Source organism: Pseudomonas sp. M2 (genome assembly GCF_015751845.1).
GTDB classification, from domain to species: domain Bacteria; phylum Pseudomonadota; class Gammaproteobacteria; order Pseudomonadales; family Pseudomonadaceae; genus Aquipseudomonas; species Aquipseudomonas putida_E.
Map to the genome: position 1 here is coordinate 3042209 of NZ_JADOUD010000001.1, position 458787 is coordinate 3500995.

Consider the following 458787-nt stretch of genomic DNA (forward strand, 5'->3'; position numbering starts at 1 on the left):
AAACTGACGTTGATGCGCCCGCGCAGGGCACGGAAGATCTGCAGCGCGCGGGTCAGGTTGAGGCCGTCGGAGAACACCAGGGTCTTGGTCATCGGGTCGATCCCCAACCTCTGGTAATGGGCGATGGCCTTTTCCGCCCAGGCCACCGGCTCACCCGAGTCGTGGCGCAGGCCGTCGAACAGCTTGGCGAAGTACAGGTCGAAATCGCTGAGGAAGGCATCCATGGTGATGCAGTCGGTCAGGGCGATGCCGAGCAGGCCGCGGTACTCCCGGACCCAGCAGTCCAGGGCGGCGATCTGGCTGTCGATCAGCCGCGGGCCGAGCTGCTGGTGGGCCATGATCCATTCGTGGGCCATGGTGCCCAGCGGCTTGATATCCAGTTTCCATGCCAAATCGACGTTGCTGGTACCGACGAAGCGGGCCGGGAAGTCATTGCGCAGTACCCGCACCACCTCCTCCTGCACGCGGCTGGAAAAACGCCGGCGGGTGCCGAAGTCGGCCACTTGCAGCTCGGCCAGTTCGTCGGCGCTGGCATGCGCCTGTAGCCAGTCGAACTTGCGGTAGAGCTGGTCACGGGCCTCGGTCAGGCGCATGCGCGGGTGCAGGTGGCGGTTGCGCACTTCGCTGATGATGGCCAGCAGCGGGACTTCGAAGAGGATCACATGCAGCCAGGGCCCTTTGAGCCGCAGGTACAGCTGGTCGCCCTCGATACCAACCTGCACATAGCGCAGGTTGAAACGGAACAGGCGCAGAAAGCGCAGGAAATCGGGCTTGAGGAAGCTGATGCGTTCGAGGAAGGCCAGCTGGCCATCATCGAGGGTAAGTTCGCTCAGCCGTTCGAGCTGGTTGCGGATCTCGCCCAGATAGGGGCGCAAGTCTTCGCCATTGCGGCAGCGGAATTCCCACTCCACGTCGGCATCCGGGTAATTGTGCAGCACGCCCTGCATCATGGTGAGCTTGTAGAAGTCGGTGTCGAGCAGGTTGTGCACGATGCGCTCAGCGAATGCGCTCTCGCTCATCAGGGTGGGCTCCAAAGCGGCGAATGGCGGTCATTGTGCCACAGGAAACGCGCCGAACTTGCCGGCAACGCGTTACCGGCGGGAGCGGGTGCGTGTGTGAAGAGGCCGAAACAGACAAATCAGGTGTTTTTCCGTGCACCAGCTAGCCTTGAAACGGTGCCGCCTGTAGCAGTTGCGCACCAGTGGTGTGCACTTCGGTGACGTCTGCTGTTACAGGGTGGTTGCACGTAAACACTTGTCAGGGTTGCAATGATGGCACTCGGTGGTTGCTCCTTGTTTGCGCGCATGGTGGCGCTTGTCGCGTGGCAGACGGTTGCACACTCAGTAAAGAAAAGGCCGTCGGTCGCCTCGACGCGGCCCCAACAGTGTGATTTCCCGGAAGACAAAACCGATGGCACGGCCCTTGCTCTGAGCACAGGGCTGAGAAGTTGTAGTGCCAACCAAAAAAAACTCTAGGAGCACCACCTCATGTCGCAGACGTTTTACAAGAAAGGTTTCCTGGCACTGGCCGTGGCTACGGCACTGGGTGTTTCTTCGTATGTTCAGGCCGACGTCAAGATCGGTGTCGCGGGCCCGATGACCGGGGCTAACGCAGCGTTTGGCGAGCAATACATGAAAGGTGCCCAGGCGGCAGCTGACAAGATCAACGCTGCCGGTGGCGTCAACGGCGAAAAAATCATCCTGGTCAAAGGCGATGACGCCTGTGAGCCGAAACAGGCTGTATCGGTTGCCAACCGTCTGGTCGATCAGGACAAGGTAATCGGTGTGGTAGGCCACTTCTGCTCCTCCAACACCATTCCAGCTTCCGAGGTGTATGACGAAGCAGGCGTGATCGCCATCACCCCTGGCTCCACCAACCCACAAGTCACCGAGCGCGGGCTGAGCGCCATGTTCCGCATGTGCGGCCGTGACGACCAGCAGGGCATCGTTGCCGGTGACTACATCGTCGATGTGCTCAAGGGCAAGAAGGTGGCGGTGCTGCACGACAAGGACACCTACGGCCAGGGCCTGGCCGATGCAACCAAGGCGCAGCTGGAGAAGCGTGGCGTCAAGCCGGTGCTGTATGAAGGCCTGACCCGTGGCGAGAAAGACTTCAGCGCCGTGGTGACCAAGATCCGTTCCACCGGTGCCGACGTGGTCTACTTTGGCGGCCTTCACCCCGAAGCCGGTCCGCTGGTGCGTCAGCTGCGCGAGCAAGGCCTGAAGGACGTCAAGTTCATGTCCGATGACGGTATCGTCACCGACGAACTGGTCGCAACTGCGGGCGGCGCCCAGTACGTGGACGGCGTGTACATGACCTTCGGCGCCGACCCGCGCATGCTGCCAGACAGCAAGGCGGTGGTGGAAGAATTCCGCAAAGCCGGCACCGAGCCTGAAGGCTACACCCTCTACGCCTACGCTTCGCTGCAAGCCCTGGCCGCTGCCTTCAACGGCGCCAAGTCGAACAAGGGCGAAGACGCTGCCAAGTGGCTCAAGGCCAACTCGGTGCAGACCGTCATGGGCGAGAAGAAGTGGGACAGCAAAGGCGACCTGACTGTCTCTGACTACGTGGTCTATCAGTGGGACAAGGACGGCAAGTACCACCAGCTGGAAAAACAAAAATAACAACGGCAGCCAGCCCGGGCCTGCGCCCGGGCCGATGCCCCTGCGGTACCTGTCTTTATTCGGAGATCTGCACGGTTCTGCGCTGCGAGGGCCGCTTTATCCGTGGCCTGGCGTGCTCGGCGCTTGTGCAGTCTCGCTCAGGTGAGATTGCGTTATGGATGGTATTTTCCTGCAGCAACTGGTCAACGGCCTGACCCTCGGGTCGGTCTATGGCCTGATCGCCATCGGCTACACAATGGTCTATGGCATCATCGGCATGATCAACTTCGCGCACGGCGAGGTGTATATGATTTCCGCGTACCTCGCGGCAATCAGCCTGGCATTGCTGGCTTATTTCGGCATCGAGTCGTTCCCCCTGCTGATGTTGGGCACCTTGTTGTTCACCATCGTCGTCACGGGTGTGTATGGCTTCACCATTGAACGCATCGCCTACAAACCCCTGCGCAACTCCACCCGCCTGGCACCGCTGATCAGTGCCATCGGCATCTCGCTGATCCTGCAAAACTATGCGCAGATCAGCCAGGGCGCCCGCCAGCAAGGCGTGCCGACCCTGCTCGAAGGCGCCTGGCGCGTCGAAGTGGGCACTGGCTTCGTGCAACTGACCTACACCAAGATCTTCATCCTGATTGCCGCATTCGTCGGCATGGGGCTGCTCACCTATGTGATCAAGTACACCAAGCTCGGCCGCATGTGCCGCGCTACCCAGCAAGACCGCAAGATGGCCTCGATCCTTGGCATCAACACCGACCGGGTGATCTCCTACGTGTTCGTCATCGGCGCGGTGATGGCTGCGCTTGCCGGTGTGCTGATCACCATGAACTACGGCACCTTCGACTTCTACGCCGGCTTCATCATCGGCATCAAGGCATTCACCGCTGCGGTGCTCGGCGGCATCGGCTCGCTGCCCGGCGCCATGTTGGGCGGGATTATCCTGGGTATTTCCGAGTCGTTGTTCTCTGGCCTGATCAACTCCGACTACAAGGACGTGTTCAGCTTCTCGCTGCTGGTGCTGATCCTTATCTTCCGCCCACAAGGCCTGTTGGGTCGCCCGCTCGTGGCTAAGGTGTGAACATGTCCACTGCCAAAACTGCCTCCGTTGCCGAAACCCAAGGTTTCGATCTCAAACGCAGCTTGCTCGAGACCATCGTCGCCGGCCTGCTCGCGCTCATTGTCTTTGGTCCGGTCGTCGGCGTGGTGCTCGACGGCTATAGCTTCAATGCCGAACCCCGCCGCGTGGCCTGGCTGGTCGGTGGCGTGATGGTCGGGCGCTTCCTGCTCAGCCTGTACCTGCAGACCGCCGCAGGCAAACGCATGTTGCAAGGCTTCGACAGCGGCGGCTCGGGGGTGCACGTCAATGCACCGAACTACAAGTCGCGTCTGCGTTACATCATTCCGGCGCTGATCGTGATCGCCATCGTCTTCCCCATCTTCGCCAACAAGTACCTGCTGACCGTGGTCATCCTGGGCCTGATCTACGTGCTGCTGGGCCTTGGCCTGAACATCGTGGTAGGCCTGGCGGGCCTGCTCGACCTGGGCTACGTGGCGTTCTACGCCATTGGCGCCTATGGCCTGGCGCTGGGCTATCAGTACCTGGGGCTGGGGTTCTGGAGTGTGCTGCCACTGGCGGCCATCGCCGCGGCGTTGGCAGGGTGCATACTGGGCTTTCCGGTGTTGCGCATGCACGGTGACTACCTGGCGATCGTGACCCTGGGCTTTGGCGAGATCATCCGCCTGGTGCTGAACAACTGGCTGTCGTTCACCGGTGGCCCGAACGGCATGCCGGCCCCGGCGCCGACTTTCTTTGGCCTGGAGTTCGGCCGTCGAGCCAAGGATGGCGGGGTGCCGATCCACGAGTACTTCGGCTTCGATTACAACGCCAATCTGAAGTTCGTGTTCATCTATGCCGTGCTGTTCCTGGTCGTGCTGGCGGTGCTGTACATCAAGCATCGGCTGACCCGCATGCCGGTTGGCCGCGCTTGGGAAGCGCTGCGTGAGGACGAAATCGCCTGCCGCTCGATGGGCCTGAACCATGTGCTGGTCAAGCTTTCGGCCTTCACCCTGGGGGCCTCCACTGCGGGCCTCGCCGGGGTGTTCTTCGCCACCTACCAAGGCTTCGTCAACCCGTCCTCGTTCACCTTCTTCGAGTCGGCGCTGATTCTGGCCATTGTCGTACTGGGCGGCATGGGCTCGACCGTGGGCGTGGTGATCGCTGCGTTCGTACTGACCGTAGCGCCGGAGCTGCTGCGCAGCTTCTCCGAATACCGGGTGCTGCTGTTCGGTGTGCTGATGGTGCTGATGATGATCTGGCGACCGCGTGGGCTGATCCGCATCAGCCGCGCCGGTGTGGTCCCGCGTAAAGGAGTGGCGCCATGAGCGACGAAATCATTCTCTCGGTCGACAACCTGATGATGCAGTTCGGTGGCATCAAGGCGCTCAGCGACGTCAGCCTCAAGGTCAAGCGTAACCAGATCTTCGCCCTGATCGGCCCCAACGGCGCCGGCAAGACCACGGTGTTCAACTGCCTGACCGGTTTTTACAAGGCCAGCGGCGGGCGCATCGAGCTGAACGTGCGCGGCAGCCATACCAACGTCATCCAGTTGCTTGGTGAGCGCTTCCAGGCGGCGGACTTCGTTTCGCCGGCACGTTTTGGTTCGCGCCTGTACTACAAGATGTTCGGTGGCACCCACCTGGTCAACCGCGCGGGGCTGGCGCGCACCTTCCAGAACATTCGCCTGTTCAAGGAAATGTCGGTGGTGGAAAACCTGCTGGTCGCCCAGCACATGTGGGTCAACCGCAACCTGCTGGCCGGCGTGCTCAACACCAAGGCCTACCGCAAGGCCGAGAGTGATGCCCTGGACCACGCATTCTACTGGCTGGAGGTAGTCGATCTGGTCGACTGTGCCAACCGCCTGGCCGGGGAGCTGTCGTATGGCCAGCAACGCCGCCTGGAAATCGCCCGGGCCATGTGCACGCGGCCGAAGATCATCTGCCTGGACGAACCGGCGGCCGGCCTCAACCCGCAGGAGACCGAAGCACTTAGCCGTATGATCCGCGTGCTGCGTGACGAGCACGACATCACCGTGGTGCTGATCGAACACGACATGGGCATGGTCATGAGCATTTCCGACCATATCGTCGTGCTCGACCACGGCAACGTGATCGCCGAAGGCGCGCCGCAGGATATCCGCCACAACCCGACGGTGATCGCCGCCTACCTGGGTGCCGACGAAGAGGAGCTGGTATGAGTGCACCCATTCTGGAACTGAAGGACCTGGACGTGTTCTACGGGCCGATTCAGGCGTTGAAAAAGGTCTCGATGCACATCGATGAAGGTGAGACCGTGAGCCTGATCGGCGCCAACGGTGCCGGCAAGTCGACCCTGCTGATGTCCATCTTCGGCCAGCCGCGCGCAGCCTCGGGGCAGATTGTCTACCGTGGCACCGACATTACCCGCAAGTCGTCGCACTACATCGCATCCAATGGCATCGCCCAGTCGCCGGAAGGGCGCCGGGTGTTCCCCGACATGAGCGTCGAGGAAAACCTGATGATGGGTACCATCCCTATCGGTGACAAATATGCCAGTGAGGACATGCAACGCATGTTCGAGCTGTTCCCTCGGTTGAAGGAGCGGCGCAACCAGCGTGCGATGACCATGTCCGGTGGCGAGCAGCAGATGCTGGCCATTGCCCGTGCGCTGATGAGTCGGCCCAAATTGCTGTTGCTCGACGAGCCGTCGCTGGGGCTGGCGCCGATCGTGGTCAAGCAGATCTTTTCGACCCTGCGCGAACTGGCCAAGACCGGGATGACCATCTTTCTGGTGGAGCAAAACGCCAACCATGCCTTGAAGTTGTCCGACCGGGCCTATGTCATGGTGAACGGCGAGATTCGCATGACCGGCACCGGGCAGGAGTTGTTGGTCAACGAAGAGGTTCGCAGCGCCTATCTTGGCGGGCACTAAGCTGAATCCGGGGCTGCTGTGCGGCCCCGATCGGCATCACCTGGCGAATGTGGACAACTTGTCGCATATCTTTCTTGAGCTTTGCCACAACCCCTACGCAAGCCATTGTTTCCACAGGCTCATTGTTGTCCACGGATAATGTGGAGGCGCCTGTGGAAAACATGGTGGCATCTAGCTGCAACCCAATGAGATCAAGGCCTTCAATGTTCTGTTCATATTTTGATCAGTTGCTGTTATGAGTCATTCAGCGCGGGTTTTCGCAGACGCCTTAGAGCGCTAACGATAGGCTACCAGCCTGTGGATAACTCTGTGCGAAACCCTTGGACAGACTGCTGTAAGCGGCATGTTTGAAAGGGTGCGCCATTACCGCAACGCGTGATCCTGACCGTAGGTGGCTGAAAGGGTTCCGCCTGATGGTCAAGTTGCCCCCAATCCGTGGGGAAAGCCTTGTGGATAACATGCGCATAGCTCGCGCTGGACCCTCTGCCATGCGGCTTTGCGGGTAATGTACAAAAAATGACCAAGTGCCGCGATGGCTTGCTGACTACGCCCGTCGCGGGCATGCTGCAAAGCTTGCCGAAAATAATCCACAGCGAGGAACAGAGCATGACGTCCACCGTATTCATCACTGGCGCGACTTCCGGTTTTGGCGAGGCCACGGCTCGCCGCTTCGCCGACGCCGGCTGGAAGCTGATCCTCACCGGCCGGCGCAAGGATCGCCTGGATGCCCTGTGCGCCGAACTGTCGGCCAAGACCGAAGTGCACGGCCTGGTGCTCGATGTACGTGACCGCAAGGCCATGGAACACGCCATAGCCAACCTGCCAGCGGGCTTTGACAAGCTGCGCGGGCTGGTCAATAACGCAGGCCTTGCGCTGGGCGTCGATGCGGCGCAGAACTGCAGCCTGGACGACTGGGAAACCATGGTCGATACCAACATCAAGGGCCTGATGTACACCACCCGCTTGCTGCTGCCACGCCTGATCGCCCACGGCCGGGGGGCGTCGATCCTCAACGTGGGGTCGGTGGCGGGCAACTATCCGTACCCTGGCAGCAACGTCTATGGCGGTACCAAGGCGTTCGTCGGCCAGTTCTCGCTCAGCCTGCGTTGTGACCTGCGTGGCACGGGCGTGCGTGTCAGCAACCTTGAGCCAGGGCTGTGCGAAAGCGAGTTTTCGCTGGTGCGGTTCGGTGGGGACCAGGCCAAGTATGATGCCACCTACGCCGGTGCCGAGCCTATTCAGCCGCAGGATATCGCCGAGACTATCTTCTGGATCCTCAATCAGCCGGCTCACATCAACATCAACAGCCTGGAGGTGATGCCGGTGAGCCAGGACTGGGCTGGGTTATCGATCGACCGTTCGGTGAAAGGCTGATGCAGTAAGGGCGCTTCGCCGCCCAATCGGCGGCAAGCCGGCTGCCACAGGTGTTGCGGCTCTGCTTGCTCTGTGGAAGCCAGTTTGCCGGCAATTGCGTCAGTTCAGCCGGTGCAAGCCTTCCAGGCAAGTCGCCAGGTGATAGGGCGTAGTCGAAGGCATGTCATGGCGGCTGACCGCACCTTCACCATCGCGGCACTCATACCAGCCACCATCGTGCAGGAAGCGCTGTTCCATTGCCTGCAACTGTTCAGCCACCTTCACTTCACTCCCTGACCGCAAGGCCAGCGCCCGCAGGTACTCCGCCTGTGCCCAGATGCGCTGGGTCGCATCGATCACCTGGCCATCCACAGCCAGCATCGCCAGCACGGCAGCATCCTTCACTCCGCACTGCTCGGCGTAAGCGAATGCGCGGTCGATGGACGCATGCAGCGGCGTACCGCGCAGCAGTGCCGAGGTATGCAGCAGGTAGAACCACTCGAACTGGTGCCCCGGCTCGAACCAGTTATCCACAGCACCGCGGGGTTTTTCCAGCATCAGGCCATGTTGCGGTTCGATGAAGTGCGTCTGCAGGGCTTGGCACAGTTGCAGCAGTGCCTGTTGCACACCTTGATCTGCACGCACGGCGAGAACCTGCAGGAAGGCTTCGGCCAGGTGCATCTGTGGGTTTTGCAGCGGGCCGCTGCCGAGGTCGGACCAGTCTTCACCGAGGCTCGCTTCGTAAAGGCCGTCATCGCGGGCAAACTGCTCGCTGACGATCTCGAGGGCAGCATTGAGCGCCGATTCCACCAGGCTTTCGCGGACTTTTCCCCAGTAATGAGCGCAGGCAAACACGATGAATGCGTGGGTGTAGAGGTCTTTGCGCCGGTCCAGCGGTTTGCCTTGGGCATCGATGCTGTAGAACCAGCCACCATGTTCGGCGTCGTGGAAATGCCGCTGCAGCGAGCGAAACAGGGCTGCGGCCCGCTCTGCCGCTCCCGGTTGCTCGATACGGCTGCTGAACAGGTACAACTGACGCGCGCAGGCCATCGCCCGGTAGCGCTGCACTGGCAGCGGGCGGTGCGTAGCATCCAGGGCCTCGTAGGGCAGGGCCATTTCGGGATTCCAGCCGGGGCCCAGCCACACTGGCACGATGCGTTCGGCGAAGTGCTGGTTGAAGCGGGCCAGTTCGGCTGGAGTGGGGCGGGGGTCGGACATGAATGCGCTCGTCACAATCGGCAGTGCGCCATGGTAGCAGAAGTGCGCTTCAGCCCGGATTACCCAAACCCTGCCAATGCCGCGCACCGACGAAGATGAAGCGCAACTGCTGGGTGATCTTGTCCCGTGCACTCAGCGCCTGTGGATAACCTTGTTCAGGGTTGTCGATCAGTTCCGGCAGGGTGGCGAACACGGTCTTCACCACCAGGTCGGCAATCACCGCCAGCGCTGCTCCGTTCAGGTGCTGCCAGCGTTTCATTCGCGCAAGGTCGGTAGCCAGGTCGTTGCTGATACCTTGGCGCAGGCGGCCGATAGCCTGGCGCACCGCCTGCGAGCCGCCGTACTGCTCGCGGGCCAGGAACAGGAACTGGGCCCGGTGGGCGGCTACCACGTCGAGGAAGATGCGTACCGAGGCGTCGGTGATACCGCCCAGTTCGAACTCGTTCTGCCGCACCAGGCGGATGGTCTGGCGGAAGGTGTCATCGACCTCGGCCACCAGGGCCAGGCCCAGGGCGTCCATGTCGGTGAAGTGCCGATAGAACCCGGTGGGCACGATGCCGGCGGCCTTGGCCACTTCGCGCAGGCTGATGCTGCCGAAACCACGGCCACTTTCCATGAGCTGGCAGGCCGCGTCGAGCAGGGCCTGGCGAGTCTGTAGCTTCTGTTCGGCGCGCGGCAGCATGTCAGGCCATTGATCGCGAAGGAAACCTGCACTTTATTGGCTCATGGACAAAAGTCAAAAAAAGGTTTCACGCGGCCTGCCCGTCGTGGTGGCGGGAAGCGTAATGCTCGATGTAGCTGTCGCTGCTGATCGGCACCTCCAACATTCTCATGTCCATGCGTTTCAACCGCTCCAGAATCAAGGGTGCATGCTGCACCAGCAGTGCCTGTTTGCGGTTTGCCCAGCTCCTGATCTGCCTGGAGGATGCTGCCTGGGTCCGTACCAGCGCCACAGCGTGTTGCTCTAACTGGCTGAGCAGAAACACATCGAGGATAACGCCATCCAGTGGGCTTTCATCGATATGGGCCAGGTAGCGCACACTGGCCATGCGTACCCCCAGCAGCTTGGCCAGCAGCAGCATGTCCTCGCTTTGCAAGAACCGGTCACGCTTGTCGGCAATGCCTGAGCGGATGAGGTCGATACAGGTGTCGAGGTGTTCGAGCAGACGCTGGCGCTTTTTGCCCTTCACTGCGTGCGCGCTGGCTGGGGCCGCGTGTTTCATGAAGTAGGCAGCGGCCTTGAGCATGATCACCAGGTTTTCGCCTTCGGCAGTGATCGCGCCGTTATTGTTCAACAGGTAACCGATGATCTTGTTCGCAGCGAACATGCCTTGTGCGCCACAACGTTCACGGCAGCGCACCAGAATGTCCTGGCTGGCCCAGGTTGAAACTGCCTTGAGAATTGCCACTTCGTTGAGTACGTCAGGCGCTAAAGGCTTGAGCGCATCCTTGCCGTGCCCGGCGACGATCTGTTCAAGCCACGGGGCATGAACTAGGTTGGTCACGACATCAATGGCCAGGGGGTGGCGATAGGTGGGATGGGCAAGCAAGTTGACCGGACCGCCCGGGCTGAAAGTCTGGCGTTTCTGTGCGTAGGTGTAATTGATATGCAAGCCGGCCATCGCCACCGCCAGGGCGCAACTGGCCATGCACAGCTTGCCGGACTGGACACGTTCGATGGAGCGCATGAAGCGTTGGCTGCGTGTAGTGGCCAGCGTGCGCAGTTGCCCATCGCGGTCCAGTTCGATGGTGCCTCGTTGCAAGAGCGCCTCGTAAGGGAGTTCAACGTTTTCGAACGAGGTCATGGCATTGTCCAGGTGCATCCCTGGTTTGTGGCCCAGTGCAGTAATACGAACACCGGGGAAGGCCGTGTCGCCCGCATGCAGTGGCACAAGAAACGGCAAGATACCGATGAACTTGTCGTTGACCATCAGGCGCGCCATCACCACTGCAATCTTGGGCAAGGGGCTATGCGTGCTGTTTGGCATGAACTTGTAGGATTGGCGGCTGGGCGAATCAAGCACGAATATCTGTCGCTCGGGGCAATAGCGTGCTTCTGTTTCCAGTGAGAAAAGATTGCTGCCATACCCCAGTTCCGTGGCGAGGTATACACCGATTGCCGTGCCTTCGTTCAACTGTTTGTACAGGCTGCGCACATAGTCACTGTCATTGCCCATCGATTTGATCGAGCCCATGCACAAGTTGTAGTGAATCGAGATCATCGATGCCAGAGCACCGTCATGCATGGCACAGGTTGTATGAAACCGAAGCAACTTAGGCAGATCGGCAAGCAATGCATCGCCCTGCAGGCTTGGCTGCGCCAACAGTTCAATGAAGGTTCGTTTGGCCTCTTCGCTGTTCTCGATCGGCCGGGCGATGAGCGCCAGCAGTCTTTCGTCCAGCCAGTCAGGCCTGAGTGCTATCAGATCGGTTGCCGGGTTTCTCATTTGAACGCTCCGTAGCCATACCTTCAGTAACCTAGCAATGGCGATGGGCGGTGTGGAACTAGCAGAATTACCAGTTGCGCGGGGCGGTGTTACCTGAAAACAAAGCCCGGTCAATTGACCGGGCTGGGAGGTGGGTAGGCACTTTGATGCAGGTTGTTGTTTTCGGCCATGGAGATCAGCTCACACGGCTGATTTCGATCAGGCGATCCGAACCGCCTTCGGCAACGCGGCCGGTGCGCTCGATCAGGCGATCCGAACCACCCTCGGCAACGCGGCCGGTGCGCTCGATCAGACGATCCGAACCACCCTCGGCAACGCGGCCGGTGCGCTCGATCAGACGATCCGAACCACCCTCGGCAACACGGCCAGTGCGCTCGATCAGGCGATCCGAACCGCCTTCGGCAACACGGCCACTGCGTTCGATCAGACGCTCGGCACCACCTTCGGCAACGGTTTTCAGCGGTTGGGCCATTTCAACAGCGCTGGAGCGCGATTCGGCGGTCAGGTGCTGATCGGCAGCTGGAACGGCGAAGGCGTTGGCAGCAAGAATGGACAGCGTCAGGGTCAGCAATTGGCGTTTCATGATTTCGGTGCTCCTCTCGGGGGCTGGAAAGTGGGTACGAAGCCAATGCTACGCTCGGCAACGCCAGAGAGAAGTTCATACGGGTAATGGTAACAATCGATGGTATTGATAGCGCGGTGTCAAGGCTCTAACGCAGGTGTTTCAAGGCATCATGTGATAAAAAGCTGAGCAGGTAGGCAAGAAAACTTCACCGTCATGGGCTTCATGGATAAAACCCTGGGGGCTTTCATCAGTCGGAGATATTGAGTGCGATCGTTGCGCCCGTTTTGCCCCAAGCCGTCAGGAGAATAACGCAATGACGCGTCCCGCCAGAATCCTCGTCTGGACCCTTACCAGCCTGCTGACCTTGCTGGCGATACTGGTGGTTGTGATCGCCACCTTCGACTGGAACCGGGTCAAGCCATTGCTTAACGAGAAAGTCTCCGAAGCGTTGCACCGGCCGTTCGCGATCAACGGTAACCTGTCGGTGCACTGGCGCACTGAGCCGGAAGAAGGCGGGTGGCGCGCCTGGGTACCGTGGCCGCACTTCATTGCCGAGGACCTGACCCTAGGCAATCCCGAGTGGCTGAAGGAGCCGAAGATGGTCGGCCTGGAGCGTGTGGAATTTCGACTGGCGCCGCTGCCGCTGGTATTCCAGCAGATCGTCATCCCGCGCATCGACCTGGTCAAACCCACCGCCAGCCTTACTCGCCTGGCCGATGGCCGCGCCAACTGGACCTTCGATTTCGGCCCCAAGGATGAGAATGCACAGCCCTCCAAGTGGCAGCTGGATATCGGTGCCATCGGTTTTGACCAAGGTAATGTCAGCTTCGACGACCAGACCCTGAAAACCAGCATGAAGGTACAGATAGATCCGCTGGGCAAACCCATACCGTTCAGCGAGATCGTGGGTAAGGCAAGTGCCGACAAGGCCGGCGGCGCTCAGGACTATGCCTTCGGGCTCAAGGCCCAGGGCCGTTACAAGGGGCAGCCAGTCTCCGGTACTGGCAAGATTGGTGGCCTGCTGGCGCTGCAGGACGCCAGCCAGCCATTTCCGTTGCAGGCCGACGTGCGCGTTGCCGATACCCACGTAGTGCTTGCAGGCACCCTGACCGACCCACGCAACCTGGGGGCGCTGGATCTTCGCCTGCGCTTGTCAGGCGCCAGTTTGGGTAACCTTTATCCGCTGACGGGGGTGACCCTGCCAGACACACCAGCCTACGAAACCGATGGTCACCTGAAGGCCAACCTGCAGGCGGCCGAAGGTGCGACGTTCAACTACGAAGGATTCAACGGCAAGATCGGCAACAGTGACATCCACGGCGACCTGGCGTTCGTCGCCAGCCAGCCGCGGCCTAAGCTATCTGGCAAGCTGGTCTCCAACCAGTTGTTGTTCAAAGACTTGGCACCGCTGATCGGTGCCGACTCCAACGCCGAGCAGAAAGCCCGCGGGGGCGCCAGCAAGCAGCCTGCCGGCAAGGTGCTGCCGGTGGAGGAGTTCCGCACTGATCGCTGGCGCACCATGGACGCCGACGTCGAGTTTGCCGGCAAACGAATCGTCCACAGTGAGCAATTGCCGTTCAAAGACCTCTCTGCCCATGTAATCCTCGAGGACGGCCTGCTGCGCCTGGAGCCGCTGCGCTTTGGGGTGGCCGGTGGCAACCTGGCCTCCAGGATACGCCTGGATGGCCGCAGCGTACCGCTGCAGGGGCGCGCTCGGCTGACCGCACGTGGCTTCAAGCTCAAGCAGCTGTTCCCCACCTTTGCGCCGATGCAGACCAGCTTCGGTGAGCTCAACGGCGATGCCGATATCAGCGGCCGCGGCAACTCGGTGGCAGCCCTGCTGGGCACGGCCAATGGTGACCTGCGCATGCTGATCAACGATGGTGCGATCAGCCGCAGCCTGATGGAGATTGCAGGGTTGAACGTGGGCAACTACGTGATCGGCAAGCTGTTTGGCGATGAGGATGTGCAGATCAACTGCGCAGCAGCTGATGTTGGTATCAAGGACGGGCTGGCGAGCACGCGCCTGTTCATATTCGATACCGAGAACGCGATCATCTACGTCAACGGCACGGCCAACTTCGCCAGCGAGCAGCTGGACCTTGAGATCACTCCTGAATCGAAAGGCTTGCGGCTGTTCTCGCTGCGTTCGCCGCTGTATGTCCGCGGGCCGTTCGCCAAGCCCGGTGCGGGCGTGCAGGCGGTGCCGCTGGCATTGCGCGGCGTGGGCATGGTGGCACTGGGGGTAGTTGCAGGGCCTGCGGCGGGGCTGCTGGCGCTGGTGGCGCCAAGCAGTGGCGATGAGCCCAACCAGTGCACGCCGTTGCTGCAGCAGATGAAAGCCGGCAAGGCGCCGGCTGAGGTGAAGGGCAAGCAATAAGTGAACCGGGGCCGCGAAGCGGCCCCTGGCGATTACAAGCCTTGCAGCAGATCGGACATGTCGTCTGCGTGTTCTTCTTCCTGAGCCAGGATGTCCTCGAAGATGCGACGCGTAGTCGGGTCTTTGTCGCCAATGTACTGAATGATCTCGCGGTAGCTGTCGATCGCGATGCGTTCGGCCACCAAGTCCTCCAGCACCATCTCCTTCAACGAGTTGCCTGCTACGTACTGGGCATGGGAATTCTTGGTCAGGTTGTCCGGGTTGAAGTCCGGCTCGCCACCCAGTTGCACGATGCGCTCGGCAAGCTTGTCGGCGTGTTCGGCTTCCTGGTTGGCATGCTCGAGAAACTCCTCGGCAGCCACGCTCGCCTTGATCCCGCTGGCCATGAAGTAATGACGCTTGTAGCGCAGTACGCAGACAAGCTCGGTGGCCAGCGACTCATTGAGCAGGCGCAGGATTTCCTGGCGGTCGGCGTGGTAACCCTCGGTCACCGCGCCTTGCTCGACGTGCTCACGGGCACGCTTGCGCAGGGTTTGCACATCGGTCAGTTCAACGTTGCTCATGGTTTTCTCCAGACAAATCAGGACGGGTGGTCAAGGTGTTGCGCAGGCTCACGCGCCGTGTACGGCTTCGCTGTCCTCTTCTCGTTGTTTGCACGTCTTGAAGCCCTTGGCATCGACATGGCCGGTGGCATCGAAGCGCACGTAGTAAGGCTGCTGATGGCCATCGCGGTTGAGGATGTAGTCGTTGCAGGTGCCTCCGTGCGGCAGGTCGATCGCATTCGATGGGCTGCCGCCGATGGCGATGACTTTCTGCATGGTCATGCCGTTTTCGACTTGCTTGACCAGCGGCTCGTCGCGGTAGGTGACGTAGTCCACCGGGTTTTCCGGGCGGCTGCCACAGGCGGCCAGGGTCGCACTTGCCAGAAGGATTGCCAGGGTCTGTTTGTACATGGTCCCGCTCCTTGCTCAAGGGTCTGTTCTGGTTTGGAACCGCGCGGCGCGTCAGGAGTTCGATTGCGATGGTCATTCAGGCCGCTGTAGTGTTGGCCGGTCGACCACGCAAAGGGTTGGTTCCCATGCAGCAGGAATTGGCTACGCGATATCCATTGGTGCTGGTGCCGGGCATGCTCGGCTTTGTCAGGGCGTTGCTCTATCCCTATTGGTTCGGCATCGTGCCGGCCTTGCGCAAGGGCGGGGCGCAGGTGTTCCCCGTGCAGGTGTCGCCCTTGCACTCCAGCGAAGTGCGCGGTGAGCAGTTGCTGGCAATCATCGAAGACATCTGCCAGCGTACCGGCGCTGACAAGGTCAACCTCATCGGCCATAGCCAAGGCGCCTTGAGCGCGCGTTATGCCGCAGCCAAGCGGCCTGACCGGGTGGCATCGGTGACTTCGGTGGCCGGGCCCAACCATGGTTCGGAACTGGCCGATCACCTGGCTCGCACAGCTCCGGGCGATTCTCCTCAAGGGCGCATTCTCAGGGCTGTTTTGCATGGCCTGGCGGTGCTGCTGGGGTGGTTGGAAACCGGCTGGCGCCGCGACTCATTGCCTATCGACGTGCACGCCTCGCACCAATCGCTGACTAGCGCCGGCGTAGCGCTGTTCAATCAGGTTTATCCACAGGGCCTGCCCGACACCTGGGGTGGTGAGGGGGCGGGAGAGGTCAACGGCGTGCGTTACTATTCGTGGTCAGGCACCCTGCAGCCAGGCGTCACTGACCAGGGGCGTAACCGCTTTGACGGCAGCAACCGCTTCTGCCGCCTGTTCGCCCGCAGCTTCGTCAAGGAAAAGGGGCAGTGTGACGGCATGGTCGGGCGCTTCAGTTCGCACCTGGGGCAGGTGATCGGTGATGACTACCCGCTCGATCACCTGGACATCGTCAACCAGTCGCTCGGCGCCGTGGGCAAGGGCGCCGAGCCGGTGCGGCTGTTCACCGAGCACGCCGCCCGTCTCAAGGCTGCGGGGCTGTAGCACTGCGGCGCACGGGGGTGGTCCAGCGTTCGGCGAGGACCACCCCGGCCAGGGTCAGCAAGCCGCCGATCAGGTGGTAGCTCGCCAGTTGCTCGTCGAGCACTGCGGCTGCGATCAGCGCGGTCACCAGTGGCAGCAGGTTGAAGAACAGCGTGGTGCGGCTAGGCCCCAGGCGTTGCACGGCCTGCATCCACACCAGCGGCGCGACCATCGAGGCCAGCACACAGGCGTACAGCACCAGGCCCGCGTTATGCACGTTCAGGCCGGTTTTGTCTGAAAGCAGGAACAGTGGCAGCAAGACGATGATTGCCACCAGCACCTGCAGGTACAGCAGCTGCAAGGGCGGCAGGCGCAGCTGCCATTTCTTCAGCAGGAAGCTGTACACCGCGTAGGCCAGGGTGGCCACCAGCATCAGCAGGTCACCGCGGTTCAGGCCTTGCTCCAGCAAGATGCCGGGATGGCCGGCGGAGACGACTTCCAGCACACCGATGAAGGACACCGCCGCGCCCGTCAGCGCACCGTAGCTCAGCCGCTGGCCGAGCCATGCGATGGACAGGGCCAGCGACATCAAGGGCATCAGCGAGAGAATGATGCCCATGTTGGTAGCGCTGGTGATGCTGGCCGCGAAGTAGGCGAGGCTTTGGTACAGGGCCATGCCGAGCACGCCAAGGACGAAGATTCTGGGCAGGTGCGGACGGATGGCCGCGCGGTTGCGCCACACGGCCGGCAGCAGGAACGGGGTGAACAGCAGCCCTGCGAGCAGCCAGCGGTAGAAGCCGATCTCGGCAGGGTGAATGGCACCTGCGGACAGCTTGGTGACTACAGTGTTGCCGGCCCAAATGAGGATGGCGGTGAGGGGGTACAGATAATTCATGACGCAAAGGCTCTTGGATGCTCATAAGCCTCCGTGGCGCGTGCCCGCTTTCACAGAGGTTGTATGATGGCCCCGTATTATCGTTTGTCTGTCAGCAAGCCTATACTCCTATCCAGACAACCTGCCCCTTGAAGCAGACAGCATGCGCCGCAAATACCTCGATATCCCCCAGTTCGACCAGCTTCCCGCGCCCGTCTACCTGCGCCACGACGAATTTGGCGCCGACACTCACAGCCCGCCCCATCGCCACACCTGGGGCCAGCTCAACTACACCGCCCACGGCGTCATGCACCTGGATGTCAATGGCCAGCGTTTTCTGTCACCCCCGCATTACGCGGTCTGGGTGCCGCCGGATACCGAACATGGTTGCTACAACCCTCAGGCCATCGTTTACCGCTCGGTCTATCTCGACCGCAGCCTGTGCGCCGGCCTACCGCAGCAGCCGTGCAGCCTGGTGATCAGCGATATCCTCAAGGCCATCCTCGGCGACTTCGCCCGCCGGGACGTCAAGGTGGCCAAGGACGAACGCGACCAGCGCCTGGTGCAGGTGCTGCTCGATCAGTTGCTGCTGGCACCCACCCAGACCTGCTACTTGCCCTTCGCTCGGAGCGAGGGCCTGCGCCAGGTGCTCGATGCCCTCGGCGCCGAACCTGGTGACAACCGCCCGTTGGCGGACTGGGCGGCGCGGGTGCATGTCAGCGAGCGCACCCTGGCGCGGCAATTTCTGCGCGAGCTGGGCATCAGCTTTGGTGAGTGGCGCCTGCGCCTGAGGTTCTTGCGGGCCATCGAAGCGCTGGAGGCCGGCTTGCCGATACAGGCCATCGCCTTCGACCTGGGCTACAGCAGCGCCTCGGCATTCATCGCCATGTTCCAGCGTCAGGCCCATTGCACGCCGGAGCAGTACCGGCGGCAAGCGCGGACGGGTGTGTAAAATGTGTTGTCTACACTCACATGCGACACCGTGCATCGGGCGCGGGAGACAAGGAGACCACTCCATGAAGATGCTGCACATGCCATTGCTGGCGTTGGCTGTTATGTTCAGTGCGCAGGGATTCGCTGCCACCGCTCAACAGGAAAAGATGACCTCGTGCAATGCCGACGCTTCTGCCAAGGCGCTCAAGGGCGATGAGCGCAAAGCCTTCATGAGCACCTGCCTGAAGAAAAGCGTACCGCCCACCCAGCAGGAAAAGATGAAGATCTGCAACGCTGACGCCAGCGCCCAGGCGCTCAAGGGCGACGAGCGCAAGGCCTACATGAGTGACTGCCTCAAGAAGAAATGACCTGCGCCTATGCCTGTAGGACGAAGGCTGGCAGACTGCGGTTCTTTTCCGTTGTCTGCCGTTGAGGCTGTATGACTTTCACCCCCCGCCAGGTCACCCTGGCCAGCTGGATCATCGTATTTGCCGGCCTGCTGCTGGCGCTCCCCCTGAAATTGTTACCCAGCCTGCTGGCCGGGCTGCTGGTGTTCGAGCTGGTCAACATGCTCACGCCACGCCTGCAGCCGATCATTGCCGGGCAACGCGCACGTTGGCTGGCGGTGGCGCTGCTGGGTACCCTGGTGGTCAGTACTCTGACCTTGCTGATCGCCGGCGCGTTCAGCTTCTTGCTGCACGAGGCAGAGAACCCCGGCGCCTCGCTGGACAAGTTCATGGCCCTGTTCGAGCGTGCCCGTGGCCAGTTGCCGCCGTTCATCGAGGCCTACCTGCCGGCCAGTGCCGCAGAGTTCAAGGTGGCCATCGGGGACTGGGTCAAGAGCCACCTCAGCGACCTGCAGCTTGTAGGCAAGGGCATGGCGCACATGTTCGTGACGCTGCTGATCGGCATGATACTCGGCGCTATCATTGCCCTGCAGCGCATCCCCGACATCTCGCGGCGCAAACCGCTGGCTGCCGCCTTGTTCGAGCGCCTGAGCCTGCTGGTGCAGGCGTTTCGCAACATCGTCTTCGCGCAGATCAAGATCTCGCTGCTCAACACCGTGTTCACCGGTATTTTCCTTGCCGTGGTGCTGCCACTGTTCGGTGTGCACCTGCCGCTGACCAAGACGCTGATCGTGCTGACCTTCCTGCTCGGGCTGTTGCCGGTGATCGGCAACCTGATGTCCAACACGCTGATCACGATTGTTGGCATGTCGCTGTCGATCTGGGTGGCTGCGGCCGCGCTGGGGTATCTGATCGTTATCCACAAGGTCGAGTACTTCCTCAACGCGCGGATCGTGGGGGGGCAGATCAGTGCCAAGGCCTGGGAGCTTTTGCTGGCGATGCTGGTGTTCGAGGCGGCGTTCGGGTTGCCGGGAGTGGTAGCGGGGCCGGTGTACTATGCGTACATGAAGAGCGAGCTGAAGCGGGCTGAGCTGGTTTGAGAGCTGCAAGCTGCAAGATAAAGCCGAACGCGGTGGGCCTTCCATCGCCAATCGGCTTGTAGCTCGCAGCTTGTAGCTCGCAGCTCACCCGTAACGCTTGCGCGCCTCGATTGCCAGCCCGCTGCCGATGCTGCCGAAGATATTGCCCTCCACATGCCGCGCATTCGGCAGCATTGCCGCCACACTGTTGCGCAGCGCCGGAATGCCGCTGGAACCACCGGTGAAGAACACCGTGTCCACCTGACCTTCGCTTACACCGGCCTTGGCCAGCAGTTCGGTGACGCTGCCACGCACTCGCTCCAGCAGCCCTTCGATCGCGCCTTCGAACACCGCACGGGTCAGGTCCACGCCCAATTCGCGCTCCACGCGGCCGAGGTCGATACGGCGGCTTTCGTGGTCGGTCAGCTCAATCTTGCTGGCCTCGACCTCCATCGCCAGCCAGTGCCCGGCCCGTTGCTCGATCAGCTTGAACAGACGGTCGATGCCCAGGGTGTCCTCGATGTCATAGCGCATGCTGCCCAACGCCAGTTGCGACTTCTGCGAGTACAGGGCGTTGATGGTGTGCCAGGTGGCCAGGTTGAGGTGGTAGCTGGTAGGCATCAGCGCACCGCTCTTCATCCGGCTGCCGTAACCGAACAGCGGCATCACGCCCTGCAGGCTCAACTGCTTGTCGAAGTCGGTACCGCCGATGTGCACGCCGCCAGTGGCGAGGATGTCGCTCTGGCGCTCGGCCACCTGGTGACGCTCGGGTGACAGGCGTATCAGGGTAAAGTCCGAGGTACCCCCGCCGATATCCACGATCAGTACCAGCTCTTCACGGCTGATACCTGACTCGTAGTCGAACGCGGCGGCAATCGGTTCGTACTGGAACGACACGTCCTTGAAGCCGATCTTGCGGGCCACGTCGGCCAGGGTATCTTCGGCCTCCTGGTCGGCAGCCGGGTCCTCGTCGACGAAAAACACCGGGCGGCCCAGTACCACCTGATCGAAGCTGCGGTCGGCGGCGGTTTCGGCACGCTTTTTCAGTTCGCCGATGAACATGCCCAGCAGGTCCTTGAATGGCAAGGCGCTGCCCAGCACGCTGGTGTCGTGCTTGATCAGCTTGGAGCCCAGCAGGCTCTTGAGCGAGCGCATCAGGCGGCCTTCGTAGCCTTCCAGGTACTCGTGCAGTGCCAGCCGGCCATACACAGGGCGGCGCTCTTCGATATTGAAGAAAACCACCGAGGGCAGGGTGATCTTGCCGTCTTCCAGGGCTATCAGCGACTCGACCCCGGGGCGGTGCCAGCCGACCGTGGAGTTGGAGGTGCCGAAGTCGATGCCAAGGGCACGGGCCGGGGATACGTCAGACATGGGAAAAGGGCTTCCGGAGGCAAAACGGCCGCGCAGTTTATGCCACTTGGCCAGAGAATCAAGACCGGTCGTCTGCCTTGAAGCAAAGCCAAGCGCACCTTGAAAGGCTATGCTTGACCCTTATCTTCAGATGCAACACGAAAATTCACATTGGTGATCCATAGATGGACTTCAAAGACTACTACAAGATACTCGGCGTAGAGCCCACGGCGGACGAGAAGGCGATCAAGGCCGCGTACCGCAAGCTGGCGCGCAAGTATCACCCTGACGTCAGCAAGGAGCGCGACGCCGAGGAGAAATTCAAGGAGGCCAATGAGGCCTACGAGGTACTTGGCGACGCCCAGAAACGCGCCGAGTTCGACGAGATCCGCAAGTACGGCGGCCAGCATGGTCGGCCATTCCAGGCCCCACCGGGCTGGGAGAACCGTGGCGGTGCGGGCGGTGGTTTCGAGGGTGGTGATTTCTCCGACTTCTTCAGCTCGATCTTCGGCGCACGGGGCCCCAACCCCTTTGGCGGCGCTCGGCAACAACGCAGTGCCGGCAGGCGAGGGCAGGATGTGGAACTGGAACTGGCGATCTTCCTTGAGGAAACCCTGAGCAAGGAGTCCAAGCAGATCAGCTTCCAGGTGCCGCAGACCAACGCCGCCGGCCAGCGTACCGGGTTCACCACCAAGACCCTGAATGTGAAGATCCCGGCCGGCGTGAGCGACGGTGAGCGCATCCGCCTCAAGGGCCAAGGTGCACCGGGCAGCGCTGGTGGTGCCAATGGCGACCTGTTCCTGACCATCCGCATGGCACCGCACCCGCTGTTCGATGTCGAGGGCCAGGACCTGATCATCACTGTGCCACTGGCACCGTGGGAGGCCGCATTGGGCACCAAGGTGGCGGTGCCGACCCTGGACGGCAAGATCAACCTGACCATCCGCCCCGACAGCCAGAGCGGCCAGCGCCTGCGTGTGCCTGGCAAAGGCCTGGCGAACAAGCAGGGTGAGCGCGGCAACCTCTACGCCCAGCTCAAGGTAGTCATGCCGCCGGCATCCGACGCCTCTACCCGCCAATTGTGGACCCAGCTTTCCGAGAAGGCGGCGTTCAATCCGAGGACACAATGGAGTAAGTGATCATGAGCAGCACCCTGATCGTTCAACTGGACATGCGCACGCTTTGCCAGGAGGCCGATATCACGGCCGACTACGTGGTCGAGATCGTCGAGCACGGCATCGTTGAACCTTCGGGGCGAACGCCGGAGGAATGGTTGTTCGATGATCAGGCGCCGCTGCTGGCCAGGCGTGCGGCAAAGCTGCACCAGGAGCTGGAACTGGAGTGGGAAGGGGTGGCGCTGGCGCTGGAGCTGTTGCAGGAAGTGCAGCAGTTGCGCAGTGAGAACAGCATGCTGAAACAGCGGCTGGGCAGGTTTACCCAGATGTGATGTCGACTGCAGTGGCCCCAGCGCCGGCTTGCTGGCGATGGGGCCACTGCAATCAGCAAAAAACTCAGGCTGGCTCTGCCCCCGGGTCGAGCACCAGCTGCATGAAAGTCAAATCCTGCCAGCGCCCGAACTTCACCCCCACCTGGGGCATCTGCCCGGTCACCACGAAGCCCAGACGCTCATGCAGGCGTACCGACGCGGCATTGCCACTCTCGATGGCCGCGACCATCACATGCTTGCCACACCCCCGCGCGCGCGCGATCAGTGCTGCCATCAATTGCGGCCCCAGGCCCTTGCCGCGCTGATCGCCACGGATATACACCGAATGCTCCACGGTATTGCGAAAACCCTCGAACGGCCGCCAATCGCCAAAAGACGCATAGCCCAGCACACCGCTGTGATCCACTGCCACCAGAATCGGATAGCCCTGTTGCGCCCGGGCCTCGAACCAGGCCTCTCGGTTGCCCAGGTCCACCGGCGTATCGTTCCAGATCGCCGTGGTGTTGCGCACCGCGTCGTTATAAATGTCGAGGATGCCCGGCACGTCGGCGGGCAGGGCATCGCGAATTTCGTGGCTCATTGCTGCGTCTCACAAGGTCTAGGGCTGCAGATTAAATGGTTACCAGCCCACGCACACCTTCGGCCTGCATGTTTTCACCGCGCCCGCGCTGGATGATTTCGCCACGGGCCATGACCAGATACTGGTCGGCCAGCTCCTCGGCAAAGTCATAGAACTGCTCCACCAGCAGGATGGCCATGTCGCCACGCTCTGCCAGGCGGCGGATGACCGCACCGATCTCCTTGATGACCGATGGCTGAATGCCTTCGGTGGGTTCGTCGAGGATCAGCAGGCGTGGCCGGCTGGCCAGGGCGCGGCCGATGGCCAGCTGTTGCTGCTGGCCGCCGGACAGGTCACCGCCGCGGCGTTGCTTCATCTGTTCCAGCACCGGGAACAGTTCGTAGATGAACGCAGGCACCTCACGGGCCTCGTGCGCCGGGAAGCGCGACAGGCCCATCAGCAGGTTTTCCTCGACGCTGAGCCGCGCGAATATCTCACGCCCCTGGGGCACATAGGCGATGCCTGCGTGTACCCGTTGCTGTGGCTTGAGCGTGGTGATCGGCTTGCCTTCCCATTCGACGCGGCCTTCGCGTGGCGGCACCAGGCCCATCAGGCAGCGCAGCAGGGTGGTCTTGCCCACGCCGTTGCGCCCGAGCAGGCAGGTGACTTCACCGACCTTGGCTTCGAAGGACAGGCCGCGCAGGATGTGGCTACCGCCGTAGTACTGGTGCAATTCACTGACTTCAAGCACTTTCAATTCCTCGTTCTTGTCAGCTACAAGCTTCAAGCTTCAAGCGGCAAGAGGGAGCGCACGGCTACTGCTTGCGGCTTGAGGCATGCCACTTGAGGCGCGTCAGCGCCCTAGATAAACCTCGACCACCCGCTCATCCGCTTGCACCTGCTCCAGCGATCCCTCTGCCAGTACGCTGCCCTGGTGCAGCACGGTCACATGGTCGGCAATGCTGCCGACAAACCCCATGTCGTGCTCCACCACCATCAGCGAATGCTTGCCGGCCAAGCCTTTGAACAGCTCAGCGGTGAACTCGGTTTCGGCATCGGTCATGCCGGCCACCGGCTCGTCGAGCAGTAGCAGTTGCGGCTCCTGTACCAGCAACATGCCGATCTCGAGGAACTGTTTCTGCCCATGTGACAGCAGGCCTGCCTGGCGCTGGGCCAGGGGTAGCAGGCGCAAGGTGGTCAGCACTTCTTCGATGCGTTGCTGTTGCTCACCGCTCAAGCGTGCCGTCAGGCAGGCCCAGACTGACTTATCGGTTTTCAGTGCCAGCTCAAGGTTCTCGAACACGGTCAGTGCTTCGAACACCGTGGGCTTCTGGAACTTGCGGCCAATGCCGGCCTGGGCGATCTGGTATTCGCTCATGCGGGTCAGGTCCAGGGTATCGCCGAAGAAGGCACTGCCGGTGTCGGGGCGCGTCTTGCCGGTAATCACGTCCATCATGGTGGTCTTGCCGGCACCGTTGGGGCCGATGATGCAGCGCAACTCCCCCACACCGATGTACAGGTTCAGGGCATTGAGTGCCTTGAAACCATCGAAGCTAACGCTGATGCCTTCCAGACTCAGCACCGTGCCGTGACGGGTATCCAGCCCCGCTTCACGGCGGCTGCCCAGGCCGATGGCGTCACGGCCGCTGCCAAGGTTGTCGAATACCGGTTCGAGCATGAATTCCGGATGCACTGGGGGCACGCCTTTCATGGCTGGCTCCTTTTCTTCAGCAGGCCGACCACGCCCTTGGGCAGGTACAGAGTGACGAGGATGAACAATGCGCCGAGGAAGAACAGCCAGAACTCGGGGAAGGCCACGGTGAACCAGCTTTTCATGCCGTTGACCAGGCCCGCGCCCAGCAGCGGGCCGATCAGTGTGCCGCGCCCGCCCAAGGCTACCCAGACAGCAGCCTCGATGGAGTTGGTCGGCGACATCTCGCTGGGGTTGATGATGCCCACCTGTGGCACATACAGCGCACCTGCCAGGCCGCACAGCACGGCGCTCAATACCCACACCAGCAGCTTGAAGCCCCGTGGATCATAGCCACAGAACATCATGCGGTTTTCTGCATCGCGTACGGCGGTGAGCAGGCGGCCGAACTTGCTCTGGGTCAGGCGCCAGCACAGGTACAGGCTTGCCAGCAGCAAACCTACAGTCAGCAGGAACAGCACGGCGCGGGTGCCTTGGGAGGCAATGTCGAAGCCCAGAATCGTGCGGAAACTGGTGAAACCATTGTTGCCGCCAAACCCTGTCTCGTTGCGGAAGAACAGCAGCATGCCGGCGAAGGTCAGGGCCTGGGTCATGATCGAGAAATACACGCCCTTGATCCGCGAGCGGAAGGCGAAGAAGCCAAACACCAGTGCCAGCAGGCCAGGTGCCAGCACCACCAGGCACAGGGCCCAGGCAAAGTGCTGGGTACCGGCCCAGTACCACGGCAGTTCGCTCCACGACAGGAATGTCATGAACCCCGGCAGGCCGTCACCGGCGGCCTGGCGCATCAGGTACATGCCCATGGCGTAACCACCGAGGGCGAAGAACAGCCCGTGGCCGAGCGACAGCAGCCCTGCGTAGCCCCAGACCAGGTCCAGGGCCAGGGCGACGATGGCGTAGCAGAGGATCTTGCCGACCAATGTGAGGGTGTAGGCCGAGACCTGCAAGGCATGGTCGGGCGGCAGCAACGACAGCAGCGCCATGGCCAGCAACAGCAGCACGACGACGGTGCCGATGGCTAGCGACAGGCGCGGCCCGGCTTTTTGCGAAGCGGTGACAAGCAGTGGCTGGTTCATCAGTCGATAACCCGTCCCTTGAGGGCGAACAGGCCTTGCGGGCGCTTCTGGATGAACAGAATGATCAACGCAAGGATGAGGATCTTGCCAAGCACCGCGCCGATTTGCGGTTCTAGCAGCTTGTTGGCTATCCCTAGGCCGAAGGCGGCCCAGAGGCTACCGGCCAGTTGCCCGACACCGCCGAGCACCACCACCAGGAAAGAGTCGATGATGTAGCTCTGGCCAAGGTCCGGGCCGACGTTGCCGACCTGGCTCAGCGCTACACCACCAAGCCCGGCAATGCCCGAGCCCAGGCCGAAGGCGAGCATGTCCACGCGCCCGGTGGACACGCCACAGCAGGCAGCCATGTTGCGATTCTGGGTGACCGCACGTACGTTCAGGCCCAGCCGCGTGCGGTTGAGCAGCAGCCAGGTCAGCAGTACCACGGCCAAGGCGAAGGCAATGATCACCAGGCGGTTGTAGGGCAGCACCAGGTTGGGTAGCAGCTGGATGCCACCAGACAGCCAGGCCGGGTTGCTGACCTCGACGTTCTGCGCGCCGAACAGCAAGCGGATGGCCTGGATCAGCATCAGGCTGATGCCCCAGGTCGCCAGCAGGGTTTCCAGCGGGCGGCCGTAGAGGTGGCGGATTACCGTGCGCTCCAGGGCCATGCCCACCCCGGCGCTTACGGCGAAGGCCACTGGCAGCGCAATCAGCGGGTAGAACTCGATTGCGCCTGGCGCGTAGCGCTGCAGCAGCACCTGGACCATGTAGGTGCTGTAAGCACCGAGCATGAGCATCTCACCGTGGGCCATGTTGATCACGCCCAGCAGCCCGAAGGTGATCGCCAGGCCAAGGGCCGCCAGCAGCAGGATCGAACCCAGCGACAGGCCGCTGAAAGCCTGGCCGAGCAGCTCACCGAACAGCAGTTTGCGTTTGACCTGCGCCAGGCTTGTTTCAGCGGCAGTGCGCACGCCTGCGTCGGTTTCCACATCGGGTTGCAGCAAGGCCTCCAGGCGGGTGCGGGCCAGCGGGTCGCCGGTTTCGCCGAGCAGGCGTACCGCCGCCAGGCGCACGGCTGGCTCGCTGGCGCCCAGTTGCAGGTTGGCCAGTGCCAGGCCAAGCGCTGCGTGCACGGTAGTGTCGGGTTCGCTGGCAAAGCGCCGGTCGAGGAATGCCATTTGCGCCGGTTGTGCACTTTTTTGCAGTTGCTGGGCGGCGGTCAGGCGAGTGTCGCTGTTGTCGCTGAGCAACTGGTGGCTGGCCAGGGCGTTATCGATCAGGCCGCGCAGGCGGTTGTTAAGGCGCACCTTGCGGGTGTCATCGGCTGCGATGCGGCCCTGGCGCAGGTTTTCCAGCAGCGGCAGGCGCGCGGCTTCGGGTTGCGCCGCCCAGCCTTCGAGCAGGCGAGCCTGCTCGGCGGGCTTGGCGGTGAGGAAGAATTCGCCCTCGCTGGCCTGGGTTGCCAGGGGCAGCAGGAGCAGCAGGGTGAGGAGGAGTCTGAGCATGCGGGCAATCCTGGAAATCGGCGGTGGATTCATCGCCGGCAAGCCGGCTCCCACAGGGTGGTGCTGTTCTCAGGGCCCTGTGGAAGCTGGCTTGCCAACGAAGGGGCTGCAGCGCAGCCCCAGTGCACTCAGTTGCCTTTCACTGCATAGTCAGGGCGCTTGTCGTTGCCCGGAATGAACGGGCTCCACGGCTGCGCGCGCAGCGGCTGTTCGGTTTCCCAGACCACGCTGAACTGCCCGTCATCCTGGATTTCGCCGATCATCACCGGCTTGTGCAGGTGGTGGTTGGTCTTGTCCATGGTCAGGGTGAAGCCGGACGGTGCCTTGAAGGTTTGCCCACCCAGGGCTTCGCGTACCTTGTCGACATCGGTGGACTTGGCTTTTTCCGCCGCTTGCGCCCACATGTGGATGCCCACGTAAGTGGCTTCCATCGGGTCGTTGGTCACGGCCTTGTCGGCACCCGGCAGGTTCTTGGCTTTGGCGTAGGCTTTCCAGTCGGCGACGAACTTCTGGTTGACCGGGTTATCCACCGATTCGAAGTAGTTCCAGGCGGCGAGGTGGCCTACCAGTGGCTTGGTGTCGATGCCGCGCAGTTCCTCTTCACCCACCGAGAACGCCACCACCGGTACGTCGGTGGCTTTCAGGCCCTGGTTGGCCAGTTCCTTGTAGAACGGTACGTTGGAGTCGCCGTTGACGGTGGAGATAACGGCGGTTTTGCCGCCTGCCGAGAACTTCTTGATGTTGGCGACAATGGTCTGGTAATCGGCGTGGCCGAACGGCGTGTAGACCTCTTCGATATCCTTGTCGGCCACGCCTTTGCTGTGCAGGAAGGCGCGCAGGATCTTGTTGGTGGTGCGCGGGTAGACGTAGTCGGTGCCGAGCAGGAAGAAACGCTTGGCGCTGCCGCCGTCTTCGCTCATCAGGTATTCCACGGCCGGGATCGCTTGCTGGTTGGGCGCGGCGCCGGTGTAGAAGACGTTCGGCGACATCTCTTCACCTTCGTACTGCACCGGGTAGAACAGCAAGCCGTTGAGCTCTTCGAACACGGGCAGCACCGACTTGCGTGACACCGAGGTCCAGCAGCCGAACACCACCGCGACCTTGTCCTGGGTCAGCAACTGGCGGCTCTTTTCGGCGAACAGTGGCCAGTTGGATGCAGGGTCGACCACCACCGGTTCGAGCATCTTGCCGTTGACCCCGCCCTTGGCGTTGATCTCGTCGATGGTCATCAGCGCCATGTCCTTGAGCGATGTTTCGGAAATCGCCATGGTCCCGGACAGCGAATGCAGGATGCCGACCTTGATGGTCTCGGCGGCCTGGATGCTCCAGCTAAGGCCCATCGCCGCAATCGATGCGCTGAGGGTAAAGGCCTTGATCAGACTGCGACGCTTCATGTGCTCTCTCCGCTGAGTTTTTTTGTGTTGGCCAAGCGGAGGGGGCTGTTGCAAGGGGTGTGCCGAACGGCAAAAGGTGCGTAATAGAAGGGCTGTGCGAGGTGTTGGGGCGTTTGCAAGGTCCAGGTTGGTGCTTGAGATGTTTGTGTGCACAGGATTGGGGCTGCAAGGCAGCCCCGGAGTGCATCAGCTGTTGCGTACAGCTGTCCGCGGATGGCGCTTGCTACGCACACCCTGGTAGGTGACGGCCAGCAACACGAACCAGATCGGCGTGACGATCAGCGCAGAGCGGGTGTCCGCTTCCAGGCTCAGCAGCACCAGGATAAAGGCAAAGAACGCCAGGCACACGTAGCACATGAAGCGCCCGCCCGGCATCTTGTAGGTCGATGCCTGGTGTAGCGCCGCACGGGTTTTGCGGTACTTCAGGTACGACAGCAGGATCAGCGTCCAGACAAACATGAACAGCACTGCCGAAACCGTGGTGACCAGGGTGAATGCTTCGATCACGTTCGGCACCATGTAGATCAGCACCGCGCCAAGCAGCAGGCAGGTGCACGAGAAGTACAGGCCGTTGGCCGGTACGGCGCGGCTCGACAGTTTTTCGAATGCGCGCGGTGCGTCGCCTTCCTGGGCCAGGCCGAAGAGCATGCGGCTGGTGGAAAACACGCCGCTGTTGGCCGACGAGGCCGCCGAGGTCAGCACCACGAAGTTGATGATGCTCGCCGCCGCTGGCAGGCCGGCCAGCACGAACAGCTCGACGAACGGGCTCTTGCCCGGCACCACATCGCGCCATGGGGTCACAGCCATGATCGCGATCAGTGCCAGCACGTAGAACACGATGATACGGATCGGGATCGAGTTGATCGCCCTTGGCAGGGTGCGTTCAGGGTTCTTGGCTTCGGCGGCGGTAGTGCCGACCAGCTCGATGCCGACGAAGGCGAACACGGCAATCTGGAAGCCGGCGAAAAAGCCCATCAGGCCGTTGGGGAACATGCCGCCGTCGTTCCACAGGTTGGCCAGCTGCGCGGTGCGCCCGCTCGGCGACTCGAAACCGGTGAAGACCATGTACAGGCCGGTGGCGACCAGGCCGAGGATGGCGACGATCTTGATCAGGGCGAACCAGAACTCCATTTCGCCGAACATCTTCACGGTAACCAGGTTAAGCGACAGCAGTACTGCAACGCAGGTCAGGGCGGGTATCCACTGTGGCAGGTCCGGGAACCAGAACTGCGTGTAGGCGGCAATGGCAACCACGTCGGCAATGCCGGTGACCACCCAGCAGAACCAGTAGGTCCAGCCGGTGAAGTAGCCGGCCCAGGGGCCGAGCAGGTCGGCCGAGAAATCGATGAACGACTTGTAGTTGAGGTTCGACAGCAGCAGTTCGCCCATGGCGCGCATGACGAAGAACAGCATGAAGCCGATGATCATGTAGACGAAGATGATCGACGGCCCCGCCAGGCTGATGGTCTTGCCCGAGCCCATGAACAGGCCGGTGCCGATGGCGCCACCGATGGCGATCAGCTGGATGTGGCGGTTGGTCAGGTTACGCTGCAGGTGCTGCGCTTGAGCAGGAGGGGAAGAGGTCCGGGTCATTGGCTGCATTCCATTGAGGGTCAGTCTTTTTGTGAAAGCCGCGTAGGCTAACACGCGCGTCCCAAATCGGGGCGCGACAGATCGACTCGACTTTTCAGTAGCAGATGGCCGCTGTGCGGCCCTTTCGCGACACAAGGCCAACGCGGTCGTCTGTAGGAGCGGCCTTGTGTCGCGAAAGGGCTGCGCAGCAGCCCCAATGGCCTCAAGTGCTGGCCAGCACCCTGCGCCTTACCACCAGGCTGTCCACCACCCACATCACGACCATCGACACCCCCACCAGCGGGAACATCACCCCAAGTACCAGCATCACCCCGACAGCCGCCTTCCAGCGCGGCAGGTCATGGCGCAGCGCCGGCACCCCCAGGCCTCCGGCCGGCCGGCGTTTCCACCACATCATCAGCCCACTCACCGAGCCCAGCAAAATCATCAGGCACACCAGCAGAATGATGATCTGGTTCAGCACGCCGAACATCTTGCCCTCGTGCAGCATGACGCCCAGCTCGGTCGCCCTGGCCACCGGGCTGTAGTCCTGCCAGCGCACGTCGGCCAGCACCTTGCCGGTGTACTGATCGACATGCAGGGTGGCATCGTTGCGCGGGTCGTCGGCGAACACGGCGATGGTGAATACGCCATCGGCAGTGGTCGGCACGGTGATGCTGTAGCCGGGTTCCACCTCGCGCGCGGTGGCGAGGTCCTGTACCTGCTGCAGGCTCACCTGAGGGGCCGCTGGCCTGTTCGACATCATGTGGTGCCCGGCATGTTCGGCATGCGCACCGGACTGCGGCATCGGCGTGTTTTCCATGGCCCAGGGCACCGTTTGGCGGTGGGCGCTGTTCAGTTCACCGGCCTGTTGATCGGACTTGGGCACGTCATTCCACATGGCCGCCGGGAAGCGGTTCCACAGGTCGGCGTACTGTTTGCCCCACAGGCCGGTCCAGGTCATGCCGCTGAGCAGCATCAGCAGCAGCAGGGCCGAGCCCCAGAAGCCGCTGACCGCGTGCAGGTCGCGCCAGAGCAGCCGGCCACGCGCCGACAGCCGTGGCCACAGCACGCCACTGCCGCTGCGCCCGCGCGGCCACCACAGGTACAGGCCGGACACCACCAGCACGATGCCCCAGCCGGCTGCCAGTTCCACCAGTCGGTCACCGAGCGTACCGACCATCAGCTCGCCATGCAGGGCGCGGGCGACCGCCTGCAGGTTCTGCTTGGCATCCTGTTCGCCCAGGATCTTGCCGCTATACGGGTTGACGAACACATTCAGTTCGCGCCCACCGTCATGCACCACGAACTGCGCGCTGCGCTCGGCATTGATGGGTGGCAGATATTGGCCCACATGGCCTTTGGGGTAGGCCTGGCGCACTTCGGCCAGCATCACGTCGGCGCCCTGGCGGTGATGGCTGGCCTCGACCACCATCAGGTCACGGTACAGCAGTGGGTCCAGCTGCGGTTTGAACAGGTAGATGATCCCGGTAATCGCCAGCAGGATCATGAACGGAGCGACGAACAGCCCCGCATAGAAATGCCAGCGCCAGGCCAGGTTGTAGAATGAAACGCGTGTTCCGCTCATGGGAACCTCCTGTTTGACCAGCTGAGGGGCGCAACCAGCGGCTGCGCCCGTTGTTGTTGTCAGAAGCTGAAATCGACCTTGGTCCAGAACGTCCTGCCCGGCTCGTTGACCGGCTGTGGATCGGAAGCCGGGTAGCCGAACCCGGCGTTCCCGGCCAGGTTCAGGTGCTCGGCGTAAGCCTTGTCGAACAGGTTGTCGACGCCTGCGCTGAGCTTGAGGTTGTTGTTCACCTTGTAGGCGCCATTGAGCGAGAACACGCCGAACCCGGCGCTTTTTTCGTAGTCCTTGCCGACCACATTGCCCTGGTTTTCGGCGATGCGGTTCTGTGCAGCCACCAGCCGCCACAAGGCCCCGGCGCTCCAGGTGTCGCGGCTGTAGGTCAGGCCCATGCGGCTTTCCAGTGGTGGCATCTGCGGCAGTGCCTTGCCGTCACTGCTGTTCTTGCCCCAGGCGTAGGCCAGGGTCGCATCGGCCTTCCAGGTTTCCGTCAGCTTGTAGGCGGCGCCCAGTTCGCCACCCATGATGCGGGCGTCGATGTTCTGCGCCTGGGAGGTGCTCATGCCCATCATGCCGGTACGGTAGTCGAACAGGATGTAGTCGCGGATCTGCCCGACATAACCCGAAGCCCAGGCTTCAAGGCGCTCGTCGCGGTACTGGATACCGAAGTCGAGCTGGGTGGTCTTTTCTGGCTTGATGCCGTCGAAGGCGTTGGCGGCGCCAGAGGGCGCCAGCTTGGGCGAGAACAGCTCCCAATAGTCGGGGAAACGCTGGGCATGGCCAAGGCCGATGTAAGTGGTGGCCGGCACCGCCGCAAGGTCGTGCTCATAACGCACGAAACCGCTGGGTAGGGTATCGGCGCGGGTATCACCCTCGGTAGCGCTGCCAGCCCGGAAGTCGCGGGCGGAGGCGCGATCGAGACGGGCGCCGGTGATCAGCCGGTCAACCCCTGTGGCGTACCAGGTCAGTTCACCAAAGGCCCCATAGTTATGGAAGTCGGCATCCTTGGTCCAGGGCTGGCCCTTGTGCGCATCAACGCCCATGCCGCCACGCTGGCGATGTTCGTTGGTCTGTGCGTCGATGCCACTGATCAGTTGCACGTCGGCCCAGCGCCAGGTGGCCTTGATGCGTGCGCCCATTGTGCGGCGGTCGACATTGCTGACCATGGGCATGCCCATCATGCCGCTGCCCGATGGGGTGCGCAGGCTGTAGTTGTCCATCACGTGGTCGGCGTAGTTGTAATAGACCTGTGCCTCGACCTTGTCGAGCACCTCGCCTAGGTTGGACTTTTCAAAGCGCAGGCCTAGGCTTTCGCGCTTGAACTGCGAGCCGTCCATGCCACGGCCGGCATAGCGGGCCTCGCCGTCACCCTTACCGGCGGTGAGTTCGAGCAAGGTGTCCTGGTCGGGCGTCCAGCCCAGGGTCACATCGCCGTTCCATTTGTCCCAGCGCGAAGGCACGGTGTCGCCGTTGCCGTCGTGGTAGTCGTCCGAGCGCGACTGGTTGCCGACGAAGCGCGCATAAGCCTGGCTATTGCCTGCGGCGGCGTCGAGCACCTGGTCGAAGCGGCCGTTGGAGCCGGCCAGCAGGCTGGCGTTGATCCGGCTGCCGAGGGTGCCGAATTTTTCCGGTTCACGTTCGAAAAGGATGGTCCCGGCCGAGCCGCCGGGGCCCCAGATCACGCTTTGCGGGCCTTTGATAACGGTGAGGCGGTCATAGGTTTCCGGCGCGATGTAAGAGGTCGGTGCGTCCATGCGGTTGGGGCAGGCACCGAGCATCACACCACCGTTGGTGAGGATGTTCAGGCGCGAACCGAACATGCCGCGCAGCACCGGGTCACCGTTGGTGCCACCGGCGCGGATGGCTGAAAAGCCAGGGATGGTCTTGAGGTAATCGGCACCATCGCTGGCCGGCACGGGCTGGCGCGGGTCTTTGGGGTTGGTGACGACCGTCAGGGGCGAGCTGGGTGCGATGGCGGTGATCACCGTCGGGCTCAGCTCGGGCGGCGCTTGCTCGTGCGTTTCATGGCCAGGTTCGGCGGCCAGGGCCATGGGTGCGAGCAGCGACCCGCACAACACGGCGAATGTCCCTCGCAGAGAGGGGGCGAATACAGGGGTGCAGCCGGACATAGTGATTCCAGTCGATCAGTCATGGGTGGGCACGGAGCCTTCAGGCTCCGTGCGGCAGCAGGGATTCAGACGCTGATCGAAGGCGGTGGCGCGCGGCTGCGCGCACCGGGGAATATGGCCTGTCGGGCATGGCCCTGAAGGGTTGCCGCAGGGATGAGGGTGACGGGCAGGGCGTGCCCGGCAACGAGTGGGCTGAAGGTCTGCGGTAATGCAGGGCAGTTGAACAGCAGGCTGCAGTAGCCGCATTTTTCCCACATCACATGCAGTTGGCCATCGTCGCCGTGGCCGTGATGCGAGTCGCTGGCGTGCCCGTGTTCCGAGGACAGAGCCATGCCCATCGGCATGCTCATGCCCGCGTGATGATCCATCGGCATCGACTGGGAAATCAGCGGGCCGATAAAGATCATCCACATGGCGAACAGGCTCAGCCAGCCGCCACCGACGCGCCTGCGTTCAGGGCGGGTGGTACGGCTGCGTCTGTTGCATGGCAGGCTCATGAAGGCGAGCGCCAGTCAGCGAATGTCAGTGTGCGTGTTCGTGCGGCTGGTCCGCCGGGGCCTGCCTCTGCACAGCCACGTCGACCGTGATGTCGCCTGCCTTCTCAAAATGCAGGGTCAGCGGGAAGCGCTTGCCGTCGCTGAGCAGGCTACGGTCCTTGGGCTGCATCAGCATCACATGATAGGCGCTGGGGGCGAAGACCACGTCCTTGCCGGCGGGCACTACTACATTGGGCACCTGCTGCATCTTCATGGCGCCGTTGGCACTCATCACGTGTTCGTGCAGTTGTGCGTCAGCAGTGATGGGGCTGTCCACGCTGAGCAGGCGGTCATCGACCTTGCCGTTGTTGTGCACGATGAAATAGGCGGCCACATTGGGCGCGTTCGGCGGCAGTTGCAGCGACCAGGGGTGGGCGATATGCAGGTCGCCCACGGTGTATTCATGGGCGTTGGCGAAGGCGCTGGGCAGCAGCAGTGCGGCCACTACGAGAGCTTGCTTGAGCATGGTGTAAGTCTCCGTTCTGTTCAGGTTCAGGCAGACAGCGTGATGAACTCAGACCAGGGGAGAGGCGCGGGGGTTGAGCGCGGGCCAGAGTTGGCGCGGCGTCATTTGGTAATCGGCTGGCGGTGGAACATGCGCGGCCAGCAACGTGGGCGGGTTGTGCAGTTGTGGCGGATAACCTGGCAGGGCCAGCAGCGGCGAGGCTCCCGAACAGCACCAGCAGTGCTGCATGTTGGAATGCTCGTCGTTTTGCGTGCCGAGGTCGATCTTGGCCAGTGCCTGGACGTCGACCTTGGCCTTGCCTGCCATGCTGGAACAGAAAGCCCCCCACAGCAGCTGCTCGGCCGGGCCCTTGGGCGCGGCAGAGGACAGCGGCATGGCCAGCAGGTTGAACAGCACTGCGAGGCAGGCTATCCAGGCGATGTGCCGACGTGGGGGCATGGAGAGATCCGGTCAGGAATCGTGGCGGGTATTGTACGGCGCAGTATAGGTAAAAATGATGGGGTGCGGTGAAGTGACGCAGGCGGGTCGATGGGGCTGCTGTGCAGCCCATGGCCGGCAAGCCGGCCATGAAGCTACAGCAGCATCAAGCCTTGTTACGGCCCATCAAGCCACGCACGGTCTCTTGCAAATCAGCCGGCAGCACCACCACCTTGGCATTGTTGCTGCTGGCCAGGTTCTCCATGGCGCCGACATAGCGCTCACCCAGCAGGTACATGGCTGGCACCGTCTCGTTTCCCACCGCGTCCTTGACCAGCGAAATCGCCTTTGCCGAAGCCTCGGCAAGGTTGATTTGCGCCTCGGCATCGAGCTTGGCCGACTGCAGGCGGGCTTCGGCCTCGAGAATGGCGGCCTGCTTGGCACCTTCGGCACGGGTCACGTCGGCTTTACGTTCACGTTCGGCCGCCGCCTGACGTTCCATGGCCAGCTGCATGTTTTCCGATGGCTTGATGTCCTGGATTTCTACCGAGCGCACGGTCACGCCCCAGTCTTCGGTCTGTTCGGACATCGCCTCTCGCAGGCGTGCCTTGATCTGCTCGCGGCTGGACAACGCTTCGTCCAGGTCCATGGCGCCGACGATGGCGCGCAGCGATGTCATGGTCAGGCTGGTGACGGCAAACGAGAAATTCTGCACGCCATAGGAGGCCTTCTGTGGGTCGACCACTTTGGCGAAACACAGTGCATTGGCGACGATCACCGCATTGTCGCGAGTGATGATTTCCTGCTCCTGCACATCGAGGATGATGTCCTTGGTCGGCAGGCGATAGGCGACCACGTCCATGTACGGGATGACGATGTTCAGGCCGGGCTTGAGTGTGCTGTGGTAGCGGCCCAGGCGCTCGACGATCCACTCCTCCCCCTGGGGTACGATGCGTACACCCTTGAAGACAGTGATCAGGACGAAAACGGCGAGGGTGCCGACGACGATAAGGCTGGTCATGATGCGAACTTCCTTTTAATGCGGTCAGGCCCGGATGACCCGGGCAGTATTGCCTTCGATGGCGACGAGACGTACACGCTCGCCTGACGGGATGTCGCTGTCAGCGACGCAGATCCATTCCTCATTGCCCAGGATCGGTTTCTGGAACCGCACACGGCCTTTCTGGAATTGCGAAACGCTGCTGATCAGCAGCCCGACTTCGCCGATCACGCTGTCGGCGGTCCAGCGCACATCCGGCTGCTTGCGCCGGAACAGCTTGAACCAGAGTGCCGTGGTGACCGACGAGAACAGCACCCACGACAGTACCTGCATGTCCAGTTGCAGGCTGGGGGCGGCGAGCGAGATGAGCGACACCAGCACGGCACCGATGCCGAACCAGATGATGAAGAACGTGGGCAGGACCAGTTCGAGCAGGATCAGCGCGATGCCGAAGACCAGCCAGATCCACCATTGCATTTCCATATGGTTGACGCTTTCCGGAGGGGAGGGGGGTTGAGTTTAAGACTGACGACGGGCCAACGGCCATATGAATGTATCTGGTCACAGCGCAGCGATGGTCGATAGCCACTGTCGGAATATGGAAAGGGCTACGTCTTTTACCCTGGCGTGGCCAGCCAATCCTCAACCCGCAACCCCGGAACGCGCATGAACTCTCGCAGGTTGTTGGTTACCAAGGTAAGCCCCCGCGCGCGGGCATGCCCGGCAATCAACTGATCGAAAGGGCCGATGGGCGTACCGGCCTTCGCCAGTTCTGAGCGAAGCTGCCCGCTGTGTTCTGCTGCATGGCTGTCATAGTCGAGTACTTCAAGACGCGCTACGAAACCCTCCACAATCGAGAGATTTCGTGCAGGAGCGGCCGATTTCTCTGCACCGTAAACCAGCTCCATCAGTGTGACGGTGCTGATTGCCAGCTGACCATGGTGGCGGTTGAACGCTTCACGAACTACCTGGGGTTTGTTCTTGATCGTGAAGATGCAGATATTCGTATCGAGCATGTACTTGAGCATTAAAACCCTTCACGTTCCTGGTCGGCAGGTTGGTCGCGGCTGGCCATGAAGTCCGGGCTCGCATCTTCGCCGTCAAACCAGCTATCCCATGATTCACCAGCGGGGGTGATGATGCGTGTTCGACCCACTGCAACAATATCCACGCGGGTCACCTCTTCGGGAAATGCGACAGATTTCGGCAAGCGGATGGCCTGGCTACGATTGCTTTTGAAGACAGCACCTTGCTCCATGATGGGCCTCCCTGGAAGCGGCAAACTGTGACTGAAGTTTAAATTCCGCAAGGTATATGTCAATGGGATATACGTTGCCAAAGGCTGCCCGTCATAGATGCAGGGCGCTGAGCAACAGGCAGTACCGGGTGAACTCAGCATCGACCTGTGGAAGTGTGGGGCGCTTCAGAATGAGTACTGGAACCCCCAGCTCCCGCGCCACCTCAAGCTTGGGCTCGGTCGCCACGCTGCCGCTGTTCTTGCTGACCAGCACATCGATATCGCGCCGTGCGAACAGCACCCGCTCATCGTCAAGGTGAAACGGCCCCCGCGCACCGATCACTTCGCAGCGATCATTACCAGGGCAGGCCTGCAACGCCCTGAGGGTCCAGAACTGCTCTGGCGGAATCTCGTCCAGATGCTGCAGCGGCTCGCGCCCCAAGGTGAACAAAGGCCGACGGAACGGCTTGAGTGCATGGATCAGCCCCGCCCAATCCTCCACTTCGCGCCAGTCGTCACCGGGCTGGGCCTGCCATGCCGGGCGCCGCAAGGCCCAGCACGGGATGCCCACGGCCCGTGCGGCGGCGGCGGCATTGTGGCTGATCTGCGCGGCATAGGGGTGGGTGGCGTCTATCAGCAGGGTGATACCCGCCTCGCGCAGGTAGGCGGCCAGGCCTTCGGCCCCGCCATAGCCGCCGACCCGCACCTGGCAGGCCAGGCCCTGCGGCACCCGGCCGATGCCAGCCAGGCTGTAGACATGCTCCGGGCCAAGCTGACGGGCGATGGCCAGTGCCTCGGTGACACCGCCCAGCAGCAGGATGCGCCGGTTCATTGCACACCTGCCTTGCCGACGATGCCGCCCTGGCGGTCGATGGCGAACACTTCCACCTGCACCTGTGCGGGCACCACGCTGCGGGCGAACGCCAGGGCGTGGGCGCAGACCGCGTCGCCCAGGGCGATGCCGGCGGCGTGTGCCAGGGCCAGGGCTTGCTGGCTGGTGTTGGCGGCCATGATCGCTGCCTGCAGGTCGGCATCGGCGCCGATGTCCGCGGCCCACCCGGCCAGTTGCGGCAGGTCGATGCTCGAGTGGCGGCTGTGCAGGTCCATGTGCCCGGCGGCCAGCTTGCTGATCTTGCCAAAGCCACCGCACAGTGACAGGCGTGGCACCGGCACCTTGCGCAGGTGCTTGAGCACCGCGCCGACAAAGTCGCCCATCTCGATCAGGGCAATTTCCGGCAGGCCGTACACGCGGCGCATGGTGTCTTCGCTGGCATTGCCGGTGCAGGCGGCGATATGGGTATAGCCATTGGTGTGGGCCACATCGATGCCCTGGTGGATGGAGGCGATGTAGGCTGCGCAGGAGAAGGGCCGCACGATGCCGCTGGTACCGAGAATCGACAGCCCGCCGAGGATGCCCAGGCGCGGGTTCATGGTCTTGAGCGCCAACTGCTCGCCGCCCTGTACGTTGACCGTGACTTCGAAGCCGCCGCGGTAGGCGCAGTCGTCGGCCAGTTGCTGCAGGTGTTCACTGATCATGCGCCGCGGTACCGGGTTGATCGCCGGCTCGCCCACGGCGAGCACCAGCCCGGGGCGGGTGACGGTACCGACACCCACGCCTGCGACAAAGCGTATGCCCGGTTCTTCCTGCAGGCGCACCTGGCTGTAGAGCAACGCGCCATGGGTGACATCGGGGTCGTCGCCGGCATCCTTGAGTGTGCCGGCTTCGGCGCGCTCGCCCTCGCGGCGGCAGAACTCCAGGCGCATCTGCACCACCTTGCCCTTGGGCAAGGTGATGCTCACGGCGTCAGCGCACACACCGGTGAGCAGCAGGCGCGCTGCCGCCAGGCTGGTGGCAGTGGCGCAGCTGCCAGTGGTCAGGCCGCTGCGCAGTGGCGCAGGTTGTTCGCGGGTTTCTTCACGCATCGTGGGGCTTCACCACGTCGAGCAAGGTGATCGGCAATGCCTGGCGCCACGTGTCGAAGGCGCCCAATGGCTGGGCCTGGGCGACATGGATGCGCGTCAGTTCACCGCCATGCTGTTGGCGAAAGTGCGCCAGTGCCAGTTCGCTTTGCAGTGTCACGGCATTGGCCACCAGGCGCCCCCCGGGGCGCAGCCGCTCCCAGCACAACGGCAGCACGCCTTCGCGGGTGACGCCGCCGCCGATGAAGATCGCATCCGGGCGCTCCAGCCCGGCCAAGGCCTGCGGTGCCGTGCCGCGCACCAGTTGCAGGCCGGGAACGCCAAGGGCATCACGGTTGTACTCGATGAAGCCCTGACGGCCCTCGTCAGCTTCGATTGCCAGTGTTCGGCAGGCGGGGTGGGCGCGCATCCACTCGATGCCGATCGAGCCACAGCCTGCGCCCACGTCCCACAGCAACTCGCCTGGTTGTGGGGCCAGGCGGGCCAGGGTGATGGCCCGTACGTCACGTTTGGTCAGCTGGCCGTCATGACGGAAAGCATCGTCCGGCAGGCCGGCTGCGCGTGACAGCCGCGGAGCGTCGGCAGCAGCCTGGCACTCGATGGCAACCAGGTTCAGCGCGGCGACCTGAGGCTGGGCCCAGTCATCGGCGATGCCCACCAAGTGGCGTTCGGCAGGGCCGCCGAGGTGCTCGAACACCTGCAGGCGGCTTGGCCCGAAACCGCGCTCGCGCAGCAGGGCGGCGATGGCTGCCGGGCTATCCCCGTCGTTGCTCAGCACCAGCAGGCGCATGCCGCTGTAAAGGTGGGCGTTGAGAGAGGCCAGGGGGCGCGCGACCAGAGACACCACCTGCACATCCTGCAGCGGCCAGCCAAGGCGGGCAGCGGCCAGGGCGCAAGAGGAGGGCATCGACAGTACCTGCAGCTCTTGGGCCGGCACCTGCCGCGCCAGGCTGGCGCCGACGCCGTAGAACATTGGGTCACCGCTTGCCAGCACGCACACCTGCTCACCGCGCCGAGCCAGTACCGGGGCGAGCGAGAACGGGCTCGGCCAATGTTCGCGGGCGGCGCTTACGCAGCGCGGCAGCAGGGCCAGCTGACGTGGGCTGCCGATGATCCGCGAAGCGCCGAGCAGGGCGCGTCGGGCCTGCTTGCCCAGGCCGCTGAAGCCGTCTTCGCCGATGCCTACTACTGTCAGCCAGGGTGTCATGTGTTTCTGATCCGCCATTTTTGGGGGCGCATCGCCCCCCTAAGCCGGCAAAGGGGGCGACGCGGTGATGAATTTCTGTTCAATCGCCAGCGATGCTCGACCACCGGCTTTTCATGCCGCCGGACAAAGCAGGCATAATACCGCGCCTTCTACACTCAAGCGCATTTTCAGCGATTGCCGGACGTCCCTTTGAAGCAGGTCCATACCCCACCCGTATCGCCCCGTCCCTCGGCTTGCCCGGGGTTGTGGCGCATCGTCAGTGCCCTTGATGGCGGGATCTGCCGGATCAAGCTGCCCGGTGGGCTGTTGCTGGCCGATCAGGCCGATGCCGTGGCGGCGGCTGCCGAGCGTTTCGCCGGTGGCGTGATCGAGGCGACCAACCGCGGCAACCTGCAGGTCCGTGGCATTGGCGACGATCACGCCGGCCTGATCGAAAGCCTGCTGGCAGCAGGCCTGGGCCCACGCGATGCTGCCAGTGACGATGTGCGCAACCTGATGCTCAGCCCCTTGGCCGGGCATGACCCCTTGATGGTGCTGGATGTTCGTCCCCTGGCCGAACACATCCTCGACATGCTGCAAGGCACACCGCGCTTTCACCAGTTATCGGCCAAGTTCGCGGTGCAACTGGACGGCGGCGAAGGCCTGGCGATGCTTGAGCACCCACACGATCTGTGGCTTTCAGCATTACGACTCGAGCAACGCACCTGGCTGGCTTTCGGCCTGGCCGGTTGCCCGGCTGACGGCCAGGTGCTGGGTGCGGTGCCGGTGGAACAGGGGCTGGCGCTGGTGCGCGCAGTGCTTGAGCGCTTCCTCGACCTGGCCAGCCCGGACCAGGCGCGCATGCGCCAGTTGCTTGAAAACTGCTCAGTGGAGCGATTCATCGAGGGGCTAGGGCTGGCGATCCGCCGGGATGATGCCGTGCTCGATTGGCGCCGCAAAGCGGGCAACAGCCCATGGCTGGGTGCCGTTGAGCAGCTGCAGGGCATGGCCCTGGGCGTTGCCCCGCCGCTTGGCAGGCTCAGCGCCGACATGCTGCGCGGTGCGGCGCGAATCGCGCGTGAACACGGTGATGGCAGCCTGCGCCTGAGCCCCTGGCAGAGCCTGATGCTGACCTCTGTAGCTGGCGCGAGCATCGCCCCGGCGCAACGTGAGTTGTCGGCCCTGGGCCTGCTCTGCCACAGCCATGAACCCTTGGCCCGCCTGGTTGCCTGCACCGGCGCCAGCGGCTGCGCCAAGGCGCACGGCGAAACCAAGGCCGATGCCCTGGCCCTGGCGGCCCTGTTGCCCGCTGGCGCCCCTGCCAGTGTGCACCTGTCTGGTTGCCCCCGATCCTGCGCCGTGGCCCATGTCGCCCCGGCCACACTGCTGGCCCGCTCGCCGGGCCGCTATGACCTCTATTTGCGTGACGCGCGCCTGCCGGGCTTCGGTGCCCTGCGCGCCGCCAACCTCACCTTGAACGAAGCAGGCGCCATGCTCGACCTGCCGACGGAGCACCTTGATGATTGATTACATCCGCGATGGTCAGGAGATCTATCGCAATTCCTTCCGGATCATCCGTGAGGAGGCCCGGCTCGAGCGGATCCCCGCAGACCTCGAGAAACTCGCCGTACGTGTGATCCATGCCTGTGGCATGGTCGAGGCCATCGACGGCCTGCAGTTCTCCGAAGGTGCCGGCCGCGCCGGGCGCCAGGCCCTGGCCAACGGCGCGCCGATCCTCTGCGATGCGCACATGGTCGCCGAAGGCATCACCCGTGCACGCCTGCCCGCCGACAACAAGGTGATCTGCACCCTGCGCGACCCGAGTGTCCCGGCCCTGGCCAAAGATGCCGGCAATACCCGCTCGGCGGTGGCTCTGGAGCTGTGGCGGCCTTACCTGGAGGGCAGCGTGGTGGTGATCGGCAACGCGCCGACCGCACTGTTCTACTTGCTGGAAATGATCGATGCAGGTGCACCAAAGCCTGCGCTTATCCTCGGTTTCCCGGTTGGCTTCGTCGGTGCGGCGGAGTCCAAGGCCATGCTCGCCGCCGACAGCCGGGGCGTCCCGTTCGTGATCATGCAGGGCCGCCTGGGCGGTAGCGCGATGGCTGCTGCCGCGGTCAATGCCCTCGCCACGGAGGTGGAATGATGGCGCCGCGTGGACGTCTGCTGGGCCTGGGCGTAGGCCCTGGCGACCCTGAGCTGATCACCCTCAAGGCCCTGCGCTTGCTGCGCGAGGCCCCAGTGGTCGCCTACTTCGTGGCCAAGGGCAAGCGTGGCAATGCCTTCGGCATCATCGAGGCGCACCTGCAGCCAGCGCAAACGCTGCTGCCGCTGGTCTATCCGGTGACCACCGAGGCGTTGCCGGCACCGTTGTCGTACGAGCAGGTCATCAGCGATTTTTATGACGAGGCCAGCGTGCAGGTGGCCGAGCACCTCGATGCCGGCCGCGATGTCGCGGTGATCTGCGAGGGCGACCCGTTCTTTTACGGCTCCTACATGTACCTGCATGACCGTCTGGCGCAGCGTTATGACGCGCAAGTGATCCCTGGTGTCTGCTCGATGCTGGGAGGCGCGTCGGTACTGGGAGCACCCCTGGTTTACCGCAACCAGAGCCTGTCGGTGCTGTCGGGCGTGCTGCCGGCCGAAGAACTCACGCGGCGCCTGGCCGATGCCGATGCGGCAGTGATCATGAAGCTGGGCCGCAACTTCCCCAAGGTGCGCCAGGTGCTGGGCGAACTGGGCCTGGACGGGCGAGCGCTGTACGTCGAGCGGGCGACCATGGCAAATCAGAAAATCGTCGCGCTGGACCAGGTGGACCCACAGTCATCACCGTACTTCTCGCTGATCATCGTGCCGGGTGAAAAATGGCAGGGATGAGCATGCACAAGGCACCGGCAATCATCGTGCTCGGCGCTGGCAGCGTGGCCACCGCGCGGCGCATTCAGCAGCATTATCCACAGGCGACGATCCATGGCCTGAGCGGCCGGGTCGAGCTGGCCGACCAGTATTACGAAGCATTTGGCGACACGCTGCGCGCCCTGTATCTACAAGACACGCCGATCATAGCCCTGTGTGCGGCGGGTATCGTCATCCGTAGCCTGGCCAGCCTGCTCAGCGAGAAAGGTGCGGAGCCGCCGGTGCTGGCGGTGGCCGAGGACGGCAGTGCGGTAGTGCCGCTGCTTGGCGGGCTGAGCGGCGTCAATGTCATGGCCCGCGAGATCGGTGAGGCGCTGGGCGTAGCGGCGGCGATCACCACCAGTGGCGAGCTGCGTTTCGGCACCTGCCTGTTGAACCCACCCGAGGGCTACGCCCTGGCGGATATCGAACAGGGCAAGCGTTTCGTCTCCGATCTGTTGGCGGGGGAGGCCGTACGTATCGAGGGCGATGCGCCTTGGCTGGCTCACGCCCAATTGCCGGCCAGTGAAGCCGCCCAGCGCACCATTCATGTGGGATGCACTGCGCGCCCGGCCAGCCGTGACGAGTTGCTGATCCACCCACGTTCGGTGGTGGTTGCGGTGGATGCGGGCGGTCCTGATCTGGTTGAACGCGTCAGCGATGCCCTGCGTGAGGCGGGCATCGCCGAGCAGTCACTGGCGTGCCTGCTGGTTGCCGAACAGGCCATGGCCGAACCGTCCTTGCAGGCAGCGGCCAAGGTGCTGGGTGTCGCACTGCGTTTTGCTGCCAAAGAAAGCACGCTTGTCAGCATGGCCGCCGAAGCACTGCCGGATGCGCGCCTGATCGAACAAGGGGGCCTGGTCATTGCGCTGGCATCGGTGCCTGTCAAGGTCAACCAACTGGGCCACAGGCGTGGTCGCCTGGCCGTCATCGGCCTTGGCCCTGGCGCCGCCGAGCTGATGGTGCCGGCGGTCAAAGCCGAGCTGGCACGCGCCGAAGATATTCTCGGTTACGAAACCTACGTACGCATGGCCGGGCCGTTCCGCGATGACCAGGTGCAACATTGCACCGACAATCGCGAAGAAATGCAGCGCGCGCGTCATGCTTTCGAGCTCGCCGCACAAGGGCGCTCGGTGGTGGTGGTGTCGTCGGGTGACCCGGGGGTATTCGCCATGGCTGCCGCCGTGCTGGAAGCGCTGCACGGGTCCACTGACCCCGCCTGGCATCGTGTCGATCTGGAAATCCTGCCGGGGGTTTCGGCCTCGCTGGCCACTGCCGCTCAGGCGGGCGCGCCGCTGGGGCATGACTTCTGCGTGATGTCGCTATCGGACAACCTCAAACCGTGGCCGACCATCGAGCATCGGCTGGCCCTGGCGGCCCAGGCCGACCTGGTGCTGGCCTTCTACAACCCGATCTCGCGTTCGCGCCCTTGGCAGCTTGGGCGCGCGCTGGAAATCGTGCGCCAGCACCGGGATGGTAATACACCCGTGGTGCTGGGGCGTGACATCGGCAGGCCGGGGCAGACGCTCAGGGTGGTCACCCTCGCCGAGCTGACGCCAGAGATGGTCGACATGCGCACCATGGTCCTGGTCGGTTCTTCCACGACCTGTACCTTTGCCCGTGCCGACGGTGGGCAGTGGGTCTATACCCCGCGCTGGTACCCTGTTGCGCCCTGAGTGGCAGGGCTAGCCGACCAGGTAGCCCCTGATGCCGGTGAAGATGATCTGCGCCGCCAAGGCGCAGACGAACAGCCCCATCAGGCGGCTGACGATCTGCAGGCCTTGATCGCCGAGAATGCGCTCGATCCCGTGTGACAGATACAGCACCAGGCCCACGGTGAAGCTGGCCAGCGCGATACTGACGATGGCCAGCAACTTGTCGTCCCAGTGCGGCTGGCTGACGCCCATCACCAGCAGGGCGCCGATGGTGCCCGGGCCTACGGTGAGCGGGATCGTCAGCGGTACGATGGTCACGTCCTGCTGCACGTTGTCGGCCTGCACGGCCGGTTTGCCCTGGGCCATGCCCAAGGCAGAGATGAACAGCACGCTGCCGGCGCCGATGCGGAAGGCATCGGCCGTTATGCCGAAAATGCCGAAGATCGCCCGCCCGAACAGGTACAGCAACACGCTGGCGACCAGGGCGGCGAAGGCAACCTTCCAGGCCAGCTGTTTGCGCTCCTTGCTGGAGTGGCCACGGGTCAGGCTGATGAAGCACGACAGCACGAAGAACGGGCTGTAGAGCACCAGCATCTTCAGGTAGACACTGAACAACTCATGAAGCATGAGGGTGAGTCCTTTGTAGGAGCGGCCTTGTGTCGCGAAAGGGCTGCGCAGCAGCCCCAGAATTTCAGCAGCGCCACACGGAATTGGGGCTGCTGCGCACCCCTTTCGCGACACAAGGCCGCTCCTACAGCGCTTTATCGGTTACGAAGTATGCAGCGGATCGGTCTTGGCTTCCCGCTGGTTTGCCCAATACTGGATCAACTCGCGCAATTGCGACAGCTCCACCGGCTTGGCCATGTGCCCATCCATGCCGGCCAGCCGCGCGCGCTCTTTGTGTTCGGCCAGGATGTGCGCGGTCAGCGCCACCACCGGGGTGCGCTGGCGCTGGTTGGCGACTTCCCAGGCGCGCAGTTGCTGGGTGGCAGAGAAGCCGTCCAGTACCGGCATTTCACAATCCATCAGCACCAGGTCATAACGCTGGGCCTTCATGGCTTGCAGGGCTTCCTCGCCATTGCTAGCGGTGTCTGGTTCGAGGTTGAGTTTGCCCAGCATGCCGCGTATCACCTTGGTCGAGATGCTGTTGTCCTCGGCGACCAGCACGCGGAAGTCGCCCGGCAGCTCGTGGGTGGGCGGTGTGCCGGGCAACGGCATCGGCACGGTTTGTTCGCGGCCGCGCTGGGCCAGCTCCTCGGCCAGAGTTGTCTTGAGCGTGTAGCCGGCCACCGGTTTGGCCAGGATGCGCTTGACCCCGGCATTACGGGCAATGACTTTGCTCGGTGCATTGCTGATACCGGTGAGCATCACCACGAGGATGTCGTGGTTCAGGCTTGGGTCTTCCTTGATCTTGGCCGCCAGCTGCATGCCGGTCATGCCCGGCATGTTCTGGTCGAGCAAGACCGCGTCGAAGTAGTCGCGCAGGTGCGCCTTGGTCCGTAGCAGGGCCAAGGCCTCCTTGCCCGAGGGTACGGCACTCACGTTCATGCCCCAGGCGCTGCACTGCTGCACCAGCACCTTGCGGCAGGTGTCGTTGTCGTCCACCACCAGCACCCGGGCGTCGCGCAATGGGCTGTCGAGGTCGGCCAAGGGTTGCTCCAGGCGAGAGGGGTCGAGCGGCAGGGTCAGCCACAGGGTGTTGCCCATGCTGGTGCTGCTCTTGATGCCGAACTCGCCTTGCATCAGGCCGATCAACTGCTTGGCGATGATCAGCCCAAGGTGGCCGCCAAGCTTGTTGCTGGAAAGGAAGTGATGGCTGTGCAGCTCTGCCTGCAGCAGGGCTTCACGTTCGGCCGCAGGCAGTGGCTCGCCGCTGTCCTGCACGGCGATACGCAGGCGCGGCACCTCGCCGCGCTGGTCCAGTGCAACGACCAGGAGGATTTCGCCCTGGTCGGTATTTTTCAGGGCGTTTTCCAGCAGGCTGGAGAGGGCCTGGCGCAGGCGCGTCGGGTCACCGCTGATGACCCGTGGTACCTGCGGCTGGGTGAAGCTGATCAGCTCGATGTTCTGTTGTTCGGCCTTGGCGCGGAAGATGTTCAGGCAGTCTTCGATCAGGGCATTGAGGTCGAACTGCACATCGTCCAGTTCGATCTGTCGCGACTCGAGTTTGGAAATGTCGAGAATTTCGTTGATCAGTGTGAGCAGTTCGTTGCCGGCGCTGTGGATGGTCTGCACGTAGTCACGTTGTTTGACCGACAGTGGCGTGCCCAGCAGCAGTTCGGTCATGCCCAGCACGCCGTTCATGGGCGTGCGGATTTCATGGCTGATCTTGGCCAGGAACTCGGCCTTGGCATTGATTTCGGCATCGCTGGCCGCCAGTGCGCGGCTGGCGCTGAAGCGCTCTTCGCTCATCCGCCGCAGGCGCTCGCTGACCGCCAGGTTGAGCAGCAGGCCGCTGGCCACCGTCAACCCGAGCAGAATGCACAGCAGCCAGGGCGTCGAGGTGCGGGTCAGGCCAAGCAGGGCCGGCAGCAGCACCAGCCCGCCCAGGTTGAACACCACCATGGCCAGGCTGAACAGGCGTGCCGGCGCATAACCTTTGTACCAGTGGTAGCTGCTGACCAGCAGCATGCTCACACTGCCCAGGGCCAGCAGGGCGTAGGTCATCAGGTTGAGCGGCAGGGTATCCACGAACAGCAGGATCAGGCCGCTGACCCCGGCCACCAGCATTTCGCCCTGCAGCAAGCGATTGAGCTGCGGTGAGTTGCAGCGCGAGAAAAAGTGCTGGGTGAAATACAGCCCCGCGAGGCCCGCCAGTACCAGGGTCAGGTAGGCGGCCGGGGTTTGCGCGCTGTGCCACAGGTGCCACCAGGGGCCGCTGAGGTTGAGCAGGATCAGGCCGCTGAGCAGCATCAGCCCGTGGTACAGCGCAAGGATCAGGGTGGTGCTGGAGCGGGTGTACAGAAAGCGGATCAGGTTGTGCAGTATGAGCATGACCAGGCCGCCGAAGAGCATGCCGAACAGCAACGGCTGGCCATGGTTTGAAGCGGCGACTGCCGCAGGCTCCAGGCTGATGGCCGGGCGCAGCTGATGCTCGGAAACCAGGCGCAGGTAGATGTCCACCGCTTTGCGGCTGTTTGGCAAGGGCAATACGTGATCGCTGCCGCGCAGGGTCGTGCTGGCGTTGCCGGCCTGGCGCCCGTGGTGCAGTTGGCGTAATAGCCTGTCGCCGTCGAGGGCGTAGAGGTCCAGGCGTGAAAGGTCCGGGGCAAAGACCCGCAGCAGTTGCTCCTGGTCACCCGGTTCGAGGCGATAGTGCAGCCACAGGGCCTGTTGCGCCGGTGCGGCATCGAGGTCGCTCAGCGTAGTAGGGCTGAACTGGTTGCGATAGCGATCCGAGCGGACGTCGCTCAATTGCAGGTTGGCTTGTTCGTCGAGCAAAACGGACCAGCCTCCGCCTTGGTCAGCCGAAGCCGGGAGCAGGCAGAGCAGGGTCAGCAAGCTGACGATCAGAGCTGTGGCAATCCGAAGCCGACGCACTACGAGATCCCTTCCTAGCTGATGTGCCGTGTAGTAACTATGCGCGGCGCGCCAAGTCGAAGGCAAGGCCCGCGATGGGGCCCTGTCGACGAGCCGAAGGCCGCATGCGCAAGACGCTGCGGCTATCCGGTAAAGGTTATTGCTGGTGTTCACCGCGCTCGCGGGCGATAGCCCGGTAGCCGATGTCGGTACGGTAGAAGCTACCGTTCCAGGTGACTTCCTTGGCCAGGCGGTAAGCCTGCTGCTGGGCATCGGCAACCGTGCTGCCCATGGCCGTGGCGCAGAGCACGCGGCCACCGTTGGTCACTACCTGGCCGTCCTTGAGCGAAGTACCGGCATGGAACACCTTGCCTTCGATCTTGGCTGCGGCCTCCAGGCCGCTGATCGCGTCGCCCTTGGCGTAGTCGCCCGGGTAACCGCCGGCAGCCAGCACCACACCCAGGCTTGGGCGGGGGTCCCACTGCGCTTCGACCTTGTCCAGCGCCTTGGCGAAAGCGGCTTCGATCAGCAGCACCAGGCTCGACTCCAGGCGCAGCATGACCGGCTGGGTTTCCGGGTCGCCAAAGCGGCAGTTGAACTCGATGACCTTGGGGTTGCCCGCCTTGTCGATCATCAGGCCGGCATACAGGAAGCCGGTGTACACGTTGCCTTCTTCGGCCATGCCGCGCACGGTCGGCCAGATCACCTGGTCCATCACGCGCTGGTGTACATCGGCGGTAACGACCGGGGCAGGGGAGTAGGCACCCATACCGCCCGTGTTCGGGCCGGTGTCCTGGTCACCGACGCGCTTGTGGTCCTGGCTGGTGGCCATTGGCAGCACGTTGTGGCCGTCGACCATCACGATGAAGCTGGCTTCCTCGCCGTCGAGGAACTCTTCGATCACCACGCGCGAACCGGCGTCGCCAAAGGCGTTGCCCGCGAGCATGTCACGCACCGCGGCTTCGGCTTCTTCCAGGGTCATGGCGACGATCACGCCTTTGCCTGCGGCCAGGCCGTCGGCCTTGATCACGATCGGCGCGCCTTTTTCCTGCAGGTAGGCCAGGGCCGGCTCGATCTCGGTGAAGTTCTGGTAGTCGGCGGTCGGGATCTTGTGGCGAGCCAGGAAGTCCTTGGTGAAGGCCTTGGAACCTTCCAGCTGGGCCGCGCCCTTGGTCGGGCCGAAGCAGTCCAGGCCGCGGCTGCGGAACAGGTCGACCACACCGATGACCAGCGGCGCCTCGGGGCCCACGATGGTCAGGTCGACGTTCTTCTCGGCGAACTCTGCCAGTTGCTCAAGGGCGGTGACGTCGATGGCGACGTTCTCGCACTTGGCTTCAATGGCGGTACCGGCGTTGCCGGGGGCGACGAATACTTTCTCGACGCGTGGGTCCTGGGCGACTTTCCAGGCCAGGGCGTGCTCACGGCCGCCGCTGCCGATGATCAAAACTTTCATTACAGGCTCCTTCGGAGAAGCTGCAAGCTGCAAGCGTCAAGCAAAAGCGGTTCGCGCTGATCCTTTCAAATGCTCACAACTCAGGGATTCAAGGGGCTGTGGCTGCAAGCAGGAGCGACTGGGCCTGCTCTTGCTTGCAGCTTGCAGCTTAAAGCTTGCCGCTGCTATCAGTGGCGGAAGTGGCGCATACCGGTGAATACCATCGCGATGCCAGCTTCGTCGGCAGCGGCGATGACTTCAGCATCGCGCATCGAACCACCTGGCTGGATCACGGCGCTGATACCCACTTTAGCTGCATTGTCGATGCCATCACGGAACGGGAAGAACGCGTCCGACGCCATGACCGCACCTTGCACCTGCAGGCCGGCATGCTCTGCCTTGATGGCCGCGATGCGCGCGGAGTTGACGCGGCTCATCTGGCCGGCGCCCACGCCGATGGTCTGGCGCTGCTTGGCGTAGACGATGGCGTTGGACTTGACGAACTTGGCCACTTTCCAGGCGAACACCAGGTCGTGGATTTCCTGCTCGGTCGGTGCACGCTTGGTGACGATCTTCAGGTCTTCGGCGGTGATCATGCCGTTGTCGCGGCTCTGCACCAGCAGGCCACCGTTGACGCGCTTGAAGTCCCAACCGGCGGCGCGCTCGGCTGGCCACTCGCCGCACTCCAGCAGACGTACGTTTTGCTTGGCAGCCACCACGTCGCGGGCAGCTTGGGAGATTTTCGGGGCGATGATCACTTCGACGAACTGGCGCTCGACGATGGCCTGGGCGGTTTCGCCATCCAGTTCGCGGTTGAAGGCGATGATCCCGCCGAAGGCCGATTCGGTGTCGGTAGCGTAGGCCAGGTCATAGGCCTTGCGGATACCGCCCTCGTCTTCAGGCACCACGGCGACGCCGCATGGGTTGGCGTGCTTGACGATGACGCAGGCCGGCTTGACGAAGCTCTTCACGCACTCGAGCGCGGCGTCGGTGTCGGCCACGTTGTTGAACGACAGCTCCTTGCCCTGCAGCTGGATGGCGGTAGAAACGCTGGCTTCGCCTTTCTTGGCTTCAACGTAGAACGCCGCGCTCTGGTGCGGGTTCTCGCCGTAGCGCATTTCCTGAGCCTTGACGAACTGGCTGTTGAAGGTGCGCGGGAACTCGCTGCGCGCTTCGGTGGACAGCGTGTCCTTGGCCTGGTCGATGGTGCCCATGTAGTTGGCGATCATGCCGTCGTAAGCGGCAGTGTGCTCGAAGGCCTTGAGCATCAGGTCGAAACGCTGGGCGTAGGTCAGGCCGCCGGCCTTGAGGCCCTCGAGGACGCTGGCGTAGTCACCGGCGTTGACCACGATAGCGACGTCCTTGTGGTTCTTGGCAGCCGAACGGACCATGGTCGGGCCACCGATGTCGATGTTCTCGATGGCGGTCGGCAGGTCACAGCCAGGTTTTGCGATGGTGGCTTCGAATGGGTAAAGGTTGACGGCGACCAGGTCGATCGGCTTGATGCCGTGCTCGTTCATGATGGCGTCGTCGACACCGCGACGGCCGAGGATGCCGCCGTGGATCTTCGGGTGCAGGGTCTTGACCCGGCCGTCCATCATTTCGGCGAAGCCGGTGTAGTCGGCCACTTCCACCGCGTTCACGCCGTTGTCCTTGAGCAGCTTATAGGTGCCGCCGGTGGACAGGATCTCGACACCGAGCTGCTGCAGCTCACGAGCGAATTCGAGGATACCGGTCTTGTCGGAGACGCTGATCAGGGCGCGGCGGACTGGCAGGCGGGTAGTCTGGTCGGTCATTTCGGATTCCAATAACGCGGTGGAGTCAGCAAAAAAGGCGCCTCTGTTCAGGGAGCCGCCTTTTCTGATTGGGATTCTGGCTTACAACAAGTCGTACTGCTTGAGTTTCTTGCGCAGGGTGCCTCGGTTGAGCCCGAGCATCTCGCTGGCCTTGGTCTGGTTGCCCTTGACGTAATTCATCACGCTTTCGAGCAGGGGCGCCTCGACTTCGGAGAGCACCAGGTTGTACACGTCAGTGACGGTAGCGCCTTCCAGGTGTGCGAAGTAGTTGTGCAGCGCCTTCTCGACGCTGTCACGAAGGGTCTGGCCCTCTTCGCTCGGCGTGTTGAGGTGCTGTTTGAGGTTGGCGTTGTCGCTCACGGGCGTTGTTCCACTCACTAATGTCTCGGTCATCATCGTCATGCGGCCACCCCTTGTCCGTCCTCTGTCTCAAGGCTCTGTCGACGTTCGCTGAAATACGCTCGAACGTTGGCGCACTGCGCTTGTGTGTCTTCCAAAGCGTTGAACCGGGAGCGAAACTCCTTGCCGCCGGGTCGTGTTGCCAGGTACCAGCCAACGTGCTTGCGGGCGATACGTACGCCCATCACATCGCCATAGAAGGCGTGCAGCGCGGCAAGGTGCTCCAGCAGGATACGTTCCACTTCGTCCAGCTGCGGGGCCGGCAAATACTGGCCAGTCCCCAGGTAATGCTCGATCTCGCGAAAGATCCAGGGCCGCCCCTGGGCGGCCCTGCCAATCAGCAGACCGTCGACGCCGGTGGCGTCCAGCACCGCCCGGGCCTTTTCTGGCGAAGTGATATCGCCGTTGGCAAAAACCGGGATGGACACCGCCTGCTTGATGGCAGCGATGGTGTCGTATTCGGCTTCGCCGGTGTACAGGTCGGCGCGTGTGCGGCCATGCACCGCCAGCGCCTGGATGCCAGCCTGCTCGGCGATCCTCGCCACGTTCAGGCCGTTCTTGTTCGCCCGGTCCCAACCGGTGCGGATCTTCAGGGTCACCGGGACGTCCACCGCGCCGACGACGGCGTGGAGAATCTCGCTGACCAAGGCTTCATCTCTCAATAAAGCAGAGCCTGCAGCTTTGTTGCAGACTTTTTTCGCCGGGCAACCCATGTTGATGTCGATGATCTGGGCGCCAGCTTCGACGTTGGCCCTGGCCGCCGCCGCCATCATCTGCGCATCGCCACCGGCGATCTGTACCGAGCGCGGCTCGGGATCGCCTTCGTGAATGCGGCGCAGGCTCGACTTGCGGCTGTTCCACAGGCTCATGTCGCTGCTGACCATCTCCGACACCACCATGCCCGCGCCCAGGCGCTTGCAAAGTGTACGGAAAGGCTGGTCCGTGACCCCGGCCATGGGCGCGAGGATCAGGTTGTTGCGTAGTGTGTATGGGCCGATGCGTACCGCCGACATAGGTGTTCCCTGTTGTGGGGCCGAATCATTGGAGTCGAAAAAGGGTTGGCATAATACCCGCTCTCGGTGACCGGATAAAGATGGATTTGGATAAATTCTGAACAGTTGTAGGCTTATGCCTTTGAGCTTCAAGCTTCACGCTTCACGCGGCAAGAAGAAGCCAGACCGGTTGTCGGCTCGCTTCTCTTGCAGCTTGCCGCTCGGCGTTTATTCGGGGGAGCGGAAGCTGAGGCTGTAGTTCACTGCTTTCGGGCCAGGGTCGAGGATGTCCAGGGCAATGTGGATCGGCGTCTGGCTGGGCATTTCGCCCCGGCCGGCCAATTCACCCGAGAGATACTCGCTCGGCTTGAAGCGCCGGCTGGCGATCAATTGGCCATTGAGGTCGGCAAAACGCAGTTCCAGCAGCGGGAACGGCTGGGCGAAGGGCGCGCGGTTGTAGATGATCGCATCGACGATCAGCGCGCCCTTGAAGTCAGGGTGGCTGCGCACCACCAGGTTGCTGCTCTTGATTCGGCCGATGTCGACACGGGTGGGCACCTCGCAGCCAAGCATCGGGCACAGTTGCTGGAAGAGCGGGCGGTACTGGTCCTGGCGTGCCATTTCGTCGAAATGGAACCACACGTACTGGAATGCCAGCAGGCCGGCGGCCAGCAGGGTGAGCAAGCCCCAGAGCACGCGTTTGCCCCAGTGGGGGCGCGGCTTCTCCCAGCCCAGTTGCAAAGGGTCGTCGACCACGTCGATGAGCGGCTCCTTGCGTGACGGGCGCTGGGGCCTGGCAGCGAAGCCAGGTTCAAGGCGCTCGCCAGTCAGCGCCGGGGCAGGGGTGTCATCGTGCGCCGCCAGATGCAGATCCGTATCGTCATCATCGCGGGCGCTCAGGCCTTTTTCGTGAACGGGTTCGTCATCTGGCGACAGCCGCTCGGAGAAGTCGTCCGCGTTATCGCGCTCGGCAGTCCGATGCGTGGCAGGTTCATCATCGAAGTCCAGGTCCAGGTTACCGTCCAGTGTGGGCTCGGTGCGATCGCCTGGGGCAGGCTCCAGGTCCAGTGGCTCCTGCTCCAGCAGTACCGGGGCGGGATCGACGGTTTCCAGCGGCTCATGGTGATCGTCGGTTGCATTACCGAACAGTGCGTCGCCATGGGGCTCGGCGGCGGGCTCGTCACGCCGTGCCTGCAGTGCATCGGCAGGCGCGGCAGGGCGCGGCTCGTCTGGCTTGCCACGGCGTTCGAGGCGGGCCAGTTCCTGGTCCAGGTCGAGTTCGTCGAGGGCTTGCGCTGTGGCTGCCCAGTCTTGCGGCTCGGCGGCTGAGCGCTCGCTGACCGGGGGCTCGGGCGCGGTGACGGGCGCGACCACCGGTATCGGCGGCACGGCCGGGGCGGCGCTGGCGCGGTTCTGCTCCAGCAGTTGCTTCGCCGCGTTGAACACCTGCAGGCAATGGCCGCAGCGCACTACGCCGCGCGCCACGCTCAACTGGTGATGGGTGACGCGAAAGCTGGTCTGGCAATGCGGGCACTGGGTGACGAAACTGTCGGTCATGCGGCGATCCGGGAGCTGTGCAGAGAAGTATTTTAGGCCCGCTTAGCGGCGGCGACCACTGATGCGCACCCAGCCGTCGCGCACGACGATCGGGTCCAGCTCGAAGTCGGCGGCGTAGGCCGCGGCGACCTCCTCACCCTGTTCGGCAAGGATGCCAGACAACGCGAGCAGGCCACCTGGGCGTACCAGGCCGGACAGCTGCGGCGCCAGCGAGACCAAAGGGCCAGCCAGGATATTGGCGACCAGCACGTCGGCCTGCATGGCCGGCATATGCTCGGGCAGGTACAGCGCCAGCTTCTCGTCGGCGACGCCGTTGCGCTGGGCGTTGTCACGCGAGGCTTCGATGGCCTGCACGTCGATGTCGGTACCGACCGCTTCGCGTGCGCCCAACAACAATGCGGCGATGGCCAGGATGCCCGAGCCGCAGCCGAAGTCCAGGACCTGGGTGCCTTCGAGCTGTTGGCCGTCGAGCCATTCCAGGCACAGGGCGGTGGTCGGGTGGGTGCCGGTGCCGAAGGCCAGGCCAGGGTCAAGCAGCAGGTTGACTGCGTCCTTTTCCGGCGCTTCGTGCCAGCTTGGCACGATCCACAGGCGGCGGCCGAAGCGCATTGGCTGGAAATTGTCCATCCAGCTGCGTTCCCAATCCTGATCTTCGATCACTTCGGCCTGGTGTTCCGGCAGCTCGGCGCCGGTCAGCAGGCGCAGGTGAGCGAATACCTGTTCAGGGTCGGCGTCCGCCTCGAACAGTGCCAGCAGGTGCGTATGCGACCACAGCGGCGTGGTGTTGAGGTCGGGTTCGAAGATGGGCTGGTCTTCGGCGTCCATGAACGTGACCGATACGGCGCCGACTTCGAGCAGGGCGTCTTCGTAGGTTTCGGCTTGTTCCGGGCTGATGGCCAGGCGTACTTGCAGCCAAGGCATGGCGGGCACCTTTGGTAAATCGAGAGGGGCAGCCCGAGGCTGCGCGAAGGCTGGCAGTTTACGCGAGTGCGGTGTGTTTGTGGATGACTTGAGGGGCTGCCTTGCAGGCCAATCGCCGGCAAGCCGGGTCCCACGGGCCCTTCACTGTTTTTCAGTGCACTGATCTGACCGTAGATGCAGGTTTGCCAGCGATCGGGCCGGTAAACGTGGTAGCGCATAAGCGATGGCCTGAGAACAACCCCACAAAAAAACCCGGCACAAGGCCGGGTTTTTTGCTGCATCACGCTAACGCGATCACTCCTGGTTGGCCAGTTTGTGCTCGAGGTAGTGGATGTTCACGCCGCCTTTGCAGAAACCTTCATCACGCACCAGGTCGCGGTGCAGCGGGATGTTGGTCTTGATGCCGTCGACGACGATTTCGTCCAGGGCATTGCGCATGCGCGCCATGGCTTCGTCGCGGTCCTTGCCGTAGGTGATCAGCTTGCCGATCAGCGAGTCGTAGTTCGGCGGAACCGAATAACCGCTGTACAGGTGCGAATCGACGCGAACGCCGTTGCCACCTGGGGCGTGGAAGTGCTTGACCTTGCCTGGGCTCGGGATGAACTTCTTCGGGTCTTCGGCGTTGATCCGGCACTCCAGCGAGTGGCCGCGGATCACCACGTCTTCCTGACGGATCGACAGCTTGTTGCCAGCGGCGATGCTGAGCATCTCCTTGACGATGTCGATACCGGTGACCATCTCCGAAACCGGGTGCTCAACCTGCACACGGGTGTTCATTTCGATGAAGTAGAAACGGCCGTTTTCGTACAGGAACTCGAAAGTACCGGCGCCACGGTAGCCGATCTCGACGCACGCATCGACGCAACGCTTGAAGACTTCCTGGCGGGCCTTCTCATCGATGCCCGGCGCAGGTGCTTCTTCAAGTACCTTCTGGTGACGACGCTGCAGCGAGCAGTCGCGGTCGCCCAGGTGGATGGCGTTGCCTTGGCCGTCGGACAGCACCTGAACTTCCACGTGGCGTGGGTTGGTCAGGAACTTCTCCAGATAGACCATCGGGTTGCCGAAGGCTGCACCGGCTTCGGTACGGGTGAGCTTGGCCGAGGCGATCAGGTCCTCTTCCTTGTGCACCACGCGCATACCGCGACCACCGCCACCACCGGCGGCCTTGATGATCACCGGGTAGCCGACGTCACGCGCGATCGCCAGGGCGACCTCTTCGTCTTCCGGCAGCGGGCCATCGGAGCCCGGTACGGTCGGTACGCCGGTCTTGATCATCGCGTCCTTGGCCGAAACCTTGTCGCCCATCAGGCGAATGGTGTCGGCGCGCGGGCCGATGAAGGCGAAACCGGACTTCTCCACCTGCTCGGCGAAGTCGGCGTTTTCCGCGAGGAAGCCGTAACCCGGGTGGATGGCGGTAGCGCCTGTCACTTCAGCGGCGGCGATGATCGCCGGGATGTGCAGGTACGAATCTTTGGACGAAGCAGGACCAATGCAGACCGACTCGTCTGCCAGGCCCAGGTGCATCAGTTCGCGGTCGGCCGTGGAGTGCACGGCGACGGTCTTGATGCCCAGTTCTTTGCAGGCACGCAGGATCCGCAGGGCAATTTCCCCGCGGTTGGCGATCAGGACTTTTTCCAGCTTCCCAGACATCGTTGGCTCTCCGCGAATCAAACGATGGTGAACAGCGGCTGGTCGAACTCAACCGGCTGACCGTCTTCCACCAGGATGGCGTCGATAACGCCGCCGACATCGGCTTCGATGTGGTTCATCATCTTCATCGCTTCGACGATGCACAGGGTGTCGCCTTTCTTCACGCTCTGGCCAACTTCAGCGAAGTTCGGCGAGGTCGGCGAAGGTTTGCGGTAGAAGGTACCGACCATTGGCGAACGGATCACGGTGCCTTTCAGGGCCGGAGCAGCGGCGGCAGCTTCGGCAACCGGGGCAGCAGCAGCGGCCGGAGCAGCTACAGGCGCGGCAGCCATTGGCGCAGGTGCGTAGAACTGTTGAGCGGCTGGGGTCTTGCTGTGACGGCTGATACGGACCGACTCTTCGCCTTCCTTGATCTCCAGTTCGTCGATGCCAGACTCTTCCAGCAGCTCGATCAGTTTCTTGACTTTACGGATATCCATTAATCATCAACTCCCAAAGGTTCGGTCAGGGGGCATTAAGTTAAAAACGTATCTGAAACGTTTTTCTCGAACCCCGGCCCACTCAGGCCAGGGCTTCTATCATCAGGGCTGTGCGTTGGCAGCCAGTTGTTCCAGTGCGGCCTCCAGGGCCAGGCGATACCCGCTGGCGCCCAGGCCGCAGATCACCCCTACGGCTACATCGGAGAAGTAGGAGTGGTGACGGAACGGTTCGCGTTTGTGCACGTTGGACAGGTGCACTTCGATGAATGGGATGCTCACCGAAAGCAATGCGTCACGTAATGCGACGCTTGTGTGGGTGAAAGCAGCCGGATTGATCAGGATGAAGTCCACACCCTCGTTGCGTGCGGCGTGAATACGGTCGATCAGCTCGTACTCGGCATTGCTCTGCAGGTACTGCAGGTGATGGCCTGCGGCGCGGGCGCGCTGTTCCAGGTCCTGGTTGATCTGGGCCAGGGTCACGGCGCCGTAGTGGCCCGGTTCGCGGAGCCCGAGCATGTTCAGGTTGGGGCCGTGAAGCACCAGTAGCGTTGCCATCTGCAGATTCCTTGGATTTGTAGGGCAATTCGACACAGCGCGGCGAGTGTGCCGTAAAGCGACGGCAAGTGTCCAGTTCCCGGCAATAGCCAGCACGATGTCCGAGGTTCGCGCGAAGTATGTGACCAAATATTAAAATCTGGTCACTCGTTCGCAGAAATATGCCAGCACGCGGGAAGTTATAGACCGAGTTTGCCGCGCACGCGCGCCAGAACACCCGCAAATTCGGCGGCGTTTATCTCGCCAATGACCCGATCGGTGGTCATTTCGCTGCCGTTCGCGGCAAAGAACAACAGTGCAGGCGGGCCGAACAGCTGGTAGCGGTCGAGCAGGGTACGTTGCTCGGCGTTGCTTTCGGTGATGTCGAAACGCAGCAACTTGAATGCGCCCAGTTGCGGTTGGACCTGCGCTGCGTTGAGTACTTCATGCTCGATGACTTTGCAGCTGATGCACCAGTCGGCGTACCAGTCGAGCAAGACCGGCTGCCCCGCAGCTTTCGCCTCGGCCAGGGCCGCGTCAAGTGCGGCCGGCGTAGTGACGGTTTGCCAGGCATCCACCGAAGCTGCCGGGCCACTGCCGACGGTTGTCGGCGTTGGCGCAGGCAATGGGCGCAGCGGGTCGCCCTGGCCATTGAGGGCGCCGTACCAGCAGGCCAGGCCGTAGACCAGCAGGGCCAGGCCCAGCAGTTGCGCCAGGCGTTGGCGTGGCGCCTTGACCACGAACTCCAGCGCACCGAGGAAAACGGCTACGCCCACGCTCAGGAAACCGACCAGCAACAAGGTTGCCGGCCCCGGCAGCACGCGGCTGAGCAGGCCGATGGCGAGGCCCAGCAGCAACACACCAATAGCGTTTTTCACGGTGTTCAGCCAAGGCCCGCTCTTTGGCAGCCAGGCCGCGCCCCCAGTAGCTACCAGCAACAATGGCGCGCCCATGCCCAGGCCGAGGGCAAACAACTTGAGTGCGCCACCCAGGGCGTCACCGCTGGCACTGATATACAGCAAGGCGCCGGCCAATGGTGCCGAGACGCACGGCGAAACCAGCAGGCTGGACAGCACGCCCAGCACTGCTGCACCCAGCAGCGAGCCGCCCTTGGTGCGGTGGGCGAGCGTGTCCAGGCGATTGTTCAAGGCCTGTGGCAGTTTGAGTTCGAACAGGCCGAACATGGCCAGTGCGAACAGCACGAAGAACAGCGCGAAAGGCACCAGTACCCAAGCCGATTGCAGCCGCGCCTGCAGGTTCAGGCCTGCACCGAACAGGCCCATCAGCGCCCCCAGCAGGGCGAAACTGGCGGCCATGGCCAGCACATAGGCCAGCGACAGGGCCAGGCCGCGCAGGCCGGCGACCTGGCCGCGCAGGACCACTCCAGAGAGGATCGGCAGCATTGGCAGCACGCAGGGCGTGAAGGTCAGGCCGACCCCGGCGAGGAAGAACAGCAGCAACGATTTCCAGCTCCAGCCTTGCTCGCTGGCCGTCGCCGGGGCGTCGGCCGTGCTCCCCCCTGCGCCGTCGATGCTCAGGCGTGCCGTCTCTGGTGGGTAGCACAGGCCCTTGTCGGCACAGCCCTGGTAGCCGACCAGCAGGGTGAATGCGCGGGCGTCGGTGCGCGGCAGTTCGATGTCGAGCACCCCGTGGTAGACCTCGACGTCGCCGAAGAACTCATCGTGCTTGGCCTCGCCCTTGGGAATGTTCGGCGAACCCAGGGTGATGTCTGCCGGTTCGCTGCGGAACTGGAAGCGATGGCGGTAGAGGTAATAGCCGTCGGTGGCGACGAAGCGCAGTTTGATGGTGTGCGCATCGGCCTGGACCAGGCTGAGCTTGAAGGCTTCATGTACGGGCAAAAAGTCTGCGCTGTTGCTCAGCGAGGCGGCGCCGAGGGTGGCGCTGGGGCGGTTGTCGAGCAGGCCCGTGGCGAAGGCAGGGCTGGCCAGCAGCAGGAACAGCAGGAAAAACAGGCGGCGCATGGCGGACTCGCGAGGTGGAACGTGCCCGGCATGATAGCGGAGTTGGCCTTGGTTGGGGGGCAGTGCAGGCAAACGATCACAGCCTGAAGGCCCGCACCGCACGGTTCAGCTCGCCGCCAAGGGTCAGCAATTGCTCGCCCTGCTCGCGCCCTTCACCGATGCGCTGCAGGTTGTCTTCACCCAGCTCATGAATCCGCTCGCTGTGCCCTCGAATCTCGCTCACCGCATCACTCTGCTGCGCCGTGACGTCGGCAATGCGCACTGCAGTATCGGCGATGGTGCGGATCGCGTTGACGATCTCGTCCAGCGCGCCATCGGCAGCCTGAGCCTGGTCAGCTGTGGCTTGCGCATGTTCCAGTTGCGCCCGCATACCTGTCACCGACTCCCGTGCCGCCTGTTGCAGCCGGTCGATCAAGGCCTGGATCTCGCCAGTGGCGCCTGTGGTGCGTTGTGCCAGCGAGCGTACTTCGTCTGCAACCACGGCAAAGCCGCGGCCCATTTCCCCCGCGCGGGCGGCCTCGATGGCGGCGTTCAATGCCAGCAGGTTGGTCTGCTCGGCGATCGATCTGATCACGGTGAGCACACCGCCGATGGTGGCCGACTCCTCGGCCAGCTGTTCGATCATGCGTGCATTGCCCTGCACCTCATCGACCAGCGTACGCAGCCCGCCGAGGCTCTGGCCGATCACCGTCTGGCCTTGCTCAACGGCGCGGCCAGCATCGCGGCTGGCATCAGCCGCGGAGCTGGCATCACCGGCCACCTGCAAAATGGTGGCTTCCAGTTCGCCCAGCGCATCGCGTATCTGTCCGGTGTCACCGGCCTGGCGCTCTGCGCCGTCATGCAGGGCGGCGCTCATGCCGGCCAGTGCGTGGCTGCTGCCGGCCACCAGTTCGGCGTTGTGGCGGATGGTGCCGACCAGCTCCACCAAGTACTGGCGCAGGCGGTTGAGCGATTCCTGGATGTCGTGCAGCTCGCGGTTGGTCTTGCCCAGGGCGATGGGGGCGGCGAAATCACCTTCGGCCCATTGCGACAGGGCCGGGGCCAGACCGGTCAGGGTGCGCGTCAGCCGCCGCTGCAATGTGTCGATGAGCAGGGCGATCAGCAGGATCAGGCCGATCATCAGGCCCTGGATAAGGCGCACTTCGCTGGCGATACGCGCGTGCTGGCCGCGCACTTCAGGCTCAAGGCTGGCGATGGCTTTTTGCACGGCGTCGAGCCGTTCGTTGGTGCTGGCGGCCAGCGCTGTGCGCCGCTCGATCTGTTCGCGGGTGCGTTGCAGTTCGCCAGGGTAGCGGTTGAGCAGGCTCTGCAGTTCGCGCTTGAGGCCAACGGCAACGTCTTCCTGTTGCCCGGCGGCCTGCGTTTCCAGGCCCATCATGGCGGCGAAATCATCAGCGTTGGATTCGGCGGCGCGGGTCACGCCCAGCAACGGCAGGTTGTCGATGACCTGAGCCTGGGCGCGGATCAGTTGCAGCTCGCGTTCCACCTCGTCGGCCAGCTCGGCGCGGCCGCTGCTGACCAGTTTGTCACGGGCCAGCGACAGGCGGCCCAGGTGTACGCTGGCGTCGAGCAACGGCAGCAGGTAACGGCTCGCCTCGCTGCTGGCACTGTCGCGGGCATAGCCGGCCAGTTGTTCGAAATTGGCGCCTAGTTCACGTTCGGCCTGCAACAGCAAGGCTTGAGGGTCGCCGGCCAGTTTGCCGGCCGCGAGCAGCTCGTTGGCGGTGAAGGCTTGCAGGGTATCAAGGCTTGGGCGCAATTGGCCGGCCAGCTCCTCAGGCCAGTCGGCCAGTGCCTGCCCAAGCTGTTGGTTGGCCTCCAGCGCCGCCGCATGGCGCAGGGCGTCGCCGCTGCCCAGATAAGCCTGGATGTTGCGCGCGGCCTGGTTCTGGAACTGCTGCGACAGGCCCAGATAGCGTTCCATCAATTGATAGGGGCGCTCCAGGGCGCGCTGCGACCACCAAAGGGTCGCGCCCAGAGCGATACACACGGTCACCAGCAACAGGGTGTTGAAATTGGTCAGCCACTTCAGGCGCATAGCCGCGAACTTCCTGCGGGGGTGGAGGGGTAGGTGCCTGAAGTTATTGCTATTTTGTGACGGGGTGATGACGATGGTGGCTTAACGCTATCTAATGGGCGCGGGCCGGCCGGCTAAGGCTCGACCCGCACCACACAGTTGCGCCCCGCATGCTTGGCCCGATACAGCGCCTCGTCAGCGGTGCTGGCCATGCTCAATGCATCGAGCTCATCGTCCAGCTGCACCACCCCGGCACTGAAAGTGCACCGCAGGTCGCAAGGCTGTGCCGGGTAGAGGATTTCGGCGAAGCGCCGGCGAATCTCGTCGAGCACCTTGTGCGCGGCATCCAGTGCGGTGTTGGGCATGACGATGGCGAACTCCTCGCCGCCATAGCGGCCGATGAAGTCGGTCTTGCGCAGCCGTTGCTTGAGAAAAAGCGCCAGGCTTTTGATAACCCGATCACCCATGGGGTGGCCATGGCGGTCGTTGATCTTCTTGAAGTGGTCGATGTCGAGCATGGCAAAGCTGAGCGGCTGGCCCTCGCGACGGGCGCGAAAGCTGCAATCTTCCAGCAATTGCAGGATGTGCGTGTGGTTGTACAGGCCGGTAAGGCTGTCGCGGACCATGCGCGACTTGAGGTGGCGCGCTCGGGCAGCACGGTTGCGCACAGTGGTGATCAGGTGGCGCGAGCGGATCGGTTTGGTCAGAAAGTCGTCGCCGCCCTCGCTCATGGCGTCGAGCTGTTTGTCCAGGTCGTCCTCGGCGGACAGGTAGATGATGGGTACGCTGACGTAGCGGTCGTTGTGGCGGATCACTTTGGCCAGTTCCGGGCCCGAGCAGGCTGGCATGTACAGGTCGAGAATGATCAGGTCGGGCTGGAACTCGGCCAACTCGGCCATGGCGCGGATCGGGTCGGTCAGGCTGCGGGTGATCATGCCGGCGCTGCCCAGCACGCGTTCGGTGTGCAGTGCCTGGGTGCGCGAGTCGTCGATGATCAGCACGCGCAGCGGTTCAAGAGGCGCGGTGCTGGTCATGATCTCGAGCTTCTCAAGCAGGCTGGAGGCTTCCAGTGTGCCGGTGAGAAATGCTTGACCACCTGCGCGTACTGCGGCCAGGCGCGTTGGCGTGTCGGCTTCGTGCAGGCTGAAGAACAGCAGCGGGATCGGCTGCTCCAGACCCGACTGCGCCTGTGCCGCCAGTTGCATGCCGCAACCTGGCCCGCTGAAGTCGACATCCATCACGATGGCAGAGGGTGCCTGCTCGGCCACTGACGCCAGCAAAGCGTCGACGCTGAACAGCGCTTGCACGCTCAGGCCGAAGAACTCCAGTTGCTGGGCCAGACGCTCGGCGCGCTCATGGTCGCGCAGCAGCAGATACACCGGCCTGCGGGCAGGTGGCAACGTCAGCTGATCAAGTTGGTCGCCCTGGCGCAAACGAGTGCGCGACAGGCGTTGCAACAGGTGATCGAGCTCCTGCTTGAGGCGCTCTTGGCTCGGCTCCGCGGCTTGGGTCATGTCCTGACTACTTATTAGTGGGATATGCAGGTGCGATGATGGCTCTATGCTAGCAGCTCTTTCCAGGCATGCGAGTGCGCGGGATCAACAAAGCGTTGATGACGAATATTCAGTTGCTGACCGATTGGTCGCTTATGCGTACGGTGGTGTCTGCTTTATAGTGCAGCAACGTGGGCTTGCCGTGGCACCCTGGCACTGGCCTGTGGTCAAAAGCCCTGAACCGTCGTGACTGATAAGGACAAAGCCATGCTGGACTGGAAAAACCGCGAGGCCAAGGCCGAGCCCCGTGAGCGTGTCGATGGCCGCGGTGCTGCCGCCCGTAGCTATGTGGGTGGCCTCTGGAGCCGAGCCCTGGGGACCCTGATCGGGTTGTACCTGCTGGTCTGCATCGGGCTGGGCTGGTACTGGAGCCAGGAACCGGAGCTGTTCCCGGTGCAGCAGAATGCCCAGGCAGCAGCCGAGCGCAACGGCCAGCAGATGGTGATTGGTTACACCACCATCGAAACGCTCAAGACTGTGGCCGAAACCCTGCTGAACAAGCCGGGCGGCTACATTTCCAACGATCGCTTCCCGCCGGGGCTGTGGATGGACAACATGCCGAGCTGGGAATACGGCGTGCTGGTCCAGGTGCGTGACCTGTCCCGCGCTTTGCGCAAAGACTTCGCCCGCTCGCAGTCGCAGTCCACCGAGGACGCCGACCTTGCCAAGGCCGAGCCGCGCTTCAACTTCGACAACAAGAGCTGGATCCTGCCATCGAGCGAATCGGAGTTCGAAGAGGGCATCAAATCGCTCGCCCGCTACCAGACCCGCCTGGCGGCTGGCGACAAGGGTGCGATCTTCTATACCCGTGCCGACAACCTGAACAACTGGCTGGGCGATGTCGCCACGCGCCTGGGTTCGCTGTCGCAGCGCCTGTCGGCAAGTGTTGGCCGGGTCAAGCTCAATACCACCCTGAAGACCGAATCGGTGGTTGCTGGCCAAGCGCCGCAGGTGGACGAGGAGGTGGTGGAAACGCCTTGGCTGCAGATCGACAACGTGTTCTACGAAGCCCGCGGCCAGGCTTGGGCGCTGTCGCACCTGCTGCGTGCCATCGAAGTGGACTTCGCTGACGTGCTGGCGAAGAAGAATGCCACCGTCAGCGTGCGCCAGATCATTCGTGAACTGGAGGCGTCGCAGGAAGCGTTGTGGAGCCCGATGGTGCTCAACGGCAGCGGCTTCGGCATGTGGGCCAACCACTCGCTGGTCATGGCCAACTATATTTCGCGGGCCAACGCGGCGGTCATCGACCTGCGTCAACTGTTGTCGCAGGGTTGAACATGGCTATAAGCCCCAACGAGGCCGCCCACCGGGCGGCTTCCGACCGCGAACTGGTCGCCTGGGTGGACGAAGCCGACCAGGTGCTTGGTGCGCTGCCCAGGGCGGAGCTTCGCGAGCGTGGTCTGATTGGCCGCTGTACCTTCATTCTGCTGTTCAATGGCGCCGGTGAGTTGTGCGTACACCGGCGCACCTTGAGCAAGGCGCTGTATCCGGGCTATTGGGATGTGGCCGCAGGCGGCATGGTGGCGGCGGGGGAGGCGTATGCCGACTCGGCGGCCCGTGAACTGGCCGAGGAGTTGGGCATCGAGGGCGCCGAGTTGCGTTTCCACGAACGGTTCTACTTCGACCAGCCCGACAACCGGTTATGGTGCGCGGTGTATTCGGCAGTGTCGGACGCGCCGCTGCGGTTGCAGCCTGAAGAGGTGAGCGAGGCGAGGTTCATCAGCCTCGCCCAGGCTGAGGCAGAAAGCCTCAGCAAGCCCTACTGTCCGGACTCGTTGGCGGCGCTGCAGCGGTACAAGGTCAGTCTGGGCTAAGGCTGGGGCCGCTTTGCGGTCCCAGGTCCCATGAGTCGCAAATCTTTCGCAAAATGGCGCATTCCGGTACTTAGCAATCACCTGATTTATCGTTACACTGCGCGCCCTTTTCGGGCTGTTGCAGGATCTTGCGGCAGTAGCGCCGCCCCTGCCAGAGTGGGGCTTCGCGGTCGGCTCCTGCCGACCAGTTTTTGTCCTCAGCACAGAGGAACAAAAGTGGCCAAGAAAGCTTCTTCCTTTTCCGCCCTTGGCGGTCTCGTGTTTTCCACCGACGCCGGTCGGCACTGCCCCGACTGTAGCCAGCCGGTGGATGCCTGCATCTGCAAGCAGCAAACCATCCCCGAAGGCGACGGCATCGCCCGTGTTCGCCGTGAGAGCAAAGGCCGTGGCGGCAAGACCGTGACCACTGTCACCGGCGTGCCGCTGCCGCCAGACCAGCTCAAGGAGCTGGCCACCACCCTCAAGCGCCGCTGCGGTACCGGCGGTGCCCTGAAGGACGGGGTTATCGAGATCCAGGGCGACCATGTCGAGCTGTTGATCGGCGAGCTGACCAAACAGGGTTTCAAGGCGAAAAAGTCCGGGGGCTGAGGCCATCACGCGATTTTTTGCCCAGCGCTTTCTAAACTCGTTCCCGTGACCAGGGTCTATTGCTGGGCACGGATGAATCGTCATTTCCAGCTTTTACACTGCGCCCGCCACCATGTGGGGCAGTGTTTTCGACTTTATAGGGGACTTGAATGTCCGTACGACGCACACGCAAAGACGATGGTAGCCAATGGACCGTGGCCGACAGCCGCAGTGTTTATGGTATCCGCCATTGGGGCGCTGGTTATTTCGCCATCAATGAAGCCGGGCGCGTCGAAGTGCGCCCCAACGGCCCTCAGAGCGCGCCGATCGACTTGTTCGAGCAGGTCGATGAGCTGCGCCAGAGCGGCTTGTCGCTGCCGCTGCTGGTACGCTTCCCCGACATTCTGCAGGACCGCGTGCGCCAGTTGACTGGTGCCTTCGACGCCAACATCGCGCGCCTTGAGTACCAGAGCCAGTACACCGCGCTGTATCCGATCAAGGTCAACCAGCAGGAAGCGGTGGTAGAGAACATCATCGCCACGCAGAACGTTTCCATCGGCCTGGAGGCAGGTTCCAAGCCTGAACTGCTGGCGGTGCTGGCGCTGGCGCCGAAGGGCGGCACCATCGTCTGCAACGGCTACAAGGACCGCGAGTTCATCCGCCTGGCGCTGATGGGCCAGAAGCTCGGCCACAATGTGTTCATCGTCATCGAGAAAGAGTCCGAAGTGGCGCTGGTGATCGAAGAGGCCGCCGAGCTCAAGGTCAAGCCGCAGGTTGGGCTGCGCGTTCGCCTGTCGTCGCTGGCTTCGAGCAAGTGGGCAGACACCGGTGGCGAGAAGTCCAAGTTCGGCCTGTCGGCTGCCCAGTTGATTTCGGTCGTGCAGCGCTTCCGCGATGCCGGGCTGGACCAGGGCATCCGCCTGCTGCACTTCCACATGGGTTCGCAGATCGCCAACCTGGCCGACTACCAGCATGGCTTCAAGGAAGCCATCCGCTACTACGGCGAGCTGCGTGCCCTGGGCCTGCCGGTCGACCATATCGACGTGGGCGGTGGCCTGGGTGTGGACTACGACGGCACCCACTCGCGCAACGCCAGTTCGATCAACTACGACATGGACGACTATGCCGGCGTGGTGGTGGGCATGCTCAAGGAGTTCTGCGACGCGCAGGGCTTGCCGCATCCGCACATTTTCTCTGAGAGTGGCCGTTCGCTGACTGCGCACCACGCCATGCTGGTGATCCAGGTGACCGACGTCGAGAAACACAACGACGACGTGCCGACCATCGAAAACAAGGAAAGCCTGCCCGAGACCGTGCAGTGGCTGGCCGACCTGCTCGGCCCGACCGACATCGAGATGGTCACCGAGACCTACTGGCGCGCCACGCACTACATGGGAGACGTGGCAGCGCAATATGCCGATGGCAAGATCAGCCTGGCCGAAAAGGCCCTGGCCGAGCAGTGCTACTTCGCCGTGTGCCGTCGCCTGCACAACTCGCTCAAGGCCCGCCAGCGCTCGCACCGCCAGGTGCTGGACGAACTGAACGACAAGCTGGCCGACAAGTACATCTGCAACTTCTCGGTGTTCCAGAGCCTGCCGGACACCTGGGCCATCGGCCAGGTGCTGCCGATCATCCCGTTGCACCGCCTGGACGAAGAGCCGCTGCGCCGTGCAGTGCTGCAGGACCTGACCTGCGACTCCGACGGCAAGATCAACCAGTACGTCGACGAGCAGAGCATCGAGACCAGCATGCCGGTGCACTCGCTCAAGGACGGTGAGGACTACCTGCTGGGCGTGTTCCTGGTCGGTGCCTACCAGGAAATTCTCGGTGACATGCACAACCTGTTCGGTGATACCGACTCGGTGAACATTTACCAGAACGCCGATGGCAGCGTGTTCCACGCCGGTATCGAGACCCACGACACCATCGAAGACATGTTGCGCTATGTGCACCTGTCGCCGGAGGAGTTGATGACCCACTACCGCGACAAGGTGGCCAGCGCCAAGATCAGCGCCCGAGAGCGTACCCAGTTCCTCGATGCACTGCGCCTGGGGCTGACCCGGTCTTCCTACCTGTCGTCGTGATTGTCACGGCCGCTCCTGCTACCCCCGTAGGAGCGGCCTTGCGTCGCGAATGAGGGCGCAGCCCTCACCGGTGTCACATCAGGAAAAGGAACAAACGTACCCGGCTGCATGGGGCTGACTACCGTTGAACGCAATGTTCAAGGGATACCGACATGGACCGTCAAGGCAATCACCGTTTGCGCAAAGGCCGCCACGCGGAGCAGGGGAGGCTGTATCTATTAACAACGGTTACCCGCAATCGCGCTCCAATCTTCAAGAATCTTCCTTTCGCCCGAGCCGCCATTCAACAGTTGCGGCTAAGCGATCAGGAAGCGTGCTGTCGAACGCTGGCGTGGGTCTTGATGCCAGATCATCTGCACTGGCTGATCGAGCTAGGCCACGGAACGCTTGGCGAATTGATGTGCGCATTCAAATCTCGAAGCAGTTGCGCGCTTTATCGAGCCGGAGCTGATAGGCGCCGTATCTGGCAACCTGGCTTCCATGACCGAGCGTTACGGCGTGAGCAGGACATCAGGGCCGTTGCTCGATACATCATCGCCAACCCAATCCGTGCCGGACTGGTACAGCGTGCTGGCGAGTATTCTCACTGGGATTGTGTGTGGCTGTGAGTATGCAGGTGAGGGCTGCGCCCTCATTTCGCGACACAAGGCCGCTCCTACAGCGGTCGCTCGTAGAGCGGCCTTGCGTCGCGAAAGGGCTGCAAGGCAGCCCCAGCATCAGTGAATCCACAGTCCTTTTCGTTGCAGGCGCCAGCCCACCCATCCCAACGTCACCGCCCGCAACGCCATGAACCCGAGAAACGCCAACCACAAACCGTGGTTGCCAAAGCCACTCATGGCCCACGCCAGCGGCAATGCAACCAGCACCGAAACCAGCATTGCATTGCGCATCTCCCGCGCCCGCGTGGCACCGATGAACAGGCCGTCCAGCAAGTAACTCCACACCGCTACCAATGGCAGTACCGCCAGGTACGGCAGGTACGGATAGGCGGCCGCGCGTACACTCTCGATATCGGTCTGCAGGTCGATGAACAAATGCCCGGCCAGCAGGAACAGCCCGGCAAAACCCAGACTGGTAATCAATGACCATCCACAGGCCACCACCAGCGAGCGGCGCAGGGTGTCGCGATCGCGGGCGCCAATGGCATGGCCGCACAGGGCTTCCACCGCATGCGCCAGGCCGTCGAGGGCGTAGGCGGTGAGCAGCAGGCCGTTGAGCAGCAGTGCATTGGCCGCCACCGTGGCCTCGCCCAGTCGCGCGCCTTGCACGGTGATCAGCAGGAACACCAGCTGCAAGGCCAGGCTGCGCAGGAAGATATCGCGGTTGACCGATAGCAACGGCCGCCAGGCTTGCCAGCGCCTGAGTGCCGCCCAGGCGATATGCCCGGGGTAGGCGCGCAGGGCAGGGCGGGTCAGGGCCAGGCCAAGCAGTGCCGCCGCCCACTCGGCGATCACCGACGCCCGCGCCGACCCCAGCACACCCCAATCCAGGCCAAGAACGAACCATAGGTTGAGGCCGATGTTCAGCAGGTTGGTGGTCAGCAATATGGCAAGCGGTGCTCGGGCGTTCTGGGTGCCGAGGAACCAGCCGACCAGCGCGTAGCTGGCCAGCGCCGCCGGCAGGCCGAGCAGGCGGGTATGGAAGAAGGCCTCGGTTGATTGCTGCAAGGCCTGACTAGGTTGCATCGCGTGCAGCGCCAGTTGACTGAAGGGCAGAGCGAGCAGGCCGATGAGCAGGGCAAAGCCCACCGCCAGCAGCAGGCCTTGCACCAGGACCTGGCGCAGCGCAGCACCGTCGGCACGCCCCGCGGCCTGGGCAGCGAAGCCGGTGGAGCCCATGCGCAGGAAGCCCATCAGGCCGACCATGAAAGTGAACAGCGTGGCACCCACCGCCACCGCGCCAAGCTGATGGGCGTGGGGCAGGTGACCGATGACCGTGCTGTCTACCAGGGCCACCAAGGGCACCGAGATGTTGGACAAAATCATCGGTGCGGCCAGGGCCCAGACTTTGCGGTGGGTGAGGCGGTGCTGCCAGTCGGTGGCAATTTGCGACATTTGAGTTCCTGGGAAAACAGGCCCGCATAGCGGCCCTTCTGGATCGATAGGCCGCATTCTAACGGCCAGCCACCTGCCGTTGCGCTATAGTTGCTGCCTTCACGCATACGCTGCCGATTAGAGTCCCCACTCCATGTTCAACAAAGGATTGTTGCTGGCCTGCGCGCTGGCCCTGCTCAGTGCCTGTGATTCCTCCACGCCAGACACACCTGCCGCCACCGAAAAACCGGCGGCAAGCACCCCGGCCGAATCTGCTGCGCCCAAGCGCCAGGACCCTGCCGAACTCGCCAAACGCTACGAAGGCCGTGAGCTCAGCGTACTGGATGTTTCGGAAGTGCAGCTCGACGGCGCCAGTGCCCTCTCGGTCAGTTTTTCCGCACCGCTGGACGCCAAGCAGAACTTCGCTGCCAAGCTGCATCTGGTCGATACCGTCAAAGGCAAGGTCGACGGTGCCTGGGAGCTTGCCGACAACCAGATGGAACTGCGCCTGCGTCACCTCGAGCCGCAGCGCAAGCTTGTGTTGACCGTCGACAAGGGCCTGCTGGCTGTCAACGGCAAGCAGCTGGAAAGCGAGTCGGTGACCCGCCTGGAAACCCGCGACATGCAGCCGACCATCGGCTTCGCCAGCCGTGGCTCGCTGCTGCCTACGCGGCTGGCCGAGGGCCTGCCGGTGATTGCCCTGAACGTCGACAAGGTCGATGTCGAGTTTTTCCGGGTCAAGCCGGACATGCTCTCGACCTTCCTGGTCAACTGGGGCCGCAACAGCAGCCTCTACTACTACCAGTCCAAGGAAACCCTGGCCCTGGCCGACCTGGTCTACAGCGGCCGGTTCGACCTCAACCCGGCGCGCAATACCCGTGAGACCGTGTTGCTGCCGATCGCCGGGATCAAGCCGCTGCAGGAGCCGGGCGTATACCTGGCAGTGATGCGCGCGTCAGGAACCTACGATTATTCGCAGCCGGCGACGCTGTTCACCCTCAGCGATATCGGCGTCTCGGCCCACCGCTATCGCGACCGTCTTGACGTGTTTGCCCAGGCCCTGGAGGGCGGCAAGGCGCTCAACCAGGTAAACCTCGAACTTCATGACGACAAGGGCAAGCTGCTGGCCCAGGCCAAGACCGATGGCCAAGGCCATGCCCAGCTGCCGCTCACGGCCAAGGCCGATACCCTGATCGCGACCCAGGGTGTGCATACCACACTGCTACGCCTGAACACTGCAGCGCTGGACCTGGCCGAATTCGACATCACCGGCCCGCAGGCAAACCCGCTGCAGTTTTTCATCTTTGGCCCGCGCGACCTGTATCGCCCGGGTGAGACGGTGCTGCTCAACGGCCTGTTGCGCGACCAGGATGGCAAGCCGGTGAAGGCCCAGCCAGTCGGTGTTGAGGTACGCCGCCCGGATGAGCAGGTCAGCCGCAGGTTTGTCTGGGAGGCCGATGCCAACGGCCTTTATCAGTACCAGTTGCAACTGGCTACAGAAGCGCCGACCGGTCGTTGGCAACTGCTGCTCGACCTTGGCGGGGGGCGCAAGCAGGTCTATGAGTTCCTCGTCGAAGACTTCCTTCCTGAACGCCTGGCGCTTGAACTGAAGGGCAGCAGCACACCGCTCTCGCCCGAAGAAACGGCGCAGGTCCAGGTCCATGGCCGGTACCTCTACGGTGCGCCGGCGGTGGGCAATCGCCTGAGCGGCCAGGCGTACGTGCGCCCCTTGCGCGAAGCGGTACCTGCTTTGCCGGGTTATCAGTTTGGTTCGGTCACCGAAACCGAGCTGAACCAAGACCTGGAGCTGGATGAAGTGACCCTCGATCAGGCTGGCAAGGCCGTGGTCGATATCGAAAGCCGCTGGGCCGAAGCGCGCTCGCCGCTGCAGTTGACCGTGCAGGCCAGCTTGCAGGAGTCCGGTGGCCGACCGATCACCCGTCGTCTCGAACAACCGATCTGGCCCGCCGACCGCCTGCCTGGCCTGCGTGGCGTGTTCGAGGGCGAGGAAACCGACAGCGACGGCCCGGTGGAATTCGAGTTCCTGGTGGCCGACCGTGACGGCAACAAGCTCGCTGCCAGCGACCTCAAGGTACGGCTGATCCGAGAGCGCCGCGATTACTACTGGAACTACTCGCAAAGCGACGGCTGGAGCTACAACTACAACGAAAAATTCCTCACTCAGAGTGAGCAAAGCGTCAATGTACAAGCGGGCTCTACTGCCAAGCTGACCTTCCAGGTCGAGTGGGGGCCTTACCGCGTCGAGGTGGAAGACCCACAGACTGGCCTGGTATCCAGCGAACGCTTCTGGGCGGGGTATCGCGCCCAGGACAATGCCGAAGGCGGCGCAGTGCGCCCCGACCAGGTCAAGCTGGCGCTGGACAAGCCGGCTTACGCTGATGGCGCTACTGCCAAGGTCACGGTAACCCCGCCAGCTGCCGGCAATGGCTACCTGATGATCGAATCCAGCGATGGCCCGCTGTGGTGGCAGGAGATCGACGTCCCCGCCGAAGGCAAGACCTTCGAGGTGCAGCTGGACAAGCAGTGGGCTCGCCACGACCTTTACATCAGTGCCCTGGTGATCCGCCCGGGTGAGCGCAAGGCCAATGCCACGCCCAAGCGTGCCGTCGGTGTGCTACACCTGCCGCTGGGCCGCGCCGAGCGCAAGCTGGCGGTCAGCCTGCAGGCACCGGAAAAAATGCGCCCCAAGCAACCCCTGACGGTCAGGATCAAGGCCACCAATGCCGATGGCAGTATTCCTAAACAGGCCCATGTGCTGTTGTCTGCTGTGGATGTGGGCATCCTCAACATCACCGACTTCAAGACCCCTGACCCATACGCCAGCCTGTTCGGCCGCAAGGCCTATGGCGCCGACCAGCTGGACATCTATGGCCAACTGATCGAAGCCGGTCAGGGGCGCCTGGCCAGCCTGGCCTTCGGCGGTGACGCAGCCATGGCCAAGGGTGGCAAGCGCCCCAACACCACGGTCACCATCGTTGCCCGGCAGAGTGTGCCGGTGACCCTGAACGAGCAGGGCGAGGGCGAGGCGAGCGTCGATATTCCCGACTTCAATGGCGAACTGCGGCTGATGGCCCAGGCCTGGACCGAGGACCACTTCGGCATGGCCGAGGGCAAGACCGTGGTGGCGGCCCCGCTGATTGCCGAACTCTCGGCGCCGCGCTTCCTTGCCGGTGGCGACCGCACCAGCCTGGCGCTGGACCTGGCCAACCTTTCCGGCCTGGCCCAGCAGCTGACTGTCGATATCAGCACCGAGGGGCAGGTGAGCCTGGCAATGAGCGCCCAGCAGCGTGTTGCCCTGGCCGAGGGCCAGCACACCACCCTGATGATCCCGGTGCAGGCGCAGGGTGGCTTGGGCCAGGGCAAGGTGCATGTACGGGTCAATGGCCTGCAGTTGCCGGGCGAGCCGCTGAACACCTTCGAGCGTGAATGGACGCTGGGCGTACGCCCCGCGTACCCGGCCGTGCTCAAGCATTACCGCGTGGCTCTCAAGGACCAGCCCTGGACGCTGCCTGAAGCCGACCTGGCAGCATTCGAACCGGCCGGGCTGGAAGCCAGCCTGGCGTTGTCGAGCCGCCCGCCACTGAACCTGGCCGAGCAGATCCGTGCCCTCGAAGCCTACCCCTACGGTTGCCTGGAACAGACCACCAGCGGCCTGTACCCCTCGCTGTACGCCGATGCGCAGAGCCTCAAGCGCCTGGGGATCAAAGGCGAGCCGGCCGAGGTGCGCAAGCGCAAGATCGAAATGGGCATCGAACACCTGCTGGGGATGCAGCGCTACAACGGCAGCTTCGGCCTGTGGAGTTCTGACAGCGAGGAGGAGTACTGGCTGACCGCCTATGTCACCGACTTCCTGCTCAGGGCCCGGGACCAAGGCTATGGTGTGCCGGCCGAGGCGCTGAAGAAAGCCAATGAACGCCTGCTGCGCTACTTGCAGGAGCGTAACCTGATCGAGGTCGACTACAGCGAGAACGCCGCACACACCCGCTTTGCCGTGCAGGCCTACGCTGCGCTGGTACTTTCGCGCAGCCAGCAGGCTCCGCTGGGGGCCTTGCGCAGCCTGTTCGAACGGCGCGCCGATGCGCGCTCCGGCCTGCCGCTGGTACAACTGGCCGTGGCGCTGGACAAGATGGGCGACAAGCCGCGTTCGCAGGAGGCATTGCAAGCAGGCCTGGGTATCAGCCGCAGCAAAGACTGGATGGCCGATTACGGCAGTAGCCTGCGTGACCAGGCATTGATCCTGGCGTTGCTGCAGGAGAGTGATCTGGCCAGCAACCAGGTCGATCAGCGGTTGTTCGCGCTGTCTGATGAGCTGGCCGCCAACCGTTGGCTGTCGACGCAGGAGCGTAATGCGCTGTACCTGGCCGGGCGTGGCTTGCTCGATAAGCCTGAGAGCCCGTGGAAGGCGCGCCTGGACAGTGCCGGTGAGGTGCGGGAGTTCAGCAATGGCGACGCCGGCATGAAGCTCGAAGGCCCACTGTTGGCCTCGCCGCTGAGTGTGCAGAACGAAGGTAGTGAAACTGTCTACCAGCAACTGACCCTCTCGGGCTATCCACGTCAGGCGCCTGCCGCGGGCGGCAACGGCATGGAGATCCGCCGTGAATACCTGGGCATGAACGGCCAGGTACTGGACCTGCACAACGTGCGCAGCGGCGACCTGGTGCTGGTGCATCTGGCGCTCAAGGCCACGGACCGGGTTCCGGATGCGCTGGTGGTCGACCTGTTGCCGGCGGGCCTGGAGCTGGAGAACCAGAACCTGGCGCAGAGCGCTGCCAGCCTGAACAATGCCAGCAGCGCAGTGAAGCAGTGGCGTGAGTCGATGCAAAACGCCAGCGTGGTGCATCAGGAATACCGTGATGACCGGTATGTGGCGGCGCTCAAGCTCGACGGCTATGGCACCACTCACCTGTTGTATCTGGCGCGAGCGGTGACCCCGGGCACCTACCGTATACCGCCGCCGCAAGTGGAGTCGATGTACCGGCCGAACCTGCAGGCGGTGGGCGATGGGCAGGGTGAGATGACGGTCAAATCAAGGTAGGGCATGCTGCTCTTTTGTAGGAGCGGCCTTGCGTCGCGAAAGGGCCTCATAGAGGCCCCAGACCAGCAACTGTGGTGAACAACGTTTTTGCGGCCGCTGCGCGCCCGATCGCGACGCAAGGCCGCTCCTACAATTGACGGTGCACGCTCAATGGATCACCCAGCTCATCACCCACAACCCCAGCACCAGCCAGATGATCCCGAGGATGATCGAGGCGCGCATGAAGGCGCGGATTGCCGAGTACAGCAGCAGCAGGCCGACGATCAGGGCAAGGATGCTGACCAGTGAGGTGTCCATGCCCAGTGTGCGCGCAAGGCCATCAATGAAGTTGCCCCCGGCGTTGGCCAGCAGGTTGAACAGGCCGCTCAAGGCGTCGACGATGAAGCGGATCAACGAACCCAGTGCCTGGCCAAGCCACTCGAAAAAACCTTCTACATGCATAGTTGCTTCCTGATGTACGAATCGGCGAGGTTGCCGTCCCCAAGCCTTTGGCCATTACCTGGCCCGGTCGGTTCCCGATGCCTAGCTTAGCGCGACCGCGCACGCGTGCGGCAAGGATCCTGCGCGCCAGCGTGGTGGCGCTGGTGGGCATCGCCGGCCTGTTGTGGCTGGCTGACCGTATCTGGCCATTGCCCATGCCGGCAGATGATCTGGCGCGGGTCGTGCTGGCCGAAGACGGCACGCCCTTGTGGCGCTTCGCCGATGCCGAGGGCGTGTGGCGCTACCCGGTCAGCCCCAAAGAGGTTTCGCCTTTGTACCTGCAGGCGCTGCTGACCTATGAGGACCGCTGGTTCTACCACCACCCAGGGGTCAACCCGCTGGCGCTGGTGCGCGCGGCATGGCTGAACGTGCGCGGCGGGCGGGTTGTTTCAGGTGGCAGCACGCTGTCGATGCAGGTGGCGCGTTTACTCGACCCGCACGAACGCACGCTGGCAGGCAAGCTGCGGCAACTGTGGCGTACGGCGCAGCTGGAATGGCACCTGTCCAAGCACGAGATTCTGCAGATCTACCTCAATCGCGCACCCTTCGGTGGCACCTTGCAGGGCGTGGCGGCGGCCAGTTGGGCCTACCTCGGCAAATCGCCGATGCACCTCACGCCTGCCGAAGCGGCGCTGCTGGCAGTGCTGCCCCAGGCACCCAGCCGGTTGCGCCCGGACCGTCACCCCGCACGCGCCCAGCGTGCGCGGGACAAGGTGCTGCAGCGCCTGGACGAGTATCAGGTGTGGCCTGCCTGGCAGATCAAGGAAGCTGCCGAAGAGCCGTTATTGCTGGCCCCGCGTAAGGAGCCAGCCTTGGCACCGCTGCTGGCGCGCCGCCTGAACACTCCCGGCAGCCCGCCGTTGATCCGCACCACGCTCGATGCCTCGTTGCAGCGGCGCCTCGAGGACCTGCTGCTGGGCTGGCGTGCCCGCTTGCCGGAACGTACCTCCGCGGCCGTGCTGGTGGTGGATGCGCAGAGCATGGCCGTGCGTGCCTACCTGGGTTCGATCGACCTTGCCGATGAGCGCCGTTTCGGCCACGTCGACATGGTCCACTCGCTGCGTTCACCGGGCTCGACCCTCAAGCCGTTCCTCTATGGCATGGCCCTGGACGACGGCCTGATCCATTCCGAATCGCTGCTGCAGGATGTACCGCGCCGCTATGGCGATTACCGGCCTGGCAACTTCTCGATGGGTTTCAGCGGCCCGGTCTCGGCCAGTTCGGCGCTGGCCTTGTCGCTCAACCTGCCGGCGGTGCAGTTGCTCGAAGCGTATGGGCCCAAGCGCTTTGCTGCGCAACTGCGCATGGCCGGCATGCCGCTGGCGCTGCCGCCATTGGCCGAGCCTAATCTGTCGTTGATCCTCGGTGGCGCAGGCAGCCGCCTGGAGGAGCTGGTGGGTGGTTATGCGGCATTGGCCCGTGGCGGCAACCGTGCGCGGGTGCGTCTGCAACCGCAGGATCCGCTGCTGGAGCGGCGTCTGCTGTCACCGGGGGCGGCGTGGATCATCCGGCGTATTCTCAGCGGCCAGGCGCGGCCGGACCGTGACCCGCACGCGCAGTTGGTGCAACGCCCGCATTTGGCCTGGAAAACGGGTACCAGCTATGGCTTTCGTGATGCCTGGTCGATCGGCGTCGGGCCGCGTTATCTGATTGGCGTGTGGATTGGCCGGCCCGACGGCACCCCAGTGCCCGGCCAGTTCGGCCTGGCTTCGGCGGCGCCGCTGATGCTGCAGATTCACGACCTGCTGACCAACCGTGACAGCCAGCGGGGCCTTGGCGTGCCGGTCGAACAGGTGCCCGCCAGCATTGGCGTGGCCGCGATCTGCTGGCCGCTGGGCCAGCCCATGAACCGGCAAGACCCCAACTGCAGGCGCCAGCGCTTTGCCTGGACACTCGACGGCACCACCCCGCCGACCCTGCAGGCAGCCGATCAACCGCTTGGGCTGGGTTTGCGTGAGCAGGTCTGGGTCAACGCGCGGGGGCTGCGGGTGGATGGCTCGTGCCCAGGTGCCCACGCGCGTGATGTCGCCCTTTGGCCGGCCCCGCTCGAGCCTTGGCTGGCGCGGGTCGAGCGGCGTGCGGCGCGGCTGCCGGCGGTGGACCCAAGCTGCCCGCCGCAGGTACCTGCCACGGCACCGCCCCTGTCTATCGTCGGTGTACGCCCAGGCGACAACCTGCGCCGCCCGGCCACCAGCAGCGAGCCGTTGCAACTGCAGGTTTCGGCCCTGGGTGGGGGTGGGCGGCGCTGGTGGTTCCTCAACGGCCAGCCCCTTGGCCAGACCGAGGGCCAGGGCAGCATGCGGGTGCGCTTTGAGCAGGCCGGGCAGATCGAGCTCAGCGCACTCGATGAGAGCGGTGAAACCGCGCGGGTGGCGTTCCAGGTCAGCGATTAGCCGTTCGACGTTTGCCGGGGCAGCACCTACGCTTGCTGGTGATGGGTGTGGCCGGCCGACGCCCCGGCGCCCAAGGGATCGTGGAGCGTCCTATGCGTCTTGCGGTCGTGCCCCTGTTACTGCTGACCTGGGCCAGCCTGGCCCTTGCCGAGCCGTTGCCGGCTTTTCTCGATACCCATGAATACGAGCGCCGCCTGCCCACCGCCAACCTGCCGGTAGATACCTATCGCCCCGTTACCCCGGCGCTGCATGTCGTGTTACCTGCTGCACCCGAGAGCTTGCCGTCAGATGCCCGATTCGTACTGCACAAGGTGCGCTTCGAGGGCGGTACGGTTTACCCGCTGAGTGAATTGCGTGAGCACTATCAAGCATTGATTGGGCACGAGATCTCCTTGGGTGATCTGCAGCAATTCACTGAGCGACTGACCCAGCGTTACCAGCATGATGGCTACCCGCTGTCGTATGCCTACCTGCCACCTCAGGACTTTGCCGATGGCCGTGTGCATGTGGTGCTGGTGGAAGGGTACATCCAGGGCTATGAACTGCTGGGTGATATCGGCCCGCCCGCGCTCTACCTCAAGCAGGTGACAGGACGCCTGCTGGCCGAGCGGCCACTGACCCAGGAAACGCTCGAGCGCTATGTCGGCGCGGTGCAGCGGCTACCGGGTATCAATGTGAAGGCTGAAGTGGCGGTGGGGCCCGCCCCTGAAGACGCGAACCGTCTGAAAATACGTGCGTGGCGCAGGCCAGTTGATGCTGGCGTGACCCTGAGTGACGGCAGCCGCGGGGACCTGCAGGCGCTGTTCAAAATCTCCAGCAATGGCCAGACACGCTTTGCCGAGCAACTGACTGCGAGCTTTCTGCTGCCGGCCGGTGACGAACACGTTGATTACCAGCGCCTGGATTACAGCCAGCCTCTGGACGCTCACGGCAACCAATTGCTGCTAGGCGCTGCACGGTACCGCAGTGAGCCGCGTACTCGTGTCCGGCTGGATGGCGGTGCCGACATCAATCAGCGCCTTGAGAGCGAGCGTTATTCTATTGGCCTCGGCCAGCCCCTGATGATTGCACCGAACGAATGGGTGAACGTGGCCGGGCGTTTTTATTCGGTCGGCGAGCACATTGAGTATCGGGCGGGCGGCTTACCCGAGTACGACACCTATGTTCGCGCGCTGTCATTCGAAGGCGACTGGCGCAAGGCAGATCCCGGTCGCCTGCGCATCGCCAGCGCCGGGGTCTATCAGGGTATGGATTATCTGGGGGCGCGTAGCGATGCGGACTACGACATGGACTTTCTGCGCTTTCGGATCGCCGGGCTGCAGAGCGACCAACTGTCTGAACAGTGGCAGGGCGTCGTGTCGGCCGCAGTGCACTGGAGTGACTACAGGCTGCCCGACAGTGAGCGAGCGGTGTTTGGCGGGCAGCGTTTCGGCCGCGGCTACCCGAGCGACCAGGCCTCAGGTGACAAGGGCTGGGGTGTGGCTTACGAGCTCAACTACAGCATTATGGCTGGCCGTGCCTGGTTGCAACGGGTGCAGCCCTATGCGGTGCTCGATGCGGCGCACGCCTGGTACAACGGCGGGCCTTTCGAGGATGCGCACCTTAGTTCGGCAGCGCTGGGCGTTCGCCTGGCAGGCGGGCGATATGGCAATGTGGCGCTGGAGGTGGCCAAGCCGCTGGCGGATGTGGCACTGGACAGCCTGAACCGCCGGCCTCGGCTGATGCTGAGCGTCAGCTATCAGCTGGATTGAGCGTCGGGTCTTCAGGCCCTATCGGCGGCTGCCGGTGACAGGGCCTGTGAAGACCGTTTCACTCAATGGGTGGTGAACCGCTGGTGCACCGGCGACGAACTGGGTGTCAACGCAAGCGCCAGTTGCGTGCGGTTGTGCATATGGGTCAGTCGCAACACCTGCGAAACGTACAGTTTCACGGTGTTTTCGGTGATCCCGAGCTCGCAGGCAATCTGGTAGTTGGTCTTGCCTTTGCTCACCAGCCGGGCCACTTCCAGCTGGCGTGGTGAGAGCTTCTCGAACGCGGCGGGCAGATCGCTCTCGCCCTCTTCGACATCGCTGGCGCGGCGGTGGACGCCCTGGCCCCGCGCTTTCTCCAGGTCCTGGTAAAGCTCATCGATGCAGCCCGCCAGGTCTTGCAACCGTTTGTTGAGACTGCCCAGGTTCTGGAAGTTGGATTTGCGCTCCAGCAAAACCTGCTCCTGGCGACGCACGCCTTCCAGCAGTTCGTCGAGGTCAACGGGTTTCTGGTAGTAATCAGCGAAGCCTTCGCGCAGCGCACGAATCACGTCCTGCTTGTCGGCCCGGCCAGTGAGCATGATCGCTTCGAACACGCGCTGGCGCCCGGCAATTTCCTTCAACGCCCTCACCAGTTCAATGCCATCGCGCTCGGGCATGTGCAGGTCGCACAGCACCAGGCCAATGGATTCATCTGCCACATAGCGCTCGATGGCTTCGTCTGTTGAATGCGCGGCCACGCAATGGTGGCCCTGATTTTCGAGATACTCACACAACTGTTCGACGATCAGGGGCTGGTCATCGACCACCAGAACCTTCACCTCGCTGAATGACTTGTTCACGATCAACTCCCTGTTCCTAAGCGGCCCTGCTCCCGGGCCAGACGCTCTGGCAGCTTAACCATAGACGCTGCTTGCGAACCTGTACAACGCATGTACAAGTTATCGGACAACGGGACTGATTATTGGATCCATACCGCTGTGAGCAGAAAGCCGGCCAGCACATAAGGCACGAAGGCTTGTTTGTCGCCCATTTGTTCGGTGAGCGCCTGCAGCCGCTTCTTTACCTTGGGGTTGAACAGGGTCCACAGGCGGCGGCGAGTCACCAGCCACACCAACACGCTGACGCCGGCACCGATAAAGGTCCCCAGCACATACTGATGACTGGTCGCCAACGCCAGTGCGCCCATCAGCTTGACGTCGTCAGCGCCGAAGTGGCCGAGCATGTAGCCGGGCAAGGTCAATAGCATGACGATGGCCAATGCCCAGCCGGCATCGCTGGCGTCGGCGCCAATCCAGGTGTGGCCGGTGAAGAACAGCCAGATCAGCGCACAGGCTGCTACGCCCAAGGTCAGGACATCGGCGATCTGGCGTTCGCGAATATCCTGTTCAGTGCACAAGGCAAGCCACATCAGCAGAACAATGCTTTGCATTGGCAGGTCGATCCTTATTCGTTGAACACGTCTACCCGTTCAGCAGGTTTATCAACAGGGTAGACGCGATCTGACGAACGGGCTATGCCATGCTCATCTGGCCCTGCCTGGCGGGTAATTGCCCAGTACCTGGCCAACGGTCTTCTGGATGGCGCTGTTGCGTTCCTCAGGGCTGGGCGGGTAGTTGTTCATGATCTGCTCTGCACTGCCGCGCCAGACCAGCTTGCCGTCGCGGCCATCGAACATGTCGACCTGGATGGTCGCTACCTTGTAATCGACGCTACGGGTTTCGTTGTACATCGGCCCGCCCCAATAGCCACCCCAATAACCACCCCAGCCACCACCGTAGTTGGTGGTGATCTGCTGCTGGCGTTGTTCGACGATCAGGTAGGCACGCACAGTGACATCAGGTTGGGCATTGCCTTGTGCCGGGCGCAGGCCGCGCTGGTCGAGCTGGTCGGCGACGGCCTGGCGGATCCGCTGTTCGGTGAGGTCGCTCTTGATACGCGGGTCATCCGGGCGGTAGTGCAGGGCCGGCTCTTGCCATGCCCAGCTGCGGTACGCGGCAAAGTCTCGGCTGGCGTCGAAATCCTGCTGGACGTTGTTGCTGGAGCAGGCGGCAAGCAACAGCACGAATGACAGTAGAACGAAGCGACGCAACATGATGGTTCTCCGTTAGGCATTAACTGGGAGGATAGCCGCTGAGTGCCTTGTGTACCGATTCGCGCAATGCGCTTTCGCGGTCACGCGGCGAGCTTTTGTCACCGCCGCTTTCAGCGCTCGCGCTCCACACCGGCTGGCCGTTGCGGGCGTCGAACAGGTCGATGCGCACCACCATCACTTCAACTTCGTAAGTGCGTACGATCGGCACGCTGCCATAGGCGCCGTAACCGTTGCGGTAACCGCCGAAACCGACACCGCCGTAGGGGGACGGGCCGTAGTAGGGGTCGTAGTAGTCATAGTCGCGTACCTGGCGCAAACGCCGCTCCAGGCGCATGTCGGCACTGACCAGCAAGTCGCCGGTCGCGCCCCTGGCCGGGCGCAGTCCATGCTGGTCGAGGGCGCCACTGACGGCATCGGCTAGTTGCCCCGGGGCGGCGTCAGCAGTGCCGCTTGGCAACTGGCCGTCGCGCCAGCTCCAACTGCGGTAACGGCCATAGTCACGCGGTGGGGCCGGGTAGGCACTGGCGTCGAAGGTGCTGGCCGCCTGCGCGGGGGCCGGCGGCAAGGGGCGGCTGCTGGCAACGTACGGGTTGCTGCCCTGACAGGCGCTGAGGGCAAGCGGGAGCAAGGCCAGGCACAGCAGGCGGTACGGCATGAAATCCTCCTGGCGGGTGGTTCAGCGAGGGCGGCACATCCAGTGCAGGTAGCGGCCAAGCCCGGCAAAGCTCGGGTGGCGGCGGTGGGCCAGTTCCATTTCCAGCAGGTCGAGCATCTCGGCCTTGGCCTGGAATTCCCTGGGCATGTAGTCGTGGAAAACTCGCACGCCACTCTCGGTTTCGACCTGCCACAGAGGATCAAGTTGCACCTTGAGCTCACGTGGATCAAGCGGTTTCTGCGGGGTGAGGCTCTGTTTTTCACCTTCCAGGCGGTTGCTGCGCAACTTGCGGAAATGGCCCTTGAGCAGGTTGCGATAAACCAGCGCATCCCGGTTGTAGAAGGCCAGGGACAACCACCCGCCAGGTGCGGTCAGTTGGTGCAGCACTGGCAGGATGCTCTCTGGCTCGGCCAGCCATTCGAGCACGGCGTGGCACAGCACCAGATCGTAGGGCTCGGTGAGCTGACCGAGCAGGTCCTGCCATGGCGCCTGGATGAACGTGGCGGTCTGGCCGGCATCGGCAAAGCGCGTGCGGGCACCTTCGAGCATGGGTGCGGCCGGCTCGGCCAGGGTCAGTTGGTGACCGCGCTCGGCCAGCCATAAAGCCATGTGGCCGAGCCCGGCTCCGATGTCGAGTACCCGCAGCGGGCGGTCGGGGAGGGCGTCGGCCAGGTCGGCCTGCAGCACGGCCAGGCGGATCGCGCCTTTGGCGCCGCCGTAGATCTTCTCGGCGAAGCGAGTGGCCAGCTCATCGAAGTGACGGTCGTTCATCGGGCGAAGCGCCTTTCGGTGTCGGCCAGCTTGGCCCGTACCACCTGCTCCATGTCCAGGCCCAGTTCGCTGCACAGCAGCAGCAGGTAGAGAATGACGTCACCTACCTCTTGGCCGGCGTGGGCGAGCTTGTCCGCAGGCAGTTGGCGCGATTCGTCTTCGCTGAGCCATTGGAAGATTTCCACCAGCTCGGCCATTTCCACGCTGGCGGCCATGGCCAGGTTCTTCGGGCTGTGGAAGCCGCGCCAGTCGTTGTTGTCACGGATCTGGTGCAGGCGTTGAGTGAGTTCTTGCAGGTTCATTGCGGTTCTCCTAGTGCCGCATAGCTTCCGTGCAGCCCCAATGCAAAGCAAGAGGATTCAAGGGGCCAAAGCAGCCTGCGGCCTTCAGAGCGAACCCCAGCGCCCGACCATGTGCAGCAGCTCACCGTGCCCATCCAGGCGCAGCTCACCGGCAGGGCCGGCGGCGCTGGCACTCAATACCACCTCCGAGGGCAACCGCACTGGCTTGCGGAAATCCACTTCGAAGGCATACCCGCTGCCTGGCAGGTGCCCACGCAGCGCTGCCAGCGCCATGGCCTTGCTCCACATGCCATGGGCGATCGCCCTGGGGAAGCCAAACAACCGGGCACTTGTGGCGCTCAGATGAATCGGGTTGTAGTCGCCACAGACTTTGGCGTAGCGCCGGCCAATATCGCTGTCGGCGTACCAGCGGGTCGTCTCAGGCAAAGGCTGCGGTTCGCTTTCCTCGCTTTCTTCGGGCTGCCCTTCAAGTTTCAAGCCGCGCACCAGCATGCGGCTGGTTTCGCGCCACAAAAGGCCAAGGCCATCTTCGGCTTCGGTGATCAGGTCGAATGTGCCGCCTTTGGCATGTGGCTGCAGGTTGTCGGCAAACACCGCAAAGTGCAGCCCGTCGATACCACCCAGGGGGCGCAGCACCTCGATGCGGTTGTGCAGGTGTACCAGGCCCAGCAGTGGGAAAGGGAAGCCGTGGGCGGTCAGCAACTGCAACTGCAGGTTAAACGCCATGATATGGGGGTAGGTGCCCGGCAAGCGGCCGTCATCGGTGAAGTGGCACAGATTGCGGTACGCCGCGAGATTGCCGGGCTGCATAGGGATGAAGCAGCGCAGGCCATCGGCTGGCAGGGCGTGGCCGCTGATCTTGCGTTTGCTGGCCGCGCGCAGATAAAGGCTTGCGCGTGAGTCGGGGCTGTTCAGGTCATGCCAGTGCCGGTTCATGCTCAAGCTCCCATCAATGCCTGGCCACAGACCCGCAGCGCTTGGCCATTCACCGCGCCGGAACCGGGCTGGCTGAGCCAGGCGATGGCCTCGGCGACATCCTGCGGGCGCCCGCCCTGGCCCAGCGAGCTCAGGCGCCGCCCGGCTTCACGCAGGCCCATGGGCATGGCGGCGGTCATGTGCGTCTCGATAAAACCGGGAGCCACGGCATTGATGCTGCCACCTTGGCCGGCGAGCTTGGGTGCCCAGGCCTGGGCAAAACCGATCAGCCCGGCCTTGCTTGCGGCATAGTTGGCCTGGCCGCGGTTGCCGGCGATGCCGCTGACCGAGGCCAGCAGAGTGATGCGTGCATCTGCGCCCAGGGCGCCGCCTTCATACAGCGCCTGGGTCAGTACCTGGGGTGCTTTGAGGTTGACCGCCATGACGGCGTCCCAGTAATCGGGGGTCATGTTGGCGAGGGTCTTGTCCCGGGTGATGCCGGCGTTGTGCACGACGATATCGATGCCATCAGGCAAGGCCTGGAGCAGTTGCGCGGCTGCGTCACTGGCACAGATGTCCAGCCCCAGCGCCTTGCCGCCCAGGCGGGCAGCGAGGGCATCGAGATCTTGCTGGGCCTGCGGCACGTCCAGCAGCATCACCTCGGCACCATCACGTGCCAAGGTTTCGGCAATGGCGGCGCCTATCCCGCGTGCAGCGCCAGTGACCAATGCCCGGCGCCCGGCGAGCGGCCGCGTCCAGTCTTCGACCTGGCTGGCACAGGCCTGCAAACGCAGCACCTGGCCGGAAATGAATGCGCTCTTGGGTGACAGGAAGAAGCGCAAGGCGCCTTCGAGCTGGCCATCGGCAGCTTCATCCACGTACAACAGCTGCGCCGTCGCACCGTTACGCAATTCCTTGGCCAGCGAGCGGCTGAAACCCTCCAGGGCACGCTGGGCGACGCTGGCCAGCGGGTCGTCGATGCCTTCCGGTGCGCGCCCGAGTATGACCACATGGGCGCAGGGTGCCAGGCTGCGCAGCAACGGCTGGAAGAATTCGCGCAACTGCTTCAGCTCATCGCTGTCGGACAGATGACTGGCATCGAACACCACGGCCTTGAGCTTGGGCCCCAGGCCAGCCACCCAGGCGGGAGCCTGCAGGCTTACACCATTGAAGCTGTAGCATTCGTCGGTCAGGCGTGGAGCGATAGCTTCGACCTGATTTGCCAGAGGCCCACCGCCGATGACCAGTGCGCCCTCCACCGGGCGCAGGCGCCCGGCCTGCCAGCGTTCCAGCGGTGCCGGGCGTGGCAGCCCGAGGGCATCGACGAAGCGGCGGCCGAGGTTGGAGTTGGCAAAGCCGAGATAGCGGTCGCTCATGTGCGGGTCTCCCTGAAGGCAAGCATTGAAGTGTGGACCAACTTTGTGAAGAGGTCGTTCGAATGCGGCAAAAACACCTAGGCTGTTCGGATCGAATTGTTTCAGGAGGAATTTACGCATGCGTTCACTTCGCCGGGTCGCGATTCTGGGCGGCAACCGAATCCCTTTCGCCCGCTCCAACGGTGCCTACGCCACTGTCAGCAACCAGGCGATGCTCACGGTCACGCTGGAGGGCCTGACAGAACGCTACCGCCTGCACGGTTTGCGCCTGGGTGAAGTAGTGGCCGGTGCGGTGCTCAAGCATTCGCGCGACATGAGCCTGACCCGCGAATGCGTGCTCGGTTCGCGGCTGTCGCCGCAGACACCGGCCTACGATATTCAGCAGGCTTGCGGTACCGGGCTGGAGGCTGCCCTGCTGGTGGCCAACAAGATTGCCCTCGGGCAGATCGACAGCGGTATCGCCGGTGGCGTCGACACCACATCCGATGCCCCGATCGGGGTCAATGAGGGGTTGCGGCGCATCTTGCTGCAGGCCAACCGCGGCAGGACTCTGGGCGAGCGTTTGAAGCCCTTCCTACAGTTGCGCCCGGGCCACCTCAAGCCCGAGCTGCCACACAATGGCGAGCCGCGTACCGGGTTGTCGATGGGCGAACACTGCGAGCGCATGGCCCAGGCCTGGCAGATCGGTCGCGCCGAGCAGGATGAGCTGGCTCTGCTTAGCCATCAGCATCTGGCAGCGGCCTACGCCGAGGGTTGGCAGGATGACCTGCTGACACCGTTTCTGGGCCTTACGCGCGACAACAACCTGCGGCCGGACTTGACCCTTGCGCAGTTGAGCAAGCTCAAGCCCGCGTTCGACCGCAGTGGCTTGGGCACACTCACAGCAGGCAATTCCACACCGCTGACCGATGGTGCGTCGCTGGTGCTGCTGGGCACAGAGGAGTGGGCGCAGGCACAGGGCCTGCCGGTGCTGGCCTATCTGGTCGATGGCGAGACTGCTGCGGTGGACTTCGTCAAGGGCCAGGAAGGGCTGCTGATGGCGCCGGCCTATGCGGTGCCGCGGCTTCTGGCGCGCAATGGCCTTACCCTGCAAGACTTCGATTACTACGAGATCCATGAGGCATTTGCTGCCCAGGTGCTGTGCACGCTCAAGGCCTGGGAGAGTGCCGAGTTCTGCCGCGAGCGGCTGGGGCTGGATGCCCCCCTGGGTGCGATCGATCGGAGCAAGCTCAACGTCAAAGGCAGCTCATTGGCGGCAGGGCACCCGTTTGCGGCGACCGGGGGGCGGATCCTGGCAAACCTCGCCAAACTGCTGGCGACGGCAGGGAAGGGGCGAGGCTTGATTTCGATCTGCGCGGCGGGCGGGCAAGGGGTGACAGTGATCGTCGAGCGGTAACTGCCTGAAGGGCTGCAGGGTCGCGATGGCGGGTGTTAGGCTTGTCTGGTCAGAACTACAAGAACTCACCATGCCGATTATAGGACACCCCCGCGCCATCCCTGCCCTGGTCCATTTGCCCAGGCCGCTCTATGCCCGTGCTGAAAGCTTGGGGGCCGGCTCCTGGACCACCCGCCACAGCCACGACTGGGTGCAGTTTTCCTATGCGATCAGCGGCGTGCTGGGTGTCTACACGCGTGATGGCAGCTATTTCGCGCCGCCGCAGTGGGGCGTGTGGATCCCTGCCGACGCCGAACATGAAGTGGTGACGTCCGGGCGGGCGGAAATGCGCAGCCTGTACATTCGCCGCGACGCTTGCCCGTGGGCTTCGGCGCAGTGCCGGGTATTGGAAGTGACCCCGCTGGCGCGTGAGTTGATAAAGCAGTTTTGCGTGTTCCCGCCGCACTATCCCGAAGGCGACAGCGTGGAAGGCCGCTTGGTCTCGGTGCTGCTCGACCAGCTTCGTACGTTGCCTGAAGTGGGGTTTTCCCTGCCACTGCCACGGCATACAGGCTTGCTGGCGCTGTGCAACAGCCTGATAGCCGCGCCGGATCAGGTGCAGACCCTGCAGCAGTGGGCCCGCCAACTGCAGTGCTCGGAGAAGACCCTCATGCGCCTTTTTCAGCGAGAGACGGGGTTGAGTTTTCGCAACTGGCGTCAACGCATGCGGCTATTGTCGTCGCTGGCGCTGCTGGAGACGGGGGCGAGCGTGACCGAAGCGGCGCTGGGCTGTGGCTATGACTCGACGTCGGCCTATATCGCCGCCTTCAAGCAATTGTTTGGCTCGACACCGGGTGAGTTGACGTTGTAGCAGGGGTACCGGCCTCTTCCCGATAACTCGCGAAGAGGCCGGTGCAGACAACCGGTCAGGTACGGAAGCGTCGTACCAGCGAATCCAGCTCATTGGATAACCCGGCCAGGCTTTCCGAGTCCTGCCGCGCCGCCTGAGCCAGGTCGGCCACCAGCTGCGCATCACCGTGAATCTGGCTGATATGGCGGTTGATGTCTTCGGCAACCTGGTGCTGTTCTTCCGCTGCGGTGGCGATCTGCGTGTTCATGTCGCGGATGATGTCCACCGACTCGCGTATCTGGCCAAAGCTGTCGCGGGCCAGGCCAATGCGGCTGACCGACTGCTGCGACACTTCCAGGCTGGCATGCATCTGCTCGGCCACTTCGGCGGTACGGCTGGCCAGGTTGCCAAGCAGCCCGTCGATTTCAGCAGTGGAATCGGCGGTGCGCTTGGCCAGCGCCCGGACCTCGTCGGCAACTACCGCAAACCCACGGCCCTGTTCGCCGGCGCGGGCGGCTTCGATCGCAGCATTGAGCGCCAGCAGGTTGGTCTGTTCGGCAATCGAGCGAATGGTACCGAGGATCGACTGAATGGCATTGCTGTCGCGCTCCAACTGCTGAATCGACTGCGCCGATTGCTCGATCTCCTGGCTCAGCCGGTCGACACTGCTGACGGCCGCATCGATCTGCTGTTGGCCTTCGCGGGCCTGTTGCTGGCCGCTGTCGGCCGATTGCGCGGCCTGGCTGCAGGAGCGGGCAACCTCGTTGGCGGTGGCGACCATTTCGTGGAATGCGGTGGACACCATGTCCACCGCTTCGCGCTGGCGCCCGGCGGCCTCGGCCATGTCGCTGGAGACCTGAGTAGAGCTGGTGGACGTGCTGAGGATCTTGCTCGCCGCCGCGCCGATGTGCTGGATCAGGCTGCGGATGGCACTGAGGAACTGGTTGAACCAGCCTGCCAGTTGCGCGGTTTCATCACGCCCACGCACCTCCAGGTTGCGGGTCAGGTCGCCTTCGCCCTGGGCGATGTCTTCCAGGCCACTGGAAACACTGTTGATGGGGCGCACGATGAGTTTGGCGAAAGTGGCACCGACCACGGCGAACAGCGCGGCCAGCACCAGCGCGACGCCGCCGATGAGCCAGGTCAGGCGGGTAGTGGTTTGCATCACTTCGCTTTGTTGGATCAGGCCTATGAAGGTCCAGCCGAGTTTTTCGTCGGGGTAGACGTTGGCCATGTAGCGCACGCCGCCAATGTCGACTTCAGCCAAACCCTTGCCGGCCTTGGCCAGCTCGGCATAACCGTCGCCGAAGCTGGCCAGCTGTTTGAAGTTGTGACTGGCATCGCGCGGGTCGACCATCACGTTACCGTTGTTTTCCATGAGGATCAGGTAGCCGCTTTCGCCCAGCTTGATCTGCTGGACGATCTCGGTCAGGCCCTTGAGCGATACGTCGATGTTGACCACGCCACCGGGGCTGCCCAGCTGGTTGGCAACGGTACGCACGGTGCTGACCAATACGGCATCGTCGCCGGCCCAGTAGTAAGGGGCGGTGCGCAGGGTCTTGCCAGGGTTGGCCATGGCCGCCTGGTACCAGGGGCGGGTGCGCGGGTCATAGTTGCTCATGTTCGGGTCGCCTGGCCAGAAGGCGTAGCCGCCGTCTTGCAGGCCATAGGACACGTAGGCGTAGTCCGGGTGGCTCTTGGCCAGGCGCGTGAACAGCTCGAACAGTGTCTTGTCCTGTTCGCTCGGGGTGATTTGCGCGGCGTCGGCGCCTATGTGTTTCTTGACGTTGTCGCTGCTACCGGTGACCTGCGGGAGGCTGGCCAGGTAGTCGACGTTCTGGGTGATGCCCTGGAAAAACAGGTTCATCGCGTTACTGACCTGGCGGATTTCCCGGCTGCTGCCGTCAAGAAAATCCTCGCGGGCTTCGCCGCGCAGGTTGATGACCACCAAGGTGGCTACGAGGACGATGGGCAGTGCGGCGATGACCGCGAATGCCCAGGTCAGTTTCTGTTTGATGTTCATCGACGCTCCCGGAATTTATTTTTTTCGACACGCGAGGCAGGTAGAAACTGTATCGGCAGCGTCCGGGGTTTTTTGAATGAAAATGCCCGTATTTATTGGGCCTAGGCGCATTTGGCGACTATTCGGTCGGCTTCAGGCTAATATGGCATACCAAGGGTGTGGGCGTGGGGGCCAAATGCGTCAGTGACAGCACTCGCCCCCTTTTGCGAGATCTTTGAGTATCGGGCAGTCAGGCCGGTCATTGCCTTTGCAGTGGGCTACCAGTTCGCTCAAGGTGTCACGCAGGCTGGCCAACTCCTCAATGCGCCGGTTCAGTTCATCGATGTGTTGCAGAGCCAGAGCCTTCACATCAGCGCTGGCGCGTTGCCGGTCCTGCCACAGGGTCAGCAGCTTGCCCACCTCTTCCAGGGAAAACCCCAGGTCGCGTGAGCGCTTGATGAAGGCCAGGCTGTGCAGGTCCTCTGGCTGGTACAGGCGGTAGCCGCTGTCGCTGCGGGTGGCCGGTTTGAGCAGGCCTATGGCTTCGTAATAGCGGATCATCTTGGTGCTGAGCCCGCTGCGGCGGGCGGCCTGGCCGATATTCATGGGGCCTCCTGCGAGGTGCTGGTGGGTTTCCAGGTCTTGAGCCACAAGGCATTGCTCACCACGCTGACGCTGGACAGCGCCATGGCGGCACCGGCCAGTACCGGGTTCAGGTAACCCAGTGCGGCCAGTGGGATGCCGATGAGGTTATAGATGAATGCCCAGAACAGGTTCTGGCGAATTTTCGCATAGGTCTTGCGGCTGATTTCCAGGGCGGCAGGCACCAGGCGTGGGTCGCCACGCATCAGTGTGATGCCGGCTGCCTGCATGGCCACGTCGGTGCCCCCGCCCATGGCGATGCCGATATCGGCGGCGGCAAGCGCTGGGGCATCGTTGATACCGTCGCCGACCATCGCCACCACACCGTGCTTTTTCAGTTCGGCTACCGTGGCGGCCTTGTCGGCTGGCAGCACTTCGGCGTGCACGTCATCGATGCCTAGGGTATCGGCTACCACCTTGGCGCTGCCGCGATTGTCACCGGTCAGCAGGTGGCTGCTGATATGGCGCTTGCGCAGGGCTGCGATGGCCTGGTCGGCACCGGGCTTGATGCTGTCGCCGAAGGCGAACAGCCCCAGCACGCGAGGTTGTGCGCCTCGTTCAATCAGCCAGGACAGGGTACGGCCTTCGGCTTCCCAGGCCTGTGCTTCTGTGGCGAGGGCGCCGGGTTGCAGGTTGCACTCGTCGAGCAGGCGCCGATTGCCCAGCGCCAGTTCGCGGCCTTCCACCCGGCCAGCGATGCCGCGGCCGGTAAGCGACTGGCTGTCGGCTACCGTGGGAACCTTTAGGCCTTGCTCGGTGCAGGCGTCGAGTACCGCCTTGGCCAAGGGGTGTTCGCTGCCACGTTGCAGGGCCCCCGCCAGGCGGTGCAACTCGGCACTATCACCGACCAGGGCCTGGCTGTGGACAACGCGCGGGCTGCCGGAGGTGAGCGTTCCGGTTTTGTCGAACACCACGCGGTTCACCGCATGTGCGCGCTCCAGCGCCTCGGCGTCCTTGATCAGGATGCCGTGGCGCGCGGCAACGCCTGTACCCGCCATGATCGCTGCAGGTGTGGCCAGGCCAAGGGCGCAAGGGCAGGCAATCACCAGCACGGCGACGGCATTGATCAGCGCGGTCTCCAGGGGGGCGCCGGCCAGCGACCAACCGATCAGGGGCAGCAGTGCGATGACCAGCACGGCCGGGACGAAGATCTGGCTGACCCGGTCCACCAGTTTCTGGATGGGCGCCTTGGCCGCCTGGGCGTCTTCGACCAGGCGGATGATGCGGGCCAGCACGGTTTCTGTGCCCAATGCCCTGGTGCGCACCAGCAGCCGGCCCTCGCCGTTGATCGCGCCGCCGGTAACGCTATCGCCGGGTTGCTTGGGCACTGGCAGGCTCTCGCCGCTGATCAGGGCTTCGTCGGCGTGGCTGCTGCCTTCTTCCACTTCACCATCGACCGGGAAGCGCTCCCCTGGCTTGACCAGCACCAGGTCACCGAGCCGCAATTGGGCAATTGCAACGTCTTCTTCATGGCCATTGACCACCCTCACTGCATGCTCTGGGCGCAGCGCTTCGAGGGCCCGTATGGCGCTGGCGGTCTGGCGTTTGGCCCGGCTTTCCAGGTACTTGCCCAGCAACACCAGGGCGATCACCACCGCCGATGCCTCGAAGTACAGGTGCGGGGCCATCCCGGCAGAGGCCTTGGCCCATTGGTACAGGCTAAGACCGTAACCGGCACTGGTGCCCAGCGCGACCAGCAGGTCCATGTTGCCGGTGCCGGCGCGCACAGCCTTGTAGGCCGCCACATAAAAGCGTGCGCCAAGGATGAACTGCACGGGGGTGGCCAGCGCGAATTGCGCCCAGGCCGGCAGCATCCAGTGCAGACCAAACGGTTGAAGCAGCATCGGCAACACCAGGGGCAGGGCCAGCAAAAGGGCAGCGCCGACGGCCAGACGTTCGTTGCGCAGGCGGCGCTGGACGGCTTCCTGGTCATTGTTGACCGACAGCGGCAGGCTGGCACTGTAGCCGGCCTTTTCGACCGCGCCGAGCAGCAGGTTGTCATCAACGCCCTGCAGCACCTGAAGGTGGGCACGTTCGTTGGCAAGGTTGACACTGACCTGCTCAACGCCCGGTAGTTTACCGAGCGCGCGCTCGACACGGCCGACGCAACTGGCGCAGGTCATGCCATCGATCTGTAGCTCTACGGTGCGGGTCGGTACCTCGTATCCGGCGCCGCGCACAGCCTCGACCAGGGCGGGCAGGCTGCCGGCCGGGGCCTGGACCCTGGCCTGTTCGTTGGCGAGGTTGACGCTGACCTGTTCAGCGCCGCTGACCTTGCGCAAAGCGCGCTCGACACGGCCAGCACAGCTGGCGCAGGTCATGCCGGCGATCGGCAGGTCGAATACAGTGGATGCGGGCATGGCTCTCCTCCTTGGACAGGCCACCAGCATCAACCTTGCCATGTGGGGAAGGTCAATAGTCCAGGTTGGCTCGCCTCAATACCAGCCCATTGTGGCCCATGGCAATGCGGTACTTGTTGATCTGGCCCGCCTGCAGGGTCAGTCGCGTGCTGCGCTGGTCTTCCAGGCCGGGCGCGCAGCCGGGCATCTGCCCCGGCAGCAGGCGCAAGCGTACGTCAACAGGGCCGGGCGGCAGGTTGAAAGAGGTCGACTGTTCCTGGAACACGCGCCCGGAAAGCTGGTCGTTGAGGTAGACACCGATTTCGCAGCTGGTGGCCACTTCCAGGCGTTCGCGTGAAATGATCAGCACGCTGTAGTCCGAGTTGCCTTCGGCGCTTGCCGGTGGCACCGCGGCCAGCGTGCCCAATAGCCCGACAACGCCCAGTGCTGTCCTGAACATGAAGAATCTCCTGCTTGCCGAATCGTCAAAGGCGCAGCTTGGCCGAGGTTGGTGCGGATTTCCAGCCCGGCCGTTGGATGCAGAACTTGACCTTGCCCCGATGGCAAGCTTGAAACTGAGTTAAACCCTGAAGGAGGCAACACCCATGCAAGTGTTCAACGTACAAGGCATGACTTGTGGCCACTGCGTTAAGGCGGTGACCCGCGCGGTGCAGGAACAGGATGCAAACGCCCAGGTCGAGGTCGACCTGGCCGGCAAGCAGGTGCGTGTGCAGAGCGCTCTGGGTGCTGAGCAGTTGCTGGCTGCGATTCGTGAAGAGGGCTACCAGGCTGAGGTGGCTTGAGTTGGAAGGGGCCGTGTTTGCGGCCCTGTTTTGTTGCAAATGTTTTCATGCTGATACTGTCCACTGCAGGTAGACTTACGCACTTGCTTAGCCTGCTATGGATTCCTGATGAACCTGCGAATGGTGCTTATCCTGGGCGCACTCAGTGCGTTCGGGCCGCTGGCGATCGACTTCTACCTGCCCGCCTTCCCGGCCATGGCGCAGGCGTTCGCCACCGACGAAAAACATGTCCAGACCACTCTGGCTGCCTACTTCCTCGGCTTGTCGCTGGGGCAACTGGCCTATGGGCCGATGGCCGACCGCTTTGGCCGGCGCAAACCGCTGCTGTTCGGCGTAGCGCTGTTTACCCTGGCGTCGCTGGCCTGTGCCTACGCGCCTAACCTCGACACGCTGATCCTGGCACGCTTCGTCCAGGCGTTGGGCGGCTGCGCCGGCATGGTGTTGTCACGGGCCATCGTCAGCGACAAGTGCGACCCGGTGGCGTCGGCCAAAGTGTTCTCACAACTGATGCTGGTGATGGGGTTGGCGCCCATTCTGGCGCCGATGCTCGGCGGCGTACTGGTTAACCTGGCTGGTTGGCAGTCGATTTTCCTGACATTGAGCCTGTTCAGCGCTGCTTGCCTGGTGGCGGTCGGCCTGGGGTTGCCCGAGAGCTTACCCGCGCATATGCCACGCCAGCCTTTATCCGGCGCATTGCGCCAGTACGTGCGGTTGTTGGCTGACCGCACGTTCTTTGGCCATGCCCTTACAGGGGGGATCGCCATCGCAGGTATGTTTGCCTACATCGCGGGTTCACCTTTCGTGTTCATCAAGCTCTACGGTGTGCCGGCCGAACACTACGGCTGGCTGTTCGGTACCAATGCGGCAGGTTTCATCCTGGTGGCGCAGATCAACGCGCGCATGCTGGCTAAGCGTGGTCCGGCCTTCCTGCTGGTGCGTGCCGTCTGGCTGTACCTGGTCGCGGCCCTGGCGTTGCTCGCTGTAGCAGCGCTGCGCCCGGCTGAACTATGGCCATTGCTGGTGCCGCTGTTCATCTGCATCGCCAGCCTGGGCTGCATCATCCCCAATGCTTCGGCGTGCGCCATGAGCGGCCAGGGCGCACGCGCCGGCAGCGCCTCGGCCTTGATGGGGTGCCTGCAATTCAGCGTCGCCGCAGGCGCGGCAGCTTTGGTCAGCCTGCTGCATGACGGCAGTGCAGTGCCCATGGCGTTGGTAATCAGCCTGTGCGGGGCACTGGTGGTCAGTGTTGCGCTGTTGACCCGGCGCTTGCAGGCCACGCGTCCGGCTTGAGCGGGTGAGGCGCGCGCAAACGGGCTTCCAGCGTGACGACGAAGGCACGTGCTTCTGCTTCGCTGCGGAAGCTCACCACATGCTGGTCGAGCCTGACCTCCCAGGGGCAGTTGGGGTTGCGGTTGGACGCACTGACGATAATCTCCATCGCGGCATACCTCCGAATGGTGGGGAGAGCGGGTCAAGTGTAGCGCTGCGGTTACGTGGTGCCAGGGCATGAATGGGTGTCCTGACTGGCGGTCAGGGCATTTTCCGGCAGGGGCGTCAGACGCTTCCAGATGCAATTTCTGGAGGGTGTCGAACCTTCGCTTTTATTTGCGCTATTTATGGAACGGCGCTGTCGGCAGAGTCGCTACCCGCACGGGGCCATTCTTCCTCGTGCGTTGTTTCTTCCCTTTTATTTCGCGGTCTGATGCCTGACACCTAAAACTGAGGCGGGGCCCGTTCGCCTATCTCAATCGATCAAGGGTTGCCCTACCCATCCCCCTTTGACCCACAGGTCTGTCTGCACGGCTGCTAGAGCGGGCTTTCATGCGGCTTATACTGACCCCGGTGCCAGGCCGGTAGCAGCTAGGGGGCAATCGGCGTTGCCAATGTTGGCCACTGGAATTCAGATGTGATCTTGCAGGGAGTTAAAGGGACATGAATACAGTCAGCAGTATCAGTCAGATTGCCGGCCTGATGGCCGACCCCAAGCGGAGCGCCATGTTGTGGGCGCTGATTGATGGCACGCCGCGACCGACCGATGAGCTGGCGATGATGGCTGGGTTGACCTCCTCCTCGGCCTGCGCCCATTTGTCATTGCTGTCTTCGGCAGGCCTGCTCAGGCTTGAGGCGCGCGGTCGCAAGCGTTACTTCCGGCTGGCGACGCCCCAGGTGGGCGCAGCCGTAGAAGCCTTGGCCAGTGTGCAACTGGGTAATGACAGAGGCGCGCAGGCCAAGCCGCTGCCGATGCCAATGTCGATGCGCCGGGCGCGTCGCTGCGCTGATCACCTGGGCGGCGAGCTGGCCGGTGAGCTCTATCACCGATTGGTGGTAGCAGGCTGGCTGGAGGGCAGCGTGCATCAGATGATGGTCAGTGAGAAGGGCCGGGCGCAGTTGGCAAGCATTGGCGTCTATATCGATGCACTGGCACCTCAGCAGCAGCGCGGTTGCGTGATCTGCCACTGTAATGAGTGGAGCGACCAGGGGCCTCATCTTGGCGGTAGCCTGGGGCAGGCCTTGCTCACCTTGTTCCTGCAATCGGGATGGATACGTGAGGCCGAGAATACGCGGGCATTGCAGATCTCGGCCCTGGGGATTCAGCAGATCAATCGCATTGCCCGCGTTCCGACGTTGCAGGTGGGGTAACTGCAACGCCGTGTCCGGTCAGACCAACCGTGCGTCCAGGCTGTTCTGCGCGAGGCGGCGAGCCTGGTCTTCGGTCATGCCCAGGTGAATGTGCAAGGCATGGAAGTTTTCGGTGACGTAGCCGCCGAAGTAGGCGGGGTCATCCGAGTTCACGGTCACTTTCACGCCGCGCTCGAGCATGTCGAGGATGTTGTGCTGGCTCATGTGGTCGAACACACAGAGTTTGGTATTGGACAGTGGGCACACGGTGAGCGGGATCTGCTCGTCGATGATGCGTTGCATCAGGCGCTCGTCTTCCATGGCGCGCACGCCATGGTCGATGCGCTTGATCTTGAGCAGGTCGAGGGCTTCCCAGATGTATTCGGGTGGGCCTTCCTCGCCAGCGTGGGCCACGGCCTCGAAGCCTTCGTTGCGGGCGCGGTCGAAGACGCGCTGGAACTTGCTCGGCGGGTGGCCTTTCTCGGAGCTGTCCAGGCCTACCGCGATGAACGCGTCGCGGAAGGGTAGGGCCTGGTCCAAGGTTTTCTGTGCTTCATCTTCGCTCAGGTGGCGCAGGAAGCTCAGGATAAGGCCGCTGCTGATACCCAGCTGCTCACGACCATCCTTGAGTGCCTGGTTGATACCATTGAGCACCACTTCGAACGGGATGCCGCGGTCAGTGTGGGTCTGCGGGTCGAAGAACGGTTCGGTGTGGATGACATTCTGCGCCTTGCAGCGCTGCAGGTAGGCCCAGGTCAGGTCGTAGAAGTCCTGCTCGGTGCGCAGCACGTCCGCACCTTGGTAATAAAGGTCGAGGAACTCCTGCAGATTGTTGAAGGCGTAAGCGCTACGCAGGGCTTCGACGTCGTTCCAGGGCAGGGCGATCTTGTTGCGCTCGGCCAGGGCAAACAGCAGCTCGGGTTCCAGTGAGCCTTCCAGGTGCAGGTGCAGTTCAGCCTTGGGCAGGGCGTTCAACCATTCATACATAGTGGGTGTTCTCAAATCAGGTACGGTTGCCGCCATTCTACAGGGCAAGGCCGGGCATTGCGCCCGGCCTTGCATTGTTTCAACCACTGATCAGGTTCAACTCACCAGACGAGCGATTCGCCCTTGTAATTGATGAAGCGCAGCCCGCCGTTGCCGCTTTGCGCCTTGATCTGTTCGAGCATGCCTTGGGTACTGGTGAGCACGTCGATTTCGGCGTTCTCGCCACCCATGTCGGTCTTTACCCAACCCGGATGCATGGCCAATACGCAAAGGTCAGGTCGCTGCAGATCGACCACGAAGCTGTTGATCATCGAGTTCAGGGCGGCCTTGCTGGCCTTGTACAGGCAGACCTCGCCACCGTCGGGGATGGTCACGCTACCCAGGATCGAGCTCATGAACGCCAACACGCCCGAGCCTTCACGCACCTGGCCGGCCAGGCGTCGGGCGACGCGGATCGGCGCCACGGCGTTGGTCATGAACAGGTCGCCGATTTCATTGCGCTGCACGGTTTCCAGGTCCTGCGGCAGCGGCCCCATGACGCCGGCATTGATGAACACCAGGTCGAAGACTTCGCCATGCAGGCGCTGCTTCAGGCCATCGAGCTGTGCGGTGTCGTTCATTTCCAGCTGCTCGACGCGCACCCCAGGCACTTCGCCGAGTGCGCCGGTTTTTTGCGGGTCACGCACCGTGGCTGTAATGTTCCAGCCATCTTCGTGAAGGCGCTGCACCAGGCCAAGGCCAAGCCCGCGGGAGGCGCCGATGATGAGGGCAGTTCGTGGAGTGGTCATAGGAGCATTCCTGTCGCGGTAGAAGAAAAGGATTTGAGCATACTTCAGCCTGGCGTCATGCGCCGCATCAACACTGGTCAAGAAATGAGCAACGGCGTTTGGCTGTGTGCGCCCGGGTGCTTCGCTTGTTGGCTAACGGGTTATCCACAGGCTATTCCACAGTTAATGTGTGCAAACTACCAAGCGGCCGTAGTGTTATACGCTTGACGATTGGGGATAACTCTTGACAGCTCAGCGGGTCGAGCTTTTCATCATGCAGTGATCAAAAAACGCTCAATGCTCTGCAGGCCTTGATGGGCGTGGCCTGCATCAGAGTGCCCCAAGCTTATCCACAGGCAGGCCCACAGTTGTTGTGGGCAAAGGTCAGCAGGCTTCCAAGAGGATGCGCCCGCGGCTGAGGTCGGCCAGTTGCTGTTGCAGCGCGCCGATGTGTGCTTCGCCTACCGCAATGTGCAGATCCACCCCGTTGGCGGTGAATCGTTCTTCCAGCACCAACGCGTCGACTTCTGCCAGGCGCAGTTTGACCAGGGCCAGTTCGCTGAAGCTGCAGCTGCAGCGGTACTCGCTGCGTTGCACCAGCAGCCTTTTCGGCGCCTGCTGCAGGCACTTGTTGGCACCGCCACCATAAGCCCGGGCCAGGCCGCCGGTGCCTAGCTGGATGCCGCCGTACCAGCGGATCACCAATACCACGACCTGGTCACAGTCCTGGGCTTCGATAGCAGCCAGGATTGGCCTGCCGGCCGTGCCGCCGGGTTCGCCGTCATCGCTGCTGCGGTATTGCCCGCCCAGCTTCCAGGCCCAGCAGTTGTGCGTGGCAGCCGGGTCGCTATGGCGTTCAATGAAACCCATCGCCTCGGCGGCACTGGATATCGGGCCGGCGAGGGTAATGAAGCGGCTTTTGCGGATTTCCTCGCGAAACTCGCAGAGGTCGAGCAGGGTAGAAGGCATAAGTCGATGTCAGGCACTCGGCGCGATGCCGCACCCCTTGAGGATGATGTGGATAAGGTTGTTGCTCGCATCTTCCATGTCTTGCTTGGTCAGGCGGCTGCGGCCGGTCACCTGGCAGATCTGGGTGGCGAAGTCGGCATAGTGCTGGGTGCTGCCCCATAGCAGGAATATCAGGTGAACCGGGTCTACCGGGTCCATCTTGCCTGCCGCGATCCAGGCCTCGAACACCGCCGCCCGGCCCCGGAACCACTCGCGGTAGTCGGCGCTGAAGTACTCGGTCAGGCAAGTGCCTCCGCTGATCACCTCCATGGCGAAGATCCGCGAGGCTTGCGGATTGCGCCGGGAGAATTCCATCTTGGTGCGGATGTAATGGCTCAACGCAGCACCGGGGTCGTCATCAACGCTCAAGGCGTTGAAGGTGCTGTCCCAGAGCTCGATGATGTTGCTCAACACGGCAATGTACAGGCCGAGCTTGTTGGTGAAGTAGTAATGCAGGTTGGCCTTGGGCAAACCGGCCTTCAGCGCAATGGTGTTCATGCTGGTGCCCTTGAAGCCATGGCGGGCGAACTCGTCTTCGGCGGCCTGGATGATGGCCTGTTCGTTCTTCTGGCGGATGCGGCCAGCGGGCTTGCCCGAGGCGGATAGGCGATGCGCAGGGACTTCTAGGGTCATGGACGATTCCGTACAGGTCTGTGGCAACGGATGTCGGACAAGATTACCTTCCTGCGCTCAAGTAACAAGCATTAGCGTCACAAGCAGGCATCAGCGTGTCGCAGCCAGGCTTTCAAGGAAGCTTTCCAGTACCAGGTTCGGCCGCCGGCCCTTGCGCGTTACCCAGCTCAGGCTCAGGTCATAGAAGCGCTGCGAGGGCTTGAGGGCGCGCAGGCGACCTTGCTGAACCCAGAACGTGGCGTAGTGGTCGGGCAGGTAGCCGATGTAGCGGCCGGTAAGGATCAGAAATGCCATGCCCTCACGGTCCGAGGCGCTGGCGGTGCAGTTCAGGGCCTGATAATGGGCCTGAATTTCGGCGGGCAAGCGGAAGGTCGGAGCGATCGCCTCCTGGCTGTTGAGGCGGGCTTCGTCGATCTGTTGATCGTCGGCATAGAACAGCGGATGGCCAACCGCGCAATAGAGCAGCGAGCGTTCGCTGTACAGCGGTTGGTACTCAAGGCCGGATAGCGGGCTGGTCTGCGGCACCACGCCGACATGCAGGCTGCCATCGAGCACACCCTGCTCGACCTGGCTTGGGGCGATCATGCGGATCTGGATGCGCACCTCGGGGCCGCGATCCTTGAGTTCGGCCAATGCATGGGTGATGCGCATGTGCGGCAGGGTCACCAGGTTATCGGTCAGGCCGATGTTCAGCTCCCCGCGCAGATGCTGGTGCAGGCCGTTGACTTCGGTACGGAAGGTTTCCAGCGCGCTGAGCAGTTGCAGCGCCGAATGGTAGACCTCGCGGCCTTCCTCGGTCAGCGAAAAACCGGCGCGGCCACGCTGGCAGAGGCGCAGGCCCAAGCGTTGCTCCAGGTCATTCATCTGCTGGCTGATGGCAGAGCGGCCAATGCCCAGCACGTTTTCGGCAGCCGAGAAGCCGCCGCACTCGACCACGCTGCGGTAGATCTTCAGCAGGCGGATGTCGAAATCGCTGACTTGGGCGAGTGGGTCGGGACGTCGGCTCATAAGTTTAGTCTTGCGCTACCTGAAGATTAGAAATGTAGTCTTTTTCAGACTTTATCCACGTGCGAATTTAGCTGCAACAACATCCATCGTTGCCTATTCGTTTTTCGAGGAACCGCCGATGAACATGCCCGAAACCGCTCCTGCCGGTATCGCAAGCCAGCTCAAGCTGGATGCGCACTGGATGCCTTACACCGCCAACCGCAATTTCCATCGCGACCCACGGCTGATCGTGGCGGCCGAAGGCAATTACCTGGTCGATGACAAAGGGCGCAGGATCTTCGATGCCTTGTCGGGCCTGTGGACCTGCGGTGCCGGGCATACCCGCAAGGAAATTACCGAGGCGGTTGCACGTCAGCTCGGCACCCTGGATTACTCCCCTGCCTTCCAGTTCGGTCACCCGCTTTCGTTCCAGTTGGCCGAGAAGATCACCGCGCTGACCCCTGGTGACCTGAATCACGTCTTCTATACCAACTCCGGTTCCGAGTGCGCCGATACCGCGCTGAAGATGGTCCGCGCCTACTGGCGCCTGAAGGGCCAGGCCACCAAGACCAAAATCATTGGCCGTGCCCGTGGTTACCACGGTGTGAACATCGCTGGTACCAGCCTGGGTGGCGTAAACGGCAACCGCAAGATGTTTGGCCAGCTACTGGACGTCGACCATTTGCCGCACACTGTGCTGCCGGTCAATGCCTTCTCCAAAGGCCTGCCGGAAGAGGGCGGCATCGCCCTGGCTGATGAAATGCTCAAGCTGATCGAACTGCACGATGCGTCGAACATCGCAGCTGTGATTGTCGAGCCGCTTGCGGGTTCGGCTGGTGTACTGCCGCCGCCTAAGGGCTACCTGAAGCGCCTGCGTGAAATCTGCACCCAGCACAATATCCTGCTGATCTTCGACGAAGTGATCACCGGCTTCGGTCGCATGGGCGCCATGACGGGTTCTGAGGCCTTTGGCGTGACCCCTGACCTTATGTGCATCGCCAAGCAGGTCACCAACGGCGCCATTCCGATGGGCGCGGTGATCGCCAGCAGCGAGATCTACCAGACCTTCATGAACCAGCCGACCCCGGAATACGCTGTGGAATTCCCGCACGGCTATACCTACTCGGCCCACCCGGTAGCCTGTGCCGCCGGTATCGCCGCGCTGGACCTGCTGCAGAAGGAAAATCTGGTGCAGTCCGCCGCCGAGCTGGCGCCGCACTTCGAGAAGCTGTTGCACGGCGTGAAGGGCACCAAGAACGTCGTCGATATCCGTAACTACGGCCTGGCCGGCGCGATCCAGATCGCTGCCCGCGATGGCGATGCCATTGTCCGTCCGTATGAAGCCGCGATGAAGCTGTGGCAAGCCGGCTTCTACGTGCGCTTCGGCGGCGACACCTTGCAGTTTGGCCCAACGTTCAATACACAGCCGCAGGAACTGGACCGTCTGTTCGACGCGGTCGGTGAAGCGCTGAACAAGATCGACTGATCTTTCCGATTCTGACGTAAGGCGCGTGAGCTGTTTGCGCGCCAGCATCAACCTTCTTTATCTGGAGTTTTGCATGAGCATTGTTCAGCACCTGATCCACGGCGAGCTGGTTTCCAAGGGTGAGCGCACCGCCGATGTCTTCAACCCGTCCACTGGCCAGGCAGTACGCAAGGTCGAGCTGGCCAGCCGCGCGACCGTTCAGGAAGCGATCGACTCTGCCAAGGCTGCATTCCCGGCCTGGCGCAACACCCCGCCGGCCAAGCGTGCCCAGGTGATGTTCCGCTTCAAGCAACTGCTGGAGCAGAACGAAGCACGCATCTCGCAGATGATCAGCGAAGAGCATGGCAAGACGCTGGAAGACGCGGCTGGCGAACTCAAGCGCGGTATCGAGAACGTCGAGTTCGCCTGCGCAGCGCCTGAGGTGCTCAAGGGTGAATACAGCCGTAACGTCGGCCCGAACATCGATGCCTGGTCCGACTTCCAGCCGCTGGGCGTGGTCGCCGGTATTACGCCGTTCAACTTCCCGGCCATGGTCCCCCTGTGGATGTACCCGTTGGCCATCGCTTGCGGTAACGCCTTTATCCTCAAGCCGTCCGAGCGTGACCCGAGTTCGACCTTGTACATTGCCCAGTTGCTGCTGGAGGCCGGCCTGCCCAAGGGTATCCTCAACGTGGTGCACGGTGACAAGGAAGCTGTGGACGCGCTGATCGAGGCGCCGGAAGTGAAAGCGCTGAGCTTTGTTGGCTCGACCCCGATCGCCGAGTACATTTATGCCGAAGGCACCAAGCGCGGCAAGCGCGTGCAAGCCTTGGGTGGCGCGAAGAACCACGCAGTGCTGATGCCGGATGCCGACCTGGACAACGCCGTCAGCGCACTGATGGGCGCTGCCTACGGTTCGTGCGGCGAGCGTTGCATGGCTATTTCGGTGGCGGTGTGTGTGGGCGACCAGGTTGCCGATGCGCTGATCGCCAAGCTGGAGCCGCAGATCAAGGCGCTCAAGATCGGTGCCGGCACCTCGTGCGGCCTGGACATGGGGCCGCTGGTGACTGCTGCTGCCCGTGACAAGGTAGTGGGGTACATCGATGACGGTGTTGCTGCTGGCGCCAAGCTGGTGGTGGATGGCCGTGGTTTCCGTGTGGCGGGTAATGAAGACGGCTACTTCGTGGGTGGCACCCTGTTCGACAAGGTGACGCCAGAGATGCGCATCTATAAAGAAGAGATCTTCGGCCCTGTGCTGTGCGTGGTGCGTGTGAACAGCCTGGAGCAGGCCATGCAGCTGATCAATGATCACGAGTATGGTAACGGGACCTGTATCTTTACCCGTGATGGTGAGGCGGCACGCCTGTTCTGTGACGAGATCGAAGTGGGCATGGTTGGTGTGAACGTGCCGCTGCCGGTGCCTGTGGCGTACCACAGCTTTGGTGGCTGGAAGCGCTCGCTGTTTGGCGACCTGCATGCTTATGGCCCGGATGGGGTACGGTTCTATACCCGTCGCAAGGCGATTACCCAGCGCTGGCCGCAGCGTGCGAGCCATGAGGCGTCGCAATTTGCCTTCCCTAGCCTTTAAAGCGTGAGAAGCGAAGCGGGGAGGCCGACAGGCCTCCCCGCTTTGTTTTAGGCGATATCAAGGTTTATTGAAATTAATCCTTGACGGGCGTTCGAATCCCCTTATAATGCGCCCCACTTCCAGCGTAGTCGGAACGAGAAACTCCTTGAAATTCAAAGAGTTGCTTAATCCAGGTGGTGCTGGTGGTGCTTCGATCGCCTGATCGATAGCGGTGAAATGGTGGTTGACAGCGCTTCTAAACGCTGTATGATTCGCCTCCCGCTACGAGAGATCGCAGCGAGCCAAGTGTTTGAAGTTGAACGAGTTTCTCGCAAAAAACTTCAAAATAAACGCTTGACAGGCTCTGAGGAAAGCGTAGAATGCGCGCCTCGGTTGAGACGAAAAGCTCTTAACCAAACGCTCTTTAACAAATCGAATCAAGCAATTCGTGTGGGTGCTTGTGAGTATGGACTGATAGTCAGAAAGATTATCAGCATCACAAGTGACCATGCGAGAAATCACATAGTCATTTGAGATTGCTGAGCCAAGTTTAGGGTTTCTTAAAAACCCAATCAGTATTGAACTGAAGAGTTTGATCATGGCTCAGATTGAACGCTGGCGGCAGGCCTAACACATGCAAGTCGAGCGGATGACGGGAGCTTGCTCCTTGATTCAGCGGCGGACGGGTGAGTAATGCCTAGGAATCTGCCTGGTAGTGGGGGACAACGTTTCGAAAGGAACGCTAATACCGCATACGTCCTACGGGAGAAAGCAGGGGACCTTCGGGCCTTGCGCTATCAGATGAGCCTAGGTCGGATTAGCTAGTTGGTGAGGTAATGGCTCACCAAGGCAACGATCCGTAACTGGTCTGAGAGGATGATCAGTCACACTGGAACTGAGACACGGTCCAGACTCCTACGGGAGGCAGCAGTGGGGAATATTGGACAATGGGCGAAAGCCTGATCCAGCCATGCCGCGTGTGTGAAGAAGGTCTTCGGATTGTAAAGCACTTTAAGTTGGGAGGAAGGGCATTAACCTAATACGTTAGTGTTTTGACGTTACCGACAGAATAAGCACCGGCTAACTCTGTGCCAGCAGCCGCGGTAATACAGAGGGTGCAAGCGTTAATCGGAATTACTGGGCGTAAAGCGCGCGTAGGTGGTTTGTTAAGTTGGATGTGAAAGCCCCGGGCTCAACCTGGGAACTGCATCCAAAACTGGCAAGCTAGAGTACGGTAGAGGGTGGTGGAATTTCCTGTGTAGCGGTGAAATGCGTAGATATAGGAAGGAACACCAGTGGCGAAGGCGACCACCTGGACTGATACTGACACTGAGGTGCGAAAGCGTGGGGAGCAAACAGGATTAGATACCCTGGTAGTCCACGCCGTAAACGATGTCAACTAGCCGTTGGAATCCTTGAGATTTTAGTGGCGCAGCTAACGCATTAAGTTGACCGCCTGGGGAGTACGGCCGCAAGGTTAAAACTCAAATGAATTGACGGGGGCCCGCACAAGCGGTGGAGCATGTGGTTTAATTCGAAGCAACGCGAAGAACCTTACCAGGCCTTGACATGCAGAGAACTTTCCAGAGATGGATTGGTGCCTTCGGGAACTCTGACACAGGTGCTGCATGGCTGTCGTCAGCTCGTGTCGTGAGATGTTGGGTTAAGTCCCGTAACGAGCGCAACCCTTGTCCTTAGTTACCAGCACGTTATGGTGGGCACTCTAAGGAGACTGCCGGTGACAAACCGGAGGAAGGTGGGGATGACGTCAAGTCATCATGGCCCTTACGGCCTGGGCTACACACGTGCTACAATGGTCGGTACAGAGGGTTGCCAAGCCGCGAGGTGGAGCTAATCTCACAAAACCGATCGTAGTCCGGATCGCAGTCTGCAACTCGACTGCGTGAAGTCGGAATCGCTAGTAATCGCGAATCAGAATGTCGCGGTGAATACGTTCCCGGGCCTTGTACACACCGCCCGTCACACCATGGGAGTGGGTTGCACCAGAAGTAGCTAGTCTAACCTTCGGGAGGACGGTTACCACGGTGTGATTCATGACTGGGGTGAAGTCGTAACAAGGTAGCCGTAGGGGAACCTGCGGCTGGATCACCTCCTTAATCGACGACATCAGCCTGCTGATGAGCTCCCACACGAATTGCTTGATTCATTGTCGAAGACGATCAAGACCCTATATAGGTCTGTAGCTCAGTTGGTTAGAGCGCACCCCTGATAAGGGTGAGGTCGGCAGTTCAAATCTGCCCAGACCTACCAATATGCGGGGCCATAGCTCAGCTGGGAGAGCGCCTGCCTTGCACGCAGGAGGTCAGCGGTTCGATCCCGCTTGGCTCCACCACTTCTGCTGTACCTTGATCAAACTCAGAAATGAGCATTCGCATCGAATGTTGATTTCTGGCTTTTGTCAGATCGTTCTTTAAAAATTCGGATATGTGATAGAAATAGACTGACATGCACTTTCACTGGTGTGTGATCAGGCTAAGGTAAAATTTGTGAGTTCTGCTCGAAAGAGCAACATGCGAATTTTCGGCGAATGTCGTCTTCACAGTATAACCAGATTGCTTGGGGTTATATGGTCAAGTGAAGAAGCGCATACGGTGGATGCCTTGGCAGTCAGAGGCGATGAAAGACGTGGTAGCCTGCGATAAGCTTTGGGGAGTCGGCAAACAGACTGTGATCCAGAGATCTCTGAATGGGGGAACCCACTCAGCACAAGCTGAGTATCTTGTACTGAATACATAGGTGCAAGAGGCGAACCAGGGGAACTGAAACATCTAAGTACCCTGAGGAAAAGAAATCAACCGAGATTCCCTTAGTAGTGGCGAGCGAACGGGGACCAGCCCTTAAGTTGGTTTGAGATTAGTGGAACGCTCTGGAAAGTGCGGCCATAGTGGGTGATAGCCCCGTACACGAAAATCTCTTATCAATGAAATCGAGTAGGACGGAGCACGAGAAACTTTGTCTGAATATGGGGGGACCATCCTCCAAGGCTAAATACTACTGACTGACCGATAGTGAACCAGTACCGTGAGGGAAAGGCGAAAAGAACCCCGGAGAGGGGAGTGAAATAGAACCTGAAACCGTATGCGTACAAGCAGTGGGAGCCTACTTTGTTAGGTGACTGCGTACCTTTTGTATAATGGGTCAGCGACTTATATTCAGTGGCGAGCTTAACCGAATAGGGGAGGCGTAGCGAAAGCGAGTCTTAATAGGGCGTTTAGTCGCTGGGTATAGACCCGAAACCGGGCGATCTATCCATGGGCAGGTTGAAGGTTAGGTAACACTGACTGGAGGACCGAACCGACTACCGTTGAAAAGTTAGCGGATGACCTGTGGATCGGAGTGAAAGGCTAATCAAGCTCGGAGATAGCTGGTTCTCCTCGAAAGCTATTTAGGTAGCGCCTCATGTATCACTGTAGGGGGTAGAGCACTGTTTCGGCTAGGGGGTCATCCCGACTTACCAAACCGATGCAAACTCCGAATACCTACAAGTGCCGAGCATGGGAGACACACGGCGGGTGCTAACGTCCGTCGTGAAAAGGGAAACAACCCAGACCGTCAGCTAAGGTCCCAAAGTCATGGTTAAGTGGGAAACGATGTGGGAAGGCTTAGACAGCTAGGAGGTTGGCTTAGAAGCAGCCACCCTTTAAAGAAAGCGTAATAGCTCACTAGTCGAGTCGGCCTGCGCGGAAGATGTAACGGGGCTCAAACCATGCACCGAAGCTACGGGTATCACCTTTGGTGATGCGGTAGAGGAGCGTTCTGTAAGCCTGTGAAGGTGAGTTGAGAAGCTTGCTGGAGGTATCAGAAGTGCGAATGCTGACATGAGTAACGACAATGCGAGTGAAAAACTCGCACGCCGAAAGACCAAGGTTTCCTGCGCAACGTTAATCGACGCAGGGTTAGTCGGTCCCTAAGGCGAGGCTGAAAAGCGTAGTCGATGGAAAACAGGTTAATATTCCTGTACTTCCAGTTATTGCGATGGAGGGACGGAGAAGGCTAGGCCAGCTTGGCGTTGGTTGTCCAAGTTTAAGGTGGTAGGCTGAGATCTTAGGCAAATCCGGGATCTCAAAGCCGAGAGCTGATGACGAGTTGCCTTTAGGCGACGAAGTGGTTGATGCCATGCTTCCAAGAAAAGCTCCTAAGCTTCAGATAACTGGGAACCGTACCCCAAACCGACACAGGTGGTTAGGTAGAGAATACCAAGGCGCTTGAGAGAACTCGGGTGAAGGAACTAGGCAAAATGGCACCGTAACTTCGGGAGAAGGTGCGCCGGTGAGGGTGAAGGACTTGCTCCGTAAGCTCATGCCGGTCGAAGATACCAGGCCGCTGCGACTGTTTATTAAAAACACAGCACTCTGCAAACACGAAAGTGGACGTATAGGGTGTGACGCCTGCCCGGTGCCGGAAGGTTAATTGATGGGGTTAGCGCAAGCGAAGCTCTTGATCGAAGCCCCGGTAAACGGCGGCCGTAACTATAACGGTCCTAAGGTAGCGAAATTCCTTGTCGGGTAAGTTCCGACCTGCACGAATGGCGTAACGATGGCGGCGCTGTCTCCACCCGAGACTCAGTGAAATTGAAATCGCTGTGAAGATGCAGTGTATCCGCGGCTAGACGGAAAGACCCCGTGAACCTTTACTATAGCTTTGCACTGGACTTTGAATTTGCTTGTGTAGGATAGGTGGGAGGCTTTGAAGTGGGGACGCCAGTTCTCATGGAGCCATCCTTGAAATACCACCCTGGCAACTTTGAGGTTCTAACTCAGGTCCGTTATCCGGATCGAGGACAGTGTATGGTGGGTAGTTTGACTGGGGCGGTCTCCTCCCAAAGAGTAACGGAGGAGTACGAAGGTGCGCTCAGACCGGTCGGAAATCGGTCGTAGAGTATAAAGGCAAAAGCGCGCTTGACTGCGAGACAAACACGTCGAGCAGGTACGAAAGTAGGTCTTAGTGATCCGGTGGTTCTGTATGGAAGGGCCATCGCTCAACGGATAAAAGGTACTCCGGGGATAACAGGCTGATACCGCCCAAGAGTTCATATCGACGGCGGTGTTTGGCACCTCGATGTCGGCTCATCACATCCTGGGGCTGAAGCCGGTCCCAAGGGTATGGCTGTTCGCCATTTAAAGTGGTACGCGAGCTGGGTTTAGAACGTCGTGAGACAGTTCGGTCCCTATCTGCCGTGGACGTTTGAGATTTGAGAGGGGCTGCTCCTAGTACGAGAGGACCGGAGTGGACGAACCTCTGGTGTTCCGGTTGTCACGCCAGTGGCATTGCCGGGTAGCTATGTTCGGAAGAGATAACCGCTGAAAGCATCTAAGCGGGAAACTTGCCTCAAGATGAGATCTCACTGGGATCTTGAATCCCCTAAAGGGCCGTCGAAGACTACGACGTTGATAGGTTGGGTGTGTAAGCGCTGTGAGGCGTTGAGCTAACCAATACTAATTGCCCGTGAGGCTTGACCATATAACACCCAAGCAATTTGCTTCTGCAGATTGTGGTGGTGAAGACGAAAGAACCGAAAGTTCGCAGCATCACAACTATCGCATATCCGAATTCGCTGGGCTGTCCATCTGGACATTCTGGCTACAGAATTTCTTGACGACCATAGAGCATTGGAACCACCTGATCCCATCCCGAACTCAGTAGTGAAACGATGCATCGCCGATGGTAGTGTGGGGTTTCCCCATGTGAGAGTAGGTCATCGTCAAGATTCATTTCGCAAAACCCCTATCTGCGCGAGCAGGTAGGGGTTTTGTCTTTCCAGCTCCGTTTCCCGAAAGTCGGCTCCCACATTTCGAGCTGTATCACTAGAATAGAGCCGACCTACCTATTCAGAACCTCGAGATGCCCAACCCAGTCGAAACCCAAGCGCTAGAGCAGTTGCCGCTTGACGAGCTGGTCGCGTGCCATGAATGCGACCTGCTGATGCGCAAGCCCCAACTGCAACACGATGAAAAGGCGCAGTGCCCCCGCTGTGGTTATGAGCTATACGCTCACCGGCACAATGTGGTCAATCGCAGCCTGGCACTGGTGCTGACCGCGCTGCTGCTCTTCGTGCCTGCCAACTTCCTGCCGATCATGCAGCTGCACCTGCTTGGCCAGACTTCAGACGATACGGTGTGGAGTGGCGTGCTGGGCTTGTACAACTCCGAAATGCGCGGTGTCGCTGTCGTGGTGTTCCTGTGCAGCATGGCGGTTCCGTTTCTCAAGCTGATGTGCCAGCTCATGGTGCTATTGAGCATCCGCCTTAACGTCGGGCGTAGCTACGGGCTGTTGTTCTATCGCATTTATCACCATTTGCGTGACTGGGGCATGCTCGAGGTCTACTTCATGGGCGTACTGGTCGCAATCGTGAAACTGGTCGACCTTGCCGAGCTGACCGTAGGGCTAGGGTTGTTTTGCTTCATAAGCCTGTTGCTGATTCAGGTTTGGCTTGAAGTGGTGATGTCTCCACACCAGATCTGGAGTGCGCTGTCAGGGGAGGATCTGCATGCGGGCGATTGATGCGGGCATTATGGTCTGCAATGAGTGTCATGAACTGAATCGACAGGATTCCGAGAGCAAGTCGCAGACCTGCACGCGCTGTGGCGCGATTGTGCATGCACGTCGGCCCAACAGTATCGTCCGTACCTGGGCGCTACTCATCGCTGCCTCGATCCTGTACATACCTGCCAACGTGCTGCCGATCATGACTGTCAGTACATTGGGGCAGGGCAGCCCGGACACGATCATGTCCGGCGTCATTACCCTGCTCAAGCATGGCATGTTGCCCATTGCCGCAGTGGTGTTCATTGCCAGTATTCTGGTGCCCACCTTCAAACTGGTGGGCATCGGTTTGTTGTTGTATTCGGTGCAGCGCCGCCAACCCTTGTCAGCGCGGCAACGCATCTTGATGTATCGGTTCATCGAGTTCATAGGACGCTGGTCCATGCTGGACATCTTCGTCATCGCCATCTTGGTGGCGGTGGTGAATTTCGGCCGTATCGCCAGTGTCGAAGCCAACCTGGGCGCTGTCGCCTTCGCTACTGTGGTGATTCTCACGATGCTCGCTGCTTTAACTTTCGATCCCCGACTGATTTGGGATAACACGGAGTCGGATGACGACCATGAGTGACATGCCAACGGCTAAAACCCGGCCCGCCTCCAACTGGTCGGCCATCTGGATTCTGCCGCTGATCGCTTTGATGATTGGAGGGTGGCTGGCCTGGCAGGCCTACCGTGATGCGGGTGTGGAAATCGAGGTTCGTTTCGAGAGCGGTGAGGGCATCGTCGCCAACAAAACCGAAGTCATCTACAAAGGCATGCCCGTCGGCAAGGTAAAAAGCCTGGTGCTCGATGCCGAGGGCGAAAACCAAGGTGTCATTGCCACTATCGAGATGAACAAAGACGCAGAGCCTCACCTTACCAAAGGGACACGGTTCTGGCTGGTCAAGCCCAGTGTCACGCTGGCGGGTATCTCGGGTCTCGAGACATTGGTGTCAGGTAATTACATTGCCGTCAGCCCTGGCGAGGGTGAGCGAACCAAGCGCTTCAAGGCATTGAAGGTGGCGCCACCGCTTTCGGACAGCGAACCGGGCCTGCACCTTACGCTCAAGGCCGATCGCTTGGGCTCGCTCAACCGCGATAGCCCTGTGTTCTACAAGCAGATCCAGGTTGGCCGGGTAAAGAGCTATCGCCTTTCCGAGGATCAGAGCACGGTTGAGGTCAAAGTGTTCATCGAGCCGGCTTATGCCAGCCTGGTGCGCAAACACACGCGCTTCTGGAATGCCAGCGGCATCAGCATCGATGCCGGGCTGTCCGGGGTAAAAGTACGCAGCGAATCCCTCTCCAGCATCGTTGCCGGTGGTATCGCCTTTGCTACACCGGAATACCGCAAGGATAGCCCGCCCACCGACCCGAGCCTGCCATTCCGCTTGTACGAAGATTTCGATGCCGCCCAGGCGGGTATCCGTGTGAAGGTCAAGCTGAGCGACTATGAGGGACTGCAGGCGGGGCGCACCCCGGTCATGTACAAAGGCATTCAAGTCGGTTCGCTGAAAGCCCTGAAGATGGAAAACAACCTTGGCAGCGCCATGGCTGAGCTGACCCTGGACCCCCTGACCGAAGACTATCTGGTCGATGGCACGCAGTTCTGGGTGGTCAAACCTTCCATTTCTCTGGCGGGTATCACAGGCCTGGAGGCCTTGGTTAAGGGTAACTACATTGCCATCCGCCCGGGTGAGAAGGGGGCCACGCCGCAGCGCGAGTTCGAAGCAAGGGCCAAGGCACCGCCGCTGGACCTCAAGGCGCCTGGCCTGCACATGGTGCTGTTCGCCGATACGCTGGGCTCGTTGGAGGTCGGTAGCCCGGTGATGTATCGCCAGGTCAAGGTTGGTAGCGTGCAGAGCTACCAGTTCGCCCGCAACAGCAATCGTATCCTGATCGGTGTGCACATCGAAAAGGAATACGAAAACCTGGTCAATGGCTCTTCCCGCTTCTGGAACGTCAGCGGCATTACCCTCACCGGTGGTCTGTCGGGCATCAAGATAAAGAGTGAGTCGCTGCAGACCCTGATGGCCGGTGGCATCGCCTTCGACACGCCAACGCCGAACGTAGCCCTCAAGCGCCATATTCCAAGGTTCCGGCTGCACGACAGCCAGGAGGCGGTAAACCGTGCCGGCACGCTGATAACCATCCGTGTAGACCGTGCAGATGGCCTCAAGCCGGGAACGCCCATCCGTTTCCGTGGCCTGGATGTTGGTAGTGTCGAGAGTGTCGACCTGACCAAAGACCTGCAGGCTGTGCTGCTGCGCGCGCGTATCACCGAAGCGGCAGACCGCATCGCCCGTGCAGGGACGCAGTTCTGGGTGGTCAAGCCGGCCCTTGGCCTTGTGCGTACAGAAAACCTCGATACCCTGATTGGCGGCCAGTACCTGGAGGTGCAGCCCGCTGTTAAGGACAAAGGCCCGCAGCGTGATTTCATAGCCTTGGCTGACGCGCCTGAGGTAACCGGGGTGGAAGTCGGCCTGCCATTGACCCTCAGCGCCCCGCGCAGGGGGTCGATCAAGCCGGGCGTGCCGGTGACCTACCGTGAGGTCGAGGTGGGTAAGGTAACGGGCTTCGAGTTGGGCCAGACGGCAGACCGCGTGCTGATTCACATCCTGATCGAGCCACGCTATGCCGCGCTGGTGCGCGGTGGCAGCCGGTTCTGGAACAGCAGCGGTTTCGGTTTCGACTGGGGCTTGTTCAAGGGCGCCACTGTGCGTACCGAGTCGCTGGAGACCCTCATCGACGGTGGTATTGCATTCGCCACGCCTGATGGCGAGCAGATGGGTAACCCGGCGCGGCCGCAGCAAACCTTTGCCTTGTTCGACAAGCCTGAGGACGCCTGGCTGCAGTGGGCACCGAAGATCCAGATCGCCAAGTAATGCAGGGGCCGCTATGCGGCCCTATCGCTTTTGTGGGGCCCGGCTTGCCGGCGATGAGGCCGTAACTGGCAACACAAGCATCATCAAATCGCAGGCAATAAAAAACCGACCCTAGGGTCGGTTTTTCGACAAGCGTCGCTTAGGCAGCTGCAGCTTCTTTCAGCGCCTTGATGTGGCCATTCAGACGGCCTTTGTGGCGAGCAGCTTTGTTCTTGTGGATGATACCCTTGTCGGCCATACGGTCGATTACAGGTACAGCCAGAACGTAAGCGGCTTGCGCTTTTTCGGCGTCTTTTGCGTCGATGGCTTTGACTACATTCTTGATGTAGGTGCGGACCATGGAACGCAGGCTGGCGTTGTGGCTGCGACGCTTCTCAGCCTGTTTTGCACGTTTCTTGGCGGAAGGTGTGTTGGCCACCGTCGAGCTCCTCGAAAGACTTTAGGTAAATAGCAAACAAAATAGGCCGCGAATCATGCCGATCAGTTGACCGGATGTCAAGGCCACCTGCAGGGTTCCGCCGAGCGGTGTACCAACAGGAGGGAAATATTCCTTTCTGCTGCACGACCTGTAAACTCGGGAATTTTTGGCTCCCCTGCGAAGGCGCGGGAGTATCGCACATTCGGACGCTGTCTGGCAGCGTCCTCTGCCCTTGGCGTGAATCTTTTCGATGAACCTGCTCAAATCCCTGGCTGCAGTCAGCTCCATCACCATGATTTCCCGGGTGCTGGGGTTCGTGCGTGACACCATCCTGGCCCGTGTTTTCGGCGCCGGCATCGCTACCGACGCCTTTTTCATCGCCTTCAAGTTGCCCAACCTGCTGCGGCGGATTTTTGCCGAGGGGGCCTTCTCCCAAGCGTTCGTGCCGATCCTTGCCGAATACAAGACCCAGCAGGGCGAGGAGGCGACGCGCACTTTCATCGCCTATATCAGCGGCCTGCTGACGCTGGTCCTGGCCCTGGTCACGGTGATTGGCGTGCTTGCGGCACCCTGGGTGGTCTGGGCCACGGCGCCCGGTTTTGCGGACGATGCCGAGAAATACCAGCTGACCACCGACCTGCTGCGGGTGACCTTTCCTTATATATTACTGATCTCACTGTCATCCCTGGCCGGGGCGATCCTCAATACCTGGAACCGTTTCTCGGTCCCGGCCTTCACGCCGACCCTGCTCAACGTGGCGATGATCATCTTCGCCCTGCTGCTCACGCCGTATTTCGACCCGCCCATCATGGCGCTGGCCTGGGGCGTGCTGGCCGGAGGCCTGGCGCAGTTGCTGTACCAGCTGCCGGCGCTGAAAAAAATCGGCATGCTCGTGCTGCCGCGCCTGAACCTGCGTGACACCGGCGTGTGGCGCGTGCTCAAACAGATGTTGCCGGCCATTCTCGGCGTTTCGGTCAGCCAGATTTCGCTGATCATCAACACCATCTTCGCCTCCTTCCTGGTGGCCGGCTCGGTGTCCTGGATGTACTACGCCGACCGTCTGATGGAGTTGCCCTCGGGCGTGCTTGGCGTTGCCCTGGGTACCATCCTGCTGCCGACGTTGGCCAAGACCTACGCCAACAAGGACCGCGAGGAGTATTCGCGGATCCTCGACTGGGGCCTGCGCCTGTGCTTCCTGCTGGTGCTGCCCTGCACGCTGGCCCTGGCGATACTCGCCGAGCCGCTGACCGTTGCATTGTTTCAGTACGGCAAGTTCAGCGCCTTCGATGCGGCGATGACCCAGCAGGCACTGATCGCCTATTCGGTAGGCCTGTTGGCGATCATTCTGGTCAAGGTACTGGCACCGGGCTTCTATGCGCAGCAGAATATTCGTACGCCCGTGCGGATCGCGATCTTCACCCTCATCTGCACTCAGCTGTTCAACCTGGCCCTGGTCGGCCCACTGCAGCACGCCGGCCTGGCCTTGGCGATCAGCCTGGGTGCCTGCCTGAATGCGGGCCTGCTGTTCTGGAAGCTGCGCAGCCAGCAGCTGTTCCAGCCGCAGCCGGGCTGGACGCTGTTCCTGCTCAAGCTGGTGCTGGCAGTAGCGCTGATGGTGGCCGTACTGCTGGTGGGCATGCACTACCTGCCGGCGTGGGAGCAAGGCAACATGTTCGAGCGTTTCGTGCGCCTTGGGGCGTTGATCGCGGCCGGTATCGTGACCTATTTCGGTTGCCTTTACCTGTGCGGCTTCAGGCCCCGGCACTTCGCCCGCAAGGCCCTGCACTGAGCTGGAAGGCGGGTCAGGCGTCGGTTTTTCGTTTTCCACGCTGCACCCGGGCGCTGCTGCCTGTCACCAGCGCCCGGGTGTGGTTATAATCGGCCACTTTATGAGCAAGAAGCGCGTTATGCAGCTGGTTCGAGGTCTTCACAACCTGCGCCCCGAGCACCGGGGCTGTGTCGCCACCATTGGCAACTTCGACGGGGTTCACCGCGGCCACCAGGCAATCCTGGCGCGCCTGCGCGAGCGCGGCCAGGCACTTGGCCTGCCTACGTGCGTGGTGATCTTCGAGCCGCAGCCGCGCGAGTACTTCGCTCCGGACACTGCGCCGGCCCGCCTGGCGCGCCTGCGTGACAAGGTCGAGCTGCTGGCTGGCGAAGGTATCGATAGGGTCTTGTGCCTGGCGTTCAACCAGCGCCTGAGCAACCTGAGCGCCGATGAATTCGTCGAGGCGATCCTGGTCGATGGCCTGGGCGTGCGCCACCTTGAAGTGGGCGACGACTTCCGCTTTGGCTGCGACCGCGCTGGCGATTTCACCTTCCTGATCGAAGCCGGCAAGCAGTACGGCTTCACCGTCGAGGCCGCCAACACGGTGATCCAGGACGGTTTGCGGGTCAGCAGCACCGAGGTGCGCCAGGCGCTGTCCGCAGGCAACTTCGAGCTCGCCGAGCACTTGCTGGGCCGCCCCTACAGCATTACCGGGCGCGTATTGCACGGCCAGAAGCTGGCCCGCCAGCTCGGCACGCCCACCGCCAACATCCAGCTCAAGCGTCGTCGCGTACCGTTGTCCGGGGTCTACCTGGCCAGCATCGAAATCGACGGCAAGGCCTGGCCGGGTGTCGGCAACATCGGGGTGCGCCCCACAGTGGCCGGCGACGGCCGCCCGCACCTTGAAATTCATCTACTGGATTATGCCGGCGATCTGTATGGCCGGCGCCTGACGGTGGAATTCCACCACAAGCTGCGTGAAGAGCAGCGATTCGCCTCCCTGGAGGCGCTGAAGTCGGCGATCGATGCGGATATCGCCGCCGCACGTGCACATTGGCACGCTCAACCGCTAACCAAGAGCCTGAAATGACCGACTACAAAGCCACGCTAAACCTTCCGGACACCGCCTTCCCCATGAAGGCCGGCCTGCCTCAGCGCGAACCGCAGATCCTGCAGCGCTGGGACAGCATTGGCCTGTACCAGAAGCTGCGCGAAATTGGCAAGGATCGTCCGAAGTTCGTCCTGCACGACGGCCCGCCCTATGCCAACGGCAAGATTCACATCGGTCATGCGCTGAACAAGATTCTCAAGGACATGATCGTCCGCTCCAAGACGCTGTCGGGCTTCGACGCGCCTTACGTACCCGGTTGGGACTGCCACGGCCTGCCGATCGAGCACAAGGTCGAAGTCACCCATGGCAAGCACCTGACGGCCGACCGCACTCGTGAGCTGTGCCGCGAATACGCTGCCGAGCAGATCGAAGGGCAGAAGACCGAGTTCATCCGCCTGGGTGTGCTGGGTGACTGGGACAACCCTTACAAGACCATGAACTTCGCCAACGAGGCCGGTGAAATCCGTGCCCTGGCCGAAATGGTCAAGCAGGGCTTCGTGTTCAAGGGCCTCAAGCCTGTTAACTGGTGCTTCGATTGCGGCTCCGCGCTCGCAGAAGCCGAGGTCGAGTACGCCGACAAGAAGTCGCAGACCATCGATGTGGCCTTCCCGGTCGCCGACGCTGACAAACTGGCTGCCGCGTTCGGCCTGCCGGCGCTGGCCAAGCCCGCTGCCATCGTGATCTGGACCACCACCCCGTGGACCATCCCCGCCAACCAGGCGCTGAACATCCACCCGGAGTTCAAGTACGCTCTGGTCGATACCGGCGAGCGTCTGCTGGTGCTGGCCGAAGAACTGGTCGAGTCGTGCCTCAAGCGCTACAACCTGGAAGGCTCGGTCATCGCCACCGCCCAAGGCTCGGCCCTGGAGCTGGTCAATTTCCGTCACCCCTTCTACGACCGCCTGTCGCCTGTCTACCTGGCCGACTACGTCGAGCTGGGCGCAGGTACCGGTGTGGTCCACTCCGCGCCAGCCTACGGTGAAGACGACTTTGTCACCTGCAAGCGCTACGGCATGGTCAACGACGATATCCTCACGCCGGTGCAGAGCAACGGTGTGTACGTCGAGTCGCTGGAGTTCTTTGGCGGCCAGTTCATCTGGAAGGCCAACCCGGCCATCGTCGAAAAGCTGAGCGAAGTCGGTGCGCTGATGCACACCGAGACCATCAGCCACAGCTACATGCACTGCTGGCGCCACAAGACCCCGCTGATCTACCGCGCTACCGCGCAGTGGTTCGTCGGCATGGACAAGCAGCCAAGCACTGGCGAGCCGCTGCGTGAGCGCGCGCTCAAAGCCATCGAAGACACCCAGTTCGTCCCGGCCTGGGGCCAGGCGCGCCTGCACTCGATGATCGCCAATCGCCCGGACTGGTGCATCTCGCGTCAGCGCAACTGGGGTGTGCCGATCCCGTTCTTCCTGCACAAGCAGACCGGCGAACTGCACCCGCGCACCGTCGAGCTGATGGAAGCCGTGGCCAAACGCGTCGAACAGGAAGGCATCGAGGCCTGGTTCAAGCTGGACGCCGCCGAACTGCTCGGTGATGAAGCCGGCCAGTACGACAAGATCACCGACACCTTGGACGTGTGGTTCGACTCCGGCACCACCCACTGGCACGTACTGCGCGGCTCGCACGACATCGGCCACGCCACCGGCCCGCGTGCGGACCTGTACCTGGAAGGCTCCGACCAGCACCGTGGCTGGTTCCATTCCTCGTTGCTGACCGGTTGCGCCATCGACAACCACGCGCCGTACCGCGAGCTGCTGACCCATGGCTTCACCGTGGACGAAAGCGGCCGCAAGATGTCCAAATCGCTGGGCAACACCATCGAGCCGGAAAAGGTCAACAACACCCTGGGTGCCGACATCCTGCGCCTGTGGGTATCGGCCACCGACTATTCGGGTGAGATGGCCGTTTCCGAGCAGATCCTGCAGCGCAGCGCCGACGCTTACCGTCGTATCCGCAACACCGCACGTTTCCTGCTTTCCAACCTGTCCGGCTTCGACCCGGCCCGCGACCTGCTGGCCCCAGAGGACATGCTGGCCCTGGACCGCTGGGCAGTGGACCGTACCCTGCTGCTGCAACGCGAGCTGGAAGAGCACTACAGCGAGTACCGTTTCTGGAATGTCTACTCGAAGATCCACAACTTCTGCGTGCAGGAACTGGGCGGCTTCTACCTCGACATCATCAAGGACCGCCAGTACACCACTGGCGCCAACAGTGTCGCCCGTCGTTCCTGCCAGACCGCGCTGTACCACATCAGCGAAGCGCTGGTGCGTTGGATCGCGCCGATCCTGGCCTTCACCGCCGATGAAATCTGGCAGTACCTGCCGGGCGAGCGCAACGAGTCGGTCATGCTCAACGGCTGGTACCAGGGCCTGAGCGAGCTGCCGGAAGGCACCGAGCTGGATCGCGCCTACTGGGACCGCGTGATGGCGGTCAAGGCTGCGGTCAACAAGGAGCTGGAAAACCAGCGTACCGCCAAGGTCATCGGCGGCAACCTGCAGGCCGAAGTTACCCTGTTCGCCGAAGAGGGCCTCAGCGCCGACCTGAGCAAGCTGGGCGATGAGCTGCGCTTCGTACTCATCACCTCCGCTGCCAGCGTGGTGCCGTTCGCCCAGGCGCCGGCCGATGCCGTGGCCACCGAAGTCGAAGGCCTCAAGCTGAAAGTGGTCAAGTCTGGTCACGCCAAGTGCGGCCGCTGCTGGCACTTCCGCGCCGACGTCGGCAGCCATCCGGAGCACCCGGAAATCTGCAGCCGTTGCGTCGACAACCTGAGCGGTTCCGGTGAGGTGCGCCACTATGCCTAACCCTGCAGCGGGGCGCTTCGGGCGCCTTGCATGGCTCTGGCTCAGCCTGCTGGTCCTGGTCGTTGACCAGGCCACCAAGCTGTATTTCAACAACGCCCTGAGCATGTATCAGCAGATCGTGGTCATCCCTGACTACTTCAGCTGGACCCTGGCCTACAACACCGGCGCGGCGTTCAGCTTCCTTGCCGACAGCTCCGGCTGGCAGCGCTGGTTGTTCGCCCTGATCGCCGTGGTGGTCAGCGCCGTGCTGGTGGTCTGGCTCAAGCGCCTGGGGCGCAACGAGACCTGGCTGGCCGTGGCGCTGGCGCTGGTGCTCGGTGGAGCGCTGGGCAACCTGTACGATCGAATCGTGCTGGGCCATGTGGTGGATTTCATCCTGGTGCACTGGAAGAACGTTCATCACTTCCCGGCCTTCAATGTGGCCGACAGCGCCATCACCGTTGGTGCGGTGATGCTGGCGCTGGATATGTTCAAGAGCAAGAAGTCCGAGGATCCGGTCCATGACTGACACCCGTATCGGCCAGAACACCGAAGTTACCCTGCACTTCGCGCTGCACCTGGAAAACGGCGACACCGTCGACAGCACGTTCGACAAGGCTCCAGCCACCTTCAAGGTCGGCGATGGCAACCTGCTGCCGGGTTTCGAGGCCGCGCTGTTCGGCTTCAAGGCCGGTGACAAGCGCACGGTCGTGGTTGCCCCGGAGAATGCCTTCGGCCAGCCTAACCCGCAGAACGTACAGGTCATGCCACGGTCCCAGTTCGAGGGCATGGAATTGTCCGAAGGGCTGCTGATCATCTTCAACGATGCCGCCAACACCGAATTACCCGGTGTGGTCAAAGCGTTCGATGACAACCAGGTGACCATCGACTTCAATCACCCACTGGCAGGCAAGACCCTTACCTTCGAGGTGGAGATCCTCGAGGTGAAGGCCCTGTAAGCCTGGAGCCGAGCATGCAAATCAAACTCGCCAACCCTCGCGGTTTCTGTGCAGGGGTCGACCGGGCGATCGAGATCGTCAACCGTGCGCTGGAAGTCTTCGGCCCGCCGATCTATGTGCGCCATGAAGTGGTGCACAACAAGTTCGTGGTGGAAGACCTGCGCAGCCGTGGCGCCATCTTCGTCGAAGAACTGGATCAGGTACCGGACGACGTCATCGTCATTTTCAGCGCCCATGGTGTTTCCCAGGCCGTGCGCCAGGAAGCCGCCGGCCGCGGCCTGAAAGTGTTCGACGCCACCTGCCCGCTGGTGACCAAGGTGCATATCGAGGTCGCCAAATACAGCCGTGACGGCCGTGAGTGCATCCTGATCGGCCACGAAGGGCACCCGGAAGTCGAAGGCACCATGGGGCAATACGACGCCAGCAACGGCGGTGCCATCTACCTGGTCGAAGACGAGGAGGATGTTGCCCGGCTGCAGGTGCGCGACCCGGACAACCTGGCGTTCGTCACCCAGACCACGCTGTCGATGGACGACACCAGCCGTGTCATCGATGCCCTGCGTACGCGCTTCCCGAACATCGGCGGCCCGCGCAAGGACGACATCTGCTACGCCACCCAGAACCGCCAGGACGCCGTCAAGCAACTGGCCGGTGAGTGTGATGTGGTACTGGTGGTGGGCAGCCCCAACAGTTCCAACTCCAACCGCTTGCGTGAGCTGGCCGAGCGCATGGGTACCCCGGCCTACCTGATCGATGGCGCCGAGGACATGCAACGCGGCTGGTTCGACCAGGCTGCGCGGATTGGTATCACTGCTGGCGCTTCGGCCCCCGAAGTGCTGGTGCGTGGCGTGATCGACCAGCTCAAGGCCTGGGGTGCCACGGGCGCCGAAGAGCTTGACGGGCGCCCGGAGAACATCACGTTCTCCATGCCCAAAGAGCTTCGGGTTCGTTCACTGATCTGATCAGCGGCCTGCGCACAGGGACTTTTTCAGTTCGTCAGTGCGCAGGCTGACCCTACCGCTGGTCGCCAGCACAACACGGTGCCGGCTGGTTGCAGACGAGCGCTCACAGACCTCCAGCCGCCCCCCTGACAAGTTGTTGTTCTTCCCCAATGGCACACCCAGTGCGCTGAATTTTACCTGGTTCCCGATATTGGCTTTCACCCTTTGGGGCCGAGCCAGTCGGTACTCGCGCAGCAACTGCTGGTTATGTTCCAACAGCACGCGCCAGCCCTTGCCCCAATCATTGTCCAAAGACTGCACCACTACCGCCTGGCCTTGCAGGGCCGCGTGGCTGCGTGCGCTACGCAGCGCCTGGGCCAAGTCGCGGGCTGCTGCTGCCCTGTGCAGGTCATCGCTCAATTTCGCGTAGGCCGGCATGCCAAGCTGCGTCAGCAGCGCCGCCATAGCCAGCCCGAACATCATTTGTATCAGTGTTACGCCCTGTTGCTTCACCGTGCATTCCTCCCTGGAAGTGCTTGGCTGTAGCTTCACGGTCGTTGGGCAAGAGGTCCAGTCGGCGAGGTGCAAGGCAATTGCGGGAAAGATCGCAGGAGGTGCAGGGATGCACACGAAACAACGGGGCATGACGCTTCTGGAGGTACTGTTGGCCGTAGCGGTGGTGGCACTGGGCATGTTCGCTGCCGCAGCGTTGCAGCTGCAGGCATTGCAGGCCACTGACAGTGCGCGTCGTGATATGCAGGATGCGCTGGGCGCCCATACGCTGCTTGAGCGGGGCAAGGCCGCTGGCAAGCTGACGGTGCCGCGGCCATGAAGCGTGAGCAGGGTGGTTTCGGCCTGGTCGAGGCAATGCTTGCGCTTGCCATCGGCCTGATGCTGCTGACTGCCGCCAGCCAGCTTTTCATCTCGGCCCACCAGAGCTCACTCCTTCAATCTGCTGCGTTGCGCATGCAGGCGGACGCCCGTCTGGCATTGTTGCGTATGGCCCAGGATATCCGTATGGCCGGCATGTTCGGTTGCCTGCGCCTTGAGCCTGGCGACTTCAGGGACCCATCTGCGCGAGAAGCGTTTGCGCGGCCTTTGCAGATTGGCCCGGCAAGCCTGAGCCTGATAGTGGCAGAGCTGCCTGGGTACCCCGGGGCTCCGGACTGGACCTTGCACACCGATTGTATCAGCGAGGCCGAGGTGCACGCGGGGCGTGCTCAAAGCCCCGGTTTGCCCTTGGCATTTCCCATCAGCCGGCACCACTACCAACTTCGCGGCAGCACACTGAGGTTCATGCGGCGCAACAGCTCTCAGCCCTTGGTCGACCACGTGCGCGAAATGCGCGTTGAACCTGTCGACACCGCCGAAGGGCAGCGGGTGGATGTGCAACTGACCTTGTTCGATCCTGGTCTGGGCATCGAGCAGCGTTACGACATGAGTGTGGCGATCCGCAACCCGGTTGCCAGGCCATGAAGCGCCAGCGTGGCATGGTACTGCTGCTGGCGCTGGTCCTCAGCCTTTTGCTTGGCCTGCTGGCGGCTTCGGCGTTGCGTGATGCCTTGGTGGAAACGCGCATGGCCGGCTACCTGCGCGAGGGTTTGCAGGCATTCGATCAGGCCGAAGCCACGCTGCTGGTCGCAGAGGCCGAACTGCAGCGCGCGCCGCCTGGGTTGTGCCAAGCGTGCCTGCCACCCCCGCGCGCGCATGATTTGCTGGGGCAATGGCAAGCCAGCGAGAGCGGTTACTTCCAGCTGCAGAACCTTGGCCTAACTACCCGGGCCGCGCATGGGCCGAGGGATGAACCCGTCATGCTTTACCGGGTGACCGCAGTCAGCCGGCAACTCGCGGCCAGGCAAGTGCTGGAGGCGGTGTATGCCATGCCAGCGGCTCAAACACAGGCGCCGCAGCGGATTCTCTGGCGGCAGAGACTGAGGGAAGACTGACATGCAGCAAGGCCTGAGCCTGATCGAGTTGTTGATTGTCGTGGCTGTCACCGGCATTCTGGCAGCCATTGCCTACCCCAGTTACAGCGACCAGCTCAGGCGAGCCGCACGCAGCGAAGTGGTTGGCCTGCTGCATGACGCTGCCCTGCGCCTGGAACACCACCGTGTACGCACCGGCCAGTACGCCGAGGGCGAACCGGCATTGCCCGCTGGCAACCGCCATTACAGCCTGCATGCCGAACGCGGCAGCGATACCTTCACGCTGCGTGCACGGCGGCTGCCGCATGGTTTGATGGCGGACGATCGCTGCGGTGATTTCCAGCTCGACCAGGCCGGTGTACAGAGCAACCCGGATGGCACCGGGGCCATTGAGCGCTGCTGGGGGAGCTGAAGGTTGAATGATGCCCGTGCATCGCGGTTTTACTTCAGGTGTTGGATCGACAGATGAACAAGCAAGTAGTGGTGGTTGGCGGCGGGGTGATCGGCCTGCTGACGGCGTTCAACCTGGCGGCGAAGGTCGGCCAGGTAGTGGTATGTGACCAGGCCGAGGTCGGGCGTGAGTCGTCCTGGGCGGGCGGCGGTATCGTCTCGCCGCTTTACCCGTGGCGCTACAGCCAGGCAGTCACTGCCCTGGCGCACTGGTCGCAGGACTTTTATCCACAGCTGGGTGAGCATCTGTTCTCCAGCACCGGTATTGATCCGCAAGTCCACACCACCGGCTTGTACTGGCTTGACCTGGACGACGAGGCCGAGGCGCTGGCCTGGGCAGAACGCGAGCGGCGGCCGCTCAGCCCTGTGGATATTTCGGCGGCCTATGACGCGGTCCCCGTACTGGGCCCAGGCTTCAAGCGCGCCATCTACATGGCAGGCGTGGCCAATGTGCGCAACCCGCGGCTGGTCAAGGCACTGAAGGCTGCGCTGCTGGCAATGCCCAACGTGACCTTGCGTGAGCACTGCCAGATCACCGGCTTTGTTCAGGACGGTGAGCGCGTGACTGGCGTGCAGACCGCAGACGGCGTGCTGCAGGCTGATGATGTCGTGCTCAGCGCTGGCGCCTGGAGCGGCGACCTGCTGCGCACGCTGGGCATTGAGCTGCCGGTGGAACCGGTGAAAGGCCAGATGATCCTGTTCAAGTGCGCCGAAGACTTCTTGCCGAGCATGGTGCTGGCCAAGGGACGCTATGCGATTCCGCGCCGTGACGGGCACATTTTGGTGGGCAGCACGCTGGAGCATGCCGGGTACGACAAGACCCCGACCGAGGATGCACTGGCGAGCCTCAAGGCTTCAGCGGCAGAGTTGTTGCCGGAGCTTGCGGATGCCACGGTGGTGGCGCACTGGGCAGGGCTGCGGCCAGGTTCGCCTGAAGGCATTCCGTATATCGGCCGAGTGCCGGGGCATGACGGGTTGTGGTTGAACTGCGGGCATTACCGCAATGGGTTGGTGCTGGCGCCAGCTTCGTGTCAGTTGTTTACTGATTTGCTGACAGGGGTGGAGCCGATCATTGACCCGGCACCTTATGCCCCGGCCGGGCGTCTGGGCTGAGATCGCTGGGGCCGCTTAGCGGCCCAATCGCCGGCAAGCCGGCTCCCACAGGGTACAGCGTGCGAGCCGGCTTGCCGGCGATGAGGCCCGTGAGGTATTGGCTCAGTCTTGCTGGCCAGGCCCTTGCTGAAGGTGCGCCTGGCTGCAATACCACTGACTGCCTTGCTGCAGCGCCCGATCATTGGGCAGGTGCACGCCGCAGTGGGCGCAGCGCACCATCTTCAGCGGGTCGTCGAGTTTCGGCTCGGACGGCGACTGCTGGCTGATCTTGAATTTGCGCCACAGCCAGAACGCGGCGGCGATCAGGGCGATCCAGAAAAGTAGGCGAACCATGGTGTCCAGCTTGTCTATTGATTGAGGCGACAGTCTAGGACGAGGCCAATAAAAAAGGGAGACCTCAGTCTCCCTTTCTCGCACCCCGTTGAATCAGTCGAACAGACCAAAGGTCATGTAGCTGAACCAGGAGCGGTCTTTCTCGGCTTCTTTCGGCCCTTCCGGCAGGATCGGGTCGCCGTTTTCATCTTTGGGCAGCAAGTCCTGCGGCATCTCGGCGCGGGCATCCTGGAACTGGCGGACCACGTCCTGGTTGGCGCGGGTTTCACCCGGTGGCAGTGGCGCGTCGGTCTCGATCAGGCCCAGGGTGGCCTTGGACAGCCAGCCGCGGCCGTCAGACTCGGTCTGCTTGGGCTGGAACTCGCCATCGACCAGGCTCGGGTGGTCAGGGTAGTTGAGCTTGAGGGTTTCCAGGCTGGTGGCGGCCAGATCGTCCAGGTGCATCTTCTGGTACGCCTCGACCATCACGGCCAGGCCGTCGCCGACCGATGGGGTTTCCTGGAAGTTTTCCACCACGTAGCGGCCACGGTTGGCGGCGGCCACGTAAGCCTGGCGGCTCAGGTAGTAGTCGGCCACGTGGATTTCATAAGACGCCAGCAGGTTGCGCAGGTAGATCATGCGCTGCTTGGCGTCCGGGGCGTAGCGGCTGTTGGGGAAGCGGCTGGTCAGCTGGGCGAATTCGTTGTACGAGTCGCGGGCGGCACCCGGGTCACGCTTGGTCATGTCCAGCGGCAGGAAGCGCGCCACCAGGCCGCGGTCCTGGTCGAACGAGGTCAGGCCCTTGAGGTAGTAGGCGTAGTCGACGTTCGGGTGCTGCGGGTGCAGGCGGATGAAGCGCTCGGCAGCCGACTTGGCAGCCTCGGGCTCGGAATTCTTGTAGTTGGCGTAGATCAGCTCGAGCTGCGCCTGGTCGGCGTAACGGCCGAACGGGTAGCGCGACTCCAGGGCCTTGAGCTTGTTCACGGCGCTGTTGTAGCTGGAGTTGTCCAGATCAGCCTGGGCCTGCTGATACAGCTCGGCCTCGCTGAGGTTCTCGTCAATGACCTCTTTATTAGAGGAACAGGCCGCGGTAAGCCCGAGGATGGCGATCAGCAGCAGGTGTTTCACTTGCATAGCGGCTTGCGTCCCTTTGACGGCCGCTGTCTTGGGCGGTGCCGTCCTGTTATGATGAGCGCCCCGGCCAACCCCGGGACAAAAGAAGCCGTATTTAACCACAAGCTCGCAGCCGAAACCAAAGGCTGTGCGCCCGCCGAATCGAGCATGTCCGAGATCATTCAACTTAGCGCAGAGGTACCGTCCGAACTGGGCGGTCAACGCCTCGACCAGGTCGCCGCCCAATTGTTCGCCGAGTACTCGCGTTCGCGGCTTACTTCGTGGATCAAAGAGGGCCGCCTGACGGTCGATGGTGCCGTCGTGCGCCCTCGAGACACCGTCCATGGTGGCTCCATGCTTGCACTTGAGGCCGAGCAAGAGGCCCAGGGCGAGTGGATCGCCGAAGACATCGAGCTGGACATCGTCTACGAAGACGACCAGATCATGGTGATCAACAAGCCGGCCGGGCTGGTCGTGCACCCGGCTGCCGGGCACGCCAGTGGCACATTGCTCAACGCCTTGCTGCACCATGTGCCGGATATCGTCAACGTACCGCGCGCTGGCATTGTCCATCGCCTGGACAAAGACACCACCGGCCTGATGGTCGTGGCCAAGACCCTGCAGGCGCAGACCAAGCTGGTCGAGCAGCTGCAGAGCCGTACGGTCAGCCGGATCTACGAGTGCATCGTGATCGGCGTGGTAACTGCCGGCGGCAAGATCAACGCCCCGATCGGCCGTCACGGTGGCGCACGCCAGCGCATGGCAGTGACCGAAGGCGGCAAGCCGGCGGTCAGCCACTACCGTGTGCTCAAGCGCTTCCGTTCGCACACCCACGTGCGGGTCAAGCTGGAAACCGGCCGTACTCACCAGATCCGTGTGCACATGGCCCATGTCGGTTTCCCGCTGGTCGGCGACCAGACCTACGGCGGCCGCTTCCGCATCCCGCCGGCAGCCAGCCCGACCATGGTCGAGGCGGTCAAGACCTTCCCGCGCCAGGCCCTGCACGCACGCTTCCTGGCGCTGGACCACCCCACTACCGGTGAGCGCATGGAGTGGGCGTCGGAACTGCCGGATGACTTCGTCTGGTTGCTGTCGCTGCTGAACCAGGACCGCGAGGCGTTTATCGGATGAGTGGCCTGACGCAGGCGCTGCTGTTCCCCGACTGGCCCGCCCCGGCCTCGGTTCGCGCCTGTGTCACCACCCGCCAGGGTGGCATTAGCCTGCCGCCCTATGCATCCTTCAACCTCGGTGACCACGTGGGCGACGACCCGCTTGCGGTCGCCGAGAACCGCCGCCGCCTGAGCGACGAATATGCCATTCAGCCCGCCTGGCTCAAGCAGGTGCATGGCCTGATCGTGGCGGATGCCGACCCATCGGTGGTCGCCGAAGCCGACGCCAGCTGGACCGACCAGCCAGGCATTGCCTGTACCGTAATGACTGCCGACTGCCTGCCCGTGCTGTTTTGCGACCGCGCGGGCACCCGTGTAGCTGCCGCACATGCGGGCTGGCGCGGGCTGGCCGGTGGCGTGCTGGAAGCCACGCTGGAGCGCCTGGCATTGCCGCCTGAAGAGGTGCTGGTGTGGTTGGGGCCTGCCATCGGCCCGCAGGCATTCGAAGTGGGCCTGGAAGTGCGGGATGCCTTCACCGCTGTGCACCCGGAGGCTGCCAAGGCCTTTGTCGAGGGTGAGCGGCCGGGCAAGCTGATGGCCGACATCTATGCGCTGGCGCGCATTCGCCTGGCGGCGCGCGGCGTTACTGCGGTCTATGGCGGCGGTTTTTGCACCGTCAGCGATGAGCGGTTTTTCTCCTATCGCCGCACCCCGCAGGGTGGGCGGTTTGCTTCTTTGGTCTGGCTAGATCCTCGCTGACAGGCCCGGCCTCATCGCCGGCAAGCCGGCTCCCACAAGTACCCACCTTTCTTGAAGTTTGCGCATTCCTGTGGCCGGCTTGCCGGCGATTGGGGCACCGCTAATCCATTAGGCTGACTTTAGTCAACCCCGCTACGCTTGAAACTTCCAGAATCACCCTTATCTATAAGGTCATCTCAGGCAGGTTTCTTCATCAAAGGCGCTGTCCATCGCTCCGACCTGCCCTTACAGGAAGGTATCCCCATGCGAATAGACCGTTTGACCAGCAAGCTTCAATTAGCGATATCCGATGCCCAGTCCCTGGCCGTTGGCATGGACCACCCTGCCATCGAACCCCTGCACCTGTTGCAGGCGTTGATCGAGCAGCAAGGTGGTTCGATCAAGCCACTGCTCATGCAGGTCGGCTTCGACATCAACAACCTGCGCCAGGCACTGGTAAAAGAACTCGACCAGCTGCCGAAAATCCAGAACCCCACCGGCGATGTGAACATGTCGCAGGACTTGGCGCGCCTGCTCAACCAGGCCGACCGCCTGGCCCAGCAGAAGGGCGACCAGTTCATTTCCAGCGAGCTGGTGCTGCTCGCCGCCATGGATGAGAACAGCAAGCTCGGCAAGCTGCTGCTTAGCCAAGGCGTGAGCAAGAAGGCCCTGGAAAACGCCATCAACAACCTGCGCGGCGGCGCGGCGGTGAACGACGCCAATGCCGAAGAGTCGCGCCAGGCGCTGGACAAGTACACCGTCGACCTGACCAAGCGTGCCGAAGAGGGCAAGCTGGACCCGGTCATTGGCCGTGACGACGAGATCCGCCGCACCGTGCAGGTGCTGCAGCGCCGTACCAAGAACAACCCCGTGCTGATCGGCGAACCCGGCGTGGGCAAGACGGCCATCGCCGAAGGCCTGGCCCAGCGCATCATCAACGGTGAAGTCCCGGACGGCCTCAAGGGCAAGCGCCTGCTGGCGCTGGACATGGGCGCGCTGATCGCCGGTGCCAAGTACCGCGGTGAGTTCGAAGAGCGCCTCAAGTCGTTGCTCAACGAGCTGTCCAAGCAGGAAGGCCAGATCATCCTGTTCATCGACGAGCTGCACACCATGGTCGGTGCCGGTAAAGGCGAAGGCGCCATGGACGCCGGCAACATGCTCAAGCCGGCGCTGGCCCGTGGTGAACTGCATTGCGTCGGTGCCACCACGCTCAACGAATACCGCCAGTTCATCGAGAAGGACGCCGCCCTGGAGCGGCGCTTCCAGAAGGTACTGGTGGAGGAGCCGAGCGAGGAAGACACCATCGCCATCCTGCGTGGCCTCAAAGAGCGCTATGAAGTGCACCACAAGGTGGCCATCACCGACGGCGCGATCATTGCCGCGGCCAAGCTCAGCCACCGCTACATCACCGACCGCCAGCTGCCGGACAAGGCCATCGACCTGATCGACGAAGCGGCCAGTCGTATCCGCATGGAGATCGACTCCAAGCCGGAAGTGCTCGACCGCCTCGACCGTCGCCTGATCCAGCTGAAGGTGGAATCCCAGGCGCTGAAGAAAGAAGAAGACGAAGCAGCCAAGAAGCGCCTGGAGAAGCTGACCGAGGAAATCGAGCGCCTGGAGCGTGAGTATTCCGACCTGGAAGAAATCTGGGCGTCCGAGAAGGCAGAAGTGCAGGGCTCGGCGCAGATCCAGCAAAAGATCGAGCAAGCCCGCCAGGAGCTGGAAGCGGCTCGTCGCAAAGGCGACCTGAACCGCATGGCCGAACTGCAGTACGGGGTGATCCCGGACCTGGAGCGCAGCCTGCAGATGGTCGACCAGCATGGCAAGACCGAAAACCAGCTGCTGCGCAACAAGGTGACCGAGGAAGAGATTGCCGAAGTAGTGTCCAAGTGGACCGGCATCCCGGTGGCCAAGATGCTGGAAGGCGAGCGCGAAAAACTGCTGAAAATGGAAGACCTGCTGCACCAGCGCGTGATCGGCCAGCACGAGGCGGTGACCGCCGTGGCCAACGCCGTACGCCGTTCGCGTGCAGGCCTTTCCGACCCGAACCGGCCAAGTGGTTCGTTCATGTTCCTCGGCCCGACCGGTGTGGGCAAGACCGAGCTGTGCAAGGCCCTGGCCGAATTCCTGTTCGACACCGAAGAGGCTATGGTGCGGATCGACATGTCCGAGTTCATGGAGAAACACTCCGTGGCTCGCCTGATCGGCGCCCCACCAGGCTATGTAGGTTATGAAGAGGGCGGTTACCTGACCGAAGCGGTACGGCGCAAGCCTTACTCGGTGGTGCTGCTGGATGAAGTGGAGAAAGCCCACCCGGATGTGTTCAACGTGCTGCTGCAGGTGCTCGAGGATGGCCGCCTGACCGACAGCCATGGCCGTACGGTGGACTTCCGCAACACGGTGATCGTGATGACTTCCAACCTGGGCTCGGCGCAGATCCAGGAGCTGGCCGGTGATCGCGAAGCGCAGCGTGCGGCAGTGATGGATGCGGTGGGTGCGCACTTCCGTCCGGAGTTCGTCAACCGGATCGACGAAGTGGTGGTGTTCGAGCCCTTGGGCCGCGAGCAGATCGCCGGCATCACCGAGATCCAGCTTGGCCGCCTGCGCAGCCGCCTGAGCGAGCGCGAGCTGGCCTTGAGCCTGAGCCCGGAGGCGTTGGACAAGCTGATCGCGGTGGGTTACGACCCGGTGTATGGCGCCCGGCCGCTGAAGCGGGCGATCCAGCGCTGGATCGAGAACCCGCTGGCGCAAATGATCCTGGCCGGCAAATTCATGCCGGGTTCGGCGATCACTGCCAAGGTGGAAGGCGAAGAAATCGTGTTCGCCTGATCCCTACGCTGCAAAAACTAGCCCCGCACCTGCGGGGCTTTTTTAAGGCCGCAGCGTTTCGGCAGCCCACGGGGAACCCTGTGGGGGGCGGCTTGCCGGCGAACAGCCCCGGCCAAACCCAGCAAAATCGGGGCCTCGCCAGTTTTTTCCATAACTTGCTGAAATTTTTGAAAAAAACGCTTGCACAGAAATTAGAGTGCCCCTAATATACGCCGCGTTGTCAGGCACTAAGCGAATCACCAGCAACATCGGTGACCGCAAAACAACTTAGAAATCAGTAAGTTGAATGAAAAAAAGTGGTTGACAAGCAAAACGAAGAATGTAGAATAGCCGGCCTCAGCAGCGACAACGCGAAAGCGGATAGCCAAAGAGATCGAAGCTAACACAGGCTTCGAAGCTGTAAAGATGTACCGAAGTTCAGTTCCGCGATAGCTCAGTCGGTAGAGCAAATGACTGTTAATCATTGGGTCCCTGGTTCGAGTCCAGGTCGCGGAGCCAATCTCGGGGTGTAGCGCAGTCCGGTAGCGCGCCTGCTTTGGGAGCAGGATGTCAGGAGTTCGAATCCCCTCACCCCGACCATTTTCAGGGTCGTTAGCTCAGTTGGTAGAGCAGTTGGCTTTTAACCAATTGGTCGTAGGTTCGAATCCTACACGACCCACCATGTAAAAAGGGCATCTCAACTGAGATGCCCTTTTTCTTTTGTCTCGATTTTATCTCGCGCAAAAAAATGCACCGAGCGGTGCAAATCTTCTTTATTCATTCGTCATCGCACAGGCCATGCCTGGTATGTGGGCATCTGGCCCAATCGCCGGCAAGCCACAGGTGTTTCACAAGCCTTGAGAGCTGTGCATCCCCTGTGGGAGCCGGCTTGCCGGCGATGAGGTCAGTGCAGACAACCTGAACCCCAAGCCTCTAGCGCGCAGGTCAGTGCAGCTTCAGTCGCGGCTCAGTGCCCCGCCCAATTTTGCTTCCCAGCATCATCATCGCCGTGCGGAAGAACCCGTACAGCGCCATCTGGTGCATGCGATACAGCGACACATAAAACATCCGCGCCAGCCAGCCTTCCAGCTTCACGCTACCCATCAGGTTGCCCATCAGGTTACCCACCGCCGAGAAGCGCGACAGCGACACCAGCGAACCGTAATCCTTGTAGGCATAGGTCGGCAGCGGCTTGTTCTCCAGGCGCGCTTTCAGGCTCTTGGCCAGCATCTCGGCCTGCTGGTGCGCTGCCTGGGCGCGTGGCGGCACGTTGCGGTCGCTGCCCGGTTGCGGGCAGGCTGCACAGTCACCGAAGGCGAAGATGTCATCGTCGCGGGTGGTTTGCAGGGTAGGGCGCACCACCAGTTGGTTGATACGGTTGGTTTCCAGGCCGTCGATATCCTTGAGGAAGCCCGGCGCACGAATACCGGCCGCCCACACCTTGAGGCTGGCCTGGATCACTTCACCGTTGGCGGTCTTCAAGCCATCGGCGGTCACTTCGCTGACGGCAGCGTTGGTCATCACCGTCACGCCGAGCTTTTCCAGGGTCTTGTGCACCGGCACGCTGATGCGCTCTGGCAGCGCCGGCAGCACGCGCGGGCCCGCCTCGATCACGGTGATGTGCATGTCTTTTGGCTGGATACGGTCCAGGCCATAAGCCGCCAGTTCATGCGCTGCGTGGTGCAGTTCGGCCGCCAGTTCCACACCGGTGGCACCGGCGCCGACGATCGCCACGCTGATTTTCTCGCTGGCCTGGTCACCCGCATGGGCACGCAGGTAGTGGTTGAGCAGTTGCTGGTGGAAACGCTCGGCCTGCTTGCGGGTGTCCAGGAACAGGCAGTGCTGCGCCGCGCCCAGGGTACCGAAGTCGTTGGTGTTGCTGCCCACGGCAATGACCAGGGTGTCATAGCGCAAGGTGCGCGCAGGCACCAGTTCGCGGCCCTCTTCATCGAGGGTGGCGGCCAGCTGGATCTGTTTGCCTTCACGGTCCAGGCCGCTCATGCGCCCCAGCTGGAAGTTGAAGTGGTTCCACTTGGCCTGGGCCACGTAGTTCAGTTCGTCTTCCGAGGAGTTGAGCGAGCCGGCGGCCACTTCGTGCAGCAGCGGCTTCCAGATGTGCGTGAGGTTGGCGTCGACCAGGGTGATCTCGGCCTGCTTGCGCTTGCCGAGGGTTTTACCCAGGCGGGTCGCCAGTTCCAGGCCGCCGGCGCCGCCGCCGACAATCACGATGCGATGAGTCATGGGGATATCTCATAAGGTTTACGGAATTCGTGGCCCCAGGGGCCGGCCGCAAACTGCACGAGGGGAGGGCGAGCGCGAGGCAGCTCATAGCACCAGTCCACTCAACAGGCGGCTGATGAGGCCCAGCCCGATGGTCACGGCCACCACCAGCACAAGGAGCAGCCACGGCCGGAATGGCTTGCGCTCGACTTGGTGCTGAGGGGCTCGCAGATACTCATCGACACGACGCTGATCTTCCGGATTCAGTCGGCTGGTCATGGTGGGCCTCGTCAGGTAGACGTATGTGACTGCCTGAACGCTACAGCGTTCCGGCAAGTACTTGAGACAAATAATAAAGCTTTCTATCCCTGGCGCCGAGTGTACGCCATCGCAAAGACTCTCGGCACTGGATCAAAGACTGATGCCCACGTCGAACACGATGCTGCGCCCCAGGTTGCCGCGCAGAAAGTCCGGGGCATCGGGGTGGGCGAACAGCACCCGGGCAAAGGTCGGCCCCACCAGCGACAGCGAGCGCCAACCCTGGCGCAGGTACTCGGTGGGCGGCGGAAAGTGGGTGTTGAGGTCGAGCACTTCACGCTTGAGGCTGGCGAAGGCGATGATGTCCAGCTCGCTCAGGTCCAGCCCGCGTTCGCGATAGTTGTGCGCCTTTTTGCGCAAGGTGGGCGCCAGCCGCGCCAGCAGCTCGGTGGCGGCTATACGCCTGGGCCTCGCCTCGCGCCGCACCAGCTGGGCCAGTGAAAAGGCGCTGCGCCTTCGCTGCAGCTCTTCGCGCCACTCATCATTGAGCCGGCGGCCTTCGTCGAGCACAAAAAACACCTCGAACGACGCATCGCGGAACAGCACGTCGGGCGGCTCCTGGCCGGCCGGGGTGAAATCTTCACTGCGATAGGGGATGTTCAGCCCCTGCAGCAGGCGCTGGCATACCCAACGCTCCCGCTCCCATTTGCGAGCATTGGAGAGAAAGGCATTGGCTTGTTCGGCCTGGATGGTGAGCAGGCGCAGGTAGTCTGAGTCATCCATGCTCACAGCTTAGACGCTAAACCATGACGATAAGATGCTGTTTTTGAATGGGTGTAGACTCAGGTATGTCCACAGTCTCGACAGGGGCATTCGTCAAGTGATCAGCGCGCAAGTGTTGTCCAGCACCAGCCTCACGCTCGGTTGGGTAGGGTTCGTCCCTTTGCTGCTGTGGGCGGCCAGCCGCACTCGCTGGCTGGAACTGTTCGCCGACAGCCGCCGGCAGCACCTGCTGTTCGGTACGGTGTTCTGCCTGTTTGCACTTTGGCTGGTCCGGCGCGACTTCGACACCGGTGTGTCGTACCACTTCATCGGCATGACCGCCGTGACGTTGTTGCTGGACTGGCCGCTGGCGGTGCTTGGCGGGTTTCTGGCCCAGCTCGGCTTGTTGGCGCTGGGGCGCCAGGACCTGGCAGCGCTTGGTATCAACGGCCTGCTGCTGATCGGGCTGCCGGTGCTGATCACCGAGGTGTGCGCCATCCTAGTCGAGCGGGCGCAGCCGCGTAACCTCTTCGTTTACATCTTCTGCTCGGGGTTCTTTCCCGCAGCACTGACCGTGCTGGTGTGCCTGCTGGCCGGGTTGGGGCTGCTGTGGCTGGACGGGCGTTTCGCCATGCCGGAGTGGCTCAGCGACTTTGTCGGCTACCTGTGGCTGATGATGTTCCCGGAGGCGTTCATCAACGGCATGGTGGTCAGTGCGCTGGTGGTGTTCTGCCCGGAGTGGCTGGAGACATTCAACCGCACGCGGTACCTGCAGGCACCGTGGAAGGACGAGTAGCAGCGGCCTTGTGTCGCGAAAGGGCCGCAGAGCGGCCCCAGCAATTGTTGCATCAATGCCGAAACATCGAGGGCCGCTGCGCAGCCCTTTCGCGACACAAGGCCGCGCCTACCGGTCCCGATGCGGCGCCTTAGTGCCGCGGCTCCAGGTCGCCCGAATACAACTCATCCTCGGACTCTTGCGACCCCGCAATCTTGTGCTCCTCAGCCGCCCAGGCGCCCAGGTCGATCAACTTGCAACGGTCAGAGCAGAACGGCCGGAACGCGTTCTTCGCGTCCCATTCCACAGGTGCGCCACAGGTAGGGCAATCGACGGTCAATGGCTGGCTCATGGCTGGCCTCCTCGTAGAGTCAGGTAAAAGTGGTGCAGATGGTCGATCTGCGCATGCAGCGCGGCAAGGTCACTGTCGTTGACCACCACATCATCGGCATGGCGCAAGCGCTCTTCGCGGGCCAACTGAGCCTTGAGGATGGCTTGCACCTGCTCGGGGCTGGTGTTGTCCCGCTGCAAGGTGCGCGCAACCTGCAGCGCTTGCGGTGCATCGATCACCAGCACTCGCTGGGTTTTCTGGTACTGGCCAGACTCGATCAGCAGCGGCGACACATACACCGCATACGGCGACTCAGCCTTGGCCAGGTAGCTGAATATCTCCTGCCCGATCAGTGGGTGCAGCAGCTGTTCAAGCCATTTGCGCTGGGCCGGGTCGGCGAAGATCAACTGGCGCAACGCTGTGCGATCGAGCTGGCCGTCCTCCAGCAGCACGCCCGGGCCAAAGCGCTCGACAATGCTGGCCAGGGCCGGGCGGCCGGGCTCCACGACCCAACGCGCTGCCTGGTCGGCATCGACCAGGTGCACACCAAGCTCGACGAAGCGCTCGGCGGCAGCGCTCTTGCCGCTGCCAATGCCGCCGGTGAGGCCGAGAATCCAGGGGGTGAACGGCGCAGTGGTCATCAGAATCCAAGCAGTTGCAGGTATGAGGCGTATATTTCATCACCCCAGAGCACGGCAATCCACCCCGCAATGGCCAGATAAGGACCAAAAGGTATCGCCGTACCCATCGAATGGCTGCGCAGGCGCAACATGCATAGCCCCACCACCGCCCCGACCAGCGACGACAGCATCAAGGTCAGCGGCACTACCTGCCAGCCGCCCCAGGCCCCGATCAGCGCCAGCAGCTTGAAGTCGCCGTAACCCATGCCTTCCTTGCCGGTGATCAGTTTGAACAACCAATACACTGTCCACAGGCTGAGATAACCGGCCACCGCGCCCCAGACGGCATCGGACAATGGCACCACGGTATCGAAAACATTGACGATCAGCCCCAGCCACAGCGTTGGCAGCACCAGCACATCCGGCAGGATCTGCTTGTCGTGGTCGATAAGGCTCAGCGCCAGCAGGCTCCAGGTAAAGGCCAGCAAGGCCAGTGCCTCCATCCCGGCACCGGAATGCCAGGCCACCGTCAGCGACAGCAAAGCGCAGGCCAGCTCCACCAGCGGGTACCGTGAGCCGATAGGCTGTTTGCACGCAGAGCAGCGCCCGCGCAAGGCCAGGTAACTGAGCACCGGAATATTTTCCCAGGCACGGATCGCATGCCCACAGTGCGGGCAACGTGAAGCGGGCAGGCACAGGTCGAAGCGCTCATGCTCATCGGTCGGCAGCCCCAGCGCCTCCTGCGCTTCACGCTGCCATTGGCGCTCCAGCATGATCGGCAGCCGATACGCCACCACATTGATGAAGCTGCCGACCAACAGGCCAAGCACTGTCGCAAGGGTGAAGAAGTACGCCGGCTGTTCGGCCAGTAAAGTCCATAAAGTCATGTTCAGATCAAACTACCCAACTGGAAGATCGGCAGGTACATCGCCACCACCAGGCCACCGACCAGCAGGCCCAGGACCAGCACGATGGCTGGCTCCAGCAGGCTGGTCAACTGGTCCAGCGCCTGGCTGACCTGTTCCTCGTAAAGGCTGGCGGCTTTTTCCAGCATCTGGTCCAGGGTGCCGCTTGATTCACCGATGGCCGTCAGCTGCACCAGCAGCGGCGGGAACAACGGCTCAGCCGCCATCGCCTGATGCAGCCCTTGCCCTTTGGCCATGCCCTGGCGCAGCCGCAAAATGGCCCGCTCGTGCAGCTCGCCCCCACAGGCCCTGGCCACGGTGCCCAGCCCGTCCAGCAGCGGTACCCCAGCGGCGTACGCCGTAGCCAGGCTGCGTGCAAAGCGGGCTAGCGCCGCTTGCCCCAGCAGCCGACCGAACACCGGCAGGCGCAGTACCTGGCAAGATATCCACAGGCGTGCTGGCGCATGCTGCCGATACAGCTGGCGCATACCCAATACCACCACAAGCAGGGTTATCAACAGCAGCGGCCCATGGCGGCCCAGCCCTGTGGACAAGCCGATGACCCATTGCGTGAACGCCGGCAACGCAGCATCAAAGCCGGCAAACAGACTTTCAAAGCGCGGAATCACTTCCAGCAACAGCACCGCCGACACGCCCAGGCCGGTGAGCAACAGCAGCAGCGGATACCGCATCGCCTTGCGCACCCGTTTGAGCAGTGCCTGGCGCTGCTCCAGCATGCCCGCCAGTTGCTCAAGCTGCCGGTCGAGGGTCCCGGATTGCTCGCCCACGCGTACCAGGTTGCAGTAAAGCCCGTCGAACCACTGCGGGTGACGCTGCAACGCATCCGCCAGCCCCAACCCCGTCGCCACATCCTGTTTCAAACGTTCCAGCAACGCCGCCTGCCCCGCGCTGCACCCACTGCGGCCCATCACCTGGAAGGCCTGCAGCAGCGGTACACCCGCCCTCAGCAACGTTGCCAACTGCCGGCTGAAACCCGCCGGGTCGCTCTTTACCCTACGTGCAGGCCAGCGCCATACCAGCCCGCTAGCGGGGCGCAAACTAGCCACGCGAATGCCCTGGCGCTGCAGCCCGGCCCGCACATAGGCCGGGCTGCGCCCAGCCATCTGCCCGCGCACTTCTGCGCCATTGGCATCGATGCCCTGCCAGGCGTAGAGCTGTGTTGAATGGTTCATGCAAAGGTCCTTTTCTGCCCGTGTGACAAGCCTGGAAACAGCTTGTCGTGTCCATGAAGGGGCGCGCATTGGCGATGCTCACTAGAGTAGTTCAGCGAAGATGACGCCCCGGCCGGCAGGGGTGACAAAAGGTGTCTGTTCAGGCCTACTGCGCCGCTGCCAGCCGGGGTCGAGCCTGACCTCAACGAACACGCGTATCAAAAAGGAAACCGTTCATGAAAGGGCAACGCGGTATCACCCTGATCGAACTGATGATCGTCGTCGCGATCATCGGCATCCTGGCGACCATCGCCATCCCGATGTACACCAACCACCAGTCACGCACCAAGGCGGCTGCCGGTTTGCTGGAGATCAGCGCGCTGAAGACAGCGATGGACCTGCGCTTGAATGAAGGGAAGGATGTGGCCGATGTTGCTGCACTGGGCGGCCAGCCCGCGACCGCGCATTGCGCGATCACCGCTGCCGGCAAGGCTGGCGACGGCAACGGGAGCATCGTCTGCACCCTGGTGGACGCGCCGGCCAATGTGGTGGGCAAGGCCCTCACCCTGACGCGCTCGGCTACCGGCTGGCGCTGCACCACCAACATCGAGGAAGACCTGGCGCCCAGTGGCTGCAAAGGGGCCTGAGGGCAGGGGAATAAGTCAGCGGAAACAGGCGTTTGCGTAACGGCTGCGGCAGTGGTACGTTGCGCTACACGCCGGTGTAGCTCAGTCGGTAGAGCAGCGCACTCGTAACGCGAAGGTCGCAGGTTCGATTCCTGTCTCCGGCACCACATCCAGCTCCACTGCATTCCGCTGAATGCTTTGTAAGCCCTCTAAACCGGCCTTCTGAGCGGTTTTTCGTTTCCACGACCCTCCGTCGGGAACCAACAAAATCCCCAATAACCGGGGGTATTTTTGGGGTACAGCGTCTTTCCTGAATGGAGAACGTACCCCTATGCCACGCCTAGCCATTCCGCTCAGCGACCTCAAATGCCGCACGGCAAAACCGCGTGATCGCGCCTACAAACTGTTCGACGGCGGGGGTATGTACCTGTACGTCGCGCCCAGTGGCTCGAAGACTTGGCGGCTGCGGTATTTCAAACCCAACGGCAAGGAAGGCACGCTGATTATCGGCAAGTACCCAATCGTTTCGTTGGCCGTTGCGAGGACCAAGCGCGATGAGGCCAAAGCACTGTTGCTCGACAACCTTGATCCGATGGAAGAAAAGCAGAAGGCCAAGATCGCAGCCCAGCGGGCGAGCCTTCTCTTTGAAACCGTTGCCCTGGAGTGGCACATCGAAATGTCTCGGCGTTGGACTGAGGGGCACGCCAAGACGGTGCTGAGCAGGTTACGCACCCACGTGTTTCCACTGATTGGCCAGCGGCCTATTGCTGAACTCGACACCCATGATCTCCTTGAGGTCACACAGCGGATCAAGGATCGCGGCACGATGGATGTTGCGCTGCGTGTGCAGAACTATCTATCCACGATCATGCGGGGAGCGAAGCGGGCGCGGCAGATCACTCAAAATCCAGCGCTCGATCTGGCCGGCTCGATTCAAGCGCCGCGTACCGTGCACCGTCCTGCGCTCTCGCTTAACCGCCTTCCTGAATTATTGAGCCGAATCGACAACTACACCGGTCGCGAGCTGACCCGGCTCGCAGTGCTACTGACGCTGCATGTGTTCGTGCGCTCCAGCGAACTGCGCTTTGCACGGTGGGATGAATTCGATCTGCAACGGGCAATGTGGGAGATCCCCGATACCCGCAAGCCGATTGAAGGCGTCCGCTATTCCACACGCGGGACCAAGATGAGTGGGGACATTCAGATAGTGCCGCTGTCGTCTCAAGTCATCGAGATCCTTGAACGGCTGCGCAGCTTGAATCGCTTCTCTGAACTCGTGTTGCCCGGTGACCACAGGTACTGGAAACCCTTGTCGGAGAATACGGTTAACCAGGTGCTGCGCAATATGGGGTACGACACCACCAAGGACGTGTGCGGGCATGGTTTCAGGACCATGGCTTGTAGCGCCTTGCTCGAATCAGGGCTGTGGACGGACGCGGCGATTGAGCGGCAGATGAGCCATCAGGAGCGTAACCGCGTGCGCGCCGCGTATATCCACAAGGCCCAATTTTTGGAGCAGCGTCGGTTGATCATGGCTTGGTGGAGTAATTACATCGATGCCAACAGATCGGGCCATGTCACTCCGCATGAGTTTGCCCATCCGGTAGGCGACAACATCACAGCCTTGCTAAATGGTCATGGCGCATTTAATCGCGGGTGAGTCTGCAAGATCGGCGCTGGCTGCTCTTTCACGCGGGTCCATCCAAACAGGGCTGCAAAGCCGCCCTGTTTGGATGGACCTCACTTTGAAAAGCTAAAAGCCAAGACGTTGTCTGGGGTTTACCACGGAATTCCACCGGTGGATAACCGCTTTTCACGTCCCAAGTAACGGTGAATTACGACCCTTGACCGGGTTTATCCACAGGCGTAGAACTGGCCGTGCAAGCGCTGTCGATGACAGCACCCCAGGTGACCCGAACCTTCAAGGTCACGCCGCTCCCGCGGTGGTTCTCCCCCCAAATGGCGATTCGCGTCCGGCAGCTCGCCCGGTCACCTCCCCGGTGATGGATGCCTACTTCAGAACATGGCCCTCGTGCGCCAGACAACACCTCCTACTTCGCTGCCCTGCAGCAATTTATTCGCTTGGCCGAATCTTGCGCCAACCTGCGCCCGTCTCTTTCTACTGGAAAGAGACGGGCGTTCCTGACACTGCTGCAGCCCCGGTCGCACATGGCTCAGCGGCAATTCCCCTCGTGACAATTGGCGTGACAAACGCCGATGTCACCAGCAACAGCCCTGTAGATGATGGTGCCGCAGACCTAGAAATGGACTGCACCTGACTGACAGTCAGGCATGCCCCGGTCATCGCATTGCAGCTTGCACCCGGCTCAGGATCTCGCGGCACTGGTCTCGTCAGCCAATGCAGCCTCCACCCGCCCACCGGTAACGGTGCTCAGGAGGCCAGATCATGAGATGCCCTTGCTCCCGGACGTAAGGAGCCGCCAGTCCCGCGTTAGAGGACATCCCCACAGGTCGCAGGGGCCTTGATCCCTGATAACACTCAGCATTCTTGGCGGGATGACGTGGGCGAGGATCGGAGAACGGGCGATGAGGTGATCAACATGGCATTGGTGGGTAGGCGTGACGGTCGTAATTTTGGCTACGGCAGACAATTGAGCTACGCAGGTCCGCAGGCACTGAAAGACATGTTCGGCGGCGGTCATTACGGCACGGTCAAAGCGCACTGTGATCGGTGGCAGGCATTCGTCAAATGGTGCCGTTCCGAACAGGGGCCAGGTATCAATGATGCGCGGCATATTGATCGGAAGGTGTTGGCCGACTATGCGGCGTATCTACGCGACGTGGTTGGGCGCGGCGACCTCGCCATTAGTACCGCACAAAACCGGCTATCCAGCGTTAACAGGACCATGGCTGCGCTTCGCGGTGATCAGCATGTGAAACTGCCAAGTCCGAGCAAGGCGTTGAGTATGCAGCGCAGCGGAGTTCGACAGTCGGTGCCGCAGGGCCAAGACCGCGAACAGGTTAAACAGATCGTCGATGTGCTTTACCGCCATCATCAACTGCGGGCCGCCGCGATTATTCTGTTGGCGCGAGCCACCGGCATGCGCTTGCGTGAAGCCATCCTAGCCGACTTGCCACGGCTGAGCCGTGAGGCTAACGGCCAAGGCAGGATCAACATCCAGGATGGCACCAAAGGCGGCCGAGCTGGCGCCTCAGCGCCACGATGGATTGCGGTGGACCACCATGTTCAAGACGCAATTGGGTTTGCACGGCAGGTGTCGCCTGGAGGTAGCCGTAACCTGATTGCGCCAGACGAAAGCTATCTGAATGTTCTGCAGGAAATCATCCGCCCAGCGCGGGACGTCCTGCATGCACATAAGCTCAAAGGCTTCCATGAGCTGCGAGCGGCATACGCATGCGAGCGATACGAGCAAATCACCCGACACCGCGCGCCTATCAACGGCGGCCAATGTTGCCAGGTAGATCGGAACCTTGATCGTGAGGCCCGGAGGCAAATCAGCTATGAGCTGGGGCACGGTCGAATCGATGTGGTCGCGGCCTACATTGGCGGACGGACATGAACAAGCCATTCGATATGGAGTTGTTCTTGGCTGGCGTGCTGACCGGATCGCACGCGACGCGGCAGCGACATTTGCGGCAGGCAAAGGTTATCCAAGCCGCAATCGCAGAACGTTGGCAGATAGAGACGCCTTGGGGGTGGAAACGGAAGCATCTTGCTTGGTTTCTCAAACATCGCGTGAAACACCGCGGTGAGGGCACGCGATATTACTATCTACTAACTGTCCGACTGATCACCCGGCGGTTGGGAACTTCATGGGTTTTCGATCATTAAGTGAAAATAGGACCTCCACTGCAACCTACAGCACATTTTTGCAGAGAACTACTACCAACCTCCAGAAGACATTAACGACCGGTAGTTTTCAGAAAAAAAACCATAACAGACCTATGCAACTTCTTCACTAAACCGCCTGAAAGTAACCCAGGGTTCAAATCACTCATCCACATCATCAAAAATGCTACGACTGATATAAAAATTTGCACCAACCCTATCAACTTCAATATTTCGTGAAGCAGAACTATCTACCTCTATTGGATTTTCCTCAATCCACTCTTGAACCTGCAGGCGTTCTCTTTTAACGATCCCTCTAATACGCCAGCTTTGTGGGTATTCATTCTCTATCGAAGAAAGCAACTGAGTGAAGCGCCGCATATGCCATTCAGGGTCGTCCTCTGGGTCTCGGTTTGCTTGATGTTCAAGACGAACCTCCTCGATGCGCGGCAGCACTTTAATACGCATACCTTCCCGCAATCTAATTCGCTCCTTGTCCTTCAACAGTGAGCGCAGATCAGAATCGAATAGTATACGAGCATCGTCGCCATTGAGAGCGTATTGGCTAACAGTTTCGATAAATGACTTGCGAGTGTATTCAGGTAGTAAGCCGAATTTAAAAAGACGAATAGCGAGATCGACTTCTGCAGAAAATTCTAAGTACAATTTAGGCTTCGCGATGGACTCAATCAATCCGATATCCGCCGAGAGATACGCTTCTAAAAACTTCTTGCTACACCGCCCGGCTAAGAATTCTATCAACTCCCTTCGAGCCCCCCAGCTTGACATCCAGTCAGTCTTGTAGGCAGTAGTGCTTTTATGCGCCAAAAGGCGCTCAATGATCAGATCAAATAATGAACTTGGAACTATTACGGCACCCTCAACACCAGTGTCCCCACAGGTTATCTGCCGCATCAGCTTTTCAGTATCGCTGCCACGCACATATATACCTAGTAGCTCTGGGCTTGCCCGAAGCATCGCGGAGTATGCATCTCCGATGGTGGGGTGTTTGTAGGTCCAGTATGACTCTCCGTCGGAGATGACATGCACTGCTAAACTACCGCGCAATGCTTCGAGTGCTGCTGTGCAAGCACCCAGATCGCTATTCAATCTCTTCAGGGCTTCTTCTTCAGCAACTGTCAATGAGATCGGACTTGACAAGTGCCCATTGGACATATAAATCAAGGCCAATGCCGCTTTACTATCTTTATCTAGCTCCTTACAGATGTCTATGAGCAATTGTTCGCGCTTTTCGACAAACGTCGATAAACTCCACTCAGACAAATAAATACTCTTAGTAAAGAATGGATCTGCAAGTCGCCTGGCAATTTCCGGAATGAATCTTTTGTGTTGAGCTACTGATTCCAGATGTGGCTTCACAGCAGAACGAAACTCACGAGACTGTCCTCCCAATTTCATATGATTGTAAAGAATCTGCCGCCGTTCATCTTCTGTGAGATCATGGACATCAATCACAACCTGGCTTTCTTGAAATAAGGGAAAGGCCCCCTCCTTCAAGTCCTGCCGCGCTCGATTGTAAATATAGTCGCGTGAAGTCATTACTACACGATTTCCCTGGCGAATTATCGTTTTGACCTCATTCAGTATGTGGTTCCAGTTAGAGACAAGATCTCGTTCGTACTGGGTCACTCCAAACGCGTCATCGATCCAAAAAAGCTGGGATTTCTCATGTGGATTCCAATGCTCCACTACGGACCTTGGTGTCGCCAGCTTAACCACGGATGCGCCCCACTGGTCAGCCGATGACATAGCAAGTAATGAAGCTATAGTTGTCTTCCCTGACGCTGGCTCGCCGACCAGAAGTACAAAACCATGTGTATCGAGTGCTCTTGCTGCCCTCTGATAGGACTCCGTCAGAACAATTTTGGCAAGTTCTTCGCGCATGGACTCGAGTACAGATGTGGCCTGAGCATATGCCCGTTCATCCAATATTTGGCTTAAGTCTCCGAGCCCATAAACACGTGGAACCATCATTCTGAGATGCTTACTTTCTCGAATTTGATCCTCAAGCCAAGTAACACCACACACCAGAATGCTCTTGACGCCAATACCTTTCAACGCATCCTTTATTTTTAATTCGGTTTCCCCGGAAATTCCGGCATTTGTCATCAAAACATAAACGTCGCACTCTCCCTTGTCGACCAATCGTTCGATCTTACTAATTTCATCTTTGATATCTGATAGTGCAAGAGCATATCCAGCGCGACTTGTAAACTTGCACTGAATGACAAACTGTCCCGATAACAGTTCATTATTCTGGGAACTCCAGACACCTGAAAATGCGCCGTCTCGACCGCCGTCGTTGGTATCTAAAAATGACACGACAGTTTGCCCGAGAACTTCTCTCGACACGGATAAGCATAATTGTTGAAAGCTTCGCCAACCCAATGTATGAAGATTAAACATTAAAACCTCAAGCCTAAAATCTCAAACTCATTTGACATGTCTACCAATCAAATTCGGCGCAATTGAACGGCCATGTCATACACAAACAACTTATCAGATCGAAGGAAAATTTTCGGTTAACCTATTGCACATACTCAGCGAAATCCAAGCAAAAAAGCAAATCCTGTGACCATAATTAATCTTCATGGCAGCGCCTTGACTTTTCCGTACAAATCATAAAGATGAAGTGCCGACATATCCAGTATGGGCTCATACATGAAAGAGTTAAGATGAATGTTTTCAGGAGTCATCAAATTTACTTGCGAGAGCACCATAATCCCATCATTTTCAGATGAAAACTTTGATGAGTATTTGCTAAACAATTCAAATGTTTGATTGCTGCTGATAGAATCTACGAAAGCAGCGTCGTTGATTTTTGCGATCATATATTCTTCAGCTTTAAGTCTTATGGCGATAGACAAAATAACCTTTGATTCTAGTTCGACATCGTCAGCAGCATTGGCGGCAAGTTTTTCTGCCTCATCGTAGATCAGCTGAAGAGCGCTAAATGTGGGGTTTGGAAGGGACAGAGCTGTTTGATCTGATAGTGTGGCTTTAACGATGGACTCAAGATCGGCAATTGTTAATGCCTGACTATCTGATTTAATATGTAAAAGAGAGGTAAGCCTCAGATAGTGCTGGCTATTAGTCCCATGACAGTACTCTGCCAAGTTTCGCACAAAAGGAATGCTTGCCACTAGAAAAGCAGAGTTTTGGGCTAGTCCTTTTTTCCAAATCAGAAACGGATTTTTTTGATATTTTTCCTGTACAAAGCTCAGGGCATGCTGATCTTTTCTTGCGAAAAATCTTCGCTCCCTGGCAATCTGAAGGCGGCTGCTGATTGTTCGATGAAAATCAAAATTATGAGTTAGGAATATTAGCCTGAAAAATGTGACCTTGGAGATTTCGTTAAAATACTCAATAATTGCGTACTTATTTTTATAATCAAAAGAGTCGGCAATATCATCGACCACAAATAGGGTGGCCTGATTAGATTCTCGGCGCGCGTGCACCTCGAAAAGGACATTCAATATATAAAGTGCTCGCTTTTCCCCTTGGCTGAGGACCTGGAGCAATTTATCTTCCTCGACACCACAGGTTTCTTGGCCATCATGAAATTCAAAAGTTACTTTCGGACTTTCGCCTTTTAGGATGACGTCTTGTTGATTCTGAACAACTAGCTTAAATGGAACGTAAAACCGCTCGTTGAACTGAGCAACAACGGCAGCCCACTTGGTTTTTTCTTCCTGAGCCTGCTTTGCTGTCTGCGCAATTACATCCTTTGCTGACGTATACGCCATGGCAAAAACACTCATAGCTGATTGAGCTATGTTGAAATAGCTGAACCATAGTTTTTTTCTGAAGCCTTCAAAGTCACTAAGCTCGGATAGGATTTCCGGATGGAGTGTCAAATACTCTCTAAACTTTTTTAATTCAGCATTTTTTTGAAGCTGCTTATCAACCGCTTCGAATCTTGCAGATAGCTCTTTGTCGCCTAATATGCGTTGTTTCTCTGCCTGAACTAATCCCTCCAATTCTTTGGCAGATGAAACTTCAGTCCTTTCCCCTCCATTAGAAATATTCAGGGTGTGATTCGCCTCAAAGAAACCGTTGGTTTGAAGATTTTTAGAGACATCACTTGCCCCAGCATGGTTAAACTTCTTACTGAGGAGAGGGGAGCCTTCCACTAGCTCTTGATATTTAGACATGTACTCTTGAAGCTGTTGATGTAGCGTACCTGCCTTAAACGCAGCTATAGTTTTGTCGTTGAATATCTCTATATAAGATAAATCGGCGAACCTGGTATCACCATCGAGTTCACCTGCTACCTCTGTAAAGAAGTCATACGGATTAGAAAATTTGAAGACCTCTTTTATTTCAGATGCAGGAGAAGCCTTTCCTGGCCACCCAGAAGCTTCCTTCAGCGCTTTCAGCAAGGCTTCCTGAGTAGACTCGATATTTTTTACCGCCTCCTCATATGCCTCTCTAAGCCTGGGATTGACTAGTAGTGTCGAAGTTCCAGAGCCGGAGTAACGCTCCACATATGGCTTGACGACGAACACGGAGTCCGGGGTGATCGAAGCCGCGGGCTCGGCTGTGATTGCGCGGTTGGTAGTACGTGTAGGGAAAATTAGATCTTGGCTGTCGCGTCCTTCTTGGAAGTCTAAGAAAGTCCGAGCAAGTGATGTCTTCATGAAACCGTTTGGAGCATAGATCGAGAAGGCTGAGCCATCTGGTGTTTTTTGCATCCCCTTAAAAATTAACTTTGTATCAAGCCTTTGAATTCCATAACAATTTTCTAATTTAATATCTAAGAAATCCATGTCTATTGCTCCGATCTAAAGGCCTCGTTGTGGAAAGTATCGTTTTGCCATCACCTTGTCCAGATGGCAATGCCGCCTCCCATCGGGGCGGATCTGGATAGGTAACGAATATGTCGAGTACACCAAGAGGGCGCGCTTTTATCGGCAACGCCTAGCTCCTGCCCTCGAACGCCCAGGCCATGCAGGTTCCGTCTCATGCCTGCCTCACACCAGATTGCAAAATCAGGGACTTCACTTGACCAATGTTTTTCTTTACCCCCAACATGTAAGCGATAGACTACGACAACCAAATATCAGGGCCAATTCTGAAAACGATAGCCGCTGACACAAGCTGACTTGGAGGCTGTACATGAATAAGGATGAAGAACTTAAAATTTTCAGACAGGTATTCGGACAGTCTTTTGATAGTTGTTTAGAACATTCTGAGTCACCTGACTTCATCATCAAAAGCGACCAAATACACGGAGTCGAAATCACTGAAGTTTACTGTGACGCTACTGAAGCAAGGCTACGGCACGCCGACGGATACCTTGAAAACCTTCTGAGCGGAACTGGAAAAGTATTCAGATCGGACAAAAACACAATAACCGTTGATACGATAAAGATCTACCATGAAGATGGTGAGTTGTACTCGGAAGATATAGCAGTAATACGCGAAGTCATCAGCTTCGATGACGCTCTAAAGCTAATCGAACACGCCATAAAAGAAAAAAGCAAAAAAAGCTCAACATATCTTAGCTCATGCCATACCGTCGACCTCATAATAAATGACTCTTCCGGTCTATTCCACGTACAGGATGACGAAAAATTCCATCAATTCTTTGTCCACCACCTTGATAGAAGTGCGTTGCGCGAATCATCCTTCCGAGAAATTTTCTTCGTGTGCGACCTCTGGAGTGGTCAACGAATCTACCTGCCTATCAAGCTTAATTTATTCCTTAGCGACTTCCTTGGCGTATTAGAGATCGCGGAGTCAGAAGCCATTGAAGATTGGACTGAATCTACAGAACAAATAGAGGCTGTTCTGATAGCACTACATGAGCTTGGCCACACTAGCTTTTCATTCGAATACGTGGATGGAGAACTACATGTAGATCTTGGAGGAGCGGTGATTGAATTCACTGACACCGGAACCAAAATCAAAGACCATACCACGCTTCTGATAGAGCACGAGCTAGCGCATAAAGTAGGCGACCTCCAATCATACGCACTAACTGAAACAATCAATCTAGCGAACCGATTGAAGATTCGACGCTGGGAGAACTCCGTCTATGTTCGTATTTCCTACCCAGTAATGGCTCCGTCCCCGAGAGATTACGATCAGCAAAGGGTAATTAAATCCTGCTAGGCTCGCGTCATAGGGGTTGTGAACCCGTGTGCGAACCACCTGTGAGAACTGGCCCAACATCAACGCCAGAGGCATTCCAGCAGCGCGCATCTGGCTGCATACCTCGGTAGGTCTTGCAAGACAAGAAACAAGTGACAGATTTATTTTTCGGCGCTCGTTGATGTGCCATTAAATAACTCTGTCCCCGTTTTTCGCTGTGCGCAGAGATTTACGTCCTAATTAGTACCACGGCGCGCGGAGTCGAGGATCCACCGCTGAGCAGTGAACCATGCTCATCGCCGTCCCGAACTAGAAGCTCAAGTCCCTCTAACAACTCGCTTGGGAGCGTTGATTATAGTTACTAGTTGAGGTGCGCCAAATTTTCCATAGCTTTCCAGACCCGCATAACACGTGGCCTCGCGGACCATTACCGTTCGTCTGTCTCCGCACCACATCCAGCTCCACTGTATTCCGCTGAATGCTTTGGAAGCTCCATAAACCGGCCTTCTGGCCGGTTTTTCGTTTCCACGTCCCTCCGTCGGGAACCAACAAAATCCGCAATAACCGGGGGTATTTGGAGTGCAGTGTGTTTCCTGAATGAAGTACGTACCCCTATGCTGGGCGACTCCGCTCAGCGACCTCAGATGCCGCACGGCCGAACCGCGTAATCGCGCCTACAAACTGTTGTACGGCGCGGAGCATGTACCTGTACGTCACATCCAGCGGCCCGAAGGCTGGTGGTCTCGAAGCACCGTACGCCTGTAGCTACCCCAGCCATAAGAAATCGTCTGGAGATTACATAAATGGTATTGTCAATCAGGTATTAAGTTAGGGCTAAATTCCATGCTGCCCTTTAATTTTCCAGAGCTTTCAGTTAGTGCAAGATGTGCATATTCAGATTTTTTCTTATCGAAAAATCCGCCTGCGAGGTATCGCTTGCCATCGTATTCAACTGGTTTTGGGTTGAGCTCTCTATAGTTTGATGAATAGCTCATGCGGATATGGAGTTTTTCTGGTTGAATGCGCACGCCATTACGATCCTCAAAGGTATGGTTGTTGCCTAGTTCTACTGTGATCTCGGCCCAGGGGTTTTGGGCGCCGCCCAATTCATTTTCTCTTAGTTCCTTAAAGTGAGATTGGGCAACGTTGCTTTCACTCCAAATTTTTGTAGCGAAACTCCCCACGTCCATCAGTGCTCCGTTTATAATCACTTTCGTGTCTACGCCGAACTGAAATCCGGAGTTGGCATACTCAGCGCTGCAGTCCATGGCAAGTTTGGTTAGTTTATAAGTGCGTCCATACATTGCCAGGTTTTTGAGTGGTGCGAAGTATTTTGACCAGTTTTCTGATCGGGCCGAATTAAATGTTAGAATTTTAATATCATTTGCAATGGCATACTCTTTCGCGGGCTTGGAAAAGCCTGAGTGGCTCACCACGACAGTTTTGTTGATCCCAAGTTTTCTGTGCTTTTCTTTAAAGCTTTCGAGTGTTCTAATTCCAACTGGTTTGGAAAGCTCAGTGCATTCCACTGCTATCTTGATTGCGCAGCCGGAAATTTCGCTTTCTATTAGAATGTCTACTTCACGCTCGCACTTGCCTTCATAATCATAAAGCATTGCAGACTCCGTCAAGTTCGCATCTGCTGAGGCCAACTCTCTATTAATTATTTTAACTAGCTTTTGGTAGTGATTAGTTCTGGCTGGCATACGTTGTACTTGATCCTTTTTGTACTGGTTGATACGTTAAGTCCCTTAGTACCCCGCGTTTGACACCTAAGGAAAGCCCGGATGCAGGAGCTGGAAGCACATTACATGGACTGTTCGCTGGCAACGGAAGCCCGGCTATCGCTGAGCGAGAACGAACTCCCACCTGGTACCGAGCCCATGCTACAGCACGTCCGCCAGGGTACCCTGCGTGAGATCGTGCAGGGCGAACAGCGTACACCAAGTAGCGATGAGGTCGTCAGCTGGGTGCGCAACTGTTATCGCGAGAACCCCCTTGTCGGCGATATTGCCCGTGCGGTGTTCGTGATCAACGAAGACCTAGTGGTGGCCTACACCGAGTTGCCTATCCCCGACGAAGTACGGCTCGATCTTCAACGCCTGACGAAATTGAAGTTGGACCGCGATTTCTTTGTTTCCTCCACCTTCGAGGGTCAACCCTGTGGCGTACTCTTTAGGGGCTCGGAGATGGAGGAGGGCGGTGTTCTGTTTGAAATCACGGTTTTTGGGCGAGAAGGGCTAGCTGGTGAGGTGTGGCATTTGAACCTGCAGCTATCTAGTACTCGACCAGAACCCTTCATTTCCGTGTGTACGGCAGAGGGATGGATCTATTTTGAGCGAGAGCGCGCCCTGCAGGAGGCGCGTATCATGTTCTTGCTTCAATGTCTGTACCAGTACAAGAAATACCTATACCCAGTACTGCCGGTGAAGTCGATCATCGATGCCCGTAGTGACCGCCCCCGTGACAACCCGTTTCTCGTGAAGCTCATCACCAAGGCGTACTGTGGCCAGGTCGCCTGCACGAGAGTACGGGTAGACCCGGCCTTGATGCATCCTAGGGACATCGATTACGCACTGCGTACCCCGGATGAGGAGATCAGTCGGTTCATCACCCATGCCAGAACCACCGACATCCTCTTGTACGAAGAGGACGGCGTGCTTGTCATGGATGACGACTATCTGGTCTACATGGCGTGCAGGACGCTCGGCCTCACGCGGGTGAACGCTGTGATAGTCGGCGCCTTTGATCAGCCCCTTGTTGAAGTACTAGAGGTAGGAGGGCGTGAGCTTATCCCGCCCGTGGGAGTCACGCGCCAGCAATATCGTTCGCGCCGGGGCAGTGTTGACAAGCAGCACCTGCTGCAACGTAAGGTATCGGCGCTGCGCCCGAAACTCTCTCAGTCGGCCAGGTTTGAGCGCAATTTCATTGAGCTGTGCCATCTACTGGGACGGGTCGGCACGCGTGAAAGAGATCTGCACAACTTCCTTAAGCGGCACACCCAAGTGCTTGATTCCCATGTGGCAGCGGTCCTCAGCGAAGTTCGAATCGGCAAATACCGCGCGGACCTCGTGCTGAAATACCACCAGTCGGACAAGCGTGTGGTGCTGGTTGAGCTCGAGCCCCACAGCGCTCAGATCTTCACCAAGCGCAATAGCCTAAGGCATAAGGTGATCCACGCCGTGCAGCAGGTGCAGGACTGGATTAGGGAAATCCATAACAACGCAAGCAACCTACCCAAGTGGCTGGAAGGCAACTACACCGCAGAAGGGATGGTGGTGATCGGGCGGTCCAAGGACCTGACACAGGAACAGAAAGACACCTTGATGATCCACAACGCCAAGTCCGACATCAAGATTCTCACCTACGATGACCTTTTGGAACGTTTTCAGCGCTTGATCGAGGTGCTCGACAAACAGAGGGATAGAACTTGTGAGTAAGTTTCCTAACATCCCCACTGAGGCGCCGATTTAAAAACTAAAAGTGACCATTTACAGCGGCAGCTACGGATCCAGGCTGTGTGAAAACGCCTGCGATTGTCTAACCTTCTGATCGTCGAGATCGCGGCGGGGACGATCATGAAGCGATTCATTAAAGGTGAGTCTCGGACGCAAGTCACGTTGCTGCCGGAGTGCCTGGACGACTACATCACCGAAGAAAACCCAGTTCGGGTAGTCGACGTTTTTGTCGATGAACTCGACCTTGGAACACTCGGGTTCGAGGGTGTCGATCCTGCGGCAACGGGTCGTCCGGCTTACCATCCAGCAGTGCTGCTAAAAATCTACATCTACGGCTATCTCAACCGAATTCAGTCCAGCCGCCGGCTTGAGCGTGAGGCCGAGCGTAATGTCGAGCTGATGTGGCTGACAGGCCGATTGGCGCCTGACTTCAAAACGATTGCCGACTTTCGCCGAGACAATGGTAAAGCCATTCGCAGTGTCTGCCGGCAGTTCGTTGTACTTTGCCGCAACCTCAATCTCTTCTCCCAATCGATCATCGCCATCGACGGCAGCAAATTCAAAGCCGTGAATAACCGCGACCGCAATTTCACTCAAGGCAAAGTGAAGGCGCGCATGCAGCAGATCGAGCAGAGCATCGACCGCTATCTAGCGGCAATGGATTCAGCGGATCGGGCAGCGCCGGAAGTGGCCGAGGCCAAGACTGAGCGGTTGAAAGACAAAGTCGAAAAACTGAAACAGCAGATGCAAAAACTCAAGGACATCGAGGCGCAGCTTCAAGCCAGTCCCGATCAGCAAATCTCGCTTACCGATCCAGATGCCCGTTCAATGGCCACAAGCGGCCGAGGCTCCGGCACAGTTGGGTACAACGTACAAACAGCAGTCGACGACAAACACCATCTGATCATTGCCCATGAGGTGACCAACGTTGGTAATGATCGCGGGCAACTGAGCAATATGGCTAACCAGGCACGGGAAGAAATCGGTGTTGAGGCGCTGACGGTGGTTGCTGATAGAGGCTATTACAAAGGCCCGGAAATCCTTGCTTGCGAGCAAGCTGGCATCACCACCTTTGTACCTAAACCACTGACATCGAGCAGCAAAGCGGAAGGCCGATTCGGCAAGCAGGACTTCATCTACATGGCTGCTTCGGACGAATATCGATGCCCTGCGGGTCAGTTGCTGACGCGCCGGCATTCCTCAGTGGAAGACGGCATGCTACTGCACTGCTACTGGTTTTCAGGATGCCAGAGCTGCTCGATGCAGAAGCAGTGTACGACCGGTAAAGAGCGGCGATTAAAGCGCTGGGAGCATGAAGCCGTAGTCGAAGGAGTGCAGATTCGATTGGAGCATGATCCGGGGAAGATGAAGGTTCGCCGGCAGACGGTGGAGCATCCCTTTGGCACGCTCAAATTCTGGATGGGAAGTACCCACTTCCTGACCAAAACCCTGCCGAGGGTAAGCACCGAAATGAGCCTTCACGTGCTCGCCTACAACCTCAAACGAATGATGAGCATCTTCGGCATCGCAGGGTTACTTGAGGCGATCAGGGCGTAAACCCCGCTGTTTGCTGGCCCGCAAACAGCTATATGGGCCGCTGACGCGGCCCATATAGCGCTGCAAACGTCTTTTTCGCTGGGTGAGGCTATTCGCGCTCTCGCGTGCTGATTCCACAGGCAGTCAGCTCGACTCTGAGTTTTCGATGTATTTACTGCGTTTTCACACAGCCTGGATCCGTTGCTGCCGTTTTTGAATGGACAATCGGGGGTGGAAAATCACGGTGCGGACAGCCCTACAAAATTCCAGCTCATCAGGATTTGCTAAGCTTTTACAGGCAGATTTCAGATTCGATTCCAATGAAATCCATAACTAGCTGAATCGTTTATAGATACCCTAAGAGGTACGTCAAAAATCCACTAAATGATCGTGTCCCGGGAAGTGGTGTAACTGAACCAGCCGAAGGCGCCCTGCGGGCGAAAGAGGATGGTCATCGTGGTTCTTGGCTAACGTTGAGTTTGCGAAGACCAAACACTCACCAGAGAAACCACGATGACCAAGCCCACTATCGCATTGACCGAGTTGGTTGAGAAAGGGGCAGACGCTGATCTGCTCAAGCAAATGATCCAGTTCGTTGCCCAGCGCATGATGGAGTTCGATGTCGAAGGCCTGTGCGGCGCGGGCTTCGATGTCAAAAGCCCAGACCGGACAAATAGCCGTAATGGCTACCGTGATCGCCTTTGGCAAACCCGCGCCGGCGACGTTGACCTGAAGATCCCGAAGCTGCGCCAAGGCAGCTACTTTCCTGGCTTCCTCGAACCCCGACGTACCGCCGAGAAGGCCATGGCGGCGGTGATCCAGGAAGCCTACATCCAAGGCGTTTCAACGCGTTCGGTGGACGAGCTGGTCAAGGCCATGGGCATGACCGGTATCTCCAAAAGCCAGGTTTCACGGCTAGCTGGTGAGATCGATGAGCGCGTTCACGCTTTCCTTGATCGCCCGCTTGAAGGCGACTGGCCCTATCTCTGGATCGATGCCACCTACGTCAAGGTGCGGGAGGCCGGGCGCATCGTCTCGGTCGCCGTAATAATCGCCGTGGCCGTGAACACCGACGGTGGCCGCGAAGTCCTGGGCATGCGGGTTGGGCCGTCAGAGGCTGAGCCGTTCTGGACAGACTTCCTGCGCAGCCTCATGCGACGTGGCTTGCGGGGCGTGAAGCTTGTCATCTCCGACGCCCACGAAGGGCTCAAGGCGGCTGTTTCCAAGGTATTCAACGCGACCTGGCAGCGCTGCCGTGTGCATTTCATGCGCAATGCCATGGCCCACGTCGGCAAAGGTCAGCGCACCATGGTAGCGGCGCTGCTGCGCACGGTCTTCGCCCAGGACAGCCGTGCCGAATGCCATCAGCAATGGCGGTTTGTCGCCGATCAACTGCGCGAAAAGTACCCGAAGATCGCGACGCTCATGGACGGCTGTGAGGATGAAGTGCTGGCTCACATGGCGTTTCCCAAGGCACACCGGCAGCAGTTACACAGCACCAACCCGCTTGAACGGCTCAACGCTGAAATCAAACGCCGCACCGATGTCGTGGGGATTTTCCCCAACGATCCGGCCATCACACGGCTGGTAGGCGCGATGCTGCTGGAGCAGAACGACGAGTGGTGCCTGCAAAGACGTTACATGCAGTTGGAGGCCTTCGAAGCGGTCAGCGATAATCCACAAGCCAAGCTGTCAGCTGTGATCAACTAAACGGCGAACTCAATGGCCAGAGCCATGATGAGTTACACCACTTCCTGGGACACGATCCACTAAATTCCAGTCCCCCGAAAATCGGGACCTTACGGCCAACAACCGTCCGTCTGTCTCCGCACCACATCTAGCTCCACTGCATTCCGCTGAATGCTTTGGAAGCCCTCTAAACCGGCCTTATGGCCGGTTTTTCGTTTCCACGACCCTCCGTCGTGAACCAACTACCTCTAGCATCCTCCTGCGCGCTGTGAATGCGTAATCGGTAGTTTGGTACCGGTTTTGCCCGTCCTTAAGCTTTTAATCAGCATAGTATTGCCGGTTTCTGCCATGCAAACTATGATAATCAGCACTCAAATACTGATTAATGGTGTGGCGATGCCGCTCAAACTCACGATCCAGGCTTTCTCCGATGGTGCATGGGGCGATGCAGCGACACTCACGGTCGAGAACCCCGAGCGTGTTGCTGATGGACGGTGCCTTGTCGCATACGACAGCGACTACATCATCGCGAACTTTGATCGCATGGAAGATCGTTGCGAACTGGCCCTAAGCGTTAACCTTCCGTTGAACTGGGACCACCATGACGTCACAGGGTATCCAGCATTCCTCTACGACATCATTCCCTCTGGTGCTGCCAAGGACTCTCTTGAATCCCGCTACGGGCGTCTTAAGCCCGAAGGCGTGGAAATGGGGCTGTACCTTCTGGAGCGCTTCACGCCGGCCCCTATTGGGCATCTGCGCATCAAGGAGTCGGTGGAAGGCCTTCAGCCGGATCGGAACGAGGCTTTCGCGCATGCTGAAGTCGTGGATAGGACGAACGAATTTCTTGAGTACGCCTATGAAAGCGGCGCGGCGTTGGGCGGTGCTACCGGTGCCAACGGGCAAGCCCCCAAGCTGGTCATGACCCAAGCCCACGACGGTGCTCTGTATGCTGATGCGATGCTCCCCGATGACCAGGCGTGCCGTCACTGGCTGATCAAGTTCGCGCGTAATCGAGGCGGCGAGCGCGACCAAGACATCCTGCGAACAGAGTTTCATTACTACAAGGCGGTTGCTGCCCTCGGCCTTGATACGGTTCCCACTGATGGTTTGGCGCTTGAAGAGGCAGTGAAGCCAAGCCTCTGGATGCCACGGTTTGATCGCCGAGTAGTGGATGGCGGGGTGGAGCGGATACCGCTGGAGTCGGTGTACTCGATCTGCGGCATTACCGGCTACGCGCATCCGATGGCGCATGCCGAAGTGGTTCACCGACTGGTAGGTCTATGGATCGATAACGGCCAGCAGGATGAGGTGGACGACCTGGTGTTCGAGTACGTGCGGCGCGATCTGCTGAACCGCATTCTAGGGAACACCGATAACCACGGCCGCAACACCTCCATCATGCGTGTGGGTGGGAGGTTTCGTTTGGCGCCAATCTATGACCTTGCGCCAATGATTCTGGATGAAGAGGGCATCACACGGACGACGAAGTGGGCGGCGGAGCGCAAGGGGTCTTCCAATTGGAGCGACAACTGCGCTGAGCTCGTTGGTTACACTGATCCCGATGTTCTGCTGCAACGGTTGAGGAATGCGGCTGAGGAATTCAGGGCGTTGCCCGATCTGCTGACCGATGCTCCTGAATCGATGCGCAATGCAGCCTCTCTACCGGTGAATAACCTGGATAAGCGACTCGTGGAGTGGGGACTGCGATGAAAAAACTACAGCCTGAAGAGCGCGCTCAGCTCGTAGAGGATATCGTCAAGCGCAACGCGGCGGGGCTCGATCCAATCGGCACATCCATTCGCCGTCTGCGGCTCGAAGTCACCGGGCTTGACCAAGAGACATTCGCGGCCATGTGCAGGATGTCCACGAAAAGCCTGTACGAACTGGAAAGCGGGAAGTCGAATCCGAAGCTCAGCACTTTGGAGGCTGTGCTGCGTCTCTTTGGTGTGCGGATGGGTATGGTGATGACTGCCAAAGACAAGCCCATCGCAACGGTCGTCGGCAACAGTTTCGGCCAATTGAAGGCCGGTGGGCCAATCGCTGTGGCCGCGCCGCTGGCCAGTTCCTACGTGGTGGCCGGACCCAAGCGAGGGAAAAGCCCTGCGGCAGCCAAAGCGAAGAAGGCAGTGTCGAGGCCGGCATCGCCACGGGCACGGAAAAGCAGTCAGGAACAGTGAGATTGATGTGGGATGCAAATAAAATCTCATCCCATTTTTCTCTAACTGATCGGTTGCGGCATTAAGTCTGGTTGCTCGCAGTAGTTCCAAACCACGACGGCTTCATACTTGTAACGGTAACCATGGGTAATCGGGGGTTGAGTTTTTCCGCAGAACGTTGCAAGGTCCTCTAGATAGCGGTTATCTGTGTTTTCGGTTTTGGCGTGTCTCGTGTAATGGCGGCTGTGTGTGGGCAGGCTTCGGCCTGGCCGGGTTTCCAAGTTCCCCGGTATTCCTACCCCATACAAAGCTGCCACCCCCCAATCCTGCCGGAAGTAGCGATTAGGCTGCTGGGTAACAATCCCAAGCCTGATCCTTACGGGCGAACGTGACAGTTCAGCATGATTGTCGCGCCACTGCGCGCTATGGCGTGCTGTCGTGACAACTCCTACGGCTCATGATGCACTTTCGGACCACACTGAACCTTGCGGAAGCTGGCCTGGAGGGATAAATTCATCGGGTCGCAACCAATTGTGCGACCGGGTTTGGCGACCCGTATGAAAAGGCGCAACGGCGCCCCGATCACGATTGCAGGCGCTTTTTTTGCGTCCGCTGTCTCGTGTAATGGCGGCTGTGCGTGGGAGACCCTCGGGTCTGCCGGGTTCCTTTTCCTCGGTTCGCCAACCTGCGTACAGCTGCCACCCTAACCGTTTGGCGACGGTCAGCGTGGTGCTCCAACCGAAAAGGACCTCATGCATGCTCACCGTAAGTCTATCCAGGATCCTCGCATTCGTTCTCCGCCGCCGTCGCCCTTCGCCGGCTCCCGAACCCCACCGTTTCTACCCCATCTACGACCCATCCCGTCCGCACAGCGCACCCAAGCAGGTGCCCCATGACTGACCAGGAACGCTTGTCCACAATCCAGAGCTACGCCTGGACCCTCGAACTGCTCGGCGAAGCCCTGGTGCAGCATGACGAGATGCTCGAGTGTGAACACAACCCTCACTTGAGCTTCCGGAACACCGCAGGTATCCACCAGGCGATACGGATCATCAGCCAGTTGGCCAGTGAGCAGTGTGCGAAAGTTAGCCTGTTGAAGGGCGAAGCCTGCTAAGGAGGGGCATATCCGGTTACAGGGCACGTTCAGGTACCTCCTGATCATGCGTTTTGGCCTGTAAACCGTCCCTGCCTTGAACCGCGAACGCGGCCTCCGGTTCGTACCGGAGGCCCGCCCACACAGGGTGCCCTTCGATTGAAACCTCACCCGCTCACGCTTCGCGCACCGCCCCCGGCAACTGCACGGCCTTCGGTCGCAACAGCGTGCTCAACCCCAGCAACAACACCGCACCGATGGCCATTATCCCCCAGGCCCAGTGCAACGAACTGAGCTGGTCACGGACGATGCCGGCAATCAGTGGCATGGTCGCTGCGATCAGGTAGCCACCGCCCTGTACGAACGCCAGCAGGGCGCCGGCTTCGGTTGGCGAGTGGGTGTGGTCGAGGGTGACGATGAGCGACAACGGGAACAATGCGCCGATGCCAAGCCCCAGGCACAAGGTGGCCACCACCGCGAGCTGCACGGGGGCGAGCATCAGGCAGGCCAGGCCGGCAAGCAACAGCAGTATCACCACGGTCAGCGGCTGTCTGCGGTCTGGGTAGCGGTGAATGAGGGCTGAAACCAGTAGGCCGGCGATGACCTCGGTGACGGTGAGGGCGCCAAGCAGGTAACCCGCCTGGGTGGCCGTCCAGCCCAATTCAACATAGAACGGCGGCAACCAGGCCAGCACCAGGGTGTAGGCACCCGTGCCAATGCCGAAGAACAACAACAGCAACCAGGCTCGCCCGCTGCGGTACGGCAAGGTGGCATCGCTGTGGCTACCGGGGTCGCTGCCGGCGGCAAGCAACCAGGCGATCAAGCCGACCAGCGCCGGCAAGGCTGCAACCCCCAACGTCAGTTGCCAGCCGAAGGTGCTGGCACCCGGCGCCGCAAAGGCAGCGGCCAGCGCGGCGCCGCCCATGATGCCGGTGGTGAACAGCCCCATCAGCATGCCGGCGCTTTGCGGGTGGCTGCGCTTGATGAACGCGGGCATCAAAGCCTGGATGACCGCAATGCCGACCCCGCCCAACGCGGCTGTTGCGATCAGCGCCGTGCCGGACGTGATATAGGCCCGTGCGGCGCAGCTGATGACGATCAGCGTGATACCCATCGCCACACCTCGCACTTCACCTACCAGGCGCAGCAGCCAGGGGCCGGACAGCGCGAACAACCCCATCATCATCACTGGCAGGGTGGTCAGCAGGCCGCCTTGGGCGTTGCTCAGGCCCAGGTCTTGTTGCAGGGTGCCGAGCAAGGGGCCGATGGCCGCCATGATGGGGCGTAGGTTCAAGCCGATCAGCATGGCCAGTAGGCCGATGCACGCTTTGCTTGGCAGATCACGCATGTTGGAGTGGCTCCTGCAGGAAGGTGCATATCGCCTGGTTGAAGGCCTGGGCGTACGGAATGTTGAATACGTGGCCGTCACCCGGGAGGGTGATCTGGCGGGCATGGTCGATACGTTGGGTGATGTCTTCGGCTTCCGAGCGTGGGCTGATGAGGTCGCCTTCGGCGGCGAGCACCAGGGTTGCCGCTTGGATTGCTGGCAATTGATTGCTCAGGTCGTAGCGCTTCATGCCATTGCACCAGTGGATCTGGCTTTGCGCTGACAGTTGAGCGGCCTGGGCGTGCCAGGCCTGGTAAAGGCATTGGCCTTCGGCCGAGGCGGCATAATCAGCGCCAACCAACGCCGGCCATGTGGCCTTGAACCGCTTCAGGCAGCCGTCCGCTTGCGCAAGGTTTGCGGCCCAGTCGTTCAGCAGCCCCTGGCGGTACGTGCTGTTCATGCTGGCGAATGTGCCGGCGACCACCAGTTGCTGTACGGCCTCAGGTGCATGGCAGGCCATTTCGAGCGCCACCATGCCGCCCAGGGAGAGGCCGATCAGGTGGGTGCTTTCCAGCCCCAGGTGGTCGAGCAGTGCCAGCATTTCCAGTGCCTGGGCATGGGCCGTGATACCTTCGGGCGCTTCGCTGGACGCGCCGTGGCCCAGCAGGTCGGATACGATAACGCGGTGGCCCAGGCTGAGCAGTGCACTGGCCTGGGGCGCCCAGGCACGCCCGCTGTTGCCCAGGCCATGCAGCAGCAGCACCGGGCTGCCAGCGCTTGAGTCGTAGTAGTAGTGCCGATGCGGTCCGTGTATGAAAAATGCCATGTGTTCTCCTGATCCTTCAGTCGTATCGTCAGCAAGATAACTTAACGTTAAGATAGTTTAAAGGCGTCGGAGTTCAGGAGTTTGCGCGGGTTAACAATTGATCAATTGCCCGGTGAAGGGGAGCTATGAACGATCATGTGGATTTCGTCGTCGCGCAGTGGGCGCAGGCGATGCCCTCGGTGGACGTCACATCCATGGAGATTTTCGGGCGCATGGCGCGCATCCAGAAGCATCTGGAGCGCATGCGTGCCGAAGCGCTGGCACAGTACGGCTTCAAGGAAGGCGAGTTCGATGTGCTGGCGACGCTGCGAAGGGCAGGGGCGCCGTACCGCCTGACGCCAACCGAGCTTTACCGCTCGCTGCTGATCACATCCGGGGCGATGACCAACCGGCTGGCCCGGCTGGAAAGCGCCGGCATGGTCGAACGTATTGCCGACGACCACGACAAGCGCAGCTACCAGGTTGCACTGACGGCGGCAGGTAAGGTGTTGATTGAGAAGGCTCTGCTTACACATACTGAGATTCAGGAGCTGGTACTGGCCCCTTTGAGTGCGAAGCAGCGCGCAGGGTTTGCGCAGCTGTTGAAGCAGATGCTCGCGTGTCTGCCTGGCGAAGGGGCGCCCAGCCAATGAACTGGAAAATTCAGGAGGAATTTTCATGCTGCACAGCAACTACCTCAAGCAGTTGGATCTGCAGGACATCGTGGTGTTTCTCAACCTGCTCGAGTTGCGCAGCGCCAAGCGCACCGCCGAGTTGATGAGCGTCAGCCAGCCTACCGTGAGTTATTGCCTCAAGCGCCTGCGTGGCTGCTTCGATGACACGTTGTTCGCTTCTTCCCAGGGCGTGCTGCTGCCCACCACCAAGGCCGAGAAAATCGCGCCCTACCTGCGTATGGTGATGACTGCCAAAGACAAGCCCATCGCAACGGTCGTCGGCAACAATGTCGGCCAGTTGAAGGCTGGTGCGCCAATCGCTGTGGCCGTGCCGCTGGCCAGCTCCTACGTGGTGGCCGGACCCAAGCGAGGGTAAAGCCCTGCGGCAGCCAAAGCGAAGAAGGCAGTGTCGAGGCCGGCATCGCCACGGGCACGGAAAAGCAGTCAGGAAAAGTAAGATTGATGTGGGATGCAAATCGGGTCACGTTTGCGTAGCTATAAGCGGGGCAGCCTGACGTACTGCTGGCCGAAGGCACTTGCGAAAGCGGTGGCATGGGGATAAATTGCCTCAGTCGCCGAAGCATCGGTGATGCGACCTTGGCCGGTCGGATTCGAAAGGCGCATCAGCGCTCAGTCTTCATCGCAGGCGCTTTTTTTGTGCCCGCGATGTCGTGTTTTGGCGGTGGTGCGCGGGACACCTTCGGGTGTGCCGGGCTCCTTTCGTCCCGGTCGGCCAACCCGCGTACTGCTGCCACCTTAACTTGCTTGGCCGCGAGCGGTGGCAGTTCCACAACGAAAGGAACTCATGCATGACCACCCGAAATCCGTTACTGATCCTCGCATTCGTTCTCCGCCGCCGTCGCCCTTCGCCGGCTCCCGAACCCCACCGTTTCTACCCCATCTACGACCCATCACGTCCGCACAGCGCACCCAAGCAGGTGCCCCATGACTGACCAAGAACGCTTGTCCACAATCCAGAGCTACGCCTGGACCCTCGAACTGCTCGGCGAAGCCTTGGTGCAGCATGACGAGATGCTCGAGTGTGAACACAACCCTCACTTGAGCTTCCGGAACACCGCAGGTATCCACCAAGCAATACGGATCATCAGCCAGTTGGCCAGTGAGCAGTGTGCGAAAACGAGCCTTTTGCAGGGCGAAGCTGGCGAGGCGGGGGAGGGAAGTCGGTGAGGTAGGTTGTATAAACGGCAAGTTACTGAACCGTTAACCAGGGCGGTTAGCAGTTCAGTAATTTGCCTGTGGGATTTTGGGGCTGCTTTGCAGCCCTTTCGCGACACAAGGCCGCTCCTACAGGGGTTGCGGGTATCAGGCTCGAATTAGTGCTGGTACCACTCGCACGTAAATCAACTCACTGACCAACTCCACCATCGTCTGGGTGATCACCGCCGCAGCCGCCAGCCCACGTATGTCCTCCGGCAGCGCCAGCGCCAGGGGCAACACCACCAGGGAGTTGCGTGTCGCGGCGCTGAAGGTCACCGAGCGTACTTCTTCCACCGGCAACTGGAACAGCCGCGCCGAGGCAAACCCGAGCACCGGGGCCAGCAGCATGAAGCCGATGTACACCGGGATCACCGGCAGCAGGCGGTCGAAATCGCGCACTACAACGGCAATCTGCGAGCCGATCACTGCCACCAGCACCAGTGCCATCGCCGGCACCGGCATCCACGCCCAGGCCTCATTCCACACAGAAACGCTACGTGACCGGCGTGCTCCGGCCGAGGTGAGCACCGCCAGGATCAGCGGCAGCACAATCAGCAGCACGAACGCCTCCATGAATGGCGTGATGGAAATCGCCACTTCGCTGCTGTCACCCAGCATCAGCGCCAGGTACACCGGCAACAGCACCAGTTGCACCAGCAACAGCACGGGGGTGGCGGCGAGGGTAAGGCGCGAGTCGCCTTTGCCGATGTGGGTGAACACCACCACGTAGTCGATGCAGGGCGTCAGCAGCACCATCAGGGCGCCGATGAGGATGGCCGGGTGCTCGACCAAGCCTCGGGTGGCGGCCCACACCAGTAACGGGACGAAGATGAAGTTGGCCAGCAGCAGCGCGGCCATGAAGCGGCGGTTGCCCAGGCTTTGGCGCAGGTCGAGGAAGGGGATTTGCAGGAACATCGCGTACATCAGTACGGCGATGGCGGGGGTGACCAGTGCTTCCAGGTGGCGCGCGGTGTCGGTGGCCAGCAGGCCGAAGCCAGCGGCGGCGAGCACGGCGGCGAAATACAACGCAATCTGATGGGTTTCGAGTTGCTCTCTGGTCAAGGCGGCGTCCTGGCGTTCGCGGTGGGCATGAGGGTGCACAGGGTAATACGCTGCGCCGCAATTGTGGTCGCCCGCTTGTTGTGGCTTGCAATGGCAAGGCTTGCCCGCAGGCATGAAAAAGCCCGGCACAAGGGCCGGGCTTTTCACATCAGGCTATCGCCAATCAGTTGCCGTACACCGGCAGCTTCTTGCAGATGGCCTTGACCTTTTCACGTACGGCGTCGATGACGGCGTCGTTGTTCAGGTCGGCGAGGATGTCGCAGATCCAGCCGGCCAGTTCTTTACACTCGGCTTCTTTGAAGCCGCGGGTGGTGACGGCCGGGGTGCCGAAACGCAGGCCCGAGGTCACGAACGGCGAACGTGGGTCGTTAGGTACCGAGTTCTTGTTGACGGTGATGAAGGCTTTGCCCAGGGCGGCGTCAGCATCCTTACCGGAGATTTCCTGCTTGATCAGCGACAGCAGGAACAGGTGGTTCTGGGTGCCGCCGGAAACGACGTCGAAACCACGCTCGATGAACACGCTGGCCATGGCCTGGGCGTTCTTCACCACCTGCTGCTGGTAAGCCTTGAACTCAGGCTGCAGGGCTTCCTTGAAGCAGATGGCCTTGGCCGCGATGACGTGCTCCAGCGGGCCGCCCTGGGCGCCCGGGAAGACGGCGGAGTTCAGCTTCTTCTCGATGTCGGCGTTGGCACGGGCCAGGATCAGGCCGCCACGCGGGCCGCGCAGGGTCTTGTGGGTGGTGGTGGTGACCACGTCGGCGAACGGCACCGGGTTCGGGTACACGCCAGCGGCAACCAGGCCGGCAACGTGGGCCATGTCGACGAACAGGTAGGCACCTACTTTGTCGGCGATGGCGCGGAAGCGCGGGAAGTCCAGGACCTGCGAGTAGGCCGAGAAGCCGGCAACGATCATTTTCGGCTTGTGCTCGACGGCCAGGCGCTCGACTTCGTCGTAGTCGATCAGGCCGTTGGCATCGATGCCGTACTGGATGGCGTTGTACAGCTTGCCCGAGGAGCTTACCGAAGCACCGTGGGTCAGGTGGCCACCGTGGGCCAGGCTCATGCCCAGGATGGTGTCACCGGCCGACAGCAGGGCCAGGTAGACAGCGGCGTTGGCCTGGGAGCCGGCGTGCGGCTGAACGTTGGCGTAGTCGGCACCGAACAGCTCCTTGGCGCGGTCGATGGCCAGTTGCTCGACCACGTCGACGTACTCGCAACCACCGTAGTAACGCTTGCCCGGGTAGCCTTCGGCGTACTTGTTGGTCAGGACCGAACCCTGGGCTTCCATGACGGCTGGGCTGGTGTAGTTTTCCGAAGCGATCAGCTCGATATGCTCTTCCTGGCGCAGAGCTTCTTGCTGCATGGCTTCGAAGAGCTCGGCGTCGTACTTGGCAATGGTCAAATCACGGCTGAACATAACGGTCCTCAAGGATCGGGCTGAATTGGGGGGGCATTCTAACCGATTGATTCGCGCCTGGCATATGAAGTGGCATCAAGTCGCGGACCAATGGCTTTCATGTTGCATCCCGCGCCCTGCCTGGGCTGGATGGGGGCGGGAGTTGACTTTGAAGTCCGCTTTCAGCAGGCCAGGGCCGCGCCAGCGGGCACCGGATCACTGGAACATGAACAGCGTCTCGTTGCTGAACTGCGCCTCGAACTGGCTGGCCGGCATCGGCCGCCCGAACAGGTAGCCTTGCACCTCATCACAGCCATGCTCACGCAGGAACTCCAGCTGCTCGTGGGTTTCGACGCCCTCGGCGATCACCGCCAGGTTCAGGCTGTGCGCCATGGCGATGATCGCCCGGGCAATCTGCGCGTCCTGCTCGCCCTCGGGCAGGCCGTCGACGAAGGTGCGGTCGATCTTCAGCACGTCGATGGGGAACTGCTTGAGGTAGTTGAGCGACGAGTAGCCGGTGCCGAAGTCGTCCACCGCAATGCTCAGGCCCAGCACCTTCAGGCTGTCGAGTATCTGCATCGCTTCGTTCACATCGCGCATCAGGATGCTTTCGGTCAGCTCCAGCTCCAGGCACGCAGGCGGCAGGCCGGTTTCTTCGAGCACGGTAGCGATGCGCTTGCCCAGCTGGCCGTCGGAGAACTGCCGGGCCGAGATGTTCACTGACACCTTCGGCACGCGCACCTTGGCCTTGTGCCAGGCCTTGAGCTGGCGGCTGGCCTCGCGCAGCACCCAGTCGCCGACATCCACCACCAGCCCCAACTCCTCGATCACCGGGATGAAGTCGCCCGGCGGCACCAGGCCGCGCGTGGGGTGGCGCCAGCGCAGCAGCGCCTCGGCACCGGTCAGGCGCTTGCCGTCGCCGCTGAACTGCGGCTGGTAGTAGAGGATGAATTCGTTCTGCTCCAGGGCATGGCGCAGGTCGCTTTCCAGCTCCAGGCGCTCCAGGGCGCTGGCGTTCATCTCGGCCTGGTAGAACTGGAAGTTGTTCTTGCCGCGCTCCTTGGCGTGGTACATGGCGGTGTCGGCGTTCTTCATCAGTTGGCTCAGTTCGCCGCCGTCCTGCGGGCTGAGGGCGATGCCGATACTGGCGGTGACGAAGAACTCGCGGCCTTCGAGCACGAATGGCCGCACCAGGCTGGCGAGGATGTTCTCGGCCACATGGATGGCGCGGTTGAGCGCCATTTCGCGGGTGGCGCGCGATTGCAGCAGCAGGGTGAACTCATCACCGCCCATGCGCGCCACGGTGTCGTCATCGTCGACACAGGCCAGCAGGCGCAGGGCCATGTCCTTGAGCATGCGATCGCCCGCGGCGTGGCCCAGGGAGTCGTTGATCGGCTTGAAACGGTCCAGGTCGAGGAACATCAGTACCACCCACGACTTCTGCCGCTCAGCTTGTTGCAGGGCGGTGTGCAGGCGGTCCTGGAACAGCGTGCGGTTGGGCAGGTGGGTCAGGGCATCGTAGTAGGCCAGGCGATGAATGCGCTGTTCGCTGGCCTTGCGCTCACTGATGTCAGTGAAGAAACACACGTAGCTGGCCAGGTCGCCCTCGTCATCGAGCACCGCGGTTATACCGACCCAGGCTGGGTAGTGCTCGCCACTGCGGCGCTTGAGCCACACTTCGCCTTCCCAGCTGCCGCGCAGGTGCAGCTGTTTGAGTACGTAGCGCAGGTGGCCCTCCTGCTGGTCGTCCACAGTCAGCATGCTTGGCAGCTGGTCGAGCACATCGCTGACCGAATACCCGCTGACCCGGCTGAACGCTTCGTTGGCCTGCACGATGTAGCCGGCCGGGTCGGTGATGAGGATGGCCGAGGTTGAGTGTTCGAAGACCGTGGCGGCCATGCGCAGGTCTTTTTCCGCACGGCGTTGCTGGCTGATGTCCCGGCCCACGCCCAGCACACCCTCGAAGCGCTCGCGGTCGTCCCACACCAGCACCAGGCGCAGCTCGATAGGGATCTTGCGGCCATCGGCGCGCAGGCAGTCGAACAAAAACAGCTGGTTGGGCAGGTGCTGGCGCAGTTGTGCCAGCTGTTCCCGGTCGCCCATGGCCTTGCTGACCCGTTCCATCAGGCTGTAGATGCCGGTGAGCTGGGACGGGTTGGCGACGATCGACTGCCAGCCGTTTTCAAAGATCCAGTCGGTGTTGTAGCCCAGCACTGCCTGCACCGAGGGGCTGACGTAGTTGAGCTGCAGCTTGCTGTCGGTGGAGAAGATCACATCGCTGATGCTTTCGGCGAGCATGCGGTAGCGCTGCTCGCTGTCGCGTAGCGACTGGCTGGCCTCGATCTGCACGGTGACGTCCTTGCCCACACCGATGATGCGGGTAACCTGGCCATCGCTGTCGCGGGTCAGCACTTGTTCACGGATGTCGTAGCAGCGCCAGCCGCCGTCACGGTGGCGGAAGCGCAGTTGGCAATGCAGGGACTGGCCGTGGCCGTTGACGCGTTGCTGCTGGCGCAGGGCCTGGTAGTGCGCCGCATCCTCGGGGTGCAGCAGCAGCTCCCAGAAGCGCTCGCCCATCTGCGCAAGCTCGGTGCGGTCGTAGCCCAGGGTCTGGCCGAGGTGGCGGTTGCTGAAGATCATCCGCTGGCTGAGCACGTCCTGCACGTACAACTGGTCGGGCACGGTACGCACCACGTCCGACCAGAAGCTTTCGCGCTCCAGCAGCGACAGCTCCACCTGCTTGCGGCTGGTGATGTCGCTGATGCTCAGGATCACCGCCTGGTAGTCGCGGCGCTGTTCCGGCAGCCGCGCCATCAGCCACAGGTGCAGCTCACCGCCCAGGGGGGCGGGCAGGCGCACTTCCAGTTCCAGCAGCGGGCGCTGCTCGATCAGCGCATCGATCAGTTGCATGCCGACGCTGTCACGGCCGTCGCCGCTGCCGTCGATCAGCCGTTGCCAGGCGCCTGCGTGGCAGTCGACGTTGAGCAGCTGGCGCGCCACTTGGTTGATTTCGGTGATCTTCAGTTCCAGCAGCAGCGAGCGGCGCAGGCTGGAGTCGAGTGCCAGGCTCTGCTTGAGCGCGGCGAGGTTGCGCAGGTGGTAGCGGTCAAGCTGGCCGGGCAGGCTGGAGAGGTCGAGCACGCACAGGGCTACGCCGGTGCCCTCGAAGATTTCCTGGTAGCGCCGGCGGTCCTCCTGCAGGGCGCGCTGGCGGCGGCGCATGTTGATCAGCGCCAGTACCGGCAGCAGGGCACAGAACAGCGCCAGCAGGCACTTGCCCAGCAGTGCCGGCAACAGTTTCTGCTGGGCAAGGCCGGCATCGAACAGGCCCCGCAGCTGCCAGACACTGTTGTCGATGAAGACCAGCATCACGCTTTGCAACGGCTGGTTGCTGGTCTGCGCTGGGGCGTGGCGTTCCAGCACCTCGCCGCTGCGGCTGTTCTCCAGCAGCCACAGGGGGTGCCCGGGGCCGTCCAGGTGCTGGGTCAGGGTGCGGTAAAAATCGTTGGACAGGCGCAGCAGCCAGTAGCCGCGCCCCTGCTCGGTGGCCTGGCGCAACAACAGGTAGACGGTGCGGTTGTCCGCCGAGTTGGCGAAGAAATAAGGCCGGCCCTGGTTCAAGCCGAACAGCTCGTCAATCAGCGGGCGGTCGGGGCTGCCGGCCAGGCTGTCGCCCTGTAGCCGCCCACTGTGGTCCAGCCAGGCCAAGTCGCGCAGGTTTGGCAGGCGCTCGCGCAGCGTGTCGAGCAGGCTGGGCAAGGCGGCAGGCGACGGCGCTTTGACATACGGCTGCACCACATTCAGCGCCTGCTGGGCCTTGAGCGCCATGTTCAGGCCCAAGTGGTCTGCCAGTTCGACGCTTGCGTCCAGGTGCTGCTGGCGCTGCTCGGCCTGGGTGTGACGGAACTGCGAGAACAGTTGCCAAAGCAGCAAACCCAGCAGCAGCAAAGCCAGCAGGGCCAGCGCACCTTTGACCGAGCCGCGCACCGGAGCGGCTGGGGCCGGCGTGACAGTGCGCGGCGAGGACGGATGATTGAGATTGGTCAAACCTTGGTCCTGCTATTGGGCTGGCGACGGCAGGGATTGATATGCACGGTGTATGCCGGTGCCTGGGCGACCGCACCGCGGTTGCGCACTATAAGGCCGTATACCCGAAACGGGCTAGCATGCCTGTCATTATGGCAAAGTGCCAGCCCTGCTATCGGGTGCCGATGGTCGCGATGAAACCTGCCCGTTCGGCAATGCCTTGCTTGCTGTGCGAGAATGCCGCCCGCTTCAATGACAACGCATCGGAGATGTTCGGTTTTGGTTACTCACTTTTCCACCAATGGCCTCGATTCCGCCTGTGGGCGCAGCAGTCAGACCCTTGTCAGCACTGCCGTGACCGAGGATGTATCCTGCAAGTCGTGCCAGCGTTCGCTGGTCAAACCTGAGGCCTCGGCCTCGAAAGCCAAGGCGCCGTCGCTGGCCGAGCTGCGCAAGACCGCCAAGGCGGCAGTAGCCCCGGTCGAAGCTGGGGCTGAGGCTGCAGTGAAACCGGCCAGCAAGGCCGTGAACAAACCTGCCGCCAAGCCGGCCAAGGCTGCCGAGCAGCCTGCCCGCCAGGGTGGTTTCAGCGTGAAATCTGCCTGGGCCGCGCGCCTGGCCGGGCAGGGCGACCGTTGCCGGTTGCCGCGGGGCAAGGCAAAGCAGCGTCACGTCTGATCTGTGTGGGGCCAGCACCGGCCTCACCGCCGCCAATGGGCCGCACAGCGGCCCTGTTGACCCCACCATCCGACCACCCTGTGCAACGCGGCGCGTTGGCGTAGAATGGTCGACTTTGTTCAATGACACCCCGTAAACACATCCGCCTGGCCACCTGGCCGGGGCGATCGTCGATGTCTTTACCTATCTGATTAGAGGGCTTGGTTTTGGCTCAATACGTCTACACCATGCATCGGCTGAGCAAGGTCGTGCCGCCGAAGCGGGAAATTCTCAAGAACATTTCCCTGTCGTTCTTCCCGGGCGCCAAGATCGGCGTACTCGGCCTGAACGGCGCGGGTAAATCGACCCTGCTGCGGATCATGGCGGGCGTCGACAAGGAATTCGACGGCGAAGCCCGTCCGATGCCCGACATCAACGTCGGCTACCTGCCCCAGGAGCCGCAGCTGGACCCGAGCAAGACCGTACGCGAAGTGGTCGAAGAAGCGGTCAGCGTGATCAAGGACGCCCAGGCCCGCCTGGACGAGGTCTACGCTGCCTACGCCGAACCCGACGCCGACTTCGACAAGCTGGCCGCCGAGCAGGCCAAGCTCGAATCCATCCTGCAGGCTGCCGACGGCCACAACCTCGAGCGCCAGCTCGACGTCGCCGCCGACGCCCTGCGCCTGCCGGCCTGGGATGCCCGCATCGAACACCTGTCCGGTGGTGAGAAGCGCCGTGTGGCCCTGTGCCGTCTGCTGCTGTCGGCACCCGACATGCTGCTGCTCGACGAACCCACCAACCACCTGGACGCCGACTCGGTGGCCTGGCTGGAGCGCTTCCTGCACGACTTCCCGGGCACCGTGGTAGCGATTACCCACGACCGTTACTTCCTCGATAACGTCGCAGGCTGGATCCTCGAACTGGACCGCGGCGCCGGCATCCCATACGAAGGCAACTACTCGGGCTGGCTGGAGGCCAAGTCGGACCGTCTGGCGCAGGAATCCAAGCAGCAGAGCGCCCACGAGAAGGCCATGAAAGAGGAACTGGAGTGGGTGCGCAAAGGCGCCAAGGCCCGCCAGTCCAAATCCAAGGCCCGTCTGCAGCGCTTTGAAGAGATGCAGTCGCAGGAATTCCAGAAGCGCAGCGAAACCAACGAGATCTACATCCCGGCTGGCCCGCGCCTGGGCGACAAGGTCATCGAGTTCAAGAACGTCTCCAAAGGCTATGGCGACCGCGTGCTGATCGACAACCTGTCGTTCGCCATGCCTAAAGGTGCCATCGTCGGCGTGATCGGTGGTAACGGTGCCGGTAAGTCGACCCTGTTCCGCATGCTGATGGGCAAGGAACAGCCGGACTCGGGCAGCATCGAGATCGGCGAAACCGTGCAACTGGCCTGTGTGGACCAGAGCCGCGAAGACCTGGACGGTGCCAAGACCGTGTTCCAGCAGATCTCCGATGGCTCCGACATGATCCGCATCGGCAACTACGAGATCCCGTCGCGCACCTACGTTGGCCGGTTCAACTTCAAGGGCGGCGACCAGCAGAAGTTCGTCAAGGACCTCTCCGGTGGTGAACGTGGCCGTCTGCACCTGGCCCTGACCCTGAAAGAGGGCGGCAACGTGCTGCTGCTCGACGAACCGTCCAACGACCTGGACGTCGAAACCCTGCGTTCGCTGGAGGAAGCCCTGCTGGACTTCCCGGGCGCCGCGATCGTGATTTCCCACGACCGTTGGTTCCTGGACCGTGTGGCTACCCACATCCTGGCGTACGAAGACGACTCGAACGTGGTGTTCTTCGAAGGTAACTACACCGAGTACGAAGCCGACCGCAAGAAGCGCCTGGGCGACGCCGCTGCCCAGCCGCACCGGGTACGGCACAAGAAGCTGGCCCAGTAAGCCGGTTTCCGATGCACAAGAATGGGGCCCTCAGGGGCCCCATTTTTGTGCCTGGCATGAAGTGGCCTGTCCCGCCAGGCGGGCTGATCGGCCATCGGAAGGCACCTTGTTTTGTATACACTTATATAAAACGCACCAAATAATTTCATAAAAACGACATTTCGCCCTATTCCAGTGCGATTGCTTCTTGGTACATTCCAGAAAAAACCAATAAGTCCAATCCCTCTTGGTGAGATGTCTACCCATGATCGAATCTGTCGACCATTTCCTCGAGCGCCTGAAGCAGCGCGACCCGGCCCAGCCCGAATTCCACCAGGCGGTGGAAGAAGTGCTGCGCAGCCTTTGGCCGTTCCTCGAAGCCAACCCACACTACCTGCAGGCCGGCATTCTCGAGCGCATGGTCGAACCCGAGCGCGCGGTGCTGTTCCGCGTGTCGTGGGTCGATGACCAGGGCAAGGTTCAGGTCAACCGCGGCTACCGCATCCAGATGAGCAGTGCCATCGGCCCCTACAAGGGCGGCCTGCGTTTCCACCCCTCGGTAAACCTGGGTGTGCTCAAGTTCCTGGCCTTCGAACAGGTATTCAAGAACTCCCTCACCTCGTTGCCCATGGGCGGCGGCAAGGGCGGCTCGGACTTCGACCCCAAGGGCAAGAGCGACGCCGAAGTGATGCGCTTCTGCCAGGCCTTCATGAGCGAGCTGTACCGCCACATCGGCGCCGACCTGGACGTGCCTGCCGGTGACATCGGTGTGGGCGCCCGCGAGATCGGCTTCATGTTCGGCCAATACAAGCGCCTGGCCAACCAGTTCACTTCGGTGCTGACCGGCAAGGGCATGACCTACGGCGGCAGTCTGATCCGCCCTGAAGCCACCGGCTATGGCTGTGTGTACTTCGCCGAAGAAATGCTCAAGCGTCAGGGCCTGCGCATCGACGGTCGTCGGGTGGCAATTTCCGGTTCCGGCAACGTTGCCCAGTACGCTGCGCGCAAGGTCATGGACCTGGGCGGCAAGGTGATCTCGCTGTCCGACTCCGAAGGCACCCTTTACGCCGAAGCCGGCCTGACCGACGCCCAGTGGGACGCCGTGATGGCGCTGAAGAACGTCAAGCGTGGCCGCATCAGCGAACTGGCCGATCAGTTCGGCCTGGAGTTCCGCAAGGGGCAGACGCCATGGAGCCTGCCGTGCGACATCGCCCTGCCGTGTGCCACGCAGAACGAACTGGGCAGCGAAGACGCCCGCACCCTGCTGCGCAATGGCTGCATCTGCGTAGCGGAAGGTGCCAACATGCCGACCACGCTGGAGGCTGTGGATATCTTCCTGGAGGCTGGCATCCTGTACGCACCGGGCAAGGCATCCAACGCCGGCGGCGTGGCCGTTTCGGGCCTGGAGATGTCACAGAACGCCATGCGCCTGCTGTGGACCGCCGGTGAAGTGGACAGCAAGCTGCACCACATCATGCAGTCGATCCACCATGCTTGCGTGCACTACGGTGAAGAGGCCGATGGCAAGATCAACTACGTGAAAGGCGCCAACATCGCCGGCTTCGTCAAAGTCGCGGACGCGATGCTGGCCCAGGGCGTGGTCTGATTCGAAAGATTGGGGCTGCATTGCAGCCCATTCGCCGGCAAGCCGACTCCCACACCTAATGCATTGTTCTTGAGAACAACGCGGTACCTGTGGGAGCCGGCTTGCCGGCGAATGGGTCGCGCAGCGGCCCCTTTGTTTCAGGCCTCACCCACGATATCCATCACCTCGATCACCTGGTCCCCCGCCGGCCGCCGCCAAATCACTTCATCCCCAGGCCCTGCGCCCAGCAATGCCCGCCCCAATGGCGACCCCCAATTGATCAGCCCCCGGCTGGCATCGGCTTCATCCTCCCCAACCAGTTGCACGGTCTGTTCCTGCCCCTGCTCATCGGCAAACCGCACCCGGCTGCCAATCTGCACCTTGCTGGTCGAGGTGGCAGCTGGCACCACCTGCGCGCTCTGCACCCTGGCGCTGAAATAACGCAAGTCACGCTCGGCATCGGCCAGGCGTTGCTTGTCGCCCTGTTCGCCCAGGGCCTGCAGCTCGGCACGCAAGGCATTGAGTTCGGCCACGCGCTGCTGCAGCTGGCGCAGGCCATTGGTGGTGACGTAGTTGGGCTGGTCGCTGACGTGCCGCTCCACCGGCTGGTCGGCCTGGGCGGCGGCTTGGTCCTCGTTGACGAATGCGCGGCTCATAGGGACCTCCTTTTGCTCAAAACAGCGTGAAAGAGCCGGTGGGTTCACACTCGCCGGCCTTGATGCGGCCGTCGTAGGAGCGGCCTTGTGTCGCGAAAGGGCTGCGCAGCGGCCCCGGCATTACTTGCCACGCCATAGGCCTTGGGGCCGCTGCGCGCCCCTTTCGCGACACAAGGCCCCTCCTACGAAGAGCAGGGCGCGTCAGTAGTGATACCACTTCAGCTCCAGCATCACCTCATTCTGGGCAGTAGCCAGGTGGCTGAACTCCCGTGAGGCACTCAGCCTCAGCCCCAGGTTCTGGCTGATCTCCCACTGCTGGTTCAGGCTCACACTGCGCCGCACTTCGCCATTGGTGAAGTAATCGCCTTTGGCTTCCAGTGTCATGTTGCCCAGCCCGTTGCGCCACAGCAGCCCGCCATTGAACCCCGCCGCCGGGGCGATGAACTGGGCGAAGTCGTTATGGTGCTCGACCCGCACCGTGCCCAAGGCAAAGCCCAGCAGCCCATCGGCCAACTGCCAGGTGCCGCCGGCACCGCCGTTGACATGGCTCACCAGCACTTCGTCGTCATGCTTGCCCGGCACCCGCTCCAGGCCACCGGCGACCTGCCACGACCAAGGCTTGAGCAGTTCGTTGCGAGGGGTCAGCGAGCGAATGGTGGCCAAGTCCAGGCGTTGCACTTGCCAGTCGTTGCCTTCGTACTGGCGCACTTTGAGCTGCAGGATCTCGATCTGCGCGCCGAGCGGGAAGCCGTAGGCATTGTCGTTCAGGTCGTGATACGCCATGCGCAGCCCGTATTCGGCATAGGCGCGGTCTTCCCGGGTGCCGACGCCTAGCTGCCAGGTGCGTGAGTCGTGCCCGTCCTCGGGCAGGCCGGGGCGTTCAATTTGCAGGGGCGGTGGCGGGTTGCGGTTGATCGCCCGCAACAGCTCGAAGCTGCGCCGTGCCTGGCCGGGGTCGCGCTCCTGGCCGTTGGCTCGGTAACGTTCCAGGCGGTAGGCGGCATCCTGCACCAAGGCCTGGCGCTCGCGGGGCAGGGCGGTGAATGCCGGGCTCTGCAACTGCGCAGTGTCGGCACTGACGGCCAGCACCTGGCGCTTCTCATCGAGGTCCAGCGGTTCGGCCCGGGCCAACAACTCCCGTTCACGCGAGGGCCGGTAGGTCTCGCTGGCGACCATGCCCGACTGTTTCACGGCCTTGACCGTGTCGGTGGGGATCGCGGTCAGCGGGAACTGCGAGGTCAGGTCCAGGCTCGGCCGCGCCACCTGCAGCAGTTCCAGCAGGCGGTAGGAGCAGTTTTCGTCGAAGAAGAAGTAATCGAACTGGACCTGCTTGAGTTCCCACACATGCTCGACCATGCGCCCGGTTTCTTCCGGCGTGAGGTCCAGCTGGTACTCCCACAGGTCGCGGTTTTCCAGGCTGCGGTATTCCGACAGTTTTTCCTGGTAGGGCATCAGGGCAAACAGCCCGGGATAGCCGCCCATCAGGCCCTTCCAGGCGTATAGGATGCTGTTGTCGCTACCTTCGATATAGGCGCCGAAGTTGATGGCGTAACTCAGCAGCGTGGTGTCGTCGCTGCGCGTGTTGGACTGGTCGATGCGCAGCAGGGTATGGCCGAACATCGATGACGGGCTGTTCAGGTAGGCCGCCGGGAAGATCAGTGCCGCGCTGTGCGGGTCGACCGATTTGTACCAGGCCTTGAACTCCTGGCAGTCCGGCTGCGGCAAACCTTGCAGGCCCAGTTGCTCGGTCAGCCAGCGGGTGCGTGCGGGGAACACGCATTGGGCATGCTTGTCGCCCAGGCTGGCCGGGGCATACAGCGCTTGCACCGTAGCCCGCAGTTCCTGGTCCGGGTGGTGCGCACCGTCCTCGGCGAGGAAGAATTTGCGGTCGTCTACATAGCTGCGCCAGCCGCCGAGCTTGGCGGTTTCGTAATGGCCCAGGGCAATCCAGTAGGGGGTATTGGCCAGTTGCTGGAGACGGCCTTCATCCAGCGCAGGCGCGGCATGAACAGGGGCGCAGGCACACAGCGCCAGGTAAGCGAGGCGTTTGAGCATGTCGGGCAACTACTTCTTAACGATGCCGATAAAAAGGCGAAAACCCGCCCCGAGCGGGGCGGGAGCAGCTGCGCTTAGGCCTCGGTAGCGTACTTGGCCAGGCGTGGGTCGTTCTTCAGAACGGCCAGGGTGTTGCTGTGGACAGTTTCGGCATTCACGTCAGCGCTGCTGAAGATCTGGTTGAAGTGCTGGTGGGTGACCGAGTTGAAGTAGCCGCGGTCTTCCGGCGCCACACCCAGTACCACCGCGTAGGTGGTGAGTGCTTCGCCCTGGCCCATGGCCATGTCTTCGGACAGTTCGTTCATCATGCCATTCATGGCGAACCAGGACTTGCCGCCATAGGTCAGCGAGGCCTTGGTGGAGCAGCCGTTGGTGCCGGAGGTCATGCCGAAGGTGGCGTTACCGGACGTACCGTTGGTGGTGGATGCCAGGAAGTGAGCCGGCGTGCCGCGCTGGCCTTCGAACAGCATGTTGCCCCAGCCGCAGTTCGGGCCGCCTGGCGCTTCGGCCATGGCATTGAGTGAGACTACGGTGAACAGAGTACCCAGAAGAATCCGTTTCATAGCATTTGTTCTCTATTTGTCTTAACCAAGGGTCAGGGTTGCTGGCAACTCGGTTGCCAGGTCGGGAAAGCTTTTCACCCACCCGCGCAGCTTGGAGTTTAGGCACGATCTAAAGGTTGCGTCGTTGATTGCGAAAAATTTGCTTGAGTCGCTAATCGATACTGCGACATAAAGTCCCGCTGAGCCTTGCAAGGCGCGCGCGGGCAGCGCCAGAATGCTGCGTATCTGCCCCGCCGAAGTAAGGAAACCCAATGCCCGATCCCGTCGCTGCGCGCCTGCGTCTCGCGCCTGAAGCTTTGACCAGGCGTTTTTCCCCCGAGCAGTTTGCCTTTGCCAATACCGACGATCTGGAGCCGTTTCGCGGAGTCCTGGGCCAGGAACGTGCTGTCGAGGCCCTGCAGTTCGGCGTGGCCATGCCACGCCCTGGTTACAACGTGTATGTGATGGGCGAGCCCGGCACCGGGCGCTTCTCGTTCGTCAAGCGCTACCTCAAGGCCGAGGGCAAGCGCCAGCAGACCCCGGCCGACTGGGTCTACGTCAACCACTTCGATGACACCCGCGAGCCACGGGCACTGGAGCTGCCGTCGGGCAGCGCCGCAGAATTCATCAGCGACATGGGCGGCCTGATCGACAACCTGCTGGCGACCTTCCCGGCGGTGTTCGAGCACCCGTCCTACCAGCAGAAGAAGGGCGCCATCGACCGCGCCTTCAACCAGCGTTACGACCGCGCCCTGGATGTCATCGAGCGCGCCTCGCTGGAAAAGGACGTGGCCCTGTACCGCGACGCCAGCAATGTCGCCTTCACCCCGATGGCCGACGGCAAGGCCCTGGACGAAGCCGAATTCGCCCAGCTGCCGGAAGAAGTCCGCGAGCAGTTCCACGAGGACATCGCCTTCCTTGAAGAGCGCCTCAATGAAGAACTGGCAAGCCTGCCACAGTGGAAGCGCGAGTCGAACAACCACCTGCGCCAGCTCAACGAAGAAACCATTACCCTGGCGCTGCAGCCATTGCTGGCGCCGCTGTCGGAAAAGTACGCCGAGAACGCAGCGGTGTGCGCCTACCTGCAATCGGTGCAGTTGAACCTGCTGCGTACCGTGGTCGAGCAACTGGTCGATGACAGCAAGACCGACGCCGTGGCGCGCAAGCTGCTCGAAGAGCAATACGCCCCAAGCCTGGTGGTCGGCCACCACGCCGTCGGTGGCGCACCTGTGGTGTTCGAACCGCACCCGACTTACGACAACCTGTTCGGGCGGATCGAATACAGCACCGACCAAGGGGCGCTGTACACCTCCTACCGCCAACTGCGCCCAGGCGCGCTGCACCGTGCCAACGGTGGCTTCCTGATCCTTGAAGCGGAGAAGATGCTCGGCGAGCCGTTCGTCTGGGATGCGCTCAAGCGCGCCCTGCAGTCGCGCAAGTTGAAGATGGAGTCGCCGATCGGTGAGCTGGGTCGTGTCGCCAGCGTCAGCCTGACGCCGCAGATGATCCCGCTCAACGTCAAGCTGGTGATCATCGGCTCGCGTCAGCTGTACTACGCGTTGCAGGACCATGACCCGGACTTCCAGGAGATGTTCCGGGTGCTGGTGGATTTCGACGAAGACATGCCGATGGTCGACGAGAACCTCGAGCAGTTCGCCCAGCTGTTGCGCACCCGCACCAACGAGGAGGGCATGGCGCCGCTGACCAGCGATGCGGTGGCGCGCCTGGCCACCTACAGCGCGCGCCTGGCGGAAAACCAGTCGCGCCTGTCGGCGCGTATCGGTGACCTGTTCCAGCTGGTCAGCGAGGCCGATTTCATCCGCCAGCTGGCCAGTGACGAGATGACTGACGCCGGGCATATCGAGCGTGCGCTCAAGGCCAAGGCCACCCGCACCGGGCGCGTTTCGCAGCGCGTGCTCGACGACATGCTCGCCGGCATCATTCTGATCGACACCGAAGGCGCCGCTATCGGCAAGTGCAACGGCCTGACCGTGCTGGAGGTCGGCGACTCGGCGTTCGGCATGCCAGCGCGCATTTCCGCCACCGTCTACCCGGGCGGCAGCGGCATCGTCGACATCGAGCGCGAGGTCAACCTGGGCCAGCCGATCCACTCCAAGGGGGTGATGATCCTCACCGGTTACCTGGGCAGCCGCTATGCCCAGGAATTCCCCTTGGCGATTTCCGCGAGCATCGCCCTGGAGCAGTCCTACGGCTATGTGGACGGTGACAGTGCCTCGCTGGGTGAGGCGTGCACGCTGATCTCGGCATTGTCGCGCACCCCGCTCAAACAGTGCTTCGCGATCACCGGCTCGATCAACCAGTTTGGTGAAGTGCAGGCGGTGGGTGGGGTCAACGAGAAGATCGAAGGCTTCTTCCGCCTGTGTGAGGCCCGTGGCCTGACGGGCGAGCAGGGTGTGATCATCCCGCGCGCCAACGTGGCCACACTGATGCTCGATGAGCGTGTGCTGCAGGCGGTCGAGAACGGCGTGTTCCACGTCTATGCGGTCAGCCAGGCTGACGAGGCGCTGAGCCTGCTGGTGGGTGAGGACGCCGGGGAGCAGGACGAGCAGGGCCAGTTCACCGAAGGCAGCGTCAACGCCCGGGTGGTCGAGCGCTTGCGCGAGATCGCCGAGATGATCAGCGAGGAAGACATCGAGAAGGCGGAAAAGGAACGCCTGGAAGAGGTGATTGCCCAGGCCAAGCCAGCCTGAGTCAATAAATCGGCGCTAGCGGCCATGTGCTACCGTTCAGCGCCGGTTTTCCATCTTTTTGCGCCGCTATTCTATGCTGGAACTTAGGACGGTATCAGGGTTCAGGATGGAAACAGCCCGAACGTTTCGAGCTGAATACGGCTTATTGGAGGGGGACGCGGCCATGCGCAACCTCTGCCTCACTCGCCAGTGCCTGGGCCTGGTGACGCGTATCGAATGCAGCATTCGCCCGCTGGCCGGTGATAACGGCATGTGGACCTTGCTGTTCGCTGCCGGCATGGCCGGTGAACAACCCTCAGCCATCAAGGCCCAAGGGCCGTTCCATGGGCCGTTGGTGGCCGAGTCGGTGCTCAACGCCATTGTCGACAGCCTGACCCTGCATGGGTACCAGGTGGCCGAGGATCCGCAGATCTGGTGCCTGCACCTGCAGGCGCAGTTGCGCCGGATCAACGGTGAACGTTGTCGCAACCTGGGGGATTACCAGTTCCATCCTGAAACCTGAGCGCCTCTTCTGGCCCAATCGCCGGCAAGCCGGCTCGCACTGGGGCCTCACTGCTTACCAAGGCAGTGGTGTACCTGAGGTAGCCGGCTTGTCGGCGGTTGCGCTGCACGGCAGCCCCCTTCAGGCCGGGCTTTTGCTGTAACAGGTGGCTGGCTATACTCGGCGTCGCTTTTTTAGTCACCTGACGAGTCCCAACCCTCCATGGAACGTATTCTCGAAAACGCGATGTATGCCTCGCGCTGGCTGCTCGCCCCCATCTACTTCGGCCTGTCCCTCGGCCTGTTGGCCTTGGCGCTGAAGTTTTTCCAGGAAGTAATCCACGTCCTGCCCAACGTCTTTGCCCTGAGCGAAGCCGACCTGATCCTGGTGATCCTGTCGCTGATCGACATGTCGCTGGTGGGCGGCCTGCTGGTCATGGTGATGATCTCCGGCTACGAGAACTTCGTCTCGCAGCTGGACATCGACGACAGCAAGGAGAAGCTCAACTGGCTGGGCAAGATGGACTCTTCGTCGCTGAAGATGAAGGTCGCCGCCTCGATCGTGGCCATTTCCTCCATCCACCTGCTGCGGGTGTTCATGGACGCGCAGAACATTTCTACCGACTACCTGATGTGGTACGTGATCATCCACATGACCTTCGTGGTGTCGGCGTTCTGCATGGGCTACCTGGACAAAGTCACCAAGCACTGAGTGCTTTCGGGCCCCATCGCCGGCGTACCGGTGCTGGGGCCAGCGCGGCCCAACTGACGAGCGGCGTCAGCAATGCCTTGTGTATTCCCTGGTCCTGTACGAAAAATGAGCACTCATGCCTGGTTCCAGCAGCGAGGTGCTCTCATGAACCTGCATCAGCTCAATACCGAGGCCAGGGCCGGCCATGTCGACGAAGTGAACCTGATCGCCATCGAAGGTGGTGATTATCTGCTCGAGGCCCGCATCAAGGGCCACGCCCACCCCCTTGCCGATACCCGCGGTGAACGCCTGCGCGTGCACTCGGTGGAAGACGCCCGCAAGTTGCTGCAAGCCATCCCGATGGTCTCGATGAACCTGGTGCACTGGTCTGTGCAGGACGAAATGTGCGGCATGGGTTCGCACCCCGAAGAAGACCTCAAGGTACCCATTTCCCAGCGTTCGGCCTGGTAGCTGCTCGCAGCTTCCCAGTGTGCTAGGCTGCTCGCCCTTTTCATCAAGGGCGCGGCTGCACTGCGCCCTGCAGTGGAGCACGACAATGTCCGAACTCAACCTGTCCACCGACGAAACCCGCGTAAGCTACGGCATCGGCCGTCAGCTGGGCGGCCAGCTGCGCGACAACCCGCCACCGGGCGTCAACCTGGAAGCGATCGTGGCCGGCCTGACCGACGCCTTCAACGGTGCCGACAGCCGCGTCAGCGAAGCCGACCTGTCGGCCAGCTTCAAGGTCATCCGTGACGTGATGCAAGCAGAAGCTGCTGCCAAGGCTGAAGCTGCGGCTGCCACCGGCAAGGAATTCCTGGCCGAGAACGCCAAGCGTGAAGGCATCACCACCCTCGCTTCGGGCCTGCAGTTCGAAGTGCTGACCGCTGGCGAAGGCGCCAAGCCGACCCGCGAAAGCAACGTGCGTACCCACTACCACGGCACGCTGATCGACGGCACCGTGTTCGACAGCTCCTACGAGCGTGGCCAGCCGGCTGAATTCCCGGTCGGTGGCGTGATCGCTGGCTGGACCGAAGCCCTGCAGCTGATGAACGCTGGCAGCAAATGGCGCCTGTATGTGCCGAGCGAGCTTGCCTACGGCGCCCAAGGCGTTGGCAGCATCCCGCCGCACAGCGTGCTGGTATTCGACGTCGAGCTGCTCGACGTTCTGTAATGCCTCTGGGGCCGCTTTGCGGCCCATTCGCGACACAAGGCCGCTCCTACAGGCCCATGATGCTCTTGTAGGGGCGGCCTTGTGTCGCGAACGAGGGCAAAGCCCTCGCTATGCCGATCAATTCCAGTCTGTTCCCACCGGGCGCAATGCTCGCGCATAGCAAAACAGGAACAGATTGCGCACCAGCTCCTTGAGCACCACCGGCTCACTCGAATTCAGCCCGCTCATGTCCAGGTCGCCCTGGTCACGCAGCTCGTCGAGCGCTTCTTCTTCGAGCATGGCGCACACTTCGCCGGTTTCGCGATGCAGGATGCGCAGGTAAGGGTGGGGGCGGTCCAGCCAGGCGTCGATCAGATAAGTCATGGCTATTCTCCTTGGATAGCAGTCCAATGAGAATAATTCTTATTATCAAAATAGCAAGAGACTATTGGCTGTTTTTTATGTAATCAGACCTTGCGCACGAATTCCGACTTCAGCTTCATGGCGCCAATGCCGTCGATCTTGCAGTCGATGTCGTGGTCGCCGTCGCACAGGCGGATGTTCTTGACCTTGGTGCCGACCTTGACCACCAGGGAGGAGCCTTTGACCTTGAGGTCCTTGATCACGGTGACGGTGTCGCCGTCCTGCAGCACGTTGCCCACCGAATCCTTTTTCACCACGTCATCGCTGCCGGCATCGGCTTCGCCGTTGGCCGACCACTCGTGGGCGCATTCGGGGCAGATCAGCTGGGTGCCATCCTCGTAGGTGTATTCAGAATTGCATTTGGGGCAGGGCGGCAAAGTGCTCACTTCGGTTCCTTAAACAGACAGACGGTTAAAGGCCCATATTGTATAAGGTTTTAACGGGGAAGTGTTTTTGTCCGTACAAATGCATCGCGGGCAAGCCTGCTCCTCTGGAACCACGCGGATCCTGTGGAGCGGGCTTGCCCGCGAAGAGGGTGGCGCGATCTTAGTGTGTGCGCGCTACCGCAAACTCACTCAGCTCGACCAGTGCATCCCGGTATTGGCTGGCCGGCAGCACTTCCAGGCACTCAATGGCCCGCTTCACGTAATCACGTGCCAGCTGCGCGGTGTAGTCCAGCGCACCCGAAGCTTCGACCGCCACGCGGATCTGCTCCAGGTCTTCCAGGCCACCCTTCTGGATCGCCTTGCGCACCAGTGCAGCCTGCTCTGGCGTGCCTTCACGCATGGTGTAGATCAGCGGCAGGGTTGGCTTGCCTTCGGCCAGGTCGTCGCCGACGTTCTTGCCTAGGGTCTGCGAATCGCCTTTGTAGTCCAGCAGGTCGTCGACCAGCTGGAAGGCCACGCCCAGGTGGTCGCCGAAGGTGCGCAGGGCCTCGCGCTGCTCGTCGGTGGCACCGGCCAGCGCGGCTGCGCTGTGGGTCGAAGCCTCGAACAGCATGGCGGTCTTGCCGCGGATGACCTCCATGTACACCTCTTCGGTGGTGCTGGCATCGCGCACGCGCGACAGCTGCAGCACTTCGCCTTCGGCGATCACCCGGGTGGCCTTGGAGAGGATCTGCATGACCGGCATGGAGCCCAGCTCGACCATCATTTCGAACGAGCGCGAATAAAGGAAGTCGCCCACCAGCACGCTCGGTGCGTTGCCCCACAGGGCATTGGCGGTGGAGCGGCCGCGGCGCATGCCGGACATGTCGACCACATCGTCGTGCAGCAGGGTGGCGGTGTGCAGGAACTCGATGGTTGCGGCGAGCAGGCGCAGGTCGTCACCCTCGCGGCCCAGGGCCTTGCCACACAGCAGCACCAGCAGGGGGCGCAGGCGCTTGCCGCCGGCCGACGTGATATAGTCGCCGATCTTCGATACCAGCGGCACGCGCGAGGTCAGCTGCTTCTTGATGATCTCGTCGACGGCGCTGAAATCGTCAGCTACCGCGCGGTAGAAGGTTTGGGGTTGCATCGGCTGCTCCAGTGAGGTTGCGCGGCATGCTAGGTCGCGGGTCCCGGTGTGTCAAGGCGCGCCGCCCGGTGAGCGGGGCCGGTACTTGCAAGCAAAACCCGGGTTGCGTACAATCGCGCACCCTAACTTCCTGGGCAGCACCTGCCTTACGCAATTGCGCCGGGCCGTTCCAGCCCTGTGCAGCCATGCCAGCCAATACTCATCATATAAAGCGCTGGGTGAGCAGGATTATCGGAGAAATACCCATGTCTTACGCAGTAATCGTTACCGGCGGCAAGCAGTACAAAGTCGCTGAAGGTGAATTCCTCAAAATCGAAAAGCTGGAAATCGCCACTGGCGAATCCGTGACTTTCGATCGCGTTCTGCTGGTTGCCAACGGTGAAGAAGTCACCATCGGCGCTCCAGTCGTCGCTGGCGCTAAAGTTGTTGCCGAAGTCGTTTCGCAAGGCCGTCACGATAAAGTACGCATCATCAAGTTCCGTCGTCGTAAGCACCACATGAAGCGTATGGGCCACCGCCAGTGGTTCACCGAGATCAAAATCACCGGTATCCAGGCTTAATCGCTCAGATCCCCTGAATTTATTTGGAGAATTGAACCATGGCTCACAAGAAGGCTGGTGGTAGTACTCGTAACGGTCGCGACTCAGAATCGAAACGCCTTGGCGTGAAGATGTATGGCAGCCAGGTCGTCAAGGCCGGCAACATCATCGTCCGTCAGCGCGGCACCCAGTTCCACGCCGGCTACGGCGTTGGCATGGGCAAGGATCACACCCTGTTCGCCAAGATCGAAGGCGTGATCAAGTTCGAGAAGAAAGGCGAGTTCAACCGCCGTTACGTGAGCATCGTCGCCGCTTAATCGCGACGTCGCTCCAGAAGCCCCGTCATGCGACGGGGCTTTTTCGTTTGTGGTGAGCCTCTTGCAAAGCTGTTTGTATGGGCTGCCGGCGTGGGTTTCTTCGGTCGTACGGGGCCGCCGCGCTCATTTTTGCAAGAGCCTCAGGTTTTTTAGTATTCAGCTCGTCGGAAGGCGAGAGGCGGTTTTTGAATGAAGTTTGTTGACGAAGTATCCATCCGGGTCAAGGCCGGTGATGGCGGTAACGGTTGCATGAGCTTCCGCCGCGAGAAGTTCATCGAGAACGGTGGCCCCAACGGGGGTGACGGTGGCGATGGCGGCTCGGTTTACATGGTGGCCGACGAAAACCTCAACACCCTGGTTGACTACCGCTATACCCGTCACCACGAAGCCCAGCGCGGCGCCAACGGTGGCAGCACCGATTGCACCGGCAAGAAGGGCGAGGACCTGTTCCTGCGTGTGCCGGTCGGTACCACGGTGATCGACGCCTCCACCCAGGAAGTGATCGGTGACCTGGTCACCCCTGGCCAGAAGCTGATGGTCGCCCAGGGCGGCTGGCACGGTCTGGGTAACACCCGTTTCAAATCCAGCACCAACCGTGCGCCGCGCCAGACCACCCCAGGCAAGCCGGGTGACCAGCGCGACCTGAAGATGGAGCTGAAAGTCCTGGCCGACGTGGGCCTGCTGGGCCTGCCGAATGCCGGCAAGAGCACCTTCATCCGTTCGGTGTCGGCCGCCAAGCCGAAGGTCGCCGACTACCCGTTCACCACCCTGGTGCCGAACCTGGGCGTGGTCAGCGTCGACCGCTGGAAGAGCTTCGTCATCGCCGACATCCCTGGCCTGATCGAAGGCGCATCCGACGGTGCCGGCCTGGGTATCCGCTTCCTCAAGCACCTGGCCCGTACTCGCGTGCTGCTGCACCTGGTCGACCTGGCGCCGCTGGACGGCAGCAGCCCGGCCGACGCCGCCGAAGTGATCATCAACGAGCTGACCCGCTTCAGCCCGTCGCTGACCGACCGTGAGCGCTGGCTGGTGCTGAACAAGGCGGACATGCTGATGGACGACGAGCGCGACGAGCGCGTCAAGGAAGTGGTCGAGCGTCTGCAGTGGGAAGGCCCGGTCTACGTGATCTCGGCCATCGCCAAGCAGGGCACCGAGCAGCTCACTCACGACCTGATGCGCTACATCGAAGACCGCGCCGATCGCTTGGCCAATGACCCGGCCTACGCTGAAGAGCTGGCCGACCTCGACCAGCGCATCGAAGACGAAGCCCGTGCCCAGCTGCAGGCCCTGGACGACGCCCGTACCCTGCGTCGTACTGGCGTCAAGAGCGTGCATGACATCGGCGACGATGACGCGTGGGACGATGATTTCGAGGACGACGAAGACGGCCCGGAAATCATTTACGTGCGCGACTGACCGGTTGCAGTACACTAAACGCCGCTCTCTGGAGCGGCGTTTTTGTATCCACGGTATCTACAGATTCGACATAGGTTGGAAGAGAAGATGCGAAGCAAGGTGACTGGCGCCAAGCGCTGGGTCGTGAAGATCGGTAGTGCGCTGCTCACGGCCGATGGCAAGGGCCTCGACCGCGGTGCCATGGCCGTATGGGTCGAGCAGATGGTTGCCCTGCGTGAGGCGGGTGTTGAGTTGGTGCTGGTGTCCTCCGGGGCCGTGGCTGCCGGCATGAGCCAGCTGGGCTGGACCGCACGACCGAGCGCGATGAACGAGCTGCAGGCTGCCGCTTCGATCGGCCAGATGCGCCTGGTGCAGGCGTGGGAGTCGAGCTTTGGCGAGCATGGCAAGCACACCGCGCAGATCCTTCTGACTCACGACGACCTGTCCGACCGCAAGCGTTACCTCAACGCCCGCAGCACGCTGCGTACGTTGGTCGACCTGGGCGTGGTGCCGGTGATCAACGAAAACGACACCGTGGTTACCGACGAGATCCGCTTCGGCGACAACGATACCCTGGCCGCGTTGGTGGCGAACCTGGTCGAAGCCGACCTGCTGGTGATCCTCACCGACCGTGACGGCATGTTCGACGCCGACCCACGCAACAATCCAGAGGCACAGCTGATCTACGAGGCCCGTGCCGATGACCCGTCGCTCGACGCCGTAGCCGGTGGTACCGGCGGTGCCCTGGGCCGTGGCGGCATGCAGACCAAGTTGCGCGCCGCACGCCTGGCAGCCCGTTCCGGCGCCCATACCATCATCATCGGTGGCCGTATCGAACGCGTACTCGACCGCCTCAAGGCTGGCGAGCGTCTGGGTACCCTGCTGTCGCCTGAGCGCGGCATGCTGGCGGCGCGCAAGCAGTGGCTGGCTGGGCACTTGCAAACCCGCGGCACGCTGGTGCTGGACGCCGGTGCGGTTCAGGCCCTGCGCCAGGCCAACAAGAGCCTGCTGCCGGTAGGCGTGAAGACCGTCCAAGGCAGCTTCCGCCGTGGCGAAATGGTGGTGTGCGTAGGCCCGGACGGCCTTGAAGTGGCGCGTGGCCTTGCCAACTACAGCGCGCTGGAAGCACAGAAAATCATTGGCCAGTCGTCCGATGCCATCGAGTCCCTGCTTGGCTACAGTGCCGAGCCGGAGCTGGTCCACCGCGACAACCTGGTGCTGGTATGAACATGCTCAAGCGCGTGATTGCCGTGGCAGCCCTGGCGCTGCCGATGCTGGCAGGGGCCGAGGAAATCGGCCAGGTATCTACTGTGTTCAAGTTCGTCGGGCCCAACGATCGCATCGTGGTCGAGGCGTTCGACGACCCCAAGGTCGAAGGTGTGACCTGCTACCTGTCGCGCGCCAAGACGGGCGGAGTGAAGGGTGGCCTGGGCCTGGCCGAGGACCGTGCGGAGGCGTCGATTGCTTGCCGCCAGGTCGGGCCGATCAACTTCAAGGGTGAGTTGAAAGACGGTGAGGAGGTGTTCAAGGAGCGCACCTCGCTGGTGTTCAAGACCATGCAGGTGGTGCGCTTCCTGGACAAGAAGCGCAATACACTGGTGTACCTGGTGTACAGCGACCGCATGATCGAAGGCAGCCCGCAGAATGCGGTGACGGCGATTCCGATTCTGCCTTGGGCTCACTGATACTTTAGGGGAGGCCTTTGGCCTCCTTTCGCGACACGAGGCCGCTCCTACAGGCGAACGTATATGCCTGTAGGAGCGGCCTCGTGTCGCGAAAGGGCCGCAAAGCGGCCCCAGTTCCTCAGGCCAGCTCCTCTGCCTGATCCTCGCGCACGATCGCTTTCTCCACATCACGTCGGCTGATGTACTTCCAGTCCGCCTCGTCGATATAGATGCCATTCGGCCCGCTACCGCCTTCCAGGTCGATCGCCACATGCGCCGATACCTGTGGCTTCACGCTCGCCAGAATCGGCACGAAGCCCAGTTGCAGGCTGGTCTCCAGCAGTGCGGCCTGGTTGCGCTCGTCGATGTCCGCCGCTTCGTCGAGGTAGTAAGGCAGGCGGATGCGCCCGGCCAGGTCGCGGTCCATCAAGTGCAGCAACAGGTACATGTTGGTCAGCGCCTTGATGGTCATGGTGGTGCCGTTGGAAGCGGCGCCGTCGATGTCGGCGTGGATCACCGGCTGGCTGTTGATCTTGGTGATCTCGAAAGCCAGTTCGAACAGGTCTTTAAGGCCCAGCTGGTTGTGGTTGGCCGCCACCAGCCGTGCCAGGTATTCCTTGGCTTCTTCGTTCTTGTGATCCTGCTCCGAATTCTGAGTCAGGTCGAACACCGACAATGTCTCGCCTTCCTCGTACTGGCCGGCGCTGTGGATGATCTGGTCGATGTGCTTGAGCGCTTCCTTGTTCGGCGCCAGTACCACGCGGAAGCTCTGCAGGTTGGAAACCTGGCGCTTGTTGATCTCGCGGTTGAACAGGGCCAGCTGGTGTTCGAGGCTGTCGTAGTCGCTGCGGATGTTGCGCAGGGTGCGGGCGATGTCGGTGACTGCGGCGCGGCGCGCCTTGGCCAGGGTCAGGGCCTCGTCGGTGCGGTGCGCATAGGCATTGACCAGCAGTTGCAGGCGCCGCTCCATGTCGTCTTCGCTGTCGAACTTGGCCACACCCTTGAGGCGTACCTGGGCGTACAGCGCCTCGATCTGGTTGTCGACGCGCTGCAGGCCCTGCCAGCTGTCCTGGTAATCGTTGAGCAGGGGCAACAGGTTGTCCATGGAGTCGTCGACCGCTTCCATGAACGGCGTACCGAACGGCAGGTCGGCAGGCAGCAGCTGGCGACGGCGCAAGGCGTCTTCCAGGGTGCGCTGCTTGGCTTCCAGGTCGGCGATCTGGCGGCCGACCAGCTGCAGCTTGGCCGACAGTTGCTGGACGCGCTCGGTGAACGCATCGCTGGAGCGCTTGAGTTCGTCCTGGGCCGCCTCCAGTTGCGCCAGCTGCTCCATCTTCTCCGGTTCTTCAGCCGCCAGGGTTTCGCTGCGACGGTAGTCCTCCAGGGCCTTCTGCGCATCCAGCACCTGTTGGTACAGGGCTTCGGTCTGCGCTTTGGACGCGGTACGGTCGGCGGCCACCGATTGCTGGGTCTTGAGCTGCTTGAGCTCGCGCTCCAGGCGGTCCTTCTGGTCGCGCAGGGCGGCGCGGTCGGCCAGGGCTTGCAGGGCCGGTGGGTCGATGTGCGAAAGGTCGATGGAAATGCCTGGGGCCTCGAAGCGCTCGCCCTTGAAGCCATCGAGCACCGCTTCCAGCGATTTCACCCACAGGTCGCTATCGTCCAGTTCGATACCGCGCTCGCCCAGCGGCAGGCTGAACAGTGCGCCGTTGAACAGGCGCATCAGGCGGTCGACGTCTGCCTGCGAAAACTCTTCGCGCAGGCGGGCGTAGCTGTTGTTGTCGGCGTGGTCGAGCTGCTGCTTGACCTGCTTGAGGCGCTTTTCCAGGTCGCGCACACGCTCGTCGAGGTCCTCGGCAGAGAACTGCCGCGACTGGGCCAAGGCGCCGGCCAGCTCGTCGTGGGCATCCTTGGCGGCCAGCAGTTGCTGCTCCAGCACTTTGACGTCATCAACCAGGGCGAAGCGGTGCTTGAGTACCGACAGCTCGCCGAGCCAGCGCTGGATACCGGTGATTTCACGCTCCAGGCGCATCAGCTCCTGGGTGCCGCCACGCTGGTCGTTCTGCAGGCGGTCCTGCTCGCCCCGGTAGTGCTCGGCCTGGATTACCAGCTCTTCCTTGCGCGCCATGGCGTATTCCTGCCAGGTGCCCAGCAGGTTGTCGAGCAGTGGCGAGAGGCGGTGCAGCTTGCCGCGCAGGATGTCGCGCTGGGCCACACCGCCGGCCAGGGCTTCGACCAGGGGGCCGGCGGCAACCAGGGCGTTGTAGTCCTGCTCCATGCGGCGTACGTCGCGGAAGGCTTCTTCGCAGGCGGCGATGTAGTCGACGCTGCCCGAGCGCAGGCTGTGCTCGAACGCGTCGAGGAACAGCTGTTTGAGCTTGGCGGCGGTGATTTCGCGCATGTGCAGCAGGTTGATGAACAGTGCGCGGAAGGTTTTCAGGCTCTGCTCGCTGGTCGAGCGCAGCGGGATCATGGTCAGGTCCAGCGGCACCGAGGTGTGGCCGCCGACCAGCAACCGGCGCAGTTCGTCCGGCTTGAGCTCGTAGGCTTTGAGGCCCAGGCGCTCGAGGTTGGTGAACAGCTCTTTCTGGCGCAGGCAGGTGTCGTTCTTCTGGTAGTGATCCAGGTCCAGTTCACCCTTGTAGGCAAAGAACTGGTGGCCGAAACCGCCACCCGGCCCGCGACCGACCACGCCGATCACGTGGGGGCCGTGGGGCAGGTTCAGTTCGCAGAGGATGTACGAGGTGTCGCTGGCGAAGTAGAAACGGCGCGATTGCTCTAGGCTGTACTTGCCGAAGCTCATGTCGGACATGCGCGCCAGGATCGGGAACTGCAGGGCGTTGATCGAGGCGGATTTGCCCAGGTTGTTGGCGCCGTAGACCGACAGCGGGTGCTCCAGCGGGAACAGGCCCAGGCTGTAGCCGGCGGTGTTGAGCAATGCGAAGCGGCGGATGCCGTAGCGTTCCTGGCTCATGCGTCAATCTCCTGTTGCTCTTCGCGGATGGCCCGGGCCAGGGCCTCTTCTTCGCTTTCTTCGCCCTCGAACGGGGTGAGGTCGAGCGGGTCGTCGGTGCGGGCCAGTGCTTCGGGGCTTTCTTCCTCGACCAGCACCGGCGTTGGCAGCGGCAGGTCGCTGTGCAGGCTGGCGGCCAGGTCGCGGTCCTGCTGCACCGACAGGCACACATCGAGGAAACGGTGCATCGGCGGCAGGAAGCGGTAGATCCCGCCTTCTTCGTGGGCGAAGCCGAGCTGGGTCATGCGGCGCATGATCTTTTCTTCCAGCTCGTCGACAGTCTGCACTTCAGCCTGCAGGAACAGGTCACGGTATTTTTCCAGCAGCGAGGGCAGCTCGTCGCGCCCGATGCTGCCGCCGTCGAGCACCGCCATCGGGTCGCGGCCCTGGTCGGCCAGGTGTTCGACCAGGATGAAGGTGAACAGCGACAGGCGTTGGGCGGTCTTGTTGACCTGCGCGGCGGCCTGCTCGGGGACGAAGTAATAGAAGCCGCGGGTATCGCACACCAGCTCGAAGCCCAAAGCCTTGAACAGGGTGCGGTACTGGTCCTGGAAGTTCGACAGCTGGGCGTACAGCTCCGGGTCGCGGCGGCTGACGTGGAACCCTTTGAACAGCTCGCGGAAGATCGGCGCGAGCTGGGACAGTTCGGAAAGATCAAGATGCATTGGCTGGGCTCGCGTTGGTTTCAGGTTGCGCTTCGCGGCTGGATGTCAGGGCGAACGAGCGCAGGCTGACCAGGTGTTCGTGGGTGGTGTACTCGCGGCGTTCGAGGCGTTCGCGCTTGAAACGCTTCTCACGCGACAGGCGCGAGAACCAGTACAACAGTTCGTCGGTGGCGCCTTCGGGCTCCTGGTCCAGCAGCCAGACCATCAGGTCAGGCAGTGGCAGGGCATCCTCGCAGCGTTCGAGCATTTCCTTGACCGTGCGTGGCGCGCGCGGCAGCGGGCCAGTCTGGGTCTTGTGCGCCTTGGGGAACTTGGCCGGTTTCGGCTCGAAGCGGGCGAGGGCATAGACGTACGCCTCGACCTGGCTGGCGCTACCCAGGAAGGTACTCTGCGGCCGGGTGAACAATGGCATGGCGGCCTGCGGCACGGCGTCGATACCCTTGCGCCGGATCACCGACAGGGCCAGGGCGGCGCCGCGGGTCACGGCATTGTGCCGGCGCGCTTCTTCGCGCAGCGGCAGCAGCAGTTCACGGGCGTGGCGCAGGGTCAGCTGGGCGCTGGTCTGCATCTCGAGGATGCGCGCATGGGTGCGCAGCAGCATGTCGTCGTCGACCAGGTGGCCCAGGCGCGCCTGTTCGCCGAGCAGTTTCAGCAGCACGGTCTCGACCTTGCGCACGCCCTGTTCGAAGGCGCCGTCGGCATTGACCAGCTGGATCATCGGCTCGACGTATTCGTCCCAGGTCGCCAGGACTTCGGCATAACGCTGGCGTAGCGGGATCTGGCGGTTGCTGGTCTTGGCCCGTTCGGCCACGGCGACCAGCGCCTGTTCGTCGTTGTCGAGCTTTTTCAGCACGTCGCGCACGCGCATGTCGAGCAGGCGCAGCTGGCGCGCCAGGTCATCGCTGTCGCGGTTGTCGAAGGCATCCTGAATGTGCCCGGCAAGGCGCTCCAGGTGGCGCAGGTAGGCCTCGATCTCCAGGCACAGGCCCAGGCGGTGCTCGCGGCGCAGGTAGGCGAGGAAGTCGTGGATCTGGGCGTTGAGCTCGAAACGGTTCGGGCTCTTGGCCACCGGGACCAGGATATCCAGGCGGATCCACACGTCGAGCAGCTGGGTGATGTCCTGCGGCGTGCTTTCCACTTGCTGGCGGCCCAGCTGCTGGCGCAGTTCGACCAGGCTCAGGGTGCCTTGGTCGAAACGCTCGCACAGCGGCTCGATGAGGGCCCAGTGTTCGGCTAGGGCGCGCAGGACGCGCTTGGGTTCGATCATTGGCGTCTACTCGTTGCCAAGTAAAAAGGGGGCGATTGTACTGCATCCGGGGGGGAGGATTTCACCCCTTGGTCTGTAATGAGGGATAACCCCGGATTGGCTGGGGGTTTCCCTGGCCCCTCGGCGGTACAGGCAGCAATTTTCTGCCGACCAGTTGCGGCGCTCGGCAGCCAACAGCGTTAGAATGCCCGATTGTTCAAGCCCCCCGGATACCCGTGCCTTGCTGACCGAGTCCCGCCGCCGCGCCTACCTTTCCGCCATGCAAGTGGTGCATTGGCTGCCGCGCGCCGAACTGCCGTTCGCTGCGCCGTCGCGGCCCGAGCTGCTGTTGCCGCAGGTTCCGGTCGAGCACGCCGCGTTCGAGGTCAGGCCTTCGCCAGCCCCTGCCAACGAAGCGCCGGTCGCACCCCAGGCGCGCTCCGGCGAACGGCCGAAAATCGAAATTCCGCGCCCGGGCAACACGCCAAAGCCCGCCGCCAAACCGGTCGAGGCCGAGGAACAAGCCCCTGCGCCACGCCCGGCCCCCGTGCCGCCACCGCGTTTTTCGCTGCAACTGCTGCGCGCCGGCAACTGCCTGCTGCTGGTGGAGTTGGCCACCGGCCAACCCTTCCAGAGCCGCGACCCATCCTACCTGCTGCTCAAGGACATGCTGCGCGCCGCAGGCCTGCCAGATGCCCCGCAGATCATCGGCGAGCCGGTGCGCTGGCCGCTGCTGGTGCGTGGCAACATGGACCAGGGGCCGGATGCCGCGCGTGATTTCGTCCAGGGTTTCATCCAGGCGCGCCTTGAAGAAGCCCCTTGTACCTGCCTTTGGCTGATCGGCATGCCGGCCTTGCGCTTTGCCGCCAATACCGACGCCCAGGCCTATTACCAAGTACTCAAGCTCGACGGCCTGGGCGATGCCTGGGCCTTGCCGGGCCTTGAACTGTTGATGGACGAGCCGCAGCGCAAGGCGGACGTCTGGAAAGCGATGCGCCAGCTGATGGCGCGCTGGAAGAGCGTTGAATGAGTGAATCGATCAGTTTCCGCCCCATGACCGAGGCGGATCTGGATGCCGTGCTTAAGATCGAATATGCCGCGTTCAGCCATCCCTGGACCCGCGGGATTTTCCAGGATGCGCTCAAGTCCTACGAAGTGTGGTTGATGTTCGATGGTCAGCAGCAGGTCGGCCATGGTGTGATCAACGTGATCATCGACGAAGCGCACCTGCTGAACATTACCGTCAAGCCGGAGAACCAGGGGCGTGGCCTGGGTTTGCGCTTGCTCGAGCACCTGATGGCTCGGGCCTATCAGCTCAATGGGCGCGAGTGTTTCCTGGAGGTGCGGGCCAGCAACCAGTCGGCCTATCGCTTGTATGAGCGGTACGGCTTCAACGAGATCGGCCGTCGGCGTGATTACTACCCGGTGGCTGGCGGGCGCGAGGATGCGCTGGTGATGGCTTGTACGTTGCTCGAAGACTGACTTTCAATCCTTCCTGCTCTGTTGCCAGTAATTTGTGCATGCTTAACTCCTTGTAATGGCCGCCCCGATGGGCGGCCGTGCTCATGCTGGGGCAGAGGGAGCGGGGATGAGAAGGACGAAATGGCTGCTGATGGCCGCAAGCGTGATGCTGGGTGGCGTGGCTCAGGCCGATGAGCGTGACCTGTGGATGTTCGCGCAATGGGCCGGGGATCATCACACCCGCCCTTTTCGGGAGATGCTGGTGGACGCCCGCCTGTATGGCGTGGTGCCGATTCATCAATTGCTGCGCTCTGCGTCGGACTGGCGGCTGTGCAAGGCATCACCGTTTGCCGTGCCGCCGCCTGGCAACTGGCCGGCGGTGCGCTCTACGCTGGCGCTGATCAATACGCTGGAAAAGCAAGGCATCCTGCGCCAGTTCGAAGTCGTCTCCGCCTACCGTGACCCCGGCTTGAACAGGTGCGCAGGTGGGGCCGCGGGCAGTGCCCATACCCGTGCCTTCGCAGTCGATATCCTCCTGCCGGCCTGGGCCGACCCCAACCCGTTGTGCCGCTTCTGGCAGCAGCATGGCCAGGCCTGGGGCATGGGGCTGGGGCGCTACCCGACAGGCCGCATCCATATCGATACCGCGGGTTATCGCACCTGGGGCGGTGATGGCAGTGCGGCGTCGTCGTTCTGCAGCAAGCCCAGGTGAGCGAGGCCCATTACCCAATCGGCAAAGCGTTGGCGCTTGCCGCCGTCATCTAGCGGCTGGTCGACCGCCTGATTGGTGTAGCGCTGATAGGGCTCGGCTTGGCAGTGGTGGTGTCGGGGGTGCGCTGAAAGCGATAGAGAAGGGTGCAAACTTTTTTGCGGGCAAAAGAAAAGGGCCTACCTTGCGGTAAGCCCTTTTCAAGTTTGGTGGCTACACAGGGACTTGAACCCCGGACCCCAGCATTATGAATGCTATGCTCTAACCAACTGAGCTATGTAGCCGATGGCGCGCATTATTCCCTTGTGATGCCCCTGTGTCAACACTCATTTCAAAAAAAATTTGCACGCTTTCAAAAACTTAGCCGCCCAGCCTGTTTTCAGCGCACGATCAGCCATTGACCAAGAATGCTGTACACCTGCAGGCGCTGCTCGGCAATCAGGGCGTCGAGGGTTTCTCCGGCGCGGTCGAGGTTGAAGTCGCCACTTACCCGCCGATCAGCCACCTGTTCGTCCATCATCCATACGCGGCGGCCCTGATAGCTGGCCAGGCGTTCGATGACTTGGCCCAACGGCATGTCGATGGCGCGCAGGTGGCCGCTGCGCCAGGCGTTCGCGTTTTTGACATCGACCTTCTGCACGGGGTTGATCCGGGCATCGGTGAAGGTCACCCGCTCACCCGCCGACACCATGCGCTGGTCGCTACCCTGGGCGATCATGGCCTTGCCATTGAGCACCACCAGTTCGTCATGCCCGGCATGGCGCCCCACCATCAGGCGAGTGCCGAATACCTGGATACGCGCATCGTCCACCTGCAGTTCAAGGGCGCGGCCGTCGAGCATCACGTGCAGCTCGACCTGGCCCTGCACAACCTGCAGCAGGCGGGTACGCCCGCGCAGGTCGGCATTCAGTGCACTCGCGCTGTCCAGGTGCAGTGTTGAGCCATCGGCCAGGCGTACGCTGCGCCGCTCGCCAGCGCCAGTGTGCAGCTCGCTGCCCAGGCGCTGCATCAGTGGCCAATACAGGTACGCCAACACGGCCAGCGCCAGCAGGAACAGCAATGCCAGCCCTTTGCCGAGGTGGCTGCGTCGCACGGTGACCTGGCGCGGGCGAGGCCGTGCTGGTGGCGCTTGCAATTGCTGCCAGCAGGCTTCGAGCTCGGCGTAGGCATGGGCATTTAGCGGGGCCTGGCACCAGCGGGCGAAGGCCTGGCGTTCCCGGTCATCGCAGCCTGGTTGGCGCAGGCGGGAGAACCACGCCAGTGCTTCCTGTTGGGCGTCGGCCTGAATCTGCGTGGCGGGCATCGGGCTCATGCTGAAATGTGCTCGCTAAAGGGCGTTTGCGCCCAACAATTGCGGGGGATTTGGTGCGAGGATGCTAAATATATTGAGAACCATTTGCAAGTACGCAGTAATAGAGGGATAAAAAGGTAGCTATGTATCCATTTGTTTCCTGATAATCGGATCCCAAACCTGCGGACGGAACTCAAGCTCATGGCCATCAGCAGCACCTCCACCGCCAGCACCGGTTCGGCAAGCCAAGCCAACCCACTGGTGATGCGCATCATCGCCTTCTGCGCGCTGGCGCACCTGATCAATGACCTCATCCAGTCGGTGCTGCCGGCGATCTACCCGATGCTCAAGGCCAATTACGACCTGAGCTTCACCCAGATCGGCCTGATCACACTGACCTTCCAGATAACGGCGTCGCTGCTGCAGCCCTGGGTCGGCTTCTTCACCGACCGCCGGCCGACACCGAACCTGTTGCCGCTCGGCACCCTGTGCACGTTGGTAGGTATCGTCATGCTGGCCTTCGTCGGCAGCTTCCCGATGATCTTGCTGGCTTCTGCGCTGGTGGGTATCGGCTCGTCGACCTTCCACCCGGAGACCTCGCGGATTGCGCGGCTGGCCTCAGGTGGGCGTTTCGGCCTGGCGCAGTCGACCTTTCAGGTCGGTGGCAACGCAGGCTCGGCCTTCGGCCCGCTGCTGGCGGCAGCCATCGTCATCCCGTTCGGCCAGACCCATGTGGCCTGGTTCGGCGTGGCTGGCCTGCTGTTCTTTGCCGTGACCCTGATGCTGCGCCGCTGGTACACCGAGCATCTCAACCAGGCCAAGGCGCGCAAGGTGGTGCAGGCCACCCATGGCATCTCGCGCAAGCGTGTGATCGCGGCGTTGGTCGTGCTGGGCCTGCTGGTGTTCTCCAAGTACTTCTACATGGCCAGCTTCACCAGCTACTTCACCTTCTATCTGATCGAGAAGTTCGACCTGTCGGTGGCCAGCTCGCAACTGCACCTGTTCCTGTTCCTTGGCGCGGTCGCGGCCGGCACCTTCTTTGGTGGCCCGATCGGTGACCGCATCGGGCGCAAGGCGGTCATCTGGTTCTCGATCCTTGGTGTGGCGCCGTTCACCCTGGCGCTGCCGTACGCCGATCTGTTCTGGACCACCGTGCTGAGCGTGGTCATCGGCTTCATTCTGGCGTCGGCGTTCTCGGCGATCGTGGTGTACGCCCAGGAGCTGGTACCGGGCAGTGTGGGCATGATTGCCGGGGTCTTCTTCGGGCTGATGTTCGGCTTTGGCGGGATTGGCGCAGCGCTGCTGGGGTACGTTGCGGATTTGCGCGGTATCGAGTACGTGTATGGCGTGTGTTCGTTCCTGCCGTTGTTCGGCCTGTTGGCCGTGTTTCTGCCCAATACCGGTAAGCGCTGACAGCGTAGGGGCTGCTTTGCAGCCCAATCGCCGGCAAGCCGGCTCCCACAGGTAATTGTGTTAACTTCTGGAAATTGGGCAAGACAGTTGCTCCCACTATCGGGGCAGTGCTGATGTTCGCTGTGGGCGCCGGCAATTGACGGCTCAGCCTGGCTTGGCCTAGAGTGCCGCCTCTTTTCCCCAACCTGCGTAGTAGCCAAAGCAATGTGCCGTACCCAGTCCCTCCCACACGCCCGCCAGCCTGCCCTCCAGGCCATGCGTCGCGCGTGGCCGAGCGATACGGTGCTCAAGCGTCGCCGCAGTGTGCTGTTTGCCTTTACCTTCTCGCCACACCTCGCCCTGAACTGACCTGCGCCCCTGCGTCGTCCGCCGTCCCGGCGTGCGCCTGGGCGCCTGTATCTGCGCGTCTTTTCAGTTTGCTGGGAGTGGTACATGAACATGCGTTTGCTGGCGGGCCTTCTGTTCGCCGTGTCTGTGGTCGGCTTCAGCCTGGGGGCCAGCCTGCCGCTGGTGTCGTTGCGTCTGCATGAGGCCGGTGCCGGCACCTTGCAGATCGGCATCATCTCGGCCATCCCCGCTGCGGGGATGATGCTTTCGGCGTTCATGGTCGATGCCTGTTGCCGGTACCTGACCCGGCGCACCATCTACCTGCTTTGCTTCAGCCTGTGCACCGTGAGCATCGCCTTGCTGGAATGGGCATTCGATTCGGTCTGGATGCTGGCCCTGCTGCGCCTGGGCCTGGGTGTCGGCATGGGCATCGCGATCATCCTGGGCGAGTCATGGGTCAACGAACTGTGCCCCGATCACAACCGCGGCAAGATCATGGCGCTTTACGCCACCAGCTTCACCGGCTTCCAGGTACTCGGCCCGGCGATGCTCGCAGTGATTGGCGCCAACAGCCCGTGGATCACCGGTGTGGTGACCTTCTGCTATGGCCTGGCGCTGCTGTGCATTGTGCTGACCGTACCCAACGATCATGTGGAGCATGGTGAAGAGGGCGAGAAAAGCTTCGGCCTGGCGGGCTTCTTCCGCGTCGCCCCGGCGTTGTGCGTGGCTGTGCTGTTCTTCTCCTTCTTCGATGCGGTCGTGCTGTCGTTGCTGCCGGTGTATGCCACCAGCCATGGTTTTGCCGTGGGCGTGGCGGCGCTGATGGTGACGGTGGTGTTCGCCGGTGACATGGTTTTCCAGTTGCCGTTGGGCTGGCTGGCCGACCGGGTCGAGCGCACCGGGCTGCACCTGGTGTGCGGGCTGGTGGCGATGGCGATCGGTATTGCCTTGCCATGGCTGCTGGACATGGCCTGGCTGCTATGGCCGCTGCTGGTGGTGCTTGGCGCTGTGGCAGGGGGTATCTATACCTTGGCGCTGGTGCTGATCGGGCAGCGTTTCAAGGGCCAGGACCTGGTCACCGCCAATGCCAGCGTTGGCCTTTTGTGGGGCGTGGGCAGCCTGGTCGGGCCGCTGGTCAGCGGCGCGGCGATGGATGTGGCGCCGCATGGGCTGCCGATGGCGCTGGCGATCATGGCGGGGCTGTTCGTGTGCTTTGCCCGGCAGTCGTACCGGCGGGCCGGTAAGCTGCGGGCAGTGGCGGACTGAGGATTGTTGTTGCCAGTGCTGGCCCTATCGCCGGCAAGCCGGCTCCTACAGGTGCACCTGAGGCCTTGAGGGTAGTGGGGGCCTGGCAGCCTGGGTCAGAAGCTGCCGCGCAAGGTCACTGACACATTGCGCGGGTCACCCCAGTAATACCCGGTCGGCGTCGGCGCCACCTGGCGGTAGTACTTCTTGTCGAAGATATTGTTGGCATTGAGCTGCAACGAGTAATGCTCATTGAACCGGTAATTGACCATCGCGTTATACACCGCATACCCCGCCTGCGTGGCCTCGGCGCTGCCGCTGCGGTTGTAGATGTCGCTCTGCGCCTGCACGCCGCCGCCAACCGTCCACGCTTGCAGCTCGCCCGGCAGGCGATAGCTGGTGAACAGGCGCAGCATGCGCTTGGGGTCGGTGGTGCGGATGGCGTTGCCGGTGTTGCTGATGGTGTCCTTGAGTTGCTTGGTGGTGTTGTAGGTGTAGCCACCGGTCACGTTCCAGCCTGGCAATACTTCGCCGGAAATCTCCAGCTCGAAGCCTTGGCTGCGGTTCTTGCCAGCAGCCACCTTGCAATAGCCCGAGGTGTAGTTGGGCGGGCAGGGGTTGGGGCCGCTCAGGTCATCCAGGGCGTTGCCCACCTGGTAGATGCGGAAGAACGCCAGCGAGGTGTTCAGCCGCCCCTCGTAGAACTCGCCTTTGATTCCGGTCTCGTAAGCTTCGCCTGTGGTGGGCTCCAGCACCGAGCCGCTGACGTCGGTGGCGGTCTGCGGGTTGAAGATTTCGGTGTAGCTGGCGTAGGTGCTGAAGTTATCGTTGAGGTCGTAGATCAGTGCTGCATACGGCACGATCTTGTTGTCGACGCTGAATTTGCCGTTCGACTTGACGTTGTTTTCCTGCTCGTAGTCATACCAGTTGGCCCGCGCCCCGATGATAGCCGTGAGCGGGTCTGCCAGGGAAATGCGCCAGGTGGCGTAGGCCGCTTCCTGGGTGGTGCGCGTGCGCACCGGATGGGCGGTGATGTTGATGTCCGGTTCGGCCAGGCTGGTCTTTGGGTCCCACTCGCGGATGTCGAACACACCGGAGGATACGAAGTTGGTGGCCGAGGCGTAGGAGTCATTGCGAATGCGCTCGACACCCAGCATCAGGTCATGGCTGCGCCCGAGCAGCTCGAACGGCCCGTTGAGGGTGGCGCTCAGGTTGTTCTGCAGGCTCTCGCCGCCGTCGCCCTCGGTAACCTGATAGTTCATCAGGTAGGGGTTGTTGCTGGGGTTGGCAGCGCCGCTGGCGCGGGTGAAGTAGGTCTGCTTGAAACCGTGGTCATCCAGCTCGAAGTGCGTGCGCTGGGCCATCAGCTTGAGCGACCAGTCGTTGTCGAAACGGTGTTCGAGCTCGGCAAAGGTCTGCAGGTTGCTGCGGTCCCAGCGGTTCCAGTCGGCACCCAGGTAAGTGCTGCGGCCAAACGCAAGGGGCGAGCCATCATAGTCGGCGGGCAGGTTGCCCCAGGCGCCGGTGGCATCGAGCTTGGTCCACTCAAGGCCAGTGGTCAGGGTGGTGCTTTCATTCAGATCGAAGGCCAGCACACCGTAGAACACCTCTTTGCGCTCCTGGCGCGAGTCCTGGAAATGGTCTTTGTCATCGTGTACGGCGATCACCCGGCCTCGCACGTTGCCGGTTTCTGTCAGCGGGCCGGAGATATCGGCGACATAACGCTGGGCATCCCAGGAGCCGAGGGTGACGCTGCCTTCGCCCTGGAATTCGTGCGTCGGGCGTTTGCGCACCAGGTTGACGGTGCCTGACGGGTTACCCGCGCCGCGAATCATGCCGGTGGCCCCGCGCAAGATCTCGGCCCGGTCGATGATGGCCGAATCGCTCTGGATGAATGAACCACCGCCGCTGCCCTGTACCACGGTGGCGCCATCGTACTGGATGGCATCGATCGCATAGCCGCGCGAGTAGTACTGCACGCGTTCGCTGTCGGTGAGGTTCACCACCACACCAGGCGTCTGCTCCAGCAGGTTGGTCAGGTTGGTGATGTTCTGGTCGTCGATGCGCTGGCGGGTGACCACGGTCACCGACTGCGGGGTGTGGCGGATGCTTTGTGCGGTCTTGCCGATGGTGACCGCACCGGTCGTGTAGGAGCCACTGTGCTCGGTGGTTTCCCCCAGGCGATCGCTGGAAATGCTGGTGGCACCCAGTTGCAGTGCGCCACCGGCGTCCAGTGCGGGTATCAGCAGAAAGCTGTTATCGCCTTCCTGTTGCACTTGCACATCGCTGCCCATCAGCACGAGGGTCAATGCTTGGGCCGGCTCGTGGCGCCCCTGCACGCCTTGGGTGGTCTTGCCCTGCAGGCTGTTCGCATCGAACGACAGGCTCAGGCCGCCTTGCCGGGCCACCTGGTCCAGTGCCGGGGCCAGAGGGCCTGCGGGGATGCTCCAGTCGATTTGCCGGTGCTGGCTGGCGGGTGCAGCCGCGACCTGTGCGGGCAGTGCCAGGGCGCTGCCCAGGCCGAGGCCGAACACGGCGGCGCGCACGGCGTGGCGCAGCCTGTCGTTGCGGGGGGAACACGGGTGGATCATGGACCGCTCCTGAAGGTTTCGTAGACCACTTTTCGGGCTTTGTTCCTTCAGGCCGGACGAGAATGAGATTCCACCTCATTCTTTTTCAAAAAAGATCAGGCTGCCCCGACGCTGACCCAATAGCGTGTGCGGTAATCGACACGTACCGGCAGGCTGCGGGTGAGCAGTTGCAGAATCTGCTCGGTATCGTTCAGCTGGTAAGTGCCGGATACCTTCAGCGCGGCCACCTCGCCAGCGCAGCGCAGCAGCCCCGGGCGGTAACGGGCCAGTTCGGCGCAGAACTCGCCCAGTGGCATCTGTTGCACGCTGAGCACACCGTCGGTCCAGCCCCACGGGTCGCCATGCAACGAGGCAAGCGCGTGAGCCCCGTGCGGCGATACTTGCAACACCTCGCCCGCCTGCACCACGCGTGGTGAAGGGGAGGCCGGGAACAAGGTGACTTTGCCGCGGCGCACGGCCAGCAACAGGCCCTGATCGTTTTCGCGCAGCAGCAGTTGGCCGTCCTGGGTAGCCAGGGCGCCGACCCGGGTGGTGATGCGGAACGGGCGGTTGTCGCCAGGGTTGCTGGCCAGGCTGACTTCGCCGCGCAGCAGGGTCAGTTCGCGCAGCTCGGCGCTGTAGTGCAGGTCGATGGCGCTGGCCGTGTTGAGCTGGATCTGGCTGCCATCACTACCCTGCAACCGGCGACGTTCGCCAGTGCCGGTGCTGTTGTCGGCCATCAGGGCGGCCAAGCCGAGCGGCTCGCGCGCGGCCCAACCGGCGGTGCCGCCGATCGCCAGCACCGCCAGCAGTTTGAGGTGGTCACGGCGGTTGATGCGCTGGCGTTGGCGGCCATCGAGGGTGCGCCGGCCAAGGTCGCTGGGGAGCCCCGCCAGTTCGTCGCTGAGGGTGCTCACCCGCTGCCAGGCCTGGGCGTTGTGCGGGTGGTGGGCCAACCATTGCTGGAACTGCTGTTCGGTAGCCGGGCTTGGGGTGTCGAAGCGCAGCTTCACCAGCCATTCGATGGCCTGGTCGACCTGGGCCTGCGCGGGTACTTGATCAGAGCTCGGCATAGCGCAACCGGTAGCAGACGCCCAGGGCCTTGGCCAGGTCGCGTTCCACGGTGGCACGCGAAACGCCAAGGCGAAGGGCGATCTGCGCGATGCTCAGGCCATCGAGCTGGGCCAGCAAAAAGGCCTGGCGGGCGCGGGGCCTGAGCTGGTGCAGGGCACGGTCAAGGCGCTCCAGGGCATCCAGAATCACCAGGCGATGTTCTTCGCTGGGCACTTCGCCTTCGGGTACATGGGCCAGGCTTTCCTGGTAGGCGCGCTCCAGGGCGCGACGGCGGAACTGGTCGATCATCAGGCCGCGAGCGATGCTGCTCAGGTAAGCCCGCGGTTCTTTGATCGGCGAAACCTGGCGCGCGCGCAGCAGGCGCACGAAGGTGTCCTGCGCAAGGTCTGCAGCGTGTTCCTGGCAGCCGACCCGGCTGCGCAGCCAGCCACGTAGCCAAGCGTGATGGGACTGATAGAGCAGGGCGACTTCGGCCGGTTTGAGCGTGTCGTTGAGCTGCATCGTAGCGGCTGATCCCAGGAAGCATGCGTGACTGTGAATAGTTCTCAATTCTATGCATGGATGATGGCACGGGGCAATGGTTGCCCGGAATTAGCTGCGCAAGATTCGGCGTTTCCACGATCAGTGGCTGGGCTAAGCTGGTCCTGCCTTGAACCCACTGGAGCTATGGATGATCCTGGCCGACCTCTCGCCTGAAGCCTATCGCGAAGCCACCGATTACCTGGCCGCGCTGGACCCTGACTGGGCGCGGCACATTGCTGTGACCGGGCCGTGCCTGCACCGGGCGACACCGGGGCGCGAGCCCTATGAGGCGCTGGTACGGGCGATTGCCTACCAGCAGCTGCATGCCCGTGCGGCCGAAGCGATACTGGGGCGATTGCTGGCGCTGTTTCCTGACGATGGGTTTCCCGCGCCGAGGCAGTTGCTTGAGGTGGCGCCGGAAACGATGCGTACCTGTGGGTTTTCCGCGAGCAAGCTGGCGACAATCCACGGGATTGCCCAGGCCGCGCTGGACGGGGCGGTGCCGTGCCGGGAAGAGGCATTGGGCATGAGCGATGAGGCCTTGATCGAGCGCCTGGTTGCCTTGCGCGGCGTGGGCCGCTGGACCGTCGAGATGCTGCTGATCTATAGCCTGGAGCGCTCGGATGTGTTGCCGGTGGACGATTTTGCGGTGCGTGAGGGGTATCGTCGCCTCAAGGGGCTGGGCAAGGCGCCGACGCCGGCGCAGATGCGGTCGCTGGGCGCCGGGTGGCGTCCGCACCGCACGGTGGCAGCCTGGTATCTGTGGCGGGCCTGAGACGAATCAGCTTGGTTGAGGCATACCGCAATGACCCCCTACACCACTGACGAACAACGCTGGCAAGCTGTCTACACCCGCGACGCGGCAGCAGCAGGCCATTTCGTCTACGCCGTGCGCACCACCGGCATTTATTGCCAACCCGGCTGCAAATCGCGCATGGCCAAACGCGAGAACGTCGAATTCTTCACCGATGCCGCCGCCGCGCAGGCCGCAGGCTATCGTCCCTGCCGGCGCTGCCAGGCCAAGCCGTCGAGCATTCGCCGCTGCGAACTGGTAGCCCGCGCCTGCCGCCTGCTCGAAACCCCGGACAATCCACCCGGCCTCGGCCAGCTCGGGGCACAACTGGGGGTCAGCCCGTACCACTTGCACCGCCTGTTCAAGGCTGCAACCGGCCTCACGCCAAAGGCCTATGCCACAGCCTTCCGCGCCCGGCGCCTGCGCGAGCGGCTGGGCGAGGGGAAAACATCGGTGACCGATGCCATCTTTGATGCCGGTTACAACTCCAATAGCCGTTTCTACGAAAGCGCCGATCAGCGCTTGGGCATGCGCCCGCGCCAGTACCGCGCCGGTGGCGCGGGTATGGCCATTCATTTCGCCGTAGGGCAGTGTTCACTGGGGGCGATCCTGGTGGCGCAAAGCGAAAAAGGCATCTGCGCAATCCTGTTGGGTGATGCACCTGAAGCGCTGCTCGAGCAATTGCAGGATCAATTCCCTAACGCTCGCCTGATCGGCGGCGATGCCGAGTACGAACGACTGGTGGCGCAGGTGGTGGGCTTCGTCGAGGCGCCCGCCCTGGGCCTGGACTTGCCTCTGGATGTGCAGGGCACCGCGTTTCAGGAGCGGGTCTGGCAAGCCCTGCGCGAAGTCCCGCTGGGCGGCCGGGTAAGCTATACCGAGATTGCCGAGCGCATTGGCGCGCCCAAAGCCGTGCGTGCCGTGGCCATGGCTTGTGCGGCCAACCGTATCGCCGTGGCGATTCCTTGCCATCGGGTGGTGCGCCGAGACGGCGACATCAGCGGCTACCGCTGGGGGGTGGAGCGCAAGCGGCAACTGTTGGAGCGAGAAACGGCACTCTCCTGAAGGCCGCAAGCCGCGTAGAATCCACCGCCAAATAGCCTTGTGATGAGGAACGTTCGATGAGGCGTGTCTGCCTTGCCCGATTTTACCTGGGTGTAATGGCCCTGATGCTGGCGCTTGCGTCGCCGGCCTGGTCGGCTTCCGTGCCGGTTGCCAACCTGGTTGCCAGCGAGCTGCCGGTGCTGGATGAAAACGCAAGTATCGAGCAGTTGAGCGACAGGCTCGACCAGATTCGTCAGGGCGTGACCAGCAACGCCAACGACGACCTGCTCTCGCAACTGCGCATGGCTACCGTGCAGGTCCAGCGACAGGCCGATGCGTTGAGCACCTTGCGCGCTGCTGACGTGCAGAAGCTCGACGACAAGCTCAAGGTCATCGGCCCGGTACAGAAGGATGAAGCCGCGACCCTGGCCTTGCAGCGCAAGGAGCTGGAGGCGCAGAAAAAGTCCGTGCTCGCCGAGCAGGATCAGGCCACCAAGCTGACTCAGTCGGCGCGCGACCTGTCCACGCAAATCGTCAACCTGCGCCGTAGCCAGTTCAACTCGCAAGTGACCAGCCGGGCGGCCACCCCGCTGAGCCCGGCTTTCTGGCAGTCGCTGATCCGTCCTACCGAGGACGATGTGATGCGCCTGCGTGACTTGCGCGGCGAGGCGGCCGATGCCGTCGCCAGTGCCTTGAGCGCTGAGCACCGCGGGTTCTTCATCACTAGCCTGGTGGCCGCGATCCTGGTCTGGACACTGGTCCGCCTGGTCCTTGAGCGCCTGCTCGCTGCCGCCATGATTCGCTGGCTGCCCGAAGGCCGCCTGCGCCGAAGCGCACTGGCCCTGAGCGTGAGCCTGGCCACCCTGGGCACTATCGCCGGCGCCGTGTCGCTGCTGCGTTGGGGCCTTCAAAGCAGTGCCATGCTGGGCTCGGACATGGCCAGCCTGACCAACCACTTCCTCATGCTCGTGGTGTTCAGTGCCTTCATCACCGGCCTTGGCCGGGCCATGTTGATGCTGCAACGGCCTTCCTGGCGTTTGCCGCCGATCCCCGACGAAGTGGCCAGTGCTCTGGGTTGGTTCCCCAAGTTGCTGGCCCTGGCACTGATGGTGATGCTGACCTTCGAGCGCATCAACAGTGTGATCGGCACCAGCCTGGCGCTGACTGTCGCCACCAACGGCCTGACCGCGCTGGTGGTGGCCGCCATCTTCTCAATGGCGCTCATACGTTACCGCCGGACCTTGCGCAAACATGAGCTGGCGCGCCCGACCGGCCTGGCAGGGCTGATCCCGTTCGTGATCGTGGTGTGGGTCGGGCTCATCTTGCTGACGCTGCTGGCCGGCTACCTCACCCTGGCTTACTTCCTCACTGCCAAGCTGCTGTGGATCAGCATGGTCGCCACCTGCGCCTACCTTTTGACCACCTTCCTGGCTGATCTGTGCGAAACCCTGCTGTCGCCGCGTCAACCCGGCGGCCTGGCGCTGGCGTCGTCGCTGGGCCTGGCACCACGCCATCAGGCCCAGGCCAGCACCATCCTGACCGGTGTCAGCCGCACGGTCCTGCTGTTCCTGGCCGTGATGCTGGCGTTGATGCCGTCGGGCACCAGCCCCGGCGAGCTGCTGCTGAGCCTGGGCGATTGGGACGGCACCGGTGGCAAGTTGCTTGGCAACCTGAACATCGTGCCGCAAGACATCCTGCTGGCCGTGGCGATGCTGTTAGGCGGCATGCTCGGTATCCGTGTGCTCAAGCGCTGGCTGAGCGAGCGCCTGCTGCCGGAAACCGACATGGACGCCGGCATGCGTGCCTCGCTGGTAACCCTGGTCGGTTACCTGGGCTTCCTGTTCCTGGCCATGCTGGTGATGTCGACCCTGCGCATCAACCTCACCAGCCTGACCTGGGTGGTCAGTGCGCTGTCGGTGGGTATCGGTTTCGGCTTGCAGCAGATCGTGCAGAACTTCATTTCCGGTCTGATCCTGCTCACCGAGCGCCCGGTCAAGGTGGGCGACTGGGTGAGCCTGGCGGGCGTCGAGGGTGACATTCGCCGGATCAACGTGCGCGCCACCGAGATCCAGATGTCCGACCGCTCCACGGTGATCGTGCCCAACTCGCAGTTCATCTCGCAGAACGTGCGCAACGTGACCATGGGCAATGCCTTGGGCGTGGTGGGCATCACCCTGACCTTGCCGCTGGAGACCGATGCCAACCAGGTGCGCGACCTGCTGCTGACTGCCTTTCACGAGCATGAGGCGATCCTGGACGCGCCGGCTGCTTCGGTAACCTTCAAGGACCTGACGGCCAGCGGCATGGTGATCAGTGTCAGCGGCTATGTGGCGGGGCCGCGGCAGGTGTCAGGGGCGCGCAGCGACCTGCTGTTCACCATCCTGGGGCGCTTGCGTGATGAGGGCATTCCCCTGTCTTCACCGCAGAGCATGGTGCTGGTGCAGGAGGGCGCGCGCCCGGCTGACGAGCCGGCGTAATACCCTGGCGCGCAAGACGGCCGCCGGCGATTGGGCCGCCTGGCGGCCCCTGGGGCAATCAGCCCAGGCACCGCGTCACATGCTTGACCGACAGGTAGCCCGACAACCCCCAAGGCCCGAGCTCCCGCCCGATCCCGCTACCCTTGGTGCCGCCCCAGGACGTTTCGACGAACACCGCTTGTACCGAGTTGATCCACACATGCCCGACTTCCAGCGCATCGGCCACCCGCTCGGCGCGCTCCAGGTCCGCTGAGCAAACGGTGGCGACAAGGCCGAAACGGCTGTCGTTGGCCTCGGTAATTGCCTGTGCTTCGGTCGAGAATCGACGCGCGCACAGCACCGGCCCGAAGATTTCTTCATTCCACAGGCGGCTGTCCACGGGGACGTCGGCATACAGCGTCGGGCTGACAAACCAGCCGTCGCGGTCCAGCGCCTTGCCACCGGCCAGGCACTGCAGGCCTTCTTCACGGGCTGTGGCAAAGTAGCTGGCGACTTTCAACCATTGCGCCTGGCTGGTCAGCGGGCCCATGTCCACTTCTTCAGTCAGTGGGTTACCGACGCGCAGCGTTTCCAGCGCCGCTTGCAGGCGTGGCAGCAGCGCATCGGCAATGCCATCGTGCACCAGCAAGCGCGAGGTGGCCGAGCACATTTGCCCGGCGTTCCAGGTGATACCTGCGACGATCCACTCCACTGCCTGGTCCACATCGCAATCATCGAACACCACGATCGCCGATTTGCCGCCCAACTCCAGGGTCACGGGCCGGCACTGTGCCGATGCGCTGCGCATCACCTGGCTGCCGACGCTGTTGCTGCCGGTGAACGACAGCTTGTCCAGGCCGCTATGGCTGCTCAGTGCCGCGCCGGTCTCGGCTTTGCCGTTGACAATGTTCAGCACGCCCGCAGGCAGGCCCAGGGTATCGGCGATCTGGCCGTAGGCCTGCTCGATCAGCGGGGTGACTTCCGAGGGCTTGAGCACCACGGTGCAGCCTGCCGCCAAGGCCGGGGCGAGCTTCCAGGCGCTGGTCACCAACGGGAAGTTCCACGGCACGATCAGGCCGACCACACCCACCGGCTCCAGCCGGGTGCGGGCGGTAAAACCCGGTGCGGCCAACGCCACTTCGCGATTCCTTTCCGGCAGTTGCTCGGCCAGGTCGGCGTAATAAGCGAAGGTGGCTATGGCATCGTCCAGGTCGATTTCGGCCTCATGGCGAGGCTTGCCGTTGTTGCGCATTTGCAGGCTGATCAGTGCTTCACGGCGTTGCCCAAGCTGCTCGGCAAAACCGCGCAGGTACGCCGCACGCTCGTTGGCGCTGACCTGCTTCCAAGTGGGCAGGGCATTGCGCGCCGCCGCCACGGCCTGGTCGACCTGGGCAACGCTGGCGGCCATCAGTTCGGCAAAAGGTTGGCCCAATGCAGGGTCATTGACGCTGATGCAGTCGCTGCCCTGGCCTTCGACCCAGCGGCCAGCGATGTAGTGGGAAGTGGTCATGGTCGTTATCCAGTCAGGCCATTTCGGCAGGTTTCAGCACCGGCGTGTGCGCGGTGCTTTTGCAACGCACCCAGCGCGGGCCGTTGGGGCCATACACGCCAGCAGGTTCAGGGAACAGGTTGAGCAGCAGCAGGTACAGCACACCAGCCATGCCCAGGGTTACCGGCAGGCTCACGTCGATGCCGCCAGCCAGGTCGCCCAGCGGGCCGACGAACTGCCCAGGCAGGTTGACGAAGCTCATGCCTACCACCGCGCTGGGGACCCACGCGCCCATGCCGCGCCAGTTCCAGCCATGCAGGAACCAGTAGTGACCGCCGCGCTGGCCGCGGGTGAACACTTGCAGGTCGTCGGCGTGGTAGAAGCCGCGGCGGGTGATCAAGCCGAGAATCATGATCACCATCCACGGGCTGGTGCAGGTAATGATCAGCACGGCGAAGGTCGAAACGCTCTGCACCAGGTTGAAGGTGAAGCGGCCGATGAAGATGAAGGCAATAGCCATTACCCCGATCAGCACGGTGGCGCCTGCGCGGCTGAGCAGCCGCGGGAACACGCTCGACATGTCCAGCCCGGTGCCGTAGAGCGCAGTGGTGCCGGTGGACATGCCACCGATCACCGCGATCAGGCACACCGGCAGGAAGAACCAGCTAGGCGAAATCGCCAACAGGCCACCTACGTAATTGTTGGCGGCGATGTAGTCCGCGGCGTGGGTGGCCACCAGGGTGGCGGTGCACAGGCCGAACAGGAACGGGATCAGCGTGGCGGCCTGGGCGGCGATCACCGCCAGCATGATGCGCGCCTTGGGCGTTTGCCGCGGGATATAGCGCGACCAGTCGCCGAGGAAGGCGCCAAACGATACCGGGTTGCTCATGGCCAGAATCGCCGCGCCGACGAAGGCTGCCCAGAATCCGACCTGGCCAAGGTTGACGCTCCCGGCGTAGCCCGCATCGAACGGGCCGGCAAAGGCGAAGATGCCCAGCAGGAACAGCAGGCTCGAGGCCCACACGGCAACCTTGTTGACCCACAGCATGAAGCGGAAGCCGAAGATGCACACCACCAGCACCAGGATGGCGAACAGGCCGTAGGCCAGGCCCAGGGTCAGGTCGGTTTCGGGCAGCCCGGCCAGGCGCTTGGCGCCGCCGACCAGGGCATCGCCGGAACTCCATACCGACAGCGAGAAGAACGCCACGGCGGTGAGCAGCGACAGGAACGAGCCGACGATGCGCCCATGCACGCCGAAGTGCGCGCCCGACGACACCGCGTTGTTGGTGCCGTTGAGCGCGCCGAACAAGCCCATGGGCGCAAGGATCAGCGCACCCACGCCGACGCCGAGCAGGATCGCCCAGACCCCGGCCTGGAACGACAGCCCGAACAGTACCGGGAAGCTGCCCAGCACGGCGGTGGCAAAGGTGTTGGCACCGCCGAAGATCAGGCGGAACAGGTCCAGCGGGGAGGCGTCGCGTTGATCGTCAGGGATCTGTTCGACGCCATTGGTCTCGATACCGGTCGAGTGGCTCATGGTGATGCTCCAGCGCGGTTGTTGTAGGCCGGCGCGGTGCGCGGGCCCTCTTGTGGGTGCGATGGCAGGGCGGCAGGGCCGCGTAAAGGTGAATCAGGCGACGGTGACGACCGACAGGTGCTCATGGCAGGCCAGCCAGCGTTCGCCGTGGCGGCGGAACACGATGGTTTCGCGCTCGGCCAGTTGGTGCTGCTCGCCGGCGATGCGGATGTGCGTGGCAACATCGTGCATGAAGATCGCCACATCACCTTGCAGGCTCACCTGCGCATTGCTCGAAACGCAGCCGAGCACGGCAAAACCCTCGGCCTGCCATTGGGCCCAGAGGTCTTCGTAGGCGCCGCGCGACAGCAGCGGTTGCGCCAGGGTGTGGAAAAGAAAGGTGGCGTCTTCGCTGAAGCAGGCGAAGTAGCGGGCGGTGTCGTTGCTGGCGAAGGCGGCTACAAGGTCGGCGGCGGCCTGGCGTACCTGAAGTGTCTGGTCCACGGGAGTGGCCTCACGGTTATTGTGATTGTGGTGAAGCGATTCTGGTGGGGGTTGGCGGGTGAACAAATCGCTGGGGGGAAATAATTAGTTCAGGAATTTGTGAAGTGAAGTGCGATGAACCAGGCGCTTAGCCTGACTCAGGAATCACTCCAGGAAGATTGGTCGCGAGGCAAGTCGCCTCTGGGGTCATTAACGATGAGTAACTCACCAGCAATCCCGGCGGTAAAAACGGGCTACCCTGCTGGAACTCGGCCACGGCAGTGGCCGGCTACAGGGACAGGTAAAGCGCCTCAAGCCCTTTGCGATTGGCGCGGCCACCTTGGGTAGCCGCGCCGGTGCCGGATGTGGGTGTTATTGCCCATTTCGGTGTGTGCAGCCGGTAGCAGGGCAGGTTCTTCAACGCGATGATTTTCATCCTTGAGAACCGGCTTCCCACGACTGCAGGAAGGCGATCAACTGTTCAGTTCGGCCGTCGCTGACAACCTCTTCTGGCGTTCTGTAGTCGAATGTCGACAGCGGTTCGTTCTTGAACCAGAAAATGGCCTTGGTCATGTCCGTGCCCATGTCAGTTACAGCACGCAAGACCCGCACGGCATCACGTATGTACGCCTGGATCTTCTCCGACTCGGGGGCGTTGCGCACGGTGTTGCGATGGACATGGGCGCGGGTTGCGAATGTCTGCTGGTCCATCGAGAACACCTTCAGGAACCGCTCAGGGGAGAACATGACCCGATTGACTTCCCGAAGCGCTTCCATCAGCCCCTCGAAACTTGTGGGTTGAAGTTCCAATACTGCATTGCTGGCCATGATTGACCTCCTGAGGGGTTTCGCTTCTCACAAGCACAATATTTGCACAATTTGAGCATAAATCAAGATCTTTGCACGCAGGCTGGGACCGCGCTGTCATCGGTTCTGCACCGCCGCCTTGGATCCGACTGGCGGTCTTACTCACCCCCCATCCTTGCCTACGCTGAAACTCCCACCCCAACGTTAGCAAGGAGATCGGACATGGCCTTCCAATACAAGCGTCTGGACAAGAACAACGCCGCGGTTCTGCTGGTCGATCACCAGACCGGCCTGTTGTCGCTGGTCCGGGATATCGACCCTGACCGTTTCAAGAACAACGTGTTGGCGCTTGCCGACCTGGCCGAGTACTTCAAGCTGCCCACCATCCTCACCACCAGTTTCGAAACGGGCCCCAACGGGCCGCTGGTGCCCGAACTCAAGGAGCAATTCCCCGACGCCCCCTACATCGCCCGGCCGGGCAACATCAACGCCTGGGACAACGAAGATTTCGTCAAGGCGGTGAAGGCCACCGGCAAGAAGCAGTTGCTGATCGCCGGGGTGGTCACGGAAGTCTGTGTGGCCTTCCCGGCGTTGTCGGCGCTGGAGGAGGGCTTCGAGGTGTTCGTGGTCACCGATGCCTCCGGCACCTTCAATGAGCTGACCCGTGATTCGGCCTGGCGGCGGATGGAGGCAGCCGGGGCGCAACTGATGACCTGGTTCGGCGTGGCCTGCGAGCTGCACCGTGATTGGCGCAATGATGTTGAAGGCCTGGGCACGTTGTTCTCCAACCATATTCCCGATTACCGCAACCTGATGACCAGTTACAGCAAGTTGGCCAAGTAAAACGGCAGGGATCGACCATACTCACTGTTCATTCGCCCCAAGGAGCGTGTCATGGCCAAGCCGTCCAGGAAGAAAGACTTGCAGGCGCCTGTCGAGAAGCTGGGCGGCAAGGCCTATGACAAACAGCTGAAAACCCTGCATGTGGAATTGGTGAAGCTGCAGGAATGGGTCGTGGCCAAGGGCCTGAAGGTGTGCATCGTGTTCGAGGGCCGTGATGGTGCCGGCAAGGGCGGCACCATCAAGGCCATCACCGAGCGGGTCAGCCCACGGGTGTTCCGCGTGGTGGCGCTACCGGCGCCGACTGAACGGGAAAAGTCCCAGATGTATGCCCAGCGCTACCTCAACCACCTGCCGGCAGCGGGGGAGGTAGTGATCTTCGATCGCAGCTGGTACAACCGCGCAGGCGTTGAGCGGGTGATGGGCTTTTGCACCGACGAGCAGGCCGGCAAGTTCCTCGCGGTGGTGCCTTTGCTGGAGAAACTGATGGTCGAGTCGGGGATCATCCTCATCAAGTACTGGCTCGAAGTCAGTGCCCAGGAGCAGACCCGCCGCCTGCAGGACCGCATCAATGACGGCCGCAAGGTGTGGAAACTTTCGCCCATGGACCTCAAGTCCTACACCCGCTGGGACGAATACACCCTCGCCCGCGATGAAATGTTCGCGGCTTCCGATTCATCGTGGGCGCCGTGGTTCCTGGCCCATTCCGACGACAAACGCCGTGCTCGCCTGAACATCATCAGCCATCTGCTTTCGCGCATTCCCTACAAGGACGTCACTGGCGACAAGGTGGTGAAGCTGCCCAAACGCGGCAAGATCGGCAAGTACAAAGCGGTAGCCTATCCCTTCAAAGTGGTCGAAGAGCGTTTCTGATTCCCTCACTGCGCATGGTCGCAAGGGTACGAACCTATGCCACATGACGGCAGCCTGCTGCAGGCGACAGTGGTCTTCCTGCTGGCCGTGGTGCTTCTGGTGCCACTGGCGCAGCGTCTGAAGATGGGGGCGGTGCCTGGCTATCTTCTGGCCGGCATCCTGATCGGCCCTTCGGTATTGGGGCTGCTTGATAACCCAGGCAACGTGGCACGGATTTCAGAGATCGGTGTGGTCATGTTGCTGTTCGTGATTGGCCTGGAGCTATCACCACAGCGCTTGTGGACCATGCGGCGGGCACTGTTCGGTGTCGGGGCGCTGCAGGTCGGGCTGACTGCCTTGGTGCTTGGCTTGCTGGCGTACGCTGTGTTCGGCCAGTCGAAACCGGCGTCGATCGTTCTGGGGCTGGGCCTTGCCCTGTCGTCCACCGCGTTCGGCCTGCAGGTCCTGGCCGAACGCAAGGACCTGGGCAAACCGCACGGCCGCCTGGCCGTGGCCATCCTGCTGTTTCAGGACATCGCCGCCATACCGCTGATTGCCGTGGTGCCGTTGCTTGGCGGTGATGTCAGCACTGCCGATGAGCGCGCCTGGCCGCTACTGGCGGTATCCCTTGGCATTGGCCTGGTGATCGTCAGCGGCCGTTACCTGATGACGCCGGTGTTCAAATGGACAGTCGGGTCGGGCCTGCCGGAGCTGTCGACCGCCACAGCCTTGCTGGTGGTGCTGGGCACGGCCTGGGTGATGGAGCACGTGGGCATATCCATGGCCCTGGGCGCCTTTCTTGCTGGTGTGCTGATGGCCGAGTCACCGTTTCGCCACGAACTGGAAGCCCAGATCGAGCCGCTCAAGGGCCTGTTGCTGGGGTTGTTTTTCGTCGGGGTGGGAATGAGCGCCGATTTGCGTCTGCTGATCGGCATGCCCCTGGCCGTGCTGGGGCTCACGCTGTTGTTGGTGGGCATCAAATTGCCGCTTCTCTGGGGGTTGGGCCGGCTGGCGGGTGGGCTCACTCACCCGCAGGCGCTGTGCCTGGGGGTGGTGCTGGCATCGGGCGGCGAGTTTGCGTTCGTCGTATTCAAAATGGCGCTCGAACATCACGTTCTGACTCGACAGGTGCACGACCTGCTGGTGCTCGCGATCACCCTCTCGATGGCGGTGGTGCCGCTGGTGATGATGGCCCTGGCGCGACAGCTGCCTGAGCGCGATACCTCGCACCCTGCACCCAGAACGGACCACTGAATCGCGCCCGCCTGGCGCACTGAGCACGAGGAGATGAGTCATGCAGCCGAGTATCAAACTGGACAGCGCCCGGTCACGGGGCCTGCTCGATGTGCTCATCAAGGCAGGCCTTGTGGCTGCCCTGGTGCTATTTGCCTTTCAGGTTTTCCAGCCATTTCTGGAGTTGATGCTGTGGTCGGTGATCCTGGCGGTGACGTTGTATCCGCTGTACCAACGCATCAAGCGTGGTTCAGGTTTCAAGGACGGCTATGCGGCGACACTGGTGGTGCTGCTGGTGCTGGTGGTGTTGCTGGTACCGATCTACCTGGTGGTGATGTCCATCGGTGAATCGGTGGACCACCTGGTGTCGCTGATCAGAAGCGACAGCTGGAGCGTGCCGGTGCCGCCCGACTCTGTGGCCAACTGGCCACTGATCGGGCCGAAAGTCCATGCGCTGTGGCTGTCAGCCTCCGAGAACCTGGCCGATGTGATTGCGCAATGGATGCCCCAGCTCAAGAGCGCCGGGCGTACGGCATTGGGTGCGGCGGCCAGTGCCGGCGGGGCCTTCCTGCTGTTCGTCGGCGCGATCATCATTTCCGGCGTGATCATGGCTTTTGGTGATCGTGGCGAAATCGCAGCACAGCGCATCGCCATGCGGATTTCTGGCCAAGAGCGGGGCAAGCCGCTTGCCACGTTGTGCACCGCGACCATTCGTGCAGTGGCGCAAGGGGTGATCGGCATCGCCTTCATCCAGATGCTGCTGATCGGTGTGGGCTTCGTGATCAAAGGCGTCCCAGGTGCCGGCATGCTGGCCATTCTCATCCTCATGCTGGGCATCGCCCAGGCCCCGGCGACGTTGATCACGTTGCCGGTGATCATCTACGTACTCAACGTCGAGGGCTTCACCGTGGTCACTATCGTGTTCGCTGTCTACACCTTCGTCGCCGGGCTTGCCGACAACGTGCTCAAACCTTTGTTGCTGGGCCGCGGGGTGGATGTGCCGATGCCGGTGGTGTTGATCGGTGCGCTGGGCGGCATGGTGGTCAAGGGCATCATCGGGCTGTTCCTCGGCCCGGTGATCCTCGCTGTGACCTACGTGCTGTTCTGGCAATGGGTGGCCTTGCAGGTGCCGGAGCAACCCGCGCCGCCGGCAGCCTGAGCCAAGGCCTGCCATGCCCAGGCGCTGCTGTGGGTTGAGCCTGCTGATGGTGCTGGCCGGTTGCACCCAGGTCGGCCCGGACTATGAGACGCCCCGGCACCCATGGCTGGACAGCTGGAGCACGCCATTGCTCGAGCAGGCCCAGCGCAGGGCTGAGCAGCCGGAGCTGCGCCAGTGGTGGGCAGTGTTTGCCGACCCGGCCTTGGACGCACTGATCGCCGAGGCCGACGCCAATAACACCAGCCTGCGCCTGGCCGGCCTGCGCGTCGCCGAGGCCAGGGCGCAGTTGGCCATCGTCCAGACCGGGCGTTATCCACAGTTGCAGCAACTGCGTGGGCAGAGCCTGTACCTCAAACAGGACCAGTCCGGCACCGACAGCGCCCGCGATTCGGTGTTCTGGCAGTCCAGCGTGGGTTTCGATATCGGGTGGGAGATCGATTTCTGGGGGCGTTTCAGCCGCGCCATCGAAAGCGCCGATGCCGCTTATTTCGCGTCCCAGGCCAATTACGCCGACGCCATGCTGCTGATGCGTGCGCAGGTGGCCGACACCTACTTTGCCCTGCGCACCGCCGAGGCGCGGCTGCAGATAGCAACGGAGAACGCCAGGCGCCAGGCGCGTAGCCTGCAAATTACCGAGCGGCTGTTCCGCCACGGCGAGAACGACGAGCTCGACTGGCAGCAGGCGCGTACCCAGTATCTGGCAACTCAGGCCACGATTCCCGAGTTCGAAAACCAGCTCAATGCCTTGCGCAATGTGCTCTGCGCATTGCTCGGCAGGCCGCCCGGGCCGTTGCCGCAGCTGGCTGCGCGGTACGGCCAGTTACCACTGCCGGACCGGGCTGTGTTGCAGGACGTGCCCGCCAGCCTGCTGCAGCGGCGCCCCGACATTCGTGCCGCCGAGCAAGCCGTGGCGGCGCAGTCGGCACTCGTCGGGGTGGCCACCGCGGATCTTTATCCACAGCTGAGCCTGCTGGGCAGCATCGGCTGGACTTTCGTATCGGCCAATCAACTGCCCAACACCTTCGACCTGGCTGCCGGGCCAAGCCTGCTATGGAGCCCCTTCGACTACGGCCGCCGCAAGAATGCCGTGCGTGTCGAGGATGCGCGCCTGCAGCAGTTGATCGAGCTGTACCAGCAAGGGGTGCGTGAAGCTGCGCGTGAGGCCGATGACGCCGCCAGTGGCCTGGTGCGTTCGCTGCAGAGCGCCAGCATTCGCCAGGAGGCCTCGCAGGCCGCCCAGCGCTCGCTGAGCCTGGCCAGCGCCCAGTACCAGGAAGGTTTTGCCGATTTCCAGCGCGTGCTCGATGCCCAGCAACTGCTGTTGCAGCAGCAGGACGGCTACCTGGTCAGCCGGGGCAACGCAGTGAGCAGCCTGGTGACGCTGTACAAAGCGCTGGGCGGTGGTTGGGACAACCAGCGCAAGCCCGTTGACCCGGCCACCCGCCAGCAGATGGAAAACCGTACCGATTGGGGTGACCTGCTGGACGAGCCGGCCCCCGCCGACCCTGAACAAGGTGAGCCCTGATGAGTGACGCCGTGGACACGCCCCCTGACCGCGCCATGCACTGGGTGTTGGTGCTGATCATCGTGAGCCTGGTCTGGTACCTGCTTGCCGACCGGTTCACGCCTTACACCCAGCAGGCTCGTCTGCAAGCCTATGTGGTGCCCGTGGCCGCTGAAGTTGCCGGGCAGGTCAAGCGCGTGGCGGTGGGCAACAACCAGCAAGTGCGCCAGGGTGATGTGCTGTTCGAGCTGGATCAGGAGCAGTACCGCATTGCCTTGACCCGCGCCCAGGCAGATCTGGATACGGTACGCCGGCAGATCGGCGCCAATACCGCCGGCATCGACTCGGCCAAGGCCGCCTTGGTGGCGGCCCAGGCCAACGAGCGCAAGGCCCGCCAGGATGCCGAGCGGCTCAAACGGCTGATCGAAGAAGACCCAGGTACAGTGTCTGTCCGTCGCCTTGAAGGGGCGCAGGCGACCCGCGACCAGGCCATCAGCCAGGTGGCGGCAGCCCGTGCGGAAGTCGAACGGGCGCGGGAGCAGCAAGGCGGGGTGGAGGCGGACAACGCGCAATTGCGCAGTGCGGCGGCCAATGTCGAAAAGGCCCGCCTGGACCTGGCCCGCACCGTGGTGCGCGCCGATGCCAATGGGCTGATCACTGACCTGCGCACTGACGTGGGCCACTATGTTCCCGCCGGCAGTGCGATGATGACCCTGATCGCCATCCACGACGTGTGGATAAGCGCCGACATGACCGAGAACAACCTCGGTCGTCTGCGCCCTGGTACACCGGTGCTGGTGGTGCTGGACGCCATGCCCGGTAAGGTATTGCAAGGGCATATCCGCAGCATCGGCTATGGCGTGAGTGTGGGGCAGGGTACGCCGCCGGGCGCCTTGCCGACCGTACAGAACAGCCGCGAATGGCTACGCTCGGCGCAGCGCTTCCCGGTGATCGTCGAGCTCGACCGAGACCAACTTGCAGACAGGTCCGGGCTGCGTGTGGGCGGTCAGGCCGAAGTCATGGCCCTGCCCGGCGAAGGTAACCCTTTGAACCTTCTGGGGCGTGTGTTCATGTGGCTGATGAGCTGGCTGTCCTATGCCTATTGAGCTGCGACGCCTGCGCGCGCTGCGCCTGGCCTTGGGCGTGGCGCTATGCCTGGTGGCGAGTTTTGGCCTGGGCCTGCCGGTGCCCATACTTGCGCCGGTGTTCGCAGTGCTGTTGTTGGCCATGCGCAGCGAGCCGTTGCCGATCAAGGCCGCACCGATGTTGGCGATACTGGTGTTGCTCAGCTGTGGCAGCGGCCTTTTGCTGATACCCCTGTTGCGCCATGCGCCGGTGAGTGGCGTGTTGCTGGTCGGTGTGGGGGTATTTCTGGTGTTGCGCTATGCGCTCAAGGGTGGCAACGGCCTGCTGGCCAACCTGTTGGTGGTTGGCCTGACCATGATCGCCGCTGCCGGTACCAGCGATTTCACCCTGGCGCTCATGGTGGTCGAGGCGATGGCCAAGGGCATGCTGCTGGCGGTGCTGGGGACGGCGTTGGCCCATGTGCTGGTTCCAGAACCTGCGGATGCGCCTGCGCAACCTGCGCCGCCATTGCCCGATCGCGCCGATGTCGGCTGGATAGCCTTGCGTGCCACGCTGATCGTCATGCCGGCGTTCCTGCTGGCGCTGATCGCGCCCGACGCGTTCATGCCGCTTATCATGAAGGCGGTGAGCCTTGGGCAGCAGGCTGGCGAGACCCGGGCCCGGCATGCCAGCCGTGAGCTGATAGGCTCGACGGTGCTGGCGGGGGTGTTGGCGATGCTCATGTGGGCGGCATTGAGCGTGTTCGTGCACGTGTGGATGTTTTTCCTGTGGGTGCTGCTGTTCACGCTGTGGCAGGGGCGCAGGCTCTACCGCGTGGTAAGCACGCGGCACAGCCCGGCGTACTGGGTGAGTTGCCTGACCACGCTGCTTATCCTGCTGGGGCAGTCAGTGCAGGACAGTGCAGCCGGCCAGGACGTCTACCGGGCGTTTGCGGTGCGCATGGCGTTGTTTCTGGCCGTGTCGCTGTATGCCAGTGCCCTGCTGATATGGCTCGACCGGCGTCGGCTCAGGGCCGTTTAGCGGCTCATGGTTTCCAGTCCACCCCGGTGTCCTGCAGATAAGCATCCACCGCAGCACCGACAGTGGGGTGAAACGCCGTCTCGCCCATGTGCTGGAACAATTCGAACCGTTTCATCTTGTCTTTCACCGGGTCCTTCATCTCGGCGAACTGCAACTCGACTCCCCGGGCCTCCAGCGCCCGGTCGAGTTCGGCCAGCATGTCCGCCGAAGTGATATCGATGCTGGTCACCGGTTCCGCTGCGATCACCAACCGCTGCACGGGGGTGGGCGACTCATCCACCGCCGCCAGCACCGTGGCCTGAAACTGCTCGGCATTGGCGAAGAACAGCGGCGCATCCCAGCGCAGCAGTACCAGCCCCGGTACTCTGCGAGCCTGTGGATAACGCTGCACGTCATGGTAGCCGCGGGTGCCGTCCACCCGCCCGAGCACCGCATGATGCGGCCGCCAGCCATCCCACAGGAACTCGATCACCGAAATCGCCACGGCAATGCAGATGCCGGGGATGGCGCCGAACACCGCAACCCCCACGAAGCAGGTGAACGACAGCCAGAACTCCCATTGCTGCATGCGAAAGATGCGCTTGAGGTCGGCAAACTCGAACAGCCCCAGTGCCGCCGCGATCACCACTGCGGCCAGTGCGCTGTTGGGCAGGTGTTGCAGGAGGTTGGGCGCGACCAACAACAGGATTGTCACAGCCACCGCACCGATGATGCCGGTAAGCTGGGTCTTTGAGCCGGCCGCCTCGGCCACCGGAGTACGCGACGAGCTGCTGCTGATCGGGATGCCCTGGAACAGCCCGGAGGCCAGGTTGGCCACGCCCAGGCCGAACATTTCCTGGTTCGGGTTGACCGGTGTTTTCAGGCGCGCCGCGTAGGTGCGTGACAGCACGCTGGTATCGGCGAACGACACCAGCGCCACGGCGATACCACCCAGCAGTACCTCGACCAGGTCGATGTCGGTCACCCAGGGAAAGACGAAGCTGGGCAAGCCCTGGGGTAGTTCACCGAGTACTTTCACGCCCATCTGGTCGAGGTCTAACAGGCTTACCGCCAGGGTGGCGAGCACCACGGCGATGAGGATGCCCGGTAGGCGCTTGTAGGGCTTGAGCAGCAGGATCAACGCCAGGCTGGCGCCGCCGACTGCAAAGCTGGGCCAGTGCCCCTGGCCGGCGATCAAGGTCTTCGCCAAGTACCACAGGTCGCGCAGGGGGCCCTGGCTGTCGATCGATAGGCCGAACAGCTTGGGCAACTGGCTGATCAGCACGGTGAGCGCGATGCCGTTCATGTAGCCATAGCGGATAGGCTTGGACAACAACTCGGTGATGAAGCCCAGGCGCAGCAGGCCGGCGATCACGCAGAAGGCGCCGGCCACCAGGGCCATCAGGCTGGCGACGGCAATGGCTCGCTGTGGGTCGCTGGCGGCGTACTGCACCACCACGGCGAGGATCGGCGCGGCCAGCGCCGAGTCCGGGCCGAGCACCAGGATTCGGCTGGGGCCGAACAAGGCGTAGGCCAGCAATGGAATGATGGTCGCATACAAACCGTAGATGCCGGGTACACCGGAGGCTTCGGCATAGGCGATGCCCACGGGCACCAGCATGGTGGTGAGCACCAGCCCGGCAGCGATGTCCTTGGGCAGCCAGGCGAGCTGGTAGTGCATCAGGGTGGCCAGCCCAGGGAGCCAGCGTTGCCAGTCGAAGCCGGGGCGGGGCGGTGTTTCATGCATGGTGGTGGCTCCTGGGCGGAGGTCGCATGAAAGTGCTTTTAGTGGGCTGGCCCGAATGGGCGCCACTGCGCAGCCCCCAGATGTAAGCCAATTACCAACTTGAAACCGAATGCTTCAATTCAAGATAGCTTGGGAATTGTCCTGCGCAGGCCTCAGCAATCCAGACACTCGCCCAGGCGTATCAGCAAAGCCCTGTGAACACCAAAAAAAACCCTTGAGCCGCGAGGCTTCAAGGGTTTTTTACTCGGCCTGTATCAAGCCCGTGCTTACAACTCAGACGTTGAAGCGGAAGTGCATGACATCGCCGTCTTTGACAATGTAGTCCTTGCCTTCCAGGCGCCACTTACCGGCTTCCTTGGCACCGCCTTCACCCTTGAACTGGATGAAGTCGTCATAGGCCACCACTTCAGCGCGGATGAAGCCTTTTTCGAAGTCGGTGTGGATCACACCGGCCGCCTGAGGCGCGGTGGCGCCGATGCGGACGGTCCAGGCACGCACTTCCTGCACGCCGGCAGTGAAGTAGGTCTGCAGGTTGAGCAGCTCGTAACCGGCGCGGATCACGCGATTCAGGCCAGGCTCTTCCAGGCCCAGGGCCTCGAGGAACATGTCCTTCTCTTCACCGTCGTCCAGTTCGGCGATCTCGGCTTCGATCTTGTTGCACACTGGCACCACAACTGCGCCTTCTTCTTCGGCGATGGCCTTGACCACGTCCAGGTGCGGGTTGTTGTCGAAGCCGTCTTCAGCCACGTTGGCGATGTACATCACCGGCTTGCTGGTCAGCAGGTGGAAGCCACGGATGACGGCTTTCTCGTCGTCGGCCATGTTCTTCATCAGGCTGCGTGCCGGCTTGCCTTCGGTGAAGTGCGGGATCAGCTTTTCCAGGATTGCCTTTTGCGCCAGGGCTTCCTTGTCGCCGCCCTTGGCGTTGCGGGTGACCTTCTGCAGTTGCTTCTCGCAGCTGTCCAGGTCAGCGAAGATCAGCTCCAGGTCGATGATCTCGATGTCGCGCTTGGGGTCGACGCTGTTGGAAACGTGGATCACGTTTTCGTCTTCGAAGCAGCGCACCACGTGGGCGATGGCGTCGGTCTCGCGGATGTTGGCGAGGAACTTGTTGCCCAGGCCTTCACCTTTGGAGGCACCGGCCACCAGGCCGGCGATGTCGACGAACTCCATGGTGGTCGGCAGGATGCGATTAGGCTTGACGATTTCCGCCAGCGCAGCCAGGCGCGCGTCGGGCATCGGCACGATACCGCTGTTCGGCTCGATGGTGCAGAAAGGGAAGTTCTCCGCCGCGATGCCAGACTTGGTCAGGGCGTTGAACAGGGTGGACTTGCCGACGTTGGGCAGGCCGACGATGCCGCAATTGAAACCCATGGGTATTCCCCTCTCTAGGAAATCAGGCCTTCTGGCTGTGCAGCTCGCGCATTGCCTTGGCGAAGTCGCCGGCAAGCACGTCCGGCAGCACGCCGAGGGCAAAATCGATGCTGGCGTCGAGCTTCTCCTGCTCGGCGCGCGGCGCGCGGCCCAGGACGAAGTTGGAGACCAGTTTGGCGTCACCCGGGTGGCCGATGCCAAGCCGCAGGCGGTGGAAGTCGTTCTGGTTGCCGAGCTGCGCGATGATATCGCGCAGGCCGTTGTGCCCACCATGGCCACCGCCGCGCTTGAGCTTGGCGACGCCTGGAGGCAGGTCGAGTTCGTCATGCGCCACCAGGATCGCTTCCGGCTTGATGCGGAAGAAATTGGCCAAAGCCGCCACGGACTGGCCGCTACGGTTCATGTAGGTGGTGGGGATGAGCAGACGAACGTCGTTGCCCTGATGGCTGAATTTAGCCGTCAGGCCGAAATACTTGCGGTCAGCGGTCAAGGAGACGCGCTGGGCGCTGGCAATGCGTTCAACGAAAAGAGCCCCTGCGTTATGCCGGGTCTGTTCGTATTCGGGGCCGGGGTTACCCAGGCCGACGATCAACTGGATGGCGGTCACGTAGGGGCTCTTCCTTGGAGTTGGTGGGTTACGGTGCGCGGCACTGTAACCCGATCAACACCGGCGCGCGAGTGGATTACTCAGCGGCGCCTTCTTCAGCTTCTGGAGCAACGCGTGGCGCGTGAACGTTGGCAACAGCTTTGTCATCACCGTGGGCCAGAGCGACGAACTCTACGCCTTTCGGAGCTTTCAGGTCCGACAGGTGGATGATGGTGCCGATTTCAGCGTTGCCCAGGTCGACTTCGATGAACTCAGGCAGGTCTTTGGCTTCGCAGGAAACTTCGATCTGCGATTCAACGTGCGAGATCTCGCCGCCTTTCTTGACCGGGGCTTCTTCGTTGATGAAGTGCACTGGAACAACAGCGGTCAGCTTCTGGCCAGCAACGACGCGAACGAAGTCGGCGTGCATGATGAAGCCTTTGGCCGGGTGGCGCTGCATGGCCTTGACTACGACGTTCTGCTTGGCGCCGTCGACGTTCAGCTCGATAACGTGGCTGAAGGCAGCTTCGTTTTCGAACAGCTTGGCAATTTCCTTGGCCACGATGGTCAGGGATTGAGCTTCTTTATCGCCACCGTATACAACGGCCGGGATGTTCAGCGAGTGACGCAGGCGGCGGCTCGCACCTTTCCCCAGGTCACTACGCACTTGGGCGTTCAGAGTGAAATCAGTCATTTTGTTTCTCCAAAATAGCCCCCCGAGGGCGTTTGCGACCAGCGCCAACGGGGATGGCAAAAAAGCCCCGCCCCAACACATGCTGGGGCGGGGCGCTTCATATCAACACGTATTCCGCTTAGCGGAACATCGCACTGATCGATTCTTCATTGCTGATGCGGCGCACCGCTTCAGCGACTACCGGTGCGATATCCAGCTGGCGGATACGGTCACAGGCTTGAGCAGCGGCGGACAGCGGAACGGTGTTGGTCACCACCAGCTCGTCCAGTACCGACTTCTCGATGTTCTCGATCGCACGGCCCGAGAGGACAGGGTGCGTGCAGTAGGCATAAACCTTGGCCGCGCCGTGTTCTTTCAGTGCCTTGGCCGCATGGCACAGGGTGCCGGCGGTATCGACCATGTCGTCTACCAGGATGCAAGTGCGCCCTTCGACGTCGCCGATGATGTGCATCACTTCGGAGTGGTTGGCCTTTTCACGGCGTTTGTCGATGATACCCAGGTCGACACCCAGGGACTTGGCGACGGCACGTGCGCGCACGACACCACCGATGTCCGGGGAGACGATCATCAGGTTCTCGAAACGCTGGTCTTCGATATCGTCGACCAGTACGGGCGAACCGTAGATGTTGTCGACCGGGATATCGAAGAAACCCTGGATCTGGTCAGCGTGCAGGTCGACGGTGAGAACACGGTCGATACCCACGACAGTGAGCATGTCAGCGACGACTTTGGCGCTGATGGCTACACGTGCCGAACGCGGACGGCGGTCCTGGCGGGCGTATCCGAAGTAAGGAATCACGGCGGTGATTCGGGATGCTGAGGAGCGGCGGAAGGCGTCGGCCATCACTACCAGTTCCATCAGGTTATCGTTGGTCGGGGCACAGGTCGGCTGAATAATGAAGACGTCTTTACCGCGGACATTTTCATTGATCTCAGTGCTGATCTCACCGTCGGAGAATTTACCGACAGAGACGTCACCGAGAGGGATATGCAGCTGACGTACGACACGCCGAGCCAGATCGGGGTTAGCGTTCCCCGTAAAGACCATCATCTTGGACACGCGCAGTACCTGGAGGCTGAGGGTATACCTGGATGAGTATAAGGAAAATGGCAGGGGCGGCTGGATTCGAACCAACGCATGGCAGGATCAAAACCTGCTGCCTTACCGCTTGGCGACGCCCCTGTATCTGTTGCTGCGAGCGCTAGGCACTCGACTTCTTGACCAGACTTTGCAGCTTACGATGCAACATCGAAACATTGCTTCCTTTCGCCACAAACCCTGTTTGGGTCGCTGAAAGAAGGGCCAGAACTTTATCAGCTTCGGCTTTGCTTGGGAAGGCCCCAAACACACAACTTCCAGTGCCGGTTAATCGAGCTTCAGTGAATTTACCCAGTGAATTCAACGCGTTGTGAACTTCCGGGTAACTCTGCTCTACCACCGGTTGGCAGTCATTTCGACTGTTTCCCTCGGGAACGGGGCGCATCTTAAGGGGGAGGGAATCACGTGTCAACTGTGGATGTGAAAAAATTTCTACTGTGCTGACAGACACTTGCGGCACCAGCACGACGTACCAGGGTTCGGCCGGGTCGACCGGCGTCAGTTGCTCACCCACTCCTTGGGCGAATGCTGCATGGCCACGCACGAACACCGGCACGTCGGCACCCAGTGTCAGGCCCAGGGCAGCCAGGCGATCTTCGTCCCAATCCAGTTGCCACAAGTGCGTCAGCGCCAGCAGTGTGGTCGCTGCATCCGAACTGCCGCCGCCGATGCCGCCGCCCATGGGCAGCACCTTGGTCAGCCATATATCGGCGCCAAGGCCGGTGCCGGACTGTTCCTGCAGCTTGCGCGCGGCGCGCACGATCAGGTTGCTGTCGTGGGGCACCGCTTCGATCTCGGTGTGCAGGCGGATCGCGCCGTCTTCACGCAGGGCGAAAGTCAGCTCGTCGCCGTGATCGAGGAACTGGAAGACGGTTTCCAGTTCGTGGTAACCGTCCGGGCGGCGGCCGATGATGTGCAGCCACAGGTTGAGCTTGGCCGGGGCGGGCAGGGTGAGCCTGTGCATCGGTCAGCGCCCCAGCTGGCGTGGCTGCCAGTCCTTGACCACCAGGGTCACGTCGAGGTCCTTGCCGTGCAGCTTCAGGCGCTCGGGCAGCCAGTAACCGTTCTGTTCGGTGTAGCTCAGGTACTGCACCTGCCAGCCGTCCTGATCCAGGCTGGCCAAGCGGCTGTCGCCATCGAGGGTCAGCTTGCTCTTGCTGTCGGGGGCGGGCAGGCCACGCACCCACCAGACCAGGTGCGACACCGGCAATTGCCAGCCCAGCTGTTCTTCCAGCAACGCTTCGGGGCTGGCGGCTTCGTAGCGGCCCTGATTGGCCACTTCCAGTACCACGCCGCCGGGGCGGCCGGTCAGGCGTGCTGCGCCTCGGCCCAGCGGGCCGGCCAGACGGATGTCGTAATAGTCCTGGCGCTGCAACCAGAACAGCGTGCCACTGCCGGAGTCGCGCGGGGCGCGGATGCCGACCTTGCCGTTGATCTGCCAGCCGTCAAGGCTACTCAGTTGCTCTTTATGGGCGCGCCACTGCTGTGGGTCGCCGTGGCCCTGCAGGGCCTCCCGGCTACCGAAGCCGGCACAGCCGGCCAGCAGGGCGATCAGGGTAAAGGTGATGCAATGGCGCAAAAACATGGCGTTAAAGGGTCTCGGATCCGGTCAGGCGCAAGACGGTCTTGCGCAGGATAGGGCTGTCGGGCTGGGCCTCGAAGGCCTTGGCCCAGACCTGGCGAGCTTCACGGCGCTTGCCGTTGGCCCACAGAACCTCGCCCAGGTGAGCAGCCACTTCATGGTCGGGGAAGCGCTCCAGGGCCTGGCGCAGGTAACGCTCGGCCTCTTCGAGGTTGCCCAGGCGATAGGCGACCCAGCCCATGCTGTCGAGGATTGCCGGGTCGTCCGGGGTCAGCTGATAGGCCTTTTCGATCAGGGCCTTGGCTTCAGCGTAACGGGTCGTGCGGTCAGCCAAGGTATAGCCCAGGGCGTTCAGCGCCATGGCGTTTTCCGGTTCGCGGGCGATGATGGCGCGCAGGTCTTTTTCCATCTGCGGCAGGTCGTCACGCTTTTCGGCCAGCATGGCGCGGGTGTAAAGCAGGTTGAGGTCGTCCGGGTAGCGCTGAATGGCCTGCTGCAGCACTTGGTTGGCCTGGGCGTCCTTGTTGTTGTTGCTGTAGCTTTCCGACTCGATCAGGTAAAGCTGGATGGCGAGTTCCGGCTGCGCCTCGCGCGCCTCGGCGAGCTGGCGTGACGCTTCGGTGCCGCGACCATTGGCGATGAGGATGTCGGACTGACGCAATTGTGCAGGCAGGTAGTCGGGGCCCGGGCCGACCAGTGCGTATTCGCGCAGGGCGCCGGCCGGGTCGTGGCGTTCTTCGGCGATGCGGCCCAGGTTCAGGTGGGCGGCGTCGACGTTGCTGTCGCGCTCGATCAGCTCACGCAGGTAGCTCTCGGCTTCGTCCCAGTCCTTGTTCTCCAGGCATACCAGCGCCAGCGAGTAACGTAGCTCGTCGTCGTCGGGGTATTGCTGGACCAGGCTGATGAACTCGGCCTTGGCGTCGGCAATGCGGTCCTGTTCGACCAGGGTGCGCGCATAGGTCAGGCGCAGGCGCTTGTCGTCCGGGTTGTCTCGGATCGCCCCGCGCAGCAGCGGCAGGGCTTCCGGGCCGCGGTCCAGGGCCTGGAGCAGGCGGGCACGAAGCAGGGTCGGGGCTATCTCGCCATTTTGTGCCGGGTGTGATTCAAGCAGTTCGAGGGCTTCTTCGGCCTTGCCGTCCTGGTTCAGCAGCAGGGCCTTGCCGAACACCAGCTGGCTGTTGTCGGGGTACTTGACCAGCAGGCGGTCGAAACTCTGCATCAGACCGTCGCGGGTGCTCTGGTCGGTCTCTGCGGCCGACAGGGCGAGGAAGTCGAAGTGCGTGTCGCCCTGGCCCTGCAGCACCTTCTCCATATAGGTCATGGAGTCGTCATAGCGGCCTGCGCGGGCCAGCTGGATGGCCGCGGCGCGCTGGGCGTCGAGGTTCTGCGGGTCGTTGCGGGCCCAGATCAAAGCGCTATCCAGGGCCGGCTCGTCGGCGCCGAGGTACTCGGCGATGCGGTAGGCACGCTCGGACACGCCCGGGTCCTGGGTTTTCTCGGCCTGGTCGGTGTAGTTGGCCAGGGCGATATCAAACCGGTTGCGCTGGCCGGCCAGCTCGGCCACCAGCAGGCTGTAGAGCGTGTCCTGCTTGAACGACCCATACACCACGGGCTCGGCCTTGCCGGCTTCGGCAACGGGAGGCTCGGCCTTTTGCGGGGCCAGGCTCTGGCAGCCCTGGAGCAGGGCGAAGGCAAGCAGCAGTGCGTAGGGTCTGTTCATATAAAGAGGCTTAGAAGGACTTACCGGCGGTCGGAGCATGATGACACAAGCGCGGGGGCAAACCCACACGCGAAGGTCGCGGTTTACAGTGATGCTCTTGGTATATAGGGACAATAGCGAACGGTGGTTGTTCTAAAACCTGCGAAAGAGGACAATTATCGGCTTCTCGTCACAACCAGCGACCTTGCATGGCCTTTCTTGCACTTGGTATCAACCATAAGACTGCCTCGGTAGACGTACGCGAGCGCGTGGCGTTTACCCCAGAGCAGCTGGTCGACGCCCTGCAGCAGCTCTGCCGACTGACCGCCAGCCGTGAAGCGGCGATCCTGTCGACCTGCAACCGCAGCGAGCTCTATATAGAGCAGGATCAGCTGTCCGCCGAGGCGGTCCTGCAGTGGCTGGCCGATTATCACCGCCTGAGCCTAGATGAACTGCGGGCCAGCGCCTATATCCATGAAGAGCATGATGCCGTCAGGCACATGATGCGCGTGGCCTCGGGCCTCGACTCACTGGTGCTTGGCGAACCGCAGATCCTCGGCCAGATGAAGTCGGCCTATGCCGTGGCGCGCGAGGCTGGCACCGTCGGCCCGCTGCTTGGGCGCCTGTTCCAGGCCACCTTCAGCGCCGCCAAGCAGGTGCGTACCGACACCGCGATCGGCGAGAACCCGGTGTCGGTGGCGTTTGCTGCGGTAAGCCTGGCGCGGCAGATCTTCAGCGACCTGGGCCGCAGCCAGGCGCTGCTGATCGGCGCCGGTGAAACCATCACTCTGGTTGCCCGCCACCTGCATGAGCAGGGCGTGCGCCGTATCGTCGTGGCCAACCGTACACTGGAGCGGGCCAGCCTGCTGGCCGAGCAGTTCGGTGCTCACGCCGTGCTGCTGGCCGATATCCCACAAGAGCTGGCGCACAGCGACATCGTCATCAGCTCCACCGCCAGCCAGTTGCCCATCCTGGGCAAGGGCGCGGTGGAAAGCGCGCTGAAGCAGCGCCGGCACAAGCCGATCTTCATGGTCGACATCGCCGTGCCGCGCGACATCGAGCCGGAGGTAGGGGAGCTCGACGACGTGTACTTGTATACCGTCGATGACCTGCACGAAGTGGTCGCGGAAAACCTCAAGAGCCGCCAGGGCGCAGCCCAGGCGGCCGAAGAGCTGGTCTCGGTGGGCGCCGAAGACTTCATGGTGCGCCTGCGCGAACTGGCCGCGGTCGACGTGTTGCGCGCCTATCGCCAGCAAAGCGAGCGCCTGCGCGACGAAGAACTGCAAAAGGCCCAGCGTCTGCTGGCCAACGGTGGCAACCCCGAGGACGTACTGGCGCAACTGGCCCGGGGGCTGACCAACAAACTCCTGCATGCGCCCAGCGTGCAGCTGAAAAAGCTCTCGGCCGAGGGCCGCCTCGATGCGCTGGCCATGGCCCAGGAACTCTTTGCCCTCAACGAGGGCTCGACGGACAAATCCTTGCAATGAAAGCGTCGCTGCTGAACAAACTGGACACGCTCCAGGACCGCTTCGAGGAACTCACCGCCTTGCTCGGTGATGCCGAAGTCATTTCCGACCAGGCGCGCTTTCGCGCCTATTCTCGCGAATACGCTGAAGTGGAGCCGGTGATCGGCGCCTATAAAGAGTGGCGCAAGGTGCAGGACGACCTCGAAGGCGCCCAGGCGCTGCTCAAGGACGCCGACCCCGATATGCGCGAAATGGCCGTGGAGGAAGTGCGCGAAGCCAAGGAGCAGCTGGTGGTGCTGGAGTCGCAGCTGCAACGCATGCTGTTGCCCAAAGACCCCAATGACGGGCGCAACGTGTTCCTCGAAATTCGCGCCGGCACCGGTGGCGACGAGGCGGCCATCTTCTCGGGCGATCTGTTCCGCATGTATTCGCGCTATGCCGAACGGCGTGGCTGGCGCCTCGAGATTCTTTCCGAGAACGAGGGCGAGCACGGCGGCTATAAAGAGATCATCGCCCGCGTCGAAGGCGACAGCGTTTACGGCAAGCTCAAGTTCGAGTCTGGCGCGCACCGCGTGCAGCGGGTGCCTGAAACCGAATCGCAGGGCCGTATCCACACCTCGGCGTGCACCGTCGCGGTACTGCCCGAGCCGGATGAACAGGTGGCAATCGAGATCAACCCGGCTGATTTGCGCGTGGACACCTACCGCGCATCCGGCGCCGGCGGCCAGCACGTCAACAAGACCGACTCGGCCATCCGCATCACGCACTTGCCTACCGGCATCGTGGTGGAGTGCCAGGAGGAGCGTTCGCAGCACAAGAACCGGGCCCGAGCCATGTCCTGGCTGTCGGCCAAGCTCAATGACATGCAGACCAGCGCCGCGCAGAATGCCATCGCCAGCGAGCGTAAACTGCTGGTAGGTTCGGGCGACCGCTCAGAGCGCATCCGTACCTACAATTATCCACAGGGGCGGGTGACCGATCACCGTATCAACCTGACCCTGTATTCCCTCGACGATATCCTTGCCGGGGGCGTTGACGCGGTGATCGAACCGTTGCTGGCCGAATACCAGGCTGATCAGCTGGCGGCATTGGGGGACTGATGACCATCATTGCCAGCCTGCTGCGCAACGCGCAACTGCCGGATTCGCCCACCGCACGCCTGGACGCCGAACTGCTGCTGGCGGCAGCCATCGGCAAGTCGCGCAGCTACCTGCACACATGGCCTGAACGCATCGTCAGCAGCGAGGATGCGCAGACCTACGCGGGCTACCTGCATCGGCGCCGCGGCGGTGAGCCGGTTGCCTACATTCTGGGCCAACAGGGCTTCTGGAAACTCGACCTGGAAGTGGCACCCCACACGTTGATCCCACGCCCTGATACCGAGCTTCTGGTCGAGACGGCGCTTGAGTTGCAGCCTGCAACGCCCGCCAAGGTGCTCGACCTGGGCACCGGAACCGGCGCGATAGCGCTGGCCTTGGCCAGCGAATGCCCGGCCTGGCAGGTCACGGCGCTGGACCGGGTCGAGGAAGCGGTAGCGCTCGCTGAGCGTAATCGTCAGCGCTTGGGCCTGGGCAACGTCAAGGTGCTCACCAGCCACTGGTTCAGTGCCTTGGACGCTGAACGTTTCGACCTGATCCTCAGCAACCCGCCGTACATCGCTGCCGAAGACCCGCACCTGGCTGCCGGTGATGTGCGCTTCGAACCCAGCAGTGCACTGGTGGCCGGGGCCGATGGCCTGGACGACCTGCGGCTGATCGTTGGCCAGGCGCCGGCGCATCTGCTGCCCGGTGGCTGGCTGCTGCTCGAACACGGCTACGACCAGGCACCTGCCGTGCGCGCGCTGCTGACCGGGCAAGGCTTCATCGAGGTGGCCAGCCGCAAGGACCTGGGCGGTCATGAACGTATTTCCCTGGGGCGCTTGCCATGCTGACCGATCAGGAATTGTTGCGTTACAGCCGGCAGATTTTGTTGGCACAGGTGGACATCGAAGGCCAGTTGCGCCTCAAGCAGAGCAAGGCGCTGATCATCGGGCTGGGTGGTCTGGGCTCACCGGTGGCGCTCTACCTGGCAGCAGCCGGTGTAGGTGAGCTGCACCTGGCTGATTTCGATACCGTCGACCTGACCAACCTGCAGCGCCAGGTCATCCATGACAGTGGCAGCGTTGGCATGAGCAAGGTGGACTCGGCGCTGCAACGGCTTGAGGCCATCAATCCTGAAATTACCTTGGTCGCCCATCGTCAGGCGCTGGATGAAGACTCCCTGGCCGCTGCAGTGGCGGCCGTCGACCTGGTGCTGGACTGTTCCGACAACTTTGGTACCCGGGAGGCGGTCAACGCAGCTTGCTTCGCCCACGGCAAGCCGCTGGTCAGTGGTGCAGCCATCCGCCTCGAAGGGCAGCTGTCGGTGTTCGACCCTCGGCGCGATTACAGCCCTTGCTACCATTGCCTGTATGGCCATGGCAGCGAAGACGAGCTGACCTGCAGCGAAGCCGGAGTGATTGGCCCGCTGGTTGGGTTGGTCGGCAGCCTGCAGGCGCTGGAAGCCATGAAACTGCTGGCTTGTTTTGGCGAGCCGCTGGTGGGCCGCTTGCTGCTGATCGACGCACTGGGCACGCGCCTGCGTGAACTGCGGGTCAAGCGTGACCCGGCTTGTGCGGTATGTGGCAAACGCGATGGCTGAGCCCTCGGCACCGGTCGGCGTGATGGACTCCGGGGTCGGCGGTTTGTCGGTCCTGGCCGAGATCCAGCGCTTGCTGCCCAGCGAGTCGCTGCTCTATGTGGCCGATTGCGGGCATGTGCCGTATGGCGAGAAAACCCCCGACTACATCCGCCAGCGCTGCCGGCGCATTGCCGAGTTTTTCCAGGCGCAGGGTGCCAAGGCGATGGTGCTGGCCTGTAACACCGCTACCGTGGCAGCAGTTGCCGACCTGCGTGAGCTTTATCCGGACTGGCCGCTGGTAGGCATGGAGCCGGCGGTGAAGCCTGCTGCTGCTGCCACCCGTTCCGGCGTGGTCGGTGTTCTGGCCACTACCGGCACCTTGCAGAGCGCCAAGTTCGCCGCCTTGCTCGACCGCTTCGCCAACGATGTGCGCGTGGTCACCCAGCCTTGCCCTGGGCTGGTCGAGCTGATCGAGACGGGTGACCTTGGCAGCCTGCAATTGCGCCAGCTGTTGCTTGGTTACTTGCAGCCCTTGCTTGCGGCAGGTTGCGATACGCTGATTCTCGGGTGTACCCATTACCCGTTCCTGCGCCCGTTGCTGGCCGGGATGGTGCCCGCCGACGTCGCTATCATCGATACCGGTGCGGCGGTGGCGCGCCAACTGCAACGGTTACTGGCCGCGCGCGAACTACTGGCCGAGGGGCCGGCACGCGAAGCTGCATTCTGGACCAGTGCCGATCCGCGATCTTTGGAAAACATCCTCCCTGTGCTGTGGAACAAGTCGGGCAGTGTGCAAAGTTTTCAGTTGTAAAAAAAACGTGAAAAAAAGCTGAACTATCGTCCCACTCCTGATTTCTATTTTTTGCCTGCCATGAGGCGAACACTTACAACAGCATTGGAAAGAAGGATGTTTCTCATGAGGAAACTGCTCGGCTTGGCGGCGGCTGCCGCCGTCACTTTGGGACAGATCGCGGTAGTGCAAGCTGCCGATGTTTCGTTATCGGTAGGGCAGACGGGTGACTCCACCCAGGTTTACCGCCTGGGCCTTCAGTCCAACTGGGATGCCAGCTGGTGGCAGACGAGCGTCGGTCGGCTGACCGGTTATTGGGATGGGGCTTACACCTATTGGGACGGCGACGAGACGGCGAGCAACCACAGCCTGTCTTTCGCACCGGTATTCGTCTATGAGTTCGCTGGTGAGTCAGTGAAGCCCTACATCGAGGCGGGCATCGGCGTGGCTGCATTTGCCAGCACTGAGCTTGAAAGCAACGAATTGGGTTCGTCGTTCCAGTTCGAAGACCGAATCGGTTTCGGGCTGCGCTTTGCAGGTGGCCATGAGATTGGCGTGCGGGCAATCCACTATTCCAACGCCGGCATCAAGCAGCCCAACGATGGGGTCGAGAGCTACAGCCTGCATTACCGCATGGCACTCTGAGTTTGCCATTGCCACCCATTTCGCGGGGCCGCGAAGTGGGTGGCAATGCTTCCTCATCACTTAGCGTGACAATGGCCACAAGCTACTCAGGTTCGTGACCTCCAGTACAAGCTCCGGCTCACGCAGTGGCAAGCGTTGCAGCAGCTCCTGCGCGGCGCTCTGCGGTGTCCAGTCTTCAGGAAATGCCATAGCTGAGGTGACCGGTGTCTTCAACGAATGTGGCGCCACCACCGTCAGGTCAATGCCCTGATTTTTCAGCGACTGGCGCGCCTCGCGAAACCACTGCGGTGTGTTGTTCCAGCCTGCTGTGACGCGCGTGGGCGCATACAACTGCAAGGCCGAATAACGGTTGAAGATTGCCATTACCTGCGGCTTTTCGCCTTTCAACAGCAACGGTACAGCCTGGCCCAGGCAGTGCTCGGCCGCCAGCTGGTTACTGCTTACGATCGTCTCGAACACGTCTGTGGCCGATACCGCATTCGGCAGATAATCGGTGGCCCCTGCATTGATGATCAGGCTGTCCAGCGCGCCCCAGGCATGACAAAGCTCAAGGCAGGCGCTGGCCGCCTGGTCTTCGTCATGCAACTGCCATGGCAGGCGCAACAGGCGGCTACCGTGCTGTGCTGCCAAGGTATCGAGCGCCTGGCAATCCTTCCCGCTTGTCGCTACCCGGTGCCCTAGCCCGAGCAATTGCTCCACCAAGGCCAAACCCAGACCACTACCTGCTCCCGTAACCCAGAAAATTCGCGGATGATTCAATACGCGGACCCCTCACCCTACCTGCGCGATAACCCCTTGAAGGCCTCCAGCGCACGCTGGCGGCTACTACTGAGGTCAACTATAGGACGATGGTACGAATTTTCGGCGAAAAGATCCTTGTTTTGCGTAGGCAGATGGATACTTTTTTCATCCAGCCCGCGTAACTCGGGTACCCAGTGGCGAATGAAATGCCCCTGTGGGTCGAAGCGTTGCGATTGCGAAACGGGGTTGAAAATACGGAAGTACGGCACCGCGTCTGTGCCTGTGGAGGCGCTCCACTGCCAGCCGCCATTGTTAGCGGCCAGATCACCGTCGATCAGGTGGCGCATGAAGTGCCGTTCGCCCAGGCGCCAGTCGATCAGCAGGTTCTTGCTAAGGAACATGGCGACGATCATGCGCAGGCGATTGTGCATCCATCCGGTGTGCAGCAACTGGCGCATGGCCGCGTCAATGATAGGGAACCCGGTGCGTCCCTGTTCCCAGGCCTCAAGCTCGGCAGGGGCGTCGCGCCAAGGCAGCGATTCGGTGTGTGTGCGGAATGCTCGGTGGCGTGACACCTGTGGATAACCGGTCAGGATATGCTTGTAGAACTCGCGCCAGAGCAATTCGTTGATCCAGGTCTGGGTGCCGGTACTACCGCTGTCGAACTCGCCGCGGTTGCTCGCCAGTGCGGCGTGCAGGCACTGGCGGGGCGAGACCACCCCGGCCGCCAGGTAGGCCGACAGTTGGCTGGTGCCAGGTTTTGCCGGCAGGTCGCGCAGGTGATGGTAGTCCTCGATGGTTTCGTCCACGAAGCGTGCCAGTCGGGCTTGTGCCTCGTCCTCGCCCGCAGGCCAGTATTCGCTCAGGGTGCGCGATGGTTTGTCGAAGCCATCGATGTGCTGGGGAATGGGGTCGCTGGCGATACCCACGGGGGCCTGGCGCTTTACCCGAGGTGCTTGTGACGGCAGGCTTCGGTGCAGGTGCTCCAGGCAGACTTTCTTGAACTGACTGAAGACCTGGAAGTAATCACCACTGCGGGTCAGCACGGTGCCGGGGCGGAACAACAGCTGATCGAGGTAGCTGTGAGCCTGAACGCCGGAGGCTTCCAGTAACGCGCGGGTCGCCTGGTCGCGGCTGTTTTCGTTGATGCCGTACTCATCGTTCCAGTGCACCGCTTCGATGTTGTGCTGGCGGCACACATCGAGCAGCGTTTGGGCCGCCTGCTCCCAGGTGTCGATCCTGCGGACCAGCAACGGAATATTGAGGCCCTCCAGTGACTGGCGCAGGTCGCGCAGGTTACGCAGCCAGAAGTCGACCTTGCAGGCAGCGTCGTCATGCGCCTGCCACTGGCCTGGGCTGGCAAGCCACAAGGCCACGGTAGGGCCGCGTTCACAGGCGGCGCTCAGGGCGGTGTTGTCGTTGACGCGCAGGTCGCTGCGCAGCCAGATCAGTTGCATGGGCATCTACTCTACAGGCGGGCGGTCATTGCCTTGCAGCGTGCGCAATGCCGCCTGCGGGGTATCGAACAGGAAAAGCTCGGGCACACCGAAGCCGTGCAGTTGAGCTTGGTGGAGGGAAATCGTGGCGCCGCCCAGCAGCTTGGTGCCTGCTATCCCCTGCAGGGTACGCAGCAGGGCCCGGCCATCGATGCGCGGGCCCAGGTGCAGCAGCAGGGCGCGAGGTTGCAGGGCGGTGACGGCACGTTGCAACTCCACTCCGCTCACGGGGTTTTCAAGCACTTCGACAGGGATGCCGCTGCTGCTCAGCAGCCAGGCATATAGCCAAAGGCTGGGGTCGAAGGCGTGATCACTGTCTTCGGCCAGCAACACGGCCGGGCCGTGCAGTGATTGATTGTCGTGATAGACCCGTGCGCCCAGCTTGCTGCGCAGCCAAGTGTGGAAGAACACCTGTTCGAGCCTGGCATTGAAGTAATTGCACCAACGTTGCCCCAGGCTATCGAGCAATGGCAGCAGCAATTTCTCGCACAGGGTGATGGCCGGATACAGCGCCATGGCTTGATTGAGTTGCTGGTCGAGGCTGCGCTGGGACAGGTTGGCGATGGCCTCTATCAACTGTTGCTGGCGGGTTTGCCAGTCGCCTTGGGGAGCGACGCCGGGTGGCTTGTCGAGCAGCTCGCGCACCTGGCCGACCGATGCGCCCCGTTCCAGCCAGGCCAGGATCGCTTCGACGCGTTCGACCTGGTCGCGGCCATACAAGCGGTGGCCTTTGGCTGTACGTTGCGGCTTCAGCAGCCCGTAGCGCCGCTCCCAGGCACGCAGGGTTACCGGATTCACACCGGTGCGGCGTGCCAGTTCACCGATGGGCATGGGCGCTTCAGACTGCATTGCGTAGCCCCAGGCTATCGGGGTGCGGCTGTAAGTAGGTCTGTTGCTGCAGGTAGGGGTCAGGGTGCTTGCGCAAATGGTGTTTGAGCAAGGTCAGCGGAACTACCAGCGGTACGACCCCTTGCTGGTACTGGTCGATGATGTGTTGCAGCTCGGCCTTGTCCTGCTGCGTCAGCGCGTCCTTGAAGTAGCCACTGAGGTGCTGCAGTACGTTGCCATGGGTGCCGCGGCTGGCGCAGCGACGCAGCGCCTGCATCAACTGGCTGAAATAGCGGGGCCCGATCACCTGAGGGTCATCGTCCCGGCTCATGCTGCCAAGCAGGCGCCCAAGCTGTCGGTAAGCCTGCGGGTTGTTGGCCATGAGCAGGTACTTGTAGCGTGAATGGAAGCGCACCAGTGCGCCACGGCTCAAACCCTCGGCCAGCAGGCGCTGCCAGTCCGCGTAGGCGTAGACGCGGCTGATGAAGTTCTCGCGCAATACCGGGTCGTGCAGGCGCCCCTCTTCCTCGACCGGCAGGTCCGGGCGACGGGCACAGAAAGCCGCTGCGTAGGCACCTCTGCCGCCCTGTACTGCCGGGTGACCGTTATCCTGGTAGACCTTGACCCGCTCCAGCCCGCAGGACGGCGACTTCTGCATGAAAATGTAGCCACAGATATCGTCAAGCTCGGCGGCCATCTGTTCGCCGTAACTGGCGAGCGGGCCGGTGACGTCCATGCCAGGGTTGCGTGTCCCGACGACGGCCGGGTGTTCGGGGTCACCGACCAGCCGGATCGGGTCGCGGGGCACCCCAAGGCCGATGGCGACTTCGGGGCAGACCGGTAGCCAGTCGAAGTGTTCTTCCAGCTGGGTGCGGCACAGATCGGACGACTTGTGCCCGCCGTTGTAGCGCACACTGTGGCCTGTCAGGCATGAGCTGATGGCAATGCGGGGCTTACTGTGGGCGGATGGATCGTGCATGGCTGTCTCCGAAAACTTGTACATTGATTCGCGCGTGTACAAGGTTATTCCAGCACAGCCACAAACTTATGCAAACTAGTATTTTTGTATAGTTATGCAGTTTTGTTTAGTCGAGATGCTCCAGCAGGCGTCGTGCCGCCTCCTGACCGCTGAGCCAGGCGCCTTCCACGCGGCCCGACAGGCACCAGTCGCCACAGGCATAGAGCCCTTGGTCGGCATCGGCCAGCGCGCCCCATTCGTGACTGCCGGCCGGCCGTGCATACAACCAGCGATGTGCCACGGAGAAGGACGCTGCAGGCACCACGCAGCCGACCAATTCGGCGAACTCTCCCCACAACTGCTCGATCACTTCTTCCTTGGCCAGGTCGATATGCTGCTTGCTCCACGTGGAAGTGGCATGCAGTACCCAGGTATCGAGCTGCTCATCGCGGCCTGGCTTGCTGCGGTTGCGTGCCAACCAGTCGAGCGGGTTGTCCTGCACGAAGCAGCCCTGCATCGGTGTGTCCAGCGGTGTCTGAAAGGCCAGAGCAACGGCCCATGTAGGCTCCATCACCACGCCCGCTGCCACGGCGGCAAGTTTTGGGGTGGCCGCCAGTAGCGGCGTGGCCTGGGGCGCGGGGACGGCGATCACAACGCGGCTGAATGGGCCATGGCTGCAGCCTTCGGTATCCTGAAGGTGCCAGTACTGCTTGCCGCGAAACACTTCGGCAATGCGGCAGCCGAAGTTCACCGTGACGTCCTTGAGCATGCCGCGGGTGATCGCGCTCATGCGCGGCACGCCGACCCAGCGCGTCTGCTCGTCGGGCGAGGGCGTCAGTTCGCCGTCACGGTAGTTGTACAGCTGCGGCTTCCATTGTTCGGCCCAGCCGGCGGCTACCCATTGCTGCACCTGCTCGACGAAGCGACGGTCGCGCGCAGTGAAGTATTGGGCACCAAGATCTAGCGCACCGGCCTCGCTGCGTTTGCTGGCCATGCGCCCGCCACTGCCGTGGCCTTTGTCGAACAGGTGAACGGACTGCCCGGCCTTTTGCAGGGCCTGGGCAGCGGAAAGGCCGGCGATACCGGCACCGATGATGGCAATAGGTACTGTCATGATGGCCTCTTCGAACCGTGCTGTAAGCAGACTACGCTGTCAGGCAAACCTGTACAATACTTAAAATTTGTATAAGGTTATTCCGCTTCATAGGGCAGGTTGGCCTATGTTTATCTGAGAGCGTTGGGTTAAAAAAGTGCCTTGTTGTAAAAATAGACCATCGCCGCACTCTGTGAGGACACAGCCATGCATATATTGCTGACAGGCGGCACTGGCTTGATCGGCCAGCATCTTTGCCCGTTCTGGCTCGCCCAGGGTCATCGCCTGACCGTGTGGAGCCGGCGCCCTGATCAGGTTGCGCGCCTCTGTGGCAGCGGGGTGCGCGGGATTGCCCAGCTGGAGGAACTGGCCGCTGACGAGCCGGTGGACGCCGTGATCAACCTGGCTGGCGCGCCGATTGCCGACCGGCCCTGGACCGCCGCCCGGCGCAATGTGCTTTGGGCCAGCCGTATCAGCCTTACCGAGCAATTGCTGGGCTGGCTCGGTACCCGTGAGCAACGTCCCGAAGTGCTGATTTCGGGTTCTGCGGTGGGCTGGTATGGCGATGGCGGTGAGCGTGAATTGACCGAGGTATCGCCGCCGGTGCGCGAGGATTTCGCCAGCCAGCTGTGCATTGCCTGGGAGGAAACAGCGCAACGTGCGCAGGCCCTTGGGCTGCGCGTGGTGTTGGTGCGCACGGGGCTGGTGCTGGCCAGCGATGGCGGTTTCCTGTCGCGCCTGCGCCTGCCGTTCAAGCTGGGGCTGGGCGGCCCGCTGGGCAATGGGCGGCAATGGATGCCTTGGGTGCATATAGACGACCAGGTCGCCCTGATAGATTTTCTCTTGCGGCACAAGGACGCCAGCGGTCCTTATAATGCCTGCGCGCCAGAGCCTGTGCGTAACCGCGAATTCGCCCGGCGCCTGGGCCGGGCGCTGCACCGGCCGGCGCTGCTGCCGGTGCCTGGCCTGCTGCTGAAGGCGGGCCTCGGAGAGCTGTCGACGTTGTTGCTTGGTGGGCAGCGGGCACGCCCTGTGCGTTTGCTGGCCGCGGGCTTCACGTTCCGTTACAACGATCTGCAATCGGCCCTGGACAACCTGTCCAGGCGCCTCTGACATAGGACGCTGCATGACCGATCACGCTCTGTTGCTGGTCAACCTGGGTTCTCCGGCTTCCACCTCGGTAGCCGATGTACGCCGCTACCTCAACCAGTTCCTGATGGACCCTTACGTGGTCGACCTGCCATGGCCGGTGCGGCGCTTGCTGGTGTCGCTGATCCTGATCAAGCGCCCAGAGCAGTCTGCCCATGCCTATGCTTCGATCTGGTGGGACGAAGGCTCACCCTTGGTGGTGTTGACGCGTCGCTTGCAGGCCGCGATGGTCGAGCACTGGCCCCATGGTCCGGTGGAAATCGCCATGCGCTATGGCGAGCCAGCACTGGCGCAGGTGCTTGAGCGCCTCGCCGCTCAAGGTGTGCGCAAGGTGACACTGGCGCCGCTTTATCCACAATTCGCTGACAGCACGGTGACTACGGTAGTGGCACTGGCCAACCAGACTGTCGCCGAACGCGCCTTGCCTTTGCAGTTGCGTGTGCTGCAACCGTTCTACGACCACCCTGAATACATCGATGCCCTGGTGGCCAGTGCACGGCCCTATCTTGAGCAGGACTACGACCACCTGTTGTTGAGCTTCCATGGCTTGCCGGAGCGGCACCTGAAGAAGCTCATGCCTGGTAGCAAGCATGATTTGCGGGCAGCGGACTGCTGCAAGGACGCCAGTGCCGAAGTGCGGGCGGTGTGCTACCGGGGGCAGTGCCTGGCGTCGGCCAAGGCGTTCGCCACCAGGATGGGCATCCCGGACGGCAAGTGGTCTGTCTCGTTCCAGTCGCGGTTAGGCCGAGACAAGTGGATCGAACCCTATACCGAGACGCGTCTGGATGAACTGGCCAAGGCCGGGGCGAAGAAGCTGCTGGTGATGTGCCCGGCATTCGTGGCCGATTGCATCGAGACGCTGGAGGAAATTGGCGATCGCGGCAAGGAGCAGTTCATCGAGGCAGGGGGCGAAGAGTTGGTGCTGGTGCCGTGCCTGAATGATCACCCGGAGTGGGTGAGGGTGCTGGCGCAGATGTGTGAAAAGGCTTGAATTGAAGGGGCCGCTGTGCGGCCCTTTCGCGACGCAAGGCCGCTCCTACAGGTCCAGCTTCTCTTTTTTCCAGCCATCGTTGCCCGGCAGGATCAGGTTCAGGGCAATGGCCACGATAGCGCACAGGGCGATGCCCTTCAGGCCCCAATCATCAGGGCCGTCGCCGCTGCCGATCAGCACGCCGCCGATACCGAACACCAGGGTCACCGACACGATCACCAGGTTGCGAGCTTCGCCCAGGTCGATCTTGTGGCGGATCATGGTGTTCATGCCCACCGCCGCGATCGAACCGAACAGCAGGCAGAGGATGCCGCCCATCACCGGCACCGGGATGCTCTGCAACAACGCACCGAACTTGCCGATGAAGGCCAGGGTGATGGCAAAGACCGCCGCCCAGGTCATGATCTTCGGGTTGTAGTTCTTGGTCAGCATCACGGCGCCGGTCACTTCGGCATACGTGGTATTGGGCGGGCCGCCGAACAGGCCGGCTGCCGTGGTGGCCAGGCCGTCACCCAGCAGGGTGCGGTGCAGGCCAGGCTTCTTTAGGTAGTCGCGGCCGGTCACGCTGCCGACTGCGATCACCCCGCCGATATGTTCGATCGCCGGGGCCAGGGCGACCGGTACGATGAACAGGATGGCCTGCCAGTTGAACGCTGGTGCGGTGAAATTAGGGATCTCAAGCCAAGGCGCGGCGGCAATCTTGGCGGTATCGACCACGCCAAAGGCGAACGCCAGGGCAAACCCTACCAGCACCCCGGAAATGATCGGCACCAGGCGGAAGATGCCTTTGCCAAATACCGCGACGATCAGGGTGGTGAGCAACGCCGGCATGGAAATCAGCATGGCGGTCTTGTACGGCATCAGTACCGCGCCGTCACCGCCCTTGCCCATGGCCATGTTGGCCGCGATCGGTGCCATGGCCAGGCCGATGGAGATGATCACCGGGCCGATCACCACGGGTGGCAGCATGCGGTCGATGAAGCCGGTGCCTTTGATCTTCACCATCAGGCCCATGAAGGTGTACACGAAGCCTGCGGCCATCACGCCGCCCATGGTCTCGGCCAGGCCGAACTGGCCTTTGGCGAGGATGATCGGAGTAATGAAGGCAAAGCTCGAGGCCAGGAATACCGGGACCTGACGGCCGGTGACCAGCTGGAACAGCAGGGTGCCGATACCCGCGGTGAACAGCGCGACGTTAGGGTCCAGGCCGGTGATCAGCGGCATCAGCACCAGCGCGCCAAATGCCACGAAGAGCATCTGCGCGCCCGAAACGACCTGGCGCCATAGCGGGTCGTTGAAGCCGTCCTGCATGGTCAGGCGTCCTTCTGCTTGGTGCCGAAGATCTTGTCACCGGCGTCGCCCAGGCCCGGAACGATATAGCCGTGTTCGTTGAGGCGCTGGTCGATCGAGGCGGTGTAGATCTGGACGTCCGGGTGGGCTTTCTCCACCACTTCGATGCCTTCAGGCGCTGCAACCAGCACCATGGCGCGGATTTCCTTGCAGCCTGCCTTCTTCAGCAGGTCGATGGTGGCGACCATCGAGCCGCCGGTGGCAAGCATCGGGTCGATGATCAGCGCCAGGCGCTGGTTGATGTCCGGGGCGAGCTTTTCCAGGTAGGTGTGTGCTTCGAGGGTCTCCTCGTTGCGTGCGACACCCACGGCACTGACCTTCGCGCCCGGGATCAGGCTGAGCACGCCGTCAAGCATGCCGATGCCGGCGCGCAGGATCGGTACCACGGTGATCTTCTTGCCAGCGATTTTTTCAACTTGCACCTTGCCACACCAGCCATCGATCTCGTAGGTTTCCAGTGGCAGGTCCTGGGTGGCTTCGTAGGTCAGTAGCGCGCCGACTTCCTGGGCGAGTTCGCGAAAGTTCTTGGTGCTGATGTCGGCACGGCGCATCAGGCCGAGCTTGTGGCGGATCAGCGGGTGGCGGATCTCACGAGTGGGCATAGGGGGGCTCCGAAAGGCGGGCAAAAAAACCGCGCTAGATTAATCTATTCAGCCTTTGCTGTCGTGCAGTCCTTTTGCACGTTAGTCCATAAATGCTTGATCTGTGACGAGCGGATGCGTACCTTTGCCCGCTTTTCCAAAATCCCCCCTGGAGAGCGCAATGTCCGCTGATCTCGAGCACATCCGTCAAGTCATGCGCGAGGCAGACTGCCTTTACAACGAAGCCGAAGTCGAAGCGGCCATTGCCAAGGTTGGCGAGCAGATCTGCAAGGACCTGCACGACAAGAACCCGGTGGTGTTCTGTGTAATGAACGGCGGCCTGATCTTCGCTGGCAAGCTGCTGACCCACCTGCAGTTCCCGCTGGAGGCCTCGTACCTGCATGCCACGCGCTACCGCAACCAGACAAGTGGCGGTGAGCTGTTCTGGAAGGCCAAGCCTGAAGTGTCGTTCATCGACCGTGACGTGCTGATCGTCGACGATATCCTCGACGAGGGTCACACCCTCAGCGCCATCATCGAGTTCTGCAAACATGCCGGCGCCCGTTCGGTGCACACTGCGGTGCTGATCGACAAAGACCATGACCGCAAGGCCAGCCCGGACCTCAAGGCCAGCTACGTCGGCCTGCCTTGCATCGATCGCTATATCTTTGGTTACGGCATGGACTATAAGGGTTACTGGCGTAACGCGAACGGCATCTTCGCCGTCAAGGGACTTTGATCATGAGCCAGCCTGCTTTCATCGACCAAGCGTTGTTTGCCGGGCTGGCGCAGAAAGCCGCCGACGCACCGCGTGGTCGCTACCATCACAATTTCCATGAGATGCAAGACCCCTGTCACCGCTTGGCAGTGGGCTTGCAGCCGTCCACCTATATTGCGCCTCACCGGCACCTGAGCGAGGACAAGGCCGAGACTTTGTTGGCGCTCAAAGGCCGCTTGGGGCTGCTCATGTTCGATGAGCAGGGCGCAGTGATCGACAAGCGCGTCCTTGAAGCCGGTGGCGAGTGCCTTGGCGTGGACCTGCGCCCGGGCCTCTTCCATTCCCTGGTGGTGCTCGAGGCAGACAGCATTCTGTTCGAGTGCAAGGCCGGCCCGTACCGGCAGTTGGCCGACGGCGAGCATGCCCCTTGGGCGCCGCGTGAAGGCGAAGAGGGTGTTGCCCGGTATCATGCCTGGATGCTCGCGCAGTTCGATTGACAGCCCCCGTTGTGCAGCATGCTAGAGTGCTCCTTCATGCCAAGGAGCCTTACATGCGAGCGATCGTTCCCCTGTTGCTGGCAGTCAGCCTGCCTCTTGCCGCCGCACCGCTGCACAGCCAGTTTCTCCCGCCCGATGACCAGGCCCTGCGCCAGGAAGCGCCGACAGGCCAGCAACTGTTGCAGGTAACCGACTACTCGGTAGTGGTTGGGGCGCAGCGCCCATCTGATCAACAGCCAATTCCGATCACCGCCTCCTTGCAGATGCGCCTCAAAGGCAAGCCGTTGAGTAAAGGTGCGACGATCAGCCAGGTGTTGCTCACCTTCGATGGCGAGGCGGGCAAGAGCCTGAAAAAGCCTGTGTATGACGACAAGACCCGCACGTTGAGCCTGAACTACCCGGTCAGCGACTACCGCGTGATCATGGACCTGCTGCGCAACGAGACGCTGTATGTGCAGTTTCTGACCTACTCCAACGGCCATGTCTGGGCCGACTTGCACACCGGTACCGTACGTACGCGTTGAGGCGTGCCGCGTGTGGGGGGTAAACTGCCGGCCTTCGAAATTCGTGATGGTCCAGTTGGAGCCGGCAATGCGCAAAGACAAGAAGCAGGTGATTGGTGACGAAATCAGCGACGACTACATCAAGTCGTTTCTCCAGTTTGAGCCTGCAGATGGTGTGACTTCGCCTTCTCAGCACAAGCTGATCAAGGCTTACCGCGGCCTGCGTGTCGACGATTTCGAGCGCTTCGTAGGGTTCTTCGTCGAAGCCGGGCTGGACCTGGACGGCAAAGACGAACAGGGCAAGACCTTCGTCGAAGTGATCGCCGACCAGCGCAATGCGGCTGAATACATCGAGATCATCGAAAAAGCCCGGGCCTGATAGATCCCCGCCAGAAAAAACGCGCTAGGGGCATTGCCAGTCAGTTAGCGTTATCAGGGCCGCAAAGCGGCCCTGGATCGCCTACCTGACTGGCATTACCCCGAGGGGCGTTAGGCGTAGTGCTTGGCCGGGCTGTTCTCTACCAGGTCCAGCGCCTCATCGTTGTCGGCACTGATCTTGTGGTACAGGGCTGCATCGGTGGCCAGGGTCTTCTCGCGAGCCGGGAAGATTTCCTTGAGCTTGGCAGCCCAGGCGCCCTTGGCCTGCTCGGGGAAGCAGCGCTCGATCAGTTCAAGCATGATCGACACGGTCACCGACGCACCAGGGGATGCGCCGAGCAGTGCCGCGATACTGCCGTCCTGTGCCGACACCAACTCAGTACCGAACTGCAGGATGCCGCCTTTTTTCGGGTCCTTCTTGATGATCTGCACGCGCTGGCCAGCCACTTCCAGGCGCCAGTCTTCAGCCTTGGCCTGCGGATAGAAGCGGCGCAGCGACTCGAGGCGCTGTTCCATCGACTGCATCACTTCGCTGACCAGGTACTTGGTCAGGTCCATGTTGTCGCGGGCCACGGCCAGCATCGGGCCGATGTTGCCCATGCGCACCGACAGTGGCAGGTCCATCAGCGAGCCGTGCTTGAGGAACTTGGTGGTAAAGCCTGCGTACGGGCCGAACAGCAGCGATGTCTTGCCGTCCACCACGCGGGTGTCCAGGTGCGGCACCGACATCGGCGGCGCGCCAACGGCGGCCTGGCTGTAGACCTTGGCCTGGTGCTGCTTGACGATTTCCGGGTTGTCGCAACGCAGCCACTGGCCGCTTACCGGGAAGCCGCCGAAGCCTTTGCTCTCCGGGATGCCGGACAGTTGCAGCAGCGGCAGTGCCGCGCCGCCGGCGCCGAGGAACACGAAGCGGGCGTCCACTTCACGGCTGCCGCCGCTGTTGACGTCCTTGATGCTGACGGTCCAGCCAGCGCCGTTACGGCGCAGGCCGACGACCTTCTTGCTGTACTTGACCTGCGCATTCTGCGAGTCGCCCAGCAGCTTGAGCAGCTTGTTGGTCAGTGCGCCGAAGTTGACGTCGGTACCTTTGGTCACGCGGGTGGCGGCGATGTGCTGGTCGGCCGGGCGGCCGGGCATCATCAGCGGCATCCACTCATTCATCACCGCCTTGTCTTCGGTGTATTCCATCTCGGCGAAGGCATGGTGCTGCTTGAGCAGCTCGAAACGCTTCTTGAGGAAGGAAACACCCTTGTCACCTTCGACGTAGCTCAGGTGCGGGACAGGGTTGATGAAGGCACGGGCCGGGCCGAAATTGCCTTTTTTGCTCAGGTAAGCCCAGAACTGGCGCGAGACCTCGAACTGGGCATTGATGTGCACGGCCTTCTTGATGTCGATGCTGCCATCGGCGGCCTGGGGCGTGTAGTTCAGCTCGCACAGGCCGGCATGGCCGGTGCCTGCGTTGTTCCAGGGGTTGGAGCTTTCCGCGGCCCCGGAGTCCATCGCCTCGACGACCTCAAGCTTCAGGGTCGGGTCGAGCTCCTTGAGCAGTACGGCCAGGGTGGCACTCATGATGCCCGCGCCTACCAGTACTACATCAACCGATTCGTTCTGCGCCATTTAACGCGTCTCCACAATCTACAGCTACCTAATTGACAGCATAGGACCCCAGGTGTGCCAGGATCGCCATGTCCGACTCTTCGCAGTTCTTGCAACTTCCGCGGACACCGCCAAATCAGTCTTCGGGTTCGTCTATTGAACGCCGTTTGCCACAGGTGCGGCAATTCGACTTATGGTCAAGGTGTCGTGCGTGCGTTATGGAGCGGTTTCAGACACCCATGTGAAATGAGCGTATCAGCCGCCTGTTCAGGGCTGTTCGGGACACATCTGTCGCTATTGCACATGCCAGACTGTTCATTTGCTCGCCACACTCTCGTGAAGTTGTGAAAACCGTTTTTTTCACGCTCTTTTGGAGACGTGAACCTCAAAAGGGGACTGCGCGATGGCAACCCGCAGGTTCATGCAGTGCGAAGGCCCGGAAAAGCAGGCACGACAGCCGATGCAAGACCTGAGTGGAAGGCTCTCTGTGGGCGAAGCGGTGAAGGTGCCGGGGTCAAACGGCAAATGCGGGGCCCGATCAGGAGACGTCCTTATAATCGGGGGGAGATTATAACGATGTCGCGGGCAGAAAGGTCGTTATTCGTGCTTTTTATTGCAGCGTTTGTCAGGCGGGCAGGGTGCGCCGCTGCCAATGGCCGCTTGCATGGGCGCAAACCCGGGCGTTGGCGGGCAGCGGGCGGCCCAGCCAGGCAAGCTGGATTTCTTTGACCTGCACCCAGCCGTTGCTGCATGGTGGCTGGCTGCATTGCTTGAATCCCAGGCAGTTGCCCTCGCCATCGAGGCGTGCATAGGTATTGTGGCGCGGGCGTTGGAAGAGCAGGGTCCAGAGCGAGGCCATGGTGTCGAGTCCTGTGTGTTAGGGCTTGCAGCGAAGATAACAGCAGGACCATGAACCGCGTGTGACAGAAGGGCCTGGCTTCAACCGGCAAGCCTCAAGAAGACGCCTGCGCCCCGTGCGGTCTGCTTTTACTTGTAGCTTGCCGCTTGTAGCGTGCCGCTAGGTATACTGTGGGCCTTTGCCGCTTTTTCTGGAGAAACACGCATGTTGCAACGTCTGTTGTTCGGTTTGCTTGCCGTGGCCAGCCTGAGCCTGGTCGGTTGTGCCCACAGCCCGCAACAACTCAGCCCGCAACCCAAGCTCAACGCCCAGCTCGCCCCGGTCGGCCACGGCCAGCCGGTGGTGGTCAAGGTGGTGGACGGCCGGGCTTCGCAGTCCCTGGGCACTCGTGGTGGCATGTACCCCGAGACCAGCACCATCAGCGTCAATGGCAATGACATCGTGCCCAAGCTGCAGGCTCAGGCCGAGGCGGCCGTACGCCTGTTGGGCTTCACCCCTTCGGCCAACGCCTCCAACGCGCCGCAACTGACCGTGACCCTGGCCGAATTGAAGTACCAGTCGCCCAAGGAAAACCTGTACGTGACCGAGGCCACCATCGGCGCCACCTTCCGTGCTGATGTGTCGAACGCCAACCGCCGTTACAGCGGCCGTTACGGCGCCTCGTTGGACCAGCGCTTCGGCATGGCGCCCAACCAGGAAACCAACACCAAGCTGGTGGGGGATGTGTTGAGCGATGCGTTGACCCGCCTGTTCAAAGACCCGACCATCGGCCAGGTGCTGGGCGAATAAGCTTTTCGCTGTACCGAGATCAAACCCGCTGCCTGCGTGCCAGGCAGCGGGTTTTTTTTGGTTTTTCGAAGGCCTCAGGCCGCTTGGATATGAAAATCCAGCACGCTCACGCCCGTCAGCAGGTCCACCTCTGGCAAATGCTCATGCGCATGCCCGCCCAGGGCGCAATACACCAGCCACTGGCGGTCCTGGACATTGATGGCAAAACCATCGATCAACGCCTGCTGTTCATCGCTCTGGGCAATGAGATAGAGGCGGTCCTGGTTTTCGGCGTGCAGCATGTACTCGCTCCGGTTCGGGAAAAGGCCGACAGGGTGGCCTGCCTTGATGACGAGCGTGTGACAGATGAAATTTAGTGACACTTTGTCGCCAAGTCCGGGCGTCGGGGCCGGCCTTCGGTAGAATGCCGGCCTTCGCTGGCGTTCTGACCGAGGTTGCGTGATGTCCTTGCAAGTGCTTTGGGGGGTTCTGGCCGCCCATCCGACCAAGCTGATCAATCTGCTGGCATTGTTGATGACCTGCCCGGGCGGGTTGCTGCTGCACAGTGCACGGCGTCGCCAGGCCATCACCCGCGAAAGCCTGGCAGTGGATGACGGGCTGGTGGATGCATTCGACCAGCGGGTGCCGCGCTATTACTACATTCTGGGCTTTTCCTGCCTGGCGATGGCCTTGCTGCTGTCCTGGTTCAGTACCTGGATCTGAACCATGCGGGGCCGCCAAGCGGCCCCTGTGGTCAGGCAACCGGCGCCTGTTGCCTGACCTGATACTGGTTGCGCACCGGCGTGGCGTATTGCAACACCAGGTATGGCCGCTGCTCCTGCGGGCAGGCGTCCAGGCGGCGTTGCCATTCTTCCTTGGCTTTTGCCAGCTCCTCGGCCGGGAACAGCTTCTCGGCGCTCGGCACCTGTAGTGCCTCATCCTTTTCGCCCCACATTGCGTAGGCCAGGTAGTGCACCGGGAACAGTCGGTAGCCACCCAGAATCTGCCGGTCGATCTCCTGCGCCAGCTGCTTGGTGTCCTCGTAGAACGCGGTTACCGGCGGGGCGAAGTTGATGTGTACCCGGCCCTTGTAGCCGGTGATGCCTTTGGCGATGCTGTTGTCGTCTTCACCTGGCGCCTTCTGATAGGTGCCGGTAGTCGCACGGATATACAGTTCGCGCGCCTTGGCCTGGTCGCAGGGGTCGTACTCGTAGCTGATCGACACCGGAGTAAGGTTAAGGCCCTGGATCACCGCACCGAAAGGCTCATCCTTGCGGCTCATGTGGAACATCTTGAGGATGGCCGAGTCGGTGCGGTCATCGCCATCTTTGGCACGGCCTTCGGCCTGGGCGATCCAGATCGAAGCGCCGTCGTTGCGGATCGAATGGTTGATGTAGGCCGAGAGCAGTTGGTAGGCCGCGAGCTTTTCGCGCCGGCCAGTGAGCGAGCGGTGGACGATGAAGCTCTTGTTCAGGCGCATCATGTCGCTGACGAACGGCTTTTGCAGCAGGTTGTCGCCAATGGCGATGCGTGGCGTCGGCAGGCCTGCGTGGTACACCGCGTAGTTGACGAAGGCCGGGTCCATGACGATGTCACGGTGGTTGGCCAGGAACAGATAGGCGGTACCGGATTTGAGTTGCTCGACGCCTGTGTACGTGACCCCGTCGGTAGCGCGCTCGATGGTGTGGTCGACGTAGTATTCGACCTTGTCCTGCAATGTGGACACGCAGGTAACCCCGGCGAACTCCTTGCGCAGGCGGCGGGCGATCAGCGGCTTGAGCAACCAGCCGAGTGCCCCGGCTGCGCGCGGGAAGCGGAAGTGGGTGAGGATATCGAGGAATGCCGGGTCGCTGAGCAGGCGTGCCAGCACGGCAGGGACCTCAGCATCGTCGTACGGTCGGATGGCATCGAATTCGCCCATCATGCTCTCTTGTTGGAAACGGCTAGGGTAATAAAGTAGGGGTGGGGCCCGAAAAACGGCTCGGACACACGCAGGCCCTGTAAACAGACCGGCAATTATACGCATAAGTCACTGCGGAGGCCGCGATGCTGGAAACCGACTTCTACGATTGCCCTTATTGCGGCGAGCGCGTGGAAACCACCGTGGACATCTCTGGTGGCGACCAGATGTATACCGAAGACTGCCAGGTATGTTGTCAGCCGGTGGTGTTCATCCTGCAGGTGCACGGCGACGAATGGATGCTCGAAGTCAGACGCGAGGACGATGCCTGATGCGGCGGATCTACGAACCGGAAACCTTGCTGGAGGCAGAAATGCTCGCTGGCATGCTGGCCAGCGAGGGTATCGAGGTGCACCTGATCGGCCGTGACCTGATGGGCGGTGTTGGCGAGTTGCCGATGCAAGGCTTGCTCGGGCTCGCCGTGGCCGATGAGCAGGCAGGTTACGCACGGCAGCTGATCGATGCGTACAATGGCGCCCAGCCGCTTGTCGGCGACGAACCGGAGAGCTATCCCGGTACCTTGATCTGCTAGGTTCTGAAATCGCCCATGTGTGGACGCTATGCCCTGTTTCGCTGGCCCCAGGTGCTGGCAAGCCTGCCAGGCTTTCCTGCCGGTCAGCCGGCGCAATGGAATATCTCGCCCGGCGCTTCGGTGCTGATCCAGCGCCAGGTCGACGGCCAGATGCAGTTGGCCAAGGCGCGCTGGGGCCTGACCCCGGCCTGGCTCACTGACCTCTCACGCACCCCCGCGCATGCCCGGGCCGAAACCCTGGCCGAGCAACCGATGTTCCGCGAAGCGTTACGTCTGCGGCGCTGCCTGATGCCAGCCAACGGTTTTTACGAATGGCGTGGCACGGTGCGCAAACGGCCGTACTGGTTGACGCCGGGGGAGGGTTCGTCGTTGTATTTCGCGGCCATATGGGAAGCCTACCCGGTCCAGGACCAGGTGTGGCTGAGCTGTGCGGTGGTGACCCAGGCGGCGATGAACCAACGCCGGCCGTTGATTCTCGATGAGGCGGGGCAGGCCGCATGGCTGGCCCCTGACACACCGCTGCCGCGTCTGCATGAGCTGCTCGCCAGCCCACCGGCCACGCTACGTGAGCGGGCGCTGGCGAATTTCGTCAATGACCCGAAGCTGGATGCGCCCGAGTGCCTGACGCCGGCCTGATGAGGCCGGTACTGGCGAAGAAAATCTTCCCTGCGGCTCTGGTAGCCCATGGGCGACTCGGCCTAGGATATCCCGCATGTAAAAAGGGAGTGTTTTCATGCGTAAGTCTTTTGTCGTCAGCCTCTTGAGCGCTGGCATCCTGCTGGCTGGCTGCCAGGCGGTCAATACCACCAGCGGCGGTGCTGTCGGCGTCGAGCGCAAGCAGTACATGTTCAGCATGCTCTCGACCGATGAGGTCAACCAGATGTACGCCCAGTCGTATCAGCAGACCCTTGGCGAGGCGTCGAACAAGGGCGTGCTGGACAAGTCCAGCGCCGATGCCAGGCGCGTGCAGGTGATTGCCGACCGGCTGATCGCCCAAGCGCCGAAATTCCGCCCGGATGCCGCCCAGTGGCAGTGGGAGGTCAATGTGATCAAGAGCGATGAGCTCAACGCCAACTGCGGCCCTGGCGGCAAGATCATCGTCTACACCGGCCTGATCGACCAGCTCAAGCTTACCGATGCCGAGATTGCGGCAGTGGTGGGGCATGAGATCGCCCACGCGCTGCGTGAACACAGTCGCGAAGCGATGTCCAAGGCTTACGGTGTGGAAATGGCCCGCCAGGGCGCAGGTGCGCTGTTTGGCCTTGGCCAGAACAGCATTGCGCTGGCAGACCAGGTGGTGAACTACGCCATGACCTTGCCCAACAGCCGCGCCAACGAGAACGAAGCCGACCTGATCGGCCTGGAACTGTCGGCGCGTGCCGGCTACGACCCGAATGCCGCGATCACCTTGTGGAACAAGATGAGCAAGGCGTCCGAGGGCGCGCCACCTGAGTTCATGAGCACTCACCCGGCCTCTGACAGCCGGATCGCCTCGTTGCAGGCGGCAATTCCCAAGGTCATGCCGCTGTATCAGGCCGCCAAGAAGTAAGAGCAGCTACAAGCTACAAGCAAGAGCAGTACGCGTACATCTGCTCTTTCTTGCAGCTTGCAGCTTTACCCCACCCACCCACTGGTTTTCATTGCCGAGTAGACGGCGACGATCGCCAGTACGATGAAGGCCGTCGCGGCCAGGCGGCGAATCAGCGTCAGCGGCAGCTTTTCTGCGGCGAAATTGCCCGCCAGGACTACTGGCACGTTCGCAATCAGCATGCCCAGCGTGGTACCGATGATGACCATGATCAGGTGCGGGTACTGGGCTGCCAGCATCACCGTGGCCACTTGGGTCTTGTCACCGATCTCGGCCAGGAAGAACGCGATCAGCGTGGTCAGGAACGGGCCGAAGCGACGCGCAGGGTTTTCATCATCATCCATCTTGTCCGGCACCAGGGTCCACAGGGCCGTGGCGGTAAAGCTCGCGGCGAGAATCCAGTGCAGCGTCGACTCGCTGAAGAACCCGCTGACCCAGGCGCCCACGGCACCTGCGGCGGCATGGTTGGCCAGGGTGGCGGCGATGATGCCGGCGATGATCGGCCAGGGCTTGCGGAAGCGAGCAGCCAGAATGAGCGCGAGCAATTGCGTCTTGTCGCCGATTTCGGCAAGCGCGACGATCGCGGTAGGTACGAGGAGCGATTCCAGCATCAGGGTTCCTGTGGGGGCGGGTCGACACGGCTATGACACGTACAGCCTCCCCGCCCCGGGTAAGGTGTGCGTGTCATAGGTCTTGTCAAACCCTGGACCTGTCTGCGCAGATCGTGGGTCGCACGCGCCATGGCCTGTGGGCCAAGTGTGTTGACGCGTGCCGGGCAAGCAGGGTGCTTGCGGGAGACTACTCCCCTAGGACGGTGCGGATTCTGCCTAGCCGAAACGCTTTGGGCAAGCCCTGTTTTTATCAGCGTGTTGCTTGATAGATGCGAAAACCGTCTGCCTCGGCACAGGTCCGACAGTTGCCCAGCGCGCCTTCGATCAGAGGCTGGTAACGCAGGAAACTGTTGGCGACCAAGCGCATTTCGCCGCCTTTTCGCAGATGTTGGCCTGATTTTTTCAGCAGGTTTTCCGATGCCTGGTAGTTGGTGTGCACACCGGTATGGAACGGCGGGTTACTCAGGATCAGGCTCAAGTCGCCGGGTGCAGCATCGATACCGTCGCCACTGATAACTTCACCTTCCAGCTGATTGGCCGCCAGCGTCAGGCGGCTGGCCGCCACGGCGAAGGCGTCTACGTCCAGCATCGTGACCCGGCTCTGTGGGTAACGGCGTTTGACTGTGGCGCCGAGTACACCGGCACCGCAGCCAAAGTCCAGTACATGGCCCACTGGCAGGTTATCCAGGTGCTTGAGCAGCAACGCTGTGCCGCGGTCCAGGCGGCCGTGGCTGAACACGCCAGGCAGGCTGACCACCTGCAGCGGGCCGTCTTCCAGTTCAAGCGCGAAGCGTTCGGCCAGGCTTTCCAGTGGCTTGGCTTCGGGCGCGTTGTCCACGGTGACCTGCCACAGCTGGCAATGCCGGGCACTGTCGAGCTTGCGTGGCTTGCCCAGGGCCTGCAAATGCTTGGCCGCGCCTTCGATGCCGCCGCGCTTTTCGCCCACCAGGTAGAGTTCGCCGCCGTCCAGGCGTGACGCCAGTGCGTTTAGCAGGTAGGCCGCCAGTTCGCGCGACTTGGGCAGGAACAGTACGGCCGCCTCGAAGGCGACCGGCGGCACGTCGACGCCGTAATGGCTACGCCCGGCAAAGCGGGCGTCGAGCATGGCCTGATCACCCGCGTGCCAGGTCCAGGCATTGGCCTTTGGCAACTGGCCGAGCAGGTCATCGGCGGGGGCGCCGGCAATCAGCAGTGGACCCTGGAACAGGTCCGCCTGGCGGAGCAAAACTTCACTGCGCGGGTCCATGGACGACGCCTCCTGAAAAAAGTGGCGCAGTGTAGCAGAGCCTGCCCTTGCGCTCAGCTGACCACGCGGCGTGGCTGGCCGGCAAAGAATGCCTGGGCGTTCTCGCTGAGCTGGCCGACGATGCGCTGGCGCGATTCCACCGCGCCCCAGGCGCTGTGCGGCGTGATCAGTAGGCGCGGGATGTCGCCGGCCAGCAGCGGGTTGCCGTTGACCGGCGGCTCGACGCTCAGCACGTCGGTGGCGGCGCCGCCCAGATGGCCGCGACGAAGGGTGTCGGCCAGGGCCTGCTCGTCTATCAGGCCGCCACGTGCGGTATTGACCACCAGCGCGCCGGGCTTGAGCAATGCCAGCTCACGTGCGCCGATCATGTGCCGTGTGTGTTCGTTGAGGGGGCAGTGCAACGTCAGGGCATCGACCTGCGGCAGCAGTTCGTCCAGCGGCAGGCGATCGTTGCGCGCCGGGCGCCCGGGGATCTGCCCGCTCAGCACGCGCATGCCAAAGGCTTCAGCAAGCCGCGCGACGGCGCCACCGAGTTCGCCATGGCCGAGCAGGCCTAGGGTTTTGCCTTCCAGTTCCACGATCGGGAAGTCCAGCAGGCAGAACTGGCTGGCCTTGGCCCATTGGCCATCGGCCACCGCCTGGTTGTAGTCGCACAAGCGCGTGGCCAGCGCCAGCAGCAGGGCCAGGGTGTGCTGTGCCACCGAGGGCGTGCCGTAGCCTTGGCAATTGCAGACGGTGATGCCCTGGGCGCGGGCGGCAGCCAGGTCGACGTTGTTGGTGCCGGTGGCAGCGACCAGGATCAGCTTGAGCTGTGGGTTGGCAGACAGGGCGTTGGCGTCGAGCATGACCTTGTTGCTGATCACCGCAACGGCGCCCTGCAGGCGCTCGGCTACCTGATCCGGGCGGGTGGCGTCGTACAGTTCGAACGCGTCGAACTGGCTCTGCAAAGGTGAGAGGTCGAGGTCACCAAGGTCCAGGGATTCATGATCGAGAAACACAGCGCGACGCGGGCTGGGCATAGGTACGGCTCCAGTGGCAGGGCAAGGGTTGATCCATCGACCGAACAATGCCACTCATACCTCGCGCAGCCAAATCATTCCTTCGACTGATTTGACCGTCACATTGGCGAACTACAGTAGACACAGACTTGTCCGGCTCGCTTTTCAAGAAGGGATAACCATGCTGCAGACCCGCATCATCAAGCCCGCCGAGGGCGCCTACAGCTTTCCTCTGCTGATCAAACGCCTGCTGATGTCCGGCAGCCGCTATGAGAAGACCCGCGAGATCGTCTACCGCGACCAGTTGCGGCTGACCTATCCACAGCTCAACGAGCGTATCGCCCGCCTGGCCAACGTGCTGACCGAAGCCGGGGTCAAGGCCGGTGACACCGTGGCGGTGATGGATTGGGACAGCCACCGTTATCTGGAATGCATGTTCGCCATCCCGATGATCGGCGCGGTGGTGCACACCATCAACGTGCGTCTGTCGCCTGAGCAGATCCTCTACACCATGAACCATGCCGAGGACCGCTTCGTGCTGGTCAACAGCGATTTTGTCGGCCTTTACCAGGCCATTGCCGGGCAGTTGACCACGGTCGACAAGACCCTGCTGTTGACCGATGGCCCGGACAAGACCGCCGAACTGCCGAACCTGGTGGGCGAGTACGAGCAATTGCTGGCGGCGGCCAGCCCGCATTACGACTTCCCGGATTTCGACGAGAACTCGGTCGCCACCACGTTCTACACCACCGGCACCACAGGTAACCCCAAGGGCGTCTACTTCACCCACCGCCAGTTGGTGCTGCACACCTTGGCCGAGGCCTCGGTGACCGGCAGTATCGACAGCGTCCGCCTGCTTGGCAGCAATGATGTGTACATGCCCATCACGCCCATGTTTCACGTGCATGCCTGGGGCATCCCGTACGCGGCGACCATGCTCGGTCTGAAACAGGTGTACCCGGGCCGCTACGAGCCCGACATGCTGATCAAGCTCTGGCGGGACGAGAAGGTCACCTTCTCGCACTGTGTACCCACCATCCTGCAGATGCTGCTCAATTGTCCGAGCTCCCAGGGCCAGGACTTCGGCGGCTGGAAGATCATCATCGGTGGCAGTGCGCTCAACCGCTCGCTATATCAAGCGGCGCTGGCCCGGGGCATTCAGCTGACTGCAGCCTATGGCATGTCCGAAACGTGCCCGCTGATTTCTGCCGCCCACCTGAACGATGAGCTGCAGGCCGGTAGCGAAGACGAACGCGTGACCTACCGCATCAAGGCCGGTGTCCCGGTACCGCTGGTGGAAGCTGCGATCGTCGATGGCGATGGCAATTTCCTCCCGGCAGATGGCGAGACTCAAGGTGAGTTGGTGCTGCGTGCGCCTTGGTTGACCATGGGCTATTTCAAGGAGCCGGAGAAAAGCGAGGAGCTGTGGCAGGGTGGCTGGCTGCACACCGGTGACGTCGCCACACTCGACGGCATGGGTTACATAGACATTCGCGACCGCATCAAGGACGTGATCAAGACTGGGGGTGAATGGATCTCCTCCCTGGACCTCGAGGACCTGATCAGCCGGCATCCTGGAGTGCGCGAGGTTGCAGTGGTTGGGGTCGCCGACCCGCAGTGGGGGGAGCGCCCGTTCGCCCTGCTGGTGGTGCATGACGGCCAGGCTGTCGATGCCAAGGCGTTGAAGGAACACCTCAAGCCATTTGTAGAGCAAGGGCACATCAACAAGTGGGCGATTCCCTGCCAGATCGCCGTTGTTACAGAAATTCCCAAGACCAGTGTCGGGAAGCTCGACAAGAAGCGCATCCGCCAGGACATCGTCCAGTGGCAGGCGAGTAACAGCGCCTTCCTTTCCACGCTGTAACCGCGTTGCGGGTCGTGTACCCCGGGGCACGACCCGCAGGCCAGAGCGGCCGTCACCTTGCCAATCGGTAAAAATCGGCCATGCTTGGGCACTGCCGGTGCGTAACCTGGGAACACGCCAGGGCGAATTGGCCAACGGTGTGCAAATCACACTTTAGAGGGATCAAGCACCTTGGTCTGCTGGCTATAGTCGGGGCCAGGGGATTTTCAGGAATGGGGGAGGGCGACACGCGCAACACGTGTCGCCACGGGCGCAAGCCTGCATACCGGTCGCACGGGCCGTTCTTGAAAGGACTCACTGCCATAACAAAAAAGTACATGGAGTAGCGTCGATGACATCTGCAAACCCGTTCTGGCGTCGGGCCAAGCTACCTTTGGCCGTCAGCCTTGCTTCCACGCTCGCAAGCCCTGCTTTCGCGGTCAGTTTCAACATCGGGGAAATCGAAGGCCAGTTCGACTCGTCGCTCTCCGTCGGGGCCAGCTGGTCGACCGCCAACCCCAACAGCAACCTGATCGGCGCCAACAACGGCGGCAAGGGTCTTTCGCAAACCTCGGACGATGGTCACCTCAACTTCAAGAAAGGCGAAACCTTCTCGAAGATCTTCAAAGGTATCCACGACCTTGAACTGAAGTATGGCGACACCGGCATCTTCGTGCGGGGCAAGTACTGGTACGACTTCGAACTCAAGGACGAGAACCGCGAGTTCAAGGACATCAGCGATTCGAACCGCAAGGAGGGCGCCAAATCGTCTGGCGCCGAACTGCTCGACGCGTTCGTCTATCACAACTACGCCATCGGTGATCAACCCGGCTCGGTGCGTCTGGGCAAGCAGGTAGTGAGCTGGGGGGAGAGTACCTTCATTGGCGGCGGCATCAACGCAGTCAACCCGATCGACGTTTCTGCGTTCCGCCGGCCAGGGGCTGAAATCAAGGAAGGCCTGATCCCCGTCAACATGTTCTACGTCTCGCAAAGCCTCACCGACAACCTGTCGACCGAAGCTTTCTACCAGATCGAGTGGGACCAGACCGTTGTCGACAACTGCGGCACATTCTTCTCCCAGCCCGACGTGATCGCCGACGGCTGCGACAACAACCTGGCCGTGCTGGCCACGCAGAACACCTTGGCCAGCCGGCTTGGGCCGCTGGCTGCGCCAGTCGCGGCCACTCTGGCCGCACGCGGCGTGAGTTACGGCTCCCCCGATGAGGGCGTGATCGTCCGTCGTGGCGCGGACCGCGATGCTCGGGACAGTGGTCAGTTCGGCGTTGCCCTGCGCTACATGTACGAGCCGCTCAATACCGAATTCGGTGGCTACTTCATGAACTACCACAGCCGTGCGCCAATCTTCAGCGGTCGCGGTGCCGATGCCCAGTACTACAGCACAAGCGGCCTGGCGGGCGCGCTGGTCAGTGCGGGTGTGCCGTCTGCTGCGCTGGCGAGCCTGTTGCCAAGCCTTATGCCGTTGCAGGTCGCAGGCAACTCCAGCTACTACGTGGAGTATCCGGAAGACATCCGTTTGTATGGTCTGAGCTTCTCGACCACACTGCCTACCGGTACCGCCTGGAGTGGCGAGATCAGCTACCGGCCGAACGCTCCGGTGCAGTTGAATACCACCGATATCCTCTATTCGGGCCTGACGCCGCTCAATCCGGATGTCTCTGTGTTGCAGGGAACACCGGGTGCCGACCAGCCTGGTTATCGTCGCAAGGAAATCACCCAGCTGCAGACAACCTTCACCCACTTCTTCGATCAGGTGATGGGGGCAGAGCGGCTGACCATGGTCGGCGAAATCGGCTGGACCCACGTCGGCGGCCTGGAAAGCACATCCAAGATGCGTTACGGGCGTGACCCGGTGTTCGGCCCGGGGCCTCTGCCCAATGGCCAGTGCGAGGCGCTCAACAGCAGTACCCTGGGCACCGCCGATGCCAACAACGTATCGCGCTACTGCGAGAACGATGGCTATACAACGTCTGATTCCTGGGGCTATCGCGTTCGCGCTATCTGGGACTACAACAACGTCATTGCCGGTGTGAACCTGCGCCCCAGCGTAGCCTGGTCGCATGACGTCGATGGTTACTCGCCGGGCCCTGGCGGCAACTTCGAGGAAGGCCGCAAGGCAGTCAGCCTTGGGCTGGACGCCGAATACCAGCAGACCTACACCGCGAGCCTTTCGTACACCAACTTCTTCGACGGCAAGTACAGCACCGTGGATGATCGCGACTTCCTCGCCCTCAGCTTCGGCGTGAACTTCTAAGCACACAGATCCAGGACGACACGACATGAACAAGACCAGAAGTCTGCTGCAAGCCGGTGTACTGGGCCTGTCCCTGCTGGCAACCGGCGTCATGGCTGCGGTTTCCGCCGATGAAGCGGCAAAGCTGGGCAGCACCCTGACCCCGATGGGCGCGGAAAAGGCCGGTAACGCCGACGGTTCCATCGGCCCGTGGCAACCGTTGTCAAAGACCGCAGGCAGCGTCGATGCCAAGGGCTTCCTTTCCGACCCGTATGGCAGCGACAAGCCGCTGTTCACCATCACCGCGCAGAACGTTGACCAGTACAAGGACAAGCTGTCGCCAGGCCAGGTGGCGATGTTCAAACGCTACCCAGAAACCTTCAAGATACCGGTGTACAAGACCCATCGTGGCTCCACGGTGCCTGACGAGGTGTTCGCCGCAATCAAGAAGAATGCCACCGCGACCACGCTGGTCGAAGGCGGCAACGGGCTGAACAACTTCCAGACCGCAGTGCCATTTCCCATCCCCAAGAGTGGCATTGAGGTTATCTGGAACCACATCACCCGCTACCGTGGTGGCAGCGTCAGCCGTTTGGTAACCCAGGCCACGCCGCAGCAGAACGGCTCCTACAGCCTGGTGTACTTCGCCGATCAGTTCGTCTTCCGCGACAAGATGAAGGACTTCGATCCGAACAACCCGGGCAACGTCCTCTTCTACTTCAAACAGGAAGTGACCGCGCCAGCGCGTCTGGCCGGTACCGTGCTGCTGGTGCATGAAACCCTCGACCAGGTGAAAGAACCGCGCAAGGCGTGGATCTACAACGCCGGCCAGCGTCGCGTGCGCCAGGCGCCGCAGGTGTCGTATGACGGGCCGGGTACCGCAGCGGATGGCCTGCGTACTTCGGACAACCTGGACATGTACAACGGTGCGCCAGACCGCTACGACTGGAAGCTTGAAGGCAAGAAGGAGATGTACATCGCCTCCAACGCTTACAAACTCGACGATCCGAAGCTCAAGTACGCCGACATCCTCAAGGCCGGTCACATCAATCAGGACCTGACCCGCTATGAACTGCGCCGGGTCTGGCATGTGGTTGCAACGCTCAAGCCGGGGCAGCGCCACATCTATGCCAAGCGCGACTTCTATATCGACGAGGACACCTGGCAGGCAGCGGTGATCGACCAGTATGACGGCCGCGGCCAGCTATGGCGGGTTTCCGAGGCGCATGCCCAGGACTACTACAATGTTCAGGTACCGTGGTACACCCTGGAGGCCATCTACGACCTGCAATCGGGCCGTTATCTGGCCTTGGGCATGAAGAACGAAGAGAAGCGCGCCTACGACTTCGGCTTCAGTGCCAGCAAGGCAGACTTCCAGCCAGCTGCGCTGCGCCAGTCAGGTATTCGTTGAACCGCTAGTGCTGCACACCTTGTGATACTCCCAGAACGCCCCGGCTTGCCGGGGCGTTTCTGTTCCAGCCCCTTGTTGTACTGGCCGGCGCAGTCATAAAACGGGTGAATACCTCGCCAAACCCCGCGCCAGCCCTCTGTCCATCAGGCTTGTCGTTTTTTGTCGTAGTCTTTTACAGGCCATTTGCGCCCATCATCTTCAAATACGCCGCGTTACCCGCTAGTCTCGGAGCAATCCGTACCGCCGTAGTCTTCCAACCAGAACGAGCCGGCCATGACTGATTTGTCCCGTACGCATGGAGTCGCCAGCCAGGCCGTGGGCCTGCTGGACGGGCGTTTCTTCCGGCCACCGCTGCCGCACGGCCACGTGCCGCGTGCGCGCCTGTGCCAGCGTTTGCAGGCCGGCCTCAGCGGCCGTTTGTTGCTGGTCAATGCCCCGGCAGGCTTCGGCAAGAGCTCCCTTGCCATCGAATTCTGCGAGGCGCTGCCCGACCATTGGCGCAGCCTCTGGCTTGGGCTCAGCCAGCGCGATGCTGACCCGGGCCGTTTTCTCGAACGCTTGCTTGAGGGGCTGCAGCAGTACTGCCCGGCGTTGGGCGGCCAAGCCATGGGCCTGTTGAAAATGCGCCAGCGCCACCAACCCTTCGCGTTCGAGGAATGGATCGACGGCCTGCTCGACGAATTGGCGTTGTACCTGCAAGCCGATACACCCTTGCTGCTGGTACTGGACGACTATCACCTGGCCCAGGGGCCGGTGCTCGATCGCTGCCTGCAGTTTTTTCTCAACCACTTGCCGGGCGGCTTGGTGTTGCTGGTCACCAGCCGCCAGCGGCCAGACTGGCACCTGGCGCGGCTGCGGCTCTCACGGCAACTGGTCGAGATCAACGAGCAGGAACTGCGCCTGACGCCCGACGAGGCCCTGGCCGTTCTTGGTCGCCAGCCTACAGGCCTGCGCGGCCAGGCCTTGGACAACCTGATCCAGCGCAGCGACGGCTGGGTTGCCGGGTTGCGGTTCTGGCAACTGGCGGCGAGCGAGTCCGGCGACGAGCATGCGCTGCCACAGGCCCTGCATGGCGGGGAAGGCTTGATCCGCGATTACCTGCTGGAAGAAGTCATCGAAATCCTGCCTGAGGACGTGCAGGCGTTTCTGTTCGACACTGCGTGCCAGGAGCGCTTCTGCGCGGCGTTGTGCGATGCCCTGCGTCAGCGCGACGACAGCGCGGCCATCCTTCGTTACCTGCAGGCGCACCAGGTGTTTCTGGTGCCGCTGGACGAGCATGGGCACTGGTATCGCTACCATCACCTGTTCTCCGACCTGTTGCGCAGCCGCCAGTCCAATGAACCGCAGGCGCGCCTGCACCTGCGTGCCTGCCGTTGGTTCCAGGCTCAGGGGCTGCTTGACGAAGCGGTGGAGCAAGCCCTGCGGGCTGGCCATCTGGACGTTGCCGCCGACCTGGTGCAGAGCCTGTCGGAGGAGCAACTGCTGGCCGAGCAGAACGTCGGCATGCTGCTGCGCTGGAAGATGGACTTGCCCGACAGCCTGCTGATCAGTACGCCCCGGCTGATCGTGCTGTACAGCTGGGCGCTGGGCCTGGCCTGCCAATTGGACGCAGCCGAAGAGCTGGCAAGCTACCTCAGCCGCTTTTTGCCAGCGCCTTCAGCCACCGCGCAAAGGTCCATGCTGGCCCAGTGGCTGGCCTTGAGCGGGGTAATTGCGCGCGGCCGCGGTGATCGCGAACGCACCCTGGCCTATTGTGGTGAGGCGCTGCAAAGCCTGCCGTGCAAACGTTATGGGCAGCGTCTGGTGTGCCTGTCGACGCTGTCCAACCTGGCCATTGCCGATGGCGACTTCTGGCGGGCGCGTGGTTGGAACCGCGAGGCGCTGGAGTTGGCCCAGCGGGTTGGCAACCCCTTGTTCGAAGCCTTGGCGCACTACGACCGTGCCCGGGTGCTGCATGCCAGGGGCGAGGCGCTGCGCGCGCTGGACGAGGTGCGCCAGGGGCTGCAACGCCTCCAGGGCCTTTCGGCCCAGCGGCTGTATGCCGTGCGCGCGCGGCTGACGTTGTACGAGGGCTACCTGCTGGTGACGCGCCTGCAACCTGCGCAAGGGCGTGCGCGCTTGCGTGCGGGGCTGGGCGAGGCGCGCGCCTGTCGCGATATCAGCGTGCTGATAGGCCACTGTGTGATCGCTACCCTCGACGGGCGTGAAGGGCGCTACGCCGACGCCTTCGCCGAACTGGCCGAAGCCGAGAGGCTGATGCATATCTGGGACGTGCCGCCGATCTTCTACCTGGCCATGATCACGCTGGTGAAGTGCGAATTGTGGCTGGCGCAGGGGCGTACCGACCTGGCCGAGTCCTGGTTGCTGCGCCTGGGCCAGACCTACGGTGGCGAGCAGCCTGCGGCGGCGCCGGAGTTCCACCCGTTGTTAGCGCTGCACATCGAGTTGCAGCAGGCCTTGCTCGAACGCATCCAGGGCCGCAGTGAGGATGCCGCTGCGCGCTTGCGCGGCCTGGTCGAGCGCGGGCAGGCCGGCGGTGGCATGATGCTGACCTTGAGCGCGCTGTGCCAGTGGATCACCTTGTCCTTGGAGCACGGTGGCGAGGCGCAGGCTGCCGAGCGCTTGCCCATGGCTCTGGCAGCGGCCCAGGGCGGGGTGATGCAGCCGTTTCAGCGGTTGATCGAGCTGCACCCGCTGTGGCTTCGCGAGCAGTTGCTCGCACGTCCTGCCTGCAAGGTCCAGGTCGAGCTGCTGGCTCGTCTGCCCGAGCAGGCCGCGCCGAGCAGCGGCACGTGCGAGGCGCTCAGTGGTCGTGAGCTGGCAGTGCTGGAATTGATCGCCCAAGGCTGCTCGAACCAGCAGATCAGCGAGCGCCTGTTCATCTCGCTGCACACCGTCAAGACCCACGCCAGCCATATCAACAGCAAGCTCGGGGTGGAGCGGCGTACCCAGGCGGTGGCACGGGCCAAGTCGTTGGGCCTGCTGGCCTGATGCCGGTCGTTGGCGGCCTGGCCGGATAAACAACGGCCCAGGCCAGCCTCTCGCTGCAGCACTGCCTGCCCTCATCTTTTACGCCTGGCTGCCGATACACGTTTCGGCGGTATGCATCGCCGCACGCCATCCTCCCATCATCCAATACAGGTCGTGTTGATGCTGCAGTACGGGCAAAAGAGCTTTCTGATCGTCGATGACTTCACCGACTTTCGCACGTCGACGCGCTCCATGCTGCGCGAGCTGGGCGTGCGTGACGTCGACACTGCCGACAGCGGTGAGCAGGCCCTGCGCATGTGCGGGCAAAAGCGCTATGACTACATTCTTCAGGATTTCCACCTTGGGGATGGCAAGAAGAACGGCCAGCAAGTGCTGGAGGACATGATCCTCGACAAGCTGATCAGCCATGAGTGCGTGTTCATCATGGTGACCGCCGAGAGCAGCCAGGCCATCGTGCTCAGCGCCCTGGAGCACGAGCCCGATGCCTACCTGACCAAACCGTTCAACCGGGTGGGCCTGGCCCAGCGCCTCGACAAGCTGACGCAGCGCAAGACCTTGCTCAAGCCGATCCTGCAGGCCCTGGACCGTGGCCGCCCGGCCGAAGTGCTGGCTGCGTGCGCCGAGCTGTGCAAGAAGGACCCGCGTTTCGCGCCCCTGTGCCTGCGTTATCGGGCCGATGCCCTGCGAGACCTGAACCGCTTCGATGAGCTGGAAAAGTTCCTCAAGGGCATTCTCGCCAGCCGCCCGCAGCCGTGGGTGTATGCGGCGCTGGGCAGCCTGATGCACAAACGGGGTCAGCACGCGCAGGCCCAGGGCGTTTATGAGCAGGCGCTCAAGGCGTTTCCAATCATGCCGAGCCTGTACGACGGCATGGCCGACGTGCTGGTGGCCCAGGGTGAGACCAAGCGCGCGCAAAACATGCTTGAAGAAGCCGTGCGCCTTTCACCCCTGGCGGTGAGGCGCCAGGCCGCGCTGGGCAAACTGGCGCTGGACAACGAAGACTTCGAAAGCGCCTCGAAGGCGTTTCGCCATGCGGTGAACCAGGGCCAGAGCTCGCGCTACAAGGATGCGGAGAGCAACCTTGGGCTGGTCGAGGCATTGATGAACAAGAACGCCGGCTTCGGCCTGGATGCACGTACCCGGGTCGAGATCAATACCGTGCTCAGCGAGGTGGCCAAGGACAATGTCGAGGATCAGGGCCTGCAAGTGCGTGCGCGCTTGATGAAAGCTGCCAGCCTGCAGCAGGCCGGTGATGCAGAGACTGCAGCCAAGCTTACCGAGCAGGCCCTGCAGCGGCTGGACAAGATGGATCAGTTCTTCTCGGTCGAAGCCGCCCTGACCGTGGCCAAACAGCTGCAGGCGCTGGGCCAGGAAGGTGCCGGCGGCACCATCCTCAAAGGCTGTGTGGAAACCTACGGCGATGACCCCAAGGTCATGCAGAGTGTCGCCAAGCTGACGGATGACCCCACGGTGCTCGGCGCCGTCACCGAAGCTGTCGACCTCAACCGCCAGGGTGTGCGCAGCTATCAGGCCGGGCAGCTCAATGAAGCCTTGCAGATGTTCCGCAAGGCCCTGTCACTGCAACCGAAGAACATCAGCATTGCCCTCAACACTGCCCAGGCGCTGTTGCGCATCGGTGGCGAAGCCACGCCGCCGGCAATCCTGCAGGAGTGTCGCAACTGCCTGACCAGCGTCGCGGGTATTCCTGCCAGCGACAGCCGGTATGACCGCTACCGCAAACTGCACATCAAGGTGTTCGGCGCATGAGCCAGGACAACCAGGGGCTGGATTTTTCCACGGTGATCGCCTCCACCGTGCACGACCTGAAAAACTCGTTGTCAGCGCTGATCCAGTCCCACGACCAGTGGCTGGCGCGCCTGCCCGAGGAGTTGCGCGGGGGCACCGAGCTGGGCGTGATCGAGCACGAATTCCGCCACCTCAATGGCATGCTGGTGCAAATGCTGGGGCTGTACAAACTGGGCGTCAACCAGTTGCCGGTGTGCCCGGACTATCACGAGCTGGACGACTTCGTCGAAGCGCAGCTGGCGGCTCATCAGCAAGTGCTTGAGCACAACGATATCCTCGCCACCTGGCGCATCGACAGCGAAAATCCGCTGGGTTTCTTCGATCGGGAACTGGTCGCCTCGGTGATCGCCAATGTGATCACCAACGCCACCCGCTATGCCGGGCATGCGCTGTTGATCAGCATCGCGCAAGAGAACGAGCAATTGGTGATCAGCGTCAACGATGACGGCCCAGGCTACCCGGCGCGCATGCTCGAGCGGCAGCAGGATTATGTACAGGGCATCGATGCGCAGAGCGGCAGCACCGGGCTTGGCCTTTATTTCGCGGCGCGCATCGCTGCGCTGCATGAGCGCGATGGCGTGCGCGGGCGAATCGAGATCGCCAATGGTGGCGCGCTTGGCGGAGGCTTGTTCAGGTTGTATCTGCCTTAGGCTCGATTTCATAGGCCCTGAAAATTTCCAGGCAAGCACTCCATCCTCGACAAAACCGCATAATTGCCTCCCTGGGGCGGGCAACGATAACATCCAGGCAGTCGTCAGGAGTCCCCATGAACACTGCCCCAACCACCCTCATCCGCGAAACCTTCCCCGTCGGGCCTTTGCAGTGCAACTGCACCCTGATCGGCGACCCGCTTACCAAAAAGGCCATCGTCGTCGACCCGGGTGGTGACCCGGACAAGATCCTCGCCCGCCTGCAGGCCCACGGCCTGACCTTGGTGAGCATCATCCACACCCATGCGCACTTCGATCATTTCCTCGCCTCGGGCAAGCTCAAGGAGCTCACTGGTGCGACCTTGCACCTGCACAAGGACGACCAGGTGCTGTGGGACAACCTGGAGATGCAGTGCCAGATGTTCGGCGTCCCTTATACCCCGGTGCCCCCACCAGACCGCTGGCTGGGTGACGATGAAGCGCTGGCCTGCGGCTGTGGCGTGGCGTTGCACACGCCTGGGCATACGCCGGGTTCGATGAGCTTCTGGTTCGCTGACGCCAAGCTGTTGGTTGCCGGTGACACCCTGTTCCGACGCGGCATTGGCCGCACCGATTTGTGGGGCGGCGATCAGCGGGCTATCGTTCGCTCGATCAAGGAGCGGCTGTATCGTCTGGATGAGGATGCAATCGTGGTCACCGGCCACGGCCCTGATACCCGACTGGGTGACGAAATGCGCGAGAACCCCTTCGTGCGGGCCTGAGCCGGCATAAACAGCCTGTCATGGAATTTTTTCGCCCAAGCGCGATCCAAGGCTGGCATAAATGCATTCATGATTTGCCGCACACACGAATTCTTGTAGGAGCTTGTCCATGTTCACCATGCGTCGCCTGATTATCGTCGCAACCGCTGCAGCCCTGATGACCGGCTGTGCCGGCCAGAACCCCTACGACAGCCAAGGTCAGGCGCAGGGTGGGTCGACCGGGATGAGCAAGACCGCCAAGTACGGCGGCCTGGGTGCGCTGGCCGGCGCCATCGCCGGTGCCGCCATCGACCACGACAACCGTGGCAAGGGCGCGCTGATTGGCGCCGCTGCGGTAGGTGCTGCCGCTGCCGGTTACGGTTACTACGCCGACAAACAGGAAGCCGAACTGCGTGCCCAGATGGCCAACACCGGTGTCGAAGTACAGCGCCAGGGTGACCAGATCAAGCTGATCATGCCGGGCAACATCACGTTCGCCACCGATTCGGCGAACATCGCCCCGAGCTTCTACTCGCCGCTGAACAACCTGGCGACCTCGTTCAAACAGTTCAACCAGAACACCATCGAAGTGGTGGGCTTCACCGACAGCACCGGCAGCCGCCAGCACAACATGGACCTGTCGCAGCGCCGTGCCCAGGCAGTGAGCGCCTACCTGACCTCGCAAGGCGTGGACGCCTCGCGCGTGTCGGTGCGCGGTATGGGGCCGGACCAGCCGATTGCCAGCAACGCCGATGCCAATGGCCGGGCGCAGAACCGTCGCGTCGAGGTCAACCTCAAGCCTATTCCCGGCCAGCAGTATGATCAGCAGGGTCAGGTGCAGCAGTATCCGTAAACCATGAGGGCCGCTGTGCGGCCCAATCGCCGGCAAGCCGGCTCCCACCGGGATCGCAAGCGCCACACATCCCGGTGGGAGCCGGCTTGCCGGCGATTGGGCTGCACAGCAGCCCCAGGTTTCAACGCACCACGCTGGCCTGTATGGCTGTAAGCGCGATCGTGTGCACGATATCGTCCACCTGGGCGCCGCGCGGCAAGTCGTTCACCGGTTTGCGCAGCCCTTGCAGCATCGGCCCCAGGCTGACCCCATCGGTACTGCGCTGCACCGCCTTGTGGGTGGTGTTGCCGGTGTTCAGGTCAGGGAACACGAACACCGTGGCGCGCCCGGCCACTTGGCTGTTGGGCGCCAACTGGCGGGCGATTGCCGGGTTGGCGGCAGCGTCGTACTGCAGCGGGCCGTCAATCACAAGGCCCCGCTCGGCTTCCTGCGCCAGGCGCGTTGCTTCGCGCACTTTCTCGACTTCTTCGTCGCTCGCCGAGTCACTTGAATAGCTGATCATCGCCACCCGTGGCGCGATGCCGAAGGCTTGCGCCGATTCGGCGCTCTGCCGCGCGATTTCAGCCAGCTCGCTGGCGCTGGGGTGCGGGTTCATCACGCAGTCGCCATACACCAGCACCTGCTCGGGGAACAGCATGAAAAAGACCGAAGATACCAGGCTGGCGCCTGGCGCAGTCTTGATCAACTGCAGGGCAGGGCGGATGGTGTTGGCGGTGGAGTGCACCAGGCCGGAGACCAGGCCGTCGACCTCGTCCAGCGCAAGCATCATGGTGCCGATCACCACCGGGTCTTCCAGCTGTTGCTCAGCCATCGGCGCATTGAGGTTCTTGCTTTTGCGCAGGTCGACCATCGGCTCGACATAGCGCCCGCGAATCAGCTCAGGGTCAAGGATTTCCAGGTCCGCCGGCAGGGTGATCCCCTGCGCACGGGCCACCGCTTCGACTTCCTCGGGCTTGGCCAGCAGCACGCACCGTGCGATGCCGCGTGCCTGGCAGATCGCAGCCGCCTGCACCAGCAATGGCTCGGCGCCTTCGGGCAGGACAATGCGTTTGTTGGCCTGCTGCGCCCGCTGTATCAGTTGGTAGCGGAACACCGCAGGCGACAGGCGCAACTCACGCGGCGTACCGCAGCGCTGGTGCAGCCATGCAGCGTCGAGGTGGCTGGCGACAAAATCGGTGATGAATTCGGCGCGCTCACGGTCGTCCACCGGGATCTCGCGGTTGAGCGAGTTGAGCTGGTTGGCCGTGTCGTACGAACCGGTGCTGACCGAGAGGATCGGTAGGCCCGCCTGCAGGGCGCCGCGGCACAAACCGAGGATGCGTGCATCGGGCTTGCTGTCGCTGGTCAGTAACAGGCCGGCCAGCGGCACGCCATTGATTGCGGCCAGGCTCACCGCCAGGATGATGTCGTCGCGGTCGCCCGGGGTCACCACCAGGGTGCCAGGGGTAAGCAGCGGCACGGTGTTGGCCACGGTGCGTGCACAGATGATGATCTTGTTCATGCGCCGTTGCTCGTAGTCACCGGCGTTGATCACCTGGGCGCCAAGCAGGTCAGCCACATCGCGGGTGCGCGGGGCGTTGAGTTCGGATTGGTAGGGGATGCAGCCGAGCAGCTTGAAGTCGTTGCCGCGCAGCAGCGGCGAGTGCTCGCGCAGGCGAGCGGCGAACTCGGCCATGCTTTCGTCGGTGCGGACCTTGTTGAGGATCACCCCGAGCACTTTCGGGTCGCGCGGGCCACCGAACAGTTGAGCCTGCAGCTCGACCCGCCCGGACAGTTCGCTGAGCACTTCGTTTTCCGGTGCCGACACCAGGATCACTTCGGCATCCAGGCTTTTGGCCAGGTGCAGGTTGACTCGCGCTGCGTAGCTGGCGTGGCGGGTTGGCACCATGCCTTCGACCACCACCACGTCATTGCCCACGCAAGCCTGCTGGTAAAGGCGGATGATTTCTTCGAGCAGTTCGTCCAGCTGGCCATCGCCGAGCATGCGCTCGACCTGGGCAAGGCTCAGCGGCATTGGCGGTTTGATACCGTGGGTGCGTGCGACCAGTTCGCTGGAGCGTTCCGGGCCGGTATCCCCGGGGTGGGGCTGGGCGATCGGCTTGAAAAAGCCGACCTTGAGCCCGGCGCGTTCCAAAGTCCGCACCAGGCCGAGGCTGATGGAAGTCAGGCCGACACCAAAGTCGGTCGGCGCAATGAAAAATGTTTGCATGCGTGCTTCTCGGAATAAGCGTTGCAAGGAATCAACGGCCAAGGGTATCGCTATCGGCCGCTTGTGCACACCAGCCACAGGCGAAAGCCTGGCCAATTCGCAGCGCACGCTGGCGGGGGTCGAGCACCCACGGGCGCGCCTGCCACGGTGGCTGGTGGCGCAGGTGCTGGGTGTGGCCGCAAGACAGGTCGACCACCCAGTGGCCTTCGGTGTCCTGGTGAAAGCCCATGATCCGACTGATGGGTCTTCCCGCAGCCGCGCTGCGTTCGCAATCGGGCGATGCGTTGGTTACACTTGTGCGCTCTACATTCTTTTGCAAAAGGTCTTGCCCCATGCTGATCGCCGCCAACAAGGCAGTCTCCATCGACTATACCCTGACCAACGACGCCGGGGAGACCATCGACAGCTCCGCCGGTGGCGCGCCGCTGGTCTACCTGCACGGTCACGCCAACATCATCCCGGGCCTGGAAAAAGCCCTGGAAGGCAAACAGGCTGGCGACGAACTGAACGTCAGCATCGAGCCTGAAGAGGCCTACGGCGAGTACCTGGCCGAACTGGTCAGCACCCTGAACCGCAGCATGTTCGAGGGTGTCGACGAGCTGGAAGTGGGCATGCAGTTCCACGCTTCGGCACCGGACGGCCAGATGCAGATCGTCACCATCCGCGACCTGGACGGCGACGACGTGACTGTCGACGGCAACCACCCGCTGGCCGGCCAGCGTCTGACCTTCCAGGTCAAGGTCGTCAACGTGCGTGATGCCAGCGAAGAAGAAATCGCTCACCGTCACGTCCACGGCGAAGGTGGCCATCACCACTGATTTTCTGCGCTAAACTCAGAAAGTCGCCAGGCGCTCGGACAAGCCGACAAACCTCCCGGGAGGTGCACGGCTTGGATGAGCGCCTTTTTAGTGGGCGCTGTTCGCCCCAGCGGCAACCGGGAACCTGAGAGGGGATTCAACATGAGTGCATTTCACGACCTGACGTTGAAGGCGCTGAACGGCCAGGACCTGCCCTTGGCACCATTCAAGGGCCAGGTAGTGCTGGTGGTCAATGTCGCCTCCAAGTGTGGCCTGACGCCGCAATACGCTTCGCTGGAAAAGCTGCAACAGCAGTTCAAGGGTAAAGGCTTCAACGTGCTTGGCCTGCCCTGCAACCAGTTCGCGGGCCAGGAGCCCGGCAGCGAGAAGGAAATCCAGGAGTTCTGCAGCCTAAACTATGGCGTGAGCTTCCCGCTGGGGGCAAAGCTGGAGGTCAACGGGCCGCAGCGCCATTCGCTGTACCGCCTGCTGGCGGGTGAGGGCGCCGAGTTTCCTGGCGATATCAGCTGGAACTTCGAGAAGTTTCTGGTGGGCAAGGACGGGCGGGTGCTGGCGCGCTTCGCGCCGCGTACAGCGCCGGATGATCCAACCGTGGTGCAAGCCATCGAGAAAGCGTTGGGCTGACTATCCCTGGGGCCGCTTCGCGCCCCCAGCGATACCGCAGAATCACCCCGATCAATAATGCTGGGCCACGCCTTCCACTGGCCCTAACCTCAGGCGTATTTCCTCACCCAGACGGAAGCGCCCAATGCCCACCAACCCTCTTTTCAAGCCTTTCATCCTCGGCGCGCTCGAGTTGCCGACCCGCGTCGTCATGGCGCCGATGACCCGTACCTTCTGCCCCGGCGGCGCACCCCATGATGGCATGGTCGAGTACTACCGCCGCCGCGCCGCCGCAGGTGTGGGCCTGATCATCACCGAAGGCACAACGGTCGAACACAAGGCCGCCAACGGCTATGCCAATGTCCCGCGTTTTCATGGGGAAGACGCCTTGGCCGGTTGGAAGCGAGTAGTCGATGCGGTCCATGCCGAAGGTGGGCGTATTGTCCCGCAGCTGTGGCATGTGGGCGCGGTACGCCGCCTGGGCACCGAACCTGACGCCGGAGTGCCGGGCTATGGGCCAAGCGAAAAGGTCAAGGATGGGCAGGTGCTGGTGCACGGCATGACACAGGGCGATATCCGTGAGGTGATCGCCGCGTTCGCCGCTGCAGCACGCGATGCCCAGGCCATTGGCATGGACGGCGTGGAGATCCATGGCGCCCACGGCTATCTGATCGACCAGTTCTTCTGGGCCGCCAGCAACCGTCGCGAAGATGAGTACGGCGGCGACCTGGCGGGCCGCTCGCGCTTTGCCATCGAGCTGATCCAGGCCGTGCGCGCCGCTGTGGGCCCTGACTTCCCGATCATCTTGCGCTTTTCGCAATGGAAGCAGCAGGACTACAACGCTCGCCTGGTTGAAACACCTGAGGCACTGGCCGCTTTCCTTACGCCCCTGTCCGATGCGGGTGTGGATATCTTTCACTGCTCGACGCGACGGTTCTGGGAGCCGGAGTTCGAAGGTTCCGAGCTGAACCTCGCCGGGTGGACACGCAAGCTGACAGGCAAACCGACCATTACGGTGGGCAGCGTCGGGCTCGATGGCGAGTTCCTGCAGTTCATGGTCGATACCGACAAGGTGGCCAAGCCCGCCAGCCTCGAAGGCTTGCTGCGTCGCCTGGGTGATGAGGAATTTGACCTGGTGGCCGTAGGTCGGGCACTGCTGGTGGATGCCGAATGGGCGCAGAAGGTTCGCGAAGGCCGCGAAGCGCAGGTGCTGCCGTTCAGCCGCGAGGCGCTGTCGACCCTGGCTTGACCGCCAGAGCGGTGCCTGCAGGCTCGGTACCCGCAGGCGCTGCCAGGCACGCGCTGTACAGATGCGTCTCGAATTGCTCGACGATCGCCGGCCAGCCTTGGCGGCTGGCATGCTGGCGGGCATTGAGGCGAACCCGGCGCAGGGTTTCGCTTTCTTCGAGCAGCCAGCAGGCCGCATCGATGAACGCCACCTGATCACCGGGCATGGCCAGGGCTCCGCTGTGCCCGTGGCGGATATGCTGGGCGGCAGCGGCCTCATCATAGGCAACTACCGCCAGCCCCGAGGCCATGGCTTCGAGCACTACATTGCCAAAGGTTTCGGTCAGGCTGGGGAACAGGAACAGGTCGCCGCTGGCATAGTGCTCGGCCAGTGCTTCACCCCGCTGGGCGCCACAGAACACCGCATCGGGCAGCTGCTGTTCGAGAGCAGCACGCTGCGGGCCGTCGCCAACCACGACCAAGCGCAGCCGCGTGTGTGGATAAGTCTTCTTCAGGGCGTCCAGGCATGGCCGTAGCAGCCCCAGATTCTTTTCCGCCGCCAGGCGCCCGACGTGCAGTACGGCGATGTCTTCAGGGCCCAACCCCCAGGCGTCACGCAACGCCTGGCTGCGCCTGGCCGGGTTGAACAGGCAGGCATCGACACCACGGGCCATCAACGTAAGGCGTTCGAAGCCACGCCGCTCCAGTTCCAGCTTCTGGCTGGCGCTGGGCACCAAGGTGGTGGCCGTACGTCGATGGAACCAACGCAGGTAATGGGTGAGCAACCGCGCCAGCAGGCCAAGGCCATACCGGCCGCAATACTGCGGGAAATTGGTATGGAAACCACTGACCACGGCGATGCCCAGGCGCCGGGCCGCCCGTAACGCACTGAGCCCCAGCGGGCCTTCCGTGGCAATGTACAGCACATCCGGGCGCTGCCGGCGCCAGCGCCTCAACAGCTTGTGCATCGACACTTCGCCCCATTGCAGCCCCGGGTAGCCCGGCAGGCCCCAGCCGCGGCACAGCAAAAGGTCCTGATCGTCGCCTGCAGGCAATTCACCGGCCTGGCGTGGCCGCACGATCTCCACCTGGTGGCCACGCTGCCGCAAGCCATCGCCAAGTCGGCCGAGCGTATTTGCCACGCCGTTGATTTCGGGTGGGAAGGTTTCACTGACGAGGGTAATGCGTAGGGCAGGTGTGTTCATGAAAAAAGTTTCCGCTTGCTGCGTTGCGCTTATGTGACAGCCTTGTGACGTGCCGATGACGCCTGATTGCCGGCAGCTCCAGCGGGATGAATATTTCCTCGTGCAGCACTCAAGAGCCCTGCCAGGCAGCCGATGAAGATGCATTCGATCAGGTGACTCGCTCCGGGAGCGGTGATGTTCAACAGCAAGCTCAAAAAAGAAATCCAGCAACTGCGAGAGGAGCTTCATTCCATCGAGCAGATCAAGAACAGCCTGGACAGCGAAATGCTGGTGCTTCAGCTCGACCCCCAGGGGCGTATCGAACTGATCAACGGTAATTTCGAGAAAGAGATGCTTTACCGCAGCGAGCAGTTGATCGGGCGCAATATTGAAGACATCGTGCCGGAACATGTGAAGAAGCTCGATTTCTACCAACGCATGAAAAGCGCTATCAGCCGCGGCGAACACCTCAACGGTGCTTTCCGGTTGCTGCGTGGCAACGGCGAAGAAGCCTGGTTGCGCTCGATCCTGCAGCCGGTCAAGGGCAGTGACGGGCGCATCAGGCATTTTTCCATGCACTGCAGCGACCTGACCCGCACCATCGAGACCTCGCGCGAACATGAAAGCCTGATCAAGGCACTGATGCGCTCCACCGCGGTGATCGAATTCAACCTCGACGGTCAGGTGCTGACTGCCAATGACCGCTTTCTGCAAACGGTGGGCTACAGCCTGGAGCAGATTCGCGGCAAACACCACCGTATGTTCTGCGAGCCGGAAGAAGCCAATTCGGCGGGCTATCAGGCGTTCTGGGACAAGCTGCGCCGCGGTGAATACGTGGCCGATCGGTTCAAACGGATCGACGCCCATGGGCGTACGGTGTGGCTGGAGGCTTCCTACAACCCGATCATCGATGCCCATGATGTGCTGTACAAGGTGGTGAAGTTCGCCACCGTGATCACCGACCAGGTCAATCAGGAGCAGGCCGTGGCGCAGGCAGCCGACATCGCCTACAACACCTCGCTGGAAACCGACAGCAGTGCGCACAAGGCTACCGATGTGGTGACCCAGACCGTCGAGGTGATGCGTGGGCTGGAAGGGTCGATGCAGGAAGCCGCAGAAGGCATCCAGGCGCTGGACAAACAGTCCAAGGTGATCGGCGCGATCATCAAGACCATCAGCGACATTGCCGGCCAGACCAACCTGCTGGCGCTCAACGCGGCCATCGAGGCCGCCCGGGCGGGCGAGCAGGGGCGCGGCTTTGCCGTGGTGGCCGACGAAGTGCGCCAGCTGGCTTCACGTACCAGTACCGCCACCGAAGAGATCGCCAAGGTGGTGCAGCAGAACGAGCAGCTGGCCCAGGCGGCGGTGGACATCATTGATACCAGCAAGCGCCAGGCCGAACAGGGGCTGGCGCTGGCGGCGGATACCGGTGGGGTGATCGTCGAGATTCAGGAAGGGGCGAAAAAAGTTGTGGATGCGGTCGGGCAGTTTTCCAGCCGGTTGGGGCAGTAAGGCCCTGGATTCGGCGGTGATGCACATGTTGCTGGGGCCGCGTTGCGGCCCTTTCGCGACACAAGGCCGCGCCTATGGCGGGCCGCGCATGCGGGCCGGGGATCAGTTGCGCTCGCGTACCCAGAACAGCGTGGCCCCTGCTACCGCAGCCGGCATCATCAGTACGTTCACCACCGGCACCATCAGCGCCAGGTAGGTGATGCCGCCAAAGCCCAGGCTTTGCCAGCGCTTCTGGCGCAGCCAGGCGAGCATATCCTGCCAGCTCATCTTGTTGTTGTCCGCCGGGTAGTCGATGTACTGGATGGCCATCATCCACACACCGAAGATCAGCCATAGCGGCGCTGCGATCACGTTCACCACCGGGATGAACGAGAGGATGAACAGCGCGATGGCCCGTGGCAGAAAGTAGCCAAGCTTGCGCATTTCGCGGCCGAAGGTGCGTGGCACCATCGCCACCAGCTCGCCCCAGCTGAACGCCGGGAAGTTGTCCTCGCCACGTACCACCACCTCGACTTTTTCGGCCAGAAAACCATTGAAAGGCGCGGCGATGATGTTGGCCACCAGGGTGAAGGTGAAAAACACCATCAATACCAGCAAGGCGACGAACAGCGGCCAGAGGATGTAGCTGAGGAAGCTCAGCCAGTCCGGCAGGGTTGGCATCAGGGCATCGAGCCAAAGGCCGAACTGGTGGCCGGCGAAGTAGATCATGCCGCCGAACAGCAGCAGGTTGATCGCCAACGGCAGCAGTACGAACAACCGCAGATTGGGGCTGAGCACCAGTTTCAGGCCTTCGCGCAGGTACTGGGGGCCAGAGAGGACAGGGGCTTGCATCGAGACGCTCCGCAGAGAAGGGAAAACGCGCTGACCTTACCGGCTTTGCCGCGCCGACGAAAGGCGGGCAGAGGATGGGAAACTGCCTGTAACAAAAGCACCACGGCCTTTTCCATAGGAGAAATTGACGTATAGAGGATGCCTATGAGGTGGATTGTCGAAGGATATTTCCTTAATCTCTGCCACCTCGCTACAGTGCGCTCAACTTTCAGGTTTCGGACCTGCGCGTTGTAGCCTTCCCCAAGTGCTGCGTGGGTCCTTTTTAATTTCAGCTGGCGCAGCCGGTATACCGATGCCGGCCCCTGAGGCCCGCTCGACAGGAGTTCGACATGTCTGAAGTACGTCATTCGCGCGTCATCATCCTCGGTTCCGGCCCTGCCGGTTACAGTGCCGCGGTGTACGCCGCCCGCGCCAACCTCAAGCCGCTGCTGATCACCGGCATGCAGGCCGGCGGTCAACTGACCACCACCACCGAAGTCGACAACTGGCCTGGCGACCCCCATGGCCTGACCGGCCCGGCGCTGATGCAGCGCATGCAGGAACACGCCGAGCGTTTCGAGACCGAGATCGTCTTCGACCACATCAACGCCGTCGACCTGGCCAACAAGCCCTTCACCCTGCAGGGTGACAGCGGCAAGTACACTTGCGATGCACTGATCATCGCCACCGGTGCCAGCGCGCGATACCTGGGCCTGCCCTCGGAAGAAACCTTCATGGGCAAGGGTGTGTCGGCCTGCGCTACCTGCGACGGCTTCTTCTACCGCAACAAGCCGGTGGCTGTGGTCGGCGGCGGCAACACTGCCGTTGAAGAGGCGCTGTACCTGGCCAATATCGCCAGCAAGGTAACCCTGGTGCACCGCCGCGAAACGTTCCGCGCCGAAAAGATCCTGGTCGACAAGCTCAACGCCCGTGTCGCCGAAGGCAAGATCGAGCTCAAGCTCAACGCTACCCTGGACGAAGTGCTGGGTGACAACATGGGTGTGACCGGTGCGCGCCTGAAGAACAACGATGGCAGCAGCGACGAAATCAAGGTCGACGGCGTGTTCATCGCCATCGGCCACACGCCGAACACCTCGCTGTTCGAAGGCCAGCTCACCCTGAAGGACGGCTACCTGGTGGTCAACGGCGGCCGTGAAGGCAACGCTACCGCCACCAATGTCGAAGGCGTGTTTGCCGCAGGCGACGTGGCTGACCACGTTTACCGTCAGGCGATCACCTCTGCTGGTGCCGGCTGCATGGCGGCGCTGGACGTCGAGCGCTACCTGGACGGCCTGGCCAACGCCTCGTTCTGATCCGCAGCGCACAAAAAAACCGGCCATCTGGCCGGTTTTTTTGTGTCTTGGGTTTTGTGCAGGTTTCGCCCGTTTCAGAGGCTCAGGCGCATCGACAGGTCGACGGCCTTCACATCCTTGGTCATCGCACCAATGGAGATGTAGTCCACCCCAGTCTCGGCAATCACCCGCAGGGTGCTTTCGGTCACCCCGCCACTGGCCTCCAGCTTGGCTTTGCCAGCGGTAATGCGTACCGCTTCGCCCATTTCGTCCAGGCTCAGCTCGTCGAGCATGATGATGTCGGCACCGGCGCTCAACGCCTGGCGCAGTTCATCCAGGCTTTCCACCTCGATTTCCACCGGCTTGCCCGGAGCAATGCGGTGGGCTGCCGCTACTGCTTCGGGCACACCGCCGCTGGCGGCAATATGGTTTTCCTTGATCAGGAAGGCATCGAACAGGCCGATGCGATGGTTGTGGCAGCCGCCGCAGGTCACTGCATATTTTTGTGCCAGGCGCAGGCCGGGCAGTGTCTTGCGGGTATCGAGCAGTTGCACCCGGGTACCTTCAACCAGGTCGGCGAGCGCACGGGCACGTGTGGCCACGCCCGACAACATCTGCAGGAAGTTAAGCGCACTGCGCTCGCCGCTGAGCAGTGAACGTGCCGGGCCTTCGAGGTGGAACAGCACCTGGTTGGCCGTGGCCCGGTCACCATCGGCCACCTGCCAGTGCACCGCCACACGCGGGTCGAGTTGACGGAACACGGCATCGACCCAGGCGGTGCCTGCAATCACGCAATCTTCGCGGGTGATGATGGTGGCCTTGGCCAGGCGCTCGGCCGGAATCAGCTGCGCGGTGATGTCGCCGCTGCCGATGTCCTCCAGCAGGGCGCGGCGCACGTTGGCTTCGATCTCGGCGGTCAGGTCGGCAAGGCGTAGGTTCGGCATGGTCGGCTCCACAAGCAAGTTGCCGGCGATTATAGGGCAGGGGGCCGCTGTTTACAGCCGGCTTGCACCTGACCTTTGGTCAGGCCGAGTGAGCATTTGGCAAAAAATACAGTCATTTACCGGCGAGTGAAGAGGTGCTGGCAGGTATCGGCATTTTTACCGATAATGGCGCCCAGTATTTGGCGTCATAGCTTTGACGATTTTTCACTTTTATCGAACACGTCGCCCAGCAAGGAGTTCGGGATGCATAAAGAAGGCAAGGTGGTGCCCCTGGCGGCCGCCATCGATCGAGGTGCGCGCACGCCCTTGCCTTGCCTGCCGATGCTGTTGCTGCAGGTGCGCGACAAGGCGGCCCTGCAATTGCGCCAGGGCTTGCAGGCTTTGTTCGACAACGCTGACGATACCCTCTTTGAAATGGCCGAGAAGGCTGCTGACCGTTTCGATCAGAACCTGTATTTCGAGGCCATGCGCGACTTGCGCCTCAAGCGCAAGAGCATCGAGCGCGGCTTTCTCGACAGGTTCTACGAGAGGTTCGCCCGCATAGGTGAGGCCGAGCCACTGGGCTTCGTGGCCATTACCGATCACCCGAAAAACAAGGCGCAACAGGAGCGGGCAGCGACCGTCGAGGGTATGGTTGCGCGCGTGCTGTCGCGCGACGCAATTGCCCTGGAGCAGTTGACCCTGCGTTTGCAGGCCCTGCTCGAATGTACGCTGGACCTGCAAAAAAGCCCCCTGGCGCCTGGCGCATTGTGTGGCTACTTCCTTGATGCCGGGCGTAACCTGGGTGTTGGCCTGCGGGTCAAACTGGTCCTGCTGAAGTTGTTCGAACGTTACGTGCTGCGTGATACCGACGTGCTCTATGGCGAAGCCAACCAGTTGCTGGCCGCTGCCGGCGTGCTGGCAGAGCTGCCGCCTGCGCCGCGCCGGCGTGCCGAGGACTGTCGCCTGAGCTCGCGGCGGACGCCGGCCAGCCTGGGGCCTGACGAGGCCATCGGCGCGGACAGTGCCGGCCAGGCTTTCTTCACCTCGGTGCAAGGGCTGCTGGCACCGGCCCGCGGCAGGATCGCGCCACGCTTGCAATCCATTGCCACAGCCCAGCCGATAAGCACCGCCGACCTGCTGCGCCTGCTCACGCATTTGCAGCACTATGTGCCGGCCACCTTCGACGAAGACGATTTCGACCTTGGCCAGCAGCTCGAACAGTTGCTGTTGCGGGTTAGCGTGCGCAGTGGCACCCGCCGGCGTATTGCCACGGCCGACATAGACATGATCAGCCTGGTCGGCCTGCTGTTCGACTACATCCAGGCCGATGACAACCTGCCGTACAGCCTGCGGGCGCTGATTGCCCGCCTGCACATCCCGTTGCTCAAGGTGGCATTGCTCGACAAAGGGCTGTTCAGCCGCGCCAGCCACCCTGCTCGGCGCTTGCTCAATGAGATCGCTGCAGCCTCGATCGGCTGGGAAACCGGTAGCGAAGGCCTGCGTGACAGCCTGCACCTGCGTGTAGGGCGCATCGTCCAGCGTCTGCTCAATGACTTCACCGAGGACTCGGCCCTGTTCGCCGAACTGCTGGAGGACTTCATGGCCTTCAGCCAGGATGAACGGCGGCGCAACGAACTGCTCGAGCAACGCACCCGCGATGCCGAAGAAGGGCGTGCGCGCGCCGTGCAGGCTCGCCAGCAGGTGCAACAGGTACTCAACCAGCGCTTGCGCGGCCGGGTGCTGCCTCAAGCGGTCGTGCAGATGCTGGTGCAAGCCTGGAGCCAGGTGCTGCTGCTGGCATGGCTCAAACAGGGTGAGGGCTCTTCGGCGTGGATCAACGCCCTAGCGACCATGGACACATTGCTTGCCAGCATCATTCCCCGGCGTGATCCGCAGGCCCTGCTGCAGCAAGTGCCCGGCCTGCTCAAGGCATTGCGTGAGGGTTTGGCCGGCGTGGCGCTGGACTCGCAGGCGACCCGCGACTTTTTCCAGCAACTCGAGCAACTGCACCTGCGTGCCTGCGCAGGGGGCGAGCTACCTCCTACTCCAGGCGATCAGGCTCTGGCCGAAGTGCTGGTGGCGGAGGACATCGTGCTGGCCATGGCCGAAGAGCCCGCTTGTGCGCCGCTGCACCCGCACGACGAGCAAGCCGCACAACTGCGCGCGGTACAGCGCCTGCGCATCGGCGCCTGGATAGAAGTGCTCGACGATGACGAGCCGTTGCGCTGCAAACTGGTGGCGCGTATCGACAGCAGTGACCGCCTGGTATTCGCCAACCGCACCGGGATGAAGGTCCGCGAGTGGAACATGCTGGGCCTCGCCCAAGCACTGCGCCTTGGTGAGGTGCGGCTGCTGGACGATGGCCTGCTTTTCGAGCGGGCGCTGGAGACCGTGCTGGAAAGCTTGCGCCAGCAGCAGGTTCATTGACCTGCTACTGCAGATTCACATGCAAAGCGCGATACTGGCAGGGCATACTGCGCCTCTGTACCCAGCGTTCTTCAGGAACTGCCCCATGCAATTGGACCGTGCCACCGGCTGGTTCCACGGAAACGGAATCACCCACTGCCCTTCGCCGAACTTCAACGCGCGACCCGAGGGCGAATCGATTTCCCTGCTGGTGATCCACAACATCAGCCTGCCGCCGGCCTGCTTCGGCAGCGGCAAAGTCCAACAGTTCTTCCAGAACCGCCTGGACCCCAGCGAACATCCCTACTTTGCCAGCATCAGCCACCTGACCGTATCGGCGCACCTGTTCGTGGAGCGCGACGGTGCGGTGACCCAGTTCGTGTCGTTGCTGGACCGTGCCTGGCATGCCGGCGTGTCATGTTTTGACGGGCGAGAAGGCTGTAACGACTTTTCCATCGGTATCGAGCTGGAAGGTACCGACGACCTGCCGTACAGCGATGCCCAGTACCGTGTGCTGGAGCAACTCACCCGGCAGATTCAGGCGGCCTGGCCGGTTATCGACCTGGGCCGGATCCAGGGCCATAGCGATATTGCCCCGCAGCGCAAGACCGACCCTGGCCCGGCATTCGACTGGCAGCGTTACCGCGCAGCCGTGCAGCACAACGAGGACAAGGCATGAGTTTTCTGGTGTTGATACTGGCGTTGTGGGTCGAGAAGTTCTCCGCCCTGCGCCATCAGGTACAGCGCGATGGCTTCTTCCTGGGCGAGCTGGTGCGCCTGGAGCGCAGCGGGAAGGTGCACCCCTGGTGGAGCCTGGCCATCCTGGTGCTTGCACCCGTGGCGGTGCTGGTGTTGCTGCTGCACGTGCTCGACCCGGTGGCCTATGGTTTGCTGGCCCTGCCGGTGCACCTGCTGGTGCTGATCTACAGCCTCGGCCGCGGCGATGCCAAGGCCGCCCTTGGGCCGTTTCGCGATGCCTGGCGGCGCGGCGACGACCAGGCCGCGCTGCATGTGGCCGAGCGCGACCTGGGCCTGGTGGCTGATGAACCCCAGGCTTTGCTGGTGCGCGTGCAAGGCTACTTGTTGTGGCAGGCCTATCAGAGTTTCTTCGCCGTGATCTTCTGGTACTTCGTGCTCGGCCCCGGGGCGGCGCTGGCCTATCGCCTGCTGGCGCTGACAGGCGATAACAGTTGCCAGCCTGCGCTCAAGGCCCGGGCCGAGCAGCTGCGGCACATCATGGACTGGCTTGCGGTACGTGTGTTGGCCCTGAGTTTCGCCCTCGTCGGCAATTTCGTCGCAGTGACCCGCGTGATGCTGCACGAACTGCTCAACTGGCACATCAGCGCCGGGCACCTGGTGGCCAGGGTCGGTCGGGTTGCCGATGACATTCCCGAACAAGAGGACAGCCAGCGCGGTCTGGCTCGGCTCGATAGCCTGTGGGAGCTGCTGTTGCGCTGTGCGGTGCTATGGTATGCGGGCTTTGCGCTGTGGACGGTGCTGGTCTGAGCGCCGGTTAACCTTAAGTTACAAACCTCCGGTTCGATCTGCGCTATACAGGTGGCCTAGTGCTACCCCTCGCAGAACAACAAGAATCCAAGGAGGTGCCCCGTGAAGCGTCTGCTCTACCCGGCAATCGCACTGATGAACCGGCTGAGCTTCGGCCAGAAGTTCAGCCTCATCAGCGCCCTGTTCTTCCTGCCCATGCTCGCCACCAGCAGCTACCTGGTGCGCGACGCCTATCAGCAGTTTCAGGCAACCCGTGCCCAATTGCAGGGTATTACCCCGCTTAGCGGCAGCTTGGCATTGCGCACCGACCTGGAAGCCCTCGGCAACCTCATGCAGATCAATGCCGTGCTCGGGCAGTCGGGCCAGGCCGGCGACCTGGAGTCACGCATCGCTGCGTTGCAGGACAAGGTCCAGGCACAGGTGCAGGCCCTGCAGGGCCATGAGTCGGTTCCCCAGGCCAAGCTGGACGAGCTGGCTGGCGCTTTTGCCAGCGCCCAGGCCGAAACGTCCTTGCAGGCCAAGGTCGCCCTGTTCGACAAGCTGCTGGCTCAAGCACAGGTGCTGAGCAAACTGGTGGCCAGCCAGTCCGGCCTCAGCCAGGACAGCCAGGTTTCGGTGCGCCAGTTGAGCGAACTGCTCGGCACTGCCACCGCCCAGGTGACCCTGGCCTTGGGCGAGGGCAGGACGATGGGCGCCATCGCGCTTGGCCGAGGGTTCATCGACTCATCCGGCAGCGTCCGCTTCGAAGACCTGCTGCAACGCCTGGAGCGTTTGGCGGCGGACTATGGCATGCGGGTGGATGAAGCCCTGGCCAGTGACCCCGGCGTCCCTGCCGACATGATCGCCGCGGCACAGGCCAGCAAGCTTTCCGTCAAGCAAGCCGCCGCGTTGTTCGAGGAGCGTGTGGTGGTCGCTGAAACCCTTGATGCGCCCTGGCCCGCCTTCTATCAACAGGTGAGTGAGCTGATGGCTCACACCTACCAACTGAACGAGCAAGTCCTTGGGCATCTGCACCTGCAGTTGCAGGAGCGTCTTGGCCAGCAGCGCCTGCGCATGGTCGCCTTGGGGGCCGTACTGGCGGGCGTTTTCGCACTGATCCTTTACCTCTACGGGGGCTTCTATGTATCGATCCGCACGACCCTGCGCAAGCTGGGCGGCGCGATGGACAAGGTGGCGGCCGGTGACATGACGGTCAGTTTCAAGGCCAACAGCCGCGACGAACTGGGCGAACTGGCCCAGGGTTTCAGCGAAACCGTGCGCCGTATCCGTTGCCTGATCGAGCAGGTCGGCCACACCGTTGTGGCGGTCGAAGCGCAGGCCGGGCAGGTACTGGCGGTATCGGCACGCAGCAGCCAGTCAGTCAGCGGCCAGCGTGAACAGATCGAGCAGGTCGCCACGGCGATGAACCAGATGAGCGCCACTGCGCAGGAAGTGGCGCGCAGCGCTGCATTGGCCGCCGATGGTGCGCAGCAGGTCAACCACGAAAGTGCCAATGGGCGCACGTTGGTGCAAGAGCAGCAGGGCAGCATTGGCCGGCTGGCGGCCGAAATCGACCAGACGGTGCTGGCGATCAATCAGCTGGCGGACGACAGCCAGGCGATCAGCCAGGTCCTGGAGGTGATCCGCAGTATCGCCGAGCAGACCAACCTGCTGGCACTCAACGCTGCAATCGAGGCAGCTCGGGCCGGTGAGCAAGGCCGGGGGTTTGCCGTGGTCGCTGATGAAGTGCGTACCTTGGCCAAGCGCACCCAGGATTCCACCGCGCAGATAGCGCAGATGATCCAGCGTTTGCAGGACGGTGTCGGGGCAGCGGTTCGCGCCATGGGCAATAGCCATCAGATGGCGGCGGGCACGGTCGAGGAGGCACGCCAGGTGCAGGAGGCGCTGGGCAACATCCTTGGCGCGGTTGGCGGCATTGTCGAGCAGAACCAGCAGATAGCGGCGGCGGTAGAGCAGCAGACGGCGGTGGCCCATGACATCGACCAGAACATCGTGGCGATCAACCAGGCGGCACAGGACACCTCGGTGGGGGCTTGCCAGGCCGAGGATGCCAGCCGGGCATTGTCGGAGCAGGTGGTAGAGTTGAAACGGTTGATCGGGGCGTTCAGGGTTTAGCCAGTACTACCAGCCAAACAGCTCACAGGCATTCTTGCTGCTGGCCTCGGCCAACACGTGCACATCAATGCCCATCACCTCAGCCAATGCCCCGGCAATCTCCGGTAGATGCTCCGGGCTGTTTCGCTCACCGGCAAACATCGCCGGGGCCATGTCCGGGGCGTCGGTTTCCAGCACGATGCTTTCCAGCGGCAGGCGCGGCAGGGTCTTGCGCAAGCGCACTGCCTGCGGCCAGGTCCCGGCACCACCCAGCCCGAGCCGGAAACCGAGCTTGATGTACTCGCGCGCCTCTTCATAACTGCCCGCGAACGCGTGGATGATCCCGGCCCGCGCCGGCTTGTAGCGCTTGAGTGTGGCAATCACCTGGGCATGGCTGCGGCGCACGTGGAGCAGGGCGGGCAGTTCGAAGTCACAGGCCATCTGCAGTTGTGCTTCGAACAGCGCTTGCTGGCGCGCCTTGTCCAGGGTTTCGACGTAGTAGTCCAGGCCAAACTCGCCCACGGCGCACAGCCGCGGATCGCCCTGCAGGCGTTCAAGCCATTGGCGCAACTGCACCAGGTGCTCGGGGCGGTGCTGCTCCAGGTAGATCGGATGCAGCCCAAGCGCTGCGCGCACGCGCTCATCGCTGCAGGCCAGCTCCCACACCCGCTGGAAATTGGCCTGATAAACCCCCAGCACTACCATGCGCTCCACCCCACGCCCTGCCGCGTCAGCCAGCAGGCGCGTGCGGTCGGCATCGAAGTCGGGGAAGTCCAGGTGGGTGTGAGTGTCGATCAGGCGCATGTTCAGGCCACAGTAATACGTTGCTTGAAGGTTCGACCGATGGCATGCACGCCGGGTTCGTAGCGTTTGTCCTCGATGGCCGCCAAGGCAAGTTCCAGGGCGGTGGCGGCGATCAGGCCATGTTGCTGGGCCATTGCGTTGACCGGCAGCGGCAGAAAATCGAGCAACTGGTTGTCACCGAAGGTGCCCAGGTGCAGCAGGCGCGAATCGGCCGGGCGCGCCTGCAGGGTGTCGAACACGCCTTGCAGCAGCACGTAGGACGTCGTGACCAAGGCATCCGGCAGGCCGCCCAGCTCGTCGATCAACTGCTGCATCAAGCGCTGGCCGCATTCGCGGCTGAATGCCTCGCCTTGATAACGGCGCACGTCCCCGGCAAAACCCTGCATGGCTTCGTCGAAGCCGCCTGCGCGGGCCTGGCTGACCGACAGCTCCGGGCGCGCGCCGATCAGTGCGATGCTGCGCGGTGCCGTGGCCAGCAGGCTATCGGCCAACTGGCGGCTGGCATCGCGATCATCGCTGATGACCGAACAAAAGTGTGCCGGGTTCAGGCGCCGGTCGATGGCGATAACCGGCAGGCCCTTGTCCTGCAGTTCACGGTAGCTGTCATCTTCGGGGGGCAGGCAACTGGCGACGAACAGGGCATCGCAACGCCGGGCCCGGAACAGCTGCTGCAGTTGGCGCTCACTGTCGGGCCTGTCATCGCTGCTGGCGATCAGCAGTTGATAGCCACGGGCGCGGGCGCCTTGCTCCAGCTGCTTGGCAATGCGCGCGTAGCTGGGGTTTTCCAGGTCCGGCAGAATGAAGCCCAAGGTGCGGGTATGCCGGCTGCGCAGGCCCGCAGCCTGGGGGTTGGGCGTGAAGCCGTGGGCCTCGACCACCGCACGCACCCGCTCGACGGTGCTGTTGCTGATGCGCTGCTGTTCGGCCTTGCCATTGATGACGTAGCTGGCAGTGGTCACGGACACACCAGCCAGACGGGCGATATCGCTGAGTTTCACCGAATTTTCCTTGTTATTACCGGGGCGGGCTGTACAACCAGACCGGGCAGTTTGACCCGGGCCGGCCACCACGCGCAGACGACCATTGTCGCAATTGTCCGACAGGATGGGGCTTTTTCCCCGGAAGATTATCGAGTAACGTGGCCGCTTGGTCAGATTAAACGTTTCAGCTATTAATTTTTCTGCCTTCCCTGCCGCTCGTGCAAGGCCGTTGACTGGCTGAATACGTGAATTTCACAACAATACCTCAGTACCCGGTGCAAAAGTGCGCGCAGGGGCTGCAAAAGGAGAAGGTCATGCTCGAGCTCGCCAAAGAGCAGATAGCCATGGGCCAGACGGCCGTCGACAAAGGCCAGGCTCTGCGCCTGCTGGCGGATCGACTGGTCGCTGACGGCCTGGTCGCCGAAGGGTATCTGCAGGGCCTGCAGGCGCGCGAAGCGCAAGGTTCCACATTCCTCGGCCAAGGCATCGCCATCCCCCACGGCACGCCGCAGACCCGCGACCTGGTGTATGCCACTGGCGTGCGTTTGCTGCAGTTTCCTGAAGGCGTGGACTGGGGGGATGGCCAGATCGTCTACCTGGCCATCGGCATTGCCGCACGCTCCGACGAGCACTTGCGTTTGCTGCAGTTGCTGACCCGTGCCCTGGGCGAGACCGACCTGGCCGAAGCCCTGCGCCGTGCCAGTTCCGCCGAAGCGCTGCTCAAGCTGCTGCAGGGCGCACCCCAGGCGCTGGCGCTGGATGCGCAACTGGTCAGCTTGAACCTGCCCGCCGAAGACTTCGACGAGTTGGCCTGGCGCGGTGCCCGCCTGTTGCAGCGTGCCGGGTGTGTCGACAATGGTTTTGCCGCGGTGCTGCAGCAGGCCGAGCCCTTGCCCCTGGGCGAGGGGCTCTGGTGGCTGCACAGCGAGCGGCAGGTACGTCAGCCAGGCTTGGCCTTCGTCACCCCGCAACAGCCGCTGCGCTACCGCGACCAGCCACTCAATGGCCTGTTTTGCCTGGCCAGCCTCGGCGCTGCCCACCAGGCGCTGCTCGAGCGCCTGTGCGAGGTACTGATCGAGGGGCGCGGGCAAACGCTTTACCAGGCCACCAGCAGCCGCGCGGTACTTGAGGTGCTGGGTGGTGAGACCGCTCCCGACTGGCCCAGCGCTCGTTTCGTGCTGGCCAACCCACATGGCCTGCACGCCCGCCCGGCAAAAATCCTGGCGCAGTTGGCCAAGGGTTTTGAGGGCGAAATCCGCCTGCGTGTGCTGGACAGCGCGCAACCTGCGGTTTCGGTCAAGAGCCTGAGCAAGCTGCTCAGCCTTGGCGCACGCCGTGGTCAGGAACTGGAGCTGCTGGCCGAGCCGTCCATTGCCGGTGATGCCTTGCCGGTACTGCTGGCGGCAATCGAGCAGGGCTTGGGTGAGGACGTTGAGCCATTGCCGAAAACTGCGGCTGCGGTGAACCCAGCGCCCGTCGAGGTCTTGCAGGCGCCGGCTGCCGGTAGCCGTATACAGGCCGTGGCTGCAGCCCCCGGCATTGCCAGTGGGCCCGCCCATGTCTGCGTCGAGCGTGACATCGATTATCCGCTGCGTGGCGAATCGCCAGCGCAGGAGCGGGTCAAGCTGCGCCGGGCAATGGAGGCGGTGAACGCCGAGCTGCAGGCCTTGGTGCAGCGCAGCGACAAGGCCGTCGGCGAGATCTTCGTCACCCATCAGGAAATGCTCGCCGACCCTGCACTGGCCGACGATGTCGAACTGCGTCTGGCCCAGGGTGAAAGCGCCGCCGCCGCGTGGATGGCCGTGATCGAAGCGGCGGCCCGCCAACAAGAGGCGCTGCATGATGCGCTGCTCGCCGAGCGTGCTGCCGACCTGCGCGATATCGGCCGCCGGGTGCTGGCGCAGTTGTGCGGTGTGCAGACGCAGGCCGAGCCTGAGCAACCTTACGTGCTGGTGATGGGCGAAGTCGGCCCTTCTGATGTGGCCCGCCTGGACCCGGCGCGGGTTGCCGGTATCGTCACCGCCCATGGCGGCGCAACCGCTCACAGCGCGATCGTTGCGCGGGCCTTGGGCATCCCGGCGGTGGTCGGCGCGGGGGCGGCGATTCTGCTGCTTGAACCAGGTACGCCGCTGTTGCTCGATGGCCAGCGCGGCGTAGTCAGCGTCGCCCCGCCAGCCGATGAGTTGCAACGTGCGCTGGCCGAGCGTGACCTGCGCGAGCAGCGCCTGCAAGCAGCCTGGGCCAACCGTCATGAGCCAGCGGTAACCCGCGATGGCCATGCCGTCGAAGTATTCGCCAACATCGGCCAGAGCGGCGGCATCGACAAGGTGGTGGAGCAGGGCGCCGAAGGTATCGGCCTGCTGCGCACCGAGCTGATCTTCATGGCCCACTCGCAGGCGCCGGATGTCGCCACCCAGGAAGCCGAATACCGCCGTGTGCTCGATGGGCTGGGCGGGCGGCCACTGGTAGTGCGCACCCTCGATGTGGGCGGTGACAAACCGTTGCCCTACTGGCCGATCGCTGCCGAGGAAAACCCCTTCCTCGGTGTGCGGGGCGTGCGCCTGACCTTGCAGCGCCCGCAGATCATGGAAGACCAGCTCCGGGCCCTGCTGCGCGCCGCGGATCAGCGCCCGTTGCGCATCATGTTCCCGATGGTCGGCCAGGTGCATGAGTGGCGGGAGGCGAGGGCGATGGTCGAGCGCCTGCGCGAGGAAATTCCGGTAGCCGACCTGCAACTGGGCATCATGGTCGAAGTGCCGTCCGCCGCTTTGCTGGCGCCACAATTGGCCCGCGAAGTGGACTTTTTCAGTATCGGCACCAACGACCTGACCCAGTACACCTTGGCCATCGACCGTGGCCACCCCAGCCTGTCGGCCCAGGCCGACGGCCTGCACCCGGCCGTGCTGAGCCTGATCGACATGACCGTGCGCGCTGCCCATGCCGAGGGCAAGTGGGTAGGGGTGTGCGGTGAACTGGCCGCCGACCCGCAGGCGGTGGCGGTGCTGCTGGGCCTGGACGTGGACGAACTGAGCGTGGCCGCCCGCAGCGTTGCCGAAGTCAAGGCCCTGGTTCGCCAGGCCGATCATCAGACGGCCCGCGCCCTGGCGCGCGAGGCCCTGCAACAAGACAGCGCCGCAGCGGTTCGCGCGCTGGTGGAGCGTTACTGAATGGCCAAGATCCTTACCCTGACCCTGAACCCGGCGCTGGACATCACCGTCAGCCTCGATGCCCTGCGCCCCGGGCACGTCAACCGTGCCCAGGACCAGCACAGCCATGCCGCCGGCAAAGGGCTGAACGTGGCCCAGGTACTGGCCGACCTGGGGCACAGCGTGACCGTCGGTGGTTTCCTTGGCCAGGGCAACCTGCAACCGTTCGAGGCGTTGATCGAATGGCGCGGCTTTGCCGATTGCTTCGTGCGTGTACCGGGTGAGACGCGCAGCAACCTCAAACTGGTCGAGGCTGATGGCCGGGTGACCGACATCAATGGCCAAGGCCCCCAGGTCGATGAGGCCGCATGTGAGGCCCTGATGCGCCTGCTTGAACAGGTCGCCCCCGGGCATGACGCCGTGGTGGTGGCTGGGAGCCTGCCACGCGGTATCAGCCCTGACTGGTTCGCCCGGTTGCTCGAACAGCTCAAGGGCCAAGGCCTGAAGGTTGCCCTGGACAGCAGCGGTGCGGCCCTGCGCGCAGGCCTGCAGAGCGCCCCCTGGCTGGTCAAGCCGAACACCGAAGAGCTGGGCGAAGTGCTTGGCCTTGACGTGCACAGCGCCGCCGAACAGCAGGCTGCCGCCCAGCGACTGCTGGCCACGGGTATCGAGCACGTGGTGGTGTCGGCGGGGGAGCAGGGCGTCAGCTGGTTTACAGCTGGCCACGCGCTGCACGCCCAGCCGCCGCAGGTGCAGGTTGCCAGCACGGTGGGCGCGGGCGACTCGCTGGTGGCGGGCATGGTTCACGGCCTGCTGCTGGCTGAAGCGCCTGCGCAGACCCTGCGCCGCGCCACGGCCATCGCCGCCCAGGCCGTGACCCAGGTCGGTTTCGGTATCCGTGACCGCGAGCAACTGGCGCGCCTGGAGGCCGCCGTGCAACTGACAGAACAACAAGAGGCTCGCCGATGAACATTGCCATTGTCACCGCCTGCCCCAACGGCCAGGTGTCCAGCGTGCTGAGCGCGCGCCTGCTGGCCGCTGCCGCCCAGCGCCGCGGCTGGAAAACCTGCGTGGAAGTGCAGGATGCCGAGCATCCCGACCGCCAGCTGAGCGCCGCGCAGATCGCTGATGCCGACTGGGTGCTGGTTGTCAGCACTGGGCCGGTTGACCTGGCCCGCTTCGCGGGCAAGCGTTTGTTCCAGAGCACACCGGCGCAAGCGCTGGCCGACCGTGAAGGTTTCCTCGACGAGGCGGCCGCAAATGCCCAGGTACAGGCCGATACTCATCAAGCCGAACAGCCCCTGGCCACTGCTGCGGCCAAGCTCGTCGCGGTAACCGCCTGCCCGACTGGCGTGGCGCACACGTTCATGGCAGCCGAAGCGTTGCAGCAGGCCGCGCAACAGCTTGGCTATCAACTGACGGTAGAAACCCAAGGCTCGGTCGGCGCGCGCAACCCGCTGTCGGCCCAGGCCATCGCCGAAGCCGACGTGGTGCTGCTGGCTGCCGATATCGAAGTGCCCACGGCCCGTTTTGCCGGCAAACGGATCTACCGTTGCGGTACCGGCATCGCCCTCAAGCAAGCCCGCGCCACGCTGGACAAGGCCCTGGCCGAGGCCAAGGTGGAAAGCGCAGGTGACGCTGCAGCCGCTTCAAGTGCCGGCAAGGCCGAGAAAACCGGTGTTTATAAACACTTGCTGACCGGTGTTTCTTTCATGCTGCCGATGGTGGTGGCAGGCGGCTTGCTGATCGCCCTGTCGTTCGTTTTCGGCATCGAAGCCTACAAGGAACCGGGCACGCTGCCGGCTGCATTGATGCAGATCGGCGGCGAGGCCGCATTCAAGCTGATGGTGCCGTTGCTGGCGGGGTATATCGCCTGGTCCATTGCCGACCGCCCGGGCCTGGCGCCCGGCATGATCGGCGGCCTGCTGGCCAGCACCCTGGGGGCCGGTTTCATCGGCGGTATCGTCGCCGGCTTCCTCGCCGGTTACAGCGCCAAAGCCATTGCGCGTTGGGCACGCCTGCCGAGCAGCCTCGATGCGCTCAAACCGATCCTGATCATTCCGCTGCTGGCGAGCCTGTTCACAGGCCTGGTGATGATCTACGTGGTCGGCCAACCGGTGGCCGCCATGCTCGAGGGCCTGACCCAGTTTCTCGACAGCATGGGCACCACCAACGCCATCCTCCTCGGGCTGCTGCTCGGCGGCATGATGTGCATCGACCTGGGCGGGCCGATCAACAAAGCGGCCTATGCCTTTTCGGTAGGGCTGCTGGCATCCTCGAGCTACGCGCCGATGGCGGCGACCATGGCGGCCGGCATGGTGCCGCCGATCGGCCTCGGTATCGCCACGTTCCTGGCCCGGCGCAAGTTCGCCCAGAGCGAGCGCGAGGCCGGCAAGGCCGCTCTGGTGCTGGGTTTGTGCTTCATTTCCGAAGGCGCCATCCCGTTCGCCGCCAAAGACCCGCTGCGGGTCATCCCGGCAAGTATCGCCGGCGGCGCATTGACCGGCGCGCTGTCGATGTATTTCGGTTGCAAGCTGATGGCGCCCCATGGCGGGCTGTTCGTGCTGCTGATTCCCAATGCGATCAACCATGCGCTGCTGTACCTGCTGGCCATTGTCGCGGGTAGCCTGCTGACGGCGGTGGTGTATGCGCTGATCAAGAAGAGCGAGCGGGTGGAAATGGTCGTGGCGCCGGCCAAGGGCTAGGGCGTTCGATCATCGCTGGCCTCATCGCGGGCAAGTAGGCTCCCCCAGGTGCCCCACGGCTCTCGAGGCCATGGGTGTACCTGTGGAAGGCGGCTTGCCGGCGATAGTCCGCAACAGGCTCAGCGCCGATGCTTTTGCCGCAACGGCACCAGCAGATCACCCAGGCCGTTGTGATCGACCTCGTGCATCAACGCCAGCAACCCACCCAGCTCACCCGCCGGAAACCCCTTGCGCGCAAACCATGCCAGGTAGTCACCCGGCAGGTCGGCGATGATCCGGCCTTGGTATTTGCCGAAGGGCATGGTGCGGATTACCAGCAGTTCAAGGGTTTCCGGTTTCATCGGCAGTGCCTGGCAGTGGAAATGCGCCGACCATACTGCAATCTGCACGAGTGCCCAAGCGGCAATCATGCATAACGCCGTTTTCCAGCGGGGCGTTATTTTTTTAACCTATTGTTTTTAAAGTAATTTTATTCAATGGAAGCTTGGCACGAAGGCTGCTCCTGTTTACATGACTATTACCTGCCAAGGAGTTTCAGCCATGAGCGACCTCAACAAAGACGTAATCGACGTGCTCAACAACCTGATCGAGTACAGCAAGGACGGCGAGAAAGGGTTCAAGGAGTCGGCCGATGATGTGAAAAACCCGGAGCTCAAAGCGTTCTTCGTCCAGCGCGCTGGCGAATGCGCCAATGCAGCAGGCGAACTGCAGAGTGAAGTGCGTCGCCTGGGTGGCGACCCGGAAACCTCCACCAGCGTCAGCGGCGACCTGCACCGCGGCTGGGTAAACCTCAAGTCGATGGTTACCGGTAAGGATGAGGAGGCCGTGCTCAACGAAGTAGAGCGCGGTGAAGACCACGCCCTCAAAGCCTACAAGGAAGCGCGTGAGAAGCTGGTCAAGCTGGGCCGCTCCGTCAGTGATTCGAGCTATATGCTCGTGGAAAAGCAACTGCAGGGCGTACAGCGTAACCACGACCAAGTGAAGGCACTGCGCAACGCCGCACGCGCCCGCTCCTAATCCGCAGGGCCCTCTACCCGGTTTCGGCCTTTGGCCTTGGCCCGGTAGAGCGCCTCATCCGCGGCACCCAGCATGGTCGCCAGGTCTTGTTGGGTGCCGGGGGTGTGGACGCTGATGCCGATGCTCACCGTCACAGCGTGTACATCATCGGCGAAAGGTGCCAACGCCTCGACATGCGACCGGATCCTCTCTGCCAGCAAACGGGCACCGGCCAGTTCGGTTTCCGGCAACACCACCTGAAACTCCTCCCCCCCATACCGCGCCGCCAGGTCTGCCGGGCGTCGTATGCACTGTTCGATCGTCTTGGCCACTTCACGTAAGGCGTGATCGCCGCCTGCGTGACCATGGCGTTGGTTGAATGCCTTGAAGTGATCCACATCCACCATCAGCACGGCCAACGGCTTACGGTTGCGCTGGGCGCGCGCCCACTCCTGGCGTAACACCTGATCCAGCCGGCGACGGTTGGCCAGGCCCGTCAGGCTATCCGTTGCTGCCAGTGTGGCCAGACCCTGTTCGGCCTCATGCCTGCGGCGCAATTCGCGGCCCAGCAACAGGGTGAGCCAGAGAATGCCGATGCACAGCACGCCTGTGGCAATACTGACCACCAACGCCGTGCGGCGCCATGACTGGAACACCTCATCGGCAGAATGCACCACCAGTATGATCAACGGCAGGTCGGCGACCCGGGCGAAGGTGTACATGCGCTGGGTGCCATAGATGCTGGAGCGGGCTGTAAAGCTGCCGCTGCGCTCGCCCAGGATGCGTTTGAAGTTGGGGCGGTCGGCGAAGCTGGTGCCGACCAACGGGTCCTGATCGCGGCGCGGCTGGCGGGCGAGCAACTGGCCGTCGACGTTGAGCAGGTTGATGCTGCTTTCATGGCCGATATCAAGGCGCTGGAACAGTTCACTGAAATAGGAGAGGCGCAGGGCGCCGGCGGCCAGCCCGGCAAAGCTGCCGTCGGCTGCGGAGATGCGCCGGCTGAAACTGATGCACCAGTCGAGGTCGCCGAGCCGTGCCTTGAACGGTGGGCTGATCAACAGGCCCAGGCCAGGGTCGCGGCGATGGGCCCTAAAGTCGAAGGCGTCGGCGAAATTGGCCAGGCGCGGGGTGACGCTGGTGGAGTCGCCCACGACGTCGCCATTGGCATCGAGCCAGAGAATATCGCCGCGCACAGGGGCCGCGAACGTCTGGTTGAAAAGAATCTGCTGGCGCAGGTTGGGGGCGACCTGCAGCAGTTCGGGATGCTGCACGGCCCAGATCAGCCCGCGCAGGGACTGGTCGTAAAGTTCGACGTTGCGCAGGATGTCGCTTTCGATCAGCTGGACGATATTGCTGGAGGAGCGGATGGCCGATTGCTCGACACTCTCGCGCTCGCGCCCCAACAGATAACTGACGATGCCCACGATAGCGAGCACGGCGATGCAACTGCCCAGATTGAGGATCAGCTCGGGGTGCGACCTGTAGAGTGCGAGACGCGGTAATCGAGTGGGCATGCGCGCTACTGCTGAGGCAGGGCCGGTTGCGGCGGGCGACATTCTAGGGAAGTGATGATTGTCGGACAAGATTTGTCCGACGGAATCATGCATTGGGCTGCTGTGCAGCCCAATGCTGGCAAGCCAGCGCCTACCGGTCTGCACACACCGTGTGGGGCTGACTTGCGGTCCCAGGTCAGAACACGTTCAACGGATAATCGACGATCACCCGCAATTCGTCGTTATCGCTGTTGTTGTCGATCGACGCATACCCCTGGCTGCCGCGGTGTACGGCATAGCGCACCAGCACCGACAGGTCCTTGAAGTCGCCTTCCTGGAACACGTACTTCACGTCCAGGTCACGTTCCCAGTGCTGGGCGTTCTTGCCATCGGCGCGGTAGTAGTCGTAGTGGGTGTTGTTCTGGTCAGCCTTGGTCAGGTCCGCCTCGCCACGCGAGTACGACACGGTGGTGCTCAGCCCTGGCATGCCGAGCCCGGCGAAGTCATAGCCGTACTGCAGCTTCCACGAACGCTCGTTGGGTGCGTTGAAGTCCGAGTACATGCGCGAGTTGTCCAGGTACACGCTGTCGCCCAGGTTGATGTAGTCGAACGGCGTGTCGCCATTGACCCGCTGGTAGGCGGCGGTAACGCTGTGGTAGCCGGCGTTGACGGTGAAGTGCACGCTGTAGGTGTTGTTGTCGATCTTGCCCAGCAGCGCCTGGCCGGTGTCTTGGGTGTGATAGAAGTGCACGCCCGGGTTGAGGCTGACCAGGTCGTTGACCACGTAGGTGTAGTCGAAATCAGCGTAGTACTGGTTCCAGATGTCCTTGAGCTCGGCGGCGTAAAGGTTGGCAGTGATGTTCTCGGTGCCGCTCCACGACGCACCAGCCCAGTTCAGATGCTTGCTTTTGTCGTGCTCATCCAGCGAGCCGTAGTAGGTGTCGATACGGCGGTGGCCGCTCTGGTTGTACGGCTTGGTGAAGCTGACCTGGCCACCTTCGAGCAGTAGGCCGTCGATGCTGGTGTTGGTCAGGCTGACGCCACGGAAGGTCTGCGGCAGCATGCGGGTTTCGCCGCCGGCGATTACCGGGTTGGTAAGGAACAGGTCACCGGCCTTGAGTTCGGTGTCGAAGGCCTTGAGCTTGACCGCCGCGCCTGCGGTGGAGAACGAGTGCGGGGCTGCGCCCAGTTCGCCGTTGTCCTTCACGTGTTCGGGCAGGATGCTGGTGCCGGCATGGCCGCCACCGCCATCGAGCTTCAAGCCCAGCATGGCGTGCGCATCGAGGCCAAAGCCGATTACGCCTGGCGTGTAGCCCGACTCGAAGCGGGCAACTGCGCCTTGGCCCCACTCGCGGGTGTCGCGCACGCCGCTGTTGTGGTTGTCGCGGTTGAAGTAGGTGTTACGAAAATGCAGGTTGAAGGACGAGCCTTCGATGAAGCCATCAGCCTTGTCTTCATCTGCCTGGGCGGCGAAAGGCATCGTTGCGGTCAATGCAATGAACAGCGGGGTAACACGAAACGCGGAAGGCACCGGTACTAGCTCCTTTGGTCTGACGGTGGGGCAGTTTTTATTTTTGAATGTGCAACTTTCTTGTTAGAGAAATAACGGCCGGGCTGATCGTCAAAGCACATAAAAAAAGCCGCTGATCGGCAGCGGCTTTAAAAGGCTAACATATCGGCACCGGCGGTGCCCATGGTGTAGCCGGGGGGAAACGGGAGCGGCATCGTTGCGCGATCAGCTCTCGGCATTGGCGTCGAGGGAAACCTTGGAAGCTGTCTGTTCTGCATCTTTGCCTGCGTCGGCCTTGTGCGCTACGGCCTCGCGGGCTTCCTGGTGAACAGCTGCAAGCTCTGCATTACGGGCGACGAAAGCCGGGGATTCTTCGGCCATGGCCAGGGGCGACAACAACAGGGAAGACAGAACGAAAACGCTGGCAATACCCATACTGTTGGACATGTTGAAACTACCTTCTTGCGGTGCAAGTGCTAATGGAGACAGGGCTAAAGTTAGTCTCTTCATTGCCTTGGAAACAGCACCGGGCGCGATAAGCACTGTTGCGCAAAAGGTAACTATCCCTGCGAAAAACACTAGATCTTCGCCGCAAACCCCTGCAGTTGAGCGTTTGGCAGGCGAATGCCGAAGGTGTTGGCACCCGCCTCGCTGCGCACAAAAACCTCGCCCCCATGCATCAGCGCAATCGCCTTGACGATGGCCAACCCCAACCCGTGATTGCCCCCGCCACTGTTGCTGCGCGCCGCATCCACCCGGTAGAACCGCTCGAACAGCAGAGGCAGGTGATCATCGTCGATAGCCGGCCCTGGGTTGCTCACGGCAATGCTGACCTGCTCCGGCCCGGCATCGATATGCACGCGGATCACTTGGTGCGGCGCGGTATGCTGCACGGCATTGTTCAGCAGGTTGATCAACGCCCGGCGCAACTGGGCTTTTTCTATGGGGGCCTGGGCATCGCCGCTGACAGTGACGCTGACCTGGGCGTCTTCGAGGATGTAGTCGAGGTAATCGAGCGTGGTGGCCACTTCGTCGGCCAGCGATACCTGGGTCAGGGCGGTGGCCTTGCTGCCCTGGTCGGCGCTGGCGAGGAACAGCATGTCGTTGATGATGCTGCGCAGGCGTTCAAGTTCTTCCAGGTTCGATTGCAGCACCTCGAAGTAGTGTTCGGCGCTGCGCCCCCGGGTGAGGGCGACCTGGGTCTGGCCGATCAGGTTGGTCAGCGGCGAGCGCAGTTCGTGGGCAACGTCGGCGTTGAACGCTTCCAGCTGCGAATAGGCCTGGCTGACCCGGTCGAGCGCCGCGTTGAAAGCACCGGCGAATTGCGCCAGTTCCGGGGCCAGGTTGACAGTTTGCAGGCGGCCATCCAGGCGTGGGGGGGCCAAGGCCTGCGCCTCGTTGGACAGCGCCAGCAGCGGGCGCAGGCCAATGCGCGCCACCCAGTAGCCGAGCACCGAGGCCAGCAGCACTCCGAGCACCGCCAGCCCGACGATGGCCACCAGCAGGCTGTGCTGGGCCTGCCAGAAGGTCTCGGTATCGATGGCGATCAGAAAGCGCAGTGGCGGGCGAGCGGCCAGGGCCGGCAACTCGCTGACCAGCACCTTGTAAGGGTAGGGCCGGTCAGGCAGGCGCAGGTCGCGCATCCCTTCTGGGCCTTCGGCGAATGCGCGTACCCTTTCGCTGGGGTGGCCATATTCGAACGCCGGGTCGCTGCCGACCACCCAGAAGCGGATGCGTTTGTCTTCCTCGCTGAGCAGGTTGAGCTTGTTGCTGATCTTTGCCCAATGCTCCGGTGTGCCGAAGCGGTTGAGGGTGGACTCCAGCACGCTGAAGCGGGCGTCCAGTTCGGCCGCCGGCAGCATGTCCAGGCTGTGGTCGACCTGGCGGTACAGTGCCGAACCGATCAACAGGAACACGCCCATCGCCACCAGGATGAACAGCGCCGACAGGCGCAGTGCGATGGAGTTAACCGGCACGGTTTTCCAGGACATAGCCCATGCCTCGGATGGTATGCAGCAGCTTGTTGTCGAATGGCCCGTCGAGCTTGGCGCGCAGGCGCTTGATGGCCACTTCGACGACATTGGCGTCGCTGTCGAAGTTGATGTCCCAGACCAGCTCGGCGATGGCGGTCTTGGAGAGGATTTCGCCCTGGCGCCTGGCCAGCACGCTGAGCAGCGAGAACTCCTTGGCGGTCAGGTCCAGGCGTTGGCCGCCGCGGCTGGCCTTGCGCGCCATCAGGTCGATCCACAGGTCGCCGACCTGCACCTGCAGCGGCTCGTGGCTGCCGCTGCGCCGGGTCAGGGCCTGCAGGCGGGCGACCAGTTCAAGGAAGGAGAACGGCTTGCCAAGGTAATCGTCGGCACCTTCGCGCAGGCCGTGGATGCGGTCCTCGACACGCTCGCGGGCGGTGAGCATGATCACCGGCGTCTGCTTGCGCGCACGCAAGGCACGCAGCACGCCATAGCCATCCAGGCCCGGCAGCATCACATCAAGCACGATCACCGCATAGTCACCTTCAAGCGCCAGGTGCAGGCCGTCGATGCCGTCCCGCGCGAGGTCGACGGTAAAGCCTTGCTCGCTCAGGCCGCGGTGCAGGTAGTCAGCGGTTTTCTCTTCGTCTTCGATGATCAGCACACGCATGGTCTTGTCTCAGTGGGTACTCGGCACGACCGCACTGGCGGCCTGGCGGCGATGGAACAGGCGCTCCAGGGCCAAGTATATGACCGGGGTGGTGAACAGCGTCAGGGCCTGGCTGACCAGCAGGCCGCCGACCACAGCGATACCCAGCGGCTGGCGCAACTCGGCACCGGCACCAAAGCCGAACATCAGCGGCACCGCGCCGAGCAGGGCGGCCAGGGTGGTCATGATGATCGGCCGAAAGCGCGTCAGGCAGGCCTGGTGAATCGCCTGCTCGGGCGTCAGGCCATGGCGGCGCTGGGCTTCCAGGGCGAAATCGATGAGCAGGATGCCGTTCTTCTTGACGATGCCGATCAGCAGCACCACGCCGATCAGGCCCATGATGCTGAAGTCCTGGCCCATGGCCCACAGCAGTAGCAACGCGCCCAGGCCCGCCGAAGGCAGGGTCGAGATGATGGTCAGCGGGTGCACCAGGCTCTCGTAGAGCACCCCAAGGATGATGTACACCGCCACCAGTGCGGCGAGGATCAGCCACGGCTGGCTCGACAGCGAACTCTGGAAGGCCTGCGCCGCGCCCTGGAAGTTGCCGCTGATCGAGTCGGGCATGCCCAGTTCGCGCTGGGTGCGTTCCAGGATCGCCACCGCATCGCCCAAGGCCACGCCGGGGACCAGGTTGAACGACAGGTTGGCGGCCGGGAACAGGCCATCATGGCTGATCGACAGCGGCCCGGTGCTGGGCGCGGCGACATGCGCCAAGGCTGACAGCGGCACCATTTCGTTGCTCAGGGGCGAGCGCAGGTAGAAGAAATTCAGGCTTTCGGCCTTGCCGCGCTGTTGCGCGTCCAGTTCCAGGATCACCTTGTACTGGTTGGTCTCGGTCTGGAATTCGCTGATCTGCCGCTGGCCGAACGCATCGTACAGCGCCTGGTCGACGTCGGTGGTGGTCAGGCCGAAACGGGCCGCAGCCTGGCGGTCGATGTCGATGCGGGTAACGCTGGCGCCCAGTTGCAGGTCGTTGGACAGGTCGCGCAACGCCGGGTTTTCGCGCAGGCGCTCGGTCAGGCGTTGGGTCCACAGGTTGAGGGCGACGCCGTCGTTGCTTTTGAGCACGTACTGGTACTGGGTACGTGACGGGCCGGAGCTGAGGTTGATGTCCTGGCCGGCCCTCATGTACAGCACCACGCCTGGCACCTGCGCGAGTTGCGGGCGCAGCCGGTCGATCAGCTCGCTGGCCGAAACATCGCGCTCGCCGCGGGGCTTGAGGGCGATCCAGAAACGGCCGTTGGCGATGGTCTGGTTGCTGCCGGTAACCCCTACCGAATGGGAGAAGGCCCTCACGGCGGGGTCGGCTTCGATGATTTTCGCCAGTGCCAGGTGCTTGTCGATCATCGACGGGTATGACACATCCGCTGCTGCTTCAGTGGTGCCGAGAATGAAACCGGTGTCCTGCAGGGGGAAGAAACCCTTGGGGATGGCCACGTAGCCGACCACCGCCAGGGCCAGGGTCAGGCCGAACACGCCGAGGGTCAGGCGCTGATGGGCCAGCGCCCGGTCCAGGCCCTTTTCGTACCACTTCAGCAGCCGTTCACCGAAGCCGCCGTGATGTTCCGTGGGCGGGCGACGCATGAACAGCGCGCACAGGGTCGGCGCCAGGGTCAGCGACACCACCACCGAAATCAGAATGGTCGCTGTCGCGGTCAGGGCGAACTCCTTGAACAGCCGGCCCACCACGCCGCCCATGAACAGCAGCGGAATGAACGCGGCAACCAGCGAGAAGCTGATCGACACCACGGTGAAGCCGATTTCGCCTGCCCCTTTGAGCGCCGCCGTGCGGCTGTCTTCGCCGGCTTCCAGATGGCGGTGGATGTTTTCCACCACCACGATCGCGTCGTCCACCACAAAGCCGACAGCAATGACGATGGCCACCAGGGTCAGGTTATTGAGGCTGAAACCGAACACGTACATCAGCGCGCAGGTGGCGATCAGCGATACGCCCAGCACACTGGACACCACCAGGGTGGCCGACCATTGGCGCAGGAACAGCGCCATCACCCCGATCACCAGGGCCACGGCGATGATCAGGGTCAGTTCCACCTCATGCAGCGACGCGCGGATGGTCTGGGTACGGTCCTGCAGCACCGACACCTCGACCGAGGCCGGCAGCATCTCCTGCAGCTTGGGCAGGGCACCGAGCACGCGGTCCACGGTGTCGACGATGTTGGCGCCAGGCTGGCGGAACACCACAAGGTTCAGGCCCGGCTGGTTGCCGGACCAGGCTTTGACGTAGGCATTCTCGGCGCCGTTGATCACCTTGGCCACGTCCTGCAGGTGCACGGGGGCGCCGTCGCGGTAAGAGACAATCAGCCTGGCGTAGTCCTCGGGGTGGAACAGTTGGTCGTTGGCGGCGATGGTCGACACGCTGTGCTCGCCATACAGGGCGCCCTTTGCCAGGTTCAGGCTGGTCTGCTGGATGGCCTGGCGCAGGTCGGCGAGCGTAAGGCCCATGGCGGCGAGCTTTTCCGGCTGCGCCTGCACACGGATGGCCGGGCGCAACTGGCCGGTGATGTTGATCAGGCCGACCCCTTCGATCTGGCTCAACTGGCGTGCCAGCAAGGTCTCGGCATAGTCGCTGAGGTCGTTGCCGGGCATCTGTGCGGAGCTGACGGTGAGCACCAGCACCGGGCTGTCGGCCGGGTTGACCTTGCGCCAGGTCGGCGGGTTGGGCAGGTCCTGGGGCAGGCGTGAGGTAGCCGTGTTGATGGCCGCCTGGACCTCCTGGGCGGCGGTGTCGATGTTCTTGTCCAGGGTGAACTGCAGGATCAGGGTGGTCGAGCCCAGTGCGCTGCTGCTGGTCATCTGGGCCATGCCGGGGATGGCGCTGAACTGCACCTCCAGCGGCGTGGCCACCGAAGAGGCCATGGTTTCCGGGCTGGCCCCAGGCAGTTGCGCGGAGACCTGGATGGTCGGGAAGTCGGCTTCCGGCAAGGGCGCCACGGGCAAGCGGGTAAAGGCGATTACACCCAGCAGCACCAGCGCGAAAGCCAGCAGCAGCGTGGCGATGGGGTGGTCGATGCACCAGGCCGACACGCTGTTGCGGCTATTCATGGCTGGCTCCGGCGGCCGGCCATTTCCGACGGCGGCGGTGCGTTGGGGGTGACCTCCACGCGCGAGCCGGGCTTGAGCCGCGACTGGCCATCGAGCACCAGACGCTCGCCCGGTTTGACCCCGGCAATGATGTTCAGCCCACTGTCCTGGTACAGCACTTTGACCGGCACACTGGTGACCTGGTCACCGTCCAGGCGATAGACGAAGTGGCCGTCGACGCCGCGCTGCACCACTGGCGGCGGCACCACCAGGGCATTCTCCTGGACGGCCGTGCGCAAGCGGATGGTCACCAGCTGCCCCGGCCACAGCCGGCCGTCCTTGTTGTCGAACTCGGCCTTGACCCGCACCGTGCCGGTGTTGGCCGAAATCTGGTTGTCGATCAGGGCCAGGTGGCCTTCACCCAGCAGGTTGCTTTCGCCATCGGCGTCCATGTAGGCCTGCACCAATGCGGGCGTGGGCGCCTTCAGCAGGCCCTGCAGGGTTGGCAGCATCTGTTGCGGCAGGGAGAACTCGACCGCGATGGGGTCGATCTGGGTCACGCTGAACAGGCCCTGGGTATCGCTGGCGCGCACCAGGTTGCCGGGGTCGATGTTGCGGATGCCGACACGCCCGGTGACGGGGGAGCGAATCTGCGTGTAGGAGAGCTGGACTTCGGCATTGGCGATGGCGGCCTGGTTGCCTTTTACGGTGGCTTGCAGCTGATTGACCAGCGCCTGTTGCTGGTCGAGGGTCTGCTTGGACACGCCGTCATCGCTGCTGAGCAGGCGGTAGCGCTTGAGGTCGACGCCGGCCACCTGGATTTGAGCCTGGCTCTGGCCGAGCTGGGCGCGGGCCTGGTCGAGGCTGGCGCGGATGCTGCGATCGTCCAGGGTGGCCAGCAGGTCGCCTTGCTTGACCCACTGGCCCTCTTTGACCAGTACCCGGGTCAGCACCCCTTCGACCTGCGGTTTTATTTCGACGCTGTGCAGCGACAGCACTGAGCCGATGGCGCTGGCGTAGCGCGGCACGTCCTGCTGGGCAACGCTGACCACGCGCACCGGAACGGCGCTTTGGGCGCGCGCAACCGGCGCCTCCTGGCGCTGGCCATACCAGATGCCCAGTGCTGCAAGGGCGAGCAGGGCGGTGGCGGCCAGCAGGAGAGGGCGGGTAGGACGTCGCATCGGCGCGGGCACCTTGGCCAAGAGGAGGGGGCGGTTATTGAAGCTTATAGCGCTGTGACCGGGTCGGCAGCGTGACAGCTGGCTGACAGCGCTGACAGGTTGGGGGCAGTTGGCAGCCCTACCGCGACCCTGACCGATTCATACCTCTGCTCCCCTTGATCCGTAAGAAGATTCTGAATCTGAAACCAGATGCTTCAAGAGCGAAGCCATGACGAATTATCCTACGCCCTCTGTCGGATGGCGTCTGATAGGCGGGGAACTGTTTCAGCGATAACTTCACGGTTCGCCACAACGGCGAGCGGCCGTGAGAAGCCGCAGCTGTATCCAGGATGCCATTTTTCATGGCAGCCGTGCGTGTGCGGGCTTCGGTCCGGGCCGCGGTTCCTGGACGCGGTCTTCTCACCTCGCGTACGGCTGCCACCCAATCCGTGAGAAGAACAAGGTGGTCGCTTTCCAATAGCATCTTCAGGAAAGTCATCATGAAAAAAATCGTTCCCGATCCACCGGACTCATTCCCGATTCCTTACATCACAATCATCGCCGACCTCTCCCCCGAAGACGCCAGGTCTCACGCTGCTGCGCTGATGGACTGCCTCTGCAAAACCAGCCAGCTCTACCTCGACACCGAAGCCGAAGACCATCGCTACGAGCTGGAGGGCAACATGATCGCAGGCAGTGCGGCACGCATTCTCAGTGCCATGGCCAAAGCACTGATCAACGACATGGAAATGGGCATGAACCGCAGCGCTTGAGCGGTTGTGGGGCCGCTTTGCGGCCCATCGCCGGCAAGCCCGGCTCCCACAGGGAGATCGCCGGGATTTGGTGCTGGCTTTGCTAGAAACCGATGAAGGCGTAGTACTGCGAAGGCGTGTCGCCAGCCTGCAAGCCTTGCGCCTGCAGGCTGGCCAGCAGGGCCGCGTCCTGCACGTGCAGCGCCCACGGCGCATGGTGCGGTGGCGGTACATCCGCCAGCGCCGCCGCCAAGGCCCCCATGTCTGGAAGGTAGGCCGTGAAACCATTGCCCTTGAGCGCGCTGATGGTCATGCCCAGGGCCTGGCACACGGCGACCTTGGCCGCGATGTCATCACGATCTGCCTGCCGGGACGCTTGCACGAGTGCCAGCAGCGCCGGGTCCACCGGTAACGAGCCATGAATCAGCTCAGGCCCTTGCTCCCAAGCCTCGGGCGGGCAGTCTTTGTTCTCTGGCCTTAGCGGAATATGCGGGTTGATTTCCACCGGGTAGATGCGGCAGACCAGCGGCCGGCTCTCGTAGATGGTGCACAGGTCGTTTTCGTCCAGGTTGCGGCAGCGCCCGGGGTTGAACGCGGCAAAGGTCACCGAAACCCGTACCTCGCTGTCACCGCAAGGCACCGGGTGCGAGCGGCGCAGCACATGCTCACGCTGGTCTGCCGGCATCCCCGGGCCATCCTCCACAAAGGCTTCGATCAGCACCACCACCTGGCCGCCGGATGCCGCCCACTGGCGCGACTCGGCCAGGGTCAGTGGTACATGGTGGCCGGTGCAGCACTTGCCGCAGCCGGTACAGGCAAAACGCAGAGAGTCGTTCACGTGGCGTCTGGGTTCCATTCGCTGACGAAGGCCCGCTGGTGCTGGCGGTCGTACAAGCACAGCTCGGAGCCGGTGCGTTGCTGCATGTGCTTTTGTGGATACACCCCTTCGATGACCAGGGCACTGAAGCCGACCTGGTCATCGAACTCTGCGGGCTTGCCGCGGGCGTGGGCATCCTTGAACTGGCTGGCGGCCAGGCAGGCCTTGAGCATCTGCTGGCGTTGTTCGTTCCAGGCCTGGCTGCTGGAGGCCTGGGCAACACCGCTGAAAAGGGCGCAGGCGATCAGGAGAGAGCTGAAAAACTTCATACGCAATACCGTGAAACGTTCGAGGGGGGGAAGTATGACCGAGTCATCCCTGGCAACAGGCCAGGGAGTTTGTCGCTGAATATGACAGCACGGCCATCATCGCTCGGCAAACACTACCGTGCGTGCCGCCACCACCAGGCAATCAGTCAGCTCCGGTGAGGAGAACTTGGTCAGGATGGCATTGGCCCCCGCCAACCTGGCCTTCTCGGCACTCATCGCGCTGTCCAGCGAGGTGTGCAGCAGCACGTAGAGGTGCTGGAAGTCCGGGGTTTCGCGCAGGGTACGGGTGAAGGCATAGCCGTCCATCTCTGACATCTCGATGTCGGAGACGATGATGTTGATCTCCTGCGCAGTGCCCTGCAGCTCCAGCAGCACGTTGATTGCATCCTTGGCGCTGCGTGCGGTGTGGCAGTCGATGCCCAGGTTACGCAGGGTGTGCACCGACTGTTGCAGCGCCACCTGGCTATCGTCCACCACCAGGATGTTGGCGGCGGCCAACAGGCTGGCGTCTTCTTCGTTCAGCTTGCCCGGTGCGGGCTCCGGCTCCGGTGGGGCGATAGCATGGATCACCTTTTCGATGTCCAGCACCTGCACCAAGGTATTGTCGACACGGGTCACGCCGGTGATGAACGAGCGGGTGCCCGAGCCATAGGGTGGCGGCCTGATGTCGGTGCTCAGGCAGTGGATGATGCGGCTCACTGCCTGCACATGCAGGCCCTGGCGCGAGCGGCTGATCTCGGTGACGATCAGGCAGCCACCGTCCGGGTCGGCCAGCGGGCGTTCACCGATGGCCCGCGACAGGTCGATCACCGACAGCGGGTTGCCGCGCAGGGTCGCCACGCCTTTCACGTGGGGGTGCGATTCGGGCAACCTGGTCAGCGGTGGGCAAGGGATGATCTCGCTGACCTTGAGCAGGTTGATTGCCATCAGTTTGCCGCTGCGCAGGGTGAACAGCAGCAGGGACAACGCGTCCGCGCGGGCATTTTGCGTGGCCATGGTGACCTTCATGGAAGACAGGGGATAACCGGTTATCGGCCTGTTCGGGCTGGGCTTTAACTTGACGGCAGCCTTTGCTGGCCCTATCGCCGGCAAGCCGGCTCCTACAGGGTCACCAGTGCGCCAACGGCTTGTGCAGTTTCTGTGGGAGCCGGCTTGCCGGCGATGGCCGCGCAGCGGCCCTTAGCGCTCGCGCAAGGCCTCCTTGGCCCGGTTAAGCGGCTTGATCAGGTAATCGAGAATGGTTTTTTCGCCCGTGCGGATATCCACCGTGGCAATCATCCCCGGCACGATCGCAAAGCGCTTGCCGGCCTTGTTCTGCAGGCTGTCCTGCTCGGTACGGATAAACACCCGGTAGTAATAGATTTCCGGTTTCACCTCATCCTGCAGGGTATCCGGCGAGATGCCCACCACCTTGCCCTCCAGCCCGCCATACACCGAATAGTCATAGGCACTGATCTTCACCTTGGCCGCCTGGTCGGGGTGGATGAAGGCGATGTCCCGGGGGGCGATGCGCGTCTCGATCAGCAAGCGTTCATCCATCGGCACGATCTTCATCACCTGCCCACCGGGCTGTACCACCCCGCCCAGGGTGTTGACCTCGATGTCCTTGACGATGCCGCGCACCGGCGAGCGCAAGGTCAGGCGTGACAGCGAATCGCTGCGCCCGCGGACCACTTCCGAGAGGCTGTCGGCTTCGGCGCTGGCCTTGGCCAGCTCTTCGCGGGCGCGTACCAGGTAATCGGAGCGCGCTTCGTTGGCCTTGAGCTCGAGCTCCGAGCGCTGGCGGTTGAGGCGGATCACCTCGACCCGGCTGGAGGCGCCCATCTTGGCCAGGTTTTCGGTGATCTGCAGTTCGCTGCGCACCAGCCGCAGCGAGTCCTCGATGCCCGCCAGGGTCTGTTCCAGGCCGCGGCGGCGGGTCTGGTACAGCGCGGTTTCGGCGTCGATCAGGTCCGGCGAATCGCGCAAGCTGTCGGGGAAGGCCAGCGGCTTGCCGGTGACCTCGGCGCGCAAGCGCGCAACGCTGGCCGTGGCAGCACGGTACTTGGCCTCGCTTTCACCGACGCTGGAGGCAGTCTTGGTCGGGTCGAGCTGGGCCAGCACCTGGCCGCGCTCGACCAGGTCGCCTTCGGCCACATTCATCTCGGCGACGATGCCGCCTTCGAACGACTGGATCACCTGCTCGCGTGAGCTGGGGATCACTTTGCCGGTGCCGGTGGAGACTTCGGTGACCTCGAACCAGGCGGCCCAGGCCAGGAACGCGGCGAGCATCAGCGCGCACACGGTGATGACGCGGCCTGCGCGCAGCACGGCCTGGTCATCCTGGCCATCCAGGTAGGACGCGGGGAGTTCATGGTTGCTCATGCCTGCGCTCCTTGCAATTTGGCCAGGGCGGCGTCACGGCTGTCGTCGATGACGATGCGCCCGCCATCGAGCACGATGATCCGCTCGACCCGTTGCAGTACGCTCAAACGGTGAGTGGCGATCACCAGGGTGCGGCCTTGGCAGAAACGGTCGAGGTTATCGAGCAGCTTGCGCTCGGTCGTGTCGTCCAGCGAGGCGGTAGGTTCATCCAGCAGCAGTACCTGCGGCTGGCGCACCAGCAGGCGTGCCAGCACCAGTGCCTGGCGTTGCCCGCCGGACAGGCCCAGGCCACCTTCCAGAATCAGGTGGTCCATGCCTTTGGGCAGCCGGCGCACGAAGTCCAGTGCGCCCGTGGCGGCCAGCGCGGCCACCAGTTCCTGGTCACTGGCCTGGCCGGCACCGAGGGTGAGGTTTTCGCGCAGGGTGCCGTGGAACAGCCGCGCATACTGCGCCAGCAAGCCGACGTCACGGCGCAGGTCGGCCGGGTCCAGGTGGGCCAGGGCAATGCCGTCGAGCGTGACCTCGCCTTGCACCAGGTCCATGGCACCGCCCAGCGCCTGCAGCAGGGTCGACTTGCCGGCGCCGTTGCGCCCCAGCACGGCGATGCGCTCGCCCGGCCGGATGTCCAGCTGGCCGATGTTCAGCACCGGTGGTGCCTCGGGGTCGTAGCGGAAGTTGGCCTGACGCAGCCGGTACTCGCCGCGGATGGCCGGCAGGTGCACACGGGCTTCGCCTTCGGGGTGGTCGACCGGTGACTGCATCAGTTTGTCCAGGCCCTGTAGTGCCACCTTGGCTTGCTGCCAGCGGGTCAGCACATGGGTGAGCTGCGCCAGCGGCGCCATCATCCGCGAGGAAAGCATCGAGGCGGCTACCAGACTACCGGTGGTGAGGTCGCCGGCAATCACCATTGGCGCGCCTATGACGATGACCACGGCAAACACCGCGCCTTGCACGTTCTGGGTCCAGGTCACCAGGCCGTTGGTCAGGGTGCGTAGACGCAGGTTGGTGTGTGCGCAGGCTGCGTTGTACTGGTTCCACTGGCGCTCGAAGCGCGCTTCGGCCTGCAGTGCCTTGATTTCGTCCAGGCCCTGGACGCTTTCCACCAGCATGGCGTTGCGCAGTGACGACTCGCGCATCGAGGCATTGGCCAGGCGTGCCAGCCGGCGCTGCGCCAGCAAGCCAGGCAGGAGCATGGCCAGCAGAGCCACCAGCGGGATGAACACCAGCACGCCGCCGATCAGCCAGAACACGAACAGGAACAACAGGAAGAACGGCAGGTCGGCCAGCGCGGTGGCGGTGCTGGAGGTGATCAGGTCGCGGATCGACTCCAGCTCGCGCAACTGCGAAATGAACGAGCCGGTGGACTTCGGCCGTGCCGAGTTGCGCAGGCGCAGGGCATGGCCGTAGACCAGGTCCGACACGCGCAGGTCGGCGCGCTTGCCGAGCAGGTCGGTAACCTTAAGGCGCAGCAGGCGCATGCTGAAGTCGAACACCAGCGCCAGCACCACACCGCCGAACAGCACGTACAGCGTGGGCAGCGATTCGGCGGGGATCACCCGGTCATACACCTGCATCGAGAACAGCACGCCAGCCAGGGCCAACACGTTGGCCACCAGCGAGGCGACCATTACCTGCCCATACGGGCGCAGGTCGCGCAGGACGATGCGGGCGAACCAGTGGCGGTCGTACGGGGCGGTGTAGTCGTCGGTACGCACATCGCGCAACGGCCGTGCCGGGCGCATCAGTGCCACGCGGTTGATGCGCCCTTCGAGCGCTTCGCGGGGCAGGCGCGAGGTCAGGCTCTGGTCGCCGGCGAACACCACGGCCAGCTCGTTGTCCTCGGTCACGGCTTCGACCACAGCCAGTTGGCCATCATCGAGCTCCAGCACCAGTGGTGTACGCCATTGCCGCAGGGCTTTGGCATCGAAACGCACGAAGCGCAGCGACAGGCCGGCCTGGCGCGCCATGTGCCGCAGGATTTCATCCAGCGGCCGGGCATCTTCCACGGCCGCCAGGCGAATGCGCTGGGGGGATACATCCAGCCGGTAGTGGTGGGCGACCTGCAGCATGACTTCAAGCCACGGGCCAAGGTCCGGGCGATGGACGATAGCCTGCTCCGGGTTTTGCTGCTGCGTGGCTTGGCTCAGGTTGACGGTATCGTTCATGGCTCGATCTCCACCCCTTGCAGGTTGCGCCCTTCAAGGCCCAAGGCCATGCGCAGGGCGCCGGTGTTGTACAGGCAGTCGACATCCAGGCGCAGCAGGTCGGAACGGGTACCGGCAAGTTCGAAGCGCGACTGGTAGATTTCCTGCTCGGCATTGAGCAGGTCGAGCAGCGGGCGCGTGCCCAGGTCCAGGTATTGCCGGCCGTAGAGCATGCGTGCTTCCTTGATGCTGGCCTGGCGGGCCTTGAGCGAACTCAGCCGGCGGCCCAGCCCCGAGGTTTGCGCCATGGCTTCGGCCAGCCCTCGGCGGGCCTGCAGGCGTGCAGCGTCTTCGGCGGAATCGGCGGCGGTCAGGGCATGCCCGGCCGCGCGGCTGCGGGCGCTGATGGCGCCGCCTTGGTAGATCGGCACTTCCAGGTTCAGGTAAATGCCCGCCTGGGTGCGGTCGAGGCGGTTGTTGTCGCGGTCGTAGTCGTTGTCCAGGTAGTGGTTGACCTGCGGCTGCAGCGACAGTGTCGGGTAGGCCTCGGCCTTGGCCTGTGCCAGTTCGGCTTTGGATTGCGCGCGCAGGGCCAGGGCCATGAGCACTGCAGGCAGGCGGTCGTCGGCTTGCGGTGGGCGCTTGCAGGCCTGGTTGAGTTCGGGGGGCGTTTCTTCGGCCAGGGCCGGCGGTGCGACGCGGCCGAGCAGGGCGGCGAGGGTCGAGCGCCACCGCTCGTACTGGGCCTGATATTCCTCGAGGGTGGCACGGGCGCCTTCCACCCGGGACTCGGCCTGGACCACGTCGGAGCGCGTGCTGGCGCCCATGTCGCTGCGCTGGCGCGCCATGCCGGCAATATCGCCAACGCCTTTGATCTGCTCGCGGGCAATCACCATGAGCTGCTCGTAACGGCGGGTTTCGATCCAGGCGTAGGCGGTATCGCGGGCCAGGTCGTCGACCACCAGCAGGATGTTGGCCTGGGCGCGGGCGGCGGCAGCGTGGGCCGCGTCGACAGCACTGTCGACCTTGCCGAAATCGTAGAGCATCTGCTTGAGTGACAGGTTCAGCGCCTGGCTGCTGCGGTCTCCGCCATACCCGCTGTCATAGCCGGTGCGGATACCGCCGGAAACCTGTGGGTAGTAACCGGCGCGGGCCACGTTGATACCTTCGCCTTGCTTGTACAGGTTGCCGACGGCTTCAGCGATGCTGGGGTGCCACTGCGCAGCGGCCAGCACCGCCTCGGCCAGCCCGAGCCGGTCGCCATTATTGGCGGCCTGGCCCGCCGGGGGGCGGGCAGGGATGGCATCGGGGGCATCGCGTAGCAGTGACGGCCCGATGGTGCGCAGCGAAGGGTCTATGTCATCGGCTGCCTGGGCAACCGGGTTTGAAATCAGTAACAGGAGCGCGACGGCTCCCGGCAACAGCGGTGACAGCGGACTGCTTCGCTTCACATGATTCCCTTACTGCTGATCGTCCTTGCCGCCGGGCATGGCGCCCGGCGGGTTACTGCGGCCTCAGACGACATGAATGCCGTTTTGCACCCACAGGTGGTGGCTCGGGTCCTCCTGGGCCGTGTATTGGTTATAGTCGATGCCGTCGGCGCTCTGGCTGCCGGTCAGGCTCCAGGTGTCGGTCATGTGCACCGAATCCTTGTCGTCGCCTTTGATCAGCAGCGTGCTGCTGCCGCTTTCGGTGACGGCCACCACATCCGCCAGGTTCAGCGTCAGGGCTACCGCGCTGGTGTCGTTGAGGTCGATGATTTCGATGTCGTGGACACGCCCGGCCAGGGAGCCCAGGTCGATGCTGGCATCGCCGCCGCCCCACAGCAGGGTGTCGGTACCGCTACCGCCCTCGACGCTGGCAAAGGCCTGGTCCACCACCACGAGGGTGTCGTCGCCGGCCCCGCCCTGCAGGCTGATCTGCCCACCCTGGCTGCCATCGAGTTGGTCATTGCCATCGGTGCCGGCAATCACCTCGGCGGAGGCCGCCGCGGCGACACTGGCCAGGGCCGCACCCTCGTCGCCGCCGTCAGCCAGCAGCGAGGTGGTCGCGGTGAGCCCGGCAGCGTTGTCCAGGTTGATGGTCAGCGTTGCGGTATCGGTGGTGCCGTTGGGGTGCGTCAGTTCGTAGGTGAAAGTGTCCTGTTGGCCGACCACTGCCGAGGTCAGGCCCTCCTTGAGGGTATAGGTGTAGCTGCCGTCAGCGTTCACCAAAAGCGTGCCGTAGGTGCCGGTCACGCTGACGCCGTTGTAACCGGGGATGGCGTAGGTGTTGGCCGCTACCAGCACGCTGAGCACGGTCAGCGTCGAACCGAGGTTGTCTGCACCGCCGCCGGCGGTGTCGGTCAACAGGTTGCCGGTCACTGGGGTGTAGCCGCTGACCACGAACTCGTTGGTATACGTGGTGGTGGTGTTGAGGCTGGTAGTGATCGAACTGAGCAGGCCGATGCCACCTGCGCTGACACGGATCTCGTAGGCACCTGGGCCTTGGTTCTGGAAGGTGTAGGCCGAGCCGCCGCCGAGCAGGCTGATCAGCGAACTGCCGGGCACAGACTGCACAAGGACGTACTGGCCGGTAGCCGTGTTGAGTTTGTAAAGGGCGATGGTGGTGCCGTTGAGCAGGCCCAGCAGGTTGGCGGAGTTGAGCACCACTTGCAGGTTGGCGGTGGTATCGGCGGCAACGGTGGTCTCGTAGATCGCCTGCCGCGAGCCGATCAGCGGCAGGGGCAGCGTCCCCAGTGTGGCGCTGCCGGTGTCCACCCGGTTTGCCAGGCTGATGTTGGTGCTGTCGATGTCGTTGACGGCATCGACCACCGTGGCGGGCGCGCTGAGGTTGCTGTCGCTCCAGACCTCCGTGGCTTGCGGGCTGTCGATCCGCACATAGAGGTTGGCGACATCGGTCAGGCCGTTGCCGTGCACCAGTTGATAGCTGAACACGTCTACTTTGCCGACGCTGGATGGGGTGCCGTTCGGCGTGTAGGTGTAGCTGCCATCGGCGCGGATCACCAGGGTGCCATACAGGCCTTGCACTTCGGTGGCGCTGCCGGCGGTGACGTAGCTGCCGTTCTTGAGCACCTGCAGCACGGCGCTGCTGTCCGGGCCACGGGCATCGGTGGTGCCGTCGACACCGGGGTCGGTGATGACGTTGCCGGTAGTGGGGGTACCGGTGCCGGTGAGCTCGGTCAGGCTGGAGGTTTCGATGTCCAGCGTGGTGGTGACGTTGGTCACCAGGCCGATGCCGCCGCTGCCTACGGTCAGGCGGTATTCACCGGCCTGCAGTTCGCCGATGTCGACCTGCACCCCCTGGCCCAAGGGAAGCAGAATCAGGTCTAGCAGGCCCAGGCTGTTACCGGTAGCCAAAGTCACCCAGGCCCCGGACGCGTCTTTCACCTGCAGGGTGAAGGTGGCATTGTCGAGCAGGGCCAGGGCACTGCTGGTGGTCAGCGTCAGGGTCGGGTCCGCCGTGGTGCCGGCGTCGACGGTCCAGGTGTAGGTCTTGCTGAAGCCCGCCAGCAGTGTGGTGAAACTGTCGGTGTAGGTCTGCGTGGCGACAACCGGTGCCAGGTTGACGGTGGCGGTGGCCAGGTTGTCGCTGGCGATCACCGGTGCGTTGGCGTCGACGTCCGGCGCAGTGATGTTGACGTTGCCGGAGACGTTGTTGCGTGGGTCGGTGAGCGATACCGACAGTGTCTGACCGTTGTCCTGGGCAGGGGTCAGGGTTACGGAGAAGGTGCCGTCGGGCTGCACCGTGCCGGTTTGCAGGACCGTGCCGGTGGAGCTGCGCACCGTGACCGTGGCGCCAGGCTCGCCGCTGCCGGTCAGGGTGCTGCCGTCGGCGCTGATCACCAGGTTGCTGGCCAGCGCTGGCGGGGTGAGGTCTGGAGCGGTCAGTGCGGTGCCGGTCGAGGTGTTGCCGGTGGCATCGGTCAAGGTGACAGTCAGGGCCTGGTTGTCGATTTGCGCCGCCGCCAGGCTGACCACGAACAGGCCGTTGCTGCCCACTATGGCGGTGCCCAGCACGGTGCCTGCAGTGTCGCGCACGGTGACGGTGCTGCCGATCTGGCCAGAGCCGCTTACCGTGGTGCCGTTGGCGTTGATGGCGGCCACTGGCGCGGCGGGTGGCGTGGTGTCCGGTGCTGTGATGCTGGCGCTGCCGGACTGGTTGCCGGCGGCATCGGACTGACGCACGGTAAGCAACTGCCCGTCGTTCTGCGTGCTGCTGAGGGTGACGGTAAAGCTGCCGTCGGGTTGTACCACGGCGCTGCCCAACGGACCGCCCGGGCCGGTAACGGTGACTGTCGCGCCGGGCTCGCCGACGCCGGTCAGTACGGTGCCTGCGCCGGTCACGGCAAGGCTGGTCGGTGCAGCTGGCGCCTGTGTGTCCGGCGCGGTATAGCTGGTGCTGCCCGAGGCATTCTGTGCAACGTCGACCTGCGTCACACCGAGTACCTGGCCGTTGAGTTGCGCGCTGGCCAGGTTGATGCTGAACACGCCGCCAGCGTTGACCACGCCGGTGCCGAGCACATTGCCACTGGCATCACGCACGGTGACCGTGGCATTGGCTTCGCCGGTACCGGTAAGCACCAGGCCATTGGCGGACAGCGCAGTGACCACCGGGTTGGCCGGCGGCGTGGTGTCGGTTGCCTGCACGAATACCGGCTGCGATTCACCGCCCACCAGAGCCACGGCAGTGACCGAGAGCGATTGCCCATTCAACTGGGCGCTGTCGAGCTGGAGACTGAAGTCGCCGTTGAGGTCCGCTGCACCCGTGCCGATCAAATTGCCCTCATTGTCATAGACACGGATGGACGCCCCGCTGGTGGCGTTACCCGTGAGGGTCAGGCCATCGGCGTTCAGCACCACATTGGTGGGGGGCGCTGGTGGTGGGATAAGCGGGGTGATGTAGGTCTGCACTGCCGAGGTATTGGTACCGTCGCTTTGGGTCACAGCCAATGTCGCGACCGAGCCAGGTGCGGGTTCGAGTTCGATGGAGAAGTTACCGTTGGCATCGACCACGCCGGTGCCAATCACATTGCCTGCCAGGCTGACAGTCACTGTGGCGTTAGGCTCACCGCGCCCGGTCAGCACGTCGTAGTCGGTATTGATTGCCAGGTTGGTGACCAGAGCAGGTGGTGACGTGTCGGCAGCCTGGTAGGTGGCTGGCAGCGAGGCGTTGCCCGCCTCATCGGTGGCGACCACGGTCAGCAATTGGCCGTTGTTCTGCGCCGGGCTCAACGTCACGCTGAAGGTGCCGTCTACGGTGGCCTGGACGGTGCCGACAATGGTGTTGTCCGGGCCACGCACGGTGATGGTACTGCCGGGTTCGGCACTACCGATCAGTAGCGTGCCCGCCTGGTCCAGCTCCAAGTCGGCAGGTTGCGCTGGTGGCACCAAGTCCGGTGCGGTCACTTCGAATGGCGCGGAGGGGTTGCCGGTGACGTCCTGAGCGACGACGGTCAGTACCTGGCCGTCGATCTGTGGGGTTGTCAGGTCAAGCACGAAGGTGCCGTCAGGGTCGATCACGCCTTGGCCGACCATGTCGCCACGGTCGTTCATCACCGTAATGCGTGCCCCCGCTTCGCCGCTACCGATCAGCTGGGTGCCGCTGTCGTTGAGCGACGCGACAACGGTGGCTGGGGGCGTGGTATCGACCGCGGTGACCGAGCTGATGGGCGATATGTTTTCGCTCTCGTCTGTCAGGGTTACCTGAAGGGATTGGCCATTGAGCTGCGGCGAGCTGAGGTCTACCACGAAGGTACCGTCGGCATCCACCGTGGCGGTTCCGATTTCAGTGGTGCCCAGGTACACCCGTACCGTGGTGCCTGCTTCGCCGACGCCGCTTAGCTGATCGCCGGCAGCATTGAGGCGCAGTTCGGTTGCCGGTGCAGGTGGCGTGAGGTCGGGTGCATCGATCGTGACCGGCGCGCTGATGTTGCCGGGTGGGTCGGCCTGTTGTACCGACAGCACTTGCTGGTTGATCTGGGCTGGCGCCAGTTCCACAGAGAAGCTGCCATCGGCGAGCACAGTGGCCGAACCGAGCACTACGCCTGCGGCATTGGTCACCGTGACGGTAGCGCCCGGTTCGCCAAGGCCGGTGACCACACTGCCATCGGCATTGATGTCAACCTCGGTGAGGATGGCCGGCGGCGTGAAGTCAGGCGTTTGCAACGTGGCGACTGCCGACACGTTACCGGCTGCGTCGGCCTGGCTGAGGCTGAGCAGTTCGGCGTTGCCCAGCGCCGGGTTGAGGGTGACGGTGAAGTTACCGCTGGCATCGACCACTGCCGTACCGATTTCGTCGCCCTGCGCGTTGCTGACGCTGACCTGCGCGCCGGGCTCGCCGCGGCCGGTCAGGGTAACCCCGTCGCTGGAAATCGCAAGCTCAGTGGGGGCGGCCGGTGGAGTGGTATCGGCTGCAATGATGGCGCTGGGGTCGGACTGGTTGCCGGCGGCATCGGTCAGTATCACTTGCACCTGCTGGCCGTTGGCCTGCGGCGCGCTGAGGGTGACCTGGAAGGTACCGTCGGCGCGGACCACAGCGCTGCCCAGTGTGCTGCCATCGGCAGCCAGCACTTTGACGGTGCTGCCGGCCTCGCCAGTACCGTTGAGCAAGCCGCCGCCGCCGGCAAATGCCAGGTTGCCCGCAGCATCAGGTGCCACACGGTCGGGCGCAGTCAGGCTGACACTGTCGGACTCGTTGCCCGCTGCGTCGGTCTGCTGTGCACTGAGCTGTTCGCCATTGATCTGTGCGGTGCTCAGGCCAATGCTGAAGTTACCACTGGCATCGACCACGGCGGTGCCCAGGTCGACACCGCCTTCGCCGATCACGGTGACTGTGGCGCCCGGCTCACCTCGGCCGGTGAGCGTCAGGCCGTCGCTGCTCAGCACCAGGTTGGTCAGCGGTTGCGGGGCAGTGGTGTCCGGTGCCTGCAGGGTCGCAGGCAGCGAAGCACTGCCATCGGTGCCCACGGCATTGACCTGCAAGACTTCGCCGTTGGCCTGGGCGCTGTCGAGGTTGACCGTGAAACTACCGTCATTGCCCACTGGCGCAGTGCCCAACAGCACGCCGTCAGGGCCATACACATTGACGGTGCTACCAGGGGATGCATTGCCGGTAACCACCAGGCCATCGGCTGAGAGCGTCAGGTTGTCCGGAATGTCCGGTGCCAGGTTGCCCGGCGCGGTCACGGTCTGTGCCGGCGAGGCATTCTGCGCGGCATCGGCCTGGGTCACGCTGAGGCTGTCGCCGGCGGTTGCCGCAGGGCTGAGCGCTACGGTGAAGCGGCCATCGCTGCCGACCGTGGCGGTCCCCAGCGAGGTGCCGTCGGGCGCACGCACGGTGACCGTGGCGCCGGCTTCGCCAGTACCTGTAAGGCTGGCGCCGTCGGCAGCGACGGCCAGGTTGGCGACGGCGGTGGGCGGTGTGGTATCGGCAGCGGTGTAAGGTGCAGCAGGCGACACGTTGCCTGCCGCATCTGTGGCGGTAACCTGCAAGGTCTGGCCGTTGGTCTGGGCGCTGCTCAGGGTGACCTGGAAGGTGCCATTGCTGCTGGCCACGGCGGTGCCCAGGATATTGCCTGCGGCATCACGCACGGTCACGGTACTGCCTGCTTCGGCGCTGCCGCTCAGCTGCAGGCCGGTACTGGCCAGGGCGAGGTCGGCCGGCGCCGCCGGTGGGGTGAAGTCCGGCGCTGTTACTGCAACAGGAAGTGATGTGTTGTTGCCCGCGTCGGTCTGGGTCACGCTCAAGTTCTGAGCGTTAAGTTGCGCACTGGTCAGGGTGAGGGTGAAGCTGCCGTTGGCGGCCACCACGCCTGTGCCAATGATGGTGCCATCGGGGCCGCGCACGGTCACGCTGGCACCCGCTTCACCCAGGCCGGTGAGGGTCAGGCCATTGTTGTTGAGCACCACATTGGTCAGTGGGGTTGGTGGGGTGAGGTCGGGTGTACTGAGGGTGACAGCAGGGGAAGTGTTACCCGCTGCATCCACCTGGCTCACGCCGATGGCCTGGCCGGTTGCCTGTGGGGTATCGAAGGTGACCGTAAACCGGCCATCGGCGCCCACGGTCGCTGTGCCGACCACGGTGCCGGCAGCGTTGCGCACCTGCACGGTGGCGCCGGCTTCACCACTGCCTGACAGCTGTTTGCCGTCGGCGCTGAGCACCGGGTTGTCGACCGCAGCCGGTGGCGTGCGGTCCGGTGTTGCCAGGCTCGCCGGGCCAGACACATTGCCAGCAGCATCGCTGAGGGTGACCTGCAAGGCGCTGCCGGTGGTCTGTGCATTTGGCAGGGTGACCTGGAACTGGCCGCTCTGGTTGACGGTACCTGTGGCCAGTATCGCGCCACTGGCATCGCGTACGGTCACCGTCGCGCCCGCCTCACCCTGGCCGCTGACTACGGTTGCCGCGCTGTTCAGGCTCAGGCCGGTGGCGGCATCAGGCGCTTGCAGGTCGGGCGCCTGCAAGGTTGCGGCGAGCGAGGTATTGCCCGCGGCGTCGCTCTGGGTAACGGTAAGGTTCTGGCCATTGGCTTGCGTGGGTGTCAGGCTGACGCTGAACAACCCGTTACTGCCGACGATGGCTGTGCCCAGTTCGGTGCCTTGGGCATCGACCACGCGTACGGTCGCACCCGCCTCGCCTTGGCCGATGAGGGTACTGCCACTGCGGTCGAGGGCAAGCTGGGTGGGAGCATCCGGCGCGGTGCTGTCCTCTGCAACGATGGTGGCTGGTACCGAGGGTTTACCCCCGGCTGTAAGGCGTGCGCTGACCTGCAGGGTCTGGGCGTTGAGCTGGGCGTCGCTGAAGAACACTCGGAAGATGCCGTCGCTGCCGACCGTCGCGGTGCCCAGTGTGGTGCCGCCGGAGGTCACGGTGATAAGCGAGCCCACGGTGCCTTCGCCCGTCAGGAGGAAGCCGTCGGCACTGATGGTCAGGGCGGTTGGTGTAGCGACTTCGGTGCCGTCTGGCCCGGCCACGTCGACCGTGGTCTCGTTGCCACCGTCGTCTCGGACCACTACCTGCACGGTGTCGCCGGAAACCAGGGGTGGGTCGACTTCGACAACGAAGGTGCCGTCCGGCCCGGCGGTTGCGGTGCCCAGGTCAGTGGTGCCGTCGCGAACGATGATGGTGGTGCCGGGTTCGGCCGTACCACCGATAAAGCCGCCATCCGGGCTGACCGTGATGTCGGTCGCCGCAGCGGGCGGGGTGGTATCCGGCGCGGTGACGGTCGATGCGCCAGAATCGTTGCCGGCTGCGTCGCTGACCACCACGGTCAGGCTCTCGCCATTGGTGAGCGGGGTATCCAGCGGTACGCTGAAACTGCCATCGCCGTTCACTGCAACGGTGACGACAGTGCCATTGGGGTCGGTCACCGTGACCGAGCTGGCCCCGGGTGCGTTGCCGGTCACAGTGGTGCCGTCCGGGCTGACGCTGACATCGGTCGGCAGTGCAGGGGGTGTAAGGTCCGGCGCAGTGGCCTGGGCTGCGGTGGAGGTGTTGCCGGCAGCATCGGTGAGGGTGACGTCGAGGCTCTGGCCATCCAGTTGGGCCGGTGACAGCGGCACGCTGAAGTTGCCACCCACCGGGACCACGACCGTGCCCAGCAGGTCGCCGTTGGCATTGCGCACTTCAACGGTGGAGCCCACCTCGCCGTTACCTTGCAGCGCTGTGCCATCGGCACTGACTTGCAGGCCTGTGGGGGCGGCGGGGCCGGTTGTATCGTCAGCGGTGAAGGTGGCCGATGGCGATGTGTTGCCCTCGCCGTCGACAAGCACCACCGACAGTACTTCGCCGTTGGTCTGGGGTGGGGCGAGGGTCACGGTAAAGCTGCCGTCGGGTTGCACTTGGGCATCGCCCAGCAGTTGCCCGCCGGCATCGCGCACTTCTACGGTGGCGCCTGGCTCACCTTGCCCGCTCAGCACACTGCCATCTGCGTTCAGCCCCAGGCCTTGTGCTGGTTGCGGTGCTTCGAGGTCGTTGGCAGTGACAGTGTCGGCAGCGGAAGTGTTGCCCGCAGCGTCCGCCTGGGTGACGGACAGCGTCTGACCGTTGAGTTGCGGTGGGTCGATGGTTACCCGGAAGCTACCGTCGGCCTCCACCACGGCGGTGCCCAATACTGCGCCGCCAGTGCCGGTGACGCGCACTTGCGCGCCGGGTTCGCCGCTACCGGTAACCACGGTGCCATCGGCGGCAAGGGCCAGGCCGGTGGGGGTGTCGGGCGCCTCGTTGTCCGGAGCAGGCAGGTCGACCGCTGCTGACACGTTACCGGTCGGGTCGCGTTGTTCAACGGTCAAGGCCTGGCCATTGGTCTGTGGAGGGTCCAGGGTGAGTTCGAAGGTGCCGTCGCCGGCCACCTCGACGCTGCCCAGCACAGCGCCGTCGGTGCTGCGCACTATCACCGTGGCACCTGGTTCGCCAGTGCCGGTAACGGTGGTGCCGCTGTCGTCGATGCTCGGGTTGCCGACAACTTGCGGTGGGGTGCTGTCGGGGGCGGTGAAGTCGACCGGGCCGGCACTGTTGCCGAGATTGTCGGTGGCCTCCACGGTGAGGCTTTCGCCGTTGCGCTGTGGCGGGTCGAGGGTGACATCGAAGCGCCCGTCGGCGCCGACTGTCGCGGTGCCCAGCACGGTACCGTCCGCCGCACGTACCGTGACGATCGAGCCACTCTGGCCCTGCCCGGTGAGGTGCAGGCCTGCGCTGTCGATGGCCAGCCCGGAAGGTTGCAGTGGGCCGTCCAGGTCCGGCGCGGTCAGGGTTGCGGTCGAGGTATTGCCCGCAGCGTCACGCAGCACCACGTCGAGCATCTGGCCATCGGACTGGGCCGGTGTGAGGGTGAGGGTGAAGACGCCGTTCGCGCCGACCACTGCAGTGCCCAGCACCGTGCCCTGGGCATCGCTCACCTGCACGCTGGCCCCGGGTTCACCGCGGCCAGTGAGGGTAGCGCCATCGGCGCTCAGTTGCAGGTCACTGGCCGGGTTCGGCGGGGTGATATCCGGTGCACCGACCTGGGTCGGCAGCGAGCTGTTGCCGTCGGCGTCCAGGGCCACCACATCGAGCAGCTCACCATTGGCCTGAGCGGGGTCGAGGCCGACGGTGAAGTTGCCATCATTGCCCACTTGCACGCTGCCCAGCACATTGCCTTGTGCATCGCGCACCTCCACCAGGCTGCCAGCCGGAGCGGTGCCGCTGACGGACGAGCCATCGGGGGCTACCACCACCCCGGCGGGGCCTTCCGGGACGGGGGTCTGTGGCACGATGATGCTGAGCTCAGGCGACGGATTGCCGGCAGCATCGGTTTGCACCAGCACGATGCTTTCGCCCGCAGCCACCGGAGCATCCAGTTCGACCAGGAAGGTGCCATTGGCTGCCACGGTGCCACTGCCGATGACATTGCCGTCGGCATCCAGCACTTGCACTGTGGCACCCGCTTCACCGCGGCCCGATATCACGACGCTGCCGGCGCCCACCACCACGCCGGTGATGAGGGCCGGGGCAGTAATGTCCGGGGCGGTATAAGCCAGTGGTGCGGAGCTGTTGCCGGCGGCATCGGTGACTGTGATGGCCAAGGCTTCACCGTCGGCCTGGGCAGGGTCGAGGGTGAGGCTGAAGCTGCCGTCCGGCCCGACGATAGCGCTGCCGATCAGGGCTCCGGAGGCGTCGCGCACTTGCACCCGTGCACCGGGTTCGGCATTGCCGGTCAGCGTTTGACCATCGCTCAGCGTCAGCCCGGTCGGTTGCCCGGGGGCTACCAGGTCCGGTGCCGTCAGCGGGCTTGTCGTTGATACGTTGCCAGCGGCATCGGTCAAGGTCACTTGCAGCGACGAGCCATCGGTCACGGGCGGGGTCAGTTGCAGGGTAAAGGTGCCATCAGGCTGCACCGTCCCGGTCCCCACGACCTGGCCCTGGTCGTTCGATACGGTTACCGTTGCTCCTGCTTCACCGCGCCCCGAGACTGTACGGCCATCGGCGCTGATGATCAGGCCACTGGCGGGCGCTGGCGCAGTGGTGTCACCACCGCCCGTATCGATGTCCGGCGCGGTGACGGTGCCGGCAGTGGAGGTGTTGCCGGCGGCATCGGTGGCCGTTACCTGTAACTGCTCGCCGTCGACCAGCGGTGGGTCGAGGGTGATGCTGAACGCACCGTTGGCGCCCACGACCACGCTACCCAGTACCGTGGTGCCGTCCGCTGCGAGCACGCGCACAGTACTACCTGGTTCGGCACGCCCGCTGACTACTCTGCCGTCAGCGCTGACGGCCAAGTCGGTCGGTTGTGCGGGCGGCGTGGTGTCGGGCGGGTTGCCGACCCCGTCATCGGGTGCGTTGACGGCTGTTGCGGGTGAGGTGTTGCCAGCGGCGTCACTGGCTGTGACTTGCAGCGGCTGACCCTCGGTTTGCGGGGGTTGCAGGGTGATGCTGAACAGGCCGTCGGCACCTGCCACGGCGGTACCCAGCACGGTACCGTTGGCGGCACGCACTTGCACGGTGGAGCCGGGTTCAGCGCGGCCGGTTAGTGTGGTTCCTTGCTCGTTGACGGCCAGGTCGCTGGGGGCCAGGGGGGCGGTTGCATCCGGTGCGGCCACGTTGCCCGGCTGCGAGGCGTTGCCAGCAGCATCGGTCAAACTGACATCCAGGCTTTCGCCATTGACCTGGGGTGGGTTCAAGGTCACGGTGAAGGTGCCGTCGGTGCCCACAGTGCCGCTGCCGATCAGGTTGCCGGCGCCGTCGCGTACATTCACCGTGGCACCGACCTCGCCGCGGCCAGTCAGGCGCAGGCCATCGGGCGAAACCAGCAGGTCTATGGGCGTGGCGGGTGGCGTGGTGTCGCCTGGCGCAGAGCCGTCGCCGCTGCTACCGCCTCCACCACCGCTGCCTGCGGCGGCGGCTGCGCCGCCAACGCCCAGCAGGCTCAGCCCGGCAATCGCCCAGGTCGGGGTTTCGCTGCCAGCGCCGCCGATGCCTGCGACCAGTTCATCGAGCGAGGCGACTTCCTCGAAGGTGAAACCGCTGAAGGCTTCGGCATCGTAGTTGGCGTGCCACAGGGTGCCATCTTCGCCGACGAAGACCATGTCACTGCCGACACCCGCCTGGTCCACGGCAAAGAAGTTGCCGACGGTAACCTTTTCCCCTGACTTGAGTGTGACGATCAGGTCCTGACCCCGACGGGTCACGGTTGCCACCTGGTCAGGCGCAACGGGCATTTGCACCACGCCTGGGCTGTTGAGCGTGATATTGCCCCAGGCATTCTGGGTGGCGACGGTGGTTTGCTTGTCGGCGACGACGATGTTGTCCATGGATGCTCCCTGCTGGTGTGCGGCACACAGGGACACCGTTGGCGATCCTGCTGGCGCAACCGCTTGTGCAGTAGCACGCAGCCCGGTCGCATAACGGCCCTGTTACCGGTGGTAAGGGAGATATAGCAGCCCAACGGAAAGCAACCAGAGGCTTTCTGGGTTAATCCTTTGGTAGGAAACGCGTCTAGCGCAGGCCCAGGCGCCGAGCCAAGCGGTTTAAATTGGCGCGATCCAGGCCCAGTTCGCGGGCGGCGGCGGCCCAGTTGTCCTGATGGCGCTGCAGGCAGGCATCGATGATCTGGCGTTGGTAGCCGTCGACAGCTTCGCGCAAGCCACCTTCGGCCAGCGACGGCGCCGGCAGGGGGGCAGGGGAGGGGGCCTGTACCACGCTCGCCACGGTACGCAGGTCCAGGTCACTGGCTTGCAGGGTAAGGATGCGTGGCCGGTCCGGGTGCTGGCCCAGCGCCTTGAGGGCTGAGCGACCGATCAGGTGTTCCAGTTCGCGCACGTTGCCGGGCCAGTCGTAAGCCAGAAGCGCCGATTGCGCTTCGTTGCTCAGGCGCAGGCTGTTCAGGCCCAGACGTGATCGATTCTGTTCGAGGAAGTAGCCCGCCAATAGCAGCACATCGCGCCCACGCTCGCGTAGCGGCGGAACCTGCAGCGGGTACACGCTCAGGCGGTGATAGAAGTCGGCGCGGTAGTTGCCGTTGCGCACCTCGGCGGCAAGGTCGCGGTTGGTTGCTGCGATCAGGCGCACATCTACCGTGTGTTCGCGGTCTGAGCCCAGGCGCTGCAGTTGCCCGCTTTGCAATACCCGCAGCAGCTTTGCTTGCACCGCCAGCGGCAGTTCGCCCACTTCGTCGAGAAACAGCGTGCCGCCGTTGGCCAGTTCGAACTTGCCGCGACGCTCACCGTGGGCGCCGGTAAAGGCCCCGCGCACATGGCCGAACAGTTCGCTTTCCACCAGCGTGTCGGGCAGCGCGGCGCAGTTGAGGCTGATCAGGGGCTTGTTGGCGCGGTGGCTGGCCTGGTGCAGGGCCTGGGCCACCAGTTCCTTGCCCACGCCGGTTTCGCCGGTGATCAGCACGGTCAGGTCGCTACCGCCAACCAGGCGTATTTCATCCAGCAGGCGCTTGTGCGCCGGGCTTTGGCCAATCAGCTCTTTGTCCTGGCCGCTAGCCTGGCGATAGATTTCGGCGCGCTGGTGCTCATCCTCGGCGCGCAGTGCCAGGTGCTCGATGCGTTCGGCCACCGTGACCGTGGCGGCTGCCAGGCTGGCGAAGGCCTGCAGGGCATCGAGCTCCAGGCTTTGGAACTGGCCCGGGGTGAGGGCATCGAGGGTTACCAGGCCCCATGGGCGCTCGTCGACCATCAGCGGGCAGCCCATGCAGTCATGCACGTGAAGGTCGACGTCGTGGGCATTGACCAGGCCGTCATAGGGGTCGGGCAGCTGGGAGTCGCTGGGAAAGCGGGTGGGCTCGGCGCGGCTGAGCAAAACCTGGAAGCGCGGATGCTCGCTGACTTTGAAGCGCCGGCCCAGGGTATCGGCAGACAAACCGTCGACAGCCAGTGGCACCAGCCATTCGCCATCGAGCCGCAGCAGTGCAGCGGCATCGCAGGGCAGCAAGCCGCGCATGGCTTGTAGCAGGCGGCGGTAGCGTTCCTCTTCGGGCAGGTCACGGGACAGGTCGCTGACCAAGGGGAGCAGGGCGGTGAGCAGTGGCTTTGCAGTCATAAGGACTCCTGTTGGTCCAAATGACTATACGCCGAGCCTGGTCGTTTTGACATGTACTTAGCCAACATCCTGATTTTATTGATATTTAAGGTTGGCACGAATACTGATACTGCACATGCAACCATTCGAAGCCTCTGGCTCAGGAGTTGTTGCAATGCTCAATGCCGAACAACGTGCAATCATCAAAGCCACTGTCCCGCTGCTGGAAACCGGTGGAGAGGCGCTGACCACCCACTTCTACAAATTGATGCTCAGCGAGTATCCGCAAGTGCGCCCACTGTTCAACCAGGCGCATCAGGCCAGTGGCGACCAGCCGCGCGCCCTGGCCAACGGCGTGCTGATGTACGCCCGGCACATTGACCAGCTGGAACAGCTCGGCGGCCTGGTCGGCCAGATCATCAACAAGCATGTCGCCTTGCAGATCCTGCCGGAGCATTATCCGATCGTCGGCAGCTGCCTGCTGCGTGCCATCGAGGAGGTGCTCGGCAAGGAGATCGCCACTGCAGAGGTGATCGCTGCCTGGGGCGCGGCCTATGGGCAGTTGGCCGAGATCCTCATTGGCGCCGAGGAAGGCCTCTACAAACAGAAGGAAGAGGCTGCCGGTGGCTGGCGCGGTACCCGCGAATTCCGCCTGGTACGCCGCGAGCAGGAAAGCAGCGAGATCGTTTCGTTCTACTTCGCTCCTGTCGACGGCAAACCGGTGCTCAAGGCTGAACCGGGCCAGTACATCGGCTTGCAGCTGTTCATCGACGGCGCCGAGCAGCGTCGCAATTATTCGCTGTCGGCCTTGTGCGATGGCAAGCAATACCGCATCAGCGTCAAGCGTGAGGCGGGCGGCAAGGTGTCCAACTACCTGCATCATGAAATGATGGTCGGCAGTACCGTGCAACTGTTCCCGCCGTCTGGTGACTTCACCCTTGCCGCCAGTGACAGGCCGCTGGTGCTGATCAGCGGTGGTGTCGGCATCACACCGACCCTGGCCATGCTCGAGGCGGCCCTTGAAACCAAGCGACCGGTGCATTTCATCCACTGTGCGCGCAATGCAGGGGTGCATGCATTCCGTGGCTGGGTCGATGGGCTGGCCGAGCGTCACCCGCAGCTCAAGCGCTTTTATTGCTATGCCGAGGATGATGGTTCGCACGACGCCAATGCGGTGGGGCAGTTGAGCCAGGAACTTTTGGCTGAATGGATGCCGGGTGAGCGTGACGTGGATGCGTACTTCCTCGGGCCCAAGAGCTTCATGGCGGTGATCAAGCGTCACCTTAAAGAGCTGGGTGTGCCCCAGCAGCAGAGCCGCTACGAGTTCTTCGGGCCGGCGGCAGCTCTGGAGTGATGTGCTGACTGTTCGGACCCCATCGCCGGCAAGCCGGCCCCCACAGGTACGCTGGCGTACCTGTGGTTTCTGGGCTGCTTTGCATATAAAGGAAAGATGAACCGCGCCAGCCATCTTTCATCGTTAATCGTCCTTTAATCACTGTATCCTTCACTCCCGGGTGTCGAGGGGCTTGCCCCTGCGCGGCGCCCGGGCAGCCGCTTTTTTACCGGCCGGCGTTGAACCGATGTCACGCCTGCCGGTCTCAAGCCCACTCCGGATAGCCCTCGCAGTGCTGTCTTGCCGCTTCCTCGACACGCTAACGGTCAGACCTGCGTGTAGACTTGCGCCAGGCAGGTGGACCACGCTGCCCCTATCCATCGAAGGAACCGGCAATGAACGAACAAACATCGCGCCTGAATCGGGAACGGCGCTTTCTGGTGCTGCTGGGGGTGATCTGTCTCGCCCTGATCGGTGGCGCTTTGTACATGCAGGTGGTGCTCGGCGAAGCCCCCTGCCCACTGTGCATCCTGCAACGCTATGCCCTGCTGTTCATCGCCGTGTTTGCCTTCATCGCCGCCGCGATGCCCGGGCGGCGCAGCCTGACGTTGTTCGAAGGGCTGGTGGTGCTGAGCGCAATTGGCGGAATCGTTGCGGCCGGCAACCATGTGTATATACTCGCCAACCCCATGGTCAGTTGCGGTATCGATACCCTGCAGCCGATCGTCGACGACCTGCCGCTGGCCAAGCTCTGGCCGCTCGCATTCCAGGTCGACGGTTTCTGCAGCACGCCATACCCGCCGATCCTCGGTTTGTCCCTGGCGCAATGGGCACTGATGGCGTTCGTGCTGACGGCCATCCTGGTTCCGCTGGGCATCTACCGCAATCGGCGCCAGCCTTAGACATAAGTCCCGAATTTGCTGTGGTCTTTTGCACCCACAGAGAAGAGGGAAAAGTCGCCTCCCGCTTGATCCAGATCAACCACAAAGCCTTGCGCAATGCGGCTTTGAGGCCTATCAAGCGGGGTGCGACAAACTGTCGCGAAGTTGAATTTTTGACCAGTATTGTTACGTATTCTGTAAAAGACTGTTGCTCAATAAGTCATAGTCAAGGGTTGGCGACCTCACTACAATCGCCCCCAATTTCCGTTCGGCACTGCTTGCGAGTCGCAGGATTGAAGGAAGCCCCAGCGCTTTCTTTTGCTGACTTCGTCAAGTTTCGCCCAGCGGCGATACCGGGCGGATACCCCTCCGCGTTTTCCCGCACCAAATGGACTTGGTCTGAAGTACAGGCCTGTTGCCTACGAAACCATAAGCACCGCTAACACGCTTGAGCCAAGGTCCTGCAGTCGGACCCCAGGCAGGAGCGTATTCGGGCGCGAAATGCCTCACTTGGCAGGACGAAGTGTTGGCTACCAAAACACAAATTGCATTGAAGCAAGCTGATCTAGAGGTCGTGAGATGAGTAAAAAGCGTTACCCCAGACTGTTTGGCATATTGCCCTTTTTAGGCATGCTTTTACTCAGCGGGTGCAACTGGACCCTGCTCGACCCGAAAGGTCAGGTCGGCATTGAGCAAAAGAACCTCATCCTCATCGCTACCGGCCTGATGTTGCTGGTGGTGATCCCGGTCATCATCATGACCGTGGCCTTCGCCTGGAAGTACCGTGCTTCCAACAAGGCTGCCACCTACACCCCGGACTGGTCGCACTCGACCAAGATCGAGGCTGCGGTGTGGATCATCCCGATCCTGATCATCATTGCCCTGGGTTATGTCACCTACAAGTCCACCCACAAGCTGGACCCATACCGTCCGCTGGATTCGGACGTGAAGCCGATCCAGATCGACGTGGTCGCACTGGACTGGAAGTGGCTGTTCATCTACCCGGAGCAGGGCATCGCGACGGTCAACAAGATCAACTTCCCGGCTAACACCCCGGTCAACTTCCGCGTCACCTCCGACGCCGTGATGAACTCGTTCTTCATCCCGGGCCTGGGCGGCCAGATCTACGCCATGGCCGGCATGACCACCAAGTTGCACCTGATCGCCAACGAAAACGGCGTGTTTGACGGTATCAGCGCCAACTACAGCGGTGCTGGCTTCACCGGCATGAAATTCAAGGCTACTGCCACTTCCCAGGAAGACTTCGACAAGTGGGTCGCCGAAGTGAAGCAGTCGCCTCTGAAACTGGGCAAGGCCGAGTACGAAGCACTGGCCAAACCTAGCGAATACAACCCAGTCGCGCTGTACAGCGAGGCGCCAGCGGAGCTGTTCCAGACCATCGTCGACAAGTACGAAGGCATGAACCGCGGCAAGCCGGTCCACGAAGAAGCAGGCAGCAAAGATCTGGCCACCACCACGGGTGTGGAATCGAGTACGCAACCAGCTGCCGGTGCAGAGGAGTAAGAGATGTTCGGTAAATTAAGCCTGGAGGCGATACCCTATCACGAGCCGATAGTCATGGTGACGCTTGCCATGATCGCGCTCGGCGGTATCGCTGTCGTCGGCCTTATCACCTATTTCCGCAAGTGGACCTACTTGTGGACCGAGTGGCTGACCACGGTCGACCACAAGAAAATCGGGGTGATGTACATCATCGTCGCGATGGTCATGCTGCTGCGCGGCTTTGCCGACGCCATCATGATGCGTACCCAGCTGGCTGCTGCTACCGGCGGCTCCGAAGGCTACCTGCCGCCTGAACACTATGACCAGATCTTCACCGCTCACGGTGTGATCATGATCATCTTCATGGCGATGCCGTTCTTCACCGGCCTGATGAACCTTGCGGTTCCTCTGCAGATCGGTGCACGTGACGTTGCCTTCCCGTTCCTGAACTCCCTGAGCTTCTACCTGCTGCTGGCAGGCGTGCTGCTGGTCAACATCTCGCTGGGCGTTGGTGAATTCGCCAAGACCGGCTGGGTTGCCTATCCGCCGCTCGCGGGCATTCAGTACAGCCCTGGGGTGGGTGTCGACTACTACATCTGGGCGCTACAGCTATCCGGATTGGGTACGACGCTAACCGGTGTGAACTTCCTCGTCACCGTGATGAAGATGCGCGCACCAGGCATGAAACTGATGGACATGCCGATCTTCACCTGGACCTGCACCTGGGCCAACGTGCTGATCGTCGCTTCCTTCCCGATCCTGACCGCTGCACTCGCACTGCTGACTGTTGACCGTTATCTGGACTTCCACATTTTCACCAACGAGCTTGGTGGGAACCCGATGATGTACGTCAACCTGTTCTGGGCGTGGGGTCACCCTGAGGTTTACATCCTGATCCTGCCGGCCTTCGGCGTGTTCTCGGAAGTGACTTCGACCTTCTCCGGCAAGCGTCTGTTCGGCCACCACTCGATGATCTATGCATCGGGCGCGATCGCCATCCTGGGCTTTGCCGTATGGCTGCACCACTTCTTCACCATGGGTGCCGGCGCCAGCGTCAACACCTTCTTCGGCCTGGCGACGATGCTGATCTCCATTCCGACGGGTGTGAAGCTGTTCAACTGGCTGTTCACCATGTACCAGGGCCGTGTGCGCTTCACCGCACCGATGATGTGGACCCTGGGCTTCATGATCACCTTCTCCATTGGTGGCATGACCGGCGTTCTGCTGGCTGTTCCAGGTGCTGACTTCGTGCTGCACAACAGCCTGTTCGTTATCGCTCACTTCCACAACGTGATCATCGGTGGTGCGGTATTCGGCTACATTGCCGGCTTCGCCTTCTGGTTCCCGAAAGCCTTCGGCTTCACCCTGAACGAGAAGTGGGGCAAAGCTGCCTTCTGGTTCTGGATCTCGGGCTTCTACGTAGCGTTCATGCCGCTGTACGCCCTGGGCTTCATGGGCATGACCCGTCGTCTGAACCACTCCGACAACCCGCTGTGGGAACCCTACCTGTACGTTGCCGTCGTCGGCGCCGTGCTGATCCTGTTCGGTATCGCTTGCCAGCTGATCCAGATCTACGTTTCGGTCCGCGACCGCAACCAGAACCTGGACGTGACCGGCGACCCATGGGGCGGCCGTACCCTGGAATGGTCGACTTCGTCGCCACCTCCGTTCTACAACTTCGCCCACATGCCTGAGAAAGTTGGCCTGGACTGCTGGCACGAAGCCAAAGAAGCCGGTGTTGCCTACAAGGCACCGGGCAAGTACGAGCCGATCCACATGCCGAGCAACACTGCTACCGGCTTGTTCATGGGCCTGTTCCTGACCGTCTTCGGCTTCGCCTTCATCTGGCACATCTGGTGGCTGGTGGGCGCGAGCCTGGTTGCGACCATCGCTGTCTTCGTTCGCCACGCTGCGCGTGACGACCAGGGCTACATGGTTCCGGCCGAAGAAGTGGCGCGCATCGAAGGCGAGCGCATGAAAGCGCTGGCCAAAGCAGGTGCTCTGCCTGCCGGCGCACGTGTCGAATCGTTTGAGCGGGTGTAATCAATGTCCAGTCAAGTAATCCACGGCGCTGCTCATGGTCACGACCATGGGCACGACGATCACCACCACGACTCGGGCCAGATGACCGTACTCGGTTTCTGGCTGTACCTGATGACCGACTGCATCCTGTTTGCGTCGCTCTTCGCCACCTACGCGGTGCTGTCCGGCAGTTTTGCCGGCGGCCCGTCGGGTCATGACATCTTCCAGCTCGATTTCGTAGCTGTAGAAACGCTGTTCCTGCTGCTGTCCTCGATCACCTTCGGCTTCGCCATGCTGAAGATGTTCGACGGCAAGAAAGCAGGCGTGCTGGGCTGGTTGGCAGTGACCTTCCTGTTCGGTGCTGCGTTCATCGCGATGGAAATCTACGAGTTCCATCACCTGATCGCTGAGGGCTACGGCCCGCAGCGCAGTGGCTTCCTGTCGGGCTTCTTCGCCCTGGTAGGTACCCACGGCCTGCACGTGACCGCCGGCCTGATCTGGATGGCAATCATGATGTACCAGATCAACAAGCACGGCATCACGCCGACCGCCAAGACCCGCATGAGCTGCCTGAGCCTGTTCTGGCACTTCCTGGACGTGGTCTGGATCTGCGTATTCACCGTCGTTTACCTGCTGGGGGTTCTGTAATGGCTAACGCACACGACACTCATCACGAAGGTAACCACGGCAGCGTGAAGTCCTACATGATCGGCTTTGTACTGTCGATCATCCTGACCGCGATCCCGTTCGGCCTGGTGATGTACCCGAGCCTGCCGAAGAACCTGACCGTCCTGATCGTGGTGGCCATGGCCGTCATCCAGGTGGTAGTGCACCTCGTGTACTTCCTGCACATGGACCGCTCGAAAGAGCAGCGTTCCAACGTGTCGACGTTCCTGTTCACCACCATGGTGATTGCACTGCTGGTCGGCCTGTCGCTGTGGATCATGTTCAGCATCCACTACGAAATGATGGCCAAGTGAGGTAAGACTGCATGTCCGTTAAGCACTTTATCCAAATCACCAAACCGGGGATCATTTTCGGTAACGTGCTTTCCGTGGCAGGCGGTTTCTTCCTTGCCTCGAAGGGCCATATAGACTTCGCCCTGTTCCTGGCGGTGGTAATAGGTACGTCCCTGGTGGTTGCGTCCGGTTGCGTGTTCAACAACTGCATCGACCGCGACATCGATATCAAGATGGAACGTACCAAGAACCGCGTCATGGTCCAGGGCGGCATGTCGCTGACCCTCGCGCTGGTCTACGCCACCCTCCTCGGGGTGGCGGGCTTCAGCCTGCTGTATGTCCAGGCCAACCCGCTGGCGGCGTTCTGTGCGCTGATCGGGTTCATCGTCTATGTCGGTTTCTACAGCCTCTGGCTGAAGCGCAAATCGGTGCACGGCACCTTGGTTGGCAGCCTGTCCGGTGCCATGCCTCCGGTGATCGGCTACTGCGCCGTGAGCAACAGCTTCGACCTGGCGGCAGTGACCCTGCTGGTGATGTTCAGCCTGTGGCAGATGCCGCACAGCTTCGCGATCGCAATCTTCCGCTTCAAGGATTACAGCGCTGCCAACATTCCGGTCCTGCCGGTGGCACGCGGTATTCTTGCGGCCAAGAAGCAGATCGTGCTGTACGTGCTGGCCTTCGTGCTCGCTACCCTGATGCTCACCCTCGGCGGTTACGCCGGCCTCGGCTACCTGGCCGTGGCAGCTGCCATGGGCCTGTACTGGCTGTACATGGCCTGGGCTGGTTACAAGGCCGAGGACGACAGCAAGTGGGCCCGCAAGGTGTTCGGCTTCTCCATCCTCACCGTTACCGCCCTGAGCGTGATGATGGGTGTGGACAGCCAGACCGCTGCGGACGTGCTGATGACCTACGCACGCTGATACAGTCGCCTGTTACACGAAAACCCCGGCCATGTGCCGGGGTTTTTTTTTCGATTCTGGCCCTATCATCGGCTTGGAAACATAAATCTCTGGTTTTCAAAAAATACATCTGAAAAGTTCTAACAAAACAGGATTATGTCCTTTACAGTCATACTGTTTCGGCATTATCTTCTGATCCAGGCCGCCACATCGGCCAGCGTCGCTCGGACGGTTCCGGGCGCTTACGTACTCAGAGGAAACCATGGCCGACCAAGGTTCGCCGCGCCGCTTTGCGCGCATCGATCGTCTCCCCCCCTACGTCTTCAACATCACTGCCGAGCTCAAGATGGCTGCCCGCCGCCGTGGCGAGGACATCATCGACCTGAGCATGGGCAACCCCGATGGTGCTACCCCGCCGCACATCGTCGAGAAGCTGGTGCAAGTCGCCCAGCGTGATGACACCCATGGCTACTCAACCTCTCGCGGCATCCCGCGGCTGCGCCGTGCCATTTCCAACTGGTACAAGGAGCGCTATGAGGTCGACATCGACCCGGAAAGCGAAGCCATCGTCACCATCGGCTCCAAAGAGGGCCTGGCGCACCTGATGCTCGGTACCCTCGACCATGGTGACACCGTGCTGGTGCCCAACCCGAGCTACCCGATCCACATCTACGGCGCAGTGATCGCCGGTGCCCAGGTGCGTTCGGTGCCGCTGGTGCCCGGTGTCGACTTCTTCAATGAACTCGAGCGCGCGATCCGCGAGTCCATCCCCAAGCCGAAGATGATGATCCTCGGCTTCCCGTCCAACCCTACTGCCCAATGCGTGGAGCTGGACTTCTTCGAGCGCGTGGTGGCCTTGGCCAAGCAGTATGACGTGCTGGTGGTGCACGACCTGGCCTACGCCGATATCGTCTACGACGGCTGGAAGGCACCGTCGATCATGCAGGTACCGGGTGCCAAGGACATTGCCGTGGAGTTTTTCACGCTGTCCAAGAGCTACAACATGGCCGGCTGGCGGATCGGTTTCATGGTCGGCAACCCTGAGCTGGTCAGCGCCCTGGCGCGAATCAAGAGCTACCACGACTACGGCACTTTCACCCCCTTGCAGGTCGCGGCGATCGCGGCGCTCGAAGGTGACCAGCAGTGTGTGCGCGACATCGCCGAGCAGTACCGCCAGCGCCGCAACCTGTTGGTCAAAGGCCTGCACGAGCTGGGCTGGATGGTCGAAAACCCCAAGGCGTCGATGTATGTCTGGGCCAAGATACCCGAGCAATACGCCCACCTGGGGTCGTTGGAATTTGCCAAGAAACTGCTGGCTGAAGCCAAGGTGTGTGTCTCGCCGGGCATCGGTTTTGGCGATTACGGTGATGACCACGTGCGCTTCGCCCTGATCGAAAACCAGGACCGGATTCGCCAGGCGATACGGGGCATCCGGCAGATGTTCCGGGCTGATGGCCTGAGCCGCAAATAGTGCAGTTTCAGGGGCCGCCATGCGGCCCCTGATGTTTGCCGGATCGACGGCAAACTATTTTTCGTTGCCCCTCTTCTCAGCCGACCTGGCTTCGATTACAAATGGCGCCGCGGGCCAGCCCCGATAACAATAACCTTCCCCTTCCGTGCCATCATGTCCGAATACAACCCTTGCCTTGACTGCGGCGCCTGCTGCGGGTACTTCCGTGTGTCCTTCTTCTGGGGCGAATGCCAGTCAGCCGGTGGCGTTGTGCCCGATGACCTGGTGGTGCAGATCAACCCAACCCGGGTAGCCATGATCGGCACCGATGCCAAGCCGTGCCGCTGCGTCAGCCTCAAGGGCGAGATCGGCACCGAGGTGGCGTGCACCATTTACGCCAACCGTTCCAGCCCTTGCCGTGAGTTCGAAGCGTCGTGGGAGGGGGGCGTACACAACCCCAGTTGCGACGATGCACGTGCTGCTTATGGTTTGCCGCCGCTGACGCCACCGGGGGCCAACGAGCCGCATTGGCCGGATGACGGGGCCGAGGTGGCCTGACCACCGGCGACACGGTCATCGTAGGAGCGGCCTTGTGTCGCGAAAGGGCCGCAAAGCGGCCCCAGCGATACCTGTGGCGACGCTAAAATCCTGAGGGCGCTTCGCCCCCTTTCGCGACACAAGGCCGCTCCTACAACAATCGCATCGCCAGTCATGTGTAAGAAGTTTCTGAACCTGAAACCAAATGCTTCAGAAAGACGGGCTTGGCGAATTATCCTACGATGCGTGTCGGATGCCGCCTGATAGGCGGGGAAGGACTACAGCGATAACTTCACGGTTCGCCCATATGGCGAGCGAGTGTGAGAACTCGTTGTTGGTAGTCGGCCGTTTTTATGGCAGCTGTGCGCGTGCAGGCTTAGGCCTGACCGTGGTGACTCCAACACGGGCTTCTCACCTCGCGCACGGCTGCCACCCCAATCTGTGAGAAGGACCAGGGTGGTTGCTCCTAGAAATGTCATTGGAGTTCACCATGAAAAAAATCGTACCCGATCCACCCGACAGCTTCCCCATTCCCTACATCTCGATAATCGCCGACCTTTCCCTTGAAGACGCCAAGGCCAATGCCGCCGCGCTAATGGACAGCCTTTCGCGCACCATCGAGCTGTACCTCAGCACCGTGGGCGAAGACCAACGCAAGGTGGTGCTGGATAACATGGGCATCCACACCGAGCTCCTGCGGGCCCTTTTCGGCCATATGAGCACGTTGGAGAGGGCGCATGAGTGATGACCTGAAAGCGCGAACCACGGTTGGCCAAGAGACGTTTCTCGATCTGTATGCCATCCAGCCGGGAGTGCCGCTCGATCACGCGTTTGACGAACTTTCCGTTCTGCTTGGGTGCATTCGGCACTTGAGTGAGGAAGCCGAGATGGAGGGCAACCTCGTTGCCGGCAGCGCCGCGCGCATTCTAAGTGCCATGGCCAAGGCGCTGATCAATGACATGGAAATGGGCTTGAACCGCGGGGCCTGAAGCATGTTCGCCCAGCGCACTTGAGATCGAGCGCCGCCCGCGCGGCGCTCAGTCTTCAATACCCCCTGAAACACCAGGCATGCCCCAGCCCTCCCACATGACGTTAAACTGTCATTTCCCCAGCAATGGACAGGAGATGCGGCGTGACCCCACCCCGAAGTTTCCCCACCGACCTCTGCCTCGACAGCCCGCGCCTGCAGTTGCGCCCGATGCGCCACGCCGATGCCCAGCAATGGCTGACGATCATGGCCGACCCCGAGGTCATGCGCTATTGGCACCATGCCCCCTGGCAAGACCTAGCCGAGGCACAAAGCGCCCTGGCTGCCGACCGCGAGGCCTATGCCAATGGTGACCAGCTCAAGCTGGGCATGTACCGCCGTGACACTGGCGAACTGATCGGCATGGTCCAGCTGTTCAACATCGATGACACCTCACGCCGTGGCGAGATCGGCTATTGCCTGGCCAGCGCAGTGCAGGGCAGGGGCTACATGGACGAGGCACTGACCTGCTTCATCGACTACCTCGCCCATACCCTGCACATGCGCCGCCTGGAGGCCGAGATCGACCCGCGCAACAATGGCTCGGCACGTACGCTGGAGCGCCAGGGCTTCGTCCTTGAAGGCACTTTGCGCGCACGCTGGTGCGTGGCGGGTGAGTTGTCCGACTCGGGCATTTACGGGTTGTTGCTCGAGCCACCCGTTGCATGACGGCTTTTTACCTCACCTTCAGCCTTGCCCTGTATTTGCTCGGCCTGTGTTTCGATGGCGCGCTGATGAGCGCCGGCAGGCACATGCCGGCCTTGCAGATGTTGCTGTACGGGCCATGGGGCGTTCCGTTCGGGCTGTTTCAGTGGTTTGCCAACCCGCTGCTGGCAATCGCAGTCCTTGCCCACCGGCGTTTCCGCCGCCTGGCGCTGCTAGCCGGGTTGGCTGCGTTGTACCTGGCGGCCAGCAGCTTTGGCATCGAACGGCTGCCGGATAACATCAGCTACGCGTTTCAGGACCGTACGGGCTTTGGTGCCGGTTTTTACCTTTGGCTGGCGTCTATCGTGGTGTTCTGCGCAGGGCAGGCATGGCATGTCTGGAAGGCGCGCAGTGCACAGGACATGCCGGGCTGGCGCTGGCTCGACGTGGCGCTGATCGCAGCACTGGCGCTGGCGTTGTATGCCGCCACGCAAATGCCGTCGCTGCGCTTTGTGCCCGGCAAGGTACTGATGCCTGCGGAGCAGCCGCAGGCGTTTTGATATGGACCAGGAGATGGCGATGAGCAAGCAGTATCTGATGGGGTTGGCCTTGGCATGTTGCATGCCTGTGGCAATGGCCGAGGACAACTCGCCGAGCTATACCCAGTGCATGGACAAGGCTTCCAGTACGCTGGCCATGAGCAGTTGCATCCAGGCCGAAACCCAGCTGCAGGATGCGCGGTTGAACCGGGTTTACAAGCAACTGATGGGCAAGCTCGAAGCGGAGCCGAAGAAGAGCTTGCGCGATGTTCAGCGCCAGTGGATCGCTTACCGTGATGGCAACTGCAAGTTCCACGTGCAAGCCAGCGGCGGGACGATGGCCCAGCTCGAAGGCGGGATGTGTGGGCTGGACATGACCCGCGAGCGGGCGGCAGAGCTGGAGCGGGTGCTCAGCCCTGGGCAGTGATGTTGCCTGTGCGGGCGCCATCGCTGGCAAGCCAGCTCCCACAGGTACAGCGCAGAACTCAAGAACTGCGCGGCCCCTGTAGGAGCTGGCTTGCCGGCGATGGGCCGCAAGCGGCCCCTAGCGCTTGCGAGCCTTGAGGTACTCGCGCACCTGCACAGCATCCCCTGCAAACTCCACCCGGTCCGCCTTGGCATCACGCTGGTAGGCATACATCGGGTCGTAGTATTCCTTCAGCAAGCCCTCGATCCACCCCCGGTGCAGATCGATGCCACCGCTGCGCTGCTGCTCATCCAGCGCCAGGCGCATGATCTCGGACAGGCGCTGGTAGCGCTCGCCACCCAGGCGCTTGTGAATGTTGCTCATGCTCTGCAGCAGGCGCTCAGTGAACAGCCGGCGCCCGAGTTCTTCGCCATGTAGCGCGACGAACTCGGCGCACAGGTTGACCACGTAGTCACGCAGAATGCGTTCGACACGGTTTTCGAAGCTGTCTTCCAGCCACACCAGCGGGTATTGCTGCATGCCCTGGTACAGCTCCAGCGGCACGGTGCAGCTGCCGACAATACGGCCCTCGTCCTCCAGCACGAACTGCTCAATACCACGTGCGCGTTTCTTCAGCACGTCGATGGCCAGCTTGTTCTCGAAGTCGATCTGCGCCGGCTGTGCGGTGGCGCGTTTGCCGAAGCTCGAACCGCGGTGGTTGGCATGGCCTTCAAGGTCGATCACGTTGTTCAGTTGGTGCAGCACATCGGTCTTGCCGGTGCCGGTGAGGCCGCCGACCAAAACGAAATCGCATTGCTCCACGGCCTGCTGGGTTGTATCCAGCAGGAAAGTACGCAGGGCTTTATAGCCACCCTTGATACGCGGGTAGGCGATGCCCGCTTCGTCGCGCAGCCACTGCTGGACGATCAGCGAGCGCAGGCCGCCGCGGGCGCAGTACAGGTATCCATCAGGGTGGGCCTTGGCAAAGCTGGCCCAGGCATGCAGGCGCTCGCGCTTGATGGTGCCGCTGACCAGTTGGTGGCCAAGGGTGATGGCTGCGGCCTGGCCCTGCTGCTTGTAGCAGGTACCGACCTTTTGCCGCTCCTGGTCGGTCATCAGCGGCAGGTTGACGACGCCAGGGAAGGCGCCCTTGGCAAATTCGACGGGCGCACGCATGTCCATCATCGGCACGTCGTCGAGGAACAGCTGGCGAAAGTCGGTGCAGTCGTGGCGCATCAGTTCACCTCGACTGCGTGGCTCTGTCGCTCGGCCAGCAGGCCGATCGGCGCAAGGTCCAGGCCAAGGTCGGCGGCAACGGCAAGGAACGCCTGCTCACCTTCGGGGGTGACCGCCACCAGCAGGCCGCCGCTGGTCTGCGGGTCGCACAGCAGGTGCTTCTGATCGTCGGTCAGCGCGCCGATCTTGTGCCCGTAGCTGTCGAAGTTGCGCAGGGTACCGCCGGGGATGCAGCCCTCGGCCATGTAGTGCTCGATGCTCGGCAGCCGCGGGACGGCCGCGTAGTCCAGGTGCGCGGTCAGCCCGCTGCCCTCGGCCAGCTCGACCAGGTGGCCGAGCAGGCCGAAACCGGTCACGTCGGTCATCGCCTTGACCCCGTCGAGCTTGCCAAAGCGGCTGCCGGGGGTGTTGAGGGTGCACATCCAGTCACGGGCCAGGCCTTGGTCCTGCTCACGCAGCTTGGCCTTTTTCTCGGCGGTGGTGAGGATGCCGATGCCCAATGGCTTGGTCAGGTACAGGCGGCAACCCACTGTCGCGGTGTCATTGCGCTTGAGGTGGCGCTTGCTGACCACGCCGGTGACGGCCAGGCCGAAGATCGGCTCGGGGGCATCGATCGAGTGCCCGCCGGCCAGTGGGATGCCGGCTTCGGCGCACACGGCGCGGCCACCGCGGATCACTTCACGGGCCACTTCTGGTGGCAGTACGTTGACCGGCCAGCCGAGGATGGCGATGGCCATCAGCGGGTCGCCGCCCATGGCGTAGATGTCGCTGATGGCGTTGGTGGCGGCGATGCGGCCGAAGTCGTAGGGGTCATCGACGATGGGCATGAAGAAGTCGGTGGTGGACACCACGCCGCGCTCATCGTCCAGGGCGTACACGGCGGCGTCATCGCGCGAGGCGTTGCCGACCCACAGGTTCGGGTCCAGGGCCTGGGCGCCACTTTCGGCCAGGATCACATCCAGCACCTTGGGGGAGATCTTGCAGCCACAGCCAGCACCATGGCTGTACTGGGTCAGGCGAATCGGCTCGCTCATTACGCACCTCATTTTTCGTGATGCGCGATTGTAGCAAAGCTGGCCTTTGCGTCTGTGCCACTTATAATCCATCACCGTCTGCCTATCGCCGACACTTTCCCCGCTATTGAACCGGAGAATCCCATGCTCAAACGCCCTCTGGCGCTCGCCGCCGGCCTCGTGCTGTCCTGCTGTGCCGTTGTCGCCCAGGCCGCTGATACCTTGCGGGTCAGTGCCATCCCCGACGAAGCGCCGACCGAACTGCTGCGCAAATTCGAGCCGCTGGGCAAATACCTGTCCCAGCAACTGGGCATGCAGGTGAAGTTCGTGCCGGTGGCCGACTACCCGGCAGTGGTTGAATCACTGGCCAGCGACCGCCTGGATCTGGCCTGGCTGGGTGGTTTCACCTTCGTTCAGGTACACCTCAAAGACCCGACCGCCACACCGTTGGTGCAGCGTGAGCAGGACGCCCAGTTCACCTCCAAGTTCATCACCGCCAACCCGGATGTAAAGAGCCTGGCCGACCTCAAGGGCAAGTCCTTCGCCTTCGGTTCGATTTCGTCCACCTCTGGCAGCCTGATGCCGCGCTACTTCATGCTCAAGGAAGACAACATCAAGCCTGAGGGCTACTTCAGCCGCGTGGCCTATTCCGGCGCCCACGACGCAACGGTGGCCTGGGTCCAGGCCGGCAAGGTCGATGGTGGCGTGCTCAACGCCAGCGTCTGGCAGAAGCTGGTCGACGCCGGCAAGGTCGATACCAGCAAGGTCAAGGTGTTTGCCACCACTCCGACCTACTACGACTACAACTGGACCGTGCGCGGCAACATGGACCCGGCGCTCAAAGACAAGATCAAGCAAGCCTTCCTCGCCCTGGACCCTTCGAACCCGGAACACAAGAAGATCCTCGACCTGCAGGCCGCCAGCCGTTTCATCGAAACCAAGCCTGAGAACTATCAGGGCACCGAGCAGGCGGCACGTGAGGCCGGCCTGCTCAAGTGACTATCACGCTGCTCGACGCGGGCCTGCGCCACGGCCAGGTTCGCGCGCTCGACTCCGTCTCTGTGCGTATCACCCAAGGTGAGCGGGTCGCGATCATCGGCCCTTCGGGGGCTGGCAAATCCAGCCTCCTGCACCTGATGGCCACTGCCGTACAGCCCAGCGCAGGGCGCCTGGACGTGTTGGGTGAGCAGCCTTGGGCGTTGTCGGCAAAGGCTCGCCAGCGTCTGCGCGCCAGGGTCGGCCTGGTACATCAGGCACCGCCCCTGCCGCCTCGCCAGCGGGTGGTGACTGCTGTACTGGCCGGCCGTCTGGGCCAGTGGGGTACGCTGCGTTCGTTGCTCAACCTGGTGTACCCCACCGATGTGCAGGGCGCACGCCAGGTGCTGGCCGAGCTGGGCCTGGCGGAAAAGCTGTTCGTCCAGTGCGGGCAGCTTTCCGGCGGCCAGTTGCAGCGCGTCGGCATCGCCCGCGCGTTGTATCAGCGGCCCGAGGTACTGCTGACCGATGAACCGGTTTCAGCAATGGACCCCGTGCTGGCCGAACACAGCCTGGCCCTGCTCAACCGCCATGCCCAAGCCTACGGCGTGACGCTGGTAGCCAGCCTGCATGCAGTGGACCTGGCCTTGGCACATTTCCCGCGGGTTATCGGCATTCGTGAGGGCCGGGTGGCGTTCGACTGCTCTGCCGAGGCTGTGACCGAGCAGATGCTCGATGCGCTCTATGCCAACGAGCAGCTGGGGTCGCCACTGCCCCAGGCCCCGACCCTGGCTGTGCAGATTCCGCGATGCTGAAGGCCAGCGCCCGCGATCCGGCGTTTGTGCCGCGCCTGTTGGTCGCCCTGGTTGCGCTGGCCCTGCTGTGGCCAGGGGCGCAGTTGAGCGAGCTGAACCCAGGCGTGCTGCTGCAAGCGGAAAACCGCCAGCAGATTGCCAGCTTCACCAGCGCCTTCTGGCCGCCGGCGCATGATGGCGAATTTCTCGAACTGCTGTATGAGGCGACCCTGCAGACTTTGGCTGTAGCCACTGCCGGCATGGTACTGGCGCTGCTGCTGGCGGTCCCGGCGAGCCTGCTGGCCAGCCGGGCCTTGTCGTTGCGCGCAGCCTCTCGTGGTGGCCGTTCCGGCGCCTGGTCCCGCCTGCTAAGGATGCCGGTGCGCGGGCTGTTGATTTTCCTGCGCAGTGTGCCCGAGATCGTCTGGGCGTTGCTGTTCGTGCGTGCGGTAGGGCTGGGGCCGACGGCGGGGGTGCTGGCCATCGCCATCACCTACAGCGGCATGCTCGGCAAGGTCTATGCCGAAATTTTCGAATCGGTCGACCAGCGCCCGGCGCATGCCCTGCTGCAAGCGGGCAGTGGCCGGCTAACGGCGTTCTTCTACGGCATCCTGCCCAGTGCCGGCACGGAGCTTGTGTCGTACACCGTCTACCGCTGGGAGTGCGCGGTGCGCGCCTCGGTGGTGATGGGTTTCGTTGGTGCCGGGGGCTTGGGGCAGCAGATCGACCTGTCGATGCGCATGTTCGCAGGCGGTGAGGTGGCAAGCATGCTGCTCGCCTTCTTTGGCCTGGTGCTGCTGGCGGACCTGCTCAGCCGCTTCTTGCGGGGACGCTTGGCATGAACCGGGTGATCAATCTGCTGGTGATGGCTGCCCTGGTTGCTGCGGTAATCGCCTCGTTCAGCTATCTGGACCTGGACCTGCAGGCGCTGGTGGGTAACGGCGGGCTGGGGCAGATGGCCGAGTATGCCGGGCGTTTTCTGCATCCGGACGTTACCGCCGAACACCTGCAAGCGGTGGGGCGCGGTGCCCTGGAAACCCTTGCCATGTCCGGGCTGGGTACGCTGCTGGCAATGGTGCTGGGCATGCTGCTGGCATTACCCGCAGCGGGGCGTTTCGGTTGGCCGCTGCAGGCTGCGGCGCGCCTGCTGCTCAATGCCCTGCGTGCCATTCCCGAGCTGGTGTGGGCCGCGTTGATGGTGCTGGCGGCAGGGCTTGGCCCCAACGCCGGGACGCTCGCGTTGGCACTGCATACGGCAGGTGTGCTTGGCCGGTTGTACGCCGAGGCGCTGGAAAATACCCCGGCCGAGCCAGCGGCGGCGATCCGCCTGCAAGGTGGCGGGCAACTGGCGGCGTTCTGCTTCGGCACCTTGCCCAACCTGTGGCCGCAGTTGCTGGCCTACAGCTTGTACCGCTGGGAAAACAACATCCGGATGGCCAGTGTGCTTGGGCTCGTTGGCGCAGGGGGGCTGGGGCAGATGCTCTATACCACCCTGAGCCTGTTCCAGGAGGCCCAGGCCAGCACGGTGATCTTGGCCATGCTGGTGCTGGTACTGTTGGTGGACGTGTTGAGTGATGTCATGCGCCAGCGCTATGTGCGGGCCTGAATGCATCAGCCCCTAACTCCCCGCACTGCGCTTCACGCTGCATCGACTCCAGGTTGCGCTCGATGGTCTCGCAAATGGTGTCCATCTGGATCTGGTGTTCACTGAAGCGGAACGGGCTTTGCAGGTCGGTGCCGATCCGCTCGATGGCTAGCAGCATGAACCCGACCACGGTAGACGCCAGTGGCGTGAACCAGCCCAGCGATTCGACCAGGCCCACGGGCACGATCAGGCAGAACAACGAGATGAACAGCCGCGGAAAGTACACGTAAGGGTAGGGCAGTGGTGTATTGGCGATACGTTCCATGCCGCCTTGGGCGTTGGACAGGTCCACCAGCGTCGATTCGAGCCGCGCCAGGCGAATGCTGTCCAGCCGCCCGGCCTTGTATTCGCGGGCGAGCAGGGCTGCCGAACCGCTGAGGATATCGTTGGCGAAATTGTTCGAACGGTTGCGCCGCTCGAACTCCCCGGGCGGGATGAACGCCATCAGTTCGTCGGGGCAGGCTTGGCCTTTGAGGTGCGCCGCCAGGCAATTCACATAGGCGATATGCCGGCGCAACAAGGTGGCCTTGACCGGGTTCAAGCCGTCATCCGGGTCGTCGATCAGCGTCAGCGTCTGCCGAGCGAAGCTGCGTGAACTGTTCACCAGCGCGCCCCACAAGGTGCGCGCCTCCCACCAGCGGTTGTAGGCGCTGCTGTTACGAAAACTCACCAGCACCACCAGCGCCGAACCCAGCAATGTCAGCGGGATCAGCGGCAGGGTGAACTTGCTGTTGAGGAACAGCATGAAATCGATGGTGACCAGCACGTCCCAGATCAGCAGCCAGAACAGCGACCAGCCGATGTAGCCGAAGGTCTTCACCACCAGGCGATACTTGCGGGCGATGATTTCTTTCACGCGGGGAACCTCGACAGGGGGATGCAGGATCGGACGTCGAGGGTCGAATAAGGTTCGGTGGTGGATGTTGCAAGAAGTTTTGATTCCGCCAACGCGACCCTTTTGCCATCCGGCGCCTGCCATGGCAGGTCCCTTTGCATGAGTCGTGCTGGCCTCATCATATGCCAGGCTGAGCAATGTGCCTGAGCTCAGGTTCAATTCAAGGCTTGGCGGCGACCACGACATACCCCTTGACTGCGGCAGGCGCGGCCTTGGGCTTCGTTTTATTGGCCAGATACTGGAACCTGCGCCATTCCTTGTCGATTTCGCTAAACGACATGAACACGCTGATACGTTCTTTGTCGGCAAGGTCCGGGCGGTTGCGCGCATCGATTTCATCTTTGGCGATGAACGCGACATTGATCCCAACGACCTTGCCGTCATCGGCGAACACCGGGCCACCGGACATGCCTTTGACCATCGGGCCATCGTGCACCGAATAGAACACGCTGCCTGGCGTGCCTTCCAGGCGTACCAGTGAAGCCAGGGTTTGGCCTTTGCCCTGCACCGGCATCATCAGGCTGTTGAAGCCGACCGCTGTCACGGACTCGCCCGGCACATACTGGCGCCAGAGCGGCACCCGGGCAGCCTTGTGCTTGAAGAACACCACATCACCCAGGCCTTCATGAACCACGTTGCGCAGGAAGGGGGTGTGCTTGGCGGTTACCGCATAGTCTTCGTTCCACTGGATGGCAGTGGCCATCAGCAACATCGGCAGCGGTGCACCGGAGGTGACCACGAAAGCCTGATCGTAGACGGGGTCTGACACGTAGGACGTTGGCACTCCATTGCACCCACTGAGCAGCATCATTGCTGCCAGGCAGGGCACAGTTGATTTCATGATTTGCACGAGTATTGAGAAATGGGAGCGCGACTATGGCTAAGTGCTATTACGCTATCAATACTTTCTGTGTATATCCGACGAATGACATCTTAGGTGGGGGTGACGGTGCTGGCCAATAGAATCCAGGCATGGCTGGAGGTGCCGTGGTCATTGGGGTGGCGTCAAAATCGGCGGGCTGAAAAGGGCTTGCATTGATGGGTGAACTGGCCTCAGCTGCATTGAGCTGCATTGAGCTATATCCGGAGACGCCATGACATTGCCAAACAAGATTCTGAGAGTGCTTCAGAACGATCAGAGCCTAAGATCGCGCGAGATCGCCGAGCGTCTCGATGCGAGTTGGTCCACAGTCAAGCGTCACCTCGATGCGTTGTTGGAGGCAGGTCAGGTTCAGCGGGAGAAGGACGGACGCATCACGCGTTATCGCCTGGTCACAGCAGTTGCCCAATTACCAGATAGTGCGCCTGCGCAGCCTCTTTCTGCTGAGCTGCCTTGGTCGCCTGCGAGTCTCGCCCTGCGCAAGTCTTTGACTCGTCCATTGGCAATGCGCGAAGTCGTCACCTATCACCGCGACCTTGTAGACAGCTACCAGCCGAACCAGACTGCCTGGCTGTCACCCAGCTTGACGGTTGTACTCGAGGCTGAAGGGCGGATGAGGGGGCAGCAGCCAGCCGGCACCTACGCGCGCAAAGTACTCGAACCTTTGTTGATTGACCTGTCATGGTCCTCGTCACGCTTGGAAGGCAACCGCTATACGCTGCACGACACCCAGAGGCTGTTCGAAAGTGGTGTGACGCAGGGGGATCTGGATGCGGTCATGTTGCTCAATCACAAGGCGGCCATCGAATTCATGGTCGATGCAGTGCCGGAATACGGGCTCAACTCAGCCGTGATCCGCAACTTGCATGGCTTGCTGATGCAGGATCTGCTGGCAGACAGCAATGCCCTGGGCAGTATTCGCCAGACAGTAGTGAACATCAGCGGTACGACCTATTTCCCAACCCAGGTGCCCTCACTGCTGGAAGAGATGTTCGAGTTGATACTCGACAAGGCGCGTCAGATCAAGAATCCCATCGAGGCGGCATTCTTCTTGTGGATAAACCTGGCCTACCTGCAACCGTTCGAAGATGGCAACAAACGCACAAGTCGATTGGCGGCGAACATACCGCTGATGCTCTACAACTGCTCGCCTTTGTCGTTCCTTGACGTAAACCCGCAGGACTATGCTCTGGCGATGATGGGGGTGTACGAGCAGCGTGACATGGCGATGGCGGCGGATCTGTTTGTCTGGGTCTATCGCAGGTCGATCAGCAAGTATGGCGTGATGCTTGAAGCAATGGGGGTTCCCGACCCTGTTCGCCTGCAGTATCGAGAGGTGTTGAACGAGGCGATTGGTGCCATCGTACGTGACAGGCTGACAGCCGGTTCAGTGGTAGCGGGGCTGCCTCTTTCAGAGGACGAGAAAAGGCAGTTTCAGCCTTTGTTGCAGGCTGAACTGGATATCCTGGCGCTGCACAACTGCGCCAGGTATCGGCTGACCATGAGGCAAGTAACTGAGTGGATCAAGGCAGGGCGACCCTCATGATTTCACGTGCCTGGTTATTGAACCCTCGCCCCGTTTTTGCAAGATGGTAGGGAGAGCCCTCTGGTCAAACGGCAGGCATAAAAAAACCGACCATAAGGTCGGTTTTTTCCGGATCTTGGTGCCCCGAGGGAGACTCGAACTCCCACTCCTTTCGAAAACGGATTTTGAATCCGCCGCGTCTACCAATTCCGCCATCAGGGCGTGTGGCGCGCAGTATAGAGAGGTGCTTCAGGTCGGTCAATCGGCTTTCATGGTCAATTTTCACGCATTGGGCTAAACTTCCCGGCCCTGCCGAACCCGAACATCATCATGCGCGTCGCCGATTTTTCCTTCGAACTCCCCGATTCCCTGATCGCCCGCCACCCTCTGGCCGAGCGCCATGGCAGCCGACTGCTGGTCCTCGATGGGCCGAGCGGGGCGCTGGCGCACAAGCAATTCACCGATCTGCTCGACTACCTGCGCCCCGGCGACCTGATGGTGTTCAACAACACCCGGGTGATCCCGGCGCGGTTGTTTGGCCAGAAAGCCTCCGGCGGCAAGCTGGAAGTGCTGGTCGAGCGTGTGCTCGACAGCCACCGCGTGCTCGCCCATGTGCGTGCCAGCAGGGCGCCCAAAGAAGGCGCGGTGATCCTTATCGACGGCGGTGGCGAGGCCGAAATGGTTGCGCGCCACGACACGCTGTTCGAACTGCGCTTCACCGAAGAGGTGTTGCCACTGCTCGAGCGTGTCGGGCACATGCCGCTGCCGCCCTACATCGACCGCCCGGACGAGGGCGCCGACCGTGAGCGTTACCAGACGGTGTACGCCGAACGCGCAGGTGCCGTAGCCGCGCCAACCGCTGGCCTGCACTTCGACCAGGCGCTGCTGGACAAGATCGCCGCCAAGGGCGTGGAGCGCGCCTTCGTCACCCTGCATGTGGGGGCTGGCACCTTCCAGCCGGTGCGGGTCGACAAGATCGAAGACCACCACATGCATAAAGAGTGGCTCGAAGTGAGCCAGGATGTGGTCGATGCCATCGAGGCCTGCCGGGCCCGGGGTGGCCGTGTGGTCGCGGTTGGCACCACCAGCGTACGCTCGCTGGAAAGCGCTGCGCGCGATGGCGTGCTCAAGGCCTTCAGCGGCGATACCGACATCTTCATCTACCCAGGCCGGCCGTTCCATGTGGTCGATGCCCTGGTCACCAACTTCCACCTGCCGGAGTCCACGCTGCTGATGCTGGTCTCGGCATTCGCCGGTTACCCCGAGACCATGGCTGCCTACGCGGCGGCGGTCGAGCAGGGGTACCGCTTCTTCAGTTACGGTGATGCCATGTTCATCACCCGCAATCCGGCGCCACGCGGCCCAGAGGATCAAGCATGAGTCGCACCTGTCGAATGTCCTTCGAACTGCTGGCCACCGACGGCAAGGCCCGTCGTGGCCGCCTGACCTTCCCCCGTGGCACGGTCGAAACCCCGGCGTTCATGCCGGTGGGTACCTATGGCACGGTCAAGGGCATGCTGCCGCGTGACATCGAGGCCATTGGTGCCGAGATCATCCTTGGCAACACCTTCCACCTGTGGCTGCGCCCAGGTACCGAGGTGATCAAGAAGCACAACGGCCTGCACGATTTCATGCAGTGGAAAGGCCCGATCCTGACTGATTCGGGTGGTTTCCAGGTGTTCAGCCTGGGCGCCATGCGCAAGATCAAGGAGGAGGGCGTGACCTTCGCCTCCCCGGTCGATGGCTCCAAGGTGTTCATGGGCCCGGAAGAGTCCATGCAGGTGCAGCGCGACCTGGGTTCGGACATCGTGATGATCTTCGACGAGTGCACACCGTACCCGGCAGAGCACGACGTGGCGCGCACCTCCATGGAGCTGTCGCTGCGTTGGGCGCAACGCTCGAAGAACGCCCACGGGGACAACACCGCGGCGCTGTTCGGCATCGTCCAGGGCGGCATGTACCAGGACCTGCGCATGCGCTCGCTGGAAGCGCTGGTCAATATCGACTTCGATGGCCTGGCCATCGGTGGCCTGTCGGTGGGCGAGCCCAAGCACGAAATGATCAAGGTGCTGGATTACCTGCCGGCCCAGATGCCTGCTGACAAACCTCGTTACCTTATGGGGGTAGGCAAACCCGAAGATCTCGTTGAGGGTGTGCGCCGCGGCGTCGACATGTTCGACTGCGTGATGCCGACGCGTAACGCGCGCAACGGCCATCTGTTCGTCGATACAGGGGTGATCAAGATCCGCAACGCGTTCCATCGCCACGATGATTCGCCGCTGGATCCGACCTGTGATTGCTACACCTGCACGAACTTCTCCCGCGCTTATCTCCATCACCTGGACAAGTGCGGCGAAATGTTGAGCAGCATGCTGAATACCATCCACAACTTGCGCCATTACCAGCGCTTGATGGCCGGTTTACGCGAGGCTATTCAACAGGGTAAATTGGCCGCCTTCGTCGACGCCTTCTATGCCAAGCGCGGGCTGCCTGTGCCGCCTTTGGACTGATTGTTCGCACCATCTAATTAAAACTTAAGCAACTGGAGTGCCTAATGAGCTTCTTGATCCCCGCCGCCTATGCGGACGCTGCTGCACCCGCCGCTGGCCCAGCCGGCACCGGCTTTGAGTGGATTTTCCTGGTCGGTTTCCTGGTCATCTTCTACCTGATGATCTGGCGCCCGCAGGCCAAGCGTGCCAAAGAGCAGAAGAACCTGCTGAGCAACTTGCAAAAAGGTGATGAAGTTGTCACCAACGGCGGCATCGCTGGCAAGATCGTCAAGGTTTCCGATGATTTCGTGGTTCTGGAAGTGTCCGACACTGTCGAGCTGAAGTTCCAGAAGGGCGCCATTGCCGCGACCCTGCCAAAAGGTACGCTCAAGGCTATCTGAGTTACCGGTTTTTTTTCCAGTCGGGGCGCGCAACGCGCCCCGCGTCTTGAACGGGCGGCGTGATGCTGAACAAATACCCTCTGTGGAAATACGCACTGATCGTGTTGGTACTGGCGATCGGTTTTATTTATTCCGCTCCCAACCTCTACCCGGATGACCCGGCGGTGCAGATCAGCGGTGCCAGCTCGGCGCTGCAGGTGAACCAGTCCGACCTCGACCGCGTCAGCAAGGCGCTGACCGAAGCCGGTATCACCGTCAAGGGTGCAAGCCTGGGTGACAAGGGCAGTGCGCTGGTGCGCCTGACCAATCAGGAAGACCAGCTGCCAGCCAAGGATGTAGTGCGCAAGGCACTGGGCGATGATTATGTCGTGGCCCTGAACCTGGCCCAGACCACTCCGCAATGGCTGCGTAACCTGGGTGCAAGCCCGATGAAGCTGGGCCTGGACCTGTCCGGTGGTGTGCACTTCCTGCTGGAAGTGGACATGGACAAGGCCATGAGTGCCCGCATGAAAGTCTACGAAGGCGAGGTCAAGACCTTGCTGCGCAAAGAGCGCGTCCGCTACCGCAGCCTGCCTCAGCAGGATGGCGGCATCATGCTGGGCTTCGCCGACGATGCCACCCGCGAACAGGCACGGGCCCTGATCCGCAAGAATTTCAGTGATTTCGACCTGACCACCAGCGAGCGTAATGAAACCGCCGTGCTGCGTCTGGCGCTGACTCAGGCGAAAGTCGCCGAGATCCGCGAATACTCGATCAAGCAGAACCTCACCACCGTGCGCAACCGCGTCAACGAGCTGGGCGTCGCCGAGCCGCTGGTTCAGCGCCAGGGCGCCAACCGCATCGTGGTCGAACTGCCAGGCGTGCAGGACACTGCCGAAGCCAAGCGTATCCTCGGCAAGACGGCCAACCTGGAGTTCCGCTTCGGTGCCGAGCCGGGTGCGTCCAGGGCCACTACCGAGGTCTTCGAGTTCCGTGAGGGTGGCCGTTCCGCCCAGGTCGAGCGTGGCCTGATCATCACCGGTGACCAGGTCACCGACGCCCAGGCCAGCTTCGACGAGCATGGTCGTCCGCAGGTGAACATTCGCCTCGACGGCCACGGTGGCGAGCTGATGAGCCGCGCGACCCGCAGCAACGTCGGGCGCAGCATGGCGGTGATCTTCATCGAGCAGAAGCCGGTCACCCGCTACGTCAAGCAGACGGTCAACGGCGTCGAGAAAGACGTGCCGGTGCAGAGCTTCCTTGAAGAGAAGAAGATCATCAGCCTGGCGACCATCCAGTCGCCGCTGGGCAGCCAGTTCCGCATCACCGGCCTTGACGGCCAGGGTGAATCGTCCGAACTGGCCCTGCTGCTGCGTGCCGGTGGCCTGGCCGCGCCGATGTACTTCGCTGAGGAACGTACCATCGGCCCAAGCCTGGGTGCCGACAACATCACCAAGGGTATCGATGCGTCGCTGTGGGGCATGCTGTTCGTCTCGCTGTTCATCATCGCCATCTACCGCGCGTTCGGTGTGCTGGCCACCATCGCCCTGGCGGGCAACATGGTCTTGCTGCTGGCATTGATGTCGCTGTTGGGTGCCACCCTCACCTTGCCGGGTATCGCCGGTATCGTGCTGACCATGGGTATGGCGGTGGACGCCAACGTACTGATCTTCTCGCGTATCCGTGAAGAGATCGCTGCCGGCATGTCGGTGCAGCGCGCGATTCATGAAGGCTTCAACCGCGCGTATTCGGCGATCGTCGATGCCAACCTGACCACACTGCTGGTCGGCGGCATCCTCTTTGCCATGGGTACCGGGCCGGTCAAGGGCTTTGCCGTCACCATGTCCCTCGGGATTTTCACCTCGATGTTCACCGCCATCATGATGACCCGTGCGCTGGTCAACCTGACCTGTGGCGGGCGTGACATCAAGAAGCTGTGGGTTTGAGGGAGCGACGATGAAAACCATCAATTTCATGGGCGTTCGCAATGTTGCGTTCGCCGTAACCGTGCTCCTTACCGTGCTGGCATTGTTCAGCTGGTGGCAGAAGGGCCTGAACTTCGGCCTGGACTTCACCGGCGGTACGCTGATCGAGCTGACCTACGAGCGCCCGGCCGACCTGAATGCAGTGCGCGCCGAGCTGGTCGAATCCGGCTTCAACGAAGCCGTGGTACAGAGCTTCGGTGCTACCACCGACCTGCTGGTGCGCATGCCTGGCGATGACCCGATGCTGGGTAACAAGGTGGCCGAAGCCCTGCAGAAGATTGGCGGTGACAACCCGGCGACGGTCAAGCGCGTCGAGTTCGTCGGCCCGCAGGTGGGTGAAGAACTGCGTGACCAGGGGGGCCTCGGCATGCTCCTGGCGCTGGGCGGCATCCTCATCTACCTGGCCTTCCGCTTCCAGTGGAAGTTCGCCGTGGGCGCGATCATCTCGCTGATCCACGACGTGGTGGTGACGCTGGGTATCCTGTCGTTCTTCCAGATCACCTTCGACCTGACGGTGCTGGCTGCGGTGCTGGCGATCATCGGTTACTCGCTCAACGACACCATCGTGGTGTTCGACCGGGTGCGTGAGAACTTCCGCGTGATGCGCAAGGCCTCGCTGATCGAGAACATCAACATCTCGACCACGCAGACCCTGCTGCGCACCGTAGCCACTTCCGTTTCGACCCTGCTGGCAATCGCTGCGCTGCTGTTCTTCGGCGGTGACAACCTGTTCGGCTTCTCCCTGGCCCTGTTCATCGGTGTCATGGCGGGTACCTACTCCTCGATCTACATCGCCAACGTGGTGCTGATCTGGCTGAACCTGAACAGCGAAGACCTGATCCCACCGGCCAAGACCGACGGTGTGGATGATCGCCCTTAAGGCATAGCCCTACGCCGTTCGGCGATCAAAAAGGCGCGAGTGTTGAACTCGCGCCTTTTTTTTTGCTCCAAGGCTGGGAGCAGGCGGGTTTACCCCGCGGGTATGAATCAGGAGGTTCAAGTGAATAAATCAATGCTGGTGGGTGCGGTACTGGGTGCTGTCGGTGTTACTGCCGGAGGTGCTGTGGCGACCTACAGCTTGGTGAACAAAGGCCCCGAATACGCCCAGGTCACCGACGTGCAGCCGATCAAGCAGCAGGTGAAAACCCCTCGCGAAGTGTGCAAGGACGTGGCCGTGACGCGTCAGGCGCCGGTCAAGGACCAGCATCAGATTGCCGGTACCGTTGTTGGCGCTTTGGCGGGCGGCTTGCTGGGTAACCAGATCGGTGGTGGCACTGGCAAGAAGATCGCCACCGTGGCCGGTGCGGTCGGTGGTGGTTATGCCGGCAACAAGGTGCAGGAGGGCATGCAGGAGCGTGATACCTATACCACTACGCAGACCCGTTGCAACACGGTCAACGATGTCAGTGAGAAGGTCGTTGGTTACAACGTGACCTACTCGATCGGTGACCAGGTCGGCAAGGTGAAGATGGACCGCGAGCCGGGCTCGACCATCCCGCTGGACAAGAACGGCAAGCTGATCCTGAGTGAAGCCGGGCAGCAATAATCCTGCAGGCACAAAAAAAGCACCTCGCCGGTGCTTTTTTTGTGCCTGCAATCTGCGCTTAGCGCTTCATGTGCTCTGGCAGGTGCGGCTGGATAGCGGTCAGCACGGCCTTGAAGCACTTGATGTTGCCGGCAACGATGTGGCCTTTGTCGAGGAAGTCGTGGCCACCGTTGAAGTCGCTCACCAGGCCGCCTGCTTCCTGGATCAGCAGCACACCGGCTGCCATGTCCCACTCGGACAGGCCCGACTCCCAGAAGGCGTCGAAGCGGCCGGCGGCCACGTAGGCCAGGTCCAGGCTGGCGGAGCCGGCGCGGCGGATGCCGGCAGTCTGGCCAGTCAGGGCGCGGAACATGCCCAGGTAGTTGTCCAGGTCGGCCATCTGGCTGTCACGGAACGGGAAGCCGGTGCCCAGCAGGGCGCCGTCCAGGCTGGTGCGCGAGCTGACGCGCAGGCGACGGCCATTGAGCTGGGCGCCACGGCCACGGCTGGCGGTGAATTCTTCCTGGCGCACCGGGTCGAGAACGACGGCGTGTTCAATGCGGCCACGGTATTTGCAGGCAATGCTGACGGCGAAGTGCGGGATGCCGCGCAGGAAGTTGGTGGTACCGTCCAGTGGGTCGATGATCCACAGGTAGTCCTTGCCTTCTTCGCCGGTGCCCGCGTGCATGCCCGTCTCTTCACCCTGAATGGAGTGGTTCGGGTAGGCCTTGCGCAGTGCGTCGACGATCTTCTGCTCGGCGGCGCGATCAACCTCGGAAACGTAGTCCTTAGCCTCTTTCTCGTCCACCTTGATGCTATCCAGGCGTTCGATGGAGCGGAAAATCAGTTCACTGGCGCTGCGAGCGGCGCGCAGGGCGATATTCAGCATAGGCTGCATGGGCGGGTCACCTGGAGATGTTAAAGAAGAAAGCCGAACATTCTAGCAGAAAAGTTTGGCGGCAGAAGTGTCACATTTGCTTTCATGGCGTTACGCTGGTCGGTTCTGTAAGATCGAACCCCCAAAACCCGCATCTGTGAGCACAACACCTTGCTGCAAAATATTCGTGTTGTTCTGGTCAATACCAGCCACCCCGGCAACATCGGCGGCGCTGCGCGAGCCATGAAAAACATGGGCTTGTCGCGTCTGGTGCTGGTGCAGCCAAAAGAGTTCCCCGCCGCTGACGCCAGTGCGCGTGCTTCCGGTGCCGACGATGTGCTGGCCGGTGCCCAGGTGGTCGACAGCCTCGAGCAGGCGTTGGTCGGCTGCAGCCTGGTCATGGGCACCAGTGCCCGTGAGCGCAGTATTCCCTGGCCGTTGATCGACCCCCGTGAATGCGGGGCCAAGGCTGTGGAGCATGCCGTCGGCGGTGAGGAGATCGCCTTGGTGTTCGGGCGTGAGCACGCCGGCCTGACCAACGAAGAACTGCAGCGATGTCACTTTCACGTGCACATTCCCTCGAACCCCGACTTCAGCTCGTTGAACCTGGCCGCTGCGGTCCAGGTGCTCGCCTATGAGGTGCGCATGGCCTGGCTGGCGGTTGAAGGTACGGCGCAGAGAGTCGAAAAGGTCGACGCCAGCGAGCTGGCGACCATGGACGAAATGGAGCTGTTCTATGAACACCTGGAAAAAACCCTGGTGGACATCGGCTTCCTTGACCCCGAAAAGCCCAAGCACCTGATGGCGCGCCTGCGCCGGCTGTATGGGCGCAGCTCGGTGGAACGTCCGGAAATGAGCATTTTGCGCGGTATCCTCACCGAGACCCAGAAGGTCGCACGGGGCGAGCCGCATAAAAGGAAGGACTGACAGATGTTCGAACGTCTGCGTGAAGATATCCAGAGCGTTTTCCATCGGGACCCGGCGGCACGCAATGCCTTCGAGGTGCTGACCTGCTACCCGGGCATGCATGCCATCTGGCTGCATCGCCTGGGCAATGCCTTGTGGAAGCGCGATTTCAAATGGCTGGCTCGCCTGGTGTCGAATTTTGGCCGCTGGATGACCGGTATCGAGATCCATCCCGGTGCGACCATCGGCAGGCGCTTCTTCATCGATCACGGCATGGGTATCGTCATCGGCGAAACCGCCGAGATCGGCGACGACGTCACTCTTTACCAAGGCGTGACCCTGGGTGGCACCAGCTGGAACAAGGGCAAGCGTCACCCGACCCTGGAAAACGGCGTAGTGGTGGGGGCAGGGGCCAAAGTGCTCGGCCCGTTCACCGTCGGTGCCGGGGCCAAGATCGGTTCCAATGCAGTGGTGACCAAGGCGGTGCCGGCAGGTGCCACGGCGGTCGGCATTCCGGGGCGGATCATCGTCAAGAGCGAAGACAGCGAAGTCGAGGCCAGGCGCAAGGCCATGGCCGAAAAGATCGGCTTCGATGCCTACGGCGTCAGTGGCGACATGCCTGACCCGGTGGCGCGTGCCATCGGCCAGATGCTCGACCACCTGCAGGCTGTCGACGAGCGGCTGGAAGGCATGTGTGGCGCATTGACCAAAATGGGCAGTGACTACTGCGCCAAAGAGCTGCCGGCCCTGCCCGAAGATGACTTCAGCGAGATCTCGGCAGTTGCCCCGCGCGACGCTCGGTCGCATTGATCGCGCCGCAGGGAGGTCATACTGGCATGTGGGGCGTGTGCTCACGCCCCTTTGCTGCTACAATCGCGCCCGCCTCCCAGATGCAAACCCGACTAAAGCAGTAGGTCTAATAGTTGACTTAAATGCTCGGGAATAGCATACTCGCTCACATCCTGTAACTCCCGTGGTAACCATTAGCCATGCGACTGACTACCAAAGGCCGATACGCCGTGACAGCCATGCTTGACCTGGCCTTGCACGCGCAGCATGGGCCTGTGTCTTTGGCCGACATTTCCGAGCGCCAGGGCATTTCCCTCTCTTATCTGGAGCAGCTGTTCGCCAAGCTGCGCCGCAGCAGCCTGGTATCCAGCGTGCGCGGCCCAGGCGGTGGTTACCAGCTGTCCCGTGGCATGGAAACCATCCAGGTGGCCCAAGTCATCGACGCGGTCAACGAGTCGGTCGATGCCACCCGTTGCCAGGGCCTTGGGGATTGCCATGCCGGTGACACCTGCCTGACCCACCACCTGTGGTGCGACCTCAGCCAGCAGATCCACGAATTCCTCAACGGCATCAGCCTGGCCGACCTCGTCATGCGCCGTGAGGTGCAGGAAGTTGCCCAACGCCAGGACCTGCGTCGTGTCGCAGGCCGTTCTGCCCAGCTGGACAAGATTGAGACGTCCGCCGTCGACTGACCTTTATTAACAGTGCGACGAGCGACGCCACCGCCTGATAGGAGATACTCAATGAAGTTGCCGATCTACCTCGATTACTCCGCGACCACGCCGGTCGATCCCCGTGTCGCCCAGAAGATGGCCGACTGCCTGCTGGTCGACGGTAACTTCGGTAACCCGGCTTCGCGCTCCCACGTGTTTGGCTGGAAAGCCGAGGAAGCGGTCGAAAACGGCCGTCGCCAGGTTGCCGAGCTGATCAACGCCGACCCGCGCGAGATCGTCTGGACCAGCGGTGCTACCGAGTCCGACAACCTCGCCATCAAAGGCGTGGCGCACTTCTATCAGTCCAAAGGCAAGCACATCATCACCTCCAAGATCGAGCACAAGGCGGTCCTGGATACCGCTCGCCAGCTCGAGCGTGAAGGTTTCGAAGTCACCTACCTCGAGCCAGGCGAAGACGGCATCGTCACTCCGGCCCAGGTCGAGGCGGTGCTGCGTGACGACACCATTCTGGTCTCGCTGATGCACGTCAACAACGAAGTCGGCTCGATCAACGACATCGCCGCCATCGGTGAACTGACCCGTTCGCGCGGCGTGTTGTTCCACGTTGACGCCGCCCAGTCGGCCGGCAAGGTGGAAATCGACCTGCAAAAGCTGAAAGTCGACCTGATGTCGTTCTCCGCGCACAAGGCCTACGGCCCGAAAGGCATTGGCGCGCTGTACGTCAGCCGCAAGCCTCGCGTGCGTCTGGAAGCGATCATCCATGGCGGTGGCCATGAGCGCGGCATGCGTTCGGGCACCCTGCCGACCCACCAGATCGTCGGCATGGGCGAAGCATTCGCCATTGCCAAGCAGGAAATGGCCGCTGAAAACCAGCGCATCAAGGCCCTGAGCGACCGCTTCTTCAAGCAGGTCTCGGACCTCGAAGAGCTGTATGTCAACGGTAGCCAGACTGCCCGCGTACCGCACAACCTGAACCTGAGCTTCAACTATGTCGAAGGCGAGTCGCTGCTGATGTCGCTCAAGGACATCGCGGTATCGTCCGGTTCGGCCTGCACCTCCGCTTCGCTCGAGCCGTCGTATGTACTGCGCGCTCTGGGCCGTAACGACGAGCTGGCGCACAGCTCGATCCGCTTCTCCTTCGGCCGCTTCACCACCGAAGAAGAAGTCGACTACGCCGCGCAGAAAGTCTGCGAGGCTGTAAACAAACTGCGTGAGCTGTCGCCGCTGTGGGACATGTACAAAGACGGCGTTGACATCTCCAAGATCGAGTGGGCCGCCCACTAAGCAGTCGCCGGCAAGAGCGGCTCCCTGATGAGGAAGGAATTGCACCATGGCATACAGTGAAAAGGTCATCGACCACTACGAAAACCCACGTAACGTCGGCAAGATGAATGCCGAGGACCCGGATGTCGGTACCGGCATGGTCGGCGCCCCGGCGTGCGGTGACGTGATGCGTCTGCAGATCAAGGTCAACGAGCAAGGCATCATCGAAGATGCCAAGTTCAAGACTTACGGCTGCGGTTCGGCCATCGCTTCCAGCTCCCTCGCCACCGAGTGGATGAAGGGCAAGACCCTGGACGAAGCTGAAACCATCAAGAACACTCAGCTGGCGGAAGAACTGGCGTTGCCGCCGGTCAAGATCCACTGCTCGGTACTCGCCGAGGATGCCATCAAGGCAGCCGTTCGCGATTACAAGCAGAAGAAAGGCTTGATCTAAGTCGCCTGTTGCGAAGTAACCGACGTTGAGGAAAAAGTACCGATGGCTATCAGCATGACAGAAGCCGCCGCCAACCACGTGCGGCGTTCCCTCGAAGGGCGCGGCAAGGGCGAGGGCATCCGCCTGGGCGTGCGCACCACCGGTTGCTCGGGCCTGGCCTACGTGCTGGAGTTCGTCGATGAACTGGCGGACGAGGACACCGTGTTCGAGAACCATGGCGTCAAGGTGATCATCGATCCCAAGAGCCTGGTTTACCTTGACGGCACTGAGCTGGATTTCGTCAAGGAAGGGTTGAACGAAGGCTTCAAGTTCAACAACCCCAACGTACGCGGTGAGTGTGGCTGCGGCGAAAGCTTCAACGTCTGAGGCTGGCTGTGGGTACTCCTTGTCATTTCGCTCTGTTCGACCTCCAGCCGTGCTTCCGGTTGGACCTCGACAAGCTGGCCACTCGCTATCGCGAGCTGGCCCGCGAGGTTCATCCTGACCGCTTCGCCGACGCTTCCGAGCGTGAGCAGCGGGTAGCGCTGGAAAAATCCGCCGCCCTCAACGACGCCTACCAGACCCTGCGCAGTGCCCCGCGCCGTGCCCGCTATTTGCTGGCCATCGGTGGCCACGAGGTGCCTCAGGAAGTCACGGTCCACGACCCTGACTTCCTGCTGCAGCAAATGCAGTGGCGCGAGGAACTCGAAGAGCTGCAGGACGAAGCCGACCTCGACGGTGTCGCCGTGTTCAAGAAGCGCCTGAGGGCTGCTCAGGAACAGCTCAACGAGGATTTTGCCGCCTGCTGGGATGTGCCTGCCGAGCGCGACAAGGCCGAGCGCCTGATGCGCCGCATGCAGTTCCTCGACAAGCTCGCCCAGGAAGTGCGCCAACTAGAAGAGCGCCTCGACGATTAACCCGGCGTTGCCCGTGATGACGCCTAAGGTATTCAGATAAGCATGGCCCTACTGCAGATCGCCGAACCCGGTCAAACCCCCCAGCCGCACCAGCGTCGCCTGGCGGTGGGCATTGACTTGGGTACTACCAATTCTCTGGTCGCTGCCCTGCGCAGCGGTCGCAGTGAACCCCTGCCCGATGCGCAGGGCAACGTCATTCTGCCCTCCGCAGTGCGCTATCTGGCGGGCCACAATGAGGTCGGCCTGGCAGCGCGTGAAGCTGCCGCCAGCGACCCGCTGAACACCGTGCTGTCGGTCAAGCGCCTGATGGGGCGTGGCCTGGCCGACGTCAAGCAACTGGGTGAACAGCTGCCGTATCGCTTCATTGGCGGCGAGTCGCACATGCCGTTCATCGATACTGTCCAGGGGCCGAAGAGCCCGGTGGAAGTGTCCGCCGATATCCTCAAGGTGCTGCGCGAGCGCGCCGAGGCCACCTTGGGTGGCGAGCTGGTGGGCGCGGTGATCACCGTGCCGGCCTATTTCGACGATGCCCAGCGTCAGGCGACCAAGGACGCAGCCAAACTGGCTGGCCTGAACGTACTGCGCCTGCTCAATGAGCCGACCGCTGCTGCCGTGGCCTATGGCCTGGACCAGAATGCCGAAGGCCTGGTGGCCATCTATGACCTGGGCGGCGGTACGTTCGATATTTCCATCCTGCGCCTGACTGCAGGTGTGTTCGAAGTGCTCGCCACCGGTGGTGACACCGCCCTGGGGGGCGATGACTTCGATCACGCCATTGCCAGCTGGATCATCGAGCAGGCCGGCCTGTCCGCCGACCTCGACCCTGCTACCCAGCGCCAGCTGCTCCAGGCCGCCTGCGCCGCCAAGGAGGCCCTGACCGACACCGACGTGGTCAGTGTCCGCCATGGCGCCTGGCAGGGCGAGCTCAGCCGCGCCGCTTTCGAGGCCATGATCGAGCCGCTGATTGCCCGTAGCCTCAAGGCCTGCCGCCGCGCCGTGCGCGACAGTGGCGTCGAGCTGGATGAAGTGGGTGCGGTGGTCATGGTGGGTGGTTCGACCCGCGTACCGCGTGTGCGTGAAGCAGTAGGTACGCTGTTCGGCCGTACCCCGCTGACCTCGATCGACCCCGACCAGGTGGTAGCCATCGGCGCTGCCATCCAGGCTGACACCCTGGCCGGCAACCGCCGCGAAGGCGGTGAGCTGCTGTTGCTCGACGTCATTCCGCTGTCCCTTGGTCTTGAGACCATGGGGGGGTTGATGGAAAAGGTGATCCCGCGCAACACCACCATTCCGGTGGCCCGCGCGCAGGAATTCACCACATATAAAGATGGCCAGTCGGCCATGATGATTCACGTTCTGCAGGGTGAGCGCGAGCTGATCAGCGACTGCCGTTCGCTGGCGCGTTTCGAGCTGCGTGGTATTCCGGCCATGGTTGCCGGTGCTGCGAAAATCCGCGTGACCTTCCAGGTCGATGCCGACGGTTTGCTCAGCGTCGCGGCCCGTGAGCTGGGTTCCGGCGTAGAAGCCAGTATCCAGGTCAAGCCGTCCTACGGCCTGACCGACGGTGAGATCGCACGCATGCTCAAGGACTCCTTCGAGCACGCAGGCTCCGACAAGCAGGCGCGTCAGCTTCGTGAACACCAGGTCGACGGCGAGCGCCTGCTTGAAGCTGTCCAGGGAGCCCTGGATGCTGATGGCGAGCGACTGCTCAGCAGTGAAGAGCGCGAAGCCATCGAGTTCCAGATGCAAGAACTACGTGATTTGCTGACCGGCACCGATGGCCCTGCCATCGAGCAACAGACCAAGCGTCTGTCGCAGGTGACCGATGCATTTGCCGCCCGTCGCCTTGATTCGACGGTCAAAGCCGCACTGGCCGGGCGCAACCTGAATGAGATCGAGGAGTAACCGATGCCGCTGGTGACATTCCTGCCGCATGAGAAGTTCTGCCCAGAGGGGCTGAGCGTGGAGGTCGAGCCCGGGACCAATATCCTGGAGCTGGCCCACGACCATCACATCGAGATGGAAAGCGCCTGCGGTGGCGTAAAGGCCTGCACCACCTGCCACTGCATCGTGCGCAAGGGTTTCGACTCGCTTGAAGAAGCGGACGAACTCGAAGAGGACATGCTGGACAAGGCCTGGGGCCTGGAGGCGCAATCGCGTCTCGGCTGCCAGGTGGTCGTCGGTGATCAGGACCTGACCATCGAGATCCCCAAATACTCGCTCAACCACGCTGCCGAAGCGCCCCACTGAGGATTTTTCAATGAGTCTGAAATGGGTTGATGTACTTGAGATCGCTATCCAGCTTGCAGAAAGCAAGCCGGAAGTCGATCCTCGTTATGTGAATTTCGTCGATCTGCATCGCTGGGTGCTGGCCTTGCCAGAATTCAGCGACGATCCGTCACGCGGCGGTGAGAAAGTGCTCGAGGCCATCCAGGCGGCCTGGATAGACGAAGCCGACTAAGCGTGGCGCTGCAGGTTAGGCAATCCCCTGGAACCCGCGTATAATTCGCGGGTTTAATTTTTCGCAACACTCATATTCTGGAGTTTTCCATGGCTGTTCAACGTACTTTCTCGATCATCAAGCCTGACGCAGTTGCCAAAAACGTCATCGGCAAGATCACCACTCGCTTCGAAGACGCCGGCCTGAAAATCGTTGCTTCGAAAATCAAGCAACTGTCCAAAGCCGAAGCCGAAGGTTTCTACGCTGAGCACAGCGAGCGCGGCTTCTTCGGTGACCTGGTTGCCTTCATGACTTCCGGCCCGGTTGTCGTTCAGGTTCTGGAAGGCGAAAACGCCATCGCTCTGAACCGTGAGCTGATGGGCGCCACCAACCCTAAAGAAGCTGCTGCCGGCACCATCCGTGCTGACTTCGCCGAGTCGATCGACGCCAACGCCGTTCACGGTTCGGACTCCGAAGCTGCTGCTGCTCGCGAAATCGCTTACTTCTTCGCTGCTACCGAGGTAACCACTCGCTAAGCGAAAGCTTACGGGTGAGGGTGAATCCATGACGACATCTACTGGCAAAATCAACCTGTTGGGCCTGACCCAGCCGGAAATGGAACAATTCTTCGACTCTATCGGGGAGAAGCGCTTCCGTGCCGGCCAGGTGATGAAATGGATTCACCATTTTGGCGTCGATGATTTCGCCGCCATGACGAACGTCGGCAAGGCCTTGCGCGAAAAGCTCGAGGCTGTTGCCGAAATTCGTCCTCCGGAAGTGGTCAGTGAAGACATTTCCGCAGACGGCACCCGCAAATGGGTGATCCGCGTTGCCTCCGGCAGCTGCGTCGAGACCGTCTACATCCCAACCGACGATCGCGGCACTCTCTGCGTTTCGTCGCAAGCCGGCTGCGCCCTGGACTGCAGTTTCTGCTCCACCGGCAAGCAAGGCTTCAACAGCAACCTCACCGCCGCCGAAGTGATCGGCCAGGTGTGGCTTGCCAACAAATCCTTCGGGACCGTCCCGGCCAAGATCGACCGCGCGATTACCAACGTGGTCATGATGGGCATGGGCGAGCCTCTGCTGAATTTCGACAATGTCATCGCTGCCATGAAGATCATGATGGATGATCTGGGCTATGGCATTTCCAAGCGTCGCGTCACCTTGTCCACCTCCGGCGTGGTACCGATGATCGACGAACTGGCCAAGCACATCGACGTGTCCCTGGCGCTTTCGCTGCATGCGCCGAACGACGAGCTGCGCAACCAGCTGGTGCCGATCAACAAGAAGTACCCGCTGAAGATGTTGCTGGAGTCGTGCATGGGCTACATGGCCACCTTGGGTGGCAAGCGCGTGCTGACGGTCGAGTACACCCTGCTCAAGGACGTCAACGACCAGCCCGAGCATGCCGCGCAGATGATCGAACTGCTGCGCGATGTACCGTGCAAGATCAACCTGATCCCGTTCAACCCGTTCCCGCATTCCGGTTACGAGCGCCCTAGCAACAACGCTATTCGCCGCTTCCAGGACTTGCTGCACCACGGTGGCTTCAACGTCACCACCCGTACCACCCGTGGCGATGACATCGATGCCGCCTGTGGCCAGCTGGTCGGCCAGGTCAATGACCGTACCCGCCGCAGCGAGCGCTACATCGCCGTACGTCAGCTGTCTGCCGACGCCGAGCTGCAAGACAGCGCCGTGCGCCACTGAGTCCGGGCCCGCCATGAGCCTGCGCGCCGCGCTGTCGATCCTTGCGCTTTCGCTGCTGGCCGGCTGCGTGTCGGGTAGTGCGAATGACCCACTGGCAACTCGACAGGGGCGAGTGGAGGCGGGGCGTGCCTATGTGCAGCTTGGGCTTGGCTATTTGCAACAAGGTTTGACCGAGCAGGCCAAGGCTCCGTTGGGCAAGGCACTGGTGCTCGATGCCAAGGATGGCGATGCTCACGCAGCCTTGGCCCTGGTGTTTCAGGCCGAAGGTGAAGCTGCGCTGGCTGAGGAACACTTCAAGAAAGCGTTGTCGGCAAGCCCCGGCGACACGCGAATTCGCAACAATTACGGCAGTTTCCTATATGCTCAGCAGCGTTTTGCCGAAGCCGAGCAGATGTTTCGCCTGGCCAGCGCCGATACCCTGTATCCTGAACGTTCGCGCGTCTACGAGAACCTTGGCCTGACAGCCCTGAAACTCGGCAACCGTGACCAGGCGCAGGCGTATCTGAGCAAGGCCCTGCAACTCAACCAGCAGCAACCCAGGGCGTTGCTGGAAATGGCTGAGTTGTCCTACGAAAACAGGCATTATGTGCCGGCACGGGGTTTCTACGATCGTTTCAGCCAGTTGAGCGATCACAATGCCCGTAGCCTCCTGCTGGGTAGTCGTCTTGCCCGGGTGTTCGACGAGCAGGGCACACAGGCCGAACTGGGCCAGCAATTACAACGACTTTATCCCGGTACGCCGGAATATCAGCAATACCTGTCGGAGCAACGATGAAAGCCGCGCATCCCGAAGTAGCAGCAGCGACTGGCCAGAACCCCGGTGAATTGTTGCGCCAGGCCCGCGAAAGACGGGAGTGGTCGCAAGCCGAGGTGGCCCGCAAGCTCAACCTCACCGTAAGTTCGCTGAACCACGTGGAAACCGGTGCCTTCGACAAGCTGCCAGGGCATACCTTCGCCCGTGGCTACATCCGTGCCTATGCCAAGCTGATGGACATGGACCAGGCGCCGCTGGTCGAGGCCTTCGACCAGTACACCGGCACCCATGCCAAGGGCAGCGACGTACATTCACTGGGCCGCATCGAAGAGCCGGTGCGCCTTTCGCACAACATCCTGCGCGGTGTCAGCCTGTTGCTGCTGGTTGCGGTGGTCGGTGGCAGCTTCCTGTGGTGGCAGGACCAGGGCAGCCTGCGCGGCAAGGACCTGGCCAATATCGCCCTGGAGCATGTCGAGGTCGAAAGCGCCGACGGTACCACCCAGATCCACCCGCTGGATGAGCCTGAAGACCAGGCTGTTACCTTAGGCCAGCAGGGCGAAAGCGCGCCGCTGCCGCTGGAGCAGGCACCTGCCGAGCCGGTTGCCGAGGCCAGCAGCGAGGCCGCCCCGGCTGCCGCAGCAGCCGCGCCGGTCCAGCAGGCGCCTGCACAGGCTGAAGCGCCTGCGCCGACAACGGCAGCACCTGCTGCACCAGCCACGCCAGCCGCCACCGTAGCCCAGGCCGCCCCTGTGGCGCCTGCCGCCAGCGTGCCGGCCATTGCCACCGAGCCTGCCGCCGTGCCGGCCGGCAGCGCCAAGGTTGCAATCCAGTTCACCGCCGATTGCTGGACCCAGGTGTCCGATGGCAACGGCAAGGTGCTGTTCAGCGCCATCAAGCGCAAGGGCGACAACCTCGAGCTGACCGGCAAGCCGCCGTTCGCGGTGCGCCTGGGCTTTGCCCGCGGCGCCCAGGTCAGCTACAACGGCCAGGCCGTCGATGTTGCCCCGTTCACCAGTGGCGAAACCGCTCGCCTGAAGTTGGGACAGTAAGTCATGCACGGCGAATCTCCGATCAAACGTCGCGAATCCCGCAAAATCTGGGTCGGCAATGTGCCGGTGGGTGGTGATGCCCCCATCGCGGTGCAGAGCATGACCAACACCGACACCAATGATGTCGCCGCCACCGTTGGCCAGATCCAGCGCCTGGTCGATGCGGGGGTCGACATCGTCCGTGTTTCGGTGCCGGACATGGACGCCGCCGAGGCGTTCGGCAAAATCAAGCAACTGGTTAGCGTACCGCTGGTCGCCGACATCCACTTCGACTACAAGATCGCGTTGCGCGTGGCCGAACTGGGCGTCGACTGCCTGCGTATCAACCCGGGCAACATCGGCCGTGAGGACCGTGTTCGTGCTGTGGTCGATGCCGCTCGTGACCGTGGCATCCCGATCCGTATCGGTGTCAACGCAGGCTCCCTGGAAAAGGACCTGCAGAAGAAATATGGCGAGCCGACCCCGGCGGCGCTGGTCGAATCTGCACTGCGCCATGTCGAGCACCTGGACCGCCTGGATTTCCAGGACTTCAAGGTCAGCGTCAAGGCCTCCGACGTGTTCATGGCCGTCGAAGCCTATCGCTTGCTGGCCAAGCAGATCATCCAGCCGCTGCACCTGGGCATCACCGAGGCCGGTGGGCTGCGCTCCGGCACGGTGAAATCCGCCGTCGGCCTCGGTATGCTGCTGGCCGAAGGCATCGGCGATACCATCCGCATTTCGCTGGCGGCCGACCCGGTCGAGGAAGTGAAGGTCGGCTACGACATCCTCAAGTCGCTGCACCTGCGTTCGCGTGGCATCAACTTCATCGCCTGCCCGAGCTGCTCGCGGCAGAACTTCGATGTGGTCAAGACCATGAACGAACTGGAAGGGCGCCTGGAAGACCTGCTGGTACCGCTGGACGTGGCGGTGATCGGTTGTGTGGTCAACGGCCCTGGCGAAGCGAAGGAAGCCCACGTTGGCCTGACCGGCGGCACGCCGAACCTGATCTACATCGACGGCAAGCCGGCGCAGAAACTGACCAATGACAACCTGGTCGATGAGCTGGAAAAGCTCATCCGCCAGAAAGCGGCCGAAAAGGTCGAGGCCGACGCGGCGCTGATCGCCCGCGGCTGACACACAGATTCGTAAGGACTTTTCGTGAGCAAATCGCTGCAAGCCATCCGTGGCATGAACGACATCCTGCCAGAGCAGTCGCCGCTGTGGCGCTACTTCGAAGGCACCGTCGCCGGGCTGCTGGACACCTATGGGTACAGCCAGATCCGCACGCCGATCGTCGAGTTCACCGAGCTGTTCAAGCGCTCCATCGGTGAAGTCACCGACATCGTCGAAAAAGAGATGTACACCTTCGAGGACCGCAACGGCGATTCGCTGACCCTGCGCCCTGAAGGCACCGCTGCCTGCGTACGTGCAGTGCTCGAGCACGGCATCACTGGCAACGGCCAGGTGCAGAAGCTGTGGTACATCGGCCAGATGTTCCGCCACGAGCGCCCGCAGAAGGGCCGCTACCGTCAGTTCCACCAGATTGGCGTCGAGGTGTTCAACCTGGACGGCCCGGACATCGATGCCGAGCTGATCATGCTGACCTGGCGTCTGTGGGGCCTGCTGGGCATCCAGGATGCGGTCAAGCTCGAGCTGAACAGCCTGGGCACCAGCGAGGCCCGCGCCCGCTACCGCGACGCGCTGGTCGAGTTCCTCTCGGCGCGCCTGGAACAACTCGACGAAGACAGCCAGCGCCGCCTCAAGAGCAATCCGCTGCGCATCCTCGACAGCAAGGACCCGAACACCCAGGCGGTGCTGGTCGGCGCGCCGAAGCTGGAAGACTACCTCGACGAAGACTCCCGCGTGCACTTCGAGGGCCTCAAGGCCCGTCTGGATGCCGCCGGCATTCCGTTTGTGATCAACACCAAGCTGGTGCGTGGCCTGGACTACTACAGCAAGACCGTGTTCGAGTGGGTCACCGACAAGCTCGGCGCCCAGGGCACCGTCTGTGCAGGCGGCCGCTACGATGGCCTGGTCGAGCAGATGGGTGGCAAACCGACCACCGGCGTTGGTTTCGCCATGGGTATCGAGCGCCTGATCCTGCTGCTGGAGACCCTGGGCAAGGTACCGGCGTCCATCAACCGTCAGATCGATGTCTACCTGTGCGCCTTCGGCGAGCAGGCGGAGCTGGCTGGCCTGCGCTTGTCCGAGAGCCTGCGCGACCGGCTGCCGGGCCTGCGCCTGGCGGTCAACGCCGGTGGCGGCAGCTTCAAGAGCCAGTTCAAGAAAGCCGACAAGAGCGGCGCGTTGTTCGCCTTGATCCTGGGTGACGACGAGCTGGCCAAGCAAGAGATTGGCCTCAAGCCCCTGCGTGGTCAGGGCGAACAACAGAACATTGCCTGGGATGCTCTGGCTGAGCACCTGGAAACCGCGATCGCTCAGGCGTAACGCGGTTCAACAAGCGAATAGGCGAAAAGGAGTATTGGGGTGTCGAGTACCGATGATGATGACCTGGCAGGGGTCAAGGACTGGTGGAACCGTAACGGCAAGCCACTGCTGACCGGTGCGCTGCTGGCTGGCGTAGTGGTGTTGGGCTGGAACACGTGGCACAAGTACCAGGACAACCAGTCGCAAGGCGCATCGCAGCTGTATCAGGCCCTGCTTGAAACCAGCCTGACGCCGAGCGGGCAGCCGGATGCGACCAAGGTCGCGGAGCTGTCCGGCAAGCTCAAGAGCGAGTTCGGTGGTACCGCCTACGCCCAGTACGGCAGCCTGTTCGTGGCCAAGGTCGCGGTAGAGAGCGGCAAGCTCGACGACGCCGCTGCCGAGCTCAAGAATGTGCTCGACAAGCCTGCTGACGACACCCTGGGCGAAATTTCGCGCCAGCGCCTGGCACGCGTGCTCGCGGCCCAGGACAAGGCTGAAGATGCGCTCAAGCTGCTCGACGGCGACGCCGACAAGGCGTTTTTGGCCAGCCGTGAAGAATTGAAGGGCGACCTGCTGGTGCAGTTGGGTCGTGCCGACGATGCCCACAGCGCTTATGAAAAAGCCAAGGCCGCGCTGTCCGATGAGGCGGCGGTCGGTGGCTTGCAACTGAAGCTGGATGACTTGGCCAAAGGGGACGCGTGACGTGATCGGTTGGAAACAAGCAGCAGTGCTGACCCTGGCCGTACTGGCCGCAGGTTGCAGCAGCAACAGCAAGAAGGAACTGCCTCCGGCCGAGCTGACCAAGTTCACCGAAGAAGTGGTACTGAAAAAGCAGTGGAGCCGTTCGATCGGTGACGGCCAGGGCGAGACTTACAATACCCTGGTGCCAGCCATCGAGAACGACCGCATCTACGCCAGCGACGTCAATGGCGAAGTCTTCGCCCTCGACCGCATTACCGGCGACGTGGTGTGGAAGCAGGATCTGGAGCTGCCGGTTTCCGGCGCCGTCGGCGTTGGCTATGGCCTGGTCATGCTCGGCACCCTCAAGGGTGAAGTGATTGCCCTGGACTCCAGCACCGGTGAAGAGCGCTGGCGCTCGCGCGTAACCAGCGAAGTCCTGGCGCCGCCTGCCAACAACGGTGACGTTGTGGTGGTGCAGACTCAGGACGACCGTCTGATCGGCCTCGATGCCGCTACCGGCGACCGCCGCTGGATCTACGAGAGCACCCCGGCTGTACTGACCCTGCGGGGCACCGGTGCGCCGATCGTCACCAACCGTCTGGCTGTAGCCGGCCTGTCCACCGGCAAAGTTGTCGCGGTCGACATCAACAACGGCGTGCCGGTGTGGGAGAGCCGTGTGGCGATCCCGCAGGGCCGTTCCGAGCTGGACCGTGTGGTCGACATCGACGGCGGCCTGCTGCTGTCCGGTGGTACGCTGTACGTCAGCACCTACCAGGGTCGCGTAGCGGGCCTGGACCTGGAAAGCGGCCGTGTGCTGTGGCAGCGTGATGCCTCGAGCTACGTGGGTGTCGCCCAAGGTTTCGGCAACGTCTATGTCAGCGAAGCTTCGGGCAGTGTCGAGGGTGTCGACGAGCGCTCTTCCAGCGCACTGTGGACCAACGACTCGATGGCGCGCCGCCAATTGTCGGCACCGGAAGTGTTCTCCAGCTACGTGGCTGTAGGTGACTTCGAAGGTTACCTGCACCTGCTCAGCCAGGTCGACGGCCGTTTCGTCGGCCGTGAGCGTATCGACAGCGATGGCCTGCGCGCCCGGCCCCTGGTGGTCGGCGACACCATCTATGTCTTTGGCAACAGCGGCAAGCTCGAGGCACTGACCATCCGCTGAAGCTATGCTCAAGGCCACTACAGGTCTTGAGTTGCGGCGTAGGACACGCCGCCCGAACTCCGGCCGCTGCCTTGCAGCGGCCTTTGCATTTTCAAGAATTCAAGAGTGGAGAGCCGCATGGTTCCCGTAATCGCCCTGGTGGGACGGCCGAACGTCGGCAAATCCACCATGTTCAACCGCCTGACCAAAACCCGCGATGCCATCGTGGGTGACCTGTCGGGTCTGACCCGTGACCGCCAGTATGGTGATGCCAGCTGGCAGGGTCGCTCCTTCATCCTGATCGACACCGGTGGTATCACCGGTGACGAAGTGGGCATGGACGAGAAGATGGCCGAGCAGTCGCTGATGGCCATCGAAGAAGCCGACTATGTGCTGTTCCTGGTCGACGCCCGCGCCGGCATGACTGCCGCCGACCAGATGATCGCCGAGCACCTGCGCAAGCGGAACAAGTCGGCCATCCTGGTGGCCAACAAGATCGACAACATCGACGCCGACGTCGCCCGCGCCGAGTTTTCGCCGCTGGGCATGGGCAATGCCATTCCGGTGGCCGGCTCGCAGGGCCGCGGCATCAATCAGTTGATGGAGTCGGTGCTGGGCCACATTCCTCGCGATGCTGAGGAAGAAGCCCTCGACCAGGAGGTTGCCGAAGGCGAGGAAGCGGTACGCATCCCCGGCCCGAGCGAAAAGGATGGCATCAAGATCGCCATCATCGGCCGCCCCAACGTGGGCAAGTCGACCCTGGTCAACCGCATGCTCGGCGAAGAGCGCGTGGTGGTCTACGACCAGCCGGGTACCACCCGTGACAGTATCTACATCCCGTTCGAGCGCGATAACGAGAAGTACACCTTCATCGACACCGCTGGCGTGCGCAAGCGCGGCAAGATCCACGAGGAAGTCGAAAAGTTCTCGGTGGTGAAGACGCTGCAGGCGATCAAGGACGCCAACGTGGTGATCTTCGTCATGGACGCCCGCGAGGGTGTGGTCGACCACGACCTCAACCTGCTGGGCTTCGCCCTGGAAGCGGGCCGCGCCATCGTCATCGCCCTGAACAAGTGGGACGGCATGGAGTCGGGTGAGCGCGACTACGTCAAGACCGAGCTGGAGCGCCGGCTGTTCTTCGTCGACTTTGCCGACATCCACTTCATCTCGGCGCTACACGGCACCGGCGTGGGCCACCTGTACAAGTCGGTGCAGGCCGCGTTCAAATCGGCGGTCACCCGCTGGCCAACCAGCCGTCTGACGCAGATCCTCGAAGATGCCGTCAGTGAGCACCAGCCACCGCTGGTCAACGGCCGCCGCATCAAGCTGCGCTATGCCCACCTCGGCGGTGCCAACCCGCCGCTGATCGTGATCCACGGCAACCAGACCGAGAAGATTCCCAAGTCGTACTCGCGTTACCTGGAAAACACTTACCGCCGGGTGCTCAAACTGGTCGGTACGCCGATCCGCATCGAGTACAAAGGCGGTGAGAACCCGTACGAGGGCAAGAAGAACACCCTCACCGACCGCCAGGTCAACAAGAAGCGCCGCTTGATGTCGCACCACAAGAAGGCCGAGAAGAAGCGCCGCGACAAGCGCTGACAAGCGGCAAACTTCAAGTCGCAAGCTGCAAGAATGAGCGGACGCTGATACATGTCGCTTTTTCTTGTGGCTTGGAGCTTGTAGCTTATAGCTCTCCGTCCCGCAGGAAAGAGGGCTTCATGATCCGCAGCAAACTGCCGAACGTCGGCACGACCATCTTCACCACCATGTCCCAGCTCGCCGTGCAGACGGGCGCGCTCAACCTTTCCCAGGGTTTCCCAGACTTCAATGGCCCGCAGGCTTTGCTCGATGCGGTTGGCCGCCATGTGTCCGCCGGGCATAACCAGTATGCGCCGATGACCGGCTTGCCGGCCTTGCGCCAGCAGGTGGCGGCCAAGGTCGAGCGCCTGTATGGGACCAAGGTCGATGCCGATCAGGAAGTGACCATCACCCCGGGCGCCACCGAGGCGATCTTCTGTGCCATCCAGGCGGTGATCCACGCGGGTGACGAGGTGATCGTCTTCGACCCCTGTTACGACAGCTATGAGCCCTCCGTGGCGCTTGCCGGCGGACGCTGCGTGCACGTACAGCTCAGTGATGGCGGCTTCGGTATCGACTGGCAGAGGTTCAGCGATGCCCTGAGCCCGCGCACACGCATGGTCATCCTCAATTCGCCGCATAACCCCAGTGGTGCGCTGATCACGGCTGAAGACCTGGACCAGTTGGCGCGCCTGATCGCTGACCGCGATATCTACCTGGTCAGCGACGAAGTGTATGAACACCTGGTCTACGATGGCGTACGTCATGCCAGCGTTCTGGCCCATGCAGAGCTGTACCGCCGCGCGTTCGTGGTCAGTTCGTTCGGCAAGACTTACCACGTGACCGGCTGGAAGACCGGCTACGTGGTCGCGCCACCTGCCTTGAGCGCGGAGCTGCGCAAAGTGCATCAGTACGTCAATTTTTGCGGGGTTACACCGCTGCAGTGTGCACTCGCGGACTTCATGGCCGAACACCCTCAGCATGTCGACGAACTGCCAGGTTTCTATCAGGCCAAGCGCGACCTGTTCTGCGACCTGCTCAACGGTTCGCGTTTCAGCTTTACCCGCACGGCCGGCACCTATTTCCAGCTGGTGGACTATTCGCAGATCCGGCCAGACCTGAACGACGTCGAAATGGCCCTTTGGCTCACCCGTGAACACGGCGTGGCGACCATTCCGGTGTCGGTGTTCTACCAGCAACCCATCCCCGAGCAACGCCTGGTACGCCTGTGCTTTGCCAAACGTGAGGAGACGCTGCGTCAGGCAGCGGAAAAACTATGCGCGATCTGAGTGCACTGCCCAACCTGAAAATCGCCCTGGTGCAAACGGCCCTGGCCTGGCACGACCGCGAGGCCAATTACGCGCATTTCGAGGTGTTGCTCGACCAGGCTGGAGATGCCGACCTGGTGATCCTCCCCGAGATGTTCACCACTGGTTTTTCGATGGAATCGGAAAGCTTGGCCGAGCCCGAGAACGGCCCGACCTACAAATGGCTCAAGGCTCAGGCCAAGCGCATCAACGCAGTGGTTACCGGTAGCGTGATCATCCAGGCCGCCGATGGCAGCCACCGCAACCGCTTGCTGTGGGCGCGCCCGGACGGCGAGATCCTGCACTACGACAAGCGCCACCTGTTCCGCATGGCCGGTGAGCATAAGCACTACACCCCGGGTGAGCGTCAGGTGCAGTTCGAGATCAAGGGCTGGCGGGTACGCCCGCTGATCTGCTATGACCTGCGTTTTCCGGTGTGGAGCCGCGATGCCCAGGATACCGACCTGCTGTTGTACACCGCGAACTGGCCGGCGGCGCGCCGCCAGCACTGGAACCGGCTGCTGCCGGCGCGGGGTATCGAGAACCTGTGCTTCGTGGCGGCGGTGAACCGGGTGGGCACCGATGGCAAGGGTTTCGCGTATTCCGGCGACAGCCAGGTGCTGGATTTCCAGGGTGAAAGCTTGCTCAGTGCGGGCGAGGCAGACGGGGTGTTCACGGTCGTGCTGAGGGCGGCTGAGCTTGCCAACTACCGTACCCGCTTCCCGGCCAACCTGGATGCCGATACCTTCGAGCTGCACTGAGCCAGCACCGCCCCCCGGTAGGAGCGGCCTTGTGTCGCGAAAGGGTCGCAGAGCGGCCCCAGCAATTGTTGCATCAATGCCGAAACATCGAGGGCCGCTTCGCGGCCCGTTCGCGACACAAGGCCGCTCCTACAGCGGCCAGTTGTGTCAGTTCAATCCCTGATCAGTAAACATCCCGCCGATAACGCCCATCTTCGATCAACTGCTCGACCATTTCTTCACCGAGCATGCCTTTGAGCGCCGCATCAACACCGGCCGCCATCCCGTGCAGGCTGCCGCAGACATACACATAAGCGCCATCGGCAACCCAGCGCTTGAACTCTTCAGCCTGCTGCAGCAATACATCCTGCACATACACCTTCTCGGCCTGATCGCGCGAGAACGCCAGGTCCAGGCGTGCCAGGTCGCCGCTCTCCAGCCAGGTTTGCAGCTCATCGCCACACAGCAGGTCATGCGCGCGGTTACGCTCGCCGAACAGCAGCCAGTTGCGCTGCTCGCCGGCATTGATCCGCGCCCGCAGCAGGCAGCGCAGGCCCGCAAGGCCAGTGCCGTTGCCGATCAGGATCATCGGCGCGGCGCTTTCGGGCAGATGGAAGCCACTGTTGCGCCGCAGGCGCAGGCCAAGGGTGCCATCGACTGGCAGGTACTCGGTCAGCCAGCCAGAGCCCAGGCCAAGGTTGCCGTCGGGGTGACGCTCTTGGCGCACGATCAGCTCCAGCACACCATCGCTGGCGATCGAGGCGATGGAGTATTCGCGGCTGCCGATCGGTGCCAGCGCATCGATCAGCGCTTGTGGCTGCAAGCCGATCAGGTGGTCCCGACGGGTTGGTAGCTGGCGGCCTGCCAGGGCTTGGCCGAGGGTCTCGCTCAGGCCGTGAAGCTGCACAGTGGCGTTGGCGTCGAGGGCCATGCCGCTGAGGAATGCATCCACGCGTGGCTGGCCATTGAGCGGCAGAACTTCTACCAGGTCACCGGCCTCCCAGCTGGCGGGCTCTTCAGGGCGCAGGCCGATCAGGTAGACCGGTTGGCCTTGACTGCCCGGATTGAGCAGATCGCGGCTGACCAGGCTCCAGTTGCCGAAACTTGGCGGTTGCCAGGCAGCGACGGGTTGGGCGCCAGTCAGCTGCGCCAGTTCCTGCTGCCATTGCTGCAGGGCCGCCGGGTCGGCGTTGTCCACTTCCACCGGGCTGAACGCCGTGCTGGCACCGCGCTCGCCGAGCCATGCCTGCAGGCGCCGGGCAAAGCCGCAGAAGTGCGGGTACTGGCGATCACCGAGCGCCAGCACGGCATAGCTGAGCCCGTTCAGGGCCCAAGGCTGGCCCAGCACCTTGCGCTCGAAAGCGCGGGCGCTGTCAGGCGCTTCGCCGTCACCGAACGTGCTGACCACGAACAGCGCGCGGCGCGTCTGGCGTAGGTCCTCTTCGCCAAGGTCGGCAAGTGCACGTACTTGCACCGGCAAGCCTGCGGCCTGCAATTGTCCGGCGCTCTGCCAGGCCAGTTGCTCGGCGAAACCGCTCTGGCTGGCGAAGCCGATCAGCCAGCTGTCGCCGCTGGCGCTGGCGTTGGCGACGTGGCCGCGGGCGGCACGCACCTGGCGCTTCTTGCGGCGGCGGTCGAGGTACAAAAGCCAGCCGGTGACGAAGAACAGCGGCATGGTCAGGCTGGCGAGGGTGACGATGATCCGCCCCGGCAGGCCGAAGTATTCACCCACGTGCAAGGCATAAACACTTTGCAGCAGCTGGGCCTTGAAGGACTTGTCGGTATAGCGGTCGTGGTTTTTCACCTGGCCGGTGGCCGGGTCCAGGGTCAGGGTATTGAAGGCGCGTGGGTGCGCGGCGCTGTCGAGCAGGTAGAACAGGCTGGCGGGCTGGCCGCCAGCAGGTGGCAGGCGCAGGTTGTACATGGCAAGCCCTGGCCCGGCAGCGTCCTTGAGGTTGGCCCAGATGGCGTCGTAGTCGACCACCAGCGGCGGTGCGTTCTTGTCCACCTTCTGCGGCCCATGGCGGCCACGGCCTTCGCCGCGCTTGTGCTGCTGTCCTGCGCCAGGCGCGTCGGCAAGTAACCTGTTCAGGCCTTCGCGGTACCACTCGTAGGACCAGAACAGGCCGGTCAGTGCGAACAGAAGGTAGAACAGCAGGCACCAGGTGCCGGCTACGGCATGCAGGTCCCAGTTGAAGGCGCGGCCTTTTTTGGCCCAGTCGAAGGTCAGCCAGGTGCGCCAGTTCAGGGCTTTGCGCGGCCAGCGCAGGTACAGGCCGGAGAGGCAGAAGAACACCAGCATCAGGGTGCAGGCGCCCGTGATCTGCCGGCCGGTGTCACCCATGGCCAGGAACCGGTGCAGGGTGAGCATCAGTTTGAAGAAGTCTTGCCCGGCGGCCTGGCCCTTGAGCTCGCCGGTATAGGGGTCGGCATAGCGCAACTCACCGCGGCGCTCGCCCGGCGGCGGTGTGAAGAAGACCCGTGCGGCGTTGCCTTCGCGTACATCGACCCACAGCATCGACACTTTGTCGCCTTGGGCGGCCTCGACCCTGCGCACCAGTTCAGCCGGAGGCAGCACGCCCTCGGCGCGCACCTCGACCTTCAACACATCAGCGTTGAAGGCGCGCAGCAATTCTTCCTGGAACGAATAGAGCGCACCGGTAATACCCATCAAGGCCAGCACCAGGCCAGCGGTGATGCCAAAGAACCAGTGCAATTGGAACAGCGTCTTCTTCACCACATCGTTCACCTTGTGTTGCTGCCGCGCCCTGCGCGGGGTGCATTATGCCTTGATACGCAAAAGCCCCGCTCATTGGAATGAACGGGGCTCCGGGTTGCTGCTTTAGAAGTGGACGCTGGTGGTCAGCAATGCAGTCCTGCCCGCCGCCTGGTTGGCGAAGTGGGTGGAGAACGCTTTGTCGTAGTACACCTCGTTGGTCAGGTTCTGCACGTTAAGTTGCAGGTCGACGTTCTTGGTCAGCTTGTAGGCGGCCATGGCGTCGTAACGTACATAGCTGTCGACCATGGTGGTGTTGGCTACGTTGCCGTAGACGTCATCCACATAGAAGGCGCCGCCGCCGACCGTCAGCTTCGGGGTGATCGAGTATGTGGTCCACAGGCTGGCGCTGTTGTTAGGCGTGTTTGGCAATTGGTTGCCATCGTTGGCCTTGCCCAGCGGGCCGCCGTCGATCTGGCGGGCCTGCAGGTAGGTGTAGCCGGCGAACACTTGCCACTTGTCGGTGAGCTTGCCGCTGGCCGAGAGCTCGATGCCCTGCACGCGGGTTTCGCCGACGTTTTCGTAGGTGGTGGTGTTCACCTGTACACGGGCGTTTTCCTTCTCGGTACGGAACAGCGCAGCGGCCAGCGACAGGCGCTCGTCGAGCAGGTCCCACTTGGTGCCGATTTCGTAGTTGGTGGTTTCTTCCGGCTCCATGTCGCTGGCCAGGAGGTTGCCACCACGGTCGGTGGTGCCCGATAGCGGGTTGCCTTCGGTACCTTCGCCGAGCATCGCCCCGGGCGGGGTGGCTGAAGTGGCATAGGACACGTAGATGCTACCGTTCTCGGCCGGTTTCCAGACCAGGCCCAACTGGCCGGTGAAGAACTCGCTGGTGTCGCGGCCTTTGGTCGGGACGCCGTTCTTGTTCACCACTGTCGCGCCGGAGGCATCGTAAGTGCGGAACTTGGTATCGAAGTGGTCGTAACGCAGGCCCATGTTCAACAGCCACTCAGGCGTCAGCTCCAGGGTGTCGAAGGCGTAGATTGCGCGGGTCTTGCTGCTGGTCTTGGTGCCGGCGTAGTTGCGCGAGATCGTGCCATCCCAGGCATCGTCGGGGTTCGGGTCGCTCAGCGAAGTACAGCTGCCACCATTGCCCGGGCCGGTGCAGGTGAGCTTGCTGTTTGGCGACACCGTGTAGCTTTGGCGGTCCGAGTCTTCCTTGCTGAACTCGACCCCGGTGGAGAAGCTGTTCTTGAAACCGCCCACGAAGAACTCACCGAACAGGTCGGTCTGGTTGGTGGTGGTGGCAGTGTTGCCCACACGGGTATTGGCACGACGCCATACGCCGTTGTTGTTGACGTTGCCCAAACTGTCGTCTGGCTGGGTCAGGATGTAATCCTGCATGCTGTTGCCATGACGCAGGGTGTTCTTGATGGTCAACGAGTCGCTCAGGTCGTGTTCCACGGCGATAGTAGCGATGTCCACACGGGTCTTGCGGAAGTCGCGACCGGTCAGGCCGTAGAAATTGTCGCTGTCACCGCCGTCGATCGGCTTGCTTGGGTGCGCCGAGGTGCGGGCGCTGCTGCCACCGGTAGGGATGCTGTACGGGATGCCCGAATCCGGCAGGTCGTCGCTTTCCAGGTGGTAGTAGTCGAGGTTGACGCGGGTTGGCGTGCCCAGGCCGAAGGCCAGGGATGGGGCGATACCCCAGCGGTCATAGTTGACCTTGTCCCGGCCGGCAACGTTGCTCTCATGGGTCATCAGGTTGAGACGGCCGGCAGCGGTGTCGCTGAACTGGTAGTTGCCGTCAAAGGTGTAGCGCTGGGTCTGGTCGCTGCCCCAGGTCCAGGCACCGTCCAGCGAGTTGCCCAGGTGTGCACGCTTGCTCACCAGGTTGATGGTGCCGCCTGCCGCGCCGCGGCCACCGATGGCCGAGTTGGGGCCTTTGGCCACTTCCACCGATTCGATGGCGAAGATTTCACGGGTCTGCGCACCGGTATCGCGTACACCATCCAGGTAGGTGTCACCCTGGGCGTCAAAACCACGAATGAACGGACGGTCGCCTTGCGGGTTGCCGCCTTCGCCTGCACCAAAGGTGATGCCTGGCACAGTGCGCAGGGCATCCTGCAGGCTCAGGGCGTTGGTGTCCTTGATGACTTGCTGGGGGATTACGGTAACCGAGCGTGGGGTGTCCACCAACGGCGCGGTGTACTTCTGCGAGGAGGCCTTTTCGACCTTGTAATCGGTGCTGGCCTGTTCCGCCTTGCCATTGACGCTGGTGGCATCGAGGGTGATGGCGCTGTTGGTAGCCGGATCGGCGGCGTAGGCGGACGAAGCGCTCAGGGCGACGCCGATGGCGGACACGATCAGACGTGGAGAACTCACTGCAGATGGCACGTATTGACGCATTGTTATGGACCTTCCCCAAGGTGTGAAGGCCGCGGATCATAATGCAAGTGATTGCAGCTCACAATTGAGATTCGTTACCATTCACTTCGAACTTACAATCTTTACAAATTCTCTTTACGGTTTAATCAAGCTGAAACGTCTCGGGTGAAGAAAGGGCTTGTACGGTGTAAAAGGGAATCAATATCATTGCCACCTTTACACTCCTTAACGGTGCCGCCGCCATGCTGCTTCATATCCCCGGCCTGTTCGACGCCAATGAGCTTGCCCGCATTCGCGAGGCCCTGGAGCAGGCCGATTGGGCCGATGGCAAGGTCACGGCCGGCTATCAGTCGGCCAAGGCCAAGCACAACTTGCAGCTGCCAGAAGGCCACGCGCTGGCGAAGGAAATCGGCAGCGCGCTGATCGACCGCCTGTGGAAAACCCCACGGTTCATGTCGGCGGCCCTGCCGCACAAGGTCTTCCCGCCACTGATCAACTGCTACCGCGAGGGTGGCAACTTCGGCTTCCACATCGACAATGCCTTGCGCCAGCCAAAAGGCAGCCCGGAGCGGGTGCGCACCGACCTGTCCTCGACGCTTTTCCTGAGCGACCCGGACAGCTATGACGGCGGCGAACTGGTGATCCAGGACACTTATGGCGAGCAGCAGGTCAAGCTGGCTGCCGGTGACCTGGTGCTGTACCCGGGCACCAGCCTGCACAAGGTCAACCCGGTGACGCGCGGCGTGCGTTATGCGGCGTTCTTCTGGACCCAGAGCCTGGTACGGGAGGACAGCCAGCGGGCGTTGCTGTTCGAGATGGACAATGCCATCCAGCAACTCACCGCCGATGTGCCCGAGCACCCCTCGTTGCTGCAATTGACCGGCACCTACCATAACCTGCTGCGCCGCTGGGCAGAGGTCTGAGCCGTGTCCTATCAGTTGCGCCGTGAAGAAGTGCTGGATGTCGCTGGCCTCAAGGCCATGCTCGAAGACAGTCCGGGCAAGGCCGCCCAGGCGATTCTCGCGGCGGCAGGGCAGGGCGTGATCGAAGCTCAGGTGCTGCTCGGGCAGATCCTGCTCGACGGCCGCGGCATCGAAGCGGATGCCGAAGTGGCCCGGCGCTGGTTCGGCATTGCTGCCCAGGGTGGCAGCGCCATGGCGCACAACATGCTCGGGCGTTGCCTGGAGCATGGTTGGGGCGGCGAGGTGAATGTGGCGCAGGCTGCGGTTCACTATGCCCGCGCAGCCGATGCCGGGTTGGATTGGGGCCTGTATAACCTGGGCAACCTGCTGGCTACCGGGCGTGGGGTACCGGCCAATCAGGCGCAGGCATTGATGTGCTACGAGAAGGCTGCGCGGCTGGGGCATGCCAAGTCGATGAACCTGTATGGGCGTTACCTGGAGCAGGGTATCGCTACGGCGCCCAGCCCGGCGCGGGCAGTGCGCTGGTACAGGCGTGCCGCCGAAGCGGGGGATTTTCGTGGGATGTTCAGCCTGGCGCTGGTGCTGGTAGAGCGTGGGCAGATGGCCGAGGCAGGGCAGTGGCTGGAGCACGCGCGGGTTGAGGGGAACATGAATTTTCTGCGCAGTGCTTTGGCGACCTTGCAGGGGGCGGGGCCAGGGTTGATGGCCTTTGCGGCGCGGTATGCCGCAGAGATAGAACAGCGCGAAGCGTGATGGGGTCAACCTGAATGAAAACGGGGCCTTTCGGCCCCGTTCTGCATTACAGGTAGTAGGCCTTCAGCGGCGGGAAACCGTTGAATTCCACCGCGCTGTAGCTGGTGGTGTAGGCACCGGTCGACAGCCAGTAGAGGCGGTCACCGATCGCCAGGTTCAGCGGCAGGCCGTACTTGTAGTGCTCGTACATGATGTCGGCGCTGTCGCAGGTCGGGCCGGCGATGACCACTTCTTCCATCTCGCCTTTCTTTTCGGTCCAGATCGGGAACTTGATGGACTCGTCCATGGTTTCGATCAGGCCGGAGAATTTGCCCACGTCGGTGTACACCCAGCGCTCGACGGCGGTGCGCGACTTGCGCGCAACCAGCACTACTTCGCTGACCAGGATACCGGCGTTGGCGATCAGCGAACGGCCTGGCTCGAGGATGATTTCCGGCAGGTCGTCACCGAAGTCTTCCTTGAGGAAGCGGATGATCTCTTCAGCGTAGGTTTCCAGGCTGTTGGTGCGGGTGATGTAGTTGGCCGGGAAGCCGCCACCCATGTTGATCAGCTTCAGCTCGATGCCGTCTTCTTCCTTCAGGCGCTCGAAGATCACCTTGACCTTGGCGATGGCGGCGTCCCACACGCTGATGTCGCGCTGTTGCGAACCCACGTGGAAGGAAATGCCGTATGGCACCAGGCCCAGATCGCGGGCCAGGATCAGCAGGTCCATGGCCATGTCGGTCTGGCAGCCGAACTTGCGCGACAGTGGCCAGTCGGCGGTGGTGGAGCCTTCGGTGAGGATGCGTACGTAGACCTTGGAGCCCGGCGCGGCCTTGGCGATGTTGCGCAGGTCGGCTTCCGAGTCGGTGGCGTACAGGCGCACACCTTTTTCAAAGAAGTAACGGATGTCCTTGGACTTCTTGATGGTGTTGCCGTAGCTGATACGGTCGGCGCTGACGCCACGGTCCATCACCTTGTCCAGTTCGTAGATCGAGGCGATGTCGAAGCTCGAACCTTTCTCTTTGAGCAGGTCGATGATCTCGACCGCCGGGTTGGCCTTGACCGCGTAGTAGACCTTGGCGAACTCGAAACCGGCGCGCAGGTCGTCGTAGGCCTGGCTGATCATCTGGGTATCGATGAGTACGAACGGGGTTTCCTGCTTGTCGGCGAACGCCTTCATTTTCTGGAAGGTGTCACGCGCGAAATAGTCTTCGACCTGGATCGACATGCTCAGGGACTCCATGGGCAAACTGAAAAGATAAGTGGCTGCAAACTGAACGTCCTCCGTATCCCCACTTTGGTTCGCCTACTCAGTACTTGAGCCGGATGGATCGTTTCCAGCATGGACGTTCGGCGCGCACTTTAGGGCGTGAAGAACGCAAGATCAACAGGTAATCCGGGCGTGTCGACCCAAGATCGACGCGTTGCCACTTGAATAACCGACTCGTGTGACCGGTAGATGTTCCCCGCGCGTTGGCAGGCGTAAAAAATTGTGGAATAGACCGTTTCGGGCCCGTTACGGGCAAGCCCGCCCCCACAGGGATAGTGCGGTTTCTATAGCGGCGCCCTTACCCGCGAGAAAGGCGAAGGTGTTCATATTTATGGCCACGTTCATGGGCAGTGCAGTGCGTGAAATCACTCATAAATTTTTTGTTACCGACTGGCGGATTTGCTGTGCTTTATGAGAAATATTACTATTCGCGCCATTATCTGCCCCCTTGCTGACGACCCCGACCGTGTCCGGACACAAAGGCTTCCTCGACCATTACCAAGAGCTGATCGGCACCTGGACGCGCAAGCTGCGCAGTCGGCAGCAGGCCGAGGACCTCACCCATGACGCCTTCATGCGGGTTCTGGAAAACCCGCGCGAGCAGGTCGAGCAGCCACGCGCCTACCTTCACCAGACCGCCCGCAACATTGCGGTGGACGGTTTTCGCCGCGAAGACCGGCGCCAGGCGCTCGAGCTTGAAGCCTTCGATGAAGGGGCCGGCGGCACGGGCGACCCCGAGGCGTATGTCCATGCCCTGGAACTGGCCGCCAGCGTCGAGCGGGCGCTGGCCGAGCTGCCGCTCAATTGCCGACGGGTGTTCATCTGGCAGAAGCTCGAGGGGCTGACCCAGGCCGAGATCGCCGAGCGCATGGGTTTGACCAAGAACATGGTCGAAAAGTATATGATCCGCACGCTCCGGCATTTGCGTGAGCACCTGGATGTGTCGGCAAGATGAGTCAGGAGACCTTGTCCATGAAACAGCACGGTACCGAGACCGTCCGCCAGCAGGCGGCCGAGTGGTTCGCACGCGTGCAGGATGCACCGGGCGATGCCGTGCTGCTGGCACAGCTGCATGCCTGGCTGGAGGCTGATCCGCACCACAGCGAGGAGTATGAGCATCTCGTCAGCCTGTGGCGGGCCGCCGACTTCATACCGCGCCAGCGCCTCGATGCGCTGTGCCAACCTGAGCCAGTGCAGCAGTTGCCTCGGCGGCGTTTCCTGCGCCAGGCACTGGCAGCCGGCGTGGCGGTAGTTGCCCTGGGGCTGGGCTTCAGTGGCTGGCAGTACCAGCGCCTGAATCACCAGGCGCAATTGCAGACCGCCTTTGCCGAGCGCCGTCAGGTATTACTGCCGGACGGATCACAGCTGGAACTCAACGGCGCTACGCAATTGCAGGTCGACTACAGCCCGGGGCGACGGCAAATTCGGCTTGATGCCGGCGAAGCGATGTTCATTGTCGCCCACGACAGCAACCGGCCGTTCGTGGTCGATACCGCACAGGGCCGTGTGACCGTCACCGGTACCCGCTTCGATGTGCGGTTGGACCCTGGCGCCACCCGTGTTGCAGTGGAGCAGGGCTCGGTACGCGTGCAGGGCAAGGATGCTTCGCTGGCGCAACTGACGGCGGGCCTGGGCATACATATAGATGCACAAGGCAAGCTTGCTTCGCCCTATGCGGTCGACGCCGCGGCGCTGACGGCGTGGCGCCAGGGCAAACTGGTCTTCGACAACGCCACCTTGGCTGAAGTGGTGGCCGAAGCCTCGCGCTATCGCACCGAGCCATTGCGCGTTGCCCCCGGCAAGGTGGCGCAGATGCGCCTGTCCAGCACCTTCAGCATCGATGATACCGATGCACTGCTGCGCGCCTTGCCGAGCATCCTGCCGGTGGCGATCAAAACCCGTGAAGACGGCTCTCGCGAAATAATCGCGAAATAGATTCAGGTTTTTTTCGGCTCGTTCGTCTTCCTCGCCAGCTGCAACTGCCAAGCATTTCCATTTGCATGCAGTTGGCGTTTATCCCGAACTTCAGGATGTCTTGACGACGTGAACAACAACAAACCTTTGCCACGCTTGCGCGTTATGGCGCTGGCCCTGGCGGTCAGTGCCGTGGCCGTCAACAGCCATGCCGAACAGGCCGACACCGCCATCCAGATCCAGGCTCAACCTTTGGCTTCGGCGCTCAGCCAATTGGGCCAGCAAACCCACCTGCAGCTGTTCTACAACCCTGAGCTTGTGGCCGGCAAGCAGGCCCCGGCGGTGTCCGGCAAGCTGGCGCCGGTGCAGGCCCTGCAACAGTTGCTGCAGGGCAGCGGGCTGACCTTCGAAATGTCCCAGGATACCGTGGTGGTAAAGCCGCTGCCGACCACCCTCGACCTGGGCAGCGGTAGCCTGGAACTGGCGCCCACCGATATCAACGTGGTGGGTGACTGGCTGGGTGATGCCGATCAGGCCGTTGTGCAGAACCACCCCGGTGCGCGCACCGTGGTGCGCCGTGAGGCCATGGTGGAAAAGGGCACGATGAACGTGCGCGACGCACTGCGTGGCATCCCGGGCGTGCAAGTGCAGGACTCCAACGGCACAGGTGGCAGCGACCTGTCGCTCAACGTAGGTGTACGCGGCCTGACGTCGCGCCTGTCGCCTCGCTCTACGGTGCTGATCGATGGCATCCCGGCCGCTTTCGCTCCTTACGGTCAGCCGCAGCTGTCCATGGCGCCGATCTCCTCGGGCAACCTCGACAGCATCGATGTGGTGCGTGGTGCCGGTTCGGTGCGCTATGGCCCGCAGAACGTCGGTGGGGTGATCAACTTCGTCACCCGGGCGATCCCGCAGCAGGCTTCGGCGGAGCTTTCCACCACCCTGGAGACCTCGCAGCACGGCGGTTGGAAGCACACCGAGTCGGCCTTCGTCGGCGGCACTGCCGACAACGGCATGGGTGTGGCGCTGCTGTACACCGGGGTGAACGGCAACGGCTACCGGCAGAGCAACAATGGCAACGACATCGACGACGTCATCCTCAAGACCCACTGGGCACCGACCGACGTTGACGAGTTCTGGCTCAACTTCCATTACTACGATGGCCGTGCCGATATGCCCGGTGGTTTGACCCAGGCCCAGTACGACAGCAATCCGTACCAGTCACTGCGTGATTACGATTACTTCGCCGGGCGCCGCAAGGACGTGTCGTTCAAATGGCAGCGCCAACTCGACGAGGCCACCCAGTTCGAAGTGCTGACGTATTACACCGACAGCTTCCGCGGCAGCACCATCGCCTCGCGTGACATGAAGACCCTGTCGTCCTACCCGCGCAATTACCACACCTTCGCCATCGAGCCGCGCGTTTCGCGGATCTTCTTCGCCGGCCCCACCACCCAGGAAGTCAGTGTCGGTTACCGCTACCTCAAAGAAGCCATGCGCGAACAGTCGACCCGCCTGGCGCTGATCGACAACGTTCCGACGCCTACCCCGACGTCCGACGGCCATGTATTCCAGGACCGCAGCGGCGGCACCGAGGCCAGCGCCTACTACATCGATGACAAGATCGACGTCGGCAACTGGACCATCACCCCGGGTGTGCGCTTCGAGCACATCAACACTGACTGGCGCGACCGCCCGGTGCTGGGCGCCAACAACCGCCCGGTGGCCGAGAAGAAACGCAGCATCACCAGCAATGAACCGCTGCCTGCGCTGAGCGTCATGTATCACATCTCCGATGCCTGGAAGGTGTTTGCCAACTACGAAACGTCGTTCGGCAGCCTGCAGTACTTCCAGCTGGGCCAAGGCGGTACCGGCAACAGCACGGCTAACGGCCTGGAGCCGGAAAAGGCCAAGACCTACGAGGTGGGTACGCGCTATGACAACGGCGCTTTCGCCGGGGAGCTGACGGCCTTCTACATCGACTTCGACGACGAGCTGCAATACATCAGCAATGATGTAGGCTGGACCAACCTGGGCGCCACCAAGCACCAGGGTATCGAGGCGTCTGTACGCTACGACCTGGCCGCGTTGGACCCGCGCCTGGAAGGGCTGTCGGTGAATGGTGGCTACACCTACACCCGCGCGACTTATGAAGGGGAGATTCCTGGCTTCAAGGGGCGCGACCTACCGTTCTACTCACGCCAGGTGGCTACCGCCGGCCTGCGCTACGCGGTCAACCACTGGACCTGGAACCTGGACGCCTACGCCCAATCCAGGCAGCGCGCGCCGGGTACGGGGATCAATGCCGACGGGAGCTTCAATGGCGACTACATCACCGAGCCGAGCGCTGATGGGCAGTATGGCGACATTCCGGGTTATGTGACCTGGCATGCGCGTGGTGGCTATGAGTTCGGACCGAAGATGGCCAATTTGAAGCTGGCGGCGGGGGTGAAGAACCTCTTCGACAAGCAGTACTTCACCCGCTCCAGCGACAACAATGCCGGCATTTATGTGGGCGAGCCGCGGACCTTCTATGTGCAGGCCAGCGTGGGGTTCTGATAGCAGCAGTGCCTCAATCGCCGGCAAGCCGGCTTCCACATTGACAGCAGCGCTGCTGAACCCTGTGGGAGCCGGCTTGCCGGCGATGGGAGCGCGAAGCGCTCCCTTTGATCAGGAAACCACCGCCTCAGCCGGTGAGACGATGCTGGTCTTGGCCCCGCGCGATCTTCCCGAGCTCAGGTAAGCCGCGATCGACTCCTGCGTCACCTCGCCCAGGAACACCTGCTCGGCATCGAGCACCGGCAACCAGGCGCGGTTGAACTCGTACATCCGCGACAGCAGGATGCGCAGATGCTCATCGTGGGAAGCCGTTGCATTGAACTGGCGCAGGAAGTCCGCGCACGTGCCTTGCTGGCGGTGCATGTCGCGCCGGCGTACATACCCCAGCGCCTTGTTCTGCGCATCGGTGACCACCACATAGCGGCGGTCGTGCTCGTCCAGCAGCTCCAGCGCATCGCTCACGGGCGTTTCTGGGCTTACCGACGGGGCGTTGTCCGCCGCATCTTCGGCGCGCACCAGCAACAGGCGTTTCAAGGTGCTGTCCTGGCCCACGAAGTTGCTTACGAAGTCATCCACCGGGTGCGCCAGCAAGGTGTCCGGGTGGTCCAGCTGCAGCAACTTGCCGGCGCGGAAAATGGCAATCTTGTCGGCCAGCTTGATCGCTTCGTCAATGTCGTGGCTGACCATGATCACGGTCTTGTTCAGCGCCCGCTGCATTTCGAAAAACTCGTTCTGGATCATCTCGCGGTTGATCGGGTCGACTGCGCCGAACGGCTCGTCCATCAACAGCACCGGCGCGTCTGCAGCCAGCGCACGGATCACCCCGATGCGCTGTTGCTGGCCACCGGACAGTTCACGCGGGTAGCGTTGCAGGTACTGCTTGGGCTCGAGCTTGATCATGTGCATCAGCTCACGGGCGCGGTCGTGGCACTTCTGCTTGTCCCAGCCGAGCAGGCGCGGGACCACGGTGATGTTCTCCTCGATGGTCATGTTGGGGAACAGGCCGATCTGCTGGATCACATAGCCGATATGGCGGCGCAAGGTCACTTCGTCCAGGCCGCTGGTGTCTTCGCCATTGATGAACACTTGGCCGGAGGTTGGCGTGATCAGGCGGTTGATCATCTTCAGCGTGGTGCTCTTGCCACAGCCCGAGGGGCCGAGGAACACGCAGATTTCGCCTTCGTTGACGGTCAGGCTGACCGAATCGACGGCTTTGACGTCCTTGCCGTTGACGTTGAAGGTTTTGCTGAGGTTCTTGAGTTCGATCATGAGCGCAGTCCTTCTGGAGTCAGGGCACGTTGCAGGGTTTGCAGGAGCAGGTCGGCGATGATTGCCAGCAGGCTGACCAGTACGGCGCCGACCAGCAGCATCGACATGTCGCTGCGGCTGATGGAGGTGAGGATGAGTACGCCCAGGCCACCGGCACCGATGGTCGCGGCGATGGTCATCACGCCAATGTTCATCACCACGGCAGTGCGCACGCCGGCGAGGATGACGGGGACGGCAATGGGTAGCTCGACCATGCGCAGGCGCTGGCCGAAGGTCATGCCGATACCGCGCGCGGCTTCACGGATGCCAGGCTCGACGTTGGTCAGGGCGAGGTAGGTATTGCGCAGGATGGGCAGCAGTGAATAAAGAAACACCGCAGTGATCGCAGGCAATGGCCCCAGGCCCTGGCCGAACTTGGAGTAGAACGGCAGCAGCAGGCCGAACAGGGCAATCGACGGGATGGTCAGCAGCACTGTGGCGCTGGCTTGCAGCGGCCCGGCCACCACCGGGAAGCGGGTCATCAGGATGCCCAGCGGCACGCCGACCAGGATTGCCAGGCCGACGGCAATGCCGACCAGCATGATGTGCTGCCAGGTCAGTTGCAGCACCAGGGCCCAGTCGAGGTGGGCGAAGGTATCGAGCAGGCTCATGGCTGCACCTCCTTGAGTGGATGCTCACGCAGGAATGCTGCGGCCACGGCGGTCGGGCTCTGGTGATCGACGTCGACTTTGGCATTGAGCTGGCGCATGGTCTCGTCATCGAGCTGCTCGGCCAGTGGCTTGAGCAGGGCGACCAGTTGCGGGTTGGCGTCGAGCACGGCCTTGCGCACCACTGGGGCCGCGGTGTAGTCGGGGAAGTAGTGCTTGTCGTCTTCCAGCAGCTTGAGGTTGAACGCACTCAGGCGGCCGTCAGTGGTGTACACCAGGCCGGCGAACACCTGGTTGTTGTGCATGGCGGTGTAGACCAGGCCGGCGTCCATCTGCCTGATGTTGGCTCGGCCGACTTGCAGGTCGTACATCTCCTTCAGGCCTACCAGGCCGTCCGGGCGGTTGGCGAACTCGGTGTCCAGGGCTACCAGGTGGTTGCGCTGGCGCTCGTCGCGCAGCACTTGGTTGAGGTCACTGATCGTGTTGATCTGTGGGTAGGCCTCGGCGACCTGTTTGGGCAGGCCCAGGGCGTAGGTGTTGCTGAACTTGGTGGGGGTGAGCCAGATCAGGTCCTTCTTGGCATCCAGCGCCTTGACCTTGGCGTAGGTGGCTTCGGCACTGGGCATGCGCTCTTCGATGTGGTTGTACGACACCAGCGACACGCCGGTGTACTCCCACATCAAGTCCAACTGGCCGGTCTCCTGGGCCTGGCGGGCGAGACTGCTGCCAAGGCCGGAGGTGACGCGTACATCGAAGCCATTGGCGCGCAGGTATTGGGCGGTGATTTCGGCGAGTACGGTCTGTTCGGTGAACACCCGTGCGCCGATGCGCACCAGGGGTTTTTCCGCCGCCTGGGCAAAGCCTGCGAACAGCAGGGCCGCGCCCAGCAGCAAGGCGATTCTCTTCTTCATACGTTCCCTCTTTTTATTGGGCCAGGCCACGTTCCAGCCAGCGCTTGCTGGAGAAACTCACCGCGGCATCCAGCGCCAGTGCCAGCAACGCCGTGCAGGCCGCGCCAAGCAGCAGCTGTGGCTGGTTGTTCAGGGCAATGCCGGGGAAAATCAGGCTGCCCAGGCTGTTGGCACCGATCAGGAACGCCAGGGGCGCAGTGCCCACGTTCAGCGCCAGGGCCACGCGCACACCGCCGACGATGATCGGCACGGCATTGGGCAGTTCCACCTGCCACAGTTGCTGGCGCGGGGTCATGCCGATGCCGGTGGCGGCTTCCTTGAGCGAGGCGGGGACGTTTTTCAGGCCTTCGTAGGTGTTGCGCACGATGGGCAGGAGGGAGGCGAGGAACAGCGCGAAGATCGCGGGCCCGGCGCCGATGCCCAGGATACTGAGGGCGATGGCCAGAACGGCCAGAGGGGGAATGGTGTTGCCAACGTTGAAGAACTGCATGAAGCGCTCGGCTTTGTCGACCCGGTGCGGTCGACTCAACGCAATGCCGGCGGGGATGCCCACGGCCAACGCCGCCGCCATCGAAGCCAGCACCAGTACCAGGTGCGCTTGCAGGTAAAACCCAAGATCGTCGCGGTAACGCGCGATCGTGTCGATGCCGATCCAGTGAACCAGCAGGGCCAGGATGACGAGCACGGCGGCCCATCCCAACAGCCCTTTTCCGTAGCGTGTAGCCACAGGCGGACTCCTTGTGTTGTCGGCGAGCACACTCTTTTTATGGCCGGCCATGGCTGGCGGCGAGTGGTGTGTTCGCGATTAGCAGCGTGAAGCAACCGAAGGCTGCGATCAGGCCATGAGCCGAACCCCGTCGGGCCCGAAAATGCTGATGAAACCAGTCCCCAAGCGAAGCGGGTTGCAGGGGAGTGGACGTCTCCGAGGGCGTAAAGGTTCCCATCTGCAGCGGCATTTGGCCAGTGTTAATCACTGGGGCGAGTGTTTTTTCGTACTAAAAAACAGCGTGAATCCTACGTAAAGGCGTTGGTTTACCTGCTATCTGTCTACCTGTGCTGATGGACAGAATTTCCCTTCTCGATCCTGGTGGTAGGTGACAAGTGCGGGGTCAGGGAGCACAGGTTTTATCAGGTGTTGATCAAGCAAGCAGACACTCGCTTTGAAAACCACTTGTCCAGAGGAGAGAAAGATGTCCAAGACGCTTGATGAGGTCATCAACGAATTGTCCCCTGAGCGCAGGGAGAGGGTGGAGCAGCTGGGTCGTCAATTGATTCGCGAAGAAATGACGCTTCAGGCATTGCGTAAGCAGCTTGAACTCACGCAAGAAGGTTTGGCAGAACGCTTGGACATGCGTCAGGGCAACATCTCCAAGGTGGAGAAGCGCAGTGACATGTTGATTTCGACCCTGCGCAGCTATGTGGAGGCCTTGGGCGGCACTCTGGAACTCGTTGTGAATATACCTGGCCGCCCTCCTGTGACGCTTGACGGTTTTTGTGAAAGCCAGGCGAAACGCGCCTGACTGACCATCGTTTACCAACGAAGGGGATCAAATTTTGGTCCCCGCCCAACTTCAGGTATGATATCGCCCCTTTTTGAATCCCCCAGTCAGGCGATTTCCCATGACCAACCAGGCCGCCGAAGTCGCGAAGCGCCGCACTTTCGCAATCATTTCCCACCCCGACGCCGGTAAGACCACCATCACCGAGAAACTCCTGCTGATGGGCAAGGCCATTGCCGTCGCCGGTACCGTGAAGTCGCGCAAGTCCGACCGCCACGCCACCTCCGACTGGATGGAAATGGAGAAGCAGCGCGGTATTTCCATCACCACCTCGGTGATGCAGTTCCCGTACCGCGAGCACATGATCAACCTGCTCGACACCCCTGGCCACGAAGACTTCTCGGAAGATACCTACCGCACGCTGACTGCAGTGGACTCGGCGTTGATGGTGCTCGACGGCGGTAAAGGTGTAGAGCCGCGGACCATCGCCCTGATGGACGTCTGCCGCCTGCGCGACACGCCCATCGTCAGCTTCATCAACAAACTCGACCGTGACATCCGCGACCCGATCGAACTGCTCGACGAGATCGAAGCGGTGCTGAAGATCAAGGCCGCGCCGATCACCTGGCCGATCGGTTGCTATCGCGACTTCAAGGGTGTGTACCACCTTGCCGGCGACTACATCATTGTCTACACCCCGGGCCACGGCCATGAGCGTACCGAGGCGAAGATCATCGAGAAACTCGACTCTGATGAAGCCCGTGCCCACCTGGGTGACGAGTACGACCGCTTCCTCGAGCAGCTCGAGTTGGTGCAGGGCGCCTGCCATGAGTTCGATCAGGACGAGTTCATCAATGGCCAGCTGACGCCGGTGTTCTTCGGTACCGCACTGGGCAACTTCGGTGTCGACCATGTACTTGACGCCGTTGTCGACTGGGCGCCGCGCCCGCTGGCCCGTGTAGCCCACGAGCGTACCGTGGAGCCGGTTGAAGAGAAGTTCACCGGCTTCGTGTTCAAGATCCAGGCGAACATGGACCCGAAACACCGCGACCGTATCGCCTTCATGCGCATTTGCTCGGGCAAGTACGAGAAAGGCATGAAGATGCGTCACGTGCGTACCGGCAAGGACCTGCGCATCGGTGACGCGCTGACCTTCTTCTCGTCCGAGCGCGAGCAGCTCGAAGAAGCCTACGCTGGCGATATCATCGGCTTGCACAACCATGGCACCATCCAGATCGGCGACACCTTCACCGAAGGCGAGGCGCTGGGCTTCACCGGCATCCCGCACTTCGCCCCGGAACTGTTCCGCCGCGTGCGCCTGAAGGACCCGCTCAAGTCCAAGCAGCTGCGCCAGGGCCTGCAGCAGCTGGCCGAAGAGGGCGCGACCCAGGTGTTCTTCCCAGAACGCAGCAACGACATCATCCTTGGTGCGGTCGGTGTGCTGCAGTTCGACGTGGTCGCCAGCCGCCTGAAGGAAGAGTACAAGGTCGAGTGCGCCTACGAGCCGATCACCGTGTGGTCGGCACGCTGGATCAGCTGCGACGACAAGAAGAAGCTCGAAGACTTCCAGGTCAAGGCCATGGAAAACCTGGCCATCGACGGTGGCGGTCACCTGACCTACCTGGCCCCGACCCGGGTCAACCTGTCGCTGATGGAAGAGCGCTGGCCGGACGTCAAGTTCCGCGCTACTCGCGAGCATCACTGATCCTGGGAGGGCTATGCCCTCCTTTTCGCGACACAAGGCCGCTCCTACAGCTGTAGGAGCGGCCTTGTGTCGCGAAAGGGCCGCAAAGCGGCCCCATTTCAGTTCCCCGCCTTGATACTGGTCCAGATGCGCGTACGAATGCGGTCGATCTTGGCCGGCATCGCCTCCAGCGCATACAGCTTGCCCATCATCTCTTCGCTCGGATAAATCATGGTGTTGCCCTTGAGTGCCGGGTCCACCAGAGCGTCGGCCTTGAGGTTGCCGTTGGCGTACTGCACATGGTTACTGATATTGGCCATCACCTGTGGCTGCAACAGGTAATTCATGTAGGCATAACCCGCCTTCTCATCCGGTGCATCGGCCGGCATGGCAACCATGTCGAACCACATCGGTGCGCCTTCCTTGGGGATCGAATAGCCGACCTTCACCCCGTTCTTCGCTTCATCGGCGCGGTTTTTCGCCTGCAGCACGTCACCCGAGAACCCTACCACCACGCAGATATCGCCATTGGCCAGGTCACCTGTGTACTTGGATGAATGGAAGTAGCTGATGTACGGGCGCACCTTCATCAGCAGTTCCTTGGCCTTTTCGTAGTCCTTCGGATCTTTGCTGTGGTGCGGCAAGCCCAGGTAGTGCAGGGCGATGGGTAACAGTTCAGGGCCGTTGTCGAGCACGGCGACCCCACAGCTCTTGAGCTTGCTCATGTACTCGGGCTTGAAGATCAGGTCCCACGAATCCACCGGGGCGTTGTCACCGAGCACGGCCTTTACCTTGTCGATGTTGTAGCCGATGCCGGTACTGCCCCACAGGTACGGGAAACCGTACTGGTTGCCGGGGTCGTTGACCTCCAGCGCCTTGAGCAGCACCGGGTTGAGGTTGTTCCAGCCGGGTAGCTGCGACTTGTCCAGCTTCTTCAGGGCCTTGCCCTGAATCTGTCGGGCCATGAAGTGGTTGGAGGGGAACACCACGTCGTAGCCTGAGTTGCCGGTCATCAGCTTGCCGTCGAGGGTCTCGTTGCTGTCGTACACGTCGTAGGTCGGGTTGATGCCGGTGGCCTGCTGGAAGTTCTTCAACGTGTCGGGGGCCACGTAGCTGGACCAGTTGTAGATCTTTACCGAGTCGGCGGCGTTGGCCACGCTGGCGGCCAGCATCAGGGGAGCGAGAAGGAGGGTGCGCATGTCGGGTTTACCTTGCTTTGTCTGTTGTTTTCGAAGGCAGGCGATCAGCGGATCAGAAGATCAGTACGTAGGTCTTGCGCACGGTTTCCTGGATATCCCAGATGCCCATGCTGTTGGCCGGTAGCATCAGTGCGTCTCCGGCTTCTATGTGAAGGGGCTGGCCACCGTCGGGTGTGAAGGTGCAGCGGCCCTTGATGAAGTGGCAGAACTCCTGCTGCGCGATCTGCCGCCGCCAGCGCCCGGGCGTGCATTCCCAGATGCCGGTTTCGACGCCATCGCTGCGTTCCACGCAGGTGACCGAGGTCACTGCCACGGGTTCGCCAAGCGGCACCGCGACCGGGTTGGAGCTTTCCAGCACGGCGCTTTCGGTGTGTTTGAACTGGGTGATGCTCATTACCGTTGGATCCTGTGTGGGTGAAAGGGAAGTCAGTGCATGAAGCCTTCCATGAAGTCCGCCAGCGAGCTGGCCAGGCGCCGCCGCCATGGCACGGTGGCGGGGTTGGCGAGGGTTCGGTCCTCGTGCACGAAGCTCTGGATGATCGCGTTGTAGCCCAGCCAGCGGCAGGGCTCGGGCGGCCAGCTGGCCAGGCTCGACAGCGGACGGTTGTCGAGCACCCAGGGTTGCGCGGTCAGTTCGTTGTGCTGGTTGAGGATCAGCGCGGCCAATGTGCGCCCACCGAGGTTGGTGGCGCCGACACCTTCACCGCCATAACCGCCGGACAGGGCAATACCGCGCTGGCGGTCACACAGCATGTGCGGGCGGAAGCGCCGGGCCATGCCCAAGTTGCCACCCCACGAATGGGTGATGCGCACATGCTTGAGTTGTGGGAACAGCTCGCTGAACAGGTAGCGGCGCAGGTCGACTTCGGCCTCTGTCAGGGTGAAGTCTTCGCGCAGCCTGCCGCCGAAGCGGTAGCCGCCACGGGCGCCGAACACCAGGCGGTTGTCGGCGGTGCGCTGGCCATAGGTGACCTGGCGGCTGCTCTCGCTGAAGGCCTGGCCTTGTGACAGGCCGATCTGCTCCCAGGTCGATTCGGGCAGGGGCTCGGTGGCCACCAGCAGGCTCTGCACCGGCAGTTGATGTTTGCCCAGCGGTGGCAGGCTGGCGGCGTAGCCCTCCACAGCAGGGACCATCCACTGGCAGCGGATGCGCGCCAGTGGTGCCCGCACTTCACCGGGCTGCCAGTCGACGGCGGGGGTGTTTTCGTAGATCGGCACGCCCAGCGCTTCAACCGCCCGGGCCAGGCCACGCACCAGCTTGGCCGGTTGGATGGTCGCGGTATGCGGGCTGTAGATCGCGCCGTAGGCGTTGCTCACGCGAAGCTGGGCGTCCAGTTGCTCAGGGCGCAGCCAGCGGTAGTCATCCTCGGTCATGCCCTGGCGGTAGAGGTCATCGAGGTAGGCACGCAGGCTGCGCTCCTGTTCCGGGTAGCGCGCGGCGCAATACAGCACGCCGCCTTTGCGGTAGTCGCAATCGATGCCTTCGCGTTGCAGCACGCGGTGGACTTCGTCGGGGATGCCATGCAGCAGGTCGATGCTGGCGCGGCGTTGTTGCGGCGACAGGGTGGCGAGCAGGCGGTCTTCACCGAGCATGTTGCCCATCAGCCAGCCGCCATTGCGCCCAGAGGCGCCAAAGCCGGCAATGTTGGCCTCGATCACGGCGATGTTCAGCTGTGGCGCCTGGCGCTTGAGGTAGTAGGCGGTCCAAAGCCCGGTGTAGCCAGCGCCGATGATGCACACATCGACGTCGAGGTCTTCGCGCAGGGCCGGGCGGGCGCACAGTGGCTCTTCAAGCTGGTCCATCCACAGGCTGAGCGTGCGCAAAGGTTGCATCGGGTTCGGCTCCACATCCGTCAAGGTCTGTGGGCGATCCTAGTGGCGTTCAGCGCTGGCTGTCTTACGTGCGTGCACGCAGGGAAATTTGCTTCAGATAGGCCTTGGGCGTAAGCCCGGTGTGTTCGCGGAAGCACTTGTAGAATGCCGACAGGGAGTTGAAGCCCGCGCTGAACGCCAGGTCGTCGATCGGCGCCCCGATCCTGTCGTCATCCAGGCTGGCCATCAGGTGCTGCAGGCGGGCCTGGTTGACGTAGCGGTAGAAGCTTTGCCCCAGCACCTGGTTGAGCAGGTAGGAGATCTGGTTGCGGCTGTAGCCACTGGCATCGGCCACCTGTTGCAGGTCCAGTTCCGGGTCAAGGTAGGGGCGCTGGCGCTGGAAGTAGTGCTCCAGGTCCTGGGCCATGGTCGACAGCTGTCGCGGCGAAAGGCCCAGGCGGCTGACGGCTGGGCGCGGGCCGCTGCTGGCAAGCCCCTGGCTGTTCTGGCGGACCAGGGTGGCGTACTCATTGACCCGCCAGATCAGCCCGTCCTTGACCGTGATCGCTTCGCTGGACTGAAACGCCACCAGGCCTTCGCCGCCCTGCACCGTGACCTGGTACTGGATGAATGCCGTGCTGCCGTCAACGCGGATACGGTCGCCATGGACGATGTCCTCGCCGGCCTGGTGGGGCAGGCAAGCGCGGACATAGTCACGCAGCGCGTCGTAACCGAGCACGCGGTTCTGGAAAAAATCGTGGTATTGCACGTCCGGGTGATAGAGCGCAATCACCCCGTCGAGGTCGCGGTGCTTCCAGCACAGGTGGTAGCGCAGCACGGTTTCGGCGGTGATTGGCGTTTGTTCAGGGCCGTCGGCGAGGATGGTCGGGGTCATGGGTTGATAGTGCCGGGGAGGGCGGAAGCAGGCAAGTCTGTGGGCCCTGGGATGCGTGTGTCGGATCTTGGCGGGCGTTGCATAAACCCTGAGTGGTGAGCCTCGATTCGGGTGTTTTGCACGGTCCTAGGACGCACGCTTGAGCTAAGCCATTGATTTGGCAGCATGTCATTTTTTGACACAACTGGCACAGCCTCTGCACCGATTACAGGGCAATGGACCTGTTATCAACAATAAAGGCGAAAACCTCATGATTCCCTCTGCCGACTACCCGCATGTCGATTCCCAGAGCCGCTCAGGCGTGTCCTGGGCGGCCATCTTCGCCGGGGCAGCTGCCGCGGCGTCCCTTTCACTGATCCTGATGGTACTAGGTGCGGGGCTCGGCTTTGCCGCTACCTCGCCTTGGGCCGATGAAGGCGCCAGCGCCAAGGCACTGGGCATCTCGACCATCATCTGGCTATTGCTGACCCAGATTCTTGCTTCCGGGCTGGGTGGCTATATTGCCGGGCGCCTGCGGGTGAAGTGGGCGAACCTGCACGGTGACGAGGTGTACTTCCGCGACACGGCGCATGGTTTTCTCGCCTGGGCGGTCGCCACCCTGGTAGCGGCGATGCTGATCGTGAGTACCGCCGGGGGGCTGGCCAGTGCCGGTGTGCAGGCGGGCGCGAATGCCGTGGGGGCCGCAGCCAGCATGGCGCCCAAGCCTGACGCCAATGGCTATTTCGTCGACAGCCTGTTCCGCAGTGATGGCCCGGCGCCTGTGAGTGACGACGCCGCCAATGGCGTGGCAGCACGGATTATCGCCAGGTCCATTGCGCAGGGGACGCTCGCCGAAGAGGACCGCGCTTACCTGGCGCAACTGGTGGCCCAGCGTACCCGCCTCAGCCAGCCTGAAGCCGAAGCACGCGTAGACCAGGTGTTCGCCCAGGTCGAGCAAGCCAAGGTCGAGGCAAAAAAAGCAGCCGACACCGCAGCCAAAGTGGCGGCATGGACCGCGCTGTGGACCTTCGTTGCGCTGTTGTGTGGGGCATTCTTCGCCAGCCTGGCAGCCCTGTACGGTGGTCGCCAGCGTGATCGCGTGATGTGGCTGGAAGGGGAAGGGGTTGATTACACCGCGCGTCGTACTGTTCAACGTTGAGTAAGGAGAAACATCATGCGCTCATTACTGCTGTGGATGCTTGGGGTGCCGATTCCGGTGATCATTCTGATCGCGATATTCATGCATTGAGTGGTTGGGGCCGCTGTGCGGCCCATCGCCGGCAAGCCGGCTCCTACAGGTACATCACCGTTCTCAGGAGCAGTGAACTACCTGTGGGGGCCGGCTTGCCGGCGATTGAGGCTATGCCGATCTAAAGAAACTGCTCGGCATAGTGACAGGCGACTTGCCTGGTCCCGACCTGGCGAAACGCCGGCACTTCAACACCACACCGTTCCGTCGCATACGGGCAGCGTTTGTGAAATGCGCACCCATCCGGCGGGTCGAGCGGGTTGGGCAGCTCGCCGGCGATGCGGATCTTCGGCTTCAACGGGTCCGGGTGGATCGCCGGTGTCGCTGAAAGCAGCGCCTGGGTGTACGGGTGCAGCGGCTTTTCGTAGATATCTTCCTTCGGCCCCATTTCCGCCGGCCGGCCCAGGTACATCACCAGCACCTGATCCGCCACGTGGCGTACCACTGCCAGGTTGTGGGAGATGAACACGTAGGCCGTGTTGAATTCCTTCTGCAGGTCCATGAACAGGTTCAGCACCTGTGCCTGGATCGACACATCCAGCGCCGAGGTCGGTTCGTCGGCCACCAGCACTTTGGGTTGCAGCATCATCGCCCGGGCCAGGGCGATGCGCTGGCGCTGGCCGCCCGAGAACATGTGCGGGTAGCGCTGGTAATGCTCAGGCCGCAACCCCACCTGCTCCATCATCTTCTGCACTTTTTCGCGCCGCTCGGCCTTGCTCAACGAGGTGTTGATCAGCAGCGGTTCGGCCAACTGATCGCCGATCTTCTGCCGTGGGTTGAGCGAGGCATAGGGGCTCTGGAACACCATCTGGACGTCGCGGCGCAGCTGTTTGCGCTCGCTTTTGCTGGCGCCTTTGACCTCGGTGCCGTCGATCTGCAACGAGCCGGAAGAGGGCTCTTCGATCAACGTCAGTGCGCGCGCCAGCGTGGACTTGCCGCAACCCGACTCACCCACCACGGCCAGTGTCTTGCCAGCTTCCAGTTCGAATGACACGCCATTGAGTGCGCGCACCAAGGCATGGCCCTTGAACAGCCCGCGGGACACTTCGTAATGCCGGGTCAGCTCCCGTGCGGTTAGAACGACGCTCATCACGCCACCTCCTGGTTCAGCGGGTAGAAGCAACGCACCAGGCTATGGGCCTGAGGATCAAGGGGCGGGCGTTGGCGCCGGCAGTTGTCCTGCACGTACGGGCAGCGTGGCGACAGCAGGCAGCCGTCCGGGCGGTCGTACCGGCCAGGGACGATGCCCGGCAGCGTGGCCAGGCGTTCGGCGCCGATGCTGTGTTCGGGGATGGCCGCCAACAGTGCTTCGCTGTAGGGGTGCGCGGGCACGTCGAACAGCTCTGGCACCTGGCCCACTTCCACAGCTTGGCCGGCATACATCACACAGACGCGTTTGGCGGTTTCGGCGACCACGGCCAGGTCGTGGGTAATCAGGATGAGCGCCATGTTGCGCTCTTTCTGCAGGTTGACCAGCAGTTCCATGATCTGCGCCTGGATGGTCACGTCCAGCGCCGTGGTCGGCTCGTCGGCGATCAGCAGCTTGGGCTCCCCGGCAATCGCCATGGCGATCGCCACGCGCTGGCTCATGCCACCGGACAGCTGGTGCGGGTAGGCGTCCAGGCGGCTTTCGGCAGCCGGGATCTCGACCTTTTTCAGCAGCTCCAGGGCACGCTGACGCGCGGCTTTGCCTTTGAGGCCCAGGTGCTGGCGCAGCACTTCTTCGATCTGGTAGCCCACGGTGTAGCTGGGGTTGAGCGCGGTCATCGGGTCCTGGAAGACCATGGCGATGTCCTTGCCCACCACCTTGCGCCGCTGGCGGGAGCTGAGTTTGAGCATGTTGGTGCCGTCGAAGGTGAGCGTATCGGCGGTGATGCGCCCGGGGGCCTCGATCAAGCCCATCAGGGCCATCATGGTGACCGATTTGCCCGAGCCGGACTCACCGACAATGGCCAGTATTTCACCGGCGTCCACCGCCAGGTCCAGGCCGTCCACCACTGGGACTGCATTGGCGTCGCCGAAGCGCACGCTCAGGTTGTTGATCTGCAACAGTGACATGGCGCTCTCCTCAGGCGGCGTTCTTGAGTTTCGGGTCCAGCGCATCGCGCAAGCCGTCGCCCATCAGGTTGATTGCCAGCACACTGAGCAGGATGGTCAGGCCGGGCAGGCTCACCACCCACCAGGCGCGCTCGATGTAGTCCCGGGCCGAGGCGAGCATGGTGCCCCACTCCGGGGTCGGCGGTTGTACACCCAGGCCCAGGAAGCCCAGCGCAGCGGCGTCGAGGATGGCCGAGGAGAAGCTCAAGGTGGCCTGCACGATCAGCGGTGCCATGCAGTTGGGCAGCACGGTGACGAACATCAGCCGTGGCAACCCGGCGCCAGCCAGACGCGCGGCGGTCACATAGTCGCGGTTCAGTTCACCCATCACCGCAGCGCGGGTCAGGCGCACGTAGGACGGTAGCGACACGATGGCGATGGCGATCACTGTGTTGATCAGGCCTGGGCCGAGAATGGCGACGATCGCCACGGCCAGCAGCAGCGACGGCAGGGCCAGCATCACGTCCATCAGGCGCATGATCGACGGACCGAGCAAGCGCGGGAAGAAACCGGCCAGCAGGCCCAGCAGGATGCCCGGGATCAGCGACATCACCACCGACGACAGGCCGATCAGCAGCGACAGCCGGGCGCCCTGGATCAGCCGCGAGAGCAGGTCACGGCCCAGTTCGTCGGTGCCGAGGATGAATTGCCAGGTACCGCCTTCGAGCCATACCGGCGGGGTCAGCAGGAAGTCACGGTATTGTTCGCTTGGGTCATGCGGCGCCACCCACGGCGCGAACAGCGCACAGAACACCACCACGCACATGAAGGCCAGGCCCATCACCGCGCCCTTGTTGCGCGAGAAGGCGTGCCAGAACTCTTTGTATGGCGAGGGGTAGAGCAGGCTTTGGTCCACCGGGCTGGCCGGCGTCACGGATTTCGGAATCGGGCTAGTCATGGCGAAGGCCTCAGCGCTGATGACGGATGCGTGGGTTGGCCAGACCGTAGAGGATGTCCACGACGAAGTTGACCAGGATCACCAGGCAGGCGATCAAAAGGATGCCGTTCTGGACCACGGGGTAGTCACGGGCGCCGATGGCTTCGATCAGCCATTTGCCGATGCCCGGCCAGGAGAAGATGGTTTCGGTCAGCACCGCACCGGCCAGCAGCGTGCCGACCTGCAGGCCGAACACGGTCAGCACCGGGATCAGTGCATTGCGCAGGCCGTGCACGAACACCACGCGGGCCGGTGACAGGCCTTTGGCGCGCGCAGTGCGAATGTAGTCTTCGCGCAGCACTTCGAGCATGGACGAGCGGGTCATGCGGGCGATTACCGCCAACGGGATGGTGCCGAGCACGATGGCCGGCAGGATCAGGTGCATCACCGCATCCTTGAACGCGCCTTCTTCGTCACTGAGCAGGGTATCGATGAGCATGAAGCCGGTTTTCGGCTCGATGTCGTACAGCAGGTCGATGCGCCCGGAGACCGGCGTCCAGCCCAGGCTCACCGAGAAGAACATGATCAGGATCAGGCCCCACCAGAAAATCGGCATCGAATAGCCGGCCAGGGAGATGCCCATGACCCCGTGATCGAACAGCGAGCCACGCTTGAGCGCAGCGATCACGCCGGCCAATAAGCCGACGATGCCGGCGAACAGCAGCGCAGCAAAGGCCAGTTCCAGGGTTGCAGGGAACAGGGTGAGGAACTCGCTCCATACGCTTTCACGGGTGCGCAGCGACTCGCCCAGGTCACCCTGCGCGAGCTTGCCCACGTAATCCAGGTACTGGACCGGCAGTGGCTTGTTCAGGCCCAGGCGCTCCATGGCCTGGGCGTGCATCTCGGGGTCGACCCTGCGCTCGCCCATCATCACTTCCACCGGGTCGCCGGGGATCAGGCGTATGAGCGCGAAGGTCAGCAAGGTGATGCCGAAAAACGTCGGTATCAGCAGGCCCAGGCGCCGGGCAATAAAACTCAACATTGTCAGGGTTACCTCATCAGCCGTTGTACGGCGGTGCCGCCGTTGCCCGTGTGGGTTGCCGGCGGTCGTTGTTGTTCTACTTCACCTGGGTGGTGGCGAAGTTGTTGTTGGTCAGAGGGTTGATCACATAACCCTCCACGTTGTCACGCATGGCAGTGAACATCTTCGGGTGCGCCATGCTGATCCAGGGCTGGTCGTCATCGTACACCTTCAATGCCTCGGCATAGAGCCTGGCACGCTCGTCGTTGTCGATCACCTCACGGGCGCGGGTGATCAGGTCCTGAAACTTCGAGTTGCACCAGCGCGCGTAGTTCTCACCACTTTTGACCGCATCGCAGCTGAGCAGGGGGCTGAGGAAATTGTCCGGGTCGCCGTTGTCGCCGGCCCAGCCGGTGGAGACCAGGTCGGCCTCACCGTTTTTCGCCCGGCGCAGCATCTCGGCCCACTCCATCACACGGATGTCCAGCTTCAGGCCGATTTTGGCGAGGTCGGACTGGAGCATTTCCGCCGACAGCCGTGGGTTGGGGTTGGTCGCGCCGCCGCCATTGCGGGTGAACAGCGTGATGACCGTGCCTTGCGGCACCCCGGCCTGCTGGAGCAGTTCACGGGCCTTGGCCAGGTCACGGGGTGGGTTCTGGTTGGCACTGTTGTAGCCGATCATGGTTGGCGGGTAGGGGTTTACCCCCACCAGCGCATTGCCCTTGCCGAACAGCTGGTCGACGTGGGTCTGGCGGTCGAAGGCCATGTTGATGGCTTTGCGCACGCGCACATCGCTGAGGTATTTGTGCTCGGTGTTCATGGCGATATAGCCGGTGACCAGGGCCTCGATCTCGGCGACCTTGAGCTTGGGATCAGCCTTGATCGACGCCACGTCGTCCGGTTTCGGGTAAAGCGCCACCTGGCATTCATTGGCGCGCAGCTTCTGCAGGCGCACGTTGCTGTCGGTGGCGATGGCGAAAATCAGCGAGTCGGCCGGCGGCTTGCCGCGGAAGTAGTCCGGGTTGGCCTTGAAGCGCACCTGGGCGTCCTTGTTGTAGCGCTGGAAGATGAACGCGCCAGTGCCCACCGGTTTGCTGTTGAGGTCGCCGGTCTTGCCTGCCTTGAGCAACTGGTCGCCGTATTCGGCGGAGTAGATCGAGGTGAAGCCCATGGCCATGTCACGCAGGAACGGTGCTTGCGGGCGGGTCAGGGTGATGACCACGGTGTGGTCGTCGGTCTTGTCCACCGATTTGAGCAGGTCCTTGAAGGCCATGCTCTCGAAATACGGGTAGCCGACGCTGGTCTTGTCGTGCCACGGGTGGTTAGGGTCGAGCTGGCGACGCAGGCTCCACAGCACGTCGTCGGCATTGAAATCGCGGGTCGGTTTGAAGTAACCGGTGGTGTGGAACTTCACTCCTTGGCGCAGGTGAAAGGTGTAGGTCAGGCCATCGGCCGAGATGTCCCAGCGTTCGGCCAGGGCTGGCTGGATGTCGGTGGTGCCAGGCTTGAAGTCGACCAGGCGGTTGAACACCGTCTCAGCCGAGGCATCGGCGGTGACCGCCGTGGTGTATTGAACGATGTCGAAGCCTTCCGGGCTGGCTTCGGTGCACACCACCAGCGGCTTGGCCGCCAGGTTGCCGGCGGCGCCGAGGATGACCGCTGCCAGGGCAGCGCGTAGCGGTAGCGATGTCATGTGTCCTCCTTGCTTGCAATGATTCCAGCGTAGCCGCCCGGGCCCGCACTGAAGCGGACCTGGGCGTAAGCGGTCAGAGAATGTTGAACGGAATGGTGGTCACCACGCGGAACTCATCCAGGCTGCCATCGGCCTGTGCCTTGCTGGCGCGATGCGCGGTATAGGTAGCGCGGATGCTGGTGTCTTTCAGCGGCCCGCTCTGCACCGCGTAGCTGGTGCCGATACCCCACTCATAGTGGGTTTCGCCATCCAGGCCGTTCACGTCATAGGCCGTACCGCGGTAATGGGTGCCGTCGATGCCCCAGCCGCGGGCGTTGTACAGGTTGAACTTCAGGCCCGGCACGCCATACGGCGCCATGTTCAGCACGTAGGAAATCTGCAGGGATTTCTCGTTCGGGCCGTTGAAGTCCGAGAGCAGGGAGTTGGCCAGGTAAATGCCGTTGGTTTCGTGCAGGTAGTCGAAGTACTCGTTACCGTTGACCTGCTGCCACGAAGCGCTGAGGGTGTGGGCCTGGTGGGTCAGGCCGAACGACAGGCTGTAGGTGTCGTTGTCGATCTCGCCCATCTTCTGGCTGCCTGCGTCCACGGTCTTGTAGTAGTTCAGGCCGGTGGTCAGGCTCAGCACCGCGCTGTCGCCCAGCACGTGGCTGGCGCCGAAGTAGTACTGGTTCCAGAAGTCGTCGACCTTGGTGGCGTACAGGCTGGTGGTCAGGCTCTTGAGCGGCTGGTAGTTGACCCCGGCGGTACTGGCACGGTCGGTTTCCACGCCCGCTGCGCCATACTCGCTGCGAAACTTGCTCAGGCTCTGTTCGGTGCGCGGCGAGACACGGTCGAAGGTGCCCAGGTCGAATGACAGGTTGTCGAACTCTGCACTGTGCAGGAACGCGCCCTGGAAGCTGGAGGGCAGGGCGCGGTTGCCGATGTAAGCGATCATCGGCGTGTCCACGGACTGACGGCCGACGGTGAGGGTGGTGTTGGACACCCGTGCCTTGAGGTTGGCCAGGCCCATCTTGCTCCACTGGCCGATGGGGTCGCCATCGCTATGGGTCAGGGTACGGTTGTTCGGCCCGGCGACTGCGGCGCGGCCTTGCTCCAGAGCGATGGCGTTGTAGCCGGCTGCCTCCACGGCAAAACCCACGGTGCCCTGGGTGAAGCCTGAGCTGTAGTTGAGGATGGTGCCCTGCAGCCAGTTGTCGCGGCTGTGGCTGTCGTGGCGTGTGCCGTCGCTTTTGTAGTACTTGAACAACGGCGCGCGGGTGGCGCGTTCGCGGGCGTACCAGTTGCGGGTGCTGCCGGACAGGCTCTGGCCGTCGATGAACCCTTTGGCCTCATCCTGCTCGCTGGTGCCTTTGAGGCTGAACGGGACGTAGTCCTGGCTTTGGGTGTCGGCCTGGGCCACGGCGGCGAAGGTGGCGATGGATAACGCCAGTGTGGTGAACGTGAATAGTCTCAAGATGAAAGCTCCCTTTCTGTTCTTTTAGTTATTGCCTGGCCTTGTGGGCCGGGTTGTTGCGGTGTTGCCAGGGTTGCCCGGGGTTGCCGGGCCAATCAGGGGGAGGTGTGTGGCCAGTGCTGGCCCTTTCGCCGGCAAGCCGGCGCCCACAGGAATCAATAAAGATCCCCAGGCTTGTGCCATTTTTGTAGGAGCCGGCTTGCCGGCGAGAGGGCCGCTACCGGCTAACGCTCAATCAACGCTCACTCCGGAAAAGTCGTTGCGGCCAAAGGGGCTCACCTTGAAGCCGGCCACCTTGACGCTGAGCGGCTGGTTCACCGTGGAGTGCGCCACCGGCGTGATCGGCACCTGCTGTTTGAGGCGTTGCTGGGCCTGCTGGTACAGCACTGTGCGCTGCTCGCGGTCGGTTACCTGCTTGGCTTGCTTGACCAGGCTGTCGTACTGCCGGTCGCACCACTGCGAGTAGTTGTTGCTGCCGATGGCATCGCAGCTGTAGAGGGTGCCCAGCCAGTTATCCGGGTCGCCGTTGTCACCGGTCCAGCCGATCAGGGCGATGTCGTGCTCGCCGCTTTTCATGCGCTTGAGGTATTCGCCCCATTCATAACTGACGATGCGCACCTTCAAGCCCAGCTTGCTCCAGTCGGCCTGAAGCATCTCGGCCATGAGCTTGGCGTTGGGGTTGTACGGGCGCTGCACGGGCATGGCCCACAGGGTGACTTCGGTGCCTTCCTTGACCCCGGCCTGCTTGAGCAGCTGGCGGGCCTGCTCAGGGTCGTAGGGTGCGTCCTTTAAGCTGTCGTCATAGGACCATTGGGTTGGTGGCATGGCGTTGACTGCGCGTTGCCCCGAGTCCTGATACACCGCCTGCAGGATCGCCTGCTTGTTCACTGCCATGTCCATGGCCTGGCGTACCTCCAGGCGGTCGAAGGGCGGGTGCTGGGTGTTGTAAGCGATATAGCCGAGGTTGAAGCCTGGTTGTTGCAGCACCTGCAGCTTGCTGTCCTGCTTGAGGGCTGGCAGGTCGGCCGGGCGTGGGTGCAGGGTGACCTGGCATTCGCCGCGGCGCAGCTTCTGGATGCGCACCGAGGGGTCGGTGTTGATCGAAAATACCAGGTTGTCGAGTTTCACCTCGTCCGGTGCCCAGTAGTCCTTGTTGCCTTTGAAGCGGATCTGCGAATCTTTCTGGTAGCGCTGGAACACGAACGGGCCGGTACCGATAGGCTGCTGGTTGATGTCGCTGGGGCGCCCGCTCGCCATCAGATGCTCGGCATATTCAGCCGAAAGCACCGAAGCGAAGCTCATCGCCAGGTTTTGCACGAAGGCGGCATCGACCTTGTTCAGGGTGAACACCACGGTCATCGTGCCGGTCTTTTCGATACCGGCGATGTTCTTGTCCAGGCCCATGCTGACGAAGTAGGGGAACTCGGTGGGGTAGGCCTGGCGGAACGGGTGCTCGCGGTCGAGCATGCGGTTGAAGGTGAACAGCACGTCATCGGCGTTGAAGTCGCGGCTGGGGGTGAATGCCTTGTTGGCGTGGAATTTCACCCCCTCGCGCAGGTGGAAGGTGTAGCGCAGGCCATCGTCGGATACTTCCCACTTCGTTGCCAGGGCGGGATGCACTGCCGTACCGCCGCGTTGAAATTCCACCAGGCGGTTGTAGATCGGTTCTGCCGCATCGTTGTCGGTGGCACTGGTGTATTGGGCTGTGTCGAACCCGGCCGGGCTACCCTCGGAGCAGAACACCAGGCTACTGGCCTGAGGGGCTGATGCCTGGCTCAGCAGGCCCACGGCGAGCAGCGTGGAAAACAGTGTGGTGTGGCGCATGGCAAATCCTTTTTTCCGTCTGTTTTTGCCGCTTCGGGGTACGAAATGCGGCAACAGGGCCCCCAACCCCGGCGCGGGTAGCGCCGGGGGGAGTTCGAAGGGTGGAAGTGGGCGAGGGGTGGTGCGTGTGCCCGGTGCTATTTCTCCACACTGACGCCGTAGAAGGAGTTCAGTGCGAACGGGCTGATCTTGAAGCCCTTCACCTTGGCACTCATCGGCTGGTAGACCGTGGAGTGGGCGATTGGCGTGATCGGTACCTGATCTTTGAGGATATGCTGCGCCTGTTTATACAGCTCGGTGCGCTTGGCCTGGTCGGAAGTGGCCTTGGCCTGCTTGATCAGGTCGTCGTAGGGCTTGTAGCACCACTTGGAGAAGTTGTTGCCCTCGATGGCATCACAGCCATACAGGGTGCCTAGCCAGTTGTCCGGGTCACCGTTGTCGCCGCTCCAGCCGATCAGCATGGCGCCTTGTTCGCCGCCTTTGGAACGTTTGATGTACTCGCCCCACTCGTAACTTACGATTTTCGCCTTGATGCCGACCTTGCCCCAGTCAGCCTGCAGCATCTCGGCCATCAGCTTGGCGTTGGGGTTGTACGGGCGTTGCACCGGCATGGCCCACAGGGTGATTTCGGTGCCTTCCTTGATCCCGGCTTCCTTGAGCAGTTGCTTGGCCTTTTCCGGGTCGTACGGCACATCCTTGATGCTTTCGTCGTAGGACCACTGGGTCGGCGGCATGGCATTGACGGCGAGCTGGCCGGCGCCCTGGTAGACCGATTCGATGATCTTCTGCTTGTCGACGGCCATGTCCAGTGCCTGGCGCACCTTCAGTTGAGCCAACGGGTTGGGTTGGTCACTGCCCTTGAGCTTGTCCATCACGTTGTAGGCGATGTAGCCCAGGTTGAAACCGGCCTGGTGCGGCATCTGCAGCTTGTCGTTGGCCTTGAGCGGCTCGATATCGGCAGGGCGCGGGAACAAGGTCACCTGGCACTCGTTCTTCTTCAGCTTCTGCATGCGCACCGAGGCGTCGGTGGTGATGGCGAAGATCAGGTTGTCGATCTTCACGTCCTCGGGTTTCCAGTAATCCTTGTTGCCCTTGAAGCGGATCTGGGCGTCCTTCTGGTACTTGCTGAACACGAACGGGCCGGTGCCGATCGGTTTCTGGTTGATGTCTGCAGCCTTGCCTTCTTTGAGCAACTGGTCGGCGTACTCGGCCGACTGCACGGAGGCAAAGCTCATCGCCAGGTTCTGGATGAACGCGGCGTCCACCTGGTTGAGGGTGAACCTGACGGTGTGCTCGTCGAGCTTCTCCACCTTGGCGATGTTGTTGTCCATGCCCATGTCGGTGAAGTAGGGGAACTCAGTGGGGTAGGCCTTACGGAACGGGTGATTCTTGTCGAGCATGCGGTTGAAGGTGAACAGCACGTCGTCTGCGTTGAATTCGCGGCTTGGCTTGAAGTAATCGGTGGTGTGGAACTTGACCCCTTCGCGCAGGTGGAAGGTGTAGGTCTTGCCGTCGTCGGACACCTCCCATTTGGTCGCCAGGCCGGGGATAACGGCGGTGCCGCCACGTTCGAACTGGGTCAGGCGGTTGAACACGGTCTCGGCCGAGGCATCGAAGTCGGTTCCGGTGGTGTATTGCCCCGGGTCGAAGCCGGCGGGGCTGCCTTCGGAGCAGAACACCAGGTTGGACGCGGCGTGGGCAAGCGGAGCGCCGGTCAGCAAGCCTGCGCCGAGCAGGAACGGAATGACTGCGTGTTTGAGCATGGTGGCCTCATTGTTGTCATTTTTCTGATTCGAGGTGGCCTCGTGAGCCGACCTGCGGATACTTATGCAGGGTGTGTTCCCAATGCAACACTGCGAAGGATAGTTGGCGTCAGAAAAGTAGTACGGGCGTACATGGATGTCGCATATGTATAACTTTCGAGGAAGTTGAACGTTTGCGAGGGCAAAATGATGGCTTTTTGCGGGATGTTTCGCGGGAGGGAATTTGTAGGAAGCACTATTTGAGTGCGTAGGAAATGTCTCTATTTGTGCTGCTGGGGCGCAATGCGCCCCTTGTATCGCCTGCGTTGATCAAGGCATCTGCACTTCGATCAGGCCGTCAGCGTTCATGCTGACTTCGCTGGTGCCCGCCTCGATATCCGGCGCCGGTGCTGCTTCGTCGGCACCCATGGCTTTCATGGCCATTGGCGCGCTGCGCAGATAGGGGCGTGGGTAGCCGCTGCTGTTGAGGTTCAGGCTGACCACTTTATAGCCCTTGCCACCCAGGGCTTCGGTGGCCAGTTGCGCACGGGCCTTGAAGGCATTGACCGCATCCTTGAGCAAGGCGTCTTCGCTGGCCTTGCGCGTGGCCGGGGCGATGGAGAAGTCCATGCCGCCCATCTTAAGGTCTTGCAGCAGGTCGGCACTGAGCTGAGAGAGGGCCGGGAAGTCGGCGCTTTCCAGGCGCACTTCGGCACGCTCGCGCCAGCCGGTGATCTTCTGCCCCTTGCTGTCGTAGACCGGGTAGCTGTTGCGGCTGCCCTGGCTGATTTTCACGTCCTTGACCTGGCGGGCCTGCTGCACGGCCTTGTTCATGGTTTCGGTGATCTGTTTGGCAAGCTTGCCCGGGTCGGTGTTCTGCGCTTCGCTATAAAGGGTCACGACCATCAGGTCGCGGGGCACTTCCTTGCTGACTTCTGCGCGCAGCGATATCTGGTTGTAGCGCGGCTCATCAGCCGCCAGCGCCGGCAGGCTGGCGAGCAGGCCGCAGGACAGGATCAGGGCAGCGCCGCGACGAGGGTTAGGCATGTGATACTCCTTGGCAATGAAAGGCGTGGGTTCTGGCCATCCATCCCACGCATGGCCCATCAGACCGGGATCAGTGTAGTGGGTTCAAAAGTGCCATCATGAAGCTGTGACAAACTGTGGCGCTTTGCCGCATCGCTGCAGCTGGGCGCGCGCCTTCGGTATACTCCAGCCGATTGTCCTGGAGCACTCATCAGGAGAGCTCATGCTCGCCGCCGCACAACCGCTGTCCGCTACCCGCCAGAACCTCTGGCGCCTGACTGTCATTCGCGTTCTGGTCCTGGCCGCTCAGGCAGGCTCGGTGGGCGTTGCCTACTGGACCGAACTGCTGCCGCTGCCGTGGTTTTCCCTGGCCGCGACCCTGGCTCTGTCGTCCCTGCTGTGCGCCTTCACCGCGTTGCGCTTGCGCCTGTCGCTGCCGGTCACCGAACTGGAATACGCGCTGCAACTGGCCTGCGACCTGCTGATCCACAGCGCGCTGCTTTATTACTCGGGCGGCTCGACCAACCCCTTCGTTTCCTATTACCTGGTGCCGCTGGCCATTGCCGCCGTGACCTTGCCCTGGCTCTACTCGCTGATCCTGTCGGGTATCGCCCTGACCGCCTACAGCCTGTTGCTGGTGCAGTTCTACCCGCTTGAAGGCCTGCCGATGGCGCGGGACAAGATGCAGGTCTACGGCATGTGGTTGAGCATCGCGCTGGCGGCTGCGGTGATCACCTTCTTCGCCGCGCGCATGGCCGAAGAGCTGCGCCGTCAGGAAAAACTGCGCTCCGAACGGCGCGAAGAAAGCCTGCGCGACGAACAATTGTTGGCCGTGGCCACCCAGGCCGCGGGTGCCGCCCATGAGCTGGGCACGCCGCTGGCGACCATGAGCGTGCTGCTCAACGAAATGCGCCAGGACCACGCCGACCCGCTGTTGCAGGAGGACCTGCAGATCCTTCAGGACCAGGTCAAGCTGTGCAAGGAAACCCTGCAGCAACTGGTGCGTGCCGCTGAAGCCAATCGCCGCCTGGCGATGGTGGAGCAGGACGTGACCGAGTGGCTCGATGAGGCGCTGAACCGTTGGCACCTGATGCGTCCGGAAGCCAGCTACCGCTTCCAGCGTCTGCGCGACGGCCAGGTGCCCCGCCTGACCCCGCCACCGGACCTGACCCAGGCGCTGCTGAACTTGTTGAACAATGCCGCCGATGCGTGCCCTGACGACCTGGAGGTACGCCTGGACTGGGACGCCCAGGACATCGTCATCAGCATCCGCGACCATGGCCCCGGCGTGCCGCCGGCCATTGCCGAAGCAATCGGCAAACCCTTCATTACCACCAAAGGCAAAGGCTTCGGCCTGGGCCTGTTCTTGAGCAAAGCCAGCGTGACCCGTGCGGGCGGTTCGGTGAAACTCTATAGTCATGAGCAGGGTGGCACCCTGACCGAACTGCGCCTGCCCCATGGCAAGCGAGGAGATGAATGATGAGCGAAGAAAACCAGGTCGAAAGCGAAGAGCTGCCGCACCTGCTGCTGGTGGATGACGATGCCACCTTCACGCGGGTCATGGCCCGTGCCATGAGCCGTCGCGGTTTCCGCGTGAGCACTGCAAGCTCCGCCGAGGAAGGCCTGGTCCTGGCGCAGAATGATCTGCCGGACTACGCCACGCTGGACTTGAAAATGGAGGGCGACTCCGGCCTGGTGCTGCTGCCCAAGCTGCTGGAGCTGGACCCGGAAATGCGCGTGGTGATCCTCACCGGCTACTCGAGCATTGCCACGGCGGTCGAGGCGGTCAAGCGCGGGGCGTGCAACTACCTGTGCAAACCGGCCGATGCCGACGATGTGCTGGCGGCACTGCTTTCGGAGCATACGGACCTGGATACGTTGGTGCCGGAAAACCCCATGTCGGTGGACCGCTTGCAGTGGGAGCACATCCAGCGCGTGCTCAGCGAGCACGAGGGCAATATCTCCGCTACCGCGCGGGCGCTGGGCATGCACCGGCGCACGTTGCAGCGCAAGCTGCAGAAACGGCCTGTGCGGCGCTAACTTATCCTGGCAGTACCGGCCCTATCGCCGGCAAGCCGGCCCACAGGTGCTCCACAGTATTCAGGCTTGATGGGGACCAGTGGGAGCCGGCTTGCCGGCGATAGGGCCTAACAGAAATTTCTTTATATTGCAGCTGATCCCCGCAACTCCTGACGCGTTGGCGTATCATTAGCCCCCTAACGGCAACCCTTCAGGATCGCTAGCGCATGCTCGCCCTTCTTATCCAGACGCTGAACATCACGGCGCCCGTCTTCGCCATGCTGTTCCTGGGCGTGCTGCTCAAACGCATTCACCTGATCGACGACAATTTCAACCGGGTTGCCTCGCAACTGGTGTTCAACGTCTGCATGCCTGCGCTGCTGTTCCTCGGCATCTACCATGCCGACCTGGCAACGGCGATCAAACCGGGTGTCATCCTCTATTTCGTCGCTGCCACCCTGGTCGGCTTCGCCGTGGCCTGGGGCCTGGCAATCTGGCGCAGCCCGCTGGCCGACCGCGGCATCTACACCCAGGGTGCGTTTCGCGGCAACAACGGCGTGATCGGCCTGGCCCTGGCCGCCAGCCTTTACGGGGACTACGGTATCTCGCTGGGGGCAGTGCTCGCAGGCCTGGTGATCCTCCTGTACAACTCGCTTTCAGCCGTAGTGCTGGCGGTATACAGCCCGGACCTGAAGTCCGACCCGTGGAGCATCTGCAAGAGCATTTTCAGCAACCCGCTGATCATCAGCGTGCTACTGGCCACGCCCATGGCCTACGGGCAGGTACCCCTGCCCAACTGGTTGCTCACCTCGGGCGACTACCTCGCGCAGATGACCCTGCCGCTGGCGCTGATCTGTATCGGTGGCACCCTGTCGCTCAACGCCCTGCGCGACAGCGGCAAGTTGGCCATCGATGCCAGCCTGGTGAAGATGCTCTGGTTGCCGCTGTTCGGCACGCTCGGTGCCTGGCTCTGCGGTTTTCGCGGGGCCGAGCTGGGCATTCTGTTCCTGTACATCGGCAGCCCCACTGCGGCGGCCAGTTACGTCATGGCACGGGCAGCCAACGGCAATCACGAACTGGCGGCATCGATCATCGTGATCAGTACGCTAATGGCGGCGATCACCACCAATATTGGTATTTTCATCTTGCAGTGGGGCGGATGGATCTAGATCCTTGACTGCATACCTCAAAAAACACTGCCTCACTGAGCTTAAGGACACTTCATGCAAGACCAGAGCACGCCCGAGCGGTTGCAGCGCGGGCTGAAGAATCGCCATATCCAGCTGATCGCGCTGGGCGGTGCCATCGGTACCGGGTTGTTCCTGGGTATCGCCCAGACCATCCAGCTGGCGGGCCCCTCCGTTTTGCTGGGCTATGCCATCGCTGGCCTGATGGCTTTCTTCATCATGCGCCAGTTGGGCGAAATGGTGGTCGAAGAGCCGGTAGCCGGCAGTTTCAGCCACTTCGCACACCAATACTGGAGTGAGTTCGCAGGCTTCGTCTCGGGCTGGAACTACTGGGTGGTGTATGTGCTCGTGGGTATGGCCGAGCTCACCGCCGTTGGCATCTATGTGCAGTACTGGTGGCCGGAGTTTCCCACCTGGGCCACGGCGGCGATCTTCTTCGTGGTGATCAACCTGATCAACCTGACCCAGGTCAAGGTCTATGGCGAGATGGAGTTCTGGTTCGCCCTGGTCAAGGTGGTGGCCATCGTCAGCATGATCGGTTTCGGCGCGTGGCTGCTGAGCAGTGGCCACGGCGGTCCGGACGCCAGTGTGGCCAACCTGTGGCAATACGGCGGGTTTTTCCCCAATGGCGTCACCGGGCTGGTGATGGCGCTGGCGGTGATCATGTTCTCCTTTGGTGGCCTGGAGCTGGTGGGCATCACGGCCGCCGAAGCGGACAACCCGCGCCAGAGCATTCCCAAGGCAACCAACCAGGTGGTTTACCGTATCCTGATTTTCTACATCGGCGCGCTGGCGGTGCTGTTGTCGCTGTACCCGTGGCAGAAGGTCGTGCAGGGTGGCAGCCCGTTCGTGATGATCTTCCACGAACTGGACAGCGACCTGGTGGCGACCATCCTCAATATCGTGGTGCTGACAGCTGCGCTGTCGGTCTACAACAGTTGCGTGTACGCCAACAGCCGTATGTTGTTCGGCCTGGCCAGCCAGGGCGACGCACCACGCCAGCTGCTCAAGGTCAGCCGCAGCGGTGTGCCACTGACTGCGTTGGGCGTGTCGGCTTTCGCTACGGGCATGTGCGTGGTGATCAACTACCTGATGCCGGGTGATGCATTCGGCCTGCTGATGGCGCTGGCGGTGTCGGCGCTGGTGATCAACTGGGCGAGCATCAGCATTACCCACCTGAAGTTCCGCAAGGCCAAGCTGGCGGCAGGTATCCAGCCGTTCTACCAGAGCTGGGGGCACCCGTTCACCAACTACCTGTGCCTGGCATTTATCGTGCTGATTCTGGTGGTGATGTACCTGACCCCGCCGATTCGTATTTCGGTGATGCTGATACCCGGGTGGATTGCGCTGCTTTGGGTAGCGTTCCGGTTGAAGAAAGCCCGGCAGGCTTGAGTCAGGGTGCATGTCTTGAGTGGTGCGGCGCGCCACCCAAGCCATGCTCTTCGTCGCGACACTACCTTCCCGCCGTTAGTGCTGCCGCCGCCAGGCCCTCACAGTGGTGTACAACAGCACCAGGCCGAGCACTGGCAGAACGTAGAAGAGCATCAGCCGTTCCAGGCGGCCGGCCAGCGGCATGCCGATGGTGAACGCCACCACGTGCAGCCCGTAGACCAGGTAAAGGCCAAGTAATACCAGCCCTTCGGCCCGGGTAATCCGGTACCCGGAGTAGAACACTGGCAGGCTCAGCGCCGCGACGCCGAGCATTACCGGAAGGTCGAAGCCCAGTGCGTTTGGCGATATGGTCAGCGGCTCGGGTGTAGTCAGTGCGGTCAGGCCTAGCACCGCCAGCAGATTGAACAGGTTGCTGCCGATCACCGTGCCCACGGCGATCTCCCGTTCCCCTCGCAGGGCGGCAATCAGCGCCGCAGCCAGTTCGGGCAGTGACGTGCACACCGCGACAACGGTCAAGCCGATGATGCGTTCAGACAAGCCCAGGTCGGTCGCGACTTCGACCGCCGCTTCCAGCAGCAAGTGGCCGGCCAGGCTGAGCAGGCCGAAGCCGAACGCCACTTGCAGCAGTGTGCCGGTCCAGAAGCGCCCGGCGCTGCTGGCCAGCGCACGCGGTGCAGGGTAAGTGCGGGCATAGTGGCGCGACTGGTGCCAGAGCATGACCAGATACCCCACGAGGCCTGATAGCAGCACCAGCCCTTCCACGCGCCCCAGATGGCCGTTGGCGGCCAGCGCATAGACCAGTGCGCTGGCGAGGATCATCAGTGGAATGTCCAAGCGCACCAGTTGGCGGGACACGCGTAGCGGGATGATCAATGCAGCCAGGCCAAGGATCACCAGAACATTGAAGATGTTACTGCCGATCACGCTGCCCACGGCCACATCGGGCGCGCCCTGATAGGCGGCCTGCAGGCTGACGGTCAGCTGTGGCGCCGTACTGCCGAATGCCACCAGGCTCAGGCCAATGATCAGCGGCCGTACGTGTACACGCTGTGCCAGGCGAAGGGCGGCACGCACCAGCAGTTCGGCGCCGGCCACCAGCAACAGCAAGGCTATGCCCAGTTGCAGGAGGCTGAAGGTGGGGAGGGTGGCCAGGTCGAAAATGGTTGGAACTCCGTTGCGTCAGTCGCTTAGACCTTGTACCCGCACGCGCGCCGTTCCGCTACGGATCATGCCGATTTTTTCTGCTGCAGCGCGCGACAGGTCGATCAGCCGGCCGCGTGTGTGCGGGCCGCGGTCATTGATGCGGACCACCACGCTGCGTTGGTTGGCGAGGTTGGTGACCAGTACCCGGGTGCCGAAGGGCAGGCTGCGATGCGCTGCGGTCAGGCCGTGCTGGTTGAAGGCTTCGCCGCTGGCGGTGCGTTTGCCGTGGTGGCGGGCGCCGTAATAGGAGGCGGTGCCGGTCTGGTTGTAACCACGGGGGTCGATGTCGTGGCTGGCGCAGCCGGCCAACAGGGAAAACAGGGCCAGGGTGGCGATGGATCTTTTTAGCAAGGTGATGCTCCGGTGCTGCCATTGGGCGCGCTTGGCGGCGCGGTGGCTGTAGGAGCCGCCTTGTGTCGCGAAAGGGCCGCAGCGCGGCCCCATGGCCAGGTCACTGCATAAGCCTTTGGGGCTGCTTTGCAGCCCTTTCGCGACACGAGGCCGCTCCTACAAAGCTCACCCTTCGAGCTTGGCCTTGAGCAATTGGTTCACTTGCCCCGGGTTGGCCTTGCCCTTGGAGGCTTTCATCGCCTGGCCGACGAAGAAGCCGAACATCTTGCCGCGCTTGGCTTCATCGGCGGCGCGGTACTGTTCGACCTGCTCGGCGTTGGCAGCAAGCACTTCATCGAGCATCTTGTCGATCGCGCCGGTATCGGTGACCTGTTTCAGGCCTTTGCTCTCGATGATGCTGTCGGCATCGCCTTCACCGGCGGCCATGGCCTCGAACACGGTCTTGGCGATCTTGCCGCTGATGGTGTTGTCGCGGATACGCAGCAGCATGCCACCGAGCTGCTCGGCACTGACCGGTGCCTGGTCGATCTCGATACCCAGCTTGTTCAGCAGGCTGCCCAGTTCGACCATGACCCAGTTGGCTGCCAGTTTGGCGTCGCCGCCAATCTTCACCACCTGCTCGAAGTAGTCCGCCTGTTCACGGCTGGAGGCCAGCACGTTGGCGTCGTAGGCCGACAGGCCATACTGGCTCTGGAAGCGCTCGACCTTCTGCGGTGGCAGCTCCGGCAAACCGGCACGGATGGTTTCGAGGAAACTGTCCTCGATCACCACCGGCAGCAGGTCCGGGTCGGGGAAGTAACGGTAGTCGTTGGCTTCCTCCTTGCTGCGCATGGAGCGGGTCTCGTCCTTGTTCGGGTCGTACAGGCGGGTTTCCTGAACCACCTTGCCGCCATCTTCGATCAGGTCGATCTGGCGCTGGATTTCGCTGTTGATCGCGCGCTCGATGAAGCGGAACGAGTTGACGTTCTTGATCTCGCAGCGGGTGCCGAACTCGGCCTGGCCTTTGGGCCGGATCGAGACGTTGCAGTCGCAGCGCAGCGAGCCTTCAGCCATGTTGCCGTCGCAGATGCCCAGGTAGCGCACCAGCGCGTGGATCGCCTTGACGTAGGCCACGGCCTCCTTGGCGCTGCGCATGTCCGGTTCGGAAACGATTTCCAGCAGCGGGGTGCCGGCACGGTTCAGGTCGATACCGGTGGAGCCGCTGAAGTCTTCGTGCAGGCTCTTGCCGGCGTCTTCTTCCAGGTGCGCGCGGGTTACGCCGATGCGCTTGATGGTGCCGTCTTCCAGGGCGATGTCCAGGTGGCCCTTGCCGACGATCGGCAAGTCCATCTGGCTGATCTGATAGCCCTTGGGCAGGTCGGGATAGAAGTAGTTCTTGCGCGCGAACACGTTGCGCTTGCCGATCTGGGCATCGATCGCCAGGCCGAACATGCAGGCCATGCGCACGGCTTCCTGGTTCAGCACCGGCAGTACGCCGGGCATGCCAAGGTCAACCAGGCTCGCCTGGGTGTTCGGCTCGGAGCCGAAGGTGGTGGCGCTGCCGGAAAAGATCTTCGACTGGGTGGCCAGCTGGGTATGGATTTCCAGCCCGATCACAACTTCCCATTGCATGTGTGAATTCCTCAGAAGCCGTTGGGGGCGCGGGTGTGCCAGTCGGTGACCTGCTGGTAGCGGTGCGCGACATTGAGCAGGCGGCCTTCCTGGAAGTACGGGGCCAGCAGCTGTACGCCGACCGGCAGGCCATCGACGAAGCCGGCTGGCATCGACAGGCCCGGCAGGCCCGCCAGGTTGGCGGTGATGGTGTAGACGTCTTCAAGGTATGCCGCGACCGGGTCGCTGCTCTTGGCGCCGAGCTTCCAGGCCGGGTTGGGCGTGGTCGGGCCAAGGATCAGGTCGACGCCTTCGAAGGCGGCCATGAAGTCGTTCTTGATCAGGCGGCGGATCTGCTGCGCCTTGACGTAGTAGGCGTCGTAGTAGCCAGCCGACAGGGCGTAGGTGCCGACCATGATGCGGCGCTGGACTTCGGCACCGAAGCCTTCGCCACGGGAGCGCTTGTACAGGTCGGTCAGGTCTTTGGGGGCGTCGCAGCGGTAGCCGAAGCGCACGCCGTCGAATCGCGACAGGTTGGAAGAGGCTTCGGCCGGCGCGATCACGTAGTACGCAGGGATTGCGTGCTGCATGTTCGGCAGGCTGATTTCCTTGACCACTGCGCCGAGCTTTTCCAGCTCCTTGACGCTGGCCTGGACCAGTTCGGCGATGCGCGGGTCGAGGCCGGCGCCGAAGTACTCTTTCGGCAGGCCGATGCGCAGGCCTTGCAGCGAGGCATTCAGGTTGGCGCTGTAGTCCGGCACCGGCTCGTCAATGCTGGTGGAGTCCTTGGCGTCGAAACCGGCCATGCCTTGCAGCAGCAGCGCGCAGTCTTCGGCGGTGCGGGCCAGCGGGCCACCCTGGTCGAGGCTGGAGGCATAGGCGATCATGCCCCAGCGCGAAACGCGACCGTACGTCGGTTTTAGGCCTGTGAGGTTGGTCAGTGCTGCCGGCTGTCGGATCGAGCCGCCGGTATCGGTGCCGGTGGTCGCCGGCAGCAGGCGGGCAGCCACGGCCGCAGCGGAGCCGCCGGACGAGCCGCCTGGCACGTGCTCGAGGTTCCAGGGGTTTTTCACCGCGCCATAGTGGCTGGATTCGTTGGCAGACCCCATGGCGAATTCGTCCATGTTGGTCTTGCCCAGGGTGACCATGCCGGCCTCGGCCAGCTTGGCGACCACGGTGGCGTCATACGGCGCCTTGAAGTTGTCGAGCATCTTCGAGCCGCAGCTGGTGCGTACGCCGTTGGTGCAGAACAGGTCCTTGTGGGCGATAGGGGCGCCCAGCAGTGCGCCGGTCTCACCGGCGGCGCGACGGGCGTCGGCGGCACGGGCCTGGCCCAGGGCCAGCTCCTCGGTGACGCTGATGAAGCTGTTGAGTTGCGGGTCGAGCTGCTGGATGCGCGCCAGCAGGGCGCCGGTCAGCTCTTCGGAGGAAAACGACTTGTCGGCGAGCCCGCGGGCGATCTCGGCCAGGGTCAATTGATGCATGGCAGGCACTATCCCTTACTCGATGACTTTGGGAACCAGGTACAGACCGCTTTCGGTCTTTGGTGCGATGGCTTGGTAGGCATCGCGCTGGTTGCTTTCGGTGACCTGGTCGGGACGCAGGCGCTGGCTGGCCTCCAGGGGGTGGGCCAGGGGCTCGATGCCGGTGGTGTCGACCGCTTGCATCTGGTCGACCAGCCCGAGAATGCTGTTCAGTGCATCGGTAATGCGTGGCAGTTCGCCTTCATTCAGGCCCAGGCGGGCCAGATGGGCGATCTTTTCCACGTCGCAGCGTTCAAGCGCCATGGGTATCTCCAGGGGAAACAAAGAACGGAATAAGGTCCGTGATGAGGAACATGTCGGCATTCTGGCGGTCATACGGCCGCGATCATCTGCTGGCGTGCTCGGAAAAACGACCAATTTAACATATTGGCTCCTTGCCCAAAATCCCTGCCATTGTTAGAGTTTGCCGCACTTTTTTACCCACGCTTTCCCCAGGGTCACTTTCCCATGTTCAAGAAACTGCGTGGCATGTTTTCCAGCGATCTCTCCATCGACCTGGGTACTGCCAACACCCTTATCTACGTGCGTGAGCGCGGTATCGTCCTGAATGAGCCCTCGGTAGTTGCCATCCGTACCCACGGCAACCAGAAAAGCGTCGTCGCCGTCGGTACCGAAGCCAAACGCATGCTGGGCCGTACGCCCGGCAACATTGCTGCCATTCGTCCGATGAAGGACGGCGTCATCGCCGACTTCAGCGTTTGTGAAAAAATGTTGCAGTACTTCATCAACAAGGTTCACGAGAACAGCTTCCTCCAGCCCAGCCCTCGCGTGCTGATCTGCGTGCCGTGCAAGTCGACCCAGGTAGAGCGCCGCGCCATTCGTGAATCGGCTCTGGGTGCCGGTGCCCGTGAAGTGTTCCTGATCGAAGAACCAATGGCCGCTGCCATCGGTGCGGGCCTGCCGGTCGAAGAAGCCCGTGGCTCGATGGTCGTCGATATCGGTGGTGGTACTACTGAAATCGCCCTGATCTCGCTCAATGGCGTGGTCTACGCCGAGTCTGTCCGCGTTGGCGGCGACCGCTTCGACGAGGCCATCGTCACCTATGTGCGCCGCAACTACGGCAGCCTGATCGGCGAATCCACTGCCGAACGCATCAAGCAGGAAATCGGTACCGCCTACCCGGGCGGCGAAGTGCGTGAAGTCGACGTGCGCGGCCGCAACCTGGCCGAAGGCGTGCCACGTGCCTTCACCCTGAACTCCAACGAAGTGCTCGAAGCCCTGCAGGAGTCGCTGGCGACCATCGTTCAGGCCGTAAAAAGCGCCCTGGAGCAGTCTCCGCCGGAGCTGGCCTCCGACATCGCCGAGCGTGGCCTGGTGCTGACCGGTGGTGGCGCGCTGCTGCGCGACCTCGACAAGCTGCTGGCCCAGGAAACCGGCTTGCCGGTGATCGTTGCCGAGGACCCGCTGACCTGCGTGGCCCGTGGCGGCGGTCGCGCCCTGGAGATGATGGACAAGCACGCGATGGACCTGCTCTCCAGCGAGTGATCGAGCGCCCGGTTTACAGGTGGCACGCGCAGTGCTACCTGTATGCGTTGGGCTGGCGTCCGTTGGGGCGCCGCTTCCGTCAACCCGCAACCAGGCTGGTGCGTTGTCCCATGTCCAATGACTTCCTGAGTCGTCCACGAGGAACGGCCCATTAAACCGCTTTTCTCCAAGGGCCCTTCGCTGGGCGTGCGCCTGCTCGTACTGGTGGTGCTTTCGGTCGCGCTGATGGTGGTCGATGCGCGCTTTGACCTGCTCAAGCCCGTGCGCAGCCAGATGGGCCTGGTACTGATGGAATCGTACTGGATCACCGACTTGCCTCAGCGGATGTGGCAAGGTGTTGCGGGCCAGTTCGGCAGCCGTAACGAACTGATCGCGGAAAACGAGAAACTCAAGACCGAAGCCCTGCTGCTGCAGGGGCGCCTGCAGAAGCTGGCGGCCCTGACCGAGCAGAACGTGCGCCTGCGCGAGTTGCTCAACTCCTCTGCACTGGTCAACGAGAAGGTCGAGGTGGCTGAGCTGATCGGCGTCGACCCCAACCCGTTCACCCACCGTATCCTGATCAACAAAGGCGAGCGCGACGGTGTGTTCCTTGGCCAGCCGGTGCTCGATGCCCGCGGCCTGATGGGCCAGGTGGTCGAGCTGATGCCCTACACCGCACGAGTGTTGCTGCTGACCGACACCACCCACAGCATCCCGGTACAGGTCAACCGTAACGGCCTGCGCGCGATTGCCAGCGGTACTGGCAACCCGGAGCGTCTGGAGCTGCGTCATGTTGCCGACACGGCTGACATCAAGGAAGGCGACTTGCTGGTGAGCTCCGGCATGGGCCAGCGCTTCCCGGCCGGCTACCCGGTGGCCACGGTCAACGAAGTGATCCATGACTCCGGCCAGCCGTTCGCCATCGTTCGCGCCATTCCTACCGCCGCACTCAACCGCAGCCGCTACATGCTGCTGGTGTTCAGCGACCGGCGTTCTCCGGAGCAGCGTGCCACCGACGCGGCGCTCGCCCAGGAAGAGGCGGACCGCAAGGGCGCAGCGAACCCTGCTCAGCCTGGCGCCAATGGCGAACAGGCTGCCCCCGGCACGCCTGCAGCGGCAGCGCCGGCCCCGGCCACGCCGGCGGTACCTGCCACAGCGGCCCCGGCCCCGGCCGCTTCAGCACCGGCCCCGGCACCCGCCAGCCCTGCCGCAGCGCCTGCGGCACCCGCCCAGCCTCGGAGGCAATGATGGCCAAAACGCGCCGTAACCACGGGTGGGTCATCTGGCTGACCTTCGCCATTGGCCTGCTACTCAGCGTCTCGCCCATGCCACCGTTTCTCGAGGTGTTCCGGCCCATGTGGCTGGCGATGCTGGTGTCGTTCTGGACGCTCATGGTCCCGAACAAGGTCGGCATGACCACTGCGTTCGTGCTGGGTCTGGCCGAGGACGTGCTGTACGGCACGCTGCTCGGGCAAAATGCCCTGGTCCTGACCCTGATCACCTTCCTGGTGCTGTCGCTGCAGCAGCGTCTGCGCATGTTCCCGATGTGGCAGCAGAGCCTGGTAATCCTGGTGATCTTCGGTATCGCCCAGCTGATCCAGTTGTGGCTCAGTGCGCTCACCGGCAACCGTTTGCCGACGCTGGCGCTGGTCTGGTCGGCGGTCATCAGCGCCTTGCTCTGGCCGTGGATCAGCTTCGCCCTGCGTGATCTGCGCCGGCGTTTGCATATCAACTGACGGCGCCGCCGCCACCGACAGGGAGATGTCTGCATGAAACCACTTTACCTGGCCTCCGGCTCGCCCCGTCGTCGTGAATTGCTGGCCCAGATCGGCGTGCCGTTCACCGTCACCAGCGCCCCCATCGATGAAACCCCGCTGCCAGACGAAAGCGCCGTGGCGTATGTCGAACGCCTGGCCCGGAGCAAGGCCGAGGCTGGCCTTGCCAGTCTTGCCGGCCCGGCCGTGGTGCTCGGCGCAGACACTGCGGTGGTGCTCGATGGTCGTATTCTCGGCAAACCGGAAAACCGTGAAGATGCCTTGGCCATGCTGGCCGACCTGGCAGGGCGCGAACATCAGGTGTTGACGGCGGTGGCGCTGAGCGATGGCCAGTGCTGCCTGAGTGTCTGCGTCACCAGCAACGTACGTTTTCGCGCCATCGACCCGCAAGAAGCACAGCGCTATTGGGCCAGTGGCGAGCCAGTGGATAAAGCCGGCGGTTATGCCATCCAGGGCTTGGGGGCGGTATTCGTGACCGGCCTTCAGGGCAGCTATTCGGCGGTAGTCGGCCTGCCCCTGAGCGAGACGGCCGAGCTGCTCGCCCAATTCGGTATCGCCTGCTGGCAGGTGCCGGCGCTTTCTCCTGAGGTAACAAAGCAGCAGTAGCCAGCCCGGCGCCCGCGATCCATGATTACCGAAGACCTTTGACGAGAGCCTGCCATGAGTGAAGAGATCCTGATCAACATCACCCCGATGGAGTCGCGTGTGGCGGTGGTGGAAAACGGGGTGCTGCAGGAAGTGCACGTCGAGCGCACCCAGCGTCGCGGCATCGTCGGCAATATCTACAAGGGCAAAGTGGTGCGGGTGCTGCCAGGCATGCAGGCGGCGTTCGTCGATATCGGCCTGGAGCGCGCCGCGTTCATTCATGCCTCGGAGATTTCCCAGCGCGAAGGTTCTGCCGTGGAGACCATCACCGCACTGGTACACGAGGGCCAGGCCCTGGTGGTGCAGGTGACCAAGGACCCCATCGGTAGCAAGGGCGCACGGCTGACCACCCAGCTGTCCATACCGTCGCGTTACCTGGTGTACATGCCGCGCAGCAGCCATGTCGGCATTTCCCTGAAGATCGAAGACGAAGCCGAACGTGATCGCCTCAAGCAGGTGGTCAGTGACTGCATGGACAGCGAAGACATCAAGAACGCCGGCGGTTTCATCCTGCGCACTGCTGCCGAGGGCGCACGGGCCGAAGAGATCCTGCAGGACATCCGCTACCTGCGCCGCCTGTGGGAGCAGATTGGCAGCCAGATCCAGACCTGCGGCGCGCCGACGGTCATCTACGAGGATCTTGGCCTGGCCTTGCGCACACTGCGTGACCTGGTCAACCCCAAGATCGAGAAGATTCGCATCGACTCACGGGAAACCTTCCAGAAAACCACGCAGTTCGTTGCCGAACTGATGCCGGAGATCGCCGACCGCCTGGAGCACTACCCGGGTGAGCGGCCGATCTTCGACCTGTACGGCGTCGAGGACGAAATCCAGCGCGCACTGGATCGCAAGGTGCCGCTCAAGTCCGGCGGCTATCTGGTGGTCGACCCCGCCGAGGCAATGACTACCATCGATGTCAACACCGGCGCCTTCGTCGGCCACCGCAACCTCGAAGAGACCATTTTCAAGACCAACCTCGAAGCGGCCACGGCAATCGCCCGGCAGCTGCGCCTGCGCAACATTGGCGGGATCATCATCATCGACTTCATCGACATGGAGGATGAGGACCATCAACGCCAGGTGCTGCGTACGCTGGAAAAGCAGCTCGAACGTGACCATGCCAAGACCAACATCATCGGCATCACCGAACTGGGCCTGGTACAGATGACCCGCAAGCGTACGCGCGAGAGCCTGGAGCAGGTACTGTGCGAACCCTGCACCGCCTGCCAGGGGCGTGGCAAGCTGAAGACTCCGGAAACGATCTGTTACGAAATTTTCCGCGAGATCCTTCGTGAAGCCCGCGCCTATCAGGCAGAAGGCTATCGGGTGCTGGCCAACCAGAAGGTGGTCGACCGCTTGCTCGATGAAGAGTCCGGCAACGTGGCCGAGCTGGAAACGTTCATCGGTCGAACCATTCGCTTCCAGGTCGAGTCGATGTACTCGCAGGAGCAGTACGATGTGGTGCTGCTCTGAGGCTTTCTGATACCCAGCCCAAGGTGCTCGGGCTGGCAAAACCGCTGCTTCGAGCCATCATGGATAAACGACCTGGAGGGCCTTGGCCATGGGACGTCTGACCCGCGTTCTTGTCGCCTTGACCCGTTGGGGGCTGGGCATCTGCGCCCTGCTGGCTGTGTTGGTGGCGCTCTATGTCAGCCTCGGCCGGGAGCTGGTGCCACTGGTGGCCGAATACCGCGCCGACCTTGAAAGCAAGGCCGAGCAGGCGTTGGGCCTGCCGGTGCATGTGGGGGCGCTTGAAGGGCGCTGGAGTGGCCTGGCGCCGGTGCTGCGGGTACGTGACCTGCAGTTGGGCGAGGGCGCTTCGGCGTTGCGCCTGGATGACGTCAAGCTGGTGCCGGACCTCTGGGCCAGCCTCACTGCACGCGAAGTACGCCTGGCGCATATCCAGTTGGCGGGCCTGCAACTGATCCTGCGTGAGAACGAGCAGGGCGGTTGGGCGCTTGAAGGCTTACCGAAAAAGGACGACGCGCCGCTGGACCCGGCCGAGGTGCTGCAGCGTTTGCAACAGTTGGGCCGTATCGACGTATTCGACAGCCAGGTTACCCTGCAGCCTTGGCAGCGTGACCCGTTGACTCTTACCTATGTCAGCCTTGGCCTGCAGGCCGGCGCTTCACGTCAGGCGCTGGACCTGCGTGCGACCCTGCCTGACGGCCAGCCGTTGGCACTGAACCTGCGCAGCCGGGTAACGCCCCAGGCCTGGCGCGATGGTAAGGCAGAGGCTTACCTGAGCCTGCCGCAGAGCGACTGGGCGCGTTGGCTGCCGCCACGCCTGCTCGGCCAGTGGCAGGCCCAAGCCCTGCGCGCCGGTGGTGAATTCTGGGTTGACTGGGACGAGGGCCGGTTGCAGCAGGCGGTGGTCCGGCTCAATGCCCCTCAGTTGCGCGGCGCCTATGCCCAGCGCCAGGCGGTGACACTGGATAACCTGGCGGTCTCGGCCTGGTTCCAGCGTCGCGAGCAAGGGTTCGATGTGGTTGTCGATTCACTGGCTGCCAACATCGGCAAGGCTCGCTGGGAGTCGAAGCTGCAGGTGCGTCAGCGCGCAGGTGAGGAACCCGCAGGGGAAAGCTGGCAGGTGCAGGCCGACCGCCTTGACCTTGCGCCGCTGACGCCTTTGATAGATGCACTGGCGCCACTGCCTGAAAAATTCATGACTGCGGTCGATGCGCTGAATGTGACTGGTGCCGTGCGCAACTTGCGCCTCGACTTGCGGCCCAAGGCCGAGGGTGATCAACGGCTGCAGTTCGCTGCCAATCTGGAAAAAGTGGGTTTTGACGCCTACCACGGCGCACCCGCTGCCGGCAATGTCAGCGGCAGCATCAGCGGAGACCTGGGCCATGGCGAGCTGCGCCTGGATACCGACGCTTTCATGTTGCATCTGTATCCGATCTTCGCCAAACCTTGGCATTATCAGAAAGCCAACGCCCGTTTGACCTATACCCTCGACAAAGAGGGTTTTACCTTGGCTGCCCCCTACCTGAAAGTGCTGGGCGAAGAGGGCAAGATCGCCGGGGATTTCCTGATTCGCCTGCTGTTCAATGAAGGCAGCGAGAGCTATATGGACCTGCGCGTAGGCCTGACCGAGGGCGATGGGCGCTACACCGCCAAATACCTGCCTGAAGTGCTCAGCCCGGCGCTCGATGAGTGGCTGCGCAGTGCCATCGTCAAGGGCAACGTCGATGAAGGCTACTTCCAGTACCAAGGTTCGCTGAACCACGGTGCCAGCCCCGAATCGCGCAGCATCAGCCTGTTCTTCAAGGTGCACGACGCCGCCCTGAACTTCCAGCCTGGCTGGCCACAGGTGCAAAACGTCGATGGCGATGTGCTGATCGAGGACAGTGGCGTGCGCATCAAGGCCCATAAAGGCCTGTTGCTGGACACCCAGGTAAGTGACGTCAGTGTCAACATTCCCCATGTGGAGGGTGCCGAGCAAAGCCGCCTGTACCTTGATGGCAATTTCGACGGCAGCCTCGGCGATGGTCTGAGGATTCTCAAGGAAGCGCCTATCGGCACGGGCGAAATTTTCGCAGGATGGGAGGGCGAGGGGCCGCTCAAGGGCAAGCTCAAGCTCGACATCCCCCTGGCCCGAGGACAACGCCCGAAGGTACAGGTCGACTTTGCCACCTCCGATGCACGCCTCAAGGTTGCGCCGCCAAGCCTGGAGCTGAGCCGACTCAAGGGCGATTTCAGTTTCGATCTCGACAAGGGGCTGAGCGGGAAGAACATCGCCCTGCAGGCATTTGGCAAGCCGGTGACCGCGCAGATAACCGCCGGGGGCCAGCCTGGGCAGATGCAGACGCGTATCAGCGCGAATGGCCACGTGGCGCTCCGGGCCTTGACCGACTGGCTGCAGTTCAAGCAGCCCTTGCCGGCGTCCGGTGACCTGCCCTATCAATTGCAACTCAACCTTGGCAGCCGCGACAACAGTCTGAGCGTGAATTCGTCGCTCAAAGGCCTTGCAATCGATTTGCCTGCGCCGTTCGGCAAGGCCGCAGCAGATACCCGTGAGAGCCGATTCAGCATGAGCCTGCAGGGGCCTGAGCGGCGTCTGGATGCTGCCTACGCCGACCTTGCCCGCTTTGCCTATGCCGCGCCCAGCCAAAACCTGGCGCAAGGTCGCGGCGAACTGCTGCTGGGGGCAGGGCAGGCGCAGGTGCCAGCTGGGCAGGGCCTGCGTGTACGGGGGCGCCTCGAGAGCCTGGACCTGGCGCCCTGGCAGGCGCAGATGACGCAGATGAGTGGCGACGACCCTGGCGCAAGTGCCCGGCAGACTCTGCAGAGCGTAGACCTGAGCATCGGCCAGTTGAAGGCCCTTGGCATGGACCTGAACCAGGCGGTCGTGCGTCTGGCCCGGGGAGGCCCAGCGTGGGATCTGCGCCTGGACAGCAAGGAAGTCATCGGCAATGCACGTTTACCCGATGCCAAGGGCGCACCGATGACCGTGCGCCTGCAGACCTTGCGCCTGCCACCAGCGGACCCGGCGCAGGCACAGGCCGAGGAAGGCCCTGACCCGCTGGCCTCGTTCGACCCACGCAAGGTACCGGCACTGGACCTGACCATCGACAAGCTGTACCGCGGCGACGACCTGTACGGCAACCTGGCGCTGAAACTGCGCCCGACCGCTCGAGGGGTGGCAGCTCAGGATATCGACCTCGTCTTCAAAGGCCTGCACATCGACGGCCGGGGCGGCTGGGAAGGTTACAGCGGCGCCACCAGCAGTTGGTACAAGGGCCGCCTGGATGGCAAGAACCTGGCCGACGTGCTCAAGGCCTGGGGCTTCGCGCCTACCGTGACCAGTCGTGACTTCCGTCTGGATGTGGATGGCCGTTGGCCCGGTTCGCCAGCCTGGGTCGGCCTAAACCGTTTCTCAGGCAGCATGGATGCGGCGTTGCGCACAGGGCAGTTCGTCGAAGTGGAGGGCGGCGCGCAAGCCTTGCGGGTGTTCGGCCTGCTCAACTTCAACTCCATCGGCCGGCGTCTGCGCCTGGACTTCTCCGACCTGTTCGACAAGGGCCTGGCCTATGACCGGGTAAAAGGCTTGCTGGTAGCCAGTGACGGCGTCTACGTGACCCGCGAGCCGATCAGCGTGACCGGGCCTTCGAGCAACTTCGAGCTCGACGGTACGCTGGACCTCGTTCGCGACCGGGTCGACGCCAACCTGCAGGTCTCCCTGCCAGTGACCAACAACCTGCCGCTGGCCGCGCTGATCGTCGGCGCACCGGCGGTCGGTGGGGCGCTGTTTCTGGTCGATAGGCTGATCGGTGACCGGGTATCGCGCTTCGCCAGCGTGCACTATCGCATCGAAGGGCCGTGGAAAGAGCCTAGAATCACCTTTGTGAAACCGTTCAACAAGTAGTGCCAGGAGTGCCCATGAAGGTAGCGGTCATCCAGATGGTCAGCCAGGACGATGTGCTGGCCAACTTGCAGCGTGCGGGTACCTTGCTGGAACAGGCGGCATTCGGCGGCGCGAGGCTGGCGGTGCTGCCAGAAAATTTCGCCGCCATGGGGCGCAAGGACGCCGCTGCGCTCGGCCGGGCCGAGGCGCTGGGTGAGGGGCCGATACTGCCCTGGTTGAAACGCACGGCCCGCGACCTCAGATTATGGATTGTTGCCGGCACCTTGCCGCTGCCACCTGCCGATCAGCCTGATGCCAAGGCGCATGCCTGCTCGCTTTTGATCGACGAGCACGGCGAGGTGGTGGCGCGCTACGACAAGCTGCACCTGTTCGATGTGGACGTGGCCGATAACCGCGGCCGTTACCGTGAATCCGACGACTATGCCCATGGCGCGCAAGTGGTGGTGGCCGACACGCCGGCAGGGCGCCTTGGCTTGAGCGTCTGCTACGACCTGCGTTTCCCGGAACTGTACAGCGCGCTGCGCAGTGCCGGCGCGCAACTGATTACGGCACCTGCGGCATTTACTGCGGTCACAGGCGCGGCGCACTGGGAAGTGCTGATTCGTGCCCGGGCGATCGAAACACAGTGCTATGTGCTGGCCGCAGCGCAGGGCGGTACCCATCCAGGCCCGCGGGAGACCTATGGGCACGCGGCGATCGTCGACCCCTGGGGGCGGATCGTCGCCGAACAGGCGCAGGGCGAAGCGGTATTGCTCGCCGAGCGCGACAGTGATGAACAAGCGTCCATTCGGGCGCGCATGCCGGTTGCCTCGCACCGGCGCTTTTTTTCGCAGGACGCCTTGCGGCCTGCGCACACCTCGGAGTGACTATGAGCCAGATGTTATCCACCGTCAGCGAGCAGCTCCTGGCCCCAGGCGGACTGACCCTGGACAGCCTGCAGGCTGTACTGGGCGAGTTGGCCGGGCCGGGCATCGACGCCGCCGACCTGTACTTCCAGGGCCAGATCTCGGAAACCTGGGCGCTGGAGGACGGCATTGTCAAAGAGGGCAGCTTCAACCTTGACCAGGGCGTGGGCGTGCGTGCCCAGTCGGGTGAGAAAACCGGTTTCGCCTACAGCAACGCGATCAACCTCGAGGCTCTGACTTCGGCAGCCCGTGCGGCGCGTTCGATTTCCCGCGCCGGCCAGAATGGCACTGTCCAGGCGTTCCGCAGCCAGGACGTGACGGCCCTGTATGCCCCGGACAACCCGCTGGACGTGCTCAGCCGTGCTGAAAAGGTCGAGCTGCTCAAACGTGTCGATGCCGCCACGCGGGCGCTCGACCCGCGTATCCAGCAGGTCAGCGTGAGCATGGCCGGGGTTTGGGAGCGCATTCTGATTGCTGCGGCCGACGGCAGCCTGGCCGCTGACGTGCGGCCGCTGGTGCGCTTCAACGTCAGTGTCATCGTCGAGCAAAATGGTCGGCGCGAACGGGGCGGGCAGGGCGGCGGCGGGCGTACCGACTACCGCTTCTTCACCGAGGAACGGGTCATGGGTTATGCCCGTGAGGCGCTGCGCCAGGCCTTGGTGAACCTGGAGGCCATTCCTGCGCCAGCTGGTACCTTGCCGGTGGTGCTGGGTTCTGGTTGGTCGGGTGTGCTGTTGCATGAAGCGGTCGGTCACGGCCTGGAAGGCGACTTCAACCGTAAGGGCAGTTCGGCGTTCAGTGGCCGGATCGGCGAGAAGGTGGCTTCGAGCCTGTGCACTATCGTGGACGACGGCACCCTCGAGGGCCGCCGAGGCTCGCTGAGTGTCGACGACGAAGGTACGCCGACCGAATGCACCACGCTGATCGAGAACGGCGTGCTCAAGGGCTACATGCAGGACAAACTCAATGCACGCCTGATGGGGATGGCCGTGACCGGTAACGGCCGCCGGGAATCCTATGCCCACCTGCCGATGCCACGCATGACCAACACCTACATGCGTGCCGGCGAAAGCGACCCGCAGGAAATCATCGCCTCGGTGAAGAAAGGCATCTACTGCGCCAACCTTGGCGGTGGCCAGGTGGACATCACCAGCGGCAAGTTCGTGTTCTCCACCAGCGAAGCCTATCTGATCGAAGACGGGAAAATCACCGCGCCGGTCAAGGGCGCGACGCTGATCGGCAACGGGCCCGAGGCCATGAGCCGAGTGTCGATGGTGGGTAACGATCTTGCGTTGGACAGCGGTGTGGGCACGTGCGGCAAGGATGGGCAATCGGTGCCGGTAGGGGTTGGCCAGCCGACCTTGAAGCTGGACGCGATCACCGTCGGTGGTACCGGCGCGTGATGCATGCCCCGGGGCTGCAGGGCAGCCCCAGGTGGCGGGGCTCAGCGCAGGCCGCGCTGAAGTTCGTCGAGGTCGCGGATGTACTTGAAGACCTTGCGTGCAGCGGCAGGCGGCTTGTTCCGCGCCTTTTCGTGCTGAGCGTGACGGATCAGCGAACGCAGTTGCTGACGGTCGGTGTCGGGGTATTCGTTGACGAAGCGTTCAAGGTCCTCGTCGTTACCGTCGATAAGGCGGTCCCGCCAGCGCTCCAGGTTGTGGAAGCGTTCGTTGTACTGGCGGCTGGAGCTGTCGATCTGCTCGAGCACCGCGTGGATGGCGTCCAGGTCCTGGTCGCGCATCAGTTTGCCGACGAACGACATATGCCGTTTGCGTGCGCCATGGGCGGTGTGCTTGCAGGCTTCGGCCAAGGCTTTGCGCAGCTCGTCGGTCAACGGCAGGCGCGCCAGGGTATCGGCCTTGACCGTGGTCAGGCGTTCGCCGAGTTCGACCAGCGCATGCAACTCGCGCTTGATCTGGGTTTTGCTTTTTTCGCCGTCGAAGGCGTCGTCGTATGAATCAACCATGGTGGCAGTCCGTTTAAGTTTTATGAAAAGTCGCCGCGCAGGCACTTTTCGTACAAGGCATAGAAATTGCCGCCATGATAACCACCCGGGGGCCGCTTGTCCGGCCCGGTCGTAGAATGACCCTCGCCGAACGCAGAATTTGAGTGGAGAAAACCATGAGTGCAGTCCAGAGCGTAGGCCCCAAGGACCTGCCAGCATTGCAGGAGCAGGTCGAAGCGATCATCGCCGAGGCGAGCCGGCAGGGTGCCAGCGCCTGCGAAGTGGCAGTATCGCTGGAGCAGGGCTTGTCCACCACGGTGCGCCAGCGTGAGGTCGAGACGGTAGAGTTCAACCGCGACCAAGGCTTTGGCATCACCCTCTATGTCGGCCAGCGCAAGGGCTCGGCCAGCACCTCGGCCAGTGGGCCGGAGGCTATTCGCGAAACCGTTGCCGCCGCCCTGGCCATTGCCAGGCACACCTCCGAAGACGAGTGCTCGGGGCTGGCTGATGCGGCACTGATGGCGCGCGAGATCCCTGACCTGGACCTTTACCATGACTGGGATCTGGAGCCCGAGAAAGCCATCGAGATGGCGCTGGCCTGCGAGGCTGCGGCGTTTGACGCTGACCCGCGCATTCTCAACGCCGATGGCACCACCCTCAATACCCACCAGGGCTGCCGTGTATATGGCAACAGCCATGGCTTCATCGGTGGCTACGCATCGACCCGGCACAGCCTGAGCTGCGTGATGATCGCTGAAGGTGAAGGCCAGATGCAGCGTGATTACTGGTATGACGTCAACCGCCAGGGCCACCTGTTGGCCGACCCGCGCAGCATTGGCCAGCGCGCGGCACAGCGAGCAGCCAGCCGACTCGGTGCGCGTCCGGTCAAGACATGCGAAGTGCCGGTGCTGTTCTCCGCCGAGCTGGCGGGTGGTCTGTTCGGCAGCTTCCTGTCGGCCATTTCTGGTGGCAACCTGTACCGCAAGTCGTCGTTCCTCGATGGTGCCATTGGCCAGCGTCTGTTCCCCAGCTGGCTGACGCTGGACGAGCGCCCGCATATTCCGCGTGCCCTTGGCAGCGCGGCATTCGACGGTGATGGCTTGGCGACTTATGCCAAGCCGTTTGTCGATAAAGGGGAGCTGGTGTCTTACCTGCTGGGCACCTATTCCGGTCGCAAGCTCGGCTTGCCAAGCACGGCCAACTCCGGTGGCGTGCATAATCTGTATGTCACCCATGGCATCGAAGATCAGGCGGCACTGATCCGGCGCATGGGGCGCGGTTTGCTGGTGACTGAGCTGATGGGCCATGGCCTGAACATGGTCACGGGCGACTACTCGCGGGGTGCCGCAGGTTTCTGGGTTGAGAATGGCGAGATCCAGCATGCGGTGCAGGAAGTGACGATTGCCGGCAATATGAAGGACATGTTCCAGCAGATTGTCGCGATTGGCAGCGATCTTGAAACCCGCAGCAATATTCACACCGGCTCGGTGTTGATCGAGCGGATGACCGTTGCAGGTAGCTGAGTTGCTTGAGCGTTAAGCAAAACCTAAAAGCCCGGCCACTGTGCCGGGTTTTTATTTGCTCAATCCGCGCTTGAAGTGATTACGTTTATCATTTAATAATGAATATCATTACCCAAAGCTTTGGTGATGATGTTCATGAAACCTGTCCTGCGCGAACTGCCCTACCTGGAAAACTGGCGCTGGCTCAGCCGGCGCATCCGCTGCGCGCTCGAACCCGACGAGCCGCGCCTGATCGAGCACTACCTTGCCGAAGGCCGCTACCTGGTGTGCTGCACGGATACCTCGCCATGGACGGTGGCTCTGACTTCCTTCCGCCTGCTGCTGGATACCGCTTGCGATCGCATGCTGCCATGGCATTGGCGTTGCCAGTGCCTGGACCAGGCCTGGCGCCCTCTGCTTGAACTGCGCAACCTGGACCGCCGCGAACAGAACCAGCGCTGGCAACCCTACGCTCTGCAACTGGCCAATTGCCGGTTGCTGCCGTCCATTTCCCCCGATGAACTGATGCAAGGATTTGATGATGAGTGATACCCGTATCGAGCGTGACAGCATGGGTGAACTGCAAGTGCCGGCCCAGGCCCTGTACGGCGCCCAGACCCAGCGCGCGGTCGACAATTTCCCGATCAGCGGTCAGCGTATGCCGGCCCAGTTCATTCGTGCCCTGCTGCTGGCCAAGGCTGCGGCAGCCAAGGCCAACATCGAGCTTGAGCAAATTTCCGCCGCCCAGGGCCAAGCCATCGTCAAGGCGGTCGAGCAGCTGCTTGCCGAGGACTTCATCCAGCACTTCCCGGTGGACGTGTACCAGACTGGCTCCGGCACCAGCTCGAACATGAATGCCAACGAGGTGATCGCCACCTTGGCCAGCCGCCTGCTCGGTGAGCCGGTCAATGCCAACGACCACGTCAACTGTGGCCAGAGCAGCAACGACATCATCCCGACCACCATCCACGTCAGTGCCGCACTGGCGCTGCATGAGCAGTTGCTGCCCGCCCTGGCTCACCTGGCTCAGGTGATCGAAGCCAAATCGGTGCAGGTGCATCAGTACGTGAAGACTGGCCGTACCCACCTGATGGATGCCATGCCGGTGCGCATGAGCCAGGTGCTCGATGGCTGGGCAGCACAGATCAACGGCGCCAAGGCGTATATCGAAGCGACCTTGCCGAGCCTGCAGGCCCTGGCCCAGGGTGGCACTGCCGTGGGCACCGGGATCAACGCCCACCCGCAGTTCGCCGCAGGCTTTGCCCGTCAGCTGAGCGGCCTCACCCAGGTCGAGTTCACCCAAGGACCGAACCTGTTCGCCCTGATCGGCTCCCAGGACACCGCCGTGGCGCTGTCCGGCCAGCTCAAGACCACAGCCGTGGCACTCATGAAAATCGCCAACGACCTGCGCTGGATGAACTCCGGCCCGCTCGCCGGCCTCGGTGAAATCGAACTGCAAGGCCTGCAGCCTGGCTCCTCGATCATGCCGGGCAAGGTCAACCCGGTGATCCCGGAAGCCACCGCCATGGTTGCCGCCCAGGTGATCGGCAACGACGCGACCATCGCCGTTGCCGGCCAGTCGGGCAACTTCGAGCTCAACGTGATGCTGCCGGTGATTGCCCGCAACCTGCTGGAGAGTATCGAGCTGATGGCCAATGCCAGCCGCCTGCTGGCCGACAAGGCCATCGCCAGCTTCAAGGTCAACGAGAACAAGCTCAAGGAAGCCCTGGCGCGCAACCCGATCCTGGTCACCGCGCTGAACCCGATCATCGGCTATCTCAAGGCCGCCGAGATCGCCAAGACCGCCTACAAGCAGGGCCGGCCGATCATCGACGTGGCGCTGGAGCATACCGACCTGTCGCGCGATCAGCTCGAGGCGCTGCTGGACCCGGAAAAACTCACCGCTGGGGGCATCTGACCCGCGTCATCGCCCAGGAGACGTGTCATGCAGCACTGGAAACGCACCACCGAGGCCGCCAATCGCCTGTTCGAACAGGGCGAGCTGGTCGATGCCCGGGAACTCTACCTGCAAGCCCTGGCTCTGGCCCAGGTGCTATTGGAGCGCTGGCATGACGTCGACGAAGCGGTGGCGGCGTTCGTCGTCGCCCATCACAACCTGGCCGACCTGCACCTGCGCCTGAACCAGCCGCAGGAGAGCGTCGACTACCTGTGCGCCGCTCACCAGCGCCTGCTCCAGGCCAGCCAGCAAGCGCGTTTGCCGCAGGCGCTGCGTGATGCCGCGCTGCGCCACAGCGGGCGCACTTACACCCAATTGCTGAGCTTCATTGCCGAGTACGGCCAGTATCCGCGCACCGAGCGTCTGCTCGATCGCCAGGCGCCCTTGGCCAGTGAACTGGCTGCCCAGCCGGACCTGCCGCCCACAACCCAAGCTTACGGAATCCATTGATATGCCTCATACCTTGCCTGCATTGCCCTATGCCTACGATGCGCTGGAACCGAACATCGATACCCAGACCATGGAAATCCACCACACCAAGCACCACCAGACCTACGTCAACGGCCTCAACGCCGCGGTCGAAGGTACCGAGTGGGCTGAATGGCCGGTTGAAAAGCTGGTTGCTGCGGTCAAGCAGTTGCCGGAGAACCTGCGAGGCGCGGTGACCAACCATGGGGGTGGTCACGCCAACCATTCGCTGTTCTGGAAGGTCATGTCGCCCACAGGCGGCGGCCAGCCACAGGGCCTGGTGGCCAAGGCCATCGAGGCTGAACTGGGTGGTTTCGAGGCGTTCAAGGAAGCTTTCACCAAAGCTGCGCTGACCCGCTTCGGCAGCGGCTGGGCCTGGCTCAGCGTGACCCCTGAGCAGAAACTCGTGGTGGAAAGCAGCGGCAACCAGGACAGCCCACTGATGCATGGCAACACACCGATCCTCGGCCTGGATGTGTGGGAGCATGCCTACTACTTGAAGTACCAGAACCGTCGCCCGGAATACATTGGGGCTTTCTACAACGTAATTGACTGGGCCGAAGTGGAACGTCGTTATCTCGAAGCCAGCCAGTGAGTCGGACCGGTATGCGCTCAGAGGTGATGTCGGTCAGTAGTGTGCGCCTGTTCCGGCTGGCGCTGGGTACTTTGCTGCTCTTGGTTGGCACAGCCCTGCTGGTGGCCCGGGGCATCGCCTGGCTGGACCTGGACCCACGCATGTTGCGTGCCCTTGAGGGCGGCGCATTGTGCGCGCTGGGAACAGCGCTGGGCGCGGTACCGGTGCTGGTGATTCGCAACATGCCGGTGGCCCTGGCCGATACCTTATTGGGTTTCGGGGCCGGTGTGATGCTGGCGGCCACCGCTTTCTCGCTGATCATCCCTGGGCTGGATGCCGCTCAGTCCATAGGTTTCAGCCCTTGGGGCGCGGGAGGCCTGATCAGTGCCGGTTTACTGTTCGGTGCGATGTGCCTGTTCGTGGTCGATCTGAAAGTCTCGGGTGCTTCGCCCGAGGCCTTGGTCGGCAACGAGAGGCAGCCGGTGATCGCGGCGCGAATCTGGCTGTTCGTGATCGCCATCATCGCCCACAACATTCCTGAAGGCATGGCTATCGGTGTGTCGGCGGGCGGTGGCATGGCCGACGCTGACAGCCTGGCCATGGGTATCGCCTTGCAGGATGTACCCGAAGGGTTGGTCATTGCGCTGGTGCTGGCAGGGGCGGGGATGCCGCGGTTCAAGGCGTTTCTGATCGGTGCCGCGTCGGGGTTGGTGGAGCCACTGGCAGCGGTGATCTGTGCCTGGCTGGTGAATGTCGCCGAATTGCTGCTACCGCTGGGCCTGGCCTGCGCGGCAGGGGCGATGTTGTTGGTGGTGACCCAGGAAATCATCCCCGAGTCGCGCAGCAATGGGCATCACCGTTTGGCCAGCCTCGGGCTGTGCGTGGGTTTTTGCCTGATGATGGTGATGGATACGGCGATGTCTTGAATTGGCATTGCCGGCGATGAGGCCAGCCTGGATTTGGGGTGGCTTATTCGCCTTCGTCGAAGTAGTTGTTGATCAACGCTACCAGCGCTTCCAGCGCATCGTTGTCCTGCTCACCCTCGGTGTGCAGGTGCACCTGGGTGCCTTTGCCTGCCGCCAACATCATCACGGCCATGATGCTCTTGCCGTCCACCAGCTTGTCGGGTGCGCGGCCCACCCGCACCTGGCAGGGGAAGCGCCCGGCTACGCCGACGAACTTGGCGGCCGCCCGGGCATGCAGGCCCAACTTGTTGATGATGGTGATTTCGCGGGCGGGCATCGTGGTGCGGATCCTGTGGGCTAGAGGTCGCGGTGGCGGACCTGGACGTTTTTCAAGGACTGTTGCAGCAGCTGGCCGAGGCGCTCGGTGATGTACACCGAGCGGTGGTGGCCACCTGTGCAGCCAATGGCGATGGTGACGTAGGCGCGGTTGCTGGCGGCAAAGCGGGGCAGCCATTTGAGCAGGTAGGTCGAGATATCGGTAAACATCTCTTCGACATCCGGCTGCGCGGCAAGGTAATCGATAACCGGCTGATCCAGGCCAGAATGCTCACGCAGTTCGGGCTTCCAGTAAGGGTTGGGCAGGCAGCGTACATCGAAAACCAAGTCTGCATCGACCGGCATGCCACGCTTGAAGCCGAACGATTCGACCAGGAATGCGGTGCCGGGCTCAGGTTGATTGAGCAGGCGCAACTTGATCGAGTCGCGCAGTTGGTAAAGGTTGAGGCTGGTAGTGTCGATCTTCAGGTCGGCGAGGTCGGAGATTGGCCCCAACAGTTCGCTTTCCACGCGGATCGCTTCGGCCAGTGAGCGATCTGCATTTGTCAGCGGATGACGCCGGCGCGTTTCGGAGAAACGCTTGAGCAGCGTGTCCTCGTCGGCGTCGAGAAACAGCACATCGCACTGGATATGGCGGCCACGCGCTTCGGCGAGCAGTTCGGGGAAGCGTGACAGGTGGCTGGGCAGGTTGCGGGCATCAATGGACACTGCCACTTTCGGTTGCAGCAACTCTGTATGGATCAACGCGTTTTCCGCCAGCTGCGGCAGTAAACCGGCAGGCAGGTTATCGATACAGTAAAAGCCGTTGTCTTCCAGCACGTCGAGGGCGGTACTCTTGCCGGAGCCGGACCGGCCGCTGACGATGATCAGGCGCATGTTCAGTGCTCGTTCTGTGCGTCCAGGACTACCTGGTACAGGGCCTCGCTGCTGTTGGCGGCACGCAGGCGCTCGCGAACTTCCTTGCGATCCAGCATGCTGGCGATCTGGCGCAGCAGTTCCAGATGGGCGTCGGTGGCAGCCTCCGGCACCAGAAGGATGAACAGCAGGTCGACTGGCGCGCCATCGATGGCGTCATAGTCGATCGGAGCATCCAGGTGCAGCAGGGCACTGACGGGAGAGGTGCAGCCTTCGAGCCGGCAGTGAGGTATGGCGATGCCATTGCCGAAGCCTGTGGAACCGAGCTTTTCACGAGCGATCAGCTTTTCGAAGACGTCTTGCATCTCCAGCTCGGGTATTTGATCGGCAATCAGATTGGCGACCTTTTCCAAGGCGCGCTTCTTACTGCCACCCGGCACGTTCACCAGGGAACGGCCGGGGGTCAGGATGGTTTCAAGTCGGATCATGGATGAGGGGATCAGCGGGCGGCTGCACCTTGCAGCAGGCTTTGCTGTTTTTCCTTGTGTTTTTTCAGTTGGCGGTCGAGCTTGTCGGCCAAGGCATCGATCGCTGCATACATGTCTTCGTGTTCGGCGTTGGCAACCACTTCACCGCCTGGAATCTGCAGGATCGCTTCGACCTTCTGCTGCAGCTTCTCGACTTTCATGATGACCTGCACGTTGGTGATCTTGTCGAAGTGACTCTCCACCCGGGCGAGCTTTTCAAGCACGTAATCGCGCAGCGGCTCGGTGACTTCTACATGCTGTCCACTGATATTGACTTGCATACAGCTTCTCCTTTGTTGCCCGTGCATAAAGAGGCAGGTCTTGCACCTGCCCCACAAACGCTGTGGCAGATCCGAGGGGCTACATCAGTCGCTTGCGTTCGCTCGACGGTGCGATGCCGAGAGACTCGCGGTATTTGGCGACGGTGCGACGGGCTACCTGGATGCCTTGTGCCTCCAGTAAACCAGCGATCTTGCTGTCACTCAATGGCTTTTTCTGATTTTCCGCCGCAACCAGTTTCTTGATGATCGCGCGGATTGCCGTGGACGAGCATTCTCCGCCCTCGGAGGTGCTGACGTGGCTTGAGAAAAAGTATTTCAGTTCGTAGATGCCGCGTGGCGTGTGCATGAATTTCTGCGTGGTCACCCGCGAGATGGTCGACTCGTGCATGCCCACGGCTTCGGCGATGTCATGCAGTACCAGGGGTTTCATTGCCTCGTCGCCGTGGTCCAGGAAACCGCGCTGATGCTCGACGATCTGTGTGGCGACTTTCATCAGTGTTTCATTGCGGCTTTGCAGGCTCTTGATGAACCAGCGTGCTTCCTGCAACTGGTTGCGCATGAAGGTGTTGTCGGCGCTGGTGTCGGCCCGGCGGACGAAGCCGGCATATTGCGGGTTGACCCGCAGACGCGGGATCGCTTCCTGGTTCAGTTCGACCAGCCAGCGATCGCTGTCCTTGCGCACGATGACATCGGGCACCACGTATTCCGGCTCACTGGACTCGATTTGCGATCCCGGGCGCGGGTTGAGGCTCTGAACCAGCTCGATGACCTGGCGCAGCTCGTCTTCCTTGAGCTTCATGCGGCGCATCAGCTGGCTGTAGTCACGCCCGCCGAGCAGGTCGATGAACTCGGTGACCAGGCGCTTGGCCTCGGCCATCCATGGTGTGCTGGCCGGAAGTTGGCGCAGTTGCAGCAACAGGCACTCGCCCAGGTTGCGTGCGCCGACGCCTGCAGGCTCGAACTGCTGGATACGGTGCAGCACCGCTTCGACTTCGTCCAGTTCGATATCCAGCTCCGGATCGAAACCGGCGCAGATCTCTTCGATCGTGTCTTCCAGATAACCTTGGCCGTTGATGCTGTCGATAAGGGTGACTGCGATCAGGCGGTCGGTATCGGACATCGGTGCCAGGTTCAGCTGCCACAGCAGGTGGCTTTGCAGGCTTTCGCCGGCTGATGTGCGGGTGGTGAAGTCCCACTCGTCGTCATCGTTGCTCGGCAGGCTGCTGGCGCTGGTCTGGTAGATGTCTTCCCAGGCCGTGTCGACCGGAAGCTCATTGGGGATGCGCTCGTTCCACTCACCGTCTTCCAGGGTCTCGGCACTGGCGGTGCTTTCCTGAAAGCTGTTGTCCTGGACTTCGGCGGCCGGCTTGCTCTCGGCGTTATCCGCCATCGGGTCGCTGTTGTCGAAGTCTTCGCCGTCTTCCTGACGTTCGAGCATCGGATTGGACTCCAGCGCTTCCTGGATTTCCTGCTGAAGGTCCAGGGTAGAGAGCTGGAGTAGGCGGATGGCCTGTTGCAACTGCGGGGTCATCGTCAGTTGCTGGCCCATTTTTAGGACGAGCGATGGTTTCATGGCAGGGGCTAATACCTTGTTCGCCGGCGCGCATGCGCCATCCACTACACGAGGGCGCCGGAGCGCCAATTTCAAGCAAGTTTTATGCCTTAAATTGTAGCGTTTGCCTAGAGCACTGTAACAACTTAAGCCCATTCAAGGCTGTAAAACCAGTGCTCCAGGCGCGTCCCTGAATCAGAGTCGGAACTCGTGACCCAGGTAAACTTCCTTGACCAGTTCGTTGGCCAGGATGGTCTGCGCATCGCCCTCGGCGATCAGTTGCCCGTCATTGACGATATAGGCGGTTTCGCAGATATCCAGGGTCTCGCGGACGTTGTGGTCGGTGATCAGTACGCCGATGCCCTTGGCCTTGAGGTGGTGGATGATCTGCTTGATGTCACCGACCGAAATGGGGTCGACGCCAGCGAAGGGTTCGTCCAGCAGGATGAACTTGGGGGCGGTTGCCAGGGCGCGTGCGATCTCGACACGGCGACGCTCGCCGCCGGAAAGGCTCATGCCGAGGTTGTCGCGGATGTGGCTGATGTGGAACTCCTGCAGCAGGCTTTCCAGCTCCTTGCGGCGGCCCTCACGGTCGAGCTCCTTGCGGGTCTCGAGGATGGCCATGATGTTGTCGGCCACCGACAGCTTGCGGAAGATCGAAGCTTCCTGCGGCAGGTAGCCGATGCCGGCGCGTGCGCGCCCGTGCATGGGCTGATGGCTGACATCGAGGTTGTCGATGAGCACGCGCCCCTGGTCGGCCTGGACCAGGCCGACGATCATGTAGAAGCAGGTCGTCTTGCCTGCGCCGTTGGGGCCTAGCAGGCCGACGATCTGGCCGCTGTCGATCGACAGGCTGACGTCACGCACGACTTGACGCCCTTTGTAGCTCTTGGCCAGGTGCTGGGCTTTGAGGGTTGCCATTTACTCGGCCTTCTTCTTCGGCTGGATCACCATGTCGATGCGCTGACGTGGCTGGGTCACGTTGCCGCCGCGACCGGCGGTCGCAACCTGGGACTTGGTGTTGTAGACGATCTTCTCGCCTTCGGTGGTGTTGCCTTCGTTTTCGACCTTGGCGCGGTCGGTGAGAATCACGGTGTCCTTTTGCGCCTGATACTGGATGGTCACGGCCCAGCCTTTCATCTTGTCAGGCTTGGCGGCGCTTTGCTGCTGCTCGAAATAGGCCAGGTTGCCCACCGAAGTGACCACGTCGATGTCACCGTTGGCGGCGCGGGTCATGGTCACGGTATTGCCTTTGATCATCATCGAGCCCTGAGTGATGATCACGTCACCGGTGTAGGTGGCTACGCCTTGCTTGTCGTCCAGGTGCGCGTTGTCGGCCTGGATGCGGATAGGCTGGTCACGGTCGGTCGGCAGGGCGAAGGCGCTCGCGCTTCCCAGTGCTGCGCTCAGGCTGAGCAAAAGGGGGAGGGTTTTAACGAGCCTCATACTGTCCTCTTACGTTAGAGAGCAGGTCCATCCTGCCTTCTTTCAAATACGCTTTCATTCCTTTGCCCGTAGTTGTGCCACCGGCGCCGTCGATTCTAACGGCTTGCTCGGTCTGCGCATATTGCTTCTGCGGGAACACGGTCATGCGTGAGCTGGTAATGATGGTTTCACGCTGCTTCTCATCGGTGCGGGCCACGCGCACCTTGTCGATCAGTTCGACCTCGGTGCCGTCCGGGTTGACCTCGGCGCGCACGCTCTGTATGTGCCAGGGGTATTCGGTGCCGCGGTACATATGCAGGTCGGGCGTGGTCACCAGTGTGACCTCGGTGGCCTTGAGGTGTTCGACCTTGTCGGCGGTCATTTCATACTGCAGCTTGCCATCGGGCAAGAACTGTACGCTGTGGGCGTTGATCGCATAATAGTCGATCGCGCTTTCGTCGACCTGCGCTACCGGCTTGTCGAGGAAGCTCTCGGGGCTGACATTCCAGTAGCCTATTGCCGCCAGCAGGGCGGCGATCACCGCGAGCAGCGCAATATTGCGGGCTTTCTTGCTGAACATGGGCAACCTACAGGTAGTTGGCGTTGGCAGCGTCCAGGGTGCCCTGGGCCTGCATGATAAGCTCACAGAATTCGCGAGCGGCGCCCTCGCCGCCGCGTGCCTGGGTCACGCCGTCGGCATGCTGGCGAACGAAGGGCGCTGCATTGGCCACGGCGATACCCAGGCCGACCTTGCGAATGACCGGCAGGTCGGGCAGGTCGTCGCCCAGATAGGCGACCTGCTCATAGCTTAGGCCCAGTTCGGCGAGCAGGCCGTCGAGCACCACCAGTTTGTCTTCGCGGCCCTGAAACAGATGCGGGATGCCGAGGTTTTTTGCGCGACGCTCGACCACCGGGGTTTTGCGCCCGCTGATGATTGCCGTGGTCACGCCCGAAGCCATCAGCATCTTGATGCCTTGGCCGTCGAGGGTGTTGAACGTCTTGAATTCGCTGCCATCTTCGAGGAAGTAAAGGCGGCCATCGGTGAGCACACCGTCCACATCGAACACGGCAAGCTTGATGGCCTTGCCGCGCTGCATCAGGTTCTGGGTCATTTGCGTCGTTCTCATTTACATCACGCCTGCGCGCAGCAGGTCGTGCATGTTCAGGGCACCGACCGGGCGGTCGTCCTTGTCCACCACCACCAGGGCGCTGATCTTGTGGTCTTCCATGATCTTCAGTGCTTCGGCGGCGAGCATCTCGGCGCGGGCTGTCTTGCCGTGCACGGTCATGACCTGGTCGATCAGGGTGGTGTGCACGTCGATGTTGCGGTCCAGGCTGCGGCGCAGGTCGCCGTCGGTGAAGATCCCGGCCAGCGTGCCGTTCGCTTCGGCGACCACGGTCATGCCCAGGCCTTTGCGGGACATTTCAAGGAGGGCGTCCTTGAGCAGTGTGCCACGTTGTACCTGGGGCAGTTCGGTGCCAGCGTGCATGACGTTCTCGACCTTGAGCAGCAGGCGGCGGCCCAGTGCGCCACCGGGGTGCGAGAAGGCGAAGTCTTCTGCGGTAAAGCCGCGCGCTTCGAGCAGGGCAATGGCCAGGGCGTCGCCCAGCACCAGTGCTGCCGTGGTCGATGAGGTGGGCGCCAGGTTCAGTGGGCAAGCCTCATGGGCGACACGGGCATCGAGGTTGACCTCGGCGGCCTGGGCCAGCGGGGAGTCGGGGTTGCCGGTCATGCTGATGAGCTCGATGCCAAGGCGCTTGATCAGCGGCAGCAAGGTGACGATTTCGGCGGTGCTGCCGGAATTGGACAGGGCCAGGATGATATCGCCACGGGTGATCATGCCCATGTCGCCATGGCTGGCTTCAGCCGGATGCACGAAAAACGCCGGCGTGCCGGTGCTGGCCAGGGTTGCGGCGATCTTGTTGCCGATATGCCCAGACTTGCCCATGCCGACCACCACGACGCGGCCCTTGCTCGCCAGGATCAGCTCGCAGGCCTTGACGAAGTTGGCATCGATGCTGGCCGTCAAACCTTGTACGGCCTCGATTTCCAGGCGCAGGGTGCGCTGGGCGGACTGGATCAGCTCACTGGATTGGCTCATGTCGAAAAGCAATGCCTGATGAAAAGGCGGCGATTATAGCCGCAATGTAAGAAAGCCTCACCCTTTCGATTGTGCAATGAAAAGACATCGAAGCCTGTCGCTGGCCTGAACGACTCGCTCCATGGCCTTGGGGCCACCCTGTCAGCGGTGCTATAGTTCGCCGCTATTCGGCCCGCCAGGGGCGCGTGTGTCTTCAAGATGAGGGCCGGCGTCCATTAGGACATGGCTGTACTAGCAAGGAGTCTAGATGAGTGTGGATAGCGCCTACGCGGTCGAGTTGAAGGGCGTCACCTTCAAGCGCGGTTCGCGCAGCATTTTCAGCAATGTCGACATACGCATTCCGCGTGGCAAGGTCACCGGCATCATGGGGCCGTCGGGTTGCGGCAAGACCACGCTGTTGCGCCTGATGGGCGCGCAGTTGCGTCCGTCCATTGGTGAAGTATGGGTTGCCGGGCAGAACCTGCCGAGCCTGTCGCGCAGCGACCTGTTCGATGCGCGCAAGCAGATGGGAGTACTGTTCCAGAGCGGTGCCCTGTTCACCGACCTCGATGTGTTCGAGAACGTTGCCTTCCCGCTGCGCGTGCACACCCAGCTGTCGGACGAGATGATCCGCGACATCGTGTTGATGAAGCTGCAGGCCGTGGGCTTGCGTGGTGCCATCGACCTGATGCCCGACGAACTGTCCGGAGGCATGAAACGGCGCGTGGCGCTGGCCCGGGCGATTGCGCTGGATCCGCAGATCCTCATGTATGACGAGCCGTTCGTCGGCCAGGACCCGATCGCCATGGGTGTACTGGTACGCCTGATCCGGCTGCTCAATGACGCGCTGGGTATCACCAGCATCGTGGTATCCCACGATCTGGCCGAAACCGCCAGTATCGCCGACTACATCTACGTAGTGGGTGACGGCCAGGTGCTGGGCCAGGGCACGCCCGATGAGCTGATGGGCTCGGACAATCCGCGTATTCGCCAGTTCATGAAGGGCGATCCGGACGGCCCGGTGCCATTCCACTTCCCTGCGCCTGACTACCGCGCCGATCTGTTGGGGGCGCGTTGATGCGCAGAAAATCCTTGCTTGAACGTATCCGCCTGTTTGGTCGCTCGGCGATCGACGTGCTGGCCGTGCTCGGGCGTTCCTGCCTGTTCCTGTTCCATGCACTGGTCGGCCGTGGCGGCATCGGCGGCGGTTTTCAGCTGCTGACCAAACAGCTGTATTCGGTGGGCGTGCTGTCGCTGGCGATCGTCGCGGTGTCCGGTGTGTTCATCGGCATGGTGCTGGCACTGCAGGGTTACAGCATCCTGACCAAGTACGGCTCCGAGCAGGCGGTGGGGCAGATGGTCGCCCTGACCCTGCTGCGCGAGCTGGGCCCAGTGGTTACCGCACTGCTGTTCGCGGGCCGGGCAGGTTCGGCGCTGACCGCCGAAATCGGCAACATGAAGTCCACCGAGCAACTGTCGAGCCTCGAGATGATCGGTGTCGACCCGCTCAAGTACATCGTTGCGCCACGCCTGTGGGCCGGTTTCATTTCGTTGCCGCTGCTGGCGCTGATCTTCAGCGTGGTCGGCATCTGGGGTGGCTCGTGGGTCGCTGTGGACTGGCTGGGCGTCTACGAAGGCTCGTTCTGGGCCAACATGCAGAACAGTGTTTCCTTTACCGACGACGTGCTCAACGGGCTGGTCAAGAGCCTGGTGTTCGCCTTCGTCACGACCTGGATCGCCGTATTCCAAGGGTATGACTGCGAGCCCACCTCAGAAGGGATCAGCCGTGCCACCACCAAGACCGTGGTTTATGCCTCGTTGGCTGTACTGGGTCTGGACTTTATTCTGACCGCCTTGATGTTTGGAGATTTCTGATGCAAAACCGCACCCTGGAAATCGGTGTCGGCCTGTTCCTTCTGGCCGGGATCCTGGCGTTGCTGCTGCTGGCCCTGCGTGTCAGCGGGCTATCGGCCAGCCCGAGCAGCGATACCTATAAAGTTTATGCCTACTTCGACAATATCGCCGGTTTGACGGTCAGAGCTAAAGTGACCATGGCCGGTGTGACGATCGGCAAGGTCACCGCCATCGATCTGGACCGTGATTCCTACACCGGCCGGGTGACCCTGCAGCTGGACGGCAAGGTCGACAACCTGCCGACGGACTCCACTGCTTCGATCCTGACCGCCGGTCTGCTTGGCGAGAAGTACATCGGCATCAGTGTCGGCGGTGAGGAAGAGGTGCTCAAGGAAGGCGCAACCATCCATGACACCCAGTCGGCGCTGGTACTGGAAGATCTGATTGGCAAGTTCCTGCTCAATACCGTGGGCAAGGAACCGAAAGAAGCACAACCGGCTAATTAAGGAGTTTCCATGATTTCGATCCTGCGACGTGGCCTGCTGGTCCTGCTGGCGGCCTTTCCCCTGCTGACATTCGCAGCGCCCGGGCAGTCTCCGCACGATGTGGTGCAGGGCACGACCAATGAATTGCTGGGTGACCTCAAGTCCAACAAGGAGCAGTACAAGTCCAACCCGCAGGCCTTCTACGAGGCGCTCAACCGCATCCTTGGCCCGGTGGTCGATGCCGACGGTATTTCGAAAAGCATCATGACCGTGAAGTACTCGCGCAAGGCCACGCCTGAGCAGATGCAGCGCTTCCAGGAAAACTTCAAGCGCAGCCTGATGCAGTTCTATGGCAACGCCCTGCTGGAATACAACAACCAGGGCATTACCGTCGACCCGGCCAAAGCTGATGACGGCAAGCGCGCCAGCGTCGGCATGAAGGTGACTGGCAATAACGGTGCCGTCTACCCGGTGCAGTACACCATGGAAAACCTGGGTGGCGAGTGGAAGGTACGCAACGTCATCGTCAACGGTATCAACATCGGCAAGCTGTTCCGCGACCAGTTCGCCGACGCCATGCAGCGTAACGGCAACAATCTGGACAAGACCATCGACGGCTGGGCCGGCGAAGTGGCCAAGGCCAAGCAGACTGCCGACACTTCGTCTGACAAGGCTGTGCAATGAGCGAGGGCGGCGTGAACATGGCCGAACCGGGCGTGTTGCGCCTGGTCGGTGTGCTGGACTACCGCAGCGGCCCGGCCTTGCGCAAGCAAGGCAAGGCGCTGGTCGAAGCTTCCCGCGAGCCCCGCCTGATAATCGATTGCACGGCGGTGGAGAAGTCTTCCAGTGTCGGGCTGTCGCTGCTGCTGGCGTTCATCCGCGATGGCCAGGCCGGCGGCAAGGCATGCGAGGTCCGCGGGATGCCCGACGACATGCGGGAAATTGCCGAGGTCTATGACCTCGATGAAGTGCTGGCGGGCTGATGGCTTGCCACTGATGGAGGCCCCTCGGTCAGCGCACGCCCTCGGTGGGCTTCGCAGGCGAGGGGCTTTTTTGTATGATGGCCGACCCGTGCGCATCGGGCGCCGATTGAGGTTGAGCATGCAGGCTGTAGAAGTTAAGAGCTTCCTTGAAGAAAAATTGCCGGGATCCCGGGTCGAAGTTGAAGGCGAAGGCTGCAACTTCCAGTTGAACGTGATCAGCGACGAGTTGGCTGGCCTGAGCCCGGTCAAGCGTCAGCAGGCGATCTATGCTCACCTTAATCCCTGGATCGCCAACGGTAGCATCCATGCGGTAACCATGAAATTTTTCAGCAGCGCAGCCTGGGCTGAGCGCACCTGAGCCAACTTGGCGGCGAGACTCCAATGGACAAACTGATTATTACTGGCGGCGCTCGCCTTGACGGCGAGATCCGCATTTCGGGCGCGAAGAACGCGGCCCTGCCGATTCTGGCAGCGACCCTGCTGGCTGACGGCCCGGTCACCGTGGGCAACCTGCCACACCTGCACGACATCACCACCATGATCGAGCTGTTCGGCCGCATGGGCATCGAGCCTGTGATCGACGAAAAGCTGGCGGTGGAAATCGACCCACGCACCATCAAGACCCTGGTCGCACCTTACGAGCTGGTCAAGACCATGCGCGCCTCGATCCTGGTGCTTGGCCCGATGGTTGCCCGTTTCGGCGAGGCCGAAGTGGCCCTGCCAGGCGGCTGCGCCATTGGTTCGCGCCCGGTCGACCTGCACATCCGCGGCCTGGAAGCCATGGGTGCAAAGATCGAAGTCGAAGGCGGCTATATCAAGGCCAAGGCACCTGAAGGCGGCCTGCGCGGTGCGCACTTCTTCTTCGATACCGTCAGCGTGACCGGTACCGAAAACATCATGATGGCTGCTGCCCTGGCCAAGGGCCGCAGCGTGCTGCAAAACGCCGCACGCGAGCCGGAAGTGGTCGACCTGGCCAACTTCATCAATGCCATGGGCGGCAACGTGCAAGGCGCGGGTACCGACACCATCACCATCGATGGCGTCGAGCGTTTGCACTCGGCCAGCTACCGCGTCATGCCCGACCGTATCGAGACCGGTACTTACCTGGTTGCAGCTGCCGTGACCGGTGGCCGCGTCAAGGTCAAGGACACCGACCCGACCATCCTTGAAGCCGTGCTGGAAAAGCTCAAGGAAGCGGGTGCCGACCTGACCACCGGCGAGGACTGGATCGAGCTGAACATGCATGGCAAGCGGCCAAAAGCCGTCAACCTGCGTACCGCCCCGTACCCGGCGTTCCCGACCGACATGCAGGCACAGTTCATCTCGCTCAACGCCATTGCCGAAGGCACCGGCGCGGTCATCGAGACGATCTTCGAGAACCGCTTCATGCACGTGTACGAAATGCACCGCATGGGCGCGCATATCCAGGTCGAGGGCAACACCGCCATCGTCACGGGCGTGCCGGCACTCAAAGGTGCACCGGTCATGGCCACTGACCTGCGTGCTTCCGCCAGCCTGGTGCTGTCGGCGCTGGTCGCCGAAGGCGATACCTTGATCGATCGCATCTACCACATCGACCGTGGTTACGAATGCATCGAAGAGAAACTGCAGATGCTGGGTGCGAAGATCCGTCGCGTACCGGGCTAGTGCCTCGTCGGCGCAAGGATGCGCCCATTGAATTGAACACGGCCGGGTCGATGACCGGGTCGGTTGTAGCCGCTTAAGGACCGACGTTCCAATGTTGACCATCGCGCTTTCCAAAGGCCGCATCCTCGACGATACCCTGCCATTGCTGGCCGAGGCCGGTATCGTGCCGACCGAGAATCCGGACAAGAGCCGCAAGCTGATCATTCCAACCACCCAGGAAGACGTGCGTCTGCTGATCGTGCGCGCCACCGACGTGCCGACCTATGTCGAGCATGGTGCCGCCGACCTCGGTGTGGCGGGCAAGGACGTGCTGATGGAGTACGGCGGCCAGGGCTTGTATGAGCCGCTGGACCTGCAGATCGCCCGCTGCAAGCTGATGACCGCAGGCGTGGTCGGTGCTCCCGAGCCCAAGGGCCGCTTGCGGGTTGCCACCAAGTTCGTCAACGTAGCCAAGCGCTACTATGCCGAGCAAGGCCGCCAGGTCGACATCATCAAACTGTACGGTTCGATGGAGCTGGCGCCGCTGATCAACCTCGCCGACAAGATCATCGACGTGGTCGACACCGGCAATACCCTGCGCGCCAATGGCCTGGAGCCTCAGGACCTGATCGCCACGATCAGCTCGCGCCTGGTGGTCAACAAGGCATCCATGAAGATGCAGCATGCCCGCATCCAGAGCCTGATCGACACCCTGCGTCACGCTGTCGAAACGCGACACCGCGGCTGACTCGAACGCGCGACCTCTGCTGTCGCGCCCGTCTATCCGCGTCATAGCCACTTTTCTCGGGTGCCCGCGCGGATGGACTGGTAGCCTAGGGCGCCTGAGCATTCGCTAATAATCGAGGCCCTCGCCATGACCGTGTCCACTGCAATTGCCCGTCTCAACGCCGCTGATCCGGATTTCGCCCGACATCTGGATCATCTGCTGAGCTGGGAAAGTGTGTCCGATGACGCGGTCAACCAGCGCGTGCTCGACATCATCAAGGCCGTGCGCGAGCGCGGCGATGCGGCGCTGGTGGAATTCACCCAGCGTTTCGATGGTGTAAGCGCTACGTCCATCAACGACCTGATCCTTGGGCGTGAACGTCTGGAACTGGCCCTGACCCGCATCACCGACGCCCAGCGTACCGCCCTGGAGAAGGCCGCCGAGCGCGTGCGTATCTACCACGAGCGGCAAAAGCAGGACTCCTGGCAGTACACCGAGGCCGACGGTACCGTATTGGGGCAGAAGGTTACCCCGCTCGATCGCGCCGGCTTGTATGTACCTGGCGGTAAAGCGTCCTATCCGTCGTCGGTACTGATGAACGCCATCCCGGCCAAGGTCGCGGGCGTGGCTGAAGTGGTCATGGTGGTGCCTACGCCGCGCGGTGAAGTCAACGAGCTGGTCCTGGCTGCAGCCTGCATTGCAGGTGTCGACCGCGTGTTCACCGTCGGTGGTGCCCAAGCGGTCGCGGCCCTGGCATATGGCACCGAGAGCGTGCCACAGGTAGACAAGATCGTCGGCCCAGGCAACATCTACGTGGCCACCGCCAAGCGTCACGTGTTTGGCCAGGTGGGTATCGACATGATTGCCGGCCCTTCGGAAATCCTCGTGGTGTGCGACGGCCAGACGGACCCCGACTGGATCGCCATGGACCTGTTCTCGCAGGCCGAGCACGACGAAGATGCCCAGGCCATTCTGGTCAGCCCGGATGCCGAATTCCTCGATCGCGTGGCTGCCAGCATCGACAAGCTGATGCCAACCATGGAGCGCGCCGAGATCATCGAGAAATCCATCAATGGCCGGGGCGCGTTGATCCAGGTGCGCGACATGCAGCAAGCCATCGAGGTGGCCAATCGCATTGCCCCCGAACACCTGGAGCTGTCGGTCGCCGATCCGCAGGCCTGGCTGGGGCAGATCCGTCACGCGGGCGCGATCTTCATGGGCCGTCACACCAGCGAAGCGCTCGGCGACTACTGCGCCGGCCCCAACCATGTGCTGCCGACTTCCGGTACCGCGCGTTTCTCGTCGCCACTGGGTGTTTATGACTTCCAGAAGCGTTCGTCGATCATCTTCTGCTCCGAGCAGGGTGCATCCGAGCTGGGCCACACTGCCTCGGTCCTGGCCCGTGGCGAGTCGCTGACCGCCCACGCCCGCAGCGCCGAATACCGTATCCTGACCCAAGACAAGGGGAACTGAGCATGAGTCGATTCTGGAGCCCCTTCGTCAAGGGCCTGGTGCCTTACGTCCCCGGGGAGCAGCCCAAGCTGGCCCGGTTGGTCAAGCTCAATACCAACGAAAACCCCTATGGCCCGTCGCCCAAGGCGCTGGAGGCCATGCGCGGCGAGCTGAACGACAACCTGCGGCTGTACCCGGACCCCAATGGTGACCGGCTCAAGCAGGCGGTAGCCGAGTATTACGGTGTAACCACTGGGCAGGTGTTCGTAGGCAACGGCTCGGACGAGGTGCTGGCGCACATTTTCCACGGCCTGTTCCAGCACGGCGGCCCGCTGTTGTTCCCGGACATCAGCTACAGCTTCTACCCGGTCTACTGCGGCCTGTATGGCATCCCGTTCGAGCCTGTGGCGCTGGATGAACAGTTCCAGATCCGTGTCGAGGACTACCAGAAGCCTAACGCCGGGATCATCTTCCCCAACCCGAATGCGCCGACCGGTTGCCTGTTGCCGCTGCAGGCAATCGAGCAGTTGTTGCAGGCCAACCGCGACTCGGTGGTGGTGGTCGATGAAGCCTATATCGACTTTGGTGGCCAGACGGCTATCAGCCTGGTGAACCGCTACGACAACCTGCTGGTGACCCAGACCCTGTCGAAGTCGCGCTCGCTGGCGGGCCTGCGGGTTGGCCTGGCGGTAGGGCACCCGGACCTCATCGAGGCGCTGGAGCGGATCAAGAACAGCTTCAACTCGTATCCACTGGACCGCATGGCGATCGTCGGTGCCGCTGCGGCATTCGAAGACCAGGCGTACTTCGAAGACACCTGCCGCAAGGTGATCGACAGCCGTGAGGCACTGGTGGAGCAGTTGACTGCCAAGGGTTTCGAGGTGCTGCCATCGGCGGCCAACTTCATCTTCGCCCGCCACCCGCAGGAGGATGCGGCGCAGCTGGCGGCACGTCTGCGTGAGCAAGGTGTGATTGTGCGCCACTTCAAGCAACAGCGGATTGCCCAGTTCCTGCGTATCACCATCGGTACGCCAGAAATGAACCAGGCGCTGATTGATGCGCTGAGCTGATATCCAGTGGGGCCGCATAGCGGCCCCACTGGTTTGGCCGGCGCGGTGATTTGATCTGCCCCCCACGCTGGCTTAACATACGCAAATTCGTCGGATGATTGGTTGATTAGGCATGGGCAGTGAATTGACCAAGCGATCCTTGGTAGAGCTCGCGGTGGAGCGCATGCGTGAGCGCATCCTCCAAGGTGACTGGCGGGTAGGGCAGCGCCTGCCCACCGAGCCGGAGCTGGCTTTGGAGTTGGGCATCAGCCGCAATACCGTGCGTGAGGCCATGCGCGTGCTGGCCTTCAGCGGCCTGGTGGAAATCCGCCAGGGAGACGGCAGTTACCTGCGTACTTGCCAGGACCCACTGCAGGCGGTGCAGGCAATGTCCCGCTGCACCCTGGAGCAGGCGAGGGAAACGCGGCACATCCTCGAAACCGAGGCGATAGGCCTGGCAGCACTGCGGCGTACCGATGACGACTTGCATGCCCTGCGCATCGCGCTAAAAGGCAGCGCCGAACATTTTCATGGTGATGTGGATGCTTATATCAGTTGCGACCTGGCGTTCCACCAACGCCTGATCGACGCTGCACACAACCCGGCGCTGAGCGAGTTGTACCGCTATTTCTCGGGTGTCGTGGCTGCCGCGTTGCAGCACAACATGGCCACTGTCCCGCGCTGCCAGGCCACTTTCGATCTGCATGGCCAGATCCTCGACGCCATCGAACAACGCGATCCGGAGCGGGCCAAGGGCCTGAGCCGGACCCTCATCGAATCCTGACCACGAGAAGGCCATGGCTGAACCAATGACCCGTGACACACCTGCCCGCGAGCGCGAGCTGGATGAACTGCTGATCGATGCCGAAGCCGATGATGCGCAAGTGCAGGCCCAGCCTGTGGTGCTGCAGCGGCCCTGGTTGCTGCTGTTGGGCCTGGTGCTGGTCGCCCTGAACCTGCGCCCCGCGCTGTCGAGCATGGCCCCGGTACTTGGCCTGGTCAGTGAAAGCCTTGGCCTTAGTGCCTCTCAGGCGGGGCTGCTGACGACCTTGCCAGTGCTCTGCCTTGGGCTGTTCGCGCCGCTTGCACCGCTGCTTGCGCGGCGCTGGGGCAGCGAGCGGGTGATCGTCGGCATCTTGCTGACGCTGGCGCTGGGCATCGTTCTGCGCAGTGCTTGGGGGGCGACCGGGGTATTTCTTGGCAGCATCATGGCCGGTGCCAGCATTGGCATCATCGGTGTGCTGTTGCCTGGCATCGTCAAACGTGATTTTCCCAAGCATGCCGGCACCTTGACGGGGGTCTACACCATGGCCCTTTGCCTGGGCGCAGCCATGGCGGCAGCCGCCACCGTACCGCTGACCGAGCATTTGCACGGCAGTTGGGCTTTGGGCCTGGGTTTCTGGATGATCCCTGCATTACTGGCCATGCTGGTCTGGTTGCCCCAGGCGCGCCAGGGGCATGGCCTGCACAAGGTGGCTTACCGAGTGAGAGGGCTGTGGCGCGATCCACTGGCCTGGCAAGTGACTTTGTACATGGGGTTGCAGTCGTCGCTGGCGTATATCGTTTTCGGCTGGTTGCCGTCTATCCTCATTGGCCGTGGTCTGAGCCCGACCGAGGCGGGCCTGGTGCTCTCCGGCTCGGTGATCGTGCAACTGGTCAGCTCGCTGAGTGCACCCTGGCTGGCCACGCGGGGCAAAGACCAGCGGCTGGCAATCGTGCTAGTCATGCTCATTACCCTGGCCGGCCTGTTCGGCTGCCTGTATGCGCCGCTGTCTGGCCTGTGGGGCTGGGCGGTGCTGCTGGGCCTGGGGCAGGGCGGTACTTTTGCCTTGGCGCTGACGTTGATCGTGCTGCGTTCGAAAGACGCCCACGTGGCGGCCAACCTGTCGAGCATGGCCCAGGGCGTGGGTTACACCCTTGCCTCCATGGGCCCCTTTGCGGTGGGCTTGGTACATGACATGACGGGCGGCTGGGCCGCAGTGGGCTGGATCTTTGCCGTATTGGGTGTGGGGGCCATCGTGTTCGGCCTCGGGGCAGGGCGGGCGCTGCATGTCAAAGTCAGTAGCGAAAGGCTCTGAAGCCTGCATGGAGCCACCTGGCATTCATGTTGTAAATGGGCATGGCATTGCCTGTGCCCACGGATTATCGTGCAGCTTTCCATTCCCAGGACGGGCCTGCCCATGAGCGACGCCAACCGTGACCTGATCACCCGCTTCTATCAAGCTTTCCAGCGGCTGGACGCCGAAGCGATGGTGGCTTGCTACAGCGATGACATCGTCTTCAGTGACCCGGTTTTCGGTACCCTGCGCGGCCGTGATGCCGGTGACATGTGGCGTATGCTCACCACCCGCGCCAAGGACTTCTCGCTGACGTTCGACCAGGTCCGCGCAGACGAGCGCAGCGCCTGTGCACATTGGGTGGCGACCTACTTGTTCAGCCAGACCGGCCGTACCGTGGTCAACGATATCCAGGCGCGCTTCGTCATCCGCGACGGGTTGATCTGCCAGCATGACGACAGCTTCGACCTGTGGCGCTGGTCGCGTCAGGCGTTGGGTGCACCCGGTGTGTTGCTGGGGTGGTCGCCCATGCTGCAGAACAAGGTGCGCCAGCAGGCGTTCAAAGGGCTGCGTGCGTTCCAGCAGGCGAACTGAGCGGTTAAGCTGTCGGCTTTGCAGCCAGGCACAAGCATCGTGAGCGACGTATCCGAGAACCCCATCTGCAAACCTTGGTATGTCTACCTGGTGAGGGCTGCCAATGGTTCGCTGTACTGCGGCATCAGTGATGATCCGCAGCGGCGTTTCATGGCGCATCAGAAAGGGCAGGGGGCGCGTTATTTCAAGACCAGCCCGGCGCAGGCGCTGGTCTACGTCGAGCAATGGCCGGACAAGGGCGAGGCATTGCGCCAGGAGCGCCTGGTGAAGAAGTTGCGCAAGGCCGCGAAGGAGGCTTTGGTCGCCTCCTATGCCAGCGGTTGATCAGTCCTTGCGGCGCTTGAGCTGGTCTACCAGCTGCGTCGGCAGGCCTTTGATGATCAGTGTGCCCGCCACCTCGTCATATTCCACCTTGTCCCCCAGCAGGTGCGCTTCGAAGCTGATCGACAGGCCTTCGGCGCGCCCGGTGAAGCGGCGGAACTGGTTGAGGGTGCGTTTGTCCGCCGGGATCTCTGGCGACAGGCCGTAGTCCTTGTTGCGGATGTGGTCGTAGAAGGCCTTGGGGCGGTCTTCGTCGATCAGGCTGGACAGCTCTTCCAAGGTTACCGGCTCGCCCAGTTTGGTCTGGGTGGTGGCGTAGTCGACCAGGGTTTGGGTCTTTTCGCGTGCGGCTTCTTCTGGCAGGTCCTCGCTTTCGACGAAGTCGCTGAAGGCTTTGAGCAGGGTGCGGGTTTCGCCTGGGCCGTCGACGCCTTCCTGGCAGCCGATGAAGTCGCGGAAGTAATCCGAAACCTTCTTGCCATTCTTGCCCTTGATGAACGAGATGTACTGTTTGGAGTTCTGGTTGTTCTTCCACTCCGACAGATTGATGCGTGCCGCCAGGTGCAGCTGGCCGAGGTCCAGGTGACGCGAGGGCGTCACATCCAGTTCGGCGTTCACCGCCACGCCTTCGCTGTGGTGCAGCAGGGCGATGGCCAGGTAGTCGGTCATGCCTTGCTGGTAGTGGGCGAAAAGGATGTGGCCGCCGGTGGACAGGTTGGATTCTTCCATCAGCTTTTGCAGATGCTCGACGGCAACGCGGCTGAAGGCGGCAAAGTCCTTTTCCTGTTCCAGGTACTGCTTGAGCCAGCCGCTCAGCGGGTAGGCGCCGGATTCGCCGTGGAAGAAGCCCCAGACTTTGCCCTGCTTGGCGTTGTAGCTGTCGTTGAGGTCGGCCAGCAGGTTTTCGATAGCGTCCGATGCACCCAGCTCGGTATCCCGTGCGTGGAGCACGGCGGGGCTGCCATCGGGCTTCTTGTCGATCAGGTGAACGATGCAATGACGGATTGGCATGGAATTCTCGGTCAGTCGTGGGCGGCCAGGCGCCGCGCTGCAAAAGTCGTCAAGTTTACCCCAGACGACAGGTGATGCAGTGGCCGGATGTTGGCAGAAATGCCGGTTGTTGTTTTTTTGTTCAATTTTTTGCGAATTTGGCTAAAACCCCCGAAAAACCTGCACTAAATTGAAGCGGGCAGCGGATATTTATCCATTCCTGTGGTAGCTTTGCGCGGTCTTGCGCACCTCGGGTGGCGCATTGCTGGCAGCGCGCTCGTTCCGTGTCGAACCAAACGCCGATTTACGCATCTACATGCCCGATTGGCGCGGCCCTCCAAACTTCAGGGGCTGGCCCGATAACGTCGTAGAGCGCTGCATAACCACTGAATTTGATAGGGAAGGAACACCACCATGGCATTGACCAAAGACCAACTGATTGCCGATATCGCCGAGTCGATCGCTCAGCCGAAAGCCACCGCCAAAAACGCTCTGGAGCAACTGGGCCAGATCGTTGCCGACCAGCTGGAAAACGGCGCTGAAATCACCCTGCCAGGCATCGGCAAGCTGAAAGTCTCCGAGCGTCCTGCCCGTACCGGCCGCAACCCTTCGACTGGCGCCGCCATCGAAATCGCTGCCAAGAAAGTCGTCAAGTTCGTGCCGGCCAAGTCGCTGACCGACGCTATCAACAAGTAATTTGTTGATGCATTGACCAAACCGCGCCCGGCTTGCCCGGGCGCGGTTTTTTCATGCATGTGATTTGCGTCGCTCGTTCCAGGCCTGGCGTTGGCCATGGTCGTGGAAGCTCCATGCGACCATACGGCTCTGTTTCTGCCCCTGGCCCATCTCAACGATACGTACGGCCTTGGCGCCGGCCTTTTTCAGCGCCGCTTCGATGCCGGGCAGGTTGCCGGCCTTGGACACCAGGCTGGTGAACCACAGCACTTGCAAAGCGTACTGCACGCTTTCGCCAACCAGCTGGCTGACGAAGCGGATCTCGCCACCTTCACACCACAGCTCGTTGTTCTGCCCGCCGAAGTTGAGCACGGGCAGCTTGCGCTTGGGGTCCTGTTTGCCGAGGTTCTTCCACTTGCGCTGGCTGCCACGGGTGGCTTCCTCGCGTGAGGCGTGGAAGGGCGGGTTGCACAAGGTCAGGTCGAAGCGTTCGTCTTCCTCGAGCAGGCTGCCGAGAATGAGCTTGGCGTTGTTCTGCTGACGTAGTGCGATGGCTTTGCTCAGGTTGTTGGCCTGGACGATCGCCTTGGCCGAGGCCAGTGCCACCGGGTCGATGTCCGAGCCGAGGAAGCGCCAGCGGTAATCGCTGTGGCCGAGCAGCGGGTAGATGCAGTTGGCACCCACGCCAATGTCCAGGGCGCGCACCTGAGCGCCTTTGGGCACTTCGCCAGCGTTGTCCTCGGCCAACAGGTCGGCGGCGACGTGGATATAGTCGGCGCGGCCGGGTATCGGCGGGCACAGGTAATCGGCGGGAATGTCCCAGTGCTGGATGCCGTACTGGGCCTTGAGCAAGGCGCGGTTGAACACCCGCACGGCTTCGGGGTTGGCGAAGTCGATGCTGGGTTTGCCGTGGGGGTTGGTGATGGTGAAACGGGCCAGGTCCGGGTGGGCCTTGATCAGGCTGGGGAAGTCGTAGCGCCCCTGATGGCGGTTGCGCGGGTGCAGGGTGGGTTTCTGGGTCATGCTTGAATCCAAATGGGCATCGCTGGCCTGGGGCCGCTGTGCGGCCCTTTCGCGACACAAGGCCGCTCCTACAGGAAGCGGTGCCGTTGAATCCGGCATCGAATCTGTAGGGGCGGCCCTGTGTCGCGATCGGGGGCGAAGCCCCCGCCGGTCAGTCAGCGATGTAACTGTTACAGCGCAGCGATCCGCGCATGCTGCTCGGTGAAGTTGGCCAGGGCCTGCTCGGACTCGGCCAGCTTGGCGCGCTCCTTCTCGATCACCGCAGGCGGTGCCTTGTCGACGAAGGCGGCGTTCGACAGCTTGCCGCCGACGCGTTGCACTTCACCTTGCAGGCGCTGGATTTCCTTGTTCAGGCGAGCCAGCTCGGCGTCCTTGTCGATCAGGCCGGCCATCGGCACCAGCACCTGCAGATCGCCCACCAGTGCGGTGGCCGACAGCGGCGCTTCGTCGGCCTCGCCGAGCACGGTGAACGACTCGACCTTGGCCAGCTTCTTGAGCAGGGCTTCGTTTTCCTGCAGGCGGCGCTGGTCGTCGGCGCTGGCGTTCTTCAGGAACAGTGGCAGGGGCTTGCCCGGGCCGATGTTCATTTCGGCGCGGATGTTACGCAGGCCGACCATCAGCTCCTTGAGCCATTCGATATCGCCTTCGGCGGCGGTATCGATGCGGCTTTCGTTAGCCACTGGCCACGGCTGCAGCATGATGGTCTTGCCGTCGATGCCTGCCAGCGGCGCGATGCGCTGCCAGATTTCTTCGGTGATGAACGGCATGAACGGATGAGCCAGGCGCAGCGCCACTTCCAACACGCGCACCAAGGTGCGACGGGTGCCGCGGGCGCGCTCTACCGGAGCGTTTTCGTCCCACAATACCGGCTTGGACAGTTCCAGGTACCAGTCGCAGTACTGGTTCCAGATGAACTCGTACAGGGCCTGGCTGGCCAGGTCGAAACGGAACTGCTCGAGCTGGCGGGTCACTTCGGCTTCGGTGCGTTGCAGCTGCGAGATGATCCAGCGGTCAGCCAGCGACAGTTCATAGGCTTCGCCGTTCTGGCCGCAGTCCTCGCCTTTGTCCAGCACATAGCGGGCGGCGTTCCAGATCTTGTTGCAGAAGTTGCGATAGCCTTCGACGCGGCCCATGTCGAACTTGATGTCGCGGCCAGTGGAGGCCAGCGAGCAGAAGGTGAAGCGCAGGGCGTCGGTGCCGTAGCTGGCAATGCCTTCCGGGAACTCGGCCTTGGTCTGCTTGGCGATCTTCTCGGCCAGCTTGGGCTGCATCATGCCGCTGGTGCGTTTTTCCAGCAGGGCGTCGAGGGTGATGCCGTCAACGATGTCCAGCGGGTCAAGCACGTTGCCTTTGGACTTGGACATCTTCTGGCCCTGGCCGTCACGTACCAGCCCGTGCACGTACACGGTCTTGAACGGAACCTGCGGGGTGCCATCCTCGTTCTTGATCAGGTGCATGGTCAGCATGATCATCCGGGCAACCCAGAAGAAGATGATGTCAAAGCCTGTGACCAGCACGTCGGTGGAGTGGAATTTCTTGAGGAATTCGGTCTGCTCCGGCCAGCCGAGGGTGGAGAAGGTCCACAGCCCCGAGCTGAACCAGGTGTCGAGCACGTCGTCGTCCTGGCGCAGTACCACGTCGGCGCCCAGGTCGTGCTTGGCGCGCACTTCGGCTTCGTTGCGGCCGACATAGACCTGGCCGGCCTCGTCGTACCACGCCGGGATCCGGTGGCCCCACCACAGCTGACGGCTGATGCACCAATCCTGGATGTCGCGCATCCAGGAGAAGTACATGTTTTCGTACTGCTTGGGCACGAACTGGATGCGGCCATCTTCAACGGCGGCAATCGCAGGTTCGGCCAGCGGCTTGGTGGAAACGTACCACTGGTCGGTCAGCCATGGCTCGATGATGGTGCCGGAGCGGTCGCCCTTTGGTACTTTCAAAGCGTGGTCGTCGATGCTGACCAGCAGCCCCTGAGCGTCCAGGTCGGCGACGATCTGCTTGCGCGCGACGAAACGGTCGAGGCCGGCGTACTGGGCGGGCAGGCGGGTGTCCGCTTGCTCATTGACGCTGCCGTCGAGGTTGAACGCCTGGGCGGCGGGCAGCACCAGGGCGTTCTTGTCGAAGATGTTGAGCAGCGGCAGGTTGTGGCGCTTGCCGACTTCATAGTCATTGAAGTCGTGGGCCGGGGTGATCTTCACGCAGCCGGTGCCGAACTCGGGGTCGCAGTAGTCATCGGCGATGATCGGGATGCGACGGCCGACCAGCGGCAGCTCGACGAACTTGCCGATCAGTGCCTGGTAGCGCTCATCGTTCGGGTTGACCGCTACCGCAGCGTCACCCAGCAGGGTTTCCGGGCGGGTGGTGGCAACCACCAGGTAATCCTGGCCGTCGGCAGTTCTGGCACCGTCGGCCAGCGGGTAACGCAGGTTCCACAGGTGGCCTTTCTCGTCATGGTTTTCCACTTCGAGGTCGGAGATGGCCGTGTGCAGCTTGGTGTCCCAGTTGACCAGGCGCTTGCCACGGTAGATCAGGCCGTCTTCGTGCAGGCGCACGAAGGCTTCCTTGACCGCTTCGGACAGGCCGTCATCCATGGTGAAGCGTTCGCGGCTCCAGTCTACCGACGAGCCCAGGCGACGGATCTGCCGGCTGATGTTGCCGCCAGACTGCTCTTTCCATTCCCAGACCTTGTCCAGGAAGGCGTCACGGCCAAGGTCGTGACGGTTCTGGCCCTTGGCTTCGAGCTGGCGCTCGACCAGCATCTGGGTGGCGATACCGGCGTGGTCGGTACCCGGCTGCCACAAGGTGTCGCGGCCCTGCATGCGACGGAAACGGATCAGGGCGTCCATGATCGCGTTGTTGAAACCGTGGCCCATGTGCAGGCTGCCCGTCACGTTCGGTGGCGGGATCATGATGGTGTAGGACTCACCTGCACCTTGTGGAGCGAAATAGTTTTCGGACTCCCAGGTGTTGTACCAGGAAGTTTCGATGGCGTGCGGCTGGTAGGTCTTATCCATGCGCGGCGGGACCCTGTGCATTTATTCGGGAAAGCCGGGAAGTATAACGGAGCTGCGAGCTTCAAGCGACAAGCTGCAAGACCTATGGGCACTCTTCGCGGGGTAAATCCGCGAAGAGTGCGCCGCGTTTGTCAGGCTTATTCAGAACGCTTGATCAGCCGCTCGATACGCGCATCGAGCCGGCGCTTGATCTCGGTTTCGATATGCGGGGTGAAGTCGTTGATCACGTCCTGCATGATCAATTGCGCTGCGGCGCGTAGCTCGGCCTCCAGGTGCAGCAGTGTGTCCTGGCGGCGGGTCTGCGGGTCTTCTTCGGGTTCTGCTTCGGCGGGTGCGGCAGCCGGTTCAGGTGCTGGCAGGGTGTTGCCGGCCGGGGTGTCGAGTAGCAGCGGAATCTGTTCCACCGTCTCGGTGAGCAGCGGTGGTTGCAGGTCGGCGTCGCCCAGCAACTGGCGAATCGACTCGAGGTCGTCGAGCAGATGGGCGGAATCGGGTAGGGCGGAAGGCTTGTCCATCGTCGTCAAAGTCGCTGTAAGCGGTGGTCTTGCAGAGCATAGCCCTGTTCGCGGTAGAAACGGAATCGTTCGCGGGCCGATTGGCGGATATCCGCTTGCTCGACAACGATTTCGGCAACCCGCTCGAATTGCCCGACAAAGCCGGGCACATCAGCGCCCAGGTTTATCAGAAGGTCCCGATGCTCGCCGGCGTTGTCGGACACACCCAAGGCCACTGTGGCGTCGGCATGTGCCTCCGCCAGGTCGTGGGGTACGAACGCTTCGCCCTTGAAGCGCCACAGGCGTTGGTCCAGCTCGCTGCGCTGTTCGGCGTCCTGGCAATGCAGGTAGACCCGGTGGCCGAGGCGCCAGGCCTTTTCGCACAGCTTGCAGGCGAAATCCAGCCGTGCCGACAGCGAGTCGGTGGGCAGGATGTAGAAATCGACTTTACTCATGGTTCGCTCTGCCGGCCGGTGACGCCTTGGGGCATCACCGGCCTCACGGCATCAGGCGCTGGCGCGGTCGAGCAGGTACTGGGTCAGCAGCGGAACCGGGCGGCCGGTGGCGCCCTTGTCCT

Annotated in this window: 409 protein-coding genes, 9 tRNA genes, 3 rRNA genes, 3 pseudogenes and 1 riboswitch (2 of these 425 only partly in view); of the genes and pseudogenes, 230 read left to right on the forward strand and 194 right to left on the reverse strand. The window is 62.4% G+C overall.

All coding sequences use genetic code 11. The features are described 5' to 3' along the window. On the reverse strand, positions 1–1019 hold the 5' portion of the coding sequence (gene pncB / locus IWW33_RS14125; RefSeq protein WP_174142032.1) for a nicotinate phosphoribosyltransferase. It extends 187 nt beyond the left edge of the window; 1019 of the gene's 1206 nt are visible here — the first part of the coding sequence; the start codon lies at positions 1017–1019; its stop codon lies off the left edge, out of view. Positions 1020–1487: 468 nt separating this feature from the next. On the opposite strand from pncB, the gene IWW33_RS14130 reads away from it, so the two are divergent. From IWW33_RS14130 to IWW33_RS14155, 6 genes are all read left to right on the forward strand, one after another. After that, positions 1488–2624: a branched-chain amino acid ABC transporter substrate-binding protein gene (locus tag IWW33_RS14130; RefSeq protein WP_115273774.1), complete on the forward strand. Its 1137-nt coding sequence runs from the start codon at positions 1488–1490 to the stop codon at positions 2622–2624. 154 nt (positions 2625–2778) lie between these two features. Beyond that, positions 2779–3693 (forward strand): branched-chain amino acid ABC transporter permease, encoded by a 915-nt coding sequence (locus IWW33_RS14135; RefSeq protein WP_012316457.1) that lies wholly within the window; start codon positions 2779–2781, stop codon positions 3691–3693. A gap of 2 nt (positions 3694–3695) precedes the next feature. Next, positions 3696–4997, forward strand: coding sequence for a high-affinity branched-chain amino acid ABC transporter permease LivM (gene livM / locus IWW33_RS14140; RefSeq protein ID WP_115273775.1), 1302 nt, complete (start codon positions 3696–3698; stop codon positions 4995–4997). Then, positions 4994–5869 carry an ATP-binding cassette domain-containing protein gene (locus IWW33_RS14145; protein WP_012316455.1) on the forward strand — a complete coding sequence of 292 codons (876 nt, stop codon included), beginning with the start codon at positions 4994–4996 and terminating at the stop codon, positions 5867–5869. Before livM ends, IWW33_RS14145 begins: the two co-directional genes overlap by 4 nt. Then, positions 5866–6582, forward strand: a complete 717-nt coding sequence (locus tag IWW33_RS14150) for an ABC transporter ATP-binding protein (RefSeq protein ID WP_012316454.1) — start codon at positions 5866–5868, stop codon at positions 6580–6582. Before IWW33_RS14145 ends, IWW33_RS14150 begins: the two co-directional genes overlap by 4 nt. A gap of 606 nt (positions 6583–7188) precedes the next feature. Further along, the gene (locus IWW33_RS14155; RefSeq protein ID WP_046787874.1) at positions 7189–7956 is read left to right on the forward strand and encodes an SDR family oxidoreductase; all 768 of its coding nucleotides are present in this window, start codon (positions 7189–7191) and stop codon (positions 7954–7956) included. A 99-nt stretch (positions 7957–8055) separates the two neighbouring features. On the opposite strand, the gene IWW33_RS14160 is transcribed toward IWW33_RS14155, so the two are convergent. The 4 genes from IWW33_RS14160 to IWW33_RS14175 all read right to left on the reverse strand — a co-directional run bounded on the left by IWW33_RS14160 (position 8056) and on the right by IWW33_RS14175 (position 12183). Continuing rightward, positions 8056–9153 (reverse strand): AGE family epimerase/isomerase, encoded by a 1098-nt coding sequence (locus tag IWW33_RS14160; RefSeq protein WP_046787814.1) that lies wholly within the window; start codon positions 9151–9153, stop codon positions 8056–8058. 49 nt (positions 9154–9202) lie between these two features. After that, positions 9203–9835, reverse strand: a complete 633-nt coding sequence (locus tag IWW33_RS14165; RefSeq protein ID WP_046787815.1) for a TetR family transcriptional regulator — start codon at positions 9833–9835, stop codon at positions 9203–9205. A gap of 67 nt (positions 9836–9902) precedes the next feature. Further along, the gene (locus IWW33_RS14170) at positions 9903–11600 is read right to left on the reverse strand and encodes a hypothetical protein (protein WP_174142031.1); all 1698 of its coding nucleotides are present in this window, start codon (positions 11598–11600) and stop codon (positions 9903–9905) included. 175 nt (positions 11601–11775) lie between these two features. After that, positions 11776–12183, reverse strand: a complete 408-nt coding sequence (locus IWW33_RS14175; RefSeq protein WP_115273779.1) for a phage infection protein — start codon at positions 12181–12183, stop codon at positions 11776–11778. Positions 12184–12478: 295 nt separating this feature from the next. Here IWW33_RS14175 and IWW33_RS14180 point away from each other — a divergent pair, with 295 nt between their 5' ends. Continuing rightward, complete coding sequence (locus IWW33_RS14180; protein ID WP_174142030.1) at positions 12479–14545, forward strand: AsmA family protein; 2067 nt, start codon at positions 12479–12481, stop codon at positions 14543–14545. Between the two features lie 32 nt (positions 14546–14577). Here the strand turns inward: IWW33_RS14180 and IWW33_RS14185 are convergent, their stop codons facing one another. Further along, entirely contained in the window at positions 14578–15108 is a 531-nt protein-coding gene (locus IWW33_RS14185; protein ID WP_012316447.1) for a ferritin-like domain-containing protein, read from the reverse strand. Positions 15109–15156: 48 nt separating this feature from the next. Beyond that, a complete protein-coding gene (osmE, locus tag IWW33_RS14190) occupies positions 15157–15498 on the reverse strand; it encodes an osmotically-inducible lipoprotein OsmE (RefSeq protein WP_046787818.1) in 342 nt (113 codons plus the stop codon). Between the two features lie 125 nt (positions 15499–15623). Here osmE and IWW33_RS14195 point away from each other — a divergent pair, with 125 nt between their 5' ends. Then, positions 15624–16514 (forward strand): triacylglycerol lipase, encoded by an 891-nt coding sequence (locus IWW33_RS14195; RefSeq protein WP_012316445.1) that lies wholly within the window; start codon positions 15624–15626, stop codon positions 16512–16514. Here IWW33_RS14195 and IWW33_RS14200 read toward each other — a convergent pair. After that, entirely contained in the window at positions 16495–17388 is an 894-nt protein-coding gene (locus IWW33_RS14200) for a DMT family transporter (protein WP_119687836.1), read from the reverse strand. The two genes, IWW33_RS14195 and IWW33_RS14200, sit on opposite strands and share 20 nt — an antisense overlap. Positions 17389–17530: 142 nt before the next feature. Here IWW33_RS14200 and IWW33_RS14205 point away from each other — a divergent pair, with 142 nt between their 5' ends. The 3 genes from IWW33_RS14205 to IWW33_RS14215 all read left to right on the forward strand — a co-directional run bounded on the left by IWW33_RS14205 (position 17531) and on the right by IWW33_RS14215 (position 19747). Then, entirely contained in the window at positions 17531–18319 is a 789-nt protein-coding gene (locus tag IWW33_RS14205; RefSeq protein ID WP_174142029.1) for a helix-turn-helix transcriptional regulator, read from the forward strand. A gap of 64 nt (positions 18320–18383) precedes the next feature. Further along, entirely contained in the window at positions 18384–18668 is a 285-nt protein-coding gene (locus IWW33_RS14210) for a PsiF family protein (RefSeq protein ID WP_046787822.1), read from the forward strand. 71 nt (positions 18669–18739) lie between these two features. Continuing rightward, positions 18740–19747 (forward strand): membrane protein, encoded by a 1008-nt coding sequence (locus IWW33_RS14215; RefSeq protein ID WP_046787823.1) that lies wholly within the window; start codon positions 18740–18742, stop codon positions 19745–19747. An 84-nt stretch (positions 19748–19831) separates the two neighbouring features. On the opposite strand, the gene IWW33_RS14220 is transcribed toward IWW33_RS14215, so the two are convergent. Further along, on the reverse strand, positions 19832–21097 hold the full coding sequence (locus IWW33_RS14220) for an Hsp70 family protein (protein WP_174142028.1): 1266 nt from the start codon (positions 21095–21097) through the stop codon (positions 19832–19834). A gap of 164 nt (positions 21098–21261) precedes the next feature. On the opposite strand from IWW33_RS14220, the gene cbpA reads away from it, so the two are divergent. Together cbpA and IWW33_RS14230 are read left to right on the forward strand one after the other, a co-directional pair. Further along, positions 21262–22215 carry a curved DNA-binding protein gene (gene cbpA, locus IWW33_RS14225; protein WP_046787825.1) on the forward strand — a complete coding sequence of 318 codons (954 nt, stop codon included), beginning with the start codon at positions 21262–21264 and terminating at the stop codon, positions 22213–22215. A 2-nt stretch (positions 22216–22217) separates the two neighbouring features. Further along, the gene (locus tag IWW33_RS14230) at positions 22218–22523 is read left to right on the forward strand and encodes a chaperone modulator CbpM (protein WP_012316438.1); all 306 of its coding nucleotides are present in this window, start codon (positions 22218–22220) and stop codon (positions 22521–22523) included. Between the two features lie 64 nt (positions 22524–22587). Here IWW33_RS14230 and IWW33_RS14235 read toward each other — a convergent pair whose 3' ends face one another. The 19 genes from IWW33_RS14235 to cbiE form a co-directional block, all read right to left on the reverse strand. Next, a complete protein-coding gene (locus tag IWW33_RS14235; protein WP_046787826.1) occupies positions 22588–23103 on the reverse strand; it encodes a GNAT family N-acetyltransferase in 516 nt (171 codons plus the stop codon). Positions 23104–23134: 31 nt separating this feature from the next. Next, on the reverse strand, positions 23135–23833 hold the full coding sequence (gene urtE, locus IWW33_RS14240; RefSeq protein ID WP_174142027.1) for an urea ABC transporter ATP-binding subunit UrtE: 699 nt from the start codon (positions 23831–23833) through the stop codon (positions 23135–23137). A 102-nt stretch (positions 23834–23935) separates the two neighbouring features. Then, complete coding sequence (urtD, locus tag IWW33_RS14245; RefSeq protein WP_069974045.1) at positions 23936–24793, reverse strand: urea ABC transporter ATP-binding protein UrtD; 858 nt, start codon at positions 24791–24793, stop codon at positions 23936–23938. Next, positions 24790–25869: an urea ABC transporter permease subunit UrtC gene (urtC, locus tag IWW33_RS14250; RefSeq protein ID WP_115273785.1), complete on the reverse strand. Its 1080-nt coding sequence runs from the start codon at positions 25867–25869 to the stop codon at positions 24790–24792. The genes urtD and urtC overlap by 4 nt, the downstream gene beginning before the upstream one ends. Then, complete coding sequence (gene urtB / locus IWW33_RS14255) at positions 25869–27356, reverse strand: urea ABC transporter permease subunit UrtB (RefSeq protein ID WP_174142026.1); 1488 nt, start codon at positions 27354–27356, stop codon at positions 25869–25871. The genes urtC and urtB overlap by 1 nt, the downstream gene beginning before the upstream one ends. 128 nt (positions 27357–27484) lie before the next feature. Next, on the reverse strand, positions 27485–28750 hold the full coding sequence (gene urtA, locus IWW33_RS14260; RefSeq protein WP_012316432.1) for an urea ABC transporter substrate-binding protein: 1266 nt from the start codon (positions 28748–28750) through the stop codon (positions 27485–27487). A 186-nt stretch (positions 28751–28936) separates the two neighbouring features. Continuing rightward, a complete protein-coding gene (gene cycA, locus IWW33_RS14265; protein WP_174142025.1) occupies positions 28937–30343 on the reverse strand; it encodes a D-serine/D-alanine/glycine transporter in 1407 nt (468 codons plus the stop codon). Positions 30344–30545: 202 nt separating this feature from the next. Continuing rightward, entirely contained in the window at positions 30546–31910 is a 1365-nt protein-coding gene (locus tag IWW33_RS14270) for a PepSY domain-containing protein (protein WP_196914289.1), read from the reverse strand. Positions 31911–31969: 59 nt separating this feature from the next. Beyond that, on the reverse strand, positions 31970–34036 hold the full coding sequence (locus IWW33_RS14275; RefSeq protein ID WP_115273788.1) for a TonB-dependent copper receptor: 2067 nt from the start codon (positions 34034–34036) through the stop codon (positions 31970–31972). Between the two features lie 65 nt (positions 34037–34101). Beyond that, positions 34102–34533 carry a DUF2946 domain-containing protein gene (locus IWW33_RS14280; RefSeq protein ID WP_046787831.1) on the reverse strand — a complete coding sequence of 144 codons (432 nt, stop codon included), beginning with the start codon at positions 34531–34533 and terminating at the stop codon, positions 34102–34104. A gap of 25 nt (positions 34534–34558) precedes the next feature. Beyond that, entirely contained in the window at positions 34559–35038 is a 480-nt protein-coding gene (locus tag IWW33_RS14285; protein WP_115273789.1) for a copper chaperone PCu(A)C, read from the reverse strand. Between the two features lie 48 nt (positions 35039–35086). After that, positions 35087–35476 carry a DUF2946 domain-containing protein gene (locus IWW33_RS14290; RefSeq protein WP_046787833.1) on the reverse strand — a complete coding sequence of 130 codons (390 nt, stop codon included), beginning with the start codon at positions 35474–35476 and terminating at the stop codon, positions 35087–35089. A 145-nt stretch (positions 35477–35621) separates the two neighbouring features. Then, complete coding sequence (locus IWW33_RS14295) at positions 35622–36476, reverse strand: SPFH domain-containing protein (RefSeq protein ID WP_012316425.1); 855 nt, start codon at positions 36474–36476, stop codon at positions 35622–35624. Positions 36477–36500: 24 nt separating this feature from the next. Then, the gene (locus IWW33_RS14300; protein WP_115273790.1) at positions 36501–36938 is read right to left on the reverse strand and encodes an NfeD family protein; all 438 of its coding nucleotides are present in this window, start codon (positions 36936–36938) and stop codon (positions 36501–36503) included. A 134-nt stretch (positions 36939–37072) separates the two neighbouring features. After that, positions 37073–37483 (reverse strand): tRNA(fMet)-specific endonuclease VapC, encoded by a 411-nt coding sequence (vapC, locus tag IWW33_RS14305; RefSeq protein WP_046787835.1) that lies wholly within the window; start codon positions 37481–37483, stop codon positions 37073–37075. Then, positions 37483–37713, reverse strand: coding sequence for an AbrB/MazE/SpoVT family DNA-binding domain-containing protein (locus IWW33_RS14310; protein WP_012316422.1), 231 nt, complete (start codon positions 37711–37713; stop codon positions 37483–37485). The genes vapC and IWW33_RS14310 overlap by 1 nt, the downstream gene beginning before the upstream one ends. Before the next feature lie 91 nt (positions 37714–37804). Next, positions 37805–38524 carry a cobalt-precorrin-6A reductase gene (locus tag IWW33_RS14315; RefSeq protein ID WP_046787836.1) on the reverse strand — a complete coding sequence of 240 codons (720 nt, stop codon included), beginning with the start codon at positions 38522–38524 and terminating at the stop codon, positions 37805–37807. Next, positions 38521–39615: a cobalt-precorrin-5B (C(1))-methyltransferase gene (locus tag IWW33_RS14320; protein ID WP_125924590.1), complete on the reverse strand. Its 1095-nt coding sequence runs from the start codon at positions 39613–39615 to the stop codon at positions 38521–38523. The genes IWW33_RS14315 and IWW33_RS14320 overlap by 4 nt, the downstream gene beginning before the upstream one ends. After that, positions 39608–40819 carry a precorrin-6y C5,15-methyltransferase (decarboxylating) subunit CbiE gene (gene cbiE, locus IWW33_RS14325; RefSeq protein WP_174142023.1) on the reverse strand — a complete coding sequence of 404 codons (1212 nt, stop codon included), beginning with the start codon at positions 40817–40819 and terminating at the stop codon, positions 39608–39610. Before cbiE ends, IWW33_RS14320 begins: the two co-directional genes overlap by 8 nt. 174 nt (positions 40820–40993) lie before the next feature. Between cbiE and cobG the strand changes: the two genes are divergently transcribed. The 4 genes from cobG to cobJ are packed head-to-tail and all read left to right on the forward strand — an operon-like array spanning position 40994 to position 45369. Further along, on the forward strand, positions 40994–42325 hold the full coding sequence (gene cobG / locus IWW33_RS14330) for a precorrin-3B synthase (protein WP_174142022.1): 1332 nt from the start codon (positions 40994–40996) through the stop codon (positions 42323–42325). Then, entirely contained in the window at positions 42318–42944 is a 627-nt protein-coding gene (locus tag IWW33_RS14335) for a precorrin-8X methylmutase (protein WP_039602489.1), read from the forward strand. The genes cobG and IWW33_RS14335 overlap by 8 nt, the downstream gene beginning before the upstream one ends. After that, a complete protein-coding gene (locus tag IWW33_RS14340; RefSeq protein WP_174142021.1) occupies positions 42941–43675 on the forward strand; it encodes a precorrin-2 C(20)-methyltransferase in 735 nt (244 codons plus the stop codon). Before IWW33_RS14335 ends, IWW33_RS14340 begins: the two co-directional genes overlap by 4 nt. Before the next feature lie 2 nt (positions 43676–43677). After that, complete coding sequence (gene cobJ, locus IWW33_RS14345) at positions 43678–45369, forward strand: precorrin-3B C(17)-methyltransferase (protein WP_174142020.1); 1692 nt, start codon at positions 43678–43680, stop codon at positions 45367–45369. 9 nt (positions 45370–45378) lie between these two features. Here the strand turns inward: cobJ and IWW33_RS14350 are convergent, their stop codons facing one another. The 14 genes from IWW33_RS14350 to IWW33_RS14415 all read right to left on the reverse strand — a co-directional run bounded on the left by IWW33_RS14350 (position 45379) and on the right by IWW33_RS14415 (position 64140). Continuing rightward, entirely contained in the window at positions 45379–45975 is a 597-nt protein-coding gene (locus IWW33_RS14350) for a MarC family protein (RefSeq protein WP_012316414.1), read from the reverse strand. 141 nt (positions 45976–46116) lie between these two features. After that, positions 46117–48888, reverse strand: coding sequence for a hybrid sensor histidine kinase/response regulator (locus IWW33_RS14355; protein ID WP_174142019.1), 2772 nt, complete (start codon positions 48886–48888; stop codon positions 46117–46119). 136 nt (positions 48889–49024) lie between these two features. Then, the gene (gene purD, locus IWW33_RS14360; protein ID WP_174142018.1) at positions 49025–50320 is read right to left on the reverse strand and encodes a phosphoribosylamine--glycine ligase; all 1296 of its coding nucleotides are present in this window, start codon (positions 50318–50320) and stop codon (positions 49025–49027) included. A gap of 167 nt (positions 50321–50487) precedes the next feature. Next, entirely contained in the window at positions 50488–52095 is a 1608-nt protein-coding gene (gene purH / locus IWW33_RS14365; RefSeq protein WP_174142017.1) for a bifunctional phosphoribosylaminoimidazolecarboxamide formyltransferase/IMP cyclohydrolase, read from the reverse strand. An 81-nt stretch (positions 52096–52176) separates the two neighbouring features. After that, complete coding sequence (gene fis, locus IWW33_RS14370; RefSeq protein WP_008093076.1) at positions 52177–52497, reverse strand: DNA-binding transcriptional regulator Fis; 321 nt, start codon at positions 52495–52497, stop codon at positions 52177–52179. After that, positions 52494–53507: a tRNA dihydrouridine synthase DusB gene (gene dusB / locus IWW33_RS14375; RefSeq protein ID WP_046787842.1), complete on the reverse strand. Its 1014-nt coding sequence runs from the start codon at positions 53505–53507 to the stop codon at positions 52494–52496. Before dusB ends, fis begins: the two co-directional genes overlap by 4 nt. Before the next feature lie 207 nt (positions 53508–53714). Then, entirely contained in the window at positions 53715–55043 is a 1329-nt protein-coding gene (locus IWW33_RS14380; RefSeq protein ID WP_174142016.1) for a DUF3426 domain-containing protein, read from the reverse strand. Positions 55044–55085: 42 nt separating this feature from the next. Further along, positions 55086–55964 (reverse strand): 50S ribosomal protein L11 methyltransferase, encoded by an 879-nt coding sequence (gene prmA / locus IWW33_RS14385; protein WP_012316408.1) that lies wholly within the window; start codon positions 55962–55964, stop codon positions 55086–55088. 294 nt (positions 55965–56258) lie between these two features. Then, complete coding sequence (gene accC, locus IWW33_RS14390) at positions 56259–57614, reverse strand: acetyl-CoA carboxylase biotin carboxylase subunit (protein ID WP_012316407.1); 1356 nt, start codon at positions 57612–57614, stop codon at positions 56259–56261. Positions 57615–57631: 17 nt separating this feature from the next. Then, positions 57632–58093 (reverse strand): acetyl-CoA carboxylase biotin carboxyl carrier protein, encoded by a 462-nt coding sequence (accB, locus tag IWW33_RS14395; protein ID WP_012316406.1) that lies wholly within the window; start codon positions 58091–58093, stop codon positions 57632–57634. Positions 58094–58195: 102 nt separating this feature from the next. Continuing rightward, complete coding sequence (gene aroQ / locus IWW33_RS14400) at positions 58196–58648, reverse strand: type II 3-dehydroquinate dehydratase (protein ID WP_012316405.1); 453 nt, start codon at positions 58646–58648, stop codon at positions 58196–58198. A 179-nt stretch (positions 58649–58827) separates the two neighbouring features. Next, complete coding sequence (locus tag IWW33_RS14405; protein WP_115273802.1) at positions 58828–60609, reverse strand: protein-disulfide reductase DsbD; 1782 nt, start codon at positions 60607–60609, stop codon at positions 58828–58830. 76 nt (positions 60610–60685) lie between these two features. After that, positions 60686–62647, reverse strand: coding sequence for a methyl-accepting chemotaxis protein (locus IWW33_RS14410; RefSeq protein ID WP_174142015.1), 1962 nt, complete (start codon positions 62645–62647; stop codon positions 60686–60688). Between the two features lie 113 nt (positions 62648–62760). Beyond that, positions 62761–64140: a diguanylate cyclase gene (locus IWW33_RS14415; RefSeq protein WP_046787848.1), complete on the reverse strand. Its 1380-nt coding sequence runs from the start codon at positions 64138–64140 to the stop codon at positions 62761–62763. Between the two features lie 246 nt (positions 64141–64386). Between IWW33_RS14415 and IWW33_RS14420 the strand changes: the two genes are divergently transcribed. The 5 genes from IWW33_RS14420 to IWW33_RS14440 all read left to right on the forward strand — a co-directional run bounded on the left by IWW33_RS14420 (position 64387) and on the right by IWW33_RS14440 (position 69252). Continuing rightward, positions 64387–65454: a DUF2333 family protein gene (locus IWW33_RS14420; protein WP_046787849.1), complete on the forward strand. Its 1068-nt coding sequence runs from the start codon at positions 64387–64389 to the stop codon at positions 65452–65454. A gap of 2 nt (positions 65455–65456) precedes the next feature. Then, on the forward strand, positions 65457–65993 hold the full coding sequence (locus IWW33_RS14425) for an NUDIX hydrolase (protein ID WP_046787850.1): 537 nt from the start codon (positions 65457–65459) through the stop codon (positions 65991–65993). Positions 65994–66209: 216 nt separating this feature from the next. After that, a complete protein-coding gene (locus IWW33_RS14430; RefSeq protein ID WP_012316399.1) occupies positions 66210–66581 on the forward strand; it encodes a translation initiation factor Sui1 in 372 nt (123 codons plus the stop codon). A 149-nt stretch (positions 66582–66730) separates the two neighbouring features. Then, positions 66731–68644, forward strand: a complete 1914-nt coding sequence (gene speA, locus IWW33_RS14435; RefSeq protein ID WP_012316398.1) for an arginine decarboxylase — start codon at positions 66731–66733, stop codon at positions 68642–68644. A gap of 152 nt (positions 68645–68796) precedes the next feature. Beyond that, on the forward strand, positions 68797–69252 hold the full coding sequence (locus tag IWW33_RS14440) for a transposase (protein WP_174142014.1): 456 nt from the start codon (positions 68797–68799) through the stop codon (positions 69250–69252). A gap of 108 nt (positions 69253–69360) precedes the next feature. On the opposite strand, the gene IWW33_RS14445 is transcribed toward IWW33_RS14440, so the two are convergent. Continuing rightward, a complete protein-coding gene (locus IWW33_RS14445; protein ID WP_046787851.1) occupies positions 69361–70698 on the reverse strand; it encodes an MATE family efflux transporter in 1338 nt (445 codons plus the stop codon). A 133-nt stretch (positions 70699–70831) separates the two neighbouring features. On the opposite strand from IWW33_RS14445, the gene IWW33_RS14450 reads away from it, so the two are divergent. Next, positions 70832–75733 carry an alpha-2-macroglobulin gene (locus IWW33_RS14450; protein WP_174142013.1) on the forward strand — a complete coding sequence of 1634 codons (4902 nt, stop codon included), beginning with the start codon at positions 70832–70834 and terminating at the stop codon, positions 75731–75733. Positions 75734–75880: 147 nt separating this feature from the next. Here IWW33_RS14450 and IWW33_RS14455 read toward each other — a convergent pair whose 3' ends face one another. Further along, on the reverse strand, positions 75881–76174 hold the full coding sequence (locus IWW33_RS14455) for a hypothetical protein (RefSeq protein ID WP_012316393.1): 294 nt from the start codon (positions 76172–76174) through the stop codon (positions 75881–75883). Between the two features lie 77 nt (positions 76175–76251). On the opposite strand from IWW33_RS14455, the gene pbpC reads away from it, so the two are divergent. Both pbpC and IWW33_RS14465 read left to right on the forward strand, forming a co-directional pair. After that, positions 76252–78606 carry a peptidoglycan glycosyltransferase PbpC gene (gene pbpC, locus IWW33_RS14460; RefSeq protein WP_174142012.1) on the forward strand — a complete coding sequence of 785 codons (2355 nt, stop codon included), beginning with the start codon at positions 76252–76254 and terminating at the stop codon, positions 78604–78606. Between the two features lie 92 nt (positions 78607–78698). After that, complete coding sequence (locus IWW33_RS14465; protein ID WP_174142011.1) at positions 78699–80357, forward strand: ShlB/FhaC/HecB family hemolysin secretion/activation protein; 1659 nt, start codon at positions 78699–78701, stop codon at positions 80355–80357. 62 nt (positions 80358–80419) lie between these two features. Here the strand turns inward: IWW33_RS14465 and IWW33_RS14470 are convergent, their stop codons facing one another. The 8 genes from IWW33_RS14470 to IWW33_RS14505 all read right to left on the reverse strand — a co-directional run bounded on the left by IWW33_RS14470 (position 80420) and on the right by IWW33_RS14505 (position 86468). After that, a complete protein-coding gene (locus IWW33_RS14470) occupies positions 80420–81196 on the reverse strand; it encodes a response regulator transcription factor (protein WP_046787882.1) in 777 nt (258 codons plus the stop codon). A 119-nt stretch (positions 81197–81315) separates the two neighbouring features. Further along, complete coding sequence (locus IWW33_RS14475; protein ID WP_174142010.1) at positions 81316–81786, reverse strand: A24 family peptidase; 471 nt, start codon at positions 81784–81786, stop codon at positions 81316–81318. 93 nt (positions 81787–81879) lie between these two features. Continuing rightward, on the reverse strand, positions 81880–82449 hold the full coding sequence (locus tag IWW33_RS14480; protein WP_174142009.1) for a DUF4136 domain-containing protein: 570 nt from the start codon (positions 82447–82449) through the stop codon (positions 81880–81882). A gap of 19 nt (positions 82450–82468) precedes the next feature. Beyond that, positions 82469–83104, reverse strand: coding sequence for a DUF4136 domain-containing protein (locus tag IWW33_RS14485; protein ID WP_174142008.1), 636 nt, complete (start codon positions 83102–83104; stop codon positions 82469–82471). A gap of 21 nt (positions 83105–83125) precedes the next feature. After that, on the reverse strand, positions 83126–83875 hold the full coding sequence (locus IWW33_RS14490; RefSeq protein WP_012316386.1) for a methyltransferase domain-containing protein: 750 nt from the start codon (positions 83873–83875) through the stop codon (positions 83126–83128). Then, a complete protein-coding gene (locus IWW33_RS14495; RefSeq protein ID WP_012316385.1) occupies positions 83872–84177 on the reverse strand; it encodes a MazG-like family protein in 306 nt (101 codons plus the stop codon). Before IWW33_RS14495 ends, IWW33_RS14490 begins: the two co-directional genes overlap by 4 nt. Before the next feature lie 84 nt (positions 84178–84261). Then, a complete protein-coding gene (locus tag IWW33_RS14500; protein ID WP_115273811.1) occupies positions 84262–85113 on the reverse strand; it encodes a MaoC/PaaZ C-terminal domain-containing protein in 852 nt (283 codons plus the stop codon). A 2-nt stretch (positions 85114–85115) separates the two neighbouring features. Next, on the reverse strand, positions 85116–86468 hold the full coding sequence (locus IWW33_RS14505) for a 3-oxoacyl-ACP reductase (RefSeq protein WP_046787858.1): 1353 nt from the start codon (positions 86466–86468) through the stop codon (positions 85116–85118). A 118-nt stretch (positions 86469–86586) separates the two neighbouring features. Here IWW33_RS14505 and IWW33_RS14510 point away from each other — a divergent pair, with 118 nt between their 5' ends. Together IWW33_RS14510 and IWW33_RS14515 are read left to right on the forward strand one after the other, a co-directional pair. After that, positions 86587–87864 (forward strand): acetyl-CoA C-acetyltransferase, encoded by a 1278-nt coding sequence (locus IWW33_RS14510; RefSeq protein ID WP_174142007.1) that lies wholly within the window; start codon positions 86587–86589, stop codon positions 87862–87864. A gap of 70 nt (positions 87865–87934) precedes the next feature. Beyond that, positions 87935–88714, forward strand: coding sequence for a helix-turn-helix transcriptional regulator (locus IWW33_RS14515; protein WP_046787860.1), 780 nt, complete (start codon positions 87935–87937; stop codon positions 88712–88714). 55 nt (positions 88715–88769) lie between these two features. On the opposite strand, the gene IWW33_RS14520 is transcribed toward IWW33_RS14515, so the two are convergent. The 4 genes from IWW33_RS14520 to IWW33_RS14535 all read right to left on the reverse strand — a co-directional run bounded on the left by IWW33_RS14520 (position 88770) and on the right by IWW33_RS14535 (position 94136). Beyond that, the gene (locus IWW33_RS14520; RefSeq protein WP_119687811.1) at positions 88770–90716 is read right to left on the reverse strand and encodes a methyl-accepting chemotaxis protein; all 1947 of its coding nucleotides are present in this window, start codon (positions 90714–90716) and stop codon (positions 88770–88772) included. Between the two features lie 180 nt (positions 90717–90896). Continuing rightward, positions 90897–91301 carry a Cu(I)-responsive transcriptional regulator gene (gene cueR, locus IWW33_RS14525; protein WP_174142006.1) on the reverse strand — a complete coding sequence of 135 codons (405 nt, stop codon included), beginning with the start codon at positions 91299–91301 and terminating at the stop codon, positions 90897–90899. Further along, positions 91298–93697, reverse strand: a complete 2400-nt coding sequence (locus IWW33_RS14530) for a heavy metal translocating P-type ATPase (protein WP_196914290.1) — start codon at positions 93695–93697, stop codon at positions 91298–91300. The genes cueR and IWW33_RS14530 overlap by 4 nt, the downstream gene beginning before the upstream one ends. Positions 93698–93749: 52 nt before the next feature. Then, positions 93750–94136 (reverse strand): hypothetical protein, encoded by a 387-nt coding sequence (locus tag IWW33_RS14535; RefSeq protein ID WP_046787864.1) that lies wholly within the window; start codon positions 94134–94136, stop codon positions 93750–93752. A 145-nt stretch (positions 94137–94281) separates the two neighbouring features. Here IWW33_RS14535 and IWW33_RS14540 point away from each other — a divergent pair, with 145 nt between their 5' ends. Both IWW33_RS14540 and IWW33_RS14545 read left to right on the forward strand, forming a co-directional pair. After that, a complete protein-coding gene (locus IWW33_RS14540) occupies positions 94282–94479 on the forward strand; it encodes a cation transporter (RefSeq protein ID WP_046787865.1) in 198 nt (65 codons plus the stop codon). A 108-nt stretch (positions 94480–94587) separates the two neighbouring features. Next, a complete protein-coding gene (locus IWW33_RS14545) occupies positions 94588–95769 on the forward strand; it encodes a multidrug effflux MFS transporter (protein ID WP_115273815.1) in 1182 nt (393 codons plus the stop codon). Here the strand turns inward: IWW33_RS14545 and IWW33_RS14550 are convergent. After that, complete coding sequence (locus tag IWW33_RS14550; RefSeq protein WP_080952191.1) at positions 95720–95917, reverse strand: hypothetical protein; 198 nt, start codon at positions 95915–95917, stop codon at positions 95720–95722. The genes IWW33_RS14545 and IWW33_RS14550 overlap by 50 nt on opposite strands. Before the next feature lie 494 nt (positions 95918–96411). On the opposite strand from IWW33_RS14550, the gene IWW33_RS14555 reads away from it, so the two are divergent. Continuing rightward, positions 96412–97119 carry a helix-turn-helix transcriptional regulator gene (locus IWW33_RS14555; protein WP_046787867.1) on the forward strand — a complete coding sequence of 236 codons (708 nt, stop codon included), beginning with the start codon at positions 96412–96414 and terminating at the stop codon, positions 97117–97119. An 18-nt stretch (positions 97120–97137) separates the two neighbouring features. On the opposite strand, the gene IWW33_RS14560 is transcribed toward IWW33_RS14555, so the two are convergent. The 5 genes from IWW33_RS14560 to IWW33_RS14580 all read right to left on the reverse strand — a co-directional run bounded on the left by IWW33_RS14560 (position 97138) and on the right by IWW33_RS14580 (position 101501). Further along, the gene (locus IWW33_RS14560; RefSeq protein WP_174142004.1) at positions 97138–98085 is read right to left on the reverse strand and encodes an adenosine deaminase; all 948 of its coding nucleotides are present in this window, start codon (positions 98083–98085) and stop codon (positions 97138–97140) included. 101 nt (positions 98086–98186) lie between these two features. Continuing rightward, a complete protein-coding gene (locus tag IWW33_RS14565; protein WP_196914291.1) occupies positions 98187–98873 on the reverse strand; it encodes an SDR family oxidoreductase in 687 nt (228 codons plus the stop codon). A gap of 363 nt (positions 98874–99236) precedes the next feature. Beyond that, the gene (locus IWW33_RS14570; RefSeq protein WP_119687807.1) at positions 99237–99821 is read right to left on the reverse strand and encodes a YigZ family protein; all 585 of its coding nucleotides are present in this window, start codon (positions 99819–99821) and stop codon (positions 99237–99239) included. 9 nt (positions 99822–99830) lie between these two features. Next, positions 99831–100493 (reverse strand): TetR/AcrR family transcriptional regulator, encoded by a 663-nt coding sequence (locus tag IWW33_RS14575; RefSeq protein WP_046787871.1) that lies wholly within the window; start codon positions 100491–100493, stop codon positions 99831–99833. A gap of 90 nt (positions 100494–100583) precedes the next feature. Further along, on the reverse strand, positions 100584–101501 hold the full coding sequence (locus IWW33_RS14580; protein WP_012316368.1) for a LysR family transcriptional regulator: 918 nt from the start codon (positions 101499–101501) through the stop codon (positions 100584–100586). Between the two features lie 118 nt (positions 101502–101619). On the opposite strand from IWW33_RS14580, the gene IWW33_RS14585 reads away from it, so the two are divergent. From IWW33_RS14585 to IWW33_RS14630, 10 genes are all read left to right on the forward strand, one after another. Next, entirely contained in the window at positions 101620–102966 is a 1347-nt protein-coding gene (locus IWW33_RS14585; RefSeq protein WP_046787872.1) for an aspartate aminotransferase family protein, read from the forward strand. 73 nt (positions 102967–103039) lie between these two features. Then, entirely contained in the window at positions 103040–104533 is a 1494-nt protein-coding gene (locus tag IWW33_RS14590) for a CoA-acylating methylmalonate-semialdehyde dehydrogenase (RefSeq protein ID WP_012316366.1), read from the forward strand. Between the two features lie 559 nt (positions 104534–105092). Then, positions 105093–106629, forward strand: a 16S ribosomal RNA gene (locus tag IWW33_RS14595). Positions 106630–106706: 77 nt separating this feature from the next. Further along, positions 106707–106783: transfer RNA gene (locus IWW33_RS14600), tRNA-Ile, on the forward strand. 6 nt (positions 106784–106789) lie between these two features. Continuing rightward, a tRNA-Ala gene (locus IWW33_RS14605) sits at positions 106790–106865 on the forward strand. A gap of 236 nt (positions 106866–107101) precedes the next feature. Next, positions 107102–109993: ribosomal RNA gene (locus IWW33_RS14610) — 23S ribosomal RNA — on the forward strand. 131 nt (positions 109994–110124) lie between these two features. Continuing rightward, a 5S ribosomal RNA gene (gene rrf, locus IWW33_RS14615) occupies positions 110125–110240 on the forward strand. The 16S, 23S and 5S rRNA genes sit together here with 2 tRNA genes alongside, the layout of an rRNA operon. 134 nt (positions 110241–110374) lie before the next feature. Further along, positions 110375–111034 (forward strand): paraquat-inducible protein A, encoded by a 660-nt coding sequence (locus tag IWW33_RS14620; RefSeq protein WP_125923355.1) that lies wholly within the window; start codon positions 110375–110377, stop codon positions 111032–111034. Beyond that, a complete protein-coding gene (locus IWW33_RS14625; protein WP_046784656.1) occupies positions 111021–111644 on the forward strand; it encodes a paraquat-inducible protein A in 624 nt (207 codons plus the stop codon). Before IWW33_RS14620 ends, IWW33_RS14625 begins: the two co-directional genes overlap by 14 nt. Then, positions 111637–113937 (forward strand): MlaD family protein, encoded by a 2301-nt coding sequence (locus IWW33_RS14630; RefSeq protein WP_174142568.1) that lies wholly within the window; start codon positions 111637–111639, stop codon positions 113935–113937. Before IWW33_RS14625 ends, IWW33_RS14630 begins: the two co-directional genes overlap by 8 nt. 139 nt (positions 113938–114076) lie before the next feature. Here IWW33_RS14630 and rpsT read toward each other — a convergent pair whose 3' ends face one another. Continuing rightward, positions 114077–114355: a 30S ribosomal protein S20 gene (gene rpsT, locus IWW33_RS14635; protein ID WP_003247625.1), complete on the reverse strand. Its 279-nt coding sequence runs from the start codon at positions 114353–114355 to the stop codon at positions 114077–114079. Between the two features lie 250 nt (positions 114356–114605). On the opposite strand from rpsT, the gene murJ reads away from it, so the two are divergent. From murJ to ispH, 6 genes are all read left to right on the forward strand, one after another. Beyond that, on the forward strand, positions 114606–116144 hold the full coding sequence (gene murJ, locus IWW33_RS14640; protein ID WP_046784654.1) for a murein biosynthesis integral membrane protein MurJ: 1539 nt from the start codon (positions 114606–114608) through the stop codon (positions 116142–116144). Positions 116145–116262: 118 nt separating this feature from the next. Continuing rightward, positions 116263–117213, forward strand: a complete 951-nt coding sequence (gene ribF, locus IWW33_RS14645) for a bifunctional riboflavin kinase/FAD synthetase (protein ID WP_046784653.1) — start codon at positions 116263–116265, stop codon at positions 117211–117213. After that, complete coding sequence (ileS, locus tag IWW33_RS14650) at positions 117210–120041, forward strand: isoleucine--tRNA ligase (protein WP_012316360.1); 2832 nt, start codon at positions 117210–117212, stop codon at positions 120039–120041. Before ribF ends, ileS begins: the two co-directional genes overlap by 4 nt. Next, positions 120034–120549 (forward strand): signal peptidase II, encoded by a 516-nt coding sequence (gene lspA, locus IWW33_RS14655; protein ID WP_012316359.1) that lies wholly within the window; start codon positions 120034–120036, stop codon positions 120547–120549. The genes ileS and lspA overlap by 8 nt, the downstream gene beginning before the upstream one ends. After that, on the forward strand, positions 120542–120979 hold the full coding sequence (fkpB, locus tag IWW33_RS14660) for an FKBP-type peptidyl-prolyl cis-trans isomerase (protein WP_012316358.1): 438 nt from the start codon (positions 120542–120544) through the stop codon (positions 120977–120979). Before lspA ends, fkpB begins: the two co-directional genes overlap by 8 nt. Before the next feature lie 14 nt (positions 120980–120993). After that, the gene (gene ispH / locus IWW33_RS14665) at positions 120994–121941 is read left to right on the forward strand and encodes a 4-hydroxy-3-methylbut-2-enyl diphosphate reductase (RefSeq protein ID WP_012316357.1); all 948 of its coding nucleotides are present in this window, start codon (positions 120994–120996) and stop codon (positions 121939–121941) included. On the opposite strand, the gene IWW33_RS14670 is transcribed toward ispH, so the two are convergent. Further along, complete coding sequence (locus IWW33_RS14670) at positions 121942–122433, reverse strand: GspH/FimT family protein (RefSeq protein ID WP_115273822.1); 492 nt, start codon at positions 122431–122433, stop codon at positions 121942–121944. A 109-nt stretch (positions 122434–122542) separates the two neighbouring features. Here IWW33_RS14670 and IWW33_RS14675 point away from each other — a divergent pair, with 109 nt between their 5' ends. From IWW33_RS14675 to thiO, 5 genes are read left to right on the forward strand one after another with little or no spacing between them, the layout of a single operon-like run. Beyond that, on the forward strand, positions 122543–122752 hold the full coding sequence (locus IWW33_RS14675) for a prepilin-type N-terminal cleavage/methylation domain-containing protein (protein WP_046784650.1): 210 nt from the start codon (positions 122543–122545) through the stop codon (positions 122750–122752). Beyond that, a complete protein-coding gene (locus IWW33_RS14680) occupies positions 122749–123396 on the forward strand; it encodes a prepilin-type N-terminal cleavage/methylation domain-containing protein (RefSeq protein ID WP_115273823.1) in 648 nt (215 codons plus the stop codon). The genes IWW33_RS14675 and IWW33_RS14680 overlap by 4 nt, the downstream gene beginning before the upstream one ends. Next, positions 123393–123866: a hypothetical protein gene (locus tag IWW33_RS14685; protein ID WP_174142569.1), complete on the forward strand. Its 474-nt coding sequence runs from the start codon at positions 123393–123395 to the stop codon at positions 123864–123866. Before IWW33_RS14680 ends, IWW33_RS14685 begins: the two co-directional genes overlap by 4 nt. A 1-nt stretch (position 123867) precedes the next feature. After that, a complete protein-coding gene (locus IWW33_RS14690; RefSeq protein WP_046784647.1) occupies positions 123868–124257 on the forward strand; it encodes a type IV pilin protein in 390 nt (129 codons plus the stop codon). A gap of 53 nt (positions 124258–124310) precedes the next feature. Continuing rightward, a complete protein-coding gene (gene thiO, locus IWW33_RS14695) occupies positions 124311–125408 on the forward strand; it encodes a glycine oxidase ThiO (RefSeq protein WP_115273825.1) in 1098 nt (365 codons plus the stop codon). 102 nt (positions 125409–125510) lie between these two features. Here thiO and IWW33_RS14700 read toward each other — a convergent pair whose 3' ends face one another. Then, a complete protein-coding gene (locus IWW33_RS14700; protein WP_012316350.1) occupies positions 125511–125741 on the reverse strand; it encodes a PP0621 family protein in 231 nt (76 codons plus the stop codon). Positions 125742–125834: 93 nt separating this feature from the next. Continuing rightward, a complete protein-coding gene (locus IWW33_RS14705; protein ID WP_012316349.1) occupies positions 125835–126854 on the reverse strand; it encodes an outer membrane protein assembly factor BamD in 1020 nt (339 codons plus the stop codon). 147 nt (positions 126855–127001) lie between these two features. On the opposite strand from IWW33_RS14705, the gene rluD reads away from it, so the two are divergent. The 6 genes from rluD to IWW33_RS14735 all read left to right on the forward strand — a co-directional run bounded on the left by rluD (position 127002) and on the right by IWW33_RS14735 (position 132170). Beyond that, complete coding sequence (rluD, locus tag IWW33_RS14710) at positions 127002–127964, forward strand: 23S rRNA pseudouridine(1911/1915/1917) synthase RluD (RefSeq protein ID WP_039602973.1); 963 nt, start codon at positions 127002–127004, stop codon at positions 127962–127964. Further along, positions 127961–128701, forward strand: coding sequence for a peptidoglycan editing factor PgeF (gene pgeF, locus IWW33_RS14715; protein ID WP_174142570.1), 741 nt, complete (start codon positions 127961–127963; stop codon positions 128699–128701). The genes rluD and pgeF overlap by 4 nt, the downstream gene beginning before the upstream one ends. A 243-nt stretch (positions 128702–128944) precedes the next feature. Further along, a complete protein-coding gene (gene clpB, locus IWW33_RS14720; RefSeq protein WP_046784643.1) occupies positions 128945–131509 on the forward strand; it encodes an ATP-dependent chaperone ClpB in 2565 nt (854 codons plus the stop codon). Between the two features lie 422 nt (positions 131510–131931). Further along, positions 131932–132007: transfer RNA gene (locus tag IWW33_RS14725), tRNA-Asn, on the forward strand. 4 nt (positions 132008–132011) lie between these two features. Then, positions 132012–132088, forward strand: a tRNA-Pro gene (locus tag IWW33_RS14730). A gap of 6 nt (positions 132089–132094) precedes the next feature. Next, a tRNA-Lys gene (locus IWW33_RS14735) sits at positions 132095–132170 on the forward strand. A gap of 263 nt (positions 132171–132433) precedes the next feature. Here the strand turns inward: IWW33_RS14735 and IWW33_RS14740 are convergent. The 3 genes from IWW33_RS14740 to IWW33_RS14750 form a co-directional block, all read right to left on the reverse strand. Then, entirely contained in the window at positions 132434–133729 is a 1296-nt protein-coding gene (locus tag IWW33_RS14740; RefSeq protein ID WP_012316345.1) for an NAD(P)/FAD-dependent oxidoreductase, read from the reverse strand. 84 nt (positions 133730–133813) lie between these two features. Continuing rightward, positions 133814–133987, reverse strand: coding sequence for a DUF3094 domain-containing protein (locus tag IWW33_RS14745; RefSeq protein ID WP_012316344.1), 174 nt, complete (start codon positions 133985–133987; stop codon positions 133814–133816). 132 nt (positions 133988–134119) lie between these two features. Then, positions 134120–134749, reverse strand: coding sequence for a DUF1780 domain-containing protein (locus IWW33_RS14750; protein WP_012316343.1), 630 nt, complete (start codon positions 134747–134749; stop codon positions 134120–134122). A 34-nt stretch (positions 134750–134783) separates the two neighbouring features. On the opposite strand from IWW33_RS14750, the gene IWW33_RS14755 reads away from it, so the two are divergent. Further along, complete coding sequence (locus IWW33_RS14755; protein WP_052326222.1) at positions 134784–135524, forward strand: energy-coupling factor ABC transporter permease; 741 nt, start codon at positions 134784–134786, stop codon at positions 135522–135524. 130 nt (positions 135525–135654) lie between these two features. Here IWW33_RS14755 and yacG read toward each other — a convergent pair whose 3' ends face one another. The 4 genes from yacG to IWW33_RS14775 are packed head-to-tail and all read right to left on the reverse strand — an operon-like array spanning position 135655 to position 138552. Then, positions 135655–135855, reverse strand: a complete 201-nt coding sequence (gene yacG, locus IWW33_RS14760) for a DNA gyrase inhibitor YacG (RefSeq protein WP_012316341.1) — start codon at positions 135853–135855, stop codon at positions 135655–135657. Next, the gene (gene coaE / locus IWW33_RS14765; protein WP_012316340.1) at positions 135852–136475 is read right to left on the reverse strand and encodes a dephospho-CoA kinase; all 624 of its coding nucleotides are present in this window, start codon (positions 136473–136475) and stop codon (positions 135852–135854) included. The genes yacG and coaE overlap by 4 nt, the downstream gene beginning before the upstream one ends. Continuing rightward, positions 136475–137341, reverse strand: a complete 867-nt coding sequence (locus IWW33_RS14770; RefSeq protein ID WP_174142571.1) for an A24 family peptidase — start codon at positions 137339–137341, stop codon at positions 136475–136477. Before IWW33_RS14770 ends, coaE begins: the two co-directional genes overlap by 1 nt. Before the next feature lie 2 nt (positions 137342–137343). Continuing rightward, positions 137344–138552 carry a type II secretion system F family protein gene (locus tag IWW33_RS14775; RefSeq protein WP_174142572.1) on the reverse strand — a complete coding sequence of 403 codons (1209 nt, stop codon included), beginning with the start codon at positions 138550–138552 and terminating at the stop codon, positions 137344–137346. Positions 138553–138767: 215 nt separating this feature from the next. On the opposite strand from IWW33_RS14775, the gene IWW33_RS14780 reads away from it, so the two are divergent. The 5 genes from IWW33_RS14780 (at position 138768) to IWW33_RS26660 (ending at position 142971) form a co-directional block, all read left to right on the forward strand. Next, the gene (locus IWW33_RS14780) at positions 138768–139178 is read left to right on the forward strand and encodes a pilin (RefSeq protein ID WP_174142573.1); all 411 of its coding nucleotides are present in this window, start codon (positions 138768–138770) and stop codon (positions 139176–139178) included. A 70-nt stretch (positions 139179–139248) separates the two neighbouring features. Then, positions 139249–139324 (forward strand) — tRNA-Thr (locus IWW33_RS14785). Between the two features lie 164 nt (positions 139325–139488). After that, positions 139489–140817 carry an integrase arm-type DNA-binding domain-containing protein gene (locus tag IWW33_RS14790; RefSeq protein ID WP_174142574.1) on the forward strand — a complete coding sequence of 443 codons (1329 nt, stop codon included), beginning with the start codon at positions 139489–139491 and terminating at the stop codon, positions 140815–140817. A gap of 901 nt (positions 140818–141718) precedes the next feature. After that, positions 141719–142699 carry an integrase domain-containing protein gene (locus IWW33_RS14795; protein ID WP_174142575.1) on the forward strand — a complete coding sequence of 327 codons (981 nt, stop codon included), beginning with the start codon at positions 141719–141721 and terminating at the stop codon, positions 142697–142699. Further along, complete coding sequence (locus IWW33_RS26660) at positions 142696–142971, forward strand: hypothetical protein (RefSeq protein WP_231386161.1); 276 nt, start codon at positions 142696–142698, stop codon at positions 142969–142971. Before IWW33_RS14795 ends, IWW33_RS26660 begins: the two co-directional genes overlap by 4 nt. 159 nt (positions 142972–143130) lie before the next feature. Here the strand turns inward: IWW33_RS26660 and IWW33_RS14800 are convergent, their stop codons facing one another. Both IWW33_RS14800 and IWW33_RS14805 read right to left on the reverse strand, forming a co-directional pair. Then, entirely contained in the window at positions 143131–145311 is a 2181-nt protein-coding gene (locus IWW33_RS14800) for a DEAD/DEAH box helicase family protein (protein ID WP_196914292.1), read from the reverse strand. Positions 145312–145577: 266 nt separating this feature from the next. Further along, on the reverse strand, positions 145578–147758 hold the full coding sequence (locus IWW33_RS14805; protein WP_174142577.1) for a hypothetical protein: 2181 nt from the start codon (positions 147756–147758) through the stop codon (positions 145578–145580). Between the two features lie 349 nt (positions 147759–148107). Here IWW33_RS14805 and IWW33_RS14810 point away from each other — a divergent pair, with 349 nt between their 5' ends. Continuing rightward, complete coding sequence (locus tag IWW33_RS14810; protein ID WP_174142578.1) at positions 148108–149106, forward strand: hypothetical protein; 999 nt, start codon at positions 148108–148110, stop codon at positions 149104–149106. Between the two features lie 791 nt (positions 149107–149897). On the opposite strand, the gene IWW33_RS14815 is transcribed toward IWW33_RS14810, so the two are convergent. Further along, complete coding sequence (locus IWW33_RS14815; RefSeq protein ID WP_174142579.1) at positions 149898–150701, reverse strand: restriction endonuclease; 804 nt, start codon at positions 150699–150701, stop codon at positions 149898–149900. 171 nt (positions 150702–150872) lie between these two features. Between IWW33_RS14815 and IWW33_RS14820 the strand changes: the two genes are divergently transcribed. The 6 genes from IWW33_RS14820 to IWW33_RS14845 all read left to right on the forward strand — a co-directional run bounded on the left by IWW33_RS14820 (position 150873) and on the right by IWW33_RS14845 (position 159041). Further along, on the forward strand, positions 150873–152525 hold the full coding sequence (locus IWW33_RS14820) for a Shedu anti-phage system protein SduA domain-containing protein (protein ID WP_174142580.1): 1653 nt from the start codon (positions 150873–150875) through the stop codon (positions 152523–152525). Positions 152526–152663: 138 nt separating this feature from the next. Further along, positions 152664–154100 (forward strand): IS1182 family transposase, encoded by a 1437-nt coding sequence (locus IWW33_RS14825; protein ID WP_196914293.1) that lies wholly within the window; start codon positions 152664–152666, stop codon positions 154098–154100. Positions 154101–154592: 492 nt separating this feature from the next. Then, a complete protein-coding gene (locus IWW33_RS14830) occupies positions 154593–155789 on the forward strand; it encodes an IS256 family transposase (protein ID WP_174141603.1) in 1197 nt (398 codons plus the stop codon). A 327-nt stretch (positions 155790–156116) separates the two neighbouring features. Continuing rightward, a complete protein-coding gene (locus IWW33_RS14835; protein WP_174141602.1) occupies positions 156117–157481 on the forward strand; it encodes a HipA domain-containing protein in 1365 nt (454 codons plus the stop codon). Further along, positions 157478–157948, forward strand: coding sequence for a helix-turn-helix transcriptional regulator (locus tag IWW33_RS14840; RefSeq protein ID WP_174141601.1), 471 nt, complete (start codon positions 157478–157480; stop codon positions 157946–157948). Before IWW33_RS14835 ends, IWW33_RS14840 begins: the two co-directional genes overlap by 4 nt. An 871-nt stretch (positions 157949–158819) precedes the next feature. Further along, entirely contained in the window at positions 158820–159041 is a 222-nt protein-coding gene (locus IWW33_RS14845; RefSeq protein ID WP_012316324.1) for a hypothetical protein, read from the forward strand. 154 nt (positions 159042–159195) lie between these two features. Here the strand turns inward: IWW33_RS14845 and IWW33_RS14850 are convergent, their stop codons facing one another. Together IWW33_RS14850 and IWW33_RS14855 are read right to left on the reverse strand one after the other, a co-directional pair. Further along, complete coding sequence (locus IWW33_RS14850; protein ID WP_039603070.1) at positions 159196–160368, reverse strand: MFS transporter; 1173 nt, start codon at positions 160366–160368, stop codon at positions 159196–159198. Beyond that, positions 160361–161173 (reverse strand): alpha/beta hydrolase, encoded by an 813-nt coding sequence (locus IWW33_RS14855; RefSeq protein WP_174141600.1) that lies wholly within the window; start codon positions 161171–161173, stop codon positions 160361–160363. Before IWW33_RS14855 ends, IWW33_RS14850 begins: the two co-directional genes overlap by 8 nt. A gap of 125 nt (positions 161174–161298) precedes the next feature. Here IWW33_RS14855 and IWW33_RS14860 point away from each other — a divergent pair, with 125 nt between their 5' ends. The 5 genes and pseudogenes from IWW33_RS14860 to IWW33_RS14880 all read left to right on the forward strand — a co-directional run bounded on the left by IWW33_RS14860 (position 161299) and on the right by IWW33_RS14880 (position 163014). Then, positions 161299–161805 (forward strand): MarR family transcriptional regulator, encoded by a 507-nt coding sequence (locus IWW33_RS14860; protein WP_012316321.1) that lies wholly within the window; start codon positions 161299–161301, stop codon positions 161803–161805. Between the two features lie 25 nt (positions 161806–161830). Continuing rightward, positions 161831–162028: pseudogene (locus IWW33_RS26915) on the forward strand (LysR family transcriptional regulator); the annotation flags it as partial. Between the two features lie 30 nt (positions 162029–162058). Further along, a pseudogene (locus IWW33_RS26920) lies at positions 162059–162283 on the forward strand (XRE family transcriptional regulator); the annotation flags it as partial. A gap of 352 nt (positions 162284–162635) precedes the next feature. Further along, on the forward strand, positions 162636–162779 hold the full coding sequence (locus IWW33_RS14875; RefSeq protein ID WP_174141599.1) for a hypothetical protein: 144 nt from the start codon (positions 162636–162638) through the stop codon (positions 162777–162779). Further along, the gene (locus tag IWW33_RS14880; RefSeq protein ID WP_115273837.1) at positions 162772–163014 is read left to right on the forward strand and encodes a hypothetical protein; all 243 of its coding nucleotides are present in this window, start codon (positions 162772–162774) and stop codon (positions 163012–163014) included. Before IWW33_RS14875 ends, IWW33_RS14880 begins: the two co-directional genes overlap by 8 nt. A 135-nt stretch (positions 163015–163149) precedes the next feature. On the opposite strand, the gene IWW33_RS14885 is transcribed toward IWW33_RS14880, so the two are convergent. The 3 genes from IWW33_RS14885 to IWW33_RS14895 form a co-directional block, all read right to left on the reverse strand. After that, positions 163150–164106, reverse strand: coding sequence for a bile acid:sodium symporter (locus IWW33_RS14885; protein WP_174141598.1), 957 nt, complete (start codon positions 164104–164106; stop codon positions 163150–163152). Between the two features lie 163 nt (positions 164107–164269). Then, complete coding sequence (gene glyA / locus IWW33_RS14890) at positions 164270–165523, reverse strand: serine hydroxymethyltransferase (protein ID WP_012316314.1); 1254 nt, start codon at positions 165521–165523, stop codon at positions 164270–164272. Between the two features lie 195 nt (positions 165524–165718). Next, positions 165719–169549, reverse strand: a complete 3831-nt coding sequence (locus tag IWW33_RS14895) for a GGDEF and EAL domain-containing protein (protein WP_174141597.1) — start codon at positions 169547–169549, stop codon at positions 165719–165721. Positions 169550–169807: 258 nt separating this feature from the next. Between IWW33_RS14895 and IWW33_RS14900 the strand changes: the two genes are divergently transcribed. The 3 genes from IWW33_RS14900 (at position 169808) to gdhA (ending at position 173665) form a co-directional block, all read left to right on the forward strand. After that, entirely contained in the window at positions 169808–170206 is a 399-nt protein-coding gene (locus IWW33_RS14900; protein WP_046784618.1) for a hypothetical protein, read from the forward strand. Positions 170207–170412: 206 nt separating this feature from the next. Then, on the forward strand, positions 170413–172080 hold the full coding sequence (gene ettA / locus IWW33_RS14905) for an energy-dependent translational throttle protein EttA (RefSeq protein ID WP_012316311.1): 1668 nt from the start codon (positions 170413–170415) through the stop codon (positions 172078–172080). 244 nt (positions 172081–172324) lie between these two features. Beyond that, on the forward strand, positions 172325–173665 hold the full coding sequence (gdhA, locus tag IWW33_RS14910) for an NADP-specific glutamate dehydrogenase (protein ID WP_046784598.1): 1341 nt from the start codon (positions 172325–172327) through the stop codon (positions 173663–173665). 137 nt (positions 173666–173802) lie between these two features. Here gdhA and IWW33_RS14915 read toward each other — a convergent pair whose 3' ends face one another. The 3 genes from IWW33_RS14915 to IWW33_RS14925 all read right to left on the reverse strand — a co-directional run bounded on the left by IWW33_RS14915 (position 173803) and on the right by IWW33_RS14925 (position 176918). Further along, on the reverse strand, positions 173803–174300 hold the full coding sequence (locus tag IWW33_RS14915) for a GreA/GreB family elongation factor (protein WP_046784597.1): 498 nt from the start codon (positions 174298–174300) through the stop codon (positions 173803–173805). Positions 174301–174501: 201 nt separating this feature from the next. Then, positions 174502–176355, reverse strand: a complete 1854-nt coding sequence (locus tag IWW33_RS14920; protein ID WP_046784596.1) for a DUF4105 domain-containing protein — start codon at positions 176353–176355, stop codon at positions 174502–174504. A gap of 74 nt (positions 176356–176429) precedes the next feature. Next, positions 176430–176918: a DUF3015 domain-containing protein gene (locus IWW33_RS14925; RefSeq protein ID WP_012316307.1), complete on the reverse strand. Its 489-nt coding sequence runs from the start codon at positions 176916–176918 to the stop codon at positions 176430–176432. Positions 176919–177169: 251 nt separating this feature from the next. Between IWW33_RS14925 and IWW33_RS14930 the strand changes: the two genes are divergently transcribed. The 5 genes from IWW33_RS14930 to IWW33_RS14950 all read left to right on the forward strand — a co-directional run bounded on the left by IWW33_RS14930 (position 177170) and on the right by IWW33_RS14950 (position 181953). Beyond that, positions 177170–179608, forward strand: coding sequence for an ATP-binding protein (locus IWW33_RS14930; protein WP_046784595.1), 2439 nt, complete (start codon positions 177170–177172; stop codon positions 179606–179608). Positions 179609–179771: 163 nt separating this feature from the next. Continuing rightward, the gene (locus IWW33_RS14935; RefSeq protein ID WP_012316305.1) at positions 179772–180110 is read left to right on the forward strand and encodes a hypothetical protein; all 339 of its coding nucleotides are present in this window, start codon (positions 179772–179774) and stop codon (positions 180108–180110) included. A gap of 201 nt (positions 180111–180311) precedes the next feature. Continuing rightward, positions 180312–180800, forward strand: a complete 489-nt coding sequence (locus IWW33_RS14940) for a TIGR00645 family protein (protein WP_012316304.1) — start codon at positions 180312–180314, stop codon at positions 180798–180800. A 144-nt stretch (positions 180801–180944) separates the two neighbouring features. Further along, on the forward strand, positions 180945–181250 hold the full coding sequence (locus IWW33_RS14945; protein ID WP_046784593.1) for a DUF6482 family protein: 306 nt from the start codon (positions 180945–180947) through the stop codon (positions 181248–181250). Between the two features lie 85 nt (positions 181251–181335). Then, entirely contained in the window at positions 181336–181953 is a 618-nt protein-coding gene (locus IWW33_RS14950) for an FKBP-type peptidyl-prolyl cis-trans isomerase (protein WP_012316302.1), read from the forward strand. A 117-nt stretch (positions 181954–182070) separates the two neighbouring features. Here the strand turns inward: IWW33_RS14950 and IWW33_RS14955 are convergent, their stop codons facing one another. The 3 genes from IWW33_RS14955 to IWW33_RS14965 form a co-directional block, all read right to left on the reverse strand. Next, the gene (locus IWW33_RS14955) at positions 182071–182316 is read right to left on the reverse strand and encodes a hypothetical protein (RefSeq protein ID WP_039603155.1); all 246 of its coding nucleotides are present in this window, start codon (positions 182314–182316) and stop codon (positions 182071–182073) included. 83 nt (positions 182317–182399) lie between these two features. Then, positions 182400–182741, reverse strand: a complete 342-nt coding sequence (locus tag IWW33_RS14960; RefSeq protein WP_012316300.1) for a zinc ribbon domain-containing protein YjdM — start codon at positions 182739–182741, stop codon at positions 182400–182402. Between the two features lie 160 nt (positions 182742–182901). Next, positions 182902–183870 carry a polyprenyl synthetase family protein gene (locus tag IWW33_RS14965; RefSeq protein ID WP_039603156.1) on the reverse strand — a complete coding sequence of 323 codons (969 nt, stop codon included), beginning with the start codon at positions 183868–183870 and terminating at the stop codon, positions 182902–182904. A 245-nt stretch (positions 183871–184115) separates the two neighbouring features. On the opposite strand from IWW33_RS14965, the gene rplU reads away from it, so the two are divergent. From rplU to IWW33_RS14990, 5 genes are all read left to right on the forward strand, one after another. Next, positions 184116–184430, forward strand: a complete 315-nt coding sequence (gene rplU, locus IWW33_RS14970) for a 50S ribosomal protein L21 (protein ID WP_008092021.1) — start codon at positions 184116–184118, stop codon at positions 184428–184430. Positions 184431–184468: 38 nt separating this feature from the next. Further along, the gene (gene rpmA / locus IWW33_RS14975; protein WP_008092023.1) at positions 184469–184726 is read left to right on the forward strand and encodes a 50S ribosomal protein L27; all 258 of its coding nucleotides are present in this window, start codon (positions 184469–184471) and stop codon (positions 184724–184726) included. Between the two features lie 189 nt (positions 184727–184915). Next, on the forward strand, positions 184916–186142 hold the full coding sequence (cgtA, locus tag IWW33_RS14980; RefSeq protein ID WP_012316298.1) for an Obg family GTPase CgtA: 1227 nt from the start codon (positions 184916–184918) through the stop codon (positions 186140–186142). Positions 186143–186229: 87 nt separating this feature from the next. Then, the gene (proB, locus tag IWW33_RS14985) at positions 186230–187348 is read left to right on the forward strand and encodes a glutamate 5-kinase (protein WP_012316297.1); all 1119 of its coding nucleotides are present in this window, start codon (positions 186230–186232) and stop codon (positions 187346–187348) included. Then, positions 187345–187806: a CreA family protein gene (locus IWW33_RS14990; protein WP_039603157.1), complete on the forward strand. Its 462-nt coding sequence runs from the start codon at positions 187345–187347 to the stop codon at positions 187804–187806. Before proB ends, IWW33_RS14990 begins: the two co-directional genes overlap by 4 nt. A 118-nt stretch (positions 187807–187924) precedes the next feature. Here IWW33_RS14990 and mksF read toward each other — a convergent pair whose 3' ends face one another. Genes mksF through mksB form a run of 3 tightly spaced genes read right to left on the reverse strand, consistent with a single transcriptional unit; the run spans position 187925 to position 192727 of the window. Continuing rightward, complete coding sequence (mksF, locus tag IWW33_RS14995; RefSeq protein ID WP_115273842.1) at positions 187925–190756, reverse strand: Mks condensin complex protein MksF; 2832 nt, start codon at positions 190754–190756, stop codon at positions 187925–187927. Then, positions 190753–191460 carry an Mks condensin complex protein MksE gene (mksE, locus tag IWW33_RS15000; protein ID WP_046784590.1) on the reverse strand — a complete coding sequence of 236 codons (708 nt, stop codon included), beginning with the start codon at positions 191458–191460 and terminating at the stop codon, positions 190753–190755. The genes mksF and mksE overlap by 4 nt, the downstream gene beginning before the upstream one ends. Beyond that, positions 191450–192727: an Mks condensin complex protein MksB gene (mksB, locus tag IWW33_RS15005; RefSeq protein WP_012316293.1), complete on the reverse strand. Its 1278-nt coding sequence runs from the start codon at positions 192725–192727 to the stop codon at positions 191450–191452. The genes mksE and mksB overlap by 11 nt, the downstream gene beginning before the upstream one ends. A gap of 220 nt (positions 192728–192947) precedes the next feature. Between mksB and IWW33_RS15010 the strand changes: the two genes are divergently transcribed. The 3 genes from IWW33_RS15010 to IWW33_RS15020 all read left to right on the forward strand — a co-directional run bounded on the left by IWW33_RS15010 (position 192948) and on the right by IWW33_RS15020 (position 194879). Further along, positions 192948–193736, forward strand: a complete 789-nt coding sequence (locus IWW33_RS15010) for a hypothetical protein (protein WP_046784589.1) — start codon at positions 192948–192950, stop codon at positions 193734–193736. Further along, entirely contained in the window at positions 193733–194188 is a 456-nt protein-coding gene (rimI, locus tag IWW33_RS15015; protein ID WP_012316291.1) for a ribosomal protein S18-alanine N-acetyltransferase, read from the forward strand. Before IWW33_RS15010 ends, rimI begins: the two co-directional genes overlap by 4 nt. Before the next feature lie 106 nt (positions 194189–194294). Next, positions 194295–194879 carry a D-Ala-D-Ala carboxypeptidase family metallohydrolase gene (locus IWW33_RS15020; protein ID WP_174141596.1) on the forward strand — a complete coding sequence of 195 codons (585 nt, stop codon included), beginning with the start codon at positions 194295–194297 and terminating at the stop codon, positions 194877–194879. Positions 194880–195083: 204 nt separating this feature from the next. Here IWW33_RS15020 and IWW33_RS15025 read toward each other — a convergent pair. Beyond that, positions 195084–195160: transfer RNA gene (locus tag IWW33_RS15025), tRNA-Met, on the reverse strand. A 95-nt stretch (positions 195161–195255) separates the two neighbouring features. Continuing rightward, entirely contained in the window at positions 195256–196188 is a 933-nt protein-coding gene (locus IWW33_RS15030) for a FecR domain-containing protein (protein WP_080952056.1), read from the reverse strand. Positions 196189–196368: 180 nt separating this feature from the next. On the opposite strand from IWW33_RS15030, the gene IWW33_RS15035 reads away from it, so the two are divergent. Together IWW33_RS15035 and IWW33_RS15040 are read left to right on the forward strand one after the other, a co-directional pair. Then, the gene (locus IWW33_RS15035; RefSeq protein ID WP_115273844.1) at positions 196369–197580 is read left to right on the forward strand and encodes an MFS transporter; all 1212 of its coding nucleotides are present in this window, start codon (positions 196369–196371) and stop codon (positions 197578–197580) included. Between the two features lie 432 nt (positions 197581–198012). Further along, complete coding sequence (locus tag IWW33_RS15040; protein ID WP_174141595.1) at positions 198013–199173, forward strand: MFS transporter; 1161 nt, start codon at positions 198013–198015, stop codon at positions 199171–199173. A gap of 95 nt (positions 199174–199268) precedes the next feature. Here IWW33_RS15040 and IWW33_RS15045 read toward each other — a convergent pair whose 3' ends face one another. The 3 genes from IWW33_RS15045 to IWW33_RS15055 all read right to left on the reverse strand — a co-directional run bounded on the left by IWW33_RS15045 (position 199269) and on the right by IWW33_RS15055 (position 203297). Beyond that, positions 199269–201743, reverse strand: a complete 2475-nt coding sequence (locus IWW33_RS15045; protein ID WP_174141594.1) for a TonB-dependent siderophore receptor — start codon at positions 201741–201743, stop codon at positions 199269–199271. A gap of 95 nt (positions 201744–201838) precedes the next feature. Further along, on the reverse strand, positions 201839–202795 hold the full coding sequence (locus tag IWW33_RS15050; RefSeq protein WP_115273847.1) for a FecR domain-containing protein: 957 nt from the start codon (positions 202793–202795) through the stop codon (positions 201839–201841). Continuing rightward, positions 202782–203297, reverse strand: a complete 516-nt coding sequence (locus tag IWW33_RS15055) for a sigma-70 family RNA polymerase sigma factor (protein WP_046784582.1) — start codon at positions 203295–203297, stop codon at positions 202782–202784. The genes IWW33_RS15050 and IWW33_RS15055 overlap by 14 nt, the downstream gene beginning before the upstream one ends. Positions 203298–203466: 169 nt before the next feature. Here IWW33_RS15055 and IWW33_RS15060 point away from each other — a divergent pair, with 169 nt between their 5' ends. The 3 genes from IWW33_RS15060 to IWW33_RS15070 are packed head-to-tail and all read left to right on the forward strand — an operon-like array spanning position 203467 to position 207632. Continuing rightward, on the forward strand, positions 203467–204093 hold the full coding sequence (locus IWW33_RS15060) for a DNA-3-methyladenine glycosylase (protein WP_119687784.1): 627 nt from the start codon (positions 203467–203469) through the stop codon (positions 204091–204093). Positions 204094–204123: 30 nt separating this feature from the next. After that, positions 204124–205176 (forward strand): bifunctional DNA-binding transcriptional regulator/O6-methylguanine-DNA methyltransferase Ada, encoded by a 1053-nt coding sequence (gene ada / locus IWW33_RS15065; RefSeq protein WP_119687783.1) that lies wholly within the window; start codon positions 204124–204126, stop codon positions 205174–205176. Between the two features lie 56 nt (positions 205177–205232). Then, on the forward strand, positions 205233–207632 hold the full coding sequence (locus IWW33_RS15070; RefSeq protein WP_174141593.1) for a DUF3772 domain-containing protein: 2400 nt from the start codon (positions 205233–205235) through the stop codon (positions 207630–207632). 58 nt (positions 207633–207690) lie between these two features. On the opposite strand, the gene IWW33_RS15075 is transcribed toward IWW33_RS15070, so the two are convergent. The 5 genes from IWW33_RS15075 to IWW33_RS15095 all read right to left on the reverse strand — a co-directional run bounded on the left by IWW33_RS15075 (position 207691) and on the right by IWW33_RS15095 (position 211927). Beyond that, positions 207691–209121 carry an aldehyde dehydrogenase family protein gene (locus IWW33_RS15075; protein WP_119687782.1) on the reverse strand — a complete coding sequence of 477 codons (1431 nt, stop codon included), beginning with the start codon at positions 209119–209121 and terminating at the stop codon, positions 207691–207693. A 13-nt stretch (positions 209122–209134) separates the two neighbouring features. Continuing rightward, positions 209135–210637, reverse strand: coding sequence for a cytosine permease (locus IWW33_RS15080; RefSeq protein ID WP_115273852.1), 1503 nt, complete (start codon positions 210635–210637; stop codon positions 209135–209137). A 93-nt stretch (positions 210638–210730) separates the two neighbouring features. Beyond that, on the reverse strand, positions 210731–211120 hold the full coding sequence (locus IWW33_RS15085) for a nuclear transport factor 2 family protein (protein WP_039601730.1): 390 nt from the start codon (positions 211118–211120) through the stop codon (positions 210731–210733). A 268-nt stretch (positions 211121–211388) separates the two neighbouring features. Further along, a complete protein-coding gene (locus IWW33_RS26665; RefSeq protein WP_231386162.1) occupies positions 211389–211535 on the reverse strand; it encodes an RES domain-containing protein in 147 nt (48 codons plus the stop codon). Then, on the reverse strand, positions 211532–211927 hold the full coding sequence (locus IWW33_RS15095; protein WP_046784575.1) for a hypothetical protein: 396 nt from the start codon (positions 211925–211927) through the stop codon (positions 211532–211534). The genes IWW33_RS26665 and IWW33_RS15095 overlap by 4 nt, the downstream gene beginning before the upstream one ends. Before the next feature lie 201 nt (positions 211928–212128). On the opposite strand from IWW33_RS15095, the gene ycaC reads away from it, so the two are divergent. The 7 genes from ycaC to IWW33_RS15130 are packed head-to-tail and all read left to right on the forward strand — an operon-like array spanning position 212129 to position 219600. Beyond that, the gene (ycaC, locus tag IWW33_RS15100; RefSeq protein ID WP_046784574.1) at positions 212129–212749 is read left to right on the forward strand and encodes an isochorismate family cysteine hydrolase YcaC; all 621 of its coding nucleotides are present in this window, start codon (positions 212129–212131) and stop codon (positions 212747–212749) included. 51 nt (positions 212750–212800) lie between these two features. Beyond that, a complete protein-coding gene (gene ppk2, locus IWW33_RS15105; RefSeq protein WP_115273854.1) occupies positions 212801–213619 on the forward strand; it encodes a polyphosphate kinase 2 in 819 nt (272 codons plus the stop codon). Between the two features lie 36 nt (positions 213620–213655). Continuing rightward, on the forward strand, positions 213656–214852 hold the full coding sequence (locus IWW33_RS15110; RefSeq protein ID WP_046784573.1) for a monovalent cation:proton antiporter-2 (CPA2) family protein: 1197 nt from the start codon (positions 213656–213658) through the stop codon (positions 214850–214852). Positions 214853–214892: 40 nt separating this feature from the next. Beyond that, on the forward strand, positions 214893–215990 hold the full coding sequence (locus tag IWW33_RS15115; RefSeq protein ID WP_115273855.1) for an AI-2E family transporter: 1098 nt from the start codon (positions 214893–214895) through the stop codon (positions 215988–215990). 13 nt (positions 215991–216003) lie between these two features. Continuing rightward, entirely contained in the window at positions 216004–217515 is a 1512-nt protein-coding gene (locus IWW33_RS15120; RefSeq protein WP_174141592.1) for a TolC family protein, read from the forward strand. Next, positions 217515–218600 carry an HlyD family secretion protein gene (locus IWW33_RS15125; RefSeq protein WP_046784570.1) on the forward strand — a complete coding sequence of 362 codons (1086 nt, stop codon included), beginning with the start codon at positions 217515–217517 and terminating at the stop codon, positions 218598–218600. The genes IWW33_RS15120 and IWW33_RS15125 overlap by 1 nt, the downstream gene beginning before the upstream one ends. Next, positions 218590–219600, forward strand: coding sequence for a DUF2955 domain-containing protein (locus IWW33_RS15130; RefSeq protein WP_174141591.1), 1011 nt, complete (start codon positions 218590–218592; stop codon positions 219598–219600). Before IWW33_RS15125 ends, IWW33_RS15130 begins: the two co-directional genes overlap by 11 nt. A 4-nt stretch (positions 219601–219604) precedes the next feature. Here IWW33_RS15130 and sulP read toward each other — a convergent pair whose 3' ends face one another. The 9 genes from sulP to IWW33_RS15175 all read right to left on the reverse strand — a co-directional run bounded on the left by sulP (position 219605) and on the right by IWW33_RS15175 (position 228381). Further along, positions 219605–221326 (reverse strand): sulfate permease, encoded by a 1722-nt coding sequence (gene sulP, locus IWW33_RS15135; RefSeq protein ID WP_119687775.1) that lies wholly within the window; start codon positions 221324–221326, stop codon positions 219605–219607. 273 nt (positions 221327–221599) lie between these two features. Then, a complete protein-coding gene (gene ychF / locus IWW33_RS15140; RefSeq protein WP_046784567.1) occupies positions 221600–222700 on the reverse strand; it encodes a redox-regulated ATPase YchF in 1101 nt (366 codons plus the stop codon). A gap of 22 nt (positions 222701–222722) precedes the next feature. Next, complete coding sequence (gene pth, locus IWW33_RS15145) at positions 222723–223307, reverse strand: aminoacyl-tRNA hydrolase (RefSeq protein ID WP_008099045.1); 585 nt, start codon at positions 223305–223307, stop codon at positions 222723–222725. A gap of 76 nt (positions 223308–223383) precedes the next feature. Further along, on the reverse strand, positions 223384–223980 hold the full coding sequence (locus tag IWW33_RS15150; RefSeq protein WP_012316267.1) for a 50S ribosomal protein L25/general stress protein Ctc: 597 nt from the start codon (positions 223978–223980) through the stop codon (positions 223384–223386). 118 nt (positions 223981–224098) lie between these two features. After that, the gene (locus IWW33_RS15155; RefSeq protein WP_003247410.1) at positions 224099–225040 is read right to left on the reverse strand and encodes a ribose-phosphate pyrophosphokinase; all 942 of its coding nucleotides are present in this window, start codon (positions 225038–225040) and stop codon (positions 224099–224101) included. Between the two features lie 48 nt (positions 225041–225088). Then, a tRNA-Gln gene (locus IWW33_RS15160) sits at positions 225089–225163 on the reverse strand. Between the two features lie 19 nt (positions 225164–225182). Continuing rightward, a complete protein-coding gene (ispE, locus tag IWW33_RS15165) occupies positions 225183–226043 on the reverse strand; it encodes a 4-(cytidine 5'-diphospho)-2-C-methyl-D-erythritol kinase (protein WP_115273860.1) in 861 nt (286 codons plus the stop codon). Between the two features lie 3 nt (positions 226044–226046). Then, on the reverse strand, positions 226047–226664 hold the full coding sequence (lolB, locus tag IWW33_RS15170) for a lipoprotein insertase outer membrane protein LolB (protein ID WP_046784565.1): 618 nt from the start codon (positions 226662–226664) through the stop codon (positions 226047–226049). A 4-nt stretch (positions 226665–226668) separates the two neighbouring features. Further along, on the reverse strand, positions 226669–228381 hold the full coding sequence (locus tag IWW33_RS15175; RefSeq protein ID WP_115273861.1) for a tetratricopeptide repeat protein: 1713 nt from the start codon (positions 228379–228381) through the stop codon (positions 226669–226671). 188 nt (positions 228382–228569) lie between these two features. Between IWW33_RS15175 and hemA the strand changes: the two genes are divergently transcribed. The 6 genes from hemA (at position 228570) to IWW33_RS15205 (ending at position 233919) form a co-directional block, all read left to right on the forward strand. Beyond that, positions 228570–229847 (forward strand): glutamyl-tRNA reductase, encoded by a 1278-nt coding sequence (gene hemA / locus IWW33_RS15180; protein ID WP_012316263.1) that lies wholly within the window; start codon positions 228570–228572, stop codon positions 229845–229847. Beyond that, entirely contained in the window at positions 229844–230926 is a 1083-nt protein-coding gene (gene prfA / locus IWW33_RS15185; RefSeq protein ID WP_115273862.1) for a peptide chain release factor 1, read from the forward strand. Before hemA ends, prfA begins: the two co-directional genes overlap by 4 nt. Further along, positions 230926–231756: a peptide chain release factor N(5)-glutamine methyltransferase gene (prmC, locus tag IWW33_RS15190; protein ID WP_174141590.1), complete on the forward strand. Its 831-nt coding sequence runs from the start codon at positions 230926–230928 to the stop codon at positions 231754–231756. Before prfA ends, prmC begins: the two co-directional genes overlap by 1 nt. Then, positions 231750–232505 carry a molybdopterin-synthase adenylyltransferase MoeB gene (locus tag IWW33_RS15195; protein WP_012316260.1) on the forward strand — a complete coding sequence of 252 codons (756 nt, stop codon included), beginning with the start codon at positions 231750–231752 and terminating at the stop codon, positions 232503–232505. Before prmC ends, IWW33_RS15195 begins: the two co-directional genes overlap by 7 nt. Beyond that, the gene (murI, locus tag IWW33_RS15200; protein WP_174141589.1) at positions 232498–233295 is read left to right on the forward strand and encodes a glutamate racemase; all 798 of its coding nucleotides are present in this window, start codon (positions 232498–232500) and stop codon (positions 233293–233295) included. Before IWW33_RS15195 ends, murI begins: the two co-directional genes overlap by 8 nt. A gap of 105 nt (positions 233296–233400) precedes the next feature. After that, positions 233401–233919: an acyloxyacyl hydrolase gene (locus IWW33_RS15205; RefSeq protein ID WP_012316258.1), complete on the forward strand. Its 519-nt coding sequence runs from the start codon at positions 233401–233403 to the stop codon at positions 233917–233919. Between the two features lie 60 nt (positions 233920–233979). Here IWW33_RS15205 and IWW33_RS15210 read toward each other — a convergent pair whose 3' ends face one another. The 5 genes from IWW33_RS15210 to IWW33_RS15230 all read right to left on the reverse strand — a co-directional run bounded on the left by IWW33_RS15210 (position 233980) and on the right by IWW33_RS15230 (position 239056). Further along, a complete protein-coding gene (locus tag IWW33_RS15210) occupies positions 233980–234678 on the reverse strand; it encodes an SDR family NAD(P)-dependent oxidoreductase (RefSeq protein WP_174141588.1) in 699 nt (232 codons plus the stop codon). 17 nt (positions 234679–234695) lie between these two features. Then, on the reverse strand, positions 234696–236117 hold the full coding sequence (gene phrB, locus IWW33_RS15215; RefSeq protein WP_174141587.1) for a deoxyribodipyrimidine photo-lyase: 1422 nt from the start codon (positions 236115–236117) through the stop codon (positions 234696–234698). A gap of 6 nt (positions 236118–236123) precedes the next feature. After that, positions 236124–237005: a MerR family transcriptional regulator gene (locus IWW33_RS15220; RefSeq protein WP_119687772.1), complete on the reverse strand. Its 882-nt coding sequence runs from the start codon at positions 237003–237005 to the stop codon at positions 236124–236126. Beyond that, the gene (locus tag IWW33_RS15225; RefSeq protein WP_115275490.1) at positions 236995–237963 is read right to left on the reverse strand and encodes a DUF523 and DUF1722 domain-containing protein; all 969 of its coding nucleotides are present in this window, start codon (positions 237961–237963) and stop codon (positions 236995–236997) included. The genes IWW33_RS15220 and IWW33_RS15225 overlap by 11 nt, the downstream gene beginning before the upstream one ends. A gap of 106 nt (positions 237964–238069) precedes the next feature. After that, on the reverse strand, positions 238070–239056 hold the full coding sequence (locus IWW33_RS15230; protein ID WP_115273868.1) for an NAD(P)/FAD-dependent oxidoreductase: 987 nt from the start codon (positions 239054–239056) through the stop codon (positions 238070–238072). A gap of 186 nt (positions 239057–239242) precedes the next feature. Here IWW33_RS15230 and IWW33_RS15235 point away from each other — a divergent pair, with 186 nt between their 5' ends. Then, complete coding sequence (locus IWW33_RS15235) at positions 239243–240148, forward strand: TIGR01777 family oxidoreductase (protein WP_174141586.1); 906 nt, start codon at positions 239243–239245, stop codon at positions 240146–240148. Positions 240149–240161: 13 nt separating this feature from the next. After that, positions 240162–241175, forward strand: a complete 1014-nt coding sequence (gene hemH / locus IWW33_RS15240) for a ferrochelatase (RefSeq protein ID WP_174141585.1) — start codon at positions 240162–240164, stop codon at positions 241173–241175. A gap of 45 nt (positions 241176–241220) precedes the next feature. Here the strand turns inward: hemH and IWW33_RS15245 are convergent, their stop codons facing one another. Then, on the reverse strand, positions 241221–242486 hold the full coding sequence (locus IWW33_RS15245) for a uracil-xanthine permease family protein (RefSeq protein WP_115273869.1): 1266 nt from the start codon (positions 242484–242486) through the stop codon (positions 241221–241223). A 2-nt stretch (positions 242487–242488) separates the two neighbouring features. Beyond that, complete coding sequence (upp, locus tag IWW33_RS15250) at positions 242489–243127, reverse strand: uracil phosphoribosyltransferase (RefSeq protein ID WP_011532223.1); 639 nt, start codon at positions 243125–243127, stop codon at positions 242489–242491. Positions 243128–243287: 160 nt separating this feature from the next. Here upp and IWW33_RS15255 point away from each other — a divergent pair, with 160 nt between their 5' ends. From IWW33_RS15255 to IWW33_RS15270, 4 genes are all read left to right on the forward strand, one after another. Next, positions 243288–243845: a hypoxanthine-guanine phosphoribosyltransferase gene (locus IWW33_RS15255; protein WP_012316248.1), complete on the forward strand. Its 558-nt coding sequence runs from the start codon at positions 243288–243290 to the stop codon at positions 243843–243845. A 2-nt stretch (positions 243846–243847) separates the two neighbouring features. Continuing rightward, entirely contained in the window at positions 243848–244321 is a 474-nt protein-coding gene (locus IWW33_RS15260; RefSeq protein ID WP_046784551.1) for a WbuC family cupin fold metalloprotein, read from the forward strand. 53 nt (positions 244322–244374) lie between these two features. After that, on the forward strand, positions 244375–244845 hold the full coding sequence (locus IWW33_RS15265) for a hypothetical protein (RefSeq protein WP_046784550.1): 471 nt from the start codon (positions 244375–244377) through the stop codon (positions 244843–244845). A gap of 67 nt (positions 244846–244912) precedes the next feature. Then, positions 244913–245203 carry a PA4642 family protein gene (locus IWW33_RS15270; protein WP_119687769.1) on the forward strand — a complete coding sequence of 97 codons (291 nt, stop codon included), beginning with the start codon at positions 244913–244915 and terminating at the stop codon, positions 245201–245203. A gap of 110 nt (positions 245204–245313) precedes the next feature. On the opposite strand, the gene mqo is transcribed toward IWW33_RS15270, so the two are convergent. Together mqo and IWW33_RS15280 are read right to left on the reverse strand one after the other, a co-directional pair. Next, a complete protein-coding gene (gene mqo, locus IWW33_RS15275; protein WP_196914294.1) occupies positions 245314–246819 on the reverse strand; it encodes a malate dehydrogenase (quinone) in 1506 nt (501 codons plus the stop codon). Between the two features lie 604 nt (positions 246820–247423). Continuing rightward, the gene (locus IWW33_RS15280) at positions 247424–247657 is read right to left on the reverse strand and encodes a hypothetical protein (RefSeq protein ID WP_174141583.1); all 234 of its coding nucleotides are present in this window, start codon (positions 247655–247657) and stop codon (positions 247424–247426) included. A gap of 204 nt (positions 247658–247861) precedes the next feature. Between IWW33_RS15280 and IWW33_RS15285 the strand changes: the two genes are divergently transcribed. After that, positions 247862–248446: a YajG family lipoprotein gene (locus tag IWW33_RS15285; protein WP_039603065.1), complete on the forward strand. Its 585-nt coding sequence runs from the start codon at positions 247862–247864 to the stop codon at positions 248444–248446. A 74-nt stretch (positions 248447–248520) separates the two neighbouring features. Here IWW33_RS15285 and IWW33_RS15290 read toward each other — a convergent pair whose 3' ends face one another. Further along, entirely contained in the window at positions 248521–248727 is a 207-nt protein-coding gene (locus tag IWW33_RS15290) for a hypothetical protein (protein ID WP_046784546.1), read from the reverse strand. 160 nt (positions 248728–248887) lie between these two features. Between IWW33_RS15290 and IWW33_RS15295 the strand changes: the two genes are divergently transcribed. Further along, complete coding sequence (locus tag IWW33_RS15295) at positions 248888–249148, forward strand: hypothetical protein (protein ID WP_012316240.1); 261 nt, start codon at positions 248888–248890, stop codon at positions 249146–249148. Between the two features lie 31 nt (positions 249149–249179). Here the strand turns inward: IWW33_RS15295 and IWW33_RS15300 are convergent, their stop codons facing one another. Beyond that, positions 249180–250349 (reverse strand): 1-acyl-sn-glycerol-3-phosphate acyltransferase, encoded by a 1170-nt coding sequence (locus tag IWW33_RS15300; protein ID WP_161871248.1) that lies wholly within the window; start codon positions 250347–250349, stop codon positions 249180–249182. 122 nt (positions 250350–250471) lie between these two features. Between IWW33_RS15300 and IWW33_RS15305 the strand changes: the two genes are divergently transcribed. From IWW33_RS15305 to IWW33_RS15320, 4 genes are all read left to right on the forward strand, one after another. Next, entirely contained in the window at positions 250472–250657 is a 186-nt protein-coding gene (locus IWW33_RS15305; RefSeq protein WP_012316238.1) for a CPXCG motif-containing cysteine-rich protein, read from the forward strand. Continuing rightward, a complete protein-coding gene (locus tag IWW33_RS15310; protein ID WP_115273872.1) occupies positions 250657–250917 on the forward strand; it encodes a DUF2007 domain-containing protein in 261 nt (86 codons plus the stop codon). Before IWW33_RS15305 ends, IWW33_RS15310 begins: the two co-directional genes overlap by 1 nt. A 15-nt stretch (positions 250918–250932) precedes the next feature. Next, complete coding sequence (locus tag IWW33_RS15315) at positions 250933–251553, forward strand: SOS response-associated peptidase (protein WP_115273873.1); 621 nt, start codon at positions 250933–250935, stop codon at positions 251551–251553. A 97-nt stretch (positions 251554–251650) separates the two neighbouring features. Next, positions 251651–252466, forward strand: coding sequence for a M48 family metallopeptidase (locus IWW33_RS15320; RefSeq protein ID WP_012316235.1), 816 nt, complete (start codon positions 251651–251653; stop codon positions 252464–252466). A gap of 65 nt (positions 252467–252531) precedes the next feature. Here the strand turns inward: IWW33_RS15320 and IWW33_RS15325 are convergent, their stop codons facing one another. From IWW33_RS15325 to IWW33_RS15335, 3 genes are all read right to left on the reverse strand, one after another. Beyond that, positions 252532–253113: a TMEM165/GDT1 family protein gene (locus tag IWW33_RS15325; protein ID WP_174141606.1), complete on the reverse strand. Its 582-nt coding sequence runs from the start codon at positions 253111–253113 to the stop codon at positions 252532–252534. Positions 253114–253204: 91 nt separating this feature from the next. Then, a riboswitch (yybP-ykoY riboswitch) is annotated at positions 253205–253324 on the reverse strand. Positions 253325–253366: 42 nt separating this feature from the next. Continuing rightward, a complete protein-coding gene (locus IWW33_RS15330) occupies positions 253367–254362 on the reverse strand; it encodes a class I SAM-dependent methyltransferase (RefSeq protein WP_125923400.1) in 996 nt (331 codons plus the stop codon). Positions 254363–254415: 53 nt separating this feature from the next. Beyond that, positions 254416–255381, reverse strand: a complete 966-nt coding sequence (locus IWW33_RS15335; protein WP_046784541.1) for a 2-hydroxyacid dehydrogenase — start codon at positions 255379–255381, stop codon at positions 254416–254418. 160 nt (positions 255382–255541) lie between these two features. Here IWW33_RS15335 and IWW33_RS15340 point away from each other — a divergent pair, with 160 nt between their 5' ends. From IWW33_RS15340 to IWW33_RS15375, 8 genes are all read left to right on the forward strand, one after another. Continuing rightward, positions 255542–257224, forward strand: a complete 1683-nt coding sequence (locus IWW33_RS15340; protein WP_046784540.1) for a fatty acid--CoA ligase — start codon at positions 255542–255544, stop codon at positions 257222–257224. A gap of 331 nt (positions 257225–257555) precedes the next feature. Next, a complete protein-coding gene (locus tag IWW33_RS15345) occupies positions 257556–259475 on the forward strand; it encodes a DUF1302 domain-containing protein (RefSeq protein ID WP_115273876.1) in 1920 nt (639 codons plus the stop codon). A gap of 25 nt (positions 259476–259500) precedes the next feature. Then, positions 259501–260865, forward strand: a complete 1365-nt coding sequence (locus tag IWW33_RS15350; protein WP_115273877.1) for a DUF1329 domain-containing protein — start codon at positions 259501–259503, stop codon at positions 260863–260865. Between the two features lie 273 nt (positions 260866–261138). Continuing rightward, positions 261139–263856, forward strand: a complete 2718-nt coding sequence (locus IWW33_RS15355; RefSeq protein WP_046784537.1) for a LuxR C-terminal-related transcriptional regulator — start codon at positions 261139–261141, stop codon at positions 263854–263856. Positions 263857–264015: 159 nt separating this feature from the next. After that, on the forward strand, positions 264016–265623 hold the full coding sequence (locus IWW33_RS15360; RefSeq protein ID WP_046784536.1) for a tetratricopeptide repeat-containing response regulator: 1608 nt from the start codon (positions 264016–264018) through the stop codon (positions 265621–265623). Next, complete coding sequence (locus IWW33_RS15365) at positions 265620–266312, forward strand: HAMP domain-containing sensor histidine kinase (RefSeq protein ID WP_046784535.1); 693 nt, start codon at positions 265620–265622, stop codon at positions 266310–266312. The genes IWW33_RS15360 and IWW33_RS15365 overlap by 4 nt, the downstream gene beginning before the upstream one ends. Positions 266313–266428: 116 nt before the next feature. Beyond that, the gene (locus IWW33_RS15370) at positions 266429–267073 is read left to right on the forward strand and encodes an MBL fold metallo-hydrolase (protein WP_046784534.1); all 645 of its coding nucleotides are present in this window, start codon (positions 266429–266431) and stop codon (positions 267071–267073) included. A 109-nt stretch (positions 267074–267182) separates the two neighbouring features. After that, positions 267183–267905, forward strand: a complete 723-nt coding sequence (locus IWW33_RS15375; protein ID WP_012316222.1) for an OmpA family protein — start codon at positions 267183–267185, stop codon at positions 267903–267905. 121 nt (positions 267906–268026) lie between these two features. Here IWW33_RS15375 and pta read toward each other — a convergent pair whose 3' ends face one another. Both pta and IWW33_RS15385 read right to left on the reverse strand, forming a co-directional pair. After that, positions 268027–270114, reverse strand: coding sequence for a phosphate acetyltransferase (pta, locus tag IWW33_RS15380; protein ID WP_046784533.1), 2088 nt, complete (start codon positions 270112–270114; stop codon positions 268027–268029). Between the two features lie 31 nt (positions 270115–270145). Beyond that, positions 270146–270448, reverse strand: a complete 303-nt coding sequence (locus IWW33_RS15385) for a DUF3565 domain-containing protein (RefSeq protein WP_080952066.1) — start codon at positions 270446–270448, stop codon at positions 270146–270148. Between IWW33_RS15385 and IWW33_RS15390 the strand changes: the two genes are divergently transcribed. From IWW33_RS15390 to IWW33_RS15400, 3 genes are all read left to right on the forward strand, one after another. Next, positions 270447–270932, forward strand: coding sequence for a peptidylprolyl isomerase (locus IWW33_RS15390; protein WP_012316220.1), 486 nt, complete (start codon positions 270447–270449; stop codon positions 270930–270932). The genes IWW33_RS15385 and IWW33_RS15390 overlap by 2 nt on opposite strands. A gap of 141 nt (positions 270933–271073) precedes the next feature. Continuing rightward, the gene (locus tag IWW33_RS15395) at positions 271074–271556 is read left to right on the forward strand and encodes a glutathione peroxidase (RefSeq protein WP_046784531.1); all 483 of its coding nucleotides are present in this window, start codon (positions 271074–271076) and stop codon (positions 271554–271556) included. 124 nt (positions 271557–271680) lie between these two features. Next, positions 271681–272784, forward strand: coding sequence for an NADH:flavin oxidoreductase (locus IWW33_RS15400; RefSeq protein ID WP_174141582.1), 1104 nt, complete (start codon positions 271681–271683; stop codon positions 272782–272784). Here IWW33_RS15400 and IWW33_RS15405 read toward each other — a convergent pair. Beyond that, positions 272753–273967 (reverse strand): glycosyltransferase family 1 protein, encoded by a 1215-nt coding sequence (locus IWW33_RS15405; protein WP_119687763.1) that lies wholly within the window; start codon positions 273965–273967, stop codon positions 272753–272755. The two genes, IWW33_RS15400 and IWW33_RS15405, sit on opposite strands and share 32 nt — an antisense overlap. A gap of 174 nt (positions 273968–274141) precedes the next feature. Here IWW33_RS15405 and IWW33_RS15410 point away from each other — a divergent pair, with 174 nt between their 5' ends. Then, positions 274142–275458 (forward strand): PAS domain-containing methyl-accepting chemotaxis protein, encoded by a 1317-nt coding sequence (locus tag IWW33_RS15410; RefSeq protein WP_115273882.1) that lies wholly within the window; start codon positions 274142–274144, stop codon positions 275456–275458. Between the two features lie 102 nt (positions 275459–275560). Here IWW33_RS15410 and cysZ read toward each other — a convergent pair whose 3' ends face one another. Then, on the reverse strand, positions 275561–276289 hold the full coding sequence (gene cysZ / locus IWW33_RS15415) for a sulfate transporter CysZ (RefSeq protein WP_012316215.1): 729 nt from the start codon (positions 276287–276289) through the stop codon (positions 275561–275563). 329 nt (positions 276290–276618) lie between these two features. Here cysZ and trxB point away from each other — a divergent pair, with 329 nt between their 5' ends. Further along, positions 276619–277581 (forward strand): thioredoxin-disulfide reductase, encoded by a 963-nt coding sequence (gene trxB / locus IWW33_RS15420; RefSeq protein ID WP_003247318.1) that lies wholly within the window; start codon positions 276619–276621, stop codon positions 277579–277581. A 74-nt stretch (positions 277582–277655) separates the two neighbouring features. Here trxB and nadC read toward each other — a convergent pair whose 3' ends face one another. Beyond that, positions 277656–278504, reverse strand: coding sequence for a carboxylating nicotinate-nucleotide diphosphorylase (gene nadC / locus IWW33_RS15425; protein ID WP_046784526.1), 849 nt, complete (start codon positions 278502–278504; stop codon positions 277656–277658). Positions 278505–278747: 243 nt separating this feature from the next. On the opposite strand from nadC, the gene IWW33_RS15430 reads away from it, so the two are divergent. The 4 genes from IWW33_RS15430 to IWW33_RS15445 all read left to right on the forward strand — a co-directional run bounded on the left by IWW33_RS15430 (position 278748) and on the right by IWW33_RS15445 (position 284513). Continuing rightward, on the forward strand, positions 278748–280913 hold the full coding sequence (locus tag IWW33_RS15430; RefSeq protein WP_174141581.1) for a DUF1631 domain-containing protein: 2166 nt from the start codon (positions 278748–278750) through the stop codon (positions 280911–280913). A gap of 85 nt (positions 280914–280998) precedes the next feature. Continuing rightward, positions 280999–281571: a 1,6-anhydro-N-acetylmuramyl-L-alanine amidase AmpD gene (ampD, locus tag IWW33_RS15435; protein WP_046784524.1), complete on the forward strand. Its 573-nt coding sequence runs from the start codon at positions 280999–281001 to the stop codon at positions 281569–281571. Further along, a complete protein-coding gene (gene ampE / locus IWW33_RS15440) occupies positions 281568–282398 on the forward strand; it encodes a regulatory signaling modulator protein AmpE (RefSeq protein ID WP_046784523.1) in 831 nt (276 codons plus the stop codon). Before ampD ends, ampE begins: the two co-directional genes overlap by 4 nt. 102 nt (positions 282399–282500) lie before the next feature. After that, positions 282501–284513 (forward strand): methyl-accepting chemotaxis protein, encoded by a 2013-nt coding sequence (locus IWW33_RS15445; RefSeq protein ID WP_174141580.1) that lies wholly within the window; start codon positions 282501–282503, stop codon positions 284511–284513. A 6-nt stretch (positions 284514–284519) separates the two neighbouring features. On the opposite strand, the gene IWW33_RS15450 is transcribed toward IWW33_RS15445, so the two are convergent. Both IWW33_RS15450 and cra read right to left on the reverse strand, forming a co-directional pair. Then, entirely contained in the window at positions 284520–285296 is a 777-nt protein-coding gene (locus IWW33_RS15450; RefSeq protein WP_115273886.1) for a TatD family hydrolase, read from the reverse strand. Between the two features lie 2 nt (positions 285297–285298). After that, the gene (gene cra, locus IWW33_RS15455; RefSeq protein ID WP_012316208.1) at positions 285299–286294 is read right to left on the reverse strand and encodes a catabolite repressor/activator; all 996 of its coding nucleotides are present in this window, start codon (positions 286292–286294) and stop codon (positions 285299–285301) included. Between the two features lie 296 nt (positions 286295–286590). Between cra and ptsP the strand changes: the two genes are divergently transcribed. Genes ptsP through IWW33_RS15470 form a run of 3 tightly spaced genes read left to right on the forward strand, consistent with a single transcriptional unit; the run spans position 286591 to position 292127 of the window. Beyond that, on the forward strand, positions 286591–289443 hold the full coding sequence (gene ptsP, locus IWW33_RS15460; protein ID WP_174141579.1) for a phosphoenolpyruvate--protein phosphotransferase: 2853 nt from the start codon (positions 286591–286593) through the stop codon (positions 289441–289443). After that, entirely contained in the window at positions 289444–290391 is a 948-nt protein-coding gene (pfkB, locus tag IWW33_RS15465) for a 1-phosphofructokinase (protein WP_125923409.1), read from the forward strand. Further along, positions 290388–292127, forward strand: coding sequence for a PTS fructose-like transporter subunit IIB (locus IWW33_RS15470; protein ID WP_115273890.1), 1740 nt, complete (start codon positions 290388–290390; stop codon positions 292125–292127). Before pfkB ends, IWW33_RS15470 begins: the two co-directional genes overlap by 4 nt. A gap of 119 nt (positions 292128–292246) precedes the next feature. On the opposite strand, the gene IWW33_RS15475 is transcribed toward IWW33_RS15470, so the two are convergent. Further along, positions 292247–292468, reverse strand: a complete 222-nt coding sequence (locus tag IWW33_RS15475) for a DUF3820 family protein (protein ID WP_012316204.1) — start codon at positions 292466–292468, stop codon at positions 292247–292249. A 199-nt stretch (positions 292469–292667) separates the two neighbouring features. Here IWW33_RS15475 and IWW33_RS15480 point away from each other — a divergent pair, with 199 nt between their 5' ends. Continuing rightward, complete coding sequence (locus IWW33_RS15480) at positions 292668–293144, forward strand: PA2169 family four-helix-bundle protein (protein ID WP_046784517.1); 477 nt, start codon at positions 292668–292670, stop codon at positions 293142–293144. Here IWW33_RS15480 and IWW33_RS15485 read toward each other — a convergent pair. From IWW33_RS15485 to IWW33_RS15515, 7 genes are all read right to left on the reverse strand, one after another. After that, the gene (locus IWW33_RS15485; protein WP_196914295.1) at positions 293141–294637 is read right to left on the reverse strand and encodes a sensor domain-containing diguanylate cyclase; all 1497 of its coding nucleotides are present in this window, start codon (positions 294635–294637) and stop codon (positions 293141–293143) included. The genes IWW33_RS15480 and IWW33_RS15485 overlap by 4 nt on opposite strands. 175 nt (positions 294638–294812) lie before the next feature. Continuing rightward, positions 294813–296147 carry an OprD family porin gene (locus IWW33_RS15490; RefSeq protein ID WP_174141577.1) on the reverse strand — a complete coding sequence of 445 codons (1335 nt, stop codon included), beginning with the start codon at positions 296145–296147 and terminating at the stop codon, positions 294813–294815. 204 nt (positions 296148–296351) lie between these two features. Then, entirely contained in the window at positions 296352–296573 is a 222-nt protein-coding gene (locus IWW33_RS15495; protein ID WP_115273894.1) for a hypothetical protein, read from the reverse strand. A gap of 131 nt (positions 296574–296704) precedes the next feature. Continuing rightward, positions 296705–298117: a heavy metal sensor histidine kinase gene (locus IWW33_RS15500; RefSeq protein WP_115273895.1), complete on the reverse strand. Its 1413-nt coding sequence runs from the start codon at positions 298115–298117 to the stop codon at positions 296705–296707. Beyond that, on the reverse strand, positions 298092–298766 hold the full coding sequence (locus tag IWW33_RS15505) for a heavy metal response regulator transcription factor (protein ID WP_012316198.1): 675 nt from the start codon (positions 298764–298766) through the stop codon (positions 298092–298094). The genes IWW33_RS15500 and IWW33_RS15505 overlap by 26 nt, the downstream gene beginning before the upstream one ends. A 9-nt stretch (positions 298767–298775) precedes the next feature. Further along, positions 298776–301868: a multidrug efflux RND transporter permease subunit gene (locus IWW33_RS15510; RefSeq protein ID WP_196914296.1), complete on the reverse strand. Its 3093-nt coding sequence runs from the start codon at positions 301866–301868 to the stop codon at positions 298776–298778. Next, on the reverse strand, positions 301865–303028 hold the full coding sequence (locus tag IWW33_RS15515) for an efflux RND transporter periplasmic adaptor subunit (protein WP_046784511.1): 1164 nt from the start codon (positions 303026–303028) through the stop codon (positions 301865–301867). The genes IWW33_RS15510 and IWW33_RS15515 overlap by 4 nt, the downstream gene beginning before the upstream one ends. 479 nt (positions 303029–303507) lie before the next feature. Here IWW33_RS15515 and IWW33_RS15520 point away from each other — a divergent pair, with 479 nt between their 5' ends. Continuing rightward, a complete protein-coding gene (locus IWW33_RS15520; protein ID WP_217433336.1) occupies positions 303508–303780 on the forward strand; it encodes a hypothetical protein in 273 nt (90 codons plus the stop codon). Between the two features lie 82 nt (positions 303781–303862). Here IWW33_RS15520 and IWW33_RS15525 read toward each other — a convergent pair whose 3' ends face one another. The 8 genes and pseudogenes from IWW33_RS15525 to norR all read right to left on the reverse strand — a co-directional run bounded on the left by IWW33_RS15525 (position 303863) and on the right by norR (position 324434). Then, the gene (locus IWW33_RS15525; RefSeq protein ID WP_046784510.1) at positions 303863–304597 is read right to left on the reverse strand and encodes a YkgJ family cysteine cluster protein; all 735 of its coding nucleotides are present in this window, start codon (positions 304595–304597) and stop codon (positions 303863–303865) included. Continuing rightward, positions 304594–304905, reverse strand: a complete 312-nt coding sequence (locus tag IWW33_RS15530; protein WP_046784509.1) for a hypothetical protein — start codon at positions 304903–304905, stop codon at positions 304594–304596. Before IWW33_RS15530 ends, IWW33_RS15525 begins: the two co-directional genes overlap by 4 nt. Positions 304906–305001: 96 nt before the next feature. Continuing rightward, positions 305002–305901: a chemotaxis protein gene (locus tag IWW33_RS15535; RefSeq protein ID WP_046784508.1), complete on the reverse strand. Its 900-nt coding sequence runs from the start codon at positions 305899–305901 to the stop codon at positions 305002–305004. Between the two features lie 183 nt (positions 305902–306084). After that, the gene (locus tag IWW33_RS15540) at positions 306085–307269 is read right to left on the reverse strand and encodes an HlyD family type I secretion periplasmic adaptor subunit (RefSeq protein WP_046784507.1); all 1185 of its coding nucleotides are present in this window, start codon (positions 307267–307269) and stop codon (positions 306085–306087) included. Next, entirely contained in the window at positions 307266–309434 is a 2169-nt protein-coding gene (locus IWW33_RS15545) for a type I secretion system permease/ATPase (RefSeq protein ID WP_115273900.1), read from the reverse strand. The genes IWW33_RS15540 and IWW33_RS15545 overlap by 4 nt, the downstream gene beginning before the upstream one ends. Then, positions 309431–310864: a TolC family outer membrane protein gene (locus IWW33_RS15550; protein ID WP_174141575.1), complete on the reverse strand. Its 1434-nt coding sequence runs from the start codon at positions 310862–310864 to the stop codon at positions 309431–309433. Before IWW33_RS15550 ends, IWW33_RS15545 begins: the two co-directional genes overlap by 4 nt. A gap of 63 nt (positions 310865–310927) precedes the next feature. Next, positions 310928–322699: pseudogene (locus IWW33_RS15555) on the reverse strand (BapA/Bap/LapF family large adhesin); the annotation flags it as partial. Between the two features lie 184 nt (positions 322700–322883). Beyond that, positions 322884–324434 (reverse strand): nitric oxide reductase transcriptional regulator NorR, encoded by a 1551-nt coding sequence (gene norR / locus IWW33_RS15560; protein WP_174141573.1) that lies wholly within the window; start codon positions 324432–324434, stop codon positions 322884–322886. Between the two features lie 154 nt (positions 324435–324588). On the opposite strand from norR, the gene hmpA reads away from it, so the two are divergent. The 14 genes from hmpA to IWW33_RS15630 all read left to right on the forward strand — a co-directional run bounded on the left by hmpA (position 324589) and on the right by IWW33_RS15630 (position 336635). Beyond that, complete coding sequence (hmpA, locus tag IWW33_RS15565) at positions 324589–325767, forward strand: NO-inducible flavohemoprotein (RefSeq protein WP_119687752.1); 1179 nt, start codon at positions 324589–324591, stop codon at positions 325765–325767. A 374-nt stretch (positions 325768–326141) separates the two neighbouring features. Beyond that, the gene (locus IWW33_RS15570; protein WP_039601973.1) at positions 326142–326648 is read left to right on the forward strand and encodes a disulfide bond formation protein B; all 507 of its coding nucleotides are present in this window, start codon (positions 326142–326144) and stop codon (positions 326646–326648) included. Between the two features lie 558 nt (positions 326649–327206). Further along, positions 327207–328151, forward strand: a complete 945-nt coding sequence (gene cyoA / locus IWW33_RS15575; protein ID WP_012316183.1) for a ubiquinol oxidase subunit II — start codon at positions 327207–327209, stop codon at positions 328149–328151. Positions 328152–328154: 3 nt separating this feature from the next. Next, positions 328155–330173: a cytochrome o ubiquinol oxidase subunit I gene (gene cyoB, locus IWW33_RS15580; protein ID WP_115273905.1), complete on the forward strand. Its 2019-nt coding sequence runs from the start codon at positions 328155–328157 to the stop codon at positions 330171–330173. A 3-nt stretch (positions 330174–330176) separates the two neighbouring features. Then, complete coding sequence (gene cyoC / locus IWW33_RS15585; protein WP_012316181.1) at positions 330177–330800, forward strand: cytochrome o ubiquinol oxidase subunit III; 624 nt, start codon at positions 330177–330179, stop codon at positions 330798–330800. Next, positions 330800–331132 (forward strand): cytochrome o ubiquinol oxidase subunit IV, encoded by a 333-nt coding sequence (gene cyoD, locus IWW33_RS15590; protein ID WP_012316180.1) that lies wholly within the window; start codon positions 330800–330802, stop codon positions 331130–331132. The genes cyoC and cyoD overlap by 1 nt, the downstream gene beginning before the upstream one ends. A gap of 11 nt (positions 331133–331143) precedes the next feature. Then, a complete protein-coding gene (cyoE, locus tag IWW33_RS15595; RefSeq protein ID WP_174141572.1) occupies positions 331144–332031 on the forward strand; it encodes a heme o synthase in 888 nt (295 codons plus the stop codon). A 241-nt stretch (positions 332032–332272) separates the two neighbouring features. After that, positions 332273–333481, forward strand: a complete 1209-nt coding sequence (gene alaC / locus IWW33_RS15600) for an alanine transaminase (protein ID WP_046784500.1) — start codon at positions 332273–332275, stop codon at positions 333479–333481. A 153-nt stretch (positions 333482–333634) separates the two neighbouring features. Further along, positions 333635–334018 (forward strand): YkgJ family cysteine cluster protein, encoded by a 384-nt coding sequence (locus IWW33_RS15605; protein ID WP_012316177.1) that lies wholly within the window; start codon positions 333635–333637, stop codon positions 334016–334018. Between the two features lie 469 nt (positions 334019–334487). After that, on the forward strand, positions 334488–334742 hold the full coding sequence (locus IWW33_RS15610; protein ID WP_174141571.1) for a hypothetical protein: 255 nt from the start codon (positions 334488–334490) through the stop codon (positions 334740–334742). Beyond that, positions 334735–334986, forward strand: coding sequence for a DUF3077 domain-containing protein (locus tag IWW33_RS15615; RefSeq protein WP_012316175.1), 252 nt, complete (start codon positions 334735–334737; stop codon positions 334984–334986). Before IWW33_RS15610 ends, IWW33_RS15615 begins: the two co-directional genes overlap by 8 nt. A 143-nt stretch (positions 334987–335129) precedes the next feature. Then, a complete protein-coding gene (locus tag IWW33_RS15620) occupies positions 335130–335693 on the forward strand; it encodes a GNAT family N-acetyltransferase (protein ID WP_012316174.1) in 564 nt (187 codons plus the stop codon). Then, entirely contained in the window at positions 335690–336229 is a 540-nt protein-coding gene (locus IWW33_RS15625; protein WP_174141570.1) for a hypothetical protein, read from the forward strand. Before IWW33_RS15620 ends, IWW33_RS15625 begins: the two co-directional genes overlap by 4 nt. Positions 336230–336248: 19 nt before the next feature. Next, complete coding sequence (locus tag IWW33_RS15630; RefSeq protein WP_125923424.1) at positions 336249–336635, forward strand: lysozyme inhibitor LprI family protein; 387 nt, start codon at positions 336249–336251, stop codon at positions 336633–336635. Positions 336636–336752: 117 nt separating this feature from the next. Here IWW33_RS15630 and mnmH read toward each other — a convergent pair whose 3' ends face one another. Then, positions 336753–337850, reverse strand: a complete 1098-nt coding sequence (mnmH, locus tag IWW33_RS15635) for a tRNA 2-selenouridine(34) synthase MnmH (protein WP_046784495.1) — start codon at positions 337848–337850, stop codon at positions 336753–336755. Then, the gene (gene selD / locus IWW33_RS15640; RefSeq protein ID WP_115273910.1) at positions 337850–338884 is read right to left on the reverse strand and encodes a selenide, water dikinase SelD; all 1035 of its coding nucleotides are present in this window, start codon (positions 338882–338884) and stop codon (positions 337850–337852) included. The genes mnmH and selD overlap by 1 nt, the downstream gene beginning before the upstream one ends. Positions 338885–339007: 123 nt before the next feature. Between selD and IWW33_RS15645 the strand changes: the two genes are divergently transcribed. From IWW33_RS15645 to phnE, 4 genes are read left to right on the forward strand one after another with little or no spacing between them, the layout of a single operon-like run. Then, on the forward strand, positions 339008–339862 hold the full coding sequence (locus tag IWW33_RS15645) for a putative selenate ABC transporter substrate-binding protein (protein ID WP_012316169.1): 855 nt from the start codon (positions 339008–339010) through the stop codon (positions 339860–339862). After that, positions 339859–340653 carry an ATP-binding cassette domain-containing protein gene (locus IWW33_RS15650; RefSeq protein ID WP_046784493.1) on the forward strand — a complete coding sequence of 265 codons (795 nt, stop codon included), beginning with the start codon at positions 339859–339861 and terminating at the stop codon, positions 340651–340653. The genes IWW33_RS15645 and IWW33_RS15650 overlap by 4 nt, the downstream gene beginning before the upstream one ends. Beyond that, positions 340647–341474, forward strand: coding sequence for an ABC transporter permease (locus IWW33_RS15655; RefSeq protein ID WP_012316167.1), 828 nt, complete (start codon positions 340647–340649; stop codon positions 341472–341474). Before IWW33_RS15650 ends, IWW33_RS15655 begins: the two co-directional genes overlap by 7 nt. Beyond that, positions 341471–342238 carry a phosphonate ABC transporter, permease protein PhnE gene (gene phnE / locus IWW33_RS15660; protein WP_119687747.1) on the forward strand — a complete coding sequence of 256 codons (768 nt, stop codon included), beginning with the start codon at positions 341471–341473 and terminating at the stop codon, positions 342236–342238. The genes IWW33_RS15655 and phnE overlap by 4 nt, the downstream gene beginning before the upstream one ends. Here phnE and IWW33_RS15665 read toward each other — a convergent pair. Further along, positions 342210–343133, reverse strand: coding sequence for a bestrophin family ion channel (locus IWW33_RS15665; RefSeq protein ID WP_125923427.1), 924 nt, complete (start codon positions 343131–343133; stop codon positions 342210–342212). The genes phnE and IWW33_RS15665 overlap by 29 nt on opposite strands. A gap of 199 nt (positions 343134–343332) precedes the next feature. Beyond that, positions 343333–343980 (reverse strand): trypsin-like peptidase domain-containing protein, encoded by a 648-nt coding sequence (locus IWW33_RS15670; RefSeq protein ID WP_042112114.1) that lies wholly within the window; start codon positions 343978–343980, stop codon positions 343333–343335. A 286-nt stretch (positions 343981–344266) separates the two neighbouring features. On the opposite strand from IWW33_RS15670, the gene IWW33_RS15675 reads away from it, so the two are divergent. Beyond that, positions 344267–345598, forward strand: coding sequence for a Fic family protein (locus IWW33_RS15675; protein WP_174141569.1), 1332 nt, complete (start codon positions 344267–344269; stop codon positions 345596–345598). 116 nt (positions 345599–345714) lie between these two features. On the opposite strand, the gene IWW33_RS15680 is transcribed toward IWW33_RS15675, so the two are convergent. Next, positions 345715–345799: transfer RNA gene (locus IWW33_RS15680), tRNA-Leu, on the reverse strand. A gap of 108 nt (positions 345800–345907) precedes the next feature. Between IWW33_RS15680 and queA the strand changes: the two genes are divergently transcribed. From queA to IWW33_RS15710, 6 genes are all read left to right on the forward strand, one after another. Next, positions 345908–346957: a tRNA preQ1(34) S-adenosylmethionine ribosyltransferase-isomerase QueA gene (queA, locus tag IWW33_RS15685; protein ID WP_174141568.1), complete on the forward strand. Its 1050-nt coding sequence runs from the start codon at positions 345908–345910 to the stop codon at positions 346955–346957. Between the two features lie 14 nt (positions 346958–346971). Further along, entirely contained in the window at positions 346972–348087 is a 1116-nt protein-coding gene (gene tgt / locus IWW33_RS15690) for a tRNA guanosine(34) transglycosylase Tgt (RefSeq protein WP_162144435.1), read from the forward strand. Between the two features lie 44 nt (positions 348088–348131). Then, complete coding sequence (gene yajC, locus IWW33_RS15695; protein WP_008092587.1) at positions 348132–348467, forward strand: preprotein translocase subunit YajC; 336 nt, start codon at positions 348132–348134, stop codon at positions 348465–348467. A 62-nt stretch (positions 348468–348529) separates the two neighbouring features. Then, the gene (secD, locus tag IWW33_RS15700; protein ID WP_115273916.1) at positions 348530–350392 is read left to right on the forward strand and encodes a protein translocase subunit SecD; all 1863 of its coding nucleotides are present in this window, start codon (positions 348530–348532) and stop codon (positions 350390–350392) included. 10 nt (positions 350393–350402) lie between these two features. After that, entirely contained in the window at positions 350403–351311 is a 909-nt protein-coding gene (gene secF / locus IWW33_RS15705) for a protein translocase subunit SecF (RefSeq protein ID WP_115273917.1), read from the forward strand. A 120-nt stretch (positions 351312–351431) separates the two neighbouring features. After that, a complete protein-coding gene (locus IWW33_RS15710; protein ID WP_046784487.1) occupies positions 351432–351977 on the forward strand; it encodes a glycine zipper 2TM domain-containing protein in 546 nt (181 codons plus the stop codon). Positions 351978–352035: 58 nt separating this feature from the next. On the opposite strand, the gene suhB is transcribed toward IWW33_RS15710, so the two are convergent. Beyond that, on the reverse strand, positions 352036–352854 hold the full coding sequence (suhB, locus tag IWW33_RS15715; protein WP_012316148.1) for an inositol-phosphate phosphatase: 819 nt from the start codon (positions 352852–352854) through the stop codon (positions 352036–352038). Between the two features lie 150 nt (positions 352855–353004). Between suhB and trmJ the strand changes: the two genes are divergently transcribed. The 21 genes from trmJ (at position 353005) to IWW33_RS15820 (ending at position 371648) form a co-directional block, all read left to right on the forward strand. Beyond that, a complete protein-coding gene (trmJ, locus tag IWW33_RS15720) occupies positions 353005–353760 on the forward strand; it encodes a tRNA (cytosine(32)/uridine(32)-2'-O)-methyltransferase TrmJ (RefSeq protein WP_115273918.1) in 756 nt (251 codons plus the stop codon). 3 nt (positions 353761–353763) lie between these two features. Beyond that, the gene (cysE, locus tag IWW33_RS15725) at positions 353764–354549 is read left to right on the forward strand and encodes a serine O-acetyltransferase (RefSeq protein ID WP_046784485.1); all 786 of its coding nucleotides are present in this window, start codon (positions 353764–353766) and stop codon (positions 354547–354549) included. Positions 354550–354728: 179 nt separating this feature from the next. After that, complete coding sequence (iscR, locus tag IWW33_RS15730; RefSeq protein ID WP_046784484.1) at positions 354729–355220, forward strand: Fe-S cluster assembly transcriptional regulator IscR; 492 nt, start codon at positions 354729–354731, stop codon at positions 355218–355220. 51 nt (positions 355221–355271) lie between these two features. Further along, entirely contained in the window at positions 355272–356486 is a 1215-nt protein-coding gene (locus IWW33_RS15735; RefSeq protein ID WP_012316144.1) for an IscS subfamily cysteine desulfurase, read from the forward strand. Positions 356487–356532: 46 nt separating this feature from the next. Next, positions 356533–356919 (forward strand): Fe-S cluster assembly scaffold IscU, encoded by a 387-nt coding sequence (gene iscU / locus IWW33_RS15740; protein ID WP_007929523.1) that lies wholly within the window; start codon positions 356533–356535, stop codon positions 356917–356919. Between the two features lie 42 nt (positions 356920–356961). Further along, a complete protein-coding gene (gene iscA, locus IWW33_RS15745; RefSeq protein ID WP_008092567.1) occupies positions 356962–357285 on the forward strand; it encodes an iron-sulfur cluster assembly protein IscA in 324 nt (107 codons plus the stop codon). Positions 357286–357293: 8 nt separating this feature from the next. Next, the gene (gene hscB, locus IWW33_RS15750) at positions 357294–357815 is read left to right on the forward strand and encodes a co-chaperone HscB (RefSeq protein ID WP_046784483.1); all 522 of its coding nucleotides are present in this window, start codon (positions 357294–357296) and stop codon (positions 357813–357815) included. A gap of 42 nt (positions 357816–357857) precedes the next feature. Next, complete coding sequence (hscA, locus tag IWW33_RS15755; protein WP_046784482.1) at positions 357858–359720, forward strand: Fe-S protein assembly chaperone HscA; 1863 nt, start codon at positions 357858–357860, stop codon at positions 359718–359720. 3 nt (positions 359721–359723) lie between these two features. Continuing rightward, positions 359724–360065: an ISC system 2Fe-2S type ferredoxin gene (gene fdx, locus IWW33_RS15760; RefSeq protein WP_039604293.1), complete on the forward strand. Its 342-nt coding sequence runs from the start codon at positions 359724–359726 to the stop codon at positions 360063–360065. A 10-nt stretch (positions 360066–360075) separates the two neighbouring features. Then, positions 360076–360276 (forward strand): Fe-S cluster assembly protein IscX, encoded by a 201-nt coding sequence (gene iscX / locus IWW33_RS15765; RefSeq protein WP_003248529.1) that lies wholly within the window; start codon positions 360076–360078, stop codon positions 360274–360276. Between the two features lie 89 nt (positions 360277–360365). Further along, on the forward strand, positions 360366–360791 hold the full coding sequence (gene ndk, locus IWW33_RS15770; RefSeq protein ID WP_033701183.1) for a nucleoside-diphosphate kinase: 426 nt from the start codon (positions 360366–360368) through the stop codon (positions 360789–360791). Positions 360792–360819: 28 nt separating this feature from the next. Next, positions 360820–361965 carry a 23S rRNA (adenine(2503)-C(2))-methyltransferase RlmN gene (rlmN, locus tag IWW33_RS15775; RefSeq protein ID WP_012316139.1) on the forward strand — a complete coding sequence of 382 codons (1146 nt, stop codon included), beginning with the start codon at positions 360820–360822 and terminating at the stop codon, positions 361963–361965. Positions 361966–361978: 13 nt separating this feature from the next. Further along, positions 361979–362740 (forward strand): type IV pilus biogenesis/stability protein PilW, encoded by a 762-nt coding sequence (gene pilW, locus IWW33_RS15780; RefSeq protein WP_174141567.1) that lies wholly within the window; start codon positions 361979–361981, stop codon positions 362738–362740. Next, a complete protein-coding gene (locus IWW33_RS15785; protein ID WP_115273920.1) occupies positions 362737–363768 on the forward strand; it encodes a RodZ domain-containing protein in 1032 nt (343 codons plus the stop codon). Before pilW ends, IWW33_RS15785 begins: the two co-directional genes overlap by 4 nt. A 3-nt stretch (positions 363769–363771) precedes the next feature. Next, positions 363772–364881, forward strand: coding sequence for a flavodoxin-dependent (E)-4-hydroxy-3-methylbut-2-enyl-diphosphate synthase (gene ispG / locus IWW33_RS15790; protein WP_012316136.1), 1110 nt, complete (start codon positions 363772–363774; stop codon positions 364879–364881). A gap of 24 nt (positions 364882–364905) precedes the next feature. Next, complete coding sequence (hisS, locus tag IWW33_RS15795) at positions 364906–366195, forward strand: histidine--tRNA ligase (protein ID WP_012316135.1); 1290 nt, start codon at positions 364906–364908, stop codon at positions 366193–366195. A 39-nt stretch (positions 366196–366234) separates the two neighbouring features. Beyond that, positions 366235–366876, forward strand: coding sequence for a tetratricopeptide repeat protein (locus IWW33_RS15800; RefSeq protein ID WP_039602044.1), 642 nt, complete (start codon positions 366235–366237; stop codon positions 366874–366876). Between the two features lies 1 nt (position 366877). After that, the gene (gene bamB, locus IWW33_RS15805) at positions 366878–368020 is read left to right on the forward strand and encodes an outer membrane protein assembly factor BamB (protein ID WP_046784478.1); all 1143 of its coding nucleotides are present in this window, start codon (positions 366878–366880) and stop codon (positions 368018–368020) included. 117 nt (positions 368021–368137) lie between these two features. After that, positions 368138–369601 (forward strand): ribosome biogenesis GTPase Der, encoded by a 1464-nt coding sequence (gene der, locus IWW33_RS15810; protein ID WP_012316132.1) that lies wholly within the window; start codon positions 368138–368140, stop codon positions 369599–369601. Between the two features lie 119 nt (positions 369602–369720). Further along, entirely contained in the window at positions 369721–370869 is a 1149-nt protein-coding gene (locus tag IWW33_RS15815; protein ID WP_174141566.1) for a pyridoxal phosphate-dependent aminotransferase, read from the forward strand. Continuing rightward, positions 370857–371648: an amidohydrolase gene (locus tag IWW33_RS15820; RefSeq protein WP_046784476.1), complete on the forward strand. Its 792-nt coding sequence runs from the start codon at positions 370857–370859 to the stop codon at positions 371646–371648. The genes IWW33_RS15815 and IWW33_RS15820 overlap by 13 nt, the downstream gene beginning before the upstream one ends. Before the next feature lie 163 nt (positions 371649–371811). Here IWW33_RS15820 and IWW33_RS15825 read toward each other — a convergent pair whose 3' ends face one another. After that, positions 371812–374367, reverse strand: a complete 2556-nt coding sequence (locus IWW33_RS15825) for a sulfite reductase flavoprotein subunit alpha (protein WP_174141565.1) — start codon at positions 374365–374367, stop codon at positions 371812–371814. A gap of 102 nt (positions 374368–374469) precedes the next feature. After that, positions 374470–376752 (reverse strand): TonB-dependent siderophore receptor, encoded by a 2283-nt coding sequence (locus IWW33_RS15830; protein ID WP_174141564.1) that lies wholly within the window; start codon positions 376750–376752, stop codon positions 374470–374472. A 221-nt stretch (positions 376753–376973) separates the two neighbouring features. On the opposite strand from IWW33_RS15830, the gene IWW33_RS15835 reads away from it, so the two are divergent. Together IWW33_RS15835 and IWW33_RS15840 are read left to right on the forward strand one after the other, a co-directional pair. Beyond that, on the forward strand, positions 376974–377654 hold the full coding sequence (locus IWW33_RS15835) for a Fe2+-dependent dioxygenase (RefSeq protein ID WP_039602751.1): 681 nt from the start codon (positions 376974–376976) through the stop codon (positions 377652–377654). A 3-nt stretch (positions 377655–377657) separates the two neighbouring features. Next, entirely contained in the window at positions 377658–378407 is a 750-nt protein-coding gene (locus IWW33_RS15840) for a tetratricopeptide repeat protein (RefSeq protein ID WP_174141563.1), read from the forward strand. Between the two features lie 46 nt (positions 378408–378453). On the opposite strand, the gene IWW33_RS15845 is transcribed toward IWW33_RS15840, so the two are convergent. Continuing rightward, a complete protein-coding gene (locus IWW33_RS15845) occupies positions 378454–379617 on the reverse strand; it encodes a type III PLP-dependent enzyme (protein WP_046784472.1) in 1164 nt (387 codons plus the stop codon). A 508-nt stretch (positions 379618–380125) separates the two neighbouring features. Between IWW33_RS15845 and IWW33_RS15850 the strand changes: the two genes are divergently transcribed. From IWW33_RS15850 to IWW33_RS15860, 3 genes are all read left to right on the forward strand, one after another. Continuing rightward, positions 380126–380614 carry a sigma-70 family RNA polymerase sigma factor gene (locus IWW33_RS15850; RefSeq protein ID WP_174141562.1) on the forward strand — a complete coding sequence of 163 codons (489 nt, stop codon included), beginning with the start codon at positions 380126–380128 and terminating at the stop codon, positions 380612–380614. A gap of 17 nt (positions 380615–380631) precedes the next feature. Further along, positions 380632–381594: a FecR family protein gene (locus tag IWW33_RS15855; protein WP_174141561.1), complete on the forward strand. Its 963-nt coding sequence runs from the start codon at positions 380632–380634 to the stop codon at positions 381592–381594. Between the two features lie 108 nt (positions 381595–381702). Continuing rightward, positions 381703–384132, forward strand: a complete 2430-nt coding sequence (locus IWW33_RS15860) for a TonB-dependent receptor (protein ID WP_174141560.1) — start codon at positions 381703–381705, stop codon at positions 384130–384132. 111 nt (positions 384133–384243) lie between these two features. On the opposite strand, the gene IWW33_RS15865 is transcribed toward IWW33_RS15860, so the two are convergent. Genes IWW33_RS15865 through IWW33_RS15880 form a run of 4 tightly spaced genes read right to left on the reverse strand, consistent with a single transcriptional unit; the run spans position 384244 to position 387686 of the window. After that, positions 384244–385401 carry an ABC transporter ATP-binding protein gene (locus tag IWW33_RS15865; protein WP_012316121.1) on the reverse strand — a complete coding sequence of 386 codons (1158 nt, stop codon included), beginning with the start codon at positions 385399–385401 and terminating at the stop codon, positions 384244–384246. Beyond that, positions 385398–386051, reverse strand: coding sequence for an ABC transporter permease (locus IWW33_RS15870; protein WP_012316120.1), 654 nt, complete (start codon positions 386049–386051; stop codon positions 385398–385400). Before IWW33_RS15870 ends, IWW33_RS15865 begins: the two co-directional genes overlap by 4 nt. Further along, positions 386048–386959, reverse strand: a complete 912-nt coding sequence (locus tag IWW33_RS15875) for a glycine betaine ABC transporter substrate-binding protein (RefSeq protein ID WP_115273928.1) — start codon at positions 386957–386959, stop codon at positions 386048–386050. The genes IWW33_RS15870 and IWW33_RS15875 overlap by 4 nt, the downstream gene beginning before the upstream one ends. Before the next feature lie 13 nt (positions 386960–386972). Further along, positions 386973–387686, reverse strand: a complete 714-nt coding sequence (locus IWW33_RS15880; RefSeq protein WP_012316118.1) for an ABC transporter permease — start codon at positions 387684–387686, stop codon at positions 386973–386975. Positions 387687–388149: 463 nt separating this feature from the next. On the opposite strand from IWW33_RS15880, the gene IWW33_RS15885 reads away from it, so the two are divergent. After that, positions 388150–388479, forward strand: a complete 330-nt coding sequence (locus tag IWW33_RS15885; RefSeq protein ID WP_115273929.1) for an XRE family transcriptional regulator — start codon at positions 388150–388152, stop codon at positions 388477–388479. Between the two features lie 100 nt (positions 388480–388579). Then, positions 388580–390163, forward strand: a complete 1584-nt coding sequence (locus IWW33_RS15890; protein WP_012316117.1) for a peptide chain release factor 3 — start codon at positions 388580–388582, stop codon at positions 390161–390163. A 98-nt stretch (positions 390164–390261) separates the two neighbouring features. Here IWW33_RS15890 and IWW33_RS15895 read toward each other — a convergent pair whose 3' ends face one another. The 4 genes from IWW33_RS15895 to IWW33_RS15910 all read right to left on the reverse strand — a co-directional run bounded on the left by IWW33_RS15895 (position 390262) and on the right by IWW33_RS15910 (position 394048). After that, the gene (locus IWW33_RS15895) at positions 390262–391341 is read right to left on the reverse strand and encodes a polyamine ABC transporter substrate-binding protein (protein ID WP_046784466.1); all 1080 of its coding nucleotides are present in this window, start codon (positions 391339–391341) and stop codon (positions 390262–390264) included. Positions 391342–391393: 52 nt separating this feature from the next. Then, positions 391394–391735 carry a cupin domain-containing protein gene (locus IWW33_RS15900; protein WP_039604408.1) on the reverse strand — a complete coding sequence of 114 codons (342 nt, stop codon included), beginning with the start codon at positions 391733–391735 and terminating at the stop codon, positions 391394–391396. A gap of 32 nt (positions 391736–391767) precedes the next feature. Continuing rightward, the gene (locus tag IWW33_RS15905) at positions 391768–393174 is read right to left on the reverse strand and encodes an FAD-dependent oxidoreductase (RefSeq protein WP_115273931.1); all 1407 of its coding nucleotides are present in this window, start codon (positions 393172–393174) and stop codon (positions 391768–391770) included. A gap of 64 nt (positions 393175–393238) precedes the next feature. After that, complete coding sequence (locus tag IWW33_RS15910) at positions 393239–394048, reverse strand: nuclear transport factor 2 family protein (protein ID WP_115273932.1); 810 nt, start codon at positions 394046–394048, stop codon at positions 393239–393241. 250 nt (positions 394049–394298) lie between these two features. Here IWW33_RS15910 and IWW33_RS15915 point away from each other — a divergent pair, with 250 nt between their 5' ends. Further along, positions 394299–395186: a hypothetical protein gene (locus IWW33_RS15915; RefSeq protein ID WP_115273933.1), complete on the forward strand. Its 888-nt coding sequence runs from the start codon at positions 394299–394301 to the stop codon at positions 395184–395186. A gap of 211 nt (positions 395187–395397) precedes the next feature. On the opposite strand, the gene IWW33_RS15920 is transcribed toward IWW33_RS15915, so the two are convergent. The 9 genes from IWW33_RS15920 to IWW33_RS15960 form a co-directional block, all read right to left on the reverse strand. After that, positions 395398–396366: a peptide ABC transporter ATP-binding protein gene (locus IWW33_RS15920; RefSeq protein WP_046784464.1), complete on the reverse strand. Its 969-nt coding sequence runs from the start codon at positions 396364–396366 to the stop codon at positions 395398–395400. Continuing rightward, positions 396366–397334 carry an ABC transporter ATP-binding protein gene (locus IWW33_RS15925; protein WP_046784463.1) on the reverse strand — a complete coding sequence of 323 codons (969 nt, stop codon included), beginning with the start codon at positions 397332–397334 and terminating at the stop codon, positions 396366–396368. The genes IWW33_RS15920 and IWW33_RS15925 overlap by 1 nt, the downstream gene beginning before the upstream one ends. Positions 397335–397344: 10 nt before the next feature. After that, positions 397345–398271, reverse strand: coding sequence for an ABC transporter permease subunit (locus IWW33_RS15930; protein WP_115273935.1), 927 nt, complete (start codon positions 398269–398271; stop codon positions 397345–397347). A 10-nt stretch (positions 398272–398281) separates the two neighbouring features. Next, entirely contained in the window at positions 398282–399292 is a 1011-nt protein-coding gene (locus tag IWW33_RS15935; protein ID WP_012316108.1) for an ABC transporter permease subunit, read from the reverse strand. 76 nt (positions 399293–399368) lie between these two features. After that, the gene (locus tag IWW33_RS15940; protein WP_012316107.1) at positions 399369–400964 is read right to left on the reverse strand and encodes an ABC transporter substrate-binding protein; all 1596 of its coding nucleotides are present in this window, start codon (positions 400962–400964) and stop codon (positions 399369–399371) included. Between the two features lie 73 nt (positions 400965–401037). Next, a complete protein-coding gene (locus IWW33_RS15945; protein ID WP_174141559.1) occupies positions 401038–402417 on the reverse strand; it encodes an OprD family porin in 1380 nt (459 codons plus the stop codon). Positions 402418–402648: 231 nt separating this feature from the next. Further along, complete coding sequence (locus IWW33_RS15950; RefSeq protein ID WP_115273936.1) at positions 402649–404241, reverse strand: ABC transporter substrate-binding protein; 1593 nt, start codon at positions 404239–404241, stop codon at positions 402649–402651. Positions 404242–404378: 137 nt separating this feature from the next. Continuing rightward, a complete protein-coding gene (locus tag IWW33_RS15955) occupies positions 404379–406004 on the reverse strand; it encodes an ABC transporter substrate-binding protein (RefSeq protein WP_046784459.1) in 1626 nt (541 codons plus the stop codon). Positions 406005–406313: 309 nt separating this feature from the next. Next, positions 406314–407030, reverse strand: coding sequence for an SIMPL domain-containing protein (locus IWW33_RS15960; protein ID WP_046784458.1), 717 nt, complete (start codon positions 407028–407030; stop codon positions 406314–406316). A 202-nt stretch (positions 407031–407232) separates the two neighbouring features. Between IWW33_RS15960 and IWW33_RS15965 the strand changes: the two genes are divergently transcribed. The 4 genes from IWW33_RS15965 (at position 407233) to IWW33_RS15980 (ending at position 411607) form a co-directional block, all read left to right on the forward strand. Beyond that, entirely contained in the window at positions 407233–408489 is a 1257-nt protein-coding gene (locus tag IWW33_RS15965; RefSeq protein WP_046784457.1) for an ATP-binding protein, read from the forward strand. Then, complete coding sequence (locus IWW33_RS15970) at positions 408489–409049, forward strand: response regulator transcription factor (RefSeq protein WP_039604181.1); 561 nt, start codon at positions 408489–408491, stop codon at positions 409047–409049. The genes IWW33_RS15965 and IWW33_RS15970 overlap by 1 nt, the downstream gene beginning before the upstream one ends. A 206-nt stretch (positions 409050–409255) precedes the next feature. Further along, positions 409256–410197 carry an AEC family transporter gene (locus IWW33_RS15975; protein ID WP_174141558.1) on the forward strand — a complete coding sequence of 314 codons (942 nt, stop codon included), beginning with the start codon at positions 409256–409258 and terminating at the stop codon, positions 410195–410197. A 54-nt stretch (positions 410198–410251) separates the two neighbouring features. Beyond that, positions 410252–411607, forward strand: coding sequence for an amino acid permease (locus IWW33_RS15980; protein ID WP_046784455.1), 1356 nt, complete (start codon positions 410252–410254; stop codon positions 411605–411607). A 75-nt stretch (positions 411608–411682) separates the two neighbouring features. On the opposite strand, the gene IWW33_RS15985 is transcribed toward IWW33_RS15980, so the two are convergent. From IWW33_RS15985 to gatC, 5 genes are all read right to left on the reverse strand, one after another. Continuing rightward, entirely contained in the window at positions 411683–412726 is a 1044-nt protein-coding gene (locus IWW33_RS15985; RefSeq protein ID WP_046784454.1) for a calcium/sodium antiporter, read from the reverse strand. 60 nt (positions 412727–412786) lie between these two features. Beyond that, positions 412787–413161, reverse strand: a complete 375-nt coding sequence (locus IWW33_RS15990) for a septal ring lytic transglycosylase RlpA family protein (RefSeq protein ID WP_115275495.1) — start codon at positions 413159–413161, stop codon at positions 412787–412789. A gap of 165 nt (positions 413162–413326) precedes the next feature. After that, positions 413327–414772, reverse strand: a complete 1446-nt coding sequence (gene gatB, locus IWW33_RS15995) for an Asp-tRNA(Asn)/Glu-tRNA(Gln) amidotransferase subunit GatB (RefSeq protein WP_039603446.1) — start codon at positions 414770–414772, stop codon at positions 413327–413329. A gap of 11 nt (positions 414773–414783) precedes the next feature. Next, a complete protein-coding gene (gatA, locus tag IWW33_RS16000) occupies positions 414784–416235 on the reverse strand; it encodes an Asp-tRNA(Asn)/Glu-tRNA(Gln) amidotransferase subunit GatA (RefSeq protein WP_115273939.1) in 1452 nt (483 codons plus the stop codon). 15 nt (positions 416236–416250) lie between these two features. Next, positions 416251–416538, reverse strand: a complete 288-nt coding sequence (gatC, locus tag IWW33_RS16005; RefSeq protein WP_012316094.1) for an Asp-tRNA(Asn)/Glu-tRNA(Gln) amidotransferase subunit GatC — start codon at positions 416536–416538, stop codon at positions 416251–416253. Between the two features lie 204 nt (positions 416539–416742). Here gatC and mreB point away from each other — a divergent pair, with 204 nt between their 5' ends. From mreB to tldD, 8 genes are all read left to right on the forward strand, one after another. Continuing rightward, complete coding sequence (gene mreB, locus IWW33_RS16010; RefSeq protein ID WP_003255163.1) at positions 416743–417780, forward strand: rod shape-determining protein MreB; 1038 nt, start codon at positions 416743–416745, stop codon at positions 417778–417780. Between the two features lie 150 nt (positions 417781–417930). Continuing rightward, positions 417931–419007, forward strand: coding sequence for a rod shape-determining protein MreC (mreC, locus tag IWW33_RS16015; RefSeq protein ID WP_115273940.1), 1077 nt, complete (start codon positions 417931–417933; stop codon positions 419005–419007). Next, positions 419007–419495 carry a rod shape-determining protein MreD gene (mreD, locus tag IWW33_RS16020; protein ID WP_012316092.1) on the forward strand — a complete coding sequence of 163 codons (489 nt, stop codon included), beginning with the start codon at positions 419007–419009 and terminating at the stop codon, positions 419493–419495. The genes mreC and mreD overlap by 1 nt, the downstream gene beginning before the upstream one ends. 33 nt (positions 419496–419528) lie before the next feature. After that, positions 419529–420140 carry a Maf family protein gene (locus tag IWW33_RS16025; RefSeq protein WP_115273941.1) on the forward strand — a complete coding sequence of 204 codons (612 nt, stop codon included), beginning with the start codon at positions 419529–419531 and terminating at the stop codon, positions 420138–420140. A 54-nt stretch (positions 420141–420194) separates the two neighbouring features. Continuing rightward, on the forward strand, positions 420195–421652 hold the full coding sequence (gene rng, locus IWW33_RS16030) for a ribonuclease G (protein ID WP_012316090.1): 1458 nt from the start codon (positions 420195–420197) through the stop codon (positions 421650–421652). Between the two features lie 88 nt (positions 421653–421740). Then, positions 421741–425550: a YhdP family protein gene (locus IWW33_RS16035; protein ID WP_174141557.1), complete on the forward strand. Its 3810-nt coding sequence runs from the start codon at positions 421741–421743 to the stop codon at positions 425548–425550. A gap of 14 nt (positions 425551–425564) precedes the next feature. Further along, the gene (locus IWW33_RS16040) at positions 425565–426416 is read left to right on the forward strand and encodes a carbon-nitrogen hydrolase family protein (protein WP_115273943.1); all 852 of its coding nucleotides are present in this window, start codon (positions 425565–425567) and stop codon (positions 426414–426416) included. Positions 426417–426418: 2 nt separating this feature from the next. Next, on the forward strand, positions 426419–427858 hold the full coding sequence (gene tldD, locus IWW33_RS16045; RefSeq protein ID WP_012316087.1) for a metalloprotease TldD: 1440 nt from the start codon (positions 426419–426421) through the stop codon (positions 427856–427858). Between the two features lie 41 nt (positions 427859–427899). On the opposite strand, the gene yjgA is transcribed toward tldD, so the two are convergent. Next, positions 427900–428421, reverse strand: coding sequence for a ribosome biogenesis factor YjgA (gene yjgA, locus IWW33_RS16050; protein WP_012316086.1), 522 nt, complete (start codon positions 428419–428421; stop codon positions 427900–427902). A gap of 155 nt (positions 428422–428576) precedes the next feature. On the opposite strand from yjgA, the gene pmbA reads away from it, so the two are divergent. The 6 genes from pmbA to IWW33_RS16080 all read left to right on the forward strand — a co-directional run bounded on the left by pmbA (position 428577) and on the right by IWW33_RS16080 (position 433827). Further along, entirely contained in the window at positions 428577–429923 is a 1347-nt protein-coding gene (pmbA, locus tag IWW33_RS16055; protein WP_046784450.1) for a metalloprotease PmbA, read from the forward strand. 126 nt (positions 429924–430049) lie between these two features. After that, on the forward strand, positions 430050–430451 hold the full coding sequence (locus IWW33_RS16060; RefSeq protein ID WP_080952054.1) for a FagA protein: 402 nt from the start codon (positions 430050–430052) through the stop codon (positions 430449–430451). Further along, a complete protein-coding gene (locus IWW33_RS16065) occupies positions 430444–431820 on the forward strand; it encodes a class II fumarate hydratase (protein ID WP_196914297.1) in 1377 nt (458 codons plus the stop codon). Before IWW33_RS16060 ends, IWW33_RS16065 begins: the two co-directional genes overlap by 8 nt. Before the next feature lie 27 nt (positions 431821–431847). After that, a complete protein-coding gene (locus IWW33_RS16070; RefSeq protein WP_115273945.1) occupies positions 431848–432309 on the forward strand; it encodes a hypothetical protein in 462 nt (153 codons plus the stop codon). Position 432310: 1 nt separating this feature from the next. Beyond that, positions 432311–432922, forward strand: a complete 612-nt coding sequence (locus tag IWW33_RS16075; RefSeq protein WP_046784447.1) for a superoxide dismutase — start codon at positions 432311–432313, stop codon at positions 432920–432922. Positions 432923–432933: 11 nt separating this feature from the next. Then, positions 432934–433827 carry a ZIP family metal transporter gene (locus IWW33_RS16080; protein WP_039602462.1) on the forward strand — a complete coding sequence of 298 codons (894 nt, stop codon included), beginning with the start codon at positions 432934–432936 and terminating at the stop codon, positions 433825–433827. 43 nt (positions 433828–433870) lie between these two features. Here IWW33_RS16080 and IWW33_RS16085 read toward each other — a convergent pair whose 3' ends face one another. From IWW33_RS16085 to IWW33_RS16130, 10 genes are all read right to left on the reverse strand, one after another. Then, positions 433871–434143 carry an HPr family phosphocarrier protein gene (locus IWW33_RS16085; RefSeq protein ID WP_046784446.1) on the reverse strand — a complete coding sequence of 91 codons (273 nt, stop codon included), beginning with the start codon at positions 434141–434143 and terminating at the stop codon, positions 433871–433873. Positions 434144–434163: 20 nt separating this feature from the next. Then, positions 434164–435018: an RNase adapter RapZ gene (gene rapZ, locus IWW33_RS16090; protein ID WP_012316078.1), complete on the reverse strand. Its 855-nt coding sequence runs from the start codon at positions 435016–435018 to the stop codon at positions 434164–434166. Between the two features lie 2 nt (positions 435019–435020). Then, positions 435021–435485 carry a PTS IIA-like nitrogen regulatory protein PtsN gene (gene ptsN, locus IWW33_RS16095; protein WP_039602459.1) on the reverse strand — a complete coding sequence of 155 codons (465 nt, stop codon included), beginning with the start codon at positions 435483–435485 and terminating at the stop codon, positions 435021–435023. 11 nt (positions 435486–435496) lie between these two features. Continuing rightward, positions 435497–435805: a ribosome-associated translation inhibitor RaiA gene (raiA, locus tag IWW33_RS16100; RefSeq protein WP_012316076.1), complete on the reverse strand. Its 309-nt coding sequence runs from the start codon at positions 435803–435805 to the stop codon at positions 435497–435499. Between the two features lie 79 nt (positions 435806–435884). Beyond that, on the reverse strand, positions 435885–437378 hold the full coding sequence (locus tag IWW33_RS16105; protein WP_039602457.1) for an RNA polymerase factor sigma-54: 1494 nt from the start codon (positions 437376–437378) through the stop codon (positions 435885–435887). 174 nt (positions 437379–437552) lie between these two features. Then, on the reverse strand, positions 437553–438278 hold the full coding sequence (gene lptB / locus IWW33_RS16110; RefSeq protein WP_046784445.1) for an LPS export ABC transporter ATP-binding protein: 726 nt from the start codon (positions 438276–438278) through the stop codon (positions 437553–437555). Further along, positions 438279–438803 carry a lipopolysaccharide transport periplasmic protein LptA gene (gene lptA, locus IWW33_RS16115; protein WP_012316073.1) on the reverse strand — a complete coding sequence of 175 codons (525 nt, stop codon included), beginning with the start codon at positions 438801–438803 and terminating at the stop codon, positions 438279–438281. After that, positions 438790–439362, reverse strand: coding sequence for an LPS export ABC transporter periplasmic protein LptC (gene lptC / locus IWW33_RS16120; protein ID WP_039604820.1), 573 nt, complete (start codon positions 439360–439362; stop codon positions 438790–438792). The genes lptA and lptC overlap by 14 nt, the downstream gene beginning before the upstream one ends. A gap of 7 nt (positions 439363–439369) precedes the next feature. Continuing rightward, positions 439370–439894 (reverse strand): HAD family hydrolase, encoded by a 525-nt coding sequence (locus IWW33_RS16125; protein ID WP_039604821.1) that lies wholly within the window; start codon positions 439892–439894, stop codon positions 439370–439372. A gap of 15 nt (positions 439895–439909) precedes the next feature. Further along, on the reverse strand, positions 439910–440884 hold the full coding sequence (locus IWW33_RS16130) for a KpsF/GutQ family sugar-phosphate isomerase (protein ID WP_046784444.1): 975 nt from the start codon (positions 440882–440884) through the stop codon (positions 439910–439912). Between the two features lie 247 nt (positions 440885–441131). Between IWW33_RS16130 and IWW33_RS16135 the strand changes: the two genes are divergently transcribed. The 14 genes from IWW33_RS16135 (at position 441132) to IWW33_RS16200 (ending at position 452014) form a co-directional block, all read left to right on the forward strand. Continuing rightward, on the forward strand, positions 441132–441941 hold the full coding sequence (locus tag IWW33_RS16135) for an ATP-binding cassette domain-containing protein (RefSeq protein ID WP_039601753.1): 810 nt from the start codon (positions 441132–441134) through the stop codon (positions 441939–441941). Then, the gene (gene mlaE / locus IWW33_RS16140) at positions 441941–442738 is read left to right on the forward strand and encodes a lipid asymmetry maintenance ABC transporter permease subunit MlaE (RefSeq protein ID WP_012316068.1); all 798 of its coding nucleotides are present in this window, start codon (positions 441941–441943) and stop codon (positions 442736–442738) included. The genes IWW33_RS16135 and mlaE overlap by 1 nt, the downstream gene beginning before the upstream one ends. After that, complete coding sequence (mlaD, locus tag IWW33_RS16145) at positions 442738–443223, forward strand: outer membrane lipid asymmetry maintenance protein MlaD (protein WP_012316067.1); 486 nt, start codon at positions 442738–442740, stop codon at positions 443221–443223. Before mlaE ends, mlaD begins: the two co-directional genes overlap by 1 nt. A 9-nt stretch (positions 443224–443232) precedes the next feature. Beyond that, entirely contained in the window at positions 443233–443886 is a 654-nt protein-coding gene (locus tag IWW33_RS16150; RefSeq protein WP_046784443.1) for an ABC transporter substrate-binding protein, read from the forward strand. Next, positions 443883–444185, forward strand: a complete 303-nt coding sequence (locus IWW33_RS16155; protein WP_039601751.1) for an STAS domain-containing protein — start codon at positions 443883–443885, stop codon at positions 444183–444185. The genes IWW33_RS16150 and IWW33_RS16155 overlap by 4 nt, the downstream gene beginning before the upstream one ends. 118 nt (positions 444186–444303) lie before the next feature. Next, complete coding sequence (locus tag IWW33_RS16160; RefSeq protein ID WP_003255121.1) at positions 444304–444543, forward strand: BolA family protein; 240 nt, start codon at positions 444304–444306, stop codon at positions 444541–444543. Positions 444544–444566: 23 nt separating this feature from the next. Continuing rightward, positions 444567–445832, forward strand: coding sequence for a UDP-N-acetylglucosamine 1-carboxyvinyltransferase (gene murA, locus IWW33_RS16165; RefSeq protein ID WP_012316064.1), 1266 nt, complete (start codon positions 444567–444569; stop codon positions 445830–445832). Positions 445833–445923: 91 nt separating this feature from the next. After that, the gene (gene hisG, locus IWW33_RS16170) at positions 445924–446559 is read left to right on the forward strand and encodes an ATP phosphoribosyltransferase (protein ID WP_115273946.1); all 636 of its coding nucleotides are present in this window, start codon (positions 445924–445926) and stop codon (positions 446557–446559) included. Positions 446560–446685: 126 nt separating this feature from the next. Next, positions 446686–448011, forward strand: coding sequence for a histidinol dehydrogenase (gene hisD / locus IWW33_RS16175; RefSeq protein ID WP_046784441.1), 1326 nt, complete (start codon positions 446686–446688; stop codon positions 448009–448011). Positions 448012–448013: 2 nt separating this feature from the next. Beyond that, a complete protein-coding gene (hisC, locus tag IWW33_RS16180; RefSeq protein ID WP_046784440.1) occupies positions 448014–449060 on the forward strand; it encodes a histidinol-phosphate transaminase in 1047 nt (348 codons plus the stop codon). 112 nt (positions 449061–449172) lie between these two features. Beyond that, the gene (locus tag IWW33_RS16185; RefSeq protein ID WP_115273948.1) at positions 449173–449823 is read left to right on the forward strand and encodes a FadR/GntR family transcriptional regulator; all 651 of its coding nucleotides are present in this window, start codon (positions 449173–449175) and stop codon (positions 449821–449823) included. A gap of 13 nt (positions 449824–449836) precedes the next feature. Continuing rightward, on the forward strand, positions 449837–451117 hold the full coding sequence (locus IWW33_RS16190; RefSeq protein ID WP_174141553.1) for an MFS transporter: 1281 nt from the start codon (positions 449837–449839) through the stop codon (positions 451115–451117). A 102-nt stretch (positions 451118–451219) separates the two neighbouring features. Beyond that, positions 451220–451690, forward strand: a complete 471-nt coding sequence (locus IWW33_RS16195) for a nuclear transport factor 2 family protein (RefSeq protein ID WP_046784437.1) — start codon at positions 451220–451222, stop codon at positions 451688–451690. Positions 451691–451726: 36 nt separating this feature from the next. Next, positions 451727–452014 carry a GIY-YIG nuclease family protein gene (locus IWW33_RS16200; protein ID WP_237859922.1) on the forward strand — a complete coding sequence of 96 codons (288 nt, stop codon included), beginning with the start codon at positions 451727–451729 and terminating at the stop codon, positions 452012–452014. On the opposite strand, the gene yejK is transcribed toward IWW33_RS16200, so the two are convergent. Beyond that, positions 452015–453022 carry a nucleoid-associated protein YejK gene (gene yejK / locus IWW33_RS16205; protein WP_174141552.1) on the reverse strand — a complete coding sequence of 336 codons (1008 nt, stop codon included), beginning with the start codon at positions 453020–453022 and terminating at the stop codon, positions 452015–452017. It lies immediately after the preceding gene. A gap of 393 nt (positions 453023–453415) precedes the next feature. Here yejK and IWW33_RS16210 point away from each other — a divergent pair, with 393 nt between their 5' ends. Further along, positions 453416–453697 (forward strand): HU family DNA-binding protein, encoded by a 282-nt coding sequence (locus IWW33_RS16210; protein ID WP_012316055.1) that lies wholly within the window; start codon positions 453416–453418, stop codon positions 453695–453697. A gap of 51 nt (positions 453698–453748) precedes the next feature. Here the strand turns inward: IWW33_RS16210 and rlmF are convergent, their stop codons facing one another. The 5 genes from rlmF to IWW33_RS16235 form a co-directional block, all read right to left on the reverse strand. After that, a complete protein-coding gene (gene rlmF, locus IWW33_RS16215) occupies positions 453749–454699 on the reverse strand; it encodes a 23S rRNA (adenine(1618)-N(6))-methyltransferase RlmF (protein WP_174141551.1) in 951 nt (316 codons plus the stop codon). Between the two features lie 170 nt (positions 454700–454869). Next, positions 454870–457716, reverse strand: coding sequence for a valine--tRNA ligase (locus IWW33_RS16220; protein WP_174141550.1), 2847 nt, complete (start codon positions 457714–457716; stop codon positions 454870–454872). 137 nt (positions 457717–457853) lie between these two features. After that, complete coding sequence (locus tag IWW33_RS16225) at positions 457854–458231, reverse strand: hypothetical protein (protein ID WP_012316052.1); 378 nt, start codon at positions 458229–458231, stop codon at positions 457854–457856. Positions 458232–458236: 5 nt separating this feature from the next. After that, positions 458237–458665 (reverse strand): DNA polymerase III subunit chi, encoded by a 429-nt coding sequence (locus IWW33_RS16230; RefSeq protein ID WP_115273953.1) that lies wholly within the window; start codon positions 458663–458665, stop codon positions 458237–458239. 51 nt (positions 458666–458716) lie between these two features. Next, on the reverse strand, positions 458717–458787 hold the final stretch of the coding sequence (locus tag IWW33_RS16235) for a leucyl aminopeptidase (protein ID WP_046784433.1). 1423 nt of this gene lie beyond the right edge of the window; the window shows 71 of its 1494 coding nt (coding positions 1424–1494); its start codon lies off the right edge, out of view; its stop codon occupies positions 458717–458719.

Coding starts and splice junctions, on each gene's coding strand:
- IWW33_RS14855 (WP_174141600.1), bottom strand. CDS start 161,173: ATGGCATTTTTCATACACGGACCGCATCGGCACTACTACTACGACTCA.
- IWW33_RS15500 (WP_115273895.1), bottom strand. CDS start 298,117: ATGTCCTGGAAAACCGTGCCGGTTAACTCCATCGCACTGCGCCTGTCG.
- iscU (WP_007929523.1), top strand. CDS start 356,533: ATGGCATACAGTGAAAAGGTCATCGACCACTACGAAAACCCACGTAAC.
- IWW33_RS15470 (WP_115273890.1), top strand. CDS start 290,388: ATGAACATTGCCATTGTCACCGCCTGCCCCAACGGCCAGGTGTCCAGC.
- prmA (WP_012316408.1), bottom strand. CDS start 55,964: ATGCCTTGGCTGCAAGTACGCCTGGCCATCAGCCCGGAACAAGCCGAA.
- thiO (WP_115273825.1), top strand. CDS start 124,311: ATGAACAAGCAAGTAGTGGTGGTTGGCGGCGGGGTGATCGGCCTGCTG.
- IWW33_RS14550 (WP_080952191.1), bottom strand. CDS start 95,917: ATGGAGATTATCGTCAGTGCGTCCAACCGCAACCCCAACTGCCCCTGG.
- nadC (WP_046784526.1), bottom strand. CDS start 278,504: ATGCCGAACCTACGCCTTGCCGACCTGACCGCCGAGATCGAAGCCAAC.
- IWW33_RS14560 (WP_174142004.1), bottom strand. CDS start 98,085: ATGTATGAATGGTTGAACGCCCTGCCCAAGGCTGAACTGCACCTGCAC.
- rimI (WP_012316291.1), top strand. CDS start 193,733: ATGAGTGAATCGATCAGTTTCCGCCCCATGACCGAGGCGGATCTGGAT.
- IWW33_RS16075 (WP_046784447.1), top strand. CDS start 432,311: ATGCCTCATACCTTGCCTGCATTGCCCTATGCCTACGATGCGCTGGAA.
- IWW33_RS16060 (WP_080952054.1), top strand. CDS start 430,050: ATGATGTTCATGAAACCTGTCCTGCGCGAACTGCCCTACCTGGAAAAC.
- mksE (WP_046784590.1), bottom strand. CDS start 191,460: ATGCATCTTGATCTTTCCGAACTGTCCCAGCTCGCGCCGATCTTCCGC.
- rpmA (WP_008092023.1), top strand. CDS start 184,469: ATGGCTCACAAGAAGGCTGGTGGTAGTACTCGTAACGGTCGCGACTCA.
- IWW33_RS15300 (WP_161871248.1), bottom strand. CDS start 250,349: ATGATGGGCGAATTCGATGCCATCCGACCGTACGACGATGCTGAGGTC.
- cyoC (WP_012316181.1), top strand. CDS start 330,177: ATGTCCAGTCAAGTAATCCACGGCGCTGCTCATGGTCACGACCATGGG.
- IWW33_RS15040 (WP_174141595.1), top strand. CDS start 198,013: ATGAACATGCGTTTGCTGGCGGGCCTTCTGTTCGCCGTGTCTGTGGTC.
- IWW33_RS15835 (WP_039602751.1), top strand. CDS start 376,974: ATGCTGCTTCATATCCCCGGCCTGTTCGACGCCAATGAGCTTGCCCGC.
- IWW33_RS15845 (WP_046784472.1), bottom strand. CDS start 379,617: ATGTCGATCCAGGTCGAAGACTATTTCGCGCGTGACACCTTCCAGAAA.
- murJ (WP_046784654.1), top strand. CDS start 114,606: ATGAACCTGCTCAAATCCCTGGCTGCAGTCAGCTCCATCACCATGATT.
- IWW33_RS15480 (WP_046784517.1), top strand. CDS start 292,668: ATGAGCGACCTCAACAAAGACGTAATCGACGTGCTCAACAACCTGATC.
- iscX (WP_003248529.1), top strand. CDS start 360,076: ATGAGTCTGAAATGGGTTGATGTACTTGAGATCGCTATCCAGCTTGCA.
- mreD (WP_012316092.1), top strand. CDS start 419,007: ATGGCCAAAACGCGCCGTAACCACGGGTGGGTCATCTGGCTGACCTTC.
- IWW33_RS14210 (WP_046787822.1), top strand. CDS start 18,384: ATGAAGATGCTGCACATGCCATTGCTGGCGTTGGCTGTTATGTTCAGT.
- IWW33_RS15340 (WP_046784540.1), top strand. CDS start 255,542: ATGCTGCAGACCCGCATCATCAAGCCCGCCGAGGGCGCCTACAGCTTT.
- IWW33_RS15615 (WP_012316175.1), top strand. CDS start 334,735: ATGAGTGATGACCTGAAAGCGCGAACCACGGTTGGCCAAGAGACGTTT.
- IWW33_RS14145 (WP_012316455.1), top strand. CDS start 4,994: ATGAGCGACGAAATCATTCTCTCGGTCGACAACCTGATGATGCAGTTC.
- murI (WP_174141589.1), top strand. CDS start 232,498: ATGGCTGAGCCCTCGGCACCGGTCGGCGTGATGGACTCCGGGGTCGGC.
- upp (WP_011532223.1), bottom strand. CDS start 243,127: ATGCCCACTCGTGAGATCCGCCACCCGCTGATCCGCCACAAGCTCGGC.
- IWW33_RS14795 (WP_174142575.1), top strand. CDS start 141,719: ATGGCATTGGTGGGTAGGCGTGACGGTCGTAATTTTGGCTACGGCAGA.
- yjgA (WP_012316086.1), bottom strand. CDS start 428,421: ATGGTTGATTCATACGACGACGCCTTCGACGGCGAAAAAAGCAAAACC.
- ribF (WP_046784653.1), top strand. CDS start 116,263: ATGCAGCTGGTTCGAGGTCTTCACAACCTGCGCCCCGAGCACCGGGGC.
- cgtA (WP_012316298.1), top strand. CDS start 184,916: ATGAAGTTTGTTGACGAAGTATCCATCCGGGTCAAGGCCGGTGATGGC.
- accC (WP_012316407.1), bottom strand. CDS start 57,614: ATGTCTGGGAAGCTGGAAAAAGTCCTGATCGCCAACCGCGGGGAAATT.
- IWW33_RS15630 (WP_125923424.1), top strand. CDS start 336,249: ATGAGCAAGCAGTATCTGATGGGGTTGGCCTTGGCATGTTGCATGCCT.
- IWW33_RS15020 (WP_174141596.1), top strand. CDS start 194,295: ATGAGAAGGACGAAATGGCTGCTGATGGCCGCAAGCGTGATGCTGGGT.
- IWW33_RS15365 (WP_046784535.1), top strand. CDS start 265,620: ATGAGCCAGGACAACCAGGGGCTGGATTTTTCCACGGTGATCGCCTCC.
- IWW33_RS14185 (WP_012316447.1), bottom strand. CDS start 15,108: ATGAGCAACGTTGAACTGACCGATGTGCAAACCCTGCGCAAGCGTGCC.
- hemA (WP_012316263.1), top strand. CDS start 228,570: ATGGCCTTTCTTGCACTTGGTATCAACCATAAGACTGCCTCGGTAGAC.
- IWW33_RS15235 (WP_174141586.1), top strand. CDS start 239,243: ATGCATATATTGCTGACAGGCGGCACTGGCTTGATCGGCCAGCATCTT.
- rlmN (WP_012316139.1), top strand. CDS start 360,820: ATGACGACATCTACTGGCAAAATCAACCTGTTGGGCCTGACCCAGCCG.
- IWW33_RS14280 (WP_046787831.1), bottom strand. CDS start 34,533: ATGAGCCTGCCATGCAACAGACGCAGCCGTACCACCCGCCCTGAACGC.
- IWW33_RS14310 (WP_012316422.1), bottom strand. CDS start 37,713: ATGGAGCAAGGTGCTGTCTTCAAAAGCAATCGTAGCCAGGCCATCCGC.
- lolB (WP_046784565.1), bottom strand. CDS start 226,664: ATGTTTTTGCGCCATTGCATCACCTTTACCCTGATCGCCCTGCTGGCC.
- IWW33_RS16040 (WP_115273943.1), top strand. CDS start 425,565: ATGAAGGTAGCGGTCATCCAGATGGTCAGCCAGGACGATGTGCTGGCC.
- IWW33_RS14410 (WP_174142015.1), bottom strand. CDS start 62,647: ATGCGCCTGAAGTGGCTGACCAATTTCAACACCCTGTTGCTGGTGACC.
- IWW33_RS15390 (WP_012316220.1), top strand. CDS start 270,447: ATGCTGATCGCCGCCAACAAGGCAGTCTCCATCGACTATACCCTGACC.
- IWW33_RS15205 (WP_012316258.1), top strand. CDS start 233,401: ATGAGGAAACTGCTCGGCTTGGCGGCGGCTGCCGCCGTCACTTTGGGA.
- IWW33_RS14335 (WP_039602489.1), top strand. CDS start 42,318: ATGATTGATTACATCCGCGATGGTCAGGAGATCTATCGCAATTCCTTC.
- hisG (WP_115273946.1), top strand. CDS start 445,924: ATGTTGACCATCGCGCTTTCCAAAGGCCGCATCCTCGACGATACCCTG.
- IWW33_RS14275 (WP_115273788.1), bottom strand. CDS start 34,036: ATGTCCGGCTGCACCCCTGTATTCGCCCCCTCTCTGCGAGGGACATTC.
- IWW33_RS14755 (WP_052326222.1), top strand. CDS start 134,784: ATGCTGTTTTTGAATGGGTGTAGACTCAGGTATGTCCACAGTCTCGAC.
- IWW33_RS14945 (WP_046784593.1), top strand. CDS start 180,945: ATGAACCTGCATCAGCTCAATACCGAGGCCAGGGCCGGCCATGTCGAC.
- prmC (WP_174141590.1), top strand. CDS start 230,926: ATGACCATCATTGCCAGCCTGCTGCGCAACGCGCAACTGCCGGATTCG.
- IWW33_RS14545 (WP_115273815.1), top strand. CDS start 94,588: ATGAACCTGCGAATGGTGCTTATCCTGGGCGCACTCAGTGCGTTCGGG.
- IWW33_RS14440 (WP_174142014.1), top strand. CDS start 68,797: ATGGACCGTCAAGGCAATCACCGTTTGCGCAAAGGCCGCCACGCGGAG.
- ptsN (WP_039602459.1), bottom strand. CDS start 435,485: ATGATCCGACTTGAAACCATCCTGACCCCCGGCCGTTCCCTGGTGAAC.
- ispG (WP_012316136.1), top strand. CDS start 363,772: ATGCACGGCGAATCTCCGATCAAACGTCGCGAATCCCGCAAAATCTGG.
- murA (WP_012316064.1), top strand. CDS start 444,567: ATGGACAAACTGATTATTACTGGCGGCGCTCGCCTTGACGGCGAGATC.
- IWW33_RS14740 (WP_012316345.1), bottom strand. CDS start 133,729: ATGACTCATCGCATCGTGATTGTCGGCGGCGGCGCCGGCGGCCTGGAA.
- fis (WP_008093076.1), bottom strand. CDS start 52,497: ATGACGATGATGACCGAGACATTAGTGAGTGGAACAACGCCCGTGAGC.
- IWW33_RS15330 (WP_125923400.1), bottom strand. CDS start 254,362: ATGGACCCGCGCAGTGAAGTTTTGCTCCGCCAGGCGGACCTGTTCCAG.
- IWW33_RS14745 (WP_012316344.1), bottom strand. CDS start 133,987: ATGACCAGCCGACTGAATCCGGAAGATCAGCGTCGTGTCGATGAGTAT.
- tldD (WP_012316087.1), top strand. CDS start 426,419: ATGAGCCAGATGTTATCCACCGTCAGCGAGCAGCTCCTGGCCCCAGGC.
- urtB (WP_174142026.1), bottom strand. CDS start 27,356: ATGCTCAGACTCCTCCTCACCCTGCTGCTCCTGCTGCCCCTGGCAACC.
- IWW33_RS14315 (WP_046787836.1), bottom strand. CDS start 38,524: ATGAACCGGCGCATCCTGCTGCTGGGCGGTGTCACCGAGGCACTGGCC.
- IWW33_RS15875 (WP_115273928.1), bottom strand. CDS start 386,959: ATGAAGAAGAGAATCGCCTTGCTGCTGGGCGCGGCCCTGCTGTTCGCA.
- IWW33_RS14500 (WP_115273811.1), bottom strand. CDS start 85,113: ATGAACCGGCACTGGCATGACCTGAACAGCCCCGACTCACGCGCAAGC.
- IWW33_RS15980 (WP_046784455.1), top strand. CDS start 410,252: ATGCAAGACCAGAGCACGCCCGAGCGGTTGCAGCGCGGGCTGAAGAAT.
- IWW33_RS14180 (WP_174142030.1), top strand. CDS start 12,479: ATGACGCGTCCCGCCAGAATCCTCGTCTGGACCCTTACCAGCCTGCTG.
- IWW33_RS14790 (WP_174142574.1), top strand. CDS start 139,489: ATGCCACGCCTAGCCATTCCGCTCAGCGACCTCAAATGCCGCACGGCA.
- IWW33_RS14480 (WP_174142009.1), bottom strand. CDS start 82,449: ATGTTGCGTCGCTTCGTTCTACTGTCATTCGTGCTGTTGCTTGCCGCC.
- gatB (WP_039603446.1), bottom strand. CDS start 414,772: ATGCAATGGGAAGTTGTGATCGGGCTGGAAATCCATACCCAGCTGGCC.
- pilW (WP_174141567.1), top strand. CDS start 361,979: ATGAGCCTGCGCGCCGCGCTGTCGATCCTTGCGCTTTCGCTGCTGGCC.
- IWW33_RS26660 (WP_231386161.1), top strand. CDS start 142,696: ATGAACAAGCCATTCGATATGGAGTTGTTCTTGGCTGGCGTGCTGACC.
- IWW33_RS14815 (WP_174142579.1), bottom strand. CDS start 150,701: ATGCTTTATGATTATGAAGGCAAGTGCGAGCGTGAAGTAGACATTCTA.
- ptsP (WP_174141579.1), top strand. CDS start 286,591: ATGCTCGAGCTCGCCAAAGAGCAGATAGCCATGGGCCAGACGGCCGTC.
- IWW33_RS15370 (WP_046784534.1), top strand. CDS start 266,429: ATGAACACTGCCCCAACCACCCTCATCCGCGAAACCTTCCCCGTCGGG.
- IWW33_RS14445 (WP_046787851.1), bottom strand. CDS start 70,698: ATGTCGCAAATTGCCACCGACTGGCAGCACCGCCTCACCCACCGCAAA.
- IWW33_RS15935 (WP_012316108.1), bottom strand. CDS start 399,292: ATGTTGAGTTTTATTGCCCGGCGCCTGGGCCTGCTGATACCGACGTTT.
- IWW33_RS14350 (WP_012316414.1), bottom strand. CDS start 45,975: ATGCTTCATGAGTTGTTCAGTGTCTACCTGAAGATGCTGGTGCTCTAC.
- IWW33_RS14465 (WP_174142011.1), top strand. CDS start 78,699: ATGCGTCTTGCGGTCGTGCCCCTGTTACTGCTGACCTGGGCCAGCCTG.
- mksF (WP_115273842.1), bottom strand. CDS start 190,756: ATGAGCCAGGAACGCTACGGCATCCGCCGCTTCGCATTGCTCAACACC.
- IWW33_RS14380 (WP_174142016.1), bottom strand. CDS start 55,043: ATGACCGACAGTTTCGTCACCCAGTGCCCGCATTGCCAGACCAGCTTT.
- IWW33_RS14625 (WP_046784656.1), top strand. CDS start 111,021: ATGCGGGCGATTGATGCGGGCATTATGGTCTGCAATGAGTGTCATGAA.
- IWW33_RS15260 (WP_046784551.1), top strand. CDS start 243,848: ATGAGCCAGCCTGCTTTCATCGACCAAGCGTTGTTTGCCGGGCTGGCG.
- IWW33_RS15865 (WP_012316121.1), bottom strand. CDS start 385,401: ATGATCGAACTCAAGAACCTCAGCAAAACCTTCAACGTCAACGGCAAG.
- IWW33_RS14990 (WP_039603157.1), top strand. CDS start 187,345: ATGAACATGCTCAAGCGCGTGATTGCCGTGGCAGCCCTGGCGCTGCCG.
- IWW33_RS15405 (WP_119687763.1), bottom strand. CDS start 273,967: ATGAACACACCTGCCCTACGCATTACCCTCGTCAGTGAAACCTTCCCA.
- IWW33_RS15255 (WP_012316248.1), top strand. CDS start 243,288: ATGTCCGCTGATCTCGAGCACATCCGTCAAGTCATGCGCGAGGCAGAC.
- IWW33_RS14950 (WP_012316302.1), top strand. CDS start 181,336: ATGTCCGAACTCAACCTGTCCACCGACGAAACCCGCGTAAGCTACGGC.
- secF (WP_115273917.1), top strand. CDS start 350,403: ATGAAAACCATCAATTTCATGGGCGTTCGCAATGTTGCGTTCGCCGTA.
- IWW33_RS15285 (WP_039603065.1), top strand. CDS start 247,862: ATGTTGCAACGTCTGTTGTTCGGTTTGCTTGCCGTGGCCAGCCTGAGC.
- IWW33_RS14820 (WP_174142580.1), top strand. CDS start 150,873: ATGCAGGAGCTGGAAGCACATTACATGGACTGTTCGCTGGCAACGGAA.
- IWW33_RS15150 (WP_012316267.1), bottom strand. CDS start 223,980: ATGACTGATTTCACTCTGAACGCCCAAGTGCGTAGTGACCTGGGGAAA.
- IWW33_RS15225 (WP_115275490.1), bottom strand. CDS start 237,963: ATGCACGATCCATCCGCCCACAGTAAGCCCCGCATTGCCATCAGCTCA.
- der (WP_012316132.1), top strand. CDS start 368,138: ATGGTTCCCGTAATCGCCCTGGTGGGACGGCCGAACGTCGGCAAATCC.
- IWW33_RS14235 (WP_046787826.1), bottom strand. CDS start 23,103: ATGAGCCACGAAATTCGCGATGCCCTGCCCGCCGACGTGCCGGGCATC.
- cysZ (WP_012316215.1), bottom strand. CDS start 276,289: ATGCAAGCCCCTGTCCTCTCTGGCCCCCAGTACCTGCGCGAAGGCCTG.
- IWW33_RS16155 (WP_039601751.1), top strand. CDS start 443,883: ATGAGCGAGGGCGGCGTGAACATGGCCGAACCGGGCGTGTTGCGCCTG.
- ampD (WP_046784524.1), top strand. CDS start 280,999: ATGCAATTGGACCGTGCCACCGGCTGGTTCCACGGAAACGGAATCACC.
- IWW33_RS14920 (WP_046784596.1), bottom strand. CDS start 176,355: ATGCTCAAACGCCTCGCTTACCTGGCGCTGTGTGCCTGCGCCCCTGTT.
- pfkB (WP_125923409.1), top strand. CDS start 289,444: ATGGCCAAGATCCTTACCCTGACCCTGAACCCGGCGCTGGACATCACC.
- purD (WP_174142018.1), bottom strand. CDS start 50,320: ATGAAAGTTTTGATCATCGGCAGCGGCGGCCGTGAGCACGCCCTGGCC.
- IWW33_RS15450 (WP_115273886.1), bottom strand. CDS start 285,296: ATGCGCCTGATCGACACTCACACCCACCTGGACTTCCCCGACTTCGAT.
- IWW33_RS16230 (WP_115273953.1), bottom strand. CDS start 458,665: ATGAGTAAAGTCGATTTCTACATCCTGCCCACCGACTCGCTGTCGGCA.
- IWW33_RS14780 (WP_174142573.1), top strand. CDS start 138,768: ATGAAAGGGCAACGCGGTATCACCCTGATCGAACTGATGATCGTCGTC.
- IWW33_RS15115 (WP_115273855.1), top strand. CDS start 214,893: ATGCAGCCGAGTATCAAACTGGACAGCGCCCGGTCACGGGGCCTGCTC.
- lspA (WP_012316359.1), top strand. CDS start 120,034: ATGCCTAACCCTGCAGCGGGGCGCTTCGGGCGCCTTGCATGGCTCTGG.
- IWW33_RS15970 (WP_039604181.1), top strand. CDS start 408,489: ATGAGCGAAGAAAACCAGGTCGAAAGCGAAGAGCTGCCGCACCTGCTG.
- hscA (WP_046784482.1), top strand. CDS start 357,858: ATGGCCCTACTGCAGATCGCCGAACCCGGTCAAACCCCCCAGCCGCAC.
- hemH (WP_174141585.1), top strand. CDS start 240,162: ATGACCGATCACGCTCTGTTGCTGGTCAACCTGGGTTCTCCGGCTTCC.
- IWW33_RS14770 (WP_174142571.1), bottom strand. CDS start 137,341: ATGACTTTATGGACTTTACTGGCCGAACAGCCGGCGTACTTCTTCACC.
- IWW33_RS15400 (WP_174141582.1), top strand. CDS start 271,681: ATGCCCACCAACCCTCTTTTCAAGCCTTTCATCCTCGGCGCGCTCGAG.
- IWW33_RS15815 (WP_174141566.1), top strand. CDS start 369,721: ATGATCCGCAGCAAACTGCCGAACGTCGGCACGACCATCTTCACCACC.
- fdx (WP_039604293.1), top strand. CDS start 359,724: ATGCCGCTGGTGACATTCCTGCCGCATGAGAAGTTCTGCCCAGAGGGG.
- lptC (WP_039604820.1), bottom strand. CDS start 439,362: ATGTTCAGCAAGAAAGCCCGCAATATTGCGCTGCTCGCGGTGATCGCC.
- IWW33_RS15915 (WP_115273933.1), top strand. CDS start 394,299: ATGATTCCCTCTGCCGACTACCCGCATGTCGATTCCCAGAGCCGCTCA.
- IWW33_RS16190 (WP_174141553.1), top strand. CDS start 449,837: ATGGCTGAACCAATGACCCGTGACACACCTGCCCGCGAGCGCGAGCTG.
- IWW33_RS15495 (WP_115273894.1), bottom strand. CDS start 296,573: ATGTCCAACAGTATGGGTATTGCCAGCGTTTTCGTTCTGTCTTCCCTG.
- IWW33_RS14420 (WP_046787849.1), top strand. CDS start 64,387: ATGCTGGACTGGAAAAACCGCGAGGCCAAGGCCGAGCCCCGTGAGCGT.
- IWW33_RS15905 (WP_115273931.1), bottom strand. CDS start 393,174: ATGCAACCTTTGCGCACGCTCAGCCTGTGGATGGACCAGCTTGAAGAG.
- IWW33_RS14675 (WP_046784650.1), top strand. CDS start 122,543: ATGCACACGAAACAACGGGGCATGACGCTTCTGGAGGTACTGTTGGCC.
- ileS (WP_012316360.1), top strand. CDS start 117,210: ATGACCGACTACAAAGCCACGCTAAACCTTCCGGACACCGCCTTCCCC.
- IWW33_RS15130 (WP_174141591.1), top strand. CDS start 218,590: ATGCCTATTGAGCTGCGACGCCTGCGCGCGCTGCGCCTGGCCTTGGGC.
- ndk (WP_033701183.1), top strand. CDS start 360,366: ATGGCTGTTCAACGTACTTTCTCGATCATCAAGCCTGACGCAGTTGCC.
- ispE (WP_115273860.1), bottom strand. CDS start 226,043: ATGCACAGGCTCACCCTGCCCGCCCCGGCCAAGCTCAACCTGTGGCTG.
- mksB (WP_012316293.1), bottom strand. CDS start 192,727: ATGATCGAACCCAAGCGCGTCCTGCGCGCCCTAGCCGAACACTGGGCC.
- IWW33_RS15110 (WP_046784573.1), top strand. CDS start 213,656: ATGCCACATGACGGCAGCCTGCTGCAGGCGACAGTGGTCTTCCTGCTG.
- IWW33_RS15570 (WP_039601973.1), top strand. CDS start 326,142: ATGAACGAACAAACATCGCGCCTGAATCGGGAACGGCGCTTTCTGGTG.
- IWW33_RS14860 (WP_012316321.1), top strand. CDS start 161,299: ATGAACGATCATGTGGATTTCGTCGTCGCGCAGTGGGCGCAGGCGATG.
- IWW33_RS15930 (WP_115273935.1), bottom strand. CDS start 398,271: ATGACTAGCCCGATTCCGAAATCCGTGACGCCGGCCAGCCCGGTGGAC.
- IWW33_RS14270 (WP_196914289.1), bottom strand. CDS start 31,910: ATGAGCGGAACACGCGTTTCATTCTACAACCTGGCCTGGCGCTGGCAT.
- IWW33_RS14840 (WP_174141601.1), top strand. CDS start 157,478: ATGAAAAAACTACAGCCTGAAGAGCGCGCTCAGCTCGTAGAGGATATC.
- IWW33_RS15035 (WP_115273844.1), top strand. CDS start 196,369: ATGGCCATCAGCAGCACCTCCACCGCCAGCACCGGTTCGGCAAGCCAA.
- IWW33_RS14530 (WP_196914290.1), bottom strand. CDS start 93,697: ATGCCCGCATCCACTGTATTCGACCTGCCGATCGCCGGCATGACCTGC.
- IWW33_RS15870 (WP_012316120.1), bottom strand. CDS start 386,051: ATGAGCCTGCTCGATACCTTCGCCCACCTCGACTGGGCCCTGGTGCTG.
- yacG (WP_012316341.1), bottom strand. CDS start 135,855: ATGAGCCAGCCATTGACCGTCGATTGCCCTACCTGTGGCGCACCTGTG.
- urtA (WP_012316432.1), bottom strand. CDS start 28,750: ATGAAGCGTCGCAGTCTGATCAAGGCCTTTACCCTCAGCGCATCGATT.
- IWW33_RS14285 (WP_115273789.1), bottom strand. CDS start 35,038: ATGCTCAAGCAAGCTCTCGTAGTGGCCGCACTGCTGCTGCCCAGCGCC.
- IWW33_RS14810 (WP_174142578.1), top strand. CDS start 148,108: ATGAATAAGGATGAAGAACTTAAAATTTTCAGACAGGTATTCGGACAG.
- IWW33_RS15310 (WP_115273872.1), top strand. CDS start 250,657: ATGCGGCGGATCTACGAACCGGAAACCTTGCTGGAGGCAGAAATGCTC.
- phnE (WP_119687747.1), top strand. CDS start 341,471: ATGAACCGGGTGATCAATCTGCTGGTGATGGCTGCCCTGGTTGCTGCG.
- IWW33_RS15320 (WP_012316235.1), top strand. CDS start 251,651: ATGCGTAAGTCTTTTGTCGTCAGCCTCTTGAGCGCTGGCATCCTGCTG.
- IWW33_RS15515 (WP_046784511.1), bottom strand. CDS start 303,028: ATGCGACGTCCTACCCGCCCTCTCCTGCTGGCCGCCACCGCCCTGCTC.
- lptA (WP_012316073.1), bottom strand. CDS start 438,803: ATGAGGCTCGTTAAAACCCTCCCCCTTTTGCTCAGCCTGAGCGCAGCA.
- IWW33_RS14880 (WP_115273837.1), top strand. CDS start 162,772: ATGACTGACCAAGAACGCTTGTCCACAATCCAGAGCTACGCCTGGACC.
- cysE (WP_046784485.1), top strand. CDS start 353,764: ATGTTCGAACGTCTGCGTGAAGATATCCAGAGCGTTTTCCATCGGGAC.
- IWW33_RS14425 (WP_046787850.1), top strand. CDS start 65,457: ATGGCTATAAGCCCCAACGAGGCCGCCCACCGGGCGGCTTCCGACCGC.
- speA (WP_012316398.1), top strand. CDS start 66,731: ATGTCCGTACGACGCACACGCAAAGACGATGGTAGCCAATGGACCGTG.
- cbiE (WP_174142023.1), bottom strand. CDS start 40,819: ATGACACCCTGGCTGACAGTAGTAGGCATCGGCGAAGACGGCTTCAGC.
- gdhA (WP_046784598.1), top strand. CDS start 172,325: ATGATCGAATCTGTCGACCATTTCCTCGAGCGCCTGAAGCAGCGCGAC.
- rlmF (WP_174141551.1), bottom strand. CDS start 454,699: ATGACCCAGAAACCCACCCTGCACCCGCGCAACCGCCATCAGGGGCGC.
- IWW33_RS14570 (WP_119687807.1), bottom strand. CDS start 99,821: ATGCCTTCTACCCTGCTCGACCTCTGCGAGTTTCGCGAGGAAATCCGC.
- IWW33_RS14230 (WP_012316438.1), top strand. CDS start 22,218: ATGAGCAGCACCCTGATCGTTCAACTGGACATGCGCACGCTTTGCCAG.
- IWW33_RS15055 (WP_046784582.1), bottom strand. CDS start 203,297: ATGCAGCTCAACGACACGCTCAAACCGGCCGAAGTCGCCCTGCTCTAT.
- IWW33_RS14575 (WP_046787871.1), bottom strand. CDS start 100,493: ATGACCCTAGAAGTCCCTGCGCATCGCCTATCCGCCTCGGGCAAGCCC.
- IWW33_RS15510 (WP_196914296.1), bottom strand. CDS start 301,868: ATGAATAGCCGCAACAGCGTGTCGGCCTGGTGCATCGACCACCCCATC.
- IWW33_RS15070 (WP_174141593.1), top strand. CDS start 205,233: ATGAGGCGTGTCTGCCTTGCCCGATTTTACCTGGGTGTAATGGCCCTG.
- IWW33_RS16065 (WP_196914297.1), top strand. CDS start 430,444: ATGAGTGATACCCGTATCGAGCGTGACAGCATGGGTGAACTGCAAGTG.
- secD (WP_115273916.1), top strand. CDS start 348,530: ATGCTGAACAAATACCCTCTGTGGAAATACGCACTGATCGTGTTGGTA.
- IWW33_RS15125 (WP_046784570.1), top strand. CDS start 217,515: ATGAGTGACGCCGTGGACACGCCCCCTGACCGCGCCATGCACTGGGTG.
- IWW33_RS15535 (WP_046784508.1), bottom strand. CDS start 305,901: ATGGCCACGCAAAATGCCCGCGCGGACGCGTTGTCCCTGCTGCTGTTC.
- IWW33_RS15375 (WP_012316222.1), top strand. CDS start 267,183: ATGTTCACCATGCGTCGCCTGATTATCGTCGCAACCGCTGCAGCCCTG.
- IWW33_RS15625 (WP_174141570.1), top strand. CDS start 335,690: ATGACGGCTTTTTACCTCACCTTCAGCCTTGCCCTGTATTTGCTCGGC.
- IWW33_RS15675 (WP_174141569.1), top strand. CDS start 344,267: ATGACATTGCCAAACAAGATTCTGAGAGTGCTTCAGAACGATCAGAGC.
- raiA (WP_012316076.1), bottom strand. CDS start 435,805: ATGCAAGTCAATATCAGTGGACAGCATGTAGAAGTCACCGAGCCGCTG.
- IWW33_RS15610 (WP_174141571.1), top strand. CDS start 334,488: ATGAAAAAAATCGTACCCGATCCACCCGACAGCTTCCCCATTCCCTAC.
- mlaD (WP_012316067.1), top strand. CDS start 442,738: ATGCAAAACCGCACCCTGGAAATCGGTGTCGGCCTGTTCCTTCTGGCC.
- IWW33_RS14750 (WP_012316343.1), bottom strand. CDS start 134,749: ATGGATGACTCAGACTACCTGCGCCTGCTCACCATCCAGGCCGAACAA.
- IWW33_RS16150 (WP_046784443.1), top strand. CDS start 443,233: ATGATTTCGATCCTGCGACGTGGCCTGCTGGTCCTGCTGGCGGCCTTT.
- IWW33_RS15430 (WP_174141581.1), top strand. CDS start 278,748: ATGCATAAAGAAGGCAAGGTGGTGCCCCTGGCGGCCGCCATCGATCGA.
- vapC (WP_046787835.1), bottom strand. CDS start 37,483: ATGCTCAAGTACATGCTCGATACGAATATCTGCATCTTCACGATCAAG.
- pmbA (WP_046784450.1), top strand. CDS start 428,577: ATGAGTGCAGTCCAGAGCGTAGGCCCCAAGGACCTGCCAGCATTGCAG.
- IWW33_RS15785 (WP_115273920.1), top strand. CDS start 362,737: ATGAAAGCCGCGCATCCCGAAGTAGCAGCAGCGACTGGCCAGAACCCC.
- IWW33_RS15075 (WP_119687782.1), bottom strand. CDS start 209,121: ATGACCACTTCCCACTACATCGCTGGCCGCTGGGTCGAAGGCCAGGGC.
- IWW33_RS15270 (WP_119687769.1), top strand. CDS start 244,913: ATGCGCAAAGACAAGAAGCAGGTGATTGGTGACGAAATCAGCGACGAC.
- IWW33_RS15245 (WP_115273869.1), bottom strand. CDS start 242,486: ATGCAGGACGGCTTCAACGACCCGCTATGGCGCCAGGTCGTTTCGGGC.
- IWW33_RS15475 (WP_012316204.1), bottom strand. CDS start 292,468: ATGAAACCGGAAACCCTTGAACTGCTGGTAATCCGCACCATGCCCTTC.
- pta (WP_046784533.1), bottom strand. CDS start 270,114: ATGCAAACATTTTTCATTGCGCCGACCGACTTTGGTGTCGGCCTGACT.
- IWW33_RS14150 (WP_012316454.1), top strand. CDS start 5,866: ATGAGTGCACCCATTCTGGAACTGAAGGACCTGGACGTGTTCTACGGG.
- gatA (WP_115273939.1), bottom strand. CDS start 416,235: ATGCATCAATTGACCCTGGCCGAGATCGCCCGCGGGCTCGCCGACAAG.
- IWW33_RS15645 (WP_012316169.1), top strand. CDS start 339,008: ATGCTCAAACGCCCTCTGGCGCTCGCCGCCGGCCTCGTGCTGTCCTGC.
- IWW33_RS14510 (WP_174142007.1), top strand. CDS start 86,587: ATGCGTTCACTTCGCCGGGTCGCGATTCTGGGCGGCAACCGAATCCCT.
- IWW33_RS15050 (WP_115273847.1), bottom strand. CDS start 202,795: ATGCCGAGCTCTGATCAAGTACCCGCGCAGGCCCAGGTCGACCAGGCC.
- IWW33_RS16195 (WP_046784437.1), top strand. CDS start 451,220: ATGAGCGACGCCAACCGTGACCTGATCACCCGCTTCTATCAAGCTTTC.
- IWW33_RS14915 (WP_046784597.1), bottom strand. CDS start 174,300: ATGAGCCGCGCATTCGTCAACGAGGACCAAGCCGCCGCCCAGGCCGAC.
- IWW33_RS15345 (WP_115273876.1), top strand. CDS start 257,556: ATGACATCTGCAAACCCGTTCTGGCGTCGGGCCAAGCTACCTTTGGCC.
- IWW33_RS15175 (WP_115273861.1), bottom strand. CDS start 228,381: ATGAACAGACCCTACGCACTGCTGCTTGCCTTCGCCCTGCTCCAGGGC.
- coaE (WP_012316340.1), bottom strand. CDS start 136,475: ATGACCACTGCGCCGTTCACCCCCTGGATTCTCGGCCTCACCGGCGGC.
- IWW33_RS14680 (WP_115273823.1), top strand. CDS start 122,749: ATGAAGCGTGAGCAGGGTGGTTTCGGCCTGGTCGAGGCAATGCTTGCG.
- IWW33_RS16105 (WP_039602457.1), bottom strand. CDS start 437,378: ATGAAACCATCGCTCGTCCTAAAAATGGGCCAGCAACTGACGATGACC.
- IWW33_RS14830 (WP_174141603.1), top strand. CDS start 154,593: ATGACCAAGCCCACTATCGCATTGACCGAGTTGGTTGAGAAAGGGGCA.
- IWW33_RS15355 (WP_046784537.1), top strand. CDS start 261,139: ATGACTGATTTGTCCCGTACGCATGGAGTCGCCAGCCAGGCCGTGGGC.
- tgt (WP_162144435.1), top strand. CDS start 346,972: ATGTCCTTCGAACTGCTGGCCACCGACGGCAAGGCCCGTCGTGGCCGC.
- mlaE (WP_012316068.1), top strand. CDS start 441,941: ATGCGCAGAAAATCCTTGCTTGAACGTATCCGCCTGTTTGGTCGCTCG.
- rapZ (WP_012316078.1), bottom strand. CDS start 435,018: ATGCGCCTGATCATCGTCAGCGGCCGGTCCGGCTCCGGCAAGAGTACC.
- IWW33_RS14495 (WP_012316385.1), bottom strand. CDS start 84,177: ATGAACCTGCAAGAACTCACTCAACGCCTGCACCAGATCCGTGACAAC.
- IWW33_RS14220 (WP_174142028.1), bottom strand. CDS start 21,097: ATGTCTGACGTATCCCCGGCCCGTGCCCTTGGCATCGACTTCGGCACC.
- IWW33_RS16125 (WP_039604821.1), bottom strand. CDS start 439,894: ATGACCCAGAACCTGATGCAGCGCGGCAAGGCCATCAAGCTTGCCGTG.
- IWW33_RS14620 (WP_125923355.1), top strand. CDS start 110,375: ATGCCCAACCCAGTCGAAACCCAAGCGCTAGAGCAGTTGCCGCTTGAC.
- hmpA (WP_119687752.1), top strand. CDS start 324,589: ATGCTCAATGCCGAACAACGTGCAATCATCAAAGCCACTGTCCCGCTG.
- IWW33_RS14930 (WP_046784595.1), top strand. CDS start 177,170: ATGCCCGATCCCGTCGCTGCGCGCCTGCGTCTCGCGCCTGAAGCTTTG.
- IWW33_RS15095 (WP_046784575.1), bottom strand. CDS start 211,927: ATGGCCAGCAATGCAGTATTGGAACTTCAACCCACAAGTTTCGAGGGG.
- IWW33_RS14490 (WP_012316386.1), bottom strand. CDS start 83,875: ATGAACGACCGTCACTTCGATGAGCTGGCCACTCGCTTCGCCGAGAAG.
- IWW33_RS14290 (WP_046787833.1), bottom strand. CDS start 35,476: ATGCCCCCACGTCGGCACATCGCCTGGATAGCCTGCCTCGCAGTGCTG.
- IWW33_RS15820 (WP_046784476.1), top strand. CDS start 370,857: ATGCGCGATCTGAGTGCACTGCCCAACCTGAAAATCGCCCTGGTGCAA.
- IWW33_RS14825 (WP_196914293.1), top strand. CDS start 152,664: ATGAAGCGATTCATTAAAGGTGAGTCTCGGACGCAAGTCACGTTGCTG.
- urtD (WP_069974045.1), bottom strand. CDS start 24,793: ATGAAAGGCGTGCCCCCAGTGCATCCGGAATTCATGCTCGAACCGGTA.
- IWW33_RS15885 (WP_115273929.1), top strand. CDS start 388,150: ATGTCCAAGACGCTTGATGAGGTCATCAACGAATTGTCCCCTGAGCGC.
- IWW33_RS15350 (WP_115273877.1), top strand. CDS start 259,501: ATGAACAAGACCAGAAGTCTGCTGCAAGCCGGTGTACTGGGCCTGTCC.
- clpB (WP_046784643.1), top strand. CDS start 128,945: ATGCGAATAGACCGTTTGACCAGCAAGCTTCAATTAGCGATATCCGAT.
- IWW33_RS14450 (WP_174142013.1), top strand. CDS start 70,832: ATGTTCAACAAAGGATTGTTGCTGGCCTGCGCGCTGGCCCTGCTCAGT.
- IWW33_RS15410 (WP_115273882.1), top strand. CDS start 274,142: ATGTTCAACAGCAAGCTCAAAAAAGAAATCCAGCAACTGCGAGAGGAG.
- IWW33_RS15975 (WP_174141558.1), top strand. CDS start 409,256: ATGCTCGCCCTTCTTATCCAGACGCTGAACATCACGGCGCCCGTCTTC.
- IWW33_RS15335 (WP_046784541.1), bottom strand. CDS start 255,381: ATGCCCAGCCCGCGTCGCGCTGTGTTTCTCGATCATGAATCCCTGGAC.
- IWW33_RS16035 (WP_174141557.1), top strand. CDS start 421,741: ATGGGACGTCTGACCCGCGTTCTTGTCGCCTTGACCCGTTGGGGGCTG.
- IWW33_RS15195 (WP_012316260.1), top strand. CDS start 231,750: ATGCTGACCGATCAGGAATTGTTGCGTTACAGCCGGCAGATTTTGTTG.
- glyA (WP_012316314.1), bottom strand. CDS start 165,523: ATGTTCAGCCGTGATTTGACCATTGCCAAGTACGACGCCGAGCTCTTC.
- IWW33_RS14805 (WP_174142577.1), bottom strand. CDS start 147,758: ATGGATTTCTTAGATATTAAATTAGAAAATTGTTATGGAATTCAAAGG.
- IWW33_RS15265 (WP_046784550.1), top strand. CDS start 244,375: ATGCGAGCGATCGTTCCCCTGTTGCTGGCAGTCAGCCTGCCTCTTGCC.
- suhB (WP_012316148.1), bottom strand. CDS start 352,854: ATGCAGCCTATGCTGAATATCGCCCTGCGCGCCGCTCGCAGCGCCAGT.
- urtC (WP_115273785.1), bottom strand. CDS start 25,869: ATGAACCAGCCACTGCTTGTCACCGCTTCGCAAAAAGCCGGGCCGCGC.
- IWW33_RS15305 (WP_012316238.1), top strand. CDS start 250,472: ATGCTGGAAACCGACTTCTACGATTGCCCTTATTGCGGCGAGCGCGTG.
- ppk2 (WP_115273854.1), top strand. CDS start 212,801: ATGGCCAAGCCGTCCAGGAAGAAAGACTTGCAGGCGCCTGTCGAGAAG.
- IWW33_RS14415 (WP_046787848.1), bottom strand. CDS start 64,140: ATGACCCAAGCCGCGGAGCCGAGCCAAGAGCGCCTCAAGCAGGAGCTC.
- cobJ (WP_174142020.1), top strand. CDS start 43,678: ATGCACAAGGCACCGGCAATCATCGTGCTCGGCGCTGGCAGCGTGGCC.
- IWW33_RS14955 (WP_039603155.1), bottom strand. CDS start 182,316: ATGACTTATCTGATCGACGCCTGGCTGGACCGCCCCCACCCTTACCTG.
- IWW33_RS15385 (WP_080952066.1), bottom strand. CDS start 270,448: ATGGGGCAAGACCTTTTGCAAAAGAATGTAGAGCGCACAAGTGTAACC.
- IWW33_RS15045 (WP_174141594.1), bottom strand. CDS start 201,743: ATGATCCACCCGTGTTCCCCCCGCAACGACAGGCTGCGCCACGCCGTG.
- IWW33_RS16210 (WP_012316055.1), top strand. CDS start 453,416: ATGGCATTGACCAAAGACCAACTGATTGCCGATATCGCCGAGTCGATC.
- IWW33_RS14505 (WP_046787858.1), bottom strand. CDS start 86,468: ATGAGCGACCGCTATCTCGGCTTTGCCAACTCCAACCTCGGCCGCCGC.
- IWW33_RS15920 (WP_046784464.1), bottom strand. CDS start 396,366: ATGAGCGTCGTTCTAACCGCACGGGAGCTGACCCGGCATTACGAAGTG.
- IWW33_RS15605 (WP_012316177.1), top strand. CDS start 333,635: ATGTCCGAATACAACCCTTGCCTTGACTGCGGCGCCTGCTGCGGGTAC.
- fkpB (WP_012316358.1), top strand. CDS start 120,542: ATGACTGACACCCGTATCGGCCAGAACACCGAAGTTACCCTGCACTTC.
- IWW33_RS15670 (WP_042112114.1), bottom strand. CDS start 343,980: ATGCTGCTCAGTGGGTGCAATGGAGTGCCAACGTCCTACGTGTCAGAC.
- IWW33_RS15855 (WP_174141561.1), top strand. CDS start 380,632: ATGAAACAGCACGGTACCGAGACCGTCCGCCAGCAGGCGGCCGAGTGG.
- IWW33_RS15830 (WP_174141564.1), bottom strand. CDS start 376,752: ATGCGTCAATACGTGCCATCTGCAGTGAGTTCTCCACGTCTGATCGTG.
- IWW33_RS14195 (WP_012316445.1), top strand. CDS start 15,624: ATGCAGCAGGAATTGGCTACGCGATATCCATTGGTGCTGGTGCCGGGC.
- proB (WP_012316297.1), top strand. CDS start 186,230: ATGCGAAGCAAGGTGACTGGCGCCAAGCGCTGGGTCGTGAAGATCGGT.
- IWW33_RS14515 (WP_046787860.1), top strand. CDS start 87,935: ATGCCGATTATAGGACACCCCCGCGCCATCCCTGCCCTGGTCCATTTG.
- osmE (WP_046787818.1), bottom strand. CDS start 15,498: ATGTACAAACAGACCCTGGCAATCCTTCTGGCAAGTGCGACCCTGGCC.
- rplU (WP_008092021.1), top strand. CDS start 184,116: ATGTCTTACGCAGTAATCGTTACCGGCGGCAAGCAGTACAAAGTCGCT.
- IWW33_RS15910 (WP_115273932.1), bottom strand. CDS start 394,048: ATGACCCCGACCATCCTCGCCGACGGCCCTGAACAAACGCCAATCACC.
- IWW33_RS14850 (WP_039603070.1), bottom strand. CDS start 160,368: ATGCGTGATCTGCCAAGCAAAGCGTGCATCGGCCTACTGGCCATGCTG.
- IWW33_RS14590 (WP_012316366.1), top strand. CDS start 103,040: ATGAGCATTGTTCAGCACCTGATCCACGGCGAGCTGGTTTCCAAGGGT.
- IWW33_RS14320 (WP_125924590.1), bottom strand. CDS start 39,615: ATGCGTGAAGAAACCCGCGAACAACCTGCGCCACTGCGCAGCGGCCTG.
- IWW33_RS16080 (WP_039602462.1), top strand. CDS start 432,934: ATGCGCTCAGAGGTGATGTCGGTCAGTAGTGTGCGCCTGTTCCGGCTG.
- ada (WP_119687783.1), top strand. CDS start 204,124: ATGACCCCCTACACCACTGACGAACAACGCTGGCAAGCTGTCTACACC.
- IWW33_RS14585 (WP_046787872.1), top strand. CDS start 101,620: ATGAACATGCCCGAAACCGCTCCTGCCGGTATCGCAAGCCAGCTCAAG.
- IWW33_RS15230 (WP_115273868.1), bottom strand. CDS start 239,056: ATGACAGTACCTATTGCCATCATCGGTGCCGGTATCGCCGGCCTTTCC.
- IWW33_RS15295 (WP_012316240.1), top strand. CDS start 248,888: ATGTCCTTGCAAGTGCTTTGGGGGGTTCTGGCCGCCCATCCGACCAAG.
- rluD (WP_039602973.1), top strand. CDS start 127,002: ATGTCCGAGATCATTCAACTTAGCGCAGAGGTACCGTCCGAACTGGGC.
- IWW33_RS14475 (WP_174142010.1), bottom strand. CDS start 81,786: ATGCAAAGCATTGTTCTGCTGATGTGGCTTGCCTTGTGCACTGAACAG.
- gatC (WP_012316094.1), bottom strand. CDS start 416,538: ATGGCGCTTGAACGCTGCGACGTGGAAAAGATCGCCCATCTGGCCCGC.
- IWW33_RS15540 (WP_046784507.1), bottom strand. CDS start 307,269: ATGAGCAACCATGAACTCCCCGCGTCCTACCTGGATGGCCAGGATGAC.
- IWW33_RS14700 (WP_012316350.1), bottom strand. CDS start 125,741: ATGGTTCGCCTACTTTTCTGGATCGCCCTGATCGCCGCCGCGTTCTGG.
- IWW33_RS14520 (WP_119687811.1), bottom strand. CDS start 90,716: ATGAACATCAAACAGAAACTGACCTGGGCATTCGCGGTCATCGCCGCA.
- IWW33_RS14170 (WP_174142031.1), bottom strand. CDS start 11,600: ATGAGAAACCCGGCAACCGATCTGATAGCACTCAGGCCTGACTGGCTG.
- IWW33_RS16130 (WP_046784444.1), bottom strand. CDS start 440,884: ATGAGCCAATCCAGTGAGCTGATCCAGTCCGCCCAGCGCACCCTGCGC.
- IWW33_RS15735 (WP_012316144.1), top strand. CDS start 355,272: ATGAAGTTGCCGATCTACCTCGATTACTCCGCGACCACGCCGGTCGAT.
- IWW33_RS14775 (WP_174142572.1), bottom strand. CDS start 138,552: ATGAACCATTCAACACAGCTCTACGCCTGGCAGGGCATCGATGCCAAT.
- IWW33_RS14160 (WP_046787814.1), bottom strand. CDS start 9,153: ATGTCCGACCCCCGCCCCACTCCAGCCGAACTGGCCCGCTTCAACCAG.
- prfA (WP_115273862.1), top strand. CDS start 229,844: ATGAAAGCGTCGCTGCTGAACAAACTGGACACGCTCCAGGACCGCTTC.
- IWW33_RS14135 (WP_012316457.1), top strand. CDS start 2,779: ATGGATGGTATTTTCCTGCAGCAACTGGTCAACGGCCTGACCCTCGGG.
- IWW33_RS14940 (WP_012316304.1), top strand. CDS start 180,312: ATGGAACGTATTCTCGAAAACGCGATGTATGCCTCGCGCTGGCTGCTC.
- cyoE (WP_174141572.1), top strand. CDS start 331,144: ATGTCCGTTAAGCACTTTATCCAAATCACCAAACCGGGGATCATTTTC.
- yajC (WP_008092587.1), top strand. CDS start 348,132: ATGAGCTTCTTGATCCCCGCCGCCTATGCGGACGCTGCTGCACCCGCC.
- IWW33_RS14580 (WP_012316368.1), bottom strand. CDS start 101,501: ATGAGCCGACGTCCCGACCCACTCGCCCAAGTCAGCGATTTCGACATC.
- ychF (WP_046784567.1), bottom strand. CDS start 222,700: ATGGGTTTCAATTGCGGCATCGTCGGCCTGCCCAACGTCGGCAAGTCC.
- iscA (WP_008092567.1), top strand. CDS start 356,962: ATGGCTATCAGCATGACAGAAGCCGCCGCCAACCACGTGCGGCGTTCC.
- IWW33_RS14155 (WP_046787874.1), top strand. CDS start 7,189: ATGACGTCCACCGTATTCATCACTGGCGCGACTTCCGGTTTTGGCGAG.
- IWW33_RS14835 (WP_174141602.1), top strand. CDS start 156,117: ATGCAAACTATGATAATCAGCACTCAAATACTGATTAATGGTGTGGCG.
- IWW33_RS14630 (WP_174142568.1), top strand. CDS start 111,637: ATGAGTGACATGCCAACGGCTAAAACCCGGCCCGCCTCCAACTGGTCG.
- IWW33_RS14685 (WP_174142569.1), top strand. CDS start 123,393: ATGAAGCGCCAGCGTGGCATGGTACTGCTGCTGGCGCTGGTCCTCAGC.
- IWW33_RS15655 (WP_012316167.1), top strand. CDS start 340,647: ATGCTGAAGGCCAGCGCCCGCGATCCGGCGTTTGTGCCGCGCCTGTTG.
- IWW33_RS16225 (WP_012316052.1), bottom strand. CDS start 458,231: ATGGACAAGCCTTCCGCCCTACCCGATTCCGCCCATCTGCTCGACGAC.
- IWW33_RS14200 (WP_119687836.1), bottom strand. CDS start 17,388: ATGAATTATCTGTACCCCCTCACCGCCATCCTCATTTGGGCCGGCAAC.
- pbpC (WP_174142012.1), top strand. CDS start 76,252: ATGCCTAGCTTAGCGCGACCGCGCACGCGTGCGGCAAGGATCCTGCGC.
- IWW33_RS14300 (WP_115273790.1), bottom strand. CDS start 36,938: ATGGAAATGCAATGGTGGATCTGGCTGGTCTTCGGCATCGCGCTGATC.
- livM (WP_115273775.1), top strand. CDS start 3,696: ATGTCCACTGCCAAAACTGCCTCCGTTGCCGAAACCCAAGGTTTCGAT.
- rng (WP_012316090.1), top strand. CDS start 420,195: ATGAGTGAAGAGATCCTGATCAACATCACCCCGATGGAGTCGCGTGTG.
- ispH (WP_012316357.1), top strand. CDS start 120,994: ATGCAAATCAAACTCGCCAACCCTCGCGGTTTCTGTGCAGGGGTCGAC.
- IWW33_RS15545 (WP_115273900.1), bottom strand. CDS start 309,434: ATGAACGATACCGTCAACCTGAGCCAAGCCACGCAGCAGCAAAACCCG.
- IWW33_RS14540 (WP_046787865.1), top strand. CDS start 94,282: ATGCAAGTGTTCAACGTACAAGGCATGACTTGTGGCCACTGCGTTAAG.
- IWW33_RS15485 (WP_196914295.1), bottom strand. CDS start 294,637: ATGCCCACTCGATTACCGCGTCTCGCACTCTACAGGTCGCACCCCGAG.
- cyoA (WP_012316183.1), top strand. CDS start 327,207: ATGAGTAAAAAGCGTTACCCCAGACTGTTTGGCATATTGCCCTTTTTA.
- cyoB (WP_115273905.1), top strand. CDS start 328,155: ATGTTCGGTAAATTAAGCCTGGAGGCGATACCCTATCACGAGCCGATA.
- IWW33_RS14215 (WP_046787823.1), top strand. CDS start 18,740: ATGACTTTCACCCCCCGCCAGGTCACCCTGGCCAGCTGGATCATCGTA.
- lptB (WP_046784445.1), bottom strand. CDS start 438,278: ATGGCAACCCTCAAAGCCCAGCACCTGGCCAAGAGCTACAAAGGGCGT.
- IWW33_RS15395 (WP_046784531.1), top strand. CDS start 271,074: ATGAGTGCATTTCACGACCTGACGTTGAAGGCGCTGAACGGCCAGGAC.
- yejK (WP_174141552.1), bottom strand. CDS start 453,022: ATGCCAATCCGTCATTGCATCGTTCACCTGATCGACAAGAAGCCCGAT.
- ampE (WP_046784523.1), top strand. CDS start 281,568: ATGAGTTTTCTGGTGTTGATACTGGCGTTGTGGGTCGAGAAGTTCTCC.
- cbpA (WP_046787825.1), top strand. CDS start 21,262: ATGGACTTCAAAGACTACTACAAGATACTCGGCGTAGAGCCCACGGCG.
- IWW33_RS15950 (WP_115273936.1), bottom strand. CDS start 404,241: ATGCGCCACACCACACTGTTTTCCACGCTGCTCGCCGTGGGCCTGCTG.
- phrB (WP_174141587.1), bottom strand. CDS start 236,117: ATGCAACTGATCTGGCTGCGCAGCGACCTGCGCGTCAACGACAACACC.
- IWW33_RS14845 (WP_012316324.1), top strand. CDS start 158,820: ATGACTGACCAGGAACGCTTGTCCACAATCCAGAGCTACGCCTGGACC.
- pgeF (WP_174142570.1), top strand. CDS start 127,961: ATGAGTGGCCTGACGCAGGCGCTGCTGTTCCCCGACTGGCCCGCCCCG.
- IWW33_RS15890 (WP_012316117.1), top strand. CDS start 388,580: ATGACCAACCAGGCCGCCGAAGTCGCGAAGCGCCGCACTTTCGCAATC.
- IWW33_RS15505 (WP_012316198.1), bottom strand. CDS start 298,766: ATGCGTGTGCTGATCATCGAAGACGAAGAGAAAACCGCTGACTACCTG.
- IWW33_RS15080 (WP_115273852.1), bottom strand. CDS start 210,637: ATGAGCCACTCGACCGGTATCGAGACCAATGGCGTCGAACAGATCCCT.
- hisD (WP_046784441.1), top strand. CDS start 446,686: ATGACCGTGTCCACTGCAATTGCCCGTCTCAACGCCGCTGATCCGGAT.
- IWW33_RS15520 (WP_217433336.1), top strand. CDS start 303,508: ATGAAAAAAATCGTTCCCGATCCACCGGACTCATTCCCGATTCCTTAC.
- IWW33_RS15965 (WP_046784457.1), top strand. CDS start 407,233: ATGCTCGCCGCCGCACAACCGCTGTCCGCTACCCGCCAGAACCTCTGG.
- IWW33_RS14705 (WP_012316349.1), bottom strand. CDS start 126,854: ATGCAAGTGAAACACCTGCTGCTGATCGCCATCCTCGGGCTTACCGCG.
- IWW33_RS15315 (WP_115273873.1), top strand. CDS start 250,933: ATGTGTGGACGCTATGCCCTGTTTCGCTGGCCCCAGGTGCTGGCAAGC.
- IWW33_RS14130 (WP_115273774.1), top strand. CDS start 1,488: ATGTCGCAGACGTTTTACAAGAAAGGTTTCCTGGCACTGGCCGTGGCT.
- sulP (WP_119687775.1), bottom strand. CDS start 221,326: ATGCATGAAACACCGCCCCGCCCCGGCTTCGACTGGCAACGCTGGCTC.
- IWW33_RS15955 (WP_046784459.1), bottom strand. CDS start 406,004: ATGCTCAAACACGCAGTCATTCCGTTCCTGCTCGGCGCAGGCTTGCTG.
- accB (WP_012316406.1), bottom strand. CDS start 58,093: ATGGATATCCGTAAAGTCAAGAAACTGATCGAGCTGCTGGAAGAGTCT.
- cueR (WP_174142006.1), bottom strand. CDS start 91,301: ATGAATATCGGCCAGGCCGCCCGCCGCAGCGGGCTCAGCACCAAGATG.
- IWW33_RS14925 (WP_012316307.1), bottom strand. CDS start 176,918: ATGAAACGGATTCTTCTGGGTACTCTGTTCACCGTAGTCTCACTCAAT.
- IWW33_RS16185 (WP_115273948.1), top strand. CDS start 449,173: ATGGGCAGTGAATTGACCAAGCGATCCTTGGTAGAGCTCGCGGTGGAG.
- IWW33_RS15290 (WP_046784546.1), bottom strand. CDS start 248,727: ATGCTGCACGCCGAAAACCAGGACCGCCTCTATCTCATTGCCCAGAGC.
- IWW33_RS14965 (WP_039603156.1), bottom strand. CDS start 183,870: ATGCAACCCCAAACCTTCTACCGCGCGGTAGCTGACGATTTCAGCGCC.
- IWW33_RS15530 (WP_046784509.1), bottom strand. CDS start 304,905: ATGAAGTTTTTCAGCTCTCTCCTGATCGCCTGCGCCCTTTTCAGCGGT.
- purH (WP_174142017.1), bottom strand. CDS start 52,095: ATGACCGACCAGACTACCCGCCTGCCAGTCCGCCGCGCCCTGATCAGC.
- IWW33_RS15960 (WP_046784458.1), bottom strand. CDS start 407,030: ATGCCTAACCCTCGTCGCGGCGCTGCCCTGATCCTGTCCTGCGGCCTG.
- IWW33_RS14205 (WP_174142029.1), top strand. CDS start 17,531: ATGCGCCGCAAATACCTCGATATCCCCCAGTTCGACCAGCTTCCCGCG.
- selD (WP_115273910.1), bottom strand. CDS start 338,884: ATGAGCGAGCCGATTCGCCTGACCCAGTACAGCCATGGTGCTGGCTGT.
- IWW33_RS14875 (WP_174141599.1), top strand. CDS start 162,636: ATGACCACCCGAAATCCGTTACTGATCCTCGCATTCGTTCTCCGCCGC.
- IWW33_RS14340 (WP_174142021.1), top strand. CDS start 42,941: ATGATGGCGCCGCGTGGACGTCTGCTGGGCCTGGGCGTAGGCCCTGGC.
- IWW33_RS15895 (WP_046784466.1), bottom strand. CDS start 391,341: ATGCGCACCCTCCTTCTCGCTCCCCTGATGCTGGCCGCCAGCGTGGCC.
- IWW33_RS14175 (WP_115273779.1), bottom strand. CDS start 12,183: ATGAAACGCCAATTGCTGACCCTGACGCTGTCCATTCTTGCTGCCAAC.
- IWW33_RS14565 (WP_196914291.1), bottom strand. CDS start 98,873: ATGACCACTCCACGAACTGCCCTCATCATCGGCGCCTCCCGCGGGCTT.
- IWW33_RS15060 (WP_119687784.1), top strand. CDS start 203,467: ATGATCCTGGCCGACCTCTCGCCTGAAGCCTATCGCGAAGCCACCGAT.
- IWW33_RS14485 (WP_174142008.1), bottom strand. CDS start 83,104: ATGCCGTACCGCCTGCTGTGCCTGGCCTTGCTCCCGCTTGCCCTCAGC.
- IWW33_RS15120 (WP_174141592.1), top strand. CDS start 216,004: ATGCCCAGGCGCTGCTGTGGGTTGAGCCTGCTGATGGTGCTGGCCGGT.
- queA (WP_174141568.1), top strand. CDS start 345,908: ATGCGCGTCGCCGATTTTTCCTTCGAACTCCCCGATTCCCTGATCGCC.
- mqo (WP_196914294.1), bottom strand. CDS start 246,819: ATGGCGCAGAACGAATCGGTTGATGTAGTACTGGTAGGCGCGGGCATC.
- IWW33_RS26665 (WP_231386162.1), bottom strand. CDS start 211,535: ATGAAAATCATCGCGTTGAAGAACCTGCCCTGCTACCGGCTGCACACA.
- IWW33_RS15360 (WP_046784536.1), top strand. CDS start 264,016: ATGCTGCAGTACGGGCAAAAGAGCTTTCTGATCGTCGATGACTTCACC.
- IWW33_RS14535 (WP_046787864.1), bottom strand. CDS start 94,136: ATGTTCAGGACAGCACTGGGCGTTGTCGGGCTATTGGGCACGCTGGCC.
- trxB (WP_003247318.1), top strand. CDS start 276,619: ATGTCTGAAGTACGTCATTCGCGCGTCATCATCCTCGGTTCCGGCCCT.
- IWW33_RS16160 (WP_003255121.1), top strand. CDS start 444,304: ATGCAGGCTGTAGAAGTTAAGAGCTTCCTTGAAGAAAAATTGCCGGGA.
- IWW33_RS15220 (WP_119687772.1), bottom strand. CDS start 237,005: ATGCAGTCTGAAGCGCCCATGCCCATCGGTGAACTGGCACGCCGCACC.
- IWW33_RS16025 (WP_115273941.1), top strand. CDS start 419,529: ATGAAACCACTTTACCTGGCCTCCGGCTCGCCCCGTCGTCGTGAATTG.
- iscR (WP_046784484.1), top strand. CDS start 354,729: ATGCGACTGACTACCAAAGGCCGATACGCCGTGACAGCCATGCTTGAC.
- aroQ (WP_012316405.1), bottom strand. CDS start 58,648: ATGGCAACGCTACTGGTGCTTCACGGCCCCAACCTGAACATGCTCGGG.
- IWW33_RS16220 (WP_174141550.1), bottom strand. CDS start 457,716: ATGGATAAGACCTACCAGCCGCACGCCATCGAAACTTCCTGGTACAAC.
- dusB (WP_046787842.1), bottom strand. CDS start 53,507: ATGTCGGCGGTACGCATCGGCCCATACACACTACGCAACAACCTGATC.
- IWW33_RS15900 (WP_039604408.1), bottom strand. CDS start 391,735: ATGAGCATCACCCAGTTCAAACACACCGAAAGCGCCGTGCTGGAAAGC.
- cycA (WP_174142025.1), bottom strand. CDS start 30,343: ATGACCCGGACCTCTTCCCCTCCTGCTCAAGCGCAGCACCTGCAGCGT.
- hisC (WP_046784440.1), top strand. CDS start 448,014: ATGAGTCGATTCTGGAGCCCCTTCGTCAAGGGCCTGGTGCCTTACGTC.
- cyoD (WP_012316180.1), top strand. CDS start 330,800: ATGGCTAACGCACACGACACTCATCACGAAGGTAACCACGGCAGCGTG.
- norR (WP_174141573.1), bottom strand. CDS start 324,434: ATGACTGCAAAGCCACTGCTCACCGCCCTGCTCCCCTTGGTCAGCGAC.
- ycaC (WP_046784574.1), top strand. CDS start 212,129: ATGGCCTTCCAATACAAGCGTCTGGACAAGAACAACGCCGCGGTTCTG.
- IWW33_RS14295 (WP_012316425.1), bottom strand. CDS start 36,476: ATGACCAGCCTTATCGTCGTCGGCACCCTCGCCGTTTTCGTCCTGATC.
- IWW33_RS14405 (WP_115273802.1), bottom strand. CDS start 60,609: ATGCGCCGCCTGTTTTTCCTGCTGTTCCTGCTGCTGGCCAGCCCTGCC.
- IWW33_RS14935 (WP_012316305.1), top strand. CDS start 179,772: ATGCGCAACCTCTGCCTCACTCGCCAGTGCCTGGGCCTGGTGACGCGT.
- IWW33_RS15030 (WP_080952056.1), bottom strand. CDS start 196,188: ATGAGCCCGATGCCCGCCACGCAGATTCAGGCCGACGCCCAACAGGAA.
- IWW33_RS15925 (WP_046784463.1), bottom strand. CDS start 397,334: ATGTCACTGTTGCAGATCAACAACCTGAGCGTGCGCTTCGGCGACGCC.
- mreB (WP_003255163.1), top strand. CDS start 416,743: ATGTTCAAGAAACTGCGTGGCATGTTTTCCAGCGATCTCTCCATCGAC.
- mnmH (WP_046784495.1), bottom strand. CDS start 337,850: ATGCGCCACGACTGCACCGACTTTCGCCAGCTGTTCCTCGACGACGTG.
- IWW33_RS14690 (WP_046784647.1), top strand. CDS start 123,868: ATGCAGCAAGGCCTGAGCCTGATCGAGTTGTTGATTGTCGTGGCTGTC.
- IWW33_RS14555 (WP_046787867.1), top strand. CDS start 96,412: ATGAATACAGTCAGCAGTATCAGTCAGATTGCCGGCCTGATGGCCGAC.
- IWW33_RS14165 (WP_046787815.1), bottom strand. CDS start 9,835: ATGCTGCCGCGCGCCGAACAGAAGCTACAGACTCGCCAGGCCCTGCTC.
- IWW33_RS15280 (WP_174141583.1), bottom strand. CDS start 247,657: ATGGCCTCGCTCTGGACCCTGCTCTTCCAACGCCCGCGCCACAATACC.
- IWW33_RS16070 (WP_115273945.1), top strand. CDS start 431,848: ATGCAGCACTGGAAACGCACCACCGAGGCCGCCAATCGCCTGTTCGAA.
- IWW33_RS14455 (WP_012316393.1), bottom strand. CDS start 76,174: ATGCATGTAGAAGGTTTTTTCGAGTGGCTTGGCCAGGCACTGGGTTCG.
- alaC (WP_046784500.1), top strand. CDS start 332,273: ATGGCCGACCAAGGTTCGCCGCGCCGCTTTGCGCGCATCGATCGTCTC.
- IWW33_RS16135 (WP_039601753.1), top strand. CDS start 441,132: ATGAGTGTGGATAGCGCCTACGCGGTCGAGTTGAAGGGCGTCACCTTC.
- IWW33_RS16085 (WP_046784446.1), bottom strand. CDS start 434,143: ATGCCCGCCCGCGAAATCACCATCATCAACAAGTTGGGCCTGCATGCC.
- IWW33_RS15940 (WP_012316107.1), bottom strand. CDS start 400,964: ATGACATCGCTACCGCTACGCGCTGCCCTGGCAGCGGTCATCCTCGGC.